We start from the raw sequence: 455,611 nt of genomic DNA, 5'->3' as shown, positions 1-455,611 counted from the left end.
GGCATGACGTTGCTTCATGTGCCTGCTCCTGCTGCCAACTGATAACTCTGCAACATGATATCAGCGTGGTATACCCCTTCCGGCTGGGTGGCTTCGCGCACCAAGGTCATCCGTTGTATGGCAGCTGCGGGGGCATTGCGGCGCAATACATGGGCAAACTGGCTGAGCTGGCTATAGCTCCCTTTTAACTGTACCGAGATATTCAGTGCCACCAGTTGAGTGTGCTCGACGCGTGACCATTGATAATCCGCGCGCTCAATACTTAGGCGGCTATGGTCGGCAGCAGCGAACAGGATTGCCATCATTTCCGGTTGAGCTTTGGCGGATTGGCGGACAAAACCATCAAATTGCTGCAAGCGTTGCTGGTTAAGCTGCACCGGGTCAACGGTGGCGACCTGAGGCTTGACTGCTGTCGGTTGAATGGGGCGTGGTGTCAGCGGTGTGGGGTGTGTTACCCAAATCACCATGCCCAGCAATGTCAACAGGCATACCAAGACCGGTATCCATAGTCCGTGGCGCGCACGACGCTGCCAGTTCAGCCATTGCGCATTCACCAGCTCACCTCAATGTCGAATTGAAGCAGGTTAATGCCTTGATCGGTTGCCATCTGGCTGTGTGAGCGTAACGTCACCCGCCGCAGAGCTGGTTGCTGCTTCAGCTTTTGCAGCAGGTTCAGCAAAGATACTTGGTCCGCCGAGCGGCCACTCAGCTGGACTTGTCGTGAGGCTGTGTTGAGTACCATCTGGTCAACCGTGGTTTTGTTATTCCCAGCCTGACTAATGGCATGCAATACCGCCCCCCAAGGCGTGCCCAATTGGTTGATGACTTTTTGGGTGGCTTCGACTTGCTCGCGAAAGCCCTCGGGTACCGGTCTCATTTGAGGGGTATGAGGAGCGGGGCGTTGAGCGATGGGTGTCGCCGCTTGTTGTCGAGCTTGCCACTGCTGCAAGGCAAGCCCGATCAGCAGCGTATTCAACAAAACCAATATGGCCAGCAGCACTTGGGGCAAGCGCGAAGCGGGGCGATGCTGCAATTGAATGCGTGGCGGGCGACCCATTAAGCCTGCCCCCGCTGAACATGCGCAGGTAAGCGAAAGCCTGCCAGCAGGGCAAATGGGTCGTCCAGTCGCACCGCCTGCACCGTATGGGTTGCCCACAGCTGCAGCTGTGTTTGCAGCCACGCCACAGCCTGATCAGGCGCAGTAGCGGGAGCCTCAAGCAGCAAATCGGGTAGGTTTGCGTCCAACAGCAATAAACTCATACCCTCTGGGTGGATACTCCATAAGGCGCCATTCTCAATCAGCTGCAGACGCAGCAGGTTATATCGCGCCACCAACCAAGGTGTCGCGATTGCCCGGGTAGTCTTTTGTATTTCCAATGCTTCCGGAGTCAGGTGGCATGCCCATATCCGCGTCTTGCCAACCGATGTCCACTGCAAGGCATCTGGTGAGCCCTGCCATTGCATCTGACCTTGTAACCAAGCAGGCACCTCTGCCAGCTGTAATCCATGCGGACAGGCCAGTATGGCTTGCTGTGTTGTGCAGGGGGCCAACATGACACGGGGTGACGGTCGATACCATCGCGGAGCGGGTAGTGTAGCTGTTGTGGCACCCAGCACCCATTGGGTCTGATCTCCCGTGATGGGGTGCAGCCCGCTGTGGCTGAGCCACCAGCCCGATGGCTTAACCTTGGGCTGTGACACGAAGTACCTCTTCTGCAGTGGTCCAGCCGGCATGCAACAGATCCAGTGCGGCATCCCGCATGGGGCGAGTTCCTGCTTGTTGCGCCAGCCGCTTCAGCTGACTGACGGAGCCACGCGCCAGAATATGCTCACGAATGTCGTCATTCAGCACCAGTACTTCACCAATGGCCTTACGGCCGGCATAGCCGGTATGACGACACGCCGCGCAGCCTCGGCCACGTTGCATGCTGGCGATTTTTGTGCCGAGCCTGTGTTGTTGCTGTTGATCCAGTGCCACCGTTTCCCGGCATTGGCTGCAGTTGATGCGCAACAGCCGTTGTGCCAGCACGGTATTGACTGCTGAGACAAAGCTATAGGGATCCACCCCCATATGGAAAAAGCGTGCCAGCACATCAAAGGCATTGTTGGCATGCACAGTGGTGTACACCAGATGCCCGGTCAAGGCAGACTGGATGGAGATTTCTGCAGTTTCCGGATCGCGAATTTCACCCACCAGAATGGTATCGGGGTCATGCCTCAGAATGGAACGCAGCCCCCGGGCGAAAGTTAACCCTTTTTTTTCATTCACCGGGATTTGCAGTACACCATCCAGCTCATACTCGATAGGGTCTTCAATGGTGATGATCTTGTCGAGCCCGGTGTATACTTCATTGATCGCCGCATACAGGGTAGTGGTTTTGCCACTCCCGGTAGGCCCGGTGACCAACAGCATGCCATGAGGGAGTCGTGCTGCTTCGCGCACAGCCGAGACCACATCCTCTGAAAACCCAAGTGAGGCCAGCGTCAGCCCTTGGCTTCCGGTTTCCAGTGCGCGTTTGTCCAGCACCCGGATGACCGCATCCTCACCATGGATACTAGGCATGATGGAGACACGGAAATCAATGGCACGACCCAGTGGCGCTGCGCGGAAACGACCGTCTTGAGGGACACGCCGCTCCGCTATATCCAGCTCAGCCAGTACTTTCAGCCTGGAGATAACTTGTTCGGCCACGGGTGTTCCATCGTGCTTGCTGAGCTCAATCAGCACACCATCCAGCCGTAACTTGATGACCAAACCACTGGAACGCGTTTCCAGGTGTAAATCGCTGGCCCCGTCGCGTAAGGCATCTGCCAGTGCATTGTCCAGAATGGTAATGGCGGGCGAGGTGCCGGAACTGGCCGGATGAACTGCTAATGGCGGCGCAGACTGCGGCAACATGCCTTGCACAATCTGACTGACCAGCAACGGTTGGCCATAGCGAGCCTGTCTCGCAGCAGCCCAACGTAAGGTGGCCGGGTCGGTAGGGTCGCAGAGCAAGATGCGTATTTGCCCTTGATATTGCCCTAACCGACCGCCTGCGACGTGATCATCCAGCCAGTGGATGAAAGGTAGCTCTGTATCGGCAATATGGCCCAAGCCGAACTCTTTAGCCAACCGAGGTAGTGCCACGGTGATATCCGAGTGCGCGTGAAGCTCGGCATAGGCCTGCAACAGGCTGAGTCCCGCAGCATGTTGCTTTTGATGAGCCTGCTCCAACCAGTGCTTGCTCATTGCAATGCACTCGCTAGCTCAAAGATCGGCATATACATCAAAACCACGACCCCCCCCACCCCGATACCGATGCCCAGCATCAAAAGTGGCTCAAAGAGTCTGGAGAAGCGTTCCAGCCAGCGTTCATTGTCTTCGTCATGAAAGTCCGCTATCCGATGAAAGCAGGCAGAAAGGTCACCGCTTTGCTCACCGATTGCCAACAAACTTGCGGCGACCTCCGTTGCAAGCCCTTGTTCATTAAAGCTATGGGCAATCCCATAACCTTCCTGCAGCTTGACAGCGCAGGCCGCCAGCTGACGATCAAATCGAGCAGCGACACCCCCACGTACCATGTTCAGGGACTGTAGCAGTGCTATACCACTTCCCAACAACAAGGCTAAGGAGCGGTAGAGTCGCGACAGGGCAAAGTATCGTTGCCGACGGGCAAAAGCCGGTATCAAGAGCAAAGGGGCAAGCAGCCAGCGCCGTCCCTGTGGAGTCGCTGCCATGAATGTCATGGCCGAAACCAGCAGGGCCAATGCGATGAGTAAAGACCGCTGGTAGGTATTGATCCAACCACCCAAGTGCATCAAAAGGCGTGAGAACAGAGGAAGGTCTCGCCGAATGTCTTCAAAAATCAGGCTAAAGCGAGGAACCACATACATCAGCAGGAAGACCATCACAGCCATGCCAACGATGCTCAGCGTAATCGGGTAGAGCAGGGTGGACATCAACTTGCGCTTGACCTGGTCCATTTCCCGCCGATACTGCAGATAACGCTCTGTCGCTGGCAGCAGGTTGCCGCTGGTTTCACTGGCTCGAATCGTGGCGACCAGCACATCATCAAACATGGCGGGGTGCTGGGCAAGGGCAGCAGAGAAGGTGTGCCCGGCGCGGATGGCATCCAATAGCTGCGACAGTACCCGCTGCGACGTTTCACGTTGTTCCTTGCGTAACAACACCTGCAAGGATTCGACCAGACCAAGGCCCGCACGCAGCAGAGAAGCCAACTCCTGCAGAAAAGATACAGCAGGAAAGCGATCTCCCCACGACCAGCTCAATCGTGATTTGCCCTCAGGGGTAAAGGACACGATGACCTTCCCGCTTAGCTCTGGCAAGTTTGCCAGCGCCGAGGCATCAGCGGCTTGTACCCGCTGATCAGTGATCTGGCCATTGTCGACCACGCGTACTTTGAACCACATGCTGTTTACAGGCCCAAGTCTGCGTCCAGGCCGCTGCCGCCTGGTACGCCATCCTTGCCATAGCTGATGACGCGGAAGCTGTCTTCCTGTGGGCGGAGTTCATACCGATAATCGTGACCCCAGGGGTCCTTGGGAATAGGCTTCTTCAAATAAGGCCCACGCCAGGTGCTTAGCCCTGCAGGCGAGGTGTTCAAGGCAGCTAGTCCTTCCTCTGCGCTTGGATAGCGCCCCGTATCCAGACGGAACTGATCCAGTGCTTTGCCCGCCGCATCCAGCTGAGCTTGGGCCGCTTTGACTTCGGCATTTCCAACTTGCCCAAAGTACCGAGGCGCGACATAACCGACCAGCAAGCCCAGTATGGCTACGACAACCAGCAGTTCCATCAAGGTAAAGCCACGGGTGTTAATACGCGTATCCATAGGGGGTGCGGGCTGTGTATGCATGTCCAGCGCATTGTACATGATCGCGGGTACATGATCTTGTACTAATGCGAGCAAGTAATACGGGCAAGTTATGAGTGCTGAACGGTGTACTCGCGTTCACTTGACAGTATGGTCGCGAGTGGGCGAGGGGGCAGGCGCTTGACCCAGTAACATTCTGAGACACGACAAATATCGTTATCTTGAATTACTTAAATTAAATCGGTGTCTTGTATTGTACTAACAGTTGGTACCATTCAGAAAAGCCCGATATGGATCGGGCTTGTCGATAGGGTGGGGCTTCGATTATTCGTTACACACTACGGCCAGCTTGTTGCCTGAGGGGTCGCGGACGTAGGTGGCGTACCAAGTAGGGGTGTAGTGGGGGCGGGGGCCGGGGGCGCCTTCGTCACTGCCGCCGTGGGCCATGGCGGCCTGGTAGAAGGCATCGACTTCGGCGTGTGTGCTCACCATGAAGGCAAACATGGTGCCGTTACCCGCGGTGGCGGGTTCACCGTTGAAGGGCTCGCACAGCCAGAGTGTCAGGTCTTTGCCTTCGCCGCCCTTGGAGTAGCCACGCCAGCCGGGAAACTCGGCGTGCATGGCCCAGCCGAGCAGTGGCAGGGTCGCGTCATAAAAGGCATTGCTGCGGGCAGCGTCCTGCACGCCAAGGGTGACATAGTTCGCCATGTTGCGCTCCATCAAATTATGATATGAAACATTCGTTCTATATCATGACGAGGTTTGTGCAAAATGACAAGAGATTCGTGCTTATGCCGCCCTGTCCTTTGGGCTATGGTGCTGTTCGTGGTCTAGTAACCACTGCTTGCGGGCCAGTCCGCCACCATAGCCGGTAAGGCTGCCGTCTTTGCCGAGAACCCTATGGCAGGGCACGATAATGGACACGCGGTTGGCCCCGTTGGCGCTGGCGACGGCCCGTACCGCCTGCGGGTTACCCAGCCTTTGTGCTTGATCCGCATAACTGGCGGTGCCGCCATAGGGGATGGCCTGCAGGGCTTGCCAGACGGACTGCTGGAACGGACTGCCGGGCAGGTCCAGGGCTACCGTGAATTGCTGGCGTGTGCCGGCGAAGTATTCTGCCATTTCACGCTCGGTTTGGCGGGTGTGGGTGTTTTCGCCAGCCAGGATCGGCGCCTTGAGCAGGCGCTGCAGGTCGCGGAACTCGGTTTCCAGCATGCGGCGATCCACAAACTCCAGCAAGCAGACACCTTGTTCACTGGCGCAGACAAACATCGGCCCCAGCGGGGTGGTAAAGCGATGGATGAGCAGCACTTGGCCTTGCGTCGTTGGCGATGACCCGGTGAGCTTCTTGTAGGTATAGCCAAAACCGCTGAGCGAGTCATAGCCGCTGTCCAGCGCGGTGTCGGTCGCTCGGCGTCCCCCTTTTAACTCTTCTAACGCCGTGTTGATGCGAAAGGCGCGCTGGAAAGCCTGGAAACTCATGCCATAGTGCTGCTGAAACCAGCGGCGGATGCGCTCCGGACTGATGCCCCGGGCGCGCAATTCGCCATCGGTGAGGCGTTCTTTCGGGTGTTGTCGTACCCAGGCGATGGCTTCCGCGATGTCCGGTGGGGCAGCGTGGGCATTCTCGGTGGGGCGGCACACCTTGCAGGGACGAAACCCGGCGTCAATGGCTTCCTTGAAGCCGGTATAGAACACCACATTCTCTGGCTTGGGCTTGCGTGCCCGGCAGGTGGCAATGCAGAACACCCCCGTGGTTTTCACCCCAACATAGAAAATGCCGACATGGTCTGCCGCACGCGCGACCAGCGCGCGATAGTAGTCGGCAATCTGCCGTTCATCCGTGATGGGCATGTTCAAACACACAGTGGAAGGATTGTTCGGAACGCACAGTGGCAAACAGCTGCTGCAGTGTCTGCTGTACGCGGCCATGCAGGAAATTGCCCATGCTGATGCGCTTGACACCGAGTGCGGCGAGCTGCGGGAAGGTGGGTAGACCCGGCATACACATGACGTTCAGGGGCTGGGCGATGCGGGCAGCCAGTTCACGGATGGCTTCGGCCTGAATGATACCCGGCACAAATAGCCCGTCAGCCCCGCATTCACCATAGCGCTGTCCACGTGCCAGGGTTTGCTCAAGTGCGTCTGGCAAGCCGAGCAAATAGGCTTCGGTGCGCACATTGATAAACAGATTAACCCCGGCCGCCTGCAAGCCTTGGCGAATGGCCTGCAGGCGCTGGCCAAACACCTCTGCCTCCAGCATGCTGCGCTGGCCGTTGACCACCACACTGTCCTCCAGATTGATGCCGACTACACCTTGCGCGGCGAGCGCGAGCAGATTCTGCACCACGGCTCCAGCGGTTTCACCATAGCCTGCTTCCATATCGACACTGAGCGGCAGTGTGGAGACCGCGCGGATACGAGTGACGACTTCCAGCAATTCGACAAAGCTCAGCCCTTCACCATCGGCATAGCCCAGCATGTCGGCAATGGCGGCACTGGAGGTCCCCTGTGCGGCGTAACCGGCAGCTTCAGCCGCACGGGCGCTGGCGGCATCCCAGACATTGGCCAGCAAGAGCGGTGACGATTGCTGGTGTAATTCGGCGAATGTCATGATGTGAAACCTTTGTGTTGAACAGGTGCTCATCATGGGTTCTCACGCAATCCCTCACAACCGAAAACCGGACGAGTATTTTTCTGCGTCTGGATCCGCCGCTGAGACTGCGAGCGGGCAGGGCGGCAATGGTATGATAGGCGATCGTGACGGGCAATCCAGCCCTCAATAGCGTGTTGACCCTGTACTGATCTGTTCTGGAGTGTCTGTGCCTGATCCTGCCTTTTCCCGCTCCCTGCGCAATGCCGGCGAAGGGCTCTTGCTCTGTGTGCTGACCAGCGTACAAGCGTTCATGTACGACACAGCCACTCGGCAGCGCCTGTTGGCGCAAAGCCTGGGTTACACACACAGTGACCTGAATCTGTATATGGCCGTGCTGGGCCTTGCGGGCATCCTGCTGTTATGGCTCAGCTTTATTGTCATCCGCTTGCGGCAGGGCAGCTGGACACCTGGCCTGCGGGTGTTGGGCCAGGGCGGTCTGGCATGCAGTGTGCTGCATGCGGGCTGGTTCGGCTATCAAACCTTGCTGTTGATCCTGCAGCAGCAACGCAGCGTGGCAGACTTGTCACTGGTGCTGCTGTTGTTGCTGCCCTTGTGGCTGTATCGCCGGCTGCTGGCTGTTGAACGCTGACACAACACCGGCGCGTTATCAGGACGCACTCGGTGAGCTGAGCGGCAGTCTGCATAATGATGGCAAGTGGCTAACCCTCACCCTGGGCGACACGCGCTTCTCCGGTATGGCATTCGATAGTCTGAGCCCGGAATCTCCGTTGCCAGACGGTAGTCGCTTTCAGCTACAGCATGATGTGCTGTGCCAATGCGCTCTGTACTTGAGGCTGCCGCTGACCTTGCTGTCGGCAGAGGGGCCGCAGGCGGCACAGCTGGAGATCATCCAGCACCTGGGGCAACCCGCCCCTCATGGCGGGCTGGATCGTGCTGACCTGCAATTGCAGCTGCATATGCCGCCACAGCACTGGCGCAGCCGCGAAGGCCGTAGCGATTTTGAAGACGCCTTGCTGGACCTGCAACGGCAACTGCCGGATGGGCTACGCCTGCGCTGCTGCTTTGGCTGCCAGTACGGCGATTACAGCGTATATGGGCAAGGCTCCTTCGGCAGTCTGATGTGCTTTCGGGAGTACAAAGCGATCTACGACCAGGTGCGCAGCAAGCTGGATTATCGACAACAACTGGACCAGTTCAGCCATACCGTGCAGGAAACCGGGTGCTGCCCCGAGTTTACGCTGCGCAAGCCAGGGGCAGGCTACCGGGGCTGAGCGGTATGCTGTGTCAGTTTGGTACCGGTTCCGCGTCCACTGGAATGTGCAAGGCGGTGCCGTCTCCCACCTGTAACGGCCACGCCCGATCGCGTACACGCAGGGTCATCTGATCTCCTCCCGCCAAGCGCTGCCACACTTCTCCACTGACTTGTCGCCAGTGGGCGCAACCGTTGCGGTCCAGTTTGCCGCTATAGAGTGTGGCCGGTAGGGTCAGGTCACGCCAGGCTTGCAGCTGCCAGCGCTGGCCGGGTTTCCAGCGGTATTCACCACGCTGCAGGCATGCCCGCAAGGCGATTGGTTTGCCCGGCAGCGCCGGAGGCGATTGATGGAGGGCCTGCAGATGCCGTCCCCAGGCCAAGCGGTAGCCAATGGCCTCCTGCAGCGCGATGGTGGCTGCATCTTGCAGCTGACGTTGTTTGAGCAGGGCAAGCTGTGCCGCGAGCTTGCCGAGGTCTGTTTCCTGTTGCCAGTTGGTGAGCGGGGTGGAGGCGTGCGCAATGTTCAAAAGTGTTGCGGCAAGTAGAGCGAAGATGATGCGCATTGGGTAGATCCTTGGGTGCGGGGAACACATGCTGTCGTGTCTGACTGGTCTACTCCCGCATCAGTTCACGCGGTTGGCCATGCTATCCCTGTCTTTAGTCCGTACCGGCCTCTGCCTTGGCGGGGGGAGGTAGGATGTCGGCGATACCACTTGATCGTGACCAAGCGGAACATTCTCTAGAAACACCACTCTCATGACAACCAGATAGTACACTCCGCCGTTGAGTGGGTTGAGATGGGGGCTGGATGAGATTCAATGTAAAGCTGACTGGCGCTTGCATGTTGCTGCTTGTAACGGCGGCCAAGGCTGGAAATACTCCTGAGCAGATGACGTCGCTGTACTTGCGTGCGATGGTCAATTATGAGCGTGACGCAGCCAGGGAGCTGAACCACTTGACTGCGGCGCCCATGAAGCGACAGGGCTTGCCTTTGCTGGACCTGAACTGGATTCAACAGATCCATGAGCGTGCCCCGGCGCAGTTTGCGGCCAAGCTGGCCAAGCAGAGAGGGGAATCGTTTCGTGAGCCGGCCCGTGCCATGATGGCGGCGCAGATTGCCTTGCTCAAGCAGGTGCGCTGCTCGGTGCTGGATTCGCGGGAGGAGAGTCAGGGCAAGCTGGTGTTTGCGCGTGTGCGCTATCGCTGTGAGGGGCCGGATCTTCTGTCGGGAGAGGAGGCTCTGCGGGCTTTGCTCAAGGATGTGTATCTGGCGCGGGCTGAAGGGGGAGATCTTCAGCAGATCGAGCGTGTAGCGCTGGAGCGGATGGCCGCTCTGTATCAAGCGGCCCGCCAGACACGTACGATAGAAGGTGAATTCAGCTTGCAACGCTTTGGCAGCAGCAAGCAACCCCTGTGGTGGAGTGAGTCCGGCAGCATGCTGCCGCAGCAGGTGCTGGCGGCGCTGCTGCAGCCGGTGCCCTGTGCCAGCAGCGAAAGCCGTTGTGACATGAACGAGGTGCGGCAGCAGCTGGGTTTGCCACGACCTTCCGCCAGCGACCGTTGATGGGGCAGATGCCGCTTCAGTCAGGCGGCAGGCCCAAGGGTATCCGGGTGCGCTCCGCGAGTTGCAGCTTCTGCGCGACCTGTCCGAAAAATTGCTGGTACAGGCGGGCGTGGCTGCCGTCCTTCATGGCCTTGGCTAATGCGCGCTGCAGGGCTTGTGCCAGCTCTGGCCGCTTCGGGTTCACATAAAAATAGAAATCCTGCGGGTAGGTCAGCAGCACATTGGGTTCGATGGTCAGGGTGGGGTGTGCTACCACCTCGTCCAACACTTCAAATGCGCCGCGCGGAAAATAATCGACGCCCCGTGATCGTGAGGCGAGCAAAGTGAACAGGTCTGACCATTCCCCCTCATGTACATAGACCGGGAGCTGGTTGTACTTCCAGATTGCAACATCCCGCCAGCCACTGCCCAGCCCCGCTGTCAGCCCGCTGCGCTGCAGTTGCTCCAGCGTACGGATGTGGGCAAAGCGGCCTTCGGTTCCTGGTGGGATTAGCAGGACACGCTGCCCGATCAGGCCATTGGTCAGGGGTATATTGACCCGGATAAACTGCTTGTCGCGTTCCGGCGTGGCCAGCATCCAGTACACATCAATGTCGCCTTTTTCCAGCAGCAGGTAGACCCGCTTGTGGCGAGGGATGGGCACATTACGCACCTGCAGGGTCTGACCATCGGCCATCAGGGCATTGAGTGCCAGCTGCTGGAAGAAGGCATCGTTATGGCGGTCGTTGACCGGGAAATTGATGCGCAGGGGGGCGGCCAGCAGTGATGAGGGCAGCAGCAAGAGCATTATCCAGCGCAGCATATTGGCCCCTCCGCTCGATGAGATGGTTATCCGAGTATAGATCATGGGGCAGGAACGTGGGCCAGCCAGGTGATGGCTAGTCGAACCACCACTGGCTCTGTCGCGTGATTTATGGCATGGTGAGGCGCTTTCCCCCACCCCCTGGAGTTGCTGATCATGCTGGACCGAATTGCTGAAGCGTATGCCCGACTTGTGCTGTCTACCGGCCTGCACGATGACAGCTATGTGGATGCCTGGGTCGGCCCGGCTGAATGGCGAACCCAGCCGGAAGCGCTAGACTTGACTGAATTGCAGCAACGCTCGGCCACCTTGCTGGCAGAGCTCGAAGTACGCCCCTTGAGTGGGCTACCGGAAGCGGAGCAGCAGCGGCAAGCCTATCTGCACAAGCACTTGATCGCCCTGCACGCCCACCTTCGCCGCCTGCAAGGGGAGCGCTTCCGTTTCGATGAAGAATCCCGCCTGCTGTACGACGCGGTATGCCCGCCCCTGAGCGCGGCCGATTTTGATCCGGTGCTGACTGAGCTGGCGCAATTGCTGCCGGGTGATGGCCCCCTGCATGTCCGTGCCCGCGAATGGCTGAGTGGCTTTGATATCCCGCGTGAGAAGCTGGACGCGGTATTCACAGTCGCCATGGATGCCGCACGTGAACGCACCCGACCCTATATTGCCCTGCCGGAAGGGGAGTCCTGCAAGCTGGGTTACGTGCAGGACAAGGTATGGGGGGGCTATAACTGGTATCTGGGGCAGGGGCACAGCCTGGTGGAGGTCAATACCGATTTCCCGATGCCGCTGGCACGTGCCATTGACCTTGCCTGTCATGAGGCCTATCCGGGGCATCATGTGCAAAGCAGTTTGATCGAGCTGGAGCTGGTGCAGCAGCGTGGCTGGATGGAATATGCCGCCTTCCCGCTGTATAGCCCGCTCTCCTGCCTGGCGGAGGGAGCGGCCAATTACGGCATTCTGCTGGCTTTTCCCGGCGACAGCCGCATCCAGTTCGAGCGTGAGGTGTTGTGCCCGCTGGCGGGGCTACCGGCTGATGACTTGCCGCGCTATCACCGGGTGCTGACCTTGCTGGATCGCCTCAGCTATGTGGACAACTGGGTGGCGCGCGACTGGCAGGATGGTCTGCTGGATGCTGATGGTGCCCGCGCCCGCTTGCAGCAATACCGGGTGAGTGACGAAGCCCGAGCGGCACAGCGTTTCCGCTTTATCGAGAAGAATGGCTCTTACGTCATCAACTACAACCTTGGTCTGGATCTGGTAGCTGCCTGGGTGGAGCGGCAGGCCGGAGCCGACCTCTCTCTGCGCTGGCAAGCCCTCTCCCGCATGCTGCACCGCCCGCTGACCGCGTCGATGATGGTTTGACGCTAGGGGGTGGCAGGCTCACCGCCCTGCAGCAGGCGCTGGTAAATAGCCAGGTCCTGCGCGGAAAAACAGCAGAAGGTGATGTCCATCGCTTGAGTGGCGGTGGACAAAAAGGCCTGTGACACCGCAATGGCAATCTCAGCCGCTGCCGATACCGGATAGCCGTAGATACCGGTGCTGATGCCTGGAAACGCCAGCGTGCGAACGCCGTGTGCGGCGGCCAGCTGCAGGCTGTTGCGGTAACAACTGGCCAGTAATGCGGGCTCCCCCTGCTCGCCGCCACGCCAGACCGGACCCACGGTATGGATAATGTAGCGGGCGGGTAAACGGTAGCCTTGGGTCAGCTTGGCCTGCCCGGTTTTGCAGCCGCCCAGCAGGCGGCATTCATGCAGCAGGTCCGGCCCTGCGGCCCGGTGGATGGCACCATCCACACCACCGCCACCCAGCAAGGACGAGTTGGCGGCGTTCACAATCGCCTCCACCGGCAAGGTGGTGATGTCGGCACGCAGGGCAAACAGGGTCATTGTTGGGCCCATCCTGGCGGGCAGGTGGCGGGGGCTTGCGTGCGCTCACCCAACAGCGGGCATTGCTGCACGATTTCATGCGCCAATTGCTGACGTAAGGTTTGCAGGGCAAGGATGCGCTGGTCCAGCTCTTGCAGCTTGAGTTGCAAGACCTCCATCACCTTCTGAGCCGGGTCGGGCGCATCCCAGATGTCCGGCAGGCGTGCGCTGATCTCGGCCAGGGTGAAGCCGAGTCGCTGCGCATTACGAATGTACTGTACCAGCAGCACGCTGGCCTGCGGGTAGTCCCGGTAACCGTTACCCAGCCGGCTGGCGCGCAGCAGGCCACGCTGTTCATAAAAACGCAGGGTTTCGCGGCTGACGCCGGTGGCTTGCGCCAACATGCCGATTTTCATTGGGGCCGATCACACCATGAAGAGCTTGACCTTGTAGTTTACTTCAAGGTTTACGCTGTGTGCACTTTTTCGTGAGGAGTGTCGTCATGGTCAGTCAATCCCGTTATCTCACCCTGATGCGTGCCAGTGCCTGGTATGACCTGGGCGTGATCCTGCTATTTGTAACACCCTGGAGTTTTCGCTGGGTGCATGGCCTGTTGGGGCAGTTCCATGTCCAGCTCGGGCTGAGTGGCGTCTGGCTGCCACTGGACATCCAGCATGTCCTGTTTGCCACCCTGCTGGGCTCAGTGGTGCTGGTGTGGTCTCTGGCGCGCTTGCTGGCCTCCTCCGTGCTGCTGGGGCGGCTGGATGGCGTTTCTCGCGTGCTGTTCAGCTGCTGGCAGCTGTATGCGGTGTATCAGGGAGCCAGTACCTTGCTGCTGGGCTTTACGGTGTTTGAGGTACTGTTTGGCGTCGTGCAGTTTCTGCCGGTACGAACGGAGCGGACTCAACCTGCTTCCGTGGCACTGGCCTGAGAGGTCGGGCGGGTGTGACGCTGTCGCCAGCATGCCCACCCGCTCAAGCCATGAAGCAGCAGCAAAGCCGCCAGCACCAGACAGGTGAGCTGGTTTGTCGGCGGCGCACGGACCTGCATGCCCAAGGCGACGGCATGCAACAAGACCAGCATGGCCGCAGACGGCCAATGGCACCCGGAGACCGCATAACCCAGCAGAATCAAGGCCATCCCGCCCAAGCCCACCAGTGCCCAGTGCAGACCCAGGCTGGCAGGAAATAGCATCAATGTCAGCAAACCACCGCCACCGGCGCAGGCTACGACGGCACTGAGCAAGGGAAGGTACGTGTACCAAGCGGCCTGCTCTGGGCGAGCCAGCGTGCTTTGCGGGGCCTGCCAGGGATTGGTGGACATGGCAAAATTACCGACGGTTCAAGGTTTGACGATACAGATGACAACCACGCCAGCCAATCGCATGTATGAGTAGTAAGACCCCATTGACCATGAGCATGAATGTATTCGGTTGCGGGGTAAGCAGCTGATAAAGCAGGATGCCGCCCTGCATCAGGGTTAATGAGGCAGCGCAGGGCAGCTTTCTGAGCGCAACCCCATAACCTAGCAAGAGGGAGGCGACACCCTGCATGCCCCACCACACAATGAGATAGACCTTTTGCCCTCCGCTTAACAGTGCGGCATAACACAATGCCAGCAGCAAACCGCCAGTCAGACAAGCCAGAACGGCACTGGCACGCGAGCCATCTGCCCAAGGACTAATGGCGGCTTTGCAGATGAGGATACTCTGCGGTGGTTGCCAAGGGTCATGATCTGTCATGCAAGTGTCTTTGGAAATCTCAGCGTAGCATCCTGCCGTCCAGATGGGGCGTCGTCAAGCTCACAGCAGCCGTTGTGCGGTTTGCAGGTAGAGCGGGATGCCGAGCAGGATGTTGAACGGGAAGGTGAGCCCGAGCGAGAGGCCAAAGTAGAGCGCGGGCCGGGCTTCGGGGATGGCTTCGCGCAGCACGGCGGGGACGGCGATGTAGGAAGCGCTGGCCGCCAGCACCATCAGCAGGCCGCCGTCACCGGCAGACAGGCCCAGCAGCTTGGCGAGTAACAGCGCGAGCGTGGCATGGCATAGCGGGGCGCCGATGGCGTAAGCCATCAGCCACGGTGAAATGCCATGCAGCTGCGGCAGGTTGCGGGCGGCCAGTAGGCCCATGTCGAGCAGGAAGAAGGACAGCATGCCTTTGAACAGGTCGCCGGAGAAGGGCTGCATGGCGGCTTGTCCAGCCGCACCCGTCAGCAGGCCCACCAGCATGGCGCCGATCAGCAGCATCTGGGCGCCATCAGTGAACGATTCATGCAGCAAGGCGCGCAGGCTGTGGCCCGCCTGGGCACCTCCCTGTTCTCGCCGCAAGCGGTTGGCCAATAGTACTGCGAGCAGGATCGCCGGAGATTCCATCAGGGCCATGGCGGCGGCCATGTGACCCCCATAACTGAGCTGGTGCTGGTCCAGGTATTGGGTAGCGGTGATGAAGGTCACCGCGCTGACGGAGCCATAGGTCGCCGCCAGTGCTGCGGCATCCCAGCCAGGTACCAGCCGCCGCAGCAAAGGGTAGGCCAGTAGCGGGATGAGGAGGGCAAGCAGTACCGCAGCCCCCAGACTGCTGGCGATCTCCAGTGTCAGGCCACTTTTGGCCAGCGCGAAGCCCCCTTTCAGGCCGAGTGCCATTAACAGATACAGCGACAAGAAGCGGCTGATCGGCAGCGGAATGTCGAGGTTGGATTTCAGCAAGCCGGCACAGATGCCGAACACAAAAAACAGGATGGCGGGGTCGAGCAGGCTGGTCATCGTGTGGCTTTCACATGAGGTGTCGCGGATGGTAGGCATGCGCTTTCATGCTGTAAAATCAATTATTCATTGAGTATGCATAGATAAATACTGATGAATGTGACATTCCGGCAATTGCAGGTTTTTCTGGCCGTGGTGGACACGGGCAGCGTGAGTGCCGCGGCACGGCGTTGCCATGTCACCCAGCCCACGGTATCCATGCAGCTGAAAGAGCTGACCGAGGCAGTGGGTATGCCGCTGTATGAGGTGGTCAGCAAGCGTTTGTCCTTGACCGCCGCGGGTGAGGAGCTGGCACGCACGGCTCGTGCGATGAGTGAAGAATGGGCGGCCTTCGGTCAGCGCATCGACGGCCTGCGCGGGTTGACCCGGGGGCGGCTGCGGGTGGCGGTGGTGAGTACGGCCAAGTATTTTATGCCGCGCTTGCTGGGGGGCTTCTGCGCCCGCTACCCGGAGGTAGATATTGCGCTGGAAGTGCTGAATCGGGACGGGGTGGTGCAGCGCCTGCGCGAAAACCGTGACGACCTGTGCATCATGTCCTTGCCCCCGCAAGACTTGCCCATTGATCAGCAGTCCTTTCTGCCTAACCCCTTGTTGCTGGTGGCAGCCCGCAATCACTCGCTGGCCTCGGCCTCAAGCTTGCCACTGAGCGCATTGGCTGAGGAGCGTTTCATCCTGCGTGAACCGGGATCAGGTACCCGTCTGGCGGGGGATGCCCACTTTGCCGCACATGGTTTCCGTCCCAGAGTGCGGATGGAGCTGGGCAGCAATGAGGCCATCAAGCAGGCGGTCGCAGGCGGTTTGGGGCTGGCCGTGCTCTCCCGTCATGCCTTGGGCGAGCATGTCGCCGATGATGGTCTGGTGGTACTGCCGGTAGAGCACTTTCCCATTCATGCCAACTGGTTCATCGTTAGCTTGCAGGGGAAACGACGTTCACTACTGGCCGAGGCGTTTTTGCAATACTTGGCCGATCAGCGGGAGGCGGGTTTGCGGGCAGGTTTGGTGGAGGGTGATGTGGCACGGGGGAAATAGCTGAGGTGCTTGCCAAACCACTTGCGGGTGATGCGCTCGTAAGTGCCATCTTCCACCATGCCTTTGAAAATGGCGTTGACCCGGGCTTCTTCCGGATTGTTGGGGGCACGTTGTGACCAGGAAACGGAAAGGGTGGTTACACGGAAAAGGAAACGTTCACCAAAGAATTTGCGAACATTCAGCTTGTCGATAATGACATCGATGGTGCCCAGTGAGCCGGCGACACCTACGCTGCCATGCTTGGCGACAACCTTTTTGACGCAGGTGGTGTAGTCAACGCTCAGGTCTTTTTGCATTGCTGGGTCAATATCGTATCGCGGATCAACTTTTAGCCCGAGTGGGGTGCACAACGGTAGGGGATACAGGTCTTCGTATTTTTGGGCGGTAGTACCTTTGGCAAAGTAAACCCCAAAATCCAGTGGGCCGAAGTCGGTACCACGATTGGCATAACGTGCGCGTGCTGGCCCCCAGGCCATGACCGAGAAGTCGATTAATCCGCCTTCCAGATCCGCTTCAACACGGGCATAAGGGGTGATGCGCCGGTTGACTTTGTAGCCACTGCGACGCTCGAATTCATCCAACAGATCTGGCAGGGCGCCGATCAGTTTTTCCTGCCCTTGGGCATTGGTGGTGCTGATGGTCCAGGGTTCCAGTTGAATCAAGTCGGATTGCAGGGTCAGCGCATGCGAGGGTGCACCAACCAGCAGGCAGGGCAGGCTGGTCAGCGCAATCAGCAAAGGAAACGTCGAGCGCGGGAGCATGCCATCAGTATTGACAGAGATGCCGGGCAAGGCAAGGGCGCCACGACGTTTGAATGATCATCGTACCGGCTGAACCGCCGGGGCTGGGGTACGCCGAACAGAGAGCAGGCCGCACAGCAAGCTCAACACGGCAACCGCAATGAAAGCGTGGTGGTAATGCTGCAAGTGTGTGTACTCAGAAAACTGGCCTGAACTGCGCAGCAAAGTTGCTGCCAGTGCTACACCCAAAGCACCACCCAATTGCCGGGCGCTGTTGGCTACGCCAGACACCAGCCCGGCATCCTGCTGTGAGATACCCGCCGTCAGATTCTGCATGGCGGTCAGTACCACCATGCCCAAGCCAAAGCCCAACAGCAAAGTGGGGGGCAGCAGGTGCAGCCAGAAGTCCGGATGAGCCGGTAGGGTGGCCAGCCACAGCAGGGCGGCACTGGCCAGCAGGCTGCCATACAGCGGGAAGCGGTGGGCCTGGCCGCTGGCGGCTCGCTGGTTGAACAGCAAGCGTGCGACAGCCAGCATCACGCCGAAAGGCAGCAAGGCCAGCCCGGCCGCTTCTGCTGAGTAATGCCCCAGTTGTTGCAGCTGGGTGGAGAGCAAGAAGACGGTCGCCGCCAGTGTGCCACCCAGACTCATCATTACCAGATTGCCCCGGGCCTGATTGGGCATCTTGAACAGGGACAAGCGCAGCAGAGGGGCTGGGCTGCGGCGCTCGATCTGTACAAAGCCGATCAGCAAGGCGGCACCCGCGAGCAAGCTCCCCCATACTTCCAGGCTGGCCCAACCCAGCTGAGCGGCTTGTGATAGTCCATAAATCAGGCTGCTGCTGCCCAAGGTGGCGGTGAGTGCACCCGCCCAGTCCAGCGGACTGCGCTGCACGGGTGTGGTTTGCAGGCAAGTCAGGCTTGCCAGAATCAACAGTGCGCCGATGGGCACGTTAACGAACATCACCGCTTGCCAGCCATAGCGTGCTGTCAGAATGCCGCCCAGTACGGCCCCAAGGGCAAAGCCCGCCGAATTGAAGGCTGCCCACAGCGAGAGGGCCTTGGCGCGTGCTTGCTTGTCGTGCTGGGTGGCAGCGACGATCAGGGTCATCGAGGAGGTGGCCAGTACCGAGGCCCCTATCCCCTGTACGGCGCGGGCGATCAGCAATGTGACGCCGCTCTCTGCCAGCCCCCCGGCCAGGCTGGCGAGGGTGAACAGCGCCAGCCCGGCCAGCAGGGTGCGGCGGCGGCCATAGAGATCGCCAACTCGGGCTGCCAGCAGCATGAAGCCGCCCAGAGTCAGCAAATAGGCATCCACAATCCACTGCTGCGCCAGTGCGCTGAGGTGCAAGGCCTGCTGCATGGCTGGCAGGGCAACGTTCACAATGGCGCCATCCATCACCACCATGCACGAGGCAAGGCAGGCGGTGGCAATCAGGAGCCAGGCGGGCAGGCCCGACCGGATCAGGGGAGGGGAAGTGGTCATGGGAAAGTCTCCGGTGGTGGAATCAGGCCTCCAGTCTAGGTGTCCACTTGGGTTTCGTGATAACGTGATTGTGATCGAAAATACGGAATTTTGGACATGATGCATCTGGGTGATGCCCCCAGCCCCAACCGCTGGTTGCAGGAGGCCAGCGAACGCCGCGACGGCCCGGCCATTCTGGCGGTTTGGGGTGACGATACCGCCAGCAGCGACTTCCAGCTGGGTAACCGGGAAACCGGCTGGCACCAGCATGTGCGCGGGCAGTTATTCTGTGTGGAGGATGGCCTGGTGCAAGTGGAAACACCGCATGGGGCATGGGTGATGCCACCGCACCGGGCGGGCTGGATGCCGCCGGATGTACCCCACAGGGCACGGCTGAGCGGTGCTCACCGGGGCTGGAATGTGCTGATTACGCCGGATCTGGCGGTCGAGCTGCCACGGACCCCATGTGTGCTGGCCGTCAATCCCCTGCTGCGGGCCTTGGTAGACCGGGCCACCCGCTGGCTGCATCAAGCGGAGCTGGATGTAGCGCAACTGCGTTTACAGGCCGTGCTGCTCGATGAATTGCAACAGGCGCCGCAGGAGGCGCTACACCTGCCGATGCCGCAGGATCGCCGTCTGCTGAAGATCGTCAACGCATTGCTATTGAGGCTCGAGGATAGCCGTACGCTGGAGGCATGGGCGCAGTGGGCCGGGCTGTCCGCGCGCACCATCACGCGCTTGTTTCAGCAGGAAACCGGGCTCAGTTTTGCCCAGTGGCGGCAGCAGGCCCGACTGGTGCAGGCGCTGGAGCGCTTGTCGAATGGAGAAAGGGTGGCGCAGGTGGCGGACGCACTGGGCTATGCCACTCCCAGTGCGTTCATCAGCATGTTTCAGCGTGCGCTTGGGGTGACCCCTGCGCGTTGGTTCACCTCCCGCTGAGACTTAGTGCGGCGTCAGCACCCGTGATTTGGCGGTCACGCTAAGGTAATAGAGCTTGTCTGTCAGCATGCCCATGCCCGGTGGATTGGCACCAATAGGCTTCATGTTTTGAAAAAACATGCCAGGAATCGGTACGGCTGTCCCGACTTGCTGCACCAGATTGGCGGGATAACCCATTTGCGTCATCACCTGCTGCAACTCGGCATGTTGTGGCTGTGGGTTGAAATAGTAGGTAATGCTTTCCAGTGGGCTGACCCAGACCTCAGGACGAGGTGTTTCTGCTGGGCCATTGGTGTAGGCGACATCAAAGTCCCCGATCGTCAGCAATTGCCCGGGCTTGATGTAGAAGCTGGCCAGATTGCCCTTGCCGCTCTTGTCGTAGGGGATGACGCCACGGAAGTCGATGAAAATGGCGTCGCCCTGCACTTCGCGTGTTGCATCCGCATAGTAGCCGGGGTCATACCAATGGGTGATCATATTGCCGTTGACCGTGGCACCTGCATAGGAGGGCGGGATCCACTCCTTGTACTGCTCCATGTGCGGCAGGGTCGTGCGGGAGAACTGTACAAAGCCTAATGTGGACTGTAATGAGGTGCGCGCGCGCTGCAGGTTACGCACCGTGTCATTGTTTCTAGTCTTGCGGGCAAAGCCGACCAGGTCATAAAAACCGGGTTCCAGAATGTAGTAATCCGCGTTGCCAACGAAGCGCTTGCCATGGCCTTCGCTGGAGGTCCAGGCGCCCAGTACCAGCGGTTTCTTGCTGTCGCGGTGCAGCCAGTACGTCAGCGCTGGGCGCGCATCCCCCGGCAGGGTCAGCATTTCATGCGAAGCTGTATAGAAATCCAGCGTGGTCTTGCGGGCGACCAGTACGCCTTTGCCCTGCTTCAGTGCGGCCTGTACGGCATCGGTGTTGCTGGATACGGGAACTTGATTGGCGCCACAACCTGCCAGACCGATCGCCAGAACGCCCAGCATGGCTGCGCGTAGCAGCTGGCGCCGGGTTTGCTGCAACGAGGACATGATGTCTCCTGCCCATGTGACTCGCCATGTGTGGCGAGCTCCCTGACTGATCGCGCCCGCACCCCGCCATCAGCCTTCTGCGAGGCTATGGACAGTCAGGGCCGGAAATTCAGACTGAAGGCAGGTTGCCCCGCCTTCAGGCGGATGTCACTGCCGTGGCAGTGCTTCGTCCATTCCGCGCCGGGAACTGTATCACGTCGGTGCCGTGAAGCAAGAGGCATTCATACAATTGTCATCGCGCCTGTCTGACCGGCACAACGTTTGCCGTCAGTCATCTGTGCTGAGGACTTCCCAGCTGCCATAACAGCGCATGCCGGCTGCGCGCGCGACGGCCGCAGAGCTGACATGATCCAGCTGACAGCGGTATTGCGGCTCAAACCCTTGCTGGCAGGCATGGCGGCTGATGGCGCGGATCACGTCGCGGGCAAATCCTTGGCCCCGGTGCGCCGGAAGGGTCAGCACCCCGGTATCGGCCAGTGGGCTATCCGGCCACACATACATGCTGGCCGCACACACCAGCTGTGGTCCGACAAAAGCGCCCCAGACTGACCAGTGATCCAGCTCTACCCAGGCCGCATCCAGATCGGCTTCAGAAGCCAGGGACTGGAATTGGTTGAAGGCAGTCTGGTCGGCCTGGCTCAAGGGGCGGATATGTGCGGGCGTTGTTTCCTGCAGCAGTCGGGCTTGGTCAGCTTCGGTAAAGTAGTGCAGCCAGTCGGCCCCGTGCAGATGGGCACCGTGCGCGGCCAAGCGCTGACGAAATTCGGTTTCATCGTGAATCGGGTGCGGGGCAAGTGCCAGTCGGGCTGCCCATTCCGGCGTCACAACGGCCCGGGTGTGTGTATCACGCTTCAGCAGCATGATCTCCCGCCCCTCGGGCAGATGTGGGTTGATGGACAGAAAATCTTGCTGCGAGTGCGCTGCTGTCTGGGCCAGACAACGCTGCCAATAGTGGTCAACGGCGTGGGAGAACTGGGACATGAATTACTCAAAGGATTGCAGGAAAGGCCGGTCTGTCCGGGTATTTCGTAGGCCGGGAGGCGCATTGTCCTGATGCGGGGGCGCTTAGGCAAGCTGACCTTCAGGTCAGCTTGCAGTAATCCGGCAACACGGGTTCTCAGGCTGCAGCGCGTCGCGGCAAGCGTTGCCACAGCGCATCCAGCGCCAGGACCAGCAGGAAACTGGCGCCCACCAGCGGGAACGCTGCGCCGAGTAGCAGCATGAGGATCAGGGCGGTTTTCCACAGTGGCGTATCTGCAGGGGAGGCCGGCACGCCCAGCTTGCCATCCGGCTTGCGCTTGATCCACATGATGATGCCGCTGATGCAGCTGAAGATGATCAGCAAGCAAATGGTGAGCATCAGCAGCTGGTTGGCCAGTCCAAAGAATTTACCCTCGTGCAGGGCAACACCGAATTCGACCGCTTTGGGTACCGCGGCATAGTCCTTGAAGCGGATGTCCGCCAGCACCTTGCCACTGTACTGGTCTACATGCAGGGTGGCTTCCTGACGTGGGTCGTTCGGAAACACCGAGACGGTATAAACGCCTTCCGGGCCATCAGGTAATGCAATGGCGTAGCCGGGTGCGACCTTGAGTGTCTGGGCCAGGTCGACCACCTGCTGCAGGCGAATGGTCGCAGGGCTGACGGCAGGGCTAGCACCCTGGTTGTTGTGTTCTGCATGGTTACCGGTGGAGCGGGGCAAGGGGGTTTGCTCTACCGCCCACGGCACCACTTTGTCTTCTGTGCTGTTTAGCGTGATCGCCTTGCGGTCCGATTTGGGCACATCGTCCCACATCTGCGCCGGGAACTGGCTCCATACGGCAGCAAACTTCTCACCCCAGAAGCCGGTCCAGGTCAGGCCGGAGAACAGCATGAACAGTACAAACAGGACACCCCAGAAGCCGGTGACCGCATGCAGGTCTCGCCACAGGGTGCGGCCTCCCGCCGAGAAGCGCGGCCAGAATACGGCCAGCTTGCCACGGCCACGCGGCCACCACAGATACAGCCCCGACACCAGCAGGACCACACCCCAACTGGCAGCCAGCTCGACCAGCAAGTCCCCCGATTTGCCCATCAGCAGTTCGCCATGCAGTTTCAGTACCACGGCTTGCAGCGTACTGTTTTCGTCCAGACTGCCGAGCAGGGTTGCCCGGTATGGATCGACATATACGCCCAGCTTTTGCCCCTGATGACGGATCACCAGCTTGCTGCTGCTGGTTGAGGTGGCAGGCGGCTGATACTTCAGCAACGCTGCCCCCGGGTAGTGCTGCTGCACCAAGCCTGCCAGATGATCTGCCGGGTGCATGGGCTGGTTGCTGGCAGGAACGTTCAGCAGCTCGCCATACATCCACTGATCCAGCTGAGGCTTGAACAGATAGATGATGCCGGTACAGGCCAGCATCAGCATGAAGGGCACCACAAACATCCCGGCAAAGAAATGCCAGCGCCAGGCAACGGTATAGAAGCTTGGGGTTTTACGGGGACTGCTCATCTGTCTCGCTCTCGTTGTAATGTGGACAGGGGAAGGGAGCGGTCAGGGTAAGAGAGGGCTCACAAGGAGACAAGCCCTTGCGACACTATGCCGCAAGGGGTGAGGTGTGCCTGGGACGGTCAATGAAACGTGCTTAACACATTGATTATTAAACACTGTTTCTATTGGCTTGTAATGGGGCCAGGCGGGTGTGACAGATTGCCACAACCCTTACAGCACCAGATCATCCCACTGGGTGCTGTCATGCAAATGCCGCCCCAGCCGCTCGGAGAGCCCACGGGTGATCGTCACCATATTGGCTTCCTCGCGTTGCAGGCCATAGACCGTCAGCGGGAAGTTGAGCGGACCTTGCTGCGCCCAGATAGCCTCGTGTTCGTGCGGGGGCAGGATGCGAGCGGGTTGACCAACAGCCACCCAGCCAATCGGCACCGTGCTGCCAGGGGGCAAGGTGCTTTTCAGGTGAACCACACCATGGATACGCACTTCACTGCCGCGCCCGATGTGAGCGCCGTGGAAGATGGCAGAGCCGGTGGCAATGAAGACCTCATCCTCAAGGGTGCAGCCGACCACATGCGCTTGCGGCCCGATCAGGCAATGATTGCCGATGGTCAGCGGATGATGGTCATTGCTGCGCAATACCGCATTTTCCATGACAATGACCTGCTCCCCCAGACTGATGCGTCCCCCTTCGGCAATGATTTGCGCACCGAACAGGATGCGGCAACCCGGCCCGACATGCACATCACCACACAGTACGGCATTGGGTGCCACCCAGGCATCCGGGTGGACAGTCGGGGTATGGCCGAGATGGGTAATCAGCATACGTCAGGCTCCATGCAGGAAGGCTTGCTGCTCTTGTGGAGCAGGCTGGATTGAACATGGCTGCCAGTGTACACAATCCGGGGGAGAAGTGTTTATTCAAAGGCTTGCGGGTGTCGGCTTTCGCGGTTTTCCAAACCCGGCGTCACTCCGGCATGCCCTGATCCATGTCTTAACTGGTGAGATGGTCATTTAAGGTTTGCTTAACATTGGGGTGATATGATCATGCTGGCTCAATTGTTGGGCACATTTCTGAACCATCTCATTGCCTTTGTTGCCAGGATTCCCATGCGCATTCTCAGTCAACGTCACGCCGCAACCCTGCTGGCGGGGCTGTCCCTCACCACAGCAGTGTGGGCCAGCAAGCCGGAAGTCCTTGCTCCGGTGACGACTGGCCTGCAGACTGGTATGGCAAGCGCAACAGGGGAATGCCCTGTGCTGCAGGCCGTATCCACCAATCCCCTCCATCTCCCGTCATCCATGCTGCCACCTACGGCACCCACCACGCTGCAAGCCGGCGGGCATGAGCAGTACGCGATGGGCATGTTCTACAAGCGCGGTCTGGGCCTGCCGCGTCCCAAGGGCAAGTAAGCCGCGTCAAGGTGGGTCCCCGAGGTCCTCGCCGGACGGAGGGCGCTTTACTGGCCGGTTTCCTGAGCGGTCCGGGGTGCGGCAGGGATGCGCCAGGCCAGCAGCAAGGCCAGCAGGGTCAAACCTGAAGCTGCGGCGAAGCTGGTCTGCATGCCCAGTGCAACCTGCACCGCACTGGCATGGTTGATATCCAGGCTACCGCTGCCTGCCGCAAATACCGTGCCCAGCAGCGCGGTGCCGGTGGTCAACCCCAGATTGCGTGACAGATTGAGCATGCCGGAGGTCACCCCGCGCTGGCTTGGCACAGAGCTTGCCATGACGCCCGTGTTATTGGCCGTCTGGAACAAGGCATAGCTGGCGGTCAGCAGGACTGTGGACAGCATATAGCCGGGTAACCAAGGGTGAGGCGCGATCACACTGAGCAGTATGCCGCCTGTCAGCATGCCGGTCAGCCCCAGCCGGGTCATGCGCAGATTGCCGAAGCGGTCTACCAGTCTGCCAGCCAGATTACTGCTGAGGGCCGAAGCAACCGGACCACAAGACATCACCAGCCCTGCCAGACCATCCGGCAGGCTCAGCGCGTGTTTCAGATAGAACGGACCCACCACCAAGGTCGACATGATGACCGTAGAGACCAATCCACTCATCAGCAGACCACTGGAAAGCTGGGTATTGCGCAGCATGCGCAAAGGCACCAGCGGGCTGCTGCTGCGCCGTTCAATCTGCAGGAACAAGCCCAGCGCCAGGGTCGCCACCGCCAGCAAGAGCAGATTCAGGCGGCCCATATGGCCGCGTCCCAGCGTCATGGCCAGTGCGTAGCTACTGAGCGCGATCATCAGCACAGCGGTGCCGGCTAAATCCAGCTGCAATGGTGTCTTGTGCTGTTCAACAGGCTTCGGCAGGTAATGCCGGGCCAGCAACCAGGTCAGCACGCTGATCGGGACCAGCACCAGAAACAGCCCTCGCCAGCCGAAGTGACCGATCAAACTGCCTCCCAGCGTCGGGCCCAGCGCGGTGCCGACGGCGGAGAGCGTCCCCATCAGGCCCATGGCACGGCCACTGCGTTCTTTGGGCAGCGTTTCACTAACCAGCGCCAGTGTGTGGGCCAGCAGAATGGCGGCGCCCGCGCCCTGTAAACCGCGTGCGGCAATCAGCCAGGGCAGACTGGGGGCCAGTCCACACAGCAGTGATGCCAGCGCGAACACGATGAGGCCGATCAGCAGCAGACGGCGGCGGCCCAGCAAGTCGCCCAGTCGGCCGGCCAGGATGACCAGGCTGGTCAGGCTGAGCAGGTAGGCCAGCACCACCCACTGTACTTGCGGGAAGGGGGCAGAGAACACTTTCCCCAGTGTGGGCAGGCCGATATTGGCAATGCTGGTACCCAGAGAGGAGAGCAGCATGGCCAGCGACAGGCTGAGCAGAATGCCCCGGATCGGCGGCGCGGTGGACGTTTCGTTCATGATGATTCCTGCGTAATGAAAAGGTTTGACTGCAGTGTAGGGGCTGGCAATAGATGGCGGAAGACGCATGGTTTGCACATAATAAGTGCATTGAACGCCATGTCATTGAGGTCGCATGAACGCACCGGATTACAACCTGCTGCATACGCTGGATGTCTTGCTGCGGGAGGGCAGTGTGGCAGGGGCTGCGCGCGCCTTGCATCTCAGCCCGTCGGCCATGAGCAGGGCACTGGCCCGGCTGCGCGAGACCACCGGTGACCCGCTACTGGTGCGGGCAGGGCGGGGGCTGGTGCCGACCCCGCGTGCCTTGGCATTACGGGAATCGGTGGCACTGCTGGCGCAGCAGGTGGAGATGACGCTGCGTCCCGAACGTCCGCTGGTGCTGGCGCAATTGCAGCGCAGTTTTACCCTGCGGTGTCGCGAGGGCTTTGTGGAAGCGGTCGGGCCCGCTTTGCTGGCGCATCTGGCCACCCAAGCACCCGGTGTTCGCCTGAATTTCATGCTCAAGGTAGACAGGAACAGTGCGGCGTTGCGGGACGGTAGCGTGGACCTGGATACGGGCGTGGTGGGGGAAGACATAGCGCCCGAGCTTCGGGTGCAGTCCCTGTTCCGGGATCGGTTTGTGGTGGCCGTCCGCGCCGGACATCCGTTGCTGGCACAACCGCTGACCACGGAGCGCTATGCCGCGGCTTCACACGTGGTGGTTACCCGGGGGCAGCAATTGCATGGGCAGGTAGATAGCGCATTGGCGCAGTATGGCCTGCAGCGCCAGCATCACACCGTGGTCAGCAGCTTTGCCACTGCGCTGGCGCTGGCTCGGCGCACCGATCTGGTGGCCACTGTGCCGGAGCGACACAGCCTGTCCTTGAGCGAAGGGATGCAGATGCTGCCTTTACCATTTGAGCTGCCGGCCTTTACCGTTTCCCTGCTCTGGCACCCACGTCTCGAGGCCGACCCCGCGCACCGCTGGTTGCGGCAAGCCGTGCGGGAGGTCTGCCTGACCGCATTTCCTCAGGACAGCGCGCTGAGTGCCTCAGTGATAAAAGCGACCTAGCGTCAGGCGTACGAAACTGGCCACCAGACTGTCTCCTGCTGGCGGTACGGATGGATTCTGGTCGCAGACATCATCGTACGGAAAGCCGTAGGCCAGGCCATTGGCGCTGTAGCTATGGAAGGCTTCTGCCCAGGGGTTGTAGCAGGTGCCGTCTGCATAGAACTGGTTGGCCTCACTGGCGCAGGTGCTGTCATCCAGGCTGGTGGTAACCGTACCTGCCGCATTGATGATCATGCCACGGTTAAATGCGGCCGCCAGCATTTTTCCCACATTCAGCTGGGCGGTGCCACCACTCGCCAGTGAATTGGCACATTGCCAGATGTCCGCGCTGCTGGTGGGCAGACCATTATCCGCCGAGATGTAGAACGCCGGTGCCAGGGACGGGGTCGCTTGCAGCGCGGTGACCAGCTCGGCCATGGTGTAACTGCCCGCGTAGAAGGCCAGTGCGCCCGCTGGATAGCCGGTGGGGGCCGTGGGGGCATTGGGATATTGCAAGGGATATGCCACGCCGGTATAGCTACCCGTGCTCAAGTCTGTCGTGACCAGCGGTGTGGTTTGCCAGGCGACAGCCGCTTGCTGGATGACCGTGTCAAAGTAAGCGTTCAGTGTAGCCGGTGGCTGGCTGCTGCCGCTCAGGGTATCGGGCGAGAGGCCGCGCAGGTAGGTGATGCTGGTGGGGTAGGCCTCACTGGCTGCTGCAGGCGGGGCAAGCAAGGCTGCCGTGCCACCACACGGCGAGGGCATGTTGGCAATGTCTTGCAGGACATGGGCGCGACTGGTGTTGTACTGACCCTGGGTGGGGTAGGGGGACTCGCCAACCGGTGTGGCTTGCAGCCAGATCGGGAAGCCAAACTGGTTGACCTGGGTCGGGTTGCCGTTGAAATTGCCCTCACTATCGTAAGAGAACTCAATCCAGTCATACAGGCAGAGCGAGCCCCCCACGCCGGTGCCGTTGCCGAACACCGGTGCGGTATAGCCCGTCACGGTGTTGCCACTGCCCTGTACCGTAAAAGGCAGCCTGGGAACGCCAACCGAGAAATACACCCGGCCGCTGAACGCCTGGGTGCCTGTACCCAGGGTGGGAATGGTGGTGGTGTTGATATTGCCCAGTGGCAGGATCAGATTGCTGCCTACGCTCACGGCCATGCTCCAGTCTGCCCAGTCCAGCGGGTAGTTGATGGACAAGGCATCCTGGGCTGCCGGGCTCAATTCGCTCATGTCAGGAAACGTGCCTGCAGTCTGCGTGTTGTCTTTGAGCGACATCAGCTGTGGCGCACCATTGGCGTCCATGTAGTAGTAGAGACTGCCGACCAGCCCTAGCACATAAACATAGACCGGGGTATCCACAGGCAGATCAGTCTGTGTCAGATCAATGATCAGTTGAGACGGGATGGTTGTGCTCGACATGGGGGCTCCGGGTATCTAAAGGTACGGGCAAGGTTACCCTGTCATGCTAGCAATTGCGGTGCAGGATGCAGTGGCCATTCGGTCAGGGTGAGCCATGATGTGCACATGCCTTGAGCGGCTGCTTGGCTTGGCGGGCCGTCTATCCGTAGACGGACGGATGTATGCGTTTGTATTTTTTTTAGGATAATGTACTAATATGCATGCAGGGCAAGACGTATGAATATTGCATTGCCATACCCAGTCAAGCGAGAACGGCCATGAGCATGATGCTGTCAGCGTTTACCGAGCCACCCCGCTCCGAGCGGCATCCCCATTCCCCTGGGGTGCGGCCCTGTGTGGAGTCGTCGGCGCGGTCGCTGCTGGGGTTGCCGGAAGAGGCCCTGTTTCTGGGCTACGTGGTGCAATATGCTGAGAGTGGTGAGTTTGTTTGCCGCTGGGATGAGCGCTTGTACCGGTCACAGGCCATCGCAGTGGCCGGGGTCGAACAGGCATTGCGCTATGGCAGCCAGCTGCTGGCGGCGATTGATGCTGCCCAAATCGAACAGACCACCTGTATCGGCATGCTGTTTTCCCATGCCGGGCAGTACTACCTGTCCAGGACGGACAGGGCTCAGCACGGCTAGCCGTGTGTCAGGCCAGCGCCAGTCGGCCTTGCTGCTCCAGATGACGCTGGCGTAGCCACAGAAACAGGGGCAAGGCCAGCGAGACGCCTACCATCAGCCCCAATGCCGCCCGCCAAGGCTGCCGCATGCCAATGCGCCGACCCTCTGCGACCATGAAGCTGACACAGCAGACCGCTGAGCAGACCACATCGGCAGCGAAAAAACGGCTAATGTCATTGACCCACAGCTGCTGCAGGAAGTACGGGATGTCGAGACCGTGTGCTTGCACAAAAGGGAAGAAATGGGCCAAAGGCCACACGGTTCCTGCCACACACAGCATCAGGTAGACATGGCGCATGAGCATGCTCTGGAAGACTGACGGAACGACAGTTTAACAGAGGGCGGGATGTGCCTGTCAGCTGTTCAATGTGTCAGCGCCTGCATCGGTATCTGAACGGTAAAGCAGGTACCACGCCCTTCCGGGCCATCTCCGAGCTGGATGCTTCCCCCCAGTCGCTGGCAGGCGGCTTTGACAATGGCCAGTCCAAGCCCTGTGCCAGGCTGGGTGTTGTCGGCCACCCGATAGAAGCGCTCAAAGATGCGTACCCGGTCAGCCAGCGGGATGCCGGGGCCATTATCGCTGACCTGCAATTGCCAATATGCGCCTTCCAGGTTGAGCGAGACGGCGATGGAACCGCCTTCCTGCACATAGCGGATGGCATTGCCGATCAGGTTGTCGATGATGGATTGCAAGGCATCCCGTTCCACCGTCACCCACAGCTGGTCCGGGGCCTGCAGGGAGAGTTCCTGAGCCTTGCGCTCTGCCAGTGGGAAGAGCTGGGCGAGCGAGAGGCGCAAGAGCTGCGCCACATCCAGCTGCTGCGCAGGACGAGGGGCATGGTCGGTCTCCAGCTGGGCCAGCTGCAACAACTGACCAATCAGATGGGAGGCCCGATGGGCCGCATGCTCCAGATGCAGTTTTGCTTGCTGGCGAGTGTCATCATCCGTCGCACTCGCCAGCACGTGGGCCTGAGTGGAGATGACGGCCATCGGGGTACGTAGCTCATGCGCCGCGTTTTGCACAAAAGCCCGTTCCTGGTCCATTTTGCCGCGCAGCTGACAGAGCAGGGTGTTGAGCGCATTCGACATCGGCTCCAGCTCGCTATAGCGTGCGGCTTCTTCCAGAGGCCGCAGGTCGTCGGGCTTGCGCTCGGCGATACGCTGGCTCCATTGCCGCAGTGGCCGGATGCCGCCACTCACGGCGATGAACATCGGGATCAGCTGCACCAGAAAGGCGACCATCAGGTAAATCCAGATGTCCTTGCCCAGCATCCACAGCAAGCGCAAGTCCGTAACCGAGGTCAGCCCCAGGCGGATACGCCATGGGCCTTTGGTGACCTGGAGAACATCAAAGCTGGCATCGCCAATCTGCAAGCGATGGTTGCCATCGATCAAGTCCGTATCCGGCAGCCGGTAGCTTCTGCCAAGGTTGAGCAGCATGCCGGCTGTTTCGTGTTTGACCTGCCAGAGCAGGACCGCATCATCTGCCGTATTGGGGGTCAGCGCTTCCAGCAGTTTCTGCTGGGCCAGAATGCGGCTACAGATCACCTCGATCGGCGCTTTATCGTCGATCTGGGCCACCACGCTTTGCATGGCCATACTGACCTGTTTCAAGGGGGGGGCTTCGTTTTGTATCTCCAGATAGCCCACCAGAATCAGGATGGGCCAGAGCAGGAAAACAGACAGCAGCAGCCCCACCAGCACCCGTCGGCGCAGGCTGGGCAGGCGCCATTGACGCACACTGGCCCTGAGACGGGACCAGATGCTGGCACGGCGCTCCGGATGGTGGGCGACGGGGATCAGAGGACAGTCCTCGGGCGTGGAAAGTGTTATTTTACCAGCATGTAGCCAATGCCACGCAGGGTACGGATCCGCTCCGCACCGATCTTGCGGCGCAGGTTGGAGAGGTGGACCTCCAGCGTGGCGAAGTCCACCGGATCACCCAGCGGCTCCAGCCGCTGTGAGAGCGCGCCCTTGGCCACCACACTGCCCGCATCCCGTGCCAGCTCTTGCAGCAGCTGGAATTCCCGACGCGACAATTCCACCGGTTCACCCGATAACTGGACCAGGTGACGGCGCGGATGAATTTCCAGCTCGCCAATGCGCCACACTTCGCTGCTTTGCTGGGCATAGCGCCGTTGCACGGCCCGGATGCGTGAAATCAGTTCAGCCACCGCAAAGGGTTTGACTACAAAGTCATCGGCACCGCCATCCAGCCCGTCCAGCCGATCCTGCAGGCCATCCCGTGCGGTCATCACAATGATGGGCACGGTCAATTCCTGTTTGCGCCAGCGGCGCAGCAAGTCAAAGCCGCTGCCATCCGGCAAGGTCAGGTCCAGCAGCACGCAGGCGTAGTCCGCCATGTTGATGGCATTGCTGACATCAGCAATGCGGCGTAGCCATTCGCTGGTAAAACCCTCGGACTTCAGCGCCTGTTGCAGCGCCATGCCAAGGTCAAAGTCGTCTTCAATAATGAGTAAATGCATGACGTGCAGTGTAGGCGGGTTTGCCTAATGGTAACCAAAGAGCATCTGGTCAACGGTTGTCAGTGTAGGGCGCGCATTCGCCGGTGAACAGCGGGGCCGACGTACGGTTACTGCGCTTGATAACCACCCAGCATGCGATCATAACTGCCATCCTTGACCAGTTGGCCATAGGCCTTGCGCAGCCGGTCAAGGATGTCGGGAGCGGTGCCCTGGCTGGCTGCCAGGTAGAGTTCGGCACGAAACGGCAGGTCCAGAATGGGCAGAAGCTGGTCACAACGCTGGCCGGTTTGCTGGCAAAAGCCCACCAGACCCAGGGTGGAACTGGGGATCAAGTCGACCCGGCCCGCTTGCAGCTTGCGCAGATTATCAAAAGGGGTGGGCGCCTCCTCCAGACCAGGCCCTGTGCCACTGGCATAAGCAAAGCCCTGATCCCGCAGCCAATTGGCCCGTACATCGCCCTTGACCACGCCGATCCGCCAGACCTTGGCATCCTCCAGCCGCTCAAGCTGGATGTCTCCCCGGCTACCCAGGCGGAATAGTGAATACTGGATTGTGAGCAAACGCCCGATCCATTGATATTGGCTTTCCCGTATGGGGGTTCTGGCGATTGAAAAAATCAGGACATTCGGCTGGGTTGTGGCCATCAGCTCGGCCCGGGCCCACGGCACCATGCTCAGCCGGTATGAATAGCCTGCCCGGTGCAGCAGACGTTCTACAAACTCGGCACCCGCCCCCCGAATCTGGCCTTGCTCCAGATATTGCAAGGGCGGGCCTTCCTCGGTGACGACCTCCAGCAGGGTGGCGTGCGCGGGCAGCGTCCACCATAGCAGGCACATGCAGAACACCATGCGCAGCATCTGCCCTCCTGTTTGACCTGGGGTGGTCATGAAACGATTAATGGTGTGGTGGCTTTTGTTTCTTCAGTTGCAGGCCGCGTATCAGCAGCATCAACAGCAAAAGCAGGGTCATGCTGCCTTGCAAGATGTCCGCGACACCATTGCGCCATGCCTGGCTGCTCTGTATGGCCAGCCACAGTGGGCGACCAACCAATGCATTGAGCAGTGTCAGAATGAAGAGTAGCAGAAACGGTATATCTGTGAATGCGGAGCGTGATGGGGTAGACATGGCGTACCTCAGGCAGGGATAGTCCGATTATGCCAATGGGTTGTTGATTTGCCTATCCCTGCCGCGCAATGGGGCAGGGCAACGCTGTGCGGTTTTGCAAAATGATCAAGGTGCTTTGTAAAACTTGCATATAGCAATGAAAATTATTATCATTCGTGACATGGATCAAGTACGTCAGCCCCAAGTCAATACCCAGGCCCCCGCGACACGGCCCGCGCTACCCATGCTGGATAGTAAGGCGCTGTTTGCTGCATCACGGGAGGTGCTGATTGAGCATCGGGGGGAACGTTACCTGCTGCGCTGGACGCGCAATGACAAATTGATCCTGACCAAGGTGCCCTGAGCACCCTTACACAACGCCTAGCCAGCCCGCTGTAGTACCAGCCAGCCCGCCACGCGATATGCAATATGACGGCACGACCGTCATCGGGGGGTATATGGCTGTAAAGGATAGCTGGCCGCTGGCCGGATTGATGCTGGCTGCTGCAGTGCCAGCGCTTGCAGATGAAGCGCCGGTAGTCGCATCGCCGGGCAGTGTGAGTGTGGTGGCTAACCGTGTGGCCACCGATGCAGAAGACACGGCGACCAACGTCAGTCTGGTGCCTCGCAGTGAGCTGGACCGCCGCCAGGTGGTCAACACCAAGGATGTCTTCAAGCTTGAACCTAATGTCAGCCTGCCGACGGAGCTGATCCGGCGCGGCAATGGCAGTGTCACCATCCGTGGTATTGAAGGCAACCGGGTATTGATGCTGGTGGATGGGGTCCGGCTGCCGGATGAATATCGGGGTGGTGGCTCGGCCATTTCCGGACGTGACCTGCTGGACCCGGACAGTCTGGCCGGGGTGGAGCTGGTCAAGGGTCCGTTCTCCGGAGCCTATGGCAGTGATGCCATGGGCGGTGTGGTGGCTTTGCGCACCTTGCGGCCCGAAGATGTCGCCACCGAACCCGGCAAGGTGGCATTCCGTGCCAAGGCCAGCTTTGATGGCCAAGACCAGCGCAAGGGGCTGAGTGCGACGCTAGCTTGGCGCAACCAGGACTGGGCGACGCTGCTGCAACTGGTTCGCCGTGAAGGTGAGGAACGGCAAAATCAGGGCAGCAACGATGCCAGCGACCTGACGGCCAAGAGCAAGCGCACGACACCCAACCCGCAAGACTGGAACAGTACGGGTATTTTGGCCACGCTGGAGCGCAATCTGGGGCAGGGGCATCGTCTCTCCCTGACACTGGATCACTTCCGTCGCTATAGCCAAACCAATTTGCTGTCAGAACGCGGGGTGGCAGCAGGTGGCGGCCCGGTCATCAACATTCTGGACAGCCAAGGCGATGACCGCAGTGAACGCAGCCGCCTGGGCTTGGGCTATGAATACGATGGCAATACCGCATTGTTCGACCACCTCAAGCTCAATACCTATATCCAGCAGCTGCGCTTTCATGAAACCGCCAGCGAACGGCGCAGCAATAACCGTCTGCGACTGACCGACAGCCGTTTCGAGCAGGACATGCTGGGCATGGATGTGCAGTTCCAGAAGGGCCTGCAGTGGGGCTCGGTCAGCCATGATCTGGTTTATGGTCTGGATGTCAGCCGCACTGAAACTCGCCGTCCGCGCGACCGCTCGGAAATCAACCTGGCTACTGGCACGATCAACAAGACCGTGGCAGGCGAAACCTATCCGAGCAAGATTTTCCCGGATGCTCAGGTGGATCGCATCGGTGTCTTCATGCAGGACGCCATCGCCCTGAGCGATCGTTTCACGCTGCAACCGGCACTTCGCTACGACCGCTATCGCCTGAGACTGTCGCCCGATGCCGATTTTGCGCGTGCCAATACCTCGGGGCAGAAGGTTCAGGACTACAGCGACAGTGCCTGGACCCCCAAACTGGCAATGCAGTGGAAGCTGGACCCACACCTGACCCTGTTTGGGCAACTGGCAGCAGGCTTCCGCAACCCGCCGTATGACGCCACCGCGACGGCGTTTGTCAATGCGGCCGGACAGTACGAGATTTTCCCCAATGCGGCGCTGAAGGCTGAGCGCAGCAAAGGCATGGAGCTGGGCTTGCGCGGACAGTGGGACAGTGTGTCCTTCTCCGCGACGGCTTTTCAGACCCGCTACCGCGATTTCATTGAAGCGGTGCCGCTGAACAAAGGGGATACCAACGGCAACGGTATTTCCACGGAATACCGCAACGAGAACATCGGCCGGGTGCGCACCCGAGGGCTGGAACTGCGGGCCGACTGGGCCTTCATGCGCAACTGGACGTTACGCACGGCCTATGGCTACACCCGTGGCCAGTCGGAAGACAATGGCGCACCACTCAATTCGGTTGATCCCGCCAAGTTCACGCTGGGCCTGGCGTATGCCAATGCCGACTGGGGGCTGGGTCTGGACTGGGTACATGTTGATGCCCAACGTCGGGTCGCCGATGCGACCGGCTCGCAGCCGGTGGTGTATTACCGCACACCATCCTTCAACACACTGGACCTGAGTGGCCACGTCAATCTCGGCAAGCAGACCACCCTGCGCTTTGGCATTTACAACCTGACCAACCGCAAGTACTGGCTGTGGTCGGACGTGCGCGGTGTGGCGGCCAATAGCACGGTGCTGGATCGCTACACCCAGCCTGGCCGCACCTTTGCCGTATCGCTTGAAGCCCGCTTCTGATTGAACCTGAACTGGCTGCTTCGGTGGCCCGGCTACCCCGTCCGTCAACGGGGGATCGCTTTTGGAGGGGAACAACATGACACAGACCCTGAACGGTGCAGCCCTGCTGCAAGCCTGGCAAGACCTGCTGGCCAGCGGTGCCAAGCTGCGCCAGCGTGATGCCGCCGAGAAACTGGGCGTGAGTGAAGCCGAGCTGGTAGCGGTGATGCCGGGCAGCTGTCGGCTGAAGTCGGACTGGACTGGTTTGCTGGGGCGCTTTCACCAGCTGGGCGAAGTGATGGCACTCACCCGCAATGATGCGGCAGTGCATGAGAAAGTGGGCCAGTACGGCGAGCTGAAGGGCAGCGCTGAAGTCGGGCTGACCCTGGGGGTGATCGACCTGCGCATTTTCTTCAGCCACTGGTATTGCGCATTTGCACTGACCGAGCCCAAGGGCGAGGGCGAGCAACATAGCTTGCAGTTCTTCGATCGCCACGGTGAAGCGGTACACAAGGTGTTTCAGCGCGCAGGCAGCGATGCCGTGGCCTGGCAGGCGCTGGTGGATGAATTCACCGAATTCGATGGTGAAGCGCTGCAGTTCGAGCCCGTCGTCGCCAAAGCAGGCGAAACACCGGACGAGTCGATCGACGTGGCTGGTTTCCAGCAAGGCTGGAAGGACCTGACCGATACCCACCAGTTCTTTGGGCTGACCCGCCGTTTTGAGGTATCCCGCCGTCAAGCGCTGCGCTTTGCGCCAGAGGGTTTTACCTGGCGGGTGGGCGCGGATGCGCTGGATCGGGTGTTGCGTACCGCAGCAGAACGCAGTCTCCCCATCATGGTGTTTGTCGGTAATCGCGGCATGATCCAGATCCACAGCGGACCAGTGCAGCGCATCGAACCGATGGGTCCGTGGATCAATGTGCTGGACCCCGGCTTTAACCTGCACCTGCGGCAGGACGCCATCGCCGAGGCCTGGGTGGTACGCAAGCCGACCGATGACGGCATTGTCAGTTCGCTGGAGTTGCTGGACGGTGAGGGCGGCATCATCGCGACCCTGTTTGGCGAGCGCAAGCCCGGCCAACCGGAGCTGGAAGGCTGGCGCGCATTGCTCGATGAACTGCCACAGGAACTGAGCCATGCTGCGTAAACTGCTGCTGACCGGGCTGCTGCTGGGCAGCCTGCCTACCATGGCGGCGGAGCGCATCGTTGCGCTGACGCCCGATATGGCCGAGCTGGTGTGCGCACTGGGGCGTTGCAACGAGCTGGTCGGGCGTGATCGCAACGCCCTCAAACCTGCAACGCTGCGCAAGGTGCCGGTGATCGGTTTTTCCCGGGCGTTGACGGTGGAGCCGATCATCAAGGCCAAGCCCACGCTGGTACTCGGCAGCGAGCTGGCGCAGCCCCCTGTCATCTGGCAGCAGCTGCGTGACATGGGCGTCAATGCGCATCTGCTGGGAACAAAGCCGGATGGCAGCGATTTCCCGGCGCTGATCCGGCAGACCGGGCAGTTGCTTGGGCGCGGTGAGGCTGCGGAGCAGTTGGCGCAGCGCTGGCAGCAGGGCATGATAGCGGTAAATGCCAAAGGACGACGTTTCCTGATTAGCTACGACGGGACCATGATTGCCGGCCGGGATACGGCGGCAGACCTGCTGATTCGTGCTGCTGGCGGCGTCAATGTGGCAGGCCAGTGGAGCGGTATGACTCGCCTCAACCGGGAGGTGTGGCAGGCATTGCAGCCCGATGTGGTGATTGTGGCGCGCCACAACCGGCCTGTGTACGGTTCGCTGGAGGCGCTGGCGGCACGGCCAGAGCTGGCAGACACGCCTGCCGTCAAACAGCACAAGCTGTTCGAGATGGATGTGCTGGATGTATTTGCCGTTGGGCTGAATAGCCCGGCCGTGGTTCGTCGTCTGCAGGCTCTGTGATGACGACCCTCGCTTGGGCCGCGGTTCAGAAGGTACGTTTGCCGGGTATGCCACAAGCGTTGGCATTGCTCGGCAGTGTACTGCTTCTGCTGTGGGCGGCAGGTCAGGGCGGGGAGGGCTGGGTCTGGCCAGACTGGCAAGACCCACTGCTGCGGCACATTCGGCTTCCGCGCATGGCCTCAGCCTTGCTGGTCGGTGCTGCACTGGCTGCCAGTGCCGCTGCCTTGCAAGCCATTTTCCGCAATCCGATGGCGGACCCTGGTCTGCTGGGCACCAGTGGCGGGGCTGCTTTGGGCGTGGTGCTGTTGCTGGTGACGGCAGGCACCGGCAGCATGGTGGCGCTGTCGTTGCCGCTGGTGGCGTTTGGTGGCGGCGTGCTCACCACCTTGTTCATCCTGCTGCTGCATCGCTGGGTGGGTGGTGGTACCGGGGGTTTGCTGCTGATCGGCCTGATGGTGGGGGCGGCCTGCGGCGCGGGTATAAGCCTGTTGCTGTTTCTGTCCGATGATCTGGCCTTGCGTGGCGCCATGGCCTGGCTATCCGGCAATCTGTCCGCCGCTCGTTTCAGCGATTACCTGCCCGCGCTGGCATGCGTGGTGCTGGGTTTGCTGCTGCTGTGCTGGCAAGCGCGTAATCTGGATGTACTGCTGCTGGGGGATGATGCAGCCCAATTGCTGGGGGTGGAAGTCAGCCGGGTGCGCGCGTTGACCATTGTGGGGACGGCGCTGTGCATCGGCGCGGCGGTCGCCTTGGCCGGCATTATTGGCTTTATTGGCATTCTGGTGCCCAACGGAGTGGCGTTGTTTAGTGGGGGCAGTCGGCGTCGGCTCATTCTCTTGTCAGCATGGGGTGGCGCGCTGTTGCTGCTGGTGCTGGATACTCTGGCGCGTACCGTGGCTTACCCGCTGGACCTGCCGGTGGGTATTCTGGTGAGCTTTATCGGGCCGCCGTGCTTTGTACTGTTACTGTGGCGGCAGCAACGTCGCAAGGAGGCCGCATGATACCCATCACCCTCGGCTGGCAACTGGACACGGTTACCGTGGCGCGTGGTGGCAAACCGGTGCTGCAAGGGGTCAGTTGCCAGATTCAACCGGGACGGCTGACGACGCTGCTGGGCTGCAACGGTGCAGGCAAAACCAGCCTGCTGCGGGTATTGGCAGGCTTGTTGCCAGTGGCGGTCGGTCGGGTGGACTATCAGGGGCAGCCCCTGTCCCGCCTTGATGCGGTGCAGCGGGCACGGGAGATGGCCTGGGTGGCACAGCATCCGGACTACTCGCTACCCTTCACGGTGCTGGAGTACGCAGCACTGGGGCGCCACCCGCACCGCGACAGCTGGACACCTTTACCGCCTGCGGACCGGCAGCTGCTGGAGCACGCCTTGCAGCAGGTGGAGCTGCTGCCCTTGATGCACAAGCCTTTGTCGCGCCTGTCTGGTGGCGAGCGCCAGCGCGCGGCACTGGCAAGGGCGCTGGCGCAGCAGACGCCGTGTCTGTTGCTCGATGAGCCGACCAATCATCTGGACCTGAAACATCAACATGCCTTGCAGCGCTTGTTGCAAAAGCTGGCCCGGACAGGGCGCACGGTTGTGCAGGTACTGCATGATCTTGAACTGGCCGCCCGTTATTCTGATGAGGTTGCTTTGCTGGCAAACGGCCAGCTGCTGGGCTGGGGTCGACCCGAGGCGGTCTTGCTGCCCGGGCCGCTGCAGCGTGCCTATGGGGTGGTGCTGACACCAGAGATCGGTACCGGACACGGCATGCGGTTCACCGTGGGCGCACTGGCCTGACTGGGCTGTCCACTCGTCCAGTTGATCTTGCTTTTTCTGCAGCAGATTACCATACCAAAGCATGCAGGCCGGTTTAGCCTGTGGATCCGCAAGGAGCCATGCTTTGGAACACAATCAAGTCGGGACGGTATGTTCCCCTGCATTGCAGTGGGTTACCGATCAGCTGACCCAAGGGGTGTTGGTGCTGGATGAAGCACAAGTGTGCTATCTGAACGCCCCGTTGCGTGAATGGCTGGCATCCTTGGGTATCCCGGTAGGCCCCGGCCATTCGCGGGCTGACTTCATCAGTGCGTTGAGTGAACCGGATAGTCAGGGCAATGTGCAGCTCAGCCTGGCCGGGGCACCAAATTTGTGCCTAACCGCCCGGATGGGAGAGCAGGCGGGCCAGCAGGTTTTGCTGATGGCCTTGCCGCAAGCTGCGCCCCGGCAAGGCTGGGCCGACCCTATGCTGGCGGCTGCTCCGGTGGGCTTGCTGCTGGTGGATGACGGTGGTCATATCCTGCAAGCCAACCCGGCGATCGAGACCATGTTTGGTTTCGAAGCCGGCAGCCTGACCGGGCAGTTGATTGAAGTGTTGCTGCCTGAACGCTATCGCAATGGACATGCAGGCATGCGCACCATGTACTCCGTCCAGCCTGAGGCACGCCGCATGGGGGTGGGGCGCGAGCTGTTTGGGCGCCGTGCCGATGGCAGCGAGTTTCCGCTGGAAATCGGTCTGGCCCCCGTGCAGACCCCTTCTGGGCAGGGGGTGCTGGCCTCGGTGGTGGACATCAGCGAGCGGCGCAAGATTGAGCACTCTTTCCGTGACCTGGTACAGGCTGCGCCCTATGGGGTGCTGGTGGTCAGCCAGGATGGCTGCATCCGCTTCCTGAACCATCTGGTGGCGCAGGCGTTTGGCTACCGAACCGACGAGCTGCTCGGGCAAGCCGTCGAAATCCTGATTCCGGAACGCCATGTGGCGGGGCACCCTCCCTTGCGTACCGCGTACAGCCGTGCGCCTCGGCATCACCGCATGGGCATGGGGCGTGACCTGATGGGGCGACACCGCGATGGCAGCGAGTTTCCGGTGGAAGTCGGCCTGGCGCCGCTGGTGTGGGATGGTCAGCAGATGGTGATGGCGGTGGTCACCGATATCTCAGCCCGCAAGCGGGTTGAGGATTCATTGCGGCAAGCCAATGCCCATCTGGAGCAATTCACCTACGTGGCCTCGCATGACCTGCGCTCCCCCCTGCAAGGTATTGGAGACTTGGCAGAGTGGATGCAGGAGGACCTGCAAGCCGGCGAATACGACAAACTGGGCAACAATCTGGAGCGCATACGCAGCCGGGTGGCACGTATGGGGCGGGTGATTGATGACTTGCTGACCTATGCGCGGGCCGGCAAAGCCAGTACCGAGCTGGTACTGGTTGATCCCCAGGCATTGCTGGACAATATTCTGGAGATGAGCCCCATACCTGAGGGCTTTGTGCTGGAGCGGGATATCCGCGTCAGTCCGTTTCCGGGCGCACGCACCCCGCTGGAAACGGTGCTGCGCAACTTGATCAGCAATGCCATCAAACACCATGACCGGTCACAAGGACACCTTCGCTTACGGGTGACGGAGGAAGACGCCTACTGCTGTTTCCGCCTGGCAGATGATGGGCCAGGCATCCCTGAGGCCAGTCTGGAACGTATTTTCATGCTGTTTCAGACCGCCTCTGCCTCGGCCCGGCAAGGCTCAGGCATCGGGCTGGCCATTACCCGTCGGCTGGTGGAGAGCCACGGCGGACGGATTGAAGTGCATACCGGTGTCGCCGGTGAAGGGCGGGGCGCGGAGTTTCGTTTCTGGTGGCCGCGCTTTCAGCAGCGTGTACAAACAGGGAGTACGCAGTGAATCTCGATATTCTGTTGGTCGAAGATGATGATGTGGCTGCCGAGGCGGTGTTGCGCAGTTTACGCAAATACAATCTGAACTGCACAGTGGTTCTGGCAGAAGATGGTCAGGTCGCGCTGGATATTCTGCGAGGGCAGCATCCTGAGCGGTCGATCAAGCGCCCCATGCTGGTGCTGCTGGACCTCAACATGCCGCGGTTGAATGGGTTTGAGTTTCTTGAAGAGACCCGAAATGATCCTGACCTGAGTAACCTGATTGTGTTTATTTTGACCACTTCGGATGCCGACACCGACAAAACCCGTGCTTATCACCATCATGTTGCGGGGTACATGGTGAAGTCGGCAGTGGGCCCCCAGTTTAGCCGCTTGGCACGCCTGCTGGATGAATATCACGGTAGTGTGAGTGTGCTATGAATCCCTCTAATGAGCTGCCGCGGCTGCGCATCCTCATCGTCGATGACGACGATGTGGATCGTGAGCGTCTGACGCGGCTGCTCAACCGTTCCTCACGCGATGCGGATGTTACCGAAGCCAGCTCCGGTGAAGAGGCGCTGTCCCGCCTGATCAGCGGGGTATTTGATTGTGTGGTGCTGGACTATCAGCTGGGTGACATCAACGGCATGGAACTGCTGCCTAGCCTGCAGGGCAAGCTGGGGCCGGATTTCCCGGTGATCATGGTCACCGGGCTGGGTGACGACAATATTGCAGCCGAGGCCATGCGCCGAGGGGTGTTCGACTACCTGACCAAACACCAGATTGATGCGGAGAGGCTGCTTAATGCCATCGACAATGGTCTGCACCACCAGAAGCTGATGCAGGAGGTGGCGGAAGCCGAGCAGAAACTGCGGCGGATGAGCCTGTACGACCCGCTGACGGGCTTGCCGAACCGCAACCTGTTTTTTGATCATCTTGAGAATCTGTTTTTTGCGGCGTCACGCAGTACCTCGCGCAACAGCTTTGCCCTGTTCCTGCTGAACCTGAATCTGTTCAAGGAGGTCAATGACCGTTTGGGGCATGAGGCTGGAGATCAGTTGCTGGTCGAGGTGGCGAGACGATTGCAGTCTGTCGCCCGCCCGAGCGACTTGTTTGCCCGCCTGGGCGGGGATGAGTTTGCCGCTACCCTGGTGGAAATGGAGACACCGGAAGATGCGGTGCAGCTGGCCGAGAAAATCTGCAGCGTCATCCGTCAGCCGATCGCGGTGGGTGGCGAGGTGGTCAGCATCGACATCTCCATCGGCATCGTGTTCTACCCACACAATGGGAATAACCGGCGCGACCTGCTGACCCAGGCCGACGATGCGATGGCGGCGGCCAAGCATGGCAGCCGGGGTTACATGCTGTACAGCGACCTGCGACCCAGCGGCGGGCCGCAGCCCAGCCCGGTGTTGCTGGCGCATCGCTTGTCCGAAGCGCTGGAGCGGCAGGAGCTTTTCCTGCACTACCAGCCGAAGATCAGCCTGCAAGATGGTCAATTGGTGGGGGTGGAGGCGCTGGTACGGTGGCGCACGCGGGAGGGGGTGAATATTTCGCCTGCAGAGTTCATCCCGGTGGCAGAGCGGGCGTCCATCATCCATCCGCTCAATGACATGATTTTCGAGCAGGCCATGCAGCAGGCGGTACAGTGGCGTGCGCAGGGCTGGCAGTTCCCGGTGTCCGTCAACCTCTCTGCCCGGTTGATCGACGATGCCCAGTTCCTGACCCGTCTGACCAGTCGGCTGTACGAGCTGGGCTTGCCCCCCGAAGCCTTGGTGATCGAGCTGACCGAAACGGCGCTGATCGCCAATCCCAATCAGGCCATGACGGTACTGGAAGCCTTCCGCAGCAACCAGCTGGCCATTTCGGTCGATGACTTTGGTGCAGGCTATACCTCCCTCGGCTATTTGCGGGAAATGGACATCGCCGAGATCAAGATTGACCAGATGTTTGTGCGGCAACTGCAGGCGGGCAGCCGCGATGCCTCCATCGTGCGCTCGGTCGCCGCACTCGGCAAGGGCTTTGGGGTGCATGTGACCGCAGAGGGGGTGGAAGACCCGTCACAATGGGCCTTGCTGCGGGCCCTGGGCTGCGATCATGGGCAAGGCTACAGCATTGCCCGGCCCATGCCTGCCGAGGCCTTTCCCCAGTGGTGGCGCAAGTGGCAGCAGGAACATCAGCAGCAGCCGCCGTTTACGGCGAGTTGAACGGACTGCGCCGGTACAGCGCTTCTTCGCTCCAGGGTACAAACCGCAGGGTGACCCGGCTGGGCAGCCGGACCTGCAAGCGGGTGATCCGGGTGAAGTGGTGCATGAACAGCCACTCCCGGCTTTGCAGGGTCAGCGTATCGCCTTGAACGCTCCGGTCAAACAGCAGATCACGCGGCTGCATCCGCTCGGGAACCCTTTGCTCTCCATGGTAGCCTGTACTGCCGTTCTCGCCTGATATGTCCAGCATCAGCTGGCTGAGCTGATCGTCGCGGACGACATCCTGCTTCTCGCAGTTGCAGTGAATTATGATATGGCGGATACCGTTCAGCGGCTCGAGCTGCCGGGCCTCTGCGGTCAGCAGAAAATCACCGGAAACCGTATGTTCTGGCGTGGGCAGAACAACATCTGCGGTACTGGCGGGCGGCGCAGTGTGGTTAGCCTGATCCTGGCAAGCCGCCAGCAGCAGGCATAGTAAGGGAATAATTCGGTTCATTCATGCATTTTGCATGAAAGTCTCTGCGGCAGCCAGCTGAGCTGCGCTCCACTGATAACCCACACAGGGGATGCGGTTGCCGTCTGGTGCTTCCCACACGGATTCGCCCTCACAGCGTGCGCCGATGGCTTGATAAAACTGCTGGGCGGCATGATTCTGTGTGGTGGTCCACAGGTACAAGCCCTGGCTGGGATCATCCTGCTGGCACATCGCAGCAATAGCCTGCATCAGCTGCCTGCCGATACCACGGCCTTGCCAGTGACGCAGCACATGCAGGTTATCCAGATAGTGCCCCCGCGCCGGGTCATGTTGCAGATAAAGGCAGGCAAAGCCAATGGCGAGCCCATCCGCTTCTACCAGGCATACCCGCTGACTTGGGTCGATCTGTGCCATGCGCTGCTGCCAGCATTGCAAGCGGTCAGCGTGAACATGATGGGTCAGCCACGCTGCCGACAGTTGCCCGGCATAGGCATGCTGCCAGTTATCGGCATGCAGGCGGGCAATCACCGGATACTCGGCGGGCAGAGCCGGTCGTATCTGCAACGAAGATTCAGGCATGAAGGTTCCGGTACTGGCCCCCGCAGGGGCCGGTACTAAGCGAGAGGGTTACAGGCGGAACTGCTTGACTGAGAGCTGCATGCGCTCCAGTACCCGGTTGAGTTTGGCAAATTCGTCACGGGTGGCTTCCACTGCATGCAGGGTGGAGTCGGTCAGTGATACCACTTGCGAGACATCTTGCGAGATGCTGCCCATGGCCTGGCTTTCTTCATGCGCCGCGTTGGCGATGCCATTGACCTCGGTCACGGTCAGCTGCATATGGGTGTTGATAGTCTGTAGCGACTGGCGGGCTTCCTCCACCTTCTGCACGCTGTCTTCCACCTGTTGCGCACCGCTCTGCATGCTGCTGACCGCTTGCTCGGCATCTTGCCGAATCTTGCCGATCAATTCATCGATCTGCCCGGTGGCCGAGGTGGTGCGTTCCGCCAGCTTGCGTACTTCATCCGCCACCACGGCAAAGCCTCGGCCTTGTTCACCTGCACGCGCGGCTTCAATGGCGGCATTCAGGGCCAGCAGATTGGTTTGCCCGGCGATTTCCTTGATCAGGCTGGCAATATTGCCGATCTCGGTGGAGCTGTGCCCCAGCGCTTCTACGGTGCGGGATGAGGCTTTGACCGTGTCGGCCAGCCGCAAGATACCCGCCGCTGCCTGATTGGCGGTGTCCGCACTGTGCTGGGCTTGTTGCCCGACTTCGCGGGTTGACGCACCGGCCTTACCGGCCATCTCGGCCACATGCAGCACCGAAGCGGACATTTCTTCCAGCGCGGCAGCGGTAGAACCAGTAGCCCGGTTCTGTTCATGCGCGGATTGTTCTACCTGGGTGACCTGCTCCCCCATATCGCTACTGGCTCGGGCTACCTGGACGGTGGCATCTTGCACGCATAGCAAGGCGGCGCGCAGTGACGAGACCAGCCCATAGGCCTGCCTGGCCACCCGGCCCAGCTGGTCGCGCCGGCTCAGATTCATTTCGCCGGCGAGCTCCCCGGTCTGCAGCGCTTTTTCAAAGTAATCGTCGATGGTGTGGACATCTCGGTTCAGCTTGGGGATGAAAAAGAGCACGATGTAGAGGAAAATCGGGATCGACAGCATGTCCAGACCATCCCCCATCCATGCCGGTGTATGAATTTGCAGGATGTCGAACAGGCCAAACAAGGCATGCAGGCCGAACACAAAAGCGAGGATAGCCATGTGCCCGGAGAGGCTCATCAGCCAGTCCAGCCAAGCAGGCAGCTTGCGTACCACACGGCCTTGCTCAATGCTCAGGCTTTTGTCGCCTTCGCGGATGCGGCGGTAGATGGCTTCCGCTTCGGCAATCTGCTCGCGGCTGGGTTTGGTCCGCACCGACTGATAGCCGATCACCTGACCGTTTTCACGCACCGGTGAGGCATTGGCTACCACCCAGTAGTAGCCGCCATCACTGCGCCGGTTTTTGACCATGCCACGCCAAGGGCGGCCGGCTTTCAGGGTACGCCACAGGTCGGTAAAGGCTTCCTTCGGCATGTCCGGGTGCCGTACCACATTGTGCGGCTTGCCAATCAGCTCCTCCGGCACATAGCCACTGATCTCGGCAAAGGCATGGTTGGCTTCGACAATAATGCCGCGCAAGTCGGTGCGGGAATAGATGAAGGTATTGTCGGGAAGAATGGTTTCACGATCAGTGACCACAACAGCACTGGACATGGCAACTCCGTTCTGGGCGGGTTTGGACAATCAGCAGGTAAACGGGCGACAGGATGGTGTCGAGTCGTGCATCCATGGCTCATCATAGACGCAGCAAGGGGGGCATGCCAAGGCCGTATTGCCCGGCATCTTCAGGCCGGGACTGGCCAGCCGTTCAGTTGGCACAGTTGTCTGCATGGTTTAGCATGCAAAATATTTATGACAAAGTGATGACGCATGTTTCGCTGGCTGGGGTATTTTCTGCTGGTTCTGCCGGGGCTGCTCTGTGCACACACCCTTGCCTTGACCTTTGATGATGGCTTTAGTCCTGAGGAGGCCGAAGAGGCAGCGGTCTGGAACCAGAAGCTGCTGGACGGGCTGGCCGCCATGCAGGTGCAGAGCTTGATCCTGCCTGCTGGCAAACGTGTGGAGAGTGAGGCGGGCATGGCCTTGCTGCGGCAGTGGTCAGTGGCAGGCCACCAGATCGGTAACCACACCCATTGCCACAAGAGTCTGTCTGGCAAGGACATGACCCTGACACGCTACACCACCGATATTCAGCGCGCTGAGCGGCTGTTGAGTGTACTGCCGGGCTGGACGCCCCGTTTCCGCTACCCCTATCTGAAAGAGGGCGATACCCTGGAGAAGAGGGATGGCGTGCGTCGCTGGCTGAGCGAGCATGGCTATCAAGTTGCTGCGGTCAGTATTGATACCAGTGACTGGTACTACAACGAGCGTTTCCTGCAGCTGCTGAAAGAAGGCAAGACCGACCGCCTGCCCACCTTGCAGGCCGCCTACCTGAACCACCTGTGGGACCGCGCACAGCACTATGATCAACTGGCACAGAGCGTACTGCACCGCAGCCCCTCGCATGTGATGCTGCTGCACACCAACGCCCTCAATGCGGCCTATATCCGCAGCATCATTACGCTGTTCCGCAGCCGGGGCTGGGAGGTGGTGAGTCCCCGGCAAGCCTATGCTGACCCCCTCTATGCGATGACGCCGGATACCTTGCCTGCGGGTGAAAGCCTGCTCTGGTCCCTGGCCAAGGCGCAGGGGCTGAAGGGGCTGCGCTATCCGGCGGAGGATGGGCAGTATGAAGCCGCAGGGCTGGACGCCGCCCTGCGTTGACTTCTGGCGCCATAGGGCTGCCGGTATGGCTTCAGGCCGGTGGCTTGCTGGTCATGCCCTGAAAAAACCAGGACCAGAAGCGGGCGTCGCCAAACAAGGCACCCAGCAAGGCCGTGAGCAGCAGGGCGAGCAGCCCGAATGTCAGCAAGCGCAGGGCATAGCGGTGCTTTGCCCGATCCTGCAGGCTGTAGAACAGGGCCAGTGGCGGCAACAGCAACATCAGCAGGCCAGCCAGCGGTTTGCGTTGACCAAAGGCACTCAGCATCGCAATCAGGCTGCCCACATAGCTCAATGTGAGCCCGATGCTGAGCAGCAGCGTCAGGATCACCAGCAAACTTGAACTCATGCCTGCGACCGCCCGAAGCCCAGTTGTACCGACCAGTCATACAGGGCGGCCAGTTGTTGCTGAATCAGCTGCTGCACCTTTTCGTCGACCAGCTGACCGGTGGCATCAAAGCTGTTGCTGAACGCATTGCTGAACACTTCCGGCTTGTTCAGCGGATGCAGGTTGAGGAAGACGCACACTTGCCGCAGGTGGTACTGCGCGCGTGAACTGCCCATGCCGCCCGCGGCACCCATGATGGCCACGGGTTTATGGTGGAGCAGCCGGTTTTCCGGCGCGCGGGAGGCCCAGTCCAGTGCGTTCTTCAAGGCCGGTGCCAGCGAGTAGTTGTATTCCGGACACGCCAGCAGCAGTGCATCGGCGGCCTCAAACTGCTGTAGCAAGGTTGCCGCTGCGGCGGGCGGTGTACTCAGGTCTGCGTTGTAAAAAGGTACCTCGCTCAGGTCGGCAATGGTCAGGTCAATCTGGGCGGGGGCATGTGCCTGGGCATACTTGAGCAAACCCATATTGGTGGAATGCTTGCGCAAGCTGCCGCAAAGCCCGAGTACCTTGAGTTGGGACATGGCCGTACTCCTGTCGTAGTGAGAGGCATCAGCTTACGCTGCAAGCGGCCCGCTGTCATGTGAGCCAGTCTGGCAAGCCGGTGCAGAAGCCGCTACAGTTGGAATCAGACGTATGCATTGCGAGGGTGAGCATGCCATTGAGCAATACCGAGTTGCGCCACCATGCCTTTCTGGCCGAACTGTATCGCGACCCGTACTACCCGCCCCATGTGCTGGACCTGGGGCGGGGCATCCTGCAGCAACTGTGCGAGGCGATCGAGGAAAATCAGCCTCAGGATCTCGAGGAACTGTATGCGCTAACGCACGCCGCAACCGAAGCCTTCAATCGCTTGCAGCAAGCTTTCTGGGATGCTGGGAGTGATCTGGAGACGGTGGCACGGGATGATATTGCAGGCGAATTCATGTTGATTGCGCGCTGCTACGGCTTTCCTCAGGCGGATGCAGAAGATCTGGTGGCCCCTCGTGACTGGTAAGCACCCGCCGTGCCGGATTGATCATCTGACGGTGACGGCTGCCTCACTGGAGGCAGGCGTTGCCTGGGTCAGCGCGCAGCTGGGTGTCCCTTTACAGCCTGGCGGTGAGCATGTGCTGATGGGCACCCATAACCGTCTGCTGCGATTGGGCCCGCGCTGCTATCTGGAAGTGATTGCACCTGCGCCGCATCTGGCCGCGCCTGAGCGCCCGCGCTGGTTTGCGCTGGATGACCCTGCGATGGCGACGCCTGCGCTGCGTGCTTGGGTGGCCCGAAGTGTAGAGATAGAAGCCGCCGCTGCCCGGTTGCAAGGGGAGGTAGGTACGGTATGTGCCATGAGCCGAGGTGACCTGCTATGGCAAATCAGCATCCCTGAGGATGGACGCATGCCCTGGGGCGGTGTACTCCCCATGCTGATTGAATGGCCTGAGGGCATACACCCGGCTGAGCGCTTGCCGGATCAGGGTGTCAGACTGTTGGGCTTGCACTGGTCACACCCGCAGGCGTCAGCAGTGCAGGCTTTGCTGGACACCCTGCCTCTGCAGGATGCCTGTCTGCAAGCAGATACGCCGGAGGCGATGCCACGCCTGCGAGCCCGCGTGTTGACCCCCGCAGGGGAGCGCTGGCTATAGTGGGTCAGTGCGCCAGGACCAGCACAACCGCGATCAGTCCAAACAGCACGGCGCAAATCTGGTTGAAGCGGTGACCCAGCCGGTGCAACCAGGGACGAATGCGTTGCGCCAGTACAGCCAGCAGCAGCTCGATGCCGAATTCGATGACGGCGAAGGTGAGTGCCATCACCACAAACTGCGGCAGCAGTGGTGCGGATGGGGCGATGAATGGGGTCAGGAACGCGCCAAAGAACAGCAACACCTTGGGGTTGGATAACGCAGACAGCAAGCCCTGCAGGAACAACGAACCGTGCGCGCGCGGGTCAGCATGTACATTGTCCAGCGTCAATGGCGGGCTGCGCCACAGCTGAACCCCAAGCCATAGCAACCAGGCCGCCCCCAGCCAGGTGAGCCAGCTCAGCGCGATACTGGATGTTTTCAGAAGGGCGCTGATGCCGGACATCGCTAGCCCCAGCAGCACAATAAAGCCCAGCACACCACCGCTAATGGTCAGCAGCGTACGCCGCACCCCATAGAGCGCGCCATGCGACAACGCCAGCATGCCATTTGGCCCTGGGGTCAGTGACAGCCCCAGGGTGGCAAAAGCAAACAGTATCCAGGTTTGTAACGTCATGCATATCCCCTACAATGCGAGGTCAGCACATGCTGAGAGGGTAAGCCTCATCTGCTGGGTGCTGCAGGTAGCCGCATCAGTGAACGTGATTTGCAGAAAGGCTGTCAAGATGACAGAAAAGGACATTGCCTGATTTGACCATGCCGTTGATGACCTTGCCGCGGGGCGTGCAGGGGCGGCTCGAAGTACAACCGCGTTGGCCCGCACGCCAAGTGGCGCTGGCGCCAGAGGCCTGGTTGCGCTTGCAGCAGGCGGCTGCCTGTCTGCCGGACTCGATAGGCCTGATCCTGACCCGCGGTTATGAAGCCCCAAGCGCCCGTCTGGGCCTGGCGCGGCGGATTTTTCGTTATGCCGGGATGGGTGTGTTCCGTACGGTGTACCCCGCGCGGCGTGCCGAAGTGGCCGATATCTTCGGTGCCAATGGTCATGATGTGGATGGTCATCATGTCGATGTTTCCATCCGTTGGCAGGGCCGTCGCTTACGCCTGCTGCCGCTGGGTGTGTTTACTTCATCGAGCTGGCAGGCGCGGCGGGTAAGCCGGTTCCAGCCCGTGGTGCAACAGGTGCAACAGGCCTTGCAGCAGCAGGGGTTCCTGCTGCACCGTAATGCTACCGAGGCCCTGCAGATTCATTGTGATCTGCAGCTGACAGCAACATGACGACAGCGCACAACCCAGTTGCGGTGCCGATAAAGAGGACCTCCATGCCACATGTATTGCTGATCGGTGGGATGACCGAAGTGCTTGCTGCGGCAGCGCGACTGGACATTCGTTTGACGGTGGTGGATAGGCCGGAGCGAGGCATGCCGGACGAAGGGCGTGCGGTGGCCCGCTGGCTGGGACTGGACTTTCTGACAGACCCCGGCCTATTGCCTGTACTCAAAGCCATTCACAAGGAAGACCCGTTTGATCAGGTGCTGTCGTTTGGCGAAAATGCCCTGCAGCTTGCAGCACAGCTGAATCTTGAACTGGGTCTGGAGCCGATGGTGCCTGCGGATGTGGTGGCATGCACCCGCGACAAGGTGAAGATGCGGGCTGCCATGGCGGACAGCCCCTACTCGGTCCCGGCACAGCATGTCAGCACCGTGGCGGATTTTCAGGCTTTCGTACAGGCGCAGGGTTACCCGGTGATCCTGAAGCCTGAGCGGGGCATGGGCAGCTATGGGGTGATCCGGCTGGATCAGTTTGACGAGGCGCTGCTTCGCACGGTGTTTCCTGCTGATGGTGTGGGTGAAGACTACATGGTTGAGCGCTTTGTCGAGGGGCCGGAGTTCTCTGTCGAAGCATTCAGCTTTCACGGGCGCCATGTCGTGCTGAACATCCACCAGAAAGCCAAGTTGGGTGAGGGCTGGGCTAACCCCTATATCGAGGTCGGCCATGTCGGCCCGGCCATGTTGTCTTCGACGGAGCAGGAGCAACTGCGACAAGCGGTGTTCGACTGTCTGGATCGGGTGGGCTTGCAGGAGGGCCCTTCACATACCGAAGTGATACTGGGCAGTACGGGCGCACGTATTGTTGAAACCCACACCCGTGTCGGCGGTGATCGCATTGCCCAGTTGCTACAGCTGGCGACGGAGGTGGATGTCTTTGAGCTGACCTTGCGTTGGTTTTGCCTCCAGCAAGGCGAGATCACTCAGCCCGATATCCAGCAAGCGGCTGCCATCCGCTTCCTGGTCAGCCGTCCTGGCCGGATCGTGGCCATCCACGGTGTCGATGAGGCACGACGCCTGCCCGGTGTGGTGGAGCTGGTCCTGAACTGCGCCGCAGGGGACGAGGTTGGAGAGATGATCGACTCGTATGATCGGCTGGGGCATGTGATCTGTACCGCAGCGACTGCTGCTGCGGCTGAGGCCATGTGCCGGAAAGTCGTCGACGAGATCATCCAGCTGGAGTGGGCCCCCGTTTGGTGACCCTTATCATGACCTTTTAATTTGACCCACCGATGAGCACACCTTCACTTGAACAGATGATCGCAGACAGTCGACGCCGTTTCACACGCTGGCCGGGCTGGGTGCGGCAGCTGCGTTTTGCTTCAGCCCCGCAACCGCGCTGGATGGAGAGTCGCGATCCGCTGTTCAAGGTGTGGGAAGAGCAGCGCCTGTTGGTCCAGCGTGGGCGCGTGGTGTGGGGCGCACTGGTGCAGGCAAACTCCCAGTTGTTCCAATGGGGAGACCTGGATTGCCCGGCGCAGCTGGTATATAGCCCGGAGCCCAACTTTGACGCAGCGCCACAGCGGCTGCGGGCGGTAGGGCAGGCTATTTTTGACTTGAAGCACACCCAGCCGGACAACCCGGAGCTGCAAGCACTGGCCGACAGCGTGACCCAAGAGCTGGAACGTAGCTTCGGCCTGCATCTGCCGGCGAGCCTGGGTGCGACCGAGGACATGGCAACCTCCTCGTTCATGGTCTACCGTCAGCACTTGCCGGATGGCTTTCTACGGGGTGGCGTTTTCCCCATTCTCACCGCACCGGATACCCGCAGCGTGATGATCCTGCCCTATGCCTACTGGGGCCCGGACATGTTGCAGCTGTGGATGCAGCGTTCACTAGGCAGAGCGTGAAATAGCCCCGCGCCACCATGGCATGCGGGGCCGTATCCGGGCTTATTGTTGCGAATGCAGTCCGATCATATTGCCCTCGGTATCGGTAACCAGCGCAATGAAACCGTACTGACCGATGGACATTTTCTCGCGGAACACCTTGCCCCCAGCCTGTGCGGCACGAGCCGCTTCCACAGCACAGTCTTCACTGCTGAAGTACACCAGCGTACCCCCTCCGCCACTGGGGCAGCCTTCCATCTTCACCAGCGCTCCGCCCGAGCCATACTGCGCCATGTCCATCGGGAAAGACCACATCTCCATGTCCCCCGCCTCCAGCGCGTCCAGCTTGACGGCAAACACAGCCTCATAAAAAGCCCTGGCGCGAGGCATGTCCTGTACATAGATCTCAAACCAGCCAACCGGGTTGTTGCCCATCGTTGTACCTCCTGTCTGAAACATTATGGTCACGCACCAGAGCGGGATGTACCCCAGCACGCAGTCATGAAACAGCCCCTGCCTGAAAACAGGTCGCAGCATGGGCATGCTGACAGCTTGTACTGGAGATGACAATGCCCGCTATACTCGTACCGACCAATGGTTCAGGGGGGCTCTGCATGGCATGCCTCCTGATGAGGTGACGGGGCATGAGCTGGTATGTTGCAGGCCACGGCCGGCGCTACCGGCAGGTCCGGTGTTCATCATTCGATCAGGTTGCGGGTAACGGTCTTTGGCGATAATCATGGATTGCACGCATCAGGTCTTTACGCAGCAGTTCGGCCTGAAAAGGGACCCGGCCATTCCGGAACCGTGTTTCGCAGGCGTTGACGGCATCAAGCATGTGCTGGATGAGGACGTCCCGCTTGTCGGCAGGCGAGAGCGGGAAGAAGTGGCCGATGCGTAGCGGGACATCGTAGCGGATGCCTTTATCCTTGCGGAGGCGGCCTAGCCGGGGGGCTGCTGGCATTTTGAACCAGTCCTCGCTGCCTTCTACAAAAAGGCAGATCAGAATGAGGTCAATCTGCTCGCTGTAACCCCCCCTCGACACCTGCTCCTCCAGCAGGTCCAGCACGCCGCACGTGCCATATATGTAGGGCCAGACCATGCGCTCGCCCTCCGCATCGCCAAACAGGGCGCAGAAGGAGATGAAGGGCTGGGCGGATGGTGTCATGGTGTGTCGCTTTGGGCTGTGGAAGGGCTTGGTCAGCAGCCCCTACAGCCGCCCAGCCCTCACCGCCCTTGCCAGTAGCCAGCGGAAGCCGGGGCGGTGGAAGGGGAGGATGGCGCGGAGGTAGGCGCGGCCTGCGGTGTTGTGGGGGGCGCAGAGGGTGGCGAACAGGGCGTCGGTGCCGGTGGGGCTGGTCTGTTTGCGGATGACGACGCGAAAATCCAGGTGCGGATTGTCGCGGCCAATCACCAGCTCGTGTTCGCTGAGGTGGTAGAGGGTCCAGCCGAGCAGGGTATCGCCCACCTTGCAGTGGGCGGGGTCGGGCTGGGCGTCGAGTTGCTGGCGGCTGCTGGTGGCCAGGCCAAAGGGGCGGACCAGCAGGTTGCGAAGCTGGAACAGGCCTTTCAGCCAGCCGGGCCGGTGGCCGAACACGGCGAGGAACAGCGCTGGCGGGCTGAGCGCGGGCTGTTGCAGCGGGAGACGCCAGGCATCGGTATAGCGGGCCTGCTGCAGCAGGCGTGCTGGCAGCGTGGCCTCGGTGGGGAAACGCTCCGGGTAGAGTCGGTCCATGCGGGTTGGGCAGCGTTAAGCGTGGTCCAGCTGCGGCTGAGCCTGGTCAGCCTGCCAGCTATAGAGCATCAGCATGCGGCTGCCGTCGGGGTGGGGGATGTCCCGCTCGTACTGCATGCCGATGTATTCCAGTACCTTTTGCGAGCCGTGGTTGTAGCTGCGGGTGGTGGCGAGTAGGCGTGGCAGGCGCAGGGTGTCGCGGGCGTAGTGGAACATGGTCTGCGCCGCTTCGCGGGCGATGCCCTTGCCGCGCCAGGCGGGCAGCAGGGCGTAGCCGAGGTCGATGTGGTCCAGCCAGTCACGCTTGACCAGGCCGCAGAGGCCTGCCAGCACCCCGCTGGCGTTGATTTCAATGCCGTAGAAGCCAAAGCCATGCTGGCGATAGCTGGCCAGCATGTGGTCTTCGATATAGCGCGCAGCGTCGTCCAGGGTGCGTACCTGGCGGTCGCCAATCAGGCGCAGCCATTCCGGGTCGTTGAGCAGTTCGAGCATGAAGGCAGCGTCGCGCTGGTCGAGTGGGCGCAGGGTCAGGCGTTCAGTGTGCAGGACAATCATGGGCAGAGTGGTGTGTGGCGCAAAGCCTGAGTATACCGGGCTGGCGGGTATCCGGCAGCGGCCCCAAAGCACAGGGGCACCCGGTGACGGGTGCCCCTGTGGCTACTGGTTACGTGAATGTGATGATCAGATCACAAACAGATCGACAAACTCGTTGACCGGGGTGGCTTCCAGGCGGGCCTGATCCTGGCACAGGTCCAGAATGGCGCGCGATTGCTTGAGCGGGAAGCGGCGGGCCAGGTTGCGGCGGAACTTGGCTTCCAGCACCGGCACGCCTTCGCCACGGCGGCGACGGTGGCCGATCGGGTATTCCACGCTCACCGGCACGGTCTTGGTGCCATCGCGGAAGAACACCTGGATGGAGTTGGCAATGCTGCGCTTGTCCGGGTCGTGGTAGTCGGCGCTGTATTGCGGGTCTTCCACGCACACCATCTTGTCGCGCAGGTCGTCGATCAGCGGGTCGTTGGCCACCTCATCTTCGTAGTCGGCAGCCGTCAGGTCGCCCTTGATCAGGCCGATGGCGGTCATGTACTGGATGCAGTGGTCGCGGTCGGCCGGGTTGTTCAGCGGGCCCTTCTTGTCGATGATGCGGATGGCGGATTCGTGGGTGGTGATCACGATCTTCTCGATGTCTTCCAGCCGATCCTTCACCACCGGGTGCAGCTTCACCGCGCATTCCACGGCGGTCTGGGCATGGAATTCTGCCGGGAAGCTGATCTTGAACAGCACGTGTTCCATCACATAATTGCCATACGGGCGCTGGAATTTGAATTCATTGCCCTTGAACAGCACATCGTAGAAGCCCCAGCCCTTGGCGCTGAGCACGCTCGGGTAGCCCATTTCGCCCTTCATGGCGATCAGCGCCAGGCGCACGGCGCGGCTGGTGGCATCGCCCGCTGCCCAGCTCTTGCGGCTGCCGGTGTTCGGTGCGTGGCGATAGGTGCGCAGCGCCTGACCATCCACCCAGGCGTGGGACAGGGCGTTGATGATCTCTTCGCGGCTGCCACCCAGCAGGTGGGTCACCACGGCGGTGGAGGCCACTTTCACCAGCACCACGTGGTCGAGGCCGACGCGGTTGAAGGAGTTTTCCAGCGCCAGGCAGCCCTGGATTTCGTGGGCCTTGACCATCGCCACCAGTACGTCCTTCATGGTCAGCGCGGGCTTGCCTTGCGCCACACGGCTGCGCGACAGCCAGTCGGCCACCGCCAGGATGCCGCCCAGGTTGTCCGACGGGTGGCCCCATTCGGCGGCCAGCCAGGTGTCGTTAAAGTCCAGCCAGCGGATCATGGCGCCAATGTTGAAGGCGGCCTGGATCGGGTCGAGCTGGAACTGGGTACCAGGCACCTTGGCGCCGTTCGGCACCACGGTGCCCGGTACCACCGGCCCCAGCAGCTTGGTGCAGGCCGGGTATTCCAGCGCTTCCAGACCGCAGCCCAGCGTGTCCATCAGGCACAGGCGGGCAGTGTTCATGGCTTCTTGCGAGGTGACGACGTGGTTGAGCACGTAGTCGGCAATGTCGACCAGGACTTTGTCCGGATCCGGGCGAACGTTGGAGATGTGTGCAGACATGGTGGTTTCCTTCCAGTTCAAGAATCAGTGGGTATCCGTTTGGGCATCAGGCTGCAGCGGCAGGCGCAGCTTGAAGCCGGTATGGCTGGGGGCGAAGCCCAGCCGCTGGTAAAACCGGTGTGCGGCTTCACGCTGGCGGTCGCTGGTGAGCTGCACCAGCTGGCAGCCGTGCGCTTCGGCGCGGCGGATGGCTTCCTGCATCAGGCGCTCGCCGATCTTCTGGCCCCGCCAGCGTCCATCCACCCGCACCGCTTCAATGTGCGCGCGGGTGGCGCCCCGCCGCGACAGGCCGGGGATGAAGGTGAGCTGCAGCATGCCCAGCACCTCGGCCTGGTGCTCCACCACCAGCAGCAGCTGGTTCGGGTCGCGGTCCAGGCTGTCGAAGGCGGCCAGATAATCCGGATGCAGTGGTTCCTCCGGCGTTTCACGGCCCCGGCCCAGACCATCGTCGGCCAGCAGGGCGACCAGCCGGGGCAGGTCGTCCCGGCGGGCAGCGCGGAAGTGCAGCGGCAGCATGCGCTTTACTTCCGCTCGTCGATCGGCACGAAGCGCAGGTCTTCCGGGCCGGTGTAGTTGGCAGAGGGGCGAATGATCTTGCCATCCTGCCGTTGCTCGATCACGTGCGAGGCCCAGCCGCTGGTGCGGGAGATCACGAACAGCGGGGTGAACATGGCGGTCGGCACCTGCATCATGTGGTAGCTGACCGCGCTGAACCAGTCCAGATTGGGGAACATCTTCTTGATGTCCCACATCACCGCTTCCAGCCGGTCGGCAATGTCGAACATCTTGCGGTTGCCCGCAGCATCGCTCAGCGAGCGCGCCACTTCCTTGATCACCTTGTTGCGCGGGTCGGAGACGGTGTACACCGGGTGGCCGAAGCCGATCACCACTTCCTTGCGTTCCACACGGGCGCGGATGTCGGCTTCAGCGTCGTCCGGGCTGTCGTAGCGTTTCTGGATTTCGAACGCCACCTCGTTGGCACCGCCATGCTTGGGGCCGCGCAGCGCGCCTATCGCGCCGGTGATGGCCGAGTACATGTCGGAGCCGGTACCGGCCACCACGCGGGCAGCGAAGGTGGAGGCATTGAACTCGTGCTCGGCGTACAGGATCAGCGAGGTGTGCATCGCCTTCACCCACTGCTCGGACGGGCGCTCGCCGTGCAACAGGTGCAGGAAGTGGCCGCCGATGGAATCATCATCGGTTTCCAGCTCGATACGGCGGCCATTGTGGCTGAAGTGGTACCAGTAGAGCAGGATGGAGCCAAAGGAGGCCATCAGCCGGTCGGCAATGTCGCGCGCGCCGGGGGTGTTGTGGTCGTCTTTCTCCGGCAGTACGCAGCCGAGGGTGGAGGCACCGGTGCGCATCACGTCCATCGGGTGGGTGGCGGCGGGCAACTGCTCCAGCACCGCCTTTACCGCTTGCGGCAGGCCGCGCAGGGCGCGCAGCTTCTGCTTGTAAGCGGTCAGCTCAGCGCGGGTTGGCAGCTTGCCGTGCACCAGCAGGTGGGCGATTTCTTCAAACTCGCACTGATCGGCCACGTCCAGGATGTCGTAACCGCGATAGTGCAGGTCATTGCCGGTGCGGCCCACGGTACACAGCGCGGTATTGCCCGCGGCCACGCCAGACAGCGCGACGGACTTTTTTGGCTTGGGCAGGACAGATTCGGTGCTCTGGGTCATGAGGGTTCCTCTTCGGGATGGAGAGACGGGCGCTTATTCCGCCACATTTTCGCGGGCAAACAGCGCGTCGAGCTTCTGCTCGAAATCGTGATAGCCCAGGTGTTGGTACAGTTCGGCACGGGTCTGCATGCGGTCTACCACACTCTGCTGCGTGCCATCACGGCGGATCGCCTGATATACCTCCAGCGCGGCCTGGTTCATGGCGCGGAAGGCCGACAGCGGATACAGCACCATCGCCACGCCAGCGTCACCCAGCTCGCGGGTGGTGAACAGCGGCGTGCTGCCAAACTCGGTGATATTGGCCAGCACCGGCACCTTTACCGCGTCGACAAACTGGCGGTACATGCCGAGCTCGGTCATCGCTTCCGGGAAAATCATGTCGGCACCGGCCTCCACGCAGGCGCAGGCGCGGTCGATGGCGGCGTTCAGCCCTTCGACCGCCAGCGCGTCGGTGCGGGCCATGATCACGAAGTCCGCATCGCGGCGAGCATCCACCGCCGCCTTGATGCGGTCCACCATCTCGGCCTGGCTGACGATGGCCTTGTTCGGGCGATGGCCGCAGCGCTTCTGCTGCACCTGATCTTCAATATGCACCGCCCCGGCCCCGGCCTTTTCCAGGCTGCGGATGGCGCGGGCGATGTTGAAAGCGCCGCCCCAGCCGGTATCAATGTCCACCAGCAAGGGCAGCTCGGTCACGTCGGTGATGCGGCGCACGTCGATCAGCACATCTTCCAGCGTGGTGATGCCCAGATCGGGGATGCCGCAGGAGCCTGCCGCCACGCCGCCCCCCGACAGGTATAGCGCACGGTAGCCGCTGTGCTCGGCCAGACGGGCAGCGTAAGCATTGATGGCACCCATCACCTGCAAGGGGTGCTCGTTGGCAACGGCATCGCGGAAGCGCCGTCCGGCGCTGATGAGGTGAGACATATAACCTCCGGTCAGGTAAGTGGCCCATTCCCCTGCAAGGCGCGTGCCAGCACGCTGGGGCGGCGGGCGGGCGTGGTTTTTCTGCATGGAATCAAATGATTATCAGGCGAGCGGTTTGGCGCCGCTGGTGCAGGGCATGGTTTCATGTTTCAATATGAAACATTGCTGTTTCAAAGTGAAGCTATGCCCAGCCGCAAACCGCAGATTGCCGTGGTCGCCACCCGAGGGCTGGCCGACCTGTGCCGTAGCCAGCTCACCGAATACGCCCACCTCGCCGACTGGCGATTGCTCGACCGCCCGCTGGAGGACGCCGAGCAGGATGCCCGCAGCCTGTGGCGGGCCGGGCTGCTGGACGCACTGGTGGCGGCCGGGGCCAATGCCCAGCAGCTGCGCGAGGCGCTGCCGGTGCCGGTGGCCACCATCCAGGTCAATGGCTTTGACGTACTGCTGGCGCTGCAGCAGGCGCAGGCGATGGATGCTGGGCGGGTGGTGATCCTCACCCGCCAGCAGCTCGCCAGCGAGTTTGCCGACCTGCAGCCCATGCTCAGCCTGCCGCTGGACATCCGCACCTATCAGCAGGACGAAGCGGCTCGCCAGCTATTGCGTACGCTGGCCCACTCCGGTGAACGGGTGGTGGTGGTCGGCTCCAGCCTGATCGTGTCGTGGGCGATGCAGGAAGGGCTGCCGGGGGTGATCCTCTACTCCGCGCCCTCGGTGCGCCGCGCGTTTGACGATGCGCTGGAGGTGGCCCGCATCGCCCATCTGGAAGAGATCAAGCGCGAGCGGCTCGACTGTATTGTGCAGACGCTGGCCGAAGGCGTGGTGGCGGTGGACATGGAGGAGCGCATCGAAACCCTCAACCCGGCGATGGCGCACCTGCTGGGGGTGGCGGAAGAATGGGCTACCGGCCGCCGCCTCTCCGAGCTGTGCCCGCCGCTCAGCCTGCAGGATGTGCTGCGCAGTGGCGAAGCCAGCCGCGAACGGGTGGAATCGGTCGGCCAGCGCACCCTGGTGACCCACCGCCTGCCGCTGATCGAGCAAGGCCAGCAGACCGGCGCGGTGCTCACCTTTCAGGACGCCAGCAGCATCCAGAGCGCCGACCGCAAGCTGCGTACCCTCAGCCAGCGGCGGCAATTCCGCGCCCGCTACCGGCTGGACGATCTGGTGGGTGAATCGCCCGCGATCCAGCGGGTGCGCGAGCTGGCCCGGCTCTACGGTGCCAGCGACGCGGTGGTGCTGCTGCAAGGTGAATCCGGCACCGGCAAGGAGCTGCTGGCGCAAGGCATGCACCTGCACTCCGCCCGCCGCCATGCGCCGTTTGTGGCCATCAACTGCGCCGCCTTTCCCGACAGCCTGCTGGAATCCGAACTGTTCGGCTTTGAAGAAGGCGCGTTTACCGGCAGCCGCAAGGGCGGCAAGGCGGGCCTGATCGAGCTGGCACACACCGGCACCCTGTTCCTCGACGAAATCGGCGACATGCCGCTACCGCTGCAAACCCGCCTGCTGCGCGTGCTGCAGGAGCGGGAAGTGCTGCGGCTGGGCGGTGTCGAGCCCACCCCGGTTGACCTCCGCGTGATGGCCGCCACCCATGCCGACCTGCGCCAGCGCGTAGCGGAAGGCCGCTTCCGCGCCGACCTCTACTACCGCCTCAATATCCTCGCGCTCAACGTGCCGCCACTGCGCGAACGCCTGCAAGACCTGCCCCTGCTGGCCCAGCACCTGCTGGCCGGGCTGCAAGCCAAACTGGGGCAGGGCGGCGACACCCACCCGGTCTGGCAAGCCGTGCTGCAGCACGCCCAAGGCTACGCCTGGCCCGGCAATGTGCGCGAACTGGAAAACCTGCTGGAACGCGCCCTCGTATTCCACCTCGGCCACGCCCACACCGCCACCGGGGCCGACTGGTCCAGCATCCTGCCCGAACTCCACCCCACCCCCACCTCAACCGACCCCATCGAAGCCACCCTCGCCCACCACCAAGGCGACCTGCAAGCCGCCGCCCGCGCGCTCGGCATCAGCCGCACGACGTTGTGGAGGAGAAGGAAGGGGGGAGGTGTATGATGGCTACGGTAGTGAGAAATGCACGCTGGCCGGGGATGCAGCAAATTGGTTCAGGTAGTAGCTTGTTAAAATTCTATAACAAGTGCCCAAGCTGCTGGTCAAGGTGTTGATCTGAAATCCCTCGGCCACTCCCCACATAATCCCACTTCCACACATAGCTAATATCGTCCAGCGAAAAGCCATCGAAGAGTTCATAAAGTAGTACAGCGGCATCATTTCTTGATAAACCATAGTGCTCAGCAAGGTCGCGGAGTAGTTTACTCACTGAGGAATAGGCGCCAAGCTTGGCTTTCCAGATTTCAGCATCCGACGACGTAAACGCTTTAGGTGACGTCATATTGTTCACCCTCTTGTAACAGCGTGAGCCCATCTGCGTTGAAAATAGTCTTTTTCATTGCGAATCAGTCCGTTTCAGTCAAGCCACTCAAGCTTACAATGCCGTGCCCCTGAGCCGCCCGGCTGGCATGATCAGGTGATGATCAAACTGACGGGTTCTGCACAAGCGAGCAATTTCCAGCAGCGCTTCCAGATTGTTTGCACAGTCCTCTACGAGCGCTTGATCAATCTCATAGTATTCCTCGTATTCCACCAAAGAATTTGCGACTGGAATGGCTAAATAAGACCGCCCCGTTGTCGCTTCTATACCAATTGAAAAGCGTTCTCCTTTGAAAATGCGCTTATCTACAAACTTCATCCCTCTGCTCCTGAGTAGCACCTCGTCGACATATTAAGCCTGTTCTGCCCAAATCTGCATACCCGGATGGTGCTCAGGTATAGCCGTGATAGCATCATGCAAGGCGTCTAGTCCATCTGCAAGCTGATATTCATACGGGACCCAGCAGCTAATCTCTTCTAAAAGGAAGCTTCTCATACAAGGCGTAGTAGCCAAACAGGTAAGCGCCATAGGGTAGGGAAATCAGAGTAAATAGCGTCATACTCAGGCTGGCTTGCCCTGAAATGACCTGTGGCAGAAAAACGATCAGTAATGAAATTGCTAATATTGAAAATATCATGCACAGGATTTTTTTCATGCCACCCCTTCTTTTTATAATTTTCTCTAGCAGATGCAAAAAGATTTTGGAGCAGTTGACTGAAGCGACGGCTCCCACACACTTCTAATCGCCACGCTCATTAAACCCTCATCCCTTTAATCGCTGGTGAGCAAGAGGGCAGCAGGTTATGTGACCAATATACCCAAAAAAAACAGGCGGGACATGCCCGCCTGTTTTCGTGACCGGAAGCGGTCGGCTTAGCCCAGCAGGTGGGCGACGCCGGCGCGTTCTTCTTCCAGTTCAGCCAGGGTGAAGTTCATCCGTTCGCGGCTGAATTCGTCGATTTCCAGGCCGGTGATGCGGGTGTATTCGCCGTTCTCGCAGGTGACCGGCACACCGTAGATCACGCCTTCCGGAATACCGTAGCTGCCGTCGGATGGCACGCCCATGGTGACCCACTTGCCGTTGGTACCCAGCACCCAGTCGCGGATGTGGTCAACCGCGGCGTTGGCGGCGGAGGCGGCGGAGGAGAGGCCGCGGGCTTCGATGATGGCGGCGCCACGCTTGCCAACGGTCGGCAGGAAGGTGGTGCGGTTCCATTCTTCGTCGTTGATCAGGGCCTTCAGGCTGTCACCGCCCACGGTGGCGAAGCGGTAGTCCGGGTACATGGTCGGGCTGTGGTTGCCCCAGACCACCAGCTTGTCGATGCTGCTGACGGCTTTGCCGGATTTGGCGGCCAGTTGCGACAGAGCACGGTTGTGGTCCAGACGCAGCATGGCGGTGAAGTTCTTGGACGGCAGGTCCGGTGCGCTCTTCATGGCGATGTAGGCGTTGGTGTTGGCCGGGTTGCCCACCACCAGTACCTTCACGTTGCGGCTGGCTACGGCGTTCAGTGCGGCGCCTTGCACGGTGAAGATCTTGGCGTTTTCCTGCAGCAGGTCCTTGCGTTCCATGCCGGGGCCGCGCGGGCGGGCGCCAACCAGCAGGGCGATGTCGGCATCCTTGAAGGCTACCATTGGGTCGTCGGTTGCCACCACACCAGCCAGCAGCGGGAAGGCGCAGTCGTCCAGCTCCATGATCACGCCCTTGAGGGCTTGCTGGGCTTTCTCGTGTGCCACTTCCAGCAATTGCAGGATGACCGGCTGGTCTTTGCCCAGCATTTCGCCACTGGCGATACGGAACAGCAGGCTGTAGCCGATCTGACCGGCTGCGCCGGTTACGGCAACACGTACGGGTGCTTTCATGGTGTGGGCTCCAACGTCTGGTTGTTTCACAGGGACGGCGCGAAACCAGGCTGACGCTTGCTGCACGACAGCACGGCGGCGTTTGTCCATGCATGGACTATTCAGATTATAGGTGTGCGCGTGATCAACCGGTTGGCCAGCGGACCGGTGGGCCGGTTTATCGTGCGCTGCAATATGCGTCGGGCAGTGTAGCACGGCACACGGTTTTTTGACGATAGCAGATGAGGTGGATTTGTGCTTGACCTTGATCAAGTCATGTGTCTTATATAAGACATGTATGGACAGGGGGAGGGGGCAATGGTAAAAAGGCAGCCAGTATGAGTTCACCACGTCCGGTTTTTCAGCCTTTGTATCTGCAGGTGAAACGCTACCTGATGGAGGCGGTGTCTGCAGGCGAGTGGCTGGCGGATGAATCGCTGCCGAGCGAGTACACGCTGGCGGACCGTTTTCAGGTGAGCCAGGGTACGGTGCGCAAGGCGCTGGATGCGCTGGTGGCAGAAGGTTTGCTGCTGCGTCGGCAGGGGGTGGGTACCTTTGTGGCGGCGTGGCCGGATGAATGGCAGTGGTCGGCGTTGTGCGCCAGTGGCGATGATGGCCTGGCCGCGCCGGAGCGGGTGGAGCCGGAGCTGCTGAGTTGTGGCCGCGGTGTGGCCAGCGAGCGGGCGTCGGACATGCTGCAATTGCGCCGTAATGCGCCGGTGCGCCTGGTGCGGCGGCAGCTGCGGGTGGCGGGGCGGATGGTGGGGTATGAGGAGTCGGTGCTGGATGCCGAGCGCTTCGACCGGCTGGAGCCGCGCCTGATCAAGCAGTATGGCGGTCAGATGTATCGCCTGTACGCCGCCGAGTTTGGCGTGCGGGTGGGCGGGGTGCAGGAATGGTTTGTGGCAGCCCCGGCGGATGAGGAGCCGTGGTTGCGCTTTCCGGAACATAGCCCTTTGCTGCGGGTGATGCGGCGGGCGTGTGATCTGGAGGGCTTGCCGGTGGAGTGGCGGCGGATGTGGCTGGATAGCCGTCTGGTGCAGTATCGTCGGCTCTAGAAGGGTGTGCGCGCTGTTGCGTTGCAAGAAAATGTCGCTTGCGGGCTGTAGTCGGTCGGTAGTGGGCTAAATTTTTTGCTAAAATCAGCATGTTGTACGGTTGCCAGCCTTGCGGGGCTGGCGGCGGTACTGCGATGGCGATTGTGGCGGCGGTGCCGTCACGGTCAAGCGTCAATCCGGCGCTGCAACCGGTGCTTCGGTGCAGTGCCGCATCAGGAATCGTGATAATGCAAAAAGTGCGTCCCAAGCACCTCGACCTGACCAAGATCCGGCTACCGTGGCCGGGCAAGGTGTCGATCCTGCATCGCGTCAGCGGTGTGGCCCTATTCCTCGGTTTGCCCTTCCTGCTCTACCTGCTGCAACTCTCGCTCAGCTCCCCCGAAGTCTATGCCTCCTGTAAGCAGTTCCTGACCCATCCGCTGGTCAAGCTGGTGATGCTGGGCTTCATCTGGGCGTTCATGCATCACCTGTGTGCCGGTATCCGCTTTCTGGCGCTGGACCTGCACAAGGGCATCCAGTTGCATACCGCACGTACGACCGCCAAGGCGGTGCTGGTGATCAGCCTGGTGCTGACCGCCGTGTTGGGAGGAGTGTTGCTGTCATGAGCAAGGACAAGATTCTGGTGGGCGCACACTATGGCCTGCGTGACTGGATCATGCAGCGCGCCACTGCGGTGCTGATGATCGTCTACACCATCGCGCTGGTGGTGTTGCTGCTGTCGATTCCGCATACCCACGAGGGCTGGCGCAACCTGTTTGCCCACACCTCGGTGAAGGTGTTCACGCTGGTGACCTATATCGCGCTGCTGCTGCACGCCTGGGTGGGCATCCGTGACCTGTGGATGGATTACGTCAAACCGGTCGGCGTGCGCCTGACCCTGCATGTACTGACCGTGGTGTGGCTGGTGGCCGCGCTGGTGTACGGCATCAATATTCTGTGGAGTGTATAAATGGCCCTGCCGGTAAGAACATTTGATGCAGTCATCGTCGGCGCCGGTGGCGCAGGCATGCGCGCCTCGCTGCAGCTGGCCGAAGCCGGGATGAAGGTGGCCGTGCTGTCCAAGGTGTTCCCCACCCGCTCGCATACTGTGGCGGCGCAGGGCGGGGTGTCCGCCTCGCTGGGCAACTCCGAGCCGGATCACTGGCACTGGCATATGTACGACACCGTGAAGGGGTCGGACTGGCTGGGCGATCAGGACGCCATTGAATTCATGTGCCGCGAAGCACCCAAGGTGGTGGTGGAGCTGGAGCACTTCGGCATGCCGTTTGACCGCAACCCGGACGGCACCATCTATCAGCGCCCGTTTGGCGGCCATATCTCCAATTTCGGCAAGGGTGCCCCGGTGCGCCGCGCCTGTGCGGCGGCTGACCGTACCGGTCACGCCATGCTGCATGCCCTGTATCAGCGCAATGTGCGCGCCAATGCCCAGTTCTTCGTGGAGTGGATGGCGCTGGACATGATCCGCGACAGCGAAGGCAAGGTGCTGGGCGTGATCGCCATGGAAATGGAAACCTCGGAAATCGTGGTGTTCCAGGCCAAGGCCACCCTGTTTGCCACCGGCGGTGCCGGTCGCATCTTCCAGAGCTCGACCAACGCCTTCATCAATACCGGTGACGGCCTCGGCATGGCGGCCCGTGCCGGCATCCCGCTGGAAGACATGGAGTTCTGGCAATTCCACCCGACCGGCGTGGCCGGTGCCGGGGTGCTGATTACCGAAGGCGTGCGTGGTGAAGGCGGCATTCTGCGTAATGCGGCCGGTGAGCGCTTCATGGAGCGCTATGCGCCGTCCGCCAAGGATCTGGCCTCGCGTGACGTGGTGTCGCGCGCCATGGTGACCGAAATCACCGAAGGCCGTGGCTGTGGCTCCGGCAAGGACCATGTGCTGCTGGACATCACCCACCTGGACCCGGACGTGATCAAGTCCAAGCTGCCGGGCATCCGTGAAATCTCCATCAAGTTTGCCGGTGTCGACCCGATCAAGGCGCCGATCCCGGTGGTGCCGACCTGCCATTACCAGATGGGCGGCGTGCCGACCAACTATCGTGGCGAAGTGGTGGTGAACGGTGCCGTGGTGCCGGGCTTCTACGCCGCCGGTGAAGTGGCCTGTGCCTCGGTGCACGGTGCCAACCGTCTGGGCACCAACTCGCTGCTGGACTTGCTGGTGTTCGGCAAGAGCGCAGGCAACTCGCTGATCGACTACGTGCGTAGCGAAGTGAAATCGCTGCCGCCGCTGCCGCAAAGCGAGATCGACCGTGCCGTGGCGCGCGTTGAACGGCTGAATAGCCAGAAGAACGGCGTGGAAGTGAACGACGCCCGCGCCGCCATGCAAAAGACCATGCAGGCCCACTGCGGCGTGTTCCGCTTCAAGGACAAGTTGGCCGAAGGCGTGGAGAAGATTCTGGAAGTGGAGCAGATGGTGCTGCAGACCCAGATCCACGACAGCTCCAAGGTGTTCAACACCGCCCGTATCGAAGCACTGGAACTGGACAACCTGATCGAAGTGGCCAAGTCCACCATGATCTCGGCCAATGCGCGTACCGAATCGCGCGGTGCCCACGTTCGTGATGATGCGGCCGATACGCCGGAAACGCCGAATGGTCGCGATGACACGAACTGGCTGAAGCACACCCTGTGGTTCCGTGATGGCAACCGCCTGGAATACAAGCCGGTCAACATGAAGCCGCTGACCGTTGACACCATCGAACTGCAAACCCGTTCCTACTAAAAGGGCGTGCTGATGACTACCCGCACCATTCAATTTCGCATTTACCGCTACGATCCGGACAAGGATCAGCAACCCTACATGCAGGACATGACGGTTGAGCTGGACGAGATCGAGAAGAAACTGCTCGACGCCATCGTCAAGCTGAAGATTCAGGACGATACCCTGAGCTTCCGCCGTTCCTGCCGTGAAGGCGTGTGTGGCTCCGACGCGATGAACATCAACGGTCGCAACGGGCTGGCCTGTATTACCGATGTGGACACGCTGAAGCAACCGATCGAGCTGCGCCCGCTGCCGGGGCTGCCGGTGATCCGCGACCTGATCGTGGACATGACCCAGTTCTTCAAGCAGTACAACTCGATCAAGCCTTACCTGATCAACAACGATCCGGTGCCGGAGAAAGAGCGTCTGCAATCGCCGGAAGAGCGCGACAAGCTGAACGGCCTGTACGAATGCATTCTGTGCGCCTGCTGCTCCACCTCCTGCCCGTCGTTCTGGTGGAACCCGGACAAGTTTGTCGGCCCGGCGGGCCTGCTGGCCGCTTACCGCTTCCTGGCCGACAGCCGCGATCAGGCTGGTAACGAGCGTCTGGACAATCTGGAAGACCCGTACCGCCTGTTCCGTTGCCACACCATCATGAACTGTGTCGATGTCTGTCCGAAGGAGCTGAACCCGACCTTCGCCATCGGCAAGATCAAGGAAATGATGGTCAAGCGCGCGGTCTGATGCCCGGTGGCCGCAAGGCCACTGGCACAAACCCGACTTGCCATCCATAAAGAAGCACAGATGAGCGATTTTGACCGTATACGCTGGCGTTCACGCCGCGGGCTGCTGGAACTGGACCTGATCCTGGACCGCTTCCTCGCCCAGCAGTGGCATACCCTGCCCGCCGAGCAGCAGATGGCCTATCAGGAGATCCTGCTGCTGCCCGACAATGATTTGCTGGACATGGTCAATCGCCGGGCCGACACCGATGTGGAACATTGGCTGCCGGTCATCGAACGGTTGCGCAACGCCTGAACGCAGCAACCGCAGCAAGCCCCGGCTGATCGACCGGGGGGACGGACGGAGAGATACCGGCAGCCCGGCAAAAACGGACTACCGGCAGACACACTACAACAAAACGGGGCTACCCGAACAGTCGATAACCTCGTTCACCGGGCGAAGTGGTCCGGTCGAGCGTCCCAGTGGAGCAGAACATGGAAAACGGCAGTGTGAAACTGAATTACGGCGACGGTCAGAGCATCGACCTGCCGGTCCTCAAAGGCACCTTGGGTCCGGACGTGGTGGATATCCGCACGCTGGGCAAGACCGGCATGTTTACCTACGATCCCGGCTTCCTGGCCACCGCCAGCTGCGAGTCCAAGATCACCTTCATCGACGGTGACCAGGGCCTGCTGTACTACCGTGGCTACCCGATCGAGCAACTGGCCGAGAAGAGCGACTACCTCGAAGTCTGCTACCTGCTGCTGAACGGCGAACTGCCGACCGCAGCGCAGAAGCAGGAGTTCGACCATCTGGTGATGCGCCACAACATGCTGCACGACCAGATCATGTCCTTCTTCAAGGGCTTCCGTCGTGATGCGCACCCGATGGCCGTGATGGTGGGTGTGGTGGGCGCACTGTCCGCCTTCTACCACGATTCGCTGGACATCAATGACGAGCGCCACCGCGAGATTTCGGCCTTCCGCCTGATCGCCAAGCTGCCGACCATTGCCGCGCAAGCCTACCGCTACAACAAGGGCCTGCCGTTCTCCTATCCGAAGGCCGGCCTGACCTACGCCGAGAACTTCCTGCACATGATGTTCTCCACCCCGGTGGCCGAATATAAGGTGAACCCGGTGGCCGCCCGTGCCATGGACCGCATTTTCACGCTGCATGCCGACCATGAGCAGAACGCTTCCACCTCCACTGTGCGCCTGTCCGGCTCCTCCGGTGCCAACCCGTTTGCTTGCATTGCTGCCGGTATCGCCTGCCTGTGGGGCCCGGCACACGGTGGTGCCAACGAGGCCGTGCTGAAGATGCTGAACGAAATCGGCGACGAAGCCCGCATTCCGGAATTCATCGCCCGCGCCAAGGACAAGAACGACGGCTTCAAGCTGATGGGCTTTGGCCACCGCGTGTACAAGAATATGGACCCGCGCGCCAAGATCATGCGCGAAACCTGCTACGAAGTGCTGAACGAACTCGGCCTGCACGACCACAAGTTGTTCAAGCTGGCCATGGCGCTGGAAAAACTGGCGCTGGAAGACGAGTACTTCATCAGCAAAAAGCTGTACCCGAACGTCGATTACTACTCCGGCATCGTGCTGGCGGCACTGGGTATCCCGGTGTCCATGTTCACCCCGATCTTTGCGCTGTCGCGCACCGTCGGCTGGATCTCGCACTGGGCCGAAATGATTGCCGATCCGGGCCTGAAGATTGGTCGCCCGCGCCAGCTGTACACCGGCGCAGCGCGACGTGACTACGTGTCGCTGGACCAGCGTTGATGCAGCAGGCGGCGCTTTCGCAAGGAAGCGCCGCCTTGCCACTGGCGCGCCGGCGGCGGTAACCCCCTGACCTCAAGTGATGGATACGATGTCAAACGAGATGCAACACCACTGGGACAGTTCCCACCTGTTCGGCAGCAATGCGCCGTTCGTGGAAGAGCTGTACGAGCAATACCTGGCAGACCCGGACAGTGTCGATGACCACTGGCGCGGCCTGTTCGATGGCTGGCAACGCCACCAGCCGGGCGAGCGTGATGTGGCGCATGCCCCGGTGCAACAGTCCTTCGTCGAGCTGGTCAAACGCCCGCGTGTCGCCAGCGGCAGTGCCGATCCGGCTGCCTCGGAAAAGCAACTGCAGGTGCTGCGCCTGATCTCAGCCTATCGTATCCTCGGCAGCCGCCATGCCAAGCTGGACCCGCTGCAGCGCTTTGACCGCGAGCGGATCAAGGAGCTGGAGCTGTCGCACCACGGCCTGTCCGACGCAGACCTGAACCTGACCTTCCACGGCGGCTCGCTGATGGGGCACACCCAGGCCAAGCTGTCCGACATTCTCGGCAAGCTGCGCCAGACCTATACCGGCAGCGTCGGCCTCGAATACATGCACATCACCGACAGCGCCCGCAAAAAATGGGTGCAGGAGTGGTTCGAGTCGCGCGCTTCCACCCCGCGTTTCGGCGCTGAGCAGCGCCGCCGCATCCTCAAGCAGATTACCGCTGCCGAAACGCTGGAAAAGTACCTGCATACCAAGTACGTAGGCCAAAAGCGCTTCTCGCTGGAAGGCGGCGAATCGCTGATTGCCTCACTGGATGAACTGATCCAGGGCGCAGGCAGCCGTGGCGTGCAGGAAATGGTGATCGGCATGGCCCACCGTGGCCGCCTGAACGTGCTGGTCAATACCCTCGGCAAAGCGCCGAAGGACCTGTTCTCCGAATTTGAAGGTCGCCCGACCACCGAGCTGCCGTCAGGTGACGTGAAGTACCACATGGGCTTCTCGGCCGACATTCCGACCCCGGGCGGCCCGATCCACCTGTCGCTGGCGTTCAACCCCTCGCACCTGGAAATCGTCAACCCGGTGGTGGAAGGCTCGGTGCGGGCCCGCCAGCAACGCCGTGGCGACCGGACCGGCGCACAGGTGTTACCGGTGCTGCTGCATGGTGACTCCGCCTTCATCGGCCTTGGCACCAACCAGGGTACCTTCAACCTGTCGCAAACCCGGGGCTATGGCACCGGTGGCACGGTACACATCGTCATCAACAACCAGGTGGGCTTTACCACCTCGGACACCCGCGATACCCGCTCCACGCTGTATTGCACCGACATCGCCAAGATGATCGAAGCCCCGGTGTTCCACGTGAATGCTGACGATCCAGAAGCGGTGGTGCTGGTCACCCAGGCTGCGCTGGAATACCGCGCCGCCTTCGGCAAGGACGTGGTGATTGATCTGGTGTGCTTCCGCCGCCACGGTCACAACGAGTCGGACGACCCGTATCTGACCCAGCCGATGATGTACAAGAAGATCTCCAAGCACCCCGGCACCCGCAAGCTGTTTGCCGACAAGCTGGCGGCCGAGGGGGTGATTGCAGCAGACGAGGGCGACGCGCTGATCGCCGCCTACCGCGCTGCGCTGGACAAGGGCGAGCATGTCGAGCAGACCTCGCTCACCGGTTTCCAGCGCGCGTTTGCCATCGACTTCTCGCAATACTTCGGTACCCACTGGGCGCACCCGACCGACACCACGGTGCCCGCGGCAGACCTCAAGCGCCTGACCGAGAAGCTGACCCGCATGCCGGAAGGCTTCAAGCTGCACCGTACCGTCGAGAAGCTGCTGAACGACCGCAAGGCAATGGTCAACGGCGAGCTGCCGGTGGACTGGGGCATGGCTGAAACGCTGGCCTATGCCTCGCTGCTGGAATCCGGCTATGGCGTGCGCCTGTCCGGTGAAGACTCGGGTCGTGGCACCTTCAGCCACCGCCATGCCGTGGTGCATGACCAGAACCGCGAGAAGTGGGATACCGGCAGCTATGTGCCGCTGCGTAATCTCTCCGAGAACCAGAAACACTTCCTGGTGATCGACTCCATCCTCAACGAAGAAGCGGTACTGGCCTTTGAATATGGCTATGCCTGCTCGGCACCGGATGAGCTGGTGATCTGGGAAGCGCAGTTCGGCGATTTTGCCAACGGCGCGCAAGTGGTGATCGACCAGTTCATTACCTCCGGCGAAACCAAGTGGGGCCGTCTGTGCGGCCTGACCATGATCCTGCCGCACGGCTACGATGGTCAGGGCCCGGAGCACTCCTCCGCCCGTGTCGAGCGTTACCTGCAGCTGTGCGCCGAGCACAATATCCAGGTCATCATGCCGTCCGAAGCCGGGCAGATGTTCCACCTGTTGCGTCGCCAGATGCTGCGTCCGTACCGCAAGCCGCTGGTGATCATGCTGTCCAAGCGCCTGCTGCGCTACAAGGACGCCATGACCCCGATCGAACAGCTGAGCAAGGGTGAATTCCACACCGTGATCGGCGACCAGGGCGGTCTGGATGCCAAGAAGGTGAAGCGCGTGGTGGTGTGCTCCGGGCAGGTGTATTACGACCTGGTCAACGCCCGCAAGGAGCGCAACGTCAAGGACATCGCCATCGTGCGTGTCGAGCAGCTCTACCCGTTCCCGACCGAAGCGCTGCGTGCCGAGCTGGCGCAGTACAGCGCCGCCAAGGAGCTGGTGTGGGTGCAGGAAGAACCGCGCAACCAGGGCGCCTGGCACCAGATTCGTCACCGGCTGGAAGCCTGCATGTCGCCGCGTCAGACCTTGTCTTACGCCGGCCGCGACTCCTCCGCTTCGCCTGCCGTGGGCTATATGAGCAAGCATACTGCACAGCTGAAGGCCTTCCTCGACGCGGCCATGACGCTGGGTAAATAACGTTCGGGTGAAGGGTGGCGGTACGCCACCCTTGTCCACTTTTGAAAGAAGGATGCATCCCATGATCATCGATGTAAAAGTGCCGCAACTGCCGGAGTCCGTGTCTGAAGCCACCCTGCTGGCCTGGCACAAGAAAGAAGGCGAGTTTGTCGCCCGTGACGAAAACCTGATCGACGTGGAAACCGACAAGGTGGTGCTGGAACTGCCTGCACCGCAGGCCGGCAAGCTGGTCAAGATCATCAAGGGTGATGGCTCGGTGTGTGGCAGCCAGGAAGTGATTGCCCAGATCGACACCGCTGCCGTGCAAGGAGAAGCCGCCCCGGCCGCCGCTGCTGCACCAGCAGCTGCGCCAGCCGCCGCCAGCACCGCTGCCGCCATGCCGTCCGCCAAGAAGCTGGCCGCAGAAACCGGCGTGAACCTGGATAACGTACAAGGCTCCGGTCGCGGTGGCCGTGTGCTGAAGGAAGACGTGCAGGCCGCTGCCGCCAAGCCCGCTGCAGCGGCTGCGCCTGCAGCCCCGGCTGTGATTGCCGACCTGTCCGGCCGTCCGGAACAGCGTGTGCCGATGTCCCGCCTGCGTCAGCGCGTGGCCGAGCGTCTGGTGCAGTCGCAATCCACCGCCGCCATCCTCACCACCTTCAATGAGCTGAACATGAAGCCGGTGATGGACCTGCGCAACAAGTACAAGGACAAGTTCGAGAAGGACCACGGCGTGAAGCTGGGCTTCATGTCCTTCTTCGTCAAGGCAGCGGTGCATGCGCTGAAGAAGTTCCCGATCGTCAACGCCTCGGTGGACGGTACCGACATCGTCTACCACGGCTACTTCGACATTGGCGTGGCGGTGAGCAGCCCGCGCGGTCTGGTGGTGCCGGTGCTGCGTGATTGCGACCAGCTGAGCCTGGCCGACATCGAGAAGAAGATTGCCGACTTCGGCAAGCGCGCCCAGGAAGGCAAGCTGGGTGTGGAAGAGCTGCAAGGCGGCACCTTCACCGTGTCCAACGGCGGCACCTTCGGCTCGATGATGTCCACCCCGATCATCAACCCGCCGCAATCCGCCATCCTCGGCATGCACGCCACCAAGGAGCGTGCGGTGGTGGAAAATGGCCAGGTGGTAGTGCGCCCGATGATGTACCTCGCGCTGTCATACGACCACCGTATCATTGATGGCCGCGAAGCCGTGCTGTCGCTGGTGGCGATGAAGGATGTGCTGGAAGACCCGGCCCGCCTGCTGCTGGACCTGTAAGTACAGCGCCGGGGGCACGCCCCCGGCTGGATGGTGGAAGACCAAGGCAGCCCCCCGAACCTGCTGCCTGTAACCAACGAGACCTGAAAATGGCAAACAACTTCGATATCGTCGTGATCGGCGGCGGCCCCGGCGGCTACATTGCCGCCATCCGGGCTGCCCAGCTCGGCTTCAACGTCGCCTGCATCGACGCCTGGAAAAACAAGGCAGGCAAGCCCAGCCTGGGCGGTACTTGCCTGAACGTGGGCTGCATCCCCTCCAAGGCGCTGCTGCAATCCTCGGAAAACTACGCCCAGCTGCAACACGACTTTGCCGATCACGGCATTACCGTGGACGGTGCCAAGATGGACGTGCCGAAGATGATCGCCCGCAAGGACAAGATCGTCGACAAGCTCACGGCAGGGGTGTCCTTCCTGTTCAAGAAGAACAAGGTCACCAGCCTGCTGGGTACCGGCCGCCTGCTCAAGCACGAGGGCGAGTTGTGGCAAGTCGAGGTGAAGGACGGTGACAAGGTGGAGGTGGTGAGTGCCACCCGCGTGATTATCGCCACCGGCTCCAGCCCGCGTCAGATTCCGGGGATTACCGTTGATAACGTCAACATCCTCGACAACGAAGGTGCGCTGAGCCTGGCCAGCACCCCGGCGCGTCTGGGTGTGATCGGCGCCGGTGTGATCGGCCTGGAAATGGGCAGCGTCTGGCGTCGCCTCGGCTCGGAAGTCACCATCCTGGAAGCGATGCCGACCTTCCTCGGCGCCGCCGATGAAGCCCTGGCCAAGGAAGCCGCCAAGCTGTTTGCCAAGCAGGGCATCCAGATCGCTACCGGCGTGAAGCTGGGCAAGGTGAGTAATGGCAAGAAGGGCGTCAGCGTGGAATACACCGACGCCAAGGGCGAAGCGCAGAAGGCAGAATTCGACAAGCTGATCGTGGCCGTGGGCCGCGTGCCGAATACCGTGGGCCTGGGCGCAGAAGAGGTGGGCCTCAAGCTGAACGAGCGCGGCCAGGTGGAGATCGACGACCACTGGACTACCAACCTGCCGAATGTGTACGCCATTGGCGACGTGGTGCGCGGCCCGATGCTGGCCCACAAGGCGATGGACGAAGGCGTGGCGCTGGCCGAAACGCTGGCTGGCCAGAAGGGCCATATCAACTTCGACACCATCCCGTGGGTGATCTACACCAACCCGGAAATTGCCTGGGTCGGCAAGACCGAGCAACAACTGAAAGCCGAAGGCGTCGAGTACAAGGCCGGTCGTTCCACTTTTGGTGCCAATGGCCGCGCGCTGGGCCTCGGCCACGCCGATGGTTTCGTCAAGGTGCTGGCCGATGCCAAGACCGACCGCGTGCTGGGTGTCCACATCATCGGCCCGTTTGCCTCTGAAATGGTGGCCGAAGCGGTGATGGCGATGGAATTCAGCGCCGCCTCGGAAGACATTGCCCGTATCGTCCATGCCCACCCGTCGCTGTCCGAAGTATTCCACGAAGCCGCACTGGCTGTGGACAAGCGGGCACTGCACGGCTGATTGTGACCGGGGTGGCCCATACCCCCACCCCGGACCCCCAACCCCCTCGTTGAAGGAACTGTAATGAATCTGCATGAATATCAGGCCAAGGAACTGCTGGCCAAGTATGGCCTGCCGGTACAGCAAGGCGTTCTGGCGACCAACGCCGAAGAAGCAGCTGCCGCATTTGACAAGCTGGGTGGCAAGTTCGCCGTGATCAAGGCGCAGGTACACGCTGGCGGCCGTGGCAAGGCGGGTGGCGTGAAGGTGGTCAAGTCGCGCGAAGAAGCCGCTGACGTAGCCCGTACCCTGATCGGCAAGAACCTGGTGACCTACCAGACCGATGCCAACGGTCAGCCGGTGAACTCGGTACTGGTGTGTGAAGACATGTACCCGGTGCAGCGCGAGCTGTACCTGGGCGCGGTGGTGGACCGCTCCAGCCGCCGCGTGACCTTCATGGCCTCGACCGAAGGTGGCGTCGAGATCGAAGAAGTGGCACACAACACCCCGGAAAAAATCCTGAAGGTGACGGTGGACCCGCTGGTGGGCCTGCTGCCGTTCCAGGCACGCGATGTGGCGTTTGCGCTGGGCCTGTCCGGCGACCAGATCGGCCAGTTCACCAAGCTGATGACCGGTGCTTACAAGGCTTTCGTTGAAAACGACTTCGCCCTGTTTGAAATCAACCCGCTGGCCATCCGTGGCGATGGCAGCCTGTGCTGCGTGGATGCCAAGGTCGGCATCGACAGCAACGCGCTGTTCCGCCTGCCGCACCTCTCCTCCATCCGCGACAAGTCGCAGGAAAACGAGCGTGAGCTGAAGGCTTCCGAGTTCGAGCTGAACTACGTGGCGCTGGAAGGCAATATTGGCTGCATGGTGAACGGTGCCGGTCTGGCGATGGCCACCATGGACATCATCAAGCTGTACGGCGGCCAACCGGCCAACTTCCTGGACGTGGGCGGTGGCGCCACCAAGGAACGCGTGATTGAAGCCTTCAAGCTGATCCTGGCGGATCCGTCGGTGCAAGGCGTGCTGATCAACATCTTCGGCGGCATCGTACGCTGCGACATGATCGCAGAAGCCATCATCGCGGCGGTGAAGGAAGTCAACGTGACCGTGCCGGTGGTGGTGCGTCTGGAAGGCAACAACGCCGAACTGGGTGCCAAGATTCTGGACGAATCCGGTCTCAAGCTGACCTCTGCCCAAGGGCTGGCCGACGCCGCCCAGAAGGTGGTTGCAGCGGTCAAGGCTTAATCCGGCATAACGGTTTAGAAAGGTATTCAAATGAGCGTTTTGGTCAATAAAGACACCAAGATTCTGGTGCAAGGCTTCACCGGCAAGAACGGTACCTTCCACGCCGAGCAGGCGCTGAAGGTCGGCACCAAGGTGGTTGGCGGCGTGACGCCGGGCAAGGGCGGCAGCCAGCATCTGGGCCTGCCGGTGTTCAACACCATGAAGGAAGCCGTGCGTGAAACCCAGGCCGATGCCTCGGTGATCTACGTGCCGGCCGCGTTTGCCATGGATTCCATCGTGGAAGCCGTGGATTCCGGCGTGAAGCTGGTGGTGTGCATTACCGAAGGCGTGCCGACCCTGGACATGCTGAAAGTGAAGCGCTATGTGGAAAGCTCCGGTGCACGTCTGATCGGGCCGAACTGCCCCGGCATCATCACCCCGGGCGAGTGCAAGATCGGCATCATGCCGTGGCACATCCACAAGCCGGGCCGCATCGGCATCGTCTCCCGTTCCGGTACCCTGACCTATGAAGCCGTGGCACAAACCACCGCTGCCGGTCTGGGCCAATCCACCTGCATCGGCATCGGCGGCGACCCGATCCCGGGCACCAGCCACATCGACGCGCTGCGCCTGTTCCAGGATGATCCGGATACCGACGCCATCATCATGATCGGTGAAATCGGTGGCTCGGCGGAAGAAGAAGCCGCCGAGTACGCCAAGGCACACGTCACCAAGCCGATCGTGGGCTATATCGCCGGTGTGACCGCGCCGAAGGGCAAGCGCATGGGCCACGCCGGTGCCATCATCTCCGGTGGCAAGGGTACCGCAGAAGAGAAGTTTGCTGCCTTCGAGAAGGCGGGCATCGCTTACACCCGCAGCCCGGCCGAACTGGGCAGCACCATGGTGGAAGTGTTGAAGGCCAAGGGCATGCTGAAGTAAGTCTGTACTGCAGCTGAGCTCGCCACAACGCCACCCCTCGGGGTGGCGTTGTGCTGTGTAGCGGTGTCCAGCCCGCAGCCAAACCGCTATAATGCAGCCATTGAATATGAGCAGGTGCCCACCATGTATCAATCCGAATTCACCGACTTCATCAACCGCTATCTGGAACAAAATCCACAAGTGGCTGCCGAGCGCCTGGAGCGCCGCGCCGTATGGTGGGACAAGCCGGTCGATGCGACCTTTGAACAGGGCGCCACGGAAGCCAAGGTCAAGCAGAACGGCTACTATTATCAAGGCTACGTCTACAGCGGCGCACCGAAGAAAAAGGTCGACCTGTAAACGTCTGACCTGGTTGCACAACAAAAAGGGCCACCGGCAACGGACTGGCCCTTTTTGTTTTGAATTGGAATGACAAGCTTGGAACGTATATGAGCGGAGAGCAAAAGACTGGGAAAAGGATTGGAGGGCTGCCATAAATCAATGCGCGATTCTTCTATCAGGATAGATTTGTTCGGCCTTCTGTGTGATGACTCAAACTGCCTTGAACACAACATTACTGACACAGCCACCGTCAGGCTATACCTGAACTTCTACCCCTGATTAGCACCTGCATCGTAGGTGACGTCATATTGTTCACCCTCTTGTAACAGCGTGAGCCCATCTGCGTTGAAAATAGTCTTTTTCATTGCGAATCAGTCCGTTTCAGTCAAGCCACTCAAGCTTACAGTGCCGTGCCCCTGAATCGTTTGGCTGGCATGATCAGGTGGCGGTTGGATAAGCCCCCCTTTGGACTGATAACGTAACGAACCATACTGCAATCCCGGCCAGTGCCAGGGCACAACCGACCCAACCCGTCGATGTCCAACCCAGACCCATATTGAGTGCTACACCCCCTAGCCATGGCCCGAGCGCATTTGCGACATTGAAAGCCGCATGATTCAGAGAGGCAGCCAAGTTTTGCGCGTCACCAGCCACCTCCATGAGTCGCATTTGAAGGATGGCCCCAAGTCCGCCACCGCAGCCGATAGCGAACACGGCGAGCGCGATTGACCAAACATGGGATATTGTCAGCGGGTAAAGAGCCAGTGCCAGTGCGCTCCACGTCAGCAGCAAGCCTGCAGCACGCATGACGCCGAATCGTGCCAGATACGGTGCAGCAAGATTACCACATGCCATTCCTGCTCCGAATACCGCCAGTACGATCGCTATGGCACCGTCAGTTGCTTTCGTCACTTCGTGAAGCGTCGATGCAAGATAGGTGTAGACAGCAAATAATCCACCAAAACCTACTGCCCCAATGCCCAAGGTCAACCACACTTGAGAGCGATGGAGTGCGCCCAACTCACGGAGGGCTGAAGCACCTGCAGACGGCATTTGAATAGGCATGACGCGTAAAAGCATTCCAACGACCAGCAGTGAAACCAAGCCGATGGCGACAAATCCGCTACGCCAGCCTAGCCCCTGTGCGAGCAGGTTAGCAAGCGGTACGCCGACCACTGTTGCCAATGCCAGGCCCATGAGTACGCGACCCACGGCATTGCCTCGCCTCTGCTCAGTAACCATGTTTGCTGCTGCCAAAACAGCGATCCCGAAATAGGCGCCGTGCGGAATCGCTGTTACGAAGCGCAGGATCATGAGCGCCTGCAGGCTCGGCGCCATCGCACTCAGAATATTGCCTGTTGCAAACCACAGCTGCAGCAGAACGAGCAGCAACCTGCGTTCAAGGCGCGCACCCAGTACGGCTAGCACTGGCGCACCGATGACCACGCCCAGCGCGTAGGCACTGACCACATGACCCCCCGCAGGGGCATCGACACCCAGCTCAGCGGTAAACGCTGGCAAGAAGCTCATCGTCGCGAACTCGGTGGTTCCGATGGCGAAACCACCGAGTGCAAGTACGACATGTGCAAGCCAAGAGCTTGAACGGATAGGGCTGTTTGGTACGATATCTTTCTTGTAAATGGCCATGTGGTGATCTCTGGTCTGGGTTGGGTGGCGATACAGAGGGCTTAATAGCCGACAGTGAAGCGCTCACGGTGATGCTGAGGTTTCTCGGCTTCATCCAGCATCGCTACCGCGTAGTCCTCCAGTGAGATGTGGCTTTTGCCATCAGCGTCGATCAACAGGTCATCCTTGCCGACGCGGTATTTACCGGTACGCTCACCAGGGACCAGCAAAGCCGATGGGCTGAGGAACACCCAGTCCAGTTCCTTCTCGGTGTGCAGCAGATCGAGAAAGGCGATCGTCAGCAATGCTCCGGCCTTCCACTCTGCAGGGAAGTCCGGCTGGTCGATTACGCGCCCACCGGAAGGCAAGCGCAGCGAACCCGCACCGCCTACTGTGAGAAAGCGTGAAATCCCTGCCTTCTTGACGCCGGCGATCAGCGCACGCACACCACTGCCGAAGGGGTCGGTACCGGGGTTGAAGGCGCTGATGACCTGATCGTGGCCGGTCAGGCATTCGGACAAGGCATGTGTGTCCGTCACATCAGCACAGAGGCTGGTAAGCAGTTCATGCTGCGGTAGCGTCTCGGGGTTCTTGGCAATGGCGGTGATGTGATGGCCGCGGGCCAGTGCTTCGGGTAGCAGTTTCGATCCTACGTAGCCGGTGGCGCCGATCAATGCGATTTTCACGGAAAACTCCTTCATGGGTTGATGTTTGATGGGGGATGTTCATGCGAGAGAAGTGGTCGATCCCGTGGGCTGGTCGCTTCCAGCTTTTTCCAAAGTCAATTTGGTAATGGTGCGAAGTTCTGTCGCGAATGCTTCGGGATTGCCGTAGAAGCGCTCGTGCCTGACGCGTGTGAACCTGCCCTCGTGTTCGAGGACAAAGCCTGGAAAGCCTTTGATTCCATGCAGCGTCATCAGGTGGCGACTGTTGTGGATGTGTTCGGCAACGTGAATGTTTCGGATTGTGGTGGCGAAGTCGTCTGCCGCCAGACCTATCTGGATGGCCAGGTTCGCTAGCACACCTTCTTCAACGACCTTGCGGCCTTGGACATAGTGCCCAGTCTGGATGGCGTGCAGCATGTCAAGGTCAGCGCCGTTGCGTAGCGCGCCGGCTGCAAGGACAGCGGCAATAGTGGGGTGAGACCAGAAGATGGTTGCGGGATCGTCCAACAGCTTGTTGAGATATGCCGGTTCAAATGGCAAGCCCGTGAGTTCGGCGATACGCTGATCGTTCATCTGGATGTGGCTACGTTTCTCTGCTACCAGAGAGGTTGGTATCCCCCATAACCCACCGCCATGCAACTTAATGCCGATGCCGTTAGCGACGGCCGCCTTGACAAGAGGGGAGGCGGCATAGCACCAGCCGCAGAGCGGATCGTAGACGTAGTGCAGTAGCGGATCATTCATATCAGGCTTCATTCCGGTCTCTTCATATCTTTGTCTGAAATTGGATGATTTATTATCTGTAATTCTTAGTCGTGCCGTAAGGTGGTGTAAGATTCAATCATTGTTAAATTGGAGTAATGAATGGACGAGTACAAGCCCTATGCGGTTTTCGCAGAGGTTGTTCACGCAAGTTCGATGAGCGCAGCTGCGAAGCGCCTCGGAATGACGCCCTCCGCCGTTAGTCAGATCGTGCGTGGGATGGAGCAACGAGCTGGCGTCGCGTTGCTGCATCGTTCGACGCGGAAGATTGCGCTCACCGAGGCTGGCGAGCGCTGCTACCCACACTGTCTTCGTTTGCTCGAAGCCGGGCGTGCGGCAGCTGCATCGCTGGAGCAGGCCCGGGATGCGCCGGTTGGTGAGTTGCGAATCGCAGCTCCCCTTGGCTTCGGCAACCATATTGCCCCAGCGCTGGCACCTGTTTTGACACAATGGCCTCTACTGCGGATGAGCCTGATCGTCGATGATGTGCTGATCGACCTGATCAGCTCGCGGATCGACATCGCTCTGCGAGTTGGCGAGCTGCCTGACTCTACCTGGATCGCTCGAAAGCTTGGGCAGATGGACACAGTGCTATGTGCCGCTCCGGCGTATCTGGAACGTCACGGCAGTCCAAAGTCGTCGCTAGATCTACAGCGACATCACTGGCTGGCCCTGATGCGAGAAGTGCAAGAAGTTACAGCAGAGGCTGCCTTCCCTGACGGGGGGGCTCCCCTACCGAACTTCATACTGGAGACAGTGGATGATCATGGGAGAAAGGAACTGATCCCCCTCCAGACCCGCACTACAACAAGCAATCAGATCGCGTTGCGGCAGATGTGCGAACAAGGCATGGGTATCGCAAGGCTCTTCTATGCGGATGTCCGTCACGCCCTTGAACAAGGGCATCTTGTCAGGGTGTTACCCCAACTGAGACTGCCGTCGTACCCTTTAGCCATGCTGACGGCGAGGCGCGACGTAGAACCCGCCAAGGTTCGTATCGCAGTGGCTGCGTTGAAGGCATATTTTTCATCACTGGCGTTGGAGCATGAGCCTGGTTCTGCTTGAGACTGGTAGAGGGAAAAACACATAGCCCCCTCCTTTGCATGGAGGTCTAGTCCGCGTGATTAAACGCCCATCTCCAAAAGAGAAGCGGGAATAGTGTGGGTCAGGAGTACAGGTGGGAACCTTGCTGCCTCCGCGCAGTCATGACAACATGCTGCCATGCGCAGGCTAGGACGGGCAAGGACACATGATGCTGTACACCATCGGTTATGAAGGTTTGACGGCCCCTGCCTTTGCCGCATGCCTGCAGCAGCACGGCGTGCAAACACTGGTGGATGTCCGAGAATCGCCCTTTTCCCGCAAGCCAGGTTTCTCTGGTGCGAGTATGGCTGATTGGCTGGAGGCGGCTGGGGTGCAGTATCAGCCGATGTCCGAGTTGGGCTGCCCACGCCCGATCCGCATGCGCTACCGTGAAGACGATGACTGGGGGCGGTATACGCGGGATTTCTGTAGCTGGCTGGAGTCTCAGCATGAGCCGCTTGCGGCACTGGCGCGTGTTGCGCAGGCTTCGCCCAGTGTATTGCTGTGCTATGAGGCGGACCCGCACATGTGCCACCGTTCCATGGTGGCGGACGCCATCCAGCGGCGCTATGGCCTGGCCGTCACCCATTTGACACCTCAGCAGAAGCGAGCCCCGGCAGAGGCGCCACGGCAGGCCTCCTTGTTCTGAGACGTTATTGCCAGCCCCATAAGGTTTTGGCGCGTGGCCAGTGGCATTGGCGGACAAAGACGGTATAGAAACTGACTCTCTCTTCACACTCCGCTTTGTCCCGGTTCCAGAAGGCGAAGCCCACCAGGTAACTGAAAAAGAACTCATCCAGCGAGGCAAAGCGCTGGAAAATCTGTTCGGCTACGGCTTCAATATGTGCCCAGGCTTCCGCTTCGCTGATGTACTGGGCTTGCCAGGCCATGCGGGCCATATTGCTGGCGCGCCACAGATCGAAACCCCAGATCAGATGCGCGGGTTTGCCGTCTTGTTCTTGCCAAAGGCGGGCTACCCGCTTGGGGTCACTTTGTGTCAGCCAGGCGAGTTCGTCGGTCAAATTCACGTAGGCTGCACTGGCATCCGGGCTCAGCAGGTACTGCGTATGCAGACCTTGCCGCAGTCGGTCAAACATCTGCAAGTAGTCTTCGCGGCTTTCAATATCCCAGTCGCTTTTCAGTGAGCTGCGTGAGCAAGCAGGTTCGGCTTCGATGTCCAGCAGCCAGTAGCCGCGCGTGTGGTGCAGACGGTGGCTGCAGGGCCACATTTCCAGCGTCTCTATCCACCAGCCCCGGTTGTAGCAATGCACGATATTGGGTTGCAGCGCACGCCTTTGGCGTTCACTCAGCGGCGCCAGCCCGCCTTCCTGCAGATAGCGCAACATCTCGCGGCGTGGGGCGGTCGCCAGCCAGAGCCAGCTCAGCAGCAACAGCAGCACCATCAGGCTACAGCCGAGCCAGATCACAGGTTGCGGCCAGAGATAAGCCAGAAAACCAGCGCCCGGCAACAGCAGGATCGAGACCGCTCGCCAAAGTTTGACCCAACCGGGCAGAGAACCATAGCGGCTCAATTCGCCCAGACTGTGCCAGCTGGCGGGGAAGCTCCAGGTACCGGGGAAATGTTGCAGCATGCGCGTGGTCCGATGTAGGAAAGTCTGTTTCAGTCGCTTGTCATGTTAACACTCGTGGGAGTCCATACTCACGGGGCATGGCGGAGTCTTTCTTCCGTTGGCTGATTTGGCGCTTGTCAGGCTGGCGGCTTTATTGGATGATAAGCGCTCAACCTGAATGTGACCTTGTCATGGCCATGCTGCGTGCTTTCTTGCCTTGTTCTACCGCCCCGCTGGCGGTGTCGGACCTGTGCGGCCTTGGGTTGAAACCTAAAAAACGACTTCTCCGCTGACGGGGAGTCGCGTCCCGTCGGGCGGAATGCCGGACGGGAACGCATATCAACTTTTCTCCTGATTGATCCCAACGGTACGCCACTCACGGAACGGACTATCCCATTACCGTTCTACCATGAGGAAAACATGCACACTGTATTTGAAGGTATCTGGTTGCCCATCATCACGCCGATGCAGGCCGATGGCCAGATTGACCACGTCGCTCTGGCGCGCCTGACCTGCCATCTGGCGGGGCAGGGTATTCACGGTCTGGTGGCGGGGGCCACCACCGGTGAAGGGGTATTGCTGCACCCCGGTGAACAGGAGGCGGTATTCGCCACGTTGCGCGAAGCTGCACCTGAATTGCCGATCATTCTGGGTGTGACCCAGTTCGCGACCGATGCGGCGGTGGCACAGGCCCGGCAACTGGCCCGGCTCAAGCCCGATGGCCTGCTGGTGACGCCGCCTTCTTATGTCCGCCCCACCCAGGCTGGTATTCAACGCCACTACGAGGCGGTGGTCGAAGCCAGCGATCTGCCGCTGGTGGTGTACAACATCCCGTTCCGTACCGGGGTGAATGTGGAAGTGGATACCCTGCAAGCATTGACTCGTGACCGTCGAGTGGTGGCGATCAAGGAATGCGGTGGCAATAATGAGCGCACCGTCAGGCTGGTGCAGGAGACGCCGCTCAAGGTGCTGTCGGGCGACGATGCACAGAATTTCCCGGTGATGTGCCTTGGCGGGCACGGCGCCATCGCAGGCTCTGCGCATATTCATACGCGCTGGCATGTGCGGCTGTACCAGCTGGTCAGGCAAGGCAAGCTGGACGAGGCGCGCCGTCTTCATACCGCCCTGTTGCCACTGATGCAGGCCCTGTTTGCCGAGCCCAACCCTATTCCTGTGAAAGCACTGCTCGCCGAGCAGGGCTGGTGCCAGGACATCTTGCGCCTGCCGTTCCTGCCCGCCAGCCAGGGCTTGCGTGAGCGCCTGCGTGCGCTGTCCGCTACGCTGGAGGCCTTTACCGGCTAGACCTGGCCGTTGGCTGGCTTTATCCTGCGGGACAGCGTGAGGCTGTCCCGCACGTTTTTCGGAGTTCATCATGTTGACCCTGCACTGTACCCAGGCGGCGGCACGCGCACTCAGCCAGACCCGGCAAGGCCGGACGCACAGCCCTGTGCGGGACGTGGCGCCAGTGGGGGCGCTGCAAGGCTGGCGTTGGCAGCTGCATGCAGCAACGGTCAGCCGCCGCACGGTATTCATCCTGATGGAACAGCACAGTCGCTTTGCTGTGGCACTATGGGGAATTCGTAAAGGCGACTACGCGGCCTTGCTGCAGCAATTCTGGCAGCGGATTGCCAATCACCTGCTGTGGCTGAATGATGATGTCGGGGGACTGACCGAGTCTGAAGCCGATGCGGCGCTGGCGGAGTGTGCCAGCCAACACCGGCAGACGGTTTTCCTGCACGGCGGCGACCGTAGCGTACAGCAGCACCTCAATCAGGCGCTGGCAGAAGTGCGGCTGGCTTTATCTGGCGAAACACCACCGCTGGAAGACCTGCTCGCCGCCGCACAGCTGGATGACTACCTGAACCGGGGTTTCCGGCAGGTAGGGCGGCAGGCCGCAGCGTTTGTGCCCGCAGATGCCTTTTACCTGCACTGGTTACGTCATGCAGCCAGGCTGGACGATGCTGCACTGGAGGCGGTACAGCATCGTCAGCAAGCTTTACGGCAGGCCCATTATGCGGCCTTGTGGGGTGAGCTGGAGGCATAAGCGCTTATCAGCTGCACCGCCTCTTCGCTGTGCATGCTGCGGGCGATCAGCCGCATGTCTTCCTGCGTAACCGGGAACAGGCCATAACGGAAGGCGTAGCCCCAGCTGCGTTGACCGGCGGTGAAGCTGAGCTGGTCGAGCAGAGGGCGAATGGCGGCATCTTGCTGAGCGGGGCTCCACACCACATCCCGACGGAAGGGGTGGAAACCTTCGCCCATGTCCACTTGATACGGATCAGGCTCCAGCGCCCGACCGATGGCGGTGAAGGCCTGCAGGGTGTCCTTGCCGCCAAAGGTGATGGTGGGGGAGTAGTAGCTCACCCAGTCACCCGGCTGGATGCGGCGCAACGGGGCCGCCTTGCCATGGCAGACCTGCATGAAGCCCCCGGCCAGCCCACGGCGAACGTGCTCGGCGGATGCAACCGCAATCCAGTATTTCATCGCTTAGTCCTCCACCACGAAGACGCGCAGGCGCTGGCCATCCGGGTCTTGCGCCGTAAAGGTATAGCCAAAGTCCATGCGGATTGGCTGCTGCAGAATGGTCAGCCCCATGCTGGTCCAGCGCTGGTAGTAGGTATCCACCGCCTCGCGGCTGTCCAGTGCAAAGCAGACTTCCGCGCCGCCTCCGGTATTGAGTGCTGCCGGTTCCACGGTATGACGAGACCACAGGCCCAGCATCCAGCCGTTATCCAGTGGCAGCAGGGCAAAGGTTTCGGAAGCGTCGATCACCGGCTTGTCCAGCAGCTGGCTGTAGAAGCTGGCGCTGCGTTGCGGTTGGTCAACATAGAGAATCAGAAAATTCGGGCTCATGCGTTTGCTCCTGGGTGTGGACCACCCGGGCTGGGTGGTCGATGGCGCAAGCATAGCCGCCCATGCTGTCAGTTTTTGTCAGCAGGGTTTGTGACATCCTGCTCATTGAGCAGCAACCATTGCCGCAACAGCATGGCCAGCTGCTCCCGCTGTGCAGGGCTGAAGGGAGCCAGCATCTGTTGCTGGTTGGCCAGGTGATCATTCATGGCCTGGTCGATCAAGGCATGGCCCGCCGGGGTCAGACGCACCAGCAGGCTGCGGCGGTCTTCCTGCGAGGCGATGCGCTCCACCAGCCCGCGTGCTTCCAGCCGGTCTACCAGACCGGTGACGGCGCCTGAGGTCAGCATCATGGTGCGATACAGCGCAGTTGGGGTGAGCGGGCAGTTGTGGCGGCGCAACGTGGCGAGTACATCAAACTCACTGCTCTTGAGGCCATGCCGCAGCATCACGCTTTCGATCTGGCGCATGGCGATCTGCGACATACGATTGAGGCGACCAAAAATGCCAGTGCTGCTGGGGTCGAGGTCTGGCCGCTGCTGTTGCCACTGCGCCAGTACCTGGTCCACATGATCCTGCTGAGACATGGTTCTTCCTTGTGTGCTGGCATGCCATGCCAGTGTCTGCCGATTTTATCTTATTACTGAAATATTTTTTGTTTGAATTATCTCATGTTAAAATATCTAATAAATAAGATACTTATTGAGTGAGCAAAATATGCCGATCTTGCTGGCCATCATGGCCCCCATGCTGTGGGGGAGCACCTACGCGGCGGCTGCCCTGTTTTTTAAAGGCTATCCACCGATCTGGCTGGCCGTTTGGCGTGCCTTGCCTGCCGGGTTGATCCTGTTGCTGTTGCGACCGAGCAGCCTGCGTCGTCTGCCACTGCCTTGGCCGCGCATGCTGGCCTTGACCCTGAGCGGGGTCACCGTGTTTTTTGCGCTGCTGTTTCTGGCGGCTTATCGCCTGCCGGGGGCGGTGGCCGGTACGCTGGGGGCCACGCTCCCGCTGCAGATGCTGCTGCTGCGCTGGCTCCAGACCGGGCAACGGCCTGCGCCCGTCTGGCTGGGGTTGGCCGTGCTGGGTTTGCTGGGGGTCATGCTGCTGTTGAATCCGTCCAGCCATCTGGACCTGCTGGGGGTGGCGGCTGCACTGGCGGCAACCTTGCTGTTTGCGCAGTCCACACTGTGGATGGAGCGCTGGCCGGTACAGGATGTGCTGCCTCTGGTGGGCTGGCAGTTGCTGCTGGGGGGCGTGCTGTTGCTGCCGGTGGCCTGGCTGTGGGCCGGGCCGATGCCGCTGCCAACCCTGCAGCAAGCGCCCGGCCTGCTGTGGCTGGTGGTTGGCAATACGGTACTGGCCAATGCGATATGGTTTTGGGGAGTACGCCGTCTGTCAGGACAGATGATGGGCATGCTGTCGCTCAGCAATCCGGTGGTGGCGGTATCCTTGGGCATCCTGCTGGTGGGCGAGCACCTCAATGGCTGGCAGATGGCGGGTATCAGCCTGATCTTGCTGTCTTTCATTCTGATGAAGCTGGTGCCTGCCGGTGCTGCGCGTCAGCAGTCCAAACCACTGGACACGCTGACGCTGAAAAGCTGCTGAGGTTTAACTGGCGGCTGCCGCGATCCGAGCCCTCAGCTGCCGCTGCCCCCACAGCCGCAATACCAGCCCAATGAGCAAGGCTGCCAGCATGGCACTGTACAGCGGGCCCTGTGCCAGGCGTTTGCCTACCGTCAGCACAAACAGCAGCCATAGCCAATAAACGCCAAAGGTATGCAGTCGTTTCCACAAGGCACCGCCCAGCATGCGGATGGCAGCCTCATTGGAGGTGGCCGCCAGCAAGGCGATCATCAAGTAACCACTACCGCCCAGAATCAACATTGGTGCGGCAAAGACTTCTTTACCGAGTACTGGATTCAGTAACCCCAGCTGAATGAACAGGCAGGCATGAATCAGGTGCGAGGTCGCAAAGCTCAGGCCCAACTGCCGCCGGTAGCGGAGCAGGGTTTGGGTCAATGCACTTGGCCACAGGGTATGCAGGGCGCTACTGCAGAATGTCAGCAGAAACAGCGCCAGCGAGCTACGCGCCGTCAACCGCACGCAGCTACGCAAGGCGAGCTCCAGCGTGTGGGCATCCCACAGTATGGCAGTAATGCCAGCAACAATCCCCAAGGTGCAGATCAGCCAGAAGGTGTGTCCACGGTGCCAGTGTTGCATGTGCTACTCCTTATGTAAGCAATGATTACATTTGAGGAGTGTAAGTGATGTAAACATTGATTACAATAACGGGAATCCAATTCTTTTCAGGCCCGCTCATGGCAGCAGACACTACCCCGCGAACCCGTTACCACCACGGGCAACTCCGACAAGCCTTGCTGGATGCCACGCTGGCACTGGTCATCGAGCAAGGCATGAGTGCCTGGTCGCTGCGGGATGTGGCTCGACGGGTGGGGGTGTCCCCTGCGGCACCGTTCCGCCACTTTGACAGCAAGCACGCACTGCTGGCTGCTATCGCCGAGCAAGGCATGCAGCGTTTTGTGGCAGACATTGCTCGGGAAGTCGAAGCGGCCCCAGCGGAAGGGCGCTTGCAGGCCATGGGGGTGGGCTACTTGCGCTGGGCGATCGCCAACCCGGCCCAGTTCATGGTGATTTCAGATCGCAGCCTGTTTAATCTGGCGCAGTCTCCCACGCTGTTGGCGCAAAGTGAGGCGGTGATGGGGCAGATGGATGCCCTGCTGCAGGCGCGCTACGGGCAACACCCCGGCTTTGCGCTGGAGCAGGCGCGGCTGATGTTTCGTGCACAGGCCTATGGATTGGCCCGCATGGCGGTGGACCGCCACCTGGAAGAATGGGCCATCCCGCCAGAGCAGGCGCTGGAACACTGCCTGCGGGTGCTGGATCAGTTTTTTATTTTGCTGCCGGGGTGTGGCGGGCAGACGGGCGCACGCAGCCACGCGCTTCCTGCATGAACGACTGCAGGGTCTGCCGCAGGGTGCCGCTGGCCAGCCAGCCATTGTTGTGCAGGGCGGGGGACTGCTGATAAGCCACATTGAACTGGATGTCGTCGATCCGCCACCGGGTGCCCACCCGTCGCAGGCTGAGCTGATCATGCCAGCGTGCCTCCGGACTGCTGCTGTCCCGATAGGCAAAGGCCATGATCGCCTGCAGGTGCTGGCTATTCTGCGGCTGGAGGGCGACCAGCGTGGCCTCGCTATAGCCTTCGTAGAGGGTGCTGAACACGCTGGTTTCAAAACCCAGTGGTTTTTCGTCCTGGGCAGCGGTTTCACCGCAGCGCTGTTGTGCCGCGACCATCTGCTGCAGCGCGCGGAACAGGGAAGGAGTGACCGCATCCTGTATTTGCCGCAAGTCCTGCGGTGTCGTCAGGGGTACTGAGTTGACCACCTCCAGCTGGTAAAATTGCGCCAGCTGTGTCTTCAGCTTGTCTTCCAGACTTTCAGCATGCAAAGCTGACGTCGCCAGCAACAACCCCGCCAGGCACAGACGACGCATCACAGGCTGCCGGTCACGGGCAGGGAGGCACCGGTGATCTTGTGGGCCGCGTCTGATAGCAAGAAGAGGATGGCCGCAGCAATGTCTGCCGGGGCGACCCAGCGGCTGGTATCTGCATCCGGCATGTCGGCGCGATTGGCCGGGGTGTCGATGATACCCGGCAGCACGGCGTTGACGGTGATGCCACGGGCTTTCAGTTCATCCGCCAGACTCTCGGTCAGCCGTGCCACCCCCGCCTTGCTGGCGGTGTAGGCGCCCATGCCCGCGCTGCCGCGTGTTGCCGCATTGGCACCGATATTGACAATACGGCCCTGACCCTGCGTCAGCAAGGTGGGCAATACCGCCTTGCTCATGGTCAGCGCGGTGCGCAGGTTCATCTGGTACATCAGGTCCCAGCTCAACACATCACCCTCGCTCAGGGTTTCATAGCGAAAGCCACCCGCCACATTGATGAGCCCATCCAGACGGCCAAACTGCTGCAGCACCTGCTGCACGGCATGCTGGCAGGCGGGCAAGTCGGTCAGGTCCACGCCGGGCAGTGGCAGCAGGCTGTCGGTGCGCGTGGGCACCGCATCGCGGGTTTGACCCAGCAGCGCCACCCGCGCGCCCTGCGCCTGGGCTGCCGCCGCTACCGCCATACCCAGAAAGCCGAAGCCTCCTGCAATGATCACTACCTTGCCTGCCAACATGCTCATGCTGCACTCCTGATTGGGCTTAACCGCAAATCTCTTCAATATACCGGGCCATCTGCGCGTCACGCGAGGTGAGGCCACCCGCATCGTGGGTATTCAGCCGGATGTGTACCCGATTGTAGACGTTGAACCACTCCGGGTGGTGGTCGTGCTTCTCGGCAAACAGCGCCACCCGGCTCATGAAGGCAAACGCTTCGCTGAAGTCCTGAAAGGTAAAGTCCTTCTCAATGGCAGTGGCTTCTTCATTGGTCTGCCAGCCATGCAGGGTGTCCAGCATGGCCGCGACCTGCTCGCGGTTCATCTTTTCCAGCATAAGGAATCCTTTCAAGCGTCTGCCGTGTCCGACCAGCCCTCACCCGTGCCCCGGTTAAGGACCACATCGTCGCTTGCCAGTTCCCCGGCACCCAGAATCGGGCTGCCTTGCAGGCTGTGGTACAGCTCGGTGAAGTCCGGTGCCGTTGCATCGAACAGTTGTTGGAAGCTGTCGATCACGAAGTACGTTTTCTGGAAGGTGTCGATACGATAGCGGGTGTGCATGATACGCGCCAGATCAAACTTCACCCGGTTCGGGCTGGCACTGTCCAGGCAATAGATGGATTCACTCTTGCTGGACAGGATGCCCGCACCGTAGATGCGCAGGCCAGACGTGGTCTGGATCAGGCCAAACTCGACGGTATACCAGTACAGGCGGGCCAGCATCGGCAGGGCACCGAGCGACGCCGCTTTCAGGCCGCCCTGACCGTAGGCTTGCAGGTAGTCAGCGAACACCGGGTTGATCAGCAGGGGGACATGGCCGAACAGATCATGAAAGACATCCGGCTCTTGCAGATAATCCAGACGGGCGGCATCGCGCAGCCACCAGGTGACCGGAAAACGGCGGTTGGCCAGATGATCAAAGAACACATGGTCCGGGATCAGGCCATGCACCGCCACCACACGCCAGCCGGTGGCTTGTGCCAGCTTGCGGTTGAGGTGATCGAAGTCGGGTACCCGGTCGGGCGCCACATCCAGCTGCTGCATGCCCTGCAGGAATTCCTCACAGGCTCGGCCTGGCAGCAGGGCGCTTTGCCGCAGATAGAGCTGATGCCAGATGGCATGATCTTCCGCCGTATAACGCTCGAACGGCTGCGCCATGGTGAAGTCATCGGCGTGTTGCAGACCCTGGTTCTTTTCGACAGTGATGTCCGGAACCTTGTAGACGTTTGCGCTTTCCATGGGGTGACCTCTGGCAAGTAAGAGCTCACTAGCTTAAACGCTCTGCGATGCGGAGATGCCGCAATGTTTGCACATGATGGCAGGTTCATGCTTTACTGATGCATATCAAGGCTAAAATGTGCGTAATATGAGCGTGATTGAACTGGACCGCTTCGACTACCTTATTTTAGACGCGCTGCAGAAGGACGCGCGCGCCACTCATCAGAAACTGGCACAGCAGATTCCGCTGTCGGCTTCCCAGATCGGGCGTCGTATCCAGCGGCTGGAAGAAACCGGCGTGGTGGAGGGCTATCGGGTCAGCCTGCGGCCGGAACGGGTGGGGCTGTCGGTGCTGGCGTTTACCTACGTCTGGCTGGAGCGCCACGGCGAAGTGGCGGTACGCGAATTTGCTGATGCCATCATTACCCTGCCTGAGGTACTGGAGGCGTATGCGGTGACCGGTGAGGCGGATTACTGGTTGCGGGTGGTGGTGGCGGACCTGCCGTCCCTGTCCCGCTTTGTGATGTACAAGCTGATGAATCTTCCCTGTGTGCGTTCCGTCAAGACCACGGTGGCGCTGGAGCCGATCAAGCGGATTGCCCCGCTGCCGGTGGGCTGAGCGGGCTGGCCTGCGGCGGGGCAAACGCTGCCAGCAGCCAGTCGATCAGGACCCGCAGGCGCTGGGGCATGTGAGGTTGGCGCGGGTAGAGCAGGGAGAACGGGCGGCTGCGTCCGCCATAGTCGGGCAGCAACTCCAGCAAACGTCCGTTCTGCAAATCATGCTCGACGATGAAGCGATAGGTTTGCAGGATGCCACCACCTGCCCGTGCCAGCGTCACACAGCCCAGCAGGTCGTCACTGCAGCGCAGTGCACCCTGCGTGGGCAGGCTGAAGGCGCGCCCCTCCTGCTGGAAAAGCCAGCTGATCAATTGGCCACTGCTGGGTAGATGAAACTGGATACACTGATGCTGCAGCAGTGCATCCGGAGTGTTCGGCGCACCGTGTCGCAGCACATAGTCGGGTGAGGCGACCACCACCAGTTCGGCATCCAGCAGAGGCCGTGACACCAGCCCGGAGTCCTTGGGCGGGCGGCCGCGTACGGCCAGATCAAAACCATCGACTACGAAGTCCACATTGTGGTTGCTGAGCTGGATCTCCAGCTCTACCTGCGGATAGCGGGCGTGAAAAGCCGGTAGCAAGGGCAGGATGCGGTAATGGCCCAGGGGCGTCGGCAGGCTCAGGCGCACGATGCCGCTGGGGGTGCGCTGTGCATCGGCCAGTGCGCGCTCGGCGGCATTGATCTGCGAGAGGGCATCGCGGCATTGCTGGTAGTAGTGCTGCCCGGCATCGGTCAGGTTGATGCGGCGGGTGGTGCGCTCAAACAGCTTGACCCCCAGCCGCTGTTCCAGGCGGCTGATGCTGCGGCTGACTGCAGGTTGCCCCAGCCCGGATTTGACGGCGGCCGCCGTAAAACTGCCACATTCTGCCACTGTGCAAAACAGTTCGATGCTACCCAGCATCACTTCATCAAAGTGCCGTGCCATATTGATTACATGATGTAATGAATATTGTGCATGATTACTGATTTTTCTGTGCCAGCGCAAGGCATAGCATGTGTCCTGCCCGGTGCCGTGCTGACCGGTTAACCCTCACCGACGGGAGTCATGCCATGAAACTGTTTTACTCTCCCAATGCCTGCTCACTGGCCCCACACATCGTCGCGCGGGAGCTGGGTATGTCGCTGGACCTGGTACGGGTCGACCTCAACCAGCACCGTACCGCCCAGGGCGAAGACCTGTACCAGCTGAATCCGAAGGGGCAGGTGCCTTTGCTGCAGCTGGCCAATGGCGAGTACCTGAGCGAAGGCCCGGTGATCGCCCAGTATCTGGCCGACAGTCAGCCCGGCCAGGCATTGCTGCCTGCAGCCGGTAGCCTGGATCGGGTGCGGGTGGTCGAATGGCAGAATTACATCAGCACCGAGCTGCACAAGTCGTATACACCGCTGTTTAATCCACAGGTCAATGCGGAGGCCAAGAAGGTACTGTCAGCTCTGCTGCGCAAGAAGTATGTCTGGCTGGACAGTGTGCTGGCGGGGCGTGAATTCCTGCAGGGTGAGCGTTTCTCGGTGGCCGATGCTTATCTGTTTGTGGTGACCCGCTGGGCCGCCTATGTGCAGCTGGACTTGACGGACTTGCCGCATCTGCAGCACTACATGCAGGCGATTGCGGCCCGCCCGGCGGTGCAGGCTGCGCTGCAGGCGGAGGGTTAAGCCATGGCGGGCTGGAAACACAGTACGGTCAGCCAGCGGCTGGGCCTGCGGTTGCCGATTGTACAAGGCCCGTTCGGCGGTGGCCTGTCCAGCGTTGCGCTGGTGGCTGCCGTATCGGAAGCGGGCGGCCTGGGTTCGTTTGGCGCGCATCACCTCGATGGGGACGGGATTCTGCGGGTAAGTGCAGACATCCGGGCGCAGACGGCCAAACCGTTTGCCCTCAACCTGTGGGTGCCCTTCGAGGACAGCGATGACCCGCAACTGAGCGCTGCAGAATTCACCACGCACCGTGACCGACTGGCCCCTTACTTCAAGGAGCTGGGCGCGGATTTGCCGGCACAGCCCGCGCGCTTCATGCCGCGCTATGCTGAACAAGTGGAGGCCATCTGGCAGGCCAGACCCGCCGTGCTCAGCTTTGTGTTTGGCGCACCGGCTCCCGAGGTAGTGGACCGCTGCCGTGAGCTGGGCATTGTCACCATCGGCGCGGCGACGACCGTGGATGAGGCGATTGCGCTGGAAGCGGCCGGGCTGGACATGCTGGTGGCGACAGGCTTTGAGGCGGGTGGGCACCGGGTGGCGTTCCTGCAGCAGCCGGAGCGAGGGCTAACAGGGCTGTTTGCCTTGCTGCCGCAGGTGCGGGACGCGGTGCGCATCCCGGTGATTGCCGCTGGCGGCATTGCCGATGGCCGGGGCATTGCTGCTGCCCGCCTGCTGGGGGCGGACGCGGTGCAGATTGGCACGGCATTTCTGGCTTGTGAGGAATCCGGAACACACGCCTTGCACCGGGAGGCATTGTTCAGCCCGGCGGCGCGCCATACCGAGCTGACCCGCGCGTTCAGCGGGCGACTGGCCCGAGGGATCCGTAATCGCTTTGTGGAAGAAAGCCGGGGGCAGGCGGTGGCACCGTATCCGGTGCAGAACTGGCTGACCGGGCAACTGAAGAAAGCCGCGCAAGCCGCCGGGCGGACCGACCTGGGCTCGCTCTGGTGCGGGCAAGCAGCGCCGCTGCTGAAAGTGCGGCATGCCACCGCCCTGATGCAGCAGCTGGAGCAGGAGACGGACGCCCTGCTGGGGTAGCCCCCGCTCACCAGCCGGTTGAGGGCGCACCGCCGCGTGCCCTCACGTGGTGGGGGTGTCAGGCAAAGACGCTTGCCACTGGTCGGCCCAAGTCCGCAGCGGGGCGATGAGCTGCATCAGCGTCTGGCCCGATGGGCTCAGGCTGTACCCCAATTCATGCTGCGACAGCAGGCCACTGTCACGTAGTTCCCCCAGCCGGGTGTTCAGCACACTGGACGACATCTGCTCACACTGCTGCTGCAGTTCGCGGAAGGTGCAGGGGCGCTGGCTCAGTTCCCACAGGATGCGCATGGTCCAGCGTCGGCCCAGCAGGTCAAACAGGGCCATGATGGGGCGACCGGTGGTGGAGCCACGAACCGGGATTCCGGGTTTGGGTGTCGGCATGATGTTGCGCTTCTAAAAAAGAAGCAATATGATAACCCACTTCCAAACCCATCGGCAACGCCGGGAGTGACTCATGTTTCTGATTGATATGACCTTCGTCAAACCCTTGGACGAAGTGGACCGCCACGTTCAGGCACACCGTGACTATCTGGCCGGGCTGTATGCGCAAGGCCTCTTCTTGCTGGGAGGGCGCAAGCAGCCACGCAGCGGCGGCATCATCCTCTCCCGGCAGCAGCACCTGGATGAGGTGAAGGCGGTGTTTGATGCGGACCCGCTGGTGAAGGCTTGCGTGGCGACCTATACGGTGACCGCGTTTGAACCGGTGATGCGGGCCCGCGTGCTGGAGGGTATCCTGTAAGTCCGGGCTGGATGGCGCGGTATTGCTGCGCTATGCTGTACGCATGAAAGCATCCCGCATCTTGCCAGTGAGTGTGCTGTTGACCCTGTGGCTGAGCACAGGCCCACTCCGGGCCGCGACGGACCCACAGGGGGAAGGGCTGCGTACGCGCCTGATCCACGACCAGGCTTATCCGCAGGTTCCTGCGCGTTGCCTGTTTGTCGTGAAAGAAGAGCAACTGCCGGAAGGGGATATCTACGCCGCGCGCTTCAATCCCGCCTGCATGGGGGTGAGCAGCGCCTCGTCCTTGCTGGACCGTTTTCTGGTCAAGGGACGCCGCATTCGCTGGGTCGATGCGGCCGAGCCCGGACACTATCTGCCGTACGCGCAATTCCTGCAGCGCTGAGGGCTACACCTTCTCCAGCGGGCGGTGCGGCTCGGCGGGCAGGGTGATCTGAATCGCATCCCCGCTCTGGATCACGCCGCCTGACAGCACAACGGCCATCACGCCACCTTTGCGGATCAGCGAACCATCTTCCGCCCGCCCCAGCACTGCAGCCAGCAGGCCCTTCTGGAAGTTCTCAATTTGCGCGCAGGGGTTGCGCAGCCCGGTGAACTCGATTTCGGCGTGCTCTCCCAGGCGCAGGCGGGTGCCGGTGGGCAGGTCCAGCAAGGGAATACCGCGGGTCAGGATATTCTCCCCCAGATCGCCCGGCGCCACGGTGAAGCCCTGGCCATTCAGCTCGTCCAGCAGTTCAGCGTGGATCAGGTGAACTTGCCGCAAATTGGGCTGATCCGGATTGGCTGCCACCCGTGAGCGATGCTTGACCTTCTCGCCGCAGTGCGCGTCACCCTCCACGCCGAGCCCGGCGAGCAGGGTGAGCTGCGTTTCGGTCTGTTTGCTGAACTGATGGGTCGGGCAACGGCTGAGCGAGCTAATGCGGGCATGCGACATGGGGACTCCGGTTCAATCGGCGGTGCGATAAGGCGGGGATGCATGCGGGTCCGTCGTCAGTTGATTGAGCACCGCCTGCACGTCATCAATGCTTCCGATCAATTGTACCAGAGCAGCAGCCTCAGCCTCGCTGTTGACACAGCCTTTCAACCAGATCCAGCGGCGTTGGCCCAGTGCCCACACCGTGGTTTTGCCGAAGCGCCCATCGGCGGCAACCGCCTTTTGTACCCGCTCCATGATTTCCTTGTCGTAGGCAAAGCTGCTGGAATAGCGGCAGCGACCCGCAGCCCAGCAACTGTTGCCGCGCTCGGCCCGCTGGTGGGCTTCGGCATTGGCCTCCTTCAGCGTCAGCAAGGGGCCCTCGGCAGGCGGGCAGCCGTCTAGCCCCTGGGTGAGCTGTACAAAGGGATCATCAAAGCGGTTCAGGCGCAGCGCATCGGTGGCGGATTCGGCAGCGACTGTGCAGGCCATCAATACGGTGAGCAGGGGCAAGTAGCGGGGGGCGGGCATGGTGTAGCTCCTGTCTGGGGTGAAAGGGTGGCGTCATGTTGATTTAGTTTAACGCATAAAATTAATTTTGAGCGTTAATTCTGTGTGGACAGACCGCTGCCCAGCCGCAGCCAAACGCGGTAGGATGATGCAATGAGCCAGCATCTTGAACTGACCGAAGTGTCCCCCCTGTGCCTGACCGTGCTGAACAGCGAGGTCTGGCGAGGCACGGCGCGCCATATCGACCGTCTGGAGCAGCCGGAACAGTGGCTGGCACTGGTGGGTGACTGGCTGGGATGGCCCGATGATGTGCGTGCCAGTTTGTGGGCATCCCGGCACAGCGAGGCCGCCCAGCAAGCCCTGGCTGCTGCCCGGCAGGCCCGCGCGGGGGTGCGTGCCGTGCTGGAGTCTGTACTGGATGAGGGCAGGCCTTGGCATGGCCCGGCTACGTTCCCGACGCTGGTGTGGACCGCGCAGGGGTTGCAAGCGGCTCCCCCGCCCTCCGACTGGTTTGATCTCGGGCCATACCTGTGGCTGTCACTGGCGGGGCTGTTGTCTGGAGAGCACGCCAAACGCCTGAAGCGTTGCGCCGATCAGCGGGGCTGTGGCTGGTATTTTCTGGATCACTCACGCAACCTGTCCCGCCAATACTGCTCCAGTGCGGCCTGTGCCAACTATGCCCGACAGCAGCGTTTTCGGCAGAAAAAGGAAGCGACGTGAACGCCGAAGATCTGCTGGAGGGCGCTTGCCATTGTGGCGCGGTGCGCTTGCGGCTGATGGTGATGCCCACCAGTGCTGTCCGCTGCAACTGCTCGATTTGCCGGCGACTGGCGGCCGTATGGACCGATTGCCGGGCCGACCGTGTGCAGCTGCAAGGGCATCCGGAATCGACCGAGTCGTATGTCTGGGGTGACCGCAGCCTGCGCTATGTCCGCTGCCGGCATTGTGGCTGTACCACCCATTGGGAGTCGCTGCTGCCGGATGTTGATCCGCACCACCTGTGCGTCAACTTGCGGAATTTTCCGGCCACGCTGCTGGTGCAGGTGGCGTTGCGCTATTTTGACGGGGCAGACAGCTGGCGCTACCAGGACTCGCCCGATGCGAGGCACTGGCGCTAGCCACTGACAGAGAGCGCAGCGGGCAGTGTGGTGATCAGATAGTCAGCCAGCGCACGTACCCGCGGTGCCCGGCGAACATCTGGGTGCATCAGCAGGTAGAGTGGCTTGTCTGCAGGTGCGGAAGCGCTCAGCTGCACCAGCTCTGGCGCACGTTTGGCCAAGAAGTGCGGCAGCAGGGCGACGCCCAAACCCTGCCGGGCGGCCTGAAACAGCGTTTCCAGATCATTGCTGCGCAAGGCAAAGGGGCGATCGGCAGCGTGCGTGTCCAGCCACACCTTCAAGGACATGCCGGCCAGGCTGTCGTCAAAGCCGAGAAAGACCCGTTCACTGTCGGCTGCGTGCTGCCATTGTGTCAGACCATACAGGCCATAGCCGAGCAGGCATAGCGATCGGGCAATCAGGTCCGGGGTATTGGGCTCGTCCAGCCGGAGTGCCAGATCGGCCTCACCTTGCTCCAGCCGGGCGCGGCGTTGCTCACCCAGCAAAATCAGCTGGATTTCCGGATAGCGCAGGCGGAACGGCTGCAGCAGCGGCAACAAGATGTGGTTCAGCATCTGTGGCGGTGCTGACAGCCGGACCGGTCCACTCAAGGCATGCTGAACATGCGCGGTACGTTGCAGGCTCAGCATGGCAGCTTCCATTGCCAGTGCCTGTGGCAGCAGGTTTTCACCCTCCTGTGTCAGCTGCCAGCCCCGTGGCAGGCGATCAAACAGGCGTAAGCCCAGCGTCGTTTCCAGTTGCCCCACCCGGCGTGACACCGTGCTGTGCTCTACATCCAGCCAGCGTGCGCCTGCCGACAGACTGCCCTGGCGGGCTAAGGCCAGGAAATAGCGAATGTCATCCCACTGCATGGTGATCCGGTTATTTATGCACAGATGGTGCCAATTTTCACCAGTTATTCTGAATCAATCAACACCCTACACTGCGTCCATGTTTTGAGTAAGGACGACAACATGAACCCGTTACCCGAAAGCATGCCTGCTGTAGCCGTCAAACAGGCACACCCTATTGCACATGCGGAGGCGTTGCTGGATGTGCAGTTGCCCATCCCGGCCCCGGAGGCATATGACCTGCTGGTAAAGGTTGAGGCCATCAGCGTGAATCCGGCCGATTACCGGGTGCGCCTGCGCAAGGCCGATGATGGTAAACACACCATCCTGGGCTGGGATGCCGCCGGGGTGGTGGTGGCTTGTGGCAAGGAGGCCAAGGCCTTGTTCCAGGCTGGAGACAAGGTGTACTACGCCGGGGATGTCGGGCGTGACGGTAGCAACAGCGCCTTTCAGCGCATTGACGCCAGGCTGGTGGCGCACCGCCCTGCCAACTGGAGTGCCGCCGAAGCTGCCGCACTGCCGCTGACCGGCCTGACCGCTTGGGAAGCACTGGTAGAAAGCATGGGGTTTACGCCGGATATCCCCGTTACCGGGCAGACACTGCTGGTGATCGGCGGTGCGGGTGGCGTCGGCTCCATTGCCATCCAGCTGGCGAGGCAGGTGCCGGGACTGCAGGTGGTGGCAACCGCCTCACGGCCTGAAACCGTAGCGTGGTGCCATCAGATGGGGGCCCATATCGTGATTGACCACAACCGTCCTTTATTGCCTCAACTGAACGCCGCAGGGGTGTTCTCCGTGGAGGCGGTGCTGCTGCTGAATCAGCCGGACCTGCATTTTCCTGCCGTGGCGGGGTTGATCGCGCCCTTCGGGCAGATCGTCAACATCGTGCCCTTTACCCAGCCGCCAGACCTGAACCTGCTGATGCGCAAGAGTGTGCGCTTTAGCTGGACCTACATGTTTACCCGCTCATCGTTCCGTACTGCAGACATGGCTCGGCAAGGGGACATCCTCGCCCGCTATACCGCGCTGGCAGAGGCCGGGCTGATCCGCAGTACAGCACGTGAGCACCTGGGTGAAATCAATGCCCGTAACCTGAGCAACGCCCACGCTCGTCTGGAGCGGGGTGATGCCTTCGGCAAGCTGACGCTGGCCGGTTTTTCCCACCTTGAGGAGCAAGCAGCATGAACAGCATTCAAACGGTGCAAACCTTTCTGGACCACGTTTTCAGTGGCCGCATGCCGGAAGCCCTGGCGCTGGTGGCCGATGATGCCACTTTTATCCCCAGCCGCCCGCAGCCGAGCAGCAAGGTGCCGCTGTATGGCACCTATCGTGGCCCGGAAGGGGCAGCTCAAGTGTTCAAGACTTTTGCTGCAGTGTTGAAGCCGGAGCAGTTTGAGGTGGAAGCGGCCTTTGGTGAGGGGGAACACGCTGCCCTGCATGGCAAGCTGAAACACTACAGCGTGGCCACCGGCAAACCGTTTGTCAGCGACTGGGCGCTGGTCTGCCGGGTGAGCCAGGGCAAGATTGCGCTGTATCACTTCTTTGAGGACACCGCTGCACTGGAAGCTGCGTTGAGCGCTTAAGACGGACCGCTCAGAACAGACTGCCGGGGGCGCTGATCGGGGCAGCAGTGGTCGGCACCGCAGCGGCCAGGGTGTGCTTTAGCTCATGCAACGCAGCGAGGAAGCGCTCTGCGGCTACTCCGGGCGGCCAGGGTTCCCATGCCGTACCGCCGTAGACGGTATGTAGTACGTCACGATCCAGCGGGGCAAAGCGGATCTGCAAGGTGCGGCGTACTTCCTCGGGTTGCCAGCCCACCACATGCACGGCTTCGCTGGCCGCGGCGACGCGGTCAGCGCGCTTGTGCTCCAGCCGGTCCTTGTCCTGCCAGGCGGGCAGGCCGTAGCGCAGGAACACCGTTTGTTCCAGTCGTTGCGCCAGCGCGCGGAAGCCTTCCCCCAGAAACGGCTTTAACACCGAAATACAGTCAAACCCGAGTAGACCTTCGTCGGCATCGTGCAGCAGTTCGCGCAGGCTCTGGATCGGTGACAGCCGCCCCTTGTGCCAGCTTTGCCGCAAGTGCATCACGGTCAGCGAGTGCTGCGCCACCGACAGGGGCAGCGGCCAGGCAGAATGCCCGCCCCAACGGTAGGTGCGAGCGAGGCCCAGTGCGAGGTCTTCATCGTCCCAGTCGAACGGGGTGGGGTTGAGCAGGTCCAGCCGTTTGCCGGACGGCAAGCGTACCCAGGCGCGGGCATCCGTCATGGCAACTCCGTGGGTGAGGGTCTGACACACAGTAACAGCACAGCGCATTCCAGCATTCAGGCAAACCGTATTGTCGCCGGTCTGTGCCGTGCTGACTACTCTGTTGGCGTCTGCAAGGCCAGTTGGGCCAGCGTTTCCTGATGGGTGTCGAGGAAGGCGGTGAAGCTATGTTCCACCTGTTCGCGGCTGAGGTTACGGGTGATGAACACCATCTGGCTGCGCCGGTCCGCATGCGGCCAGTGCGTGAGCTCCGCCGGGCGATGGAAGACATGCTGTACGCCATGCAGCACAATGGGCAGCGGGCGGTCGTTCAGGTGAATGATGGCTTTCATCCGCAGCAGGTCCGGCCCTTTGAGGGTGACCAGCAGGCCCAGCCAGGCATCGAACATCACCGGGTCAATCGGCTGGTCGTATTCGATGCAGAAGCTGTGAATGTCTGCCAGATGCGGAGATGTTTCAGCGCTACGCTTGCGATAAGGCGAGCTCGGCGGCATGTCGCTGAGCCAGTGCGCCAGGTCTGCCGCCTGTCCAATGACCTGAGGCAGCCCAAGGTCAAACAGAAAACGCGCCTCGGCCTGGCCATGCTGCACCAGCATCTGGCGGGCATGCGGATTGAGCTGCGCCAGGTCGTCACACAGTGCAGCCAGCAGTGCGGGTGGACACAAGTCTGCCTTGGTCAGCAACAGCCGGTCGGCCACCGCGGCTTGCTTGACCGATTCGGGATGGGCCTGCAAGGTGGCCGCCCCGTTTACGCCATCTATCGTGGTGACTACCCCGTCGAGCTTGTAGTTTTGCTGCAGCAAGGGGTCGTTTATCAAGGTATGCAGGATGGGGGCGGGGTCGGCCAGGCCGGTGGTTTCAATCACCACCCGGTCAAATTGTCGCTTGCCTTCGCGGGCATAGCGCCAGACCGCCTCTCGCAAGGTTTTTTTCAGGTCGCCTCGTACGGCGCAGCAGACACAGCCCCCGGCCAGCTCCAGCACCATGTCTTCCTGCACATGGGAAACCAGCAGATGATCCAGGCTGATGCTGCCGAATTCGTTGATGATGACCAAAGTACGGGCCAGCTGCTGCTGTTGCAGCAAATGATTGAGCAGGGTGGTTTTGCCACTGCCCAGAAAACCGGTCAGCAGAGTGACAGGCAGGCGGCGATCGGATGCGGACATGGGGCGGGAAGGGTTGTGCCGATGTTCATGAGACTAGCACGGCCCACATCACTAATGCAACTTGGTTGCATTAGTGATGTGGGCCGGTATCCGGCCTGCTCTTGCGTCAAACCTTGTTTTGCCGGGTAAACGCAGCGTTGACGCGGTTGATCAACTCGCGGTTGTACTGGCGGGTGCTGCGGGTCCAGTGCTTCATGATCTGCTCCAGCGCTGCGCGCTGCTGCTCGGCTGTCACCATGTCGTTCACCGACATGGCCCAGATGGCAAACTCGGCATGAACCTGCGCCGTGCCAAAGCGGGCCACCGCATCGATATAGCAGCGATGCGCGGCTTCCTGCTGGCCACTCTTGGCCAGCACCTCAGCCAACGCCAGCAACACGGTTTCGGGGCGGAAGTCCTTGTGGCTGTCCTGCAGACCCCGCAACATCAGCTCTGCGGCGCCGGTTTCACCGTTGAGCAGGCGGGCCCGGGCGGCACCCAGCCGGATTTCCGGATCATTGGCGAGTGGGCCTTGCAGGCAGGCGTCGAACTGGCTGACGGCTTCAGCAGGTTCCCCGGCCTCCAGCAGGGCTTCCGCCAGCCGCATGCGGTTCTGCGCGGTGGGGGTCAGGTCAAAGGCCTGACGGGCTTCACGCAGCGCCCGACCCGGGTCCAGGCTGCGTACCGCAGCACGTGACACTTTGCGCAAACCCCGCTCCAGCTTGGACTGTGGCAGGTAAATGGCAATGAAGTACACCACGCTGCCCACCCCCGGCGCGATGAACAGGAGGTATACCCAGTAGCGCTCCTGCCCAGTTCGGATGGCATGGACGGCAAAAAAGATGGCCGCAATGATATGTAAACCCAGGCCGGCAATAGGCATGCGAAGACTCCTGATGGGACAGCGCGCATTATGAAACTGCCATGCTGCAACAGCAAGCATGCGCCCTGCTATTGCATTTCATTTAAAATTTCAATAATATTTGAAATATGCAAACGATAGCGACGGAACCTGATGCTGCAGTACTGCAGACATGAGGCATCACCCCCAGTTTGCAGGCAAGCCCCCAGACAGGGGGTAAGCACGAATGAAACACCCAACCCAAGGAGTCTGACCATGAAACGCTTTCACGCCCATGTTGCTGTGGATGATTTGCAGCAAAGCATCGCTTTTTACAGCAAGCTGTTTGCGCAGCAGCCCACCATTCAGCGCGAGGACTACGCCAAGTGGATGCTGGACGATCCGCGTCTGAACTTTGCCATTTCTTCGCGCGGCCATACCTCCGGGCTGAACCATTTCGGCTTCCAGGTGGAATCGGAGCTTGAGCTACAGCAGCTGCGCCTGCAGGCGGGTGAGGCCGCCGGTTCCGCGGTGCTAGAGCAACCGCAAGCCACCTGCTGCTATGCGCGCAGTGAGAAACACTGGACGATGGATCCGCAGGGCATTGCCTGGGAGCATTTTCTGACGCTGGAAGATGTGCCGGTATATGGCAAGGATACCGTCACACCGGAAGGCGCATGCTGCGTGCCGCTGAAAACAACGCCAGAACGCGATGAAGCTGGCGCGGGCTGCTGTGTTCCCTCTGACAGCAGCAAGGAGGCTTGCTGCGGTTGAGGGACGGTTGCAGCAGCATGGCGCTACAGCATCAAGACCGGTGCACGATGTGGCATGCGCCGGTCTTAATGCCGGAGCTGAGGGAGTAGCTCACCCTGATACTCGAACGGAACAGGCTCACTGCGCTGGGGGATGAATGCCTGCCCCCGCAGCAGGTAGGGTAACTGTTGGCCCTGCCCTGAGCGCAGCAGACGCAGCTGCTTGATCAGGCCACTGAGGTTGCTGGTGACGTTCAGGCGCACCGTGGCCTCACCCAGCCGGGGCAGGGTGACGCGCTCGCGGCTGCTGCCCTGGGCCAGTGCTTGTCCATTGACCTCCAGCTGGGTGGTCAGTCCATCCAGTGGAATGTCAATATTGTTCGGGTTCTGTAGTCGTAGCGTCAGCACCATCTTTTGTTCCAGTAAACCGAAGTCCCCGAATTCAATGTCTGCCAGGCTGACCTTGGGCGGATTCAGGTTCTTGGGTACGCTGGCGCACCCCGCCAGCCACAGCAACGCAACACAGAGAAACAATCGGCGCATGGGGATCTCCTTGATGATGGGCTGACTCAGGGAGCGGCTGGGTCAGGTAGGGCCACGGTGATGCTGCGGCTGTCTATCTGCAGGCGGGGCTGGTTCGGCCAGGGCTCATAGCGGAATACCATGTCGCCTTTGATCCACTGCCCTGGCGGCAGGGTCAGCGGGGTGGCGCTGAGCACGGACACGCTGTTCTTCCAGCTGCTGAGCCGGACATTGCCCAAGGTCAGCGGGCCCGCGTTGACCAGTCGATACTGCATGCGATAGCGGCGTTGTAGCTCCGGCCCGGGCGCTTTACTCGGCGTTTTGCTGACGGGTTGTGGTGGCGGGGGCGGGTCAAGCGCTTCCAGCTTGTCACAGACCAGCAACACGGTCGCAATATCCGCAAACAGGGGCTGCCAGCCCGGCTGCTTGCAATCCAGTTCGGCACTGCGCTGCGGCTCGCTCTGATCCAGCGCGGCCAAGCGGGTCTGCACGTAATCGCGGTAGGCTTTTTCCGGCAGCGTGTCCAGATGTTGCTCGATTGGCAGCGTGCTGGTCGGTGCAAGTTCAGCGGGTGGCTTGCGTGGCAGGGAGACCGGCTGACCTGCCTGTACGGTTGCGATGTACAAAGGGAACAGGATGATAGGCAGGCGCCATCCAGGTTGCCGCATGTGCAGGGTTCTTTCGGGTGATGGACTGGTGCCCAGCTTAGCACAGCGGTGTGATGCATCGTGACAGTCGGTGGTTGGGTTCAGCTGAGGTTCAGCTTACGCCCCATCCCCGCGCAGGCGGTGGCGGAAGTGGTAAAGCGACCAGCATAGCCCGGCCATCAGCAGGTCCAGCAGCGTGACCAGCTTCAGGGCAAATGCTTCTCCCCAATGCCGGGTAGCCCACCAGTACGGCTGGCAGGTCCACACATTGCTGGCGCTATCGCTACCGGCACTAATGGTGTATGCCACCGCGCAATGCTGTTGCGGGTGCAGGAAATGGCTGGGCCACAACAGATTGATCAAGGCCGAGCACAGGAAAGCCGCCGCCCATAGACGCGGAAGGCCGTAACTGAGCAGGGCAAGCAGGGATCGGATCATGCCTTCAGCATACCATTGTCGTTACTTTTAATGGTTGCTATTGACAACCATGCCAGATGCAGGCCATATTGTTGCCAATAGCAACCATATGGAGGGGCCAATGGGGGCCGTCATTTTGCGTGAGCTGGCGCGGCGCTATGTGCAATCCCAAAAACAGGCGCTGGTCGAGTACGGCGTGGTGGGGCAGGGGCAATGCACGCTGCTGACGCTGCTGGGACGACAGGGGCCACTGAGTCAACAACAGCTGGGGCTGCTGAGCGGACTGGAGAAGAGCTGGGTCAGTCGTGGAGTAGATCGGCTGGTGGATGAAGGCTGGGCGGAGCGCAGCATCCCTGAGACCGACAAGCGGCGCTGCATGGTGACACTGACCCCGTTGGGGCAGGCTCAGTTTGCGGCGCTGGAGGCTTATCTGAATGCGCATGCCTTGCATGTGCTCGAACGCGTGCCACAAGCACAACGCGCCGCTGTAGAAGCGGCCTTGCAGGTGCTATACCGCAGCCTGCAGGAAGAGCTGGAGGAGCAGTCATGACAGAAGCGGTGGTGTTGCAATCGGCGCGCCCTGAACACAGGGCGGAGGTGGACGTGCTGTTACAGCAGGCCGGACTGTCTAGCATGGGGCTGGATAGCGCTTATGCCCAGGGCTGGGTGGCGCTGTCCGGCGCGCGGGTGGTGGGCTTTCTGACGGCAGACCAGGTGGGTGAAGCGGCCTTGGTACGCAGCCTGGCGGTTGATCCGGGTTGGCGGTGCCAAGGCGTGGCGGCACGCTTGCTGGCACGCTGCAAGCGTGACTGGCGTGCGCAGGGTGTGCGTCAACTCTGGCTGCTGACCGAGACGGCGGTGGACTGGTTTACCCAGCAGGGTTTCCAGGAGCTGGGCCGGGAGGCGTTACCGGTTTTCTGGCAATCACACCCCTTGGTTACCAGCGTGTGTGCTGGCAGCGCCCATTTGATGCACTGCCGCCTGCTGCAATGGCAAGTACGCCCGGCGACCGAGGCGGACCAGCCCGCCATCGCGGATATTTTCAACCATGCCGTACTGCACACTGCACATACCTTTGAAGAGGTCGCCAGAGATGCAGAGGCGCAAGCGGCGTGGTGGGCGGCGCGCCAGGCCAGTGGTGAGGCGGTGTTTGTGGCGGAAGATGAAGACGGGCGCATTCTGGGCTGGAGTGCACTGGGTCGTTTTCGGGCCAGGCCTTCTTACCGCTATACCGGGGAACATTCGGTCTATCTGGCTCCCGCAGCCAAGGGGCAGGGTATCGGTACGCCCTTGCTGCGCGCGGTGATGCAAGCCGCCCAAGACTTGGGCTGGCACACCCTGATTGCGGTGATCGCCTTGCCCAATGACTCGAGCGTGGCCTTGCATGCGGCAGCCGGGTTCGAACAGTGTGGCTGGCTGCGTGAGGTGGGGAACAAGTTTGGCGAGTGGCGCGACCTGATGCTGATGCAGGTGATACTGCCTGCAGAACCCAGTGTGGCCTGATGCACCATCCGTGTGCATGGACGGTGTGATACCGCTCATTTTCGGGCATGAATGCTGCTGCTGGTACCATCCATGGCCGCTGCAAGCGTGGTACTGTTCTTGCTGTAGCATGATCGGGGTCTGAGGAAAGGCCCGATTCTGTCAGAGTGAGGAAGGTATGCGTGCTGTTGCAGAACAAACCGTGCGGGTCAGGTTGGCGTCGCCGCTGGATGCGCCCCATCGTGCGCTGATTGCTGAGCTGGATGAGTACCTTTCCAGCCTGTATCCGCCGGAAGACAATTTCGGTCTGCCAGCAGAAGCCTTGCTGGCAACGAACATCCGCTTTCTGGTGGTGGAGCGTGAGGGCGAGGCGGTCGGCTGCGGTGCGGTGGTGCTCAACCCCGATTATGCAGAAGTCAAACGCATGTATGTGCGCCCCGGCCACCGCGGCAAGCGGCTGGCGGAGCGTCTGCTGGAGGCGCTGGCGGAACAGGCGCGTGAAGCGGGGTGTCGTCAACTGATGCTGGAAGCCGGCCCGGCCCAGCCCGAGGCATTGCGTTTGTATGCCCGCTGTGGCTTTGCCCTGCGTGGCCCGTTTGGGGATTACCTGGACATTCCCAACAGCATTTTCATGGAAAAAGTATTGTAAGCAGCATGCCCGCTCAGCAGCGAAAGCTGCCGGGCGGGGCGCTCCAGAAGGTGTGACGGATTACTTGCCAGCTTTGGCGGCGTCTGCGGCGACCTGCATGCGTACAATCTTGTCCGGGCCATTCACCAGGCCATTATTGGCCTGGTCGCCCTTCTTGATCTTGTCGACGAATTCCATGCCTTTCACCACTTTACCCCAGACGGTGTATTGACCATCCAGGTGCGGGGCGGTACCCAGCATGATGAAGAACTGGCTATCAGCCGAATCCGGGTCTTGTGTGCGGGCCATGGACAGAATGCCACGCACATGCTTTTCCTTGGAGAACTCTGCTTTCAGGGGATGACCCGAGCCACCCGCGCCTGAACCGGTGGGGTCACCACCTTGCACCATGAAGCCATCAATCACCCGGTGGAACACCAGGCCATCGTAGAAACGCTTGCGCACCAGGGCTTTGATCTGGGCAACATGCTTCGGCGCGAGATCCGGGCGCAACTGAATGACCACGCGGCCATCTTTCAGATCCAGATACAGGGTATTTTCCAGATCCGGTGCAGCGTGGGCGACGCGGGACAAGGTCAACAGGCTGAACAGCAGAGTCAGCATACGGACAAACGGCATCATGATGAATTCCAATCGGTGAGTTGACATCGCCAACGCGTAGGGTTGGCGGCGCTCATCAAAGCAGATTGTCCGCAGCGAAGCAAGGGGCTTACACCATCAAGCTGCTGCCCAGCAGCATGAAGCCAATCAGCAGGGTGGCGACAAACACGGCACGGTCGCCGGTGTGAGTGCTACGGTCAACATGGGGGCGGGCAGTCAACATGATGATGCTCCTGTCGGGTTAGTGATACTATAATAGAACAATCGTTCTATAACGTCAAGCATCCCATCAAACTGTGCTCTGAACAAAGGGCTAGGGGTACTCGCCTTTCCCCATGAAACGTGCATAATCCCTTCCCACGGTGGGTAACACACCGGATTGACAATTCGACCATAATCAGAGGACGCAAACATGAAGACAAAACACATTCTCCTGGGCTCATTGGTGGCCATGGCCTTGCAAGGGCTGCACGCTGCCGACATGAGCAAGGTATACCGCACCGTCGTCAACTATACCGAGAGCGGGTTTGACCCGGCCAAGGTGTCGGACGAGGCTTCAAGCCGGGTGCTGGAGAATGTGTTTGATACGCTGGTGACCTATGACTATCTGGCCCGTCCGTCCAAGCTGGTGCCGAATGTCACCGACGGCATGCCCACCATTTCTGCGGATGGCACGGTGTACACCTTCAAGATCAAGCCGGGTATTTTCTTCTCGGATGATCCGGCGTTTGGGGGCAAGAAGCGTGAGCTGACTGCGGCGGACTTTGCCTACTCGATCAAGCGCCACGTTGACCCGACCATCAATTCGCCCTGGGGCTTCCTGGTGCAGGATCATGTCAAAGGCCTGGCTGAGCTGGCCAAAGCCGCAGGCAAGGGCAAGCTGAATTACGATACGGCGGTTGAAGGCCTCAAGGTGGTCGACAAGTACACCCTGGAAATCACGCTGGACGAAACCAACCGCAATTTCCTCTACATCCTGGCCATGCCATGCTTTGGTGCTGTGGCACGTGAGGCGATCGAGACTTATAAGGACAACACCAATGCCCACCCGGTCGGTACCGGCCCCTTTGTGCTGAAGGAGTGGAAGCCGGGTAACAAGATGGTGCTGGAAGCCAGCCCCAGCTTCCGCAAGGTGGTGTTTGACAGCGTGGCTGGCAAGGACCCGGTGGACGCCGCCATCGTCAAGGCGCTGAAAGGCAAGACCCTGCCGCTCGTCGGCCGGATTGAATACTATGTGATGGAAGAAGAGCAGCCGCTGTGGCTGTCCTTTGCCAGCAAGCAGCTGGATCAGGCACTGGTGTCGCAAGCCGTGATGAGCAAGGTGCTGGTGATGGACCCGAAAAAACCAACCGAGGCCCATCTGGCCGATGAATGGGTCAAGCAGGGTGTCCAACTGCAACGGAATCCGCAGCTGGAAACCATTTTCTTCTATTTCAACATGGATGATCCGGTAGTCGGTGGCGCCAGCAAGGAGAATGTCGCCTTGCGCCGGGCCATTGCCATGTCCTTCCCGACCATGGAAACCATTGCCAGTATTCGCCGCGGTCAGGCCATGCCGGTGAACTACATCATTCCGCCAGGCGTAGCCGGTCATAACCCGAACTTCCGTGGTGCGCCCAAGTATGATGTTGCTGCGGCCAATGCCTTGCTGGATCGTTTCGGCTTCAAGGTAGGTGCCGATGGCTACCGTACCCGGCCGAATGGTCAGCCACTGGTGATTACCCAAGGCTCGGGGACCGCCGCCATTGACAAGCAATGGAACGAGTACTGGCAGAAGACCTTCGACGGCCTGAAACTCAAACTGAATTTCCAGTATGGCAAGTGGAACGAGCTGAACAAAGCCTCGCATGAAGGCAAGCTGCAGATGTGGGGCATGTCGTGGGCGGCAGATTACCCGGATGGTGACAACTTCATGCAGCTGCTGTACGGCAAGAACAGCGGCGATGCCAATTCCGCCAACTTCAAGAATGCGGAGTATGACCGCCTGTATGAAGCCAGCCGCAAGCTGGCCGATGGCCCGCAACGCAATGCCTTGTTCGACCAGATGAACAAGATCGTGGTCGCGCAGCAGCCCTGGATTTTCGGGGATGTGCGCATCCGTAGCCATGTGACCCACAGCTACGTCAAGGGTTACAAGACCCATCCAATCCTGGCGGCTGCCGCCTGGCGCTACGTCGATATCCAGAAGTGAATGTGACCGGGGTGCGCCCCGGTTGTCGCACAAGCCGTTTATGACGGCTTGATTGTTTGCCGATTGTATGCGGTATACAATCGGCATGCCGCGCTGGAAGAGGGGGAGCTCTTCCGGCAGAAGGCATGACGAGCGCAGGTCGTTCGGTTGCATGGCCTGTTGCTTGTAAAACAATCAAACACTCGAGGACAGACATGCGTAAATCAACCCTCTTCCTGGCCAGTATGGCCGCGATGGTCATGATGCAGACCGCCCAGGCTGCAGACATGAGCAAAGTGTTGCGGACTGCCGTTCGTTATCCGGAAACCGGGTTTGACCCGGCCAAGGTGGACGACCTGTATTCGCAGATGATTCTGGAAAATGTGCTGGATCCACTGGTCAGCTATGACTATCTGGCCAAACCCGCCAAGCTGATTCCGAATACGGTAGATGCGCTGCCGACCATCTCGGCCGATGGCAAGGTGTACACCTTCAAGATCAAGCCGGGTACCTATTTCTCGGATGATCCGGCCTTCGGCGGCAAGAAGCGTGAACTGGTGGCCGAAGACTATGTGTACTCGTTCAAGCGTTTCCTTGATCCGACCATCAATTCGCCTTACAGCTTCTTGCTGGATGGTCGCCTGGTTGGCATGGATGAGGTGGTGAAGGCCGCCGGCAAGGGGCCGCTGAACTACGATACGCCGGTAGAAGGAATCAAGGCGATCGACAAGTACACCCTGCGGCTGACTTTGAAAAACACCAACCACAACATGATGCAGATCCTGGCCATGCCAGTGTTTGGTGCGGTGGCGCGAGAGGTGATTGAGGCTTATAAGAGCAATACCAATGCGCATCCGGTCGGCACCGGGCCATATGTACTGAAGGAATGGAAGCCGGGCAACAAGATCGTGCTGGAGGCCAGCCCGAGCTACCGCAAGGTGGTATTCAATAGCCAGCCCGGCAAGGACGCGGTGGATGCTGAGATCGTCAAGGCGCTCAAGGGCAAGACACTGCCTATCGTAGGCCGGATCGAGATGTCGGTGATCGAAGAAGAGCAGCCGCTGTGGCTTTCCTTCGCCAACAAGCAGCTGGACTATGTGGGCGTGCAGCAGGCGGTGATGAGCGAAGTGCTGAACATCAATCCGCAGAACCCGACCGAAGCGACACTGAGCGACAAGTATGCCAAGCAGGGCATCCGCCTGCATCGCCTGAAGAAGATGGAAACCAACTACTACTTCTTCAATATGGATGATCCGCAAGTGGGGGGCAGCAGCAAGGAAAAGATAGCCTTGCGCCGCGCCATTGCCATGGGCTTCCCCAATCTGGAAACCATCGCCACCATCCGCCGAGGCCAAGCTGTTCCGGCCAACTATATCGTGCCAGAAGGCGTGGCAGGTCATAACCCGGATTTCCGTGCGGGCGTGAAATATGATCTGGCGGCTGCCAATGCCTTGCTGGACCGGTTTGGCTACAAGGTAGGTGCTGATGGTTTCCGCACGCAGCCCAATGGCCAGCCACTGGTCATCACCATGGGCAGTGGCACGGGTGCCATCGACAAGCAGTGGAATGAATACTGGCAGAAAGAGTTTGACGCACTGAAGATCAAGCTGGGTTATCAGCACGGCAAGTGGAATGAACTGCTGAAGGCATCGCGTGAAGGCAAGCTGCAGATGTGGGGCAGTTCCTGGTTTGCCGATTACCCGGATGGCGAAAACTTCATGCAGCTGCTCTACGGCAAGAATAGCGGGGACAGCAATGGGGCGCGCTTCAAGGACCCGGAGTATGACCGCCTGTTTGAGGCCAGCCTCAAGCTGCCGGATGGTCCGGAGCGCAACAAGCTGTACGACGAGATGAACAAGATCGTGGTCGCACAGCAGCCGTGGATCTTTACCGACACCCGCATCACCAACACCGTAACCCAGCCTAACGTCAAGGGCTTCAAGCCGCATGCGCTGCTGAATGCGCCCTGGCGTTACCTCGACGTACAGTAAACCTGCTGAACGTCAATGGGTTTAACCCCCGTCCACCCCAAGCGGGTGGACGGATTTTACGACGGGAAACGTTTCATGCTTGCATATGTATTGCGCCGTCTCTGGCAGATGGTGCCCACCCTGTTCGGGGTGATGCTGCTGGTGTTTATTCTGTTCAATGTGGTGGGTGGCGACCCCTCCTACATCCTGGCGGGAAAGGGGCTGAGTGATGAGCTGCTGGCCAGCATCCGTAGCCAGCTCGGGCTGGATAAATCCTTGCTGGAACAGTTCTGGTTATTCGTCAAGCAGGTGTTGACGCTGGATTTCGGCCACTCGTGGACAACACAGATGCCGATCAATGAGGTGCTGGCCAACCGGATTGGCCCGTCGGTCATGCTCAGTGGCAGCATGCTGGTGCTGGATACCCTGATCTCCATCGCGCTGGCTGCGCTGACCGCATACTGGCGGGGCGGGCTGACTGATCGGCTGGTTACCATCATTTGTACCAGTGCCATGTCGATCAGTGTGCTGGTCTACATTATCGTCGGCCAGTACTGGCTGGGCTACAAATTTCACTGGTTTCCCATTCAGGGCTGGGGCAACGGCTGGTGGGAGAACATGCTGGTCTACATCCCCCTGCCGATGCTGCTGGGGCTGATGGTCAGCCTCGCACCCAATGTTCGCTTCTATCGCAGTGGTTTTCTGGAAGAAATGGGGCAGGACTATGTGCGCACCGCACGCGCCAAGGGCTTGTCCGAACGGGTGGTGGTGATGAAGCATGTGATGCGTAATGCCCTGATCCCGATCGTGACCTCGATCATGATGTCCTTGCCCTATCTGATCATCGGCGCTTTGTTGCTGGAGACCTTCTTCAGCATCCCCGGCATGGGGCGCGAGGTGGTGGTGGCTGTCGACAAGAGTGATTTCCCCATGATCAAGGCAGTGACCATCTATGTGGCCATCGCCACCATGGTGTTCAACCTGCTGGCCGATATCGTCTACAAATGGATCGACCCCCGGGTCGAGTTGCGGTAAGGAGCCCGGAGATGACAAGTACAAGCACAATGGCAAGCACCGAGCAGCCTGCACTGCAAACCTCGCCCAGCCCCTGGCGCCTGAGCTGGCGGCGTTTCAAGCGCGACCGCGTGGGCATGGTATGTCTGTTTATCATCGGTGCCTATCTGCTGGTTGCTGCGCTCAGTGGCCTGCGACTGATTGGTGGGGACTGGCGGGAGGAGGTGGGCAAGCCCTACGCGCCGCCCACCTTGTTCAAGGATGCTGGGCCTCAGGCCAAGCTGTTGACTGCGGCAGACATTGCCGCCGCGCAAAAAGAAGCCAGCGGTACGGTAGGCCTGAGCGCAGCAGAGGACCCGCTGGCAGCGGACATGGCCTCACTGGAGAAGGATGCTGCCAAATACCGTAACACGGAGCCTGTGATCGTTCAGCAGGATACCTTGCCCTTCGGCGGCGATCTGCGCGGGCGTGATGTCGGTCGCAAGGTGCTGAGTGGTTCGACCGTATCACTGCTGGTGGGGGTGAGCGGTGCACTGCTGGCGGTGCTGATTGGTGCGGTGATGGGCGGGGTGTCGGGCTACTTTGGGGGCTGGCTCGACGACGTGCTCAACTGGTTCTACAACGTGTTTACCTCCATTCCGGACATGCTGCTGCTGTTGGCGTTTGCGGCGGTCAGCGGCCGTGGTATCAGTACCGTGATCATGGTGATGGCGCTCACCAGCTGGACTTCGCCATTCCGTCTGGCCCGTGCCGAATTCATGAAGCACAAGGGCCGCGAGTACGTACGGGCGGCAGATGCTCTGGGGGCCGGGCACCTGCGGCGCATGGTGCGGCACATCCTGCCGAACATGAGCCATGTGTTGCTGGTGCAGTTCTCCATCCTGACCGTGGGCCTGATCAAGTATGAAGCGGTACTGTCCTTCCTGGGCTTTGGCGTCGGGGTCAATCAGGTCAGCTGGGGTTCCATGCTGGCAGAAGCGCCTGCTGAGCTGATTCAGGGCTACTGGTGGCAGATTCTGACGGTGACGGTGGTGATGTCACTGTTTGTGACCGCCTTCAGCTTGCTGACCGACAGCATGCGCGATGCGCTGGACCCGAAGCAGAAATGAGGCCGACCATGAATTCCCCCTTGATTTCCATCCGCAATCTGAAGGTTCAGTTTCGGGGCGAGGCCGGGCAGCTGACTACTGCGCTGAAAGGCATCAACCTCGACATCCACCCCGGCAAGGTACTGGCGTTGGTGGGTGAATCTGGCTCCGGCAAGTCGGTCACTTCGATGGCCATCATGCGCTTGCTGCCACCCGATCAGACCCTGATCGCGGAAGACAGCCAGATCCTGTTTGAAGACCAGGACTTGCTGAAAGCCTCCCGCCCCATCCTGCAGCAGCTGCGTGGCAGTGACATTGCCATGATCTTTCAGGAGCCGATGAGCTCGCTCAACCCGGTGTTTACCGTCGGTGAGCAAATCATGGAAGCGGTGATGCTGCATGCGAAGCTCGGCCGGAGGGCGGCTCGTGCCCGGGCGCTGGAACTGCTGCAGGAAGTCGGCATTCCCGAGCCGGAGCTGAAGCTGCGTTGTTACCCGCATGAGCTGTCGGGTGGCCAACAGCAACGGGTGATGATCGCCATGGCGATTGGCTGCGAGCCCCGGTTGCTGATTGCCGATGAGCCGACTACCGCGCTGGACGTGACGGTACAGAAGCAGATTCTGCAACTGTTGGCCGAGCTGCAGCGCAAGCACAATATGGCGGTGCTGTTCATTACCCACGATCTGGGCCTGGTTGGTGAGTTTGCCGACGAAGTGGCCGTGATGCGGCACGGCGAGATTCGCGAGCGTGGCAGCGTGCAGCAGATTTTTGAGCACCCGGCCGACCCCTACACCAAGGCGCTGCTGCAGTGTCGTCCATCCCTCACTTCGCGGCCACAACGGCTGGCAGTGGTGGAGGACTTCCTCGGGGATCATCCGTATGTGGAACCACCGCAGGTGAGCCGTGGCTATCAGGCGGATGACACCATCCTGCTGGAAGCGCAAGGGTTGAGCAAAACCTTCTATCTGCGTGAAGGCTTGTTTGGCAAACGGGCATGCCACGCGGTCAGCAATGTCTCCTTCAAGCTGGCCAAGGGTCGCACGCTGGGCATCGTAGGTGAATCGGGCTCTGGCAAGACCACGGTGGGGTTGATGCTGATGCGTCTGCACCAGGCTACGGCGGGCAAGGTGCTGCTGGGCGGTGAGGACATTCTGGCGCTGTCGCCCAAGGTTTTCCATGCCTACAAGCGCCGCATCCAGATTATCTTCCAGAATCCGTACGCTTCGCTCAACCCGCGCTTCAACGTGGCGCAGATTCTGGTGGAACCGATGCAGCTGCACGGTATTGGCCGCAACGACAATGAGCGCATGCAGCTGGCGGGTGATTTGCTGGTGAGGGTAGGGCTGCCGCGTGCAGCACTGGGCCGCTACCCGCACGAGTTCTCCGGTGGACAGCGGCAGCGTATCGCCATTGCCCGTTGCCTGACCATGAAGCCGGAGATCCTGATTTGCGATGAGTCGGTCTCGGCACTGGATGTATCCGTACAGGCCCAGGTGCTGAATCTGCTGCAGGAATTGCAAGAGGAGTACGGGCTGTCCTATCTGTTCATCTCGCATGACCTCTCGGTGGTCAAACACATCTCGGATCAGGTGATGGTGATGCAGAAAGGCGTGCTGGTGGAGCAGGCGGATTCGGACGTGATTTACGCCCGCCCCGAGCACCCCTACACCCGCCAGCTGCTGTCAGCCATTCCGCAAGGGTGGACGGCGTTGCGCCAGCCGGTAGAAGCCGGGCTGGGGCAAGCCATCCCGGCCTGATCGTTCAGGGCTGCTGCAAGGCAGCCAGCTCGGCCTCATCGAAGCCCGCCGCCCGGCGGGCTTCGAGGTTGAACGGCGCGCGCTGTCGGGGGGCCTGATAACGCTGGGCCAGCTCGGCATAGGCCGCCACCGGGTCCAGCCCTCGCTGCTGGCAGAGGGCCTTGTACCAGTGATTGCCAATCGCCACGTGACCAATTTCATCGCGCAGAATGATGTCCAGAATGGCCGCTGCAGCCTGATCGCCCGCCTGCAGCAACTTGTCGCGGATGGCCGGGGAGACATCCAGTCCGCGTGCCTCCAGCGTGCGGGGCACCAGCGCCAGCCGCGCCAGCAGGTCATCTTGCGTCTTCTCTGCCATTTCCCACAAGCCATTGTGGGCCGGGTAATCGCCATAATGCGCACCCAGTGTGTGCAGATGACCTTCCAGGAGCTGGAAGTGCTGCGCCTCTTCCTGGGCGACCCGCAACCAGTCCCGGTAGAACGCTTCCGGCATGCCGGCAAAACGCCACACAATGTCCAGCGCCAGATTGATGGCATTGAACTCGATGTGCGCCAGCGCATGAATCAAAGCCGCCCGACCTTCGACGGTCGTCATGGAGCGGGTCTTGACTTGCGCAGGCGGCACCAGCCGCGGATGCTCGGGCCTCCCCGGCAAGGGGAGGGTGGGGCTCAGGATTTCCGCCGGGTCGACCGGCATGGACAGCGACCAGCCCAGTACCCACCGGGCTTTCTCATCTGGTGCGCACAGTTGTAAGGCATGCAGGGCCTGCTGGCGTAGTGAAGACGAAACAGTCATGCTGCCATGGCCTGGCTGGTATGAACAGGCCTACAGGCCGGTGTGCTGCTACAGGTAAGTACCATCATAGGCGTGCATTGTATCACCCGTTTGAACCAGGGCATGACCCGGCGCTGCAGGGCCATGTCCCGACGGCTATACCATTTCGGTACGCAAGGCTTGCAGGATGTCTTCGGCCTTGGTGTAGCCGGGCGCCAGCGAGCGGAGGTCGTCGCCTTGCTGCAGCAACAACTGGGGGAAGCTGTTGATGCCCCATTGTCGAGCCTGGATGAAGTCCTGCTGGGTCAGTGTCAGCGCCTGCTGCGACCGCATGCAGTCGGCGATGGTGTCCGGGGGCAGGGCTTTTCCTGCATCGCTGAACACACTTGCCAGTACCTGAACCAATACCTCCACTTGCGTGGTGTCCCGGCCGTCCGCGTAGAAGGCGGTCTGCAGGGCCCGGAAAACGGTCAGTTGAGAGACCTCTGGCGCCAGCAAGCGGGCTACCACCACCGCACGGCATACCGGTTCGGTGTCATACACCAGACCTTGATGTGCTGTGAAGGCTTCGCGGTTGAACGGGAGGCCAGACAGGGCTTCCACCCGCGCCCAGTGGGCAAGTCGAAAGCGCTTTCCAGCGTCGTCCAGTACTTCTGTGGAGCCTGCCCGCACGCCCCCGACCACGATCCGCAGCGGCAGATCCGGCAACGCGGCTTGCACCTTGGACAACTCGTTGCCAAAGCCATAGCACCAGGAGCACATGGGGTCACCCACATAAATCAGTTGTGTCGTGCTCATTATCGAGTTTCCTTTCTGCAGCCCCGCACCGGATGGGTACGGGGCCGGTTGGGTTGAATCAATCCAGGCGCAAACTCTGCTCCATGGTGTAGCACTGATCCCAGATGTACACATCAAAGGCCGCCAGACGCTTGCCCCACTTCGGCGTGAGGGTGTTGACACATTGCAGCGCGACCCGGTCGATGTAATTGTCAAACACGGCCCAGGGGTTGCTGCCATCGGCCGGATTCAGGCCTACGCCCAGTGCGGTACTACCCAAGGCTTGGCCAGCGGCTGCCTTGAGGTCTTCGATGAATTCCCGTTGCAGGGTGACATCCGCCTTGGTACCTGTGCGAGCGACATGGCCGGAGACCAGCACGTCAAAGTCCAAGGACTCAATCAGCTTGACTTGGGCGAAGTAGCCCGGCACGTCTTGCGCCAGGGCCAGCCGCCGCCAGGGCATCCAGCCGGGGAACACGACATCCACCACCATCAGGGTGCGCTGTTCAGGGGCATGGATGAAAATATTGCCGGGCTCGTGGGCATTGCCGTGATACGACAATTCCAGCCGCTGTCCCCCCACTTTCAGCGTGTAGCGATCCTTGAAGGTGATGTTCGGCAAGGGGCGCTTGGGGTCAGCCGCTTGCTGCAGCAAGCGGAGCGTCTCTTCATGCGCAACGATCGTGGCCTTGCCTGCCAAAGCCTGGGCTGCCCCGATATGGTCAATGTGGGCATGGCTGTAGACCAGGTGGGTGACAGGTTTCCGGGTGACTTCGGCAATGGCTTTGGGGATATGGGCGGCCAGTGACGGTGGGGCATCCACCAGGATGACACCTTGTTCATGCACCATGAACATGGCCTGGTAGATGTTGTCCGTCACCATGTACAGGCCTTTGCCCAAATCCTGTATGCGGTAGCCCTTGGCCGGGTCCACGGCTGGGCCCTTGGCCGATTCCGGAATGTCCATGTATTTGCCAATGCGCGAGCCAATGGGCGCAATATCCGGCATATGAGGGTAAGGTTCGCCAGCGCAGCCGGGGGCAGTACAGTGTTCATCGGCCTGGGCCACTGTGCCAGACAGCAACAGGACTGCCACCATGAAGCCGCGGCGGAAACGAGTCGCGATAGAAAGGGTTGTCATGTTGTCTCTCACTTTTGCGGTGGGGTGTTCAGCTGTTGCGCCAGACGTAGCTGAGTCACGCTCTGGCCTGCCACACCCCAGTTGTCGGTATCCACCTCGTCGATGACCACGAAGGTGGTTTGCGGATCTTTGTTCAGGACCTGTACCACCAGATCGGTGGCACCCTGAATCAGTTGTTGCTTTTGCTCGAGACTGACACCCTCGCGGGTGACCTGGATCAGGATGTAGGGCATTTCAGGACTCCGTTTCGGCTGGAAGGGCAACATGGGTGAAGGTCTTGCTGGCAATTTGCCAGTGGCCGTTCTGTTGCGTCAGGCTCAGGAAATCGATATAGCGGAAACCCAGCATCGGGCAGCTCACACGAGCCATGGCGACCGGGCCTTGTACATCGATGGCCAGCACGGCCATGGCAAAGGGCTCGCCCAGGCTTTGTGGTGACTGACGCTTGCCAACGGCGTCCAGGTATTCGTCCAGCTTGCGCAGGTATGGCGTACCTTTGACCTCGCCGAACAGCATGGCCTGGGGGTGGAATACCTCGCGCAGTCGTGAGACGTCGCCGGTAAACAAGCCCTCAAAGTAGGTCTGCAGCAGATGCAGGATGGCGTGATGGGATGTCATGTCTCGCTCCCCCTTACCACTTGCCGGCACTCATGCCACCGTCCACCGGCAGCACGACACCCGTTACGAAGCGGGCATCCGCCAGATACAGCACGGCTGCCACAATGTCGTCCACATGCCCAATGTGGCCCGCCGGTTGCATGGTCTTGAGGAATTCATGCGTCTCGGGGGTATGTAACGGGGTGTCAATGATGCCGGGGGCGACCGCATTGACCTGCACATTGTGTGCGGCCAGCTCAATCGCCAGCGCTTTGGTGGCATGGTTCAAGCCACCTTTGATCAGCAACGGCACACTGGCCGGCACATTGACATTGGGTTGCATGGCCAGACTGGCGGTGATGTTGATGATGCTGCCGCGCTTGCGCTCGCTCATGTGTTTGGCGGCCTGCTGCGCAGGGTAGACAAAACCACGCAAATTGGTATTGATCAGGGCATCAATTTCATCACTGCTGTACTGCGTGATCGGCTTGGGGTTAAAAATCCCGGCGTTGTTGACCAGCACATCCACCGCACCAAACCGGGCTGTGGCTTGTGCGAACAGTTGCTGCGCGGTTTCCGGCAGCGCAATGTCACCAGCCACCCCCAGAAAGTTGTCTGGTGACCCCAGCGCGAGCCAGGCCTGCTGTAGCCGTTCTGTGGTCCGGGCATTGCCCACGACATTGCTGCCGCGCGCCAGAAAGGCACGGGCCAGGGCCAGCCCCATGCCGCTGGAAGCCCCTGTGATGATGACGGTGTGTTGTGATGCAGTACTCATGATTGCTCTCCTGTTGAGATTGCACTGATTTGCAAAGCGCAGGGGCATAGTATTTGTGCTGAATAAACTCATAAACTAGCTATAATTCAATTTATTTGTTCCTTGTGGGATTAAATGAGCCGAGCTTTTGATGAAGTATCCTTGGCCAGCCTTGAGCTGTTCTGCCTCGCCGCAGAACAGGAGAGCTTCACTGCCGCAGCACATGCAGCAGGCCTGAACCCTGCTGCTGTCAGCAAAGCCATTGCCAGGCTGGAAGCGAGGTTGGGGGTGCCGCTGTTTGTGCGCACAACACGCAAGATTCGACTCACGGACGCCGGTCGCAGCTACTGGATGCAATGTCGCCAGGTGTTGAATCAACTGGGCGAGGCGGAGCGTGAAATCACCGGGCGTCAGCAAAGCCCGAGTGGCACAGTGCGTATCAGTATGGCGACGCCCTACGCACACTACCGGGTACTGCCGCGTATCGCGGCCTTCCATGCCCGGTATCCGGACGTGCATGTGGACATGCATCTGAGTAACCGCAATATCGACTTTGTCGCCGAAGGCTATGACTTGGGGATTCGTGCGCGCATGCAACCCGATTCCGGGCTGGTGGTACGCAAACTTGAAGATGCACCACTGGTCATTGTCGGCTCACCAGCCTATCTGCAGCGCAAAGGTACGCCGCTGACGCTGGAGCAGCTTGGTGAACATGACTGCATCCAGTTTGTCCTGCCCAGCACGGGTCAGCCAGTCGCCTGGATGTTGCGCCAGTATGGGAAAGACCTGGATGTCCTCACCCAGGGAAGCAGCTGGTGCAGTGAGGACCCTTTGGGAGGCATTACCCTGGCCCGGCATGGAGCCGGACTCGTACAGACCTATCGCTTCATCGTTGAGGAGGATTTGGCGCAGGGTCGGCTGGTCGAAGTGCTGGATGCGTACGCCGGGCGCTCACGACCTTTCTCATTGCTGTACCCCATGCGCCGCCATATGCCACAGCGTGTCAGGGTGCTGGTGGATTTTCTGCTGGAAACGGCACCTGGCAATCTTGCACCGGATTAGGGCGTCGTGATGCCGGAAGAAAGATTCCGCGACAGAATTTAGGTAGCGTTAAGCAAAGGGGTGTGGATTACCGTAAGCTGCGCCAGATATTTCCATGTCATGGCAGGGCCACTTGCCATTTTCTTCTGGAGCATTCCCGTGACCGCAAGCCCCGCAGGCATCCCCACCGCAGATCAGTATGACGTCCTGTCGCTGCAAGAAGCGCTGACGCGCTTCCCTCAGTTTGAGTTTGATACGGAAGACTGGGACGACGATGATCTTGACGCACTGGAAGTCGTGTATCTGAAGGGGGACTACACCCTGGAAGGTAGCTGGGACGAGGCGCTGGACTTCTCCTGGTGGGGGCGGCGCTTCCTGCTGGTGGAAGGTAATCTGCGGATGAATGGAGGCTCGAACTTCTCACCGTGGGTGACAGGGGACATCCACGCCGATGTACTCAGCATGGATGGAACCCTCCAGTGCATGGGTACGGTGCATGTCAGGCATTACGCGTACCTGTATGCAGAAGATGATGAAGTAACCAGGGACGGGCCGAGCATCACGCTGAACACCCCGTACCTGTTTAGCTGGTTTTACAGCGTCAGCGATATCACGTTGCCCAAGGACACGCTGGTGTTTTTGCTGGCAGACTGGGATTACAGCCACGACAGCGATTTGCCGGGTACGGTGATTCCGTGGCATGACGCGCGGTTTGTGCTGCGGGATGACTTACAGTATCGGGTGCAGGAAGACTGGCACGACACCGCCTTATGGCCACTGACCAACATCCGTGATGCATTGATGCGTGGCGAGTCCATCCTGCGCGAGGGGGTCACGGTGGCGGGCATCCAGACTTGCAAGCAGGCGGCGGATGCAGAGCGGATGGATGATTCCCGGCTCGCCTGGCTGTACTATCGTGAAGCCGCCCGACAAGCCCCCGGCTATTACCCAGCGGCCTACAACATGGGGCGCCGCATGGAGGATGTGGGGGCCGATGAGCAGGCCTTCCCCTATCTGGAGCGTGCGGCAGCTCTGTACCCCGCAGTACAGACCTACTTGCTGAATGAGGCCGCCTTTGAGGCCATCATTACCGCCTGCTGGCTGGGGCAAGTGGAGCGGGCGGGGGATATGCTGGACCTGTATATTCTGCATAACCAGCACTACAAAATGCGTCGGGCCCGGGCAGAAGTCTTTCTGATGACCGGCTATCTGGAGGATGCCCAGCGTGACCTGGATGCTGTGCTGGAGAAGGATGAAAACTACGGCACGGCCTTGTGGCTGCGCGGACTGGTGGCCTGGAAACAGGGCAAGCGGGACGAGGCGCAGGCATGGCAGCAGCGCGCGATGGCGCAGCATAAAGTATATGCCGCCAGCTATGAAACGCATCACTGTGCAGCGTTCCTGCGCGAAAACAAGACCACGGTGGATTGGGAATCGCTGGTGCTGGACGATGTCAAGCCGGTGCAGGATGAGGCCTGGTGGTTGGCCCTGCTGAAAGGGGCGCGCGATGAAGCATTCCGTGTGCCAGAATCCATGCGGACCACTGCCTTCCTGCAGGCGCTGCTGGAACAGCAAGCGGATGACATGGCCTATCTGGTGTCCTTTTTCCCGGCGGAAGCCTTTACCGCAGATCTGGCACTACAGCTGGTGCAACAGAATGGTGATTGTTTGGTGCACATTCCCCCAGCCTTGCACAGCCTGACCTTGTACCAGCACGCCAGGATGCATGAAAACAGCGGCTTTCCTTTGAAAAGTGTACCGGCATCGTTGCTGAGTGAGGCGGTATGCCTGCTGGCCGTCGAGCACAATGCCACGCTGGAGGATGTGCCAGAGGCGTTCCGTACGGAAGCCATCTGTCGCCTGGCAATTGTGAGGCGGGGTGGCTGGCAGATCGAGCATGTCCCCGCGGCGTTGCAAGCCGAGGCTATGTGGGTGTTGGCGGTTGCACACAGCGATACCTGGCGTATCAAAAACAAGATTCCCTCGCGCTATACCACGCCCGCGATGTTGCAGGCAGCGCTCAAGCTCAACAAGAGCTTTCTACATGAACTGCCGGGGAGTCGCTTTGATGCGGCGACCTATGCCGTTGCGGAGTCGCTGTACGGTCAGGATGCGGACTGGGCAGACATCGTAGCCCAGCATCGGCCGGAAGCCTGCATGGATGATTACGACGATTTTGATGAAAAGTGCTGGCTGGTATTCTGGGACGAAGCCAGCATGCTGAAGAAAATCCGCAATGGTCAAGGGTATCGACTGTCGGCCTACGAGATTCCGGAAAGCCATTTCAGCGAGGCTATTGCGGAAGCTTGCTTCCGCGCCGAACCCATTCATATGGGCTCGATCCCGGCGCGGTTCATCACCGAGAAAATGTGCCAGTCCTTCATCAGTCGCTATGCGGATGAGCTCAAGGATGTGCCGTTTGCCATGCGCACTGCGGACATCTGCGAAGTTGCGCTGCGCGATGAGTTTGAACAGCTTGATCTGGTGCCGGTACCGGTATTTGCTGAAGTCATGGCACGGCTGTATAAACGTGTCCCGCGCAATGTCGAGCGCGACACAGTTGCGCTGCAGTATGGCCGCGGCTTGCTGATGGCTCCGGCCGACCCCAAGGCGGCCGTCAAAGTGCTGTCCGATCTGTGCTCAGGCAAATGGCTTAAGCAGCCCCCGCTAGACCCAGAGCAGGAGCTGGACGAGGACGAAGCGCAAGCAGAAGCCCTGCGTAGCCATGCTTGCTACTTGCTGGGCTATGCCTGGCATCTGCGTGGCGACACGGCTCAGGCAGAAACCTTGCGGCAGCGCTCGGGGCTATCCGGCCCGTATTCATCCTTTGACCCGCGACAGGGACAGGCACAAGGGGATTTTGACAAGCGCGCCTTTGACCGCTGCATGCACGAATACGACCAGCTGGCGGAGCACGAGTCCCAACGACCGCTCGCCTGGCAAGCCATTCTGCAGGCGCGCCGCCTGCTGGAAGAGAGCGGCAACCCGAACCCCACCCTGTGGGCCTATGTGCTGGACCGCCAGCGCTGGATCAGTTATGAGCTGGAGGATTGGGAGACCAACACGGCGGTGTGTGAGGAGGCGGTGGCGCGTTTGGGCGCAGTATCCCTGTGGGCCTATCTGCCCGAGCATAATGTGATCAGGGCTGCACTGCGGGCGGCATTGCACCGGTTGGGGAGCGCCACGCTGGAAGACGTGGAGGACCCCACCGAGGCACAGGTCATCGAGGCGGTCGAGCGTATCTGGCAAGCGCTCAAGCTGGTCGGCCCGACTGAAGACAAGGCGGATACTTACCACTTCTACGACGCCCAGCTATGGAATCTCGATTGGCTGGCAGAGCGGGATCCGAAGTGGCAAGCCACGTTGCGGCAGGCAATGAAGCGGGTCGCCGAGTTTGACTGGGAGGACTACCTGTACACGGATGAAGCGCTGGACATGATGCGGGCCTATACCGCTGCTGAATGAAGGGCTGGAAGGGAGGGCGGAAGAAACTTTCCGGGCTATCCGCTGATTTGCTCAAGTATGGCAAGCCGATTTTGCGCTATGCTACGGCGCTTTACGTTTTTGTCATAAAGTGGGTGCGGCCAGGCTGCACCCGTGTGGAGCCAAGTGTTGAGCGAGATGATCAGCGGTGTGCCGTCAGAGTATGAGGTGTGGTCGGTAGCCGAAGCCTTACAGCGGTTCCCGCAGTTTGAATTTGATACGGATGATTGGGATGCAGAAGACCTCGAGTCGGTGGAGGTGATCTATCTCAAGGGGAACCATTGCCTGGATGAGCGCTGGGACCGGGCGCTGGATCATGCCTACTGGGGGCGCCGCTACCTGCTGGTAGATGGCGACCTGCATCTGGAGGATGACACCCACTTTCATTATTGGGTAACCGGGGACGTGCATGGCGATGTCTTGCACCTGTACGATGGCATTCAGTGCCTGGGGACGATGCATGCGCGGCAGTTCGCTTACCTGTATGCAGAAGACGATACCCGGATGTGCAATGAACCTGTTGTCAGGCTGGCGACCCCATATCTCTTCAGCTGGTTTTACGGTGTGGATGAGCTGACGCTGACCGAGGATACGCTGGTATTCCTGCTGGCAGACTGGGATTACAGCCACAGCAGCGATTTACCGGGCACCGTTATTCCCTGGCATGAGGCGTGCTTTGTCTTGCGCGACGAGTTGCAGAGTCAGGTAGCCAAAGACTGGGATGACCGTGCGCTGTGGGATCTGGACAGGATTGGTGCTGCACTGGCCCGGGGGGAAAGCATCCTGCGCGATGGTGTCACCCTGGCAAGCCTGCGCCCCGATGAGCAGGCTGGTCAAGCTGTACAGATGCAAGACTGGAGACTGGCCTGGTGCTATTACCGGGCGACCAGTCAGGCCGCCCCCGGTAGCTTCCCGGCCCTCTACCACATGGGCAATTGCTATGCCAACGCGGGGGCATACGCCCAAGGCTTGTCTTGCATGGAGCGGGCGGCGGCACTCTACCCCAAAGCGCAGCCCAATCTGCTAAATGAAGCGGCTTTTTCTGCGGCTGTATGGGCGTGCTGGCTGGATCAGCCGGAGCATGCGCTGGAGATTCTGGCACAACATATGCCGCATAACCGGCATTACAAGTTGCTGCGGGCGCGAGCTGAGGCCTTGCTGATGGTGGGGCGGCTGGATGAGGCGCTGCAGGATCTGGACGGGGTGTTGCAGCAGGACAAACACTATGGCCCTGCGCTCTGGCTGCGCGGGAAGGTGGCCTGGCTGCAAGGGCTGCAGGATGAGGCGACGCTATGGCAGGACCAGGCCGCTGCACGCGATACCCGGCTCAAGGCTGATTTTGCCACGCATGGGAATACCGCATTTTGGGGCCTGCCCCCGGTACGCGTGGACTGGGATGACCTCGATCTGGACAGTTTGAAGCCCAGGCAGGACCAGGCATGGTGGCTGGACTTGCTGAAGACTGTGCCGTCCGAGATGTCCAATGTCCCGGCTGAACTGCGCACCCAGTCCTTGTTACAGGCGCTGCTTCAGCAGCAGCCGGAGCAGATTGCCGGATTGTTGTCGGCCTTCCCGGCCGATGCGTTTACCCCTGAGCTGGCGCTGGCGCTGGTTCGTGTGGATGCTCAATGCCTGCAGGGCATTCCCCCTGCACTGCATGGCCTGGACCTGTACCGGCAAGCGCACATCCTGCCGCAGTCCCGTTTTCCGCTGAGCAGCGTACCCGAGGCCCTGCTGGATGCCGAAGTGTGCCAGCTGGCGATCGACAAAGGTGCCCGGCTGGATCAGGTACCCTTGGCGTGGCGCAGCGCTGCGCTATGTCAGTATGCTGTCGAACGGGGTGGTAGTCTGGAGGCGGTACCAGAGGTGCTGCGCAGTCAGGCGCTGTGCGAGCTAGCTGTGCGCCGCAGTGGCGGGCAGATCCAGTTCGTACCCCCTGCTTTGCAAACTGAAGCTATGTGGATTTTGGCGCTGGCACACAGCACCTGCTGGCAGATCCGGAACACCATCCCGGCATCCTGCCTCACCCTCGTGCATCGACAGCAGGCACTGCGCTTGAATAAAGGGCTGTTACAGCAGTTGCCCGGCTATCTGGTCGATGCGGAGACCTATGCCTATGCGGTGTCCCTGTACGGCCAAGATGAAGACTGGGACGCGCTGGTTGCGCCACATCGGCTGGAAGCCTGTCAGGCTGATCAGTGCCACTTTGTCGAGCAATGCTGGCTGGTATTCTGGGATGAGGCCACGGTGCTGCGCCACATCCGGCTGGATGGCCATGCCGCAAAGCAACTGCACCCTTATGACATCCCGGCAAGTCACTTCACCCCGGCGATTGCTGAAGCCTGCTTTGCCAGCGAACCCGTGCATTTAAAGGCTATTCCGACCGCCCTGATTACTCTGGCGATGTGTGAAAGCTTCATTCAGCGCTATCCCCGCTTGTTGCAAGACGTTCCCTTTGCGCATCGCACCGTGGGTGTGTGCTTGCTGGCCTTGCAGCGTGACCTGACACAGCAACACCTGGTGCCAGCGCCCGTATTGGCAGAGGTCGCGGCACAGTTGCTGGCACATCTCCCAACGACTGCGGAGGAAGATGCGCTGCTGCTGTTGCAGGGGCAGGGGCTGCTGATGCAACAGCCACCTCAAGCAGCTGCGGCCATTCTGTCTTTGGCCCGCTTGTGCCCGGACGCATGGCTGGCACAGGGGGCCGTACTGACGGCAGACGATACCGAAAGTGCACCGTTGACGGCGGAAGAAGCCCAGCGTCGCCATGCCTGCTATCTGTTGGGCTATGCCTGGCATCAGCAGGGCGATCCGGTGCGCGCGGAGGGGCTGCGGGCCCGCTCTGGCATGGTGGTGGAGTATGGCAGTTTCAACCCGGCGCAAGGGCAGGCGCAAGGCGATTTCGACCAAGCTGCGTTTGACCAGTACATGCATCAGTTTGATCAGTGCATACAGGATGCGTCGCGCCTGCCGCACGCCTGGCAGCTGCTGCAGCAGGCGCGAGCATTGCTGGAAGAGAGTGCAAACGTCAATCCCGTTCTTTGGGCGCACCTGCTGGACCGGCAGCGTTGGGTCACCCACGAGCAAAAGGATTGGGCCCGCAATACCGCCGTGTGTGAAGAAACGGTGCAACGGCTGCAGTCGTGCAGCCTGTGGGCCTACCATCCGCAGCATGATGTGATCCGGGCCGCGCTGCGTGAAGCCCTGCACCGCTTGGGCTGCATACCGCTGGATGATCTGGAAGCGCCGACCGTGGCAGAGGTGCGTGTGGCTGTCGAGCAGGTCTGGTGTGCCCTCCGCTTGCTGGGGCCTGCGGAGGCCCCGCATGCCGTCTGGCATTTCTATGATATCCAGTTGTGTAATCTCGCTTGGCTGTCGGCGCAGGATGGTCAATGGGGAAGGCCGTTGCAGCGCCTTCGCCAGCGGGTGGCCGCGCTGAATTGGCGATCGTTTCTGTATAGCCAGGACGCAGTGAACATCATGCAGTCCGCTACTGCGGACTGAATGGCTATGGCTGTGGGGATGGCAGCGCAGGCCGCAGGCGTGGTAGCCACAGCATGGGGATGAGTGCGAACGCCAGCAGCACCCATGAGTAGCTGCCTGCTCCCGCATGCTGCATGACGCTGCCCAGTAAAGCGGGTCCCAGTACCGAGCCGAAGGTGAAGGCGAGCGAGACATCGCGCATGGCCAGCCGGGCGTCGCCCGGCTGTTCGGTAGCGACGACGATGGACAGGGTCAGCATGCCATTGCCCATGATGCCCAGGCAGGCAGCGGCCAGCCAGAGTGGCCCCTGTTGCTGCGGGCTGGCAAGGCCAGTCAGCACGGCGGCCAGTATGGCGGTAATCAGGCACGCCAGCACGGCAGTGCGGCTGCCCAGGCGATCTGACAGCCAGCCGAGCGGTAGCTGCGACAGCAGGCCCGCCCCCCCCAGTACGGCAATCAGTAGGGCTTGCTGGGTGGGAGAGGCTGCTTGCTGCGCCGCAAAGCTGGGAAACAGGCTCATCGCCCCGGTATCCAGCAAGCCCGCCAGCACCCCCAGCGCGCAGGCCGGGTTGCGCCAGAAAGCAACCGTGGCCGTGGTGGTCACCGAGTCGGCAGACCAGTCTGGCTCGCGCTGGCGAGCGAGCCACAAGGGCAGAATGGCGAGCAGGCCAAATCCTGCGGCCAGATACCAGATGGCGAGGCTGCGGCTGCCCAGCCAGCCAATCAGCAGCGGCCCGGCCAGCAGGGCAATGGCAATCACCGTCTCATGCAAGCCGACGACCACCCCGCGCCGCTGTGGTGGCACCAAGCGATACAGCCAGCTTTCATTGCCGATCCAGCGTAGCCCGAGCGCCAGTCCAAGCAGGGGCGTCAATAACCACCATCCGTACAGTGGTGCATCGCCAAGGCTGGCGATGGTTACGGCACCAAGCAGGAGCCCGATCAGCACCGTGCGCCAGGCCTGGATGCGCTGCATCAGCCAGGGGGCCAGCAGCACCCCGGCGGCCATACCCACCCAGGGTAGGGCACAGAGCAGGCCAATCTGGGCCGGCGCTACGCCCCGTTGCTGTAAGGCCAGTGGCAGCAGCGGGAAGGCAATGCCGTACTGGCCAAGCTGTGCCAGGCCGGAGACCAGATTGAGCAAGACTGCAGCATAGAGCCAGCTGATGGGGCGGGACATGGGCCGTTCCTGATGTGAGCCAGGCGGTTTCATGCCGTCATGGCTTTAGGTTTAACGTATGATTGATTCATATGTGAATAAATCATACGTTAAACGGCTAGCTGATACAATAGGGCCATCTAGCAGGAGGTTGAAACATGGAGATCAGTATCGAAGCCGCCAGTAATCAGCTGGCCGCATTGGGTGATCTGCTGCGCGATGTGCAGGAGGCCGCCTTGGCCAAGGCGACGGAACGCCCGATGACCGAGATTGCAACCCTGTTCTCGGTACGGCATTGCGACCAGTTCACGGTAGGCTGGCTGGCATCCGTTCTGGGGGTCACCCATTCGGCTGCAGTGCGGATTGCTGACCGCTTGTCTGGCGAAGGGTTGCTGCAGCGTACTCCACAAGCCAACCGGCGCTTCGTCGGGCTGGTGCTGACCGAGGCGGGCGTGGCCGAAGCGGACCGTCTACTGGCCATCCGGCGGCAGGTGTTGACGGACTTGTTTTCGGGTCTGGAACCCTTGCTGCTGGCGGCCCAGCCGCTGGCAGCGGCCTTGCTGCAACGCCACACCACCAGCGAGCTGGTGTCTTACCAGCGCTGTCGCTTTTGTGACGAAGCTTTGTGTGGTGAGACCTGTCCGGTGGACAGGGCCTGCCAGCGTTTACCCTCGAATGGGGCAGGCTGATTGGGTACAATCAACCCGCCAGCCCGACTGGCCACGACAAAAACGCGATTGGAGCCTGCAACATGCCGTTAACCTTGACCCCCGAATTATCCCGCCAGCGTGTCGCGGACCTGCGCAGCGCCATGCAGCAGCAGGGTGTGACCGCCGTCATGATCCCGACGTCTGACCCGCACCTTTCTGAATACCTGCCCGAACGCTGGCAAGGCCGTGTCTGGGTGTCCGGCTTTACCGGTTCGGCAGCAACCTTGATCGTGACCCAGGACTTTGCAGGCTTGTGGACCGATAACCGCTATTGGGCCATGGCGGAGCGCGAGCTGGCGGGCAGCGGAATTGAGCTGATGAAGGTGCAATCCTCGGCACAGCCGACCCACGAACAGTGGTTGTGCGAAACCTTGAAGCCAGGCGCTGTGCTGGCGGTGGATGGGGAGGTGATGGGCGTGGACAGCGTCCTGCGGCTGCAGGCCGCCTTGCAACGGGTGGGGGTCTGCCTGCGCACGGACCTGGATCTGCTGCAGACTGTCTGGTCAGATCGTCCGGCCTTGCCGGATGCGCCGGTCTACGAGCATGAGATGCCGTTTGCCGGGCGCAGCCGTGCAGAAAAGCTGGCAGGCTTGCGCGAGCGCATGCAGCAAGCTGGTACGCAATGGCACTGGATTTCGACCCTGGACGACATCGCCTGGCTGTTCAACCTGCGCGGTGCGGACGTGGCGCACAATCCGGTGTTTGTTGCGCATGCGCTGGTCAGCCATGAAGGGGCGACCTTGTTTGTGCAGCCGGGCAAGCTGGATGACGCGCTGCTGCAGCGCTTGCAGCAGGATGCGGTATCTGTGGCCCCTTACTACACTGCTCCTGATACGCTGGCGGCCTTGCCTGCAGGCAGCACCCTGCTGCTGGACCCGCGCCGCATCAGCCACGGCATGCGTCAGCGGGTGCCTGCTACCGTGAAGGTGGTCGAGCAGATCAACCCCACGGTGTTTACCAAATCGCAAAAGAGCGAGGCTGAGGCGGCCAATATCCGACAGGCCATGGAGCAGGATGGGGCAGCTCTGTGTGAGTTCTTTGCCTGGTTTGAACAGGCGCAAGGCCAGCAGCGCATCACCGAGCTGACCATTGATGAGCATCTGACGGCTGCCCGGGCACGGCGACCGCATTACAAGGGCACCAGCTTCTCCACTATTGCCGGTTTCAATGCCAATGGCGCCTCCCCGCATTATCGGGCCACCGCCAATGCGCACGCGGTGATTGAAGGCAATGGTTTGCTGCTGATTGACTCGGGCGGACAGTACCTGAACGGGACCACGGACATTACCCGCGTGGTGCCGATCGGGCAGGTGAGCGATGCGCAAAAAGAGGACTACACCCTGGTGCTGAAAGCCACCATGGCCCTCTCCATGGCGCAATTCCCCAAAGGCATCCGTGGCCCAATGCTCGATGCCATCGCCCGCGCACCGTTATGGGCTACGGGCCGCAATTTTGCGCACGGTACCGGCCATGGTGTCGGCTATTTCCTCAATGTGCATGAAGGCCCGCAAGGTATTTCCTGCAATATGGCTGCCGAAGCGCACACGGCAATGGAAATCGGTATGGTCACCTCCATTGAACCTGCTTTCTACCGCCCGGGACAGTGGGGCATCCGTATCGAGAACCTGGCGATGGCGGTTCCCGCGGAAACCAACGCGTTCGGCACCTTTCTCAAGTTTGAAACCCTGACCTTGTGCCCGATTGATACCCGCTGCATCGTACTTGACCTGCTGCGTGCCGATGAACGGGCCTGGCTCAATGGCTACCACGCCGAAGTACGCCGTCGGCTTAGCCCCTTGCTGCAGGGGGATGCCTTGGCCTGGCTGGAGCGCAACACGCAGCCCATCTGATCAGGTCATCACCCTGACAAAGCCACACGGGCCACTGCACTTGCAGCGGCCCGTGTGGCTTTGTTCCATGCGGAAGTGCTCCCCATTCCTGCAGGAAGCCTCCTACTGTCCAGTTGGACTGGTCAACTTGGGGTTTTGCCCGGGCTTTCTATACTGGTTTTACCTTCTGCTTGAGGGGCTAACGTCATGGACAGGGAGATCAGGATGAAATCGAAGCAATTCTTATGGCTGCTGCTGCCGCTGTGTACGGTACAGAGCGCACTGGCCTCTGGGGGCATGGAAGCGGTCAGCGATGAGGTGATCAAGGCTCAGAATGCGGCCTTGATTCGAGCCACCGAAGGCAAGGGGTTTGGTCCGCAATCCCCCCGCGACATCGCCTCACGTGCGGGCAACAATGCGCGGCAGTTCTCAAGCGCACCCGCCTATCAGGCCATGAATCTGTGCAATATCCATTTTCATGCCAATGCGGAGCATAAAGGTGGCGAGTATACGACCTATGCTGGCAATGGGAATGGTCAGGGTTTTCATACCGGCTATGTGTACAGCGGCACCCTGTCTCCTGCGGAGGCCCGCCCTCTTGATACGGATGTGTGCACCAGTGAGCATGGAGGACTCAATGCCGGGAGTACCATTGAGGTGCACTATGTGCATTCGACGGCGCAGGTCATGGCCGGCCCGACCTTGGGCGCCTGCCTGAGCGAGAGCATTTCCAACCCGCAGCTGCGAGTGGAGGCACAGGTGCTGGTGCTGGTCAACGATGACAAGGCTGCAGACTTCGGCAGGCTGGTTGAGGTGGGCATGCGCAACGGTTACCAGCAGGCGCTGAATATCCCAGGGGATACCGGTCGGCCTGTGCAGTATGCTGGCTCGACCACCGGACCTGCTTACAACGAGAAAGGTTCGCCTTTGCAGGTATCGTGGAGCGTGCGCCCGAACATCATCAAGGTGAATGCATCGAGTGTGGGCAAGTGGTGTCAGGGCAATGTCTTCAAGGAGGACCATGCCCATGGTGTGCGCAATCTGGTGACCGACCCCGGCTTGCTCTCCGAAATCAAGTAAGCCACACGGCTGCTTGCGCCCTATTGGGGCTTTTCTGGACGCAAGTTGAGGGATACCGCCAGCCTGCTGCTGCCAGCAGGCTGGCTTTTTAGCCGTTTCCTGCCGACGCTATTGGCCCTGCGAGTGAGGCTGATGATCAGCGCTGTGACTCAGTCCCGAAAGTGAAGGATGTGGTTGCGAAATACCGCCAGCCGGGCCAGCAGCGCGCGGTTGCGCAGGGTGCGCACCACTGCTTGTAGCGTCGGCAGGTGCCAGCTTGGGTGCTGCAGGATGAGTTGCAGCGGGCGAAACAGCGGGCGAGGCAGCGGGTGTTGCCGTACCCCTTCCGGCAACGGGTACAGCGCCAGTTGCGGCAGGATGCTGAAGCCCAGCCCTTGCGACACCAGGGCGAGAATACTGCCATCACTGTTGAGCGTGCGGGCCGGCTGCAGGGGCCACCCCTGCTGCTGCATGTGGGTCAGCACCACCTGGCGGGCGGCGTTGCCTGCTTCGATATAGGGCAACTGGCCGGTTTGCATCAGCGGCTGGGCTTGGGTGGCGTTCAGGCTGGCGGGGTAGACCAGCATGAATTCGTCGTGCAGAAAAGGGGCCTGAAACAGGGTGTCAGGCAACTGGAAGCTGCTGATGCCCAGGGTGGCTTTGCCACTGCAAACCGCATCATTCACCTCATGCGAATCCTTGCAGCCATCCAGCAGCTCCACCTCCAGCGCCGGATGGGTACGGGCCAGATAAGTCAGCACCGTGGGCAGCACATGGGTTGCAATGCTGCGAAAGCTGGCAATGCTGATACGGCCTGTTACCCCATCGGGTTGCTGCAGCGACGGAACGATGTTGTCGACCAGCTGAAGGATATGCCGGGCCTGCTGGCAGACTTGCTGACCCGCTATGGTGAGGCTGCTGCCACGACGGCTGCGCTGCAGCAGGCGGCAGCCAACCGCTCGCTCCAGCTCGGCCAAGGCGTGGCTGATTCGCGACTGGGTGCAGCCCAGTTCTACTGCCGCTTGACTGAAGCTGCCCTGTTCGGCCACCGCCACCAGTACCGCGAGCTGATTGAGTTTGATGTCAGACATGCAGCCTTGGCCATCGAAAAAAGTAATGTTTAAGTCTGAAATATAACCCATTTCGGTAGGGAAGACAGCCGGAACATCTCGACAATGCCATCACCGACATGATGGAGCGCAGCATGAACAGTAGTGTGTTTCTGGGAACGGTTGCAGCCATGTACACCCCACTGGTATTGAGCCCGGGGCCTTGTGCGCTGTTGGTCAGTCGTGCCTCGATGGTGGAGGGGCGTCATACGGGCATGCAGGCTGCATTAGGCATCACCACTGGTGCCTTCCTGTGGTCTGCGCTGGCTGCGGCAGGCGTCGGCGTCATGCTGGGGCAATGGCCAGGGGTGATCGCGGCCTTGCAGTGTGCCGGGGGGGCGTATCTGGGCTGGATGGGTGTTGCGCTGGTGCGCAGTGTGCAACGTCCTGCGCAGGAGGTGAACGGTGATGGACATGAAACGGCACCTGCGCAGCGAGCCTACTGGCGTGGGTTGGCGACCTGCATGACCAATCCGCAGGCGCTGGTGTTTTTCAGCAGCCTGTTTGGTGCCTTGTTCACGGCAGAGGTATCGCCGCTGCTACGTCTGGCCAGCGTACTGACCGTTGTGGGCATCGCACTGGTGGGCTACCTGGGGCAGGCCGCGCTGTTTGCCTTCCCGCCATTGCAACGCCGGTACCAGGCCTCACAGCGCTATCTGGATGGGGTCTGTGGTGTCGTGTTCCTGCTGTTGGGCGGGCGCTTGCTGCTGCAAGGGCTGGCTGCTTGATTGTGACGTTTGGAGGCGGTATGAGTGTGGCAGGTTTTTTGCTGACGGTTGCAGGGCTCTACTTCCCGCTTGCGATCAGTCCGGGACCAAATGCGTTGCTGGTGAGCCGGGCGGCGGTGGTAGAGGGGCGGCGGTATGGCATGCTGACCGCACTGGGGATTACGACAGGCTCGATGACCTGGGCCGCTCTGGCGGCAGCGGGGGTGGGCGTATTGATTTCACGCTGGCCCTGGCTGATGTGGGGGCTACAGGCAGTCGGAGGGCTGTGGCTGGCGCGGGTAGGCTGGCGTATCCTGCGGGCACCGAGCGTCGCCCAAACGCCGCGCTCACCGGGTGCTATGCCGGAGGCTACTGATCTATGGCGTGCCTACTGGCGGGGTGTCAGTACCTGCCTGACCAATCCGCAGGCACTGGTTTTCTTTGCCGGTATGTTCGGCGCCTTGTTCACGCCCGAGATTCCCCTCTGGTTGCGTTGGTCAAGTGTGGCGACGGTGGCCTGCATTTCGCTGACCATTTACCAGCTGCAGGCGACAGTGTTCTCTCACCCGGAACTACAGCGCCGCTACCTCAGCGTGCAGCGGGGGCTGGACCGGGTGTGCAGTGCCTTGTTCATCCTGTTGGGGCTCAAGTTGATCTGGGCGGTGGCTCAGGCAGTGGCTGGGGCATGAAAACGCCAGCCTTGCTGGCTGGACAGCGCAACAATTTGCGCGGCATCCGCACGATGTACGACCGTGGTGCACCAATCCGTGGTCCAGGGTCGGTGAATCTGCAGCAGGACCTGACCGCCCCTGCCGGGGGTGTGTCGAATCTCATCCTGCAACCAGCGGAAGTAGCGTGGGGCGACATCTGCATTTTTGGGCGGGAAGGGGGGCAGTAGCTCTATCCAGTCGCACAGTTGTTCATGGAGCTCGTCCAGTTGCGTGGCGATGGCCAGGTAGTCCGTCAGCTGCTCCAGTAGTGCGGCGAGTCTGGCATCTTTGACCTCAGTCGCCCATGCATAGCGATGCTGGGATGGGGCCGCGTCCACCACGGCGACAATGTGTTGCACGTCTTCTGCTTGCAGCTCATGGCCGGTCAGGCGGTGGATTAGCTCATGCAGCATGTCAGACCTCAGTGTGCAGAGAAAACGAGCTGGATAATACGTAATCGGCCTGACGAAAGAACCCGGTCAAAATGTCTAGTGTATGGCGCACCTTGGCAGGCTGTGCATCGCGGCGCAAGGTGACGGCGTGGGCTGGCATTCCGGACAGGTGCCAGTCTGGCAGGATGGCGAGCAGGCGACCTTCCGCCAGCGCTTGCCGGTCGCTGAAGCCCACGCCAATATGGATCCCCCAGCCTGCAATGCACAGTGCATGCAGTGTGCTGACTTGATTGGCCCGGGCGCGGCCCTCTACTCGCAGGCGCTCCAGTTGACCTGATGGGCCGCTTAACTCTAGCCACTCGCCGCCGGGTCGGCACAGCCAATCGTGGGCCAGCAGGTCTTGCGGATGCTGGGGCATGCCATGCGAGGCCAGATAAGCCGGTGCGGCACACAGTTGACGGGGTATCACTCCCAAAGGGCGTGCCACCTGATTGGAGTCGGGCTGTGAGCCGACCCGGATGGCAACATCAACACGCTCTTCGATCAGGTCTACCCGCCGGTCGTCCAGCAAGAGCTGCACGGAAAGACGCGGGAAGCGGCGCAAGGGGGCGAGCGCCTGAGCCAGCAAACCGCCAAAGTCAATCGGGGCCGCCAGCCTCAGCTCCCCTTCTGGCTCATCACGCAGCAGATGCAGCGCCTGCTCTGCCCGGCGGGCCGCGGCCACCATCTCGGCACAGCCTTCGTAAAAGCGGCTTCCCGCTTCGGTGGCTGCCAGTCGGCGCGTAGAGCGGTGCAGTAAGACCAGCCCAAGCGACTGTTCCAGCTGGCGGATGTGCTGGCTGACCGCTGAAGGCGTCATATCGAGTCGACGGGCTGCCGCCGAGAATGAGCCCGCCTGCATGACTTCAGCAAACACGGCCATCTGCCTCAGCCTATCCATGATCCGCACCTATTGTTAAGTTTTACTTATTAATAATAGCGAATAATAGGGAATTATCATAAAGAAAATCAAAGTTCATACTGGCATCACTTTCTACCCACACAGGAGTTACCTAAATGAAGATCGCACTGATTGGCGCAACCGGTTATGTAGGCACCCCGCTGCTGCAGGAGCTGCTGCAACGCGGCCATCAAGTGACCGTGCTGGCCCGCCAGCCGGAAAAGCTGCAAGCCCAGGCCGGGCTGACGGTGGTCAAGGCCGATGTCTATGATGCGGCGCAAGTGGCGCAAGCCGTCACCGGGCACGATGCGGTGATCAGTGCATTCAATCCCGGCTGGGCTGAGGCGGCCTTGTATGACCTGTTCCTGCAAGGCAGCCGTGCCATCCTCGCCGGTATCAAGCAGGCCGGTATCAAGCGCGTGTTGATTGTAGGTGGCGCAGGCAGCCTGTATGTGGCACCGGGCGTGCAGTTTATTGACACCGATGCCTTCCCGGCAGAATACAAGGCGGGTGCATCCGCAGCGCGTGAAGTGCTGCGCTGGTTGCCGGCTGAAACCGGGCTGGACTGGAGCTTTGTGTCGCCGCCACCGCTGCTGGTACCGGGTGAGCGCAGCGGGAACTACCGCCTGGGTGGCGATGACATGTGGCCCATGGTCAACGGCCAACCGGCCACCATCACCACGGCTGATCTGGCTGTCGCCATGGTCGACGAGATCGAGCAAGGCCGTCACCTACAGCGCCGTTTCACGGTTGCAGCGTAAGTCCAGCACCGCTGAGTGCCGGTAAACCGGCACTCAGCGCGGGCTACGCAGAAAATCGACCAAGGCCTGCAGCAGTGCGGGCCGCAGCCGCCTGCCGGGGTGGTACAGATAGAAATGCTCGGCTGGCGGCCACCAATCCTGCAGCACATAGACCAGCTCTCCACGTGCCACATAGGGGGCCACCATCGCCTGATAGTGGTAGCACAGCCCCATGCCGGACAGGGCACCTTGCAGCAAGACCTCCAGATCATCGCTGGCCAGCGGGCCCTGACAGGCCAGCTGCATCTTCTCCTGCTCCCGCTGCAATTCCCACTGGTAATAGGCCCCGCTGGGAAAGCGCAATTGCAGGCAAGCATGCTGTAGCAGCTCAGCCGGATGCTGGGGTGTGCCATGCTGCGCCAGATAGGACGGGGCTGCACACACGACAAATTGCACCGGTGCGCCCACGCGCGTGGCCACCATGCCTTGCTGCAGGCTCTCACCAAAGCGGATGCCAGCGTCAAACCCCTCCCGCACGATGTCCACTAGCGCATCATTAATCGCCAGCTCCAGCTCGACCTCCGGGTGGCGGGCATGCCATTCCCCCATCCGTGGCGCCAGTAGCAGATGCGCGGCTGGTCGTGGCAGGTTGATGCGTAGTCTGCCCCGCAGCTCTCCCTGGCTGTCCTGCAGTTGTTGCAGGGCGGCGTCGATTTCCGCAAAAGCGGGTGCCAGCCGTTGTAGCAGTTGCTCGGCCGCGGGGGTGGGGCGCACGCTGCGGGTAGTGCGGTTGAACAGGCGCACCTGTAGCTGTTGCTCCAGTCGGGTGATGGCATGGCTGACGGCAGAGGGGGTCTGCTGTAACTGCAGCGCGGCCTTGCGAAAGCTGAGGGTCGTGGCGACCCGGTGCAGGATGTGCAGGTCGTGCAGGCTTGGGTTTGAATTCATGAAATTTAATCACCTGTTTATTAAAGAATAGGTGGATTGTTGAATCAATGCAAGCTGACCATACTGTGCTGGCTTACTTCAACCAAGGATTGATTGCCATGCAGAACAACACATTTGAAAACAAAACCATCCTGGTCACCGGTGCCTCATCCGGTATTGGTCTGGCCAGCGCCAAAGCCTTTCTGGCGCAAGGTGCTGCCCGGGTTTACCTAACCGGGCGAGATGCCGCCCGGCTGGACAAGGTCGCAGCTGAGCTGGGACCGAGAGCAGTGCCGGTGGTGGCGGACAGCAGCAACCTGCTGCAGCTGACTGCGCTGGCCGAGCGGCTGGAGAAGGACGGGCAGCCGCTGGACGCGCTGTTTGTGAATGCCGGGGTGGCGCATTACAACGTGATGGGGCTGACCAGCCAAGGCGAGTACGACACCCTGTTTCGTACCAATGTGCAGGGGGTGTTCTTTACCGTGCAAACCCTGCTGCCGCACCTGAAGGATGGTGGCAGCATTGTGTTGAATGCCTCAGTAGCCAGCAGCAAGGGCATGGGCAACCTTAGCCTGTACAGCGCCACCAAGGCGGCTGTCCGCTCCTTTGCCCGCAGCTGGGCGACGGATCTGAAACCACGCCGCATCCGAGTGAACGCCATCAGCCCGGGTGTGACCATGACCGCAATCCAGCAAGGCGGTCTGGGTCTGAATGATGAGCAACTGGCGCAGATGGAGGGCTGGATGCAGGAGGCTGCGCCCAGTGGCCGTTCTGCACAGCCCGAAGAGATCGCCGCCGGTGTGCTGTTCCTTGCTTCAGATGCCGCCAGCTACGTGAATGGCGTGGAGCTGGCGGTGGATGGCGGGCTGGCGCAGATTTAAGCGAGCGTAAGGGCCTAGCCCAGATAGCCTACTCCTCGGGCCATCAATGCGGCGCACACCAGCATCACCATCAGCAACAGCAGCTCCAGCGCCACAGTACGTTGCAGGCGCAGGCGCTGCTGTTCATCCAGATCAGGCACTTCACCTTGCTGGGTGCGGCTGCGCCAGCCCAAAAAGACCTGGGTGGGGCGTATCGACAGCAGCCCGGCCAGCGCAAAAGCACCGACCTTGATCCAGAACGGCAGGCTATGGCTATAGTACGCCATGCCTTTCTCATAGAGCCCCGCCCGGCTGAAACCAACCAGCAGCGCGCCCAAGGCAGACAGGCCATACATCAGGTCTGCCCGCTGCAGGGCATTGGCCCTTGGCAGGGAGAGCGGAGTAGAGAGCAGCGCATACTCGACACTCAAGGATGCGATCAGGGTAAACAGCAGCAAATGATGCAGGCTGGCCAGCAGGGCAGACATGGCGTGCTCCTGAAAGAAGGATGGTGACAATTAAGTATGCATTCTAGACTACACTGTACCGTTCGGTAAATATTTTGAGCGTGGGAATGCTGACCTCCACACGGCGCTAAGCTGCATCGAGCGTGAGACGTAGCTTAGGTAAGGCTTGCCAGGTGGCGTGAAACGCTTTGACCTGCTGTGACAGCTCATCCAGCGCTTGTGTCGGGCGGGATTGATGCAATACCTGCAGCAAGGGCAGGGACCAGCCTTGCTCTCCGATCATGACTTGCTCATGGCGAGTGAACTGCGGCCTGGCCGCCATCAGCGCCAGTCGCGCATGCAAGCCGTGGATATCCTGCAACAGAAAGCTAAGCTGGCTGGCCGTCTCGTGGGTCGCCGCCAGCAGCAGATTGTCCAGCGCTATCCCTTCTGGGGTCTCCGTGTTGCAGGCGGGAAACAGTTCAGGGTAGGCATGCGAGCAGTGCTGCAGCTCATCGGTGATGGCTTGCAGTCGAGCCAGCAAGGCTTCTGTAGTACTCATGGCGCCTGGCGGTTACGGGCATGACCGCTGGCGGCGCGCTCATTGCCGCGACGGTAGTTACCGGTCAGAATCGCCAGCTGGCGTTGCACCTCGGCTTCGTTCAGGCGCGCCAGTTTCTGCAGCAAGCCCGCTGCTTGCCGGACGGGAACCACGGCGGCCAGCAGCCCACGGTGGCGGATTTCCAGTCGGCCATCCTTACAGTGTTGCCAAGTAAAGTGTTCTGCTTGCATGCCGCCACGATAGGCGAAGCCCATGCGGCTGGCAAGTCAGACGGCCAGATCCGCGTGATCCTGCCGCGCGCGTTCCAGCGCCAGCAAGGCCGCCTTGCGGCTGCTGCCCCAGCGGTAGCCACCCAGCTCGCCACTCTGGCGGATGACCCGATGACAAGGAATCAGTACCGCCAGGGTATTACTGGCCACACTCTGTGCCACTGCCCGACTGGCTTGCGGTTGACCGATCATGCGGGCCAGATCCGAGTAGGAGCAGATTTGGCCGGCGGGGACGCGCATCAGCGCTTGCCAGACTTGCAGGCGGAAGGGGCTGCCCTTCATCAGGATGCCGAGGCGCTGCTCCGGTTGTTGACCCGACAAGCGCTGCTGCAGATTGCTGGCCGTGATCTGCAAGGCGACCTCATCGTGCAGCAGCCGCGCTTGTGGCCATTCCTGTTGCAGCAGGGCAATGGGGTCTTCCTCGGCTTCAACAAAGCTGGCGTGGCACAGCCCACGTGGACTGCTGGCCAGCAGCATTGGGCCGAGCAAGGACGGAAAAATGCCCCAATGCAGGGTCAACCCGGCCCCCGCGCGCTGATACTCGCCCGGACTGACACTCTCCACCGAGAGAAACAGCTCATGCAAGCGAGAAGTGCTGGACAGGCCCACCGCATAGCTGGTGTCCAGCGTGCTGCTGGACTGGCGCAGCCAGCGTTTGGCGTCCTGCAGGGTCATGGCTTGCAGCAGCTCCTTCGGGCTGACCCCGGCGTGAGCCACGAACAGACGCTGCAGATGGAATGGACTGCTGCCCACATGTTGTGCCAGCTGCTCCAGTGAGGGCTGCTGCTCTCGCTCGGCAACCAGATACTCGATGGCGCGTTGTACCAGCTGGAAGTGCGAGAGGTTGAGGGGCGGTTCCATCATGGGCTCAGGCGCGGTCGATACGGCAAGCATAGCAGCCTCGGCGTGCGTGATGGACGTGGAGAAACTGGGCGTCAGCCTGCTGGAAGAAACGCGAGATCAAGGTTTCCAGTTGCGCGCCCTCGCAGACATCGGCATCCACCATGTCGCCATGGGCTGCGTAGGCGCGTACGCTAAGCAGGCGCAGCCGCAGTGCACGCGGTACCTGATTCATCGCATCAAACGTTTCCCGTGCGGACTCACGGATGAAAATGGGACCGCTGGCCGCATAGAGACTGCTGGAGGCATGGTGAGCATGGTTCAGCAGCAGCACGCGCTCGCCCACCGCAGCATCTTGCAGGCTGATGCGACATGGCGCGCTGTCCGGCTCGCGGATGATCAGGCGCTGTATGCCTTGTGCCTTGAGTGCGGCATCGCTTAATGGCAGCAAATGCTCGAAAGGGGCAGCGGGCAGGCCGCGAATGCGAAAGGACATGACAATCTCCATGGCAAAAGTATTGCTGTCAGTGTCCTGCTATGGAGGGGGAACGACAATCCGGTTCTTGCGCGAATCAGGGCAGGCGGTGCCAATCTTTGCCGGAGTGCTCAGGAAAAGCCTGGCTGCTGGTCGGGTTACGCTGCACCCAGCGCTGGTATGCCGGGAGCTGCAAGGTCCGGATCAGGTTACGTTGCAGCTGTTGCAAGGGGTGAGGCCCGGGTTGATCGTACAAGGCTTGCAGAAAGGCCGCCTGATCAGCTTGCGCCAGGGCACGGCAAAACTCGCGGTTATCGAAATCAGACGAAAACCGGGACAACACCTGAGGGTAGAGCGCATACAGCGCTTGCAAGGTCTGGCGAGCGGGCATCGGGTCGGGTCATTCTCCCCATCGGGAGGGTTATTGAAACACTGCCGTCATGTGCTTGCAATACACGCGGGTAGCCGGTTGACCTTTGGACCAGTGTCAATGTGCACTGCTGGGTTCATTGGGTGCCCCTGCCAGCATCAAGGCCGACAATGGTCGTCTTAGTGAGCGGGCTTTGGCTCGCGGTCCAGCTCCGATGCGACCAAAATAGGCGGCGCGTGCCAACGGGTCTTCGCCGAGCAAGGTTTGCAATTGCTGCTGCAATTGCTGCATGCGTACGCCGATGGTGACATCCTGGCTGGCCGGACGGCCTGAGCGGACATACCAGCTGAAGATCAAAGGTGTCATTTCCGGCTGCACCTGCAGACCCAGCTGATCGGCCGTCAGCCAGAAGCGCTGCAAGGCTCGCCCGGCATTGACATGGTCTATCAACCCTTGCGGGGGATGCTTGGCCAGCAGGGCAAAATGGGCGGCGCATTTGAGCGCGGGTAGCCAATCCAGCTGCAGGCGGGGCAGCCAGGTACCGGCGAGGTAGCGGTTGAGGAAGCGGACACGTTGCCAGCTGGCCAGCGCCCAGCGCATCAGTCTCAAGCCCAGCGGGTCCATGCCGATGGCTTGGTCCGGGATCCGGTCCTCGCTGAATTGCGCACCCCATTCAATGATATCCCGATGTACCGGGTAGGCCTCCGGCATGGTTAGCCGGATCAGCGCATTGCGCCAGAGCAGCCGGGCGACCGTTTTACGCTGTTGCCCCTCCAGCCAGACCAGCTGCCAGTCTTGACCTGCTGCGGCTTGCAGGGCGTGTTTTTCATCCGCGGTCAGAGGACGTGTCTGCAGGGGGCGGCGTTGTACGGTGCGTTGGCGAATGCTGGCATACAGCGGGTTGGGGGAGAGGGCAGCGTCTGGGTGTAGCCGCAGGCTCAGACGCAGCGCTTGTGCGGTATCCGGTGATTCAGGCCATTGCTCCTCTACCCGGTAGCCCAGCTCCGCTGCAGCAATATGTGCCGTTTCCAGCAAGGCACCCAGTGCAATCTGGCTCGGGCGACCGTCCATATCGTAGACGACAGTCTCGCGGGTGTCGAAAGCATGGATGATAGCGTGGTGCGCATCGCGATACTCGAAGCGCCAGGCTTGTGCATTGTCACCACTGGGCGCCCAGCGGGCGGCATCCAGCACCTGCAAGATCGGACAGTCTGGCTTCATGCGGGTGCCATCGCCAGTTTTTTACGCAGGATTCGCCGCATGATGGCGAGCTTGAGCTGCTGCAGCGGATGGCGGTTGCCGCCGGGCAACCAGGTATGACGCAGCTTCTGCCGATAGGCATCGTAGTGGATTCCCCTCGGGGCGGCGACGACCTTGCCACGGTTCAGCAGGATTTTCAGCGCTTCCGTGGCGGCCACACCAGCACACAGCTGGCAGGCCATGACCGTAGACGGGCCTTTCTTGAGGTCAAGGCGAACCCGGCTATAGTCCGCCAGATAGCCCATATGCAGCATGCTGGGTGCCAGACCCAGCAAGAAGCGCAGGGCCTGCTCCAGATCACTCTGGCCTGCCATCTGAAAGTAGTCATCAAAAGACATGCTGCCCGGCAGGAAAGCAAGGAAAGCGGTGCCCATGCCGAGCGGGGCTGCGGTGATGGCCGGGATGCCTCTGTGCTGGCAGGCGGCAAAGATGGCGCGCCGGATGTCAAAGGCAAAGAAGTCCAGACTGTCGACATACAGATCCACTCCGGTCAGGAAGTCATCCAGGTCGGCGTTGGAGATGCCCTGGGGGAAAGGTCGGATGTCCAGTTGTGGGTTGATGTCCAATGCCATGCGCTGCATCACGTCCAGTTTGGGCTGGCTTACCGTGCTGATCATGGCCCCGGCCTGGCGGTTGAAGTTGGCGACATCGAAACGGTCAAAGTCGGCCAGCGTGAACGCGCCGATGCCGAGTCGGGTCAGGGTCAGCAAATGGCTGCCGCCTACGCCACCCAGCCCCGCAATCGCTACGCGTTTGCGCTGTAGCGTGGATTGCTCGGCTTCCGTGACCCAACCCAGATTGCGGGAAAATGCCTCACCATAGTCAAACAACATGACAAGTACTCACTTCTGATCAAATGCCACCCGGCAGGCTTAGTCGAGCTGTTGCAGGCGGTTCAGGATGCCGGCTTCATCCACTGGCGAGAAAAAATAGGGATAGAACGAGCGCTCCTTGGCGGCCAGATCCGGGCGACCACCAAAGCGCTGTATCTGTTGCTGGGCATAAGCGATGGGGATATGCAGCAGCACTGCGGGTGCATTCACGCGCTGGCACAGGCGCTCTTCGCCGATGATGCTGAAACCGAGTGCGCGATGATAGAAGCCGACATGGCGCGGATTGACTTCGATCACGATGTCCGAAGCTCCGCGCAAGCGACAGGCAATCAGCATGGCAATGTGAAACATGGCACCCAGTACGCGCTTGGAGCGAACATTGGGGTCAACAGCAAAGCGGCCGAATTCACACAGGCGACGCCCTTCCGCATGCAGACGGCTGATGATCTCCGGGTACAGCTGTGCGGCAGACAAGGCCTCACTTTTGAAATTGACACTGAGGGTGCCCAAGGCATTCTCGCCCACCTGCGCGACGATGGTGCTGGCGTCCGGTGCATGGCTGATGGTGGTTTCCATGCTGTAACCCCGGCTGGCGTACATCCGGTGTAGCAAGGCCTGGTTTTGGCCGCTGCGTGACAGGCGAATCTTGTAAGTCTGCAACGTCGGAACGATGCATGACTTTCCTGACTCAGCGGACAGTTCCAGTCCTGCAATGGTGTAACTTTCCCTGCTCATATACTTCATCCCTGTGGCAAAAGGGGGTGTCCAAAGACATCCTTTGCCCCTTCCGTACGCGTCTGGTGAGGCTTTTTCTTATCGTACGTAGGCCCAGTTTGAATTGTCAAAATTTGTTAAAACCCATGTTTTCTATAAAAATTCCCATCGCATATAAATGTAATCTTTGTTTAAGTAATTGATATTTAAAGTAAAAAATAATTATAAAAAATGACGTAGTCATCTATGGTGCTAGAAAAATGAGAGGTAGCCCGTTGATGCTGCGGTCATTGTCCCGACAGGCGGTGGGAACGCAGGAATGAGCGTGAGGTAAAAAATGGAGAGTGTTGATCAGGAGGGCTGACCTGCCCCGGAGGATGTCGAATCGGGGCAGGCGACCATGTCCATGACATGACTGGGTATAAAGGGGAGGTTAGCGCAGCATCGCAGGGGAGAGATGACGGAAGCGCCAGCCTTCGCCGCCACGAAATGGCATGGTGGCTTCCAGCTGGGCCCCCAGACGCTCGGCTACGGCCCGTGAAGCGACATTGCCGGTAGCGACCACGCTGATGGCCGTGGTCCAGCCACAATACTCATAAGCCGCTTGCAGGGCACGCCTAGCGGCTTCGGTCGCGTAGCCTTTGCCATGATGCTCCGGCAGCAGTGCCCAGGTAATTTCCGGCTCTGGCCAGCCTTCCGGAAACCAGGGGCCGGACAGGCCGACAAACTGCCCACTGGCCTTCTCCTCCAGCGCCCATGGGCCATAGCCATGCAGCAGCCAGTGGCCGGCGTATACCGCCATCTTGCGCCAGGCATCCTCTCGTGAGCAGGGACCGCCGTAAAACTGGGATACCGGATCCGCAAAAAAACGGGCCATCGCTTCAAAGTCTGCCTGCTGGAAAGGGCGCAGCAGCAGACGTTCGGATTCGAAGCTGGGGATACTGTATGTGTGGGCCGTGAGTGACATATGCACGCTCATGATGCCGTATTGAAGTGGATGTCAGCGCTGTTCAGGGCCTGGATACGTGGCCCGAAGCTGCTGATATTGGGCAGGGTCGCATTTTCATGGGCCCGAATGGCGGCAGCGGTGGCGTGCGGCTTGTCGTGCGTGGTGTGGGCATCCGCGACAAGGGAGACCGGGTAGCCACGCGCTGCTGCTTGCCTCACCGTGGTATCAACACAGAATTCGCAAGCGTAGCCGCAAATCACCAGTTGTTTGACCTGCTCCGCATCCAGCAGCGCTTGCAGCTCGGTCCGCAAAAACGAGTCCGGCGTGGTTTTGCGTACCTCCCGATCGCTGGGCTCTCGCAGCAATCCGGGCTGCAGCTGCCATCCGGGAGACTGGTACGCCAGCGGGCTCTCCGGCTTCTCGTGCATGATCCAGATCACCGGTTGGCCCGCCGCACGGGCTGCAGTGGTCAGCTGATTGATGCGCTCAATTACCTGTGCCAGTTCAAACGGCGGGGTGCTGAACAGGCCTTGCTGCATGTCGATAACAAGAAGGGCGGTTTTCACGGCGTGGGCGTCTCGGGTGGCAAATGGTGCAGTGTAATGCAGGAGGGCGTGTTGCGCATCAGGCCGAACTGCTATGCTTATATGCAATTGTCACAGGAGAGGTGGGATGCGGTTTGGCACTAGCTGGGCTCGTGTTGGGTTGATCGGATTCATGCTGCTGCTGAGTATTTCGGTACAGGCAGAGGATGAGCTGACATTTCGGACACGACTCAAGCTACAGGTTCAGGAGAGCTTGCAGCGGGAAAAGTTTGACGATCTGGAAAAGGTGGCCCAGATTTTTCGGGATCGGCAAACTCGCACTGGAAGTGGCGTATGGGCGCTGACGCAGTTTTACATGAGCTTTTCGTGGATGGACCTGGCAAATGACCAACATTGGAACAAAGTTGAACAGACGCTGCTGCGCTGGCAAAAGCGTTTCCCCGCTTCGGCGACGCCGGTAATTGCCTACGCGGCCGCACTGTTGGAACGGGGGCGGCAGATACGCTCGGACAGGGGGCGAGAACAGGCCTCTTTATTCTGGAGACGGGGCTATGACTTACTTTTGCATACGAAATCCTTTTCGGACAAAGATCCTTCCTGGTATGTCCAGATTGGTTACGCAGGATGCACCCATGACTGGAAGCCCCAGGAGTTCGACAAGTTGTTGGAAGAGGGTATGACGCGCTTCCCCGCGCACTATCAAATGTATTTCGCAGCGCTGGAATACTACCGATGCAATACCACCCAATTACCATATCATCTGGAGGGCATTGCTTCGCGTGCGGCACGCAATAACAAGGCAACCGATGGTGATGGGCCCTATGCCCGTGTCTACTGGTACGCTGCCGAAGCTTACTTTGGCGATCGTTTGTTTCAAGACACGAAGGTCAATTGGCCGCGGATGAAAAACGCCATGGACGATGTACTGCGTCAATACCCGGATCAGTGGAATATCAATAACTTCGCCTACTTTGCCTGTCTGAAGGGAGACAAGGCCAAGACGCGGGAATTACTGGGCAGGGTGACCACACCGATCATGGATGCCTGGGACAGTGAGGAGCGGTTCCAGCAGTGCAGACATTGGGCCAACCAGGGCGTGAAGTCGGCGTGAGGGTCTGGCTGGGCTTGCTGTGGCTCTGTCCATGGCTGCTGCATGCGGCTGCGGGCTCGGTGGACCAGGCTTACCAGGGGTTTCGCCAATCCATGCTGCAGGCGCCTGTGCTGATGGTGTGGCGTGGCGAGGACCTGCAGCGGGCATTGCCCTTACCCCTGCTGCAGCCGGCGCAGATGGAGCCGCAAACCAGCCGTTACCCGCTCGACGCATTGCAGCAGCTGTACCGTTATCAGCAACAATGCCAGGGGCCGTTGCCAGACTGGCCCGGTCTGCAGGCCGCCGTGGAGTTTGAGCGTGCTCGCTGTGAAAATCGCGCGTTGCCAGATGCCTGGTATGCCCGCTCGGGCTGGATTCATCCCGGCGGCGGCAGTTATGCAGCGCGAACCTTGCAGCAAGCGCCTGCACGGCGTGCTGCCTTGCAGCCCTACCTCCATTTGCGCGAGCGTGTGTTTCCAGCTTCCCAGCAGGGCATGCTGGCGCAGCTCAGCCGCTTGAATGACGCGCAGTTGAATCGCTTGCTGGATGGTGAGCCCTGGATACAGGCGGGAGATCGCTTGCTGATGGCGCAGTCCGGCGGCTACCGCGTGTATGCGCCGGAGGTCTGGCAGCCCTTGCTGGCACAGCAGGACCTGCACTGGCAGCCAGAGCGGGATGAAGGCTTCTGCCCGTATCCGGTGGGAGCGGGATGCTGGCGCTTGTCAGAACCGACACCCCGTTGGCTATGGTACGGGATCATCCTGCTATTGCTGCTGGGTGTGAGTCTGGCCATGCTGTTGCAACGGCTCTGGCTGCGCCGCCGCGCCGCGCGGGAGCGACAGCTCATTCTGCAGGTGCTGACCCATGAGTTGCGCACGCCCATCGCCAGCCTTGGGCTGACCATTGAAGGGTTACGGGCCCGGTTTGATCATTTGCCTGCCGAGGTTCACCCGCTGTTTGCTCGCCTGTGTGATGATGGGGTACGGTTGAGAAAACTGGCGGAAGCCAGCCGAGACTACTTGCAGTCCGGTGCAGAGGCTGCTGCGATGCAGCATCTCCCCTCCGTGGCCGAATGGGCCAGACAACGCCTGGATGAAACATCTGTGCCACTCGAAGTCATCTGTGATGGTGCCGTGCAAGTCAGTCCTTACTGGTTGGCCACCTGTTTTGACAACCTGCTGCGTAACGCACAGCAGCACGGACAGGGGGCAGTCAGGGTGCAAGTAGAAGCAGACCGCAAATGGGTGCGGTTGAAGATCATGGACCAAGGTGCGTTGACGGCACGTGCGTTGCCTGCCTTGCTTCGGCCTTTTCAAAGTCGACAGGGTATGGGCCTGGGGCTGACCATTGTGGAAGCCATGATTCGGCGTATGGGTGGCCATCTCAGCCTGTCGGGGCCGCCGACCTGTTTCAGCCTGGTGTTGCCCAAAGCATGAATACCATCCTGTTGCTGGAAGATGACCCCGGTGTGGGTGCAGGGGTAAAGGAGGCGCTGGAGCGCGAGGGTTACCGTTGCCACTGGCTGCTGCAAATGGCCGCCGTGCCGGAGCACTGGCCAGCTGTTGATCTGGCGATTCTGGACCGGCAGTTGCCGGAAGGGGATGCACTGGACCGGTTGCCCGCCTGGTTGCAACTCAAGCCCATCCCGGTGCTGCTGCTGACGGCACGGGTCGACGTGCGTGACCGGATTGCCGGACTGGATGCCGGGGCCTGTGATTACATCAGCAAGCCGTTTGCAGTGGAAGAGCTGCTGGCGCGGGTGCGGGTACAGCTGCGTGGCGTCGAGCCTGAGCGTCGGGTGGTGGGGGCGCTGGAGCTGGTGTTGCGTGAGCGCAAGGCGTACTGGCAGGGTGAGGAAGTGGGGTTGACCCGTACCGAGTATGATTTGCTTGGCTGCCTGGTATCGCACCTGGGCAAAGTGTTGACCCGTGATGAGCTGCTGAATCAGGTATGGGGTTACGATCACTTCCCGACCACGCGCACGGTGGATACCCATGTCCTGCAACTGCGGCAGAAGCTGCCGGGCCTGCCACTTGAGACCCTGCGCGGGTTGGGCTACCGGCTGCAAATCGTGAGCCCGTCATGAGGGGGGGGGCCGGTTGGGTGTGTGCCCTTTTTTGCGCGGGTGTACAAGCGGCACCCTCGGCGTGGTTCATGCGGCAGGATGCCATGACGCGCTTTCATCAAGCGGTGCTCGAAGGGCGGGTCGATGCGCTGCTGCCCGCCTGGGTGGAGGCCTGGCAGGCTGGCAACGCGGACTGGCAACAACAGCTAATCGCAGCCTGGCCGCTACTGTTGCAACAGGAATGCGGCAAGACGCTGGCTCCGGCTATTACCATGGCCAACCCGGTCTGGACACTGGAGCTGGATCGGATTCGCGAGCCGTTAATGCAGCGCTATCGAGTACGCTTGCATGGCGTGAGTCGACAGCGGCTGACGCAACTGCAGCTGATCCGGCAAGATGGTGCGGTACTGCTGGATCAGCAGAGCAAGGCTACACCCATTCAGTGGACAGCCAACGGTGAGTTTGATCTGGCCACCCCGGATGAACCCTTGCCTTGGCGAGCGGGCTTGTATCGGCTGGTATGGAAGGCTCCGGGGGGCACCCCTCAGCAGCAATGGCTGATTTTGCCACCCGCCTTGCCGGAAGGGGTGCTGAGAAATACGGGTGAAGAGGGCTGGCAAATTGCACCTGCGCCCCCGTTGCCCCCCTCCTGCCCTGTACCAGAGCTACGGATGGCCATCTACGACCTGGGGCGCAAAAACTGGCTGCCGGTCTGGCATGAGGCGCACGAACAGGTCTTGCCACAGTCCTTCCCGCCACTGACACTCCCCCGTGGGCGCTACTGGCGAACGGTGAGCTGGGTGGAGCGTAGCCAGCAAGGCAGCATTCGCCTGGAGCGACAAGTACGCTTGTCCGCCTTATGGCTTCCCTAGCACATTCCTGACATTGCCCTGACAAAGCGCCACGTGGCCCGTGCTGCAATACGGCCGAACGTCCTGCCATCGGGGCAGGGGGCGACAGAAGGAGTGGGGTTTGCGTATTCGTTATCTGGCTGGCCTGCTATGGCTGGCAACATCATCCACGTGGGCCGAGGTATTGCTGAGCAATGCGCAATGGCAGATCCGGGTGGACCCGGCTACCCTGGCGATGCAGGTGACCCCGGCGGGCGGTGACCGTATCGTGGTTAGCCAGGGGCAGAAAGTGGCACAAGACATTTCGGGGTTGAAACAGGACCAGCAGCAGGCCAGCTGGCGCTGGCCTGGCTTTCAATGGACGATGACCCTGCGTGGCGCGGATTTGAACCTGAGTGTTCAGGCCGATAAAGCCAGCACGCTCTCCTGGCTGCAGCAGCCTGCATCCGCCATGGGGCGGGGGATGGTATTGCCACTGGGAGAAGGTGGCTATGTGCCCGCAGGGCATACCGGCTGGCAATCCCTGATCATGAGCCAGTATGCCGAGATGGACAGTACCGAGTCGTTGAGCCTGCCACTATGGGGGCTGGACCACGGCAAGTGGGGCTTGCACTGGATACTGACCAATCCCTACCACAATACCTTGCAATGGTCGGCCGATGGCAAAGGGCTTGCGCTCAATGTGTCGCATCAATTCTCCGTTCTGGGTGAGCGCAAGCCCATGACGGCAACCTTGCATCTGGAACAGGGCGATGTGCTGGCCGGCGCCAAATGGTATCGAAACTGGCTGCAATCACAGGGGCTGGTCGAAGAGTTGGCGGATAAACTGAAACAGCAGCCAGAGGGGCGCAAGCTGATTGGGGCCAGCCATATTTACCTGTGGGGTGGCGGTTTGCTGGCCAGCAAGGATGTGCAGGATTGGCCGACCTGGGTTGGCCAGTTGAAAGGGGGCGGGCCCCTGTCGCAAGCGGTGCGGGCAAAACTGTCTGCTGAAGCACTACAGCTGCTGGCACAATGGCCAGCCACTGCCGATGGCTACCAGAAGCGTACCCTTATTGCTGCGGTCAATGAAGCGTTGTATTCGATGGCCCGGCAAAACTGGCAGCAGGAAACCATGGACATGGCAGCCATTGCGCCCGCTTACAGCCGCTTGCGTCAGCAAGCAGAGCAGGAATGGGGAGCGGCCCTGGCGGCACCAGCGCAATGGGGTGGTGGGGTGTCGACTGCAACCGTCAAACGATTGCAGCAAGCGGGGCTGGCGCGACTCTGGCTGGGGCTGGACAGCTGGGAGGGCGGACTGTGGCACCCGGAGGCCATCCGGTCTGCGGTAGCGGCAGGCTATCTGATCGGGCCTTATGATTCCTACGAAACCGCCTTGCCACATGGCACGGAGCCAGACTGGAACAGTGCCCATCTGGGGCAGGATGCTTACATGCGTTGCGCCATCATCAAGGCGAATGGGCAAGCCAAATCCGGCTTCAAAGGCTCCGGCCACTATACCAATCCGGATTGTGTACGGCCTCTGCTGCAAGCGCGGGTGCAGCAGCTCAAGGCTGCCGCTGGTTTCAACAGCTGGTTTTTGGATGCCTACGCGGCCGGCATGTTGTTTGACGACCATGCCGCCTCCCGCAAGCAGGATCAGTCGGCTGTCGCAGCGGGTTATGTCACCAGCCAGCGCTGGCTGGGCCAGCAGTTACCGTTGGGCTCAGAAGGTGGCAATGCGGTGACCGCCTCCGGCATCCTGTTTGCCCACGGTATGCAGACGCCGGTATTTGGCTGGGGCGACAAAGCCCTGAAAGACAAAACCTCGCCGTACTACCTTGGACGCTATTATCCGGCGGAACAGCCTGCAGTCTTTTTCAAAGCCGTACCGGTGAAGGAACCTTACCGCAGCACCTTGTTTGAGCCAGCTAACCGCTTGCCACTCTACCAGACGGTTTTCCATGGTGCGCTGATCAGCAGCCATCACTGGTCCGCGGACAACCTCAAGTTCCAGGGTGAGGTTCAACGACGGATTTTGCTCAACCTGCTGTACAACGTGCCGCCCATGTTGCATTTGAGTGAGGCTACTTTGGGCAGTCGTTTGCCACTATTGCAAAAGCTGGACTCGGTGTTTCGCCTGCAGCACGAGCAGCTGGCGACCCAGCGCATGACAGCCTTTCGCTGGCTGTCGCCCGACCGACTGGTGCAGCAGACCACATTTGAGGATGGCAGTACGCTGACGGCCAACTTTGGTGCACAGGCTGCGCAGGTGGAGGGCGGGAGTGTGCCCGCTGGTAGCCTGCGGGTGCGTATGAGTGGGAAGCGCGAGGTGATGTACACGCCCTGACACGGCGGGCTAGCGCGCCATGCAAAACGGGGCATCAAGCCCCGTTTTGTTTTTTATTCTGCTGTCTCGGTCAGACCACCGGTATCGTATCCTGGAAGCTGCTGCGTTCCAGCAGCTTCTGGTAATGGCGCTCCAGATTGGGGTACTGGGTTTTCCAGTCGATATCCGGGAAGCGCAAGGCCAGATAGCCCAAGGCGCAGCCCACAGCGATGTCCGCCAGGGTGTAGCCTTCATCCACACACCACAGCCGGTCACCCAATTGCTCTGCCATTACCGCCAGCGCGCGGTTGATCTTGCCATACTGACGGGCGATCCACTCCTCATCTTGCTTGATGCTACTGCGCTTGCGTTCCAGGAAAATGGTGACGGCCGCATCAATCAGACCATCGGCCAGCGCTTCCCAGCGCTTGACCCGGGTGAGCGGGCGACCTTCCTGCGGCAGCAGGCGGCTGACCGGGGAGAGGCGGTCCATGTATTCCACGATCACCCGTGAATCGTACAAGGTATCGCCGTCGTCCAGCACCAGCACAGGAATTTTGCCCAGCGGATTGTAGTCAGGCACGTGCGTGTCTGCATTCCACGGGACATCGACTTCATAATCCAGCGTCAGCTGCTTCTCAAGCGCAACAATACGGGCTTTGCGGGCATACGGGCTGGTGAGGGAGATGATCAGTTTCATGCGCTACCGGTGTCGGACAGTTTGATTTCCATTATAGGCGAAGGGCGGGCGGCTGTGTTGCTGCAATGCGGAAAATGATGCCGCTGCCGGTCAGGTCAGGGGATGCGCTATAATGCCGCCATCTGCTTGACAATGAGGTAGCACGGGGCACCCCCCCGCCCATGAATCAATTCTTTTATATCATCCTGGCGCTGCTACTGGTAGCGCTGAACGGTTTTTTTGTGGCCGCCGAGTTCGCGCTGGTCAAATTGCGACAAACCCGGGTGAAGACCATCGCCCGTGTCTACGGGCTGCCGGGCCGTATTCTGGCCAGGGTCCACGGCCAACTGGACGAGTATCTGTCTGCGTGTCAGCTGGGGATTACGCTGGCATCACTGGGCCTGGGATGGGCGGGCAACCCGGCCTTTGCCGACCTGCTGACGCCGGTTCTGCATGGTCTCGGCGTGGAAAACGTCAAGGTCATCCAGTACATTTCCATTGCTTTTGCCTTCCTGATCATCTCCTTCCTGCATATTGTGGTGGGTGAGCTGGCGCCCAAGTCCTGGGCTATCCGTATGTCGGAAAAAGTGGCGATCTTTGCCGCGCTGCCGCTGTTCGTCTTCTACTGGCTGATGTACCCGGCCATCTGGCTGCTCAACCGTAGTGCATCGGTGGTGCTGCGGGTATTTGGGGTGACGGGGGGGCATGGCCATGACAGCAGCTACTCCGCCGATGAGCTGAAGCTGATCCTGCGTACCAGCCGCAACAGCGAAAAATTCACGCGCGATGAATGGAATGTGATGGCGCACACCCTCGAGTTCAGCGAACTTGATGTGGTGGAGCTGATGCGTCCTTACAACGAAATGGTCAGCCTGTCGGCGAAGGACTCGGTGGCGCAGAGCCTGGAGCGGATCGCGCAGAATCGCTACAGCCGCTATCCCTGGCTGGATGAGCAGGGTGAAGTGGCGGGTGTCATTCATATCAAGGATCTGTTCTTTGCCGAGCGTAAAGGGCAGACGCTGGATGACTTGAGTGAATTTGTGCGGCCCGTGCAGTTTGTCGCCCCTGAAACGCCCGCGCTGGAGTTGTTCCGCCGCTTCCGCGAAGGGGCACCGCACTTTGCGGTGATCCAGAGCGAGGGGCAGGCCCCGCTTGGCTTCCTGACGCTGGATAACCTGCTGGCCGCCCTGGTGGGGGAAATCCGCGACGAATTCCGCCAGGGTCGCAATGACTGGACCGAGCTGGATGATGGCACCTTGATTGGCAAGGGTAGTCTGCCAATCTTCTCGCTGGAGCGGGCGCTCGGCATTGACATCGAAACTGAAGAGGTCGACTCGGTAGGCGGCCTGATCATGCTCAAGCTGGGCAATGTGCCGAAAGAGGGCGACCGCGTGCGCTTTGACGCGTTCGACCTGGTGGTGAAACGGATGAGTGGTCCACGTATCCTGCTGGTGCGGGTTTATCCGCGTGCCCAGGAAGAAGTGGAACATTGAGGCGACACCACCCTTGGCGGGTCACGCCTGACGGTTAGGCGCGGCCTCCCAATTGCCTGGCCAAGGCCTGCAAGCGGGGGGCAATCTCGTCCTCCAGCATGGCTTTGCTGAGGCGAAAGGCGGGGCCGCTGCAGTTTAAGGCCAATGGTGGCTGTCCCGGGCTGGCTTTGAGGGCGACACCGATGGCATTAATATCCGCCTCAAACTCTCCCAGAGACAGGCAATAGCCTTTTTCAGCGTAATCCTGCAAAGCCGCAGTGAGCCCGGTCTGGATGGTCGGCCAGCGTGTGCCATAGTGCTGGCTCAGCTCCTCCAGAACTGCTGCGCGTTCATGCGCAGGCAGACCCGCCAGCCAGGCGCGGCCGATGGCGGTGGTGGCCAGTGGCACGGTAGAGCCGACATCCAGCTTGATACCAAGTCGGGTCGGGGCGCGGCTGGCTTCCACATAAATCATGCTGACACCGGAGCGCGCAGCCAGTGTGACCGAATGCCCGGTTTCCTGTGACAGTGCACGCATCAGTGGTGCGGCGACATCACGAATGTCCAGGGTCGAGAGGGCGGCATAGCCCAGCGCCAGGACCCCAACCCCAGGCCGGTAGCGGCCACTGTCCGGGTCCTGTGCCAGATAGCCCAGCTGCAGCAGGGTATAGGTCAGGCGCGAGATGGTGGATTTGGGCAGGCCGGTCCGTGCGGCCAGTTCCTGATTGCCGAGCAAGCTGTCACCGGGCTGAAAGGCCCGTAATACGGTCAGACCGCGCGCCAGCGCAGTGACAAACAAGCGGTCTTTGCCCGCACCCAGATCATCTTCTTCCATGCTGCAGAACTCCATTCCGTTATGCGGCATGGTAAAGGGCGAGGCTCAGCTTTGTCGAGGGCCCGTGAGCGGCAAATATACTGTGAAACAGCTGCCACCGCTACCTTGTTGCCGGTATTCGACCTGACCGCCATGGTGGCGGGCGATGCGGTCGACCAGCGCGAGCCCCAGACCATGCCCACCATCGCCTTCAGCCGCGCCAGGCGGACGGTAGAAGGGTTCAAACAAGCGCGACTGGGCGTCTGGCGGGATGCCGGGGCCCGCGTCGCAGACTTGCAGGACAGCGCGTCCATCCTGCTCGAGCAGCCCTACCGTGACCGGCGGTGCACCGTAGCGCTGCGCATTCTCCAGCAGGTTACGCACCAGTCGGCGCAGCATGCGGGCATCTCCCTGGCAATGAAGGTCGGCCAGCGTGACGCTGGCTTGATATTGCGCTGCCAGCTCGGTACACAAGGCCGTCAGGTCCACGCTGTCCATGCGCGCGGGTTGCGGGCGGGCGTCCAGCCGGCTGAGCAGCAGGATTTCTTCCACCAGTTCGTCCAGTTCGGTGATGTTCTGTTCCAGCTCGGTGCGAAGTGCATCCGGTGCACGATCGGCCAGCAGGGTGCTGACCATGCGCAAGCGGGCCAGTGGCGAGCGCAGTTCATGCGACGCATGCGCCAGCAGCTCCTTGTGAGCATGCAGCAGGGCGTGAATGCGCTGGGCCGCAGCGTTAAATCGGGTCGCGAGCAGCGAGACCTCCGCGGGTCCTTCCAGCGGCAACGGCGTTTGGAAATCCCCTTCACCCAGGGCGTCAATGCGACTGATCAGACGGTCCATGCTGCGGGTCAGGCGTCGGCTCAGCGGCCAGGCGGCAATGGCCACGGCGATCGCCAGAATGGCCAGCGCGCTCAATAAAGGAACCGATAGCGGTGGGTGCGGGGGGCGCCCCACATGCAATACGCGCCCGTCCGCCAGCCGATAGCTGCGCACCGGGCCACGTGGGGCTTCGTCTTCCGGTGAAACATGCAGGCGAGGGCCCAGTTGTGCCAGCACTTGCCCGTTGGCGGCGTTCAGGCTGATGGCCATGTCGAGGTCGCCCGCAATGTCTTGCAGTGCCTGCTGCTGCATGGCAGGCGGCGCACTGGCAGGGGGCAGGCTGTGCTGCAGCAGGCGACTGATCGCCACCGGCCACTGCGGCGGCACCGGTGGCCCACCCAAGGTGTGGAACAACAAGGCCGCCATGCCGGCAAAGATCAGCAAGGCCAGCACCAGGGTCAGGTAGATATGCCAGTACAGCTTGTGGCGAATGCGGGGGCGGGCAGGGCGCAGCCGGTGACGATGTCGCATGATGATCAGTCCGTCGCCGGGCGGGCCAGCATATAGCCGATGCCACGGATGGTGAGGATGCGCTCCGGCTGCTTGGGGTCATCGCCCAGCGCTTGCCGCAACTTGGAAATGTGTACATCAATGCTGCGATCAAAGGCTTCCAGATGTTCCCCGCGCATGGACTGCATGATCTGGTCGCGGCTCATCACCCGCCCTGCGTTGCGGGCCAGACACCACAGCAAATCAAACTGATGACCGGTCAGCGCGCGACGTTCACCCGCCACGCTCAGCGTCCGGCTGTCCGGGTCCAGTTCTATGCTGCCGAGCTGCAGCAGTTGGGCGCGGGGTTCGTCCTGCTGGCGGCGAGTGATGGCCCGCAGGCGCGCCAGCAGTTCCCGCGCATCAAACGGTTTGCCCAGATAGTCGTCGGCACCCAGCTCCAGCCCGACAATGCGATCCGCCACATCGCCACGGGCAGACAGCATCAGGATCGGCAAGGGAAACTGCTGGCGGATGGTCCGGCACAGATCCAGACCATCCGCATCCGGCAGCATCAAGTCCAGTACCAGCGCGTCAAAACGCTGTTGTTGCAACAGCTGTAAACCCGCCTGCCCGGTTGCCGCAGTCTGTACCTGCAGGCCTTGCAACTGCAGGTAGTCTGCCAGCATCCGGGTCAGACGCTGGTCGTCGTCAATCAGTAGAATCTGCATCATCCGTCCATCAGGGTCATGAAGCGCGGCAGCACGCCCCATGACCAGGTCGGCGGGCTGACGGTCAGCCATGATGACCAAAATGACCCCGCTGTGGCAACATTCGCTCCATCAGTTTGACCCGTTGTTCCGGCGTCAGCGTTTGCGCGACTTCCGTGATCCAGCCACTCATCTGGCGCGACGCTTCGTCCATGCGCTTGATGCGCTCGGCCCGCAGCGCCTCCAGTTTGGCGGTGTCCAGTGTTGGGCTGGAGAGCAGCTGCTTCAGCTCCTCGCCTTGGCGTGCATCGGGCCGCATGTCGCGCATGGCAGCAAACGCTTTGGTGGCCGACTGCATCAGTTTGGCTTGCTGTTCCGGAGTGGCCCCGACCTCTTGCAGCGCAGACTTTAGCCGGTTTTGCAGGTGGGCCTGCATCACTTCCGGATTGCCGTGCTGCATGAAGTTGGCCGGGCCAGCGCATCCGCCATTCGGTGACATGGCGTAGACGCCGCCTGCCAGTACCAGCCCCATGCTGCTGGCCAGTAGCGCACGCCGTTGCCAGCGGTGCATGCGGATACGGTGCTTCATCATCTTGATACGTTCAAACATTATGGGCTCCTGGGTCTGTGGCAACATGCCATGAGTGCAGATTAGCCCTGTGGCGTAAACCCTTGATGTGCGGTCGGTAAAGATTTGTAAAGTCAGGATGTTGCCTGCTGACACCGGTTGTCAGCAGGGCAGGGTATACTCACCACACTATGGCTGAAATCATCACGTATCCTGACTCCCCGTTTCGACTGCACCAGCCGTTTCCGCCGGCCGGTGACCAACCTGAGGCGATCCGGCAACTGGTCGAAGGCATTGACGACGGCCTGGCGTTTCAGACCCTGTGGGGGGTGACCGGCTCCGGCAAGACCTACACCATGGCCAATGTGATTGCCCGCACCGGGCGACCGGCCTTGGTGATGGCGCCGAACAAAACCCTGGCCGCTCAGCTGTACGCCGAGTTCCGCGAGTTCTTTCCGGAAAATGCGGTGGAGTATTTCGTCAGTTACTACGACTACTACCAGCCGGAAGCCTACGTCCCGAGCCGCGACCTGTTCATCGAGAAAGACTCGGCGATCAACGAGCACATCGAGCAGATGCGGCTGTCGGCCACCAAGTCCATGCTGCAGCGGCCAGACTGCATTGTGGTGGCCTCGGTGTCCTGCATCTACGGTATCGGTGACCGCGAGGAATATCACCAGATGATCCTGCACGTCAAAGAAGGCGAGCGGATCAAGCAGCGTGACATGATTGCCCGTCTGATTGCCATGCAGTACGAGCGCAATGACATCGAATTCAAGCGCGGCGTGTTCCGGGTGCGCGGCGACGTGCTGGATGTGTTCCCGGCGGAAAGTGCCGATCTGGCGGTACGCATCTCGATGTTCGACGATGAAGTGGAAACCCTGCAATTGTTCGACCCATTGACCGGGCATGTGCAGAAGCGGGTGTCCCGCTATACCGTGTTCCCCGGCAGCCATTATGTCACCCCGCGCGATACCGTGCTGCGGGCGGCGGAGGACATCAAGGCCGAGCTAAAAGACCGACTGGAATTCTTTTACGCCAATGGCAAGCTGGTGGAAGCGCAGCGGCTGGAGCAGCGCACCCGGTTTGATCTGGAAATGCTGTACGAGATGGGTTTCTGCAAGGGCATCGAAAACTACTCCCGGCATTTGTCGGGCCGGGCAGCTGGTGAACCACCGCCGACCCTGATCGACTATCTGCCCCGTCATGCCTTGATGTTCCTTGATGAGTCGCATGTGATGATCGGGCAGATTGGCGGCATGAGCCGGGGCGACAAGGCGCGTAAGGAAAATCTGGTGGAGTATGGTTTCCGCTTGCCCAGCGCGCTGGACAACCGGCCACTGACTTTTCCAGAGTTCGAGCGGGTGATGCGGCAGACGGTATTTGTCTCCGCTACGCCTGCAGACTACGAAAAGGAACACCAGGCGCAGGTGGTGGAGCAAGTGGTGCGCCCCACCGGGCTGGTGGACCCGGAGGTGGAAATTCGTCCGGTCCTGACCCAGGTGGATGATTTGCTGTCCGAAATCACCAAACGGGTGGCGGTGCAGGAACGGGTACTGGTGACCACGCTGACCAAGCGTATGGCGGAAGACCTGACCGATTACCTGAGTGAGCACGGCATCAAGGTCCGCTATCTGCACAGCGACATCGAGACCGTGGAGCGGGTAGAGATCCTGCGCGACTTGCGGGTGGGGGTGTTTGACGTGCTGGTGGGGATCAACCTGCTGCGAGAGGGGCTGGATTTGCCGGAAGTGTCGCTGGTTGCCATTCTGGACGCCGACAAGGAAGGCTTCCTGCGCAGCGAGCGCTCGCTGATCCAGACCATTGGTCGTGCCGCCCGTCACATCCACGGCAAGGCCATCCTATACGCCGACAAGATGACCGACTCCATGCGTCGCGCCATTGATCTGACCACCGCCCGCCGCACCCGGCAACTGGCCTTCAATGAGGCCAACGGCATCACGCCGCTGACCGTGACCAAGCGCATCAAGGACATCATCGACGGGGTGTATGACGAAGCTGCCGCGCGCCGTCTGGCTGAGGCCGAGCAGACTCAGCTGGCCGAGATGGACGAGAAAACGCTGGCGCGTGAAATCAAGCGGCTGGAAAAAGAGATGCTGGCCGCTGCCAAGGACCTCGACTTCGAGCGCGCCGCCCAACTGCGCGATCAGCTCAAGGGATTGCGCAGCAAGGTGTTTGGGGCGGAATAGGCGTCAGGCTACAGCTCGGGTGTGGCGGCATACAGCCAGGTGGTACTCACTACCAGCAAGAGCGCTTGCAGGCTGAATGGCAACAGGTTGCGCGCCCACAGGCTGCGGCGACGCCAGTAGAAGGCCAGCAGGATGATCAGCATCAGCCCGGCGGACAGCAGTAGTGCAGGCCACGGCCCGGCTGCCGGTTGCAGCAGGGTGCTGCCGTCTGGCTGGCTCAGCCGCTGTATCGGCGTCTGGTATACCCCATGCTGGATGAACAGGGCATAGCCGCCGATCAGCAGACTGCCCAACAACAAATGGCTGGCCCATGCGCCAGTCGGGGTCAGTCCTTGCTGGTGGCGCGCCTGCAGCCAATGCCCCCACAGCAGTTGCAGAACCACCAGCGGGGCGGCGAAATAGGCGGCAGGCTGGCTCAGGTACATCGGGTCGTGATAACGGGCGTAGAAGAAGGCGCCATCGGTGATCGGTGGCATGTCCAGAAAATTGAGCGCCACCGGCAATAGCGTCACGCCGCTGGCGAGCAGCAGCAGGCAGACATGCAACGGTTGCAGCGGATGCCGACGCAAAACCCACAGCAGCAAGCCAACGGCGGGGGCGTCCAGCAAGGGCTGCATCAGGTAAAAGCTGAAGCCGTGCAACACCAGCGCGGCGATACCCAGTAGCACCGATCTGGTATCCAGCTGGACCGGGCGTAACAGGCCAAACAGCAGGCAACTGGCAGAGGGCAGCAGCAGGCCCCAGCCCAGCCAGCTGCCCAGGTCCATGGCCATCGGCCCGCCCATGTTGATCGGCAAAGTCAGCAGCATGCTGCTGAACGCCGTCAACAGCATGCCGATCAAGCCCAGAATGATCCAACCCCACCAACGTTTCATGCCATCAGGATAGGCATTGTCAGCGGGTGCAAGCAAGACGGGGCTGTGAGTCTTTATTCCGCCCACGGCAGCAGCAGGCCATCCTGCAACCACTGCTGCAGGCATTGCGCCAGCACGGTGGCGAGTTGCCCGTCGGCGTGTTGCTGCATCAGCCAGTCTGCCAGTTGGCTGAAGCTGGCCGGCTGCGACTGCAGGTGCTGCAGCAAGCCTGCTTCGAGCGGCTCCAGGTGGCGGAAGCGGCTTTGGCTGTCTTGCCGCCACACCACGCAGTACCCCGCTATCGCCTCGGGCTCGCCGACTTGTTCCGGATCTTGCTGCAGCTGGTGCCAGAGTGGGCCAACGGCATACTGTACGGCGATCAAACGCAGGGAAGGGACCAGCGCCAGCGGCTGTTCTGTCCAGGTCAGGCCAGGCAAGGCCTGGACGGCTTCGAGCGTGAGGGTTGCGTGATCCGGTGCATCAAATGCCGTATTCAAGGCCCACTCCAGCCGGGCCAGGTCGCTCATGGCCGGGTGCCCCTCAAAACCACCCTGCTGCAGGAAGTCGGCCATTTCCGATCCATACCAGCGGATGGAGTAATGCGCCGGGGGATGAACGGCCAGATAGGCTGCATGCAGTTCGGACCAATGGGCATCGCCCAGCAGGCGGTATAGCATCGGGTAGTTGTCCTGCAGCGCAGCGGCCAGCCGGGCGCGGTAGGCATGGCGGTACACCCCGATCCGCCGCTCGGCAGCAATGCCTGCTGTTGCCGGAATCCAGCTTGCGTGCGGGGCGTCTGCTGCGGCAATGGCGGCCAGCATGCTGTGCTGTCGCTGTTGCAGACTGGTAGTCATGCTGCCGCCTTCAGGCTGGACGCCTGATGGTCACGGGCGAGCTGTAATTCCTGTACCAGTATGTCCAGATCCGGCAGATCATCGTCGCGTTCCAGTAGGGTGGAGGCCGGGCCAAAGCGCTGAACTGCCGAGCGATACAGTTGCCAGACCGGGTCGGGTACGGCGTGGTCGTGGGTGTCAATCAGCAGGTCCGGGCTGGTTTCATGCCCGGCGACGTGAAACTGCTGCACCCGCCTTGCCGGGATACCCGCCAGGTAAGCTTCGGGATCAAAACCGTGGTTGACGCTGCTGACGTAGACATTGTTCACGTCCAGCAGTAGCAGGCAGTCTGCGGCTTCCGCAATGGCGCTGATGAATTCCCACTCACGCATCTCGTCTTCTTCAAACTGCAGGTAGCTGGATACGTTTTCCAGCAGAATGCGTTGGCCGAGTACATCCTGTACCTGCCGAACCCGGCTTGCCACATGGCGGACAGCTTCTTCGGTAAAAGGCAGGGGCAGCAGGTCATGCACTTGTGCCCCGTGCGCGCCCGTCCAGCACAGGTGGTCCGAGATCCAGGCCGGTTTGGCGCGATGGGCCAAAGCTTTCAGATCGCGCAGATAGTCCAGGTCCAGCGGGTCGGTACTGCCAATGGAAAGGGAGACGCCGTGCATCACCACCGGCCAGCGCTCGCGTATCCGGTCCAGAAAATACAGCGGGCGCCCGCCCGGGATCATGTAGTTCTCGCTGATGATCTCGAACCAGTCTATTTCGGCGCCCAGCGGGCTTTGCTCGTCGAGGATGGCCGCATAGTGTGGCGGGCGCAGGCCCAGTCCAAAGCCCAGCGGAGCGTGCAGCAAGGGAGAGGTCATGATGATCGGTATCCTGTATGGGCCGGCCCCCGATCGTCGGAAGCCAGCCTGGCGAAATGGGCCGGTGACTTACTGGCCCAGTACCTTGCCACCCAGCTTCATGCATTCCGCGCTGGTCTTGGAAACCCAGCCATGGCCCTTGCAGCTGTTTTGGCCCTTGCATTCATTGCTGGCGGTCTTGCACTCGGAAGTGCCCTTGCAGGAGTTGATGCCGGCGCATTGCACCTTGGCATCGGCAGCCTGTGCAGCGGTACTCAGGGTGGCGCCACCCAGCAGGGCAGCGGCGGCCAACGCGAGGGACAGACCAGAAGCAGCGATTCGTTTGGACATGGTGAGTTTCCTTTTAGGTGAGTCGAATCAAGTCGCACAGGGTGCGTTTAGAACCTGTTCAGGGTCTTGCGAGCGAGGGTGAGACAAGGCGAAAACAACTGAGGAAGCGGAGTTTACTGGGTGTAAATGAGCATTCCGAAGTGGTTTCAACGCCGTATCACCGTTGCGCAGCAGACCATGGGCAGGTTCTTGCAAGGGGCAAGATGCCGCCTTGATACCTTGGTCGATACCTCGCCGGTTTTCTTACAAGCCCTGCGCAGCATTGGGGGCTATGGCACAATGAAGTTGTTCACGGTGTGGAACGCCACGCCACCTTTACCCCAGATTCAGGAGCCATAGCATGTCCCTGTCCATGTACCAAGCCAGCGCCCCGGTTTTTCAGCGCATGTTGCGCAACCTGAAAACCCTGTTGCAGAAGGCCGAAGCCCATGCCGAGGCCCGCAAGTTTGACGCGGCCAATCTGCTCAACTTCCGCCTGTATCCGGACATGTTTCCCTTGACCCGGCAGGTACAGATCGCCACAGATGCCGCCAAGGGGGCGATGGCCCGGCTGGCAGGGGTGGATATCCCGTCGTGGGAGGATGTGGAAACCACCCTGCCCGAGCTGATCGCGCGGATCGACAAGGCCCTGGCCTATGTCGAGTCCTTCCGCCCCGAGCAGATCGACGGCAGCGAAGACCGGGCCATCACGGTGCAGCTGCGCAGCGGCCCCTTGCACTTTACCGGGCAGGAATTCCTGCTCAGCTTTGCCTTGCCCAACCTGTTCTTTCATGTCACTACCGCCTACAACATTTTGCGCCACAACGGGGTGGAGATCGGCAAGCGGGATTATCTGGGATGAGTGGTCTGGTTTACTCGACCGAGCTGGGGCGCACCTGCCCGGCCTGCCGTCAGGCCGTGGCGCAATGCATCTGCAGTGCGGCGGCACGCCCGGTTGGCGATGGCGTGGTGCGCCTGCGGGTGGAGCGCAAAGGGCGGGGTGGCAAGCAGGTGACGGTGGTCAGTGGCATCCCGCTGCAGGATGCGACCTTGCTACCGCTGGCCAAACAGTGGCGGCAGGCCTGTGGCAGCGGTGGCACGGTCAAGGATGGGGTGGTGGAAATCCAGGGCGACCATGCTGAGCGGCTGCTACCCTTGTTGCAAGCGCAGGGTTGGACGGTAAAACGGACAGGCGGGTGAGGCGATGCGTTGGGACGATTTGCGCCGCAGTGACAATGTGGAAGACCGCAGGGGTGACAGCAGCTGGGGGGGCGGTGGCTCCGGCGGTGGTTTCAGCGGCTTTGGGGGCTTCCGGCTCAGTGGCACCGGTCTGATCATTCTGGTGGTGGTCAGCCTGATCCTGGGCAAGAATCCGCTAACTTTGCTGAACATGCTCAATGGCCACGGCTCGGGCTCTCGCTATAGTCAACAGCAGCAGCAACGTCCCGCTGCACCGCCGCCGCAGAGCGACCGTTCCGCACAGTTTGTGCGCGCCATCCTTGGCAATACCGAGGATTTCTGGGGCAAGTGGTTCCAGCAACGTGGTCAGACATACCCGCAGCCCCATCTGGTGCTGTTTCGAGGCAGCGTGCAGTCGGCCTGTGGCCGTGCCAGTTCTGCGGTAGGACCGTTCTATTGCTCGGGCGACCAGAAGGTGTTCATCGACCTGTCGTTCTTTGATGAACTGCACCAGCGCTTTGGCGCGCCGGGCGATTTTGCTCAAGCTTATGTGATTGCCCATGAAGTCGGCCACCATGTGCAGAATGTGATCGGGGTGACCCGGCAAGTGGTGCAGCAAGGCGAGGGACTGTCTGAGCGGGAACGCAATGCGCTCTCGGTGCGGCAGGAGCTGCAAGCCGACTGCTTTGCCGGAGTGTGGGGGCACTACGCCCAGCAGCAAGGCTTGCTGGATGGCGGCGACCTGGGCGAGGCGCTGACGGCGGCCAACGCCATTGGCGACGATACCCTGCAGCAGGAGGCGCAGGGTCATGTGACGCCGGATGCGTTTACCCACGGTACGGCCAAGCAGCGCAAGCGCTGGTTCAGCATCGGCTTTGAGCGCGGTGATCCGGAGCGCTGCGATACCTTCTCAGCCACCCGCCTGTAGCTTATTTCTGATACTGGTTGACCGCCCGGTTGTGCTCAGCCAGGGTTTCCGAGAATACCGAGCTGCCGTCGCCGCGTGCCACAAAGTACAGGGCTTTGCTCTTGGCCGGGTGCAATGCGGCGTGCAATGAAGCCAGCCCCGGCAGGGCAATCGGCGTCGGCGGCAAACCGGCACGGGTGTAGGAATTATACGGTGTGTCTTGCTGCAACTGAGCCTTGGTCAGGTTGCCATTGAAGCTTGGGCCAATGCCGTAGATCACGCTGGGGTCGGTTTGCAGGCGCATGCCCAGCCGCAGCCGGTTGACGAAGACAGCGGCAATCATGCTACGGTCACTGGCCAGCCCGGTTTCCTTTTCGACGATGGAGGCCATGATCAAGGCCTCGTAAGGGGTACGGTAGGGCAGGTCTGGCGCACGTTGCGCCCATTCCTCCTGAAGCTTCTGCGCCATGCGCTGTGCACTGCGCTTGAGCAGCGCGCTGACCTCACCGCCACGGGTCACATGGTAGGTATCCGGGAAGAACAGGCCTTCCGCATGGGCCTGCTCTAGCCCCAATGCATTCCCCAGCTCAGCGGTGTCCACCGCAGGCAGGTCCTGCTTCACATCCGGATTGCTCGCCAGCGCATCGCGTACCTGCTGCACGGTCCAGCCTTCGATCAGGGTGAGCGGAATTTCGGCGGTTTCCCCCTTGTTGAACTGCGCCAGCAGTTGCAGCGGGCTGCTGGCGGGGTCAATCTGATAAATGCCCGCCTTGAGGCTACCTGCTCGTCCGCTAAGGCGTGCGATCAGGGTGAACCGCCAGCGGTCGGGCAGCAGGCCTTGCTCGGTTAGCTGGCGGCTGATACTGGCGAGGCCACTGCCGCTGTTGACGGTAAAGGTCTGCTTGGCGCCAGGCTCCCCCAAGGGCGCGTGGGCGAACCAGTACAAGTGGGCGGCGGCGGCACCCAGCAGCAACACCAGCAGAAACAGCACGGACACAATGAAGCGCTTCATGCGCGGAGTACCTCCAGCAGCTCACCTTCCAGCGTGAGCAGGGTTTTACTGTCGGACAAGGCCGGGCCAGCAATCAAAAAGGTGTCTTCCACCCGCTCGCCCAGCGTGGCAATGCGGGCACCATAGACGCTGACCCGGTAGCTGGCCAGCAGCGCGGCCACCCGCGACAGCAGGCCGGGTCTATCCCCGGCGATCAGGGTCATCACATGGTAGTTACCGCGATCGTCCGGACGGATATGGACCTGAGGCTCAATCGGAAAATGCCGCAATGCCCGGCTGACCCGACCGGCCGCTGGCGGCCGCAAGGGGGTCTGCTCCTGCAGGGTCTTGCCGAGGTCGTACTCCAGCAGACTGATCAGGTCGCGGTAATGCTCGCTGGCCTCCATCGGCGGCAGCACACGGAAGGTATCCAGCGCATAGCCGTGGCGGGTGGTAAAAATCTTGGCGTTGACGATATTGAAGCGGCTGCGCTCGAACTGGGCGCACAGGCGGGCAAACAGATCGGGCTGGTCCGGCAGGTACACCAGCACCTGCAAGCCCTCGCCGCTGTTGTCCAGCCGCGCCTTGATCACCGGGGCCTGCGTGTCCGCGCGGAAGAACAGGCTGCGGGCATGCCAGGCGATCTCTTGCGCATCGTGGCGCAGGAAGTAGACGGTATCCAGCTGCTGCCACAGCTGTTTGACCCGGTTTTCGTCGATGGCATACAGCCGCACCAGCGCCAGGGCCTCGTCCTGCCGCTCGGCCACGTAGTCCGGGCTGTCATCGTGCTGGCCCAGCCGGCGACGGGCGGAGAGGAACAGGTCTTCCAGCAGCTTGGCCTTCCAGCCATTCCACACCTTGGGACTGGTGCCGCGAATATCGGCGACGGTCAGCAGATACAGCGCCACCAGCCGCCGTTCGTTCTCGACCAGAACAGCGAAGGCCTGCACCACTTCCGGGTCGGTAATATCCTGCTTTTGTGCGATCTGCGACAGAGTCAGGTGGTGCTCGACCAGCCAGGCCACCAGCTCTGCATCGTCGTCCGACACACCATGCTGGCGGGCAAAGCGAAGCGCATCCACCTTGCCCAGCTGCGAGTGATCACCGCCACGCCCTTTGGCAATATCGTGAAACAAACCGGCCAGATACAGCACTTCCGGACGCTCGAAATCCAGCATCAGGCGGCTGCACAGCGGGTATTCATGGTTGAAGTCGGCAATCGCAAAGCGGCGCAGGTTGCGGACCACCATCAGGATGTGTTCATCCACGGTGTAGACGTGGAACAGGTCGTGCTGCATCTGGCCGACGATACGGCCAAACGCCGGAATATAGCGGCCCAGAATACCCAGCTGGTTCATCTGGCGTAGCACGGTGGTCTGGCCGCGGGGCGCGCGCAGGATGGCCATGAATTGTGCGCGGCAGGCGGGATCACGCCGATAATCCTGATTGATACGGCCACGGGCATGCCACAGCGCCCGTAGCAGGCTGCTGGACATGCCTTGCAGTTCCGGATGCTGCTGCAGCAGCAGGAAGGCTTCCAGAATGGCAGCCGGTTCGCGCTGCATCACCTCCGGGTCGCGCAGCGACAATTGCCCGGCAGACACCGTAAACCGGGCATTGAGCGGGATACTCTCCACCAGCATGGGGGCGTCCAGCCGGCTTTTCAGGTTTTGCAACACCATCTGGTTGATCTGCCGCACCGTACGGGCCGCACGGTAATAGGCCTGCATCAGCTGCTCGGAGGCGCGGCGGCGCGGGTGGTCCTGCAGGGTAAAGCGTTTGGCGAGGGTGCCTTGCAGGTCAAACACCAGACGGTCTTCACGCCGATTGGCCGCCAGGTGCAAGGCAATGCGGATGGCTTGCAGTACCCGCTCAGCCCGTTTCAGCTGGCGGGCCTCCAGTGCAGACAGCAAGTCCTGCCGTACCAGATCGTCCCAGTTGTCGCCCAGACCGCAGGCGTGGGCAATCCAGATCAGCACATGCAGGTCACGCAAGCCACCGGGGCTTTCCTTGACATTGGGCTCCAGATTGTTGGCGACGCCAAAGTAGCGGGCGTGCCGTTGCTGTTGTTCCAGCGTCTTGGCTTCAAAGAAAGCCTTGGGATCAAAGGTGGCATTCTGGATGGTGCGGAAACGCTGAAACAAGGCGGTGTCGCCACACAGCAGGCGCGCTTCGGACATGCTGGTCTGTACCGTGATGTTCGCTGCTGCTTCTTCGACGCTGTTTTCCAGATTGCGCACACTGTGGCCGACATCGAGCCCGATATCCCACAGCAAGTGAATGAATTGCTCAATGCGCGTTTGCTCGGCATCTTGCAGCAGGCCGGGCGTAAGGATCAGCAGGTCGATGTCGGAGTAGGGGTAGAGCTGGCCCCGGCCATAGCCGCCAACGGCCATCAGCAGGGTGTCCGGCGCAAAGCCGCTGCGTTGCCATAGCATTTTCAGCACGGCGTCAATCAGCTGGCGATATTGCCCCAGCAATGCTTCCGGGTGATCAAGGCTGGCATGGACGGTGGCCAGCGCCGCGCGGGACTGCTTCAGATAGTCCCGTAGCGCGGCGGTGTCATCGGGCAGGTCCGGCAGCACCGGCATGCATCAAGCCCGGATGAAGGCCGGCGGCTGCGGTGAACCGGCGGACAGGGTCAGCACTTCGTAGCCGCTGTCGGTCACCAGAATGGTGTGTTCCCACTGGGCAGACAGGCTGTGGTCCTTGGTCACCACCGTCCAGCCGTCGCTGCTCAGCGGCGGTTTGACGTGACGACGACCCGCATTGATCATCGGCTCGATGGTGAAGATCATGCCTGGCTTCAGGCGCACGCCGGTACCGGGGCGGCCGTAATGCACCACCTGCGGCTCTTCATGGAAGCGGCGGCCAATGCCATGCCCGCAGTATTCCTCGACGATGGAGAAACCCGCGCCTTCGGCGTGCTTCTGGATGGCGTGGCCGATATCCCCCAGCGTGGCATCCGGTTTGACTTGCTGGATGCCCAGCCACATGCACTCATAGGTGATATTGCACAGGCGTTTGGCCAGCACCGACGCGTCACCGATGATGAACATGCGGCTGTTGTCACCGTGGTAGCCATCCTTGATCACGGTGATGTCGATATTGATGATGTCACCGTTTTTCAGCACCCGGGTGCCAGGCACACCGTGGCAAACCTGATGGTTCACCGAGGTGCAGATCGAGGCCGGGTAGGGTACATGGCCGGGCGGGGTGTAGTTCAGCGTGGCCGGGATGGTGCCTTGCACGTTCACCATATAGTCATGACACAGGCGGTCCAGCTCACCGGTGGTGACCCCTGCCTTGACAAAGGGGGTGATGTAATCCAGCACTTCCGAGCCCAGGCGGCCCGCAATGCGCATTTTTTCGATGTCTTCGGCAGTATGCAGTGTAATGCTCATGGTGGTGGCAGCGCGGGCGAAACCGGGCTGACTTCTGCGTGAAATTAAAGGTTCATTTTAACAGAGAAGCATTCCCTGTGCTGTGCGGTCATCAGGTGGCGACAAAGTCATGTCGCTGCATGCTGTCCAGAAAGGCAAAAAGCCGGTCATTGTCACAATAGGCCACATTGAAGCGCAGCCAGCTGGAGTGCGACTGGTCGGGCCGGAACAGGTAGCCGGGGGCCAACAGGATGTCCTGCGCTGCTGCCTGTTGCGACAAGGTCAGCGGGTCCACCCCGGCAGGCGCTTGCGCCCACAGAAACATGCCGGCACCGGGCTCAAAGAACAGCGTGAAGCCTGCCATGTCCAGCCGCCGCGCCGTACGCTGCTGCGCGCGTGCCAGCCGGTCGCGCAACTGCTCCAGATGCTTGCGGTGGTGGCCTTCGGTGAGGATATGCCACACCAGTTGCTCATTGAGCTGAGGGGTGGCCATGCCGGACACCATCTTGTGATAGACCAGTTCGTCGATCAAGGCCGCATCGGCGGCGACGAAACCCACCCGCAAGCCGGGGGCAATGGTCTTGGAAAAGCTGCCGATGTGGATGACCCGCTGCAACTGGTCCATGCCAGCCAGCGTTGGTGCTGCTGAACCCAGCAAACCGTGGCTGACATTGTCCTCCACCAGCATGAAGCCGTGCTGCTGCGCCAGTTGCAGCACGCGGTAGGCGGTGGCCGCGTTGTAGCTGGCGCCGGTGGGATTGTGCAGCTGAGTGTGGGTGAAGTAGAGCTTGGGCTGGTACTGCTGCAACAGGGAGGTCAGGGCATCCACATCCGGCCCGGTGGGGGTCATCGGCACGCCGACCAGCTGCAGGCCACGCAGGCGCAGTGCCGAGAGCAGATTGCTGTAGCCAGGATCATCCACCAGTACCGTGTCACCGGGCTGGGTCAGCCGTCGTGCCACCAGATCAAGCGCCTGGCTGGCACCCAGCGTCAGCAGGATCTGGCCGGGGTCGGCCTGGATGTCTTGCTCGGCCAGCAGGCGCACCACCCGCTCCCGCAAGGCAGCATGTCCCTTGGGGTGGCCATAACGCAGCAAATCATCCGGCTGGCGTGCAGCATGGCGCAAGGCTTTCTGCAGCGCCTCGCCGTCATGCCAGCTGTCCGGCAGCCAGCCACAACCGGCGTGGATGCCACGGTCACTGTTCTCGAACACATCGCGCAGCAGCCAATAGCTGTCGACCGCTTTTTCGGTCAGCCGCGGGCGCTGTTCAGGGCCAGGCTGGGCCAGCTCACAGACAAAGAAACCCGAACCGCGCCGCGCCTGCAGGTAACCTTGTGCAGCCAGCCGGTCGTAGGCTTCGACCACAGTGAAGGTAGACACACCGTGCTGGCTGGCAAACTGGCGGATGGAAGGGGCTTTGCTGCCAGGCCGCAATGTGCGGGACTGGATCTGCGCACGCAGCAACTGCACGATCTGCTCAACCAGGGTATCACTGCTGCGCTTGTTCATGACCATGTTGGCCTCGCTGTTGAGGTATTTTTTCCTGCACAGTCAGTGCGGCTGTGGTGGAAACTGTGCATGTAACTGTATTGGTAATCCCAGTACAGTGGCAAGCATCTTAGCGACCTGCCAAGGAAAAACCATGTCCCTGCAATGGAACGATGCCCCGCTGAACCTGGAACCCTACTGGATGCCGTTCACCGCCAACCGCCAGTTCAAGGCTGCGCCGCGCTTGCTGGTATCGGCACAGGACATGCACTTTACCGATATCGACGGTCGGCAGATCCTCGATGGCACTGCAGGGCTGTGGTGCGTCAACGCGGGCCATAACCGCAAGCCGATTACCGAGGCCATCCAGCGCCAGGCGGGTACACTGGACTATGCGCCCCCATTTCAGATGGGCCACCCGGAAGCATTTGTGGCTGCTGAAAAGCTGGTGCAGATGGCCCCGAAGGGCCTGACTCGTGCTTTCTTTACCAACTCCGGCTCTGAATCGGCGGATACCGCACTGAAGATGGCACTGGCGTTCCACCGTATGCGCGGCGATGTGCATCGCGTGAAATTGCTGGGCCGCGAGCGGGGCTACCATGGCGTCAATTTTGGCGGGATTGCCGTAGGCGGCATTGCCGGCAACCGCAAGCTGTTTGGCACCGGGCTGGCAGGCGTGGATCACATCGGCCATACCCATGACCCGGCCCGCAATGCCTTTTCGCAAGGTGAACCGGAGCACGGCGGGGTGGAGATGGCCAATGCGGTGGAAGCCCGCATGCTGGCGCTGCATGACCCCTCGACGGTGGCCGCCATCATTGTGGAGCCGGTCGCGGGATCTACCGGGGTGCTGGTGCCGCCCAAGGGCTATCTGAAACGCCTGCGCGAGATTTGTGACAAGCACGGCATCCTGCTGATTTTTGATGAAGTGATTACCGGCTTTGGTCGTCTGGGCCGTGCCTGGGCGGCAGACCGCTTCGAGGTGACGCCGGACATCGTGACCTGTGCCAAGGGCCTCAGCAATGGCGCGGTGCCGATGGGCGCGGTACTGGTCAAGGAAAACATCTATCAAGGCTTTATGGAAGCGGCCGCCGCTGGAGCGATTGAGTTCCCGCACGGCTACACCTACTCTGGCCACCCGCTGGCCGCCGCCGCGGCCAGCGCCACGCTTGACCTGTACCGTGAGGATGGCCTGTTCGAGCGTGCCGCTGCACTGGAGCACTACTGGCAAGAGGCAGCCCACAGCCTGCGGGGTCTGCCGCATGTGAAGGATGTGCGCAATCTGGGTCTGGTGGCGGGCATTGAGCTGGAGTCGATCCCCGGGCAAGTGGGCAAGCGTGCCTTCAGTGCCTTTCTGCAAGCCTTTGAGCAAGGTGTGCTGATCCGGGTTACCGGCGACATCATTGCCCTGTCGCCACCGCTGATCATCGAGAAGGCGCACATCGACCAGTTGTTCGGCACCCTGCAGCAGATTCTGGGCCGCCTTGAGTAAACCTGTAGCGACGGATTTCTGAAAGAGACAAACATGGGCATCATTGCACACTACATCAATGGCCAGCGCGTTGACGGTCGCGGCCAGCGCAAGAGCGACGTTTTCAACCCGGCCTGGGGCGAGGTCATCCACCAGGTGGCCCTGGCAGACGTGGAAGACGTCAATGCCGCCGTGGCGGCTGCGCACGCCGCCTTCCCGGCCTGGGCCGCCACCAGCCCGCTACGACGCGCCCGCGTGATGTTCAAGTTCAAGGATCTGCTGGAACAGCATCACAAAGCGCTGGCTGAGCTGATCTCGGCAGAGCACGGCAAGGTGGTGTCGGACGCGATGGGCGAAGTGACTCGCGGTCTGGAGGTGGTGGAGTTTGCCTGCGGCATTCCGCAATTGCTCAAGGGCGAGTTTACCGAGCAGGTGGGCTCCGGCATTGATGCTTGGACGACCCGGCAGCCGCTGGGGGTGGTAGCCGGGATTACCCCGTTCAACTTCCCGGCCATGGTGCCAATGTGGATGTTCCCGGTGGCGATTGCCTGCGGCAATACCTTTGTGCTCAAGCCCTCCGAACGTGATCCGTCTGCCGCACTGATGATCGCCGACCTGCTCAAGCAGGCTGGCTTGCCGGATGGCGTGTTCAATGTGGTGCAGGGGGACAAGCTGGCGGTCGATACCCTGCTGACCCACCCGGATGTGCAGGCGGTCAGCTTTGTCGGCTCCACGCCGATTGCCCGCTATATCTACGAAACCGGCGCGCATCACGGCAAGCGGGTGCAGGCGCTGGGTGGTGCCAAGAACCACATGATCGTGATGCCGGATGCTGATCTGGATCAGGCGGTAGACGCGCTGACCGGGGCAGCTTACGGCTCGGCCGGGGAGCGCTGCATGGCGATTTCGGTGGCGGTGGCCGTCGGCGATGTCGCCGATGCGCTGGTGGCCCGCATGGCCGAGCGCGCACGTACCCTGAAAGTGAATGTGGGGACTGATCCGCATGCCGAAATGGGGCCGCTGGTAACCCGGCAGCATCTGGACAAGGTCAGCGGCTATGTGGCGCAAGGCGTCAGCGAAGGCGCAACCTTGGTGGTGGATGGCCGTGGGCTGCGGGTGCCGGGGCATGAAAACGGTTTCTTCCTCGGCGGCTGCCTGTTTGACCATGTCACCCCGGAAATGACCATCTACCGCGAAGAAATCTTCGGGCCGGTGCTGTGTGTGGTGCGGGTGCCGGACTTTGAATCGGCGGTGAAGCTGATCAACGAACATCAATATGGCAACGGCACCTCGATCTTTACCCGTGATGGCGATGCCGCGCGTGAGTTTGCCCACCGTATCCAGGTGGGCATGATCGGCATCAATGTGCCGATTCCGGTGCCGATGGCCTTCCACAGCTTTGGTGGCTGGAAAGCCTCGCTGTTTGGTGACCACCACATGCACGGTCCGGAAGGGGTACGCTTCTATACCCGCATGAAGGCGATCACCAGCCGCTGGCCGACCGGTATTCGTGCCGGGGCAGAGTTTGTGATGCCGACCATGAAGTAAGCCGCAAGGATGCTGCACTCAGAATGGGCCGGTCTATCCGGCCCATTTTTGCTGGAAGGAGAATGAAACATGACAAGCAAACCACGCGCCCGCGAGCTGGGCATCCCGTTTTCCGGCCAGCCCGGACGCTGGAACGCCATTACCGATGTGGCGGGGGTGGAGGTGGGACACACCACCTTGATCGAAGGGACATCGACCCGTACCGGCGTGACGGCCATCCTGCCTTGTGGGCGGCAAGCGGGCGGGGCTTCGGTACCCGCTGCGGTGTTTTCGCTGAACGGTAATGGCGAGCTGACCGGCTCGCACTGGATCGAAGAATCCGGCTTCATGGCCGGGCCGGTGATGTTGACCAATACCCATTCGGTTGGCGTGGTACGGGATGCTGTCGCCGCCTGGCTGGATAAGGTGACACCACCCGAAGAAGGGCAGGGTTTCCACTTGCCGGTGGTGGGGGAAACCTACGATGGGGTGCTGAACGACATTTCGGCTCAGGCGGTTCGTGCCGAGCATGCGGTGGCGGCATTGACCCAAGCGCGCTCTGGGCCGGTGGCAGAAGGCAATGTCGGCGGCGGGACCGGCATGATCACCCATCGCTTCAAGGGAGGGATCGGTACCGCCAGCCGGATGCTGGAGGTGGCGGGCACGATCGGCACCCTCGGTGTGCTGGTGCAGAGCAACTACGGCGCGCGGGACATGCTGACCATCGCCGGGGTGCCGGTTGGGCAGCATCTGACGGAGCTGATGCCGGAAATTCGGCAACAGCGTGATGGCTCCATCATCATCGTGGTGGCGGCCGATCTGCCCTTGCTGCCGCATCAGCTCAAGCGGGTAGCGCGGCGGGCCACCATGGGGCTGGCACGGCTTGGCGGCGCCGCCTTCAATTCCAGTGGCGACCTGTTCCTGGCCTTCTCCACTGCCCGCCCGACCCGGCAGGACGGGAAGGAGCAGTGGTCAACACTGGTCAATGATGACCTGGACGGGGTATTCCGGGCCACGGTGGAGGCGACGGAAGAGGCGATTGTGAATGCCCTGCTGGCAGCAGAAACCCTGCAAGGCTTTCAGGGCAATGTGGTGCATGCCTTGCCGCATGATGAACTGCTGGCGGTAATGCAGCAGTATGGCCGCCTCGGCTAGCTGCAAAAAAAACAGGCCACCTTGCGGTGGCCTGTTTGCGGTCAGCGTTTAGCTGGCGAGTTGCGGCGGGTTGCGCAGCTTGATGTGCAAGTCGCGCAGTTGCTTCTCGTCCACGGCGTTCGGTGCATTGGTCAGCAGACACTGGGCACGTTGCGTCTTCGGGAAGGCGATCACGTCGCGGATCGACTCGGCACCGGTCATCAGTGTGACCAGACGGTCCAGACCGAAGGCCAGGCCACCGTGCGGCGGTGCGCCGAACTGCAGGTTGTCCAGCAGGAAGCCGAACTTGTTCTGAGCGTCTTCCGGGCTGATTTTCAACGCATCGAACACCTTGCTTTGCACGTCGGCACGGTGGATACGCACCGAGCCACCGCCGATTTCCCAGCCGTTCAGCACCATGTCGTAAGCCTTGGCCAGGCACTGTGCCGGGTCCGTCACCATCAGGTCTTCATGGCCGTCCTTCGGCGAGGTGAACGGGTGGTGGCAGGCGGTCCAGCGGTCTTCTTCCTCGTCGTGCTCGAACATCGGGAAGTCCACCACCCACAGCGGTTTCCATTCCTTGCTGGCAAAGCCTTTCTCATGGCCGATCTTGAGGCGCAGCGCGCCGATGGCTTCGTTGACCACCTTGGCCTTGTCGGCACCAAAGAAGATCAGGTCACCATTCTGGGCACCGGTACGCTCCAGTGTGGCTTTCAGCGCGGCTTCGGTCAGGTTTTTCACGATCGGCGACTGCAGGCCGGTTTCGTTCGGCTGGCTGATGTCGTTGACCTTGATGTAGGCCAGACCCTTGGCACCATAGATACCCACAAACTGGGTGTAGGCGTCGATCTCGGAGCGCGACAGCGAGGCGCCACCCGGAATGCGCAGGCCTACCACGCGGCCCCCCGGCTGGTTGGCTGCACCGGCGAACACCTTGAACGGCACCTCTTTCATCACCTCGGTCAGCTCAGTGAATTCCAGTGGTACACGCAGGTCCGGCTTGTCGGAGCCAAAGCGGAACATGGCTTCCTGATAGCTCATGCGCGGGAAGTCGCCCAGCTCGACATTGATGGCTTCACGGAATACATGGCGGGCCATGTGCTCGGTGATGTCCATGATCTGGTTTTCGTTCAGGAACGAGGTTTCCAGGTCGATCTGGGTGAATTCCGGCTGCCGGTCGGCGCGCAGGTCTTCGTCGCGGAAGCACTTGGTGATCTGGTAGTAACGGTCAAAACCAGCCACCATCAGCAGCTGCTTGAACAGCTGCGGGCTTTGCGGCAGGGCGAAGAACTGGCCATCGTGCACCCGGCTCGGCACCAGATAGTCGCGCGCACCTTCCGGGGTGCTGCGGGTCAGCATCGGCGTTTCCACGTCGATGAAGCCTTGCGCGTCCAGATAGTTGCGGATCAGCATCGCCACGCGGTAGCGCAGGCGCAGGTTCTTTTGCATTGCCGGGCGGCGCAGGTCCAGCACGCGGTAGGTGAGGCGGGTGTTTTCCGACAGGTTGTCGTCGTCCATCAGGAACGGCGGCGTGACCGACGGGTTCAGCACTTCAATGCTGTGGGCCAGCACTTCGATTTCACCCGAGGTCAGGTTGGGGTTGATGGTGGCCTCAGTTCTGCGTCGTACTTTACCAGTGATCTTGAGTACAAATTCGTTGCGCACACCATCTGCCACTGAAAAAACGTCAGCAAAATCCGAGTCGCAAACTACTTGCACCAGACCTTCGCGGTCGCGCAAGTCAATGAAGATCACGCGGCCGTGGTCACGGCGACGGTGGGCCCAGCCATAGAGGGTAACGGTTTGGTCCAGATAGCGGGTATCGACCAGACCGCAATAATCGGTACGCATGTCGTGCTGTTCTTTCTTTGTACGATGTCTTGTTGGGCAGTGCCGTCAGGCGGGCGCTTAGCGCTGGCCGGACCGCTCCACCATGTCTTTGGGGGGAACCACCCCCATGGAGATGACGTATTTTAACGCCTCATCGACGCTCATCTCCAATTCCCGTACGTCTTCCACCGGCATCATCAGGAAAAAACCGGAGGTCGGGTTGGGCGTCGTCGGTACATAGACGCCCACCATCTGGCCCGGCAGTAACTCGGCCACTTCGCCGCTGGGTGTGCCCGTCTGAAAGGCAATGGTCCAGCTGCCTTCACGGGGATACTGTACCAGCAAGGCCTTGCGAAAGGCTTGGCCATTGCTGGAGAACAGGGTGTCGGATACCTGCTTGACACTGCTGTAAATGGATTTCACCACCGGAATGCTGTTCAGCATGTGTTCCCACAGCCGCAGCAATTGCCGACCCAGCATATTGCTGACCGTGACACCGGTTAGGATCAGCACCAGCAAGGTGATGATGACCCCTAAGCCCGGTGCGTGAAAGTCCGCAGGGCTGGCCGGTAGCCAGCTGACCGGCACGATGTGTGACAGTAGCTTGTACAGCAGGGTGTTGGGCTGCCAGTCCAGCGGCAGTTTGCTGAACTGGCCGTCCAGCGTCCCCACGACCAGATTGAGCACCCACAGCGTGATGACCAGCGGCACCCAGATCAGCAGGCCGGTCAGCAGGTAGCGCCGCAGGGTGGCTAGTGGCAGGCGCATCCACCACCTCCGCAGGCTGCGCCACTGTCGCTGGCAGCTGCGCTGCTCTCAGATGTGCTGCTACTGGTTGTGGTACTGCTGGCGGTACTGCTGCTGCCACCGCCACGGAAGTCGGTGGCGTACCAGCCGGACCCCTTGAGCTGGAAACCGGCTGCGGTCAGCTGTTTGGCAAAGCTGGCCTTGCCGCACTGGGGGCAATCGGTCAACGGGGCATCGGACATTTTCTGCAGCACATCTTTCTGATGGCCGCAGCTGTCACAGCGGTAGGCATAAATCGGCATGCGGGTTCACCCTGAATCTGGCGAAAGTTGAACACAAACCTGTGATTATACCGGAGTTTTGTGACCTGTGCCGTCTCCCCGTTGCTAAACGAGGAGGGCGTTCAGCCGCGCAGTGCAGCGGCTTCCTGGGCCAGGCGGGTGATCTCGGCCCAGTCGCCTGCAGCCACTGCGGCTTTTGGGGTCAACCAGGAGCCGCCAATACACACCACATTCGGCAGACGCAGAAAATCCGGTGCGGTTTGCAGCGAGATGCCGCCGGTCGGGCAGAAACGCAGCTCGGGGAAGGGGCCGCGAATGGCGTCCAGCACCTTGACACCGCCAGCCGGAACCGCCGGGAAGAATTTTTGTACGGTAAAGCCCGCCTCCAGTGCTACCAGTGCTTCGCTCGGGGTCATCACGCCGGGCAGGAAGGGCAGGCCGCTGGCCTGGATGGCTTGCAGCAGGCGCGGGCTGCTGCCGGGGCTGACGCCAAAGGCCGCACCGGCAGCGATGGCGGCATCCAGCTGTTGCGGGGTGGTAATGGTGCCTGCGCCCAGGATGGCTTCGGGTACTTCGGCCTTGATCGTGCGGATGGCATCCAGTGCCGCAGGGGTGCGCAAGGTGACTTCCAGCGTGCGGATGCCACCGGCTACCAGCGCGCGCGCCAGCGGCACGGCAGTCGCCACGTCATCCACCACGATGACGGGCATCACGGTGGTGGCGGCAATAATCTGGTCGAGGGTCATGTTGTCGATTCCTTGTGTCGGTGCAGCGATCTGCTGCGCCTTAATCCGAAAAGGCAAAGGTCATGGCGCCGGATTCGGCGTCGCTGGCGTGCTGGCGCATACCGGTAAACAGCTCGCGACCAAAGCCATACGTGGTGTCGGTGTGGGGCGTGGGCACGTCGCGCTGCGCCCACTCGGCGGCATCCACTTCCGCATGTACGGTGCCTGCTTCAGCGTCCAGTACGATCATGTCGCCGTCTCTCACCTTGCCCAGTGGGCCACCGCTGAGGACTTCCGGCGTCATGTGGATGGCGGCAGGCACCTTGCCGCTGGCGCCGGACATGCGGCCATCGGTCACCAGGGCGACTTTGAAACCACGTTCCTGCAGCACGGCCAGGGTCGGGGTCAGCTTGTGCAGCTCGGGCATGCCATTGGCACGGGGGCCCTGGAAGCGGATGACGGCGATAAAGTCACGCTCCAGCTCGCCGCGTTTGAAGGCGGCCAGCAAGGCGTCCTGATGGTCAAACAGGATGGCCGGTGCGCGCACCACGCGATGTTCTGCGGCGACCGCCGAGACCTTGATCACGGCACGGCCCAGGTTGCCACTGAGCAGGCGCAGGCCACCATCGGCGCTGAACGGGCTGCTAGCTGGGGCCAGCACGCAGGCGTCACCGCTTGCGAGCGGGGCATCACGCCAGGCGAGCTGGCCGTTGTCGAGCCACGGTTCGCGGGTGTAATCGCGCAGGCTGTTGCCTACCACCGTCTGCACCTGCTCGTGCAGCAAGCCTGCATCCAGCAATTCTCGGATCAGAAAGGCCATGCCGCCTGCAGCGTGGAAGTGGTTCACGTCGGCCTTGCCGTTCGGATACACGCGGGCCAGCAGGGGCACCACGGCGGAAAGATCGTTAAAGTCGTCCCAGTTGATCTGGATGCCAGCGGCACGCGCCATGGCTACCAGGTGGATGGTGTGATTGGTCGAGCCACCCGTGGCGAGCAGGCCGACCAGGCCATTCACGATACTGCGCTCGTCGATGACATCCGCCAGGGTGTGCCCGGCTTCACTCAGTGCCACGGCACGCTGGGCGGCTGCGCGGGTCAGCGCATCGCGCAGCGGGGTGTTCGGGCTGACGAATGCGGCACCCGGCAAATGTAGGCCCATGATTTCCATCAGCATCTGGTTGCTGTTGGCGGTGCCATAGAAGGTACAGGTACCTGCACCGTGGTAGGACGCCATTTCGGATTCCAGCAGCGCGTCGCGGTCTACCTTGCCTTCAGCATACAGCTGACGGATACGGGCTTTCTCGGAATTGCTGATGCCGCTGGCCATCGGGCCTGCCGGGACGAAGACGGCGGGCAGGTGGGCAAAGCGCAGGGCGCCGATCAGCAGGCCCGGCACAATCTTGTCGCATACCCCCAGATACAGCCCGGCGTCAAAGGTCTGGTGCGACAGGGCAATCGCCGTGCTCATGGCAATCACGTCGCGGCTGAACAAAGACAGCTCCATGCCCGGCTGGCCTTGGGTGACGCCGTCGCACATGGCGGGGGTGGCACCGGCAACTTGTGCCGTTGCGCCGACTTCACGTGCAGCCTGGCGCACTAACTCCGGGTAGTGCTCATAGGGCTGGTGGGCGGACAGCATGTCATTGTAAGAGGTGACGATGCCAAGGTTCGGGCGGCGAGCCGCTTTCAGCACCAGTTTGTCGTTGGCGGGCATCGCTGCGTAGGCGTGCGCGACATTGGTGCAGGAAATGCTGCTGCGGGTGGTGTTGCTGAGGCGAGCAGCCTGCATGCGCTGCAGCCAAGCTGCTCGTGTAGTTTTACTACGCTCAATAATGCGATCGGTGACACGTTGCAGAGTGGCGTGCATGGTTTGGGTAGTTCACTTACGTGTAAGATTGCTACATTTAAGCCCACGCATTCATGAAAGTCAAGCGCGTTCTGATCGGTGGAAAAGCCATGCAGGACAAGGTTTTGCGCTGCGCAATGCACATGGCTGGACAGCGCAAAATTATGTAAGTAGTATTGCTACACGAATCGACAGTGCCAAACGGCTTGCCGGGTGTGGCAATGGCGGCAGGGCGGTGGCCACTCAGGCGGCTTCCCGCAGCGGGCCTGAATCAGAGTAAAGGATACCGTAGTGACCCTCACCCAATCCTTCAACATGGTGTTGTTTGGCGGCACCGGCGACCTGGTGCTGCGCAAACTGTTGCCTGCACTCTATCAGTGTCACCGTGCCGGTCAGCTGGCGGCGGGTGGTCGCATCTTCTGCCTCGGCCGTCGTGACTACAGCCAGGCACAGTACCTGCAGCAGGCCGAAGAAAAGGCGCGCCAGTTCGTGCCGTCTGCAGACTGGTCCGACGAGGTGTGGGCTAGCTATGCCAGCCGCCTGGAATATGTGAAGGTGGATGCCGAGCAGGCTGCAGATTACGCCGGGCTTAAGGCCGTGCTGGATGCACGGGCGGCGGAAGTCACCGTCTACTATCTGTCGACCAGTCCGGAGCTGTTTACCGGTATTTGCCAGAACTTGGCCGCGCAAGACATGAATGGCCCGCACACCCGGGTGGTGCTGGAAAAGCCATTGGGGCATGACCTGCAGTCCAGCAATGACATCAATCAGGCGGTTGGTCAGTATTTCCAGGAACGGCAGATTTACCGGATCGACCACTATCTGGGCAAGGAATCGGTACAAAACCTGATGGCGCTGCGCTTTGGCAATGCGCTGTTCGACCCGCTGTGGCGCCGTGAGTGGATTCGCGACGTACAGATCACCATCGCTGAAGAAGTCGGGATCGAGAAACGCGGCGGGTTTTACGACCATACCGGTGCGCTGCGTGACATGGTGCAGAACCACCTGTTGCAGCTGCTGTGCTTTGTAGCGATGGAGCCTCCGCATAGCCTGGATTCAGACGCCATCCGTGACGAGAAGCTGAAAGTATTGCGCGCCTTGGTGCCCTACAGCCCGGAAGAGGTCAGCACCCGTACGGTGCGCGGCCAGTACCGCGCAGGCGCGTCGCGCGGTCAGCCAGCGGTCGGCTACTTGCAGGAAGAGGGGGTGCCAGCGGACAGCCGGACGGAAACCTTTGTCGCCTTGCGTTGCGAAGTGGCCAACTGGCGCTGGGCCGGGGTGCCATTTTTCCTGCGCACCGGCAAGCGCATGGCCGACCGTCTGGCCGAAATCGTCATCAATTTCCGCGACGTGCCGCACCAGATTTTTCCGACCAGCATGGGCATGTCTACCCCGAACAAGCTGGTGATCCGCCTGCAGCCGGATGAGCACATGAAGCTGTATTTCTTGGCCAAGGTGCCGGGTGATGCCATGCGCTTGCAGCAGGTGTCGCTGGATCTGGACTTTGGCGAGCAATTCGCCGCTCGCCGTGCCGAGGCGTATGAGCGTCTGCTGCTGGATGCCATTCGTGGCAATCTGGCGCTGTTTGTGCGTCAGGATGAGCTGGAGCAGGCCTGGCGCTGGGTCGAGCCGATCATGACCGCCTGGGAGCAGGACGGTAATCCGCCCAAGCCGTATACCGCGGGCACTTGGGGTCCAGCGGCATCGTCCGCCCTGCTGTCGCGGGATGGTCTCGCCTGGCACGAGGAGGTGTGAGCATGCTGCAGCAACATGCCTTCTCCGATGGCCAGCAATTGGCGCTGGCGCTGGCCAGCGAACTGGCGGCAACCCTGCGCAACGCGCTGGACGTGCAGCAGGAAGTGGTGTTGGCGGTGTCGGGCGGTAAATCGCCTGTGCCGGTATTTGAAGCGCTGCGCGAGGTGGAGCTGGATTGGTCGCGGGTGATCGTCACTCTGGTGGATGAGCGCTGGGTCTCGACCAGTGACCCGGCCAGCAATGAGGCACTGGTTCGTCAGCATCTGTTGCAAGGCCGTGCTGCTGTGGCGCGCTTTGTACCGATGTTTACCGGACAGAGCAGCGCCCGTCAGGCCGAGCCCTTGCTGAATGCGACGTTTGCCGCCTTGCCGCGCCCGTTTGCGGCCGTGGTGCTGGGCATGGGGGATGATGGGCATACCGCTTCGCTGTTCCCGGCCAGCCCGCAGCTGGATGCGGGCCTGGCAGCTGATGCACCGGCCTGTCTGGCACAGGTCGGCGCGGCGGCACCGACGGAACGCATGAGCCTGACCCTGCCGGCCATTCTGGCGGCACGCAAGGTGTTCCTGCAGTTTGCCGGTGCCAGCAAGCATGCGGTATTTGCCGAGGCGCTGCGCGGTGCCGACCGGCGCTGGCCGGTCAGCTATGTGCTGGCACAGTCCGCCACCCCGGTTGAGGTGTTCCATGCACCTTGAGCAGCCTTGGCTGATTGCCGACATTGGCGGCACCAATGCCCGCTTTGCCTTGTATCGCCCGGCATCCGGCTTTGCCTCACCGCAGGTCTTGCCGACGAGTGAGCATGCCACCCTGCAGGCAGCTGCAGCACACTACCTGCAGCAGCTGGGCCTGACCGAGCCAGCCGTACGGCCGCGGTATGCGGCATTTGGCATTGCCAATCCGATTACCGGTGATTGGGTGCAGATGACCAATCACAGCTGGCAGTTTTCCATTAGCGAGCTGCAGTCCGCGCTGGGGCTGGGCAAGCTGTTGATGCTGAACGATTTTTCCGCGCTGGCGCTGGCGTTGCCCCATCTGCAAGCGGCTGAGCTGCAGCAGGTAGGCGGCGGCGTACCCGTACCGCATGAGGCGATGGCCTTGATCGGCCCGGGTACCGGCCTGGGCGTGTCAGGCTTGCTGCCGGATGGTCATGGCGGCTGGCTGGCCCTGGCGGGAGAGGGTGGACATGTCACACTGGCACCGTTTGATGCGGTCGAACGTGCGGTGGTGGACTACGTACAAGCTCGCCACCCGCATGTGTCGGCCGAGCGTCTGCTGTGTGGCGGCGGGGCTGGACAGGATATGGGCCTGCCGCTGCTGCATGAGGCCGTGTGTGCCGTGCAGGCGATACCGCAGCAAGCACGTACCGCTGCAGAAATCACCCGGCTGGGTGTGGTAGGTGAGGACGCTGCCTGCCGCCTGACGGTGGACCTTTTCTGCGCGATGCTGGGCACCATGGCTGCGAATCTGGTGCTCAGCTTGGGCGCGCGGGGGGGCTGCTTTATCGGCGGCGGCATCGTGCCGCGCTTGGGCAGTTACTTTGCACAGTCACCTTTCCGTCGTCGCTTTGAGGAGAAGGGGCGTTGTTCGGCGTACCTGCAGCAGGTGCCGACTTATGTCATCCACGCGGAATACCCGGCCTTTACGGGCGCGGCGGCCGCACTGGCGCAATGGCTGCAGACACATCGTCAGACCTGAGGCGCACAGGAAGGAAGCAAGCATGCTCAACAAAATTCGTCACCAGCTGGATACCCTGCCCAAAGCGGAGCGCCTGGTCGCCGAGCAGGTGCTGACGCAGCCACGCTGGGCGGTGGAAGCACCTGTGGCCGAGATTGCCCGGCTGGCACGGGTGAGCCAGCCTACGGTGATCCGCTTCTGTCGCAGCCTGGGTTGTGATGGTTTGTCGGACTTCAAGCGCCGGCTGGCTAACAGTCTGGCCTCTGGGGTGCCCTTTGTGCACAGCAGTGTGGTGATGGGCGATTCTGTCTCAGACCTCGGTGCCAAGGTGTTCGATAACACCATTTCGGCTTTGCTCAAGTGCCGGAATGACCTCTCTGCCGTCGCGCTACAGCAGGCCATCGAGCTGCTGGCGAGTGCGCGGCGCATTGAATTTTATGGCCAAGGCAACTCCGGCATCATTGCGCAGGATGGTCAGCACAAATTCTTCCGCTACGGCATTCCGGCGGTGGCGTACTCCGACCCGCATGTGCACCGCATGGCGGCTGCGGTGCTGGACCCCGGTGATGTGGTGGTGGCGATTTCGGCCAGTGGCCGCTCGGCAGACATCCTGCATTCCGTGCAGATGGCGCAATCAGTCGGCGCCAATGTGATTGCCATTACGCCCAGCGGTACCCCGCTGGCACGCGCAGCAACGGTGACGCTGGCGGCGGATGCGCAAGAGGATGTTGAAATCTACGCCCCCATGCTGTCGCGCATTGTGCAGCTGGTGATTATCGACGTGCTGTCGGTCGGGGTGGCGCTCAAGCGGGGTAGCGATGCGGTTACCCATCTGGAAAAAGTCAAAAAGAGCCTGCGCGAAAAGCGCGTCAAGAACGGAGAAGAGGTCTGATCATGTCCGCACTGACGGAAACCCCGGCCTGGCAAGCGCTGAGCCAGCACTACCGTGACAGCAATGCCCTGCATATGCGCGACCTGTTTCGCGAGGACGACCAGCGCTTTGATGCCTTCTCCTTGCAGGTAGGCGGGCTGCTGCTGGATTATTCCAAGAACCGCATTACCAGCGACACCATGCGCCTGCTGGTGGAGCTGGCTGAAGCACGCGGCATGAACGAGCGCATTGCCGCCATGTTTGATGGCGACAAGATCAACTTCACCGAAAAGCGGGCGGTGCTGCATGTGGCACTGCGTAACCGTACCAACAGCCCGATCCTGGTGGATGGCGAGAACATCATGCCCAAGGTCAATGCCGTGCTGGACCGCATGTGTGCGTTTGCGCACAGCGTACGCAGTGGCGACTGGCTGGGCTACACCGGGCAACCGATTACCGACGTGGTGTCGATCGGTATCGGTGGCTCCGATCTTGGCCCGCAGATGGTGTATGAGGCGCTCAAGCCCTATGCCCACCCGCGCATGCACATGCACTTCGTCTCCAATGTGGATGGTAGCCAGATTGCCGAAACCTTGAAGGATGTGCACCCGGCCACCACGCTGTTCGTGATTGAATCCAAGACCTTTACCACCCAGGAAACCCTGACCAATGCGCGTACCGCGCGGGAGTGGTTTCTGGCGGCAGCCAAGGATGAGAAGGCCATCGCCAAGCACTTTGTGGCGGTGTCGACCAACCGGCAGAAGGTGATTGATTTCGGGATCGACCCGACCAATATGTTCGAGTTCTGGGACTGGGTCGGCGGACGTTTCTCGGTGTGGTCGTCCATTGGTCTGCCGATTGTGCTGGCGTTAGGGCGCGATCATTTTTACGAGCTGCTTAACGGCGCACACTTGATGGACCAGCATTTCCGCAATGCGCCGCTGGAAAAGAACATGCCGGTGCTGCTGGGTTTGCTCGGTATCTGGTACATGAATTTTTACGGCGGCGGTTCGCATGTGATTGCGCCGTATGACCAGTATCTGCACCGCTTTCCAGCTTATATCCAGCAGCTGGACATGGAATCGAACGGCAAGCAGGTCAATACCCAAGGTGAGCGGGTGGACCATGAAACGGCCCCGATCATTTGGGGGGAAACCGGGATTAATGGTCAGCATGCCTTTTACCAGCTGCTGCATCAGGGGACGCACATTTCCCCGATCGACCTGATCTGCTCCATTGATGGCCGCCACTCCATGCCGGGGCACCACGATATTTTGCTCTCCAATGTGTTTGCCCAGGCACAGGCCTTTATGCTGGGCAAGACGGCCGATGAGGTGCGTGCCGAGTTGTCGGCGCAAGGCCTGAAAGGCGAGGAGCTGGAGGCGATGATCCCGCATCGGGTGTTCGACGGTAATCGGCCCACCAACACCATCCTGATGAAAACCCTGGATGCCCGTAATCTGGGGGCCTTGATTGCACTCTACGAGCACAAGATTTTCGTGCAGGGCACCATCTGGGGCATCAACTCTTTTGACCAGTGGGGGGTGGAACTGGGCAAGCAACTGGCCAAAAAGATCCATGCCCAGCTGGTGGAGGGCAGTGACGTGTCGGAACATGACTGTTCGACGCGTAAATTGATCGAATACTACCGGCGGCATGCCCGGTAAGATGGATGTCGCAGGCCCGCTGGCCTGCGTGTGGTTGCAGGAGGGCTGGCGCTATCCCTTGCCAGCGCTTCCTGGTTTCGGGGGAGGGTATTGTCCCGAGGGCGAATGGTGCGATGGGGGAGCGCCATTCGCCGTTTTTTTTACCTGCTGAAATCTACTGAGGCTGGCTCATGGGCTCGAAAGTGCTCAGCGTGTAGCCATTCCGGCCGCGCAGGATCATCTGCGGACCCTGACATTCATAGCCCCGCTCTTCAAAACTGTGGCTGACTTCCATTTGCTGGAGATCAGCACGTGGTGCGCCATTGTGATACCACAAGGTGGCATCATAGCCAGCCTTGTCTTTGCCAAAAACCTGTACGCCTTTGCTCTCCAGGCTGATTTGGCGCGTACGCCCTTCGGGCAAGGTTTGCAGTGCAGACACACGCTGCTGGTCTGCCAGATACTGCGTTTTCAGTGCTTCAACACAAGCATTAAAGCTGGGGTAGGACTGCTTGCTTTCCGGGATGGGCAGAGAGCCACTTGCCTGACAGAGTATCGGCAGTGCCAGCATCACACCGGCCAGTGGATGAGTGTGGCGACGGATCAGGGTCAACATGTGGGGCATCCTTTTTATGCAGCAGGGGTTGGCTTACTGTGGACCGCGATACTGAGCGGCGCAATCATTGCCCTCGGTTCGAACATCTACAACGCGGTAGCCCGGTTTGTTGCCACCTTGCATCAGTTCGAATGTAACGTTGCAGGTCCAGATACCGCCATTCTGGGCAACAACCTGGCCGGTACGGGTGTTGACGGTCTCTGAGCGATTGTCCAGGTGGCTGCTGAACGCCAGGTAGCGTGTGTTGCCAGATTGATAACTTCTGGCAGGGGCGCCCCAGGCACGAAGCAGACGCTGTTCGTTCTCGCCTTGCCAGCGCAGGAAGCTGGGATGGGAGAGGGACTGCTTGGCGCGTTGCTGCAGGTAACTTTGAAATGCTGCTTCCTGCTCCAGAGTCTGGGCTTGCTGGTTGTATTGTTTGCTGGTGGATTGCAATTGAGCGATGGCCTGGTCTTGCCGTTTTTTCTTCTCGGCGGCGGTCAGGCTGGACGTGCTGGCCGGGCGTTGACCATCTTTCCAGAAGCCTTTCCAGGCGAGGTCTGACAGTGCTGGAGGGCCTTGCAGGCGACCGACAAAGGCATAGCCTAGTGCGATCAGCTCTTTGCTCATGATCTGGCCGTCTTTGCCTGACATGACAATGCTCTTCCACTGATCGCTTTTGCATGCGAAGTCATAGCCTCGCTGCATGGGGAGTGTATTGACGGGTGTCCATGCGGCTTGTGGGGTGACGACTTGCTCCACCTCTTCATCGCGGCGCATGTGATTGGTTCGTACCGTCCGGTACTGCTTGTCGCGGCAACGATAGTGCACCTCAAACGTGCTGCCGTCATGTTGGGCCGCACTCTCATTAATGGTGGTCAGGTACATGCGCATGGTCTTTGCGGCGGCCTCGCGCTCTGCAGTAACCAACTCATCAATGGGAGTGGCATCTGAGAGCGAGTTGATGTCCGCAAAAAAAAGCTGTCGAGCGGGTTTGCTACCTTGGGCAAAGATCAGCAAATAGTCTTCCGCCATGGAAGGGAGAGAGAGTGATGTCATCAGTCCAGCCCACACCAGTCTTCTTCGCATGCCTGACACTCCGGATTTGATTTTGCACGGACTATGACAACGTCAGAGAGTGAGGGCAAGGGAAAGTTCATTCACATGCATAGGGTGGGTGGGGCTTGGTGTTGAAAAATTTGACTATGTCAAAATAATTGAATTTTCAATTGTAACTTGTTCGATTTCTTCGTCTAATAAGTCACGCTATAGTGCGGTCATGACATCATCTTTTGAGGAAAGAATGGCTATCAAGCGAATGAATCATGCCGTACTATACGTGCGGGATGCTGAAAAAAGTGCCGACTTTTACAAGCAGGTTCTCGGTTTTTCTGAGGTGTTTGGCCGTCCTGGGGCTCGCTTTCTGCGCGCGCCCGCTTCTGCCAATGACCATGATCTTGGATTGTTCAGTATTGGTGAACAAGCATCGGCAAGCTCCGCCGGTCGTGGCACGGTAGGCCTGTACCATCTGGCCTGGGAAGTGAGTACGCTGGGTGAGCTGCAACAGGTTGCAGATCGTTTGCAGCAGGCGGGGGCATTGTATGGCGCTACCGACCATGTTACTACCAAGAGCGTTTACGCCCGCGATCTGGACGGGATTGAGTTTGAGGTGATGTGGATGGTGCCGCCTTCGCAGTTGCGGGAAGAGGAGCGGGATGGCCGTGTGATGATGGCGCGGCTTGACCTCGCGGCCAATATCCAGCGATTTGGTGCCGACCTGCAGGGTGGTCCGGAAACCTGAGCTGGGCGTGCTCGGGTACAATGCTGAAGTCTCAGATCGAACAGGTTGTTGACCATGCATGAAGCTGTCCCCGAGCACTCGCCACTGGGTAAAGCGGTAACTTACCGCGACCAGTATGCCCCCGAGCTGCTGTTCCCTATCCCAAGACTCGGCAAACGCCAGGAAATCGGCATCGAAGGACGGCTGCCTTTCATGGGGGCTGATCTGTGGACGGCCTACGAGCTCTCCTGGCTCAATCGCAAGGGCAAGCCGCAGGTGGCACTGGCGACCATCGTCATACCTGCGGATTCTCCCAATCTGATCGAATCCAAGTCGTTCAAGCTGTATTTGAACAGCTATAACCAGACGCAGCTTTCCGGTTCAGATGAACTGCAAACCCGCTTGGTGCAGGATCTGTCTGCAGCGGCAGGCGCCAGCGTGTCGGTGCGTTTGCACTTGCCGGACACCTTTACGACCCAGCGCATGCACGAGCAGCAGGGTATTTTGCTCGATACGCTGGACATTGAGGTGGACCACTATCAGCCCGATCCGCAGCTGCTGCAGCTGGATGAGCAAGCCGAAACGGGTGCCGCTCCGGTTGAGGAAACCCTCGTGTCCCATCTGCTGAAGTCCAACTGCTTGGTGACCGGTCAGCCAGACTGGGGCAGCGTGCAGATCCACTACGTTGGTCCGCAGATCAATCATGAGAGTGTGCTGCGCTACTTGATTGGTTTCCGCCAGCACAATGAATTTCACGAACAATGCGTCGAACGCATCTTCATGGACATCAGCCGCCAGTGCCACTCACTGAAGCTGACCGTCTACGCCCGCTACACCCGCCGCGGTGGCCTCGACATCAACCCCTTCCGCACCAATGTCCCGCAAGCCTTGCCGGACAATGTGCGGACAGCAAGACAATAAAAAAGCCCACCGAAAGGTGGGTTTTTTTCATGCTGAGCCAAGCGAGTCAGTCTACCTGCTGTAATGCATGGTAAAACTGGCTTTGCTGATCTGGTTGGCATTGATCATGTAGCCGACCAGTGCGCCGGATGCGCTGACGGGCAGGTCCAGTTTGGGTACTTTCAGGGCGTGCACGGTGAAGATGTAGCGGTGCGGTTTGTCACCCACAGGTGGGCAGGCGCCGAAGAAGCCGGGGTAACCGACATCGGTGCGAGTCTCTACGGTACCCGCGGGGAGCTTGTGTTCAGCGCTGGCATTGCTGGGCAGGCTGCGAGTATTGGCGGGAAGGTTGAAGGCCAGCCAGTGCCACCAGCCGCTGCCGGTAGGCGCATCCGGGTCATAGACGGTGATGGCATAGCTCTGGGTGCCCGCTGGCGGGTTGTCCCACTGCAGGGCGGGCTGGATGTTGCCGCCATGGCAGCCGAAGTCGTTGGCCACTTGTGCCATGGGCAGGGTAGTACCCGCTTGCAAGTCGGGGCTGCTCAGGCTGAAGTCGGCGGCGAGCGCGAGGTTACCCAGCAAGGCACTCAAAGTGGTCAGCAGGAAATGGGTTCGCATGGGGTATTTCTCCGTGTGGTTGAACAGTGCAGCGACAGTATGTCGTGCTCACATACCGCACGCGCGCCGCTACCGGGCAGCCATGCGCCCGAATCGGGTATCAAGGGTGAATTTGTGAGGGAGGCAGGCCGAAGCGCTGACGGAAGCGAGCGGCAAAGCGCGAGGGTGAGGCGTAACCGCAGCGCTGACTGACTTCGCCTACGGGCAGGTGCTGACCTTGCAGCAGCGAAAGACCGTGACTGAGACGCACGTCTTCCAGCAGCTGTCGAAAGGAGGTACCTTGCCGTCGCAAATGGCGGCGCAGGGTAGAGGGATCGATCTGCAACTGTTCTGCCAGATCGTCCGCGCGCCATTCACGGGCTGGATCGCTGCTCAGCCAGTGTCGCAGGCGACTGCCGAGGTCCGGCTCTGCATGCCACAGCAGATTGCTTCCCCCCTGCAGCAGGCTGTGCAGCAGCAGCTCCAGCAGCAGGTGGGTATGTAACAGACTGCCGGAACCGTCCAGCTGCTCCAGCAGCGACAAGGCAATCCTCTCCAGCGGTTGGCGCTGGTGCAGGCGTTGTAGCAGTGGAGCGGGGGCGGACTGAGGGGCGGACCACTCTGGATAGGCACGCTGGAAACGTTCCAGTAGCGCGGGCTTGAAGGCCACCGCCAGCGCCAGGTAGGGCGCGCCAGCAGGCGGGAGGTTGGTGATGTCCAGCGCGCAGCCTGCACGCATGGCGATTGCATGCTGCGGGGTGTAGAGCGTTTGCTCGCCTTCAGGGTAAAGCAGCTTGGTGCCCTGCAGAACCAGGATCAGGGCAGGGTCATGGGTGGGAACGCGCTGGATGTGCTGCAGGCGGCGGCTGGTGATTAGTAACAGGTCTGCATCTTGTCCCAGTGCGATGGGGCGACCTTGCAGGTGCGTCTGGGCATGTCTGATCAATGCCTGCAGCGGTGTGAATTCAGGGAATGTCATGATGCACCTAGCCTAGCACAGCCCTGCAGGCGCTGACACCATGCAGCGGGCCTGCTACCCTCAAGGGTAAACCATTGCCGAGAATCATCATGCCAAGCCACATGCATCCCCGTATTGGAATCCTGACTGGCGGCGGCGACTGCCCCGGATTGAACGCCGTCATCCGTGCGGTAACGCTGACGGCTCGCAGGCAGTATGGCGCGACCGTGCTGGGCATCGAGGATGGCTTTGAGGGTTTGATCGAGGGGCGCGGCAGCGAGCTGACGGAGGAGCGTGTCGCAGGTATTTTGCAAGATGGCGGCACCATCCTCGGCTCGTCCAACAAAGGGGACCCCTGGCGTTATCCGGTGGTGGGGCAGGATGGCAAAACGGACTGGCAGGATTGCTCCGGGCGCTTGCTGGCGCAGGTGCAGCACTGGCAGCTGGATGGTGTGGTGGTAGTCGGTGGTGATGGCACCATGCAGATGGCGGATCGTCTGCAGCGGCTGGGGGTGGAGGTTGTCGGCGTACCCAAGACCATTGACAACGATTTGCTGGCCACGGACCAGACCTTTGGTTTTGATACCGCAACGGCCGTGGTGAGCGAGGCGCTGGACCGGTTGACCACCACAGCCTCCTCGCACCACCGGGTGATGGTGCTGGAGGTGATGGGCCGTACCGCGGGCTGGATTGCGCTGATGGGCGGGGTGGCCGGTGGTGCTGACGTGATCCTGCTGCCCGAGATCCCGTTCCAGTGGCAAGCCGTGTTTGACAAGGTCAAGGCGCGTGCAGCCATGGGCATGCGCTATAGCATTATCTGCGTGGCAGAAGGTGCACAACTTCCCACCGGCGGCGAAGTGGTGCAGCGCATGGATCGCCGCCGTACCGATCCCAAGCGGCTGGGAGGGATTGGGGCCGTGGTAGCGGAGCATATAGAGGCGGGAACCGGGCTGGAGGCACGGGTCACGGTGCTGGGGCATTTACAGCGCGGTGGATCCCCGACCGCGTTTGACCGCATCCTGGCGACCCGGCTGGGCAGCCATGCCGCAGATTGCATCTGCCGTGGGGAATCTGGTGTTCTGGTGGCGTATCACCAGATGGGGACCTGCACGGTACCCTTGTCCGCGACGCTTGCCGGGCGGCGCAATGTCCCGGCAGACCATGATCTGATCCAGGCCGCCCGTGCGCTGGGAACCTGCTTTGGTGATGAGGCAGGCTCAGGCTGCGCGTGAGCGGTCCACCTTGTCGGCGTTTTCCAGCAGCAATGTGACGGCACGCTCGAACAGCGGGCGATCTTCCAGAAAGCGTGCCCGTCCGATGCGGATCAGTTGCAGGAACAGCTTGACCGTCATCACCGACGGGGTGGGGTGGTCACCAATGCGGATCACCATCCGCGGCTCGTCGGGGTCAACCCAGCTCAATACCGCCCGCTGTGGGCGGCCATCCAGATTAACCTCCACCGCAACCCCAATCCGTAAACGTTCCAGCGCGCTTTGCTCGGTGGCCTTGTCGAACTGTACGCTGGGCTCGCTGCCATACAGGTATTCGTTGACGATGGATCGCACGGCGTCATGCTGACTATCCAGCACCTCAATGCTGGCATTCACCTGACTCAGTTCCTCATTACGAACCAAGGGGTGAGGCTCCGCCGCATCGCTGTGGGGAGCCGCATCCGGCGCATTGTCATGAATGAAGGCGTGAAAGCGCTGCTCAAAGGCGGTCAGGGTCAAGCCAGGCAACTGGAGCGGGTTTGCCTGCAAGGCCTGGCGATGCAGGCCGGAAAAGTTCCGCATCAGTTGATCGGTTTCCGCTGCCGGTTGCCCGATGAACTGCATGCCACTGCGCAGGGTATTGACCAGGGCCGGGAGCGCGCGGGTCAATTGGCGGCGGTCCTCTTCCGTCAGCTTGGGCTCGGCACTCCACAGCAGGCGGGGCACACAGGCCCTAAACACCTGGCTTTGCAACAGGTCGGATTGCTCGGCACGCTCAATCACCCGCGCCCAGGTATCGCTTAGAAAGCCCCACAGCAAAGGCGAGATTTGCAGTTCCCCGATAGCATCGGTCAACTGCAACACAATCTGCCCAAGCCGGGCACTGCGTTTGTCGGCGGTTGCCAGTGCCTGCAGGGTTTGATGTACAGGCTCATCCTGGCTGTTCAGCACATGACTGATGAAGCTTTCCAGCTGATCGAGCATGCGGGTAAACCGCTCAGTGCCGGGGGCATCGTCTTGCAGCAGGGTTTCGACGATATGGCTGATTTCCTGGGTGACCCGCTCGCCGCTGGGGTCGATTTGCTGCAGCCCCAGAGAAATGCTGCCGATGCGGTTCACCAGCTGGCGCGCCGGGTGCTGCTTCTGGGTGAGCAAGGTGGGATCGGTCAGCGCTTGCTTCAGCACCAGAAACTGCATGCGACCCAGCTGGGTGCGGACGTCGGTAGGCACCTTGCCGTCACGCAGGATCAGCTCGAACAGCATGGACACCAGATCAATCACCATCAGCTCTTGCGGATGACTGGTCAGGCTGCCCAGGTAGCTGCGGTTCTCCAGAATCAGGTTGCGCAGCTGGCCGTGTGCATCCCGCATGTGCTGGCTATCCGGCGTGGCGGCTTGCTGCAGGGTGCTGATGGATTGCACCAGGCTGGATTCCAGCTCAGTGGCTACCAGCGGGGGGTGGGGGGTGGCGTCACCCGCGCTGATGCTGTCCTCTCCCTGAAACAAGCCCCGCAGCATGGCGCCAACCTGCTGTGGGCCAATCAGCCAGCTTCCCCAACCCTCCTGTTCGCTGGAGGGCGCACTGCCCTGCATGCCGACAGACTGCTGGGCAGATTGGAGCATTTCTCCGGTGGGCATCGCAGAGGAGGGCACGCCTGTGGGGCGAGGCATGCTGCGGCGCTGAACCATTTGCATCAGCATTGCTTCGGGTGAGGGCGTGTTGCTGCTGGGCGAGGTCAGCTGATCAGGCCCTTGCGGGGTATCCGGCATGGGCGGTGCTGCAGGGGTGGGGCGCGGTGCGCGCTCCGGACGTTGCACCACCTGCAAGGGCAGTTCCGCCGGTACCCCCTGCTCTGCCAAGGATTGGTTGGTGGCCTGGTAAATCTGGGCGGCAGATGGGTACAAGCTCAGCGCCAGCTGATCAATCAGAACATCACTTATATCGCGTGACCACGCCATGCGCTCCACACCATTGGCCAATCCCTTGGCCAGCAGGTAGGGCCGAAACGGGTTTTCCCGTTCGATCGCATGGGTTTGCCCGAACAGCACGGTGATGCGGATGGTCAGATCCGAGAGTTGTTCTCCCGCGTGCTCTCTGAGCTGGCGGCAGATGCCATCCAGGCGCATTTCAGATTCAACCGCTTGCATGCTCACCAAAGACAGACTCTGGTTGAGGCGGTCGGCATAGCTGGGGCGATAACTGCTGAAAGCGGTCTGCAAGCTGCGCTCCAGCAGGGGCTGCAAAGCCAGTACGATGGCATCTTGCAAGGCATCAGATTCATTGCTGAGCACCGTGCGGCTATCCAGCAATAGACCTTGCAATTGCATGGACGTGGCGTGCTCGGCACGTTCAAACAGACGGTCCTTTGCGGCCTCGAGCATGGCGGGCAACAGGGTGGTGCACGTTTGCAGAAAGGCGCTGGAGGCGGCGTTCAGGCAGTCTTGACGAGTCATGGTGTTATCCTAGCCTGAAACAGCAGGACTTGCGAGCAGACCACTTTGACTGGGCTGTAAAAACTGCAAGGTTGAAAATTGCAGCCTGCCCGGTTTTACGGTAGTATTTTCGCATTGCAGAATATTATTCCGCCAAGCGGAACTAATAAACCACAGGAGACCCACGATGAGCCGCTTCAACTTTCAATGGGATGATGCCCTGCAGCTGACCCAGCAACTGACCGAAGACGAGCGCATGGTGCGTGATGCCGCACACAGCTACTGTCAGGAACAGTTGATGCCGCGCGTGCTGGAAGCCAACCGCCATGAGCAGTTCGATCGCAGCATCATGAGCGAGATGGGTGAGCTGGGTTTCCTGGGCGCGACCATTCCGGAGCAATACGGTGGTGCCGGGCTGGGCCATGTGGCCTATGGTCTGATCGCACGTGAAGTGGAGCGGGTGGATTCTGGCTATCGTTCTGCCATGAGCGTACAAAGCTCGCTGGTGATGTACCCGATCTACGCCTACGGTAGCGAAGCGCAGCGCATGAAGTACCTGCCCAAGCTGGCCAGTGGCGAATGGGTAGGCTGCTTTGGCCTGACCGAACCCAATCACGGCTCCGACCCCGGCAGTATGATCACCCGTGCCCGCAAGGTTGATGGTGGCTATATGCTGTCCGGCAGTAAAATGTGGATTACCAACTCGCCGATCGCCGATGTCTTTGTGGTGTGGGGCAAGGATGATGCGGGCGAGATTCGCGGCTTCATTCTGGAAAAGGGCATGAAGGGCCTGCACGCACCGAAGATCGAAGGCAAGTTTTCCCTGCGTGCATCGATCACCGGCGAAATCGTGATGGACGAAGTGTTTGTGCCGGATGCGCAATTGCTGCCCAATGTGAAAGGCCTCAAGGGGCCGTTTGGCTGCCTGAACAAGGCGCGCTACGGCATTGCCTGGGGCGCCATGGGCGCAGCAGAGTTCTGCTGGCATGCTGCCCGTCAGTACACGCTGGACCGCAAGCAGTTCAACCGCCCGCTGGCCGCCAACCAGCTGGTGCAACTGAAGCTGGCCAATATGCAGACCGAGATCACGCTGGGCTTGCAGGCTGCCCTGCGCGTCGGCCGCCTGCTGGACGAAGAGCAATGGGCGCCGGAAATGATCTCGCTGATCAAACGCAATAACTGCGGCAAGGCGCTGGAGATTGCCCGTGTCTCGCGTGACATGCACGGTGGCAACGGCATCGCGGACGAGTTTCACGTCATTCGCCATGTGATGAACCTGGAGGCGGTCAATACCTATGAAGGCACCCACGACATCCATGCGCTGATCCTGGGACGTGCACAGACCGGCATCCAGGCTTTCAGTTAAGCACCTCCTTGTTTCGGGTGTGCTGGCGGCTTCCCCTCGTCCCGCTGCGGGCACCCCCCCCCACCTCTCTGGCAGGAACAACCCATGAGTGCCTTGTCTTCCATTCGCGTGCTGGATCTCTCCCGGGTGCTGGCCGGACCGTGGTGCAGTCAGAATCTGGCTGATCTGGGGGCGCAGGTCATCAAGGTGGAGCGACCCGGCCAGGGCGATGATACCCGCGGCTGGGGGCCCCCCTTCCTCAAGGATCGCGACGGGCAGGATACCCGTGAGGCCGCTTACTACCTGTGTGCCAACCGTGGCAAGCAGTCCATCACGGTGGATTTCACCCAGCCCGAAGGGCAGGCGCTGTTGCACGAGCTGGTCAAGCACTGTGATGTGGTGCTGGAGAACTTCAAGGTCGGCGGCTTACGCAAGTACCAGCTGGACTACGACAGCCTGAAAGCGATCAAACCCGACCTGGTGTACTGCTCCATCACCGGTTTTGGTCAGACCGGGCCCTATGCCGACCGGGCCGGTTATGACTTCATGGTACAAGGGTTGGGGGGGCTGATGAGCATCACCGGCGCCCCGGATGGCGAGCCACAGAAGGTTGGGGTGGCAGTTGCCGATCTGTTTACCGGCATGTATGCCACCACGGCCATCCTCGCCGCCCTGTTCCATCGGCAGCAAAGCGGGCAGGGGCAGCATATCGACATCGCCTTGCTGGATTGCCAGCTGGCGATGCTGGCCAACGTCAACATGAACCATCTGATCGGTGGGGTGACACCGCCACGACAAGGCAATGCGCACGCCAATATCGTGCCCTATCAGGTGTTTGCTACGGCGGATGGCCACGTGATTGTGGCGGTGGGCAATGACAGCCAGTTCGCGCGCTATGCGGCCTTGTGCGGTCACCCGGAATGGGCGGCGGACGAACGCTTTGCCACCAATCGGGCGCGGGTGCAGCATCGGCAGGTGCTGGTACCGATGATCGCCGAGGTGATGCGTACCCGCACGCGCGATGAATGGATTGCGCTGCTGGATGCAGAGACCATTCCCTGCGGTCCGATCAATACCATCCCGCAGGCGTTTGCCGATCCGCAGATCCAGCATCGCGGCATGCGGGTGGACATCCCCCACCCTGTGGCGGGCAGTGTGCCGCAAGTGGCCAGCCCAATGCGCTTCTCGGCCACGCCAATCCAGTATGAGACGCCACCGCCCTTGCTGGGACAGCATACGGCGGCAGTCTTGCAATCGCTGTTGGGGAAATCGGATGAGGCCTTGGCGCAATTGCAGGCGCGTGGGGTGATCTGATACGGGGTCGACCTGCTTGACCCCATGAAAAAACCGCCAGCGGTCATCCCGGCTGGCGGTTTTTGCATGGGCGGCAAGGCGCTAATGGCTCACCGGCTTAACCACCACGACGCGAGTTGTTGCCTCGATTACGGTTGCCATTACCATTGCCATTGCCGCCGCCACCTTGGCGCTGGCGGGTCTGGCCTTGGCCTTGGCCTTGCTGCTGCGGGCGGCCTTGCTGACGGTCGCCCCGGTTGCCGGGCTTGCCGCTACCCTGGGTGCTACCGCCGCGAGGCTGGGTGGGGCGGGTCTGGGTGCTGGCCCAGCCATCACTGTTGAAGTGGTGCCCGGTCAGTTCACGATAGCCATCAATCTCGCGGTTATCCGGCATGATGCGGTTACCATTGACGGCTTCATCCAAGTCCTCCAGACGCTGCGGGTTGCCCAGCAGGGAGGCTTGCTGTCGTGGCTTGCGGGTGTTCCGATTCTGTTGTTGCGAAGGCTGACCGCGACCTTGAGCTTGCTGTGGCCTACCCTGTCCTTTTGCCGGGCCTTCCTGTGGCTTGCGGGGCGGGCGTGGCTCACCCACCGCCTGCTGCTGGCGATCGCCACCTTCTGCAGCAGGCTTGCGCGGCGCACGTGCTTGAGGCGCACCCTCGCTGGCGGGCTTGCGCCCCTGTCTGGGCTGGCCTTCACCTTGCGGGCGGGCCTGACGGCCTCGCTGTTGCGGCGGCGGGTCTGCCGGGCGATTCGGGTCAGGCTCGAAGCCTTCCACCTGCACCCGCTCGATGTCACGCTTGGTCAGTCGTTCAATATCGCGCAGCAGCTTCTGCTCATCCGGGCAGACCAGCGAGATGGCTTCGCCGGTTGCACCGGCACGGCCAGTACGGCCAATGCGGTGCACATAGTCTTCCGATACATTGGGCAGCTCGTAATTGACCACATGCGGCAACTGGTCGATGTCCAGACCGCGTGCGGCAATATCGGTAGCCACCAGCACCTGCAGCTCGCCGGATTTGAATTCGGCCAGCGCACGGGTGCGTGCATTCTGGCTCTTGTTGCCATGAATGGCGAGCGCGGTGATGCCGGCCTTGGCCAGCTTTTCAGCCAGTGCGTTGGCGCCATGCTTGGTGCGGGTAAAGACCAGTACCTGGAACCAGTTGTGATCCTGAATCAGCTTGATCAGCAGGTCACGCTTGCGCTCCTTGTCGACGGGATACACCTTCTGGGTGACCAGATCAATCGGGGCGTTGCGGCGGGCCACTTCCACTTCTGCCGGGTCTTTCAGCAAACCATGCGCCAGCTCACGGATCTCATCGGAGAAGGTGGCGGAGAACAGCAGGTTTTGCCGCTCGGCAGGCAGCAGGGCCAGAATTTTTCGGATGTCACGGATGAAACCCATGTCCAGCATGCGGTCTGCTTCGTCCAGCACCAGGATCTCAACGCCACTCAGGTCCAGTGTGCCTTGTGACACGTGGTCCAGCAGGCGGCCGGGTGTCGCCACCAGAATGTCGACCCGGCTTTTCAGCGCCTTGATCTGCGGGTTGATGCTGACCCCGCCAAACATCACCATCGAGGCCAGCTTCAGGTATTTGCCATAGGTGCGAACGCTTTCCTCCACCTGCGCGGCCAGCTCACGCGTCGGTGTCAGAATCAGCGCCCGTACCGGCGGGCGACCACTGGAAGGGCCTGGTTTGGTGCGGTTGCTTAGCCGGTGCAGGATGGGCAGGGTAAAGCCGGCAGTTTTACCGGTGCCGGTTTGTGCCCCAGCCAACAGATCACGGCCAGACAGTACCACTGGGATGGCCTGTGCCTGAATGGGCGTGGGGTCGGTGTAACCTTGTTCGGCAATGGAACGCAGAATCTCCTCGGAGAGGCCGAGTTCAGTAAACAGCATGGATGGACTCCGGGCAGCTACCCAGGCACGCAGGGCGTGGTTCGGTCGGAGGGTTGGCCCTGTCAGCGATTATCGGATCATGGGTCCGTGCTTGCAGCTACACGGTCACGCCACCGACCGATGGTGGCGTGGATGATTAAACAGGATTATAACATCGATTTCCGGGGCTGGATGCTATTAGCGGGATTGACCCTGCTTGGCAAAATAATTTTCCAGCGCATGCTCGGCACCCAGGATGTGCTCACGCAAGAAGCGTGCACCACCCTCGGCGTCCTTCTTCCGGCAAAACTCCAGCAAGGCGCTGTGCTCCGATTGCGCGCGCTGGCTGTAATCGGCATACAGAATCTGCATGCGGGTATACCGCTCGGTCTTGTTCAGCAGGGATTCCACCAGTGCGAGGCTGTGTGGCCGCCCGGCGGAGCGGTACAGCGACAGATGGAACTGGGCGTTCAGTCGGCCCCAAAGAGATACATCCTTCTTCTTCAGCGCAGCTTCGAACTGTTTGAGCAGGCTTTCGGCCTCCTTCAGCTCAGCTTCCGACTGTAAAGGGATGGCTCGCTGCAGCAGGTCACATTCAACCAGAGCCCGGATGTCCAGCAATTCCTTCACATCGGTAAAGGAAAACTGGGTGACGGTGGCTCCTTTATGGTCGAGGATCTGCACCAGACCTTCGGCTTCCAGCTGACGCAACGCTTCCCGCACCGGTACGCGGCTGACGCCAAACTCCTGGGACAAGGCCTCTTGCCGCAGCTGCATGCCATCCGGCAGCTCTCCGGTCAGGATCTGGTTGCGCAAGGCTTCTGTTACCGCACCAGTCAGGGTTTGTCGAGCAATCAGTGGCGGTTTGGACATGCGGGTTCTCTTGGTATGGGCAGGCGCCTGTTGTGATATGCGGTTTTATCACCCGCCCGACAAAATGTCCACTGCTCCCAGCCCGCCAAGGCCGGGAGATCCTTTGAATCAGGCCGCCACGTAGGCCGTCTTCACCGTGGTGTAAAACTCAGCCGCGTAGCGACCTTGCTCACGTGGGCCATAGCTGGAGCCTTTGCGACCGCCGAACGGGACATGATAATCCACCCCGGCGGTCGGCAGGTTCACCATCACCATGCCAGCTGCTGCGCGGCGGCGGAACTGGGTGGCCAGCTTGAGTGACTGGGTACAGATGCCGGAGACCAGCCCAAAGGGCGTGTCGTTGGCAATGGTCAGCGCTTCTTCAAAGTCTGCCACCTTGATGACGCTGGCGACCGGGCCAAACACTTCTTCACGGTTAATGCGCATCTGGTTATGGGTGCCGGTGATCAGCGCCGGGCTCATGTAGTAGCCGTCTTTCTCGGCTTGCAGGCGTTCTCCACCATATGCCAGCAGTCCGCCTTCTGCCGTGGCGATGCCGACATAGTCGAGATCCTGTTGCAACTGCCCCGCATCCACGACCGGGCCAATGTGGCTGCTGATATCCAGCGCGTGCCCCACCTTCAAGGTCTTCAGGCGCGACACCATGGCCTCGACAAAGGCATCATGGATACCCGCAGTCACCACCAGACGACTGGAAGCGGTGCAACGCTGACCAGTCGAGAAGTAAGCCCCATTGATGGCAGCCTCCACCGCCAGCTTGAGGTCGGCATCGTCCAGCACCACCAGCGGGTTCTTGCCGCCCATTTCCAGCTGGAACTTGCTGCCGCTGCCAAGGCAGGCGGCTGCCACTTTCTTGCCAGTATCCTGCGAGCCGGTGAAGCTGATGCCATCCAGCCCGGCGTTCAGCAACACATCGCCCACTTCACGGCCACTGCCCATCACCAGATTGAAGACCCCAGCGGGAACACCTGCCCGGTGCAGGATGTCAGCCAGTGCCCAGCTGGAGGCCGGAACCACGCTGGCGGGCTTGAAGACCACGGCATTGCCATAAGCCAGCGCAGGGGCAATCTTCCAGGCCGGGATGGCAATCGGGAAGTTCCACGGAGCAATGATACCGACGACACCCAATGGCTCGCGGGTGATGTTGACTTCAATCCCGGGGCGCACCGAATCCAGTACCTCGCCGTGCTGGCGCAGGCACTCACCGGCAAAGTATTTGAAGATATTGCCGGCACGAACGACTTCGCCCATCCCCTCGGCCAGAATCTTGCCTTCTTCACGGCTGAGCAGGCGCCCCAGCTCTTCCTTGCGAGCCAGAATTTCGCTGCCTGCACGGTCGAGGATGTCAAACCGCTGCTGCGGGGTGGTGGCTGCCCAGGCAGGGGCAGCCTGCCGCGCCGCGGCAATGGCATCCAGAGTTTGCTGACGATCGGCACTGGCGTACTCGCCGATCACATCAGACAGGTCGGAGGGGTTGCGGTTGACAATGGCGTGGGCGCTCTGAACCCATTCACCGTTGATCAGATTGGCAAACATGGCAGTTCCTTTTCCGTGGAGGAGGCAGCTTCACCGTAATGACAAACCCGGCGCACCAGGCGCCGGGTTGGGGGAGGGCAGATGAGAATCAGATTTGCGGCAGGGTCGGGCGCTTTTCCAGCGCAGTGCGAATGATCTTCTCGACCTGGGCGCGTTCTTCGCCAACCAGCGGCAGGCGCGGCGCACGCACGTGCTCAGTGCCAACACCCACGATGGCTTCCGCCAGCTTGATGTTTTGTACCAGCTTGGTGGAGATGTCCAGACGCAGCAGCGGCTGGAACCAGCGGTAGATGGCACGGGCCTCTTCCCAGCGGCCGGCCTGCACCAGACGGTAGATGGTCACGGTCTCTTTCGGGAATGCGGTCACCAGACCCGCCACCCAGCCGGTAGCGCCCATGGCCATTTCTTCCATCGCCAGATCGTCCACGCCGCAGAAGATGCCATAGCGGTCACCGCAAGCGTTGATCACCTGGGTGACGCGGCGTACGTCGCCGGTGGATTCCTTGATGGCCACGAAGTTTGGCTCATCGGCCATTTCCACCAGCATGTCCGGGGTGATGTCGACCACGTAGGCCAGAGGATTGATGTAGAGCATGATCGGCAGCTTGCTGGCCTGGGCCACGGCACGGTAGTGCGCAATGGTTTCACGGCGGTCGGATACGTAGCGCATGCCCGGCAGGACCATCAGGCCATTGGCACCTTGCTCTTCCGCCAGCTTGGCCAGGCGGCACGCATCTGCCGTGGTGCCTTCGGCCACCGTCAACAGTACCGGCACGCGGCCACGGCTGGCTTTCAGACCTGCGCCCAGTACCGCCAGCTTTTCATCAAAAGACAGGGTGGAGTTCTCGCCCAGCGAGCCGCAGACGATGATGCCATCCGCGCCGCAGTCAATCTGCCACTCAATGTGTTGTTGGGTACCTGCAAGATCCAGAGCGCCGTCGGCGGTGAACTTGGTGGTAACGGCCGGATAAACGCCAGTCCAGGGGCAAGCCATGAGTTTACTCTCCATCTTTGATTGGTCAGACCTGACATCCGGACCGTTGTGACAGCCCTGAATGCTCGGGTATGCTGCGCATCATATCTTTTTTGTATACAATATTCAATATGTGTGGCAAATAAATTAGGATGCACCGTAGAACTACAAGCGTACACCCCATGTGATGCGTAGTAATACGTAGATGATTGTGCAGGCTGGAAAAAGGCTTGTTCTCCACTGTCTTGTAATGTATACAATATACACATTGCAAGGGGTAACCTGGTGAGAAGACAGGCATTTCCAGCATGCCATTGTGTATGGCGTGGCAGTTTAACGGATGCTGGCTGTTTTCCTTGTTTGGTCATCAGGTCACTTTGCCGGTTAATATTTGGCCTTTTCGACGTTTTTCAAAACCCTGTTTGGTAATCAGATCAATAACATGAACAATCATGAAACCTCCCATGCATCAGCCGTAATGTCATCTCGTACGGCTCATACCTTCCACTGCATCGACGGACACACGTGTGGCAATCCGGTTCGGCTGGTTGTGAGCAATCATCCCCCGTTGCTGGGTGCAAACCAGGGGGAGCGGCGGGTTCATTTCATGGAACAGTTCGACTGGATTCGTACCGGTCTGATGTTCGAGCCGCGTGGCCATGCCCAGATGTCGGGTGCTTTCCTGTACCCGGCGACCCGCCCTGACTGCGATATCGCTGTCTTGTACATTGAAACCAGCGGGTGCCTGCCGATGTGCGGTCATGGCACCATTGGCGTAGTGACTTTTGCCATTGAGCGTGGACTGGTCACGCCGCGTACGCCGGGGGAACTGCGGCTGGAAACGCCTGCTGGCCTGGTGGTGGCTCGCTATGAGATGGATGGTCAATACGTCAAAGGCGTACGCATTACCAATGTACCGTCCTTCCTGTTCCGTACCGATGTCAAGGTAGTGATCCCGCAGCTGGGTGAGTTGAAGGTGGACATCGCCTATGGGGGCAACTTCTATCCCATTGTGGAGGCGCAGGAGAATTTCCGTGACATGGCGGATTTCAAGCCTTCTGAACTGGTGGAGATGGGCCGGGCGGTGCGCCAGTATCTGAACGAACACTATGAGTTTGTGCACCCGGAGGACCCGAAGATTCGTGGCGTGCGTCACTGTCTGTGGACCGGTGCGCCGCGCCAGCCAGGCTCGGATGCCCGTAATGCCGTGCTGTATGGCGAGGCCGCCATTGACCGCTCGCCCTGCGGTACCGGCACCTCGGCCCGCATGGCACAGCGCTATGGCCGTGGCCTGCTGAAGGCAGGCGAGCAGTTTGTGCACGAGAGCATCATAGGCAGCCAGTTCATCGGCCGTATTGAGGCCGAGACCAAAGTGGGTGATTACGCCGCGATGGTGCCCAGCATTGAAGGCTGGGCGGTGATTACCGGCACCAGCCAGATCACGCTGGATCCGCGTGACCCCTACTGTCACGGTTTTGAGGTGGCCTGATCATGACAACGCGCAAACAGGTTGTGGTGGTTGGGGCAGGCATCGTCGGTATTTGTTGTGCCGCCTGGTTGCGGCAGGACGGGCATGAGGTGGTGCTGGTCGATGCAGAAGCGCCAGGCCGTTCCACGTCGTTTGGCAATGCCGGTGCCTTTGCCGTGAGTGACATTGTGCCGCTGTCCGAGCCGGGGGTATTCCGCCGCATTCCGGGCTGGATGATGGACCCGCTGGGACCGCTGGCCTTGCAGTGGCGCTACCTGCCCTCATTGACCCCATGGCTGTTGCGTTTTGTCTGGGCCGGGCGACGCAGCAAGATGCAAAGTTTGACCTCCGCCATGGCGCAGTTGCTTAACCGTGTCTATGCTGATCTGGAACCGCTGGCTCATTGGGCGGGGGTGAATGCGATCTGGCGACGGCATGGCTCGCTGACCGTCTATGACGGACCCGGAGACCTTGCCAAGGATGCCGCCAAATGGCAGATCAAGCGTGATCATGGTATCCGCTGTGATGTGGTGGAAGGCGCGCAGCTCAAGAGCCTGGAGCCCGCGCTGGACCCGCGCTGGCAGCACGCGGTGCATGTGCCATCGTGGTCTCATGTGGACGATCCCTATGTCTTCACGGAAGGCATTGCCCGCAAGGCGATGGCTGAGGGGGTCACCCAGGTACCTCAGTCAGTCTCGGCCTTCCTGCTGGAGCAGGGGCGGGTGATCGGGGTGAAACTTGCCGGTGGCGACACACTCAAAGCCGATCATGTGGTGGTGGCCGCGGGGGTTTGGTCGGGCGAGCTGGCGAAGCAACTGGGTTACAAGGTGCCACTGGAGAGCGAACGCGGGTATCATGCGACCCTGCCGAATGCCGGGGTAGCGCTGGACAAGTTCATTTTGTCGGCCTCGGGCGGTTTTGTGATCCTGCCGATGGCGGATGGCGGCATCCGGGTGGCCGGTACGGTCGAACTGGCGAGCAAGGATGCACCCCCTAACATGCGGCGGGCTGAAGTGCTGATCGACAAGGCGCGGCAGTATCTGCCCCAGCTGAATGATGCCGGTGCCAGCTTCTGGATGGGAAACCGTCCTGCGCTGCCGGATACTGTGCCGGTGATTGGCAAGGCGCCACGGCACGACAATGTGAGTTTTGCCTTCGGTCATGGTCATCTTGGCCTGACGCTGGGGGCGACAACAGGCCGGATCATTGCTGATCTGGTCGCCGGTCGACAGGCTGCCTACCCCCAGGAGGCATGCCGGATTGATCGTTTTTGAGAGTACGGACGCATGCGATGCCCCGGCGCATGCTGTTTTTCCGTTATGGGGCTTATAAAATCAAACGAGGAGTGAATCGATCATGATGAACCCGAAGAAACTGGCCCTGTCTGCCATTGCCCTGGCGTTTGCCGCCAGCTCCGGTCTGACCCTGGCTGATACCGTTGTGAAACTGGGCTTTGCTTCGCCGCTGTCTGGCGCACAAGCACACTATGGCAAGGACAATGAAAATGCAGCCCGTCTGGCCGTAGAAGAGCTGAACGCCAAGGGTGTGATGGTGGGTGGCCAGAAGGTCAAGTTTGAACTGGTGGTTGAAGACGACCAGGCCGACCCGCGCATGGGCACGGTAGTGGCTCAGAAGCTGGTGGATGCCAAGGTGAGCGCCATCATCGGTCACTTCAACTCCGGTACCTCCATTCCGGCCTCCAAAGTGTACGCCGATGCAGGCATCCCACAGCTGACCGTGGCGACCAACCCGAAGTACTCCCAGCAAGGCTTCAAGAGCGCCTTCCGTCTGGTGGGTAACGACGCGTTCCTGGGCAAGGTGCTGGGCGAATATGCCGTCAAGACCCTGAAGGCCAAGAACATTGTGGTGGTCGATGACCGTACCGCCTATGGTCAAGGCCTGGCCGAGCAGTTTGAAGCTGCGGTGAAGGCCAACGGCGGCAAGATCCTGCGCCACGAATTCACCACCGACAAGGCTGTGGATTTCAGCGCCATCCTGACCTCCCTGAAGGGCAGCAATCCGGACGTACTGTTCTACGGTGGTGCGGATGCGCAAGCTGCGCCGCTGGTCAAGCAAATGGCCGGCCTGGGCATGACCGCCAAGATCATGGGCGGTGACATGCTGAACACCGACAAGTTTGTGGAAATGGCAGGCGGCAAGCCGGCTGAAGGTCACTTTTCCGCTGTGGCGGGTGCACCGCTGGACAAGCAACCGGGCGGAGCAGCGTTCGAGAAGAAGTACAAGGCCAAGTACAACCAGGACGTGGTGCTGTTTGGGCCGCAGTTCTATGATGCAGTGTACCTGGTTGCTGAAGCCATGAAGAAGGCCAACAGCACCGAACCTGCCAAGTATCTGGCAGCGCTGAAGACCATCAGCTACAAGGGCGTGACCGGTACCTTCGAATTCGAAGCCAACGGTGAGCCGAAGAATGCCCCGGTCACCATTTATGAAGTGAAGGGTGGCAAGTGGCAAGTGGTGACGGTGAAGTAAGGACTGCAGTGAGTCCTGCACCGTGAGGTGACCACAGATCAGGCCGGGCTTTCCCGGCCTGATTTTTTGGTATTGACGGCTTTGTTCAAGACATCACGCCAGGCAGGCGGGTAAGCTGATCCGGTTTTCAAGCAAGGAGTGAGATGATGAAGCTGGGATACACCATTTTCTATGTGCATGATGTGAAGAAAAGCCTGGCCTTCTACCAGGCTGCATTTGGTTTCGAATGTCGCTTTCTGCATGAATCGGGTGACTGGGGCGAGCTGGAAACCGGTGCGACCACACTGGCGTTTTGTTCACATGCCTTGTTGCAGCAGATGGGCAAACGTACGCAAACGCCGGACCCGTTGGCGGCATGCAGCGAGATCGCCTTGGTGACGGAGGATGTTGCTGCTGCTGTTGAACGGGCCTGTCAGGCAGGGGCGACGCTGCGACAATCACCGGAAGAAATGCCCTGGGGGCAGATTACCGCATATGTCAGCGACCCGGATGGTTTCCTGGTCGAAATTTGCACTGCAGTGGGCTGAGCGTTCCGCCGCGCTCAAGCAAAGGCCGGGGCCGACAGTAGCCCCAACCATGTGGGCTGGTTGCGCAACTGGCCGGGGGTATGCTGGAACCAGCGCTGAAAGGCGCGCGTCATGTGCGCCTGGTCAGCATAGCCCACATCGCAGGCCAGAGCCGTCAGGGGCGTGGCTGAGAATAGGGCGCGTGCCGCACGGCGCGCGCGCCCCAGCGCAATCCAGTATGCGGGATGGCGACCCGTGGGTGTCAGCAAGCGTTGCAAGGTGCGCTCACCCACCCCCAACTGGCGACAGGCGACGGCTACACTCGAGCTGGCAGCCAGCCCCTGCAACGCCTCATGTATCCGCGCATCCAGTCGTACTTCTTCACCAATGATGGCATTCAGGTCAGCCGGATTCGGGTCACGCTGCAGCTGCAAGGCGCGTAGCAGACGGCTTTCATCAAACTGGGCTCCGGGCTGGAAGCGATAGCCGAGGTAGCGCTCGCCGGCCACGCCTTCTACGGTATAGGCCTGATCGGCCAGCGGGGCGATCAGGGCTACACGGTGACCTGATGAACGGGTGTGGATGATCAGATCGCGACAACCATCTGGCGGCACCCAGAATGCGCCGCTGGCTGCCGTCGTGGCTTGCCAGGCTTCGAGAATGACAGGGATCATGAGGTGTATCACAGCATGGCAGGATAGGCATCCATGATACGGGATTGTCTGGCTGAGTGGGACACAGCCATTATGCTGCGTTGCAACAAAGTGAAATGATGTACTGCGCGTTGTCAAACTACACGGCAGAGTGAGGCATGGGAGGGAGAAAAAAAGAGGCCCGGTGTGAACCGGGCCGCAAACTCCAAAGGAGAAAAGAGGAGACACTATCAAGAAATCAGAAGAACCTCATTCCTGATGACTGCATTATGCTACAAGACAATTCAGTTTGCAAGCTAAATGTTGTGCACAGCAGCAAAAAAAATGACATTCTTCCTGACAGCCCAACTCAGAGTAGGCTACATGCGGGAAAGTTCCATGCGGTCTCCTTTTTTTGTAACCCGCTGCACAAGCGGGCTGGGCATGGTTGTGCAGGCGGTGCTGGTATACTGTCGCCTTGATTGATGAAACCTCTGAAGAACCGATGACCATGCTCTTGCCTGATCCCCGCCAGTACGCCCGGATGGACCCCAAGCAGCCCCTGCTGCGCCGTGTAATGAGCCACCTGACCCAGGCGGATCAGCCGGAAACCTTGATCGCCCTGCAACACGCGGTACGCGATGCCTTGCTGTCGGGGCAGGACGAAGCCTTGCAGCACGCACTGCAGGCAGCACCTGCCCAAGAGGCGCATGACGTGCTGTGGCAGCAGCTGTGTCAGCTGGTGGATGGGGAGGTGCTCAGCCGCCCGGATGGCAAGCGGGCTCGCCTGTTCATGTTGCCGCTGATACTGGTGGCGGGTGCGCGGCAGGAGGTGACCATTCCGGCGACCTTGCCAGATGCGGCGGCTGCCATGGCCTTGCTGCAACAGCACGGGGTGCTGGCCGACAGCAATCAGATCTGGCTGTCTGATACTCTGTGCGATTTACCGTCCATGGATGCCGTTTCAGCCAGCACCTGGTATCAGGCCATGTTGTCCGTGCAGCAAGGCGGACAGGGCTTGCCCTTGTCGTTGCCGGCATCACCGTTAGTGGTCAAAGGCAATGAAGGGGTGCATGTACGCTGCCTGGTGGGCCTGGCGCTGGAGCAGGAGGGGGAGTCGCTGGTGCGGTTGGGTGGCGATGCGCAAGGTTGGGGGTTGGCACTGTGCAAACTGCTGCAGACCCAATGGCAACAGAATGGGCTGACCCTGTTTGTCATGCCTCGCCCCATGAGCGGGGTGATGGCGGGTCGGCATGATGCGCGTTTTACCTGCCTGGAAGTGGCATTTCAGTTGTTTGCCAGCACCCAGATCCGCAAGGTACGGGAGGGCGTGGGTGATCCGGCCGCCGTGCTGGCGTGTCATGAAGGTGGCGAGTTGCGGGTGTGCCTGGGCTCGGTACTGCAGCCCTCCTTGCGGGAGCGTTTTGTCTGGCGCCTGTCGGCACTGGATCGGGTCGCCTCGGTGCAGCATATGATGGAAAGCTTGCTGCAGGAGTGCCAGGTGACGGACATTCGCCGTGTTCGTGATGTGCAGCCTGCGCTGGGGGCGGACGGGCAGCCCTTGTTCCTGGATCTGGATCAGGTTGCAGCGGATGAGGCTGTGCACTGAATAAAAAAATAGCCGCACTACGTATCCAGATAGTGCGGCCTGAGTGAGGACAAACCGGCGTAAGCCGGTTCAGCAGTCTACGCGATTGGGAGCGCAGGTTGCTGACAGCAAAACCATCAACAACCAAGACTACGAAACGGATATTAAGCGAGCGCTTGCGCTATGCCTATTGGGTTCGCTACCGAAGCGGCTGCGTAGAACTACGGACTGGCCGGGCCAGAGAGCGGGCTATAGCCGTGCTCGCTGACGCCGGTCAGATAGAGGCGCACCAGTTCGGCCAGTGACTGGGTTTCCAGCTTGGCAAAGATGTTGGCACGATGGGTTTCTACGGTGCGGGGGGACAAATCCAGCACACGGGCAATCTGCTTGTTGGACAAACCTTCGACGATCTGGACCAGAATCTCATTTTCCCGGTCGGTCAGCTTGGACAGCCGGGCTTGTGCCTCGCGGGTCAGGGTTTGCTGGCGACGACTGCGGATGTGCTGGGTGACCGCCTTCTGCACGGAATCCAGCAGTGCTTCTTCATCGACAGGCTTGATCAGGAACTCCACTGCACCAGCCTTGAAGGCGCGGCGGCACAGGTTGAGATCGCCATGGCCGGTGATCACCACCACTGGCAAATCACACTGCTCATCCAGTAAGCGTTGCTGCAATTGCAGACCGGTCATGCCGGGCATGCGGATATCCACGATCAGACAACCAATGGTGTTGCGGTCGAAGGCGCTCAGAAAGCTTAGCGGATCCGCAAAGGCGTCTACCCGCATACCCATGGTTCGTAGCAACAGGGCCAAGGCCTCGCGCACATCGTCATCATCGTCAATCAGGTAGACCAGCGGGGAGAGGGCGTCCATCAGTCGGGTTCCTTGGTAAGGGGCAGCACCAGTACGAAGCGGGCTCCACCCTCTGGCAGGTTCTCTGCCTGCAAGGTGCCGCCGTGCGCGCTGACGATATTGTGACAGATTGCCAGCCCGAGGCCCATGCCATCATTCCGGGTGGTGAAAAAAGGCTCAAACAGGCGTGGCAGGTCCGCTTCGGCAATGCCGCTGCCATTGTCTTCAATGCTCAGGCTCAGTTGCCCCCCTGTCAGCAGCGTACTGCTCAGACGGATGCGACCTTGCTTGGGTTGGGCGCGGCTGATGGCATCCATCGCGTTGCGAATCAGGTTGACGATGACTTGCTCAAGCTGGATCGGGTCGCCATGCATGACGGGCAAATCGGCGGCCAAGCCGTCCTTGACCTTGATCTTCAAGCGGGCCAGATCCTCGCTCAGCAACGCTAAACCGTGCCGTACCACCTGGTTCAGCTCCAGCGGCTGCTCGGTAAAGCGCTGGCGCATGGCGAGGCTGCGCAAGCGCAAGACGATATCGCCCGCCCGCTTGGCCTGCTTGACGGTGCCTTCCAGCACGTCGCAGGCCTGTGCCCATTCTTCCGGGCTCTCACGCAGCAGCCGCAAGGTAGCCTGGCTACGGCTGAGAATGGCGGTCAGCGGCTGGTTCAACTCATGGGCGATGCCAGAGGCCATTTCTGCCAGTGAACTCTCCTGGGTGACGCGCGTCAGCAAGGCCTCATTTTCGCGCAAGCGGCGCTCCGCACCTTCTAGCGCGGCCAGCGCCCGCCGGCGGAAGGGACCAATGTCACGGAAGGTCAACACACCGCCATGGAAGTCACCCACTTCGTCGAACAGCGGTGACAAGGCTCCCTCCACCATGCGTTGCCCGCCTTCCGGCAACGACAGCAGGAGGCCCTCTGGCAACTCCAGCACATCCTGACGACTGCGGATGGTGTCCAGAATCGGATAGCGGCGTGCCTCCATATCGGCTCGTGCCAGGTGCAGCGTCTGATCCACATCCAGGGTCAGTACCTGCTCACTCAGTTCGGCCAGCATGCGGGCGGCTGGGTTGACCAGGGTGATGCGGCCATTGCGGTCAAAGGCGATCAGCGCGTCGGCGGTGGCTTCCACCGTGGTAGAAGCCCTCAACCGTTCCCGTGCCAGCTGGTTGGCACTGCTGCGTGCAATGGAGCGGGCATACTGGCGTTGGACCAGCAGGCGCGTCAACAGGGTGACCATGACGGCGATCAGAGCGACCAGTGCCACCAGGCGATCGGGCGCCAGCTCTTGCAGATAGACCGGGCGCCAGGCATGCAGCAGGAAGGGCTGGGAGGCAATGGACAGCGGGTGGTCGTAACGCGGTGGTTCCATCCAGTTGACCCGCACCGAGTTGCTGCGCGGCGCCGGGTTGTCCAGCACGGGGATATCCCCGACCGGGGCGACCAGACGAAAGCCCATCTGCTCGGAGGGAAGGTCTTCCTGTCGTAGCAAGGCGGTGGGGTCGATCAGTAACACCGTGAGCTCGACGTCACCGTCATAGGTTTGTTGCCGCGAGACCAGAACGTGCCGATCTCCCGGAGCCCGCTCGACACCCAGCCAGTCCTTGTCAGCCGGGATGTCAAACAGGCTTTCACCATCCGGCCAGTCGATCGGGGCGGCGCCGGTTCGCCATTGCAGCTGGGGCCCGGAGCGATGGTTCAGGTATTGCCAGTTGGCGATACCCGCCACTTGCGGGTAGCGGCTGCGGATCGCCTCGGCAAAGCCACTCAATTCAAACGGTGAGGGAATGGGCGACAGGGTCTGAGTTGCGCCAATCGACGCCAGGATGGCGTCGTGCTGCTCGGCCCTCTGGGTCAGTAGCCGGTTGAGAATGCGGGTATCCTGCTCAAAGGACGAGGAGATTTGCAGGTACTGCGTGAACAGCATGGCCCCGATCGCCAGCAGGCTGAGGAGCAGCCAGGTCAGCAAAGCGAGCAGGAAGATTCGGGTACGCGGGGCTAGCGTCATGCCAGTAGACCGTGAGCGGTTCATGCAGGCGCGACAATAACACCCTCACCGACGCGGGACAATCCATCTCCACCGGCGCGCACCGGTGGAGATGGGGGGAGATCAGCCCTTTTTGATGTGCAGGCCGCACTCTTTGGTTTCCGGGTTTTCCCACCACCAGCGGCCAGCACGAACGTCCTCGCCTACCGTGATGGCGCGGGTACAGGGGCCACAGCCAATAGAAGGATAGAATTTGTCGTGCAGTTCGTTGTAGGGAATGTTCTGGCTACGGATGAATCCCCACACTTCCTTCTCGGTCCATTCGATCAGCGGGTTGAACTTTTCCAGCCCGTTGTCTTTGTCGAATTCCTGATTGCCGAGATCCTTCCGAGTCGGGGACTGCTCGCGGCGCAGGCCGGTAATCCATGCCTTTTGACCCTGCAGGGCGCGGCGCAGCGGGTCGATCTTGCGGATGCGACAGCACTCTTTGCGCAGCTCCACGCTGCGGTAGAAGCCGTTGATGCCGTGTTCGCGCACATAGCCTTCGGTGGCGGCCGTATCCGGGAAATACACCTTGACCGGGTGGCTGGCGTATTGCTCTTCCACCTGTTGCATCAGGGCATAGGTTTCGGCGGGCAGGCGACCGGTATCCAGGCTGAATACCGTGATGTTGAGCGCATGCTGGCTGATCAGGTGGGTCAGCACCATGTCTTCCGCGCCATAGCTGTTGGCAAATACCGCAGGTTGATAGTCGTTGGCGATGGTCTTCAGCAAAGCCACCGTGTCTTGCAGTTTCTGATCAAACGTCATGCTTACTCCTTGGATCAATTCAGTCTGGCACCATGGCCATTACAGGAAGACAAACTTGCTGCCGATCACCGCCAGCATCACCGCCAGCAGCGGGCGCGTGGTCTTGTCCGACAGGCTGCCGGACAAACGGCTGCCAATATAGATGCCCGGCAGGGAGCCTACCAGCAAAGTGAACAACAGCCCCCAGTCGAGATGTCCCATGCTGGCGTGTCCCAGACCTGCGATCAGGGTGAGCGGCACGGCATGCGCAATCTCGGTACCCACCAGACGCACGGTCGGGATCATCGGAAACAGTACAAACAGGGCAATGGTGCCAATGGCCCCTGCGCCGATCGAGCTGAGGGTCACCAGTACCCCGATCACGATCCCGGTCAGCACGGTGGAGGCAGCGCGGCGTGGCGTCAGTTCCACCGGCGCGTCGGGCTGGTGCCGCAGCAGGCGCAGAATCCAGGGCTTGCACAGGATGGCGACTGCCGTCAGCAGCAGGGCGACCCCCAGTGCATGGGTCAGCAGATTGTTCAAGACCTTGCTCGACAGGTGCCAGTGCTGCAGAAGCAGCACGGTCGCAATGGCTGCCGGCGCGCTGCCCAGCGTCAGCCAGCCGGTAATGCGCCAGTCGATACTGCGCTGGCGATGATGCACCAGCACGCCGCCGGCCTTGGTGATCGCGGCGTATAGCAGGTCAGTACCCACCGCTTTGGTCGGCGGGAAACCCAGCATCAGCAGGATGGGGGTCATCAACGAGCCGCCACCCACCCCGGTCAGACCGACGATCAGCCCGACGGCAAAGCCGGAGATGACTTGTACGAAATTCATGAGAGGGTGCCCACTGTGCGAGAAGGGCCATGCTAACAGTGGGCCTATATGGACTGGAAAGAATATTGTGTTAGTATTTTATACGATCTGGTTATTTTGCTGCGGAGCCGCATCATCATGAAGCTGCAACAGCTACGCTATCTGGTAGAAGTCGCCAAACAAGGTTTGAATGTATCGGATGCGGCAGAAAAGCTGCATACCTCGCAACCGGGCATCAGCAAGCAGATTCGCTTGCTGGAGGATGAGCTGGGGATCCAGGTGTTCATTCGGCACGGCAAGCGAGTGGTGGATGTCTCCAAACCGGGGCGGGCGGTGCTGGAAATCTCCGAGCGCATCCTGCGTGAAGCGGCCAACCTGAAACGGGTGGGCGATGAGTACGCCAATCATGATGCCGGCAGCCTGACCATTGCCACCACCCACACCCAGGCGCGCTACGCGCTGCCGGATGTGATCCGGCAATTCATGACCCAGTATCCCAAGGTTCGCCTGTCCATCAAGCAAGGCAGCCCCACCCAGATTTGCGAGATGGTGCTGAGTGGCGAGGCTGATCTGGCCATTGCCACCGAAGGCATCGACCGCTATCGCGAGCTGGTGATGTTGCCCTGCCAGCAGTGGAACCGCAGTGCAGTGGTGCCGGAAGGCCACCCGCTGCTGCAGTTGCAACGTCCGATCACTCTGGCGGACATCGGGCAGTACCCGCTGATTACCTATGACTTTGCCTTTGCCGGGCGCAGCAAGATGCAAAAAGCGTTTGAGTCTGCCGGGATTGAGCCGAATGTGGTGCTAACCGCGATTGACTCGGATGTGATCAAGACCTATGTCGGCCTGGGATTGGGGATCGGCATTCTGGCGACGATGGCTTTTGAGCCACAGCGCGACACTCAGCTTCGGGCGATTGATGCCAGCCATCTGTTTGAGCCTTCCACCACCCGCATCGGCTTCCGCCGAGATGCCTATTTGCGCAGCTTTGCCTTTGACTTCATGAAGCGCTTTGCACCGCACCTGACCGATGAGGCCATCGAACAGGCGACGCATCAGGGTCATTGACCGGATACACTTGCTTTCTGACCCGCAGTGGGCTATGACTTGAACAGCATGCCGCATTCGTGATTGCAAGGGGAGCCAGATGGACAACATCGTGGAGGTCATGAAGCAACTGTTTGTCGAGTACAGTGGCAAGCAGATTGATCTGGCTACCTTCCTCAGCCGGCTTAATGAGGCGGTGGCCGCACATCTGGAAATCCAGCGAATGGGCATCTGGCTGCTGGTGCAAGGCGGTGCTGCGCTCAGCAGCGTCGACCTGTATGACGCAGAAAGCGGGCAGCACAGCCGGGGTGCGCTGCACTATCAGGAAGACAATCCGGATTACTTTGCCGCACTCAGCGGTCAGGGCAAGGTGGTGGCCAGCAAGGTGACGGCGGATCCGTCGCTGGCCTCATTGCTGGACAGCTATTATGATCCTTGCCAGATTGAGGCCGTGCTGGATGTGGCCATCATGCGGGAAGGCAATATGATCGGTGCCATCCGCTGCGAACAATGTGGCGGAGAGCGCATCTGGACCGACTCGGACGTCCGCTTTGTCGAGCAGGTGGCCTCTATCGTTTCCCGCGTGCGCTGAGCACGCTTCCTGCTTACTCTGATGCAAAACGGTAGGTATGCTTGCCGGCGGCTTTGGCGGCGTACATGGCGAGGTCTGCCTTCTTGCGGATGGTGCTGGCATCATTGCCATCTTCCGGTGCACGGGCAATGCCGATACTGACCGACGCCTGCAGGCTGTGCTCACCGATCTGGATTGGATCTGCCAGGGCTGACAGCAGCTTCTCTGCACCGGTCGCCGCTGCCAGCTCACTGCGCACCCCTTGCAACAGCACCACAAATTCGTCGCCGCCCAAACGGGCCACCGTATCGCTTTCGCGTACGGCCTGAAACAGTCGCCGCCCGATTTCCCGCAGCAACTCATCGCCGACATCGTGACCCAGCGTGTCGTTGACCTGCTTGAAATTGTCCAGGTCAAGGAACAGCAAGGCGAAGGGTTGCCCTTGCCGATTCAGCAAAAACAGGGCCTGTTGCAGCCGCTCATGGAACAGCAGGCGGTTGGGCAGGGCGGTGAGCGGGTCATAGAACGCCAGATAGATCATGCGCTCTTCGTTTTTCTTGCGCTCGGTCATATCGGTCAGCAGCGCAAAGCGGGTGACTTCCTGCCCGCGCTCATCGCGCAGTACGTTCGCCTGTACCTGCACTGTCAGGGGAATACGGTCTGCGCGCAGCATGGAGAGTTCACCGCGCACGGTTTCCTGCTGTTCAGGCCAGTGCCGGTCGGTCAGCGGCGTAGGCGGACAATCGGGTGCCAGAAAGTCGGCCAGGGTGGCGCCCAGCACTTGCTCGGTCGAGCAGCCCAGCAATTGGCAGAAGGCCGGGTTGGCGTCAACGATGCGGTTGGTCGCCGCATCAAACTGCAGGTAGCCTTCACCACAGGTGGTGAGAATCTGCTGGTGCAGGGCTTCGTTGGCCTGCAGCTGGAATTCACGCTTGCGCCGCTCGGACACGTCGTGCAAGGAAAGCCAAAGGTAGCGCTGATCCCCCTGCCATTGCTCACGTGCGGACAGCAGCATCCACACCGGGCGGCCATGTGCGCCCTGCAGCCGGGCTTCAAACTGGCGTACAGGACCCTGCTTCAGCCGCAACTGCAGCTCCCGCCAGTCCGTGCTGTGTAAAAACAGGCTGTCCAGCGGCTGGCCACCGGCGGGCAGCTGCAGCTGCTCATGGGCTGCGGGATTGGCTTGCAGCAGCAGCCCTTCCGGCAAACGCACCAGCAGCACCGGTGTGGGTAAATGAATCAGTAGCCCATCATGGGCGTCGACAGGCAAATCAGCGTGTGAATGCGTCATGATCAAAGGGTCGCCAAGGTATGTGCAGTATAGCGGATGTCTTGTCCTGTCACCGTGTAAACGCTTTGTAAAGCCCATTGCTGTAGGGTAATGAGCCGATATAATCAAAGCCCACCTGTCCCCTTACTTTTCAGGAACGCCCCATGTCTGTTTTGCGTCGCCCCTGGTTCTGGTTATTGCTACTGGTATTGGCAGCGCTTGCCGCACTCATCGTGCTGCGTCCCGGCAAGGGCGGGCAGTCGGAGCGCGGGCAACGTAACCGTGACAAAGGCAGCCAGTTGCTGGTATTGGCTGAAGGGGATGTCTACCGGATGCAGGCCGGAGTCCGCGTACAATCCACACCGTTCACTGGCTCGCTGGTGGCACGGCGGCAGACCATGCTGGCTGCGCCAATGGAAGGGCTGCTGGCCGAGGTCAAGGTGCGCCCCGGTCAGGTGGTAAAACAGGGCGAGGTGCTGGCTATATTCGACGAGCGCGATTTGCAAGCACGCCTGCAGGAGCGCAAGGCAGCCGTCAGCAGTGCCGCGTCGCAGCTGAAGCTGGCGGAGCGAAATCACCAGAGTCGTCTGGCGCTCAAGGAGCAAGGGTTTATTTCGCCCAATGCCTTGCAGGAAAGTCAGGCGGCGGTGACCGAGCGGGGGGCCGCGCTGGCGTCCCAGCAAAGCCAGCTCAAGCTGGTGCAGCGTGCCGCGCAGGATGCGGTGATCCGCGCCCCGTTTGACGGCATTATTGCGACCCAGGATGTGCAGGCTGGCCAGAATGTCGCAGCGCGGGCGCGCTTGTTTCTGCTGGTGGATCCCAGCAGCCTGGAAATCGAGGCCAGCCTGCAGCCTGAACAGTTGCCCAAGGTACAGATCGGCATGCCTGCCCGTTTTAGCGTGGAGGGACTGGGGGAACAGTCCTGGTCTGCACAATTGAGCCGGATTGCACCACAGACGCAAGGGGGGGCTCGGCAGATTCCGGTCTGGCTCAGTTTGACAGCGTCTTCACCGGCGCTGCGGGGCGGACTGTTTGTCAGTGGGCAGCTGCAAGGCGGGAGTCAGCCAGTGCTCTTGGCGCCCAAGTCTGCCATCAGCATTGAGGACGGCAAAGCAACGGCGTGGGTGGTGCAAAAGGGCAAGCTGCAGCAGCGCCAGCTGGTGCTGGGAGAGCTGGACGACAGTGGCAATTTTCAGGATGTGCGCAGCGGTCTGCAGCCAGGTGACCTGCTGGTGCGGGTGAGGCTGGCTTCGGCCAAGCCGGGGCAGGCCGTACGTGTGCCGAAAGCTGGAGCACCGGCATGAATCTGACCCGTATCAGCATTCACAACCCGGTGTTTGCCTGCATGATGATGCTGGCAATTCTGGTGCTGGGGGTGTCGTCCTACAAGAAGCTGACGGTGGAGCAATTCCCCGATGTGGGCTCGCAGGTGGTGATCATTGTCACCAACTATCCGGGCGCCACCCCGGAAGTGGTAGAGACGGACGTCACCCGCCGGGTGGAAGAGTCGATGAACACCATCAATGGGGTCGATGAGATTTCGTCGACCTCGTATGAGGGTAGCAGTGTCGTGACTGTGAACTTCACCCTGTCGACCAATATGGACGACGCGATGATGGACGTGCGCGACAAGATTTCTGTGCTCACCCCCCGGCTGCGTGATGGGGTGGATGCACCGGTGATTCGACGTACCAATCCGGATGATCGGCCGATCATCTCCCTCTCCTTGACCTCCGGCAGCCATTCGGCCCGACAGCTCACAGAAATGGCCGAAAATACCCTGGTCAAGCAACTGCTGACGGTGCCGGGGGTCGGCCAGGCTTCTGTGGTGGGTGGCGTGAAGCGCCAGATCATCATCCAGCCTGACCCCTTGCGGCTGCAGGCTGCTAATGTCGGGGTGGACCAGTTATCCGCCGTGCTCAAGCGGGAAAATGGGCAATTACCGGTCGGGGTGTTGAGTGGCGGTGGCCGTGATCTGGTGGTGCAGCTCGAAGGCAAGATTCGTGATCCGCAGCAGTTTGGTGAGCTGATTGTGGCCCGTCGTGGCGACAGCGTGATCCGGGTACGTGATGTCGCACGAGTGGTTGACGGTCAGCAGGAGAAGAACTCGCTGGCCCTGATCAACGGCAAACCGGCGGTGGCCATCGACATCTACAAGGTGAACAAGAGCAACACCGTCGAAGTAGCTGATGCCGTCAAACGCATGAAGGATCGCCTGCAGGAGCAACTGCCGACAGCGATGAAGCTGGACGTGATTGCTGATGGCTCGGTGCCGATCCGTAACTCACTCAACGACGTGACCACCACCTTGCTGGAAGGGGCGCTGCTGACCATCATGGTGGTGTTCCTGTTCCTCGGTTCCTGGCGCAGTACGGTGATTACTGGCCTGACCTTGCCGATTTCGCTGCTGGGTACCATCTTCTTGCTCGACCTGTTCGGCTTCAGCCTGAACATGATGACGCTGATGGCCCTGTCGCTGTGCATTGGCTTGCTGATTGACGACTCCATCGTGGTGCGGGAGAACATTACCCGGCACATGGCCATGGGTAAGCCTTCCAGACTGGCTGCGCTGGAAGGCACCCAGGAAATCACGCTGGCGGTGCTGGCCACCACACTAACTATTGTCGCGGTGTTCCTACCCGTAGGGTATATGGGCGGCATCATTGGGCGCTGGTTCCATCAGTTTGGCATTACCGTGACCGCTGCCGTACTGTTTTCCATGTTCGTCAGCTTTACGCTGGACCCGATGTTGTCCTCCGTCTGGCGCGATCCCCAGGTGCAGGATCACAAGCCGATGCCGCTACTGGGGCCGCTGCTGGGCTGGATTGAGCGCCAGCTTGAGCGCCTCTCGAATGGCTACACCGGCTTGATCCGCTGGGCCTTGCGTCATCGCTTGGCCGTGGTCGGCATGTCCATCGGTGTACTGGTGCTGAGTTTTGTCTTGATGGGCCGGCTGGGCAGCGAGTTTGTGCCGGAAGCGGACCAGTCCGACATGGTGCTTTCTGCCAAGACACCGGTGGGCTCCAGTCTCGAATACTCGCGCAGCAAGGTGGAGCAGGTGGAGCGCATCCTCCGCTCCTTCAAGGAGGTTGAACGCACCTATTCCACGGTCAATACCGGCTTTGTGCAAGGGCGAAACCAGTTTTCCATTCGCATCAAGCTGATACCCCGCAAGCAGCGCAAGCTGGGGCAGAAGGAGCTGGCGCAGCGTTTCCGCGCCCGGGTGTTGCAGGTGGCCGGGATTGAGCTGCGCGGTATCGGCGGTACCAACTCTGCGGGCGGGGGCGGCAAGCCGGTATCGCTCAGCATTCAGGGGGGGGATATTCGCGAACTGCAGCGCCTCGCAGATCAGCTGCGCAGCCGCATGAAGCAGATACCGGGGCTGGTGGATGTCGAATCCAGCCTGAGCGATGCCAAGCCGATGCTGGCCCTTCGCATCAAGCGCGATGTGGCCTCGGATCTGGGCATTTCCCTGCAGCAGATCAATCAGGCATTGCAGCCGCTGGTAGTCGGCGACACGGTCACCACTTGGGAAAGTGAAGACGGCGAGAACCACGATGTGGTGGTACGCCTGGATGAAGCCAACCGCAAGAACCCGGCCGATCTGGCACAGCTGCGGCTGCAAAGCAGCAAGACCGATCCACAGACCGGTCAGCCCCTGCTGGTGCCGTTGTCTGCCGTGGTCAGCTTTGTAGACAGTAAAAGCCCAAACCAGATCAATCGCCGTTCGCTGCTGCGCGAGATTCGGCTGAGTGCCAACGTGGATGGTCGTCCGGCGGGTGAAGTTGGCAAGGACTTGCAACCGGTGGTGCAGAGCATGGCGCTGCCACCGGGTTACCGCATCGTCACCGGCGGGGCCAACAAGGACATGCAGGAGTCCGCTGGTTATGCCGCTGCTGCGCTGGGGCTGGGTGTGATCTTCATCTATATGGTGCTGGCTTCGCAGTTCAACAGCTTCCTGCACCCGCTGGCCATCATGACGGCGCTGCCGCTGTCCTTGATCGGGGTGGTGCTGGGCCTGATGGTGGGTGGCTCAACCATGAACATCTTCTCGGTGATCGGCATCATCATGCTGATGGGGCTGGTGACCAAGAATGCCATCCTGCTGGTGGACTTTGTCGAGCAGGCGGTGCGCAACGGGGTAGACCGCATGACCGCCATTCAGGAAGCCGGGCGGGTGCGGCTACGCCCCATCCTGATGACCACCTTTGCCATGGTGCTGGGCATGCTGCCACTGGGTCTGGGGCTGGGCGAAGGGGTCGAGCAGCGCGCACCGATGGCCCACGCGGTGATCGGCGGGGTGATTACTTCAACCCTCCTGACGCTGGTAGTGGTGCCGGTGGCGTATAGCTTGCTAGATGATCTTAAACCCAGTCTGTCACGGGGTATCGTTTGGATTGCAAAGCGCCTGGCACGAGCCTTGATCAGGAGCTGGTTCAGTTAAGGTTCAAAGCTGACGCTTCAGCAGCCAGTAGCCTTCCTTGCGATCACCGCCACGATGCCCTTGCCAGACAATTCGCCAGCCGGCGGGGGCAACGCTGCGCTGGGTGGTCTTGGCCAGTTTCCAGCGGCATGCCTGATCCCGCACAGGCAAGTCGATGCCCTGGCGATAGGCCAGCAGGGTGAGCACGGTGCGTGGCATGTCGGCCGTGTGAATGCAGCTGCGGTCTGCGGGCAACTGCCGGGCCAGCTGCTGCAGCATGGGCTGGTAGTCCTTGGCCGCGACAATCCAGGGTAACCACAAGGTCATGATCAGCCCCCAGGCCATGGTGGCACCGGCCACCCAGCCACTGAGGGCTTTACGTACATCATGGCGCTGCTGCCACATGATCCACAGCCACAGCCCGGTCAGCAGCAGGGCAAACGCCAGCAGTACCGGGTGCAGCTCATGCTGGTAGGTGGGGCTGGCCCGGTGCATGCGCATGGCGATACGGCCAGGCCATCCGGTGCTCAAGGCCAGCCAGCCCAGCCAGACCAGCAGGGCGATCAAGCCAAAGGTACAACGGCCAAACCAGTTGAAGGCGGCGATACCGCCGCGGCGCAGCCGGTCCAGGCCCGGCACGGCCAGCAGGCACAGCGCAGGCAGGCACAGCATGGTGTTGACGTCATGCTCATCCGGTTGCCAGGCATTCCCCAATATCCACAGCAGGCTCGCCAGCAACAATTGCAGGTGCAGTACCCGTGATGGCGCAGTGCCCAGCGGATTACGCCGCAGCGCCAGCAAGGCCAGCGGCCAGGCCGGCCAGGCAAACCACGGCACCATGCCCAGATAGTAGCGCAGACGGTGAGCATCAAAGTGAGCTGCCAGCACCTGCTGCTGCCACCATTGATCAAAAATCAGCGGGGCATGCTGCTTCAGGGCCAGCGGCCACAGCAGGAGCAAGGGCAGGGCGATGACGCTGGCAGGTAACAAGGCGCGTAGCCACTGTGCGGTGGCGACGCCGGGGCGAGGCCAGGCAAACAACAGCAGGGTCAGGATGCTGACGGCCAATGCCAGTGGCCCGCCACCGAGCAGGGCAACGGGGAGCGCCAGGCCCAGACACAGGCCCGCCCGCATGGGACGCGCGGCCAGCAGGCTCAGGCCGTACAGTTGCAATGCGGCACCCAGCAATGCCGCCTGTTCCGGCATGACCAGATGCGCGCGCGACAGCAGGCCAAAACAGCCCATCAGCATCAGTACGGCCAGCCGCCCTTGTCGCGCCCCCCACATATGCTTGCCCGCCAGGCCGACCAGCAAGAAGGTCAGGCCCATCATCAGCACCGCAGCGAGTCGGGCCGTTTCGTGCAAGGCGATCCAGTGCGAGGGCAGTATTTTGGCGAAGGCCGCCGCCAGCCAGTATGTCAGTGGTGGGTTGTCAAGGAAGGGTTGGCCATTGAGTTGTGGAATCAGCCACTGGCCATGCAGCATGCTTTGTACCACGCCAATGACTTCGACCTCTTCCCCCCGCCACGGCGCATGGCCAAAGGTGCCGGGCAGCAGCCAGGCCAGGCATAGCAGCAGCAAGAGCCAGGAGTGGTCGCGTGGCGGTGTAGGCGGCAGGGCGGACGCGGGCGTGTAAGTCAGCATGGCAGCATCAATGGCAGATCACAGAGACAAAAAAAGGCAGCCCAGGCTGCCTTTTTTCTGCGGCGTGATGCTTAGCGCACCATGCTGCCGTACTTGTTCTTGAACTTCTCGATACGACCAGCAGTATCCACCACCTTTTGCTTGCCGGTGTAGAACGGGTGGCACTGGGCGCACACTTCAATGTGCAGGTCCTTGGCCATGGTCGAGCGGGTGGTAAAGGCGTTGCCGCAGCTGCAGGTCACCTTGATTTCGGTGTAGTTCGGGTGCACGTCTTTCATCAGACTTTCCTTTTTGCATGAGCGTACCGGGATTGTGCCGGTACTTTGTAAAAGCGGAATTATGGACGAGTTTTATCTCGTCTGCAACTGTCAGGCCCTAGCCCCGGCGCATCGAGTCAAAGAAACCCGAGTTGCTCTTGGTGGCTTTCAGCTTGTCCAGCAGGAATTCGGTCGCTTCCAGATCGTCCATCGGGTAGAGCAGCTTGCGCAGCACCCAGATCTTCTGCAGCACATCTTTGTCGATCAGCAGCTCTTCACGGCGGGTGCCGGAGCGGTTGACGTTGATGGCAGGGTACAGGCGTTTCTCGGCCATGCGGCGGTCGAGATGGATTTCCATATTGCCGGTGCCCTTGAATTCTTCGTAGATCACATCATCCATGCGGCTGCCAGTGTCGATCAGCGCAGTGGCAATAATGGTCAGCGAGCCGCCTTCTTCGATATTACGCGCAGCACCGAAGAAACGCTTCGGGCGCTGCAGGGCATTGGCGTCCACACCGCCGGTCAACACCTTGCCGGAAGCAGGAATCACGGTGTTGTAAGCACGGGCCAGACGGGTGATGGAGTCGAGCAGGATGACCACATCCTTTTTGTGCTCCACCAGGCGCTTGGCCTTTTCAATCACCATTTCTGCGACCTGGACGTGACGGGTCGCCGGTTCATCAAAGGTGGAAGCAACCACTTCACCCTTCACCGTGCGGGACATTTCGGTCACTTCTTCCGGGCGCTCGTCGATCAGCAGTACGATCAGTTCCACGTCCGGGTGATTGGCGGTGATGGCGTGGGCAATGTGTTGCAGCATCACGGTCTTGCCGGACTTGGGCGGGGCGACCAGCAAGCCACGCTGTCCCTTGCCGATCGGCGAGATGATATCAATCAAGCGACCGGTGGCGTTCTCTTCCGAGGAGATGTCCCGTTCCAGCTTCAGCGGTTCGGTCGGGAACAGCGGCGTCAGGTTTTCAAACAGGATCTTGTGCTTGGCCGATTCCGGTGTGTCACCGTTGACGCGGTCTACCTTGACCAGGGCAAAGTAACGCTCGCCTTCCTTCGGTGTGCGAATCTCGCCTTCGATCGAATCACCGGTATGCAGGTTGAAGCGGCGAATCTGGCTGGGGCTGACGTAAATGTCGTCTGGCCCGGCCAGGTAAGAGGTATCCGGGCTGCGCAGAAAGCCAAAACCGTCCGGCAGCACTTCCAGCGTGCCTTCACCGTATATGCTTTCGCCCTTTTTGGCCTGATTCTTCAGCAAGGCAAAGATCAAATCCTGCTTGCGCAGGCGACTGGCCCCGTCGATTTCATTGGCAATCGCCATGTCAACCAGTTCGGAGACGTGCAGGCGCTTGAGGTCAGATAAATGCATGGGCTGATCCGCTAATCGGGTGTAAAGGACTGAAAATATAAGAAGAAAACAGGATGCTGCTGGAACATCACCCGGGCGGCTCTGGATTCAAGAGCGGAAACCCGGGCGAAACAAATTTGCGCGGATACTAGCGGGTTTACAGGTTGCTGTCAAGGAATGTGGTCAACTGGGATTTGGACTGCAAGCCCACCTTGGTTGCCACCACATTGCCATCCTTGAACAGCATCAGGGCGGGAATGCCGCGCACGCCATACTTCTGCATGGTGCCGGGGTTCTTTTCGGTATCCAGCTTGGCGATCTGCAGCTTGCCAGCATATTGCGGGGCCAGCTCATCCAGCACCGGTGCCAGCATGCGGCACGGGCCACACCATTCTGCCCAGAAATCCAGCAGTACTGGCTTATCCGATTGCAGAACGTCCTTTTCAAAGGAGTCGTCCGTTACATGTTTGATATGTTCGCTCATGGTATGTCCTTTAGTCGGGGTGCGGTGCAATGAAAAGCAGAGGCGTGAGAGGCTGGATACCGTTCCATCCTAGCCCATGCCCGGCCTGCTGTGAAGCTGGAGCAGTGCTTTACGCATAGCTGGGGGCGGTTGTCGTGATTACAAGGGGGCAGGCCCAATCTGTGCCGGGAAACGGGTGATCCAATAATGAATGTAAATTCGCTTGATCTCTGCTACAGTGGGCGACAGCACCCCGAGATCATCGGGTAGGCCTATAACTACAGCTATGACCCCAAAGACTGTGGAGACACTAAAATGCAATGGATGAAACAACTCGGCGCAAGCCTGTTTGCAGTATTGCTGATGTTGGCCGGTACGGCCCAGGCAGAAGACAGTGCGGTAGCACCGGCGCGTCTGGTCGGTGAATGGAAGGGCAAGTGGTATCTGGAGCAATTCCAGTTTGAGGACAAGATGGTGTTGCGGATTGACGCCATCGAAGGCTCCACCCTGAAGGGTGTGGTCTCCTTCTTCGGCACGCCAAATGGTGATGTGACCGGGCCCATGATGGATGCGCAATATGCCCCCGACAGCAAGATGCACTTTGGTGCGGTGAATGGCGAAGTCACCATTGACCTCAAGCCGGTGGAGCGTGACGGCAAGCTGTCGATCCAGGGCAAGTTTGAATACAAGGGTTATGTTGGAGTGGTGAAACTCTCCGACTTTGCCCCCGGCACCGCTACCGCAACGACCACCCCGCCAGTAGCTGGCAATGCGGATTTGCTGGGTGAGTGGAAGGGCAAATGGCTGCTGGATCAGTTCCAGTTTGAGGACAAGCTGGTGGTGAAAGTGGACCAGGTCGATGGCAGTAAGGTCATGGGCCAGGCGCTGTTCTACGGTACCCCGGATGGTGATGTAGCCTATGCCTTTGAGGAAGGCAAGATCGAGGGGGATGTGGTCAAGGCCCGGCTGAAAAATGGTGAGGTGACCATCGAGTTCAAGGTGGTGACCAAGGATGACAAAAAGTCGATCCAGGGCAAGTTTGAATACAAAGGCTATGTTGGCGTGATCAAGGCAGGTCGCAGCTGAACACCGCCAGCCTCAAACATTGAACAACACCCCGCTAAGACGGGGTGTTGTTTTTTGGACGGGCGGACCCATGTCATCCCTGTCAAAACCGGAGGGGCTATGCTGACCATTGGAGAGCAGCTGTACTGGAGCCAGCCTGAACTGCAGGCCCACCTGCGGCAATTGGGGCTGAAAGCCGGCGATGAGGTAATGCTGCACGCCGCCATGCGGCAGGTCGGCCCCTTGCTCAATGGCCCTGATGCCCTGATTGCTGCCATCCTCGCCGTGATTGGCCCGGAGGGTACCTTGCTGTGCTACACCAACTGGGATCAGCAGTATGAGGATGCGCTGGATGCCTCCGGTGCCTTGCCCTCCATGCTGAAGCCGCATATCCCGCCGTTTGACCCGCAGTGCGCTCGGGCCAGCCGCGACCATGGCGTGATGGCGGAACATGTACGCAGCTGGCCGGGGGCGCTGCGCAGCGGCAATCCTGGTGCATCAGTAGCCGCGATTGGCGCACAGGCCGCGTGGTATACCGAAGCGCACCCCATGCAGTATGGTTATGGCGAGAACTCCCCATTTGCAAGGCTGGTGGCGCGCAAGGGTAGGGTGCTGTTGGTGGGCGCGCCGCTGGATACTGTCAGCTTGCTGCACCATGCCGAGCACCTGGCCGACATCCCGCGCAAGCGGGTGGTGCGTATGGAAGTACCATTGCGGATAGAAGGGGAGACGTTCTGGGTCTGGCAGGAGGAGTTTGATACCTGCGATCCCGTGGTGGAGGGACTGGCAGACGACTACTTTGCTGACATTGTGCAGTCTTTCCTGTTGCAGGATGGTTGTCTGGGCGAGGTAGGCCATGCGGCCAGTGTACTGCTGCCGGCAGACCGGCTGGTGTCCTACGCAGTGGATTGGCTGGAGAATTGGAGCAACCAGCAGGCTTGATGCACCCGGCACCCTTGCGGGTGCCGGGAACCGTCTTAACGCTTGCGTTGCGGCGGCAGGTCGGTGCAGCTGCCTTCAAATACTTCTGCAGCCAGACCAACCGACTCACCCAGCGTCGGGTGGGCGTGGATGGTTTTTCCGATATCTACGGCGTCTGCGCCCATTTCCACCGCCAGGCAGATTTCACCCAGCAGGTCGCCCGCATGGGTGCCAACAATGGCACCACCAATGATGCGATGCGTTTCAGCATCAAAAATCAGCTTGGTGAACCCTTCGTCGCGACCATTGGCGATGGCACGACCACTGGCGGCCCACGGGAACACACCCTTCTCGTAGCGAATGCCTTGCGCTTTGCACTGGTCTTCGGTCAGGCCAACCCAGGCCACTTCCGGGTCGGTATACGCTACCGACGGGATCACCTTGGCGTCGAAGTAGGCCTTCTCACCATGGGCGGCTTCCGCCGCCACATGGCCCTCGTGCACCGCCTTGTGTGCCAGCATGGGCTGGCCGACCAGATCGCCAATCGCAAAGATGTGTGGCACATTGGTACGCATCTGCTTGTCGACCGGGATGAAACCACGCTCGTTGACCACCACACCCGCGGCTTCGGCGTTGATCAGCTTGCCATTCGGTGCACGGCCGGCTGCCACCAGCACCATGTCGTACAGCTGCGGCTCGCTCGGCGCGCCTTCGCCTTCAAACCAGACCTTGATGCCTTCCGGCAAGGCTTCCACCTTCACCGTCTTGGTCTTGAGCATCACGCGGTCAAACCGGTGCTGGTTCATCTTCTGCCACACCTTGACCAGATCGCGGTCTGCGCCCTGCATCAGGCCATCGAGCATCTCTACCACGTCCAGGCGGGCACCAAGTGAGGAGTACACCGAGCCCATTTCCAGCCCGATGATGCCACCACCGATAATCAGCATCTTCTTCGGAATCTGCCGCAGCTCCAGTGCACCGGTGGAGTCCACAATGCGCGGGTCTTCCGGGATGAAGGGCAGCTTCACCACGCGCGAACCGGCGGCGATGATGGCCTGCTTGAACTTGATGACCTTCTTGCCACCAGCCGCCAGCTCCACTTCCAGATGGTGCGGATCCACAAAGCGGCCAACGCCTTGCACCACCTCCACCTTGCGAGCCTTGGCCATGCCGGCGAGGCCGGTGGTCAGCTTGCCGATCACCTTTTCCTTGTAGCCACGCAGCTGGTCCAGATTGATCTGCGGCTCGCCAAACTGGATGCCATGTGCGGCCATCTGGCGGGTTTCATCCAGCACGGCCGTGGTGTGCAGCAGCGCCTTGGAGGGGATGCAGCCTACATTCAGGCACACGCCACCCAGCGTGGCGTAGCGCTCCACCAGCACCGTCTTCATGCCGAGGTCGGCAGCGCGGAAGGCGGCGGAATAGCCGCCCGGCCCGGCACCCAGTACCAGCATGTCGTACTCTCCGTCAGCACTGCCAGCAAAGCTGGCCGCTGCCGGGGCTGCGGCGGGAGCGGGGGCCGGTGTCGAGGCAACGGCGGCCGGGGCGGGCGCTGCTACGGGGGCCTCCGCTGCGGCTGCGGCTTCGATCACCGCCAGCACGCTGCCCTCAGACACCTTGTCACCCAGCGCCACCTTCAGTTCCACGATGATGCCTGCCGCAGAGGCGGGCACTTCCATGGTGGCCTTGTCGGTTTCCAGCGTGACCAGTGAATCATCCACCTTCACGCTGTCGCCCACCTTCACCAGCAATTCGATGACATCGACGTTCTTGTAGTCGCCAATATCCGGCACCTTCAGTTCAATACGGGTCGTCATGTTGGCCCCTTACAGCATCACACGGCGGAAATCCGCCAGGATCTGTGCGAAGTAGGTGTTGAAACGGGCGGCTTCCGCGCCGTCGATCACGCGGTGATCCCACGACAGGCTGAGCGGCAGCATCAGGCGTGGCACAAACTGCTTGCCATCCCATACCGGCTTCATGCTCGACTTACACACCCCCATGATGGCCACTTCCGGCGCATTGATGATCGGGGTGAAGTAGGTACCGCCAATGCCGCCCAGGCTGGAGATGGAGAAGCAGCCGCCTTGCATCTGCTCGGGCTTCAGCTTGCCATCGCGTGCCAGCTTGGCCAGCTCGCCCATTTCCTGGGCAATCTGGAACACGCCCTTCTGGTCGACATCGCGAATCACCGGCACCACCAGCCCGTTCGGGGTGTCTGCGGCAAAGCCGATATGGAAGAACTGCTTGAGGACCAGCTGGTCGCCATCGAGCGAGGCATTGAAGGTCGGGAACTTCTTCAGTGCTGCCGCCGCTGCCTTGAGCATGAAGGCCAGCATGGTGACCTTGACGCCGCTCTTCTCGTTTTCCTTGTTCAGCTGAACGCGGAAGGCTTCCAGCTCGGTGATGTCAGCATCTTCGTGGTTGGTGACATGCGGAATCATCACCCAGTTGCGATGCAGGTTGGCACCGGAAATCTTCTTGATGCGCGACAGCGGCTGCTTTTCCACTGGGCCGAACTTGCTGAAGTCGACCTTGGGCCATGGCAACACGTCCAGGCCACTGCCACCACCGGCTGCGGGCGCGGCGGCTGCGACGGGCGCACCGTTGGTCAGCTGCTGCAGTGCGCCTTTGACAAACTGCTGCACATCGCTTTGCACGATGCGGCTCTTGGGGCCACTGCCTTTGACCTTGGACAGGTCGACACCCAGCTCGCGGGCAAACCGGCGCACCGACGGGCTAGCGTGCGCTTGTGCAAAGCCGACTTCGTCAATCGGCGTAAACGCTGGTGCGGCATGGGTGGGCATCAGGTTGCCATCCATGCCGGCGGACACCGGCGGGTTGCTGACGGCGGCGACAGGTGCAGCGGCGGGGGCGGCCTGTGCAGCAACCGGTGCTGCGACCAGGGCAGGGGCTGCAGCAGGGGCTGGCGCTGCTGTCGCACCACTGCTGGCGACCGTGATGATCAGGCTGCCTTCCGATGCCTTGTCGCCCACCTTCAGGTGGACACTTTGCACCACGCCTGCGGCGCTGCTCGGTACTTCCATGGTGGCCTTGTCGGTTTCCAGCGTCACCAGCGAGTCATCCACCTGCACCGTGTCACCAACCTTGACCAGCACTTCGATGACATCAACGCTCTTGTAGTCACCGATATCCGGCACCTTGACTTCGACTACACCGCCTGCGGCAGACTGGCTGGGTGCGGGTGCGGGTGCGGGTGCGGGTGCGGGTGCGCTGACGCCTGCTGCGGCAGCCTCCACCCGGACCAACACGCTGCCTTCGGACACCTTGTCGCCCAGCTTGATCAACACCTCTTTCACCACCCCGGCGGCGGCGGCGGGGACTTCCATGGTGGCCTTGTCGGTTTCCAGCGTCACCAGCGAGTCATCCACCTGTACCGTGTCGCCAACCTTGACCAATACTTCAATCACCTCGACATCCTTGTAATCGCCAATGTCGGGTACTTTCAGTTCAATGAGCGTGCTCATGTCTGTTCCTGTCTAGTGTAGCGGGCTGCCGTGGTGAGGCAGCCCGGTCGATTCCAGCGTGGAAGCCCTTATACGGTGGCCGGGTTGGCCTTCTCCGGGTCCAGACCATACTTGGTGATGGCTTGCGCCACCACATCGCGACCGATCTTGCCTTCCTTGGCCAGCGCCGACAGCGCCGAGACGGTGATGAAGTAGCGGTCCACCTCGAAGAAGTGGCGCAGCTTGCGGCGGGTGTCCGAACGACCAAAACCATCCGTACCCAGCACCACGTATTGCCCAGGCACCCAGTTACGGATCTGGTCTGCGTAGTTGCGGATGTAATCGGTGGTGGCAATGAACGGTCCTTGGCGACCGGACAACTGCTCCTCCACATAGCTCAGCTTCGGCTCGGCGGTCGGGTTCAGCAGGTTCCAGCGTTCCGCAGCAACCGCATCGCGCTTCAGCTCATTGAAGCTCGGCACGCTCCAGATGTCCGACTCCACACCCCAGTCGTCGCGCAGCAGGTCTGCGGCGGCAATGGATTCGCGCAAGATGGTACCGGAGCCCAGCAGCTGTACCTTCTTGTCGCTGTCCGCACCTTGCTTGAACAGGTACAGGCCCTTGAGAATGCCTTCCTCCACCCCTTCCGGCATCTCCGGGTGGGTGTAGTTTTCGTTCATCAAGGTGATGTAGTAGTAGATGTTTTCGTTTTCGGCGTACATCCGGCGCAGGCCGTCCTGCACGATGACCGCCACCTCATAGGAGAAGGTCGGATCGTAAGACAGGCAGTTCGGGATGAAGCCCGCGAAGACGTGGCTATGGCCATCCTGGTGCTGCAAGCCTTCACCGTTGAGCGTGGTGCGGCCGGCGGTACCACCCAGCAGGAAGCCGCGCGCCCGCATGTCGCCCGCTGCCCAGGCCAGGTCACCAATCCGCTGGAAGCCGAACATCGAGTAGTAGATGTAGAACGGAATCATCGGCACGCCATGGTTGGCGTAAGCCGTCGCCGCAGCAATCCAGTCCGACATGCCGCCTGCTTCGTTGATGCCTTCCTGCAGGACCTGGCCGCTCTTGTCTTCCTTGTAGAACATCAGCTGTTCGCTGTCCTGCGGCACGTACAGCTGACCGACCGAGCTCCAGATGCCCAGCTGGCGGAACATGCCTTCCATGCCGAAGGTGCGGGATTCATCCGGCACGATCGGTACCACGTGGCGGCCAATATTCTTGTCCTTCACCAGCATGCCCAGCATCTGCACAAAGGCCATGGTGGTGGAAAGTTCGCGCTCACCAGATGATTTTAGCAGGCGCTCAAAGGTGTTCAGTGCCGGAATGTCCAGCGCGGTTTCTACCGGCTTGCGCGAGGGCAGGTAGCCGCCCAGTGCCGCGCGGCGACCCAGCATGTACTGCATTTCCGGGCTGTCGTCGGCAGGCTTGTAGAACGGTACTTCCGGCAGTTGCTCGTCGCTGACCGGGATGCGGAAGCGGTCACGGAACTCGCGCAGCGAGTCGATATCCATCTTCTTTTGCTGGTGGGTGATGTTCTGTGCTTCACCGGCACGGCCCATGCCGTAGCCCTTGATGGTCTTGGCCAGAATCACGGTCGGGCGGCCGCCAGGATTGTTCACCGCCTGATGGTAAGCGGCGTACACCTTGTGCGGGTCGTGACCGCCACGGTTCAGACGCCAGATGTCCTCGTCGGACATGTTGGCGACCATTTCTTCCAGTTCCTTGTACTTGCCAAAGAAGTGGACGCGCACATAGCGGCCATCCTTGGACTTCATGGTCTGGTAATCGCCGTCCACGCATTCTTCCATGCGCTGCTTCAGCAGGCCCTTGGTGTCGCGCGCCAGCAGAGGGTCCCAGAAGCTGCCCCACACCACCTTGATCACATTCCAGCCCGCGCCACGGAAGTCACCTTCCAGTTCCTGGATGATCTTGCCGTTGCCGCGCACCGGGCCGTCCAGACGCTGCAGGTTACAGTTGATGACAAACACCAGGTTATCCAGCTTTTCGCGGCCAGCCAGCGAAATGGCGCCCAGCGATTCCGGCTCATCCATTTCACCGTCACCGCAGAAGCACCAGACCTTGCGGTTGGTATCTTTCGACAGGCCGCGGCTTTCCAGATACTTCATGAAGCGGGCCTGGTAGATGGCCATGATCGGGCCTAGACCCATGGACACGGTCGGGAACTGCCAGAAGTCCGGCATCAGCCACGGGTGCGGATAGGACGACAGACCACCGCCATCCACTTCCTGACGGAAGCTGTTGAGCTGGTCTTCGCTGATACGGCCTTCCAGATAGGCGCGCGCATAGATGCCGGGCGCTGAGTGGCCCTGCATATAGACCAGATCGCCGCCGTGTTCGGCGGTGGGTGCATGCCAGAAGTGGTTGAAACCCACATCGTACAGGGTGGCAGCCGAGGCGAAGGAGGCAATGTGGCCGCCCAGCTCGGAAGAATTCTTGTTGGCGCGAATCACCATCGCCAGTGCGTTCCAGCGAATGTACGACCGGATGCGTTCTTCCAGCGCATGATCACCTGGGCTGCGTGCTTCCTTGTGCGGCGGAATGGTGTTCAGGTAAGCGGTGGTCGCCGAGAAGGGCAGGTGGGCACCGGTACGGCGCGCCTTGTCGGTCAGCGTTTCCAGCAGGAACTGGGCGCGTTCGCTACCTTCGTGTTCCAGAACGCTTTCCAGCGCTTCCAGCCACTCCCGGGTTTCTTGCGGGTCGATGTCATTCGGTGGTAGTGCAGTCATCGTGGACCTCTTGCTCTTGATGTTGTCTCGCAAAGGCAGCATAGCCTGTTGGCGGGCGGATGGCCTGCTTTCAGGTGTCAGTTTGCCGGTGGTTTTGGATCAGGCAGAAACAGCTTGTAGCGCCAGTATCCGGGAACGCCAAGGCTACGGGCTTGCGCTGGGTCAAGCGGGTCGGAGGATGGGGATGCTGTACAGCGTATCGGTACCGGATCATGCCCTTGCCTTGTGGATGGGGTCAGTGCGCTGGCGCACATGCGCAGCGCCAGCCGACTGGCACACTACAGTTGCGCCGTATTATGCCTACTGTGTACAGGTGAGTAAAGTGTAGTAAAGGTACATTGTTAGCGCGCAAACAAGTGAGATTTTGACAGTGAATTGCCATTTGTGCGGCGCATCATGCCGTATAAGGCGCATCCTGCCTTGAGAGGTAGATGGCGATATGCATGATTTTCGCGTATTGAAACTACAAAGCCTGCGAAATATTAGTGAGGTAATTATGCGTGAACGCTGATTTTATTTTGCTTGCGGACAAGAAAAAGGCGCGCCAGCCTGGCGCGCCTGCCATGAAGGCGTGGAATTACAGCTGAGCGGCGTGTTCCCGGGTGGCGTGAAACACCACATCCGGCCAGCGTTCCTGCGTCAGCTGCAGGTTCACGCGGCTGGTGGCCAGGAAGGCCAGATTGCCGCCCGCGTCGATCGCCAGTTGGTGTACCAGCGCCTTTTCAAATTCAGCGCGCTGCTTGCTGTCCTTGAAGCTGACCCAACGGGCGGTGGCGGTGCTGGTCGATTCAAACACGGCGTCCACGCCGTATTCGTTGGCCAGGCGGCTGGCTACCACTTCAAACTGCAGCACACCCACGGCACCCAGAATGATGTCGGCACCGTTTAGCGGCTTGAACACCTGCACTGCACCTTCTTCACCCAGCTGCTGCAGCCCTTTGTGCAGTTGCTTGATCTTCAGCGGGTTGCGGATGCGGGCGGCCTTGAACAGTTCTGGTGCAAAGAAGGGGATGCCGGTGAACTGCAGTACTTCACCTTCGGTGAAGCTGTCGCCAATCTGCATGTTGCCGTGGTTAGGGATGCCGATGATGTCACCCGCCCAAGCTTCTTCCACCTGCTCACGCTCGTGTGCCATGAAGGTCACCACGCTGTTGGCTGAAACATCACGGTTCAGGCGCACGTGTTTCATCTTCATGCCGCGCTCGAACTGACCGGAACACACCCGCACAAAGGCAATGCGGTCACGGTGCTTCGGGTCCATATTGGCCTGAATCTTGAACACGAAGCCGGAGAACTTGGCTTCGGTCGGTGCTACATCGCGCTGCATGGTGTGGCGATTACCCGGTGCGGGGGACCAGTCCACCAGTGCATTCAGAATCTCGCGCACGCCGAAGTTATTGATGGCAGAACCGAAGAACACCGGCGTTTGCTTGCCGGCCAGGAAGGCCTGCAGGTCAAACGGGTGTGAGGCCCCCTGCACCAGTTCGATTTCGTTGCGCAGCTGCTGGATTTCCAGTGGGAACAGTTCATCCAGACGCGGGTTGTTCAGGCCGTCGATCACCTCGTTGACCAGCTGGTTGGCCGACTCCTGACCGGCGTCGAACAGCACCACCTTGTCTTGCAGGATGTTGTACACCCCACGAAAGGTCTTGCCCATGCCAATGGGCCAGGTAATGGGCGCGCACTGGATCTGCAGCACGTTCTCCACCTCGTCCAGCAACTCCAGCGAGTCGCGCACTTCACGGTCGTACTTGTTCATGAAGGTGACGATGGGGGTGTCGCGCAGGCGGCAGACATTCAGCAGCTTGATGGTTTGCTCTTCCACGCCCTTGGCGGCGTCGATCACCATCAGTGCCGAATCCACAGCGGTCAACACCCGGTAGGTGTCTTCAGAGAAGTCCTGGTGGCCGGGCGTGTCCAGCAGGTTGATGACGTGCTCGCGGTAGTCGAACTGCATCACGCTGGAGGCGACGGAAATGCCGCGCTGCTTTTCAATCTCCATCCAGTCAGAGGTGGCATGGCGGCCCGATTTGCGCGCCTTGACGGTGCCGGCGAGCTGAATGGCGCCCGAGAACAGCAGTAGCTTCTCGGTCAGGGTGGTTTTACCCGCATCGGGGTGGGAAATGATGGCGAAGGTCCGGCGACGGCCGACTTCGTTAGCGATCTGACTCATGATGTTAGCCTTGGGCAAGGGCGGCACCGCAGCCGCCACAGCAATACAGAGCGACACCGGCAGCATGGGCGGTGTCGATGATATGTTCGGGTATTCCGCTGATCAAAACAGGGGTTTTACATGGCTCGGGCCTGGTTCGGGGTCGGCAGTGTGCAGCGCACTTGCCGGAAAGAGGCTTGCGATTGTACGTAAGCGCATGAATCAAATCAAATTTCATATGGCTTGCTGCCGCAAGGGTAGCGCTCTGGCACAATCTGCTGCCAGATACAGCAACAGGAGAGGGACATGATGTGGTTGGCGGTAGGGGCGGGGGCTGCGCTGGGGGCCTGGCTGCGCTGGGGCTTGAGTGTGTGGCTGAACCCGGTATCCAGCTGGTTGCCGCTCGGTACCTGGCTGGCCAATCTGGGCGGCGGTTACCTGATGGGACTGGCGATGGGGGCGGTTTTGGCGCACCCGCACTGGTCAGCGGAGACGCGGCTGTTTATCATGACCGGCTTTTTGGGCGGCCTGACCACGTTTTCCACCTTTTCCTCAGAAGTGCTGACCCATTTGCTCAAGGGTAACTGGGTGGCCGCAACCGGGATGATCCTGTTGCATGTCTGTGGCTCGGTGATGTTGACCCTGCTGGGTTTCTGGCAGGCGCAGCAATGGTGGGGGCGGGCCTGAGTCGGAGGCAGGAAAATGCGCAGGCAGTCGATTCTTTCTGCAGTCATGCGATTGCTGAACGCCCGTAGTGGCATCGCGCGGCTGATGGCCATGGTAGCCTTGCTGCTGGCATTGTGGGCGGGCTGGCAATGGCAGGGGCGCGGCGGCCAGCAGCGTGCGGCTGCGGGAGAGATCGTCGGCACGGTGGTCGGGGTGTCGGATGGTGATACCTTGACGGTGCTGGATGCGGATCATCAGCGCTATAAGGTGCGGCTGGCCTTTATTGATGCGCCGGAGAAATCTCAGCCCTATGGCATGCGTGCCAAGCAGGCGCTGTCTGATCTGGTCTATCAGCAGCAAGTGCGGGTGAAGGTGGTGGAGCAGGATCGCTATGGCCGTAACGTCGGGCAGGTCTGGCTGGGCGAGCAGGATGTCAACTTCCGGCAGGTGCAGCAGGGGATGGCCTGGCACTACCAGCAGTATGCCCGCAAGGGCCAGTCGGGCGAGGAGTTTTCACGGTATGAGTCAGCACAGTCTGAGGCGCAGGGGCAGGGCTCCGGCTTGTGGGCAGACCGGTCGGCAGAGCCACCGTGGCAATATCGCCGCAACCAGCGCGACGGGGCGGGCTGATTCGGCAGAAAGCCGCACCACAGGCGGCATCTCGTGTCATAATATGAAACATGACGTCAGGGTCATGATGGGCGTAGTGCAAGCGCCGCATGGCCTGCTTTGAACCCATCCACAGAACGGAGGTCGCGCAATGAACGTAAACGGCGTGCAGCAACTTCTGTCCAACATGCGCTCGATGGCCGATCAGGCTGCCGGTGGTACTGCGACGGAGGCCCCAACGAGTGGGGGTGACTTTGCCGGGATGCTGCAATCGGCGGTCAACCGCGTCAACGATCTGCAAAAGCAGGCAGAGTCGGCTCAGCAGTCTTTCGCCGTCGGAGAGCCGGGCATGGATCTGCAGGATGTGATGATGGCCATGCAGAAGGCCAGCCTTTCTTTCCAGACCCTGGTACAGGTGCGTAACAAGCTCACCACCGCCTATCAGGAAATCTCCAACATGCAGGTTTGAGGGTAGCGTCTCCTGGCTATGGCACAAGCGGCAACGCAACCCTTCTCCGCACTGACAACACGCTTCAGCGAGCTGCCCAACTCCCGCAAGGTCGCCATCATGGTGGCGGTTGCTGCTTTGGTGGCGATGGTGGTGGCGGTCCTGCTGTGGGCGCAGAAGCCCGCGCAGAAAACCCTGTTTGCCAACCTGTCGGACAAGGACAGTGGTGCAGTGGTGGCGTCGCTGCAGCAGATGAATATTCCCTACACCGTCGAACCCGGCAATGTGATCATGGTGCCGGAAAACGTGGTGTACGATACCCGGATCAAGCTGGCCACCCAGGGCTTGCCCAAGTCCGGCGCTGCGGGCTTTGAGCTGATGGACAACCAGCGGCTGGGGATTTCCCAGTTTGCCGAGCAGGTATCCTACCAGCGTGCGGTAGAAGGCGAACTCTCGCGCTCCATTGAGTCCATTGATGCCATTGAGTCGGCCCGAGTGCATCTGGCCTTTCCCAAGAGCACCGTATTTGTCCGCGAGCAACAAAAACCCACCGCCTCCATCCTGCTGAACCTGCGCGGCGGCCGTACCCTGGATGAAGCGCAGATTGCCGGCATCATGCACCTGGTCGCCAACAGCGTGCCGGATCTGCCGATGAAGAATGTGTCCATCGTCGATCAACGCGGCAACCTGCTGTCGGACAACACGGCAGGCGCCCGTCCCGGCGGGCTGGATGCCAAGCAGCTGGATTACGTCCATCAGGTGGAAAGCAGCTTTGCACGACGGATCGAAGAGATCCTGTCGCCGGTCTGGGGCAAGGACAACATCAAGGCCCAGGTGACGGCACAGCTGGACTTTGCCCAGACCGAGCAGACCTCGGAGACCTTCAAGCCCAATGGCGCGGCATCCGAAGCGACGGTACGCAGTCAGCAGACGGTGGAAACCATTGGTGATGGCAGCACCGGGGCGGGCGGTGTGCCGGGCGCCTTGTCCAATCAGCCGCCGGGTGCGGCCACCGCACCGTTGACCGCGACCAATCCGCCCGGCAGTACCACCGCCAATGCGACGACCGGCAGTGGCACCACGCGCCATCGTGAAAACACCACCAATTACGAAGTGGACAAGACCGTCAGCCACACCTTGCTGCCGACGGGCAGTGTCAAGCGCTTGTCCGTGGCGGTGGTGGTGAACTACAAGAAGAAAACCGTATCCGGTAAGGACAGCTTTGTCCCGCTGACCCGACAGGAGTTGGGGCAGGTGGAGAATCTGGCGCGCGAAGCAATGGGCTTCAATCAGCAGCGTGGCGACAGCCTGAACGTGGTGAATGCGCAGTTTGCGGATAGCCAGCTGGCTGCCGCGGCACCGACTTCGCTGGTGGACAAGGTGATGGCGCAGGCTACGCTCAGCTGGATGGACTGGCTGAAGTACGCGGTCATTGGCGGCATTGCGGCCTACCTGTTCTTTGGCGTGCTGCGCCCCTTGATGCGTGACCTCACCGGCAGCAGCTACCGTATGGAGCCGCAACTGGCCGGTGCAGGCGCCGGTGCCGGGCAGGGGGGCGCGGCGGGCGTGCCAAGCCTTGGGCCGGATGGTGAGGTGATGGATACGGTGAGCCTGTCACCGGAAGAGCAGCAGCAGGCTAGACAGCGTGAAGATGCCGAAGAGGCTGCTCGTGTCGCCAGCTATGCTGACAATCTGAGCACAGCCAAGAATCTGGCCAAGGAAGACCCGCGCATGGTGGCGACCATCATCCGTGAGTGGATCGTGAAGGAGGATGACGCATGAGCGACGCTGGGGTTCGACGCGGTGCCATCCTGCTGATGTCGCTGGGGGAAACCGAGGCCGCCGAGGTGTTCAAATACCTGGGCCCTAAAGATGTGCAGAAGCTCGGTTTTGCCATGGCGGCGATGGAGGGGGTGACGCGCGAAGAAGTGGACGATGTCCTGCGTGATTTCCGCGCCGCCTCGATGAACCGGGCTAACCTCGGTGCTGCCGATGAGTATATCCGCTCGGTGCTGACCATGGCGCTGGGGACCGACAAGGCCGCCAACCTGCTCGACCGTATCTTGCAGGGCGGTGACAACACCGGCATTGAAAGCCTGAAGTGGATGGATTCCAGCTCGGTGGCGGAGCTGATCAAGAACGAGCACCCGCAGATCATTGCCACCATTCTGGTGCACCTGGAAGAAGACCAGGCCAGTGAGATTTTAGGCTGCTTCGTCGAGCGCCTGCGCAATGATGTGATTCTGCGGATTGCCACGCTTGATGGTATCCAGCCCTCGGCGCTGCGTGATCTGAACGAGGTGCTCACCCAGCTGCTGTCCGGCTCGGACAAGATCAAGAAGAGCGCACTGGGCGGCGTGAAGATGGCCGCCGAAATCCTCAACTTCATGGGCGCGGTGGTGGAAACGTCGGCCATTCAGGCCATCCGCGAATACGACCCCGAGCTGGCACAGAAGATTCAGGACAAGATGTTTGTGTTCGAGAACGTGATCGACATCGACGACCGTGGCATTCAGCTGCTGCTACGTGAAGTGCAGTCCGATTCGCTGGTGCTGGCGCTGAAAGGGACCAGCCAGGCACTGCGGGACAAAATCTTCAAGAACATGTCGCAACGTGCCGCCGAAATGCTGCGGGATGACTTTGAGGCCAAGGGCCCGGTCCGCTTGTCGGAAGTGGAAGCCGAGCAGAAGGAAATCCTGAAGATTGTGCGCAAGCTGGCTGACGAAGGTCAGATTGTCCTCGGCGGCAAGGGTGGGGACGAAGGCCTTGTCGAATAGGGTAATCCCGGCAGAGGCTCTGACCCAGTATCAGCGCTGGGAGCCCACCACCAATTTTGGTGTACCCCTTGCACCGCCTGAGTCCGTAGCCGACCCGGCAAGCGAGAACCATCAGCAGGCGGAAGCACTGCTGCCTGAGGTCGAACCCGAAGTATTGATGATGCCGACCGCCGAAGAGCTGGCTGCCCTGCAGCAGCAAGCCCATGACGAGGGCTATGCAGCGGGCTTGCAGGCGGGGCAGGATGAGCTGACCCACCGGCTGGCGGTACTCACCGAGTTGACGGGGCACCTGTCGCAACTGGTGAGCCAGACCGAGCAGCAACTGGCAGCTGATCTGGTGCACCTGGCAGTCCGCATGGCCGAGCAGGTGCTGAGTGATACCCTGCGTGAGCAGCCACAGCGGCTGCTGGCACTGGTACAGGAAGTGATTGCAGATGTACCTTACCTGGGCGAGCAGCCGCGCCTGTATCTGCATCCGGAAGACCTGGACTTGCTGCGGCACAGCTTGCAGGTCGAGCTTGCCCCTGATGGCTGGTTACTTCAACCGGACCCCGCGCTGACCCGTGGCGGTTGCCGCCTGGAAACGGCGGGCGGCAGTGTGGATGCTACACTGGAAACCCGGTGGCAGCGCGTGCTGGCCGCACTGGGGCAAGGCCATGCACAGCCTGACTGATTATCAGCGTTACCTGCAGGATGCCGCCATTGCGGTAGGCGATGTGCAGCCGTGGCAAAGCGCTGGGCGTCTGGTGCGTGCCGCCGGTCTGGTGCTGGAGGCTATCGGGCTGCGCTTGCCGGTGGGCAGCAGTTGCCGGATTGACGCGGGTGAATTCCAGATTGAAGCCGAAGTAGTCGGTTTTGCCGGTGACAAACTGTTCCTGATGCCGCTGTCGGATGCCTACGGGCTGGAGGCAGGGGCACGGGTGGTGCCGGTGGAAGCGCTGGGCCAGCACACCCCAACTTTTGGCGAAACCTATTACCGCCCGGCAGCGGGTGAAGACAAGGGCCGGCAAGTGCCGGTGGGTGAAGGGCTGCTGGGCCGGGTGCTGGATGGCATTGGCCGCCCGCTGGACGGCAAAGGCCCTTTGCGCTTTGAGCGGTTGGTGCCCTTGGGTAGCCGCCCTTACAACCCGATGGAACGGATGCCGGTAAAACAGACGCTGGACGTCGGGGTGCGCACCATCAATGCCATGCTCACGGTTGGGCGTGGGCAGCGTCTGGGTCTGTTTGCCGGTTCCGGCGTCGGCAAGAGTGTGCTGTTGGGCATGATGGCGCGCTATACCGAGGCGGATCGGGTGGTGGTGGGCCTGATCGGCGAGCGGGGGCGTGAGGTCAAGGATTTCATCGAGAATATCCTGGGTGAGACCGGACTGGCACGCTCGGTGGTGGTGGCTGCGCCTGCCGATGCACCACCACTGATCCGGCTGCACGGCGCCTCCTACGCCACCCGACTGGCAGAGTATTTCCGTGACCGGGGCGAGAATGTGCTGCTGATCATGGATTCACTTACCCGCTACGCCATGGCGCAGCGCGAGATTGCTCTGGCGATTGGGGAGCCCCCCGCCACCAAAGGTTATCCACCTTCCGTATTTGCCATGCTGCCACGGCTGGTGGAGCGCGCAGGCAATGGCCGAGCGGGGTCGGGTTCCATTACGGCTTTCTACACGGTGCTGTCGGAGGGGGATGACCAGCAAGACCCGATTGCGGACAGCGCTCGTGCCATTCTCGATGGCCACATCGTGTTGTCGCGGCAGCTGGCGGATCAGGGTCATTACCCGGCCATCGACATTGAGCAGTCCATCAGCCGGGTGATGACCGACCTGATCGACCCACAGGAGCTGCAGCAGGTTCGCCAGTTCAAGTACCTGTATTCACGCTACCAGCGCAATCGTGATCTGATCAATGTCGGGGCGTACAGCCGGGGGGCGGACCCGATTCTGGACCGGGCCATCGCGCTGATCCCGCAAATGGAAGCCTTCCTGCAGCAAGATATCCACGAACGGGAGGACTACCCTGGCGCGCGGCAGCGACTGGAGCTGCTCTACCCGCAGATGCTGTAATCAGCCGTCCTGATTGATCTTGCTGGTCAATGCACTGAGCACGGCATTGGCCTCGTGATTCTCGACCTGGCAAGTACCGGCATTCTCATGCCCACCGCCGCCATAGCGCAGCATCAGCTCGCCAATATTGGTTTGCGAGCTGCGGTTGAGGATGGACTTGCCGGTGGCCAGCACGGTGTTCTGCTTGTCCCGTCCCCACATCACGTGGATGGAAATATTGCACTGCGGGAAGAGGGCATAGATCAGGAAGCGGTTTGCCGCATAAATGGTGTCTTCATCACGCAGGTCCAGCACCACCAGATTCTGATACACCTTGCTGCAATTGAGAATCTGCGCCTTGGCTTTGGCTTCGTGCTCACGGTATAGCTCGATGCGCTCTACCACGTCCGGCAGTTTGAGGATGTCCTCAATGCCGTGGTCGCGGCAGTAGCGGATCAAATCCATCATCAGCGCATAGTTGGAAATGCGGAACTGACGGAAGCGGCCCAGCCCGGTGCGAGCGTCCATCAGATAGTTAAGCAGTACCCATCCTTCCGGATTGAGCACCTCTTCCTTGCTGAAACGCGCCGAGTCAGCTTTGTCGACGGCTTCCATCATCTCATCGCTGACGTGCGGGAAGCGCTGCTTGCCGCCGTAATAGTCATACACCACCCGCGCAGCGGAAGGAGCATCTGGGTGAATGATGTGGTTCTTGCGCTCACCTTCATTGCGGATGGTCTCCGAATGGTGGTGGTCAAACGCCAAGTGTGCTGCTGCCACGTAGGGCAGGTTGGTGGTGATGTCATGGCCGGTAATGGCCACCTTGCCATCCTGCATGTCCTTGGGGTGGACGAACAGGATGTCATCAATCAGCTCCAGTTCGTTCATCAGGACCGCGCAAACCAGCCCGTCAAAGTCGCTACGGGTAACCAGGCGAAACTTCTGTGCAGACATGGGTAACTCCATACAGGAAAAGCAAGGGCTTCTTACAGCGTAAACCCTGAACCCCGGCTCCGCCAGTGACTTTACGCACAGCGTCGCCAGATCATCCAGTACTCCTGGCCAGAGAAAACCGGCAGGCTGTAGCGGGCTTGCGCACATGCCAGTCGCTCAAAGCCGGGGCCGAGTAGCTGCTGTACTGTGGCCTCATCTGTACCAAAGGGCGGGCCATGGGGTTTGTCGGCCAGGAAAAAATAGCCTGCCAGATAGCCACCCGGCTTCAGCAAGGTTTGCATGCCACGTCCCCAGTCAGACCAGCGACTGCGCGGCAGTGCGCACAGGAAAGCCCGTTCGTAAATCCAGTCATAACCCTGCGGGTCATTCAATGCAAAGAAATCCGCCTGATGGACACAGTCTGCCAAGGGGCCGAGCACCGCTTGTGCTGCAGCGACGGCATCCGGGCTGAAATCAATGGCGGTAACCTGATGGCCGCCCTGAGCCAATGCCTGCACCTCGTGGCCATGCCCGCAGCCGGGAATCAGCACTCGCCCCCGCTCGTGCTGATGAGCGAACTCGGCAATTTCATGTGGAATGCCGCCCGCATTCCATGGGGTGACGCCATTTTGATAGCGGCTGTTCCAAAAGTCGGCCTGGCTGCTGTCCTGCGGCATAAGGGGGTCCGGTCGGGTGGCAAGATGCGGTATGATGCACCCCCCAGCTTTGAAATGTCACCCCCGTGCCGTTGACCCTGATTGATGCCTTTGCAGAGGATGGCCCGCTGGCCAAGGCGATACCCGGTTTCCGGGCGCGCGAGGCACAGCAGGAGATGGCTGCTGCCATTGAAGCGACCATCCGCGAAAACCGGGTTTTGGTGGCAGAGGCTGGCACCGGCACTGGCAAGACACTGGCCTACCTGGTACCTGCCTTGCTCTCCGGTGGCAAGGTGGTAATCTCCACCGGCACCAAGACCCTGCAGGACCAGCTGTTCCTGCGCGACCTGCCTACGGTGCGTGCTGCGCTGAAAAGTCCGGCCCGCATTGCACTGCTCAAAGGGCGCGCCAACTATGTCTGTCTCTATCACCTGAAGCGCGCGCAGGAACAGGGGCGCTTTGCGTCACGCGAAGATGCGGCCATGCTGCCGAAGATCATCCGTTTTGCTGAAGTCAGCCAGAGCGGTGACCGCAGTGAGCTGGGCAGCGTGCCAGAGTCTGCCCCGGTGTGGTCCGCGGTGACCTCGACCCGCGACAATTGCCTCGGCCAGGAGTGCGAAGACTACGAAGCCTGTTTCGTGATGAAAGCACGCCGTGAGGCGATGCAGTCGGACGTGGTGGTGGTGAACCACCACCTGTTCTTTGCCGATCTGGCCCTGCGCGATGGCGGTGTGGCCGAGTTGTTGCCGAACTGTAATACCGTGGTGTTTGATGAGGCGCATCAGCTGCCGGAAGTGGCCACCCAGTTTTTTGGCGATACCTTGTCATCCAGCCAGCTGATTGAACTGTCGCGTGACAGCCGTATCGAGGCGCTGTTGCACGCACGTGATTTTGCGGTACTGCCGGAAGCGGCTCAGGTGCTGGACAAAGCTGTGCGTGACCTGCGTTTGACTTTCCGCATGGAGGTGGCGCGCCTGTCGCAGCAAGAGGTATTGGCAAACGACGCGTTCGTGCAGCAGCTGGAGGAGGTGGGGCGTGCCTTGCAGGAACTGAAGGAACTGCTCGATAGCCAGGCCGCCCGCGCAGAAGAGCTGAAGCGCTGCGCCGAGCGTGCCGATATGCTGCTGCAGTTGTTTGATGCCTGGCAGAACCTGACGGAAGGTACCTTGATCCGCTGGCTGGAGCTCACCCAGCACGGCTTCCAGATGCACAGCACACCGTTGTCGATTGCCAGCCTGTTCAACCGTCAGCTCAAGCAAGGGGTGCGCAGCTGGGTTTTTACTTCGGCGACCTTGTCGGTCGGTGGTGACTTCAACCATTACTGCAATGAAATGGGGCTGTATGAAGCTACCAGCCAGAGCTGGGACAGCCCGTTTGCCTATGGCGAGCAAGCCTTGCTGTATGTGCCGGAAGGCATGCCGGAGCCGAACGCGCCGGGCTATACCCGCGCAGTGGTGGAGGCGGCCTTTCCCTTGGTGGCGGCCAGCCAGGGGCGTGCTTTTCTGCTGTTTACCAGCTTGCGCGCCATGCGTGAAGCCCACGAGTTATTGAGTATCCGGCTGGCGGGTGCCGATTTGAGCTATCCCTTGCTGTTGCAAGGGGAGGCATCGCGCACTGAGTTGCTGGAGCGCTTCCGGCAGGAGCCGCACGCCATTCTGGTGGCCAGCCAGAGTTTCTGGGAAGGGGTGGACGTAGCTGGTGATGCCCTCACGCTGGTAGTGATCGACCGCTTGCCGTTTGCCGCACCGGATGACCCGGTGCTGGCGGCACGGATTGAACATCTGCAGAAGCAGGGACTCAACCCCTTCATCCACCATCAGTTGCCGAATGCTGTGATCACCCTCAAACAAGGTGCCGGGCGCTTGATCCGTACCGAAACCGATCATGGGGTGTTGATGATCTGTGACCCCCGATTGATCGACAAACCCTACGGCAAGCGTATCTGGCGCAGCTTGCCGCCCATGCGGCGCAGTCGTCAGCGGGAAGCCGCGGTGTCCTTCCTGGTCGAGCGCTTGCCCCAGCTTTAATGCAGATTAGCTTGTGGTGTGACTGCACTGTGGTAAAGCGCCGATCTTGGCACGCGCTGTGACCCCGAGATAACGCCACTTTCTCTGCAGTTTTCGCATTACGCCCTCTTTGTTCACGAGACGGTAAGCCGGTTTTAAGACACCTGTCCTTTTGCATACTGCAGACCGGTTGTAACTGCGTGAATATTAATTCAAAATACACAAAGCAGTGAACTGAAGTTCAATAACAACTGCACCAAAAACTACAGACCCGACAGCATGAACTGACGGGTGCTTTCCGAAGAGAGACAGGAGAACACCATGACTTTCACCCCCCGCCTGCTGGCGGTGGCTTGCCTGACTGCGTCTTTCGCCCAGGCAGCGACTGGTATTTCCGACAACGTGGTCAAGATAGGCGTACTGACCGACATGAACGGCATCTACGCCCAGGTTGGGGGTAAAGGTACCGTTGCCGCGGCACAGATGGCGATTGCCGACTTTGGTGGCAAGGTGCTGGGCAAGCCCATCCAGCTGGTCTCTGCGGACCATCGTAACGAGCCGGAAGAAGCGGTACGCATCGCCAAAGGCTGGATGGAAGGCGGCGAAGTTGACATGGTCACCGACCTGATGAATTCCGAAGTAGCGCTGGAAGTACAACGCTACGCCGCCACCCAGCGCAAGATCACCATGACCACGGGGGCTACCACCAGCCAGCTGACCAACCGAGCTTGCACTCGATATGGCATTCACTACGCGATGGATGCCTATGCGCTGATCACCACGTCGATCCGAGAGGCCTCGGTGGACGGAGCTGATAGCTGGGCCATCCTGATGGTGGATTACGGCAAGGCCAGCCCGCTGACCGGCGACATGCTGGATGGCCTGGCGCTGATCAAGCAGTCCGGCGGCAAATTCCTTGGCAGTGTCAAGCACGAGCCTGGGCAGGCCGACATGACCGGGCCACTGCTGGAGGTGCAAGCCAAGGGTGCCAAAGAGCTGGTGTTGGCCAATGCAGGTGGTGACTTTGTCAATGCCATGCGCCAGGCCAAGGATTTTGGTCTGGCTGAGAAAGGGCAAGAGTTCATCGGCGTGGTGGTATATGAGTCCGATATTCGCGCACTCGGTCTGGATGCGGCACAAGGCATGCGCTATACCACCGCCTTCTATTGGGACATGAACCCGGAAACCCGGGCCTGGGCGCAGCGGTTCTACAAAAAATTTGGCAGCATGCCCAATCAGAACCAGGCTGGGGTGTACTCAGCCGTTACCCATTATCTGAACGCGGTACGTGATACGGGGACCGATGAGGCCGATACCGTGATGGCCAAAATGAAATCCACGCCAATCAATGACTTCTTTGCCAAGGCTGGGCGCATCCGCGAGGATGGCCGCATGATTCATGACATGTACTATGTACAGGTGAAGCGGCCTTCCGAGTCCAAGAGCGACTGGGACTTGCTGAAGGTGATGCGGACCATCAAGGGAGACAGGGCCTTCCGCCCGGTGGAGAAGAGCGGCTGCGCGCTGCTGAAACAGTCCAGCTAGCCGCAGGCCCTGTCCAAAGGGGGCAGTGTTGTCCCCGGTGACTGCCGGGTTCATTTTTCAATACTTGTACGCTTGACGTTTCCGTGGCTGGGCAAGCGGGTTATGATGCCCGCATTGTCCGGCATGGAGACTCCCATGAGTGATCATCGACTCAGACAGCTGGCAGCGCAGGGACTGCTGGATGCGTCTGGCTTTCAGCGAGCCTTGCGGATGGCCGGGTTACGACCCACGCCGCCGGTCTGGCGCAAGCAATCGGATCTGTTGTTGCTGGTCGGCGGAGTACTGATGCTGCTGTCCGGCATTGTCAGTTTCTTTGCCTGGAACTGGAATGCCCTGCCGGGCTGGGCCAAACTGGCCCTGGTGTTGACCGGGCTGGTACTGGCGGCCGGGGTCAGCTTGATCAGCCCATGGGAGCAAGCGCGTGGGCAGTGGTCACTGTTTGCCGCGGTGGTGATGATTGGGGTGGTGGCTGCGGTGGTGGGGCAGGTGTATCAGACCGGTGCCGACCCCTGGCAACTGTTTGCCCTATGGGCTGTATTGGGTTTGCCCTGGACACTGCTGGCACGCTTTCAGCCCTTGTGGCTACTGTGGCTGTGCATCCTCTCATTGTCTCTGTGGCTATGGCAAAGCCTGTACAGCAACAGTGCCTTTTCCATGCATGCCATCAATATGCCCATGCTGTTGCTGCACACGCTAGCGCTACTGAGCTGGGAGCGCTGGCGTGGCCATCTGCCGCACTGGCAGCATCGGGTGGTGCCGCGCCTGCTTGGCGCGGGTATTGCTTGGCAATGTACCCTTGCGCTCTGGTCGGTGGTCGGGGACTGGCGCAATTACTTCTGGATGGAGCACGGTGGCTGGCATGATGGTGTCGGCGTGCTGCAGGGAACCATCACCTTGCTGCCCAGCCTGCTGTGGCTGGGAGGCGGCTTCGCGCTCTATTACCGCCGCAAAGAGCTGTTCATGGTGACTCTACCGGTGTTTGCGGCGGGAGGGGCCATCCTGATCGGTGTGGGTTCGCGCATGCGCATGAGCGATACCGGTACCTGGCTGATCCTTGCACTGCTCAGTATTGCCATGAGTATCGGTGTGGTGAAGCTGCTGCGGCAGTGGCATGGGCAATGGTCTGAACAGGAGGGGGCAGCATGAGCACGCTCAGTGTGTCTGAAGTCCTGCAGGTGCTGCAAAGGGAAGGGCGGCTGCCGGCAGAATTGCCACCCGAAACCCAGCGTGAGCTGCCTTGGTATCTGGATGCCCTACTGCTGGTTGCGGCCTGGGTTTCGGCCATTCTGGTGATCATCTTCACCAGTCTCCTGCTGTTTGCCAATGGTGGCGAGGGTTCACCGGGCAGCTTTATCGCCTTTGGCGTGATGTACACGGTAGCCGGCTGGGCGCTGATGCGAGTCAAGCAGCGAGCCGTGTTTCTTGAGCACATTGCTGTACCACTGTTTGTAGCGGGCGGAAGCTGCTTGTGGTTTGGCCTGTTTTCCAGACTGAATATCGGTTGGGAGGATAAGGAAAAGGTTGCCGCCCTGTATGGACTGGTGATTGCGGCTGCGTATTACGTGATCGGGGCCAATGCGTTTGCCCGCTTTCTGGCGGCGGTGGCCATGCTGGCGGCCATTGAGGTGCTGGTGTGGACCTCGCTACGCTACGGTTGGGATCCGGAGGATGGCAGTCGGCAAGTGTGGGATGTGCTCTCCATCCCGCAAACCCTGCGAAACCTGCTGGAGTGTCTCGCTCTCTGGCTATGCTTCCGCTTCAACGACGCTGCACTGGTACGGGGCTGGCGGCACTGGCTGCGTCCGTTCTTCTGGGCCCTGCTCGGTGCCGTCATCCTGCAGGCCATGGTGCAGTCTACTGCTCATCAGTGGTCAGGGCAGGGGGATGAGCTGCGCACCTGGTGGAATGCGCAGAGTCTGGTGTTTGCTCTGCCATTGCTGCTGTGGCTGGGGCGGCGCCTCTTGAAACAGGAAGAGGTGCCCCTGGCTGCACTGGCACCCTTGCTGCTCTTCCTGCCAACCGCCGTATTGTCGCCCATGCTGGGTGTGGGGCTGCTGGTATTGCTGATGGGGATGGAGCATGGTGACCGTCGTCTGCTGGGCATCGGTGTGCTGTGTGTGGTCGCTGGCTTTGGCTATTTCTACTTCAACCTGGGCTGGACCTTGCTGCACAAGTCCATCCTGCTGATGGTCAGCGGCAGCCTGATGCTGGTTTGGTACGGCTGGCGTCGCCGTGTACAGCACAAACAAGGAGACAGCCATGAAATGGTCTGAACGATTGCCACGGCAGCGCAGCTTGTTTCTGGCGGGGTTGCTGCTGCCACTGCTGGCCTTTGCCGGGCTGATCGGGCGCAATGAGGGCTTGTTGCACCAAGGACGGGTGGTGGTGCTGGCGCTGGCGCCGGTGGATCCACGCTCCCTGATGCAGGGCGACTACATGGCGCTGGATTACGAGGTGGCGCAGCAGCTGGGGGATCAGCTACGGCAGAAAGAGGATGCTGTGCGTGAAGCAGCACGGCAAAAGAACCCGGATGCCGTGCTGCCCGAAATAGAGCACCCCGAGCAGAGTCGTATGGTGCTCAAAGCCGACCCTGGCGGGGTAGCGCGCCTGCAGCGGCTGGAAGATGGCAAGCCCTTGCGGGCCGGTGAGTTCTATTTGAGTTTCAAATGGCGTACCCGCTGGTCGTGGGACCGGCCCGCCTTGCCAAGCGAAGCCTGGTTCTTTCAGGAGGGTGAAGGCGAGCGCTTCGCCAAGGCTCGTTTTGCGGTACTGCGGGTGGGTGAGGATGGCCGCAGTTTGCTGACAGGCTTGCAGGATGAGCAGCACAAGCCCATTCTGCCGTGAAGGTTCAGGCAGGGGGCTTGGGGGCTGCAATATTCCCCACTGCACGCAGCCCTTGATTGAACTGGTTGAGTAGCCATTGGCCGCGCGGTGTTTTACGGAACACCACATAGAGGGCTTTTTGTTCCAGCAAACGGGGCTGCAGGCGCAGCTGGTGGGCATGGGCGCGTAGTGTACTTTGGGTGAGGAGCAGATACTCGAACACTTGGGCATCCATGACCGCGACATCCACCCGTCCAGCGGCGAGCTTGTGCAGCAGGGTCAGGTCATCTGCGCTGCGGTCACTATTGAGCGTACCTTGTGCAATCAGGCGGTCCAGCTCCGGCGTATTGACATAGCCTTGTACCACCCCAATCGTTTTACGCTGGGCCGCCAGGTCTTCCAGCCGTGTCCAGACCACCGGATTGGCCACCCGTTCTGCCAACCCCAGCGGGCTGTAGGCCACGGGCAAAGAGTAGAGCCATTCCTTGCGCAGCATTGCATCGTCGTACTCCACCAGATAGCCATCATATGGTGCCGCACGCGCCAGGGCGATGGTGCGCGCCCAAGGGTAGAAATCGACTTGCAACTGGATGCCATTGCGGGCAAATGCTGCGCGCACCGTCGCCACGGCGCGGCCTTGCTGTGGCAGATGTGCACCCATATAGGGGGCCCACTCGCTGGCGGCAAAACGGGCCGTCAGGTGCGGTTCGCACCAGGCTGTCAGGGGGATGTACCAGAGACACAGCAGGATGGTCAGCTGTCGCATCGCAACTCGTCAGCAGGGATCGGGTGCCTGAATTATAATCCCGACTTTGCCCGTTTTCTGATGTCAGGTTGCCATGCCCCTTCTTAGCCTTGAAAATGCCTCCCTTGCCTTTGGTCACTGGCCATTGCTGGATGGTGCCAACCTCTTGCTTGATCGCGGGCAGCGCTTGGGCCTGATTGGCCGCAATGGCGCCGGCAAGTCCTCATTGATCAAGGTACTGGCGGGTGAGCAGGTGCTGGACGACGGGGTGTTCTGGCGTGCGCCGGATGCCAGGGTGGGCTGGGTGCCACAAGAGCCGGTCTTTGCTGAGGGCGAGACCGTGTTTGCGGCGGTATCGTCCGGGCTGGGGGAGCTGCAGCAATTGCTGCAGCGTTACCATGTGCTGACCAGTCATCTCGCCCAGCACAGCGATGAGGCTGAGCTGGCGGAGCTGCTGCACGTGCAGGGTGAGCTCGAAGCCCGTGACGGCTGGCGTTTCAATACCCTGGTGGATACCGTGTTGTCGCACCTGGCCTTGCCGGCGGATACGCTGGTGGCGGACCTCTCCGGTGGCTGGAAGAAGCGGGTGGCGCTGGCGCGTGCGCTGGTGTCCGAGCCCGATGTGCTGCTGCTGGATGAGCCGACCAACCATCTGGACGTCAGCGCCATCCAGTGGCTGGAGAGTTTGCTGCTGGGCTTTGGCGGCGCCATTCTGTTCATTACGCACGATCGCCAGTTCCTCGACAATGTCGCAACCCACATCATCGAGCTGGACCGGGGCTTCCTCACCAGCTACAGCGGCAACTTTAGCCAGTATCAGGTGAAGAAGGCCGAGCAGTTGCAGATCGAGGCGGTGCATAACGCCAAGTTCGATAAATTCTGGAAAGAGGAAGAAGTCTGGATCCGCAAGGGGATCGAGGCGCGGCGTACCCGTAATGAAGGCCGCGTGCGACGGCTGGAAGAGTTGCGCCGCATCCGCGCTGACCGCCGTACCCAACAGGGGCAGGTCAATCTGCAGCTGGACGTGGGTGAACGCTCAGGCAAGCTGGTGGCTGAGTTGGAAGACGTACATTTCGGCTATCCAGAGCAAGCCCCGCTGATCCGCCAGTTTTCCACCCGCATTCAGCGGGGCGACCGTATTGGTTTGATCGGGCCGAACGGGGTGGGCAAGACCACGCTGCTGAAGCTGATCCTGGGCGAGTTGGCCCCGGTCAGCGGCAAGGTCAAGCAAGGCACCAACCTCAGCATTGCCTATTTTGACCAGTTCCGCGCGCAGCTGGATGAGGATGCCACGCTGACCGATACCATCAGCCCCGGCAGTGAGTTTGTCGAGATTGGTGGTGTGCGCAAGCATGTGATCAGTTATCTGGAAGAGTTTCTGTTCCCGCCCGCCCGCAGCCGCTCTCCCGTGCGCTCACTCTCTGGCGGGGAGCGTAACCGCCTGCTGCTGGCACGATTGTTTGCCCGCCCGGCCAATGTGCTGGTGCTGGACGAGCCGACCAACGACCTTGATATTGATACGCTGGAGCTGCTGGAGGCCTTGCTGCTCAACTATCCGGGTACCGTTTTTCTGGTCAGCCACGACCGGGTCTTCCTCGACAATGTGGTCACCAGCGTGATTGCCTTTGAAGGCAATGGCGTGCTGGAAGAGTATGTGGGCGGTTACTCCGACTGGCTGAGCTGGCAGCGCAGCCGGGCGGCGGCGTCTTTCGCTGTCCGCAAGGCTGAACCCGCCCGAGATGCTGCGCCTGTTGAGCGCAAGAAGAGCAGCAGCGCGAAGCTAAGCTTCAACGAGAAGCGGGAACTGGAGCAGTTGCCGGAGCAGATTGCCGCCCTGGAACAAGAACAGGCCGCTTTGCAGTCAGCGCTGCTGGATGGCACGCTTTATCGTGATGATCCCAAGGGCGCGGTTGCCAGGCAGGCACGGGTGGAGGAGATTGAAACCCTGCTGCTGGAAAAACTGGGACGCTGGGAAGAACTGGAAGCCAAACAGGCAGGTTCGCAGGCGTGATAAAATCGCCCGGTTCCGTCATACCTCTTCACTGTTCAGGAGCGTTGCACCATGTATAGCAAGTCCGTCACGCTGGCCCAGCATGATCCCGCTGTGTGGGCCATCATCCAGCAGGAAGTTCAGCGCCAGGAAGACCATATCGAGCTGATCGCCTCCGAAAACTTCACCAGCCCGTCGGTGATGGAAGCACAAGGTTCGCAACTGACCAATAAATACGCCGAAGGCTATCCGGGCAAGCGTTTCTACGGTGGCTGCGAATACGTCGATCAGGTGGAGCAACTGGCGATTGACCGCGTCAAGCAGCTGTTTGGTGCCGAATACGCCAACGTGCAGCCGCATTCCGGCTCACAGGCCAACCAGGCCGTGTACTTCTCCATCCTGAAGCCGGGCGATACGGTGATGGGCATGAATCTGGCCCATGGCGGTCACTTGACCCACGGCTCCCCGGCCAACCTGTCCGGCAAGATGTTCAACATCGTAGCCTACGGCCTGAACGCCAATGAAGAGATTGACTACGACGACATGGAGCGGGTGGCACTGGAAACCCGGCCCAAGCTGATCATCGGTGGTGCCTCGGCTTACGCGCTGCGCTTTGACTTTGCGCGCATGGCCGAAATCGCCAAGAAGGTGGGCGCATACTTCATGGTCGACATGGCGCACTATGCCGGTCTGGTGGCTGCGGGTCTGTACCCGAACCCGGTACCGCATGCCGACTTTGTGACTTCGACCACCCACAAGACCCTGCGTGGTCCGCGTGGCGGCCTGATTCTGGCCAAGGCCGAGCACGAGAAGATGCTGAACTCCAACGTGTTCCCGTCGCTGCAGGGTGGCCCGCTGATGCACGTGATCGCAGGCAAGGCTGTTGCCTTTGGTGAAGCACTGAAGCCGGAATTCAAGGCCTATCAGGAGCAGGTGCTGAAGAACGCCGCTGCCATGGCGGAAACGCTGGCTTCGCGCGGGGTACGCATCGTGTCTGGCCGCACCGAATCGCATATGTTCCTGGTGGACCTGCGCCAGAAGAGCCTGACCGGCAAGGCAGCAGATGCCGCACTGGGCCTGGCGCATATCACGGTCAACAAGAACGCCATTCCGAACGATCCGGAAAGCCCGTTCGTCACCTCTGGCATTCGCATTGGTTCGCCCGCCATTACTTCGCGTGGTTTCAAGGAAGACGAAGCCCGTCAGGTGGCACATCTGGTGGCGGATGTGCTGGACAACCCGAATGATGAAGCCAATCTGGCCACCGTGCGGGAAAAGGTGAAGGCGCTGACCGCTCGCTTCCCGGTGTACGGCAAGTAAGCGTTACTGCAGGCCATAAAAAAGGAGGGGAAACCCTCCTTTTTTATTTTGCGCAGTGACTAACGCTCATTGCTTTTGCAGCGCGGCCAGTTTTTGCTTGATCTGCGGCATCAGCGCCTGGGCTGCCTTTTCACCTTCCAGAATGGCCAGGTGTTTGCTGTCAAAATCGTCTGCTGCGAATTGGCCGACTTTGGGCGTGATCACCACACTGGCTTGTTTCAGTTCTTCTTCCTTGATGGTCTTGCCCATGATGGTTGCCGATTGCAACAGCACGTCCTTGCTGCTGGTGATCGGGCCACTGTTCGGACTACCGGAAATGTCTACCGCAATGATGAAGTCTGCCCCCATCTGGCGGGCATACTTGACGGGTACCGGGCTGACCACGCCGCCATCCACATAATCCACCCCAGCGATATTCACCGGCTGGAATACACCCGGCACACTGCTGGAAGCGCGCACGGCCATACCGACATTGCCGCGCTGGAACAACACGCCCTGACCGGTTTTCAGGTTGGTGGCGACCGCGCCAAACTCACGTTTGAGCTTCTCGATCGGCTGGTTCTTGACGTTCTTGTTGATGAAATCCTGCAGCGCCTGGCCCTTGATGAAGCCCCGGTCCGGCAAGGTCCAGTCACCCACCTCATCCTGATCCAGACTCAGTGCCAGCTTTTGCAGGTCAAAGCCGGAGTAGCCTGCGGCATACAGCGAGCCCACCACGCTGCCCGCACTGGTACCCACCACGATCTTCGGTTCGATGCCGTTGGCTTCCAGCACCTTGATCACCCCCACGTGGGCAAAACCGCGCGCAGCGCCGCCACCCAGCACCAGTGCAATCTTGACTGGTTTCGTTTGCGGCTTGGGTGTGGGCTTGCCTGCATTGACGGCTGGCGTATTGGCGGGTGGGGTGGTGGCCGGGCAGGCCAGCAGCAGGCTGCTGAGTACGGTCAGCAGCAGCATCCGGAAAACGGTGTTCATGTTTATCAATCAGTCTAGGGGCAGAAAAAAGCGGTCAGTATGCGGTGAAAGCGGTTGCAAGCCAAGTTCCTGCAATCGCGAGGCGGGCCAGTCGGTCTGGGGGGCGAGCCAGGCGGGACCGACCAGCCCCGCATAGCGTCGTGTCAGTCCCGCCCGGAGCAGCAGGCGGCGAAACAGGTCAGGATGCACATCTGTGGCACAGAGCCGGGTGATTTCGCCTGAGGCATTCAGTTGCAGGCCACCCAACCAGCCGTCGAAATGCAAGCCATATTGCAGCAGGATGGTTTGCGCTTGCGGGTCGTGGGGTAGACCCTGATTGGCGAAGTAGGCGGCGGCCATCTGCGTATCAACATTTACCACCTGTGCGCGTTCTCGCTGCGCCACAATATGAACTCGCACGCTTTCGGTCAAATGTGGGAAGAGGGCGATCAGGTCTTCATTGCGCATGCGAATACAACCATGTGACGCAGGCTGCCCCATGGGCTCCGAATCCGGTGTGCCGTGCAGGTAGATGTAGCGCTGCAAGGTACCCACCGACCCACCGAGGTTAAAGCCAGGCTCCAGCCCGTCCAGCCACACAATGCGACTCAGAATCCAGTCCCGGCTGGGGTGTTGGGCCGCCAGCGCCGGGCTGTAGATTTCTCCGGTGGGCTGACGGGCCACAAAGACTGCACCCGGAGGCTCATCTTTGCCGATCAGGGCATGAATGCGATGCCAGCCACGAGGGGTTTGCTGACTGCCCGTTAACTCTCCTGCACCTCGCGCTCCGGTCGAAACCGGGTATGTCCCCAGCAGGGTCCCGGTCTCATCCAGCAATTGCAGACGCTGCTGAGAGAGGTCAATCAGCAGGGTGGTCAGCTTATTTTGCAAGGCTTTGCTTCAGCTTGGGCCACGGGTAGGGCAGGGGCGTAAACTTGCGAGCTTGTAATCCGGCCAGGCGGCTACGTAGGTGAGCAATACGCTCCTGTGTATCCGGGTGTGAAGACAGCAATGCTGGCGGTGCGCTACCGCTTGCCTGATCGAGCTTCTCGAACATGCTGACCATGCCTTGCGGGTTGATGTCTGCTTTCAACAGGGTATCAAACCCCTTGTTATCGGCATCCCGTTCATGGTCCCGCGAGAATTTCAGGTCAGCCAGTTCGGTAGCCATTTGCGCAGGCAGGCTGCCGCTATAGTCGCCCAGGGCAAAGTGTGCAATGGCGGCGAGTCCGAGGTTCTGCACCATGCCCTTCAGACTGTGGCGTTGTTCAACGTGCTGCACTTCATGTGCCAGCACCCCGGCCAGCTCCTCCGGGCTGCTGCTGGCTTTCACCAGGCCGCTGTTGACCACCACAATGCCACCCGGAATGGCAAAGGCATTGATCGCGGGATCATCGGTCAGATACCACTGGTAGCGGTAAGCTGATCCCTTGGTCAGACGCTGACCCATTTCCTCCAAGGGGGCCTGCAGCGGGCTTTGTTCAATCAGCCGCAGATGGGACTTCTGCGCTTCGAACACCGCCTGGCCCAGGGCGGCTTCCTGTTCTACCGTGATGCGATCGGTGGCCCAGCTGGCAATCCGGTCCGCTTGCCACCAGAGCAGGCCCAACAGGATCAGCGGCGTCAGAATCACCAGAACCAGTACGCTCCAGCCAATACGGGCCACCCAGTTGGCTTTGTGCTGGGCCTTGCTCAGGGATGCCAGCTGTTTTTCCAGCCCGACGGGCGGTTTGCTCCGCAGACGTTGCTGGGCATTGGGGTCGGACAGGGCAATCATCCACTGCCCCCCATCATGACGCCAGCTGAACTGCCACTGCTGCGCATTGAAGCCGCCCCGGCTGAGCTGGACCTCACTCAGCGGGGCCGTCAGGCGCTGCCCATCCGGCAGGCACACCACCAGCGAACCGGGAACCAGCTCGACCAGGACATCCTGGCCCGTGGCCTGGCCGGGGCTGAAACATTGACCGACAAAACTGTGTGCCGTCAGGCTGGCGGTGCTGCGCATGGCAAAAGGTATCCTGTCAGGGGAGGTCAGTCGTTGTCACCGTCCAGCAGGCCGCCCAAGCCGCCGAGCAGCGAGCCTTCTTCACGGCCGCCACCGCCCTTGGCGTAGCTGGAGGCTGCAACAATACGGTTGGCCATGCGTGACAGCGGCAGGGATTGCAGCCAGATTTTGCCGGGGCCGCGCAAGGTCGCAAAGAACAGGCCTTCGCCGGAGAATAGGGCGCTCTTGATCTTGCCAACATACTGGATGTCGTAGTCGACCGAGCTTTGCATGGCCACCAGGCAGCCGGTATCCAGACGCAGCACTTCACCCGGTGCCAGTACTTTTTCGCAAACGGTGCCGCCTGCGTGGACAAAGGCCAGGCCATCCCCTTCCAGCTTCTGCATGATGAAGCCCTCACCGCCAAAGAAGCCTGCGCCCAGCTTTTGCTGGAAGGCAATGCCCATGGATACGCCTTTGGCGGCACACAGGAAGGAATCTTTTTGGCAAATCAGCGTACCGCCGACATCGGGCAGATGAACGGGAACAATGTGGCCCGGATAGGGGGCGGCAAATGCAACTTTGCGCTTGCCCGTGCCATTATTGACGAAGATGGTGGTGAACAGCGACTCGCCGGTCAGCAAGCGCTTGCCTGCGCCGAACAGTTTGTTCATGAAGCCCTTTTGCTGGGCGGAGCCATCGCCGAAGATGGTGTCCATTTCGACGCCATCTTCCATATACATCATGGCACCGGCTTCGCCCACCGCGGCTTCCTGCGGGTCCAGTTCTACCTCGACATACTGCATGTCGTTGCCGAGGATACGGTAATCAATGACGTCCATGGCCATGGTCGGTTTACTCCCTGTTGGTGTTAACTGCAATGATAATTCAATATGGCCGCCCTCTCTATGGGGTCGGCAGCGGATTGACGTTGAATTGTTGCAAGAGTTCACGGGATGCGACCAAAGGTAGCAAAACGTGCTGCCCTGCCAGGGTAAGCTGTGGCGGTTCTGTATCCAGAATGTCCAGCTGGGCGAGGCTGCGGTCGTCCAGGATGGCCAGACGCCCCTGCTCCAAGAGCCAGACTTGGCCGGCTTCATCCCGCCAGCCTTGCAGCGGATGTTGTCCCCAGCGCAGTCCAGTATGGTCATGGAGTTCGCCGGCCGTCGTCAGGTGCAGCACATAGGGGGCAGCATCCAGCTCGATATAGACGCGCTGGGGGCCATTCTGGAAGTAGTGGCATCCATCGGCTGCCGCTGCATAGTTGCGGCCAATGAAGTCACGCAAGCCCGGGTGGCGGACACGGGTGTTGTCCAGCCACCAGTCACCACGTGCATCCAGGCGCAGCCAGCCATAGACGGCGGGGACGCCAGGCCACCGCTGCAAAGCGCGCTTTACTTGATCGTCCATATACTCCCTGCTTCAATTTTCATGTTTTTCAGCTAGCATGACACTATCTGGGCGCGCATCATCGTTTCAACCCATTGCGACGGGAGTGGAGCCAAGTTGTTGAAGCGGGCGTTGTCAATCAAGCAGTCCATCATCGGTGCGATCATCATTGGTTTGCTGATCCCGTCCTTGCTCAATGGCTATTTTTCCCTGCAACGCTCCGAACAGCAACTGCGCAGCAATCTGGAGCTGCAGCACGGTCAGGTACTCAGTAATCTGGTGCTGGCGATCCAGCTGCCATTGTGGAATCTGAGCCCGGATTCCGGCCAGCAGATTGTATCCTCGGTGATGGAAGACCCTCGCATCGTCCGCATCAGCGTAACTGATGCCCATCTGGGGACTTTTCTTGAAATGCACAAACCAGAGCGGCAACTGGGGCAGTTACGTACCCAGAGCAAGCCGGTGTACTTCGAGAACCAAGTGATCGGCTTCGTCACGGTCGTGATGGACGATGGTTATTTGCGTAACCAGATCGGCAACAACCGTAACGCCATGCTGTGGACCTTGCTGGGACAACTGGCGTTTTCCCTGATGCTGATCGTACTGCTGCTGCAGTTACGGCTGGTACGCCCTCTGATGGGGCTGATGCGGGATTCCACCCGGCTGGCCGCTGGCATGCTGGAGCATCCCTTTACCTGGACCCGTAATGATGAGTTGGGCAAGCTGGGTAATAGCCTGGAATATACCCGGCAGGCGCTCAACAAGCTGATTCACGAACTGGAAGAGAAAAACCGCCGCCTGGAAGAGGACTTGCAGGTGCGCAAGCGGGTCGAGGAGGCATTGCGGGCGTCTGAGCAGCGTTTCCGGACCCTCGCCAATGCCGCTCCGGTGGGTATTTTTCGCACTTCGGCGGATGGGCGCTGCATTTTCATGAGTGCATACTGGAACCGGCGCACGGGGCTGGGGGTGGAAACCGTGATCGGCACCGACTGGACCATGCTGGTGCTGGCCGACGACCGGGGGCTGGTGCAGTCGCGCTGGCAGCGGGATTGCGAGCAGGACGGTGCTTACGTGGGTGAGTTCCGGGTGCCGAGCAGCTTTGGTGCGCCGTTCTGGGTGGATTGCAAGCTGGCGCCGCTGGTGGACGACTATGGGGCCCTGTCCGGTTATGTGGGTACCTTGATGGATGTGACCGAGCGCAAGCGCGCAGAGGTGCTCCTACGCGAAGCCAAAGAGGCTGCGGAATCGGCCAGCCGGGCCAAGACCGAGTTTCTGTCCAATATGTCGCACGAGCTGCGTACCCCGATGCATGCCATCATTTCTTTCTCGGAGATGGGCGAGCGCAAGCTGGGAACGGTCAGCAATGAAAAGCTGGGGCAATACTTCTCCCGCATCCATCAGAGCGGTAACCGCTTGCTGGCCTTGCTGAACGATCTGCTGGATCTGTCCAAGCTGGAAGCGGACAAGATGGTGTACACCATGCAACCCACCCGGCTGGGCCTGGTGCTGGAGGAAGTGGTACAAGAGTTCATGTCGCTGGCACAGGAGCGAGGCGTCGAGCTGGTGATCCAGGAGCAGGACCCGGTGCGGGCCTCCATGGATGCCATGCGCATTGGTCAGGTGGTGCGGAACCTGCTGGCCAATGCCCTCAAATTCACCGTGCAAGGCAGTCAGGTGCTGTTGACGGTCAAGGAGGCCAGCCATACCGATGGCGAAGAGGTGCTGGATGGCTTGCTGTTCACGGTGCGTGACCATGGGCCGGGCATACCCGAGGCCGAATTGCTTACCATCTTCGACAAGTTCATCCAGAGCAGCAAGACCAAGGATGGTTCCGGCGGTACCGGGCTGGGGCTGGCCATCTGCCGGGAAATCATTCAGGACCATGCGGGACATGTCTGGGCAGAGAACCACCCGGAAGGCGGAGCGATTTTCAAGGTCTGGCTGCCGCTGGAGCAAGACACCTTAAGCCAGACCATGAACGCGCCATCCGTATTGTAATGCGCCGGCATGGTGCGAGCGTCGATGGTGCATGGGCCAGACTGGTGCGTCTGCCGATATTTTCATGACTTGCGGCCCGGTTGATCCCGGGCACAAGAATTGCAACCGACAACGGGCATACTACGATCAGGATCCAGATGCTGCCCATGAACGCGAGAGCCATGACACACCCTGTAGAACATACCCGCCCGAACCCTTTTGCGGCACTGATGGGTTTCCCCATGGTGGTGGAGAGCCACTTTCAGCCCATCTTTGGTCTGGCGCACCGCCATACCGTCGGCTTTGAGGCCCTGCTGCGGGTCGAACAGCAGTCGGCACACTGGGGAAGTACCCGCCAGTTTCTGGAGCATGCCCAGCTGGAGAATGACAGTAGTGCGGTGGACTGCGCCTGCCTGGACCTGCATCTGGCCCATTTTGGTCAAGGTGGTGGCAGTGGCAGCTGGCTGTTTCTGAATGTACTGCCAGAAAGTTTTGTGGACCGGGCGCTGGTCCATCATCTGTTGCCGGACATGCTCAGCCGTTATGGGCTGATGGCCGACAATCTGGTGCTGGAAGTCGAGCGGCTGGAGCTCGATATGTTGGATGCCGCGCATGAAGCTGCCATGGCGTGGCGTGATCTGGGCTGCTTGCTGGCGGTCAGCCAGTTTGGCCGGACCAATGCCAATCTGGACAGTATCTGGCGTCTGCGACCGGACATCGTCAAGCTGGATCAATCCTTGGTGGCGCGTGCCGCTCAGGATGGCCGTGCACTCAACATGCTGCGCGGTCTGGTTTCCCTGCTGCACGATGCCGGGTCGCTGGTGGTGATTGAGGGGATCGAGAGCCATGCCCAGGCCATGGTGGCAATGCAGGCCGACTGTGATTTCGTGCAGGGTTTTTATTTCGGCATGCCACAGGCTGACATCCGGGTGATTGGCGAGCGCAGCGAAGTATTCGATCGCTTGTGGAATGATTACCGCCAGCTGGATCATGATACCAGCGTGGCGCAGCGCGAGAAGCTCGCACCTTATATCGAAGCCTTCCGGCATATCCCGACACGGATGATGATGGATGGACAAACCCTGGCGGTGGCCGCAGGCAGCTTCTTGGATCTGCCCGCAGCGGCGCTGTGCTTTGTGCTGGACAGTGAGGGCCGCCAGATCGGTGAGGGGCTGCCGGGGCACAGCCGACGGGTTGGCACCACGCGGTTGCACCGCTTGCAGGAAACCGCCGGAGCCAGCTGGATTCGCCGTCCATACTTCAGGGATGCCATGCATGCGCTCGGCGAGTTGCAAGTATCCCGCCCGTATCTCTCGGCCAGCACCGGCCGGGCCTGCGTGACCCTGTCGATCGCGTTTGAATCCGGCGGACAGTGTGTGGTGCTGTGTGGCGACCTTGACTGGGAGGATGCAGTCGGCTGACGGGCCGGTTATAATCGCTGCTGTGTGTCCTAACGTATCGACGAAAGAGCGTAGCGCAGGCTGCGCTCTTTCTGCTTGTGTTGCCTGAACTGCTGACGCCGGAGTTGAACACTGCCATGCCTGCCACCTTGCCCCTTTCGGTTGCCCCGTTGCGCCGCCTGACTATTGTCGGGGTGGGGCTGATTGGGGGCTCGTTTGCGCTGAGCCTCAAGGCCGCCGGGCTGGTGCGGGAAGTGGTGGGGGTAGGTCGCTCTCAGGCCAATCTGGATACTGCGCTGGAACTGGGCATACTGGATCAGGCCACGACTTCGCTGGCACAGGGGGTAGAAGGTAGCGAGCTGGTGCTGCTGTCTACTCCCGTGGGGCAGATGGGCGACTTGTTCCGCCAGCTGCGCGATTTGCTGCCGCCCGGCGCGGTACTGACCGATGGGGGCAGCACCAAATCCGATGTGGCAGCGCTGGCCCGCGCGCACCTGGGTGAACGGCTGGCCGATTTCGTGCCGGGGCACCCGATAGCTGGCGCCGAGTTCAGTGGTGCCAGTGCGGCCCGTGCGGATTTGTACCGGCATAAACAGGTGGTGTTGACGCCTTTGCCGGAGTCCAGCCCAGTAGCCGTGGCACGGGTACGCCAGCTGTGGCAGGCGTGCGGTGCCCTGGTGCCGGAGATGAGCCCGGCACAGCATGACCGGATTTTTGCGGCAGTGAGTCACTTGCCGCATTTGTTGTCGTTTGCCTTGGTGGAAGAGCTGGCCCGTCGCCCGGATGGCGAGGTGTTTTTTCAGTATGCTGCCAGTGGTTTTCGAGATTTTACCCGCATCGCCAGTAGTCACCCTGAGATGTGGCGCGACATCAGCCTCGCCAACCGTGAGGCCCTGTTACAAGAGCTGGAGGCCTATCAGGCTCAATTGCTCCGTTTGCGCCAGATGCTGCTGGAACACGATGCTGCAGGACTGGAGGCGGTATTTGCCACCTCACGCCAGGCGCGCAATGCCTGGCTGGACAAGAAAAAGCAGGCGCTGCAACCGCTACCGGATGCCGCCTCCTCTAACCGCATTGCAGGAAATGAAGTTCCCGATGGAAAGTCTTGATCTCGCGCCCATTGCGGCGGTAGCAGGTAGCGTGCAGCTGCCCGGCTCGAAAAGCATCTCAAACCGTACCTTGCTGCTGGCTGCGCTGGCACAAGGACAGACCGAAGTCCGTGGTCTGCTGGATTCGGACGATGTGCAACACATGCTGACCGCCCTGCGCGCGCTGGGCGTGCATTGGGCACAGCAGGGCAAGAGCCGTGACTTCGTGGTGGATGGGGCGGGAGGTGCATTCCCAGTCAAACAGGCAGCATTGTTCCTGGGCAATGCCGGTACCGCTTTCCGGCCACTGACCGCTGCACTGGCGCTGATGGGGGGCGAGTACCAGCTGTCCGGCGTACCCCGCATGCACGAGCGCCCGATCGGTGATCTGGTCGATGCCTTGCTGCCGCTGGGCGCGCAGGTGACCTATCTGGGCACGCCGGGCTACCCGCCGCTGCAACTGCGCTCCGGTGTCAATGTTGAGCAGGACAAGGTCTCGGTACGCGGCAATGTCTCCAGCCAGTTCCTGACTGCGCTGTTGATGGCCTTGCCGCTGACCGGGCGGGCAATCACGGTTGAGGTTGAAGGCGAGCTGATCTCCAAACCCTACATCGAAATCACCCTCAACCTGATGCAGAAATTCGGCGTGACGGTCGAGCGTGACGGCTGGCAAGCCTTCCACCTGCCCGCCGGGCAGCAGTACCGTAGCCCGGGGGTGATTCATGTGGAAGGCGATGCGTCGAGCGCGTCCTACTTCCTCGCTGCCGGGGCCATCGGCAAGGGCCCGGTGCGGGTCGAAGGCGTGGGTCGCGACAGCATTCAGGGCGACAAGCGCTTTGCTGAAGCGTTGAAACAGATGGGGGCCCGCATCGTTTGGGGTGACAACTGGATTGAAGCCTCGGCCCCGGTATCAGGTCGCTTGCAGGCAATCGACGCCGACCTCAATCATATTCCGGATGCGGCCATGACCATTGCAGTGGCTGCCTTGTTTGCCGACGGCACCACCACCATCCGCAATGTGGCCAGCTGGCGCGTCAAGGAAACCGACCGCCTGACCGCCATGGCCACCGAGCTGCGCAAAGTGGGGGCCACCGTGGAGGAGGGTGCGGATTATATCCGGGTGACGCCGCCCGCATCGTTGACGCCCAATGCCGTGATCGACACCTATGATGACCATCGCATGGCCATGTGCTTCTCGCTGGTGGCACTGGGTGGGGTGCCGGTGCGCATCAATGATCCCAAGTGCACCGCCAAGACTTTCCCGACCTATTTCGAGGTGCTGGACAGCATCCGACGATGACCTGATCCCACGACAAGGACAGGTGAGTCTGGCGCTATCCCGTCAGGCTCAGGCAGTGTATTGAGCAGCCGTATCCCGGCTGCAGACAGGATTTGAACATGACTTTGCAACACATGCTTTCACAGCGGGTTCAGGCTGCGCTGACCGCCGCAGGCGCGCCGGAGGCGCAGGCCATGCTGCAACCGGCGGCGCGCTCGGAGTTTGGTGACTATCAGGCCAATGGTGTGATGTCTGCCGCCAAGCAATTGAAAATGAACCCGCGCCAGCTGGCGCAGCAGGTGGTCGATGCGCTGGACCTGACGGGGATTGCCGACAAGGTGGAGATTGCCGGCCCCGGCTTCATCAATATCCACCTGTCCCCTGCTTTCCTTGCCCAGCAAGTGATGAGCGCTCGCGCCGATGCCAAGCTGGGGGTGGAGCCGCTGCCGCCGCAAAAGGTGATGGTGGAGTACTCTTCCACCAACCTGGCCAAGGAAATGCATGTTGGCCATCTGCGCTCCACCATCATTGGTGATGCCATGGCACGGGTGCTGGATTTCCTCGGGCAGCAGGTGATCCGGCAAAATCACGTCGGCGACTGGGGAACCCAGTTCGGCATGCTGATTGCCCACCTGCTGGAGCATATCGAGGCGGGTGACAGCGAGCTGGCGCTGGGTGATCTGGAAGTGTTCTACCGCGAAGCCAAGGTCCGCTTTGATGCGGACCCGGTGTTTGCCGACCGCGCCCGGCAGTATGTGGTACAGCTGCAGGCCGGTGAGCCGCAGGTGCTGGCTTTGTGGCAACAGTTCCTAGACGTGTCGATGAGCCATTGTGATGCGGTATACCAGAAGCTGGGCGTGCAGCTGACGCGGGCTGATGTCCGTGGTGAATCCGCTTACAACGATGACCTGCCGGTACTGGTGGCCGAGCTGAAGGCAAAAGGTCTGTTGACCGAGAGCGATGGCGCGCAGGTGGTGTATCTGGATGCCTTCAAGGGCCGCGACGGCGAAGCCCAAGCCTACATCATCCAGAAAAAGGATGGCGGCTATCTGTATTCCACCACCGATCTGGCCGCGATCCGCTACCGGGTACAGCAGCTGCAGCTGGACCGCTGTCTCTATGTGGTGGATGCCCGCCAGGCGCTGCATTTCCAGCAGCTGTATACCGTAGCTGAGCAGGCAGGCTGGAAGCCTGCCGCCCTGCAGCTGGAGCATGTGGCTTTCGGCACCATGATGGGCAAGGACAACAAGCCGTTCAAGACCCGCTCTGGCGATACGGTGAAGCTGATCGAACTGCTGGATGAAGCCGAAGAGCGGGCGTTTGCGGTGGTCAGCGAGAAAAACCCGGATCTGCCGGAAGTCGAGCGCAGGCGCATTGCGCCGGTGGTAGGGATCGGCGCGGTGAAATACGCTGACCTCTCCAAGCACCGTACCAGCGACTATGTATTCGACTGGGACAGCATGCTGGCGTTTGAAGGCAATACTGCACCTTATCTGCAATACGCCTATGCGCGGGTGTGCAGCATCTTCCGCAAGGTGGATGCATTTGATGCTGCGGCACCGGTGCAGTTGCAAGAGGCTGCTGAGCGCGGGCTGGCGCTGGTGCTGGCCCAGTTTGCCGATACCCTGCACCAGACCGCGCGTGACAGTTGCCCGCATTACCTGTGTGCCTACCTGTACCAGCTGGCAGCGCAGTATATGCGCTTCTACGAATCCTGCCCGGTGCTGAAGAGCGAAGGCGCGGTGCAGCAGAGCCGCTTGCAGCTGTGCCGCTTGACGGCGGATACCCTGCGCACTGGTCTGGGCCTGCTTGGCATTGAGGTGCTGGAGACCATGTAATGCCCACACGCCGCTCGCCCCCGGTCAACCCTGCAGCGTTGAAAGTCCTGCAGGTCATCCCCGGGGTCGGGCCGGCCTGTGCGCTGGACTTGTGGCAATTGGGCATCCATACGGTAGCTGACCTGCGCGGGCGGGATGCCGGGCAGCTGTATGAGGCCTTGTGTGCGCTGCAGGGCTGCCGTGTGGACCGCTGCATGTTGTATGTATTTCGTTGTGCCATTTACTATGCCGAAACCGAACATCCGGAGCCGGCCAAGCTGAAATGGTGGTATTGGAAGGACACCCCGACATGACGTCGACGATTCCGGTGATTGCCATTGATGGCCCAACGGCCTCGGGCAAGGGCACGGTAGCGCAACGCGCCGCACAAGCCCTCGGTTTTCATTATCTGGATTCCGGTTCGCTGTACCGGCTGGTCGCGCTGGTGGCGCTGAACCAGGAAATCCTGCTGGACGATGAACCCAGGCTGACCGCGGTGGCGGCGACGCTGGATGTGCGCTTTGAGGGCGAGCATATCCTGCTGAGCGGGAGCGATGTGGCGCACGCGATACGCCACGAGCGGGTAGGGATGGCCGCCAGCAAGCTCTCGGTGCTGGGGGGGGTGCGCCAGGCGCTGTTGCAGCGACAGCGCGATTTTTGCCAGCTGCCCGGGCTGGTAGCGGATGGCCGCGACATGGGCTCGGTGGTGTTTCCGGACGCCGGGCTGAAGATTTTTCTGACCGCCAGCGCCGAGATTCGGGCGGAACGGCGGCATAAGCAGTTGATCAATAAGGGGAATGGTGCTAATCTGACGGATGTTCTACGGGACATCATGGACCGCGACGCGCGCGATAGCAGCCGAGCGGTAGCCCCGTTGAAGCACCATTCGGATTCGATGCTGCTCGATACATCCCATCTGACCATCGACGACGCTGTCGCCTTTGTGGTCCGGGCATACCGCTCATCAGAACCTCGACATGGCTAGGGTTTCGCCGCACCTGCGCACGGTCGCCTGACCGGGCTTGGGGGCGGTTTTTCAGGTGGCTGCACATGGGGTGCAGCCGGTGAGTAACGAACGAGCTGTCGCAAGATGGCTACTCAGGTAACAATCTCTATGTCTAACGTATCTACTGCTGCCATGGGCTCCATGGAAAGCTTCGCCGCCCTGTTCGAAGAAAGCCTGCAACGTCAGGAAATGCGCGCAGGTGAAGTGATCACCGCTGAAGTGGTGAGCGTGGACCACAACTTCGTGGTGGTGAACGCCGGTCTGAAGTCCGAATCGCTGATTCCGGTCGACGAATTCAAGGACGACAAGGGCGAGCTGACCGTCAAGCCGGGCGACTTCGTACAGGTTGCCATTGATTCGCTGGAAAACGGCTACGGTGAAACCAAGCTGTCCCGCGACAAGGCCAAGCGCCTGGCAGCATGGCTGGATCTGGAAGTGGCTCTGGCTGAAAACAAGGTGATGAATGGCGTGATCAGCGGCAAGGTCAAGGGTGGCCTGACCGTGATGATCAACGGCATCCGTGCCTTCCTGCCGGGTTCGCTGGTCGACATTCGCCCGATCAAGGACACCACGCCGTTCGAAGGCAAGCCGATCGACTTCAAGGTCATCAAGCTGGATCGCAAGCGCAACAACGTGGTGGTTTCCCGCCGCGCTGTGCTGGAAGAAAGCCAAGGCGCAGAACGTCAAGCACTGCTGGCCAACCTGAAGGAAGGCGCAGTGGTCAAGGGTATCGTCAAGAACATCACCGACTACGGTGCGTTCGTCGACCTGGGTGGCATCGATGGTCTGCTGCACATCACCGACTTGGCATGGCGCCGCGTCAAGCACCCGTCCGAAGTGCTGACGGTGGGCGACGAAGTCGAAGCCAAGGTGCTGAAGTTCGATCAAGAGAAGAACCGCGTTTCGCTGGGTCTGAAGCAGCTGGGCGACGATCCGTGGATCGGTCTGTCCCGTCGCTACCCGCAAAGCACCCGCCTGTTCGGCAAGGTGACCAACCTGACCGACTACGGTGCATTTGTTGAGATCGAACAGGGTATCGAAGGTCTGGTGCACGTGTCCGAAATGGACTGGACCAACAAGAACGTTCACCCGTCCAAGGTGGTGTCGCTGGGCGACGAAGTCGAAGTCATGATCCTCGAGATCGACGAAGACCGCCGTCGTATCAGCCTGGGCATGAAGCAATGCATGTCCAACCCGTGGGACGATTTCGCCGCCACGTACAAGAAGGGCGACAAGATCAAGGGTACCATCAAGTCGATCACCGACTTCGGTATCTTCATTGGTCTGCCGGGTGGCATCGACGGTCTGGTACACCTGTCCGACCTGTCCTGGAGCCTGCCGGGCGAAGAAGCCGTTCGTTCCTTCAAGAAGGGCGACGAAGTGGAAGCCGTGGTGCTGTCGATCGACGTGGAGCGCGAGCGCATCTCCATGGGCATCAAGCAGCTGGACGGGGATCCGTTCAACAACTACATCGCCATCAACGACAAGGGCTCCGTGGTGAAGGGTACTGTGAAGTCCCTGGACGCCAAGGGTGCTGTTGTGGTCCTGGAAGGTGATGTGGAAGGCTACCTGCGTGCTACCGAAGTCTCCCGCGAACGCGTGGAAGACATCCGCTCGGTGCTGAAGGAAGGTGACGAAGTCGAAGCCATGATCATCAACGTTGATCGTAAGAACCGCTCGATCAACCTGTCGGTCAAGGCCAAGGACATGTCGGATGAGTCCGAAGCCATGAAGGCGCTGGAATCTTCCGGCACCGCTGGCACCACCAACCTGGGCGCACTGCTGAAGGCCAAACTCGACGGTCGCAACGCCGAGTAATCCAGCGCAATCACGCCGGACGCCCCGGCCTGCTCAGGCAGGCTGGGGCGCTTGATGCAGTACTTCCAGGACAGGGGCCACATGACGAAATCCGAGTTGATAGCCAAGCTCGCGATGCGTTATCCGCAACTGGTCGCCAAGGATGCCGAGTTGGCGGTCAAAGCGATCCTCGACACCATGGCTCAGGGCTTGGCCGAGGGCCAGCGCATCGAGATTCGTGGTTTTGGCAGTTTTGACCTGAACTACCGGCCGCCCCGTACGGGACGGAATCCGAAGTCGGGCAGCAAGGTGGAAGTGCCACCCAAATATGTCCCCCACTTCAAGGCGGGCAAGGAATTGCGTGAGCGCGTCGATAGCACGATAGCTCGGGAAGACTGAAGCCAGTCCATCCCGCATCAGAAGGCATGGTGAATTCACCATGCCTTTTTCTTTTCAGGATGTTAAACCCTATGCGGTCGAGGCATACCCGATTGCTACCGTTTGAACACTGGCCGCGCCACCGGCGCAGTGAGGCAGTCATTCAGCTGAAAAACCGCATGCGGCGCTATGCCGCCGACTATGGTGGCCGCTTTGATAGCCTGTTTGCGCTGGATGATCCTGAGCCTGCTGCGGCAGGCTGTAACTGGTTTGATTTCTATTTTCCGGGTAGCAATCGTTTTACACTGTGGAATGCGTCGCTGGTGACGGCACGCGTCGCGTTTCAGGATGAAGCCGGTCGGCTGGCCCGTGAACAAGCCCATGCGGCGTTAACAGCGGTTGAGCGGGAAGCCGAGCGGCAGATCGAGTTTATTCCCGCGCTATTTTCTGATACTGGAAAGGTGTGGGCCTACGAAGCGGTTTCACCGCCCGAGCCACACTATGCTCGTTTTGAAGGGCGTACCTTGCACCAGCAAATAACGAAACTCAAAGTAGACATCCTGCACCATACGCCACCTGTGATCCATGAGCGCTTCCAGATACTGCCTGGCTATCGCTACGGCGTAGGGCTAAACATGGTGCTGGACGTGGAAGTGATCGACCGTACGGTGGTTGAATATGCCATCGACCGCTTTCTGGCGGTAGGGGAGTGCAATTGGCAGTCTGCGCAGCCTGTTCCGCTGGACCGCTTGCGCCCGCTTCATGAGCAGGCTTAGCGCAGGGTCATCAGTTCACGATATCGGGTTTCATCGAACAAGAAATGTGACGACGTGTCGTCATCAATGCAGACACAATCCACGGTGATCTTGACGTAGCGGCCCAGCCGCCGCCAGATGGCCGAGCTCAAGCGCTTGGCAAACAGGCTCTCGGTTTCAAAAGCCGGCAAGTTGGCTTCAGAAGACGCGGTCAGGATGAAGGCCCCTTGCCAAGGCTTGCGGCTCAACTGCTCCGGCCGCATCCAGTACTGGCGAATGGCATCCAGCGCACGATGGCACTCCAGCTCACTCAAGGGCGCCAAGGTCAGGGTGATGCGATAGCTGTTCATATAGCCTCCGCTTCAATGTTAGCATGCTGGCATTTCCGCACACCAGATGCAGGCTTAAGGTCTGCAACAACCTTTATGGAGCGTGACATGCGTGCAACACGAGTGGCCGTATTGCTGGCGGCAGCTTTTTTGTCCCCTGCGGTCTGGGCCGACAAGTATCCGACCAACGGCGAGTGTGACGGGTTCCCCAAGATCGACGTCGTGACCCCCAAGGGTTTTTGCGTCGGCCTGATCGCGGATGATTTCAAATTCCCGCGCGGCCTGCTCCCCTTGCCGAGCGGTGATCTGCTGGTGGTTGACATGCGCAGCTGGGACCCGAACAAGGGTAGCCTGTGGCGCATGCAGCGCAATGGTAAGCAGTGGAACAAGACCCAGCTTTTCAGCAAGCTGGACCGGCCCAACGGGTTGGCATTGGGGCCGGACGGCATGGTCTATCTGGGTGTGGTCGGTGGCGTGATGCGGTTCGACCCCAAAGCTGCGCAGCCTGCGCTGCAGGCCGTGATTGGCGGTGACTCGGGTATTGAACCGCTGCAAGGCACCGGTCGTCACCCCTTGGTCAGCCTGCTGTTCGATGCTGAAGGGCAACTGCTGGTCAACGTCGGCTCAGCGTCGGATAACTGTGACAAGGCCAATGGTCCCAGCTGCGCGGAAGCAGAGGGCGAACAAGCACGTGGCGTGGTGCGCCGCTACCGCTTTGACAAGCCAGGCGGCAAGGTGACCGGCTGGAGTATCTACGCACGCGGCTTGCGCAACTCCATGGCCTTGGCACTGCACAGCAGCGGCAGCATCTGGCAAGGCGAGAACAGCCGCGATGCCATCAACAAGAAAATCAATCTGCCGGATAACAATGATAACGACCTGCCGCACGATGAAATCAACCGGTTGATTCCGGGTGGCAGCTACGGCTGGCCCTACTGCTATGACATGAACGTCAATGCGCCGGAATTCCCCAAATATGACTGCCGCAAGCAACAAGCACCTGTGGTGCTGCTGCCGGGGCACGCTGCGCCGCTGGGCATGACCTTCTACACCGCCAAGCAATTCCCGGCCCCATGGCAAGGCCGCTTGCTGGTGGGCTTCCACGGCTACCGCGACAATGGTCACCGCCTGGTGGCCTATGATGTGGCTGCAGACGGCACCCCCCAAGGCAAACCCATCCCGCTGATCGACGGCTGGGGGCCGAAAGACACGCAACCGATGGGCGCGCCAGTCGATGTGCGGGTGGGGGCGGATGGCGCGGTGTACATCAGCGAAGACCGCAATGGTACGGTGTTACGGCTGGTGTATCGCGGTGGGTGAGTGCCTGGTCTGGCGGACGCGGGGAGTTTTTATAGGGCGTGAGGGAAGTAACAGCATCCCCATCACGCCCAGTTGACTTACAGCGCCGGGTAATCGGTATACCCTTCGGCACCGCCGCCGTATAGCGTTTCGGCACGCAGCGGGTTGAGTGTGGCGCCAGCCTGGAAGCGGGCAGGCAGGTCCGGGTTGGCGATGAAGCTGCGACCAAAGGCGACGGCGTCGATCAGGCCGCTCTGGATCAGCTGGTCGGCATCGTCCGCCTGATAGCCACCGGAACCGATGATGACACCGGGGAAGCGCTCACGCAGGCCCTTGCGGAAAGCCTCGCTCAGCTCCGGTGCACCACCCCAGTCGGGTTCGGACAGGTGCAGGTAAGCGATACCGCGCTTGGCAAACGCTTCGGCCAGGTAGTAGGCCATGCTGTCCGCTTCGCTATCCTGGGTGTCATTGAACAGACCGTGCGGCGAAATGCGAATGCCCACATGCTTGGCATCCCAGCTGGCGATCACCGCATCCAGCACTTCCAGTACCAAGCGCGCGCGGTTTTCGATGGAACCGCCATATGCATCGCTACGCTGGTTACTTTCCGTGGCGAGAAACTGGTTCAGCAGGTAGCCATTGGCGGCATGGATTTCCACCATGTCGAAACCCGCGGCGCGGGCGCGTTCAGTGGCCTGTGCATAGTCTTCAACCAGCGCTGGCAGCTCTGCGGTTTCCAGTGCACGCGGCAGGCTGGTCGGCACCCGTTCCAGTTGCCCTGTTGCATTACGGATGGTGGTGTTGCTGTCGGCCTGAATGGCGGATGGGGCGACGGGGGCGGCACCGCCCGGTTGCAGCGAGGTGTGCGAAATGCGACCTACATGCCACAGCTGCAGTGCAATCTTGCCTCCCGCCTGGTGTACGGCATCGGTGACATCCTTCCAAGCATGGACCTGGGCGTCATTATAGATGCCCGGTGCCCCGGCGTAGCCTTTGCCCTGCGGGGAGATGTGGGTGGCTTCGGAAACGATCAGGCCTGCGCTGGCACGCTGGGCGTAGTATTCCGCCATCAGTGGCGTCGGCAGGTCGCCGGGTTCCGTATTGCGCAAGCGGGTCAGTGGCGCCATCAGTACGCGGTTGTTCGCGGTTACGGCACCGATTTGCAGGGGGGTCAACAGTTTGTCCAGCATGGTCATGCCCTTTGTGTTAATTAGACCGGTCGTCTAGTTTCCGACGAAAAAAATCAGGGGGCCTGCAGCAGCAGGCGGGTTTGTTGTAATGCGAGTTGCAATGGCAAGAGGCTGCGCTGTACCTTGCTCAGCAAGGCACTGCCCACCCACAGGCTGTACAGGGAGGCGGCCAGCTCGGGTGCGGCCTGTGCCGTCGTAATGGAGCCTTCCTGTTGGCCTTGAATAATGCAGTCGGCAATGAGCCCGCAAACCCCATGCATGCCTTCAGCCAGGGCTTCCCGCATCGGCTCGGAGAGGTCGGCTACTTCGCCAGAGAGTTTGACAGCGAGGCATCCCCCACCACTGCAATTGGCTTGATGGTTGGCGACCCACTGCTGGTAATAGCCCAGCAGGCGCTCATGGGCGGTGCCTTCCTCGCGAGTCAGCCTTTGGCGCAGCAGGGTCAGATACTCGGCGAAGTAGCGTTGCAGCATGGCCACCCCAAATGCCTCCTTGGAGGCGAAGTAGTGGTAGAACGACCCCTTGGGTACCTCTGCGGTACCCAGGATTTCAGCCAGACCCACCGCAGAGAAGCCGCGGCCCAGAATGATCTGGGATCCGGTGTCCAGCAGGTGGTTGCGGGTGTCGATGTGGCGGCTCATGGGGTGCAATATACTAGACCGGTCGTCTAGTTGTCAAGGATCATGCGCCAGTCGGCCACTGCTGGCATACTGCAGATCATGATCCAGCCTGAAAGCATGCGCATGTTGGTCCTGTATGATCTGGCAGCCGTGGTGATTCTATTGATAGGCGTGGCCCATTCCTGGCTGGGTGAGCGCTACTTGCTGCGGCGGCTGGCGCGGCTGGACAATTTGCCACGCCTGTACGGTGGCACAGCGTATACCATGACCTTGCTGCGCTTTGCCTGGCATATCACCACCCTGGCCTGGCTCGGGTTGGCTGGGGTATTGGTCCTGTTGGCCCGACCCACCTTCTCTCCCGAGCAGATCGGGCGTGTGGTGGGGCTGTGCTTTCTGCTGCAGTTCGCGGTGTCCCTGTGGGGATCGCGCGGCAAACACCTTTCCTGGCTGGGGTTTCTGTTGGTGGCTGTGCTGACCCTGCTGGCCTCAAGTCTGTGAGGCGAGGCGCGCGCTAAGCCCTGCCTGTCCTTCTGTCCGGGTATGACCGATTGTCAGCTGTAACCTTGTGTTGCAGTGCACGGTCTATACTGTTTGCATCCCTGTGAACGAATATTTACCAAGCGAGCGCTTGACAAAGTAAAGCCTCAAACGTATGTTTCAAACAACCGTTTGCTTGATGAGGCTTGACCGCGTGCGTGCTGGGACAGGAACTGACCGGAAAAGTGGTGCCACACCGGCTGCCTCGACTGCGGATACGGTGCAACGCATGCTGGATGCCGCCGAGGTATTGTTCGCGGAGCATGGCTTTGCCGGTACCTCGCTGCGGATGATCACCCAGCGGGCTTCTGTCAACCTGGCTTCGGTGAATTACCACTTCGGCTCCAAGGAAGCCTTGCTGCAAGAAGTGTTCAGTCGCCGGTTGGACCCCTTGGTGCAGCAATGCTGCCAGCGCTTGTTGCAGCAGCAGGCTGCCGGGCCGGTCCCGGTGGCGAGCGCGATGGCCATTTTTCTGGAGACGGCGCAGCAGCAGGTCTGGAGCCGGGGGCGGGACGGCGGGCGGTTTGTCCGCTTGCTGTCGCGGGCTTTCATTGAGCCGCATCCTGCGCTGCAAGGGGTGCTGCCCAAACATTTTGCACCGCTGGTCATGGCATACAAGACGGTGCTGCGTGAAGCGCTGCCACTGCTGGATGAAGCCACCTTGATGTGGCGCCTGCACTTGGCGTTTGGCACCTTGTTCCACGCCCTGGCCGGCAATGATGCGCTGCAGATGGTCGCCCGCTGCGAAACGGTGGATGCAGACGATCAGCGCATGGTGATGCAGCAGATACTCCCTTTCCTCTCCGGCGGGATGCAGGCTGGGACGGGGTGAATGACATCAGGCCGGTTGCCTGGGGCAGTCGGCCAGACGGTGCGTGTCTCCGCGCACCAAGCGAGCTTTGCAGTCTGGAGAAACGGCTTGCCGGTGTCACTGGCAAGTGGTGGGTGCCGCAGGGTGCCCTACAATCGAGCGTAGATACACAGGAGCAAGCATGGCCACGTCCAAGAATTTCTATGTCCGCAAGGCGGCGGTGCTCGGCGCGGGTGTGATGGGAGCGCAGATTGCCGCCCATCTCGCCAATGCGGGCGTCGAGTCGGTGCTGTTTGATCTGCCCGCGAAAGAGGGCGACAAGAGTGCCATCGCCAAAAAGGCGATCGACAACCTGAAGAAGCTGAACCCGGCTCCCCTGTCGGTGGCCAGCAAGGCACAGCTGATCACCCCGGCCAACTACGAAGAGCATATGGACCTGCTCAAGGAGTGTGATCTGGTGATCGAGGCGATTGCCGAACGCATGGACTGGAAGCTGGACCTGTACCACAAGGTAGCCCCTTTCCTCGGCGCGCAAACCATTTTTGCCTCCAACACCTCTGGCCTGTCGATCAACAAGCTGGCTGAGGCGCTGCCGGATTCGATGCGCAGCCACTTCTGCGGCATCCACTTCTTCAATCCGCCGCGCTACATGACGCTGGTGGAAATCATCCCGGCCACCAGCAGCGATGCAACCATGCTGGACAATCTGGAATCCTTCCTGACTACCACCCTGGGCAAGGGCGTGGTGCGCGCCAAGGACACCCCGAACTTTGTGGCCAACCGCATCGGCGTGTTCTCCATGCTGGCGACCATTGCCAACGCTGCCAAGTTTGGTATCCGTTTTGACGTGGTGGACGACCTGACCGGAACCCGGCTGGGGCGCGCCAAGTCGGCGACCTTCCGTACGGCAGACGTGGTGGGGCTGGATACCTTTGCCCACGTTGTCAAGACCATGAAGGATAGCCTGCCGAACGACCCGTGGCATCCGCACTACGATATCCCGGCCTGGCTGCAAAAGCTGATCGAGACCGGTGCGCTGGGTCAGAAAACCAAGGCCGGTATCTACAAGAAGGTCGGCAAGGACATTCAGGTGCTCGACCCGGTGAGCGGCGAGTACGTGGCGTCTGGCGAAAAGGCCGACGAGTCGGTGAAAGAGATCCTCAAGATCAAGAACCCGGCCGAGAAATTTGCCGCACTGCGCGCCAGCAGCCACCCACAAGCCCAGTTCCTGTGGGCCTGCTTTGCCGATGTATTCCAGTACATTGCCTGCCACCTGGCGGATATTGCCAACAATGCACGCGATGTGGACCTGGCCATCCGCTGGGGCTTTGGCTGGAGCGTGGGTCCGTTCGAGACCTGGCAAGCGGCAGGCTGGCAGCAAGTGGCGGGTTGGCTGGCAGAAGACATCGCAGCAGGCAAAACCCTGTCCAGCGCAGCGCTGCCGGCATGGGTGAGCGATGGTCGTAGCGGTGTACACAGCAGCGAAGGCTCCTACTCTGCGGCGACCAACAGCCTGCAAGCCCGCTCCAGCCTGCCGGTCTATCAGCGTCAACTGGCACCGGCTGCATTGGTGGGTGAGAACAGCAAGCTGGGTGAAACCGTTTACGAAAACGATGGCGTGCGTGCCTGGAGCACCGGTGACGATGTGCTGGTGGTGTCGTTCAAGTCCAAGATGAACACCATCGGTAGCGCGGTGATCGACGGCGTGAACGCAGCGCTGGATCTGGCCGAGCAGCACTACAAGGCGCTGGTGATCTGGCAGACCGATGAGCCGTTCTCGGCGGGCGCGGACCTGAAAGACATGGCACCGGCCTTCATGTCGGGCGACTTTGCCGCCATTGAAGCTTCGATTGACCGCTTCCAGCAGACCGCCATGCGCCTGCGCTACTCCAGCGTGCCGGTGGTGGCTGCCGTGCGTGGCTTGGCGCTGGGCGGTGGCTGCGAGTTCACTATGCACGCCAACAAGGCGGTGGCTGCGCTGGAAACCTATATCGGTCTGGTGGAAATTGGCGTTGGCCTGCTGCCGGGCGGCGGTGGCTGCAAGGAGGCTGCTCTGCGTGCCGCAGCGGATGCCAAGGGCAACGACCTGCTGCCGTTCCTGAAAAACTACTTCCAGAATATCGCCATGGCCAATGTGGCGAAAAGTGCGGAAGAAGCCAAGGAGCTGGGCCTGCTGAAGGCGAGCGACACCATCGTCTTCAATGCCTACGAGCTGCTGTATGTGGCCAAGCAAGAAGCGCTGGCGATGGCTGCGGCAGGCTTCCGCCCGCCGGCCAAACTGCAGGGATTCCCGGTCGCCGGTCGTACTGGCGCGGCCACCATCAAGGGCATGCTGGTCAACATGAAAGAAGGTGGCTTCATCAGCGAGTATGACTACTTCCTGGCCTCGATCATCGCAGAAGTGGTGTGCGGTGGCGACGTGGAAAGCGGTACGCTGGTCGATGAGCAATGGATTCTCAATCTGGAGCGCAAGGCATTCGTGATGCTGCTGCAACAGGAAAAGTCGCAAGCGCGGATTTTCAACATGCTGCAAACCGGCAAGCCGCTGCGTAATTGATCGCTGCCCCTTTTGCGCACAGAAACGAATTCGGAGACATACACATGAAACAGATTCAGGAAGCCTATATCGTTGCCGCGACGCGGACCCCGGTAGGCAAGGCACCACGCGGCATGATGAAGCATGTCCGCCCGGACGACATGTTGGCCCACGTCATCAAGGGCTCGCTGGCCCAGGTGCCCAATCTGGACCCCAAGCTGATTGAAGATGTGATCGTTGGTTGTGCCATGCCGGAAGGTGAGCAGGGCATGAACGTGGCCCGTATTGGCCTGCTGCTGGCGGGCCTGCCGATCAGCGTGGGCGGCGTCACCATCAACCGCTTCTGCTCCTCCGGCATCAATGCGGTGGCGATGGCCGCAGACCGCATCCGCCTGGGCGAGGCCGATGTGATGATCGCCGCCGGTACCGAGAGCATGTCCATGGTGCCGATGATGGGCAACAAGGTGGCCTTGAACCCGGCCATGTTCCAGGACGAGAACGTGGCGATTGCCTACGGCATGGGTCTGACCGCCGAGAAGGTGGCCAACCAGTGGAACATCAGCCGCGATGCACAGGATGCCTTTGCAGTGGCCTCGCATCAGAAAGCATTGGCCGCCATTGAGGCCGGCGAGTTCAAGGGCGAAATCACCCCGCTCGAGGTGGTGAACCGTACTGCCAACCTGGCCAGCGGTGAAGTGATCAGCAAGACCCGCGTGCTGGATACCGATGAAGGCCCGCGTGCCGATACCACGCTGGAAGGCCTCGGCAAGCTGAAGACGGTGTTTGCGGCCAAGGGCAGCGTCACCGCCGGTAACAGCTCGCAGATGTCGGACGGTGCCGGTGCCGTGATTCTGGTGAGCGAAAAGATCCTCAAGCAGTTCAACCTGACCCCGCTGGCACGTTACGTGACCTTCGCAGTCAAGGGTGTGCCGCCGGAAATCATGGGGATTGGCCCGAAAGAGGCCATCCCGGCTGCACTGAAGCTGGCGGGCCTGCATCAGGACGATCTGTCGTGGATCGAACTGAACGAAGCCTTTGCTGCCCAAGCGCTCGCCGTGATGGGGGATCTGGGGCTGGACGCCAGCAAGGTCAACCCGCTGGGTGGGGCCATTGCGCTGGGCCACCCGCTGGGCGCCACCGGTGCCATCCGTACTGCTACGCTGGTGCATGGCATGCGCCGTCGCGGCATGGCCGGGCAGTATGGCATGGTGACCATGTGTATTGGTACCGGCATGGGTGCAGCAGGCATTATCCAGGCCCTGTAATCCAGGTGTTTGGGAAACAAAAAGGCGGCCTGCTTGGCCGCCTTTTTGTTTGCGGCATGCGGGAGGGGCAGGCTACCATCGTCACATGCGTGACATGAATCATTACCGGAACCTGCTGGCCTTGCATGGCGCGGTTCTGTTGTTCGGGCTGGCGGCGGTCGCCGGTAAATACCTGAATCTGCCTGCCGTGCTGCTGGTTGCCGGTCGCAGCGGCTTTGCTGCGCTGGCACTGTGGGGTTGGCTGCGCATGACCCGAGCTGGTCCGGGTTCGGGCTGGCATCGCGATGTGCTGGGCTGTGGGCTGCTGTTAGCCATTCACTGGTGGACGTTCTTCCAGTCCATTTTGCTGGGGAGTGTGGCGACCGGGCTGTTGGGCTGGGCCAGCTACCCCTTGTTTGTCGCTGTGCTGGAACCATGGTGCTTTGGTGAGCCACGCCGGACGGGCGACCTTTGGCGTGCAGCATTGGTTGGTGCGGGCATCGCTGTGGTGGCAACCGAGCGCACGACCCAGGTCTCCTTGATGGGGCTGGCTTGGGGCGTCGCGTCTGGCCTCAGTTTTGCCGGACTGACTTTGGCAAACCGTCGCCTCTCCACCCGCTTGCAACCGGCGCAGCTGGCCTTCTGGCAGAATGCCGGCGCCGCGATATGGATGCTGCCATGGCTGCATATTCCGGCTGACATGGGCCGCGGGCAATGGTTGGGGCTGGTGGCCTTGGGGGTGGGCTGCACCGCGTTGGCGCATAGTCTGTTCATGTTTTGTCTGCGGCAATTGCCCGCCCGTCTGGTGAGTGTGACGGCGGCGCTGGAAGTGGTTTATGGTGTACTGCTGGCCGCATGGCTATTGCATGAGTGGCCGAGTTTGCAGGTGCTTGCAGGCATGGCCCTGATTCTGGTTGCCACGGTATGGGCGACCCGGCGGCGATAGGTGGTGCTCGCCCGCGTGACGATCGTTAACAGTCTATTGACACGCTTTCTGCTATAAAGCGACTCTACCCTGAGTGAAATGAGTTTGCCCGTGCCACGACTTCTGCTCCTGATTGCAACATGCCTGCTGCTGGTGGGCAGGGTTGCGCTCGCGGATACGGCAGAGGTGGAAACCGTGCAGACGCAAACCTGGCTGGCCGAAGCGGCCAAGCTGGAGCAGCGCGACCCCTGGCAGGCTGCAGTGCGTTACTGTGGCGGGGCACGCCAAGGCTCTACCGAATCACAGTACCGGCTGGCCATGCTGTATGCCTTTGGTCAGGGCGTGCCTGAAGACCGTGATGCCGCGGCCTCGCTGCTGGCCTTGGCAGCGCAGCAGGGTCACCAGCAAGCGGTCAACATGCTGGAAACCATTCATTACAGCTCAGACAAGCTGCCCGAGTGCGTGCTGGCCGATGTACAGCCTGCCCATGCCCCGGTGACCAACAGCGCCTCCCTGAACGATGTGATCGCCAGCTTGCCGAAACAGCGGCGCTGGATTGTCGACATGGTGCAGCAGGTGGCGCGCTGGAATGATGTGGATCCCCGGTTTGCGCTGAGTATCGTGACGGTAGAGTCCCGCTTTCAGCCGCACGCCCGCTCGGGTGCCAATGCCATGGGCCTGATGCAGTTGATCCCGGCCACCGCCGAGCGTTTTAACGTCAAGGATGCCTTTGACGCCAGCCAGAACGTCAAGGGCGGGGTGCGTTACCTGCGCTGGTTGCTGGACCGCTATCACGGTGATGTGGCGATGGCTGCCGCTGCCTACAATGCAGGCGAGGGCGCGGTAGATCGCTACAAGGGCATTCCGCCCTATAAGGAAACCCAGCAATATGTGAAGCGGGTGCTGCAGTACTATCCCTACCGCACCCATGCGCGGGATGCCGCCCGCCACACCACCCAGATGTAATTCGCATACACGCCCGCACATTCCGGCAGCTTTTTTGCCGAGGTGCGCTGTGTTCCCGTCTCCGGTTTGATAAACTTCGGGAGTTTGCCGCCACCGCATGTGGCGGCGTGTGATCAGACTCCTTTCCGGATGACGCATGGCTCAATACGTTTTCACCATGAACCGCGTGGGCAAGATTGTTCCGCCCAAGCGCCAGATTATCAAAGACATCTCCCTGTCGTTTTTCCCTGGGGCCAAAATCGGCCTGCTCGGCCTGAATGGCTCCGGCAAATCCACCGTGCTGAAGATCATGGCCGGGGTGGACAAGGACATCGAAGGCGAAGCCACACCGATGCCGGGCATCAAGATTGGCTATCTGCCGCAAGAGCCGGAGCTGGACCCGGCCAAGACCGTGCGGGAAGAGGTCGAATCTGGCATGGGGGAAGTGTTTGACGCCCAGAAGCGGCTGGACGAAGTCTACGCCGCCTATGCCGACCCGGATGCGGACTTCGACAAGCTGGCCGAAGAGCAGGCACGGCTGGAAGCCATCATTGCCGCCGGTGCGGGCGACAACGCCGAGCTGCAACTGGAAATCGCGGCGGATGCGCTGCGCCTGCCGCCGTGGGATGCGGTGATTGGCCACCTCTCTGGCGGTGAGAAGCGCCGGGTGGCGCTGTGCAAGCTGCTGCTGAGCAAACCGGACATGCTGCTGCTGGATGAACCGACCAACCACCTGGATGCCGAATCGGTGGATTGGCTGGAGCAATTCCTGGTGCGCTTCCCCGGTACCGTGGTAGCGGTGACCCACGACCGCTACTTCCTTGATAACGCCGCCGAGTGGATTCTGGAACTGGACCGTGGCCACGGTATTCCGTGGAAGGGCAACTACTCCAGCTGGCTGGAGCAGAAGGAAAACCGCCTGAAGCAGGAAGAGTCCTCCGAGTCTGCCCGTCAGAAAGCGCTGAAGCAGGAGCTGGAGTGGGTTCGGCAAAATCCGAAGGGGCGCCAGGCCAAATCCAAGGCCCGTATTGCCCGCTTTGAAGAACTGAACTCGGTGGAGTACCAGAAGCGGAACGAAACGCAGGAAATCTTCATTCCGGTGGCGGATCGCCTCGGCAATGAAGTGATCGAATTCACCAACGTGTCCAAAGCGTTTGGTGACCGCTTGCTGATTGACGACCTCAGCTTCAAGATCCCGGCGGGTGCCATTGTCGGCATCATCGGTCCGAACGGTGCCGGTAAATCCACGCTGTTCCGCATGATCTCCGGCCAGGAACAGCCGGATAGCGGTGAGGTGAAGATCGGGCCGACCGTGAAAATGGCCTTTGTTGACCAGAGCCGTGGCGCCATGGACAACAGCAAGACGGTGTTTGAGGAAATCTCCGGTGGCCGTGATGTGCTGCAGGTCGGTCGCTACGAAACCCCGTCCCGCGCCTACATTGGCCGCTTCAACTTCAAAGGTGGTGACCAGCAGAAGATTGTCGGTAACCTGTCCGGTGGCGAGCGTGGCCGTCTGCACATGGCCAAGACCCTGATTGCCGGGGGCAACGTGCTGCTGCTGGATGAGCCATCCAACGATCTGGACGTCGAAACCCTGCGGGCGCTGGAGGATGCACTGCTGGAGTTTGCCGGCAGCGTGATGGTGATCTCCCACGACCGCTGGTTTCTTGACCGCATTGCGACCCACATCCTGGCCTGCGAGGGGGATTCCAAGTGGGTGTTCTTTGACGGCAACTATCAGGAATACGAGGCCGACAAGAAGCGTCGCCTGGGTGAAGAGGGCGCCAAGCCGAAGCGGATCCGCTACAAGCCGATCAGCCGCTGAGCAGGGCAGGGGGCCGCGCCAACCGTGGCCCGCAGGGAAAAACGAAAACAAAGCACAATATGCGTTTTCTACTCAGCAATGATGATGGTTATTTTGCGCCGGGCCTGGCGCATCTGGCCCAGGCTTTGCAAACCATCGGTGAAGTGGTGGTGGTTGCCCCCGAGCGGGACCGCAGCGGCGCCAGCAATTCCTTGACACTGGATCGGCCCCTCTCCTTGCGGCGGGCGGCCTCCGGGTTTCAGTACGTCAACGGTACGCCTACCGACTGCGTCCATCTGGCGCTGACCGGCCTGATGGCAGATGCCATGCCGGACATGGTGATTTCCGGCATCAACCACGGTGCCAACATGGGGGACGACACCCTGTATTCCGGTACGGTCGCGGCGGCGACCGAAGGCTATCTGCTGGGTGTGCCTGCCATCGCGGTGTCGCTGGCCAGCCGCGGTGGGGCGCATTTTGAAACGGCTGCACGGGTTGCGCTGGAACTGGTGCAGCGCTGGCAAGCCTCGCCGTGGCCGGAGCGTCGGCTACTGAACGTGAATGTGCCGGATGTACCCTATGCCGATCTGAAGGGCATGACGTTGGCCCGCCTGGGACGTCGCCACAAGGCCGAGCCGGTGATTCCGGCGAAGAACCCGCGTGGTGAGACCATCTACTGGGTCGGTCCGCCTGGAGCCGAGCAGGAAAACGGGCCTGGCACCGATTTTCATGCCGTGGCGCAGGGCATGGTGTCGGTCACGCCGCTGCAGATTGATTTGACGGCAAGCAGTCAGCTGGACGAGGTGCGCGGGTGGTTACAGGCATGAACAAGACCCCCACCGGTATCGGCATGACCTCACCCCGCACTCGGCTGCGGATGATCGAGCGGTTGCGCCAGCAGGGTATCAATGACGAAGTGGTGCTGTCGGTGATGAGTGAACTGCCGCGCCACCAGTTTGTCGAAGAAGCGCTGATGAGCCGTGCATACGATGATGTGTCCTTGCCGATTGGCTTTGGGCAGACCATTTCGCAGCCCTATATCGTGGCGCGCATGACCAGTCTGCTGCGTAATGGGGGCAAGCTGGGCAAGGTGCTGGAGATCGGTACCGGCTGTGGTTACCAGACTACAGTGCTGGCGAAACTGGCGCGGGAGGTGTACTCGGTGGAACGTATTGCGCCGCTGCTGGACCGTACCCGCACCCGATTGCGCGAGTTCCGCTTTACCCACGTCCGGCTCAAACATGCCGATGGGCATCTGGGTTTGCCGGAAGCCGCACCGTTTGACGCCATCCTGATGACGGCTGCGGCCAGTCATGTACCGGCTGAGCTGTTGGCGCAACTGGCGCCGGGAGGGCGGTTGGTCATGCCCGTCGGCGTGGCCGAGCAGCGGCTGTGCTGTATTGACATGACCGACAATGGCCCGCAGCAGACGCTGCTGGAGCCGGTCAAATTTGTACCCTTGCTGGCGGGTCTGGGTTGACCTTGCCGCATTGAGCATTTGGAGTGAGTTTTGACAAAAAATGGGCGATGGTATCTGGCGCTGGCCTTGGCCAGCATGGTGCTGGCAGGGTGCAGCAGCCGCTCGGCACCGGCTCCGGTGGAATCCCGTGGCAGTACCGGCACAGCAAATCGCCCGGCGGATACAGGCGGAAGCCGTGCTCCTGTGGTCAATGCGGGTGACAGCAAGTCGCAAAGCCGCCCGCTGAACAGCGGTGATCCGCGTCCGCAAACCCACCAGGTCAGCAAGGGCGACACCTTATACAGCATTGCGCTGGAGTATGGGTTTGATTACCGCGAGCTGGCCAGCTGGAACCAGCTGGGTGATGTCAACGTGATCCGTATCGGCCAAGTGTTGCGATTGACGCCACCCGGTGGCGAGGGCGGAATGGTCACTCGCCCGCTGGACAGCGCGCTCAGCATCGAGGTGATTGAAGGCCCCAAAGCCGTGCGCTTGCCCTATTCCGAGCAGGCACTGGCGCAAATGAAAGCGGCGGACAGCAAGCCATTGCCCACCAAGCCAAACGTGCCGGCAAAACCGGCAGACACCAAGCCGGCGGATACCAAGCCCACCGATCCCAAACCTGCAGACGGAAAGCCTGCAGATAGCAAACCGGATGACAAACCTGCCAAGACGAACCCGCCGGGTGAGGACGATGAAAACCTGGCTTGGCAGTGGCCGGCACAAGGCAAGGTACTGCGCGGCTTCAACGAGGCCAGCCAGGCCAAGGGGATTGATGTTGGGGGCAGTAAAGGTACAGCGGTGATGGCTGCTGAGGGTGGCAAGGTGGTGTACGCCGGCAGCAACCTGCGCGGTTACGGCAAGTTTGTCATCATCAAGCACAACAAGCTCTTCCTCAGCGTTTATGCCCATAATGACAAACTGCTGGTGAAAGAAGGCCAGCAAGTCAATAAAGGGCAGAAGATTGCCGAGATGGGGGACAGCGAAGCGGATCAGGTGAAACTGCATTTTGAAATACGCCGCTATGGCAAACCAGTGGACCCGCAAAAACTTTTGCCTGCAAATTAATTGAAATAGCCCGCCGCTTATCCTCTAATACCGACCGTTTGTCGGTTGGGTGGTGGGTCAGATAGTAGCCTGAAGCCGCGCCGTTGCTTGTTCTATGGCAGGCTTCAGGTTTTTTTGCTTTAATTGACTGGTATTTTTTTGACGGAAACCTATAATCGAAGTCAAAACCGATTGGAAATCGAATGAATCGCCGGTCAACAGGCGATGTATACCGTGACAACTGATACAACGACTACATGGAGGGCACCATGGAACGTGATGACTATATTGTTGACGGTGAAACGCTGCTGGATGACAGTGCTGAGGAGCGGGAGGAGAGCACTGAAGCAGCCGAGGAGACAGTCGGGCAAGGGGTGGATTACAACCTCGAAGCCATCAACGATGTAACCCAGATTTACCTGAATGAAATCGGGCAGAACAGCCTGCTGAAACCTCACGAAGAACTGGCTTTGGCCCGTCGCGTGGTGCAAGGAGACGAGGCAGCCCGCTGCGAAATGATCGAGCGCAATCTGCGCTTGGTCGTCAATATCGCCAAGCGTTACATCAACCGGGGCATGAACCTGCTCGATCTGATCGAGGAAGGCAATATCGGTTTGATGCATGCCTTGGACAAATTCGATCCCGAGCGCGGGTTCCGTTTCTCGACCTACGCCACCTGGTGGGTGCGTCAGAGTGTCGAGCGTGCCATCATGAACCAGTCTCGTACCATTCGGCTGCCGGTACACGTGATCAAGGAATTGAACGTTTACCTGCGCGCTCAGCGCCATCTGGAAGCCACCGCCGGACGCGACCCCAGCTTTGAAGACATTGCGCACCTGCTGGGCAAGACGGTTGCGGAAGTGCAGCACATGCTGTCGCTGAATGAGCGGGTGGCTTCGCTGGACGCACCGCTGGATATTGACCCGATGCTGAGCGTGGGTGAATCCATTGCGGATGACAATCAGGAAGCGCCTGAAGACATGCTGCACTCCACCGAGATGCAGTCTCTGGTACATGAATGGCTGGGCAAACTCACCGAACGGCAGCGGGTTGTCATCGAAAAGCGCTATGGCTTCTGCGATAGTGAGGTGTATACCCTGGAGGAGCTGGCTGCAGAACTGGGGTTGACCCGTGAGCGTGTGCGGCAAATCCAGATCGAATCCCTCTCTGCTCTGCGCAAGATGCTCAAGCGCAATGGCATCAGCCGTGATGTCCTGCTGTAATTTGCACAATAAGGCGCAAAAGGGCCGGGGGTTCCCGGCCCTTTTGCTTGTGGGCTTGCCCACCCCTGCATGACATTACGGCTCTCTCCCGCGCTTGTGTACATTTCTTCACAATCCTCCGCTGTATCTTCCATAAGACATCGGTATAATCCGCCACGTATTCCCCATGGTGGGTCTGTTGAATACCTGAACCGTTAAGGGCGTCGCATGCCGCTGTCCCGCAAGAGTAAGTACCTGCTCCTTGGATTGTTTGTGACAGCTGCCGTTGCGGTCACCATCCAGGCCATCTGGCGCCCGTTCGGTGCGCGAGGCGTCGACCGGGTCCGGGTTGTTGATCTGGACCTGACGCACCCCGATGCCCTGATTGACAGTACCAGTCTGTCCCGCTTGCCCAAAGACATCCTGCAAGTCCCCATGTTGAAGGATGTGCTGACCGAGGATTTCGTTTACTACTACGAGCAGAATGAAAGCCGCCTGTCGCTGTCCGGTACGGTCCGGCGCATTGCGTTTGAGCACAATCTCAGCCTGGGTGATGAGCTGCTGACCAAAGTCATGAATGAGCCGGGTGAATTGGCCCTGTGGCGTGATGACTCAGGCAAGCTGCGTTACTGGCTGCTGCGGGTGAAACGAAATGGCATGGCGCGCCTGCTGCAAGGGGCGGCTAACGTGGCGCTGTCGGACAGTCAGCTGCGCAAGGCCGGTGAGCTGAGCTTGGGCGGAGACGATGCCACCCTGTACGCGCTGGAGTATGGCCACGAGAAAACCATGCTGTTTGCCAGCCACGGTGATGAACTAGTGGTGTTGTCTGATGCGGGCATGCTGCTGGAAGCCGCCGATCCTGCTGCCGTCGAGCAAGCGGTCGCTTCGGGTCAGCCGGTACCGGAGGGCACCTTGCTCAAGGACCGTCGTGAAATCATCGAGGGCCTGTTCTCTGACGACAGCGACAAGCAGGATCGCTTCCGCAAGCTGTTCCAGCTCTCCCCGGTCAAGAGTGGCCACCAGATGGTGGTGGATGCCGATTTCCTCTCGTTTGGCTATCAGCAGTTTTTCCCCGGTGTCAACGCACTGAAATTTGAGTTTGATGGCAGTGGCTGGCAGAGTGCTGCCCTGCTGGATGGGGAGCGTCTGCCCGAGGCGGGCTGGAAGAGCAGCCGCATGTGGCAGGCGGCACCGCATGGTGCGGCCCTGTGTACCAGCTTGCCCGTCAATTGGAGCAGTACCTCGCCTTTGTTGAAGGACATGGCGGAAGATGGTGCGGCCGCCGAGGTGCTCGCCGCCCAGCTGGAAGGCCCGGCCGGGGTGTGCTGGTATGCCAAATCCCGCATCGCCTCACCCTTGTTCATTACCCGCATGAAGAGTGCGGCCATCGCTCAGCAACAGGCTGCGCAGCTGGGTACACTGTTTACCGCCCTGATTGGGGCGCAGGAGCCTGCCCGCAAGGACCGGTTCCCGGTGGCAACCCGCAAGCAGGATGGGGCAACCCTGTGGCAGCGCCCGGTTAGCGCCCGCTACGGTAGCCACAAGGTCGCGGCGGATCAGGCCGAAGAGTTTTCATCAGACCGTTATTTCCCGGTCACGCTGGCCGTTGCTGGTGAGTATGTGCTGTTTTCACCCGATGAACGTCTGGTAACGGACGCATTGGACGTGCTGGCCAAACGCTACCCCTCGGCGGCGGATGGTGCCGAGCAGCCGGATCAGCTCGCCATGATTGTGACCCCAGCTGGCCTGGCACCGTTGTTCCAGCATGAAGCCTTTGATGCATTGCCGGATGAGCAGGAGCCGGTACTTCGTGCCGCCGCACAGCAACATTTGATTCCCCGGTTGAAAGCCTTGGCCAAATATCCGCCGCTGCGGGTTTCGCTGGCGGGCAGTGTGCCACGCGGTTTGGCCTGGGTGGACTTGCAATGGCAGGCGCAGGCGCGTTGAAGCGGCGACATTTGCTGCAAGCGCTGGCATGCTGGGCTGTACTGGGGCCGGCTCGCGCTTTACAGCCTGTGCTGACGCCCTCAACCGGTCCCATGCTGGATGCCGAGCAGTCGAAGGTATTTCGTAACTGGATGATTCGTATCATCGAGTTGCAACTGAGCAGGGGGCCTAGCCCGCGCTGGCAGCACCGTGACTGTGCCGGACTGGTGCGGTTTGCAGTGCGGGAAGCGTTAAGAACGCACGATGCCAAATGGCTGCGGGCCAATGGCATGCCGGTCGGGGCGTTACCCCCGGATGTCCGGCTGCGGCCCGAGCAGCAGGGGCTGGGGGCCGTGTGGCAGCATGTGGATGGCAGCAAGCAGGCTTTTGTGACGGCATTGGCACTGGTGCAGCAGAACAGCCGTTACCTGGGCAAGGAAGTATCGCAGGCCGCGCCCGGGGATGTGCTGTTCTTTGACCAGGGGGATGATCAGCATTTGATGGTGTGGACCGGGCGATACATCGCTTACCACACCGGGACGGTCAGTCCGACCGACAACGGTCTTCGGGCCGTCACCCTACAACAACTGCAGCAATGGAAGGATACGCGGTGGCAGCCCCACGGCAACAATCCCAATTTTATCGGCGTCTTTCGGTTGGCCTTCTTGTCGCGCTGAGTGCGCTGACCAGCTGGGCTGCTCCTGCCAAACATGCACCGCTGCCGGAAGTGCCGCCCAGCGGCTATGAAGTCTTCCGTGGCGAGCCTTTCTTCCTGCTGTCTGATGCGAGCTACGGCAGCGACAGCCAGGCGATGGTACGCCTGGAGGTGCCAGGGCGGGATTTTCGCAGCTATCTGCAAAAATACTCGGGCGCAGACATCGTGCTGTACCGGGTGCCGCAGCCGCTGGAATTCCTCAAGGCACAGAAAAACCTGCACCGGGTCAACGTCAAGGCGAACTACGCGGGTGAGGGGCTGGCCAATACCCTGAACTATCTGTGGGACAGCTGGTACAAGCAGTCCCGTCTGTCCTGGCAGCGCATCCTGTCGTCCAAGGCGCGTGGTGTGGCGATTGAAAAGGCGCCGCAGCTGCAAACCAGCCAGTTCATTCCCTACCCGACCCGCTTTGAGCAGAACCCGCAGTTCAAGCCTCTGCCGGGTTTTGAGCTGATCAGCCGCTTCCGTTATCCATTGTGGCATGCCAAGACCATTCAGCCGCCGAAGCAGGTCAAGCTGGATGGCAGCAGCAGCGAGTTCCTCGCCGCCAGTGAGGGCAATGTCATGGTGCCGCTCGGCAAGCTCAAACCAGGGCTGTATCTGGTGGAAGCCATGATTGGCGCACACCATGCCAAGACCCTGCTGTTTGTGACCGATACCGTGGCCATTACCAAGAACGCCTCAGACCAGATGGTGGTGTGGACGGCACACCGCAAGACCGGTCAGGCGGTACCCTCGGTCAATGTCATGTGGAGCGATGGTGCCGGGGTGCTGCAAAGCGCAGCCACCAATGCGGAAGGTATCGCCCAGCTGCAGCATGCCCGCCCGGAGCACACCTATGTGATGGGCCAGGATGCGGCCGGGGGCGTGTTCATCTCGGAAAACTTCTATTACGACAGCGAAATCTACAACGCCAAACTGCTGGCCATTACTGATCGCCCGCTGTACCGCCCGGGCAATGAGGTCAAGCTCAAGTTTGTAGGCCGTGAATTCAAGAATGCGCGTCAGTCGGTGGCGTTGCCCGCTGCCGACCTGAAACTTACCGTGTTTGACCCCAATGGCACCCCCATTGTCAGTCAAACCGTGAAGTATCAGACGGAGAGCGGAGCCGATACCAGCTTCCGCCTGCCCTCCAATGCGACAGCCGGTGGCTATGAAATCCGCTATTCGATGGGGGAGGATGACTACGCTGCGGCATTCCGGGTGGCGGAATATATCAAGCCGCACTTTGACATCAACCTCGCCATGAACAAGGCGGAGTTCAAGACCGGCGAGCCGATTGAGGGCAAAATTCAGCTGAACTACACCGATGGTCGCCCGGTCGCTGGGGCCAATGTCTCGGTCAGCGTTCGCGCCCAGCAACTGACCATGGTGGAAGGCGAGCTGCAATATGCAGGCCTGTTCCCGGTCAAGCTCGAGCAGCAGGAGCTCAAGAGTGACAGCAAAGGCCAGATCGCGCTCAAACTGCCCGCTGCCAAGGAGCCCAGCCGTTATGTTCTGACCCTGTTTGCCAACGAGCAGGCGGCTTATCGTGTGAAGGTCACGCGGGAGCTGTTGGTGCAACGGGGCAGCAATCCGTACCGCATTGTCAGCAGTCGTCATTTCAGCCAGCCCGGTGAAACGGTCAGCTTTGGTTTGCAGCCATTGGGCAGCGGTGGCCTGCCTCCCACACAGTGGGAGCTGGTGCGCCTGGAGTCGCAAACCCGGACTACGGGTGCAATACCGGCCAATGCCAAAGGCTGGTCCATGCCGATTAGCCAGCCTGGCTCGTATACCCTGTCGGTGAAGGATGCCAGCGGCAATCTGCTGGGGGCACTGAGTCATTGGGTGGCGGGCGACGGCCTGCAGGCCACGCCCGGTAGCGTGGAAGTGGTATTCGACAAGGATAGCTATCAGCCAGGTGAAAATGCCGAAGCGCTGATTACCTTCCCCAAGCCGGTGAGCAATGCCCTGCTGACGCTGGAACGGGACAAGGTGGAAAAGTACGCGCTGCTGAGCAAAGGGGCCGACTGGGTGACGTTGACCCGGGTGGGCCAGTCGCAATGGCGGGCGCGTATCCGGGTGGATGAGTTGTTCAGTCCGAACATCACCTTCTCGGTACTGTACGCGCAGAATGGCGACTATACCTTCCAGAACGCGGGCATCAAGGTCGCCCAGCCGACCGTGGCGTTGAATTTCAAGACCAGCAAACCCGTTTACCTGCCAGGCGAAACGGTGGTAGTGGATGTCAACAGCACGCTGGGGGGTAAGCCGGTCTCGGCCAACCTGTCGGTCAGCGTGGTGGATGAGATGGTCTACGTGCTGCAGCCGGAAATTGCGCCGAGCATTGTGGATTTCTTCTACCACCCGCGGCGTAACAATGTACGAACCTCGGCCAGCCTGTCATTCATCAGTTACGACATGGCCAAGTCACACCTGCCGGGTGCGCCTTCGTCCAATAACTACAACCAGCGCGGCGTCAAGGTGCTGGAGCGGCCGCGTCGTGACGAAACCGATACCGCTGCGTGGCAGCCCAACCTGAAAACCGACGCCAACGGCAATGCCCGCTTCACGTTTGTGATGCCGGATTCCCTGACCCGCTGGCGCATCACGGGTCGTGCCATGACTGGCGATGGTGCCGTGGGGCAGCGTACCGCCTATGTGCGCTCGGAAAAACCGTTCTACATCAAGTGGACAGCCCCTGCCCGTTACCGTGAGCAGGATGCACCCACCGTGGATCTGGTCGCGTTCAACCAGACCGACAAGGATCAGGCCGTGGAGTGGCAAGTCACCGGGGCCGGGCTCAGCCAGCGCCAGGCGGTGACACTCAAGCGCGGTGCCAATTACCTCTCCTTGCCGATCAGCAATCCGCAAGCGGGTCTGGTGACCGCCGAGCTGATGTCTGGTGGGCGGGTGGTAGACCGCTTGCAGACCAATCTGCGCATCAATCCGGTCAACTGGCTGTCGCCCCGTCAGCTGGCAGTACCGCTGAGCGGCAATGATCTGCTGCTGAGTCTACCGGCTGACGCCCGTAACATCCGGCTCAGCATCGTGGGCAGTGCTGCCAGCCAGTTCTCCCGTGTGGTGGATGAGCTGATTGATTACCCCTATGGCTGCGTCGAGCAGACCGCCAGCCGTCTGATTCCGCTGGCGTTGGCCGTGCAGGCGATGGGGGATCAGCCCGACACCCGCCGTTTGACCCAGTTGCTGGCAACACAACGGCAACGGCTGGTATTGCTGGCGGGGGGCGATGGTGTATTTGGCTGGTGGGGACCGGGTAGCCAGGAAAACATTTTCCTGACCGGCTATGCCTACTACGCCGATTGGTATGCCAGCCGCAGTCTGGGGCTGCCTGTGCCGGCGGAAAACTGGCAGTACCTGCTGGAGGTGTACAAGAAACACGGCAGCAAGGCCCCGTTGTCACAACGTGCCATGGTGCTGTGGTGGGCCAACCAGATGGGCTTGCCGGTGCAGACCTTGCTGTCTGGCGTCGAGCGTGACCTGATCCAGCAGCAGTCTGGGCCGCTGGTCAAGCTGGGGCGTCAGGATAGCCTGCTGTTCATCGCACCGGAGTCGCAATCTGCGCAGCAGTTGACGCTGGCACTGGTGGCCCAGCTGCACGCTGAGCTGAAGACCCCGCTGCCTGCAGAGCTGGTGGAGCCGGTGGCCTCTGCTCAGACCGCGCTGCGTGAGTCGGGATCGCCTTTTGTGCAGTCTTTACTGCTGCTGAGTAATCAGGCCAAACCGGGCGTTACGGCGGCCAGTCTGCTGCCGCTGGTGAGCAGTGACATGCCGACCCAGGAGCGGGCGATGGCACTGATCTGGCTGCAGAAGAGCATGGGTGGCACACCCGTGGTCAAGCCGAGTGGTGCTGTGGTGGGTACCGGCTGGGTGGCCAGCACCACACGCAGTGGACAGGAGCAATGGTCGTGGAGCAGCGCGACCTTGCCTGCACGCCTGCAGTTGCAAAAGCTGCCAGCGGAGGCTGCCACTGCGCTGATCCGCTACGACAGCAGTGCACTGGAGCCTGCCCGCCTGCCGCTGCGCATGGAGCGTCGCCTGTATGTGCTGGAGCAAGACGACAAGGCGCTGACCTTTACCGCCAAGCCCGTCAAACAGGGTGAGGCGCTGCAGGTAGGCCGCCTGTATGTGGACGAACTTGAGCTGACGCCCCCTGCTGGCAAGAGCTACAGCTATGGTCTGCTGGAGGTGCCGTTGCCACCGGGTGCCGATGTGGAGAGTACGACTTCCGGCCTGACCATCACCGGGCTGGACGGGGTGGATGCCGAGCATGGCTTCAGCCGTCTGCAGCATGAAATGGGCCAGCTGTCTTACAACCTGCCGGTGGAACAACTGGGCAAGCGCTGGGTCACCCGGCAGCTGCTGCGCTTCTCGCAGCGTGGCCGCTTTACGCTGCCGCCCGCCCGTTACTTCCGGATGTATCAGCCCGAAGACAAGGCCTTCCAGGGAGATGGCAAGACACCGTGGGTGTTTACCGTACAGTAATCAGCCTGCTGCTGGGCGGCGTGTTGTGGCAACCCGCCGTCGCCCTGCAGATGGCCTGGCAGCGCAAAGGCCAGCAAACCCTGTGGCAGCTGGGTGGCAATCAGCCGCAATCCGCCCCGCTGCCGCCGGGCTTGCAAACGCCACTGGGCAGTGTCTGGAAGCTGTTTGTCTACGGCTATATGGTGGAGCAGAACCTGGCAGGCAGTGACTATGTCTGCCAGGGTGGTAACCCGGAGGAGGTGTATTGCTGCCAGCCGGGGCATAGTGTGGATCGTGAGCGGGCCTTGCTGCAGTCCTGCGGACTGTACTTTGAGCCCCGGCGCTTGAAGATCGCTGCTGCGGACTGGCGCCGGTTCTGGCAGGCACGGCAGGCACCGGGTTGGTTGCAGGATTTACCGCAACTGAAGCCAGAGCGACAAGTAGCGGTGTCGCAATTGCTGCAAGGCTTGGCGCAATTTCCGCCACAAGCGCGGCAGCAAGCCGGACATACCCTGGTATCGGTGCTGACCCAGGGCAAGGCTGAGGGCAGTGTGGCGCTGCTGGGCAGCCAGCTGCGGGTGAAAACCTGGACCATGCCGGACCCGTCGCACCCGGGCGAGCGGCAGGGTGGGGCAGCGGGCTGGCTGGCCGATGGCTCCCCTGTCTGGTTGCAGGGGCGAGGAGGCAGTGCCCAGGTGTTGCCACAGCTGTCACCCAAACTGGTGCCATTGTTGCAGCCGGTCACCGTGGCCGATACCGAGGCCTGCGTGCGGGTGCGCTACTTTGCTCGCTACCCGATACAGTCAGTGACGCGCAGTGATGGCCGGGTCGTGGTGCCGGGGGTGATGGAAGGGCAGTACCAGGTGCGCTTTCGCAATGGCGTCAGCCTGGCCCTGAGCAGCCAAGGCGAGTTATGGCTCCAGCAGACCGTTGCCGGTTGGCAGGTCAATGGTCGACTGGGCATGAATGAGTATGTGGCAAGGGTGCTGGAGCGTGAGGGCCGCAGTGAGCCGCCAGAGGCGGCTCGGGCATTGGCGATCGCCGCCCGCAGCTATGTGGTGCAGCAAGGTGCGCGTGAGCAGGGCTGCTTCAGCATGCAAGACAGCAGCAGTCAGCAGCGGGTGGCACCGCGCCCCGCCAGCAAGGCTGCGCGGGCGATTGCCGACTGGACCGATGGTCTGGTGCTGACCGGGGTGCCGGTGCAGTACCACTCCACCCGACAGGCGCGGCACCAGCTGGCCTGGGCTTGGGCGGTGAGCGCAGCACAGCGGGGCATGACATTCGACCGCATGCTGCAGCAAACCTACCCTGGCAGCAGCCTGGTGTCATACCTGAGCCCGCTGGATGGAGATTGTGATCGCTTGCCGCAAGTGGAGCGCTGGCTGGAGCAGCAATTGCCGGTCTGGCAGCGGCGCTTGCAGCATGAGGAAGGGTTGGAGGCGCTGGAACAAGCACCGGCTGTATGCCGGTTGCCAGGTGGCAAGCCCTACGCCGATGTTGAGCGGGGGCGGATTCATGTGCGTGGTTTGGCGACGGATGAAGACCGGATCACGGTGGCGCATGAAACATTGCATTTGTTGTTCCGTCATCACCCGCGAGGGCAGGACGAGGACTTTGTAGAACAGACCGCCCGGCGGTTGATCCAGCAAGGAGGATGAGCGTGCGAACCACCCTGTGCAGCATGATGGCCCTGCTGGCAACGATGCCATGCTGGGCGGGCGGCAGTATCCAGCTGGATGGCCCGCGTGGTGGCTGGCAGCACAGTGGTTTGCAGAATGAGCTGGAGCGTGGCACTGCCGCCTATCCCAAACCACCGGTGGATCGTGGTGCGCAACGCTACCGCACCCTGATCGAGGGGCGTTTGCTGCAGATGGGCAAGAACCGCAAGCCACACCTGCTGGTGGTCAATGGCAACCCGATGCCACTGTATACCGATGAGCAAGGCCATTTTGCCCGCCCTTATGCTTTCGGGCCGGGCTCCAACAGCATCGAGATTCGCACGCCGGATGGCAAGGAACGCAAGCGGGTCCAGTTTTACGATAACTACACCACCAAGACCAAGGCACGCCTGCGGGCCATCCTGACCTGGGATGATCCGCATGCCGAGGTGGATCTGCATGTGATTGCACCGAATGGTGCACATGCCTTCTGGGCTAACCCGCAATTGGGTGACGGTGGCGGGCTGGATGTAGACAGCGTGGATGGTGCCGGGCCGGAGATTTTCTCCTCGGCGGCACCACAGTCAGGCAACTGGCTGTTCTACATCAACTACTGGGGCAACTTTAACGAGGCAGGCTACAACTTTGACGATGATCGCAACGAGCAAGTGGTGATCACGGCGCGGCTTAGCCTGATTTTCAATGAAAACACCCTCAACGAGCGACGTGAGAGCTTTGTGGTGCCGCTGCGCAAGGTGGGGGATCTGACGCTGGGGCGGGCTATTCGCCTGTGAAACGGAACCAATGAACAATCGGATCAAATGGGGGCTGGCCAGCATGCTGGCTGCGGTGCATGTGGTAAGCCTGGCAGCCGGTATCCGCATGGATGCCCCGATTGGCGGCTGGCGCAATTCGACTGGGGAGGGGGAAGAGAGCTATACCCAAGAGGTGCACTACCCGGCGGTGCGGGTGAATGCGCGGCCCGGCCAAAGTGTCAGTGCCCTGATCAAAGGGCAGATTCTCAGCATGCCCAAAGCAAAGAAGCAGCCACCCTATACGCTGGTGGTCAATGGTGCTGCCATGCCACAGCGCATTGAAGAGGATGGCAGTTTTGAGCGTCCCTATGCCTTCAGTGTGGGCTCCAACAGTGTCGAGATGCGTTCGCCGGATGGCAGTTTGCGCAAGCGGGTGCAGTTTTACGAAAACTATGCCGGCAAGGCCCGGCCCAGGATGCGGGTGATCCTGTCGTGGGACAGTGATGAAACCGATCTAGACCTGCATGTGGTGATGCCGGATGGCCAGCATGTCTTTTATGGCAACCGGGTAGCCACCGATGGCAGCGCGCAGGATGTGGATGTCACCACCGGCTATGGCCCGGAAATTTTTTCCAGCTCGTCCCCGCAGAAAGGCCAGTACCTGGTGTACGTCAATTACTACGGTTCGGGTGAGAACACCTCAGACCTGACGGTGGCGCAAGTGACCCTGGTGACCCAGGAAGGTACGCCCAACGAGAAGCAGCAGTCCTTCCGCATTCCGATGCGCAAGGCCGGGGAGCTGACACTGGTCAAGCAGTTCAGCTACCCGTAAAAGGGGGGGGGCGGCAGCACCAGCGCCCGTGTGCTGCCCCGGCGTGGTTTATCCTGCCAGTTGCTGCAGGCCTTTGGCCAGCCGTCTGGCGCCTTCACGCAGCCCCGCCTCCGGGGTGGTGACAAAGCTCAGGCGAATGCTGTTCCGGTCCGGGTGGTCGGCGTAGAAAGATTCGCCCGGCACAAAAATCAAACCCTGTTCGCGGGTAATCATCAGCAGTTCACGGCTGTTGACGCCATGATTGAAACGCCCCCACAGGAACATGCCGCCATCCGGCATGTTGAAATCCAGCACGGATCCAACTTCCTGCCGCAAGGCTTCCGCCAGCACCTGCGCGCGAGCGCCATAGGCCTGTGCCACCATGGCGACATGCGGCTCCAGCCGACCGCTTTCCAGATAGCTGGCAGCAACCTCCTGTGCCAGCGTGGAGCTGTGCAGGTCCACCGCTTGCTTGATCATGACCGTGGCGTGCTTCAGCGCAGGCGGCAGGATCATGAAGCCCAGGCGGAAGCCCGGTGCCATGATCTTGGAGAGGGACGAAATGTAGGCGCAGTAATCGGCTGAACCCGGCACCTGATCTGCCAAGGCCAGCAGGGGCGGGATGGCGCTGCCGGAAAAACGCAGTGCGCCATAGGGATCATCTTCCACCACCAGGGTTTGATGCTTCACCGCCCAGCGCAGCAGCTTCAAACGGCGTTCCAGGCTCAGACAGGCACCGGTGGGGTTGGCGAAGTTGCTGACCACATACACCATTTTGGGCCGGGCATCAGCGGGCAGCTGGTCCAGCTCGTCCACACAGGCACCGTCAGCATCGCCGGAGATGGAAAGAAACGATGCACCGGCCAGCTGGAAGCATTGAATGGCTGCCAGATAGCTGGGTCGTTCCAGTACCACCGTATCCCCTTCATCCAGCATGGCGCGCGCGATCAGGTCCAGGCTCTGCTGCGAGCCGGAGGTGACCAGCACCTGGTCCGCACTGGCCTTGATGCCACGCCCTTGCACCAGTTTGGCCAGCGCTTCGCGCAAACGCAGCTGACCCTCGGTCACGCTGTACTGCAGCGCGGCGGAAGCACGCTCACGCATCACCTGCTGCTGGGCGGCTTCAATGCCTGCAACATCGAACAGTTCTGCCGCAGGCAGACCCCCGGCCATCGAGATCATGCCGGGCAAGGTGGCATAGTGCAGCAGGTCACGCACATCAGAGCTTTTGCTGCGCTGGGTGGCGCGAGAGAGCGGTAGGGCAGACATCGGTTTCCATCCTGTATGGGTCCATCATGGCACTTTACCTCAGCTGGCCGCTTCTTGTAACGGTGCAGTTGAGGGTGCAATCGGGAAACTGTGCTGCCCGTCCGACCAGAACAGTTTGTGCCGTACTGGTTAGACCGTGTCTTTCCGATGCAGGGCTGGCGGACGTATGGTAAGGGTCACAGCCGTCATGCGGCGGCTGAAGCCTGCAGGAGCAAGACAATGCTGGATATTGCGGCACTGGGTGCCTATTCGTTTGTGATGTCGATCACGCCGGGACCGAACAACCTGATGGTGACAGCCTCCGGGGCGCGCTTCGGCTACCGTGCCACCATACCGCACCTGCTGGGCATCAGCATTGGCTATGCGTTGATGACCGTGGCAGTAGCGCTGGGACTGCGGCAGCTGTTTGTCTGGCTGCCGTGGCTGTACAGCGGGCTCAAGTGGGGAGGCATGGTCTACTTGCTCTGGCTGTGCTGGCAGTTGCTGAGGGAAGGGGAGGTCGGTGAGCGCAGCAGCGCCCGCCCGCTCACCTTTTTGCAGGCCGCGCTGTTCCAGTATGTGAATCCCAAGGCCTGGGTGATGGCGATGACCACGGTCAGCCTGTTTGCCGCGCCCGCAATGCCCGTGTGGCAGTGGCTGGCGCTGCTGTTTGGGGTACTGGCTGTGGTCAACTACCCCTGCATCAGCGCCTGGGCGCTGTTTGGCGTGCAGATGCGGCGCTATTTGGTAAACCCGGCTACCCGGCGTATATTCAATGCCATCATGGCAGTGCTGTTGCTGCTGACCCTGTGGATGATGATGCGATGATGTTGCAGCTGGAGCGCGATGGCAGCAAGCGGCTGGGCGACCAGATTGTGGCCCGGATCGAAGCCTTGATCCGCAAGGGGCAGCTGGGAGAGGGCAAGCGTCTGCCGTCTGTCCGGCAACTGGCCCGTACGCTGGATGTCTCCATGCATACCGTGACCACGGCCTTTGAGCGGCTGGTCGCCCAAGGGCTGGTGGAGTCTCGCCCCGGTAGTGGCTACTATGTGGCCCGTCAGTTAAGGATGCGGCCTTGCCCGCCCATTGAAATGGCCCCGGTGGACCCGGCGACTGCAGCGGGCTTTGCCCAGTATTGCCTGTCCTCATCGCTGTCAGTCGACGTACCGGTCGGCAGCGGTTTCCTGCCCGGAGAGTGGCAGGATGGTGTGTTTCAGGGCAGCAGCTTGCAACGCCTGCTGCGGGCGGGCTCGGGTGGCATGGACTCAGCCCCGGTGCAAGGGAATCCACAGCTGCGTGAGCGTATAGCCGAGCGCCTGGTCAGGCAAGGTATTCCGGCGATGGCCGGCAATCTGCTGCTGACGACAGGCGCCAGCCATGCCTTTGATCTGGTCATCCGTACTGCGCTGAACCCGGGTGATGTGGTGATGGTGGAAGATCCCGGCTACTTTGTGATGCACCAGCAATTGCAGCGGCATGGGGTACGGATGATCAGTGTGCCTCGGCTGGCGGACGGGCCGGATGTGGAGCGGCTGGCGGAGCTCGCCATGATTCACCGCCCTCGCATGTTCTACACCCAGACGCTGCTGCATAACCCGACTGGCGGCAATACCTCACCGGCGGTGTGCCACAAGCTGCTGAATCTGGCGGAGCGTTACAACTTCCTGATTCTGGAAGATGATGTCTACGGTGAGCTGGCCGGGCCACACGCCCTGCGGCTGGCCAAGATCGACGAATTCAACCGTGTGCTGTACATCAGCAGCTTTACCAAGGTGCTGAACCCCGGCATGCGCATCGGCTATGTGGCGGCACCCACCCCTCTTTTGCCTGCGCTGATGGAGCGCAAGATGTTTGGCGTGCTCACCGGCTCCAGCCTGCAGGAAATGCTGGTGGACGAGGTGATGGCCAGTGGCCGTTACCACCGCCATACCGAGCAATTGCGCAATCGACTGACCCGTGTACGCAGTCAGGCGATTGCCACCCTGTCGGGCTTGCCGCTACAGGTGGAGGATGCGGTGCCGGATGGCATCTTCCTGTGGGTGAAGCTGCCGGATGGGCTGGACAGCCAGCGGCTGGCGCAGCAGGCGCTGGCGGAGCGCATCCTGCTGGCCAGCGGGGCCATTTTTTCCTTGACCGGTGGCAGCCTGCACCATCTGCGGCTGAATGTGGCCTATGCGGCGCACCCCCGGTTCATCGCCTTCCTGCAGCGCGCCTTGCAGGAAGGGGGTAGCCGCTAGTAAACGACCTTGGCGGCATCCGCCCCATGCTGACTGCGCCAGAGGTGCAGCAGATCATCGCTGGCACGCACCCGCCAGTCATGCCCCAGTTCCAGCACTGCGCTGGCGGCACCATTGCGATAGCGCAGCTTGATTGGCGTTGCGCCTTCCTGTTGCCATGGTCGCAAGCGCTCCAGCAGTGCCGCCGGGTCCATACCTGCCGGGTAGGTCAGGTCCAGATGGCTGGCAAAGCGGGTGCGAGCCTCATCCAGTGTCAGAATGCTGTCGGCGTTGACCCGCAAACCGCCGCTGAATTCGTCGTTGCTGACCTTGCCTTCGATGATCAGCAGCTGGTCTTCCTTCAGCTTGTCCTTGTTGGCATCAAAGGCTTCCGAGAACAGGGTGACCTCGATGGCAGAAGTGGCATCGTCAATGGTCAGGATGGCCATCTTGCCGCGCTGGGTCATCTTTACCCGGGTGGCGACCAGAATGCCTGCCAGCCGTTGCGGTGCTTTGTCCGGTGACAGTTGCCCCAGGCGCTGACGGACGAAGGGGGCGATCTCGCGGCGATAGCTGTTATACGGGTGGCCGGACAGGAAGAAGCCAATCGCCAGCTTTTCTTCCTGCAACTGGGTCTTTTCATCCCAGGGGGAGACATCCAGCAGCTTGTGCTCGTGCTCGGGCTGGTCCAGCAGATCGAACAGGCTGGTCTGCTGCGCATTGGCGGCGGCCTGCTCGGCTTGCTCCATGGCCAGCCCGACGCTGGCCAGCAGGGCGGCGCGGTTTTTCTCCAGCGCATCAAACGCACCGGCACGGATCAACGCCTCGATGGTACGGCGGTTGACGATGCGCTTGTCGGTGCGGTTGCAGAAGTCGAACAGATTACTGAACGGGCCATGGGCTTGCCGCTCGGCGATGATGTGCTCCACCGCCTGCTCGCCGGTTCCCTTGATGGCGCCCAGTGCGTAGCGGATGCGCTTGGTGTCCACCGGCACAAAGCGATAGTGACTTTGGTTGACGTCGGGTGGCAGGAATTCCAGCTTGTTGTCGAGCGCATCTTCAAAGAACACCCGCAACTGGTCGGTATTGTCCAGTTCCGACGACAGCGTGGCAGCCATGAAGGCGGCCGTGTGGTGCGCCTTCAGCCAGGCGGTGTGGTAGGACACCACCGCATAGGCGGCGGTGTGTGACTTGTTGAAGCCGTACTCGGCAAACTTGGTCATCAGGTCGAACAGGTGCTCGGCCAGTGCCGGGTCGTAGCCCTTTTGCTGCGCGCCTTCTGCAATGGTCACCCGGTGCTTGGCCATCTCTTCGGGTTTTTTCTTGCCCATTGCCCGCCGCAGCATGTCGGCCCCACCCAGGGTGTAGCCGCCGATGATCTGCGAAATCTGCATCACCTGTTCCTGATACACGATCACGCCGTAGGTCGGGTCCAGGCAGCCGGTCAGATCCGGATGGAAATAGTCGATGGCCTGCTTGCCGTTCTTGCGCAAGATGAAGTCATCCACCATGCCGGAGCCCAGCGGGCCGGGCCGGTACAGCGCCAGTACAGCGATGATGTCTTCGAAACGGGTCGGCTTCAGCTTGGCCAGCAGCTTCTTCATGCCGTCCGATTCCAGCTGGAACACGGCGGTGGTGTTGGCGTCCTGAAGCACCTTGTAGGTGGCCGGGTCGGTAAACGGCAAATCCTCCAGCCGGGTATCAAAGCCGGGGTCGAGCTGCTGCACATACTTCAGCGCCAGCTCGATAATGGTCAGGTTGCGCAGACCCAAGAAGTCGAATTTCACCAAGCCGACGGCTTCCACATCGTCCTTGTCGAACTGGCTGACCACCGACTCCGAGCCGGGCTGAGCGTACATCGGGCAGAAATCAGTGATCTTGCCCGGAGCGATCAGCACGCCCCCTGCGTGCATACCGACGTTACGGGTCAGCCCTTCCAGCTTCTTGGCCAGTACCCACAATTCAGCCACTTCCTCTTCGTTCTCGACCCGCTCCTTGAGTGCAGGCTCCATCTCCAGAGCATCGTCCAGCGAGTATTGCTTGCCGGGCGCGGCGGGAATCAGTTTGGACAGGGTGTCGCAGAAGGTATAGGGCAGGTCGAGTACCCGACCTACATCGCGCACCACCGCCTTGGCGGCCATGGTACCGAAGGTGGCGATCTGCGAGACGGCATCCACGCCGTATTTTTGCCGCACATACTCGATCACCCGCCAGCGGTTGTCCTGGCAGAAGTCGATGTCGAAGTCGGGCATCGACACCCGCTCCGGGTTCAGGAAGCGCTCGAACAGCAGGGCGTAAGCGGTGGGATCCAGATCGGTAATGCCGAGGCTGTAAGCCACCAGCGAACCGGCACCGGAGCCCCGGCCTGGGCCGACCGGGCAGCCGTTCTGCTTGGCCCAGTTGATGAAGTCCGCCACGATCAGGAAGTAACCGGGGAAGCCCATCTGCAGGATGGTGTCGGTTTCGAACTTTAGCCGGTCCAGATAGCGGGGGCGTTCGGCATCACGCTGAGCGGCATCGGGATACAACTCCAGCAGGCGGCGCTCCAGCCCTTCACGGGCGCTGTGCACCAGAAAATCATCCAGCGTCATGCCATCCGGCGTTGGAAACTGCGGCAGGTAGTTCTTGCCGAGCGTGACGGTCAGGTTGCACAGCTGGGCGATCACCAGCGTATTGGCCAGCGCTTCCGGATAGTCGGCAAACAGCTCGACCATCTCCTGCTGGGTCTTGAAGTACTGTTGCGGGGTGAAGTGCTTGGGCCGCCGCTTGTCAGACAGGGTATAGCCTTCGGCGATACACACCCGTGCCTCGTGCGCCTTGAAATCGTCCTCGGCCATGAACTGCACCGGGTGGGTGGCTACCAGCGGCAGGTCCAGTTTGACGGCCAGGGCCGCCATGGGATGCACCAGACCGTCGACCGCCGGGTCACCATTGCGCTGGATTTCGAGGAAAAACTGATTGGGGAAACTGGCGGCCAGCTGCTGGGCGGCGGTTTCTGCCGCCGCCGCGTTGCCATTGGCCAGATGGGTGCCCACTTCGCCCCACAGGGTGGAAGAGAGGGCGATCAGGCCGTGGTTGTCCCCGCCCAGTTCGGCGTCGCTCGAGGTTGGGTTGTGCTGCAGCCAGGCCGGCAGGATCTCGGCGCGGCCCCGGTGCTGGTTCTTGCGGTATGCCAGGGTCAGCAGTTCGCACAGGCGGCCATAGCCCTGCCGGTCGCGCGCCAGCAGCAGCAGGCGATAGGGCTTGTCACGGTCATTCTGATTACTGACCCAGATATCGCAGCCGACAATGGCCTTTAGCCCCTTGCCGCGCGCGGCTTTGTAGAATTTGACCATGCCGAACAGGTTGGACAGGTCGGTGATGGCCAGCGCCGGCATCTGATCCTGCGCAGCGGCTTTGACGGCGTCGTCAATACGGACAATGCCGTCACTGACAGAAAATTCGGTGTGCATGCGCAGATGCACGAAATGCGGAGTAGTCATCACCGCATTTTACCCCGAAACCACCCCGGCCCGGCAGCCATGCCGCTTGCTGCGCAGCAACATCCTGCTTACCATGCCAATCATGGAAACTTATTCTCTACGGCGTGTGCCACAGCTTTCAACGTTTGACGGGGCAGGGCTGCCGCTGACCTTGCGCCGCTGGGGTGACGCCGACAAACCCTTGGTGGTGATGCTGCATGGCTGGATGGATGCGGCCGCGACCTTCCAGTTCCTGGTCGATGCCCTGCCGGACGATCTGTTCCAGCGTTACAGCTGGCTGGCGCTGGACTGGCGCGGCTTTGGCCGCAGCGGGCGTAGTCCGCGCAGCTATTTCTTCCCCGATTACCTGGCTGATCTGGATGCGCTACTGGCCGCCTATAGCCCGAGCCAGCCGGTGGTGTTGCTGGGGCACAGCATGGGCGGCATGGTGGCCGGGCTGTATGCTGGGGTTCGACCTGAGCGGGTGAGCCAGCTGATTTCGCTGGAGGGGTTTGGCCTGCCGGACAGCGACCCTACCCAGGCCCCGAAACGGCTGCAGCAATGGCTGGACGGTTTGCGTGCGCCACCGGTACATCATCCGATGGTGGACCAGGACGCACTGGTCAAGAAGCTGCAAAAGCAGCATCCTCGTTTGATGGCAGATCAAGCGGCCTATCTGGCTGCAGAGCTGGGTGAGCCCACGGCTGGCGGAGCATACGCCTTGCTGGCTGACCCAGCCCATCGACTGGTCAACCCGGTGCTATACCGGCTGGCGGAGGCCGAAGCCTGCTGGCGCAATACGCAAGCGCCGGTGCTGTGGCTGTATGGCAGTGATCGCTGGGTGTTTGATTTCCTGAAAGAGGATGACACCGCGTTTGCCTGGCGTTGCCGTCATGTGCCGCAGCTGCAGTGTGTGGAGATCCAGGATGCAGGGCATATGCTGCACTGGGAGCAGCCGCAGCACGTGGCCTTGGCCTTGCAGCATTTCCTGGAGTCAAGCCGGGGGGGCTGATGGGTCCGGGGTGTCTCCACCCGGTGTATTATCCATCCAGTACGGGAAGTATTCCCGGATCAGGTTCAGGAAGGAGCGCTGGGTCTGGGCGCGGGGCATCAGCAGCAGCATGGCATTGACCCCGGCCCGGTAGGTGGCCGGATTCACGGGCTGGTGCTGCAGAATGAAGTGCAGTGCACGCAGAAAACGGTCCCGCAGATCCAGAACGTGCTCTTCATCACCCGGCGGCGTGGTGTCAGCCAGATATTGGGTCAAGCTGGGAATCTCCCGCTCCTCCCAGCCATCACTGTCCATGGCTTCAAACAACTGGATCAAACTGCCGCTGGACTGCAGCAGGATTGGTTGCAAGGCAAAGCCATCACCGGCGGCCAGCGCCATCACCGTTTCCAGATCCCCCATCCAGAACGGGAAAAATTCACGGGCGACAGACACCAGAAAAGGCCGGGATTCATCGCTGGCCATCTTGGCCAGTACCTGATCCACCGCATGACGGTAGGCCACACTGTCATCGCGAACCTGATCCAGTGCCAGCAGCAGATAACGCAGGAAGTGCTTGCGCTGGTTGATGCTGGCTGTACTGGCCCCGCGCTGGCGCAGCAGCTTCAGGTAGGCGGGGAGCGCCTCGGGACCGCTTTGCAGATCGGCAGCAGCTGTAATGGGCATGGGCTGGCAACGTGTCCAAGGTGTACTACAGTAAACTATGGTCAAGCTCAACCGACAAGTCAAGACAAAGGCCCGCAGGGGTTATCTGCTGCTTGTGCTGCTGTTCAGCAGCTTGCACATCCATGCAGAAGAGATCCGCATTGCCATCAATGATGTCGATAACAGCCCGTACATGGTAGGGTCGGGCTCAGCCTTGTCGTCCCCGCCCGGCATTGCGGTAGAGCTGGCCAATACGGTTGCGGCGGATATCGGGGTGACCCTCAGCTGGCAACGCCTGCCCAGCAAGCGTTTGTTGCTGGACCTGAAAGAGGGGCGGATAGACGCCATCCTCATGCTGTCCTATAGCGATGAGCGCGCCCGAGACTATGCATACCCGCTGAACAAAGCGGGTCAGCTGGATGACAGTCGGCGCATCGGCTACCTCTCTTATGCCTTGTATCGTCAGAAAGGCAGCCCGGTGCAGTGGGACGGCAAGCAGTTTCTCAATCTGACCGGAGCGGTAGGAGCCAATACCGGCTACTCGGTGGTGGATATGTTGAAGCAATTGGGCGCTACGGTGGATGAGGCCAAGGAAACCACGCAAAACTTTGGCAAATTGGCGCTTGGACGGGTGCAGCTGGTTGCCGCACAGGAAGTGATGGGGGATTATCTGCTGTCAGAGCGCCGTTTTCCCTCAGCGGAAAAATTGCCGGTGCTCCTGAGTGGAAAGTCTTACTTCACGGTGTTCAGCAAAGCGTTTGCAGCTCGCAAGCCGGAGCTGATGGAGCGTTTCTGGCAGCGGCTGTCTGGAATCCGGGATGCCAAAACCCGTAGCCTGTTACCTGCGTACCTGGATTAACCCCTGTGGCTGCATGGCACCTATCCCTGAGCAAAGGTAGCCACATCCTTCTTCAAGGCTGGGCCAGCAATTCCTGAGCGTGCTGGCGTGTGGTATCCGTAATCTGGGCACCACCCAGCATGCGGGCGATTTCTTCCGTGCGTGTCTGCCCGTCCAGCACCGTAATTCGGCTGCGTAGCACGCCGGATTCCAGCCCTTTGCTGACCTGCCAGTGCTGATGCCCGCACGCGGCCACCTGCGGCAGGTGAGTAATCGACAACACCTGATGACGTTCGCCCAGCTGACGCAGCAAACGGCCCACAATATCGGCAACCCGCCCGCCAATGCCGACATCAACCTCGTCGAAAATCAGGGTCGGCACGGCCGCGACCGTGGTCATCGCCACCTGAATGGCAAGGCTGACGCGGGAGAGCTCGCCCCCCGATGCAATGCGCGCCAGCGACTGTGCGGGCGCATCGTGATGGCTGATGCGGTATTCGATGCTCTCCGTGCCAGATGCGCCAGGTGTGGTCAGCGTTTGTAGCGCAACACTGAAGCGACTGCTGGCCATGGCCAATTGCGCCAGCGTATCGCTGACGGCGAGTCCCAGTTGCTCAGCCGCTTGCTCCCGCATGCGGCGCAATTGTGCAGCGTGCTGCTGGTAGTCCCGCTCGGCCTCCTGTACGCGCTGCCGCAACCCGTCCTGGTCCGACAGGCTGAGCAGTTTCAGACGTTGCTGCTGCGCGCTGTGCAAGGCGGCATGCAATTCGGCAGGCTCCAGCTTCAGTTTGCGTGCGGTGGCATACAGATTGGCCAGCTGCTGATCCAGTGCCGCCAGTTCGGCGGGGTCCAGATCGGTACGGTTGCCATAATGGCGCAGGCTGTAAGCGGCTTCCTGCAACTGGATGGTGGCACTGTCCAGCAGGTCAGCCGCTTCCATCAGGGCGGGGTCAATCTTTGCCAGCTCTCGGATGTGCTCAGCCAGATGGTGCAGCGGCGGCAACATGGCCTGCTCACTCTCCATCAGCAGGGACACGCCATTTTGTGCGCCCTCCAGCAGGCTGGCGGCATGGCTGAGCCGGGCATGATCTTGCAGTAATTGCTGCAAGGCGTCCGGGGGCAAGGCCACCGGGCTTAATTCCTGGATCTGCCAGTCCAGCCGGGCCAGGGTTTGTTCCCGCTCTGCGTGCTGCCGGTCGGCATCCTGCAGGGTTTGCAAGGCCTGCTGCCACTGCTGCCAACTTGTACGTACGACTTGCACCTGAGCCTCAGCACCAGCATAGGCGTCCAGCAGGCTACGTTGGGTATCGGCCCGTAGCAGCGATTGATGGGCGTGCTGACCATGAATGTCGATCAGTTGCTCGCCCAGCTCGCGCAGTTGCTGCACGGTGGCACTGATACCGTTGATAAACGCGCGACTTTTACCTTGTCTGTCCAGCGTGCGACGCAGCAACAACGGCTCTCCGGGCTCGTTTGCCAATTCCTGAGATGCCAGCCAAGTCTGGACTTCCGGCAGCTGGCTGAGGTCAAACTCGGCGCTCAGGTCAGCCTTGTCACAACCCCGCCGTACCAGCGTACTGTCCGCGCGGCCGCCCAGCAACAACCCCAGCGCATCAATCAGCAGCGATTTGCCGGCCCCCGTTTCCCCGGTGAGCACGGTAAAACCGCTGGAGAAGGTCAGCTCCAGCTGGTCGACAATCACAAAGTCACGGATGGTCAGCAGGGTCAGCATGAATACAGGCTCAGAGCAGTTGTTCGCCCCAGTGCAGCTTCTGGCGCAAGACATCGTAGTAGTTGTAGCCCAGCGGGTGTAGCAGGGTCAGGGCGCGTTCTGATCGGCGGATCAAGACCCGGTCGGTTTCCTGCAGGTCGACATGGAACTGCCCATCGAAATGGACCCGGCTCTCAAAGCCCCGCAGCAGCACAAACTCAATCTCGGCCCGGTCGCTCACGGCGATCGGTCGGTTACTCATGGATTGCGGGCAAATCGGCACCAGTGCCAGCGCAGGTACAGAAGGGTGCAGTATGGGGCCGCCAGCGGCCAGCGCATAGGCGGTGGACCCGGTCGGTGTCGACACAATCAGGCCATCGGAGCGCTGGCTGTAGACAAACTGGTTGTCGATGAAGATCTCAAACTCGATCATGGCCCCAAGTGCGCCACGGCTGAACACCACATCGTTGAAAGCGCTGCCGCTGGCGATGACGGCACCATCACGCATCACGGTGGTTTCCAGCAGCATGCGCTCTTCGGGTACAAAGCGGCCTTCCAGCATGCCCTGAATCACAGAGAGCATGCGGTCCAGCGGAACATCGGTCATAAAGCCGAGCCGGCCCTGGTTGACCCCGATGATGGGTACTTCGTATCCGGCCAGCAGACGGGCGATACCTAGCAGAGTGCCATCGCCACCAATCACAATCGCCAGGTCTACCTGGCTGCCAATGGCATCCCGCTTTAGCAGTGGAAAGTCGTGCGCGTGGCCGGTGGGGACGGCTTCACCATCCAGATAGACGGCCAGACCTTGCTCGCGCAGGAATTCGGCCAATTGCAGGACCGACACCAGAACATCCGGTGTGCGGCGGCGTCCAATGATGGCAATGCGCGGGAACAGTTTGTTCATGCCGGCATTAAAGCACAAGCCGGGGAGGGCGACCAGCGCTTGTCATGGTCGCCCGGGCGGGGGTGACCACGGCCCGAAGTTTGTGGTAAATAGAAAGCATGCTGAATCCTCGTGCCCAATTGCTGCTGAAGACCCTGGTTGAACGTTATATCGCTGACGGTCAGCCGGTGGGCTCCCGCACCTTGCTGCAGCTGTCCGGGCTGGATCTCAGCCCGGCGTCAGTGCGCAATGTCATGGCACAGCTGGAGGAGCTGGGCTTCATTGCCAGCCCGCATACCTCGGCAGGCAGGATACCCACGACCTTGGGCTACCGCTATTTTGTGGACACCCTGATGACGGTCAGCTCGGAGTCCGGCGAGGTATTGCGCCAGCAACTGGCATCGCAACTGCACCCGGATAGCCCGCAGCGCCTGATGAATACCACCTCGCAGTTGCTGTCGGAATTGACCCGCTTTGCGGGTGTGGTGGTGACCCCCAAGCGCAAGAATCTGGCGATTCGCCATATTGAATTCCTGCGAATGAGCCCGCAGCGGGTGCTGCTGATCCTCGTCGCCACCGATGGCAGCGTACAGAATCGCTTTCTGCAAACCGACCGCGACTACTCGGCGGCTGAATTGACCGAGGCCGCCAATTTCCTTAATCAGCACTATGCTGGCTGTACCTTTCTGGTGATGCGTGCCCGCTTGCAGCAGGAGCTGCAGCAGTTGCAAAGTGATATGACCGCATTGATGAGTACGGCATTGGCAGTTGGCGAGGCTGCGCTGGCGGAGGAAGAGGAAGAGGTGGTGCTGTCTGGAGAAGGTAATCTGCTGTCCAGTTCCGACTTGGGCGGCAATCTGGAGCAGATGCGCCGGTTATTCCAGGTGTTTGAGCAAAAAACCGTCTTGCTGCAATTGCTGGATGTCAGCCAGCGCGCGCAAGGCGTGCAGATTTTCATCGGCGGTGAGTCCGGCCTGTTGCCACTGGACGATTGCTCGGTGGTGGCGTCACCCTATGAGATTGATGGTGAAGTGGTCGGCACCCTCGGCGTGATCGGGCCGACCCGTATGGCTTATGAGCGGGTGATCCCGATCGTGGATGTCACCGCCAAGCTGTTATCCAATGCCCTGTCAGGCTGAGTGCGCTTGCGACAGCCTGAGTTGTCCCCTTACTGAAAGTGACCATGTCCTACCCGATCGCCGAACCTGCCTTTCAGCACCAGAACGTTGCCCGTGTCGGGGTGTTGCTGGTTAACCTGGGCACGCCGGAGGCCCCCACGCCCAAGGCGCTGCGTCCCTATTTGCGGCAATTCCTGTCGGATCGACGGGTCATCGAGATTCCACGCCCGGTCTGGTGGTTGATCCTCAACGCCTTCATTCTGCCATTCCGCCCACGCAAATCGGCGGAGAAGTACGCCACCATCTGGACCCCGGAAGGCTCACCCCTGAAGCTGCACACCGAGAAGCAGGCCAAGTTGCTGAAAGGCCTGCTGGGTGACCGACTGGGAGATCATGTGATGGTGGGCTGGGCCATGCGCTATGGCAAGCCGGCGGTGGCCGATGTCCTGGCCGAGATGAAGGCCAAGGGCTGTGACCGCATCCTGCTGCTGCCCATGTACCCGCAATACGCGGCGAGCAGTGTGGGGTCTGCCATGGACGAAGTGTTCCGTGCCTTGCAAGGCATGCGCAACCCGCCTGAGCTGCGGGTGATCAAGCATTTTCATGATGAACCTGCCTATATCGAGGCGCTGGCAGACAAGATACGGCGGCATTGGGCGTTGAATGGGCGGGGTGACCACCTGCTGCTGAGTTTCCATGGTGTGCCGCGTTTCACGCTGGACAAGGGCGATCCCTACCATTGCGAATGCCTCAAGACCGGGCGGTTGTTGCGTGAAGCGCTGGGTTTGCCCACCGAGCAGGTGACGGTGGCTTTCCAGTCCCGCTTTGGCAAGGCAGAGTGGCTAAAGCCCTACGTGGTCGATAGCCTGAAGAAGCTGGGCAAGGCCAAGGTCGGCAAGCTGGATGTGATCTGCCCTGGCTTTGTGGCGGACTGCCTGGAAACCCTGGAAGAAATTGCCATGGAAGGCAAGGCCACTTTCCTGTCAGCGGGGGGCGGCGAATTCCGCTACATCCCGTGCCTGAATGAGGACGCGCCTTTTATTGCGGCGCTGGCCGGTCTGGCTGAGCGCCACATGCAAGGTTGGGATCTGGCCAAACCCGATCCCGCCGTGCTGGAGCAGCGGCGGCTACAGGCCAAGGCAGCAGGCGCCGAGGCCTGAGCGTTCAGCGAAGGGGCGCCAGCACCCCATCGGCTTGGCGGGCGAAGCCATAGGCCCGTTCCACCTTGCACACCCGGGTGGCCATTACTTCGTACCATTTCTGTTTGCCCAGCTCACGGGCGATGACATGCTCAGCCTGCTCTCGCCAGGCCTGGATGCTGGCTTCATCCTGCCAATAGGACACCGTGATGCCAAAACGGTCATCGCCCCGCACGGACTCTACCCCCAGATAACCCGGTTGCTGCGCGGCCAGCGCCACCATGCGGCTGGCCATTGCGGCATAACCTTCGTCACCCTCGTGACGTACGGAACTGAAAATGACCGCGTAGTAAGGGGGCTCAGGCAGGCGGGCGACGGGATCGTGTGGCATGGACTTTCCTTTATTTGCGCAGCATCAGTACGTTGCCAGACAGGCACAGGGCCATGCCGAAAAAGGCAGACAGATGCCACTGATAGTCTTCAAAAAAGGTGGACAGCAGCAGCGCCACCAGCGGGATCAACACCCCGGCGTAAGAGGCTTTGGCAGGACCAATGCGCGCAATCAGCGTCAAGTAAGCGCCAAAAGCCAGCACTGAGCCAAAAAAGGCCAGATAGAGCAGGGACGACACATAAGGTACGGTCAACGGGATACTGGGCACATGCCCCTGCAGCAGGCTGACCAGCAGCATGGTGCCCGCGCCATAGGCCATGCTGACAGCGTTGCCCGACATCACGCCCATATTGTCGCGGGCATTGCGCGCCGATAGCAGATTGCCCGCGCTGGCAAACAAGGCCGCCAGAAGCCCCAGTCCTATCCCCTGCAGGGTTTTGGCGTCGCCGCGCAGGCTTTGCAGCTCCGGCAGAAAGACCAATGCCACCCCAAGCATGCCCAGTAACGCCCCACCTGCTGAGCGACGGGTGATGGGGATCTGGAAGAAAACGCGGCTGCCGAGCAGATTGACGCCAATGATGGCGGTAAACAGCACCGCCACCAGGCCGGAGCTGATGTGCATCTCGGCCAGATAGATCAGTGCATAGTTGATGCCATACTGGCACAGGCCCAGCAGGAGCAGCCAGCCATGCTGCTGCAGCGTGAAGCGGACCGGCAACTTGCGCCACCCTAGCCACAGCCAGAGCATCAGGCTGGCCAGCCCAAAGCGCCAGGCCAGCGAAACGGTGACCGGCACCGTACCCAGCTGGAAGGTAATGGCAATCCAGGTGGAGCCCCAGATCAGAATGGTGGACAAATAGAGTTGCCAGGTTTGCATCATTTTCTTTCATGATCCGGCGGCACAGGCCGCCGGGGTAGATCAGCGTTGCTGCATGGCATGAACCAGACCCGCAACAGGTGGGGGCAGGATGCCTTGCAATGCGCTACGTTCAGGCTGGAACAGGCTGGCAATGAAGTAGGGGTGGCCCTGCAGCTCAATGGCACGTACCTCGCCCGCATCGTCGTGCCCCACGGCACGCAGGGGGCCCTGTTGCAAATGCGCGGTCAGGCGTGGGCTCGGCCCATAATTGCAGCGGAAGCCTTCTTCAATCCGGGTGCGACCGTATAGTCGGGCCAACTGGCTGTTTTCTGACAGCATGATGCCAGCTTTGACATCAATCAGGCTACAGCTGAGGCGGCTGATGACCGCGTGGGGCGAATCCGGGTCGATCTCGGCATGGGTCGCCTCGGCCCAGCCCAGCACATGGCGTGCGTACTCCAGCAAGGCGTGCTGGAAGCCGCCACAACTGCCCAGAAACGGGATGTGCTGTTCTCTGGCGGTGCGGATGGCCAGCAAGGCACCCGCTTCACTGCGATAGGGGCTGCCGGGCACGCACCAGATACCATGAAAATCATTGAACAGCGCGGGATGATCAATCTCATCGGTAGTCAGCCAGTGCGACTGGATGTCGTGGCCACTGTCCTCCGCGGCCAGCTGCAAGGCCACGGGGATGGCCTGATGGGCCGTGATGTCTGGTGAATAGTCGCCTACAAGGGCAACCCTCAACGTTTTCATGGGGATTTCCTGTCTGGTCTGGTTCAAGGGATGGCGACGTCGCAGGGAGGCATTCTGGCGGGCTGGGCGCGCCGGAGCAAACGGAATATACTGTTACACTGCATAAATTTTATTCATGAAAATGGCTCAATCCCCACTCGAGCTGCGCCACTTGCGCACCTTGCTGACGCTGGCGCGTACCGGCAGCCTGACAGACACCGCACGGGAACTGCACCTGACCCAGTCCGCCATTTCTTATCAGATCAAGGCGCTGGAGGCGCATTACGGCTGTGCCCTGTTTGCCCGCAAATCGGCGCCACCCCGGTTTTCTCCCGCGGGGCAACGACTGTTGCAGCTGGCCAGACAAATGCAGCAGGCACAGGCCGAGGCGGAGCAGGACCTGCAAAGGATTGTCCGTGCGGAGGCTGGGCAACTGCGCATCAGTGTGGCCTGTCATTCCTCATTTGACTGGCTGCTGCCCGCCAACGAGGGATTCCGCGAGCGTTGGCCCGATGTGTCACTGGATTTCCTGCTGGGTTGGCAGGCGGAGCCGGTGGCCCTGCTGCGCGAGCACAAGGCGGACCTGGTCATTCTGTCTGAGCCGATCCAGCCGCAGGATGTGGTGCTGCACCCCCTGTTTTCCTTTGAGATTGTTGCGGTACTGCCCAAGGCGCATCCCTTGCTGCAGCGGGCGGTACTGGAACCGCAGGACTTTATCGGCGAAACCCTGATCAGCTACCCGCTGCCCGACCATCGGCTGGATCTGGTACACAAGGTGCTGCGCCCGGCCGGGATTGAGATGCGACGTCGCACGGTGGAGCTGACGGCGGCCATCATCCAGCTGGTGGCATTGCGGCAGGGTGTGGCGGCGCTGCCAGCATGGAGTGTCAGTGACTATGCGGGCAAGGGCTATGTGGAAACCCGGCGCATTACACCGGAAGGTTTGCGTTGCGACCTGTTTGCAGCCACCCGGGCGGCGCAGGCAGATGAGCCCTTTGTGCAGGATTTCCTGCAGGAGATCCGCCAGACAGCGGCGGATCGCCGCGGCATGATGGCTTTGCCTACGCAGCAGCAGGAGATGCAAGGCACTTGAAAAGTCCGAACGATCGTGCTAAAAATGGTAGCGTAAACAGGATGCAGCATGGGTAAAGGCGAACAAACCAAGGCATTGATCATACACACCGCGAGGCAGGTGGCCAGTGAAGTCGGGCTGGACAGCCTGACCATTGGAGATCTGGCGGTGCGCATGGGCATGTCGAAAAGCGGCCTGTTTGGTCACTTTGGCTCCCGTGAGGAGCTGCAGCGCGAAGTTATGGCGGCGACCGCGCAGGTGTTTGCGGAAACGGTGGTGAAGCCAGCACTGAAGTTGCCTCGCGGGCTGGTGCGCTTGCGGGCCATGTTTGAAGGCTGGCTGGACTATGAGACCTCCTTGCCCGGCGGTTGCCTGATTGCCGCCGCCGTGTTTGAGTTTGACAGTAAGCCCGGCATGGTGCGCGACGCGGTGTTTGAGCATCAGCGGAACTGGCAGGGCTTTCTGGAAAAGGCCGCACAACTGGCCGTGGAGACGGGCGAGCTGCCTGCAGATACGGCCATCGGGGAGCTGGCTTTCATGTTGCTGGGGATTGTGTACTCCAGCTATGTGTATCGAGGCTTTGAACCGGCCGATCAAGTACGTCGCCGGATCATGCGGAGTTTCGAGCATTTGCTGCACCATCCGCCCCGGCAGGACAAGGCGGACTGAGCGTGTAAGAACCAGTTTATGGTCTGCTGCACGACGGCGATACGGCGTTGAAAACCACTTCGGAATGCTCATTTACACCCAGTAAACTCCGCTTCCTCAGTCGTTTTCGCCTTGTCTCCCCCTCGCTCGCGAGACCATAAACAGGTTCTAAGAGAGGCTATACCCAGCCTCGTTGACTGTGTGTCACCAAGGAGTTGTCATGCCATCACTAGAGATTGCAGTACGCCCAAATAAAAGCACGAACGTACGTGCTGATTCATGGGTGATGAGCTGGATGCGCAGAGTGGTCCCCTGGCTGAGTGGGCACTACCCGGATTACATGAGCCGCTGGGCATTGCGGCAATTCACCACACCGCCCAAACCCCAGGAAACGGCAACACAACGCCAATGGCGTGCCAAGGCCGAGGTGATTCCGCTGTGGCATGAGCAAAGTCGCTGGTTGAATACCCCACAACGGGGCGGGCAGTTGCTCCGCTGGGGGCAGGGTGAGCGAAAAATCCTGCTGGTACATGGCTGGGGTGGCTGGGCGACACAATTTGCGGCCTGGTTGCCGCCATTGCTGGCCAGTGGCTGTCAGGTGCTGGCGCTGGACATGCCGGGGCATGGTGAAGCGCCCAAGCGCCAGGTCACCCTGTTTGATTTCATGGCTGCGCTGCGGCTGGTGGAGCGGCTGATCGGGCCGGTAGATGCCGCATCGGGTCACTCGCTGGGGGCCTCCGCCTTGACCCTGACGGCAGCGGAAGGATGGTCCGCCGGGCGACTGGTCATGCTGGCGGCAGCAGAGAACATTGAGACGGCACCTCGCCAGTTTGCGCGTATGGTGGCGTTGCCAGACAACATCCGCCTCAACATGCAAGAAGCGATGGCGCAGCGGCATGGTGTGTCGTGGCAAGAACTGGATGGTCGACTCATTGCGCACAATGCCCGTTATCCTGCTTTGGTCATTCATGATCGCCAGGACAAGGAAATCCCGTACGAACAAGGGGTGCAGTTGGCTGCTCGCTGGCCCGGCGCGCAACTGGTGACCACTGAAGGGTTGGGCCACCGCCGTATCTTGCAAGACAAGGGCGTGATGCAACAGGCCATTGATTTCATGCTGTTGGACTAGCAAGGTGTCGCCAAGCCTCGGAACGGCGTCTACACTTGCAGCATGCGGTTTCTGCACCGTTCCTCTTCTGCTGATGATCACACCGCGTCTGGCCAGATACCCAGGCGGAGGTGGCGTCTTGCCTCCAGCTGGACGCAGGTGCTGGCGTACGGCGCACTGCTGACCAGTGTTCTGGTGCTGGTCGGGTGGCTGATGTCGCTGCCTCTGTTTGGCAAAGCCGTGAACGGGTGGTGGGGGCTATTGGTCTTGCCCGGTTTCGGCATCGGCCTGCTGATGCTGGCGCTGGGTCGGGAAAACCGGCGCCTGAGGCAGCGCCTGCGTGAGGCTCGTCAGCGCGAGCAACGTCAGCAGGTGTTGTTTGATCTCTCCATCGACTGGGTGTGGGAGATGGATGCGGAGTATCGGTTTACCTACATCGAGGCGGGCATGGGGGCCGCAGTCCGCTTGTCGCCTGAGGGTATCCTGGGCAAAACGCCGTGGGAGCTGCCCTATCTTGGCCCCTGCAATGACTGGGGTGCCTTCCATGAGGTGTTTGCAAGGCGGCAGGCGGTGCAACGACTGGAGCTGATCCGCCAGCGTGATAATGATCCCCCCAGCTATGTAGCCATCAGTGGTATCCCGGTGTTTGATGCAGCCGACCAGTTTACCGGCTGGCGCGGCATTTCACAGGACATTACCGCGCAAAAACGGGCCGAAGTGGCACTGCGCCAACACCGGGACCAGTTGCAACGCACGGCGGATGCGCAGACTGAGCGCCTGATGGCCGTGTTTGATGCCAGCCCGATGGGGATGGCGCAGGTGATCAACCGGCACTTCGTGATGGTGAACCAGGCTTTTCTCGAGCTGTTTGGCTGGCCTGCTGAACAGATGTTGGGGCACTCGACCCGCATGGTCTTTGAAAGTGATGCGGCCTTTATGGACGTGGGGCAACGCGTTACGCCGGTCCAGTTCTCCGGGCTGACCCATACCGTCAATACCCCTTTTGTCCGGGCTGATGGCAGGGTATTTGACGGCGTGGCCTATGGTCGGGCGATTGACATTCATGACCCGTCCAAAGGTCAGATGTGGTTATACCAGGATGTCTCTGCGGAGCGGGAGGCCGCCGCAGCACTGGCGCGTAGCGAGCACGCCTATGAAGAAGCGTCCAGCATTGCCCACATTGGGCATTTTCGCTGGAATATCAACGAAGGGGTGACCTGGTCTGCCGAGACGTTCCGCCTGCATGGTTTTGATCCGGCGGAACCGACACCCGATTTGGACCTGATTTTGCAGCGCGTGCACCCGGACGATGCGGAAAACTGGTTTCGACTGGCCGCCTTGGCTTTTGAAGAAGGCTTGACATGTGATTACCACTATCGCGTGGTGCACCCAGATGGCAAGGTTTTGATTCTCAAAGAGTGCAATCGCCTGCTGCTGGATGAGTTCGGTAACATCGTGGGCCAGTTTGGAACGGTGCAGGATCAGACCGAGATTTTTCAGGCCGAGGAGGCCTTGCGGCAGGCTCGCGATGAAGCCGAGCAGGCCAATCGTACCAAGTCAGTATTTCTGGCCAATATGTCGCACGAGCTGCGCACGCCCATGCATGCCATCCTCAGCTTTGCCGAGCTGGCAGCTGACCGGCTGGACAAAGCGCCCGCAGAGAAGATTCAACATTACCTTGGCAACATCCGTCAGGCGGGGCAACGCTTGCTGGGATTGCTGAATGACTTGCTGGACCTCTCCAAAATGGAGGCGGGCAAGATGAGCTATCAGATGACATCGCAGCCCTTGCTGCCATTGGTGCATGATGCCATTGCCGAACTGCAGCTGCTGGCCATGGCGCGAGCGCAGCACATTGAACTGTTGGCAGAGCGTGAGGACCTGGTGCTGCCGTTTGATGGTATGCGACTGGGGCAATTGCTGCGCAATCTACTGGCCAATGCCATCAAGTTCAGCCCCGAGCGTGGCTTGATCCAGGTCACCATACGCCAGGGCACCCTGCCGGGGCGAGGTGTGGCTGCCGTGTTGCTGGCGGTGCAGGATCAGGGGGTGGGTATTCCACACGGCGAACTGGAAAGCGTATTCGACAAATTCATTCAGAGCAGTGCCACGCGCTCCAACGCGGGCGGTACCGGACTGGGCTTGCCGATTTGCCGGGAAATCGCCCGTGGACATGGCGGCATGATCTGGGCCAGCAACAATGACCCCGGCCCGGGGGCGACGCTTACAGTGGCCTTGCCCTTGATGGCTCATCCTCAGCCCGAATGGGTTCGCGCTTGAAAACCAGAAGGTCTGTCCCCAATTAGGCTGCATGCGGCAAAGCCGTTTTGTCAGTCAACGAGGATAGCCATGAGTGTGAACAAGGAAACGCTGGGTTTTCAGGCAGAAGTCAAACAACTGCTGAAGCTGATGATTCACTCGCTGTATTCCAACAAGGAAATCTTCCTGCGCGAGTTGATCTCCAATGCATCGGATGCCGCAGACAAACTGCGGTTTGCCGCCATTGCGGATGGCAGCTTGCTGGCGAATGACCCTGAACTGCAAATCCATGTGTCCTTCGACAAGGATGCCCGTACCGTGACCATCGCGGATAACGGCATCGGCATGAGCCGTGAGGACGTGATCCAGCATATCGGCACCATTGCCAAGTCCGGTACCCGCGAATTCTTTGAAAAGCTGTCCGGCGATGAGCGCAAGGATGCCAACCTGATCGGCCAGTTTGGCGTGGGTTTTTACTCCGCCTTTATCGTGGCAGACCGCGTGACGTTGACCACCCGTCGTGCCGGCAGTACGGCGGATGCCGCCGTGCGCTGGGAGTCTGCTGGTGACGGTGAGTACACGCTGGAAAACGTCAGCAAGCCGGGCCGGGGTACCGAGATCGTGCTGCACCTGCGTGAGGGTGAAGACGAGTTTCTCAATGAGTGGCGTCTGTCTAATGTCATCAAGACCTACTCGGACCATATTTCCCTGCCCATCCTGTTGCATAAGCCCAAGCGGGACGACAAGGGTGAGCTGCTGAACGAAGAAGAAATCGAAACGGTCAACCAGGCCTCCGCCTTGTGGACCCGGTCCAAAGCGGACATCAGCAAGGAACAGTACGAAGAGTTCTACAAGCATGTGGCACACGACTGGGAGGCCCCGCTGGCGTGGAGTCACGCCAAGGTAGAAGGCCGCCAGGAGTACACCGAGCTGCTGTACATCCCGCAGCGTGCACCGTTTGACCTGTACGACCGTGAACGCCGCCAGGGCATCAAGCTGTATGTGCGTCGCGTCTTCATCATGGACGATGCCGAGAAGCTGTTGCCGCAATACCTGCGCTTTGTGAAGGGGGTGGTCGACAGCAATGACCTGCCGCTGAACGTCAGCCGGGAGATCCTGCAAGACAGCAAGGATATCGACGCCATTCGTGCCGGTTGCGTGAAGAAGATTCTGGGCCTGCTGGATGATCTGGCGGGTTCGGAAGAGGACGAAGGCAAAGAGAAATTCCGTACCTTCTGGAGCCAGTTTGGCACCGTGTTCAAGGAAGGCATTGGCGAAGATTTTGCCAACAAGGAACGCATTGCCAAGCTGTGCCGTTTTGCCAGCACGCTGGCGAACACGGCCGAGCAGTCGGTGTCGCTGGACGACTATATTGCCCGCATGAAAGACGGGCAGGACAAGATTTACTATGTGACCGCAGATTCCTTTGCCGCCGCGGCCAACAGCCCGCATCTGGAAATCTTCCGCAAGAAGGGCGTGGAAGTGCTGCTGCTGTCCGACCGGGTGGACGAATGGCTGGCGTCGTCGCTCACCGAGTACAACGGCAAGAAACTGCAGTCGGTCAGCAAGGGCAGCCTGGATATGGATGCGCTGGCCGATGAAGCCGAGAAGGCCGAGCAGAAAGCCGCTGAGGATGACTTGAAGCCGGTGCTGGAGAAGGTGCAGGCTAGTCTGGGTGAGCGCATCAAGGAAGTGCGCGTGACCCATCGCCTGACCGACTCGCCGTCTTGCCTGGTGGCGGATGATCATGCCATGAGCGGGCATCTGGAGCGGCTGTTGAAGTCCGCCGGGCAAAGCGTGCCGGGCAGCAAGCCGATCCTGGAGCTGAATCCGTCGCACGCACTGGTGAAGAAGTTGTCTGCCGAGCCGGCGCACTTTGATGATCTGGCCCATGTGCTGTTCGAACAGGCTTTGCTGGCAGAGGGTGGCCAGCTGGAAGACCCGGCGGGCTTTGTGAAGCGCGTCAACAGCCTGTTCCTGTCAGGGCTGTAAGCCAGAGAGGGCGACGTGAAACTGTTCGACTGGTTGCGTCGCCCGCCGCCTCCTCCAGAAATCTTGCTGCCGCAGTGGCAGGCCGTACTGGACCTGCCACTGTTTGCCGGCTTGAACCGCGATGACGCCTGGCGCTTGTGTGTACTGGGCGAACGGTTTCTCAGCCGCAAACAATGGGTCGGCACCGAAGGCTTGCTGGTGACCGATGCCATGCGCCGTCTGCTGGCGCTCACCGCCAGCCTGCCCATTCTCAATCTGAACGAGGACAGTTTTGATGACTGGCGCGGGGTCATCCTGTACCCGGCACCCTTTGTGGTGCGCGATGCGCGCCCGGAAATGCTGTCCGTGACGCAGTGGGGTGGGGTAGGGGTGGTGCATGAGGAAGACCAGATCCAGCTAGGGCAGGCCAGGGGCGACGGCCCCATTCTGCTCTCCTGGCCGGATGCTGAGCGGGCCAGCCAGCAGCTGGATGGGTTTAACGTCATCCTGCACGAGATTGCCCACAAGCTGGACATGCTCAATGGGGTGGCCGACGGTTTCCCGCCCTTGCACCGGGGCATGCAGCGCTTGCGCTGGACAGAGGTCTGGCAGGCCAACTATCGTCTGATGCGCTGGCAGGCGCGCATGGGGCAGCTGCCGCACTGGCTGGATGCCTATGCCTGCAGCAGTCCGGCGGAGTGTTTTGCTGTACTGAGCGAGACGTTTTTTGAGCTGCCCTTTGCCGTCGCCACAGATTACCCGGCCCTTTATCAGCAACTGGTGTTGTTTTACCGGCAAGATCCCCGTGCTCGCCTGATGGGTCCCCACCGGGCTGAAAGTACGGCCTGACTGGCATTTTCACCGCTGTTGACTACACTGCGAGCATGACCGGATGAGTGCTGGCATGCTTTCAGACCCTGATGTTTCCTTGCTGACTGACCTGCTGACCGTGGTGCAGGACCCCATCTTGCTGGTGGATGCGGGCGGTCGGGTGCAGGCATGGTCATCCGGTGCCAGCCAACTGCTGGATTTACCCCCGGATGCCCACGGTTGCCTGATCAACGACTGGGTTCCCGATTGGGATGTGATGTGGCTGGAGTGGCCTTCTGCCACCCAGCAAAGCATCAAGCCACTACCGGTGGCGACCCGGGCTGGCATGCAGGTCATGCAGCTTCGTCTGCAGCGTTTATCCCGCCATGGGGTGCCGTGCTGGGCGCTGCAGCTGCAAATGCCGGAAGCGCACACCGCCCAGGCATTGAACCGGTCCATCCTGAGCAGCGCCAACTTTGCCATCATCGCAACTGATCCTGAGGGTTTGATTCACACTTTCAATCCCAGTGCGGAGCGTTTGCTCGGCTACACGGCCGCTGAGGTGGTCGGGCAAATGACCCCGGCCCCCTTTCATGACCCGGGCGAGGTGGTGGAACGGGCCCGGATGCTGAGCGAGGAATTGGGGCAACCCATTCTCCCCGGGTTTGACAGCTTCGTTGCCAAGACCCGCTCGACACGCACCGCGGATGAACGGATCTGGACCTATGTCCGCAAGGATGGCAGCAGGCTGCCGGTGCTGCTGTCCGTGACCGCGCTGTCGGATGCTGCAGACAACATCATCGGTTACCTCGGCATTGCCTTTGACGTAACCCGCACCCAGACCATTGAGGCCGAGCTGCAACGTGCCCGGAATTTCCTCAACAGCATGATCGAGGAGCTGCCTAACGGCGTGTTCGTCAAGAGCGGCAGGCCGGAGGAGTTTGGTAAGGTATTTCTCTGGAACAAGGCGTGTGCGCAGACCTTGGGCATTCCGTCCGCGAAGATCATCGGGGGCTATGAGCGGGAGCATTATCCTCCTGAGCTGGCGGCGTCCTTTCTGGAGAAAGACCGTCAGGTGTTTGAATGCGGCGTGGAAACCCTGCCGGTGCAGCAAATGGTTTCTCACACAGGGGAAGAGCTGCTGCTCTCCATCACCAAGATCCCCATTTACGATGAGGTGAATCAGCCCCTCTACATGCTGGGTGTAGTGACGGACATTACCCACTCTGAGCGGACCCTGCGGGCATTGGCCGAGCGGGAAGCAGAGATGCGCAAGCTGGCCGTAGTCGCCAGCCGCACCGACAATGCGGTGGTGATCACGGATGCAGCGGGGCGTGTGGAGTGGGTCAATGCGGCGTTTACCCGCATCAGTGGCTACGAGCTGGATGAGGTGCGAGCTCGCAAGCCAGGAGACGTGCTGCAAGGCCCGGGTACCGAGCCGGTGACCATCGAGTACATGCGGCGATGTCTCACGCATGGCAAGGGTTTTACCGTTGAAATCCTGAATTATCACAAGTCGGGTCGTCCTTACTGGCTGTCCATGGATGTACAGGCAGTACGCGACGAGCGGCAGCAATTGATCCAGTTTGTGGCGGTGCAGCGGGACATTACGGCGCAGAAAGACAGCGAAGCACGCATGCTGCTGCAAAACCGCTTGCTGGGCGCGGTACGTTTCGGCCTGACCCTGTACATTGCCGAGCAGGACCCCCGGCGGGTTTTCCAGCTCCTGCTCAATGAGATGCTGGTGTGCACCGAGAGTGCCTATGGTGGCATGCTCGCCATGCAGGGTGAAGGCCCAGGGCCGTTGGTCGAGGCGGGCAGTCTGCCCGAACTGGGTGATACCGTGACCATGGTGAACCACTTGCTGGATGCCGGTCGACGCAGCCGTGGCCCGGTGAGCCTGAACTGGCCGCCTGGCGCCAGCAACAGCCGGCCTGTGCTGGCGCTTCCGTGCTTTGCGCTGGATACCTTGCTGGGTCTCATCGTTCTGGCAGGGCGGTCGGAGGGTTACAACGACGATTTACTGGAGCTGATCCAGCCGGTTGTGGTCAGCGTGACCAGTGTGATTCAGGCGGTACGCCATGAACAAGAGCGCCAGAACCTGCTGGACGAGCTGGCGCAGTTCCGGCAATGGCTGGACAGCACGCTGGACATGATCTGTTGTTACGATCCGCAACAGTCCCGATTAACCTATGTTAACCAGGGCATGCGGGAGCGCTTGGGCTATCTGGAGCATGAGCTGGATCAATTGCCGTTTGATGTATTGCTGGATCCGGCAGAACAGCCGGTATTTCAGCAAAAGCTGGCGCTATGCCTCTCGGGGCAACATCGTGCACTGCAGTTTGAAACCGTTTTCCTGACCGCATCACGCGATGCTTTTCCGGTCGAGATTCTGCTGCAGCTGAATCATGACCACCTCTCCCGCCCCTTGTTTGTCTCGATCGCGCGCGATGTTTCCGAGCGTCGCAAGATGGAGCGGATGAAGTCCGAGTTCATTTCGACGGTCAGTCATGAGCTGCGCACCCCGTTGACCTCAATTGTCGGATCGCTCAGCCTGTTGACGGCAGGGGCAATGGGCGGCTTGCCACAGCCTGCCATGGAATTGCTGGGGATTGCGCAGCGCAATGGCCAGCGCTTGCTGGCATTGATCAGCGATATCCTGGATATCGAGAAAATGGAAAGCGGGCGCTTGCGCCTGCAATGCGAGCTGTGCGACCTGATGCCATTGCTGCAGCAATCACTGGACAATAACACCGGCTATGCTGACAGCTTTGGCGTGTCTATCCAGGCCGGAGGAGCATGGTTACCTATTAAAGTCTGGGCAGATCCTGGCCGGCTGGCACAAGTGCTGAACAACCTCATTTCCAATGCCATCAAGTTTTCGCCCAAAGGGGATCGGGTGCTGGTGTACATGCAGCAGCAGGGGGCGCGTGTCACCATCGTGGTGGAAGACCGTGGCTCCGGTATTCCGGAGGCTTTCCGCAGCCGTATTTTCCAGAAGTTCAGCCAGGCTGATGCCAGCGATACCCGACTCAAAGGGGGAACCGGGCTGGGCTTGTCCATCAGCAAAATGCTGATTGAGCAGATGCAGGGAGAGATCGGCTTTGACAGTCAGACCGGTCTGACCCGCTTTTTCTTCAGTTTGCCTGTCTCCGAGACACAGGAAGGGATGTCCATATGACTGAGTTGCAACGCATCATGTATGTCGAAGATGAGCCGGATATTCAGACCGTAGCCCGGCTTGCGCTGGAAATGATCGGCAAGTTCACGGTGCTGGTGTGCAGTTCCGGGCAAGAGGCGCTGGACAAGGTAACGGATTTTGCGCCCAACATGGTGCTGCTGGATGTCATGATGCCCAATATGGATGGCCCGACCACATTGTCTCACTTGCGGGGGCTGTCCGTGATGGCAGGTGTGCCGGTGGTATTCATGACCGCCAAGGCTCAGCCTTCCGAGGTTCAGCAGTTTCGTGATCTGGGCGCAGTGGATGTGATTCCTAAACCGTTTGATCCCATGCAATTACCGAGCCAATTGCGTAGCATATGGACACGCTGTCAACAGGAGTCCAAGCCTCATGGCTGATTCACCGGTGCCCGATGATTTTGCTGCTGTACTGGCAGAGCTGAAGGCCAATTATCTGCAAGAGTTGCCTGACAAGCTGCTGCAGGTTGAGCAAGGCTTGCAGCAGGCGTTTTTGGCAGGCGCGTCCGATGACGACTATGCAACCCTGGTCCGGATCGTGCACTCGCTCGCTGGATCGGCGGGCTCGTTTGGCTTGCCCGAGCTCTCAAAGGTTGCCAAAGCCATGGAACTGGCTTTGCGTGCGCAAACGCCTGCGGCGCTGGCACAAAGCCCGGCCATTCAGTCAGACCTCATTCAGCAATTTGCCTTGATGCGCAGTCAGTGTGTTGCTGCAGACAGTAAGCCCGTATCCAATCGGCTGCAGCCTGCGGTGCGCCGGGCTTCTGCCGCTGTCGCCGCATATGGTAACCGGGTGCTGCTGGTGGAAGACGAGGTTGACACAGCGGAGCTACACGCTACCCAAATCCGCTTTTTCAATTATGAAGTGACGGTGTTGCATGACCATACCCGGCTGAGGGAAACGCTGGATTCCCTGGGGGATGTCGCCATCATCCTGATGGACATGAGCTTTCCGGACCACCCGCTGGGTGGTGCCGAGGCGCTGATGACCTTGCAAGGCAGCGATCATGAAACACTGCCGGTGCTGTTTCTGTCCAGCCGCGATGATTTTGAATCCCGCTTGCACGCGGCGCGGGCTGGTGGCAATGGTTACTTGCTGAAGCCGGTGGAAATTGCCAATCTGGTTGAAGCGATGGACAGGCAGCTGAACCGGGTGCGGCCGGAGCCCGAGCGCATTCTGATCGTGGACGATGACCTGGCGGTGTCCCACCTGTATGCCCGTGCCTTGCAGCAAGAAGGCATGGTGGTGCAGACGGTATCGGAGGCTTCGCACATCGAAGCGGCGCTGGCTGAGTTGCATCCGGATCTGGTTCTGCTGGATTTGTACATGCCGGTCTGGAGCGGCATGGAAATCGCTGCCGCCATACGCCAGCATCCCGCCTACGTCAGTTTGCCGATTGTGTTCCTCTCCTCCGAGGAGGATGTCAGCCGACAGCTCAGTGCCATGCGGCAGGGGGCCGATGAATTCCTGACCAAGCCCATTCAGCTGCCGCACCTGATTGAATCGGTGCGCACCCGGGTGGAGCGCTATCGTGCCTTGCGCGGTTACATGCTGAATGACAGCCTGACCGGGGTGCTGAATCATGCGGCAATCATGAACCGGCTGGATGTGGAGCTGGCACGCGCCATCCGCACCCAGAGCCCCTTGTCGATTGTCATGCTGGATCTGGACCACTTCAAGCGGGTGAATGATGATTATGGCCATCCGGTTGGCGATCGCGTGCTGAAGAGCCTCACCTACATGCTGCGCCAGCGCTTGCGTAGCTCGGACAGTGTGGGGCGCTATGGTGGAGAAGAGTTCATTCTGGTGATGCCGGATACCCCGCAGGATGCTGCGGTCAAGGTCATGGTCCAGCTCTGCGAGGCGTTTGCCAGCCTGCAACAGTATGCCAATGAACGCGCCTTCCAGGTCAGCTTCAGCGCCGGCGTGGCCAACTTTCCCACCCTTGTTCATGCCGTTGACCTGATTTCTGCTGCAGACCAGGCCTTGTATCTGGCCAAGCAAAGTGGACGGCGACAGGTGCAACGATACACCAAGCCCTCATGATGAATGTAACCATGCTCAGACCGGTGCAGATTGCTGTGGTAGAGGACAGCGAGACCTTTCGCCGCCTCTACCAAAGCCTGCTTGGCGGGTTTGAGCATTGCTCGGTCAGCATGTATGCAACAGCAGAGCAGGCGCTGCCTGGTTTGCAGCAAAACCCGCCAGATTTGCTGATTCTGGATTATGTGTTGCCTGGCATGAACGGGCTGGAGCTGTTGCAAGCCCTCGATGGCACAGGGGTGCAACCGCAGGTGCTGCTGGTGACGGCACAAAGTGACCGCACGCTGCAGATGCAGGCCCTGCGCATGGGCGTGACAGACATCATCAGCAAGCCGCTGGATGAGGTGTTGTTTCAGCTGCGTGTACGCATGTTGCTGCAAGGGATACAGGAACGTCAGGCCCGCCTGCGGCAAGAACATGCGATGGCGACCCTCTCAGCTGCAGCCCCCATCGGCATGGCGCTGCTGGCAGCGGATGGCCGCTGCATCAGCCTGAACCCGGCACTGTCACGCCTCTTGGGCTGCTACCCCCCCCTGTCACCGGATTATCGCCTGGGTTTGCAGCTGGAGCAGATGGGGCTGCAGGCAGGTAGTCACTGGTTGCTGGAGGAGGGGGTTGGGCTGGATGCGCGCGAGGCATTGCTGATGCTGCCGGATGGTCGTGAACAATGGCTGCGCCTGCACCGGGCCTGTACCTTAAGTCCTGAAGGAGAGCGGACCATCTGGCTGCATGTGGAGGACATCCAGGTAACCCGGCAGCTGTTGAGGCAATTGCAGGAGAGCCAGTTGCGGCTACAGTTTGCGCTTGAACTGACCGAAGACGGCATGTGGGAATGGGATATCCCCAGTGGTAACCTGCTGCTGAACCAGCGCTGGCTGGACATGCTGGGGCTGGATGCATCCTTTCCGCATCACGTGTCCGCCTGGGAGCCGCTGGTGCATCCCGATGATGTGGGCCCAGCCATTCAACGACTGCAAGCCATGCTGGATGGTGTTGCCCCTGCTTATGAGTTTGAGCATCGACTGCGCCACCGGGACGGGCACTGGGTCTGGGTACTGGGGCGCGCCAAGGTGGTGGTATATGGTCCGGAGGGTAAGCCGGTGCGAGTGGTTGGCACCAATGTGGATGTTTCGGCCCGACGAAATGCCCTGGAAGCCAGTATGGAGATGGGCGAGAAGCTGCAGATGGCCACGGCGACGGCCGGGATTGGCATCTGGGAGCTGGACCTGGAGAGTAACCAGTCGCGCTGGGATGCCCAGACCTATCGCTTGTTCGGTACTCAGGCGGATGATCCCCGCAGCACGCAAACCATCTGGAATGAACAGTTAAGCGAAGCCGATCGCCAGCGCATGGCAGACAACATCACGATTGCGCGCATGGGCGACGGCATGGTGGTGGACGAGTTTGCAGTGGTCTGGCCGGATGGTAGCCCGCATGTGCTGCGGGTGCATGCTCGCGTGGGTCGCAAGTCGGAGGGCGGCGCCGGGCGGCTGATCGGGGTCAATATCGACGTGACGGAAGACCGCAAGCGTGAGCAGGCGCTGGCCGAGGCCGAGGCGCGCTGGCGCTTTGCGCTGGAAGGCAGTGGTGATGGCGTGTGGGATTGGCAGGTGCAACGTGGTGATGCCTATCTGTCCCCCCGCTGGCTGCAAATGCTGGGTTATGAAGCCGACGAACTGCCCATGCATGTCGGGACCTGGCTGAATCTGTTGCACCCTGAGGACAAGCCTCGGGTGCTGGATGCCGTGAATGCCTGTATTGGTGGGGTGATACCCCACTTTCAGTTTGAATGCCGCATGCGCAACAAACAAGGGGGATACCAATGGGTGCTGGACCGGGGGACAGTGATCGAGCGGGATGCCGCAGGTCGAGCCGTCCGCATGATTGGTACGCACAGTGACCTGACGCGACTGTACGACGCGGAGTCCGCATTACGTCGCTCTGAGGCACGCTTGCTGGACATTACCGACCATTTCCCGGGGGTCATTTATCAATGGGTCTACAACACCCGCTTGCGGGAAGGCACTTTTACCTATGTGAGTTCGCGGCATCAGGACCTGTTTGGCATTGCAGCGGAAGCGATTATGGTGAACGACGATCTGTTCACCAACTGCATTCATCCTGATGATCGTCAGGCATACCTCGACAGTGTGGATGCCGCAGTGGCGGAGGCCGGTGAGTGGCGCTATGAAGGGCGTTTCAGACGGCCCGACTCGGGGCAGGAAATCTGGTGGCAGGGGGCTTCCAGTCCGCAACAGGAAGAAGGGCTGTTGATTTATAACGGGGTATTGCTGGACATTACTGAGCGAAAGCGGATGGAGCGCATGCGCGATGAGTTTGTGGCGACAGTCAGCCATGAACTGCGCACACCGCTGACTTCCATTCTCGGCTCATTGAAACTGGCGGACTCTGGTCAGTTGGGCGACGTTCCCGCGATGGTGGCCGAACTGCACCGCATCTCCATCCGCAATGCGGACCGGTTGCTGCTGTTGATCAATGATCTGCTGGACATGTCCAAGATCGAATCCGGCATGTTGTCCCTGCAGCTGGAGACCCTGCCGCTTTTGCCGATCGTGCAGGACGTGATGGCCATGAATCAGGCCTATGCCCAGTCGTTTGGCGTCACACTGCTACTGGAGGCCCCCGCTGGTGATGTCACGGCCACAGTGGACCGCAACCGCTTGCAACAGATCCTGACCAATCTGTTATCGAATGCCTGCAAGTTTTCGCCTGTGGGTGAACAGGTGGTGTTGTCGCTCAAGGCACAGGGTGGGCAGGTATGCCTGTCGGTGACCGATCATGGGCCGGGGATACCCGATAGCTTCCGCCATCGCCTGTTCTCCAAGTTTGCCCAAGCGGATTCTTCTGACACCCGCCAGAAGGGGGGCACCGGGCTGGGGCTGGTGATTACCAAGGCCTTGGTCGAACGGATGGCGGGGCAGATTCAGGTGGAGTCTGTCCCCGATGTGGAAACCCGATTCAGCGTGATATTGCCGGAGGCCGCGGCGACACGGACCGCCTTTGCCACTGCCGACGGTATACCGGCCAGCGCCACATAAGCTGCACCAGTAGCCAGCCAGCGCCACCAATCAGGCTTGCCAGCGCAAACAGGCCCATCACAAATGGCCAGCCCATGCCGGCAAACCAGTGCAACCAGCCTTGTAACCACTCCATGAAGGGAAGCTGGTCCCAGTTTGGCATGGCGGGTAGCTGCCCACTATGCCCACCGGTCAGCCATTGCCCAAGCGTCCACGCGGCGACATAGAGCGGCACGATGGTCAGCGGATTGCTGTAGAGTGTAAACGCCACCGCCACGGGCAGATTGACCCGGAACAGCAGGGACAGGATCAGCGCGGTCAAGACCTGAAACGGGCCGGGTATCAGGCCAGCATAGGCCCCGACCAGCACACCGCCCGCCACCGTATTGGCACCCAGCCGCCACAGGCTAGGATGATGCAGCAGGCCCCGGAATGGACGCAACCAGCGGCTGCGCTCAATCAGGTTACGGGTCGGGTGCAGGGAACGTTTCAGCGTACGGCGCAGCATGCGTGTGGGCAAATCCAGGATATATCCAAGCTTGGACTGCGCGCCGGGCAAGCGGTTCCCGCGTATTAACGGTGCAAGCGATCGGGCAGACTGCGAATGGCATCCGCATTGCTGGGAGAGAATACCACTTCGGCTGCGGCTGCCCACGGTAGCCAGCGGTAAGCAATGTGCTCATCCACGGCGAGCGTCACGGCTTGAGTCTCCGGTACGCACAGGGCAAACCAGTGCTCGCGGTTGTAGCGGGTGCCGGGGGCATAGCGGTGACGCCACTCTTCGTAAATCTCATAATCGACCGCATATTGCCAGTCTTGCAGCTGGGCAGGTGGGCTGGACAGGCCAGTTTCTTCCTGCACTTCCCGCCGTGCGGTCTCCATCAGGGATTCTTCACCCTCCCGGCTGCCGGTGACCGATTGCCAGTAGCCCGGGTGCCCGGCACGCTCCAGCAGCAAAACCTGTAGATCAGGGGTATGAATGACAACCAGAACCGAGACGGCTTGCTTGTACGGCATGGGGCACCAGAGGAAGGGGGATGGCGTATTGTAGTGCGGCTACCTCCGGCTGTGCAGGCTTTCACGCTATCCGGAACTTCCCGCATCGGCAATTTGGCATGGCGAGGGTATAATGCCACCCACGATACCCATAAATTGACCTGATCGCCCCCCTGTGTTGTGTTGAATCGCGACAGACCCCGAATCGAGGAGTTAGCATGGATGAAGAGTTGCGCAAGAGCGCACTGGAGTATCACCGTTACCCCACCGGCGGCAAGATTCAGATTTCCCCCACCAAGCCCCTGACTACCCAACGTGACCTTTCCCTGGCCTACTCGCCGGGCGTGGCCGCTGCCTGCGATGCCATTGTGGAAGACCCGCGTGAAGCGATGACCCTGACCGCCCGCGGTAATCTGGTGGCGGTGATTTCCAACGGTACTGCCGTGCTGGGCCTCGGCAATATTGGTGCGCTGGCGGGTAAGCCGGTGATGGAAGGCAAGGGTGTGCTGTTCAAGAAGTTCGCCGGTATTGATGTGTTCGATATCGAAGTGGACGAGAACGACCCGGACAAGCTGGTTGACATCATTGCGGCACTGGAGCCGACCTTTGGTGGGATCAACCTGGAAGACATCAAGGCACCAGAGTGCTTCTACGTTGAGAGCAAGCTGCGCGAACGGATGAAGATTCCGGTGTTCCACGACGACCAGCATGGCACCGCCATCATTACCGCTGCAGCGGTATTGAACGGCCTGCGGGTGGTGGAAAAGGAAATTGGCAAGGTGCGACTGGTGGTGTCCGGTGCGGGCGCAGCGGCCATTGCCTGCCTCGACTTGCTGGTGGCGCTGGGTATCAACCCGATGAATGTGCTGGTGTGCGACTCCAAGGGTGTGATCTACACCGGGCGCGACGAGAAGCTGGACCCGTCCAAGGCACGCTACTGCCGTGACACCGAAGCGCGCAGCTTGAAGGATGCCATTGCGGGTGCGGATATCTTCCTCGGCCTGAGTGGTCCGAAGCTGGTGACGCAAGACATGGTGCGCTCGATGGCGGACAAACCCATCATCCTGGCGCTGGCCAATCCGGACCCGGAAATCCTGCCGCCGCTGGCCAAGGAAGCCCGCCCGGATGCCATCGTGTGTACCGGCCGTTCGGATTTCCCGAACCAGGTCAACAATGTGCTGTGCTTCCCCTTCATCTTCCGTGGCGCGCTGGATGTGGGCGCCACCACCATCAACGAAGAAATGAAGCTGGCCTGCGTGCGCGCCATTGCCGATCTGGCGCTGGCCGAGCAAAGCGATGTGGTGGCGTCAGCCTACGCCGACCAGACCCTGTCGTTTGGCCCGGAATACCTGATTCCGAAGCCGTTTGATCCGCGCCTGATCATCAAGATCGCCCCGGCCGTGGCCAAGGCGGCGATGGAGTCCGGGGTGGCAACCCGTCCGATTGAGGACTTCACCGCCTACATCGACAAGCTGACCCAGTTCGTCTATCGCACCAACATCTTCATGAAGCCGGTGTTTGCGGCAGCGAAGAAGGTGGAAAAGAGCAAGAAGCGTGTGGTGTACGCCGAAGGTGAAGACCAGCGTGTGCTGCACGCCGTGCAGGCCGTGGTGGACGAGGGCCTTGCTTCACCGATCCTGATCGGTCGTCCGGCGGTGATCCAGCAGCGAATTGAAAAGCTGGGGCTGCGCATTCGCCCGGGCGAGCACTTTGAGCTGGTCAACCCGGAATACGACCCGCGCTACCGTGAATACTGGAGCCTGTACTACGAGCTGATGCAGCGCAAGGGCGTGACCATTGCGGACGCCAAGCGGGAAGTACGTCGCCGGGTGACCATGATTGCCGCGCTGATGATTCGACGTGGTGATGCGGATGCCATGATCTGCGGCATGATGAGCCATCATCACCTGCACTTGCAGACCATTACCGACATTCTCGGCTATCAGCCTGGCGTGAAGACGCTGGCGGCCATGAATGCGCTGATCCTGCCCACCGGCAACATCTTCATTGCCGATACCTACGTCAATCACGATCCGAGCGCTGAGCAACTGGCCGAGATCACCCTGATGGCGGCAGACAGCATCCGTCGCTTCGGCATTGTGCCGAAGGTCGCGCTGTGCTCGCACTCCAGCTTTGGCAGCCTGGCTTCGCCCAGCTCGCTGAAGATGCGCAAGGTGCTGGAACTGGTCAACCAGATGGCTCCAGAGCTGGAAATCGACGGTGAAATGCACGGCGATGCGGCATTGAGCCCGGAAATTCGTCAGATGATTTTCCCGAACTCGCGCCTGAAGGGGGCGGCCAACCTGCTGATCATGCCGACGCTGGATGCTGCCAATATTTCCTTCAACCTGCTGAAAACCAGCGCGTCGGACGGGGTGACCATCGGGCCGATCCTGCTGGGTGTGGGGCATGCGGTACATATCCTGACCCCGACCTCGTCGGTGCGCCGTATCGTCAACATGACCGCGCTGGCGGTGGTGGATGCCGGTTCGCGTCAAGCCTAAGCGTTGCATCCTCGATAAGGGCTGCCTAACAGGCAGCCCTTTTTCATTTGTTTTATTGATGAAGTTCGTGCAGCCAGCGGGGCTTTTGACTACACTAGCACTATTCATCCAGATGGCAGGAGACGGTGATGGCCGACGATTTCAGCGACCCGTTCAAGATGTTCCGTGATCTGTGGAAACCCTTGGAAACCCCGATGCCAACCCTGCCGGGCCTGTTCAGCGCCGAAGAGCTGGATCGCAAGATTACCGAATTGAAGACGGTAGAGAACTGGCTCACCGTCAACCTCAACATGTTGCAGATGAGCATCAAGACGCTGGAAATGCAGCGTGGTGCACTGGCCGCCATGCAGGCGGTTGCCAAACCGGACAAGGATTCCAAATGAGTACGCATGAATTGACCGAGCTGCCACCAGGGCGGCAACCTGCGCTGCGGGTGATGCCCATGCCGCGTGATACCAATATGCACGGTGCCATTTTCGGTGGCTGGATGATGGGGCAGGTGGACTTGGCCGGCGCTGCCGAGGCGATGATGGTGGCTCAAGGCGCCGTGGTGACCGTGGCTGTCAATGCGTTTCAGTTCAAGGAGCCGGTGTTTGTTGGCGACGTGGTGAGCTTCTATACCGAGCCACTGCGGATCGGCAATACCTCGGTGACCATCAAGGTGGAAGTCTTCGCCGAGCGCAATCCGGAGGCGGTGCAAGTGGTCAAGGTGACCGAAGCCACGCTGACCTATGTGGCTGTCGGGGCCGATGGCAAACCCCGTACCATCCCGCCGCGCAAAACTGCACTTTGATCCGGACCTGACGACCACATGACCCTGACTGAACTGCGTTACATCCTGGCGGTGGCCACCACTCGCCACTTTGGCCGTGCGGCAGATGCTTGCCATGTGAGCCAGCCGACCTTGTCGGTAGCAGTGAAAAAGCTGGAAGAAGAACTGTCGCTGCAGATTTTCGAGCGAAATGGGGAAATCACCCTGACGCCAATGGGTGAGCAGATTGTTGCTCAGGCCCAGCGTGTACTGGAAGAGGCGGATGCCCTGAAGCAGATGGCCAAGGCGGGGCAGGATCAATTATCGGTGCCACTGCGGCTGGGTGTGATCTATACCCTGGCGCCCGGTATTCTGCCTTGCCTGATTCCACGACTGCAGCCGCTGGCTCCGAAAATGCCGCTGTTGATTGAAGAGAACTACACCAGCCGTCTGTGCGAGCTGCTGCGGCAAGGCAAGCTGGACGCGATGTTGCTGGCGCAGCCGTTCAACGACAGCGGGCTGGAAGTGCTGCCTTTGTTTGACGAACCCTTTGTGGTGGCGACCCCGCGTGAGCACCCATGGGCCAAGGCAGGCCAACCGGTACCACCCGCCCAGCTGGCGGAAGACGATGTGTTGTTGCTGGGCGCGGGCAACTGCTTCCGCGATCAGGTCTTGCAAGTCTGCCCCGCCTTGAACCGGGGCGGGCAAGCGGGTCTGCAGCGTACGCTGGAAGGCAGCTCGCTGGCCACCATCCGTCAGATGGTGGCGTCCGGCATGGGCATCACCGTGCTGCCGGTGACGCAGGTCGCGGAAGGCGAGCCCAGCCATCGCCTGCTGTCCATCCTCCCGTTTGCGGGCGGTGCGCCGAATCGCCGTATTGTATTGGCGTGGCGCAAGCGTTTTCCGCGCCCGCAAGCCATCGACGTATTGCAGCAGGCTTTGCGAAGCTGTGTACTGTCAGGCGTGGACTGGCTGGAGCAGCCACAGGCTGCTTGAGCTGTTCAGGCGCGAACGAGGGCGCTCAGTGCGTCCTGGTAGCGATCCAGCAATTCTTCCTGGCAGGAAATGCTGACATTGAGGTTGTGCAGCAGCCCGTTGCTGAGCCGGTATACCCAGCCGTGTACCTTCAAGGGTTGCTGACGGAGCCAGGCATCTTGCACTACCGTGGTCTGGCAGGCATTCAGTACCTGCTCGATCACGTTCAGCTCGCATAGGCGTTCGCTTTGCAGCTCGTTTGGCAGGGTTGCCAACAGGCTCGTATGCTTCTGGCGAATGTCGTGGATGTGGCGCAGCCAGTTATCCACCAGACCGACCCTACGGCCCTGCAATACCGCATTGACTCCGCCGCAACCATAGTGGCCGCACACAATGATGTGCTTCACCGCCAGTACATCCACACCGTATTGCATGGTGGAGAGGCAGTTGAGGTCACTGTGTACAATCAGGTTGGCCACATTGCGGTGTACAAAGACCTCGCCTGGCAGCAAGCCAATCAACTCATTGGCGGGGACGCGACTGTCGGAGCAGCCGATCCACAGGTATTCTGGCGCTTGCTGATGGGAGAGGGTCTCGAAGAAGGCCGGGTCTGCCCGGCTGACCTTGCTGGCCCATTGGCGGTTGTTGTCGAACAGGGTCTGGATGGATTTCATGGCGTGGGCCTGCGGCTGTGGTCGGGCGATGGTAGGGGAGACGGGCGGACATGGCAAGTACAACAGGGCGCGATCAGGGTGAACCCAGTGCAGGCTGGCCGGTCTCAGAACCTGAAGTGGCGGGCATGATGGTGGTGTCGTCCGGCTTACGGTGCCGCGGGCGTGCTGTGCATCATGGCATACATGGCAGATAAAGGGTGATCCATGGGTTTGAGCTGGCAGATGTTTCGTCGGGATGTACGGCATAACAGTGTGCTGTTTGTAGCATTGCTGTTGGCGGTGGCAGCGCTCAGCAGTGTCTTTTTGGCTACCCAGCGACTGCAGAGCGGTCTGCAGCAGAAAGCCGCCTCGCTGATTGCTGCAGACGTGCTCCTGCGGGCGGATGAGCCCATCCGGGCTGAGCTGCTGCAGCGTGCGCAGCAGTTGCAATTGCGAACAGCGCGAACCGTACAGTTCCCCAGTATGTTGCTGGTGGGCGAGCGCAGCATGCTGGTGAGCGCCAAGGCGGTGGAGGCAGGGTATCCGTTGCGCGGTGAACTGACCCTGGATGCGGGGCAGGGGGCAAAAACGCTGCAAGCCGTGCCTGCGCCTGGAACGGTATGGCTGGATCCGCAGATCATGCGACGCATGCAGCTGAAGCCTGGCGCGGAAATCCAGCTTGGCGATGCCCGTTTTCGGGTGGCAGCCAGCTTGCAGCAGGAGCCGGATGCTACGCTGTCCTTTGCCGCGCTGGCCCCTCGCCTGATGTTCAACTGGGCTGACCTGCCGGGCACCGGCTTGATTCAGCCGGAAAGCCGGGTGTCTTACCGCCTGCTGCTGGCCGGTGAACCCGCAGCATTGGCACGCTGGGTGGCAGCCAGCAAACCGGGGCTGCAACGGGGCGAAAGCATCGAGCAAATCAAGGATGCCCGCCCGGAGATGCAGGACATGCTGGAGCGAGCGGGCTACTTCCTGACGCTGGCAGCCTTGCTGAGTTCGGTGCTGACGGTGGCTACCGCTTGGCTCGCCAGCCAACGCTATGTGCAACGCCACCTGCTCAACTGGGCGCTGATGAAGAGCATGGGGGAACGCAGCAGTCGCCTGTTTCGCCTGTACCTGCTCCAGTTCCTGTGGCTGGGCGGGCTGGCTTCTGCGCTGGGTGTGCTGTTGGGCTGGCTGGGGCAGGCTGCGCTGGTGACGATGCTGGGCAAGCTGGTGATGCAGGACTTGCCCCCACCATCACTCTTGCCGTTGCTGGGCGCTTTCCTGTTCGGTTTGCTGCTGATGCTGGCGTTTGTGTTGCCACCGCTGTGGTCGCTGCGGAAGATCCCGGCCTGGCAAGTGTTGCGGCAAGGCGAGGTACGACTACCGCCGTGGTCTACCGCCCTGCTGCTGGGCGGATTGCTGCTGGCACTTGTCGCTTGGGCGCTGACCCGTAATGTGCTGGCGGGCGGTATCATGCTGGCGACTGTGCTGGTACTGGGTCTGCTGGCCGCAGGGCTGTGTCTGCTGTGGCTGCGGCTGCTGCGACGCCTGGCCGCCCGCTGGCCATTGCCGGTGCGGCTGGGGCTGTCAAACCTGTGGCGGCAACCGGGCCTGACATCGCTCAAGGTGGCCTCGCTGATGCTGGGCTTGACGGCACTGTTGCTGATTGCGGTCACCGGGCGTGATGTCCTGCAATATTGGCAGCGTCAACTACCGGCCGGGACACCCAACCGCTTTGTCATCAACCTGCAGGAAGACCAGATGCCGCAGTTCCGGCAGGTGTTCCGTGAGGCCGGGCTGCCGGAACCCGTGTCTTATCCGATGATTCGCGGCCGCTTGCTCTCCATTGCAGGGCGTGAGGTCAAACCCGAGCAATATCCAGATCCGCAGACACGGCGGCTGGCGCGGCGTGAGTTCAACCTGTCTTGGGGTACCGCGCTGCCCGCCGATAACCGCCTGATACAAGGCCAGCCCTGGGGGCCAGGCAGCCGGGGTGGCTGGTCGGTGGAGGAGGGGATAGCCCGTCAGCTGGGTATCCGTCTGGGCGACGAGCTGCGTTATGAAGTGGCCGGGCAGGTGGTCAGCGGCAAGGTACAGCAGATTCGGGCGCTGGACTGGGGGTCATTCCGTGTCAATTTCTTTGTTACCGCCACGCCGGACTTGCTGCAGCAGCACGCGGGCAACCGCATCAGCAGCTTTTATCTGGCACCACAGCAAGCCGTACTCGGTGACAAGCTGGTGCAGCGGATGCCGAACATCTCGCTGATTGATGTGACAGCTGCACTGGATCAGGTGCAGCAGATTGTGACGCAGCTGGGGCGCGTGGTCAGCTTCGTGTTGATGTTCAGTATCCTCAGTGGTTTGACGGTGCTGGCGGCTTCAGTACAGGGCAGTTTGCCAGATCGGCTGCGGGATGCCGCAGTCTTGCGGGTGCTGGGCATGCCAAAACGGGCCTTGCGGCTGGCACTGGTGGCGGAATTCAGCATGCTGGGCGCGCTAGCGGGGATGCTGGCGACGGCGGGAGCGGAGGGCGGTGCCATGCTGCTGGCGCGTTATGTGCTGGAGATTCCATACCGAGGGCACCCGATGCTGTGGGGGGCTGGCATGCTGGGCGGCGCATTGGTGGTCTGGTTGCTGGTATGGCCTGCTGCGCGTCGGGTCAGCCGCCAAACGCCGATGCAGGTGTTGCGCGAAGCTTAAGGGGCGTCGGCACGGGGCTGCGCTGGCCACTCGATCACAAAGCGCGCACCCCCGAGCGCCGAGGTCTCGACCCGGGCTTGGCCACCGTGTGCGGTGGCGACCCCGGCAACAATGGCCAAACCCAGGCCGTGACCGCCCGTTTTGCGATCGCGGCTGTCATCCAGGCGGACAAAGGGATCAAATACCCGCTCGCGATCGGCTTCGGCAATACCCTCGCCATCGTCCTCGACGGCCAGCCGATAGTGCCCGTCCAGCATCACGACACTGATCATGATTTGCTGCCGGGCGTAGCGGCTGGCGTTGGCCAGCAGGTTGTCAACTGCGCGAGCCAACAGGCGGTTGTCAGCCTGCAGTTGCTCGGGGGTTTCGCCCATCCGAAGCCAGTGCCAGCGCAGGCCGGGGGTGAGTACCCGCGCCTTGAGCAGACGCTCCTCCATCCAGTTGGCCACACTCAGCCATTCTTTCTGTAATGGTGTCTGCGGGCTGTTCAGTCGGGCATGGATCAACATTTCGTCGATCATGGCTTCTACCTCACTCAGGTCCCGCTCAATCGCCGAGCAGGTATGGAGGATTGTCGGGTCATCATGCCCCTGCAGCATGGCCAGCCGATAACGCACCCGGCTGAGCGGGGTGCGCAGCTCGTGGGCCACGGCATCGGTGAGCGCCTTCTTGCTGTGCAGAAGCTGCTGGATACGTTGCAGCATATGGTTGAAGGCCTCACCCAGTGGGCGGATGCTGGAGCGCTTGCGCAGCTCGACCTGTATGTCCAGCCGGTTGGCAGAAAACAGGCGGGAAGCGCGTTCCAGTGCGCTGAGGTCTTTCCACAGCGGATACAGACGCACCAGCACGACCAGCGACAGTACCAGACCAATCAGTACCATCAGCAGGTAGTCCAGCCATTGCAGTTCGTCGAGAAACATCAGGTAGCGCAAGGGTCCGGCTACCAGCACATAGCGGGCATCCGGCATGCTCTGCAGAAACAGGTAGTCTTTCTCCAGCATGACGATATTGCCGCGACGCAGTTCGCGGCGATCATTCGGACTGAGGTCAAAGTGGCTGAGGGACTCAATGCGTAGACGAAACGACAGGTTGCGATCGTTGGCCGCTAGCGCCTGCTGCCATTTCTCGGGGGGGACATCCTTGAGCTCTGTACTGATTTGCGATAGTGCGGAGGTCATCAGGTCGACCAGATAGCGGTCCCCCGCATTTTGCACCACCCGTTGATAGATCCCGCCTATCAGGATCACCACCACCAGAAAGGCGGCAATCAGCAACAGATAGAATTGGGTAAACAGGCGGCGCATGTATTACCACCCTGTCGCCATCAACAGGTAGCCCTTGTTGCGTACGGTCTTGATCAGTCGTGGCTCATGCGGGTCATCTCCCAGCTTCTTGCGCAGGCGGGAGATGGCGATGTCAATGCTGCGGTCGATACCATCATAGCTGAGGCCACGCATGGCGTGCAGCAGTTCATCCCGGCTGAGCACCTGCCCGGCACTGGACACCAGCAGGTGCAACAGGTCGAAGTCGGTGGTCGACAGGTGCAGTGCCTGTTGTTGCAGCCAGGCCTCCCGCTGAGTCAGGTCCAGCGTCAATGGTCCGACAGACAGGCTGCTGGCTGGCTTGAGTGCCTGCAGCGGGGGGGCCACCGTGCTTGCGCTCTGCCGCAGCTGACTGCGGATACGGGCCAGCAGAATGGTGGGCGGGGCCGTTTTGAGCACGAAATCATTCGCCCCGATTTCCAGCGCCAGGATCTGGTTCATATCACTATCGAGTGAGGTGAGCATGATGATGGGGCCGGTGTATTGGGGGCGTAGCTCGCGACATACCGTGAGGCCATCCTTGCCGGGCAGCATGATGTCGAGCAGCACCAGCGCAGGTTGCAGGCGCAGGATGGTTTCCACCGCCACATCACCACGCGGGCAGAGTTGAACCTCCAATCCATGTTGCCCCAGAAACTGGGCAATCAAGGCACCCAGCTCGGCATCGTCTTCCACAAAAACCAGGGTCGAGTTCATGCCCTGTATTGTCGGTCAGCACGGTGATTGTTGCCATCTGTTGTTACATGTCGTTACACAGCCGAAACATTTGGAAACGGAAGCTAGTGCTGGATTGTGGCTCAATGTGACTCACGATGCTACCGCCGGTTTGGTGGTGGCAAGTTCAAGCGTATACAAAGAGAGGTTTATCATGAACAAACTGGTTTCCATGATCATTGCTGCCGCCCTGTCCACCTCGGTGTTCGCTACCACCCCAGCCACCAAGCCGGCTGCTGCTCCGGTGGCTGAAGCTCCGGCCTCCACCGCGGCTGCCAAGCCGGAAGCCAAGAAAGCTGAAAAGAAAGCTGCCAAAAAAGTGGTGAAGAAGGCTGAGAAGAAGCCGGAGCAAAAGACCCAGGCTGCCAAGAAGCACAAGAAGGTAGCCAAGAAGCCGGAGCAAAAGACCCAGGCCACCAAGAAGCACAAGAAGGCCGCCAAGTAAGCCGGATAAGCTGCTGCAAGCATTGGCTGCAGATGTTACCGCACAGCCGGGTGGCCTGATCAGGCCACCCGGTTTGTTTTTGGGATGGAATTCAGGAGCAGGTCATGTCGTACCTGAGATGGGCCATCGGGATGCTGATGTGTAGCGCGCTGGCACAGGCAAACCCTTTGTTCTTTGGGCGCGACGAACGAGTGCGCATGCCGGTGCAGCAGGCTCCATGGTCTGCGTTGGGTCAACTGGAGACCCGCTCCGGACAGATTTGTACGGTCAGTCTGGTCGCGCCGCAATGGGTACTGACAGCCGGGCATTGCTTGTTTGATGAGAAGGGCAGGCCAGACCCGGTTATAGGCGTGGACTTTGGTCTGGAGGGGAAGCGGGTGGCAGCCCATGTGCGGGTGGTGAAGCGCTATCTACAGCCCGCTTTGCGTGCGGGCCTGCGCGTACATGCAGATGGTTTGTCCATCCGCAACGAAGCTTCATCACTGGATTACGCGCTGTTGCACTTGCAATATGCGCTCCCGATACAGCCCATTGCCCTGTTCAAAGGCAATCAGGCTGATCTGCGGCAAGCCCTCGCCAAGACGGGCTGGCGTGTGACCCAGGCAGGCTATCCGGACGATGACCAGACCCATCTACTGGGGCATCCGGGGTGCCGGGTGACTGCGCTGACACCTGACCATGTGCTGACCCACCGTTGTGATACCCTGGCTGGGGACAGTGGCTCGCCGTTGCTGATGCAGCAGGACGGGCAATGGGTGCTGATCGGCGTACAAAGCTCTGCGCCCGCCGCCGCAGACCGGGCGCATGAGGATAACCGGGCCGCCAGCCTCACGGGGATGCAGGGCTGGCTGCGTCGCTACTTGCCGGATTAAATGTGCCGGATCAGAGGGTATGACCCGCCGCGATGAAGGTGTTTTCCATCAATGAGGCGCGTGTCATCGGGCCTACGCCACCCGGTACTGGCGTGATCCAGCTGGCGCGCTCGCGTGCGACCTCATATTCAATATCACCGGTGATGCGATCATCATCCAGCCGGTTGATGCCCACATCCAGCACGATGGCCCCCGGCTTGATCCAGTCGCCCTTCACAAACTGTGGGCGGCCGACAGCGGCCACCACAATGTCGGCACCGCGTACCTTGGCGGGCAGGTCATGCGTGGCACTGTGGCAGATGGTTACCGTGCAACGGGCCATCAGCAGCTCCAGGGCCATGGGCCGGCCAACAATATTGCTGGCGCCGACCACCACTGCATCCTTGCCGACCAGGTTTTCACCCGTTTCAGCCAGCAGGGTCATCATGCCCTTGGGGGTGCAGGGGCGAAGTGTCGGCATTTTCTGGGCCAGACGGCCAATATTGTAGGAGTGGAAACCATCCACATCCTTGGCGGGGTCAATGGCAGCGGTAATCGCATCGGCGTCGATATGCGCCGGTAGTGGCAATTGCACCAGAATACCGTCCACTTCCGGGTCGGCATTCAGACTGTGCACCAGCGCCAGCAGTGCTTCCTGGCTGGTGCTGGCAGGCAATTCATGGGAGATGGAGCGAATGCCGGATTTGGCGCAATCCTGCTTCTTGCTGCGCACGTAGATGGCGGAGGCCGGATCTTCGCCAACCAGCACCACGGCCAGCGCGGGCGGGCGTTTGCCAGCCTGGGTCAGACGCTCGGTCTGCTGGGCCAGTTGCTCAATGATACGGGCGGCGACGGCTTTGCCGTCCAGAATGCGTGCGCTCATGGGGAAGTAGGCTCTCTTTGCACCGGGGAGCCGCCATTATCGCATAAAACCGCTTTTCTCATTTCGGTATTTGACGCGGTGCGCAACACACGGTATAGTCTCTGGCTCTCGGTCGGGGTGTAGCGCAGCCTGGTAGCGCAACTGGTTTGGGACCAGTGGGTCGGGAGTTCGAATCTCTCCACCCCGACCATCTCTGTTTTTCTCGTGTTTCTCTGGCCGGTTCGGCCTGTTTTCCTGCTGATTTAAGTGTTGTTTCTGCGGCTTGCAGAAAAGGTGGCTCATTGCTTTGGCGTGCCGTACTGGACGCAGTGTCGGATAGCGTTTTTTGCATGCACAGGCAACGCATGTGCCATGAGAAAGTGGCTTGAGCTGGTCTGTCTTGTTGGAGTCTGGCGCTGAGAGGGTGTGACGGGCACGTGCAGAAATGCCGCGATACTGGCTTTCCGGTGTAAGGATTTGCTTGCTTGTGATTTGGCTGAAACGCCGAAGATGATATGGCTCCCCGACCTGGACTCGAACCAGGGACCTGCGGATTAACAGTCCGTCGCTCTACCGACTGAGCTATCAGGGAACAGGTGTGTACTGCGTGAATTGTGTCTTGGCTCCCCGACCTGGACTCGAACCAGGGACCTGCGGATTAACAGTCCGTCGCTCTACCGACTGAGCTATCAGGGAACAAGAGAGGCCGAATATTAAAGACCTTCCGCCCTGTGGTCAAGCCCCTGTGCGGTTTTTTTTCAATAGTGGGTTCAGGGCAGGGTGTCGATCTGTATCCAGACCTGATATTGCTGCGTTCGCTCGGTACTGCGTTGCCCCAGCAGTTGCCGCTGCTGTTGGTCCAGCTGCTCCAGTGCATCACCAATGGCGAACCAGCCGCGTTGTGGCACATCCACGGTGGTCTGTAATTGCTGCAGCTGTACCGTATTGCCCTGAAATGCCGATAGCTGTGGCCTGAGCTGGACGCGATAGGTGCCGCCCAGTACGCTGGCCTGCAGCGTGAAACCGCTTTGCGCTTCCTGCCAGCTGCTGTTGCCGTTTTGGGTCATCAGCCGTTGCTGGCTGAGGCTAAAGGCGAGTGGCGTATCTGCTTGCCCCATCAGGGTCTGGGTCAGCTCTCGTGAGCGCTGTCCCTGTTGTTGCCCGATATAACTGCTGCCGGTACCCACAATGAGCTGCCCATGCTTACCGATGGTCACCTGGCCTTGTAGCTCAAATTGCTGTTGCTCGTCCTGGCCTGTCAGTCGCTGACGCAGCTGAATGCGCAGCTGGCGCGCCGGGGTGTCCAGCAGGGGCAGGGTCTGTTGCAGGCGATCCAGCTCTGCCGGGTCGCCGCTGGCCAGCAGCTGGCCTTGCCAGGCGGAGAGGTTGAGCCGCGGGAACTGCTCACGCAGTACCGGCAGCAGATCTTGCGCTGGACGGTAATGCAGGGTCAAGCTAACCGGGCCTGCAGCCAGGGCCATGCCGGGGCAGGCGGCCAGCAGCACCAGCCCGCTACAGAGTTCACGACGTGTCAGTGGCATATGGCCTCCTCGCTGTTGCAGCAGATCAGTTTTTACCGGATCGCCAGATCGAAAAAATGATCCACAGGCTGTTGAAGAACGCCAGAATGAAGGCAATCAGGCCAAAGGTCTTGGGCCCGCCCGGTACCGTCATGGCAATCGAGGAGCCGATGATCAGCGCGGCAGTCACGATCCCCAGGGTTAGCCGATTGGCGCTTTTGTCGAGCTGATGGCCAAAGCTGTCCAGCCGTTTCAGGTCCAGGTCAATGCGTACATTGCCGCGGCGTAACTCTTTTAGCAAACGCCCCAGGTCGCGCGGTACGCCAGACAGTAGCCCAAAAGCTTCCCGCAAGCCATGCTTGCCTTTGGCCAGCAGGGTTTCCGGGTGGAAACGGTGCAGGATGACCTTTTTCACATAGGGCGTCAGGTGCTCCACCATCTGGAATTGCGGGTCCAGCTGGCGGCCCAGGCCTTCCAGGGTAATCAGGGCCTTGAACAGCAAGGTCATGTCTGCAGGCAGGGCAATTTCATGCTCGCGCATGATGGTCACAATGTCGGTCAGCAGGCTGGTAATGCGCAGGTCCTGCAGGGAGACATGTTCATAGTTGAAAATGAATTCGTTGATGTCAGAGGCCAGCTGTTCATCGTCCAGCGTATTGCCGGACACCCACTCCTGCAGCACATCGGCAATGCCATAGGCGTCGCGGCGGGAGAGTGCCGCCAGCAGGTCCACCACCTGATCGCGCCTTGTCTGCGACAGCCAGCCCACCATGCCAAAGTCAATGAAGGCAATGCGGTTGCTGGGCAGGTAGAACACATTGCCGGGGTGGGGGTCGGCATGAAAGTAGCCGTCGATCAGGATCATCTTCAATACGCTATCGGCACCACGTGCCGCCAGCGTACGGCGATCCAGCCCATTAGGAGCCAGCTCTGACAGCTGGTTGCCGGGGATGCCCTGAATCCACTGCTGTACATTGACGTGTTCGTTGGTGTACTCCCAATACACTTGGGGTACCAGAATGTGCGGATCGTCTGCGAAATTGGCGGCAAAGCGCTGCATATTGCGCGCTTCGGTAGCCAAGTCCAGCTCGCGGCGCAGCGACTTGGCGAATTGCTCGACGATCTGGGTGGGACGGTAACGGCGCGTTTCCGGAAACTCCAGCTCGACCAGCTGGGCAATGTAGCCAAGGATGCGCAGGTCAGCGTCGATTTTGGGGCGAATGCCGGGGCGGCGCACCTTGACCACGACCGCATCACCATTATGCAACTGCGCCAGATGAACTTGCGCAATGGAGCCTGCCCCCAAGGGCTCCGGGTTGATCTGGGCGAACAGGGTTTCCGGTGGACTGCCCAGCGCCGAGGTCAGGGTGGGGTGCAGTTCCTCCCAGGGTACCGGGGGGACATGGCTTTGCAGCTTTTCGAACTCGGTAATCCAGTCGGCCCCGAACAGGTCAGAGCGGGTGGCCAGTACCTGGCCCAGCTTGACGTAGGTGGGCCCCAGCTCCTCCAGCGCCTTGCGCAGGCGTACGGGGGCCTCCTGCTGCTCGCGCTCGGGTTTGCTCGGAATGTGCAAAATCTGCCCGGCACGCTCCAGCAGGCCGGTGATGCCCAAGCGACGCAAGAAGTCGCCCATGCCGTAACGAATCAAAACCGAGCTGACTTCCCGCAGGCGGGGGAGATCACGCATCGCACTCAGGGTTTCTCGCAGCATGCCCGGAAATCCTTGCTTGTCGGGGTGAAGAATGGGGTGGCTGGTGTGGCGGCGGATGTCGGTCAAACTTGACCTGATTGCTTTACACCATCGTCATTGTACATTACAGTTGAGCCATGAAAAAACTGACACTCACCCTAAGTGCTTGTTTGTTATTGGCTTTTGGCGGTGCGCAGGCGGATGACGATCCGCTTTCCCAGCTCATTTTCAATAACTTCAGCATACCCACTCAAGGCGAGCAGGGCAACGATAGCGCCCAGGCGGAGGCCCCTGTCAAGAGCAAGTCTGACGATATGCTGGTGTCAGCCCTGTCGCTGATCGGTGTCAAGTACCGTTTTGGGGGCAATAGCCCGGAGACCGGGCTGGACTGCAGCGGTTTTGTCCGCTATGTGGTCAGCCAGTCGCTGGGCATGGTGTTGCCGCGCAGTGCCGCCGAGATTGCCGGTGTCGGCAAGATGGTGGGCATGAATGAGCTGCAGCCGGGGGACTTGGTGTTCTTCAATACCATGCGTCGTACCTTCTCCCATGTCGGCATTTATCTGGGTGATGGTAAATTCATCCACTCACCACGTGCCGGCAAGTCCGTGCAGGTGGTGAGCATCAGTGACAGCTACTGGGTGAAGCGATTTGATGGCGCCCGTCGCTTGAGCATCAAGCAGTAATCCTGCGAGGCTCAGGCAAGCCCCTGCCTGCCTGAGTGACACCCCCAGGATTTCGCACAGCCACTTCTGTATCGGGAGTGGCTGTTTTGCTTTGGGTGAGTCCCCGTGACAAATATTGCGCTGCGACATCATGTCGCAGCCATTGCTGGTGCCTGAGTGGCGTATTTCAGCCTTTTCAAGGCGTGTCAAGACTGGTTTGCGAGCTAAGTTATCGGTTAAAATTGCTGCAAAGCAATATCTGCTAAACCGGTTTCTGAACTTCAAATCGCCTTATCATGCAACTCAACGAACAAACCATTTCCACCCTGGGGCTTCAATTCGGTGTTGCCGCACTGATCTGTTGCATGGGCTTCATCGTCTATGACCTGGCCAAGCAATCCAAGGCCGGGCGTTATGGCACGATGGTCATGTTCAGCAGCCTGGGCATGGGGGCAGTGGGCTTCATTATCAAAACGGTGCTGACCAAGCTGGTTTGACCGTACACCTGACGGGGGAATCATGAGTGACACACTGGGGCCAGGCCTGGTCCAAAAGCAGGCCAATATCTACTTTGATGGCAAGTGTGTCAGCCATGCTGTTACCCTGCCGGATGGCAGCCGCAAAACAGTTGGCGTCATTTTCCCGGCGCAGCTCACCTTCACTACGGGGGCGGCAGAACGCATGGAACTGGTGGCTGGTGCCTGCCAGGTTCGATTGCCGGGTCAGGCGTGGGAGGCCTTTCGCGGTGGTCAGCACTTTGAGGTTCCGGCCCACAGTCAGTTTGACATCGACGTCAGCGAGGCCTTGCACTACGTTTGCCATTTCCTCTGAGCGACGGTCGGTGGTGCTGGCGCTATACTGCCTGCCATGAGTGATGAAATTTTCATGCGCGAGGCCCTAGCCTGTGCCACCCGTGCTGCGGAGCTGGGTGAGGTGCCTGTCGGCGCGGTCGTGGTGGTGGATGGCCAGATTGTCGGTCGCGGCTACAATCAACCGATTGCCCGCCACGACCCGACGGCTCACGCCGAAGTCATGGCGATTCGCCAGGCTGCGCGCAGCCTGGGCAACTACCGCTTGCCCGGCGCCAGCCTCTACGTCACGCTGGAGCCTTGCGTCATGTGCAGTGGGGCGATTCTGCATGCCCGCATTGCCCGCGTGGTGTTTGGTGCGGCAGACCCCAAGACCGGGGCCTGCGGCAGCCAATTGAACCTGTTTTCCCATGAACGCCTGAATCATCATGCCACCGTTGTAGGCGGCGTGATGGCCGCCGAGTGCGCGCAACTGCTGACCGGTTTTTTTGCCGCCCGCCGGGCAGCCGTCCGTCTCGGCCAGCCCTAGACCCCTTCGCCAGCTCGTCCTTGGTTTTTCGGTCCTGATCTTCTTTAATGAAGCGAGGACTGGAAAAGGTGAAGACGTTGGCTGACGCCTCCCTATACACCGGTGTTGTTGCGGTGACTGTAACCGCCATGCTGGCTCTGCTGGCGGGGTATGGGACGCATGCGCGCACGGCCTGGCTTGCCTGCCTGGCGCTGCTGCTGGAAGTTGCATTGCACCTGTGCCAGCTGCTGTGGTCCATGCAGTGGCCGGTCCTTGCTGCGTTTACCCACACGCTGGTAGCTTTGTCCTGGGCTGTGGTACTGGAGTCTTTATATCGCCCCCAGCGCCTGCGACTGGCCCTCTGGCAGTGGTGCGCCGGAGCGGCAATGGTCTTGCCCGTCCTGAAAGGCCTGGCCTTGCTGCGCGTGGCTGGCCTGTCAGGTTGGCCGGAGCTGTTGCCGGGGTTTGTCCTGCTGGTGTTCCTGCTACCCCGTCTGCAGGACATGCGGCGAGAACGCCACACCTTGCTCCTGGTTTTTTATGTGGTGTACACCCTGAGCCTGTTGCTGCGTGTGATGGTTCCCGCGCTGCATGGGGTGTCTGAACTGGGGCCGGTGGTGCTTGCGCTGGCGCTGCTACAGCAGCAGACCCGTCTGAGTCGCGTGCAACTCGATCATGTCGAGGAAGAGGTGCAAGGGCTGGTCAAGACGCGAGCCATGATGGCGGAGCAGCTGGTTGAACGATTGCGCCAGCAGCAGCTGCGCTATGAGGCCTTGCCGGTCATCCTGCATGTGGAGGATGGCGATCACCTGATTACCGCCGTCAGTAGTGTATGGCTCAGTACCCTCGGCTATGACCGGTCGGAGGTATTGAACAGCTCCGCTTTGCAGTATTGGCCTGAAGATGCCCGCCGCTACATGATGGACATAGGCTATCCGCGCTTGCAAAGCAGCGGTGTGTTGAGCGGGGTGGAGCTGAACATGCAGCAGCGGGATGGCTCGCTGCTATCTGTGCTGGTTTCGGCGGTGCGGGAAGAGGAGGAAGGGCAGCCGCAAGTGGTGATGGTGGCAGTGGATATTACCGAGCGCAAAAAAGTGCAATCCGCGCTGGTCTCCAGCGAACAGCGTTTTCGCCGGGTGTTTGATGCGGTGCCCAATGTGGCGGTGTTCGGCATCAATGCCAATCGGCAGTTGAATTACTGGAATGCGGCCTGCACCCGTATGTTTGGCTATGAGTCTGCTGAATCCCTGGGCAAACAGCTTGAACAGCTGTTACTGACGGCTGCAGATCGGCCGGCCTATATTGACCTGATACGTCGCACCCTGGCCTCAGGGGATGCACCCGCACCCCAGGAATGGCTGGTGCGGACCAAGGGGGGCGAGGGCATTGCGGTGTATGTTACCCAAGTGCCCATCCTTAACCGGCAGGGGGATCCGGAAATCTATGCGCTGGCGCTGGACGTCTCGGAGGTCAACCAGCTGCGCAATGAGTTGGCGCTGACCTCGCAGCGTTTCGCCGGCTTTGCGGAAGCGTCCATGTTTGGCGTGTTTGCCACCGATGCGCAAGGCTGCTTTGAGTTTGTCAACGCCCGTTACTGTGCCTTGACCGGCATGCTGCCAGGAGAGCTGCTGGGCAAGACTTGGCATGTGGTGCTGGAGCATGTGCATCCAGACGATGTGAACATCCTGCGCGACAACTGGTACTCGCTGCTGAGTCGTCAGCGGGAGGTGGTGTCCGAGCGGCGTTTTGTCCACCCGAATAACCGCATCATCTGGACCCGGGTGCACATCATTCCCACCATTGAGGACGGACGTAGCATTGGTGTGGTGGGCACCATGGAGGATGTCACCGAGCAGCGTGAAATTGAAATGGCATTGCGTGACAGCCAGGAGCGGTTCTCGCGGGTGTTTCACATGCTGCCGGATGTGATTTTCATTGTGGATTTGCAAGATGACCGGGTGGTGGATGTCAACGAACAATGGCTACCTACTACCGGCTATTCCCGAGAAGACAGTGTCGGGGCGGTGGCGGGGCAGCTGGAGATCTGGCAGGAGCCCCGGCAATGGGTGGCATTGCGCGAGGAGATGGAGCGTGCGGGCACGGTATCCCGCCAGGATCTGATGCTGCGTCGAGCCGACGGCCTCACCTTTGTTGGGGAGGTGACGTCCAGAATTGCGCAGGCGGTGGGGCAGCGTCTGATGATCATCATGGTGCGTGATGTCACCGAATTGCGCGCCAATGAGCGTGCCGTGCGTGAATTGACGACACGGCTGGAGGAGCGGGTGCGTGACCGTACCCGGGCACTGGAAAGCAGCAACCGTGATTTGGCCGAAACACTGAACACCCTGCAACTGGCGCAAGACGAACTGGTCAGGACGGAGAAGCTGGCAGCGCTGGGGGCCATGGTGGCGGGGGTGGCGCATGAGCTGAACACCCCGATTGGCAATAGCGTCACGGTGACCAGCACCTTGGTGGAGTTGACCCGAACCTTCATGCAGCAAATGGAGGGAGGCAGCATCAAAAAATCTACGCTGCAGTCGTATCTCGAGTCCAGCCAGACGGCGGGTGAGCTGTTGTTCCGCAACCTTGAGCAGGCGCGGGATTTGATCGCCAGTTTCAAGCAGGTGGCCGTGGATCAGACCAGCGCCAAACGCCGACAGTTCAGCTTGTTGCAAACCCTGGAAGAGGTGCTGGCCATGCTGGCGACCAGCCTCAAGAAGACACCTTACCAGATTCAGCTTGAGGTTGACGCTGGCCTGAAACTGGACAGTTTTCCGGGGCCGCTCGGCCAGATCATCACCAATCTGGTGAATAACGCGATATTGCACGGTTTTGAGGGGCGGTCCGCTGGCACCATCCTCATCCGGGGGCAGGTGTTGCGTGACGGCTGGGTGCAGCTGGTGGTGCAGGATGATGGCCGTGGCATTGCGCTGGAGCAGCAGCGCCACATATTTGATCCCTTTTACACCACCAAGCTGGGGCAGGGGGGGAGCGGCCTGGGCTTGCATATCGTCTATAGCATCGTCAACCGGATACTGGGTGGCAAGATCCGGGTGGAAAGCACGCCAGGGACGGGTGCTACCTTCATCATGGAGCTGCCGATGGTAGCGCCGGAGCCAGAAACAGCGGGGGCAACATGATCCATCTCACGCGAAATGAAGGTGATGAGTGGCTGGACCTAGAGGACGAGGAGACGGCTGGGGTTGAGCCTGTTGAGCCGGGTTGGCGGGTATTGATCGTCGATGATGAAGAGGATGTGCACCGCGCCACCACCTTTGCGCTGAAAGACCAGGTCATTCTGGGTAAACCCTTGACCTTCCTGCATGCGCACAGTTCGGCGGATGCCCGCCTGATCCTGTCCAGTGTGCCGGACATTGCGGTGATCCTGCTCGATGTGGTGATGGAATCGGAGGACAGCGGGCTGCGCTTTGTGCGCGTGATCCGTGAAGAGCTGATGATGACCGAGACCCGCATCATTCTGCGGACAGGGCAGCCGGGTTATGCGCCGGAACTGGCCGCCATCCGCGACTATGATATCAACGATTACAAAACCAAGTCCGAGCTGACCCTGACCCGACTGGTCACCACGCTGACCACGGCCATACGGTGTTTCGAGCAGATTCGCATGATCTCCAATAGCCGTCGGGGCTTGAACCTGATTGTGCGCTCGGCGGCGGATCTCTTTGCCCGCAGGGCACTGGAGACATTCTCTGAAGGGGTGCTGACGCAGCTCTCAGCACTGCTGGGTCTGCGTCCGGATGGTTTGATCTGTGCCCAGAATGGCTCTCCACTGGAGCCTACCCAACGAGAGGATTGGTATATCGTTGGTGCGGCAGGCCAATACAGCCACCTGATCAATCAGCGCCTGAGCACCATGCCCAATCCGCTGGTGCTTGATGCCATTCATCGTGCCGTGATGGCACAAGGCAATCTGTATGAGCCGCATTGCACCGTGCTGTACCTGAAAGGGGTGTCAGAACGCGAGGCAGTGGTTTACCTGGCCAGCAATCAACACCTGACCGATGACGACCGTCAGTTGATTGAAGTGTTTTGTGCCAACATTTCGATCGGCTTCGAGAATGTGACCCTGTTTCAGAAGCTGAATGCGGTGGCCTACACCGACCCGTTGACCGGGCTGGCCAATCGGGCGCGCTTCATTGCGCTGCTGGATGAGGCATTGGAGGGTGAGCAACGCCCCAGCCACTGTGTGGCGCTGATGGACATTGACCACTTTTCAGAGATCAATGATGCCTTGGGTCATGCCAATGGTGATCTGCTGCTCAAGGCCATTGGGCAACGGCTGAAGGAGACCTTTGGCGACGCCGTGCTGATTGCGCGGGTAGGGGCTGACACCTTTGGCCTGCTTTGTCCTAGCGGAGCGCTGGACCCACAGCGCATCATTGATCTATTTAACAGTCCGTTTGCCGTCAACGCCTACTTCTTGCGGATCAAGGTCAGTGTGGGGCTGGCGAAGTTGTCGGAGACAACGGGTGGCGGCATCGGGGCGCTGAAGGATGTCAATATTGCGCTCAATCGCGCCAAGCAGGATCAGCGGGGCCGCTTTGTCTGGTATGCGCAGGCAATGGCATCGGAGACCCGCCAGCGCCTCACCATGCTGCATGACTTGCGCGCAGTGATCGAAGGGCAGGGCATGCAGTTGTATTACCAGCCGCAGATTGAGTTGAGCAGCGGGCAGGTCATCGGGGTGGAGGCACTGTTGCGCTGGCAGCTGCCCAATGGGCAGTTTGTACCGCCAGACCGCTTCATCCCGTTGGCAGAGTATTCCGGCCTGATCATCGATCTGGGGGAATGGGTATTTCGCACCGCCTGCCTGCAGCAGCTGGAATGGCAGCAACTTGGGGTGGGTGCCTTGCGCATGGCCGTCAATGTGTCGCTGTCCCAGTTCCGTCATCAGGGCTTTGTCTCCATGGTGAAGCGTGCACTGACCGAGCTGGGGGTGTCGCCCGACATGATCGAGCTGGAGGTGACCGAGTCGATGGCCATGCACCGGATCGACGAAGTGCGCACCGTATTGCGCCAATTAACGGCGCTGGGCATCACGGTGGCCATAGATGACTTTGGAACCGGCTTCTCCTCACTGAGCTATTTGCAGCGACTGGACGTGAACCGTTTGAAGATTGACCGCGCTTTTGTCAATGACTTGGGGCGCCAATCCGAGCGTGCCTCCATTCCGGAGATGATCGTCAAGCTGGGGCAAAGCCTTAATTTGAAGGTCATCGCCGAGGGGGTGGAAACGCCCGAGCAGGCCGACCATTTGCGTGAACTGGGCTGCGACGAGGTGCAGGGCTATCTGTATGCCAAGCCCATGCCGGCGGATGATTTCGTGCGCTGGTTTCTCATGCTGCCGGAAGGACGGGTCAAGCAAGGCTGACGGTGAGGATGGCACGGTTTCTGCTGCTTAAAGCTTTTTGGCAAAGCGGAGTGAAGCATGCTGTTCGAGACGGACTGGTCGGTTGGACAGGTGGAGCCGAAGGATATTCCTTATGTCTATCAGCTGATACAGGCAGCTTTCCAGCCTTATGTTGGCATTCTGCCCAGCCGGCCTTCCGCGCTGGACATGAGTGAAGCGAGTTTGCTCTCCAGTTTGCAGGGGCATGGTGGCACCATGCTGGTGCGCTCCGGCCAGGATGTGATCGCAACCGGTGCGTGGGTCATGAGTCATGGTCAGGCTTGGCTTAAACGCATTGCGGTACACCCAAGTCAGCAGGGTACGGGCGTTGGACGATACCTGGTCATGGCGCTGGAACGGCATGCAATTGAGGCGGGGGTGTCGCACATGAAACTGGGTACGCGACGCAGACTGCCCGGAAACCTGATTTTCTACACCCGGTTGGGTTACTCGGAGTGTGGGCGTGAGCCTTATCCTCCCGGTGTTGATGATGAGGTGGTATGGATGTGCAAGACCTTGCAGCCTTGATGGTGTGTATGTCATGCGCGAGAGATGAATGTCTGGTATACTCGGCGATTAACTTTGATCCGCTCGCTATTTGTGGGCTTTTGAATCTGAACTGTCGCTGGAGTATCTCATGGCTATCGAACGTACCCTGTCCATCATCAAGCCGGACGCTGTTGCCAAGAACGTGATTGGTGAAATCTACAGCCGCTTTGAAAAAGCAGGCCTGAAGGTGGTGGCTGCACGCATGGCACATCTGTCCCGTGCGGAAGCCGAAGGGTTCTACGCTGTGCACAAAGAGCGCCCCTTCTTCAAGGATCTGGTGGACTTCATGGTCTCCGGCCCGGTGATGATCCAGGCGCTGGAAGGTGAAGGCGCAATCGCCAAGAACCGCGAACTGATGGGCGCAACCGACCCGAAGAAGGCTGAGAAGGGCACCATCCGTGCTGACTTTGCGGACAGCATCGATGCCAACGCGGTGCACGGCTCTGACGCTGTGGAAACTGCTGCAGTGGAAATCGCTTACTTCTTCCCGCAGTCGAGCGTGTTCAGCCGCTAAGCGAACCGTTCTCCGGGTAAAGGGCGTCGACTGCGGGGCAGGGTCGACGCCATCGTTTTTTATGGCGCGGCCTGCTGATGCAGGGTGAGGCTGCGAGGTGTCAGTGAGGTGAGCATGACCAATTTGCTGGATTTTGATTTGCCAGGCATGACCGCCTTTCTGGTGGAGCAGGGCGAAAAGCCTTTCCGCGCCAAACAATTGCTGCGCTGGATTCACCGGTTTGGCGAGTCGGATTTCGAGAACATGTCCGATATTGCCAAAGCGACACGGGAAAAGCTGGCGCGCCATTGTGAGATCACGCCACCTACGCTGGTGGCAGAGCAGCAGTCAGAAGATGGTACCCGCAAGTGGGCGCTGAATGTGGGTACGGCCGGTGCCATCGAAACTGTCTTCATTCCGGAAGATGATCGCGGCACCCTGTGTGTCTCTTCCCAGGTGGGCTGTGCGCTGGAATGTACCTTCTGCTCCACCGGGCGTCAGGGTTTCAACCGCAACCTGTCGGTGGCCGAGATCATAGGCCAGCTGTGGTGGGCCAATCGCTCCCTCGGGCATGACCCCAAAGGGGAGCGCATCATTTCTAATGTGGTGATGATGGGGATGGGGGAGCCACTGGCCAATTACGACAATGTCGTGACTGCCATGCGCCTGATGCTGGATGACCACGCATATGGTCTGTCCCGCCGTAGAGTTACCTTGTCGACCTCGGGTATTGTACCCGCCATGGATCGCTTGCGTGAGGATTGTCCGGTGGCGCTGGCGGTCAGCCTGCATGCGCCGAACGATACCTTGCGTGACGAAATCGTGCCCATTAACCAGAAGTACCCGCTGCGGGAACTGATGGCTGCCTGTCTGCGCTATCTGGAAAAAGCGCCACGCGATTTCGTGACGTTTGAGTATGTGATGCTGGACGGTGTCAATGATACTGACCGTCATGTGCAAGAGTTGCTGGCGCTGGTCCGGGATGTGCCGTGCAAGTTCAACCTGATCCCGTTCAACCCATTCCCCAACTCAGGCTACCGCCGCTCGCGCAGTGAGCAGATTCGCCGTTTCCGTGATACTCTGATCGCCGCTGGTTATGTGGTAACGGTGCGCAAGACCCGCGGCGATGATATCGACGCCGCCTGTGGGCAGCTTGCAGGACAAGTGCATGACAAGACGCGCCGTCAGATCAAATGGCAGAAGCTGAGCGAGGAGTCACGGTGAATATGTGGCGTAAAGCGTGCGGGGTAGTGTTGATATTGATGGCGGGCATGGCGGTGGCGGAGGATGACCCCCCAGCCTTGAAGGATCAGCGTGCCCGGGTACATGCCGAGCTGGCATTCTCATACCTGCAGATCAACAACCTGAATGCGGCGCTGGAAGAGGCTGAAACCGCCAAGAACGCCTACCCCGAAATTTCAGTGGGCTACCATGCGTTGGGCGTGGTGTACATGGCGCTGGATGAGCCGGAGCTGGCTGAGCGCAACTTCAATCAGGCGCTGAAACTGGAGCCCAAGAACTCCGAGTACAACAATAATTACGGCTGGTTTGTCTGCCAGCGCAATCCGGCCAAATCGCTGGATTACATGCTGATGGCGGCACGCGATCCGCTATACAAATCCCCGGATCTCGCCTATTACCGAGCCGGGGTATGTGCACGAAAAGCGGGCGATCTGGCTGCGGCGGATGCCCACTTCCTGCGTGCCCTCAAGCGTAACCCCGAGATGATCCCGGCGATGTATGAGTTGGCGCAACTGCGCTACCTGAGCAAGGATTTCGATACGGTGTCCGAGCTGCTGCAGAAAATGCAGGAGGCCAATATTCAGGCCCCCGAGCTGCTGTGGCTGGCGGCCCGTACCTATCGGCAGATGGGGCGGCAGGACGCGGTAGACAGCACTTCGGCACAGCTGCAGAAATTGTTCCCGAAGTCGCGTGAGGCCGAGCTGCTGCGGCGGGGAGCCTGGGATGAGTGAGGCGATACCAGAAGCCGGAGGCATCATCAGCCCTGCCGCATTGGGGCAGCATCTACGACAAGCCCGAGAGTCACAAGGCCGTTCGCTGGAAGAAGTGAGCCAGCAGCTGAAGTTTTCGGTAAGCCAGTTGCGGGCACTGGAAGAGGGGCAGCTGGATGGCTTCTCCAGCCCGGTCATCCTGCGGGGGGCGCTAAAGAATTATGCGCGCCTGCTTGACCTGGACATGGACGCACTGATGGCTCAGCTGGATGTGCTGATTCCCGCAACGGTGCCGCGTTCAAGTAGCCCCATTCGCGCCACCCCCGTTGAGGTGCGCAATCGCTCACGCTTCCCGGTGGGGCGAGCCTTGTTCACCGTGCTGATTGCAGGCGGTCTGGGCGCTGCGGGTTGGTGGGGCTGGCAGCATCAGCAGCAGCTGCAACAGTGGTGGGCGAGTTTGCGTCAGCCTGCCGCCAGTGTGTCAGCGGCCAGCGGCGTGGATCTGGAGGTCAATCTGCCTGCTGCCAGTGAGGGCGAGCCCTTGGTGGGTGCCGCCGCGCCCCTGGACGTCAGTGCCAGCGGCGTATCGGCTTCCGCGCCGCTTGGTGGCGGCAAGCAATTGGTATTGCTGACGGAAGAGGCGGCCTGGATCGAAGTGTTTGATGGCAAGGGTGGCAAGCTGTATTCCCAGCTGACCCCTCCGCATCAGACGATCACCTTGAGTGGTACGCCGCCGCTCAAGCTCAAGGTCGGCAATGCCGGTCACGTCAAGCTGGAGTACAATGGCCAGCCAATCGACCTGCAGCCCTATGTGCAGGCCAATGTGGCGCGGTTGACGCTGCCCCAGGCCAGCTCCGAATGATCCTGTCCGTAGAAAACAGTTTTAGAACATGACGTCCATGAGTATGCCCCGCCGCCCAACCCGGCAAGTCCGCATTGGCCATGTCCTGGTCGGTGGCGATGCCCCGGTCATGGTGCAGTCGATGACCAATACCGATACGGCGGATGTCGCCGCAACGGTGGCGCAGGTTCATGCGCTGTGGAAGGCCGGCTCGGAGGTCGTCCGCATTACCGTCAACTCAGCCGAAGCTGCAGCAGCAGTGCCGTTGATCCGCCGTGAGCTGGATGCCATGGGGTGCCCGGCACCGCTGGTGGGTGATTTCCATTTCAATGGTCATCGCTTGTTGCGCGACCATCCGGCATGTGCCGAAGCGCTGGCCAAGTTCCGCATCAATCCGGGCAATGTCGGGCGCGGCAGCAAACGTGATGAGCAGTTCGCCTTCATGATCCGTACTGCCGTCGAGTACAACAAGCCGGTACGCATTGGCGTCAACTGGGGCAGCCTGGATCAGGAACTGGCCGCCCGTATGATGGATGAAAATGCCCGCCGGGAGACCCCGCTGTCGCCTGACGCCGTGATGCGCGAAGCCTTGATTGTTTCTGCGCTTGAATCTGCGGCCAAGGCCGAGGAATTGGGCTTGTCGGGCGACATGATTACCCTGTCCTGCAAGGTCAGCCATGTGCAGGACCTGATCGCGGTATACCGTGAGCTCTCCCGGCGCTGTGATTATCCCTTGCACCTGGGCTTGACCGAGGCCGGCATGGGCAGCAAGGGCATTGTGGCGTCTACGGCCGCCCTGGCTGTGCTGCTGCAAGAGGGGATCGGTGATACCATACGCATTTCCCTGACGCCGGAGCCGGGTGGCGACCGCACCCGTGAGGTGGTGGTGGCGCAGGAGATTCTGCAAACCATGGGCCTGCGTTCGTTCACACCGCTGGTGACGGCCTGTCCGGGTTGCGGTCGTACCACCAGTACCTTTTTCCAGGAGCTGGCCAGCAAGATCCAGCAATACCTGCGCGATCAGATGCCGGTATGGCGTCTGGCGTATCCCGGTGTTGAAGACATGTCGGTGGCGGTGATGGGCTGTGTGGTGAACGGCCCGGGCGAATCCCGGCTAGCGGATATTGGCATCTCCCTGCCGGGGACGGGCGAAGTACCGGTCTGCCCGGTCTATGTGGATGGCGAGAAGACGGTCACCCTGAAAGGCGAAGGTATTGCCGAGGCCTTCCAGCAGATTGTAGAAGAGTATGTGCGCACCCGTTACTGTGAGGGTGGCGCCAAGCGACGTAGCAGCAAGACCATTCCCATTCACGCGGTGTAAGCCTGCTTGCACCCCTGTTCAACCTCATTCAACCAGAATCCTGTTTCGAGTCATGGCCAAAACCCTGCAAGCCGTTAAAGGTATGAACGATATCCTGCCGGTCGCCAAAGCAGCACCGGAATTCCAGTCTGCCCGTTGGGAGGCACTGGAAGCAGTGTTGCGCGAGTGGCTGCATGCCTATGGCTACCGTAATATCCGGACCCCGATTGTGGAGCCGACCGAGCTGTTTGTGCGCTCCATCGGTGAGGTAACGGACATTGTCGAAAAGGAAATGTACACCTTCACCGACCAGCTCAATGGCGATAGCCTGACGCTGCGACCGGAAGGGACCGCCTCGTGCCTGCGCGCGGTGCTGGAGCACAATCTGCTGTACGACAGCCCGCAGCGGCTGTGGTACGCCGGCCCGATGTTCCGTCATGAGCGACCGCAGCGTGGCCGTTACCGCCAGTTCCACCAGGTCGGTGTCGAGGCGCTGGGCTACGCTGGGCCCGATATGGATGCCGAGCAGATCATCATGCTGGCTGACCTGTGGCAGCGGCTGGGCCTGACCGGCATGCGCCTGCAGCTCAATACTTTGGGCGAGAAGGCCAGCCGCGCGGCACACCGTGAGAAACTGATTGCCTATCTGGAAGCCCATCAGGATGTGCTGGACGAAGAAGCTAAGCGGCGGATGTACAGCAATCCATTGCGGGTGCTGGACACCAAGAATCCGGCGATGCAGGCCATGGTGGAAGCTGCGCCCAAACTGATTGAGTTTCTGGACGATGCCTCGCTGGCCCACTTCGACGGATTGCAGGCCCGCCTCAAGGCAGCGGGTGTCGATTATGAGATTACGCCGCGTCTGGTGCGCGGGCTGGACTATTACAACCTGACCGTATTCGAGTGGGTGACGGATCACCTGGGTGCGCAGTCTACCGTCTGCGGGGGCGGGCGCTACGACGCGCTGATCGAGCAGATGGGCGGCAAGCCGAACACGGCAACCGGCTGGGGCATGGGCCTGGAGCGCCTGCTGTTGATTCTGGAATCGCAACAGCGCCCGTTGCCGGTGCAGGCTTTGGATGCCTATTTGGTACACCAGGGTGAGGCCGCTACAGCGCTGGCCTGGAACGTCGCCATGCAGCTGCGGTCTGAGGGATGCTCGGTACAGCAGCATATGGGCGGCGGCAGCTTCAAGTCCCAAATGAAGAAGGCAGATCAGGCCGGTGCCCGCTTTGCCCTGATCATCGGCGACGAGGAAGCGGCGGCCGGGCAGGTCACCGTGAAAGACCTCCGTGAGGGTGGCGAACAACAACGGGTGGCGGTGGCTGCAGTGGCTGCCCTTTTGCGTAGTAACGCACACGACTGAACATCAAAGAAATACCGATAAGGCTGGAGTGAAGGCATGGCAGCTTACGATTTGCAAGAGCAGGAACAGATAGATGCCCTCAAGGCATGGTGGGCGGATAACGGCAAGCTGGTCATCGCCGTGGTGGTACTGGCCTTGCTGACCTTGGGTGGCTACAAAGGCTGGCAGTACTGGCAAAACCAGCAGGCTGAGGCCGCGGATACCCGCTTTGAGGCGGTACAGCAGGCGCTGCAGTCGGGCAAGGTCAAGCAGGCGCGTGCTGAGCTGGCTCAGCTGCAAAAGGAGTCCGCGCAGTCCGCCTTTACCCCTCGTGCCGCTTTGCTGACGGCACGCGCCGCGTTTGAGGCGGGTGATACCAAGATTGCGCTGGCGGACCTGAAGTGGGTGGCTGAGCACGCCGAAGAGGCGCCGGTGAAAGACATGGCCCAGTTGCGTATGGCCACTGTCTATCTGGATACCAAGCAGTATGATCTGGGCCTCTCCGCGCTGGCCAGCATCAAGGGCGAGGGCTTGCAGGCTTCTGCGCTGAGCCTGAAAGGGGACTTGCTGGTGGCCATGAACAAGCGCAAGGAGGCCCGGCTGGCCTACCAGCAAGCGCTGGAGCGGGCCAAGTCGGATGAGCAATTGAAGGCCCGTCTGGAAATGCAAATCGATGCACTGGGGGACGTGAAATAATGGCTTTTACCACCCGTATCCTGTTGGCTGCTGCGGCGACTGCTGCGCTGGGCGGCTGCTCATTGTGGACATCTGGCGAAAAAGCCAATCCACCAACACCCCTGAGTGAGTTTGTGCCTTCCGCGAGTCTGGATGTGCGTTTTCAGAGTCAGGTCGGTTCGGCGGGTGATTTCTGGTTCAGCCCGGATGAAACCCAGGGTCGCGCATTTGCGGCTGGGACCGACGGCCTGATCCGTCAGGTGGATGGCGGGGTTGCCATCAGCGTGGGCAAGCCTTTGTCTGCCGGGGTCGGGGCGGGTGGCGGCAAGGTGGTCGTGGTGAGTGCTCGTGGTGAGCTGATGGCGTATGAAGCCAATGGCCGCCCAGCATGGCAAACCGCTGTCGGCAGTGAAGTGCTGGCTGCGCCGCTGGTGGGTGAGACTACCGTCCTGGTGCGCACGGGCGACGGCAAGCTGACCGGCTATGGTCTGGGTAATGGCGCACGCAAATGGCAGATCAGCCGTAACCAGCCTGCGCTGGCCTTGCGTGGCTATAGTGCGGGTACCCTGGATCAGGATACGGCATATGTGGGGCTGGGGGGCGGCAAGTTGCTGGCCATTGACCTGACACGCGGCACGATTCTGTGGGAAGCCACTGTAGCGCTGCCACGTGGTGCTACGGAGCTGGAGCGCGTGACCGATGTGGTGGGTGCACCCGCCGTGTATGGTCAACAAGTGTGTGCCGTGGCCTATCAAGGCAAGGTGGCGTGCTTCGATGCTCGTAATGGCCAGCAACAGTGGTCACGCGATATCAGCAGTGAGCGTGGCCTCAGCATGGATGCACGCAATGTGTACGTGACCGACAGCAACGGCTCGATTGTGGCGTTTGATCGGCGTAACGGTGCCAGCGCCTGGAAGCAGGACCGCTTGCGCTACCGTGCTGTCAGCGGCCCGGCTTCGCTGGGGCGGTTTGTGCTGGTGGCTGATGGCCTGGGCGTGCTGCATGCCTTGAGTGCAGATGATGGCCATCTGGTAGCACGGCGACAGTTGGATGGCAGCGCGGTGGTGGCTCAGCCGCGTGTGATGAATGAAACGGTGCTGGTGCAAACCAGCAACGGCAGTGTTTACGGCATCAGCTTGCGCTGAGGCCAGCAGGAATAAGCATGAAACCCACGTTGGTACTGGTTGGACGGCCGAATGTCGGCAAGTCGACCCTGTTTAACCGCTTAACCAAGTCACGTGATGCCTTGGTTGCGGATTTTCCCGGCCTCACGCGTGACCGTCACTATGGTCATGGCAAGGTTGGCAGCAAGGATTATCTGGTGGTCGACACCGGTGGTTTTGAGCCGGTGGTGAAAGAGGGCATCCTGCACGAGATGGCCCGCCAGACCCTGCAGGCGGTGGATGAAGCCGATGTGGTGCTGTTTCTGGTCGACGCCCGTCAAGGGCTGGCCCCGCAAGACAAGCAAATTGCGGATCAGCTGCGCAAGACCGGGCGCAAGGTGTGGCTGGCCGTCAACAAGGCCGAAGGCATGCGGCGCGATGTCGTTACCGCTGAGTTTTTCGAACTCGGCCTGGGTGACCCGCTGGCCATTTCTGCCGCCCATGGCGATGGTCTGCGTGAATTGATCGATCTGGTGCTGGCCGATTTCCCGCCCGCAGCGGAGGAAGAAGACAGCCAGCATCCCAAGATCGCCATCATCGGCCGCCCCAATGTGGGTAAATCCACGCTGGTGAACAGCATCCTGGGTGAAGAGCGGGTGATCGCGTTTGATGCGCCGGGTACCACCCGTGACAGCATCTATATTGATTTCGAGCGCGAAGGCAAGCCTTACACCATCATCGACACGGCGGGTGTGCGCCGCCGCGGCAAGGTAACCGAAGCCATTGAGAAGTTCTCGGTGATCAAGACGCTGCAAGCGGTGGAAGACGCCAATGTGGCGGTGCTGGTGCTCGATGCCAAGCTGGAGATTTCCGATCAGGATGCCAGCCTGGCAGGTTTTATTCTGGAAAGTGGCCGTGCGCTGGTGATTGCCATCAACAAGTGGGATAACCTGCCGCTTGAACAGCGCGAGATGATCAAGCGCGAAGTTGAGCGCAAATTGAACTTTTTGAGCTTTGCCAAGCTCCACTTCATATCGGCACTGCAGGGCGATGGTGTGGGGGGCTTGTTCAAGTCCATCGACAAAGCGTACAGCTCGGCGATGGTCAAGCTCAGTACTCCGCAACTGATCCGTGCCTTGCAACTGGCGACCGAAAAACAGGCACCGCCGCGTGCTGGCATGTTCCGCCCGAAAATGCGTTATGCGCACCAGGGCGGCAGCAATCCGCCGGTGGTGGTGGTGCATGGTACGTCGCTGGAGCATGTGCCGGACAGCTATTGGCGATATCTGGAGCACAGCTTCGTCAAGATGTTCCAGCTGGAAGGGACGCCGTTGCGGGTGCAATTCAAGCGGGGCGACAACCCGTTTGCGCCGAAGGAAGCCCCGATCCCGGGGCGAGCCAGCAGCAAACCGGGTGCACGCCGCAAGCCGGTGAGCGCGCCGACACCCCGCAAGCCGCGTGGCGCGCCGCGAGGTGGCAAGAAGTCCTGACCGGAGGCCGGGCTGGCTGTATGGCCGGTTGGTATTTTCCGGTGAAATCCATTACAGTGAACCATATGCTGGCCCCCGCCCTCTCCGTGGAGAGGGCATTATAAGAACCTACCATGATCGGAGAAGGCTGCAATGAGTGCCAAAGGGCAAATCCTACAAGACCCGTTTTTGAACATCCTGCGCAAGGAACATGTTCCGGTTTCCATTTACCTGGTAAATGGCATCAAGCTGCAAGGGCAAATCGAGTCGTTTGATCAGTACGTGGTGCTGCTGCGCAATACGGTGACCCAGATGGTGTACAAACACGCCATCTCTACGGTTGTGCCCGCCCGCCCTGTATCCATTCCGTTCGAGCAACCCGCTGCGGATGCCTGATGTTTTGACGCCGGGGGAATCCTCCCCCGGCACTGCCTGCAAGAGTCCCTCTGGTGTTTGACCGTCCTGATGCTGGCGATCGTGCCGTGCTGGTGGCGCTGGATTTTGGCGACCCCGATTTTCTGGAAAGTTTTGCCGAGTTGCGCGAACTGGCCCGCAGTGCCGGGATCGATACCCTGCATGAGGTGACCGGGCGTCGTGACCGGCCTGATCCCGCCTTGTTTGCTGGTAGCGGCAAAGTGGAGGAAATCGCCACAGTGGCGCGTGCGGTTGAGGCGTCTGTGGTGATCTTCAACCATCAGCTTTCTCCCGCGCAGGAGCGTAATCTGGAGCGGGCTTTGCAATGCCGGGTCATTGATCGCACCAGCCTGATACTCGACATCTTTGCCCAGCGTGCGCAGAGCTTTGAAGGGAAACTGCAGGTGGAGCTGGCGCAGCTGGATCATCTCTCTACGCGCCTGGTGCGAGGCTGGACTCACCTTGAGCGACAAAAGGGTGGTATTGGCTTGCGTGGCCCGGGTGAAACCCAGTTGGAAACCGACCGCCGACTGATCGGCAAACGGGTCAAACTGTTGCGCGAGCGTCTGGCCAAGGCGCAGAAACAACGCAGTGTGCAGCGGCGTTCACGCCACCGTGGTGGTGTGTTCTCGGTGTCCATCGTCGGCTATACCAATGCGGGCAAGTCCACGCTGTTCAACCGGCTGACCAACGCCCGTGCTTATGCCGCGGATCAACTGTTCGCCACGCTCGATACCACCAGTCGCAAAGTGTTTCTGGGTGAAAACGAGTCAGTGGTGTTGTCTGATACCGTCGGTTTCATCCGGCAGTTGCCGCACAGCCTGGTGGCCGCCTTCCGCGCCACGCTGGAAGAAACCGTGCACGCCGATCTGCTGCTGCATGTGGTGGACAGCAGCCATCCGCTGCGTGATCAGCACATTATTGAAGTCAACAAGGTCTTGCGCGAGATCGGTGCGGAACAGATTCCGCAAATTCTGGTCTTTAACAAGGTTGACCTGCGGCCCGGCCAGTTGGCCGGGGTTGAGCGGGACGATTATGGTAAAATCAGCGCGGTTCGCGTCAGTGCCTTGACCGGCGCGGGGCTGGATGCCCTGCGTGAAGTGTTGCGTGAGGTGCAGGTGGGTAGCGTTGAGGTGGCGATGCCGGATGCCGTAGGCCCGGACTGGTCGCCACTGGATGGTTGAACTGGTTCCTTTGACCTGGAAGCAAGGAAGACGATGAGCGACTCCCAATGGGGTAACCGTGGACAAAATGGTCCGCCGGATCTGGACGAATTGTTTCGCCGCCTGAACGCCCGGATTGCCGGGATGTTTGGTGGCGGCAAAGGCGCTGGCCCGGGCGGCAATGGCTCGGGCAATGCCGGTGCTGCTGGTGGTGCGGGCCTGATCATCGGCGTGCTGGCCACGCTATGGCTGGCGTCTGGCTTTTATGTGGTGGATGCTCGCGAGCGTGGCGTGGTGCTGCGCTTTGGCAAATACCATGAGCTGACCCGTGAAGGTTTGAACTGGCACCTGCCGTTCCCGATGGAGACGGTGGAGAAGGTGAACCTGACCGAAGTGCGCAGCGTGGAAATTGGTTACAAAGGGGATACCAAGAACAAGGCGCCTGAAGAGGCGCAAATGGTGACCCAGGACCAGAACATCATTGATGTGCAATTGTCGATTCAGTACGACATTGAAGACCCGGTCAAATTCAAGTTCCAGAACATGATGGACGGCAACCGCAGCGAGAGCGAAGTGGTCAAGCAAGTGGGTGAAGCCGCCATTCGCGAAGTGGTGGGGCGTAACAAGGTGGATGCGGTGCTGAACGAAGGCCGCCTGCGTATCGCCGCCGACGTCAAGGCCACGGTGCAGGAAGTGCTGAAGCGCTATCAGACCGGTATCCGCATTACGCAGGTCAACATCAGCAATGTACAGGCGCCGCAGCAAGTGCTGGATGCGTTTGATGACGCTACCAAAGCGGTGCAGGACCGCGAGCAGCGCAAGAGCCTGGGTGAGGCCTATCGCAGCAAGGTGGTGCCAGAAGCCGAAGGTGAGGCCGCCAAGCTGCTGGCGGAAGCCAAGGGTGACCGTGATGCGGTGATCGACCGCGCCAAGGGTGATGTGGCCCGCTTCATGCGCGTGCTGCCAGAGTATGCCAAGGCTCCCGCCGTGACGCGTCAGCGTCTGTATCTGGACATGATGCAGCAGGTGCTCAGCAACACCAGCAAGGTGCTGGTGGATCAACGTAACGGTGGTCAAATGCTTTACCTGCCGCTCGACAAGATGATGAACACCGCCACGGCTCCGGCTGCCACGCCGGTTGAGCCTGCGCGGACTGTGGTGACCCCTGCTGCGCCTGCACAGGATGCCGCACGCCCGGATGCCGGCCAACCACTGCGGGAGGGTCGCTGATGAACCGCGTATTAAGTACCCTGTTCATGCTGCTGCTGGTCATCTGGGCAGCTTATCTGAGCATGTTCACCGTGGATCAGCGCCAGTACGCGCTGGTGTTCCAGTTTGGTGAAATCGTCAAGACCGTCAAGGAGCCGGGGATTAATTTCAAGATCCCGTTCATGCAATCGGTGCGTTTCTTCGAGCGCCGGGTGCAGACCATTGATGCCGAAGCACCAGACCCCTACAACACCAAGGAAAAGAAGAACCTGCTGGTGGACAGCTTCATCAAATGGCAGGTGGCGGATGCCGGTCAGTACTACCGTGCAACCGGTGGCGATACGGCTGTCGCGGAGAACCGCATCAAGCAGATTGTCAACAGTCGCTTGCGCGACGAGATTGGTAACCTGACGGTGGCCGATGTCATTACCGGCAAACGCGATGAGGTGATGGCTAACGTTCGCAACAAGGTGAATGCCGAAACCAGTGGTCTGGGTGTGAAAGTGCTGGACGTGCGCCTGAAGCGGGTGGATTTCCCGGATAACATCAGTGGCTCGGTGTATGAGCGGATGAAGGCTGAGCGCCGTCAGGTGGCCAATGGTCAGCGTGCGATGGGTACCAAGGAAGAAACCAGCATCAAGGCCGAGGCTGATCGGCAAAGCAAGGTGATTCTGGCCGAAGCCTACCGCAAGGCCGAAGAGCTGCGCGGTGAGGGCGATGCCGAGGCGGCACGCATCTACGCCGAAGCCTTCAGCCAGAATCCGGAGTTCTACGCCTTCTACAAGAGCATGCAGGCGTACCAGAACAGCTTCAACAAGAAATCGGATGTACTGGTGCTGGATCCGTCCTCAGACTTCTTCAAGTATATGAAGAGCCCGGGCGGTGGCAGCGCAGCGCCGGCCAAACCCGCCGGCAAGTGAGCCGTTTTCCGTGGCAGGAGTCGCTGGCGCTCCTGCTGATCTATGAAGGTCTGCTGCCCTTGCTGCTCCCGCAGCAATGGCGGCAGACCTTGTTGCGTGTGTTGCAATACCGCGATGGCCAGTTGCGGTTCTTTGGCCTGCTGGCGGTGCTGGCAGGTGTGATCCTCCTGTGGTGCTGAGTCCATCATGACGCAATTGTGGCTGTTGCCCGAATACATTGAAGACGTGCTGCCGGAAGCTGCCTGGCAGATTGAAGCCTCCCGCACCGCGGTGCTGTCGCTGTTTCGCAGCCATGGCTACGATTTGGTGATTCCGCCGCATATCGAATACCTGGAATCGCTGACGGGCGGTGTCAGCGACGACCTCGATCTGAAAACCTTCAAGCTGGTGGATCAACTGTCCGGCCGCATGCTGGGCCTGCGGGCGGACATGACGCCGCAGGTGGCGCGGATTGACGCGCACTTGCTGAACCGTGAGGGCATTACCCGGCTGTGCTACGCCGGTCATGTGGTGCATACTCGCCCAAACGGTCATCTGTCGAGCCGCGAGCCCTTGCAGCTGGGGGCTGAGCTGTACGGCAGCACGACCCACGAAGCGGATGTCGAAGTGATCGGTCTGGCGGTAGAAGCGCTGAAGGTGCTGGGTGTACCGCAAGTGCAGGTGGACTTGGGGCATGTCGGGATTTTCCGTGCCCTGTGCCGGGCGGCGGGTGTGTCCGGTTTGGCACAGGACGATTTGTTTGCGGCTTTGCAGTTGAAAGATCAGCCAACCATCGAGCGCCTGACGGCAGACTGGCCTGCTGATCTGCAAAGCGGGATGCGGGCCTTGCCCACCCTGTTTGGTGATGCGGCTGTGTTGCAGGCTGCTGCCGAGCGCTTGCCTGCACTGCCGGACATCCAACAGGGTCTGGCCAGCCTGGGCACACTGGCAGACGTGCTGCAACAGCAGGGCATGAATGTGTCCATCGAGCTGGGCGAGCTGCGCACTGGCAAGTACCACAACGGGCTGGTGTTCTCCGTTTTTGCCGATGGCTGGCCCAACCCGGTTGCCCGCGGTGGTCGCTACGACAATATGGGACAAATGTTTGGCCGCGCACGTCCTGCCACTGGCTTTAGCCTCGACTTGCGCGATATACTACGCGGTTTGCCGTGCGGGAAATTGCCGCGCAGCATCCTGGCACCGCAGCAGATGGACGCGGCGTTGCAGGATACGGTGGCGCAATTGCGTGCGCAGGGCGAAGTGGTAATCCGCGATCTGGGTGAAGGAGCGCCGGTTACCAGCCATCAGCTGTGCCTGCAGGATGGGCAGTGGCTGGTGTTGCCGCGCGCCTGAACCGCGCACGGCATCTATACTGTCTGGATACACCCGCGAAATCGCGGCATACCGAGTGTCGAGGAACTGAACAATGGCTCGTAATGTAGTGGTGATTGGCACCCAATGGGGTGATGAAGGCAAGGGCAAGATCGTCGATTGGCTGACCGATCATGCTCAAGGCGTGGTGCGCTTCCAGGGCGGCCACAATGCCGGTCACACGCTGGTCATCGGTGGCCAGAAAACCGTGTTGCACCTGATCCCGAGCGGTATCCTGCGCGAAGGCGTAGCCTGCTATATCGGCAACGGTGTGGTGCTGTCGCCCAAAGCGCTGCTGGATGAAATCGACAAACTGGAAAATGCCGGTGTTGCAGTGGCAACCCGTTTGCGCATTTCGGAAGCCTGCCCGCTGATCCTGCCTTACCACAGTGCGGTGGACCAGGCGCGCGAAGCCGCCAAGGGTGAGGCCAAGATCGGCACCACCGGTCGCGGTATCGGCCCGGCTTATGAGGACAAGGTGGCCCGCCGCGCCATTCGCCTGCAAGACCTGTTCTACCGCGAGCGCTTTGCCGCCAAACTGGGTGAAGTGCTGGACTACCACAACTTCGCGCTCAAGCATTATTACAAGGCTGATACCGTCGATTTCCAGAAGGTGCTGGACGAGTCGCTGGCGTTTGCCGACCGCATCAAGCCGATGGTGGCGGACGTATCACGTGAACTGTACGAGCTGGCCCAGGCCGGCAAGCCCATCCTGTTTGAAGGCGCGCAAGGCTCGCTGCTGGACGTGGACCACGGTACCTACCCGTTTGTGACTTCGTCCAACTGTATCGCCGGTGCCGCTTCGCCGGGTGCGGGTGTCGGCCCGCAAATGCTGCAGTATGTGCTCGGCATTACCAAGGCGTACACCACCCGTGTGGGCTCCGGTCCGTTCCCGACCGAGCTGTTCGACGATACCGGTGCCTATCTGGCCAAGCGTGGTAACGAATTCGGTGCCACCACCGGCCGTGCCCGCCGCTGCGGCTGGTTCGATGCGGCAGCGCTGAAGCGCTCCATTCAGCTCAATGGCGTATCGGGCTTGTGCGTGACCAAGCTGGACGTGATGGACGGCATGGAAACCATCCAGCTGTGCATTGGCTACGAAATGAATGGTGTGCGTTACGACATCCTGCCGTTTGGCGCCGAGCTGGTGGCAGACTGCAAGCCGGTGTTTGAAGACATGCCAGGCTGGAAGGAAAGCACGGTTGGCGTGAAGCGCTACGAAGACCTGCCTGCCAATGCTCGCGCCTATCTGGAGCGCATTGGCCAGGTATGTGGTGCGCCAATCGACCTGATCTCGACCGGCCCGGATCGCGAAGAGACCATCGTGATGCGTCACCCGTTCACGCACTAAGCGGTGTGAGCCCCATGAAAAAACCCGCCAGATGGCGGGTTTTTTCATGGGGCTGCCGAGCTTAGCGTTTACGGAACAGCAGGTCCCACACGCCGTGACCCAGCCGCAGGCCGCGTTGCTCAAACTTGGTCAGCGGACGCCACTCTGGCCGCTGGGCATAGCCCTCTGCCGTATTGTACAGCGAGGGTTCTGCACTCAGCACTTCCAGCATCTGCACGGCATACTCTTCCCAGTCGGTCGCGCAGTGCAGATAGCCATCCTTGCCCAGATAGCGGCACAGGTTGGCGACAAAGGCAGGCTGGATCAGTCGCCGCTTGTTGTGGCGCTTCTTGTGCCACGGGTCCGGAAAGTAGATGTGTACGCCGGCCAGGCTGCCAAGCGGGATCATGTCGCGCAGCACTTCCACGGCGTCATGCTGGATCAGCCGCAGGTTGTGTAACTGCTGCTCGCCGATCAGCTTCAGCAGGTTGCCCACGCCGGGCGGGTGGATTTCCACGCCGATGTAGTTGTTTTCCGGGTGGCGCGCGGCGATGTCGGCGGTGGCCCCGCCCATGCCGAAACCGATCTCAAGGATGGTGGGGGCATCCCGCTCAAACAGGGCAGGGAAGTCGAGCGCGGACTCGGTGTAAGCGACGCCAAAGCGGGGCCACAGGGTTTCCAGCGCGCGCTGCTGAGCTTCGGTGACCCGGCCTGCCCGGCGAACGTAGCTGCGGATATGGCCATGTGCTTCGGCGGCCGTCGGGTCGCGTTGCAGATTGGCGTGTCGGGGATCAGTCATGATGGCTGCTGCAAAGGAAAAGCGGTATTTTACCCGCGCTTGCGGCTGGCAGCCAAACCGATTGGTGACGGGCAGCCTCTGCCGGGGCTAACGGCTGCTCTCCCGCTCGGCCAGCAGCTCGCGATAAAACGCTAGGCGCGCTGCGTCAATCTCACCGTTCTCTGCTGCTGCGGCGATTGCGCAACCGGGCTCGACCCGATGCCAGCAATTGTTGAAGCGGCATTGCCCCAGATGGGGGCGAAACTCCGGGAAGCATTCCGCCAGCTGGCGTGCTTCAATCTGGTGCAGGCCAAATACCTGCATGCCGGGGGAGTCGATCAAGCGGCTCTGCGCGTCCAGATGGTACAGGGTGGCATAGGTGGTGGTGTGCTTGCCGGAATTGAGCGCGGTGGAAATGTCGCCGGTGCGCGCGCTGGCCTCAGGCAGCAATGCATTGACCAGGGTGGACTTGCCCATGCCGCTCTGGCCGACCAGCACACTGGTCTGGCCTTGCAGCAGCGCGCGCAAGGGTTGGGCATCCTGCTTGGCGGAGAGCACCACCAGTCGGTAGCCGAGCTGCTCGTAGCGGCCAAGCCGCTGCTGCAGTGCGGCGCTTTCCGGCAGGTCGGCCTTGTTCAGCAACAGGATGCACGGAATGCCTGCGGCTTCACTGGCGACCAGGCAGCGGTTGAGCATGGCCTCGTGGCAGGCGGGAACCGCCGCCGTGACCACGATGATCTGACTGACATTGGCGGCAATCGACTTGATGCGCCACTCGTCCTGCCGGTAGAGCAGGCTGTGGCGTGGGTCGATATCCTCAATCACCCCTTCGCCAGGGCTGCTGATGCGCACTTGCACCTGATCGCCGCAGACTACGTCAGTTTTCTTGCCCCGGGTCACGCAGCTAAGGATGCCGCCTTCCGTCTCTACCGAGTAGCGACGGCCAAAGCTCTGGATGACGAGGCCGGTCTGCGTCCCTGCTTGTGATGCGCTGGATTGCTTTGCCATTGCTCAGGGCTTTGGCGCGGCGGCTTGCAGTTGCAGGTAGGTGACGAGGTGGCGCAGCTCGACATCCTGTACCTGCACCCCGCTCAGCAAGGGCGCCGGTTCAGTCATTGGGGTCGGGCGCGTCATACTGACCTTGACCGGTTCGGTTTGCGGCTGGCAGCAGGTGGCTTGGGCGGCAGCCACACCACATGCCAGCATCAATGGAATCAGCAGTTTGAGCAGAAACATGGCTTAACCTCGTGCGGCATGCAGCGCAGCAATGCGGATGGCTGCAGGGGGGTGGGAATCATGAAACAGGGAGTGTACCGGGTCCGGCGTCAGCGTGCTGGCATTGTCGCGGTACAGCTTGACCAGGCCGCTGACCAGCGCGTTCGCACTGGCATGCTCGACGGCAAAGGCATCCGCCTCAAACTCATGCTTGCGTGAAAAGTGGCTGGAGAGCGGTGCCAGCGGCAGGGTGAACAGCGGCGCAATGCAGAAGAACAGGAACAGCCCCAGTGAGGTATCGACCTGAGCCAGGCCCACACCCTGATAGAACCAGGCTTGCTGCAAGGTCCAGCCCGCCGCAGCCAGTGCAACAAGCGCCATCAGGAACATCCAGATCAGGCGCTGGATGATGTGCTTGCGCTTGAAATGCCCCAGCTCGTGTGCCAGTACCGATTCAATCTCTTCCGGGTTCAGGCGCTCCAGCAGCGTATCAAAGAACACGATGCGCTTGTTCTGGCCGAAGCCGGTAAAGTAGGCATTGCCGTGACTGCTGCGCCGGGAGCCATCCATCACAAAGACGCCGGAGCTGGCAAAGCCGCAGCGTTGCAACAGCTGGTGAATACGGGCTTTCAGGGTCTCGTCTTCCAGCGGCTTGAAGCGGTTGAACAGCGGCGCAATGAAAGTGGGGTATAGCGCCAGCATCAGGACATTAAAGCCCAGCCAGGCCAGCCACACATACAACCACCAGTACGCGCCCATGCTCTGCAGCAGCCACAGGGCGCCCGCCAGAAAGGGAATGCCCACCACGGCACCCAAGGCGGCACCTTTAACCATGTCGATCAGGAATAGTGGCAACGTCATGCGGTTGAAGCCAAAGCGGGCCTCCAGCCGGAACGTGCGCCACAGGCTGAGTGGCAATTGCAGCAAGGATTGCAGCAGCAACAGGCTGATGACGGTAGCCACGGCATGCCACAGCGGTGAGCTGAACCACTGGCCGAGCACGGCATGCAGCTGTGCCATGCCTCCCCCCAGAGTGATTGCCAGCAGCCAGGCAGCATCCAGCACGATGCCGAAACGCGAGAGGCGGGCTTTGGCGACGGTGTAATCGGCGGCCTTCTGATGATCCGCCAGGCTGATGTCTGCGGCAAAATCAGCCGGAACAGCAGGGCGGTGGGCCTGTACGTGCCGAATCTGACGGGACGTGAGCCACCACTGGAGCCCGGTACTGAGGGCAAGCAGGGTAATGATCAGGATGGAAAACCAGTTAAGCGTGGTCATGGTCAGGTTCAGGTGCGGATACCCAGCGGAAATGGGGGCAAGGTACGGTAAATCAAGCCCAAGGCAAGGCTAAAGCATAGGGGCCGGCCACGGAATCAGGTAGAATGAAGGATTGTTTTAGCAAACCGCTGACTAGGATACCCCATGTCGAACAATAGTAGCCATCTGATCTGGGTGGACATGGAAATGACCGGCCTGCAGCCGGACAGCGACCGCATCATCGAGCTGGCCGCCGTCATCACCGACGCCCAGCTCAATACCATTGCAGAAAGTCCGGTGCTGGTGGTGCACCAGAGCGATGCCGTGCTGGATGGTATGGACGCCTGGAACAAGGGCACCCATGGCAAATCTGGCCTGATCGACAAGGTAAAGGCTTCCGTGCTGGATGAAGCTGAGGCCGAAGCACGCATGCTGACTTTCCTTGTTGCACACATCCCGCAAGGGGTGTCGCCAATGTGTGGCAATTCCATTTGTCAGGACCGCCGTTTCATGGCCCGCTGGATGCCCAAACTGGAGCAGTTCTTCCATTATCGCAATCTGGACGTCAGCACCCTGAAGGAACTGATGAAACGCTGGAAGCCGGAGCTGGCCAAGGGGCTGACCAAGCATGGCAAGCATGAGGCGCTGGCAGACATCTACGAGTCGATTGAAGAGCTGAAATACTACCGTGAGCACTTCATCAAGCTCTGATCGCCGCCTGCCCCTGCCCGCATGAGCCGTTACGTCATCCAGCACACTCCGGTCTGGCAAGCGTTGATCCGCCACCATCGTGAGGCGGCGGATTGGCACATGCGGGACCTGTTTGCCCGTCAGCCCGACCGCTTTGCCCGCTTTTCGCTGACGGCTGCCGGCTTGCGGCTGGATTACAGCAAGAACCGCATCAACGAAGAAACCATTGCCCTGTTATGCCAGCTGGCCCAGGCCGCACGGCTGCCACAGCAGATGCAGGCCATGCGGGCAGGCGCGCCGATCAATTACAGCGAACAGCGTGCGGCTTTGCATGTCGCCCTGCGCCATCCTGAGCAGGAGGGCTATACGGTCGTCGGGCAGGCGGTGATGCCGCAGGTGCATGCGGTGCGTGAGCAGATGCGGGTGCTGGTGGATGCGGTGCGCGCTGGCCAGTGGCGGGGGTATGGTGGGGCGACGATCACCGATGTGGTCAATATCGGCATTGGTGGCTCGGACCTGGGGCCGCGCATGGTGGTGGAAGCCTTGCAGGCACCCGAAGCACCTGGCCCTCGGGTGCATTTTCTGTCCAATATTGACCCCGAGCAGCTGCACCGGGTGCTCAGTGGCCTGAACCCGGCGCGCACCCTGTTCATCGTGGTGTCGAAGTCGTTCACCACGCTGGAAACCCGGCTCAATGCCGAGGCCGCACGTACCTGGCTGCTGGCAGCCGCCCCCGATGAATCCGCCATTGCGCAGCACTTTGTTGCGGTGTCCAGCAATCTGACGGCGGTGCAGGCATTCGGTATTGCGCCGGCACAGACCTTTGCCATGTGGGACTGGGTAGGGGGGCGCTATTCGGTATGGTCAGCCGTTGGCCTGTCGGTGGCACTGGCCATCGGCATGGATGCGTTTGATGCTTTTCTGGCGGGTGGTCACGCCATGGATGACCACTTTTTCAATGCGCCCTTGGCGGAAAACATGCCGGTGCTGCTGGGCCTGATGGGCATCTGGTACAACACCTTTTTCAAGGCGCATACCCACGCGGTGATGCCCTATGTGCATGGTTTGCGCAGTTTGCCTGCGCACTTGCAGCAGCTGGACATGGAATCCAACGGCAAGCGCATCGGCAGCCATGGGGAGCGTCTGGGGTTTGATACCGGCCCGATCATCTGGGGTGATGTGGGCGTCAATGTACAGCACGCTTTCTTCCAGTTGCTGCACCAAGGCACGCGCCTGATTCCGGCAGACTTTATTGTCTGCGTGAACAGCCTGCATGAGCATGGGCTGCACCAGGATCACCTGTTTGCCAACGGTGTGGCACAGACCGAGGCACTGATGCGCGGCAAGACCCGTGAAGAAGCCCGGCTGGAGCTGCAGCAGTCGGGTGTGGACGACGCGACAGCACAGCGGCTGCTGCCGCACAAAGTGTTCCCTGGCAACCAACCGAGCAACACCCTGCTGCTGGACGCACTTACCCCGGCAGCACTGGGTGCACTGCTGGCCCTGTATGAGCACAAGGTGTTTGTGCAGGGCGTGATCTGGGGAATCAACTCCTTTGACCAGTGGGGGGTCGAGTATGGCAAGCAGCTGGCGCAGGCGGTGATGGCTGAGCTGCAAGGGCAGGGGGAGGGCGAACATGATGCTTCTACGCAGGGGCTACTGGCCTGGCACCGTCAATTGAGGCAATCCTAATGAGCCAGAATGAAGCGCAGCGGCTGGTGCACATCCGGTCGCTGGCCACGCAGCTGGGACAGGCCCTGCAAGAAGCCGGCTGGACACTGAGCACGGCGGAATCGTGCACCGGTGGCGGTATTGCCGCAGCGGTGACCGACATTGCCGGTAGTTCGGCCTGGTTCCATCAGGGCTGGGTGACGTACAGCAATGCCGCCAAGCACAGTCTGCTGGGGGTGGAGGAGGCGACCCTGATCGCTCACGGCGCCGTGAGCGAAGCGGTGGTGCGGCAAATGGCCGAGGGCGCTCGTCTGCGCAGTGGGGCGCAACTGGCGCTGGCGGTGAGTGGTATTGCCGGGCCTGGGGGCGGTTCGGAGGCCAAGCCGGTAGGGACCGTCTGGCTGGCCTGGGCGCAGCCAGGCAACGTGGAGACGGTGTGCTGCCATTTTCCGGGTGACCGCATCACGGTCCGCCAGCGTGCCATCCAGCGAGCGCTGGAAGAGGCCTTGCGCTGCTTGGCTTCAGTGCCCCGCCTGCGGCAACTGGACCTGTCGGATGTCGCGCAGGCTACCGCCTTGTGGACGGTACAGCAGGCGGCGTACCGGGTCGAGGCGGGCTGGCTGGGCGTGTCCGACTTCCCGCCATTGCGGGCCAGTGTGGCTGACTTGCAGGCCTGCGGCGAGCAGGTGCTGGGCTGCTATCTGGATGAGGTGCTGGTGGCTGCGGTGGGCTGGGAGAGCCCGGCACCTCGGCAACGTGCGATCAATCGACTGGTGGTACACCCAGACCATTTTCGCAAGGGTTTGGCCCGACGTTTGCTGCAATGGGTCCTGCGTGATCAACAGCGGGTCTACGTCACCACCGGGCTGGCCAATCAGGCGGCCATTGCAGCTTACCGACAGGCAGGGTTTGTGCTGGATGGGACGATGACACACCCGGATGGCATTGCGTTACAGCAGTTGCGCTATGTGGCCGACAATGCGGCTGCCAGCGACGATGAATTGAACAGGCCCGCCGATCTGGCTGGGCAAGAGCAGGAATCATGATTGTTATCAAAAAGCTGGGTTTGCAGCGTGGCCAGAAGGTTTTGCTGCAGGACGCCAGTGTGACGGTATTTCCGGGGCAGCGCATTGGTTTGATCGGGCATAACGGCTGTGGCAAATCCAGCCTGTTCAGTCTGCTACGTGGCGAGTTGCACCCGGACCAAGGCGATGTCTCGATTCCGGCAGGCTGGGTGGTGGCGCATGTGGCGCAAGATACGCCCGCGCTGGATTGTTCGGCGCTCGATTATGCGCTGGACGGGGACCGTGAGCTGCGGCAGGTAGAAGCCGAGCTGGCGGCGGCGGAGTCTCGCCATGATGGCGAGGGTATCGGCCATTGTCACGATCTGCTGCGCGCAATCGACGGTTATACCGCCAAGGCGCGAGCCAGCGCCTTGCTGCATGGGCTGGGGTTTACGGATGCCCAGCTGGATGCGCCGGTCAAATCCTTTTCGGGTGGCTGGCGCATGCGGCTGAATCTGGCGCAGGCGCTGATGTGCCGCTCAGACCTGCTGCTGCTGGATGAGCCGACCAACCACTTGGACCTCGAAACAGTCATCTGGCTGGAGAACTGGCTGCAGCGCTATCCCGGCACCCTGCTGCTGATCTCGCATGACCGTGATGTGCTGGACAATGTGGTGCAGGGCATCCTGCATCTGGATCAGCAGCAACTGATGCTGTACAGCGGCAACTATGCGGCGTTTGAACGCCAGCGCAGCGAGCGGCTGGCTCAGCAGCAAGCCTTGTACGAGCAGCAGCAGCGACAAGTGGCGCACCTGCAGTCGTATATTGACCGTTTCCGCGCCAAGGCCACCAAGGCCCGGCAGGCACAGAGCCGTATCAAGGCGCTGGAGCGGATGGAGCAGGTGGCGGCGGTGCATGTGGAGTCACCCTTCCAGTTTGAATTTCTGGAGCCGGTCAGCCAGCCGCAACAGCTGCTGAAGCTGGAGCAGGTGGATGCGGGCTATGGCGACAAGACCATCTTGCGCAAGGTAGACCTGCAGGTGCTGGATGGCATGCGCATCGGCCTGATCGGGGTCAACGGGGCCGGCAAGTCCACCCTGGTCAAACTGCTGGCCGGTGTGATGCCCCCGCTGGCGGGGCAAAGGCTGGAAGGCAAAGGCCTGCAGATTGGCTATTTTGCGCAGCAGCAGCTGGAACAGCTTGACCCCGATGCATCGCCCTTGCTGCATTTGCAAAGGCTGGACCCACAGGGGCGCGAGCAGGAGTTCCGCAACTTCCTCGGCGGCTTCATGTTTCATGGTGATATGGCGACCGGGCCGGTGCGGCCGTTTTCCGGCGGGGAAAAAACCCGGCTGGCGCTGGCGCTGCTGATCTGGCAGCGACCGAACCTGCTGCTGCTGGACGAACCGACCAACCACCTGGATCTGGAAATGCGGGACGCACTGACACTGGCGCTGCAAGCGTATCAAGGTGCGCTGATTGTGGTGTCGCACGACCGCTACCTGCTCAAGACCACCACCGACCAGTTCTGGCTGGTCGGGCATGGCCGGGTGCAGCACTATGAGGGTGACCTCGATGATTACCGGGATTTCCTGCAACAGCAGCAGCCCCAGGTGGTCAACGACAGCGCGGTTGATGCCACGCCGTCGGTAGACCGCAAGGCGCAGAAGCGTGCTGAAGCCGAGCAGCGGCAAGCGCTGGCCAAGCTGCGCAAGCCGCTGGAAAACAAGCTGGCCCGCCTGGAGCCGGAGCTGGCTGCCCAGCAGGCTGAGCTGGCTCAGGTAGAGGCGCGGCTCAATGACAGCAGCTTGTATGAGGCTGAGCAAAAAGCGGCACTGCAGCAATGCTTGCAGACACAAGTCAAGCTGAAAGCCAGCCTGGCGGAGCTGGAGGAGCGCTGGCTGTCCTTGCAGATGGAGCTGGAAGCGATTAACGAATCGGTATTGTGAAATTCCTGCAGCATCGCTATAATGCTGCGTTTAGCCAAACCTTGCCTGACCGAAACGCATACGGCAGGCTTTTTCCATAAGGAGCATATATGCGTCATTACGAGATCGTTTTCATCGTCCACCCGGACCAAAGCGAGCAAGTGCCGGCCATGGTCAACCGTTACAAGACCCTGATCACCGGTAACGGCGGCCAGATCCATCGTCTGGAAGACTGGGGCCGTCGTCAGCTGGCTTACCCGATCCAGAAGATTCACAAGGCACACTATGTGCTGATGAACATCGAAATCAACCAGGAAACCCTGGATGAGCTCGAACATGCTTTCAAGTTCAACGACGCCGTGCTGCGCCATCTGGTTGTGAAAATGGATGAAGCCGTGACTGCCGCTTCCCCGATGATGAAGGAAGAGAAGTCCAAGTCGCTGATGGACAACGCAGAAAGCAAGGCAGAAGCACAGGCCTGATCACGGATCAGGGCAAATGCAGGCCAGCAATCAGGTTCTGCTGCGAGGCAAGGTTCAGGAGCGTCAAGCCCTGGCCTACACCCCGGCGGGAACACCGGTAAGCCGGTTCCAGATTGCCCACCAGTCGGTTCAGGTGGAGGCGGGCAGGCAGCGTGAGGTGCAATGCACCATCGAGGCGGTAGCCCTCGGTCCTCTGGCAACAGAGCTGGATCGTTTGCCGGGGGATGTAGAACACACTTTCAGTGGGTTCCTGGCTGCCAAAAGCCTCCGCTATCCGCGCCCGATACTGCATGTGACTGCCGTGTTGAACGAAACAAGCATATAAACGAATTCAGACAAGGAGCGAGAAATGTCTCGTAATCTGTTCAAGCGCAAAAAATTCTGCCGCTTTACCGCGGAAGGCATCAAACAAGTGGACTACAAGGATGTGGATCTGCTGAAGGATTTCATCAGCGAAAACGGGAAGATCATCCCGGCCCGCATCACCGGTACCAAGGCTCGCTATCAGCGTCAGCTGTCGGCCGCGGTCAAGCGCGCCCGCTTCCTGGCCCTGCTGCCGTACACCGATAACCACTAAGCGCTGAAGAGGTCATTCCGCCATGCAAATCATTCTGATGGAAAAAGTAGCCAACCTCGGCCAACTGGGCGATGTTGTGAAGGTGAAAGACGGCTACGCACGTAACTTCCTGATCCCGACTGGCAAGGCTCGCCGCGCGACCGATGCCAACCTGAAGGAATTTGAAGCACGCCGCGCTGAGCTGGAAAAGGCCGAGGCTGCCAAGCTGGCCGAGTGCCAGGTGCGTGCCGAGAAGCTGGAAGGCTTCGTGCTGGAGCTGGTACAAAAAGCGGGTGTGGACGGCAAGCTGTTTGGCTCCGTGAACAACGTTGACATCGCTGAAGCGCTGACCGCTGCTGGTCACGCTGTGGTGCGTGCTGAAGTGCGCCTGCCGGAAGGCCCGTTCAAGGCCATCGGCGAGTACGCTGTGGTTGTGGCCCTGCATCACGATGTGACAGCCAACATCACTGTGAACGTGCGTCCGGCCTGATCGGTCAGTCCACGCTTCTACAAAGGCCGCCTTGTGCGGCCTTTTGTTTTTTGGTTCTGAGCACCTAGAATGCAGTGACAATGATACGAAACCGAGTGAAGGCATGAAAGCAATGAGTCTGCAGCGTAAATTGCAGTGGCTGTTCATCTTGGTGGCCATGGTATCGATAGGCATCTTTACTGCCTATGATGTCTGGCATAGCCGTCAGCAAGCATTGGCCAGGATTGATGCCCGGCTGACTGTGGCTGCAGAGGCATTTCCGTTTATTGCTCGTCCTGCACTGAGTATGCCCAAAGGAGCGGCAGTTGATCCTAAGCTGATGCGTCAGATCTCCGAACAGTTGACGGGCTACGCCAAGGCCGCCAATTTGCCGTTCATCTATGGACTGGTCATGGTGGATGGTAAAGTCTACAACCTCCAGTCCTCACTGGCGGAGGAAGAACTGCAAGAGGCGGGCAAGCATTCATACATGGAGCCTTACGGTAAGCTCAATGAAGGCTTGGTAGCTGCTTTTCGAGAACGCAAGACACAGTTTTTCGAATATGAAGATGAATATGGGCAGTTTCGCAGTGTCTATATTCCGTACACCTTACCCAGTGGCGACACCTTGATCATGGTGGCCGATGAGAATCTTTTATCGGTTCGCCTTGCCATGCGGGAGGCTTTTATTTCCTCATTGGTTTTGGCTGCGCTGGTCCTGTTATCCACCATCTTGCTGTCATTGCTGCTGGGAAAACTCATTTCGCAGCCATTGCGTCGACTCCGGGCTGCCATGACGGACCTTGGCTCTGGTGTTGGAGATTTGACCGTACGACTGCCGGAAAACCGGGGAGATGAACTAGGCGATATTGCTCGGCACTTCAATCAGTTTGTTAGCCAGTTGCAGCACATGCTTCGCTCGGTACAGGAAGAGTCGGTGCGCATGGAGCAGGGGAGTCAGCACATCGAGCAGATGACGCAGACCATGTCTGCAGAAACCAGCCAGCAGGCCATGATGGCGCAGGAAAGCGCAGCCACTGTCGAGCATGTCAGCCAGCGGATCATCCAGGTTGCCGAGGGTGCGCGCGAGGCCAATCATGCCATGCAGGCGATGCAGGATCGTTCGCAGGACAGTATGCGGGTGGTGGCGCAGCTGACCCAGGACATGCAGCAAATGTCGCAATCGGTGGTGCAGTTGTCCGAGCTGGTCGCTCGGGTGGAAAACCGCTCGCGTTCCATTCAGGACGTGGTGGGTGTGATTCGCGAAATTGCTGACCAGACTAACCTGCTGGCCTTGAATGCTGCCATTGAAGCCGCACGCGCAGGGGAGCAGGGGCGAGGCTTTGCGGTGGTGGCTGATGAAGTACGCAAGCTGGCTGAACGTACTAGCCAGGCGACCATCGAAATTGGCAACATGATTGGGCAGATGCAGGGCGAGACGACTACTGCAGCCAGCCAGATGGCCGATACCCGTCAACGTGTGCAGCTTGGGGTCAGCAGCGCGGAAGGCGTGGCAGACAACATCAAGGACATGCAGACCGGGATGGCACAGGTGGTGAGCCAGATTGGCCAGATCAGCGAGGCGACGGCCGAGCAATCCCGGGCAGCAACCGAGATGGCCAGCACGGCTGAAAGTATCAGCAAAATGGCTAAAGAGAGTGACACCGTATTTCAGCAAGCCGCGGTGGTGGTGCAGGACTTGCGCCAGTTGTCGCGGCGACTGCTGGAAATGGTGGGGCGTTTTACCTTGTGAGCACAGCTTGTCGGTGTGCGGCGGGGTATAATATCTGATTTGCTGAATGGTCCATTATGCCCCGTTACCGCCCGCCACGCCCCCACGCACAGCCTGAATGGGTCGAATCCTTGTCGGCCTTGGTGCTGGCCGCCGCCGAAGCGCGCTCCGAGCTGGAGCGGCGCGGCTGGGTGCCTGCTCTGGAAGCGGCTGTGGTGGATGCATTGCAGCAGCAGGATGAGGCCAGCCTCAATGGATTGCTGGAGCATTTGCTGCAGCAATCCCCCACCGCATACGATATCCTGATCGGCATGCTGGAGTGGGTGGCTGCAGCCATGCCAGCAGCAGGGGGCGGACAAGTCGCGTTGCTGATGCTGCCGGTATTGAGTTGGTCGCGTTTCGCCTTGCCATCCGGTGAGGTGGCCCCGGACACCCTGCAGGCCTTGGAGCAGGCATTGCGGCAGCATGTGCTGGCAGTGACCGGAGCGGTACGCTGGCTACCGCAGTGGTTGAGCCCGGATCAGCTACCCGCCCATTTTGGTGAAACCCGTGCCTGGCTGTCGCAGTGGCAGGGAAGCACCAGCCCGGATCTGTCGCTGCCTGCCCGCATGCAGCAGGAAAGCCAGTCCTTCCTGTCGGATATTCGCTGCCTGCTGGCCGTGGTGCACCTGCCAGAAGGGCAGCCGCTCTATCGCTGGCAGCCGGGTAGCAAGGAGCCTGCGACACGGGATGCTGCACTATCAGCCTGGCAGCGGGAGGCAAGCCATATCGTGCGCCCCCTGTTCAGCGGTTGTGGTTATGAAGTGCTGGCGCCAGACGTACTGTACTCCGCGTGGAAGCAGGCGGATTGGGCCGCTCGCCCGTTTTCCCTGCGTGCCGCCATCCAGTTCATGAGCATGACGCTGGACCTGCCCGCAGCTGAACTGACGGCAACCGTCATTGGCTGTCATGAGCAGGAGCTGGTGGAGTATCGGATTGGCCTGTTGCGTCCTGACGATGAGCAAGTGTGTTATGGCATGGCGTGGTCACTGATGGGCGAAGCACCGGAAGACAGCTCCGCGCTGGATGACATCCGCGCGATCCTGCGTGAGCAGGGTGTGCACGATGTGCGGGTGCTGGACGGCGCGTTTCCGCTGGAACAGTGCGAAGACTGTGGCACGGCCCTGTATGCCAACCGCGAGGGGGAACTGCAGCATCCCGAGATGCCTGAAGGCAGCGAACTCCAGACTAGCCATTTGCACTAAGGGTTTGCCCTGCTGCTGAGGAACGTGCAGAAATGCGCAGCAACCACAGACCTTGCAGGCCAAGCAGTGCCAATACACCCCACCGCACCGGGGGAGGGGTAAACCAGGCCATCCCGGCCGTCAGCAGCAAACGCCCGGCTTCCAGCCGGTGGGCCCATGTGTGCTGGCTTAACCAGAACCCCAGGCTCAGCACCCCCAGCAGCACAGCCACCAGGACCCCGGTACCCACAGGGTTGCCCAGCCCCGGCCATCGCACCAGCCAGAGCAGGCCGGACAGATAGCACAGACCGAACTGAGCCCAGGCATAGGCTTGCCAGGCACCGGGCAAGACAGGGTCATGTTTGCGGAATGCTGTCGGGTCCCAGCTAAGGTCAATGCCTTGCGGCGTCCAGCCTGGCGGGCGCAGCCAGACCTGCAATTTGTCCCGCCAGCGTGTCAGTGATAAGGAAGTCCGCAGCAGGCCCAGATAGACCTTGAGGTTGGCAACCAGAGGGTGCCAGCTATGCAATGCACCACGCACCCCGTAGATCGGTGCTTCGTCTGCCCGTTCGTCCACATAAGTACCAAACAGGTGGTCCCACAGCATGAGGAAGCCGCCATAGTTACGGTCGAGACAATAGGCATTCTGACCATGATGCACACGATGATTGCTGGGTGAGCCAAACACCCGGTCGAGCCAGCCCAAACGCCCCACCAGCTCGGTATGAATCCAGAACTGATACAGCAGGTTCAACGAGTAGACCGCGCCATACAGCGCCACCGGAATGCCCAGCAGCGCCATCGGCAGATAAAACAGCCAGCCAAACAGGAAGGTGGTACTGGGTTGGCGTAGCGCCGTGGAGAGATTGTAGTCTTCACTCTGATGATGCACGCTGTGGGCCGCCCACAGCAGGGCAATGGTATGCCCCAGCCGGTGGTGCCAGTAGTAGCAGAAGTCGAACAGCACAAATGCCAGCAGCCATACCCACGCTGCGCTGGCGGGCAAGTGTAGCGGGGCGAGCTGGCTGACCCACTGGTAAGCGGCCAGGCCCAGGCTCGCGGTCAGCACATTGGCAATGACCGACAGCAAGCCCAGGCTGATGCTGCTGATGGCATCGTGACTGCGATACACCTGCTGTCCACGGCGATGGCTCAGCCAGGCTTCCAGTAACATCAGCAACACGAAGAGTGGCGCGGCCAGCGCAATCAAACGGGTATCCATCTCAATCTTGCTTTCGCAGTACGTGCAGTAAACCGGTCACCAGTGCCCATTGGCCGATGTAGTAGCTGGGCCAGGTCAGCCAGCCGCTTTCAAAGCCCGGAAACCAGCCTGCAAAATGCGTCAGCCCAATCAGGGCGTCCGATACCAGATAGCTCAGCGCGCCCAGTGCAATGGTGACGTTGCCCGTACGCTGGGCCATCAGCGCCATCGCCAGCAGCACCGACATATAGATCGGTACGATCACGCGCAGCAGCGCAGGCTGGCTCAGCCATAAGCCGCGCAGCACCAGGATTCCCGCCAGCAAGGCCAGCAACAGGGTAAACCCGGCCAGAACCGGGCTGAGCCAGCGTGGCTGACGCCAGGCACAGAAAAGGCGCAGGTTGATCAGATGGCCGACCAGAAAAGCCGCGACAGCGGGAATCAACCAGTCCTGCTGCTGCACTCTGGCCCATTCCAGCAGGGCATCGCCGGTCGCATGGGCCAGCAAGGCGAGCGGGATCAGTCGGCTCAGTCCCTGCGTATGGGGCCAGCACCAAGCCGCCAGCGCGAGGATGGCACCGGTTTTGGCGGCTAGCGTCCAGACCGACGGCGGCAGGGCATGGCTGACCCAGAACAGGGTAGCGAGCAGCAGGGAGGCAACGTGCCACGGGGCCAAGCGGGAAGGTGTGCGCATGAGGCGACTTCAGCAGGAAGACAGCCCTCAGTGTAAGCGGATGGCGTGGCATTGCATCGTGAATTGCTGCCAGCTGCTTGGCAATTCACGCCAAATGCGTTGGCGTAGCGGCTAGGGAATGGCGATACTGCGCAGGGGAGAGGCCCGACCACAGGCGGAAGGCTTTGCTGAAGGCGCTTTGCTCGGCATAGCCCAGCAGCAAGGCGATGTCCAGCACACTGAGTGCCGGGTTGGCCAGGTGCTGCCGTGCCAGTTGGTAGCGGGTCTGGCTGAGCAGGGTCTGAAAGCCCAGCATCTGCTCGGCCAGCCGCCGTTGCAAGGTACGCTCGGTGGTGGCCAGTTGGCGGGCGACCTCAGCCAGCGTGGCTTCACCCAAGGGCAGGCAGTGCAACAGGGCATGCTGCACCTGTCGGGCGAGGTCGGGCTTGTTCAGGTCTTGCAGCAAGGCTTCAGCCTGCTGCTGCAGTGTCTGGTGCAGCACGCTGTCGGCCTGTGCCAGTGGCAGCTCAAGGTAGCTGCGTGGAAAACTCAGGCTGTTGCAGGGGGCTGCAAACTCAACCGGGATGCCGAAGAAGTCATGCCACGGCTGCGGGTTTGCCGGGGCAGTGGCTCGCAAGGTGACCCGGCTGGGAGGCTTGCATTGCTGGGTAATCCAGCAGCCGAAACGGTACCAGCCGCCAATGATGCTGTCCGTTACGGCCCTGAAGCCAGGATGATCCGTAGACCAAGGCAGGTCTGGCGCAACCTGCTCTGGCGCCCACAGCAGGGTGACGTCATCGGCTTGCTGCTGGATCAGCTCAATGGGCTGGCCGAAGTCAAACACCAGCTTGCCATAGCGCGGGATCAGCGGTAGGACATCCCCCAGGGTGCGGCAGGTCATGGCAGCGTAACCGAGCGCACCGAACGCACCGGGTTTGATGTGCTCGGCAAAGCGCAGGCCGACATCCAGCCGGGTGTCGGCAGCGCGAGCAAAGCCGTCTACCACTTGAGCAAACGGTACCCGACTACGCGAGTTACGCCACTCGGCAGGGGCGCTGCCGGGTTGGAGCCAGTTGTGCAGCGCGTGCAGGAACAGCCCGCTGGCGCTGGCGGTCAGCCTATTGCCAGTCACCACGCAGGGCGGCCACTTGTTGCTGCAAGCCCGCCGCGCTGACTTCGGCTGGGGGCACCGGAGCTGCCGCCTTGAGGGCGATACGGAACCAGACCCGGCGCGGAATGCTCAACATGGCCTTGCCATAGCGACGCGAGAAGAAGCTGCCCCACATGCCGCACAATGCCATCGGCACCACCGGCACCGGGGTGCGGGCAATAATTTCTTCAATGCCGGTGCGGAACGGCGACATCTGCCCATCGCTGGTCAGGCGGCCTTCCGGAAAAATGCAGACCACTTCCCCTTCGGCCAGGGCGGCAGCCACCGCATCAAAGGCTCGCTGCTTGGCATCCGGGTCTTCCTTGGCCGGGGCGATCGGGATGGCTTTGGCGGTCTTGAACACGAAGCGCAGGACCGGCACCTTGAAGATATTGTGGTCCATCACAAAACGGATCGGGCGGCGCACGCTGCCGGCCAGAATCAGCGCATCCATGAAGCTGACATGGTTACACACCAGCACGCACGGGCCTTCTTCCGGAATCTGCTCCAGACCTTCATGACGGATACGGTACATGGTGTGAGTGAGAATCCACACCACAAACCGCATCAGGAATTCCGGTAGCAAGGTGTAGATATAGGCGGCCACCACCAGATTGAGCAGGGCGGTGATCAGCAGCACCACCGGGATGCTGACATGAAAATGTGCCAGCACGGCAGCAAAGGCCGCCGAGAGGATCATGAACAGCGAATTGAGAATGTTGTTGGCCGCAATCGCTCGAGAGCGGAATTCTGGTTCGGTGCGAGACTGCGCCAGCGCATACAGCGGAACGATGTACAGCCCGCCGAAGATGCCGATCAAGGCAAAGTCCGCCATCAAACGCCAATGGCTGGCATGGTGCACGAACTGCCACCAATCCAGACGGCTGGCGGCCATTGCCGGAGTGGCAAAATACAGGTCAATGCCGAACAGGCACAAGCCCAGTGAGCCAAACGGCACCAGACCCAGCTCCACCTTGCTGCCGGACAGCCGCTCGCACAACATGGAGCCTATACCCAGCCCGACTGAAAACAGCGTCATCAGCAGGGTGAAGACCGTCTCGTCGCCATTGAGCACCAGATCGGCATAGGAGGGAAGCTTGGACAAGTAGATGGCGCCCAGGAACCAGAACCAGGAGATGCCCAGCAAGGCGAGCCAGACCGGGCGATTGCCGCGCAGGTGGTTGACGATCTGCCAGCTCTGCCGGGCCATGTTCCAGTCTATCTTCAGTTCTGGCACGCTACTGGGTGCCGCGGGCATGGCGCGTGAACTGAGGTAGCCCAGCACTGCACACAGCAGCAGCGCGGAGATCAGGGTGGCGTGGTGGCTGTCCATGCCCACCAGCAAGGTACCCGCCACCTGGCCGAGGATGATGGAAATGAAGGTACCCATCTCGATCATGCCGTTACCACCCACCAGCTCATGCGGGCGTAGGTACTGCGGCAGCACGCTGAACTTGAGCGGTCCAAACAGGGTCGAATGAACCCCCATCAGGAAAATGGTGCTCATCAGGATATAGCCGTTGTTCAGCCAGAACCCGGCAGCGGCCACCAGCATGATCAACACTTCCAGCAGCTTGACCATGCGGGCGATGCTGGCTTTGTCGTACTTCTCGCAGATTTGGCCGCTGGTCGCCGAGAACAGCAGAAAAGGCAGGATGAACAGCGCAGCGGTCAGCTGGATCAGTACCTCTCCGGAGAGTCCGCTCAGCCGCAAGCCGTGAAAACTGATCAGAACGATGATGGCGTTCTTCAGCAGATTATCATTGAAGGCCCCCAGAAACTGGGTCAAAAACAAGGGCAGGAAGCGGCGGGTACGAAACAGGTCAAACTGGTTCGGATGGTGAGACATGTTGGGACCTACTCCACGAAGCCTGAGGCGACATCGGCATGGTAAAGCACAGCGCAGCAACGCTGGCTATGATTTTACAAGCGCTGCGAAAATGATCCAATAAGGTATTGAAAAATGATGCTAATGCCCATAGTTTGTTTTTTGGTGCCACATTTGTTTGAATACAGGAGTCCTGCCGCATGAGCGATGCCGTTAGCCCCAAACCCTGCCCCCGATGCGGTGCTGCGGGTGAAATCCGTAAAGCGGGTTCCAACCGGGTGTGGGTACAGTGTGCCAAGTTTGGCAAAGATGGCAATTGTTCCGCCATCAGCCGTCCGGAAGCCAACAAGAAGGACGCCATTGCCAGCTGGAACCGCATGAAGTAAAGGTTCTGGCACGTTCTTTTAGGCAAGACCATGCTGAGCCACCGATTCCGTACGCCCATTCTGGAGTAGAAATGCCCCCGCGTCGTGTTGTCATCACTGTACTGACTTTGCTGCTGCTGATGCATGGCTGGCTGGCGTGGCGTTTATTGCCCCAGCTGCCTGTGGTTTTGATGATTCCCCTCGGGGTTTGGCTTTTGCTGTCCACCCCTCTGATTGCGCGAGGCCTGCTGGCGCGTGCCAACAAGCGACAGGACGGTGCTTCGTCACTCGAATGGCTGGGTTTGCTGTCGCTGGGTCTGTTCTCCACCCTGATGGTGTTGTCCCTGTTGCGTGAAGTCTTGCTGTGGCTGCCGGTGCCGCCAGCCTTCACCGTTTGGAGTGCCTGGGGTGTATGGCTGATTGCGCTGCTGGCTTCAGCGATCGGTTTGATGAACGCACGGCGGCGGGCCCGGGTGGTGACCGTTGAGGTACCCATCAACCAGCTGCCGGAAGACCTGCAAGGTTTCCGCATCGTACAGATCAGCGATATCCATGTGGGCCCCACCATTCGCCAGCCGTATCTGCAAGCCATTGTGGATGCGGTAAATCAGCTGCAGCCGGATGTGGTGGCCATTACCGGGGATCTGGTAGATGGCAGCGTTGAAGCCCTGTCTGCCCATACCGCGCCACTGGCATCCCTGCAGGCCCGGCATGGTAGCTACTTTGTTACCGGCAACCATGAGTATTACTCCGGAGCCGAGCCCTGGGTGGCGGAAGTTCGCCGCCTCGGCATCACCGTGCTGATGAATGAGCATGTCAAGGTTCAGCAGGGGCAGGCGCGGCTCGCGGTGGCCGGTGTCACCGACTACACCGCCCACCAGTTCATCCCGCAGCACCGTAGCGACCCCCATGCCGCCATCGCAGGAGCGCAGGATTGTCAGGTCAAGGTCCTGCTGGCCCACCAGCCCCGCACCGCGCCACTGGCCGCCGAGGCAGGCTTTCACCTGCAACTCTCCGGCCACACCCACGGTGGCCAGTTCCTGCCCTGGAACTGGCTGGTGCCACTGCAACAACCCTTTGTCGCCGGTCTGAACCGGCTGGCCGACATGTGGATCTACACCAGCCGCGGCACCGGCTACTGGGGCCCGCCGAAGCGCTTTGGTGCTCCGTCTGAAATCACCCTGCTTAAACTGGTACGGGCATAAGGTATCCTTAGCGCAGCACCACCGTGCGGTTGTCGTTGAGGAAGACGCGGCGCTCCAGGTGGAATTTGACGGCGCGGGCGAGGGCGAGGCATTCCATGTCGCGGCCGGTGGCGAGCAGTTGTTCCGGGCGGAAGGCGTGGTCGACGCGCTCGACCACTTGCTCGATGATTGGGCCTTCATCCAGATCATCGGTGATGTAGTGGGCGGTGGCGCCGATCAGTTTCACACCCCGGGCGTGGGCCTGGTGGTAGGGCTTGGCGCCTTTGAAGCCGGGCAGGAAGGAGTGGTGGATGTTGATGGCGCGGCCTGCCAGTTGGCGGGAGAGTTCAGGTGACAGTACCTGCATGTAGCGGGCCAGCACCACCAGCTCGGCGTCGGACTGGTCGATGATCTGCAGCAGGGCGGCTTCCTGCTGTGGCTTGGTGTCCGGGGTGATCGGCAGGTGGTGGTAGGGGATGCCGTGCGGGGTGACCAGGCTGGCGAGGTCGGGATGGTTGGACATCACGCCGACGATGTCCATCAGGATGTCGCCCATCCGCCAGCGGTAGAGCAGGTCGTTCAGGCAATGGTCCAGCTTGGACACCATCAGCAGTACCTTGGGGCGTGTCTGGCTGTCATGCAGCGCCCAGCGCATCTGGTAACGGTCGGCAATCGGCTGGAAGGCACTGCGCAAGGCGGGCAGGTCTGGTGCTTGACCTTGTTCCAGGTGGAAGACACAGCGGACAAAGAAGCGCTGTTCGTCTTCATCATCAAACACCGCAATTTCGTCGATATAGCAGCCACGCTCGTGCAGAAAGTGGGAGATGTCGGCCACTTGGCCCGCTGCACTGGGGCAATGCAGGGAGAGGATCAGCTTGTGGCGGGCGGCAGACATGAGGGGCTCCTTGTGGATGGTGTCTGCCAGCCTAGCGCAGTCATCGGGTGGCGCTTGCTGGCAGGCGTCCTGCTTTGGCGGAAACCGGACACTGCATCACTGACATCCTGCAGCCCCCGGCGCTTGATGCAGACATTGTACGGGCTGCGCGGGAAGCGGTGTGCTGCACTGGTCTTGCGCCAACAGGGCACGGGCGCCCGCTATGGTGTCGGCATCACCACAATACTGTACAGCCTGGGGAGTGAGCTTCAGGGCGACCAGACGGGATTGCTTGCGGCCATCGTCCTGCTGACCATTGACACGGAAGATGAGGCCGGTTGCCATGCCACCCTGCTGCTGCCATTCCACCTTGTCGGCACCCAGACCGGCAAATTGGCCCCAGCGCTGCGGGTTGGTGAGCAGGGTGTGGGTGTTCCACATGGTCTGCCCTCGTCCGAGCAGCAGCCAGCTGGCAGGCTGGCTATCAGCGCTGCCTGCCCACAGCTGCCAGCCCCCCATGCCTTTACAGTGTTGGTAATCATCCGCCATTTTCCCGCTGGCCGCGCGAGTGAGTGGCGTGCATTCTGCTGGGCGAATGCTGGTCCAGATGGGCTCTGCTGCCGCAGTGGCGAGGCTGAGCGTTGCGGTCAGTATTGCAAAGGTATGCTTGATCATGATGCCCACCATTTCGATGATGATGGCATGTTAGCATGGTGCGGCCTGCTTTGACCCTATCCTGTGTGTGTTCTGCGCTATAGCAGGCGATGGCTATGGCGTGCCACTGCTGCGGCATCCAGTGGCCCGCCGTGTCCGATGTAAAAGCGCTCCATCCCGTCTGCCAGCATGCCCTGCAGGATGGTACCGACCTGTACCGGATCATCCTCAAACGGCGGTTGCTTGGGGCGGCCATGCCACATCACGCCACCCAGCAGGATGCCGGAAGCCAGCAAGTCGCCCACCAGCGCTTGCCGATCTTGCAGCACGACTGACAGCGAGCCTTGGGTGTGCCCTGGTGTCGGGATGACCGTGCCTGCAATGCCATAGGGAGTCAGGTCAAACGTGTCATCACCCTGTAGCAGGATGTCCGGAGTAAACGCCGGATAGGACTGATACATCAGCCCGGTTTTCAGGAAGACGCGGCCAAACCAGCCGGTGGCGCAGAACGTCATCGGCTGTTCCCGATGGTAGTAAGGCAGGTCACCTGCATGCGCAAGAATGGGGGCATGGCAACGCTCACGCAAGGCCCAGGCCTCACCGGCGTGGTCTACATGGGCGTGGGTGATGACAATCAAGCGGATATCACGCAGTCCCATGCCCTGCTTGCGCAAGGCCCGCTCGATTTTGTCGCTGCTGCCGGGCAAGCCGCTGTCGACCAGAATGCAGCCTTGACCGGTGTGGATCAGATGGGCATTGACCAGACCCAAGGGCAAGATGGGAATGCGAGTAACGTACACCGCTTGCATGTGATAACTTTCCGTTTGTCAGGGAAGTTGCTATTCTCTGTGTATGTATAAATAAAACAAGTACTTACAAAACCGTTAGTGAGTTACGAAATGGAAACCGGCCCGGTAAAACCCTGGCATCTTGATCGTGTGCCCACCTGTCCATTGGTCATGACACTGAACATTCTTGGGGGCAAGTGGAAGCCCTTGATTCTGCACCGTCTGGCCAGTGGCACCTTGCGCTTTGGCGAGCTGCGCAAGCGTATTCCGGCGGTATCGCAGAAAATGCTGACCCAGCAACTGCGAGAGCTGGAGGCTGATGGCATGATTGTGCGGACGGTATTTCCCGAGATTCCGCCGCGGGTGGAATACTCACTCAGTAGCCGTGGCCTCTCTCTGCGGCCCTTGCTGGATCAACTGTATCGCTGGGGGCAAACCGAGTTGATGAGCGAGGAGGCGCCTGCAGACAAGTCATGGTCATGAGGCTGTCGTAGAACGGGCTGGCGCGCACGACAGGGCTGTCATATGCTGGAAAGAAAGCTACCCGTGGTAGCTGAGAGGGGCATATGTCATCACGCTGGCAAACAAAGCAGCATGAAATCGGGCTGATACTCTCCGGCGGCGGTGCGCGTGCAGCGTATCAGGTGGGTGTGCTGAAGGCGATTGCCAAACTGTTGCCCCCTGAGCGACGCTTCCCGTTCCGCATCATTGTGGGTACCAGTGCCGGTGCCATCAATGCGACGGCGCTGGCAGCCGAACCATCCGGGTTCCACGCCGGTATCCACCAGCTGGAACTGGTGTGGAAAACGCTGCACTGCCACAGCATTTACCGCTCGGATTTTGCCGGGGTGAGCAAGCAGATTCTCTACTGGCTGGCGTCGTTCTTTCTGGGCGGGATGGGGCGGCGCAATCCACGTTCCTTTCTGGATAACAGCCCGCTTAAGGGCTTTCTGCAGAAGGTGATAACCTTTCGCAACATCCAGGCTTCCGTGGCGGCGGACAACCTCAAGGCGGTCAGCGTGACCGCGCTGGGTTACAGCAGCGGCCAGTCCGTCTGTTTCTATGAGGGCGATCCTTGCCATAACTGGCAACGTGCCCAGCGGGTGGGCGTGTCCTGTACGCTGTCGCTGGAGCATCTGCTGGCCTCGTCGGCCATTCCATTGGTTTTTCCGGCGGCGCGGATTCACCGGGAGTATTTTGGCGATGGCTCGATCCGCCAGCATGCGCCGGTCAGCCCGGCTTTGCATTTCGGTGCCAGCAAGGTGCTGGTGATCGGCGTGTCACCGCATGCACGGGCGCCGGAGCGACACAAAACCAGCAGCCATCCCTCCTTGGCCCAGGTCGCCGGGCAATTGCTCAATGGTACGTTTCTGGACAGCCTCGAGAATGATCTGGAGCGGTTGCAGGTATTGAACCGCTTGCTCGACCTGATCCCGGAGAACAAGCTGGAGGAGGCGGGCATCCCCATGCGTAAGGTGGACGTGCTGTTGGTAGCCCCCTCTAAACCGCTGGAGGCGTTGGCAGCGCAACACTCCATGCATTTTCCCTGGGCCGTGCGCTACCTGCTGCGCGGTATTGGTGCATTGCGTCGGGGGGGCTCGGTGCTGGCCAGCTACCTGTTGTTTGAGCCGCCGTATACCCGGGACCTGATCCGACTGGGTTATCAGGATGCCATGCAGCAGAAAGAGGAAATTTTGGCCTTCATGGGGGTAGAGGCGCCTGCAAGCACTACGCAGGAAAATACTTTCAGCGGTGCGCTGTAAGTAACGTGTACGGGCGTTCAGGCTTCACAGTGGTGTCATAATCCGTTGTTACATTTTGGTCCTCTTCAACCGGGGGTGACCAATGAGTGACAATTACTGCAACGCCGAGCTGGTACTGAACCCCAGCTCGAGCGAACCGTTTTCCAGCATCCTGAATACCCGTCTGTCCCGTCGTGGCTTCATGCAAGCCACGGTGGCGACCGCCATGGTCACCGGCATGTCTGCCAGTCTGACCGCCTGTGGCAGCACCGTGGGTGCCGGTAGTCTGGGCTTCACCGCCGTACCGCTGTCTACCGAAGACAAAGTGATCGTCCCGCCGGGCTATCGTGCTGACGTGATGTATGCCTGGGGTGACCCGATCGGCAGCCTGAAAGGCATGCCGGCTTTCAAGGAGGATGCCAGCAATACGGCAGCTGAGCAGGCGCTGCAAGCAGGCATGCATCATGATGGCATGTGGTTTTTCCCCTATCCCTATGGTTCACAAAGCTCGGAGCGTGGTTTGCTGGCCATGAACCACGAGTATGTGGATGATGGTCTGCTGCACACGGATGGCACGGAGAACTGGAGTGCCGAGAAGGTACGCAAGGCTCAGGCTGCGGTGGGCGTCTCGATCGTGGAAGTGCAGAACCGGGGTGGCCGCTGGCAAGTGGTGCAGTCCCGTTTTGCCCGCCGCATTACCGCCAGCACGCCGATGGATATTGCCGGCCCGGCTGCAGGCCACGCCAGCATGCAGACCAATGCCGACCCGAGCGGCCGCGAAGTGCTGGGTACCTTCTCCAACTGCGCCAACGGCTACACCCCGTGGGGCACCTACCTGACCTGTGAAGAAAACTGGCAGGACCACTTTGTATCTGCCAATCCAAATGCCAACGAAAAGCGCTACGGTATCAACCCGAAAGGCGCGGGCTACAACTGGCATCAGCACGATAAGCGCTTTGACGCTGCCGTAGAGCCGAATGAAGCCAATCGCTTCGGCTGGGTGGTGGAAATTGACCCGTTTGACCCGAGCAGCCGACCGGTCAAGCGTACTGCGCTGGGCCGCATGGGCCACGAAGGCGCCACCGTGACGCTGGCAGCAGATGGCCGTGCTGTCGTGTACATGGGGGACGACAAGCGCTTTGAGTACATCTACAAGTTTGTTTCGCGCAATGTCTACAACCCGAATGACCGCGCTGCCAATATGAGCCTGCTGGATGAGGGTACGCTGTACGTGGCACGTTTCAATGCCGATGGTTCCGGCCAATGGATTGAGCTGAGCCATGGCAAGAATGGTCTGACTGCGGCCAATGGCTTTGCCGACCAGGCTGATGTGGTCATCCGCGCCCGTGCGGCAGGGGACAAGGTTGGTGCAACGCCGATGGATCGCCCGGAGTGGGTGACGGTGGATCCGCGCACCAAGGAAGTGTATTGCACGCTGACCAACAACAGTGAGCGTGGCAAGGAAGGCAAGCCGGGTGTGGATGCGGCCAACCCGCGCAAAAATAATCTGTTTGGCCAGATCATCCGCTGGCGTGAAGATGGCGACAGCCACGCGCTGAGCTTCAAGTGGGATCTGTTCGTACAGGCGGGTAACCCGGCGCTGGCCGATGCCAACCTGAAGGGCAACATCAAGGGTGATGCGTTTGGTAGCCCGGACGGGCTGTGGGTGGACCCAAGTGGCCTGCTGTGGATTCAGACGGATGTATCTACCAGTACACTCAATGCCAAAGAGTACGCCGGCATGGGTAACAACCAGATGCTGGTGGCCGATACCAAGAGCGGTGAAATCCGCCGCTTCCTGACGGGGCCCAAGGGCTGCGAAATCACCGGCATCACCGCAACGCCTGACATGAAGACCATGTTCATCAACATTCAGCACCCGGGTGAACCGGCGTCCGAGCGTTCGGACCCGAAAAACCCGAAGGCGGTCAGCAGCTGGCCGTTTGGCGGACGCCCGCGTGCTGCAACGGTGGTGATCCGTCGCACGGATGGTGGCGTGATCGGCTCATAAAGACCGGCAATGCGCGGTAACAGGAAACGGCGGGGAAACCCGCCGTTTTTTCATGCCACTTCAGAGACTTGTAGCGCCTGCCGCCCGCGCCCGGTGCCGCCCGCCCGGCTTCAAGCCCCGTCACTGCGTCAATTGCACAAATCTTTACCTTGCAACTCCCCAGTTTTATGCACAGAATGTAACTAGTCAGCCGCAAATTGCCGTTGCAAGCCACTTGGCGGCGAATAGGCTGGGCAGTAACTCCGTCTAATCCGGCCAAGTTGAATGGAGTGTCAACGTGTCTGAACTACTCAAAAAAATCGACGCACGGACCAAACTGGCAGGGACCAACAAGCTGGAAATCCTGCTGTTTACGCTGGGGATGGATCAGCGCACGGGTCGCCGCGAAAACTTCGGCATCAATGTGTTCAAGGTGCGGGAGGTGATGCGGACTCCGGAAATCACCCATGCACCGGAAATGCCGGCCTGCGTGGAAGGGATGGTCAGCCTGCGTGGCGCGCTGGTGCCGGTGGTGGATCTGGCCAAATACACGGGTGTACAAACCACCTCCCGCCCCGAGATCATGATCGTGACCGAGTACAACGGTCATACCCAAGGCTTTCTGGTGGAAGCCGTGGATACCATCCTGCGGCTGGACTGGTCGCAGATGCGGGTACCGCCGGACATGCTGACCGCGCAGATGGGGGGGATCATTACGGCGGTGACCGAGCTGGATAATGGCCGGCTGGTGATGATGATGGACGTGGAAAAAGTGCTGGCAGAAACCAGCAGCTACGATGACTCCCTCAGCTACGCCAATATTCGCAAAGTACCCAAGCCCCGCACCATCTATTTTGCCGATGATTCCACCGTGGCGCGCAAACAGATTGCGACGACGCTGGACATCATGGGGGTTAAATACCACTTTGCCATCAACGGCAAGCGGGCGTGGGAAGAGCTCGACAAGATGGCCGCTCTGGCTGAAGCCAATGGCCAGGAGATGAAAGATATCGTCAACCTGATCCTGACCGACGTGGAAATGCCGGAAATGGATGGTTACATGTTGACCAAGAACATCAAGACGGACCCTCGTTTTCGTGGCATCCCGGTGCTGATGCATTCCTCGCTGTCCGGCATGCAGAACCAGAAGTTAGGGTATTCCGTTGGGGTGGATGAGTACGTGGCCAAGTTTGAACCACAACGGCTTGCTGAAACGCTGACCCGCCTGCTTCAGGTGGAAGAATGAGTGTGATGTCGCTTACGGAAGGTCGATCCCATGTCCGGTAAAACGCCTGAAAACCTGCTGGAAAGCATAGACGCCCGTACCAAGCTGGCGGGGTCCAACAAGATGGAAATCCTGCTGTTCTCTCTGGGGACCGGTGAGATTTTCGGCATCAATGTGTTCAAGGTGCGTGAGGTGTCGCAGACGCCACACATCACCAAGACGCCGAATATGCCGGTTGGGGTGGAAGGGGTGATTTCCCTGCGCGGGAACATCATCCCCATCATCTCCCTGGCCAAGTTCGTCAGCCCGGGGGCGATCAAGAGCAGTGAGCAGACCATGATTGTGACCGAATTCAGCCGGCATACCCAGGCATTTCTGGTGCATGACGTGGACCGCATCATCCGGGTGGACTGGGATAAGGTCCGCTCCCCGGAGGGGGTGCTGGCGGGCGGAGGGCAAGGTCTGATTACGGCCGTAACCGAATTACCGGACGGCAAGCTGGTGTCGATTCTGGATGTCGAGCAGATTCTGGCTTCGGTGATCGGTGAGAAGGTGATCCCCGATGTTCAGGTTGGTGAAGTGCGTGATGACATCTACATGTTCTTCTGTGATGACTCCGTGGTGGCGCGGCGAGAAATTACCGGCGTGCTCGACAAGATCGGTGTCAAGTACCACCAGGCCAACAATGGCAAGGAAGCCTGGGACAAGCTGCAGAACCTGGCCAACCGGGTGTTCGGTGAAGGAGAAATGCTGCGCGACCATTTGAAGCTGATCCTGGTCGATGCCGAAATGCCTGAGATGGATGGCTACGTGCTGACCAAGAATATCAAAGGGGACCAGCGTTTCCGTGGTATCCCGGTGGTCATGCACTCTTCGTTGTCTTCCAATGCCAACCGGGCCATGGGAAGCAGCGTTGGGGTGGACGCTTATGTGGCAAAATTCGATCCTGTGGTATTGGCGGAAACCATCAAGCCGCTGTTGATCAATTAAAACGCCAACATGGCCATCAGGCTGACTGGAGAGGGCAAGCATGACTGACAAGAACATGAAATTCCTGGTGGTGGATGACTTTTCCACCATGCGTCGCATTGTGAGGAATTTGCTGAAGGAACTGGGTTTCTCCAATGTGGATGAAGCCGAAGACGGGCAGATTGGCCTGCACAAGCTGCAAAATGGCCAGTTTGACTTCGTGGTGTCCGACTGGAACATGCCCAATATGACCGGCATTGAGTTGCTGAGAGCGGTGCGGGCAGACCCTAACCTGAAGCAATTGCCCTTCCTGATGATCACGGCAGAGGCGAAGAAGGAAAACATCATTGAGGCTGCTACGGCTGGCGCCAGTGGCTACATCGTGAAGCCCTTCACGGCGGCCACGCTGGACGAGAAGCTCAACAAAATCTTCCAGAACCTCGGAAAATAACAGGAGGCGAATGTGACCAACAGGAATTTTGAGAGCGGAGATTCCGCCGATCTGGAAGCACTGTTTGACAGCATTGTTTCGGCCAATACTGCAAAAGAAACACCAGCACCTGTGGTCGCCGAGCCCGCTGCTCCGGTCGCTGTAGCAGAAATAGTGGCGGAACCTACTATGGCATCGATGAGTTCTATGGATCCATCAGCCATGTCCGAGCCTGCCAAGTCCATGTTTACCCAGATCGGCATGATGACACGCAAGCTACATGATGCGTTGCGAGAGCTGGGCTTCGACAAGTCTATTGAGAAGGTGGTTGCAGAAGCCATACCTGACGCTCGGGATCGGCTGGCTTATGTCGCTAAATTGACAGAGCAGGCAGCGGACAAGGTTCTGAGTGCGGTTGATCTGGCCAAGCCGCTTCAGGAAAAGCTGACCGATGACTCGGTAGCCTTGTCGCAACGTTGGGACAAGCTCTTTGCCAACCAGCTGAGCGTGGATGAGTTCAAAGCATTGGTGGGGGAGACCCGCACCTTTCTGCAGCGTACGCACTCGGATGCCAAGCAGACCGATAGTGTATTGCTCGACATCATGATGGCGCAGGACTTCCAGGATCTGACCGGTCAGGTGATCAAGAAGATCGTCGAGATGGCCAAGGAAATGGAAGTTCAGCTGTACAACTTCCTGGTGGAATATACCCCGGGTGCCGCCAAGAAGCCGGAAGTACACGGTCAACTGGAGAATGGTCCGGTGATCAGTGCCGAAGGCCGCAGCGATGTGGTCACCGACCAGTCGCAAGTGGATGACCTGTTGGCCAGCCTGGGCTTCTAAGCCAGGCGGGCGGGTGTGGAGCTGGATGTCGACTGTCTCGTCATGAGGAAAACGTCATGAGTGAATTTGGTGGAATGGAAGACCTGCTGCAGGATTTCCTGACAGAGTCCTCCGACATGCTGTCTGATGTCGACAACAAACTGGTGGAGCTGGAGAAGCGCCCCGGTGACAAGAAGCTGCTGAATGATATCTTTCGCGGCTTTCACACCATCAAAGGCGGCGCAGGCTTCCTGAATGTGGACCCCTTGGTAACCCTCTGCCACCGGACAGAAAACCTGTTCGACAAGCTGCGCAACGATGAAATGCAGCTGACAGCCGGGATCATGGACCAGATTCTGGCGGCAACCGCTGTGGTGCGTGACATGTTTGGCTATCTGGCGCAAGGTCGTCAACCTGGGCCGGCACCACAACAGCTGCTCGATACGCTCGATGCGGTCCTTGAAGGCCGTTCACCGGATGCCGCACCTGCCGCAGCCGCACCGGCTCCGGCACCCGTGGCATCGCCCACCCCTGCGGCAGCCGCTACTGTAGGCAGCGGGGGCGGGGAGCCTGACTGGAACCACCTGTACAACAGCCTGCTGGGCAGTACGCCAGTGTCGGCTCCGGCTGCGGCGCCAGCCCAGGCTCCTGCGGCACCGGCTGCCGCGCCTGCAAGTCAGACCGCACTGGAACAGGCGCCTGCCAAACCTGCGGCCGCTGCCAATCTGGTGCCCAGCCCGGGTGTGGCTCGTGCAGCACCGGCAGCCGCTGCCAGTGCTGCTCCGGCTCCGACGCAAGGTGTACAGCAGCTGGCTGCGCCAGAAACCACCATCCGTATCGATACCAATCGCCTGGATCAGGTGTTGAACCTGTCTGGTGAAATCGGTTTGACCAAAAACCGGCTGACCACACTGCGCAGTGACATCCTGCAGGGGCGCAATGATGCACTGACCCTGCGCGCGCTGGATGAAGCGATTGGGCAACTGGACTTGCTGGTATCCGACTTGCAGAACGCGGTGATGAAAACCCGCATGCAGCCGATAGGTCGTCTGTTCCAGAAGTATCCACGGCTGGCCCGCGATCTGGCGCGTCAGTTGGGCAAGGATGTTGAGCTGGTGATCACGGGTGAAGAGACCGAGCTCGACAAGACCATGATTGAGGATTTGAACGATCCTCTCGTGCATCTGGTGCGCAATGCGGTTGATCACGGCATTGAAACGCGCGAAGAGCGGGTCATGATCGGCAAGCCAGAGAAAAGCCTGGTGCAGCTGACGGCAACGCAAGTCGGTGACCACATCGTCATTGAAATTACGGATGACGGTAAAGGCATGAAACCGGAAGTGATCCGGCAGAAGGCCATCGAGAAGGGCGTCATCAAGGCTGAAGAGGCCAACAATCTCGATGACAAGCAGAGCCTGATGCTGATCTTCCTGCCGGGTTTCTCGACCAAGGATCAGATTTCCAATGTGTCGGGCCGTGGCGTCGGCATGGATGTGGTGAAAACCAACATCCAGAAGATGAATGGCCGTATCGACATTCAGTCGATCCCGGGCGAGGGTACCCGCTTTACCATCAGCCTGCCGCTGACCCTGGCGATTCTGCCGGTGCTGGTGGTCCGCGTCTGCGACCAGCCATTTGCTGTGCCACTGGCCATGGTTCGCGAGATCATTCCGCTGTCCAAGGAGGACATCCAGCAAGTATCTGGCAAGGCGACCATGGTGGTACGTGACGAGATTCTCTCAGTGCGCTCTCTTGCCAGCCTGATTGGCTGGCAAGACACCAAGCCTCCCGCTTTTGGTGTGTTGATGCAGTCTGCTGAAAATTCTTTTGTCCTGGCGATCGAAACTTTCGTCGGACGGGATGACGTAGTGATAAAACCGTTGCAAAATATCAAGCCGAAAGGCATCGCGGGCGCCACCCTCTCCGGGGACGGCTCCGTGGTGCTGGTACTCGACATGGAAGACCTGCTGGCTGAACTGGGTTCAGACAAGGCGGGGACCCTGTTCGAAATGGCCTGATTCAAGACACGGAGTCAAAACGCGCCCAATCCTGGGCGCGGGAAAACGGGAATATGAATACACCAGCCAATAACAACGCGTTTGTCGGACGCCAGCCCATCTTGAATCGGCAGCAACAATTGATCGGTTATGAGCTGCTGTTCCGCCTGCATGCCGAGTCCTCCACTGCTGAGTTTTCCAGTGATCTGCAGGCCGGGACCAATGTGCTGGTTAATACCCTGTCCAATATGGGTGCTGAATGGTTGGTCGGCAACAAGCTGGCCTTCATCAATGTGGCACAGGCCATGCTGCAGAGTAATTTTCTGGAACTGCTGCACCCGCAACGCGTTGTGCTGGAAATTGTTGAAACGGTGAATGCGACTCAGGCACTGGTTGAACGCGCTCGTGAACTGCGCGGGCAGGGCTTCTCCATCGCGCTGGATGACTTTGTCCTTACCCCGCAGACGGCCCCTTTTCTGGAGGTGGCCAACTACGTCAAGCTGGATGTGCGCGAGCTGGGTCTGGATAATGCCATTGCCATGTCCAAGCAGCTGCGCAAGTATCCAGCCCTGCAGATTGCGGAAAAGGTGGAAACCAAGGAAGAATTCCGCCGCCTGCACGATGCCGGGTTTGACGCCTTCCAGGGCTACTACTTTGCGCATCCGGAAACCCTCACCGCCAAAGTGATCAACCCGGCCTACGCCAACATCCTCTCTCTGCTCAACATGCTGCGCAACAATGCCGAGATCAAGCAGATTGAGGAAGCGCTGAAGCGGGATGTGGCGCTGTCGTTCAAGCTGTTGCGCTACATCAACTCGGCGGGGTTTGGCCTCTCTTGCGAGATCCAGTCTTTCCGGCATGCGGTGACCATTCTGGGCTACCAGAAACTGTATCGCTGGCTGACCCTGCTGCTGGTAACGGCGGGTGCAGATAACCCCGGTGCATCGGCCCTGATGAAGATGGCGGTGACCCGTGGCCGTTTCGTTGAGCTGATCGGTGAGCATTTCCTTGATGGCATCGACCGTGACAACCTGTTCATTGTCGGGGTGTTCTCGCTTCTGGATGTGATGCTGGAAATGCCGATGGACAAGGTGCTGGAAAACCTGCTGCTGCCGGAGACGGTGAGTGATGCGCTGCTGACGCAGGAAGGCATGTATGGCCCCTTCCTCAAACTGGCGATCGCGTGCGAAAATCCTGAGGCGGGTGAAATCGAACGTTTGGCCGAACAGGTGCAGATCAGCCCGGAGCTGCTGAACAAGGCGCATATGGGTTCGCTGGCCTGGGTGGAGCAGTTGGGCGTATAAGCCGCCTTGGCAAGTATGTGAGGCACGGCCCCGCAAGGGGCCGTGTTGTTTTGTGGTACGGGGTGAAGGAAAGACTGCGGATGGCAGGGGCACGCGGACAGTTCATATCGCTGGAAGGAGTGGATGGTGCGGGCAAGACCACCCACTTGCACTGGCTGGTGCAGTTTGTTGCGGAGCGAGAGATCCCGCATGTCGTCAGCCGCGAGCCAGGTGGTACGCCGCTGGCCGAGAAGCTGCGTGAGCTGCTGTTGCATGACAGCATGAGCATGGATACCGAAGCCCTGCTGTTGTTTGCTGCCCGCCAGCAGCATCTGGACGAGCTCGTACGCCCTCAGCTAGCCCAGGGCAACTGGGTGATTTGCGATCGCTTCACCGATGCCAGCTACGCTTATCAGTGCGGTGGCCGAGGCTTGCCTGCCGCGCGGCTGGCGGTATTGGAGCAGTGGGTACATGCTGACTTGCAGCCGGATCTGACCTTGCTGTTTGATGTGCCGCCCGAGGTGAGCTACGAGCGAGTACGCATGGCGCGAGACCCAGACCGCTTTGAACAGCAGGACATCGAGTTCTTCCGCCGCGTCCGCAATGCCTATTTGCAGCGCGCGGCGGCAGACCCTGGGCGCTTCTGCATTGTGGATGCCAATCGCAGTCTGCATGCCATTCAACAAGAGCTGCAGCACGTGATGGAGGCTTACTGTGACCGACACGCCCGCTGAAGCCCGTGTGCAGCAACCCTTGCCGTGGCATGCGGATGCCTGGCAGCAGCTCCACCTGCGCCGCCAGCGTCTGCCGCATGCCTTGTTGATGACCGGCTATGCCGGTATCGGTAAACAACAGTTTGCCCAGGCCTTGGCCGCCAGTCTGCTGTGCGAGCAGGTTCAGACAAATGGTCACGCGTGCGGTCATTGCACGGCCTGCAACTGGCTGGCACAGGGTACTCACCCGGACTTTCGTCGTATCGGACTGGCGGTAGAAGCTGCTGAAGAGGGCGAGGCCAACAAACGCAGCGGCCAATGGATCAGCATTGGGCAGATTCGGGATCTGGCCGAATTCGTGCAGCTTTCCTCACATCGGCAGGGTTTGCGGGTGGTGCTACTGGAAGCCGCCGACCGCTTGAACAGCTATGCGGCCAATGCGCTGCTGAAGACGCTGGAAGAGCCGCCGGAGCGGGTCATGTTCCTGCTGGTCAGCGATCAGCTGCACCGTGTCCTGCCCACCATTCGCAGCCGCTGCCAGCAAGTGCTGCTGCCCATGCCGGAAGCGCAGCAGGCCCGGCAATGGTTGCAGACACAGGGGCAGGTGCCGGATGCCTTGCTGGATCTGGCGGGGGGCATGCCTTTGCTGGCGCAGCGCTATCAGCAGGAAGGTTGGTCAGGCGAGTGGCAGCAGGTGGTGGAGTGGCTGTCTCGCCCGAAGCAGGAACCGGTTTCTCTGGTTGCAGGCTGGAGCAAGCTGCCGCTGCCCGCATTGCATGACTGGATCAGCAAGTGGCTGCATGACTTGCTGCAGGTGACTAGCGCCGGTATGCCACGCTATTACCCAGCCAGGCAGGAAGCGCTGCAAACGCTGGCCGCCCGGGCTGATCGGCAGGCGCTGCTGGCGTGCCTGAACACGGTACAACAAGCCAAACCCTTGCTTACCCACCCGTTGAATGCCAAACTGGTGATGGAACAATGGCTGTTTGCCTACCGTGGATTGTGGCAGAAGCGGGCGGCAGGCTAAGCGCGTAGTTTGCATTTCAAGGGCGGGCGCGGTATGGTTGCGCCTGTCATGTTGTTTGCATGGATTGGATAAGCCATGGCTGAAGCACCGAAAGCCCCGTTGACCCGCCCTGGGGTCATGTCCCTCACCATCAAGGAAAAGGCCAGTCTGTATGCGGCCTTCATGCCTTTCATCACGGGTGGCGGCCTGTTTGTCCCCACCCCTCGGCAGTACAGCCTGGGTGATGAGGTGTTTCTGCTGCTGACCCTGCTGGATGAGCCAACCAAATATACGGTGACGGGCAAGGTGGTCTGGGTAACCCCGCAAGGGGCGCAGGGCAGCCGCTCGCAAGGCATCGGTGTCCAGTTCAGCAACAATGAATTCGGCACTGCCGCCCGCAACAAGATCGAGGGCATTCTGGGAGGGCATTTGCAGTCCAACCGGTCTACCCACACCATGTAATGTCCAATGCCGGCCTCGGCCGGCAGACTGTCGTGCTCCATGTTTGTCGATTCACACTGCCACCTCAATTTTCCGGAACTGTCTGCCGATCTGCCGCACTACCTGAACGCCATGGTAGAGAACCAGGTCAGTCATGCCCTAGTCGTTTCCGTCAACCAGCGTGAAATGCCGCAGGTGCTGGCGCTGGCGGAACAGTACCCCCATCTGTTTGCTTCAGTCGGGGTGCATCCAGACCATCAGGGTGAGCCCGAGTTGAGTGTAGCCGATCTGTGTCGCCTGGCTGACCATCCCAAGGTCGTGGCCATTGGCGAGACCGGTCTGGACTATTACCGGCTGGAGGGTGATCTGGAATGGCAACGCGAGCGGTTTCGTACCCATATCCGCGCTGCTCGGGAAACCGGCAAGCCGCTGATCATTCATACCCGCAGTGCGGCGGAAGATACCCTGCGCCTGATGCGGGAGGAGCGTGCAGGGGAGGTGGGTGGCGTACTGCATTGCTTTACCGAGAGCCAGTCGGTTGCCGATCAGGCCATGGAGATGGGCTTTTATATTTCCTTCTCCGGTATCGTCACCTTCAAGAAGGCGGTAGAGCTCAAGGCGGTGGCCCAAAGCATTCCGCTTGAGCGCATGCTGATCGAGACGGACGCGCCTTATCTGGCTCCAGTGCCGTTCCGTGGCAAGCTGAATCACCCGGCACTGGTGCGCCATGTGGCTGAGGAAATCGCGGTACTGCGGAATGTACCGTTGACGACCATCGCTTCGGTGACGACCGATAATTTCTTCCGGCTGTTCCACCACGCCAGGGCGGCCGCATGACCTCTGTCCTGGTGCTGGGGGCAGGCTCTTCGGCGGGTACGCCGGTGGTTGCCTGCACCTGCCCGGTATGTACGGAGGCACATCCGCGTAACCTGCGCAGCCGAGCCTCGTGTTTGATTGAGCATCAAGGCGTGCAGCTGCTGGTGGATACCGGCCCTGACATGCGCACTCAGATGCTGCGAGAGAAGGTCAGCCGGGTCGATGCGGTGCTGTATACCCATCCCCATGCCGATCACCTCAATGGCATTGATGACCTGCGCGCGTTCTGCTTTCGTCAGCAACAGGCCATCCCGGTGTATGGCAACCCGTTCACCATGCGCAATATTGAAGAGCGCTTTGGCTATGTGACGCTACCACCCACGGCCCACTGGGAACGCCCGGTATTGACGCTCAACCCGGTTGAAGCTCCCTTTACCGTACAAGGGGTGACGGTGACGCCCATCCCGCTGCTGCATGGTAACTGGCCGATTCTTGGCTATCGGGTGGGCAAGGTGGCCTGGCTCACCGATGTCTCGACTATTCCGGAGTCTAGCTGGCCGCTGCTGGAAGGCTTGGAGCTGCTGTTTCTGGATTGCTTGCGGCAGCGCCCTCACCATACCCACATGAGCCTGGATGAGGCCATGGTGGCAGCAAGCCGCATTCAGGCGCAGCAAACCTGGTTCATTCACATGACTCACGACATTGATGCCAATGCACTGCGCACGCAGTTGCCGGATGGCATGGACTTCGCGTGGGATGGCTTGCGCCTGACTACCAGCTAACCTCCAGCATTTCCCCAGACTGCACCATCACATGGCAGGCCAATCGCCACAATTGCGGTGTCTGCAACAGCGTTTCTGCGGCATGTTGCTCTGCCGTGAGTTTGCCGTGGCGCAGCAGGACATTACGTTCCTTCCCGCTTAGTTTGATGATCCGTGGCGTCGCTTCATCCGGGTAATGCAGGTGAACCGTACAGGCGCCACAGGTACCCTGGCCGCAGCGCCAGTACAATGGGATACCAGTTTCCCGTACCCAGTCGGTGAGAGACTGTGTTGGTTTACCCTCGGTGTACAGCCATACCGGGTCCGTCATGCCCCCGCCTTGCAGTTTCAAGTTGGCGATCATTCCCGTTTCCGCAACAATGTTTAACAAGCATGCACCATGCCGGTGCTGCTATTATTGACCTGACTGATGGTAGCATCTAGCCGTCTCCAGTTAGCATGACACCATCCATACAACGGCGGAAGACATAACCCGATGAGTTCATGGCACGTTGGCGACAACCAGTCCCACTTTGACCCGCTGCTCGATTGTCTGGTTGAACTGACCAAGCTGCATGGTAACCCCCTCTCGCGTGAGGCCTTGTCCGCGGGACTACCCTTGGTGAATAACCGGCTGACCCCGGGCCTGCTGGCCCGCGCTGCTGGCCGTGGGGGGCTGAGTGCACGGGTGATCCGTCGTCCCCTGAAGGACATTGCCAATACCCTGTTGCCGGCCATTCTGCTGCTGGATGGGCGGCAAGCGTGTCTGCTGCACGAAGTCACCGCGGATGGTCATGCCAAGGTCAGTTACCCGGAGGTTCCGGGCGGTATGGAAACCCTGTCGCTGGACATGCTGTCGACCCGCTATACCGGTCAAGTCGCCTTTGTCCGCCCCAAATTTCGTTTCGACCACCGTGCGCCTGAGCTGGGACACGTCCGGGCCCGGCACTGGTTCTGGGGCGCCATGCTGGAAGCGCGGCACTTGTATCGGGATGCCCTGTTGAGCTCAGTGCTGGTCAACGTATTTGCCTTGGCATTCCCGCTGTTTTCCATGACGGTTTACGATCGGGTGGTACCCAATCACGCGCTGGAGACCCTGTGGGTACTGGCGATTGGTGCCTTGCTGGTGCTGGTGTTTGACTTTGCCATGCGCGTACTGCGAGGCTACGTGCTGGACGTGGCCAGTAAACGCATTGATGTGCAGTTGTCCTCCCTGATCATGGAGCGTGTGCTGGGCATCCGCATGGAGAACCGCCCCCCTTCGGTGGGTTCCTTCGTGGCCAACCTGCGATCGTTTGAGTCGGTGCGTGATTTCATCGCTTCCGCTTCCATGGCAACCCTGGTGGATTTGCCCTTTGTGCTGCTGTTCCTGCTGGTGCTGGTCTGGATCAACCCTTGGCTGCTGCTGCCGGTGACGGTAGGCATTGTGATCGTGGTGGGCTTTGGTTTTGTGGCGCAGGCCAAGATGGAGGCGCTGACCGAGACCACCCAGCGCGCCACGGCACAACGCAATGCGACGCTGGTGGAAAGCCTGGTCGGTATTGAAACCTTGAAGGCCATGGGTGGTGAATCCGATGTGCAGCGGCGCTGGGAGCGCGCCACGGTGTTCCTCTCCCAGGTGAATGGCAAGCTCAAGCTGATGTCCAACACCACCATTTACTTTGCTTCATTTATTCAACAGCTGGTCAGCGTGGCGGTCATCATTGCCGGTGTGTATCTGATGACGGACGGGCAGTTATCCATGGGGGGGCTCATTGCCGCCGGCATGATCTCGGGGCGTGCCATGGCCCCACTGGGGCAGGTCGCGGGCTTGCTGATGCAGTACCATGGCGCCCGCACTTCACTGGGTTCGATTGAAAACTACATGAAGATGCCGGTTGAGCGGCCTGCTGATGCCAACTTTCTCCATCACAGCCATTTCAAGGGCGACATTGAATTCCGTGATGTGACGTTTGCCTATCCGGGGCGCGATAACCCCGTGCTGAAGAAAGTGTCTTTCCGCATCCGTGCCGGGGAGCGGGTGGCCATCATTGGCCGCCTCGGCTCGGGCAAAACCACAATTGAACGGCTGTTGCTCGGGCTGTATCAGCCCACCGAGGGTTCGGTGACCGTGGATGGCATTGATGTGCGGCAGATCGACCCTGCTGAGCTGCGTCGTGCAATCGGCTATGTGCCACAGGATGTGGTGCTATTTTTTGGTACCTTGCGTGAAAACATTGCGGTGGGCGCGCCGTTTGCGGACGACAACAACATACTGGTGGCTGCCGATGTGGCCGGTGTGTCCGAGTTTGCTTACTTGCACCCCTCAGGTTTTGACATGGTGATTGGCGAGCGGGGCGAGTCGCTGTCCGGGGGGCAGCGTCAGGCGGTGGCAGTGGCGCGTGCCTTGCTGTCCGATCCGCCGATGCTGATTCTGGATGAACCGACCAATGGTATGGACCATACCAGCGAGGAGCGTTTGAAAGCGCGTCTGAAGCAAGTACTGGCCAGTGGCAAGACCATGCTGTTGGTGACACATCGCACGGCCTTGCTGGAGCTGGTGGATCGATTGATCGTGATTGACGGTGGCCAGGTGGTGGCCGATGGACCCAAGGCGCAGGTGGTGGAAGCCCTGCAGCAGGGCCGGATCGGGAGGGCCTGAGCATGAGCAAGTCTCAACCTTCTGCACGCCGTAGCCTGCTGGACCGTTATCTGGACTTTGCCACCCGCAACCAGCAGGTGCTGGATGAGGAGCTGGTGGGCGAGGGGGACTGGGCGGCTGTAGCACACGAGCCACGCCGCTCCCGTACCATCATCTGGGTCTCGCTGCTGGTGGTGCTGGTTTTTCTGATATGGGCCTCCATTGCTGAGCTGGATGAGGTCACGCGCGGCGAAGGCAAGGTTGTCCCATCACGTGAAGTACAGATCATCCAGAGCCTGGATGGCGGCATCGTGTCGATGATTAATGTGCGAGAGGGACAGTTCGTCAAACAGGGCGAGTTGATGCTGAAGATTGACCCTACCCGGGTGCAGTCTTCCTTGAGAGAGAACCGGGCGCAGTATCTGTCACTGCTGGCGCGCGCGACCCGCTTGCGGGCCTTGTCGGAGGGGAAGCCCTATGTCGCGCCGGAAGAAGTACTGAAAGAGCAACCGCAAGTCGCAGAGCAAGAGCGGGTGCTGTATGAGTCCACGATACAGAGCATGGAAGCCAATATCGCCATTGCCCGCCAGCAACTGGCGCAACGTAGTCAGGAATTGATCGAGGTCAGAACCAAGCGCGACCAAGCTGCCGAGAATTATGAGCTGGCCGCGAAAGAGCTGGCCAAGACCAAACCGCTGGTGCAGAGCGGAGCAGTGTCGGATGTTGAGCTGCTGCGGCTGGAGCGGGATGTCTCGCGCAGCAAGGGTGAGCGGGACCAAGCGGCAGCGCAGATGCCTCGGATTGAAGCCTCCATTGCCGAAGCCAATCGCAAGATCCAGGAAGTGGAGCTGACGGCCCGTAATCAGGTCCGTGGTGAGCTGTCAGAAACCATGGCCAAGCTGAACAGCTTGTCTGCGGGCAGTGAAGGGCTGGCCGATCGTGTCAAGCAAACGGAGGTGCGCTCACCCGTCAATGGTACGGTAAAGCGTTTGATGATCAATACCGTGGGTGGCGTGGTGCAGCCTGGCAAAGACATCATCGAAGTGGTGCCATCTGATGATGCCTTGCTGCTGGAAGCCAAGATCCTGCCCAAGGACATTGGTTTCCTGCGCCCGGGCCAGCCAGCACTGGTGAAGTTTACCGCCTATGACTTTTCGATTTACGGTGGGCTGGAGGCAACACTGGAGCACATTGGGGCCGATACCATTACCGACGATAAGGGTAATGCCTTTTATGTGATACGGGTGCGCACCAAGAAGGCCTACATTGGTGAGCGCCGTCTGCCAATCATTCCGGGGATGGTGGCCGAGGTGGATATCCTGACTGGGAAGAAAACCATTCTGAGCTATTTGATGAAACCGGTGCTGCGCGCCAAAGCCACTGCCATGACCGAGCGATGACTTCAACACCGCTGATTTTCCTGACCGCTGATACCCTGCTGGCCAAGCGCTGGCTGGCTGCACTGCCGCATGGCAATGTTTTGGCCGATATGCAGCAGCTGGCAGGGTTGAACGAGACACACACCGTCTTGCTGGACATGGATGGTCTAACATCACCGGTTTGGCAAAGCGAGGGGTGGCCGCAGCTGCGTGAGCGCCATCGTTGGGTGGCCTGCAGCGGTGTACCGGATGAAGAAACCGGATTGACCGCTCTGCAGCAAGGGTGTGTCGGCTATTGCCATGCCTTTGCCGATCCTGGCATGTTGCAGCAGGTGGTGCAGGTGGTGTCTGCGGGTGAACTGTGGGTGGGGCGAGCGTTGCTTTCCCGCTTGCTGTCTGCCGTGCAACAGCGTGTTGCCCCTCCTGCAGCTGATCCACTGGCGGGACGTCTCAGTGAGCGTGAGGCACAAGTGGCAAGACTGGCGGCGCAAGGGGTCAGCAACAAGCAGATTGCCCGTGACCTGGATATCACCGAACGAACCGTCAAGGCTCATTTGACTTCCAGCTTTGCCAAGCTGGGTGTGGCAGATCGCCTGCAGCTCTCCTTGTTGCTGAACCGGCGCTAACCGGGGCGAATAGCCCCTTGCGCTCAGGCGTGTAACATTCTTTTACATGGATACGCCCAAGGTTGTACCTCAGTACAATATGGCTTGTACGTGCTTTCCTCTACTGTGCATCTCATTAAAGGTCCGTCCTGAGCGGGGCGGATTACCGGATGCCAAGCAGAGGAAAGACCATGAGCGATTCCCAATCCACCATTAAGTCCACGCTGATCATCACTGCCATCCAGGGAAAAGCCTGGGTGCGGGATGCCAAAGGGGTACAGCACCCGGCAGCCGTGGGGGAAGTGCTCAAAGCCGGTGAGATGTTGATTACCGGCCCCAGCGGCAAGGTGGATCTGGAAAACCCGGACGGGGTTCCCATTGAACTCGGGAGCAATCGCCAGCTCTTGATCGAGGCCGATGTATTTGGCACCCATGCTGCGGATGCCTCCGAAGCGGCCATTGCACAGCTCAATCAAAATGATCAAGGCGTGTTGCAGGCCATTCAGAATGGCCAGGACCTGAACGAGGTGCTGGACCCCACCGCCGCAGGTTTGAATGCGGGTGATGGCACCGATGGCGGTCATGGCTTTGTACGCCTGCTGCGCATTGTGGAAAGCGTACCGCCTTTGTCCTTTGAGTTTGGCTCCCCGGATGCTGCTCGCCGGTTTGAATTTGGTGACACGGCCCGTGGGGACGATGGCACCACTACGACGCCAACGGACTCAACGGCTACTCCTGTGGCATCGGTTCCGCCCAAGGTAACCATTCCGGATACGGATGGTTCGACCAATACAACGAATACCACCCTGTCCGAGTCTGCCGCCGCTACTGCAGGCAGCTTCACCATCAGCGCACAAGCGGGCATAGGCAGCATCACGGTGGGAGGCACGGTCCTCACCCTGACGCAGCTGAACAACCTCGGCAGCAGTTCGGTCAGCATCAACACCGGCGAAGGCACCCTGGTGCTGACCGGCTACAACGCCGGCACCGGCGTGGTCAGCTACAGCTACGACCCGAACGTACAGACCCACACCGGCGGCAGCCCGATCGTCGACCACATCAGCATCAAGGTCACGGATGCGAATGGCGTCAGCAGCACAGACAGCCTCGACATTGGCATCACCGACGACGCCCCGGTCGCGAAGAACGACAACGCCAGCATCACGGAAGACGCCAGCCCGAACACGGTGAACGGCAACGTGCTGCTGAACAACGGCAACGGCGCCGACCAAGGCGGAGCAGACGGACTGATCAGCAACCCGGTCAGTCTGGTGGGCAGTGGCACCGGCAGCTACGGCACGCTGGTGCTCAACAGTGATGGCACCTACACCTACACGCTGGACAACAGCAACGCCACGGTGAATGCGCTGAACGACAACAGCCCGCCGCTGACAGAAACCTTCAGCTACACCATCCGTGACGCCGACGGCAGCACCTCGACCGCGCAGCTGACCATCACCATCAACGGCCACACCGACGGCGCCCCGGTGATCACCATCCCGGACACCGACGGCAACGCCAACGCCACCGACAGCACGCTGCCGGAGAGCGCAGGCCCGACCAACGGCAGCTTCACCATCAGCGCACAAGCGGGCATAGGCAGCATCACGGTGGGAGGCACGGTCCTCACCCTGACGCAGCTGAACAACCTCGGCAGCAGTTCGGTCAGCATCAACACCGGCGAAGGCACCCTGGTGCTGACCGGCTACAACGCCGGCACCGGCGTGGTCAGCTACAGCTACGACCCGAACGTACAGACCCACACCGGCGGCAGCCCGATCGTCGACCACATCAGCATCAAGGTCACGGATGCGAATGGCGTCAGCAGCACAGACAGCCTCGACATTGGCATCACCGACGACGCCCCGGTCGCGAAGAACGACAACGCCAGCATCACGGAAGACGCCAGCCCGAACACGGTGAACGGCAACGTGCTGCTGAACAACGGCAACGGCGCCGACCAAGGCGGAGCAGACGGACTGATCAGCAACCCGGTCAGTCTGGTGGGCAGTGGCACCGGCAGCTACGGCACGCTGGTGCTCAACAGTGATGGCACCTACACCTACACGCTGGACAACAGCAACGCCACGGTGAATGCGCTGAACGACAACAGCCCGCCGCTGACAGAAACCTTCAGCTACACCATCCGTGACGCCGACGGCAGCACCTCGACCGCGCAGCTGACCATCACCATCAACGGCACCAATGATGGTCCGGTGAACACGGTCCCGGTGGCGCAGACGACCAGCGAAGACACCGCGGTGGTGTTCAGTGCTGCCAACGGTAACGCCATCACGGTGAGCGACGCGGACAGCGGCACGCTGACCACCACGCTGAGCGTCGCGCACGGCACCCTCAACCTGGGCAGCGTAGCCGGGGTCACGGTGAGTGGCAACGGCACCGGCACGGTGATCCTGAGCGGCACGGCTGCGGCGATCAATGCCGCGCTGAACGGCACCACCTACCACCCGACGGCCGACTACAACACCGGCAGCGGTGGTACGGAAACGCTGACGGTCAGCACCAGTGACGGCAGCCAGACCGATGTCGACACGGTCGGGATCACCATCAACCCGGTGGTAGACATCGCCAACGACACGGTGACGACCAACGAAGACACGCTGGTCAACATCAACGTCAACGCCAACGACAGCTTTGAAAACGCCGGTCACACCATTACCCAGATCAACGGAACGGCGATCGCGGTAGGCGGCAGCGTCGCGGTGGTCAACGGCACGGTCACGCTCAAAGCGGACGGCACGCTGGACTTCCAGCCGGCGGCGAACTACAACGGCCTGGCCAGCTTCAGCTACACGGTGAGCAGTGGGGGGGTGAGTGAGACGGCGACGGTGAACGTCACGGTCAACGCGGTGAACGACCCGCCGGTGCTGGACCTGGACGCCAATGACAGCAGCCTGGTGAGCGGCAGCGGCTACCAGACCACCTACACCGAGAACGGCGCCGGGGTCTCGATTGGCGACACCGACGTCAGCATCACCGACGCCGACAGCAGCAACATCGTCAGCGCCACCATCACCCTGCAAAACCTCGGCCGGCAAGCCGGCGACCTGCTGACCGCCGGCAGTCTGCCGGCCGGCATCACCGCCAGCGCCTACAACCCGGCGACCGGCGTGATCACGCTGACGGGCAGCGCCAGCCTGGCCAACTACCAGGCCGCGATCCGCGCTATCACCTTCAGCAATAGCGGAGACAACCCGGGCAATGGTGACCGCACGGTCACGGTGGTGGTGAACGACGGCACGGCCAACTCCAACGTTGCGACCACCACCATCCACGTGACGGCGGTGAACGACGCCCCGGTCAGCGCCGGTGGTGCGGTGACGGGAACGGAAGATACGCCGTTCGTCTTCAACTGGGCGCATTTCAATGTGTCGGATGTGGATACGCCTACCGCATCGTTGAGTGTGCAGATTACCTCTCTGCCGGCGGATGGGATCCTGCAGTTCTTCAATGGCAGCAGCTGGGTGAACGTCACCCTCAATCAGGTCATCTCGCAAGCCAGCATTGCGGCGGGCAACCTGCGCTTCATGCCGGATCTGCATGAATCGGGCGATGGCAGCTTTGCGGGCTCGGGAACGGGTAATCTGCAGTCTGACTATGCGCAGTTCAACTTCCGCCCGACGGATGGTGTCACTCCGGGCGCAAATGCCAGCATGCGAGTGGATATTGTGCCGGTGGCCGATACGCCGAACCTGTCTGTGGTGAATGCGGGCAAGGTGACGATGTTCAACACCACCTGGGAGACATCGGATACCGGCTTGACTCAAGCCGTGCTGAACCCCAACACCACTTCAACTGGTAATCTGACCCAGACAACACTGGCCGGCTGGACTCGAGTGGATACGCCAGACCCGTTTGCCGGGGGTAGCAATGCCTGGGAGCTGTGGTCCAATGGCGATACCATGGCCAACCAGCTGGGTAACCAGGTGGCTGTCACCGCAGGCACCGGCAATGGTCAAAACTGGCTGGAGCTGAATAACGCGGATAATAATGGGGCCTTGACGCAGACGCTGGGCATTCAGCGCAGTGTGACCACGACTGCGGGCAAGGTTTATGACCTCTCCTTTGACTACGCAGGTCGCCCCGGCTTCTCGCAAGACTTTACGCGTATCACCGTACTGGTGGATGGTGTGAAGGTGGCCAGCTATGCCGGCACCAGCCCACAGACTGGCCTGAACTGGGAAACATTGCACTTCAGCTTTGTGGGTACGGGCGCATCGCAAAACATCCGCATCATTACCGACCCGATACAGTTCAACACCAATGGCCGTGGGGCGATGATTGATGACATCACCCTCACCGAAGCCCAAGGTGCCCTGGCGGGGAATGCTGGCGGTGGTACCAAGACCCAGATCAACCTGGCCAGCTATGTAACGGCCAGTCTGGTGGATACGGACGGCTCGGAAACCCTCAAACTGAGCTTCGCCGGCATGCCGGCCGGCGCAGTCATTGTGACGGCCAGCAACCCGACCGGCTACAGCCCGGTGGGCGGCATCATCACCATCTCGGCTAGCGAGCTGGCCAGTGCCAAGCTACAGATGTCCTCCAGCTTTGTGGGTGATGTTGCGATGACGGTGACGGCAACGACGACTGAACCGAACGGTAGCACCGCATCCACCAGCCAGCCGCTGAATTTTACCGTACTGGTCGGGGCAGGGGATGTGGGAACGGAAACCAGCACCCACACCCTGATGGCCACCACCTCGGTGATCGCCGGGCCGCTGGGTCTGCATGGCGAGTACTTCGGCTACAACGAAACGGCCAATCCGGGCACGGGTTACAATCTGCAATCGGGCGATGGTACGGTGGGCAATCTGGACAGCATTGCCGATATCACCTCCATCATCAACCAGCGGCAGGGCAGCAATATTGTCGGCTCCGGTACGGCAGCCAGTGCGGCGGCGACGGATGCCACCTTCATTGCCAATAACCTGAACTATGGGCAATCCCCCACGGTGACCGGCAATCTGGGCAGCAACCCGACCGTGGCCACCGGCTCGGCCATCACCTCTGGGGCGCTGTTCAACTTCCTGGGCGCGAACAACACCGGCAGCAATGCCGGTACCCTGACCGCAACCAGCAGCTACGGGCAGACGACAGACTCCATCATGCGGATGGCCGGGCAGGCGTACTTTGCCGAAGGCAACTACGACTTCCAGGTACGCGCGGATGATGGCTTCAGCATCCGCATTGATGGCGTGACGGTGTTCGAGTTCAATGCCAACCAGTCGCCCACCACCCGGACCACTACCACCCCGATCAGCCTCACCGAGGGTTTGCACAATATTGAAATCCTCTACTGGGAACAGGGTGGCAATGCGGAGCTGGCGGTTGGCTTCCGCCAGACCGGGGCTGCAAGCTTCCAGACCCTGGGGGTGAGCAACCTCGCCATCTTCCAGAGCACCAATGCGCCAGCGCTCACCGAGTTGCAAGACGTGATCCGCGACCCGAACAACAGCGCCCAGTACCTGATCCGGACAGGGCAGGAAGCCTACGGTGGCACCGGCTCGGACAACATCACCGGCAGCGATGGCCGCGACATCATCCACGGTGGTGCCGGTAACGACACCATCAACGGTGGCGGTGGTGCAGACCGGCTGGAAGGTGGCGCCGGTAGCGACACCCTGACCGGTGGCGCCGGTGCGGATACCTTCCGCTGGGAGCTGGCAGACAAGGGCACGGTGGGCGCGCCCGCCATCGACACCATCACCGACTTCAACAACGGTGTCGGTGGCGACAAGCTGGACCTGAAAGACCTGCTGCAAGGTGAAAACCACACCACCGGCATCGGCAACCTGAACAACTACCTGCACTTTGAAAAGGTAGGCACCGATACCGTGGTGCACATCAGCAGCAGTGGTGGCTTCTCCGGTGGTTTCAACGCCAGCCTGGACGATCAGCGTATCGTGCTGACTGGGGTAGACCTGACCAATGCCGGCGCACAAGCCGACCCGGCCATTATTCAGGACCTGCTCACGCGTGGTAAGCTGATCACCGACTAAGGGGGAGGTAGTCTGCCACACAACAAACCGGCCCTGGAGGCCGGTTTGTTGTTTCAGCCAAGCAGAATGAGTGCTTGGGGGACATCGCTGAAGCGAGGTCTGGGAGCGTTGCGAGCAGTTTTTTGGGATCCATACAGTGGCTTCAACTCAAGTTCTGAGTTGTTAACATTTTGCGCGCTAAATTTCTATCGGCAAATGCTATAATGCCAATGGCAAATGCTTATGTTATTAATTATTAATGTAATGGATGGTTTGGACGTGCGTACTTATATTCGTATGGCAGTATCTTTAGGTTTTATGTCTGCTGGGTTGGTTCAGGCCGAACCGTTTGTTGGCCCCATGCTCAGCATTGGCCTAGGCTCCTCTTCCAACCAGGTTCAGTATGATGGATTCGTTAAGGGTGATGCCAAGGAGCGTAGTGCGGCTGCTGACATTGAGTTCAATTATGGCTGGAGTCTAGGGCAGAACTGGAACCTCAGTGCAGGCACAGCGTTCGATTTGAACAAGCGCGATTTCTCGACCATAGCTTACACATGGCATGGAGCGCAAAGTGTGCATGGCAAACTAAAGCAACACTGGTCCGTATATATCGAACCTGGCTATCTGGTGCGGCCGGATGTGCTGGTTTACGGTAAATTGGCATATCATACTGCCAAAGGCGAGTATATCGACAGTGGTGCGCCTAGTGGGACGCGGAACCACCATGGTACAGGGGTTGGTATTGGCGTGCGCTATGCGCTCAGCAATCATCTGGAGCTGGCCGCTGAACTGCAGCAAGTACGTTTAAGTCGTGAGAGTGCTAATGCGTCGTCCGGAAAACCAAAATTCACCGAAGCCATGCTGCGCTTGGGATATCGCTTCTGACCTTGGGACATAACCAAGTCCTAGAAAGCCCCTGCATCTGCGGGGGCTTTTGCTGTAAGGTAGGAACATTCGGCTCAGTTAATGCCCAGCTCTGCCTGCCGAGCCTCAATCCGCTGCTGGATACCTGCGGCATCCAGTCCGCATTCACTGAGCAGCAGGGCAGGGTCGCCGTGGTCGATGTAGCAGTCAGGCAGGCCCAGTTGCAGTACAGGGCAGGCGATGCCGTGTTCTGCGAGGGCTTCCAGCACGGCGCTACCGGCACCGCCCATGATGGCATTTTCTTCGACGGTGACCAGCAGGCTGTGGTGGGCGGCGAGTTGCTGCACCAGCTCCAGGTCCAGCGGTTTGACGAAGCGCATGTTGGCTACGGTGGCATTCAGTGCTTCGGCGGCTTGTAGCGCTGGTGTGAGCATGCTGCCAAAGGCGAGGATGGCGACTTTTTCGCCTTGACGACGGATTTCCCCTTTGCCGATCGGCAGCGCCTGCAGCGCACCATCGGAGGGGGTGCCGGGGCCGTGCCCGCGAGGGTAGCGTACTGCGGCGGGGCCGTTGTACTGGTAGGCGGTGGTCAGCAGTTGGCGGCACTCGGTTTCGTCGGCCGGGGTCATCACCAGCATATTGGGCAGGCAGCGCAGGTAGCTGAGGTCGAACGAGCCGGCGTGGGTCGGCCCATCGGCACCCACCAGGCCTGCGCGGTCGATGGCGAAGGTGACATCCAGATTCTGCAAGGCCACGTCGTGGATCAGCTGATCGTAGCCGCGCTGCAGGAAGGTGGAGTAGATCGCCACCACCGGTTTTTTGCCCTCACAGGCGAGGCCACCAGCAAAGGTAACGGCGTGTTGCTCGGCAATCGCCACATCAAAATAGCGATCCGGATATTCCTGTTCAAACCGCACCAGGCCTGAGCCCTCGCGCATGGCGGGGGTAATGCCGACCAGGCGCTCGTCTTGTGCCGCCATGTCGCACAGCCAGTTACCAAACACCTGGGTGTAGGTCAGCTTGCCACCCGATTTACCTCCGCTGAGGCCATTTTCCGGGTCGAACTTGCTGACACCGTGATAGGCCACCGGGTCGTTTTCGGCCAGCTTGTAGCCTTGCCCCTTCTTGGTGACCACGTGCAGGAACTGTGGGCCTTTCAGCGAGCGGATGTTTTGCAGGGTAGGGATCAGTGCATCCAGATCATGGCCGTCAATCGGGCCAATGTAGTTGAAGCCGAAGGCTTCAAACAGGGTGGACGGGGTGAACATGCCTTTCATGTGCTCTTCACCACGGCGGGCAAACTCGCGCAGTGGCGGCACCACTTCCAGCACCTTGTTGCCGGTACTCTTCAGGGCGGAGTAGAACTTGCCACTCATCAGCTTGGCAAAATAGGTGTTCAGGGCGCCGACATTGGGCGAAATCGACATGTCGTTGTCGTTGAGGATCACCAGCAGGTTGGTGTCCCGGCGCGCGCCTGCGTTGTTCAGGGCCTCGAATGCCTGACCGGCAGTCATCGCACCATCACCGATGATGGCGACCACCCGGCGCTCTTCGCCTGCCAGTCGGGCTGCTTCGGCCATGCCGAGCGCGGCGGAGATGGAGGTGCTGGAGTGGCCGACGCCAAAGGTATCAAACTCACTCTCTTCGCGCTTGGGAAAGCCCGCCAGCCCGCCTTTCTGGCGCATGCTGCCCATGCGCTCGCGACGCCCGGTGAGGATCTTGTGCGGGTAGGACTGGTGCCCCACATCCCACACCAGCCGGTCATACGGGGTCTGGAACACATGGTGCAGGGCGACCGTCAGCTCGACTGCGCCCAGATTACTGGCAAAGTGGCCACCCGTCTTGCTGACCGACTCCACCAGAAAGGCGCGCAATTCGTCGGCCAACTGCAGCAGCTCTTTGCGGCTCAGCGGTTTTAACTGGTCCGGATGGTCTATGCGGTTCAACAACTCGTACATGATGATGCTTCTATTTCAAGATTGAATGCTTAATGGTGGCGCAGCACGATGAAATCGGCCAGCTCACGCAGTCGTCGTCCGGCTTCGCCAAAGCCCGCCAGGGCATCATGCGCCTGCTGATGCAGCGCTGCTGCCATGCGCTTGGCTTCTGCCAAGCCGAGCAGGCTCACGTAGGTGGGCTTGTCCGCAGCGGCATCTTTGCCCGCGGTCTTGCCCAAGGTGGCGCTATCGGCTTCGACGTCCAGAATATCGTCCACCACCTGAAAAGCAAGGCCGATGGCGCGGGCGTAGTGGTCCAGCGATTGGTGTGTGCTGTCCGGCAGGGCGGCACCATCGTTCGGGTGACAGCGGCTGCCCATGCGCACAGCGGCACGGATCAGCGCACCGGTTTTCATGATGTGCATCAGCTCCAGCTCGGGCAAGTCCATATGCTGCCCGACATGCAGCTGGTCAATCGCCTGCCCCCCGGCCATACCCAGTGAGCCGCTGGCGTGTGCCAGCTCCTTGACCAGGGCAATGCGCTGGGGTGCGCTCAAGGGCGCGTCGGCCAGCAGTTCAAATGCCTGGGTTTGCAGGGCATCACCCGCCAGCACGGCAGTGGCTTCGTCAAACTGGATATGGCAGGTTGGTTTGCCACGGCGCAGCACATCGTCATCCATGCACGGCAGGTCATCATGCACCAGCGAGTAGGCATGGATGCATTCCAGCGCACTGGCCACCGGCAGAATGGCGCCTTCGCTGGCGTTGACCAACTGCCCGGCAGCCAGACACAGTAACGGACGAACCCGCTTGCCCCCGCCGAGGGTGGCGTAGCGCATGGCTTCATGCAGGCGCTGGGGCAGGGTGTCACGCGCGGGCAGCAGCTGCGTCAGGGCCTGCTCGATCAATTGCTGGCTGTAATGGGCCCAGACTTCAAAACTGGCGTTGCGGTATTCAGCGGGCGTCATCATTCAGCTCGAATGGTTGTAACTGGCCTTCGGCGTTCAATTGCTGCACTTTGTGCTGGGCTTCCTGCAACTGGCTTTGGCACTGGCGCAGCAGGGCGGCCCCCCGGCTGTAGGCGGTCAGCGAGGCTTCCAGGCTGAGCTGGCCGCCTTCCATCTGGTTGACGATGCCTTCCAGTTCGGCCAGTGCTTCTTCAAAGGTCGGTTCCGCTTTGCTTTTGGCCATGTCAGCGTCCTTGTTGCAGTAATGGGGCCAGATAGTGCCCGGTGTGGCTTTCCGGATAGGCTGCTACCGTTTCCGGCGTGCCTTCCACCAGAATGCGGCCGCCACCCGCGCCACCTTCCGGACCCAGATCCACCAGCCAGTCGGCGGTCTTGATCACGTCCAGATTGTGTTCAATGATCACCACGGTATTGCCGTGGTCGCGCAGGCGGTGTACCACCGACAGCAACAGCTCGATATCGTGGAAATGCAAACCGGTGGTCGGCTCATCCAGTATATATAGGGTACGACCGGTGTCACGCTTGGACAGTTCCAGCGCCAGCTTTACCCGTTGTGCCTCGCCCCCGGAGAGGGTGGTGGCACTTTGACCCAGCCGGATGTAGCCCAGGCCTACGTCCAGCAGGGTTTGCAGCTTGCGGGCTACCACCGGCACAGCGCTGAAGAACTCGGCAGCCTGCTCCACTGTCATGTCCAGCACTTCGTAGATATTCTTGCCCTTGTAGCGGACTTCCAGCGTCTCCCGGTTATAGCGCATGCCGTGGCAGACGTCACACTGTACGTACACGTCCGGCAGGAAATGCATCTCCACCTTGATGACGCCATCGCCCTGGCAGGCCTCACAGCGCCCACCCTTGACGTTGAACGAGAAACGGCCCGGGCCGTAGCCACGCGAGCGGGCTTCCGGCACGCCGGAGAACAGGTCGCGGATCGGGGTGAACAGGCCGGTATAGGTGGCCGGGTTGGAACGCGGCGTGCGGCCAATCGGGCTTTGGTCGACGTTAATGACTTTGTCGAAGAAGCCGAGACCATCAATATGCTCGAACGGGGCTGGCTCTTCGTTGCTGCCGTATAGATGGCGGGCAACGGCATGGTAAAGCGTATCGTTGATCAGGGTGGATTTGCCAGAGCCTGAGACGCCGGTGATGCAGGTGAGCAGGCCCACCGGCAGGTTCAGCGTCACCCGCTTCAGGTTGTTGCCGCTGGCGCCCTGCAGGACCAGCATCCGTTCCGGATCTGGCGCAGTGCGCTGCGCGGGGACCTCGATCTTGCGTTGACCACTGAGGTATTGCCCGGTCAGCGATTGCTCGCATTGCTTGACCTCCTCGGGCGAGCCGGACACCAGCACCGCACCACCATGCACACCGGCCCCGGGGCCGATGTCCACCACAAAATCCGCAGCGCGGATGGCGTCTTCGTCGTGCTCGACCACGATCACGCTGTTGCCAAGATCGCGCAGCCGCATCAGGGTTTGCAGCAGGCGGTCATTATCGCGCTGATGCAGGCCGATGGAGGGCTCATCCAGCACGTACATGACCCCCGTCAGCCCGGAGCCGATCTGGCTGGCCAGCCGGATGCGCTGTGCTTCGCCGCCCGACAGGGTATCCGCCGCCCGGTTGAGGTTCAGGTAATCCAGGCCGACATTGTTCAGGAAACCAAGCCGCTCGCAAATTTCCTTGAGGATCTTCTCGGCAATGGCTTGCTTCTGGCCTTGCAGGGTCAGCTGGTCAAATAAGGAAGCGGCTTCGCGCAGCGGCATGCCGCTGATTTCGTGCAGGGTTTTGTCGCCTACCCGCACATTGCGCGCCTCGATACGCAAGCGGGTGCCCTCGCAGCTGGGGCAGGGCTGGTTGTTCTGGTATTTGCTCAGCTCTTCTCGCACCGTGACGGAATCGGTCTCACGGTAGCGGCGCTCCAGATTGGGGATAATGCCCTCAAACGGATGCTCACGCAGGAAGGCGGTACCTTTCTCGCTGATGTAGCGGAAGGCAATGCTGGTTTTGCCAGAGCCATACAGCACCACCTGCTGTACCGCATCCGGCAGTGTTTCGAACGGCTGCTCGATATTGAAATCGTAATGTGTCGCCAGGCTTTCCAGCATCTGGTAGTAGAACTGGTTACGCTTGTCCCAGCCCTTGATAGCACCATTGGCCAGGCTCATCTGCGGGAAGGCGACCACTCGCTTGGGGTCGAAGAAGGTGATCTGGCCCAAGCCATCACATTTGGGGCAGGCACCCGCCGGGTTGTTGAACGAGAACAGGCGAGGTTCCAGCTCCGGCAGGCTGTAGGAGCAGACCGGGCAGGCAAACTTGGCGGAAAACCAGTGCGATTTGTCACTGTCCATTTCCAGCGCAATGGCGCGGCCATCGGCGTGGCGCAGCGCGGTTTCGAAGGATTCTGCCAGCCGCTGCTTTTGCTCGGCGTCCACCCGCAGGCGGTCGATCACCACTTCAATGGTGTGCTTCTTGTTCTTGTCCAGCTTGGGGGTCTGATCCAGCTCGCACACTTCGCCATTGACCCGTACCCGCACGAAGCCCTGCGCCCGCAGCTCGTCGAACAGCTCCACATGCTCGCCTTTGCGTGCGCTGACGGCCGGGGCCAGGATCATCAGCTTGGTGCCCTCCGGCAGCGCCAGCACATGATCCACCATCTGCGAGATCGTCTGTGAAGACAGCGGCAGCTGATGCTCTGGGCAATACGGGTCGCCCACCCGCGCAAACAGCAGTCGCAGATAGTCATGGATTTCCGTGACGGTGCCGACTGTGGAGCGCGGGTTGTGGCTGGTGGCCTTCTGTTCAATGGAAATGGCAGGAGAGAGGCCTTCGATCAGATCGACATCCGGCTTGTCCATCAGCTGCAGGAACTGGCGTGCGTAGGCGGAAAGCGATTCGACGTAGCGACGCTGCCCCTCGGCATACAGGGTGTCGAACGCCAGTGAGGATTTGCCGGAGCCCGACAAGCCGGTCACCACCACCAGCTGGTTACGCGGGATATCCAGATTGATGTTCTTCAGATTGTGGGTACGGGCGCCGCGGATACGTATGTAATCGGTCATCGTTGTCTGTTCTGGCCAGAGAAAGGCCTGGTCGGGCTCGGGGCTATCCACCTGGCTCGCGGCAGGTGGGCCAACCTGTTAATATACCGGACTTCTTGCGTTTACCCAATTTCCCTGACCATCAAAATGAGTGCATCTTCACGCATGTCGGCCCTGGAGCTGCGCGCCAGCGCCGGGCTGGCTGGCATCTACGCACTGCGCATGCTGGGCATCTTTCTGTTTCTGCCTGTATTCATGCCCTATGCCGCCCATTTGGAGGGCAGCAATCTCAAGCTGGCTGGGCTGGCGTTCGGCATTTTTGCGCTGGTGCAAGCGCTGCTGCTGATCCCGTTTGGCATGTGGTCAGACCGGATCGGGCGCAAGCGAGTGATTTATGCGGGTCTGGGGCTGATGGCCGCAGGCAGCTTTCTGGGCGCGTGGGTGGATAGCATCGGCTGGTTGATTGTCGCCCGTGCCCTGCAAGGCACCGGCGCGATCAGTGCCGCGCTGACCGCGCTGCTGGCGGACCTCACCCGGGAGGAGCATCGCACCAAGGCCATGGCGATGGTGGGCGGCAGTATTGGTGTGACCTTTGCCGTGTCGCTGGTGGCGGCAGCGCAGATTGAACACGCGATCGGCGTCTCCGGCATGTTTTTCCTGATGGGCTGCCTGGCGATTGCGGCGGCCTTCGGCGTACGCTTTGTGGTGCCGGACCCGCAGCGCTCACGCTTCCATTCTGACGCGGAAACCAATGCCAACCGCCTGCCCGCTATCTTGCGGGATGGTCAGCTGCTGCGCTTGAACTTTGGCGTATTTGCGCTGCACGCTGCGCAAGCCGCCATGTTCTCGGTGATTCCGTTTTCGCTGGCCCAGTTGGGGATGCACAAGCCGGATCACTGGCACGTCTACCTGCCGGTGGCCATGGTGGGCTTTGTACTGATGGTGCCTGCCATCATCTACGGTGAAAAGCGCGGCAAACTGAAGCAGGTGTTCCTGGGCGCCATTGTACTGATGATGCTGGCGCAGCTGGGCATGGCCCTGTGGCTGGATTCGATCACCAGCATCGTGCTGTGGCTGGGGGTGTATTTTCTGGCCTTTAATGCGCTGGAAGCCACCCTGCCGTCCTTGATCTCCAAGATGGCGCCCGCCGATGCCAAAGGCACCGCCATGGGTGTGCAGAACACTGCACAGTCGATTGGCTTTGCCGTGGGCAGTGTCGGTGGCAGCTTCCTGCATGCGCATGGCGGACCGGCGGCTGCCTTTCTGCTGTGCGCCGGCCTGATGCTGGTATGGGCCATCTTGGCGCTGACCATGCAGACCCCGCTGCCGGTATCGAGCAAGATGCTGCATATTGCGGACGATTGGGAGGGCGATGCTGCCCTGCTGGGCGAGCAACTGCGGGCGTGTGACGGGGTGATTGAAGCGGTGGTGATTCCGGGCGAATCGGCCGCCTACCTCAAGGTGGCCCAGGCGGGGTGGGACGAAACCGCTGTGCTGGCGCTGATCGAAGCGACCGCTGGCACAGGCCGTGCATCCGCCTGACCTTCGCGTTAGAATGCAGCATTCCTCTTTTTGCCTGCCGCCGGGCAGGCACCAACGACAGTACAGGTAATCAACACATGGCCTCTCTCAACAAAGTTCTGCTGATCGGTAATCTCGGGCGTGACCCGGAAGTCCGCTACATGACCAATGGCGAAGCGGTGGCCAACTTCAGCATTGCCACCACCGAGAGCTGGAAGGGCAAAGACGGACAGAAGCAAGAGCGTACCGAATGGCACAATATTGTCATGTACCGCAAGCTAGCCGAAATTGCGGGCCAGTACCTGAAAAAAGGCAGCGCCGTCTACGTTGAGGGCAAGCTGCAAACCCGCAAGTGGCAAGACAAGAATACCGGGCAGGACCGCTACACTACCGAGATCATTGCCGACGAAATGAAGATGCTGGGTGGCCGCAGCGGCGGCGGCATGGGTGGCGGCAGCGCCCCGTATGACGCCGACGACGGTGGCTTCTCCACCCCGCCGCAATCCTTTGGCGGTAGCCAGCAAGGTGGCGGCTTCAGCGGCAATCAGCCCGCCCCCGCGCCGCAACAGCAACAGGCCCGCAAACCGGCATTTGATGACCAGTTCGACGACGATATTCCGTTCTAAGCTCGATCACGGTAGTGTCACTTAACAAAAACCCCCTGTAAGCATCGTGCTTGCAGGGGGTTTTTGTTACTGCTTTTTAAAATTTTCGTCGGTTTCACGGCAGCAGCGGCCAATAAGGCGGCAAGGCTGGCATGCGTCAGCACCTGCTGCAATCGCTGCGACGTCAATGTCCCGGCTTGCAAGTCATAGAAAAGGGTGCTGGGCGCTATCTGGTATTACGCTGCCGAGAGGCAGAACACACCCAGCAGCTGATAGAGCGCTGACGGCAGTAAGGCATACAGCTGCAGGCGCAGGCTGAGTTTGGTGGATCGCTGTCGGCACTTTTGCTGGGATATGGGCAGATGATTCAGGATGATGTGGACCGTTGTGTGTCGCTGCTCTGTCAGGAGTGGATGAAGGAGGTGACTGTGTAACCAAAATAATATCCGGGTATTATTGTGTTTATTTTTATCCGGGTTTAATATGTGATCTCCATTGACCAAGAGATCACCGCCATGCACGACTCATTTCCCATTTCCTATACCAGCTTCCAAGGGCACCACCGGCTGGCAACAGGCTCATTGCAACATAATGCCTTGACCATCAAGCGTGCGATGGAGACGGGTAACACTGTGCTCATCCAGTTGTTTGACGATGCAACAGGCCAACCTCTGGATATTGATCTGCGTGGCAGTGATGAAGAGATGCTGGCTCGCCTGGCACTGAGCCATCCCCAGGCTTTTGAGTCGTCGGAGCAATATGAAACCAAGGCGGGGGAAGAACCTCGCGGGCGCGGGCGCCCCAAACTGGGCGTGGTGGCTCGCGAGGTGACCTTGCTGCCGCGCCATTGGGAGTGGCTGTCGTCTCAACCCGGCGGTGCATCTGTCGCGCTGCGCAAGCTGGTGGAAGAGGCACGTCGAGTCTCTGGCCAAAAAGAGGCGCAACGGCAGAATCAGACACGCGCCTACCATTTCATGTCAGCCATCGGCGGCGATCTGCCGGGCTTTGAAGAGGCAAGCCGTGCCCTGTTTGCCAACGACCTTAATGGGCTTGAAGTTCATATGTCAGACTGGCCGGCCGATATCCGGGCGCATGTACTGCTGCTGGCAGGCAAGGCGTAGTATCATGGCCGCATCAGCACAGTGTTTGTGGGAAGCAGCATGAAGTGCCCTTTTTGCGGTTCGCTGGATACCCAGGTTCTGGAAACCCGCCTGACCGAGGACGGCGACACCATTCGTCGCCGTCGCCGCTGTACGGCGTGTGAGAAGCGGTTCAATACCTTTGAGACTGCGGAAATTCGCCTGCCGCAAGTGGTCAAGCAAAATGGCAACCGTGCCGAGTTTGACCGCGACAAGCTGCGCCTCTCCTTCATGCGCCCGCTGCACAAGCGCCCGGTGCCTACAGCCCTGGTCGATGAGGCCATTGTACGGATCACCCAGAAACTGTTGGCCTTGGGCGTGCGTGAGGTGCCTGCGCGGCAGATCGGCGAGATGGTGATGACTGAGCTGAAAAAGCTGGATCAAGTTGCCTATATCCGCTTTGCCTCGGTGTATCGAAGTTTTCAGGATGTGGATGATTTTCGCGACGCCATCCAGGAAGTGCAAAAAGGCGCTTCCTGATGCCCATCACTGCCGCAGACCATCACTGGATGGCGCAAGCCCTGCAATGGGCCAGCAAAGGACGCTACATCACCACCCCCAACCCCAGTGTGGGCTGCGTGCTGGTCAAGAATGAGCAGCTGATTGGTGCGGGGCACTCACAAGTTGCCGGGCAAGCGCATGCCGAGGTGATGGCCTTGCGCATGGCGGGTGAGCAGGCGAGGGGGGCGACGGCCTATGTCACCCTGGAACCATGCAGCCACTTCGGCCGCACGCCGCCCTGTTGTGACGCTTTGGTGCAAGCGGGTGTAGCGCGCGTTGTGGTTGCCTTGCAGGACCCGAATCCTCAGGTGGCCGGGCAAGGGCTGGCCAGGCTGCGCGAAGCGGGCATCACGGTTGATACCGGCGTACTGGCCGAGGCAGCCCGTCAACATCACCGTGGTTTTCTCAGCCGGATGACCCGGCAGAAACCCTGGGTGACGCTGAAAGTCGCGACCACCCTGGATGGTAAAACCGCGCTGCTGAACGGTGCCAGCCAATGGATTACCAGCCCGGCGGCCCGTGCCGATGTACAGCAGCTGCGCGCCCGCAGCTGTGCCATCCTCACCGGCAGCGGTACCGTGCTGGCGGATGATCCACAGCTGACCATCCGGCACATCGACGGTTTGCCCTGGCAAGGGCGGCAGCCGCTGGCGGTGGTCGTCGACAGCCAGCTGCGCACCCCGCAAACGGCTCGTCTGCTGCAAGGCCGCCCCAGTCTGCTGGCCCATGGCGTGGCAAAGCCCAGCTGGGCAGCGCCCCACGCTGAATTACTGTATTTGCCCGATCCGCAGGGCAGGGTAGATCTGCACGCCCTGCTGCAGGCATTGGCCGTACGTGGCTGCAGCGAGTTGCTGGTTGAAGCGGGCAGCATACTCAATGGCGCGTTGCTGCGCGCGGGGCTGGTCGATGAAGTGATCCTCTATCTGGCGCCCAAGCTGTTCGGGCATCACGCGCAAGGGGCGTTCAACTGGCCTGCCTTGGAAGCGGTAGACCTGCACACGGCCTTGCAATGGATAGACTGCCGCCATATCGGCCCCGACCTGCGGCTCACCGCCATCCCGACCACACACTGAACCTTACAAGGAAAGCGCATGTTCACCGGCATTATTCAAGCTGTTGGCCGCATTACCCAGATGGAGCACCGCGGACAAGACGTCCGGCTGATTGTCGAGGCCTGTGGCCTGGATTTGTCCGATGTCGCCCTGGGGGACAGCATTGCGCATAACGGCGTATGCCTGACGGTCATCGACAAAACAGAGACACACTACACGCTGGATGTGTCGGCAGAAACCCTGCGGGTGACGGTCGGGCTCGACCAAGTAGGTAATCTGGTCAATCTGGAAAAAGCCCTGCGGCTGGCTGACCGCCTCGGTGGCCATCTGGTATCCGGCCATGTGGACGGGGTGGGCACCGTCGCCCACTTTGCTCCGCCTGCTGGCGAAACCAACAGCGACTGCATGGAGCTGCGCATTGACGCGCCAGGGACTCTGGCCCGCTACATCGCCACCAAAGGCTCCGTCACCATCAACGGTGTCAGTCTCACCGTCAACCATGTCGACGGTAACCGTTTCTCCATCAACCTGATCCCCCACACCCTGACGGCCACCAACCTGCACCAGCTCAAGCCCGGCAGCCCGGTCAACCTCGAAATCGACCAGATCGCCCGTTACTGCGAGCGGATCCTCAGCTACCAGAGCGCTGCCCAGCAGGGATGACAGGGCATCCCCTCGCATCAGGCGCGGTCGCGGTACAGGCTTGATCAGCCGATCAAGCCTTGAGTAAAGAGGGCGAAACGTTCAGTGCTGTTAGCCGTGAATGGCTCAATACCCTCGATGCCGATCCACCAGCCCGCCTGCGGGTAGCCCTTGCAGAAGACAACCTAGCTTCTGCTGGATTTGCTGCAGGGCATCGGGCAGAGGGGTGAGTGCGCCGATATGAGGGGTGACGTTGACCTTGGGGTGCTGCCAGTAGCGGTGTTCGGCCGGCAGTGGCTCATGCTGGAACACATCCAGCGTGGCACCGGCCAGATGGCCGCTGTCGAGGGCGGCCAGCAAGTCTTCGTCCACCACATGTGCGCCCCGCGCCAGATTGATCAGATAGCTGTCAGGCGGTAACTGAGAGAGACGTTGCTGGTTGAGCAGACCACGGGTTTCCGGGGTGAGCGGCAGCAGGTTGACCAGTACACGGGTGCTGCCCAGGCAGGCAGGCAGCGCGTCCAGCCCGGCGTGTACCGGAATGGCGGCGTCGCCTGCTGGCTGGCGGCGCCAGGCTTGCACCGGGAAACCGAGCTGCCGCACCCGTTCTGCCACTGCGCTACCCATGGCACCATAGCCGAGAATGGTGACCCTCCAGCGGGCTTTGTCGTCCAGCGTGCCGGGTTGCCAGTGGTGTTGCAGCTGGTAGGCATCGTAACGGTAGAACCAGCGCAGCAGGTAGTGGCTCACATAGTCCGCCATCTGCTCCCCCATGCCACTGTCTTCCAGCCGATAGAGCGGCAGGCTGTCCGGAATCAGCGGTAGCTGCGCGTCCACTCCGGCGCCGAGCACAAATACGGCTTTGAGGGTGTTTTGCTGCTGAAACAGCTCAGCGGGGGGCTTCCACAATAGCGCGTAGTCAGCCTGCCAGTCTGGTGTGCAGGGCCAGCCTTGCACATCGGCCTCAGGGAAATGCTGCCGGGTTTCAGCCAGCCATTCATCCAGATGGTTTGGGGAGTAGACCAGAATGCGCATCAGGCATGCTCTCCCAGCCAACGGCCCAGTGCCTGCACTTCCTCCATGCAGACCGAGTGTTGCATCGGGTAGGTGTGCCAGCTTACCGGGTGACCGAGCTGGGTGACATGCTGGCGGGCCACATCACCCAGCCGCAGGTTGACAACCGGGTCCAGCGTACCGTGCGCGGCAAAGACCGGGGTGTGCTGGTTGGCCGGGCTTAACTGTGCATCCAGCTGGGCCGCATTCGGCAGATAGGTAGAGAGCGCAATGATGCCGGCCAGTTTCTGCGGGTAGCTGAGGCCCACGTTGTAAGCCATGACACCACCTTGCGAGAAACCGGCGAGGAAAATGCGCTCGCTGGGGATGCCACGTGCAATTTCCCGCGCCACCAGCGCCTCGATGGCATGGCGGGAGCGGGTGATGCCCGCTTCATCCACAGTACGGTGCAGATCGGAGAAATCGAGGATGTCGTACCAGGCCCGCATCACGTAACCGTTGTTGATCGTCACCGGAATGGCTGGTGCATGCGGGAAGACGAATCGCAGCTGCATGTGCGCGGGCAAGGGCAGCTCATCGGCAATGGGCTCAAAATCATGGCCGTCGGCACCGAGGCCATGCATCCAGATGATGCTGTGGGTGGCGGGCTGGGTCGGTTCAATTTCAACAGCGGGGAGCAGGGCAGTCATGCAATCCTCAAACAGGGATGGTACTAGTTACGCGGGTGGGTACGACAATGGCAGCCGGTTTCATGGTCATCCACCATGCCGGTAGCCTGCATATAGGCGTACATGATGGTGGAGCCGACAAACTTGAAGCCTCGCTGGCTCAGTGCCTTGGATAATTGATCGGAGAGTTCTGTACGGGCCGGTGCCTGGCGATAGTCTGACCACTGATTGACGATGGGCTTGCCGTCTACAAAGCGCCACAGCCAGGCATCGAAGCTGCCAAACTCGCGCTGGATTTCCAGAAAGCCTTGGGCATTGCGCACCGCTGACTGCACCTTGAGCCGGTTGCGCACGATGCCGGGGTTGCCCAGCAGCTCGGCCATTTTCTGCTCATCATAGCGGGCGACCTTGACAGGGTCGAACTGGTCAAAGGCTTCGCGGTAGCTGTCGCGCTTGTTCAGGATGGTTTCCCAGGAGAGCCCGGCTTGTGCGCCTTCCAGAATCAGCATCTCGAACAGGTGCTGATCGTCGTGTTGCGGGCGACCCCATTCTTCATCATGGTAAGCCAGATACAGAGGGTTGGCCGGGTTGGCCCATCCACAGCGGTGCATGTGTTGTCTCCTGTGCGGGCTTAGCGGTCCCGCTTGCGTTTGTCACGTTGCCGCCCCCACCACAGGCGCAGGGCGGCAAACAGGCCGACGAAGCCACCCAGGGGTGCGACAAGTACATTGCCGACCACCTCGCGGTGAGGACCGAATGCCGTAAACAGGGCAAACAGTACGCCACCAATGGCCAGCCAGATCAGGATGATTTTACCGGTAGACAACAGACAGCCTCCTGTCAGCAGGGTTCAGGTAATGCCGCCCAGCGCAAGGGCGCGGGGAGCGGTGCATCGCAAAACTCCAGATGCACGGCCCGACGCGGGCGGGGAGAATGTGATTTGCTGGAGCGATGCAGCAGCAAGGGGCGCATCAGCATGAGATCTCCCCGTTTGGCCGGGCACGGCAGGGGGCTCAATTGCGCAAGTCGTGCACTGGTCTCCGCCTGGCTCAGCAGCCCCCACAGGTGTGAACCACTGTGCACCTGCAGGCAGCCATTATCGGTATCGGCGTCGTCCAGATGCAAGCGCAAGGTGAGCATGCGCGTGAGGATGGACTGGGGAGCCTGTACGTGCCAGCAGTGGTCACGCGGTCGCCACGGCCCCCATCCCGGCATTTCGATGTGCGCCGCCAGCATGACCGTCTTGTCCTGATGCCAGCTGACTTGCCAGTTGTTCTCGCTGGACTTGTCGAAATACAGCGCACGCACCAGCCGCGCCTGATCACTGAGCATGGTCTGCAGCAACACCTGGGTGCAAGGGTGCCGGACCAGTTGCAGGATCAGCGGGTGTTGCTCCAGGTCACGCACGCCGCCCTGATGCGCTTGCAGGGTGTACTGGCCCAATTCGCCTTGCAAGGCATCGAGCAAGGCAGCGGGATAGCCCCCTGCCACGATCTGCCAGCCCTGCTCGGCAAAAGTATCCAGCTGCATCATGTGCTCGGGTGCAGATAGCGGCGGTCATCAAACAGGCGTACCCAGCGCGGGCGGTACACCACCATCAAGGTTAGCAGAAAGCCGGTTTCAAAAGCTTCACCCCAGGACAGCAGCCACCAGAAGGGCAGAGAGGGCGGCAGCCCTTGGGCGGGCCACTCCACCAGTCCGGCATGCAAAGCCAGGCCAGCGGCGGCGTGGCTGAGTGCTCCACCGGCAAAACCGCTACCCAGCAGGTAGACAAACAGGTTGGGTGGGGCCACCTTCTGCAGCAGACGGTGCCAGCCCCAGCTCAGCAGCACCGGCAGCAACACCAGGCTGAGGGCCAGCCAGGGCCACTGGATTGGGGGTACGCCATGCAGGCTGCTGGTGGCCAGCAAGACCAGCAGCAGCATCAGGCTGGCCAGCGCCGGGCCGACCATCTGCACCAGCAGGGCTGCGCCAATCAGATGCAAAGGTTGCGGGCCATTGGCATGCGCCTGCAGCATCCACAAGCTGCCACTCAGCACACAGCCGCCCAGCACCAGATGCTGCAGGGTATTGTCCTGCCAGTCTTGCCACGGCCGCTGTCGCAAGGCCCAGATCAGCCATAGCAGGAGCAGCGCCAGTGGCGGCCAGAGGAAGTCCTGCAAAGGTTTAACCTGCGGAAGCCGGGCGTTGGGCAGACTTGGGGCGGAACGCCTTGACCACCTCGGCATGGGTGTCTACCCATGGTCCGCCAATCAGGTCGATGCAGTAGGGGACGGCCGCAAAGATGCCCGGCACCTTGACCTGACCATCCGCATCTTTCAGGCCTTCCAGCGTTTCCGCAATCGCTTTTGGTTGTCCCGGCAGGTTGAGGATCAAGGATTGCTTGCGGATCACCCCGACCTGACGCGACAGGATGGCGGTGGGGACAAATGCAAGGCTGATCTGCCGCATCTGCTCGCCAAAACCGGGCATCACCCGGTCGGCCACCGCCAGCGTGGCCTCCGGGGTGACATCACGCGGCGCCGGGCCGGTACCGCCGGTGGTCAACACCAGATGGCAGCCTGCCACATCCACCAGCTCGCACAGGGCGGCCTCGATCATCGCCTGTTCATCCGGGATCAGGCGGGTTTCCATCTCCCACGGCGTGGCGAGGGCACGACCAAACCAGTCGCGCAGGGCCGGGATGCCCTTGTCTTCATACACCCCCTGGCTGGCACGGTCACTGATCGACACCAGTCCGATTTTCAGCACCTCAGGCATCATCGTCTTCCTCAGCTGCATCGTGGTGTGGAATCCCCGGCTCTTGCTCCAGTTGTTTCAACTGCTGAAACAATTCGCGGTAGGCCTTGGGTGGCTTGTTCTGCTCACGCTCGCGGTGGGCATTGCGGATCAGTTGCCGCATCACTTGCAAATCGGCTGCAGGATACTGCTCGGCCAGTTCGGTGAGCGCATCGTGCTCTTCCAGCAGACGGTCGCGCCAGCGCTCCATGCGGTGCAACCAGGCGGTATGCTCGACCGAGGCATTCCCCAAGGCATCCAGATAGCGCTGGATCGGTTCAGGCTCGACATCACGCATCAGCTTGCCAATAAACTGCAACTGGCGGCGAATGGCGCCGTGCGCGGTCAGGCGTTTGGCCTCGCGCAGCGCGTCCTGCAGCCGCTCCGGCAGATCAAGGCTGGCCCATTGGTCAGGGCGCAGCTTCAGCAGGGCTTCGCCCAGGTCCTGCATGTGGTGCATGTCCCGCTTGCGCTGGGACTTGCTGGGGCGATCGTCGTCATACACATCATCATCGTGGTTCATCATTACCGCTTCCTGCTGGGGCAGCGATGGCGCCGCCAAAGCTGTTATCATACCAGCCCGGACAGTCCGCAGCCTGTTGGTGAGCGGTCTTTTCTCCCATGTTGTGCCTTGCAAGGAATTACGCTGTGGCTTCATCTCCGTTTGCACAGACCCTCGACCAACTCAAGCAGGTGGTGACCGACGCCCTGGATTACGCCCGCAGCAAAGGGGCGAGCCAGGCTGAAGCCGAGGTATCGGAAGGGTGTGGCCATACGGTGTCGGTACGCCTGGGTGAAACGGAAACCATCGAATACCACCGTGACAAAGGCTTCAACCTCACCGTCTATCTGGGCAAAGCCAAGGGCCATGCCAGCACCGGTGATTTCTCGCCGCAGGCATTGCGCGACACCGTGGATGCCGCGCTCAACATCGCCCGCTATACCGCGTCGGACGATTGTGCCGGGCTGGCTGAGCCCGATACCCTGGCGACCCGCTTTCCGGACCTCGACCTGTACCACCCGTGGGATGTCAGCGTGGAAGACAGCATTGCGCTGGCGCAACGCTGTGAAGCGGCCGCGCGTGCGGTGGATGGGCGCATCACCAACTCGGAAGGCGCCAGCCTGTCGACCCAGGTTGGCCACTTCGCCTATGGTAACAGCCACGGTTTCCTCGCCGGTTTCCCGACCAGCCGCCACTCGCTGTCCTGCGCCGTGATCGCCAGCGAGGGCGAGGCGATGCAGCGGGATTACTGGTACGACTCCCGCCGTGACGTGGCCGATATGGACAGCGCGGAAACCATTGGCCGCGTCTGCGGTGAGCGTACGCTGCGGCGGCTCAATGGCAGCAAGATTGATACCTGCCAGGTACCGGTGCTGTTTGAAGCCCCGATTGCCGCCAGCCTGATCGGCCATTTCGTGCAGGCGGTGAGCGGTGGCAGCCTGTACCGTGAGGCCAGCTTCCTGCTCAACAGCATGGGGCAGCAGGTGTTCTCGCCCATTATCCAGCTGTCCGAGCAGCCCTTGCTGCTGAAAGGTCCGGCCAGTACCGCCTTTGATGATGAAGGGGTGGCAACGCAGGAGCGCGAAGTGGTGCGTGACGGGGTGGTGAATGGCTACTTCCTCGGCAGCTACAGCGCCCGCAAGCTGGGCATGCAGAGCACCGGCAATGCCGGGGGTAGCCATAATCTGCTGCTGAAATCGACGGCGGGTAACTTGCAGTCCCTGGTAAAACAAATGGGGCGGGGCCTGCTGGTGACCGAGCTGATGGGGCAGGGGGTCAACCCGGTGACCGGCGACTATTCGCGCGGTGCAGCTGGCTTCTGGGTGGAAAACGGGGTGATCGTGCATGCGGTGGAAGAAGTCACCATCGCTGGTAACCTGAAAGACATGTTCCAGCAGATCGTGGCGGTCGGCTCTGATGTGCTGGATCGCAGCTCGCGGCAGACGGGCTCGATCCTGATCGAACAGATGACAGTGGCGGGGAACTGAGCGATTCATCACTCGCTCTATGAGAACGGTTAAACGCATTACAGGAGTCAAGCATGGCAGACATGGGTTCACGCGTTGAGCACAAACTGGAAAAGCTGGTGTTCTGGAGCCGCTGGCTGCAGGCACCGCTGTATATCGGTTTGATTGTGGCGCAGTGTGTCTACGTCTATTTTTTTGGCAAGGAACTGTGGCACCTGCTGGCGCATGTGCAGGAGTGGTCCGAGATTCAGGTCATGCTGGTGGTGCTGGGCCTGATCGACGTGGTGATGATTTCCAACCTGCTGATCATGGTCATCATCGGTGGCTATGAAACCTTTGTGTCCAAGCTGGACCTGGGCGACCATCCTGACGTGCCGGAGTGGCTGTCGCATGTGAATGCCGGGGTGCTCAAGGTCAAGTTGGCCATGGCGCTGATCGGCATTTCCGGTATTCACCTGCTGCGCAGCTTCATCAATGCTGCGCAGATGGATGTCAAGACACTGGTGGCGCAAGCCGCCATCCACCTGATCTTCTTGCTGACGGCGATTGGCCTTGCGGTGGCCGATCGCATGATGATGAACAGCCAGTTGTCCGCCGCTCACAAATGAGCGTTGCCCCGCGCCAGAAGCAAGCCCCCTCCTACTGGGATGAGGCCTGCGCTCAGCTGGCGCAGCAGGACCGGGCGCTGACAGGGCTGCTGCAGGCGTATCCGGCGGAGCGTCTGCAGGGGGGCGGTGATGCGTTTGTCACACTGGCCAACTCCATTATCGGCCAGCAGATTTCGGTGCGCGCTGCCGAGCAGATCTGGGGCCGGCTGAACCAGCGGGTGCAGCCTTTGACACCCGAACACGTGTTGGCGACCCCTGCGGATGAACTGAAACAGGTGGGGCTCTCCACCCGCAAGGTGGAGTATCTGACCGATCTGGCACGCCATTTTTCCGATGGCCGTATCGAGTCGGACCAGTTTGATCACCTCAGCGACGCCGAGGTGATCGCCCGGCTGACCGATGTGCGCGGCATCGGGCGCTGGACTGCGGAAATGTTCCTGATCTTCCATCTGTTGCGGCAAGATGTGCTGCCGCTGGACGATATCGGCCTGCAGCGTGCGGTGGCCCAGCATTATGGCTGGCCGTATCCGTTTCCACTCAAACAGCTGGATGCCTTCGCCGAGCGTTGGCGCCCCTGGCGGACAGTGGCCACCTGGTACTTGTGGCGCAGTCTGGACCCTATTCCCGTCGCGTATTGAGCGATCCGCCCGCTTTTCTGCGCTGCATCGCTTGGCAGCGCGCCGGATTCATTGGAAAATCAGACCATCTTAGACCCTACGGTAAGTGTTGCCGGGAATCCGACTCCATCCATGAAAAGCGCAGAAATCCGACAGAAGTTCCTCCAGTTCTTTGAAAGCAAGCAGCATCAGGTGGTGGCCAGCAGCCCGCTGGTGCCGGGCAATGACCCGACCCTGATGTTTACCGTGGCGGGCATGGTGCAGTTCAAGGATTGCTTCCTGGGCCATGAGAAGCGCAGTTACACCCGCGCAGTGACCTCGCAGCGCTGTCTGCGGGCCGGTGGCAAGCACAACGATCTGGAAAACGTCGGCTATACCGCCCGCCATCACACCTTTTTCGAGATGCTGGGCAATTTCTCGTTTGGGGATTACTTCAAGCGTGATGCCATCACTTACGCCTGGGAGTTCCTCACCGGCAGCCAGTGGCTGGCACTGCCAAAAGAGAAGCTGCTGGTCACGGTCTACGCCTCGGATGACGAAGCCTTCGACATCTGGAACAAGGAAGTCGGCATTCCGGTGGACCGTATCATCCGTATCGGTGACAACAAGGGGGCACCTTACGCGTCGGACAATTTCTGGACCATGGGCGATACCGGCCCTTGCGGCCCGTGTACCGAAATCTTCTATGACCACGGTCCGTCCATCGCTGGCGGCCCGCCCGGCAGCCCGGATGAAGATGGCGACCGCTTCATTGAAATCTGGAACAACGTGTTCATGCAGTTTAACCGCGATGAAAGCGGTACCCTGCATCCGCTGCCGAAACCTTCGGTGGATACCGGCATGGGGCTGGAGCGCTTGTCGGCGGTCTTGCAGCATGTGCACTCCAACTACGAAATCGACCTGTTTGTGGCGCTGCTGAAAGCAGCTGCACGGGAAACCGGTCTGCCATACAGCCAGTCCGAGCCGTCGCTGAAGGTGATTGCTGACCACATTCGTGCCTGTGCCTTCCTGATTACCGATGGCGTGCTGCCCAGCAATGAAGGCCGTGGCTATGTGCTGCGCCGGATCATCCGCCGTGCCGTGCGTCATGGCTACAAGCTGGGCCAGCATGGCCTGTTCTTCCACAAACTGGTGCCGGACCTGGTGCGGGAAATGGGTGATGCCTATCCCGAGCTGAAAGAGGCAGAAGCCCGCGTGATGGCGGCCCTGAAGGCCGAAGAAGAGCAGTTCGCCAAGACGCTGGAAAATGGCATGCAGGTGCTGGAAGAGGCGCTGGCAGGCGAGGTGCGTACCTTGCCGGGCCAGGTGGTGTTCAAACTGTACGATACCTACGGTTTCCCCATCGACATGACGGCAGACATCTGCCGTGAGCGCAATGTGGAAGTGGATCTCGACGGTTTCGAGCGCGAGATGGAAGCACAGCGCGAGCGTGGCCGTGCCGGTTCTTCCTTCAAGGTGGCCGGGCAAGTGGATTATGACGGTGAAGCTACCTGCTTTGAAGGTTATGTGAAGAGCAGTGCCGATGCCCGCGTACTGGCGCTGTATAAAGGTACTGAGCCGGTCAGTGAGTTGCACGCCGGTGAAGAAGGCCTGGTGGTGCTGGACAACACCCCGTTCTATGCCGAGAGCGGTGGCCAGGTCGGTGATCTGGGTGAAATTTCCACGCTGGGCGGTGTCGGCGCCCTGTTTGATGTGCTGGATACCCAGAAGGTACAGGCTAGCGTGTTCGGTCACCGTGGCCGGCTGCGTCAGGGCAGCCTGAAAGTGGGCGATGAAGTGCAGGCCACCATCGACCTGCATCGCCGTCTGGCGACCACCCGCAACCACTCGGCCACCCACTTGCTGCACGCGGCCTTGCGTGAGGTGCTGGGTAGCCACGTGGCGCAGAAGGGCTCGCTGGTGAACCACGAGCGCACCCGTTTTGACTTTGCCCACGGCCAGGCGGTGACGGATGACGAAATCGTCCGCATTGAAGCGGTGGTCAACCATGTGATTGCCGCCAACTATCCGGTGACCGCGACCGTGATGTCGTTTGACGACGCGCTGAAAACGGGTGCCATGGCCCTGTTTGGCGAGAAGTACGGCGACGAAGTGCGTGTGCTGAAAATGGGCGAGTTCTCCACCGAATTGTGCGGCGGTACCCACGTCAGCCGTACCGGAGACATTGGCTTCTTCAAGATCGTCAGCGAAGGGGGCGTGGCGGCCGGTATCCGTCGTCTGGAGGCGGTGACCGGTGAAGGCGCGCTGAAGTTTGTGCAGCAGCAGGAGCAGCAATTGCGGGATGCGGCAGCCCTGCTGCGCAGCCCGACTGCAGAGCTGCCGCAACGGATCGGCCAGCTGCAGGACAGCATGAAGGCGCTGGAAAAGGAATTGGGCCGCCTGAAAGACAAGCTGGCGGCGGCGCAAGGGGGTGATCTGGCAGGCCAGGCGGTACTGGTTGCGGGTGTACCGGTCTTGTCGGTGGAAGTGGAGGGGGCCGATGCGGCGACCCTGCGTAACCTGCTGGATCAGCTGAAGTCCAAGCTGGGCAAGTCGGTGATCGTACTGGGGAGCCGGGAAGGGGGTCAGGTTGCGCTGGTTGCCGGGGTGTCCGACGATCTGACCGGGCAGCTGAAAGCCGGTGAGCTGGTCAATCATGTCGCCCAGCAGGTCGGTGGCAAGGGTGGTGGCCGTCCGGACATGGCCCGTGCCGGTGGCAGTGAGCCGGACAAGCTGCCGGAAGCCTTGGCCAGTGTAGCGGCCTGGGTGGCTGCCAAGCTCGCCTAAACCCGTACCCATACGGATGGCGAGAATGCCACCACGTGTTTAACGTGGTGGCATTTTTATTTGAGAGAGATGAGCGTGGCCGTGCACGAGCCAGATTATGCGCAAATCCTGAGCGCCATTGCCGAGCAGGTTGCGCCACTGTGCAAGCAGGGGCGGGTTGCCGACTATATCCCTTCACTGGCCAGCGTGCCGGTGGATCAATTCGGCATGGCAGTTCAGCTGCTGGACGGCAGGCGCTTCAGTGTGGGGGCAGCGGAGCAGCGTTTTTCGATTCAGAGCATCTCCAAACTGTTTAGCCTCACGCTGGCGTTCCGGCTGCTGGGAGACGCGGTCTGGCAGCGCGTTGGGCGGGAGCCTTCGGGCAATCCGTTCAATTCGCTGGTACAGCTGGAATACGAGCAGGGCAAGCCGCGTAACCCCTTTGTCAACGCGGGGGCACTGGTGGTGACGGATATCCTGTGTCAGCACCATGCCCAGGCGGAGGTGGCGGTATTGCAGTTCATGCGCCGCCTGACCGGTATCGCCGACCTGAATCTGGATGCCGAGGTGGCCCGCTCCGAGCTGGACACCAGCTTCCGCAATGCGGCAATGGCCAATTTCATGAAAGCGTTTGGCAACCTGCGCGCCCCGGTAGATGCCGTACTGCGCAGCTATTGCCATCAGTGTGCCATTGCCATGAGCTGCTCCGAGCTGGCGCATGCAGGCCTGTTTCTTGCGAATGGCGGAGTGATACCAGGCTCAGGGGAGCGCTTGCTGACCACCAGTGAAGCCAAGCGCTTGAATGCGGTATTGCTGACTTGTGGCACCTATGATGCCGCAGGTGATTTTGCCTACCGGGTGGGCTTGCCAGCTAAAAGCGGGGTGGGGGGGGGCATTCTGGCTGTGGTGCCGGGCATCTTGTCCGTCTGCGTCTGGTCGCCCGGGCTGGACAGTAATGGTAACTCGCTGGCAGGGACTCAGGCGCTGGAGCTGTTTACCACCTTGTGTGAGAACTCCATCTTCTAAGCCGATTGACTAGCTGCTTTTTCCCAGCTGCATAACCCAGTCCAGTGCTGCAAGCTGAGTGTGACTGAGGATATCCAGTGTGAGCTCAGACCAGTTGCTCAGGTCAGGCGTGCGCTCAGGCTGCTCACTACACTCGACCAGACCCAGCAGCTGGCCATAGCGGCCTGTGCGTTGCAGTAGCGCCTCTGTAACAGCATCGCTCAGGTTGAGGGGCTCCAGCAGCGCTTGTAGGGGTTGCTGGAACAGCGCATCCAGCAGGGAGAGCATACCAACGGTAAAGGCTTGGTCTTGCTCATTGCGTGACCAGCGCAATTGCTCCGCCAGTAGCTCCATCTGTTTGCCACGGGTGCTGGCCAACTGCATCAAGGGGCTGGGTTCCTGATCGTCATTGGTGGATGAAACGGAGAAAATCAGTATTTGTAGCCAGCGCTTCAGCTGTTGCCGCCCCAGCACCACAATGGCTTGGTGCATACTTTCAATACGACGACCAATACCACTCCCCACCGAGTTGACCAGCCGCATCAGGCTCAAGGTCAGGTCGGGCTGGCGTTTGAAAACTTGCTCGATGTCTTCGGTTTCGGCATCACTCAGCACCATGCCCAGCAGGTTCAGCAGGGCAACTTGTGATGGATTGGCTCGCTTACCTTGCAGCATGGTGGGCTTGGCAAAGTGGTAGCCTTGGTAGAGATGGAAGCCCAGCTTCTGGCAGAGCTCAAATTGCGCCTGGTTGTCTACCTTCTCGGCGAGTAACTGCACGGGCAGGGGCTTGAGCTGCTTGACCACCTTTTGCAGATCGGCGTCCGTCATGGCCAGCAAGTCCAGCTTGACGATGTCAATCCACGGCACAATATCTTTCATGCGTGGCCCAATGGAGACCACATCATCCATCGCCAGGGTATAGTCTGCTTTTTTCAATTCCTGACAGCGGGCGATGATGGCATCGTCTATCTCAATGGTTTCCAGCAGCTCCAGCACCATCTGGTCCTTGGGCAGCAAGGTGACCAAGTCTGACAGCAGCATTTCGCGCGAGAGGTTGATGAAGCCCTTGTGTCGCCCCAGCACATGCTGGACCCCCAGCTCTGAGAACGCATAGTGGATGACGGCAGATGTCGCGGCAACGTCATCGCTGATGATAGCGCCGTTCTGCTGGCTGGCCCTGAACAGCAACTCGTAAGCATACAGCTTGCCGTTGCGGTCGAGGATCGGTTGTCGGGCCAGGTAAAACGGGTGCTGGCTCATGCGGGCTCCATGCCTGGGGTCAGAAGGGCAAGGTCAGCTCCGGGTGAACCGTCAGCAGTGCCTGGCGGAAATCATGCTGAATGCGCTTGAGTGATTTGCTGTCCTTGCCTTCAAAGCGTAGCACAAGCACCGGGGTTGTGTTGGAGGCACGGACCAGACCGAAACCATCCGGGTACTCTACGCGCAGGCCGTCAATCTTGACGATGTCCTTGGCACCATGAAAGCGGGCACGTTCGGTCAGCGAGGCCATCAGGCTGTGCTGCGCGCCTTCCTTGCCGCAGTCGACGTGCAGCTCTGGCGTGGATGGCTGGCTGGGCAGGGCTTCGAGCAAGGCGCTCGGGTTATCGACCCGCGACAGGATTTCCAGCAGGCGTGCGCCGGCGTAGATGCCATCATCAAAGCCGTACCAGCGTTCCTTGAAGAAGATGTGACCACTCATTTCACCGGCCAGCGGCGCACCCAGTTCCTTGAGTTTGGCCTTCATGAAGGAATGCCCGGTGCGCCACATGACAGGCTCGCCGCCCAGATCCTTAACCCAGCTGGCCAGCAGGGCAGTGGATTTGACGTCATAGATGATCTGGCTGCCGGGATGGCGCTCCAGGATATCGGCCGCAAACACCATCATCTGCCGGTCCGGGAAAATGATCTGACCAGACTTGGTGACCACCCCCAAGCGGTCGCCATCACCATCAAAAGCCACACCAAATTCGGCGTCGGTTTTCTGCAGGGCATCAATCAGGTCGGCCAGATTTTCCGGCTTGGCCGGGTCAGGGTGATGGTTAGGAAACTGGCCATCCACTTCGCAAAACAATTCACGTACGCGGCAACCCATGCGGCGATACAGTACCGGGGCCAGCGCACCGGCCACCCCATTGCCGGCATCCACAATGATGTTCAGCGGGCGTTGCAGGCGGATGTCGCTGGTGATGCGCTGCAGGTAGGCCTCACGCACATCTTGCTGCTGATAGCTGCCTTCACCTTGATGCAGCCGATTTTCTTCGATACGCAGGCGCAGCTGCTGGATGGTATCGCCAGCCAGCGTTTCACCCGCCAGCATCATCTTCAGGCCATTGTATTCCGGTGGATTATGGCTGCCGGTGATCATGACCGCAGAGCCGGTTTCCAGATGGTGGGCCGCAAAGTAGGTGACCGGGGTAGCGACCTGGCCGATGTCGATCACATGGATGCCACTGGCACGAATGCCCTGGGACAGGGCTTCAGCAAAAGCCGGGCCTGACAGGCGGCCATCGCGGCCGATGACAATGGTTTTGACCTGGCGATCGCGGGCTTCACTGCCGATGGCGTGACCGATCTGGCGCACCCGCTCCTCAGTCAGCGATTTGCCGACGATGCCACGGATGTCGTAGGCCTTGAAGATTTCTGCTCCGGATTTTGCCATCTAACCACGCTCCAGGGATAAGCTGCCCAGCAAAGGCCCAAAATGGGCCAACAAGCAATGTGGCAGCCAGTTATTATGATCATGAAACAACGAGCCCGACAAGAATCCGGCGTGCCCCCCTTGTTGCGGGAACAACCGTTTCACCGCAGGGGAGACTTCATCGGCTGCAGGCAGACTGTTGGCCGGGATAAAGGGATCGTTGCGGGCATTGAGTAACAGGGTGGGTATCGTGATTTGTGGCAACAGCGGCTTGCTGCTGGCACGTCGCCAGTAATCTTCCACTCCCGCAAAGCCATGCATCGGCGCGGTAACGTAGTCGTCAAAGGCCTTGAGGGTACGCATCTGTTGAATACGCCCGGCTTGTAACCACGCTGTCAATTGTGGGTGGCGCTGCAAGGTGAACAATACTTTGGGTTTCAGGGTGCGCAGGAATTCCCGCGCATAGAAATGCCGGTTGATGCCCTGATCAAGGCAGGCGCCCGCTGCCCCGAGGTCCATGGGGGCTGAAATGGCGGCCGCAGCCCGCACGGATGACGGCACAGCAGTCCCCTGTTCTCCCAGCCATTTCAGCATGGCGTTAGCCCCGAGTGACACACCTGCCAGCAGGATGGGGCGGGTAGGGGCAATGCTGGCCAGGCGGCGCACAATCCAGTCGACTTCGGCGCTGTCACCGGCGTGATAGGCCCGTGGCAACAGGTTGTCGATACCCCCGCAGCCACGAAAGTGCGGCACCACGGCTTGCCAGCCCTGGCGGGCGGCCATTTGCAGCAGGTGGGCTGCATAGTTGCTGCGGCTGCTGCCTTCCAGCCCGTGGAACAACACCAGCATGGGGCGGGTGTCGTCCAGTCGGTAGAGGCTGTCGAGCGCGATGCGGTCCTGGTCTGGCGTGGTCCACAAGGTGCGCACCAGCGCGGGTTGCGGGCGTCTGGCCCATAGCGCGGGGATGATGGTCTGGGCGTGGCTGCCACACAGCCAGCGTGGGGCGCGGTAGCTTAGCGTGGACGCTAAGGGGGGAGCCATCAGTGCAAGACCAGTGAACTATCCGGCTCGGCCACACTGGGTGAGGCATGGTGAGCCAGCAGGCGCCAGCCGCGCTCGGTGTGCAGGAAGACATTGGTGGCGGTGATCCAGTGGCGCTGTTCGCCCTGGCTCATGACTTGAACCAGTTGCACCACACTGTGTACGGCCAGCTGGCCGTCCTGCACCATCGTGCGCTGGTGCAGGTGGATGTGCAGGTCGGGGGACTGGCCAAACAACAACTCCCAGCCGGTCATGATCTCCTGCAAGCCATTCAGGCGTTGCCCCAGCGGCAGGATGCAGTAGGCGCGCTCATCATCGGCCCACAGTGCGGTCAGGGCGCTGAGGTCGCGGTGTTCGAGGGCATGATAGAAAGCGTCTTCGATGTCTTGCGGGGAGGCTGCAGTATCAAGCATGCGGTACGGTCAGACTGTCGGGGCTAGGGGCCGTGACGGGGGCGGGATGCCAGTGCATCTTCTCCCAGATTCGGTCCGGATGTAGTTCGGTCAGGCATTGCAGATGCCCCAGCGGACAGGTGCGCTGGAAGCATGGGCTGCACTCCAGAGCCAAGTGGGCCAGCTTGGCCTTGTCTGACAGTGGCGGGGTAAAGTCCGGGCTGCTGGAGCCATAGATGGCGACCAAGGGGCGGTCCAGCGCGGCGGCAATGTGCATCAGGCCAGAATCATTGCTGACCACCTGGCTGGACAGGGCCAGCAAGTCAATGGCCTGGGTCAGGCTGGTCTTGCCGCACAAGTTGAGCGCACCAGGCGCTTGCTGGACAATGGCTTCGGCATCCTCGCTGTCCTTGCTGGAGCCGAGCAACCAGACCTGCCAGCCCGCCTGACGGGCACGGCGGGCCAGATCCGCGAAATGTGCAGCAGGCCATCGCTTGGCAGGGCCAAATTCTGCACCAGGACAGAGCGCCAGCGCCGGGGTCTCATCCTGCAGCCCAAGGGCAGACAGGGTCGCCAACTGTTGCGCACGGCTGCTGCTGAGCTGCGGGCGCGGCATAGCGGATTCTGCCAGCGGTGGTGTCCCCGGCTCCTCCGCCAGCCAGACAAAGCGCTCGGCCATGGTGGGCAGGGTGACCGGGTCCAGCTTGCGCAGGTCGTTGAGCAGACCATAGCGCTGCTCGCCCTTGAAACCGGTGCGCTTGCGGATACCGGCAAAGAAGGGCACCAGGGCTGACTTCAAGGAGTTGGGCAGCACGATGGCCTGGTCATAGCCTTGCACTGCCAGCGAGCGCCCCAGCCGCATGCGTGAGCGGAACTTGATGTCACCGTGCACAAAGGGGTTTTCAAAGCTGGCGTGGACTTCAGGCATGCGAGACAGCAGCGGGCGGGTCCAGGCCGGGGCCAGTACGTCCAGCTGCAGCTCCGGGCCATGGCGCTGGTGTAGCCGCTTCATCAGCGGCTGGGCGAGGACCGTGTCACCCACCCAGGCCGGTGCAACAATCAGAATGCGGTACACGATGGATTCAATCAGAAAGGCTGGCGACAGCGCGGCTCAGTGGTGGCCACCGGCCAAGGCACCACCCTTGAGGGTGTACAGGGTGCCGCAATAGGGGCAGCGGGCTTCGCCGGTCTTGGCGACCGGCAGGAACACGCGCGGATGGGCATTCCACTTCTGCATGTCAGGCATCGGGCAGTGCAAGGGCAGGTCATCTGCCGTTACTTCGATGCTTTTTTGTGTATTTTCAATCAATTGGGACATGTTCGCTCGTCCTGAAAGGGGGCGGCTGCCCCCACTCAATTACTTTACAAAAGTCAGCCAGTCGAGATGCTTCTCATCCCGGCCCTGTACCACATCAAAGAACATCTTCTGCAGTTGCTTGGTGATGGGGCCTGCACTGCCTTCGCCGATCTGGCGGCCATCCAGCTCGCGGATGGGCGTGATTTCTGCGGCCGTACCGGTAAAGAAAGCTTCATCGGCGGTGTAGACTTCATCACGGGTAATGCGCTTTTCCACCACGGTCAGGCCGATTTCATTGGCCAGCTGTACCACCGTGTCACGGGTGATGCCTTCCAGAGCCGAGGTCAGGTCCGGGGTGTACATCTTGCCCTTGCGGATGATGAAGATGTTCTCACCCGAACCTTCTGCCACGAAGCCATCCACATCCAGCAGCAGGGCTTCGTCGTAACCCTGGCTGCTGGCTTCCTGGAAGGCCAGAATGGAGTTGACATAGTTGCCCGATGTCTTCGCCTTGCACATGGTGACGTTTACGTGGTGGCGGGTGAAGCTGGAGGTCTTGATACGGATGCCTTTTTCCAGCGCTTCCGCGCCCAGATAGGCACCCCAGGTCCAGGCGGCGACGGCCACGTGTACTGACAAGGTCTTGGCTGAAATGCCCAGGGCTTCCGAGCCATAGAAGGCAAACGGGCGCAGGTAGGCGCTGTCCAGATTGTTGTTGCGGATCACCGAGACCTGCGCATCCATCAGGGTCTGGATGTCAAAGGGGACTTTCATGCCGAGGATCTTGGCCGAGTTCAGCAGGCGCTCGGTGTGTTCTTTCAGGCGGAAAATGGCCGGGCCACGGTCGGTTTTGTAGGCGCGCACGCCTTCAAACACGCCCATGCCGTAGTGCAGGGTGTGGGTCAGCACATGGGTAGTGGCATCCCGCCACGGTACCAGTTTGCCGTCGTACCAAATCCAGCCGTCACGATCCGCCATCGACATGTTTCAAAGTCTCCTGATTGTTGCAGATGCCTTGCCTGATCGTTTGCCAGGCTCAAGCGAAAGTCTTGATTGTATCCGTTTTCACGCCCGCCGGTAAGCCGACGGTCAGCGGGTTTGCTCAAACACCGCTTGCCACAGCGCCAGCACGGCCTCGCGTTCGGCCTGTCGCAGAGGGCCAGGAACGCGGTTGTGAGGTTGCCCCCCCAGTCGCAGCACATGCTGCTGATGGCGCAGCTGGCGGTAGGCGTCGCGTGCGGCATCAGCAATGGCGGGCGGGATCAGTCCATACTCACCGGCTGCCTTGAGCAGTGCGATGTTGCCACTGTTGCGGGTCAACTCCGGGTAACGGGCGGCGTGGGCCAGTACCAGATACTGCACGCAGAATTCCACATCAATCAGCCCCCCTTCATCATGCTTGACGTCGAACTCACCCGCATGCGGCGGATGGGCGTGGTGCATCTTGTCACGCATGTCGAGCACGGCCTGGCGCAAGCTGGCCGTCTCGCGCGGACGGGCCAGTACCGCTTGCTTGACCTGCTCGAACTGCTGGCCAATGTCGGCATCACCGGTAATGTAGCGGGCACGGGTCAGCGCCTGGTGCTCCCAGATCCAGGCATGCTGCATCTGGTATTCGGTGAAGGCTTCGACCGTTGACACCAGCAGCCCGCTCTCCCCATTGGGGCGCAGCCGCAGGTCCAGTTCGTAGACATAACCGGACGGGGTGGGGGTGCTGAGCCAGGACGAGAGCCGCTTGGCCAGTCGGGCGTAGTTTTCGCTGGCGTCCGGATGCGGGTCATCGTAGAGGAAGATCAGGTCAAGGTCGGTCGCGTAGCCCAGCTCCTTGCCGCCCAGCTTGCCGTAACCCACCACCGCGAAGCGGGGTGCCTCACAATGGCGCTGACGGATATCCTGCCAACACAAGGGAATGCAGGCGGCCAGCAATAAATCGGCCAGATCGGAGAGATAGTCACCCAGCGCTTCTACCGTGTGCATCCCGGCCAGGTCCTGCGCCACCAGCCGGAACACCTGGGTGTGATGCACATCACGCAGCACGTTCATCAGCTGTTCGGTATCGCCGGGGTGCTCGGCCAGCCGTGCCGCCAGCTCGCTGGCCAATGCGCTGCGCTCGGGCGGGGTGTACAGCACCCGCACGTCCAGCAACTCATCGAGCAGGATGGGATGGCGGGTCAGATACTCCGACACCCACGGGCTGGCAGCGTAGAGGGTTGCCAGCTTCTGCAGGGCTTGCGGATGCTCGACCAACAGGGCGAGATAGGACTCGCGGCGGCTAATCACTTCCAGCAAGTGCAGTAAGCGCCCCAGCGTTTTGTCTGGCTGCGGCTGGCGGGCGGCTGCAGCCAGCAGCGGAGGCACCAGCCAGTCCAGCCGGCGACGGCAGTTTTCCGGCAGCGACTGGTAGCGGTTGCCGCTCTTGAGCTGTGCCAGCAGATTGAGTACCGTTGCAGGCTCGGCAAAGCCCAGCTCTGCCAGGCGAGGTAGCGTTTGCTCCGGGTTATCCACTTCCAGCCAGATCGGGTCCAGCGGGTGATCGCGTCCTTCCACTGGTGCTATGAACACCTGCTCGAAACGGCGGGTGACCGCTTGCCGGTGTTGCTCCAGTTGCTGCAGCAGGCTGGCGTAGTCCGGCAAGCGCATGGCCTGGGTGACCATCGCTTGCGCGGCCTCACTGGTGGGCAGGCGCTGGGTCTGCTGGTCATCCAGATACTGCAGCCGGTGCTCCAGCCGTCGCAGAAAATCATAGGCAGACAGTAGTTCCTCCACCGCTTCGGCAGGCAGCAGGTTGAGTGTGGCGATTTCGCGCAGCGCAGCGCGCGTGCCCCGCAGCTGCAAACGCGGTGCTCGGCCACCCCGAATCAGCTGGAAAATCTGGGCGATGAATTCGATCTCGCGGATGCCACCCGGCCCCAGCTTGATGTCGTCTTCCTTGTCACGTCGGGACACTTCCCGGCGGATTTGCGCGTGCAGGTCGCGGATGGCCGCATAGGCACCATAATCGAGGTATTTCCGGTAGACGAAGGGGCGTACCAGCGACATCAGCCCGGCGGATTCACCGGTAATCACGCGGGCTTTCATCCAGGCATAGCGTTCCCATTCACGTCCCTGGGTAATCAGGTAATTCTCCAGCATGGCGTGGCTGGCCACCAGTGGCCCGCTTTCACCATGCGGGCGCAGGCGCATGTCGACCCGGAACACAAAGCCATCCGCGGTGACATCATGCAGGCTGCGGATAAGGCGTTGGCCCAGGCGGGTGAAAAACTCATGGTTGCCCAAGCGGCGCGGCCCCTGAGTTTCGCCATCCTCCGGGTAGATGAAAATCAGGTCGATGTCGCTGGATACATTCAGCTCTTCGCCGCCCAGCTTGCCCATTCCGACGATGCTCAAGGCTTGGGGTTCGCCACTTTCTTCGCCCATGGGCTCGCCATGGGTACTGACCAGCGCTTGATAGTGAAAGCGGTAGGCGGTTTGCACGACAAAGTCAGCCAGCTGGCTGACAAACTGCACCACTTCATCCAGGTCTGCCAGCCCTGCAACATCCCTTGTAATCAGCGCCAGCATGGCTTGCTGGCGCAGCTGGCGCAGGGCTTGCGCCAGCTGGGTGTCATCCTGGGGATCGGTCGGACCCCACCAGTGTTCCAATTGTGTGCGACTGAGCGGGTGCAACAAGGCTGGGCTGACTTGCTCAACCCGCTCCGGGCGGGATTGAAGCAAGCGCTGAACATAGTGGCTGACCTGGGCGGCTTGCTGCAGCATGGTATCCGTGTGCATGATTGCTCTATGATTGGGGTCTTCAGGCAGCAGTGTAGCGCGCACTGGGCGATTGGTCAGCCGGGAACCATTGCGCGCCGACGAAAGCCAAAAGAATGATAAGCTTGCGCCCTGCCTGGATCGGGGTGTTCCTGAGCGGGCTTGACCGACGTGACTTGAATTGACCTGATTTTGACTTCGCTGCCCGAAACCTTGCCCACCGAGCCTGCCGAGACGGAGCTGCCTGCCGTCATGCACCGGCGGGGCTGGCATCGCCTGCCACAGCGGGTGCTGCGCTGGCACGGGCGCTGGTTGTGGCGTCTGCTATTGCTGCTGGTATTCCTGCTGTTTGCGCTGATCGGCGGTTTACGCTACTGGTTGCTGCCGCATATTGATGATTACCGCCCGTGGATTGCCGACAAGCTGACGGCGTCTATCGGCATTCCGGTTCAACTGGACCGGCTGGAAGGGGAGTGGCAGGGCCTGAACCCCACGCTGGTGGTGCATGGCTTTCGCATGCTGGACCCGCAGCAACGCCCGGCCATTCAGCTGAAGCGGGTGGATACCACCTTGTCGTGGTGGTCGCTGCTGAGCGGCGAGATTCGTTTTGCTGACATGCGCGTCGAGCAACCGGCGCTGGATTTCCGTCGTAGCCGCGATGGCGTGATCTACCTTGCCGGTTTGCCGCTGAATCGATCCAAAAGCACACCCGATAATGCGTTTCCAGACTGGCTGCTCAAGCAGGGGCGTATCCGGATTGAGGACGCGCAGCTGAGCTGGATTGATGAGCTACGGAACACCCCCCCCATTACCCTGAGCAAGCTGGACGTCACATTGTTGAACCGTCTGGGCCGTCATCGACTCGCGGTGAGGGGCACACCACCGGCAGATCTGGCGTCAGAGCTGGATTTTCGTGCCAATCTGCAAGGGGAGCGTGTACAGGACTGGCAAGACTGGACCGGCCAGCTGTACCTGCGGCAAGACTATGTGGATATGGCGCGGCTGCGTACCTGGCTGCCTGTTAGCGAGCTGCCGCAGGGGGTACCCAGCCAGGGGCGTGGCGGGGTGCAGGTCTGGTTGAAACTCAATCAAGGGCGGGTGGCAGACGCCACGGTTGATGTCGCCTTGCGTGATGTGCGCTTGCGCATGGCGGAGACCACCCCTGAGCTGGCCCTGCGTCAATTGAGCGGGCGCGTGTATTGGGCGCTGGCGACAGATCGCTTGCAAGTCAAGACCAATGACCTGCGCTTTGATTTACGGGATGGCACCAGCCTGCCGCCCTTGTCGCTGGACCTGACGCTGCTGCGTGATGGGCCGCGCAGTATCAAAGGGGGCACGCTGACCGCAGTGGCGCTGCCGCTCAGCCCGTTTGCCCGTCTTGCGGCTTACTTCCCGTTACCCGCGCCCCTGCCAGACTGGCTCAATGGGCTCTCCCCGCGTGGCGCGCTGAAAGACGTGAAGCTGGCCTGGCAGGGCAGCGGTCGCCCTGCGCATTACTCGGCGGATGCCCAGCTGGACGACCTGGGTATCAGTGCCTGGCGCGGGGTCCCCGGTGTGGATCATCTGAATGGGCGAATCCGCATTACGGAAAACCAGGGTGAACTGGCCTTGCAGAGTGGCAAGCAGTCGCTTGCGTTGCCGGGTGTGTTTGAAGTGCCTTTACCTATTGATCGTTTGCAGCTGAACGCAGGCTGGTTGCGGCAGCCGGATGGGCAGTGGTCCGTGCAGCTCGACCGGTTGCAGCTCAGCAGCCCGGACCTGGAAGGGGTGTTCCATGGGCAGTACCGCACGGAAGCCAAGGGTTCGGGCTGGATCGATTTGCGTGGTGAGCTGGCGCGGGGCGAGGCCAACGCCGTGTGGAAATATCTGCCACTGGTGACGGCGGAGGATGCGCGCCACTGGCTGAAGGCCAGCCTGCTGCAAGGACGTGGGGTGGACGGCCGCCTGCAGTTGACCGGGCGGCTGGATGAGTTTCCTTTCGACAAGAAAAAAGGCCTGTTCCACATTACAGCCCGTGCCGAAAACGTGCTGATGCAGTTCAACCCGTCCTGGCCGAAGGTGGAGCAGATTCAGGGGGAAATAGAATTCCTCGGCGACGTGATGACGGTGCGTGCCCGCCAGGCGCGCATCATGGGTACCCAGGTGCAGCAGGCTGAGGCCAAAATCGGGGCGCTGTCACATGCCGAGCTGCTGACCGTAGAGGGTACGGTGAATGGGCCGATGGCCGCGTATCTGGATTACGCGCAAAAAAGCCCGGTGAAAGAAGTGGTGGGCGATTTGCTGGATGATGCAGTGGCGAAAGGCGATGCCACCTTGCAGCTGCAGATCAAGGTGCCGCTTCGCCACGCGGTGGATACCAGTGTCAATGGGGCCTTGCGCTTCCAGAACAACCGGCTGCAGATCAACCCGTCCATTCCGGTGATTGACCGCGCCGAAGGGACCTTGCTGTTTACCGAAAAAACGTTTGGCCTGCAGGGCGGGCGGGCCATGGTATTGGGCCATCCCGCCAGCTTTGTGGCCAATACCGATGCAAGTGGCACGGTGCGCTTGTCCGGCAGTGGTCGTGCCGGTGCGGCAGCCTTGCGCCAGCAGTTTGAGCTGCCATTCGAGCATGCCTTGCAGGGTGAGACCGACTGGCAAGCCCTGATTGCCCTGAACAAGCGCCGTACCGATGTGCGTATCAGCAGCACCTTGCAAGGGCTTGCCATTGATTTGCCTCAACCAATGCGTAAAGCTGCAGCAGAGAGTTTGCCGCTGCAGCTGGAGCGGCTACCGATGAATGATGACGCCACCCGCTGGAATATCCGTCTGGGGACGCTGCTTGCCGCCAGTATGCGACAACAGGATGGCAAGCTGGAACGCGCCAGCATTCAATTGGGCAAGGTGAGCGGGGTGCCTGAATTACATGCGACGCCTGGCCTGACGGTGATGGGTAATCTGGCCAGGCTGGATATGGATGCCTGGATTGAGCTGCTTCAAGCGGAGCCCTCTGGTAGCAGCTTGCCGGTGCAGCAGGTGCAGGCGGGTGTGACCGAGTTGGAGGCGGCAGGCCGTATCTGGCACGACGTGCAGGTCAAGGCTAGCCAGACACGTTACGGACCCAAGCAGGAGTCGCCGCGCTGGACCGCACAGGTCAGCGCCCGTGAGCTGGAAGGTCGGGTGGACTGGCTGCCGGAAAAGGACGGCTTGGTGGTGGCGCGCCTCAAGCGGCTGGCATTGCCAAAGCAGCAGGATACAGTGACCAAGGGTTTGTCAGAAGGTAAGAAGTCCAGGCAGCCCCCGGCGCTGGACATTGAAGTGGCCCAGTTTCAATATGGCGATAAGCAGCTCGGGGAACTGAAGGCGCTGGCGCGGCCGGACGGTGAGGACTGGCGCTTGCAGCAGGTACGCCTGACCGTGCCGGAAGCGGTGTTGAGCATGGATGGCCAGTGGCAGGATAATGCGCCCAATTCCGTCCTGAAGATCAATCTGAAGATTGACACGTCGGACGCGGGCGCTTTGCTGGACCGGCTGGGCTACCCCAATACGCTCAAACGCGGCAAAGCGGTGCTGGAAGGGCAACTGGCCTGGGCGGGCAGCCCGTTCGAGCCGAATATTCCGACCCTGGCGGGCAAGCTGACCTTGCAGGCCAGGGAGGGGCAGTTCGTCAAGCTGGACCCCGGTGCCGGGCGACTGCTGGGCGTGCTGTCGCTGCAGGCGCTGCCTCGGCGGATCGCGCTGGACTTCCGTGATGTGTTCAGTGACGGTTTGGGCTTTGATGAAATCACGGCATCAGCTCGCGTACAGCAAGGTGTGATGCACACGGATGACTTCAAGTTGACCAGCCCGGTCGCGGGTGTGGTGCTGCGTGGCGATATTGATCTGGTACGGGAAACCCAGACCTTGCATGTACGGGTGGTGCCGGTGGTGGGGGATAGCGTATCGGTGGCTGCGGGTCTGGCTTTGTCCAACCCGGTGGCGGGTCTGGCGGCCTTCCTGTTGCAAAAGATCCTGCGCGACCCCATCGGCCAGATGGTGGCGTTTGAATATGATGTGACCGGCCCGTGGAGTAATCCCAATGTGGTCAAGACTGGCGATGGGCAAAAGACTGATAAGCCGGTTACCAGTAAATAAGGTGGCATGGGCCGCCAGACAATGAATACGAGGATGTCCATGAGCATGACGCAACGCTGCAGTGTCGCCAGTATCCAGATGGTGGCGGGAACCGACGTAGAGGGTAATCTGGCTGCGGCTGCCCGTCTGGTACGCCAGGCAGCGGCCCTAGGCGCACAGCTGGTGGTGTTGCCGGAGTACTTTGTACTGATGGGGCAGCATGATCAGGACAAGGTGCATATTGCCGAACCTGCAGGGCAGGGCCGGATGCAGACGTTCTGCGCAGAGCTGGCCCGTGAATGCAAGGTCTGGCTGGCAGCAGGCACCTTGCCGCTGCAGTCCAGCCACCCGGACAAGGTGCGTAACAGTCTGCTGGTGTTCAATGCGCAGGGCGAGCAGGTCTGCCGCTACGACAAGATTCACCTGTTTGGTTTTCAGAAGGGGGCTGAGTCCTACAATGAATCCAGCAGTATTGAAGCCGGTGACGCAGTAACCGTGCTGGATACCCCCTTTGGCCGCATCGGGCTCGCCATCTGCTACGATATCCGTTTTCCTGAGCTGTTCCGCCAGATGGGGCGCATCGACATCCTGATTGTTCCGGCAGCCTTTACCCGCACCACCGGGCAGAAACATTGGGAGGTCTTGCTGCGCGCCCGAGCCATTGAGAACCAGTGTTTCGTGATTGCATCCGGGCAGGGTGGCCTGCATCAGAACGGGCGTGAAACCTTTGGACACAGCATGGTGATTGACCCTTGGGGCGAGGTACTGGCCTTGTGGGAAGAGGGCGAGGGCATGGCGCTTGCCACACTGAACCCGGAACGTCTGGAAGAGGTCCGCAGCAATTTGCCTGCGCTGGCCCATCGGGTGCTGGGCTGAGCCACATCAAACTTAATGTAATGGATACTGTAACCATGAGCCTTGCTGCTACGCATACGCCAGCGGACCTGATTGAACATGCTGCGGCACAACTGCTGCACCCCAACCAGCTGGATGAATCGGCGCTGGAGCACGTGTTTGCGGACATCATGAGTCATGATGCCGACTACGCCGACCTCTACTTTCAGTACACCCGCTCTGAAGGCTGGTCGCTGGACGAGGGCATCGTCAAGGCGGGCAGCTATAGCATCGACCAAGGGGTAGGCGTGCGGGTGGTGAGTGGCGACAAGACCGCCTTCGCCTATTCCGATGAAATCAGCCTGCCGGCATTGCGTCAGGCTGCTCAGGCGACACGTGCCATTGCCCGGCACGGTCAAAGCAAGATTGCGCCGCAGCTGTTCCGCCAGTCCGGGCGAGGTCTGTATCTGCCACTGGATCCGATTGTCAGCCTGGAGGCGGCGGAGAAGGTAGCCCTGCTGGAGCGCCTGGAACAGATGGCGCGCGCGCTGGATCCCCGCGTCAAGCAAGTGATGGCCAGCATGGCCGCTGAGTACGATGTGGTCTATGTGGCGCGCGCCGATGGCGTTCGTGCTGGCGATGTTCGCCCTCTGGTACGGGTCAATATCCAGGTGATCGTCGAGCAGAATGGTCGGCGCGAGCAGGCCAGCGCCGGTGGGGGTGGCCGTTTTGATTTTGCCTGGTTTACAGACGAAGTCTTGCAGGGCTATGCCAGCCGTGCAGTCAAAGAAGCCATCACCAACCTCGATGCCCGCCCTGCGCCTGCAGGACAGATGACGGTGGTGCTGGGACCGGGCTGGCCCGGTGTGCTGCTGCACGAGGCCGTTGGGCATGGCTTGGAAGGCGATTTCAACCGCAAAGGCAGCTCCGCCTTCTCCGGCCGCATTGGTCAGCAGGTTGCCGCCAAAGGGGTGACTGTCGTTGACGATGGCACGCTGGCGCAGCGCCGTGGTTCGCTCTCCATCGACGACGAAGGTACCCCGACGCAGTGCACCACCTTGATTGAGGACGGTATTCTTAAAGGCTACATCCAGGACACCCTGAATGCCCGCCTGATGGGTGTAGCAGCCACCGGCAATGGTCGCCGCGAGTCCTATGCTCACCTACCCATGCCGCGCATGACCAATACCTATATGCTGGCAGGCCACACCCCGGCAGAGGAAATCATCGCCTCAGTCAAGGACGGCCTCTATGCGGTCAACTTTGGCGGTGGGCAGGTCGATATTACCAGTGGCAAGTTCGTGTTCTCGGCCAACGAAGCCTGGAAGATCGAAAACGGCAAACTGGCTTACCCGGTCAAAGGCGCAACCTTGATCGGCAATGGCCCGGAGGCCATGAACCGCATCTCCATGATCGGTAACGACATGCAGCTGGATACCGGCGTGGGCGTCTGCGGCAAGGAAGGGCAGAGTGTGCCGGTGGGGGTCGGTCAGCCCACCCTGCGCATTGATGGTTTGACCGTCGGCGGCACCGTTTAACCTGCAACGTCCTGCTGGATTGCGCTCCGGCAATAAGGCCTGGAACGTCGCTAATCCAGCAAGAAGCGGAATGCCCTGCTGTCAGGGCTGCCCCTAGACTGCAACCTCCATGACATGATTTAAAGACGGAGGTTGAAGTGGGGCAATTAGACGGAAAAGTCGTCATCATCACTGGAGCCAGTTCCGGTATCGGGCGCGCAGCGGCCATGCTGTTCGCCCAGGAAGGGGCCAAACTGGTGATCAACGCCCGCCGACAGGCCGAGCTGGACGAATTGGCGAAAGCGATTACGCAGCAGCATGGGGAGGCGGTTGCCGTCGCGGGCGACATTACGGAAGAAGAGACTGCGGCACGATTGGTTGACACTGCGGTAACGTGTTTTGGTGGGCTGGATGTGGCATTCAACAATGCAGGTGCATTGGGCGCAATGGGACCGGTCCAGAGCATCAGTCAATCAGGCTGGCACGATACCCTGAATGCCAACCTCTCCAGCGCCTTCCTTTGTGCTAAATACCAGATCCCGGCCATGCAACAGCGAGGGAAGGGAGCTTTGATCTTTACCTCCACCTTTGTGGGCCATCACATCGGTTTCCCCGGGATGGCCGCTTATGCGGCAGCAAAAGCGGGTATCGTTGGGCTAACCCGGGTGCTGGCTGCGGAACTGGGGCCTGTTGGTATACGTGCCAATGCCATCCTTGCCGGCGGTACAGATACCCCGATGGGCCAAGCGGTTGCCAATACACCGGAGGCAAAAGCATTCGTCGCGGGTTTGCATGCTTTAAAGCGAATGGCTCGGCCGGAAGAAATTGCCCAGGCTGCGCTCTATCTTGCCTCGGATGCATCCAGTTTCATAACCGGTGCCGCCATGGCGGTCGATGGTGGCGTCACCATTACCCGTACTTGAGAGTTGATGCGCTTTGATTAAAACAACACCGCCTTCGGGCGGTGTTGTTGTATGTAGGGTCAGGAAAGAAGCCTTGAGGGGTGATTTGGGAGCTTTTCCCAAGACAAAAGGCGCATTCCTGAGGCCGAATTCCCAGTGAGGATTGGCCGCACAGCACGTTTTGCAGAGGAAAAGCCGTGAAGCCGCAAAAAACTTTTGCTGAATAAACGCTGCCGCATCAATGGTTTGTCTTGGTTTGGTGGTGGGGTGCTGCAAAAAGTGCGTGTTGGGGTGTTGACGGTTGATGCTGGTGTGCGTATAGTTCGCATCTCTGCTGCTGACGCAGACGACGAAACGAAGCGAAAAGCTGCTGAGTTTAGCGAAGTCTGAAGTTGGTTGCAACTGCTCTTTAACAAATAAACAGCCGATAAGTGTG

At 60.6% G+C, this 455,611-nt stretch carries 435 protein-coding genes and 3 tRNA genes (1 of these 438 cut by a window edge); 242 read left to right on the top strand and 196 right to left on the bottom strand.

Annotation, left to right across the window (positions count from 1 at the left end):
• The 10 genes from HF682_RS11295 to HF682_RS11250 form a co-directional block, all read right to left on the bottom strand.
• Positions 1–18, bottom strand: the 5' portion of a protein-coding gene (locus tag HF682_RS11295; RefSeq protein ID WP_168877391.1) for a hypothetical protein. 495 nt of this gene lie to the left of the window's left edge; 18 of the gene's 513 nt are visible here — the first part of the coding sequence; the start codon lies at positions 16–18; its stop codon lies beyond the left edge, outside the window.
• The gene (locus HF682_RS11290) at positions 15–554 is read right to left on the bottom strand and encodes a hypothetical protein (RefSeq protein ID WP_168877390.1); all 540 of its coding nucleotides are present in this window, start codon (positions 552–554) and stop codon (positions 15–17) included. The genes HF682_RS11295 and HF682_RS11290 overlap by 4 nt, the downstream gene beginning before the upstream one ends.
• Positions 551–1,057: a PilN domain-containing protein gene (locus HF682_RS11285; RefSeq protein WP_168877389.1), complete on the bottom strand. Its 507-nt coding sequence runs from the start codon at positions 1,055–1,057 to the stop codon at positions 551–553. The genes HF682_RS11290 and HF682_RS11285 overlap by 4 nt, the downstream gene beginning before the upstream one ends.
• The gene (locus HF682_RS11280; RefSeq protein WP_168877388.1) at positions 1,057–1,245 is read right to left on the bottom strand and encodes a hypothetical protein; all 189 of its coding nucleotides are present in this window, start codon (positions 1,243–1,245) and stop codon (positions 1,057–1,059) included. The genes HF682_RS11285 and HF682_RS11280 overlap by 1 nt, the downstream gene beginning before the upstream one ends.
• 436 nt (positions 1,246–1,681) lie before the next feature.
• Entirely contained in the window at positions 1,682–3,232 is a 1,551-nt protein-coding gene (locus HF682_RS11275) for a GspE/PulE family protein (RefSeq protein ID WP_168877387.1), read from the bottom strand.
• Positions 3,229–4,413 (bottom strand): type II secretion system F family protein, encoded by a 1,185-nt coding sequence (locus HF682_RS11270; RefSeq protein WP_168877386.1) that lies wholly within the window; start codon positions 4,411–4,413, stop codon positions 3,229–3,231. Before HF682_RS11270 ends, HF682_RS11275 begins: the two co-directional genes overlap by 4 nt.
• Positions 4,414–4,418: 5 nt before the next feature.
• Positions 4,419–4,832, bottom strand: a complete 414-nt coding sequence (gspG, locus tag HF682_RS11265; protein ID WP_240947233.1) for a type II secretion system major pseudopilin GspG — start codon at positions 4,830–4,832, stop codon at positions 4,419–4,421.
• Between the two features lie 306 nt (positions 4,833–5,138).
• Complete coding sequence (locus HF682_RS11260; RefSeq protein WP_168877384.1) at positions 5,139–5,522, bottom strand: VOC family protein; 384 nt, start codon at positions 5,520–5,522, stop codon at positions 5,139–5,141.
• Between the two features lie 81 nt (positions 5,523–5,603).
• Positions 5,604–6,668, bottom strand: a complete 1,065-nt coding sequence (locus HF682_RS11255) for a bifunctional transcriptional activator/DNA repair enzyme AdaA (RefSeq protein WP_168877383.1) — start codon at positions 6,666–6,668, stop codon at positions 5,604–5,606.
• A complete protein-coding gene (locus tag HF682_RS11250; protein WP_168877382.1) occupies positions 6,652–7,428 on the bottom strand; it encodes an isocitrate lyase/PEP mutase family protein in 777 nt (258 codons plus the stop codon). The genes HF682_RS11255 and HF682_RS11250 overlap by 17 nt, the downstream gene beginning before the upstream one ends.
• Before the next feature lie 208 nt (positions 7,429–7,636).
• Here HF682_RS11250 and HF682_RS11245 point away from each other — a divergent pair, with 208 nt between their 5' ends.
• On the top strand, positions 7,637–8,059 hold the full coding sequence (locus HF682_RS11245) for a hypothetical protein (protein WP_168877381.1): 423 nt from the start codon (positions 7,637–7,639) through the stop codon (positions 8,057–8,059).
• Positions 8,049–8,702, top strand: coding sequence for a DUF6304 family protein (locus HF682_RS11240; protein ID WP_168877380.1), 654 nt, complete (start codon positions 8,049–8,051; stop codon positions 8,700–8,702). Before HF682_RS11245 ends, HF682_RS11240 begins: the two co-directional genes overlap by 11 nt.
• Positions 8,703–8,715: 13 nt before the next feature.
• Here the strand turns inward: HF682_RS11240 and HF682_RS11235 are convergent, their stop codons facing one another.
• The gene (locus tag HF682_RS11235; RefSeq protein ID WP_168877379.1) at positions 8,716–9,210 is read right to left on the bottom strand and encodes a hypothetical protein; all 495 of its coding nucleotides are present in this window, start codon (positions 9,208–9,210) and stop codon (positions 8,716–8,718) included.
• Between the two features lie 314 nt (positions 9,211–9,524).
• On the opposite strand from HF682_RS11235, the gene HF682_RS11230 reads away from it, so the two are divergent.
• Positions 9,525–10,247 (top strand): hypothetical protein, encoded by a 723-nt coding sequence (locus HF682_RS11230; RefSeq protein ID WP_168877378.1) that lies wholly within the window; start codon positions 9,525–9,527, stop codon positions 10,245–10,247.
• A 16-nt stretch (positions 10,248–10,263) separates the two neighbouring features.
• On the opposite strand, the gene HF682_RS11225 is transcribed toward HF682_RS11230, so the two are convergent.
• The gene (locus HF682_RS11225) at positions 10,264–11,049 is read right to left on the bottom strand and encodes a substrate-binding periplasmic protein (RefSeq protein WP_168877377.1); all 786 of its coding nucleotides are present in this window, start codon (positions 11,047–11,049) and stop codon (positions 10,264–10,266) included.
• 156 nt (positions 11,050–11,205) lie between these two features.
• Here HF682_RS11225 and HF682_RS11220 point away from each other — a divergent pair, with 156 nt between their 5' ends.
• On the top strand, positions 11,206–12,414 hold the full coding sequence (locus tag HF682_RS11220) for a hypothetical protein (protein ID WP_168877376.1): 1,209 nt from the start codon (positions 11,206–11,208) through the stop codon (positions 12,412–12,414).
• A gap of 2 nt (positions 12,415–12,416) precedes the next feature.
• Here HF682_RS11220 and HF682_RS11215 read toward each other — a convergent pair whose 3' ends face one another.
• Entirely contained in the window at positions 12,417–12,938 is a 522-nt protein-coding gene (locus tag HF682_RS11215) for an O-acetyl-ADP-ribose deacetylase (protein WP_168877375.1), read from the bottom strand.
• On the bottom strand, positions 12,935–13,321 hold the full coding sequence (locus HF682_RS11210; RefSeq protein ID WP_205882034.1) for a MerR family transcriptional regulator: 387 nt from the start codon (positions 13,319–13,321) through the stop codon (positions 12,935–12,937). The genes HF682_RS11215 and HF682_RS11210 overlap by 4 nt, the downstream gene beginning before the upstream one ends.
• 98 nt (positions 13,322–13,419) lie before the next feature.
• Here HF682_RS11210 and HF682_RS11205 point away from each other — a divergent pair, with 98 nt between their 5' ends.
• The gene (locus HF682_RS11205; protein WP_168877373.1) at positions 13,420–13,848 is read left to right on the top strand and encodes a hypothetical protein; all 429 of its coding nucleotides are present in this window, start codon (positions 13,420–13,422) and stop codon (positions 13,846–13,848) included.
• On the opposite strand, the gene HF682_RS11200 is transcribed toward HF682_RS11205, so the two are convergent.
• Genes HF682_RS11200 through HF682_RS11190 form a run of 3 tightly spaced genes read right to left on the bottom strand, consistent with a single transcriptional unit; the run spans position 13,821 to position 15,714 of the window.
• Complete coding sequence (locus HF682_RS11200; RefSeq protein ID WP_168877372.1) at positions 13,821–14,240, bottom strand: hypothetical protein; 420 nt, start codon at positions 14,238–14,240, stop codon at positions 13,821–13,823. The two genes, HF682_RS11205 and HF682_RS11200, sit on opposite strands and share 28 nt — an antisense overlap.
• A gap of 7 nt (positions 14,241–14,247) precedes the next feature.
• Entirely contained in the window at positions 14,248–14,658 is a 411-nt protein-coding gene (locus tag HF682_RS11195; protein WP_168877371.1) for a hypothetical protein, read from the bottom strand.
• Between the two features lie 60 nt (positions 14,659–14,718).
• Positions 14,719–15,714 (bottom strand): sodium-dependent bicarbonate transport family permease, encoded by a 996-nt coding sequence (locus HF682_RS11190; RefSeq protein ID WP_205882033.1) that lies wholly within the window; start codon positions 15,712–15,714, stop codon positions 14,719–14,721.
• 54 nt (positions 15,715–15,768) lie between these two features.
• On the opposite strand from HF682_RS11190, the gene HF682_RS11185 reads away from it, so the two are divergent.
• Positions 15,769–16,704 (top strand): LysR family transcriptional regulator, encoded by a 936-nt coding sequence (locus HF682_RS11185; RefSeq protein WP_168877370.1) that lies wholly within the window; start codon positions 15,769–15,771, stop codon positions 16,702–16,704.
• Here the strand turns inward: HF682_RS11185 and HF682_RS11180 are convergent.
• Complete coding sequence (locus HF682_RS11180; protein WP_168877369.1) at positions 16,644–17,366, bottom strand: substrate-binding periplasmic protein; 723 nt, start codon at positions 17,364–17,366, stop codon at positions 16,644–16,646. The genes HF682_RS11185 and HF682_RS11180 overlap by 61 nt on opposite strands.
• Positions 17,367–17,522: 156 nt before the next feature.
• Positions 17,523–18,929 carry an MFS transporter gene (locus HF682_RS11175; protein WP_168877368.1) on the bottom strand — a complete coding sequence of 469 codons (1,407 nt, stop codon included), beginning with the start codon at positions 18,927–18,929 and terminating at the stop codon, positions 17,523–17,525.
• Positions 18,930–19,025: 96 nt separating this feature from the next.
• Between HF682_RS11175 and HF682_RS11170 the strand changes: the two genes are divergently transcribed.
• Positions 19,026–19,847, top strand: coding sequence for an AraC family transcriptional regulator (locus tag HF682_RS11170; protein WP_240947232.1), 822 nt, complete (start codon positions 19,026–19,028; stop codon positions 19,845–19,847).
• A 3-nt stretch (positions 19,848–19,850) separates the two neighbouring features.
• Here the strand turns inward: HF682_RS11170 and HF682_RS11165 are convergent, their stop codons facing one another.
• The 4 genes from HF682_RS11165 to HF682_RS11150 form a co-directional block, all read right to left on the bottom strand.
• Positions 19,851–20,867, bottom strand: coding sequence for a hypothetical protein (locus tag HF682_RS11165; protein ID WP_168877367.1), 1,017 nt, complete (start codon positions 20,865–20,867; stop codon positions 19,851–19,853).
• 267 nt (positions 20,868–21,134) lie between these two features.
• Positions 21,135–21,848, bottom strand: a complete 714-nt coding sequence (locus tag HF682_RS11160; protein ID WP_168877366.1) for a GNAT family N-acetyltransferase — start codon at positions 21,846–21,848, stop codon at positions 21,135–21,137.
• A gap of 136 nt (positions 21,849–21,984) precedes the next feature.
• Entirely contained in the window at positions 21,985–23,358 is a 1,374-nt protein-coding gene (locus HF682_RS11155; RefSeq protein ID WP_168877365.1) for a PepSY-associated TM helix domain-containing protein, read from the bottom strand.
• Between the two features lie 210 nt (positions 23,359–23,568).
• Positions 23,569–24,180 (bottom strand): gamma carbonic anhydrase family protein, encoded by a 612-nt coding sequence (locus tag HF682_RS11150; protein WP_168877364.1) that lies wholly within the window; start codon positions 24,178–24,180, stop codon positions 23,569–23,571.
• 285 nt (positions 24,181–24,465) lie between these two features.
• Between HF682_RS11150 and HF682_RS11145 the strand changes: the two genes are divergently transcribed.
• A complete protein-coding gene (locus HF682_RS11145) occupies positions 24,466–24,768 on the top strand; it encodes a hypothetical protein (RefSeq protein ID WP_168877363.1) in 303 nt (100 codons plus the stop codon).
• 47 nt (positions 24,769–24,815) lie between these two features.
• Here the strand turns inward: HF682_RS11145 and HF682_RS11140 are convergent, their stop codons facing one another.
• Positions 24,816–26,228, bottom strand: a complete 1,413-nt coding sequence (locus tag HF682_RS11140) for an MFS transporter (RefSeq protein ID WP_205882032.1) — start codon at positions 26,226–26,228, stop codon at positions 24,816–24,818.
• A 115-nt stretch (positions 26,229–26,343) separates the two neighbouring features.
• Here HF682_RS11140 and HF682_RS11135 point away from each other — a divergent pair, with 115 nt between their 5' ends.
• Complete coding sequence (locus tag HF682_RS11135; RefSeq protein WP_168877361.1) at positions 26,344–27,282, top strand: LysR family transcriptional regulator; 939 nt, start codon at positions 26,344–26,346, stop codon at positions 27,280–27,282.
• On the opposite strand, the gene HF682_RS11130 is transcribed toward HF682_RS11135, so the two are convergent.
• Complete coding sequence (locus HF682_RS11130; RefSeq protein ID WP_168877360.1) at positions 27,262–28,689, bottom strand: beta-1,3-glucanase family protein; 1,428 nt, start codon at positions 28,687–28,689, stop codon at positions 27,262–27,264. The two genes, HF682_RS11135 and HF682_RS11130, sit on opposite strands and share 21 nt — an antisense overlap.
• Positions 28,690–28,946: 257 nt before the next feature.
• Here HF682_RS11130 and HF682_RS11125 point away from each other — a divergent pair, with 257 nt between their 5' ends.
• Entirely contained in the window at positions 28,947–29,312 is a 366-nt protein-coding gene (locus HF682_RS11125) for a hypothetical protein (RefSeq protein WP_168877359.1), read from the top strand.
• Between the two features lie 7 nt (positions 29,313–29,319).
• Here the strand turns inward: HF682_RS11125 and HF682_RS11120 are convergent, their stop codons facing one another.
• The 5 genes from HF682_RS11120 to HF682_RS11100 form a co-directional block, all read right to left on the bottom strand.
• Positions 29,320–29,649, bottom strand: a complete 330-nt coding sequence (locus tag HF682_RS11120) for a DUF2834 domain-containing protein (RefSeq protein WP_168877358.1) — start codon at positions 29,647–29,649, stop codon at positions 29,320–29,322.
• Positions 29,650–29,714: 65 nt separating this feature from the next.
• Entirely contained in the window at positions 29,715–31,091 is a 1,377-nt protein-coding gene (locus HF682_RS18005) for a sensor histidine kinase (protein WP_168877357.1), read from the bottom strand.
• 89 nt (positions 31,092–31,180) lie between these two features.
• The gene (locus HF682_RS11110; RefSeq protein ID WP_168877356.1) at positions 31,181–31,837 is read right to left on the bottom strand and encodes a response regulator; all 657 of its coding nucleotides are present in this window, start codon (positions 31,835–31,837) and stop codon (positions 31,181–31,183) included.
• 107 nt (positions 31,838–31,944) lie between these two features.
• Positions 31,945–32,694 carry a substrate-binding periplasmic protein gene (locus HF682_RS11105; protein ID WP_168877355.1) on the bottom strand — a complete coding sequence of 250 codons (750 nt, stop codon included), beginning with the start codon at positions 32,692–32,694 and terminating at the stop codon, positions 31,945–31,947.
• Positions 32,695–32,731: 37 nt separating this feature from the next.
• Entirely contained in the window at positions 32,732–32,962 is a 231-nt protein-coding gene (locus HF682_RS11100) for a hypothetical protein (protein WP_168877354.1), read from the bottom strand.
• Between the two features lie 136 nt (positions 32,963–33,098).
• Here HF682_RS11100 and hemP point away from each other — a divergent pair, with 136 nt between their 5' ends.
• The 9 genes from hemP (at position 33,099) to HF682_RS11055 (ending at position 43,364) form a co-directional block, all read left to right on the top strand.
• Positions 33,099–33,305: a hemin uptake protein HemP gene (gene hemP / locus HF682_RS11095; RefSeq protein ID WP_240947231.1), complete on the top strand. Its 207-nt coding sequence runs from the start codon at positions 33,099–33,101 to the stop codon at positions 33,303–33,305.
• Between the two features lie 94 nt (positions 33,306–33,399).
• On the top strand, positions 33,400–35,622 hold the full coding sequence (locus tag HF682_RS11090) for a TonB-dependent hemoglobin/transferrin/lactoferrin family receptor (protein WP_168877353.1): 2,223 nt from the start codon (positions 33,400–33,402) through the stop codon (positions 35,620–35,622).
• A 76-nt stretch (positions 35,623–35,698) separates the two neighbouring features.
• On the top strand, positions 35,699–36,748 hold the full coding sequence (locus HF682_RS11085; protein WP_168877352.1) for a hemin-degrading factor: 1,050 nt from the start codon (positions 35,699–35,701) through the stop codon (positions 36,746–36,748).
• Positions 36,738–37,526 carry a heme/hemin ABC transporter substrate-binding protein gene (locus HF682_RS11080; RefSeq protein WP_168877351.1) on the top strand — a complete coding sequence of 263 codons (789 nt, stop codon included), beginning with the start codon at positions 36,738–36,740 and terminating at the stop codon, positions 37,524–37,526. The genes HF682_RS11085 and HF682_RS11080 overlap by 11 nt, the downstream gene beginning before the upstream one ends.
• Complete coding sequence (locus HF682_RS11075; protein ID WP_240947230.1) at positions 37,526–38,527, top strand: FecCD family ABC transporter permease; 1,002 nt, start codon at positions 37,526–37,528, stop codon at positions 38,525–38,527. The genes HF682_RS11080 and HF682_RS11075 overlap by 1 nt, the downstream gene beginning before the upstream one ends.
• Complete coding sequence (locus tag HF682_RS11070) at positions 38,524–39,312, top strand: ABC transporter ATP-binding protein (protein WP_168877350.1); 789 nt, start codon at positions 38,524–38,526, stop codon at positions 39,310–39,312. Before HF682_RS11075 ends, HF682_RS11070 begins: the two co-directional genes overlap by 4 nt.
• Before the next feature lie 103 nt (positions 39,313–39,415).
• Positions 39,416–41,185: a sensor histidine kinase gene (locus HF682_RS11065; RefSeq protein ID WP_168877349.1), complete on the top strand. Its 1,770-nt coding sequence runs from the start codon at positions 39,416–39,418 to the stop codon at positions 41,183–41,185.
• On the top strand, positions 41,182–41,598 hold the full coding sequence (locus tag HF682_RS11060) for a response regulator (RefSeq protein WP_168877348.1): 417 nt from the start codon (positions 41,182–41,184) through the stop codon (positions 41,596–41,598). Before HF682_RS11065 ends, HF682_RS11060 begins: the two co-directional genes overlap by 4 nt.
• Entirely contained in the window at positions 41,595–43,364 is a 1,770-nt protein-coding gene (locus HF682_RS11055) for a putative bifunctional diguanylate cyclase/phosphodiesterase (protein WP_168877347.1), read from the top strand. Before HF682_RS11060 ends, HF682_RS11055 begins: the two co-directional genes overlap by 4 nt.
• Here the strand turns inward: HF682_RS11055 and HF682_RS11050 are convergent.
• From HF682_RS11050 to HF682_RS11040, 3 genes are read right to left on the bottom strand one after another with little or no spacing between them, the layout of a single operon-like run.
• Positions 43,351–43,860, bottom strand: coding sequence for a hypothetical protein (locus tag HF682_RS11050; RefSeq protein ID WP_168877346.1), 510 nt, complete (start codon positions 43,858–43,860; stop codon positions 43,351–43,353). The genes HF682_RS11055 and HF682_RS11050 overlap by 14 nt on opposite strands.
• Positions 43,861–44,418 carry a GNAT family N-acetyltransferase gene (locus HF682_RS11045; RefSeq protein ID WP_168877345.1) on the bottom strand — a complete coding sequence of 186 codons (558 nt, stop codon included), beginning with the start codon at positions 44,416–44,418 and terminating at the stop codon, positions 43,861–43,863. It lies immediately after the preceding gene.
• 48 nt (positions 44,419–44,466) lie between these two features.
• A complete protein-coding gene (locus HF682_RS11040; protein ID WP_168877344.1) occupies positions 44,467–46,098 on the bottom strand; it encodes a methyl-accepting chemotaxis protein in 1,632 nt (543 codons plus the stop codon).
• Between the two features lie 216 nt (positions 46,099–46,314).
• Here HF682_RS11040 and HF682_RS11035 point away from each other — a divergent pair, with 216 nt between their 5' ends.
• Positions 46,315–47,208, top strand: a complete 894-nt coding sequence (locus HF682_RS11035; RefSeq protein WP_168877343.1) for a polysaccharide deacetylase family protein — start codon at positions 46,315–46,317, stop codon at positions 47,206–47,208.
• Positions 47,209–47,239: 31 nt separating this feature from the next.
• Here the strand turns inward: HF682_RS11035 and HF682_RS11030 are convergent, their stop codons facing one another.
• Positions 47,240–47,554, bottom strand: a complete 315-nt coding sequence (locus tag HF682_RS11030) for a hypothetical protein (protein WP_168877342.1) — start codon at positions 47,552–47,554, stop codon at positions 47,240–47,242.
• On the bottom strand, positions 47,551–48,114 hold the full coding sequence (locus HF682_RS11025; protein ID WP_168877341.1) for an NADPH-dependent FMN reductase: 564 nt from the start codon (positions 48,112–48,114) through the stop codon (positions 47,551–47,553). Before HF682_RS11025 ends, HF682_RS11030 begins: the two co-directional genes overlap by 4 nt.
• Before the next feature lie 131 nt (positions 48,115–48,245).
• Here HF682_RS11025 and HF682_RS11020 point away from each other — a divergent pair, with 131 nt between their 5' ends.
• Both HF682_RS11020 and HF682_RS11015 read left to right on the top strand, forming a co-directional pair.
• A complete protein-coding gene (locus HF682_RS11020) occupies positions 48,246–48,587 on the top strand; it encodes a DUF5713 family protein (RefSeq protein ID WP_168877340.1) in 342 nt (113 codons plus the stop codon).
• On the top strand, positions 48,577–49,218 hold the full coding sequence (locus tag HF682_RS11015; protein ID WP_205882031.1) for a VOC family protein: 642 nt from the start codon (positions 48,577–48,579) through the stop codon (positions 49,216–49,218). Before HF682_RS11020 ends, HF682_RS11015 begins: the two co-directional genes overlap by 11 nt.
• Positions 49,219–49,222: 4 nt before the next feature.
• On the opposite strand, the gene HF682_RS11010 is transcribed toward HF682_RS11015, so the two are convergent.
• Positions 49,223–49,831 carry a LysE family translocator gene (locus HF682_RS11010; protein ID WP_168877338.1) on the bottom strand — a complete coding sequence of 203 codons (609 nt, stop codon included), beginning with the start codon at positions 49,829–49,831 and terminating at the stop codon, positions 49,223–49,225.
• Between the two features lie 140 nt (positions 49,832–49,971).
• Between HF682_RS11010 and HF682_RS11005 the strand changes: the two genes are divergently transcribed.
• From HF682_RS11005 to HF682_RS10995, 3 genes are read left to right on the top strand one after another with little or no spacing between them, the layout of a single operon-like run.
• On the top strand, positions 49,972–50,490 hold the full coding sequence (locus HF682_RS11005; RefSeq protein ID WP_205882030.1) for a hypothetical protein: 519 nt from the start codon (positions 49,972–49,974) through the stop codon (positions 50,488–50,490).
• 44 nt (positions 50,491–50,534) lie between these two features.
• Positions 50,535–51,740 (top strand): ATP-grasp domain-containing protein, encoded by a 1,206-nt coding sequence (locus HF682_RS11000; RefSeq protein WP_168877337.1) that lies wholly within the window; start codon positions 50,535–50,537, stop codon positions 51,738–51,740.
• A 32-nt stretch (positions 51,741–51,772) separates the two neighbouring features.
• Positions 51,773–52,390, top strand: coding sequence for a hypothetical protein (locus tag HF682_RS10995; RefSeq protein ID WP_168877336.1), 618 nt, complete (start codon positions 51,773–51,775; stop codon positions 52,388–52,390).
• Between the two features lie 42 nt (positions 52,391–52,432).
• On the opposite strand, the gene HF682_RS10990 is transcribed toward HF682_RS10995, so the two are convergent.
• The 8 genes from HF682_RS10990 to prpB all read right to left on the bottom strand — a co-directional run bounded on the left by HF682_RS10990 (position 52,433) and on the right by prpB (position 58,834).
• Entirely contained in the window at positions 52,433–52,804 is a 372-nt protein-coding gene (locus HF682_RS10990; RefSeq protein WP_168877335.1) for a VOC family protein, read from the bottom strand.
• A gap of 271 nt (positions 52,805–53,075) precedes the next feature.
• Positions 53,076–53,537 (bottom strand): hypothetical protein, encoded by a 462-nt coding sequence (locus HF682_RS10985; RefSeq protein WP_168877334.1) that lies wholly within the window; start codon positions 53,535–53,537, stop codon positions 53,076–53,078.
• Between the two features lie 42 nt (positions 53,538–53,579).
• Positions 53,580–54,104 (bottom strand): DUF2867 domain-containing protein, encoded by a 525-nt coding sequence (locus tag HF682_RS10980; RefSeq protein ID WP_168877333.1) that lies wholly within the window; start codon positions 54,102–54,104, stop codon positions 53,580–53,582.
• A 15-nt stretch (positions 54,105–54,119) separates the two neighbouring features.
• Positions 54,120–54,659 (bottom strand): GNAT family N-acetyltransferase, encoded by a 540-nt coding sequence (locus tag HF682_RS10975; RefSeq protein ID WP_168877332.1) that lies wholly within the window; start codon positions 54,657–54,659, stop codon positions 54,120–54,122.
• Between the two features lie 126 nt (positions 54,660–54,785).
• Positions 54,786–56,228, bottom strand: coding sequence for a bifunctional 2-methylcitrate dehydratase/aconitate hydratase (locus tag HF682_RS10970; RefSeq protein ID WP_168877331.1), 1,443 nt, complete (start codon positions 56,226–56,228; stop codon positions 54,786–54,788).
• Positions 56,229–56,252: 24 nt separating this feature from the next.
• The gene (locus HF682_RS10965) at positions 56,253–56,744 is read right to left on the bottom strand and encodes a GNAT family N-acetyltransferase (RefSeq protein WP_168877330.1); all 492 of its coding nucleotides are present in this window, start codon (positions 56,742–56,744) and stop codon (positions 56,253–56,255) included.
• A 5-nt stretch (positions 56,745–56,749) separates the two neighbouring features.
• Positions 56,750–57,907, bottom strand: coding sequence for a bifunctional 2-methylcitrate synthase/citrate synthase (prpC, locus tag HF682_RS10960; protein WP_168877329.1), 1,158 nt, complete (start codon positions 57,905–57,907; stop codon positions 56,750–56,752).
• 33 nt (positions 57,908–57,940) lie between these two features.
• Positions 57,941–58,834 (bottom strand): methylisocitrate lyase, encoded by an 894-nt coding sequence (gene prpB / locus HF682_RS10955; RefSeq protein WP_168877328.1) that lies wholly within the window; start codon positions 58,832–58,834, stop codon positions 57,941–57,943.
• A gap of 183 nt (positions 58,835–59,017) precedes the next feature.
• Between prpB and prpR the strand changes: the two genes are divergently transcribed.
• Positions 59,018–60,892, top strand: a complete 1,875-nt coding sequence (prpR, locus tag HF682_RS10950) for a propionate catabolism operon regulatory protein PrpR (protein WP_168877327.1) — start codon at positions 59,018–59,020, stop codon at positions 60,890–60,892.
• Positions 60,893–60,965: 73 nt separating this feature from the next.
• On the opposite strand, the gene HF682_RS10945 is transcribed toward prpR, so the two are convergent.
• From HF682_RS10945 to HF682_RS10930, 4 genes are all read right to left on the bottom strand, one after another.
• Positions 60,966–61,229: a hypothetical protein gene (locus tag HF682_RS10945; RefSeq protein WP_168877326.1), complete on the bottom strand. Its 264-nt coding sequence runs from the start codon at positions 61,227–61,229 to the stop codon at positions 60,966–60,968.
• 93 nt (positions 61,230–61,322) lie between these two features.
• A complete protein-coding gene (locus tag HF682_RS10940) occupies positions 61,323–61,586 on the bottom strand; it encodes a hypothetical protein (RefSeq protein WP_168877325.1) in 264 nt (87 codons plus the stop codon).
• Between the two features lie 148 nt (positions 61,587–61,734).
• Complete coding sequence (locus HF682_RS10935; RefSeq protein ID WP_168877324.1) at positions 61,735–61,923, bottom strand: hypothetical protein; 189 nt, start codon at positions 61,921–61,923, stop codon at positions 61,735–61,737.
• A 218-nt stretch (positions 61,924–62,141) separates the two neighbouring features.
• Positions 62,142–63,128 (bottom strand): malate dehydrogenase, encoded by a 987-nt coding sequence (locus tag HF682_RS10930; RefSeq protein WP_168877323.1) that lies wholly within the window; start codon positions 63,126–63,128, stop codon positions 62,142–62,144.
• Between the two features lie 317 nt (positions 63,129–63,445).
• Between HF682_RS10930 and HF682_RS10925 the strand changes: the two genes are divergently transcribed.
• From HF682_RS10925 to HF682_RS10870, 13 genes are all read left to right on the top strand, one after another.
• A complete protein-coding gene (locus tag HF682_RS10925) occupies positions 63,446–64,165 on the top strand; it encodes a GntR family transcriptional regulator (protein WP_168877322.1) in 720 nt (239 codons plus the stop codon).
• A gap of 227 nt (positions 64,166–64,392) precedes the next feature.
• On the top strand, positions 64,393–64,770 hold the full coding sequence (sdhC, locus tag HF682_RS10920) for a succinate dehydrogenase, cytochrome b556 subunit (protein ID WP_168877321.1): 378 nt from the start codon (positions 64,393–64,395) through the stop codon (positions 64,768–64,770).
• Positions 64,767–65,114: a succinate dehydrogenase, hydrophobic membrane anchor protein gene (sdhD, locus tag HF682_RS17705; protein ID WP_205882029.1), complete on the top strand. Its 348-nt coding sequence runs from the start codon at positions 64,767–64,769 to the stop codon at positions 65,112–65,114. Before sdhC ends, sdhD begins: the two co-directional genes overlap by 4 nt.
• Entirely contained in the window at positions 65,115–66,890 is a 1,776-nt protein-coding gene (gene sdhA, locus HF682_RS10915) for a succinate dehydrogenase flavoprotein subunit (protein ID WP_205882028.1), read from the top strand.
• 12 nt (positions 66,891–66,902) lie between these two features.
• Positions 66,903–67,613 (top strand): succinate dehydrogenase iron-sulfur subunit, encoded by a 711-nt coding sequence (locus HF682_RS10910; protein WP_168877320.1) that lies wholly within the window; start codon positions 66,903–66,905, stop codon positions 67,611–67,613.
• Between the two features lie 60 nt (positions 67,614–67,673).
• Positions 67,674–67,907, top strand: coding sequence for an FAD assembly factor SdhE (locus HF682_RS10905; RefSeq protein WP_168877319.1), 234 nt, complete (start codon positions 67,674–67,676; stop codon positions 67,905–67,907).
• Positions 67,908–68,086: 179 nt separating this feature from the next.
• Positions 68,087–69,376 (top strand): citrate synthase, encoded by a 1,290-nt coding sequence (gltA, locus tag HF682_RS10900; RefSeq protein ID WP_168877318.1) that lies wholly within the window; start codon positions 68,087–68,089, stop codon positions 69,374–69,376.
• A gap of 79 nt (positions 69,377–69,455) precedes the next feature.
• Positions 69,456–72,287, top strand: a complete 2,832-nt coding sequence (locus HF682_RS10895) for a 2-oxoglutarate dehydrogenase E1 component (protein WP_373282883.1) — start codon at positions 69,456–69,458, stop codon at positions 72,285–72,287.
• Positions 72,288–72,348: 61 nt separating this feature from the next.
• Positions 72,349–73,530: a 2-oxoglutarate dehydrogenase complex dihydrolipoyllysine-residue succinyltransferase gene (odhB, locus tag HF682_RS10890; RefSeq protein ID WP_168877317.1), complete on the top strand. Its 1,182-nt coding sequence runs from the start codon at positions 72,349–72,351 to the stop codon at positions 73,528–73,530.
• Between the two features lie 89 nt (positions 73,531–73,619).
• Positions 73,620–75,050 (top strand): dihydrolipoyl dehydrogenase, encoded by a 1,431-nt coding sequence (lpdA, locus tag HF682_RS10885; RefSeq protein WP_168877316.1) that lies wholly within the window; start codon positions 73,620–73,622, stop codon positions 75,048–75,050.
• A 63-nt stretch (positions 75,051–75,113) separates the two neighbouring features.
• A complete protein-coding gene (sucC, locus tag HF682_RS10880) occupies positions 75,114–76,280 on the top strand; it encodes an ADP-forming succinate--CoA ligase subunit beta (protein WP_168877315.1) in 1,167 nt (388 codons plus the stop codon).
• Between the two features lie 30 nt (positions 76,281–76,310).
• A complete protein-coding gene (sucD, locus tag HF682_RS10875) occupies positions 76,311–77,198 on the top strand; it encodes a succinate--CoA ligase subunit alpha (RefSeq protein WP_168877314.1) in 888 nt (295 codons plus the stop codon).
• Between the two features lie 123 nt (positions 77,199–77,321).
• Entirely contained in the window at positions 77,322–77,537 is a 216-nt protein-coding gene (locus HF682_RS10870) for a DUF3460 family protein (RefSeq protein WP_168877313.1), read from the top strand.
• A 420-nt stretch (positions 77,538–77,957) separates the two neighbouring features.
• Here the strand turns inward: HF682_RS10870 and HF682_RS10865 are convergent, their stop codons facing one another.
• Genes HF682_RS10865 through HF682_RS10855 form a run of 3 tightly spaced genes read right to left on the bottom strand, consistent with a single transcriptional unit; the run spans position 77,958 to position 80,566 of the window.
• Positions 77,958–79,166, bottom strand: a complete 1,209-nt coding sequence (locus HF682_RS10865) for an MFS transporter (protein WP_168877312.1) — start codon at positions 79,164–79,166, stop codon at positions 77,958–77,960.
• 41 nt (positions 79,167–79,207) lie between these two features.
• Positions 79,208–79,831, bottom strand: coding sequence for an NAD(P)-dependent oxidoreductase (locus tag HF682_RS10860; protein ID WP_308418728.1), 624 nt, complete (start codon positions 79,829–79,831; stop codon positions 79,208–79,210).
• A 39-nt stretch (positions 79,832–79,870) separates the two neighbouring features.
• Entirely contained in the window at positions 79,871–80,566 is a 696-nt protein-coding gene (locus HF682_RS10855; RefSeq protein WP_168877310.1) for a DsbA family protein, read from the bottom strand.
• 108 nt (positions 80,567–80,674) lie between these two features.
• Between HF682_RS10855 and HF682_RS10850 the strand changes: the two genes are divergently transcribed.
• Both HF682_RS10850 and HF682_RS10845 read left to right on the top strand, forming a co-directional pair.
• Complete coding sequence (locus HF682_RS10850) at positions 80,675–81,637, top strand: LysR substrate-binding domain-containing protein (protein WP_168877309.1); 963 nt, start codon at positions 80,675–80,677, stop codon at positions 81,635–81,637.
• Between the two features lie 184 nt (positions 81,638–81,821).
• Positions 81,822–82,304 carry a DUF488 domain-containing protein gene (locus tag HF682_RS10845; RefSeq protein ID WP_168877308.1) on the top strand — a complete coding sequence of 161 codons (483 nt, stop codon included), beginning with the start codon at positions 81,822–81,824 and terminating at the stop codon, positions 82,302–82,304.
• Between the two features lie 4 nt (positions 82,305–82,308).
• On the opposite strand, the gene HF682_RS10840 is transcribed toward HF682_RS10845, so the two are convergent.
• Positions 82,309–83,247 (bottom strand): DUF1266 domain-containing protein, encoded by a 939-nt coding sequence (locus HF682_RS10840; protein WP_168877307.1) that lies wholly within the window; start codon positions 83,245–83,247, stop codon positions 82,309–82,311.
• 399 nt (positions 83,248–83,646) lie between these two features.
• Here HF682_RS10840 and dapA point away from each other — a divergent pair, with 399 nt between their 5' ends.
• Both dapA and HF682_RS10830 read left to right on the top strand, forming a co-directional pair.
• Positions 83,647–84,528: a 4-hydroxy-tetrahydrodipicolinate synthase gene (gene dapA / locus HF682_RS10835; RefSeq protein ID WP_168877306.1), complete on the top strand. Its 882-nt coding sequence runs from the start codon at positions 83,647–83,649 to the stop codon at positions 84,526–84,528.
• A 70-nt stretch (positions 84,529–84,598) separates the two neighbouring features.
• The gene (locus tag HF682_RS10830; RefSeq protein WP_168877305.1) at positions 84,599–85,270 is read left to right on the top strand and encodes a DUF6933 domain-containing protein; all 672 of its coding nucleotides are present in this window, start codon (positions 84,599–84,601) and stop codon (positions 85,268–85,270) included.
• Here the strand turns inward: HF682_RS10830 and HF682_RS10825 are convergent.
• The 3 genes from HF682_RS10825 to HF682_RS10815 form a co-directional block, all read right to left on the bottom strand.
• The gene (locus tag HF682_RS10825; protein WP_168877304.1) at positions 85,237–85,710 is read right to left on the bottom strand and encodes an EVE domain-containing protein; all 474 of its coding nucleotides are present in this window, start codon (positions 85,708–85,710) and stop codon (positions 85,237–85,239) included. The genes HF682_RS10830 and HF682_RS10825 overlap by 34 nt on opposite strands.
• A 3-nt stretch (positions 85,711–85,713) precedes the next feature.
• Positions 85,714–86,079, bottom strand: a complete 366-nt coding sequence (locus HF682_RS10820; RefSeq protein ID WP_168877303.1) for a VOC family protein — start codon at positions 86,077–86,079, stop codon at positions 85,714–85,716.
• A 68-nt stretch (positions 86,080–86,147) separates the two neighbouring features.
• Positions 86,148–86,663 (bottom strand): MarR family winged helix-turn-helix transcriptional regulator, encoded by a 516-nt coding sequence (locus HF682_RS10815; protein WP_168877302.1) that lies wholly within the window; start codon positions 86,661–86,663, stop codon positions 86,148–86,150.
• Positions 86,664–86,778: 115 nt separating this feature from the next.
• Between HF682_RS10815 and HF682_RS10810 the strand changes: the two genes are divergently transcribed.
• Positions 86,779–87,681 (top strand): DMT family transporter, encoded by a 903-nt coding sequence (locus HF682_RS10810; RefSeq protein ID WP_205882027.1) that lies wholly within the window; start codon positions 86,779–86,781, stop codon positions 87,679–87,681.
• Between the two features lie 3 nt (positions 87,682–87,684).
• Here the strand turns inward: HF682_RS10810 and HF682_RS10805 are convergent, their stop codons facing one another.
• Positions 87,685–88,296, bottom strand: a complete 612-nt coding sequence (locus tag HF682_RS10805; RefSeq protein ID WP_168877301.1) for a cytochrome b family protein — start codon at positions 88,294–88,296, stop codon at positions 87,685–87,687.
• Positions 88,297–88,394: 98 nt separating this feature from the next.
• On the opposite strand from HF682_RS10805, the gene HF682_RS10800 reads away from it, so the two are divergent.
• A complete protein-coding gene (locus HF682_RS10800; RefSeq protein ID WP_168877300.1) occupies positions 88,395–89,048 on the top strand; it encodes a TetR/AcrR family transcriptional regulator in 654 nt (217 codons plus the stop codon).
• Here the strand turns inward: HF682_RS10800 and HF682_RS10795 are convergent.
• From HF682_RS10795 to phhA, 4 genes are read right to left on the bottom strand one after another with little or no spacing between them, the layout of a single operon-like run.
• Positions 88,987–89,589, bottom strand: a complete 603-nt coding sequence (locus HF682_RS10795; protein WP_168877299.1) for a hypothetical protein — start codon at positions 89,587–89,589, stop codon at positions 88,987–88,989. The genes HF682_RS10800 and HF682_RS10795 overlap by 62 nt on opposite strands.
• Positions 89,589–90,284, bottom strand: a complete 696-nt coding sequence (locus HF682_RS10790) for an SDR family NAD(P)-dependent oxidoreductase (RefSeq protein ID WP_168877298.1) — start codon at positions 90,282–90,284, stop codon at positions 89,589–89,591. Before HF682_RS10790 ends, HF682_RS10795 begins: the two co-directional genes overlap by 1 nt.
• Positions 90,285–90,303: 19 nt before the next feature.
• Positions 90,304–90,594, bottom strand: a complete 291-nt coding sequence (locus tag HF682_RS10785) for a 4a-hydroxytetrahydrobiopterin dehydratase (RefSeq protein WP_168877297.1) — start codon at positions 90,592–90,594, stop codon at positions 90,304–90,306.
• An 11-nt stretch (positions 90,595–90,605) separates the two neighbouring features.
• Positions 90,606–91,496, bottom strand: coding sequence for a phenylalanine 4-monooxygenase (gene phhA / locus HF682_RS10780; RefSeq protein ID WP_168877296.1), 891 nt, complete (start codon positions 91,494–91,496; stop codon positions 90,606–90,608).
• Between the two features lie 127 nt (positions 91,497–91,623).
• On the opposite strand from phhA, the gene HF682_RS10775 reads away from it, so the two are divergent.
• Positions 91,624–92,094: an Lrp/AsnC family transcriptional regulator gene (locus HF682_RS10775; RefSeq protein WP_205882026.1), complete on the top strand. Its 471-nt coding sequence runs from the start codon at positions 91,624–91,626 to the stop codon at positions 92,092–92,094.
• On the opposite strand, the gene HF682_RS10770 is transcribed toward HF682_RS10775, so the two are convergent.
• Positions 92,063–93,019: a LysR family transcriptional regulator gene (locus HF682_RS10770; RefSeq protein WP_168877295.1), complete on the bottom strand. Its 957-nt coding sequence runs from the start codon at positions 93,017–93,019 to the stop codon at positions 92,063–92,065. The genes HF682_RS10775 and HF682_RS10770 overlap by 32 nt on opposite strands.
• Positions 93,020–93,144: 125 nt before the next feature.
• Here HF682_RS10770 and gstA point away from each other — a divergent pair, with 125 nt between their 5' ends.
• Positions 93,145–93,744, top strand: coding sequence for a glutathione transferase GstA (gene gstA / locus HF682_RS10765; protein WP_168877294.1), 600 nt, complete (start codon positions 93,145–93,147; stop codon positions 93,742–93,744).
• 3 nt (positions 93,745–93,747) lie between these two features.
• Entirely contained in the window at positions 93,748–94,821 is a 1,074-nt protein-coding gene (locus tag HF682_RS10760; protein WP_168877293.1) for an NAD(P)H-dependent flavin oxidoreductase, read from the top strand.
• A gap of 42 nt (positions 94,822–94,863) precedes the next feature.
• On the opposite strand, the gene HF682_RS10755 is transcribed toward HF682_RS10760, so the two are convergent.
• The gene (locus tag HF682_RS10755) at positions 94,864–95,205 is read right to left on the bottom strand and encodes a winged helix-turn-helix transcriptional regulator (RefSeq protein ID WP_168877292.1); all 342 of its coding nucleotides are present in this window, start codon (positions 95,203–95,205) and stop codon (positions 94,864–94,866) included.
• 73 nt (positions 95,206–95,278) lie between these two features.
• Here HF682_RS10755 and HF682_RS10750 point away from each other — a divergent pair, with 73 nt between their 5' ends.
• Both HF682_RS10750 and HF682_RS10745 read left to right on the top strand, forming a co-directional pair.
• Positions 95,279–95,563, top strand: a complete 285-nt coding sequence (locus tag HF682_RS10750; protein ID WP_168877291.1) for a YciI family protein — start codon at positions 95,279–95,281, stop codon at positions 95,561–95,563.
• A gap of 43 nt (positions 95,564–95,606) precedes the next feature.
• Positions 95,607–95,948, top strand: coding sequence for a hypothetical protein (locus HF682_RS10745; protein WP_168877290.1), 342 nt, complete (start codon positions 95,607–95,609; stop codon positions 95,946–95,948).
• A gap of 3 nt (positions 95,949–95,951) precedes the next feature.
• Here HF682_RS10745 and HF682_RS10740 read toward each other — a convergent pair whose 3' ends face one another.
• Positions 95,952–96,497 (bottom strand): MOSC domain-containing protein, encoded by a 546-nt coding sequence (locus tag HF682_RS10740; protein WP_168877289.1) that lies wholly within the window; start codon positions 96,495–96,497, stop codon positions 95,952–95,954.
• Positions 96,498–96,509: 12 nt separating this feature from the next.
• A complete protein-coding gene (locus HF682_RS10735; protein WP_168877288.1) occupies positions 96,510–97,007 on the bottom strand; it encodes a BON domain-containing protein in 498 nt (165 codons plus the stop codon).
• 132 nt (positions 97,008–97,139) lie between these two features.
• On the opposite strand from HF682_RS10735, the gene HF682_RS10730 reads away from it, so the two are divergent.
• Positions 97,140–97,706, top strand: a complete 567-nt coding sequence (locus HF682_RS10730) for a CGNR zinc finger domain-containing protein (RefSeq protein ID WP_168877287.1) — start codon at positions 97,140–97,142, stop codon at positions 97,704–97,706.
• Entirely contained in the window at positions 97,703–98,104 is a 402-nt protein-coding gene (locus tag HF682_RS10725) for a GFA family protein (protein WP_168877286.1), read from the top strand. Before HF682_RS10730 ends, HF682_RS10725 begins: the two co-directional genes overlap by 4 nt.
• Here the strand turns inward: HF682_RS10725 and HF682_RS10720 are convergent.
• Entirely contained in the window at positions 98,101–98,955 is an 855-nt protein-coding gene (locus HF682_RS10720; protein ID WP_168877285.1) for a LysR family transcriptional regulator, read from the bottom strand. The two genes, HF682_RS10725 and HF682_RS10720, sit on opposite strands and share 4 nt — an antisense overlap.
• A gap of 102 nt (positions 98,956–99,057) precedes the next feature.
• Between HF682_RS10720 and HF682_RS10715 the strand changes: the two genes are divergently transcribed.
• On the top strand, positions 99,058–100,119 hold the full coding sequence (locus HF682_RS10715) for a zinc-binding alcohol dehydrogenase family protein (protein ID WP_240947229.1): 1,062 nt from the start codon (positions 99,058–99,060) through the stop codon (positions 100,117–100,119).
• Positions 100,116–100,517, top strand: a complete 402-nt coding sequence (locus HF682_RS10710) for a nuclear transport factor 2 family protein (protein WP_168877284.1) — start codon at positions 100,116–100,118, stop codon at positions 100,515–100,517. Before HF682_RS10715 ends, HF682_RS10710 begins: the two co-directional genes overlap by 4 nt.
• A 10-nt stretch (positions 100,518–100,527) precedes the next feature.
• Here HF682_RS10710 and HF682_RS10705 read toward each other — a convergent pair whose 3' ends face one another.
• From HF682_RS10705 to HF682_RS10695, 3 genes are all read right to left on the bottom strand, one after another.
• Entirely contained in the window at positions 100,528–101,199 is a 672-nt protein-coding gene (locus tag HF682_RS10705) for a phosphohydrolase (protein ID WP_168877283.1), read from the bottom strand.
• A gap of 95 nt (positions 101,200–101,294) precedes the next feature.
• Complete coding sequence (locus HF682_RS10700; RefSeq protein ID WP_168877282.1) at positions 101,295–102,365, bottom strand: CobW family GTP-binding protein; 1,071 nt, start codon at positions 102,363–102,365, stop codon at positions 101,295–101,297.
• A 106-nt stretch (positions 102,366–102,471) separates the two neighbouring features.
• Positions 102,472–103,227, bottom strand: a complete 756-nt coding sequence (locus tag HF682_RS10695) for a hypothetical protein (protein ID WP_168877281.1) — start codon at positions 103,225–103,227, stop codon at positions 102,472–102,474.
• 234 nt (positions 103,228–103,461) lie between these two features.
• Between HF682_RS10695 and HF682_RS10690 the strand changes: the two genes are divergently transcribed.
• A complete protein-coding gene (locus HF682_RS10690; protein ID WP_168877280.1) occupies positions 103,462–103,959 on the top strand; it encodes an ArsI/CadI family heavy metal resistance metalloenzyme in 498 nt (165 codons plus the stop codon).
• A 65-nt stretch (positions 103,960–104,024) separates the two neighbouring features.
• On the opposite strand, the gene HF682_RS10685 is transcribed toward HF682_RS10690, so the two are convergent.
• The 3 genes from HF682_RS10685 to HF682_RS10675 all read right to left on the bottom strand — a co-directional run bounded on the left by HF682_RS10685 (position 104,025) and on the right by HF682_RS10675 (position 105,544).
• Complete coding sequence (locus HF682_RS10685; RefSeq protein WP_168877279.1) at positions 104,025–104,480, bottom strand: LEA/WHy family protein; 456 nt, start codon at positions 104,478–104,480, stop codon at positions 104,025–104,027.
• A gap of 26 nt (positions 104,481–104,506) precedes the next feature.
• Complete coding sequence (locus HF682_RS10680) at positions 104,507–105,127, bottom strand: hypothetical protein (RefSeq protein ID WP_168877278.1); 621 nt, start codon at positions 105,125–105,127, stop codon at positions 104,507–104,509.
• A 96-nt stretch (positions 105,128–105,223) separates the two neighbouring features.
• The gene (locus HF682_RS10675) at positions 105,224–105,544 is read right to left on the bottom strand and encodes a hypothetical protein (protein WP_168877277.1); all 321 of its coding nucleotides are present in this window, start codon (positions 105,542–105,544) and stop codon (positions 105,224–105,226) included.
• A gap of 100 nt (positions 105,545–105,644) precedes the next feature.
• Here HF682_RS10675 and HF682_RS10670 point away from each other — a divergent pair, with 100 nt between their 5' ends.
• The 3 genes from HF682_RS10670 (at position 105,645) to HF682_RS10660 (ending at position 107,654) form a co-directional block, all read left to right on the top strand.
• Positions 105,645–106,073 carry a MarR family winged helix-turn-helix transcriptional regulator gene (locus tag HF682_RS10670; protein WP_168877276.1) on the top strand — a complete coding sequence of 143 codons (429 nt, stop codon included), beginning with the start codon at positions 105,645–105,647 and terminating at the stop codon, positions 106,071–106,073.
• Entirely contained in the window at positions 106,070–107,026 is a 957-nt protein-coding gene (locus HF682_RS10665) for a GNAT family N-acetyltransferase (protein ID WP_168877275.1), read from the top strand. The genes HF682_RS10670 and HF682_RS10665 overlap by 4 nt, the downstream gene beginning before the upstream one ends.
• 157 nt (positions 107,027–107,183) lie before the next feature.
• A complete protein-coding gene (locus tag HF682_RS10660; RefSeq protein ID WP_168877274.1) occupies positions 107,184–107,654 on the top strand; it encodes a GNAT family N-acetyltransferase in 471 nt (156 codons plus the stop codon).
• 60 nt (positions 107,655–107,714) lie between these two features.
• Here the strand turns inward: HF682_RS10660 and HF682_RS10655 are convergent, their stop codons facing one another.
• Positions 107,715–108,275, bottom strand: coding sequence for a peptidylprolyl isomerase (locus HF682_RS10655; RefSeq protein ID WP_240947228.1), 561 nt, complete (start codon positions 108,273–108,275; stop codon positions 107,715–107,717).
• A gap of 391 nt (positions 108,276–108,666) precedes the next feature.
• Between HF682_RS10655 and HF682_RS10650 the strand changes: the two genes are divergently transcribed.
• The 5 genes from HF682_RS10650 (at position 108,667) to HF682_RS10630 (ending at position 116,253) form a co-directional block, all read left to right on the top strand.
• Complete coding sequence (locus tag HF682_RS10650) at positions 108,667–110,445, top strand: ABC transporter substrate-binding protein (protein ID WP_168877273.1); 1,779 nt, start codon at positions 108,667–108,669, stop codon at positions 110,443–110,445.
• 194 nt (positions 110,446–110,639) lie between these two features.
• On the top strand, positions 110,640–112,415 hold the full coding sequence (locus HF682_RS10645; protein ID WP_168877272.1) for an ABC transporter substrate-binding protein: 1,776 nt from the start codon (positions 110,640–110,642) through the stop codon (positions 112,413–112,415).
• 75 nt (positions 112,416–112,490) lie between these two features.
• On the top strand, positions 112,491–113,429 hold the full coding sequence (locus tag HF682_RS10640) for an ABC transporter permease (protein WP_168877271.1): 939 nt from the start codon (positions 112,491–112,493) through the stop codon (positions 113,427–113,429).
• Between the two features lie 11 nt (positions 113,430–113,440).
• Positions 113,441–114,517 (top strand): ABC transporter permease, encoded by a 1,077-nt coding sequence (locus tag HF682_RS10635; RefSeq protein WP_168877270.1) that lies wholly within the window; start codon positions 113,441–113,443, stop codon positions 114,515–114,517.
• Positions 114,518–114,525: 8 nt separating this feature from the next.
• On the top strand, positions 114,526–116,253 hold the full coding sequence (locus HF682_RS10630) for an ABC transporter ATP-binding protein (protein WP_205882025.1): 1,728 nt from the start codon (positions 114,526–114,528) through the stop codon (positions 116,251–116,253).
• Between the two features lie 4 nt (positions 116,254–116,257).
• On the opposite strand, the gene HF682_RS10625 is transcribed toward HF682_RS10630, so the two are convergent.
• The 6 genes from HF682_RS10625 to HF682_RS10600 form a co-directional block, all read right to left on the bottom strand.
• Positions 116,258–117,049, bottom strand: a complete 792-nt coding sequence (locus HF682_RS10625) for a ferritin-like domain-containing protein (protein WP_168877268.1) — start codon at positions 117,047–117,049, stop codon at positions 116,258–116,260.
• Positions 117,050–117,184: 135 nt separating this feature from the next.
• Entirely contained in the window at positions 117,185–117,826 is a 642-nt protein-coding gene (locus HF682_RS10620) for a DsbA family protein (protein ID WP_168877267.1), read from the bottom strand.
• Positions 117,827–117,884: 58 nt separating this feature from the next.
• Positions 117,885–118,946 (bottom strand): MBL fold metallo-hydrolase, encoded by a 1,062-nt coding sequence (locus HF682_RS10615; RefSeq protein ID WP_205882024.1) that lies wholly within the window; start codon positions 118,944–118,946, stop codon positions 117,885–117,887.
• 8 nt (positions 118,947–118,954) lie between these two features.
• Entirely contained in the window at positions 118,955–119,179 is a 225-nt protein-coding gene (locus HF682_RS10610; protein ID WP_168877266.1) for a tautomerase family protein, read from the bottom strand.
• A gap of 1 nt (position 119,180) precedes the next feature.
• The gene (locus HF682_RS10605; protein WP_168877265.1) at positions 119,181–119,564 is read right to left on the bottom strand and encodes a nuclear transport factor 2 family protein; all 384 of its coding nucleotides are present in this window, start codon (positions 119,562–119,564) and stop codon (positions 119,181–119,183) included.
• Positions 119,565–119,577: 13 nt separating this feature from the next.
• Positions 119,578–120,318, bottom strand: a complete 741-nt coding sequence (locus HF682_RS10600; protein WP_168877264.1) for an SDR family NAD(P)-dependent oxidoreductase — start codon at positions 120,316–120,318, stop codon at positions 119,578–119,580.
• 114 nt (positions 120,319–120,432) lie between these two features.
• Here HF682_RS10600 and HF682_RS10595 point away from each other — a divergent pair, with 114 nt between their 5' ends.
• The 3 genes from HF682_RS10595 (at position 120,433) to HF682_RS10585 (ending at position 128,325) form a co-directional block, all read left to right on the top strand.
• Positions 120,433–121,359 (top strand): LysR family transcriptional regulator, encoded by a 927-nt coding sequence (locus tag HF682_RS10595; RefSeq protein WP_168877263.1) that lies wholly within the window; start codon positions 120,433–120,435, stop codon positions 121,357–121,359.
• A gap of 138 nt (positions 121,360–121,497) precedes the next feature.
• Entirely contained in the window at positions 121,498–124,803 is a 3,306-nt protein-coding gene (locus HF682_RS10590; protein WP_168877262.1) for a tetratricopeptide repeat protein, read from the top strand.
• A gap of 147 nt (positions 124,804–124,950) precedes the next feature.
• Positions 124,951–128,325, top strand: a complete 3,375-nt coding sequence (locus HF682_RS10585) for a tetratricopeptide repeat protein (protein WP_168877261.1) — start codon at positions 124,951–124,953, stop codon at positions 128,323–128,325.
• 4 nt (positions 128,326–128,329) lie between these two features.
• Here HF682_RS10585 and HF682_RS10580 read toward each other — a convergent pair whose 3' ends face one another.
• On the bottom strand, positions 128,330–129,484 hold the full coding sequence (locus HF682_RS10580; RefSeq protein WP_168877260.1) for an MFS transporter: 1,155 nt from the start codon (positions 129,482–129,484) through the stop codon (positions 128,330–128,332).
• Between the two features lie 137 nt (positions 129,485–129,621).
• On the opposite strand from HF682_RS10580, the gene HF682_RS10575 reads away from it, so the two are divergent.
• From HF682_RS10575 to HF682_RS10565, 3 genes are all read left to right on the top strand, one after another.
• A complete protein-coding gene (locus HF682_RS10575; RefSeq protein WP_168877259.1) occupies positions 129,622–130,152 on the top strand; it encodes a MarR family winged helix-turn-helix transcriptional regulator in 531 nt (176 codons plus the stop codon).
• Positions 130,153–130,214: 62 nt separating this feature from the next.
• Positions 130,215–132,023 (top strand): aminopeptidase P family protein, encoded by a 1,809-nt coding sequence (locus HF682_RS10570; protein WP_168877258.1) that lies wholly within the window; start codon positions 130,215–130,217, stop codon positions 132,021–132,023.
• A gap of 204 nt (positions 132,024–132,227) precedes the next feature.
• Positions 132,228–133,082: a delta-class carbonic anhydrase gene (locus tag HF682_RS10565; protein ID WP_168877257.1), complete on the top strand. Its 855-nt coding sequence runs from the start codon at positions 132,228–132,230 to the stop codon at positions 133,080–133,082.
• A gap of 149 nt (positions 133,083–133,231) precedes the next feature.
• Here the strand turns inward: HF682_RS10565 and HF682_RS10560 are convergent, their stop codons facing one another.
• Positions 133,232–134,152, bottom strand: coding sequence for a LysR family transcriptional regulator (locus HF682_RS10560; protein WP_168877256.1), 921 nt, complete (start codon positions 134,150–134,152; stop codon positions 133,232–133,234).
• A 113-nt stretch (positions 134,153–134,265) separates the two neighbouring features.
• On the opposite strand from HF682_RS10560, the gene HF682_RS10555 reads away from it, so the two are divergent.
• The gene (locus HF682_RS10555; RefSeq protein WP_168877255.1) at positions 134,266–134,898 is read left to right on the top strand and encodes a LysE family translocator; all 633 of its coding nucleotides are present in this window, start codon (positions 134,266–134,268) and stop codon (positions 134,896–134,898) included.
• A gap of 20 nt (positions 134,899–134,918) precedes the next feature.
• Positions 134,919–135,566 (top strand): LysE family transporter, encoded by a 648-nt coding sequence (locus HF682_RS10550; protein WP_168877254.1) that lies wholly within the window; start codon positions 134,919–134,921, stop codon positions 135,564–135,566.
• On the opposite strand, the gene HF682_RS10545 is transcribed toward HF682_RS10550, so the two are convergent.
• Entirely contained in the window at positions 135,545–136,000 is a 456-nt protein-coding gene (locus HF682_RS10545; RefSeq protein WP_168877253.1) for a hypothetical protein, read from the bottom strand. The two genes, HF682_RS10550 and HF682_RS10545, sit on opposite strands and share 22 nt — an antisense overlap.
• A 1-nt stretch (position 136,001) precedes the next feature.
• Complete coding sequence (locus HF682_RS10540) at positions 136,002–136,919, bottom strand: LysR family transcriptional regulator (RefSeq protein WP_168877252.1); 918 nt, start codon at positions 136,917–136,919, stop codon at positions 136,002–136,004.
• Positions 136,920–137,035: 116 nt separating this feature from the next.
• Between HF682_RS10540 and HF682_RS10535 the strand changes: the two genes are divergently transcribed.
• Positions 137,036–137,680, top strand: coding sequence for an NAD(P)-dependent oxidoreductase (locus HF682_RS10535; protein WP_168877251.1), 645 nt, complete (start codon positions 137,036–137,038; stop codon positions 137,678–137,680).
• A 33-nt stretch (positions 137,681–137,713) separates the two neighbouring features.
• Here HF682_RS10535 and HF682_RS10530 read toward each other — a convergent pair whose 3' ends face one another.
• Entirely contained in the window at positions 137,714–138,607 is an 894-nt protein-coding gene (locus tag HF682_RS10530) for a LysR family transcriptional regulator (RefSeq protein ID WP_168877250.1), read from the bottom strand.
• 98 nt (positions 138,608–138,705) lie between these two features.
• On the opposite strand from HF682_RS10530, the gene HF682_RS10525 reads away from it, so the two are divergent.
• Positions 138,706–139,467, top strand: a complete 762-nt coding sequence (locus HF682_RS10525) for an SDR family NAD(P)-dependent oxidoreductase (protein ID WP_168877249.1) — start codon at positions 138,706–138,708, stop codon at positions 139,465–139,467.
• Between the two features lie 14 nt (positions 139,468–139,481).
• Here HF682_RS10525 and HF682_RS10520 read toward each other — a convergent pair whose 3' ends face one another.
• The 11 genes from HF682_RS10520 to HF682_RS10470 all read right to left on the bottom strand — a co-directional run bounded on the left by HF682_RS10520 (position 139,482) and on the right by HF682_RS10470 (position 146,730).
• Entirely contained in the window at positions 139,482–139,934 is a 453-nt protein-coding gene (locus HF682_RS10520) for a DUF2214 family protein (RefSeq protein WP_168877248.1), read from the bottom strand.
• A gap of 106 nt (positions 139,935–140,040) precedes the next feature.
• Entirely contained in the window at positions 140,041–140,454 is a 414-nt protein-coding gene (locus HF682_RS10515) for a hypothetical protein (RefSeq protein WP_168877247.1), read from the bottom strand.
• Complete coding sequence (locus tag HF682_RS10510; protein WP_168877246.1) at positions 140,451–140,708, bottom strand: hypothetical protein; 258 nt, start codon at positions 140,706–140,708, stop codon at positions 140,451–140,453. Before HF682_RS10510 ends, HF682_RS10515 begins: the two co-directional genes overlap by 4 nt.
• Before the next feature lie 12 nt (positions 140,709–140,720).
• Positions 140,721–141,587 carry a bifunctional transcriptional activator/DNA repair enzyme AdaA gene (locus HF682_RS10505; protein ID WP_168877245.1) on the bottom strand — a complete coding sequence of 289 codons (867 nt, stop codon included), beginning with the start codon at positions 141,585–141,587 and terminating at the stop codon, positions 140,721–140,723.
• A gap of 4 nt (positions 141,588–141,591) precedes the next feature.
• Positions 141,592–142,059, bottom strand: coding sequence for a DUF1203 domain-containing protein (locus tag HF682_RS10500; protein WP_168877244.1), 468 nt, complete (start codon positions 142,057–142,059; stop codon positions 141,592–141,594).
• Positions 142,060–142,135: 76 nt separating this feature from the next.
• The gene (locus HF682_RS10495; protein ID WP_168877243.1) at positions 142,136–142,429 is read right to left on the bottom strand and encodes a hypothetical protein; all 294 of its coding nucleotides are present in this window, start codon (positions 142,427–142,429) and stop codon (positions 142,136–142,138) included.
• Between the two features lie 96 nt (positions 142,430–142,525).
• Positions 142,526–143,629, bottom strand: coding sequence for a nitroreductase family protein (locus HF682_RS10490; RefSeq protein WP_168877242.1), 1,104 nt, complete (start codon positions 143,627–143,629; stop codon positions 142,526–142,528).
• Positions 143,626–144,501: a ThiF family adenylyltransferase gene (locus tag HF682_RS10485; RefSeq protein WP_168877241.1), complete on the bottom strand. Its 876-nt coding sequence runs from the start codon at positions 144,499–144,501 to the stop codon at positions 143,626–143,628. Before HF682_RS10485 ends, HF682_RS10490 begins: the two co-directional genes overlap by 4 nt.
• 39 nt (positions 144,502–144,540) lie before the next feature.
• Positions 144,541–145,236 (bottom strand): N-acyl amino acid synthase FeeM domain-containing protein, encoded by a 696-nt coding sequence (locus tag HF682_RS10480; RefSeq protein ID WP_168877240.1) that lies wholly within the window; start codon positions 145,234–145,236, stop codon positions 144,541–144,543.
• Between the two features lie 412 nt (positions 145,237–145,648).
• A complete protein-coding gene (locus tag HF682_RS10475; RefSeq protein WP_168877239.1) occupies positions 145,649–146,182 on the bottom strand; it encodes a GNAT family N-acetyltransferase in 534 nt (177 codons plus the stop codon).
• A gap of 8 nt (positions 146,183–146,190) precedes the next feature.
• Positions 146,191–146,730: a cysteine hydrolase family protein gene (locus HF682_RS10470; protein WP_168877238.1), complete on the bottom strand. Its 540-nt coding sequence runs from the start codon at positions 146,728–146,730 to the stop codon at positions 146,191–146,193.
• Between the two features lie 151 nt (positions 146,731–146,881).
• On the opposite strand from HF682_RS10470, the gene HF682_RS10465 reads away from it, so the two are divergent.
• From HF682_RS10465 to HF682_RS10445, 5 genes are all read left to right on the top strand, one after another.
• A complete protein-coding gene (locus HF682_RS10465; protein WP_168877237.1) occupies positions 146,882–147,820 on the top strand; it encodes a hypothetical protein in 939 nt (312 codons plus the stop codon).
• The gene (locus HF682_RS10460; RefSeq protein ID WP_168877236.1) at positions 147,781–149,235 is read left to right on the top strand and encodes an ATP-binding protein; all 1,455 of its coding nucleotides are present in this window, start codon (positions 147,781–147,783) and stop codon (positions 149,233–149,235) included. The genes HF682_RS10465 and HF682_RS10460 overlap by 40 nt, the downstream gene beginning before the upstream one ends.
• Positions 149,232–149,885 carry a response regulator transcription factor gene (locus HF682_RS10455; RefSeq protein WP_168877235.1) on the top strand — a complete coding sequence of 218 codons (654 nt, stop codon included), beginning with the start codon at positions 149,232–149,234 and terminating at the stop codon, positions 149,883–149,885. The genes HF682_RS10460 and HF682_RS10455 overlap by 4 nt, the downstream gene beginning before the upstream one ends.
• Positions 149,882–150,736: a DUF2861 family protein gene (locus HF682_RS10450; protein WP_308418726.1), complete on the top strand. Its 855-nt coding sequence runs from the start codon at positions 149,882–149,884 to the stop codon at positions 150,734–150,736. The genes HF682_RS10455 and HF682_RS10450 overlap by 4 nt, the downstream gene beginning before the upstream one ends.
• A 100-nt stretch (positions 150,737–150,836) precedes the next feature.
• A complete protein-coding gene (locus HF682_RS10445) occupies positions 150,837–153,044 on the top strand; it encodes a glycoside hydrolase (RefSeq protein WP_168877233.1) in 2,208 nt (735 codons plus the stop codon).
• A gap of 70 nt (positions 153,045–153,114) precedes the next feature.
• Here HF682_RS10445 and HF682_RS10440 read toward each other — a convergent pair whose 3' ends face one another.
• Entirely contained in the window at positions 153,115–153,723 is a 609-nt protein-coding gene (locus HF682_RS10440; RefSeq protein ID WP_168877232.1) for a glutathione S-transferase N-terminal domain-containing protein, read from the bottom strand.
• Between the two features lie 161 nt (positions 153,724–153,884).
• On the opposite strand from HF682_RS10440, the gene HF682_RS10435 reads away from it, so the two are divergent.
• Positions 153,885–155,195 carry a hemolysin family protein gene (locus tag HF682_RS10435; RefSeq protein ID WP_168877231.1) on the top strand — a complete coding sequence of 437 codons (1,311 nt, stop codon included), beginning with the start codon at positions 153,885–153,887 and terminating at the stop codon, positions 155,193–155,195.
• Between the two features lie 34 nt (positions 155,196–155,229).
• On the opposite strand, the gene HF682_RS10430 is transcribed toward HF682_RS10435, so the two are convergent.
• The 4 genes from HF682_RS10430 to HF682_RS10415 form a co-directional block, all read right to left on the bottom strand.
• Positions 155,230–156,009, bottom strand: a complete 780-nt coding sequence (locus HF682_RS10430; protein WP_168877230.1) for an IclR family transcriptional regulator — start codon at positions 156,007–156,009, stop codon at positions 155,230–155,232.
• Positions 156,010–156,054: 45 nt separating this feature from the next.
• Positions 156,055–157,338 carry a HAMP domain-containing sensor histidine kinase gene (locus HF682_RS10425; protein WP_168877229.1) on the bottom strand — a complete coding sequence of 428 codons (1,284 nt, stop codon included), beginning with the start codon at positions 157,336–157,338 and terminating at the stop codon, positions 156,055–156,057.
• 5 nt (positions 157,339–157,343) lie between these two features.
• Positions 157,344–158,030 carry a response regulator gene (locus HF682_RS10420; RefSeq protein WP_205882023.1) on the bottom strand — a complete coding sequence of 229 codons (687 nt, stop codon included), beginning with the start codon at positions 158,028–158,030 and terminating at the stop codon, positions 157,344–157,346.
• A 61-nt stretch (positions 158,031–158,091) separates the two neighbouring features.
• A complete protein-coding gene (locus HF682_RS10415) occupies positions 158,092–158,616 on the bottom strand; it encodes a Spy/CpxP family protein refolding chaperone (protein WP_168877228.1) in 525 nt (174 codons plus the stop codon).
• A 149-nt stretch (positions 158,617–158,765) separates the two neighbouring features.
• Between HF682_RS10415 and uvrB the strand changes: the two genes are divergently transcribed.
• On the top strand, positions 158,766–160,784 hold the full coding sequence (gene uvrB, locus HF682_RS10410; protein WP_168877227.1) for an excinuclease ABC subunit UvrB: 2,019 nt from the start codon (positions 158,766–158,768) through the stop codon (positions 160,782–160,784).
• An 8-nt stretch (positions 160,785–160,792) separates the two neighbouring features.
• On the opposite strand, the gene HF682_RS10405 is transcribed toward uvrB, so the two are convergent.
• The 4 genes from HF682_RS10405 to bufA2 form a co-directional block, all read right to left on the bottom strand.
• A complete protein-coding gene (locus HF682_RS10405; RefSeq protein WP_168877226.1) occupies positions 160,793–161,659 on the bottom strand; it encodes a hypothetical protein in 867 nt (288 codons plus the stop codon).
• 53 nt (positions 161,660–161,712) lie between these two features.
• Positions 161,713–162,492 (bottom strand): HvfC/BufC N-terminal domain-containing protein, encoded by a 780-nt coding sequence (locus HF682_RS10400; RefSeq protein WP_168877225.1) that lies wholly within the window; start codon positions 162,490–162,492, stop codon positions 161,713–161,715.
• Positions 162,489–163,343, bottom strand: coding sequence for an MNIO family bufferin maturase (gene bufB, locus HF682_RS10395; protein WP_168877224.1), 855 nt, complete (start codon positions 163,341–163,343; stop codon positions 162,489–162,491). The genes HF682_RS10400 and bufB overlap by 4 nt, the downstream gene beginning before the upstream one ends.
• Before the next feature lie 69 nt (positions 163,344–163,412).
• Positions 163,413–163,673 (bottom strand): BufA2 family periplasmic bufferin-type metallophore, encoded by a 261-nt coding sequence (gene bufA2 / locus HF682_RS10390; RefSeq protein ID WP_168877223.1) that lies wholly within the window; start codon positions 163,671–163,673, stop codon positions 163,413–163,415.
• Positions 163,674–164,013: 340 nt separating this feature from the next.
• On the opposite strand from bufA2, the gene HF682_RS10385 reads away from it, so the two are divergent.
• The 3 genes from HF682_RS10385 to ypfJ are packed head-to-tail and all read left to right on the top strand — an operon-like array spanning position 164,014 to position 165,759.
• Positions 164,014–164,514 carry a DUF1993 domain-containing protein gene (locus HF682_RS10385; RefSeq protein WP_168877222.1) on the top strand — a complete coding sequence of 167 codons (501 nt, stop codon included), beginning with the start codon at positions 164,014–164,016 and terminating at the stop codon, positions 164,512–164,514.
• Positions 164,511–164,852 carry a translation initiation factor Sui1 gene (locus tag HF682_RS10380; RefSeq protein ID WP_168877221.1) on the top strand — a complete coding sequence of 114 codons (342 nt, stop codon included), beginning with the start codon at positions 164,511–164,513 and terminating at the stop codon, positions 164,850–164,852. Before HF682_RS10385 ends, HF682_RS10380 begins: the two co-directional genes overlap by 4 nt.
• 4 nt (positions 164,853–164,856) lie before the next feature.
• Positions 164,857–165,759, top strand: coding sequence for a KPN_02809 family neutral zinc metallopeptidase (gene ypfJ / locus HF682_RS10375; protein WP_168877220.1), 903 nt, complete (start codon positions 164,857–164,859; stop codon positions 165,757–165,759).
• A 1-nt stretch (position 165,760) separates the two neighbouring features.
• Here the strand turns inward: ypfJ and mltG are convergent, their stop codons facing one another.
• The 4 genes from mltG to HF682_RS10355 form a co-directional block, all read right to left on the bottom strand.
• Positions 165,761–166,750 carry an endolytic transglycosylase MltG gene (mltG, locus tag HF682_RS10370; protein ID WP_168877219.1) on the bottom strand — a complete coding sequence of 330 codons (990 nt, stop codon included), beginning with the start codon at positions 166,748–166,750 and terminating at the stop codon, positions 165,761–165,763.
• Positions 166,747–169,320, bottom strand: a complete 2,574-nt coding sequence (locus HF682_RS10365) for a [protein-PII] uridylyltransferase (RefSeq protein ID WP_240947227.1) — start codon at positions 169,318–169,320, stop codon at positions 166,747–166,749. The genes mltG and HF682_RS10365 overlap by 4 nt, the downstream gene beginning before the upstream one ends.
• Before the next feature lie 3 nt (positions 169,321–169,323).
• Positions 169,324–170,133: a type I methionyl aminopeptidase gene (gene map / locus HF682_RS10360; RefSeq protein WP_168877218.1), complete on the bottom strand. Its 810-nt coding sequence runs from the start codon at positions 170,131–170,133 to the stop codon at positions 169,324–169,326.
• 91 nt (positions 170,134–170,224) lie between these two features.
• Complete coding sequence (locus tag HF682_RS10355) at positions 170,225–171,622, bottom strand: aminotransferase-like domain-containing protein (protein ID WP_240947226.1); 1,398 nt, start codon at positions 171,620–171,622, stop codon at positions 170,225–170,227.
• Positions 171,623–171,755: 133 nt separating this feature from the next.
• Here HF682_RS10355 and aptA point away from each other — a divergent pair, with 133 nt between their 5' ends.
• The 3 genes from aptA to HF682_RS10340 all read left to right on the top strand — a co-directional run bounded on the left by aptA (position 171,756) and on the right by HF682_RS10340 (position 175,754).
• Positions 171,756–173,093 carry an omega-aminotransferase AptA gene (gene aptA, locus HF682_RS10350; RefSeq protein WP_168877216.1) on the top strand — a complete coding sequence of 446 codons (1,338 nt, stop codon included), beginning with the start codon at positions 171,756–171,758 and terminating at the stop codon, positions 173,091–173,093.
• Positions 173,094–173,126: 33 nt separating this feature from the next.
• Entirely contained in the window at positions 173,127–174,620 is a 1,494-nt protein-coding gene (locus HF682_RS10345) for a CoA-acylating methylmalonate-semialdehyde dehydrogenase (protein ID WP_168877215.1), read from the top strand.
• Between the two features lie 69 nt (positions 174,621–174,689).
• Complete coding sequence (locus tag HF682_RS10340; protein ID WP_168877214.1) at positions 174,690–175,754, top strand: DmpA family aminopeptidase; 1,065 nt, start codon at positions 174,690–174,692, stop codon at positions 175,752–175,754.
• Between the two features lie 48 nt (positions 175,755–175,802).
• On the opposite strand, the gene aspS is transcribed toward HF682_RS10340, so the two are convergent.
• The 5 genes from aspS to edd form a co-directional block, all read right to left on the bottom strand.
• A complete protein-coding gene (aspS, locus tag HF682_RS10335; RefSeq protein WP_168877213.1) occupies positions 175,803–177,584 on the bottom strand; it encodes an aspartate--tRNA ligase in 1,782 nt (593 codons plus the stop codon).
• A gap of 57 nt (positions 177,585–177,641) precedes the next feature.
• On the bottom strand, positions 177,642–178,331 hold the full coding sequence (locus HF682_RS10330; RefSeq protein WP_205882022.1) for a DUF502 domain-containing protein: 690 nt from the start codon (positions 178,329–178,331) through the stop codon (positions 177,642–177,644).
• Positions 178,316–178,612, bottom strand: coding sequence for an FmdB family zinc ribbon protein (locus HF682_RS10325; protein ID WP_168877212.1), 297 nt, complete (start codon positions 178,610–178,612; stop codon positions 178,316–178,318). Before HF682_RS10325 ends, HF682_RS10330 begins: the two co-directional genes overlap by 16 nt.
• Positions 178,613–178,713: 101 nt before the next feature.
• Positions 178,714–179,346, bottom strand: coding sequence for a bifunctional 4-hydroxy-2-oxoglutarate aldolase/2-dehydro-3-deoxy-phosphogluconate aldolase (locus HF682_RS10320; protein WP_308418735.1), 633 nt, complete (start codon positions 179,344–179,346; stop codon positions 178,714–178,716).
• Between the two features lie 31 nt (positions 179,347–179,377).
• Complete coding sequence (edd, locus tag HF682_RS10315; protein WP_168877210.1) at positions 179,378–181,183, bottom strand: phosphogluconate dehydratase; 1,806 nt, start codon at positions 181,181–181,183, stop codon at positions 179,378–179,380.
• A 270-nt stretch (positions 181,184–181,453) separates the two neighbouring features.
• Here edd and zwf point away from each other — a divergent pair, with 270 nt between their 5' ends.
• The 5 genes from zwf to pgi (HF682_RS10290) are packed head-to-tail and all read left to right on the top strand — an operon-like array spanning position 181,454 to position 187,126.
• Entirely contained in the window at positions 181,454–182,917 is a 1,464-nt protein-coding gene (gene zwf / locus HF682_RS10310; protein WP_168877209.1) for a glucose-6-phosphate dehydrogenase, read from the top strand.
• Positions 182,918–182,919: 2 nt separating this feature from the next.
• On the top strand, positions 182,920–183,609 hold the full coding sequence (pgl, locus tag HF682_RS10305) for a 6-phosphogluconolactonase (protein WP_168877208.1): 690 nt from the start codon (positions 182,920–182,922) through the stop codon (positions 183,607–183,609).
• Positions 183,599–184,609, top strand: coding sequence for a glucokinase (locus HF682_RS10300; protein ID WP_168877207.1), 1,011 nt, complete (start codon positions 183,599–183,601; stop codon positions 184,607–184,609). Before pgl ends, HF682_RS10300 begins: the two co-directional genes overlap by 11 nt.
• Positions 184,610–184,631: 22 nt before the next feature.
• A complete protein-coding gene (gene hexR / locus HF682_RS10295; RefSeq protein WP_168877206.1) occupies positions 184,632–185,480 on the top strand; it encodes a transcriptional regulator HexR in 849 nt (282 codons plus the stop codon).
• 2 nt (positions 185,481–185,482) lie between these two features.
• A complete protein-coding gene (pgi, locus tag HF682_RS10290; RefSeq protein WP_168877205.1) occupies positions 185,483–187,126 on the top strand; it encodes a glucose-6-phosphate isomerase in 1,644 nt (547 codons plus the stop codon).
• 154 nt (positions 187,127–187,280) lie between these two features.
• On the opposite strand, the gene HF682_RS10285 is transcribed toward pgi (HF682_RS10290), so the two are convergent.
• Positions 187,281–187,721, bottom strand: coding sequence for a hypothetical protein (locus HF682_RS10285; RefSeq protein ID WP_168877204.1), 441 nt, complete (start codon positions 187,719–187,721; stop codon positions 187,281–187,283).
• 33 nt (positions 187,722–187,754) lie between these two features.
• Positions 187,755–188,789, bottom strand: a complete 1,035-nt coding sequence (locus HF682_RS10280; protein ID WP_168877203.1) for a hypothetical protein — start codon at positions 188,787–188,789, stop codon at positions 187,755–187,757.
• 214 nt (positions 188,790–189,003) lie between these two features.
• Here HF682_RS10280 and HF682_RS10275 point away from each other — a divergent pair, with 214 nt between their 5' ends.
• Both HF682_RS10275 and queF read left to right on the top strand, forming a co-directional pair.
• Complete coding sequence (locus HF682_RS10275; protein ID WP_168877202.1) at positions 189,004–189,501, top strand: VOC family protein; 498 nt, start codon at positions 189,004–189,006, stop codon at positions 189,499–189,501.
• 54 nt (positions 189,502–189,555) lie between these two features.
• Complete coding sequence (queF, locus tag HF682_RS10270) at positions 189,556–190,401, top strand: NADPH-dependent 7-cyano-7-deazaguanine reductase QueF (protein WP_168877201.1); 846 nt, start codon at positions 189,556–189,558, stop codon at positions 190,399–190,401.
• Between the two features lie 51 nt (positions 190,402–190,452).
• Here queF and HF682_RS10265 read toward each other — a convergent pair whose 3' ends face one another.
• Positions 190,453–190,998 carry a YbhB/YbcL family Raf kinase inhibitor-like protein gene (locus HF682_RS10265; protein WP_168877200.1) on the bottom strand — a complete coding sequence of 182 codons (546 nt, stop codon included), beginning with the start codon at positions 190,996–190,998 and terminating at the stop codon, positions 190,453–190,455.
• Positions 190,999–191,098: 100 nt separating this feature from the next.
• Positions 191,099–191,956, bottom strand: coding sequence for a helix-turn-helix transcriptional regulator (locus tag HF682_RS10260; protein WP_168877199.1), 858 nt, complete (start codon positions 191,954–191,956; stop codon positions 191,099–191,101).
• A 101-nt stretch (positions 191,957–192,057) separates the two neighbouring features.
• Here HF682_RS10260 and HF682_RS10255 point away from each other — a divergent pair, with 101 nt between their 5' ends.
• Complete coding sequence (locus HF682_RS10255; RefSeq protein WP_205882021.1) at positions 192,058–193,167, top strand: 6-phosphofructokinase; 1,110 nt, start codon at positions 192,058–192,060, stop codon at positions 193,165–193,167.
• Here the strand turns inward: HF682_RS10255 and HF682_RS10250 are convergent.
• A complete protein-coding gene (locus HF682_RS10250) occupies positions 193,153–195,600 on the bottom strand; it encodes a DUF1631 family protein (protein WP_168877197.1) in 2,448 nt (815 codons plus the stop codon). The two genes, HF682_RS10255 and HF682_RS10250, sit on opposite strands and share 15 nt — an antisense overlap.
• Before the next feature lie 166 nt (positions 195,601–195,766).
• On the opposite strand from HF682_RS10250, the gene HF682_RS10245 reads away from it, so the two are divergent.
• Together HF682_RS10245 and HF682_RS10240 are read left to right on the top strand one after the other, a co-directional pair.
• A complete protein-coding gene (locus tag HF682_RS10245) occupies positions 195,767–196,945 on the top strand; it encodes an acyl-CoA dehydrogenase (protein ID WP_168877196.1) in 1,179 nt (392 codons plus the stop codon).
• An 84-nt stretch (positions 196,946–197,029) separates the two neighbouring features.
• Complete coding sequence (locus HF682_RS10240; RefSeq protein WP_168877195.1) at positions 197,030–198,238, top strand: CaiB/BaiF CoA transferase family protein; 1,209 nt, start codon at positions 197,030–197,032, stop codon at positions 198,236–198,238.
• Between the two features lie 97 nt (positions 198,239–198,335).
• Here the strand turns inward: HF682_RS10240 and HF682_RS10235 are convergent, their stop codons facing one another.
• The 4 genes from HF682_RS10235 to HF682_RS10220 all read right to left on the bottom strand — a co-directional run bounded on the left by HF682_RS10235 (position 198,336) and on the right by HF682_RS10220 (position 203,499).
• Positions 198,336–200,117 carry a DEAD/DEAH box helicase gene (locus tag HF682_RS10235; protein ID WP_168877194.1) on the bottom strand — a complete coding sequence of 594 codons (1,782 nt, stop codon included), beginning with the start codon at positions 200,115–200,117 and terminating at the stop codon, positions 198,336–198,338.
• Positions 200,118–200,294: 177 nt separating this feature from the next.
• On the bottom strand, positions 200,295–200,969 hold the full coding sequence (locus HF682_RS10230; protein ID WP_168877193.1) for a GntR family transcriptional regulator: 675 nt from the start codon (positions 200,967–200,969) through the stop codon (positions 200,295–200,297).
• A gap of 108 nt (positions 200,970–201,077) precedes the next feature.
• Entirely contained in the window at positions 201,078–202,505 is a 1,428-nt protein-coding gene (locus HF682_RS10225) for an aldehyde dehydrogenase family protein (protein ID WP_168877192.1), read from the bottom strand.
• A gap of 88 nt (positions 202,506–202,593) precedes the next feature.
• Entirely contained in the window at positions 202,594–203,499 is a 906-nt protein-coding gene (locus tag HF682_RS10220; protein WP_168877191.1) for a dihydrodipicolinate synthase family protein, read from the bottom strand.
• A 421-nt stretch (positions 203,500–203,920) separates the two neighbouring features.
• Here HF682_RS10220 and HF682_RS10215 point away from each other — a divergent pair, with 421 nt between their 5' ends.
• The 4 genes from HF682_RS10215 to HF682_RS10200 all read left to right on the top strand — a co-directional run bounded on the left by HF682_RS10215 (position 203,921) and on the right by HF682_RS10200 (position 207,963).
• Positions 203,921–204,967: a 4-hydroxyproline epimerase gene (locus tag HF682_RS10215; RefSeq protein ID WP_308418725.1), complete on the top strand. Its 1,047-nt coding sequence runs from the start codon at positions 203,921–203,923 to the stop codon at positions 204,965–204,967.
• Positions 204,968–204,969: 2 nt separating this feature from the next.
• A complete protein-coding gene (locus tag HF682_RS10210; protein WP_168877189.1) occupies positions 204,970–206,220 on the top strand; it encodes an NAD(P)/FAD-dependent oxidoreductase in 1,251 nt (416 codons plus the stop codon).
• 82 nt (positions 206,221–206,302) lie between these two features.
• A complete protein-coding gene (locus HF682_RS10205) occupies positions 206,303–207,436 on the top strand; it encodes a branched-chain amino acid ABC transporter substrate-binding protein (protein ID WP_308418724.1) in 1,134 nt (377 codons plus the stop codon).
• Between the two features lie 143 nt (positions 207,437–207,579).
• Positions 207,580–207,963 (top strand): VOC family protein, encoded by a 384-nt coding sequence (locus HF682_RS10200; RefSeq protein WP_240947225.1) that lies wholly within the window; start codon positions 207,580–207,582, stop codon positions 207,961–207,963.
• Positions 207,964–207,977: 14 nt separating this feature from the next.
• Here HF682_RS10200 and HF682_RS10195 read toward each other — a convergent pair whose 3' ends face one another.
• Positions 207,978–208,616 carry an AraC family transcriptional regulator gene (locus tag HF682_RS10195; RefSeq protein ID WP_168877188.1) on the bottom strand — a complete coding sequence of 213 codons (639 nt, stop codon included), beginning with the start codon at positions 208,614–208,616 and terminating at the stop codon, positions 207,978–207,980.
• Positions 208,617–209,079: 463 nt separating this feature from the next.
• On the opposite strand from HF682_RS10195, the gene HF682_RS10190 reads away from it, so the two are divergent.
• Entirely contained in the window at positions 209,080–210,183 is a 1,104-nt protein-coding gene (locus tag HF682_RS10190; protein WP_168877187.1) for a hypothetical protein, read from the top strand.
• Positions 210,184–210,383: 200 nt separating this feature from the next.
• Here the strand turns inward: HF682_RS10190 and HF682_RS10185 are convergent, their stop codons facing one another.
• The 4 genes from HF682_RS10185 to HF682_RS10170 all read right to left on the bottom strand — a co-directional run bounded on the left by HF682_RS10185 (position 210,384) and on the right by HF682_RS10170 (position 214,624).
• Entirely contained in the window at positions 210,384–211,034 is a 651-nt protein-coding gene (locus HF682_RS10185) for a response regulator transcription factor (protein ID WP_168877186.1), read from the bottom strand.
• The gene (locus HF682_RS10180; protein WP_168877185.1) at positions 211,034–213,019 is read right to left on the bottom strand and encodes a sensor histidine kinase; all 1,986 of its coding nucleotides are present in this window, start codon (positions 213,017–213,019) and stop codon (positions 211,034–211,036) included. The genes HF682_RS10185 and HF682_RS10180 overlap by 1 nt, the downstream gene beginning before the upstream one ends.
• Before the next feature lie 102 nt (positions 213,020–213,121).
• Complete coding sequence (locus HF682_RS10175; protein ID WP_168877184.1) at positions 213,122–213,808, bottom strand: phosphoadenylyl-sulfate reductase; 687 nt, start codon at positions 213,806–213,808, stop codon at positions 213,122–213,124.
• Positions 213,809–213,847: 39 nt separating this feature from the next.
• Complete coding sequence (locus HF682_RS10170) at positions 213,848–214,624, bottom strand: sulfite exporter TauE/SafE family protein (protein WP_168877183.1); 777 nt, start codon at positions 214,622–214,624, stop codon at positions 213,848–213,850.
• 117 nt (positions 214,625–214,741) lie between these two features.
• Here HF682_RS10170 and cysB point away from each other — a divergent pair, with 117 nt between their 5' ends.
• Both cysB and HF682_RS10160 read left to right on the top strand, forming a co-directional pair.
• Positions 214,742–215,671, top strand: coding sequence for an HTH-type transcriptional regulator CysB (gene cysB, locus HF682_RS10165; protein ID WP_168877182.1), 930 nt, complete (start codon positions 214,742–214,744; stop codon positions 215,669–215,671).
• A 79-nt stretch (positions 215,672–215,750) separates the two neighbouring features.
• Positions 215,751–216,242: a GAF domain-containing protein gene (locus tag HF682_RS10160; RefSeq protein ID WP_168877181.1), complete on the top strand. Its 492-nt coding sequence runs from the start codon at positions 215,751–215,753 to the stop codon at positions 216,240–216,242.
• A gap of 13 nt (positions 216,243–216,255) precedes the next feature.
• Here the strand turns inward: HF682_RS10160 and HF682_RS10155 are convergent, their stop codons facing one another.
• On the bottom strand, positions 216,256–217,512 hold the full coding sequence (locus HF682_RS10155) for a sensor domain-containing diguanylate cyclase (protein WP_168877180.1): 1,257 nt from the start codon (positions 217,510–217,512) through the stop codon (positions 216,256–216,258).
• Positions 217,513–217,655: 143 nt separating this feature from the next.
• On the opposite strand from HF682_RS10155, the gene HF682_RS10150 reads away from it, so the two are divergent.
• On the top strand, positions 217,656–218,795 hold the full coding sequence (locus HF682_RS10150) for an efflux RND transporter periplasmic adaptor subunit (RefSeq protein WP_168877179.1): 1,140 nt from the start codon (positions 217,656–217,658) through the stop codon (positions 218,793–218,795).
• Entirely contained in the window at positions 218,792–221,935 is a 3,144-nt protein-coding gene (locus HF682_RS10145; protein ID WP_168877178.1) for an efflux RND transporter permease subunit, read from the top strand. The genes HF682_RS10150 and HF682_RS10145 overlap by 4 nt, the downstream gene beginning before the upstream one ends.
• A 3-nt stretch (positions 221,936–221,938) precedes the next feature.
• Here the strand turns inward: HF682_RS10145 and HF682_RS10140 are convergent, their stop codons facing one another.
• The 4 genes from HF682_RS10140 to trxA form a co-directional block, all read right to left on the bottom strand.
• Positions 221,939–223,558 carry an ArnT family glycosyltransferase gene (locus HF682_RS10140; RefSeq protein ID WP_168877177.1) on the bottom strand — a complete coding sequence of 540 codons (1,620 nt, stop codon included), beginning with the start codon at positions 223,556–223,558 and terminating at the stop codon, positions 221,939–221,941.
• A gap of 71 nt (positions 223,559–223,629) precedes the next feature.
• Positions 223,630–223,836 carry a 50S ribosomal protein L31 gene (gene rpmE / locus HF682_RS10135; protein ID WP_373282880.1) on the bottom strand — a complete coding sequence of 69 codons (207 nt, stop codon included), beginning with the start codon at positions 223,834–223,836 and terminating at the stop codon, positions 223,630–223,632.
• A gap of 97 nt (positions 223,837–223,933) precedes the next feature.
• Positions 223,934–225,193: a transcription termination factor Rho gene (gene rho / locus HF682_RS10130; RefSeq protein ID WP_168877176.1), complete on the bottom strand. Its 1,260-nt coding sequence runs from the start codon at positions 225,191–225,193 to the stop codon at positions 223,934–223,936.
• A 136-nt stretch (positions 225,194–225,329) separates the two neighbouring features.
• The gene (gene trxA, locus HF682_RS10125) at positions 225,330–225,656 is read right to left on the bottom strand and encodes a thioredoxin TrxA (protein ID WP_168877175.1); all 327 of its coding nucleotides are present in this window, start codon (positions 225,654–225,656) and stop codon (positions 225,330–225,332) included.
• A 294-nt stretch (positions 225,657–225,950) separates the two neighbouring features.
• Here trxA and HF682_RS10120 point away from each other — a divergent pair, with 294 nt between their 5' ends.
• Together HF682_RS10120 and aac(3) are read left to right on the top strand one after the other, a co-directional pair.
• The gene (locus HF682_RS10120) at positions 225,951–226,721 is read left to right on the top strand and encodes a hypothetical protein (protein ID WP_168877174.1); all 771 of its coding nucleotides are present in this window, start codon (positions 225,951–225,953) and stop codon (positions 226,719–226,721) included.
• 99 nt (positions 226,722–226,820) lie between these two features.
• Positions 226,821–227,642, top strand: coding sequence for an aminoglycoside 3-N-acetyltransferase (gene aac(3), locus HF682_RS10115; RefSeq protein ID WP_205882020.1), 822 nt, complete (start codon positions 226,821–226,823; stop codon positions 227,640–227,642).
• Between the two features lie 35 nt (positions 227,643–227,677).
• Here aac(3) and lpdA (HF682_RS10110) read toward each other — a convergent pair whose 3' ends face one another.
• The 4 genes from lpdA (HF682_RS10110) to HF682_RS10095 all read right to left on the bottom strand — a co-directional run bounded on the left by lpdA (HF682_RS10110) (position 227,678) and on the right by HF682_RS10095 (position 236,014).
• The gene (gene lpdA, locus HF682_RS10110; RefSeq protein WP_168877173.1) at positions 227,678–229,438 is read right to left on the bottom strand and encodes a dihydrolipoyl dehydrogenase; all 1,761 of its coding nucleotides are present in this window, start codon (positions 229,436–229,438) and stop codon (positions 227,678–227,680) included.
• Between the two features lie 9 nt (positions 229,439–229,447).
• Positions 229,448–231,109: a dihydrolipoyllysine-residue acetyltransferase gene (gene aceF, locus HF682_RS10105; RefSeq protein ID WP_168877172.1), complete on the bottom strand. Its 1,662-nt coding sequence runs from the start codon at positions 231,107–231,109 to the stop codon at positions 229,448–229,450.
• 68 nt (positions 231,110–231,177) lie between these two features.
• On the bottom strand, positions 231,178–233,841 hold the full coding sequence (gene aceE / locus HF682_RS10100; RefSeq protein WP_168877171.1) for a pyruvate dehydrogenase (acetyl-transferring), homodimeric type: 2,664 nt from the start codon (positions 233,839–233,841) through the stop codon (positions 231,178–231,180).
• Positions 233,842–234,418: 577 nt separating this feature from the next.
• Positions 234,419–236,014, bottom strand: a complete 1,596-nt coding sequence (locus tag HF682_RS10095; protein WP_168877170.1) for a peptide chain release factor 3 — start codon at positions 236,012–236,014, stop codon at positions 234,419–234,421.
• Between the two features lie 285 nt (positions 236,015–236,299).
• Here HF682_RS10095 and crcB point away from each other — a divergent pair, with 285 nt between their 5' ends.
• From crcB to fliI, 7 genes are all read left to right on the top strand, one after another.
• Complete coding sequence (crcB, locus tag HF682_RS10090) at positions 236,300–236,680, top strand: fluoride efflux transporter CrcB (RefSeq protein ID WP_168877169.1); 381 nt, start codon at positions 236,300–236,302, stop codon at positions 236,678–236,680.
• Between the two features lie 45 nt (positions 236,681–236,725).
• Entirely contained in the window at positions 236,726–237,289 is a 564-nt protein-coding gene (locus tag HF682_RS10085; protein ID WP_240947224.1) for a thermonuclease family protein, read from the top strand.
• A 130-nt stretch (positions 237,290–237,419) separates the two neighbouring features.
• The gene (gene fliE, locus HF682_RS10080; RefSeq protein ID WP_168877167.1) at positions 237,420–237,737 is read left to right on the top strand and encodes a flagellar hook-basal body complex protein FliE; all 318 of its coding nucleotides are present in this window, start codon (positions 237,420–237,422) and stop codon (positions 237,735–237,737) included.
• Between the two features lie 18 nt (positions 237,738–237,755).
• Entirely contained in the window at positions 237,756–239,498 is a 1,743-nt protein-coding gene (gene fliF / locus HF682_RS10075) for a flagellar basal-body MS-ring/collar protein FliF (RefSeq protein WP_168877166.1), read from the top strand.
• Entirely contained in the window at positions 239,495–240,493 is a 999-nt protein-coding gene (gene fliG / locus HF682_RS10070; RefSeq protein ID WP_168877165.1) for a flagellar motor switch protein FliG, read from the top strand. Before fliF ends, fliG begins: the two co-directional genes overlap by 4 nt.
• Positions 240,483–241,166, top strand: coding sequence for a flagellar assembly protein FliH (locus HF682_RS10065; protein ID WP_168877164.1), 684 nt, complete (start codon positions 240,483–240,485; stop codon positions 241,164–241,166). The genes fliG and HF682_RS10065 overlap by 11 nt, the downstream gene beginning before the upstream one ends.
• The gene (gene fliI / locus HF682_RS10060) at positions 241,150–242,550 is read left to right on the top strand and encodes a flagellar protein export ATPase FliI (protein ID WP_168877163.1); all 1,401 of its coding nucleotides are present in this window, start codon (positions 241,150–241,152) and stop codon (positions 242,548–242,550) included. Before HF682_RS10065 ends, fliI begins: the two co-directional genes overlap by 17 nt.
• Here fliI and HF682_RS10055 read toward each other — a convergent pair whose 3' ends face one another.
• Both HF682_RS10055 and HF682_RS10050 read right to left on the bottom strand, forming a co-directional pair.
• Positions 242,551–243,483 carry an exopolyphosphatase gene (locus HF682_RS10055; RefSeq protein WP_168877162.1) on the bottom strand — a complete coding sequence of 311 codons (933 nt, stop codon included), beginning with the start codon at positions 243,481–243,483 and terminating at the stop codon, positions 242,551–242,553.
• A gap of 71 nt (positions 243,484–243,554) precedes the next feature.
• A complete protein-coding gene (locus HF682_RS10050) occupies positions 243,555–244,139 on the bottom strand; it encodes a methyltransferase (protein ID WP_168877161.1) in 585 nt (194 codons plus the stop codon).
• A 65-nt stretch (positions 244,140–244,204) separates the two neighbouring features.
• Here HF682_RS10050 and yoaA point away from each other — a divergent pair, with 65 nt between their 5' ends.
• From yoaA to HF682_RS10025, 5 genes are all read left to right on the top strand, one after another.
• Complete coding sequence (gene yoaA, locus HF682_RS10045) at positions 244,205–246,145, top strand: DNA repair helicase YoaA (RefSeq protein WP_308418723.1); 1,941 nt, start codon at positions 244,205–244,207, stop codon at positions 246,143–246,145.
• Between the two features lie 300 nt (positions 246,146–246,445).
• On the top strand, positions 246,446–247,669 hold the full coding sequence (locus tag HF682_RS10040; RefSeq protein WP_168877160.1) for an ABC transporter substrate-binding protein: 1,224 nt from the start codon (positions 246,446–246,448) through the stop codon (positions 247,667–247,669).
• A 135-nt stretch (positions 247,670–247,804) separates the two neighbouring features.
• Entirely contained in the window at positions 247,805–248,815 is a 1,011-nt protein-coding gene (locus HF682_RS10035) for a DUF2157 domain-containing protein (protein WP_168877159.1), read from the top strand.
• Positions 248,812–249,942 (top strand): DUF4401 domain-containing protein, encoded by a 1,131-nt coding sequence (locus HF682_RS10030; protein ID WP_168877158.1) that lies wholly within the window; start codon positions 248,812–248,814, stop codon positions 249,940–249,942. Before HF682_RS10035 ends, HF682_RS10030 begins: the two co-directional genes overlap by 4 nt.
• Complete coding sequence (locus HF682_RS10025; RefSeq protein ID WP_168877157.1) at positions 249,929–250,513, top strand: GDYXXLXY domain-containing protein; 585 nt, start codon at positions 249,929–249,931, stop codon at positions 250,511–250,513. The genes HF682_RS10030 and HF682_RS10025 overlap by 14 nt, the downstream gene beginning before the upstream one ends.
• Positions 250,514–250,517: 4 nt before the next feature.
• On the opposite strand, the gene HF682_RS10020 is transcribed toward HF682_RS10025, so the two are convergent.
• Positions 250,518–251,258, bottom strand: coding sequence for a substrate-binding periplasmic protein (locus HF682_RS10020; RefSeq protein WP_168877156.1), 741 nt, complete (start codon positions 251,256–251,258; stop codon positions 250,518–250,520).
• 73 nt (positions 251,259–251,331) lie between these two features.
• Between HF682_RS10020 and HF682_RS10015 the strand changes: the two genes are divergently transcribed.
• Positions 251,332–253,248 carry an ATP-binding cassette domain-containing protein gene (locus tag HF682_RS10015; RefSeq protein ID WP_168877155.1) on the top strand — a complete coding sequence of 639 codons (1,917 nt, stop codon included), beginning with the start codon at positions 251,332–251,334 and terminating at the stop codon, positions 253,246–253,248.
• A 51-nt stretch (positions 253,249–253,299) separates the two neighbouring features.
• Positions 253,300–254,547, top strand: coding sequence for a serine hydroxymethyltransferase (gene glyA, locus HF682_RS10010; protein WP_168877154.1), 1,248 nt, complete (start codon positions 253,300–253,302; stop codon positions 254,545–254,547).
• Between the two features lie 66 nt (positions 254,548–254,613).
• Here the strand turns inward: glyA and HF682_RS10005 are convergent, their stop codons facing one another.
• The 5 genes from HF682_RS10005 to HF682_RS09985 are packed head-to-tail and all read right to left on the bottom strand — an operon-like array spanning position 254,614 to position 258,895.
• On the bottom strand, positions 254,614–255,522 hold the full coding sequence (locus HF682_RS10005) for a patatin-like phospholipase family protein (protein ID WP_168877153.1): 909 nt from the start codon (positions 255,520–255,522) through the stop codon (positions 254,614–254,616).
• Between the two features lie 9 nt (positions 255,523–255,531).
• Positions 255,532–256,392, bottom strand: coding sequence for a L,D-transpeptidase (locus HF682_RS10000; RefSeq protein ID WP_240947223.1), 861 nt, complete (start codon positions 256,390–256,392; stop codon positions 255,532–255,534).
• Positions 256,382–257,506: a M48 family metallopeptidase gene (locus HF682_RS09995; RefSeq protein WP_168877152.1), complete on the bottom strand. Its 1,125-nt coding sequence runs from the start codon at positions 257,504–257,506 to the stop codon at positions 256,382–256,384. Before HF682_RS09995 ends, HF682_RS10000 begins: the two co-directional genes overlap by 11 nt.
• A 26-nt stretch (positions 257,507–257,532) precedes the next feature.
• A complete protein-coding gene (locus tag HF682_RS09990; protein WP_168877151.1) occupies positions 257,533–258,333 on the bottom strand; it encodes a TIGR00266 family protein in 801 nt (266 codons plus the stop codon).
• A 58-nt stretch (positions 258,334–258,391) separates the two neighbouring features.
• Positions 258,392–258,895, bottom strand: a complete 504-nt coding sequence (locus tag HF682_RS09985; protein ID WP_168877150.1) for a DUF2946 family protein — start codon at positions 258,893–258,895, stop codon at positions 258,392–258,394.
• 99 nt (positions 258,896–258,994) lie between these two features.
• Between HF682_RS09985 and HF682_RS09980 the strand changes: the two genes are divergently transcribed.
• From HF682_RS09980 to HF682_RS09935, 10 genes are all read left to right on the top strand, one after another.
• Positions 258,995–260,872: a sensor histidine kinase gene (locus tag HF682_RS09980; protein WP_168877149.1), complete on the top strand. Its 1,878-nt coding sequence runs from the start codon at positions 258,995–258,997 to the stop codon at positions 260,870–260,872.
• Positions 260,873–261,033: 161 nt separating this feature from the next.
• Positions 261,034–262,272 (top strand): sensor domain-containing phosphodiesterase, encoded by a 1,239-nt coding sequence (locus HF682_RS09975; protein ID WP_168877148.1) that lies wholly within the window; start codon positions 261,034–261,036, stop codon positions 262,270–262,272.
• Positions 262,273–262,388: 116 nt separating this feature from the next.
• Entirely contained in the window at positions 262,389–263,360 is a 972-nt protein-coding gene (locus HF682_RS09970; RefSeq protein WP_205882019.1) for a prephenate dehydrogenase, read from the top strand.
• A complete protein-coding gene (aroA, locus tag HF682_RS09965) occupies positions 263,347–264,639 on the top strand; it encodes a 3-phosphoshikimate 1-carboxyvinyltransferase (protein ID WP_168877147.1) in 1,293 nt (430 codons plus the stop codon). Before HF682_RS09970 ends, aroA begins: the two co-directional genes overlap by 14 nt.
• Before the next feature lie 98 nt (positions 264,640–264,737).
• Positions 264,738–266,456, top strand: coding sequence for an arginine--tRNA ligase (argS, locus tag HF682_RS09960; RefSeq protein ID WP_168877146.1), 1,719 nt, complete (start codon positions 264,738–264,740; stop codon positions 266,454–266,456).
• Complete coding sequence (locus HF682_RS09955) at positions 266,456–266,749, top strand: helix-hairpin-helix domain-containing protein (protein WP_168877145.1); 294 nt, start codon at positions 266,456–266,458, stop codon at positions 266,747–266,749. Before argS ends, HF682_RS09955 begins: the two co-directional genes overlap by 1 nt.
• Entirely contained in the window at positions 266,746–267,420 is a 675-nt protein-coding gene (gene cmk, locus HF682_RS09950) for a (d)CMP kinase (protein ID WP_168877144.1), read from the top strand. The genes HF682_RS09955 and cmk overlap by 4 nt, the downstream gene beginning before the upstream one ends.
• Positions 267,421–267,582: 162 nt before the next feature.
• Positions 267,583–269,259 carry a 30S ribosomal protein S1 gene (gene rpsA, locus HF682_RS09945; RefSeq protein WP_168877637.1) on the top strand — a complete coding sequence of 559 codons (1,677 nt, stop codon included), beginning with the start codon at positions 267,583–267,585 and terminating at the stop codon, positions 269,257–269,259.
• 81 nt (positions 269,260–269,340) lie between these two features.
• Complete coding sequence (locus HF682_RS09940; RefSeq protein ID WP_168877143.1) at positions 269,341–269,637, top strand: integration host factor subunit beta; 297 nt, start codon at positions 269,341–269,343, stop codon at positions 269,635–269,637.
• Positions 269,638–269,708: 71 nt separating this feature from the next.
• A complete protein-coding gene (locus tag HF682_RS09935; protein ID WP_205882018.1) occupies positions 269,709–270,392 on the top strand; it encodes a hypothetical protein in 684 nt (227 codons plus the stop codon).
• Here the strand turns inward: HF682_RS09935 and HF682_RS09930 are convergent.
• Complete coding sequence (locus tag HF682_RS09930) at positions 270,389–270,721, bottom strand: hypothetical protein (protein ID WP_168877141.1); 333 nt, start codon at positions 270,719–270,721, stop codon at positions 270,389–270,391. The two genes, HF682_RS09935 and HF682_RS09930, sit on opposite strands and share 4 nt — an antisense overlap.
• An 87-nt stretch (positions 270,722–270,808) precedes the next feature.
• On the opposite strand from HF682_RS09930, the gene HF682_RS09925 reads away from it, so the two are divergent.
• Positions 270,809–272,020 carry a PQQ-dependent sugar dehydrogenase gene (locus HF682_RS09925; protein ID WP_168877140.1) on the top strand — a complete coding sequence of 404 codons (1,212 nt, stop codon included), beginning with the start codon at positions 270,809–270,811 and terminating at the stop codon, positions 272,018–272,020.
• Positions 272,021–272,097: 77 nt separating this feature from the next.
• Here the strand turns inward: HF682_RS09925 and nemA are convergent, their stop codons facing one another.
• Together nemA and HF682_RS09915 are read right to left on the bottom strand one after the other, a co-directional pair.
• Positions 272,098–273,189, bottom strand: coding sequence for an N-ethylmaleimide reductase (gene nemA, locus HF682_RS09920; RefSeq protein ID WP_168877139.1), 1,092 nt, complete (start codon positions 273,187–273,189; stop codon positions 272,098–272,100).
• A gap of 53 nt (positions 273,190–273,242) precedes the next feature.
• A complete protein-coding gene (locus HF682_RS09915) occupies positions 273,243–273,830 on the bottom strand; it encodes a TetR/AcrR family transcriptional regulator (protein ID WP_240947222.1) in 588 nt (195 codons plus the stop codon).
• Positions 273,831–273,926: 96 nt separating this feature from the next.
• On the opposite strand from HF682_RS09915, the gene HF682_RS09910 reads away from it, so the two are divergent.
• From HF682_RS09910 to HF682_RS09830, 17 genes are all read left to right on the top strand, one after another.
• On the top strand, positions 273,927–274,307 hold the full coding sequence (locus HF682_RS09910; protein WP_205882017.1) for a hypothetical protein: 381 nt from the start codon (positions 273,927–273,929) through the stop codon (positions 274,305–274,307).
• Between the two features lie 268 nt (positions 274,308–274,575).
• On the top strand, positions 274,576–275,178 hold the full coding sequence (locus HF682_RS09905) for a TetR/AcrR family transcriptional regulator (protein ID WP_168877137.1): 603 nt from the start codon (positions 274,576–274,578) through the stop codon (positions 275,176–275,178).
• 160 nt (positions 275,179–275,338) lie between these two features.
• Positions 275,339–277,714 carry a 3-hydroxyacyl-CoA dehydrogenase/enoyl-CoA hydratase family protein gene (locus tag HF682_RS09900; protein ID WP_168877136.1) on the top strand — a complete coding sequence of 792 codons (2,376 nt, stop codon included), beginning with the start codon at positions 275,339–275,341 and terminating at the stop codon, positions 277,712–277,714.
• A gap of 44 nt (positions 277,715–277,758) precedes the next feature.
• Positions 277,759–278,958, top strand: a complete 1,200-nt coding sequence (locus HF682_RS09895; RefSeq protein ID WP_168877135.1) for an acetyl-CoA C-acyltransferase — start codon at positions 277,759–277,761, stop codon at positions 278,956–278,958.
• Between the two features lie 85 nt (positions 278,959–279,043).
• The gene (locus HF682_RS09890; RefSeq protein ID WP_168877134.1) at positions 279,044–279,883 is read left to right on the top strand and encodes a DMT family transporter; all 840 of its coding nucleotides are present in this window, start codon (positions 279,044–279,046) and stop codon (positions 279,881–279,883) included.
• A gap of 90 nt (positions 279,884–279,973) precedes the next feature.
• The gene (locus tag HF682_RS09885; RefSeq protein ID WP_308418722.1) at positions 279,974–280,828 is read left to right on the top strand and encodes a transglycosylase SLT domain-containing protein; all 855 of its coding nucleotides are present in this window, start codon (positions 279,974–279,976) and stop codon (positions 280,826–280,828) included.
• 136 nt (positions 280,829–280,964) lie between these two features.
• Entirely contained in the window at positions 280,965–282,632 is a 1,668-nt protein-coding gene (gene ettA, locus HF682_RS09880; protein WP_168877132.1) for an energy-dependent translational throttle protein EttA, read from the top strand.
• A gap of 59 nt (positions 282,633–282,691) precedes the next feature.
• Positions 282,692–283,438 (top strand): 5'/3'-nucleotidase SurE, encoded by a 747-nt coding sequence (gene surE / locus HF682_RS09875; protein ID WP_168877131.1) that lies wholly within the window; start codon positions 282,692–282,694, stop codon positions 283,436–283,438.
• Positions 283,435–284,091 (top strand): protein-L-isoaspartate(D-aspartate) O-methyltransferase, encoded by a 657-nt coding sequence (locus HF682_RS09870; protein WP_168877130.1) that lies wholly within the window; start codon positions 283,435–283,437, stop codon positions 284,089–284,091. The genes surE and HF682_RS09870 overlap by 4 nt, the downstream gene beginning before the upstream one ends.
• A gap of 30 nt (positions 284,092–284,121) precedes the next feature.
• Complete coding sequence (locus tag HF682_RS09865) at positions 284,122–285,138, top strand: peptidoglycan DD-metalloendopeptidase family protein (RefSeq protein ID WP_205882016.1); 1,017 nt, start codon at positions 284,122–284,124, stop codon at positions 285,136–285,138.
• A 248-nt stretch (positions 285,139–285,386) separates the two neighbouring features.
• Positions 285,387–286,340, top strand: coding sequence for an RNA polymerase sigma factor RpoS (gene rpoS, locus HF682_RS09860; RefSeq protein ID WP_168877129.1), 954 nt, complete (start codon positions 285,387–285,389; stop codon positions 286,338–286,340).
• Positions 286,341–286,592: 252 nt separating this feature from the next.
• Positions 286,593–288,266, top strand: coding sequence for a DUF2138 family protein (locus tag HF682_RS09855; RefSeq protein ID WP_168877128.1), 1,674 nt, complete (start codon positions 286,593–286,595; stop codon positions 288,264–288,266).
• Positions 288,245–288,922 carry a DUF1175 domain-containing protein gene (locus tag HF682_RS09850; RefSeq protein WP_168877127.1) on the top strand — a complete coding sequence of 226 codons (678 nt, stop codon included), beginning with the start codon at positions 288,245–288,247 and terminating at the stop codon, positions 288,920–288,922. The genes HF682_RS09855 and HF682_RS09850 overlap by 22 nt, the downstream gene beginning before the upstream one ends.
• Entirely contained in the window at positions 288,856–293,445 is a 4,590-nt protein-coding gene (locus HF682_RS09845; RefSeq protein WP_205882015.1) for an alpha-2-macroglobulin family protein, read from the top strand. The genes HF682_RS09850 and HF682_RS09845 overlap by 67 nt, the downstream gene beginning before the upstream one ends.
• Entirely contained in the window at positions 293,424–295,082 is a 1,659-nt protein-coding gene (locus HF682_RS09840; RefSeq protein ID WP_205882014.1) for a DUF2300 domain-containing protein, read from the top strand. The genes HF682_RS09845 and HF682_RS09840 overlap by 22 nt, the downstream gene beginning before the upstream one ends.
• 2 nt (positions 295,083–295,084) lie before the next feature.
• Positions 295,085–295,876, top strand: a complete 792-nt coding sequence (locus tag HF682_RS09835) for a YfaP family protein (protein WP_308418721.1) — start codon at positions 295,085–295,087, stop codon at positions 295,874–295,876.
• Between the two features lie 10 nt (positions 295,877–295,886).
• The gene (locus HF682_RS09830) at positions 295,887–296,669 is read left to right on the top strand and encodes a YfaP family protein (RefSeq protein WP_168877125.1); all 783 of its coding nucleotides are present in this window, start codon (positions 295,887–295,889) and stop codon (positions 296,667–296,669) included.
• Between the two features lie 48 nt (positions 296,670–296,717).
• Here the strand turns inward: HF682_RS09830 and HF682_RS09825 are convergent, their stop codons facing one another.
• Positions 296,718–297,917, bottom strand: coding sequence for an aminotransferase-like domain-containing protein (locus HF682_RS09825; protein WP_168877124.1), 1,200 nt, complete (start codon positions 297,915–297,917; stop codon positions 296,718–296,720).
• Between the two features lie 219 nt (positions 297,918–298,136).
• Here HF682_RS09825 and HF682_RS09820 point away from each other — a divergent pair, with 219 nt between their 5' ends.
• Positions 298,137–298,724: a LysE family translocator gene (locus tag HF682_RS09820; RefSeq protein ID WP_168877123.1), complete on the top strand. Its 588-nt coding sequence runs from the start codon at positions 298,137–298,139 to the stop codon at positions 298,722–298,724.
• Positions 298,721–300,133, top strand: coding sequence for an aminotransferase-like domain-containing protein (locus HF682_RS09815; RefSeq protein ID WP_168877122.1), 1,413 nt, complete (start codon positions 298,721–298,723; stop codon positions 300,131–300,133). The genes HF682_RS09820 and HF682_RS09815 overlap by 4 nt, the downstream gene beginning before the upstream one ends.
• On the opposite strand, the gene dnaE is transcribed toward HF682_RS09815, so the two are convergent.
• Complete coding sequence (gene dnaE, locus HF682_RS09810; RefSeq protein WP_168877121.1) at positions 300,130–303,594, bottom strand: DNA polymerase III subunit alpha; 3,465 nt, start codon at positions 303,592–303,594, stop codon at positions 300,130–300,132. The genes HF682_RS09815 and dnaE overlap by 4 nt on opposite strands.
• An 82-nt stretch (positions 303,595–303,676) precedes the next feature.
• Between dnaE and HF682_RS09805 the strand changes: the two genes are divergently transcribed.
• Positions 303,677–304,585, top strand: coding sequence for an alpha/beta fold hydrolase (locus HF682_RS09805; RefSeq protein ID WP_168877120.1), 909 nt, complete (start codon positions 303,677–303,679; stop codon positions 304,583–304,585).
• Here the strand turns inward: HF682_RS09805 and HF682_RS09800 are convergent.
• Positions 304,568–305,248, bottom strand: coding sequence for a hypothetical protein (locus HF682_RS09800; RefSeq protein WP_168877119.1), 681 nt, complete (start codon positions 305,246–305,248; stop codon positions 304,568–304,570). The two genes, HF682_RS09805 and HF682_RS09800, sit on opposite strands and share 18 nt — an antisense overlap.
• A gap of 37 nt (positions 305,249–305,285) precedes the next feature.
• Here HF682_RS09800 and HF682_RS09795 point away from each other — a divergent pair, with 37 nt between their 5' ends.
• A complete protein-coding gene (locus tag HF682_RS09795) occupies positions 305,286–306,086 on the top strand; it encodes a substrate-binding periplasmic protein (RefSeq protein ID WP_168877118.1) in 801 nt (266 codons plus the stop codon).
• Between the two features lie 52 nt (positions 306,087–306,138).
• On the opposite strand, the gene recN is transcribed toward HF682_RS09795, so the two are convergent.
• On the bottom strand, positions 306,139–307,797 hold the full coding sequence (recN, locus tag HF682_RS09790; protein ID WP_168877117.1) for a DNA repair protein RecN: 1,659 nt from the start codon (positions 307,795–307,797) through the stop codon (positions 306,139–306,141).
• A gap of 10 nt (positions 307,798–307,807) precedes the next feature.
• On the bottom strand, positions 307,808–308,683 hold the full coding sequence (locus HF682_RS09785) for an NAD kinase (RefSeq protein ID WP_168877116.1): 876 nt from the start codon (positions 308,681–308,683) through the stop codon (positions 307,808–307,810).
• Positions 308,684–308,781: 98 nt separating this feature from the next.
• On the opposite strand from HF682_RS09785, the gene hrcA reads away from it, so the two are divergent.
• Together hrcA and hemH are read left to right on the top strand one after the other, a co-directional pair.
• Positions 308,782–309,801 carry a heat-inducible transcriptional repressor HrcA gene (gene hrcA / locus HF682_RS09780; RefSeq protein ID WP_168877115.1) on the top strand — a complete coding sequence of 340 codons (1,020 nt, stop codon included), beginning with the start codon at positions 308,782–308,784 and terminating at the stop codon, positions 309,799–309,801.
• Positions 309,802–309,845: 44 nt separating this feature from the next.
• A complete protein-coding gene (hemH, locus tag HF682_RS09775; RefSeq protein WP_168877114.1) occupies positions 309,846–310,940 on the top strand; it encodes a ferrochelatase in 1,095 nt (364 codons plus the stop codon).
• A gap of 4 nt (positions 310,941–310,944) precedes the next feature.
• Here hemH and HF682_RS09770 read toward each other — a convergent pair whose 3' ends face one another.
• From HF682_RS09770 to HF682_RS09760, 3 genes are read right to left on the bottom strand one after another with little or no spacing between them, the layout of a single operon-like run.
• On the bottom strand, positions 310,945–311,310 hold the full coding sequence (locus HF682_RS09770) for an antibiotic biosynthesis monooxygenase family protein (RefSeq protein ID WP_168877113.1): 366 nt from the start codon (positions 311,308–311,310) through the stop codon (positions 310,945–310,947).
• 10 nt (positions 311,311–311,320) lie between these two features.
• The gene (locus HF682_RS09765; RefSeq protein WP_168877112.1) at positions 311,321–312,190 is read right to left on the bottom strand and encodes a DMT family transporter; all 870 of its coding nucleotides are present in this window, start codon (positions 312,188–312,190) and stop codon (positions 311,321–311,323) included.
• Positions 312,191–312,229: 39 nt separating this feature from the next.
• A complete protein-coding gene (locus HF682_RS09760) occupies positions 312,230–312,925 on the bottom strand; it encodes a CTP synthase C-terminal region-related (seleno)protein (RefSeq protein WP_168877111.1) in 696 nt (231 codons plus the stop codon).
• Between the two features lie 115 nt (positions 312,926–313,040).
• On the opposite strand from HF682_RS09760, the gene HF682_RS09755 reads away from it, so the two are divergent.
• From HF682_RS09755 to HF682_RS09710, 10 genes are all read left to right on the top strand, one after another.
• Entirely contained in the window at positions 313,041–313,997 is a 957-nt protein-coding gene (locus HF682_RS09755; protein ID WP_308418720.1) for a LysR family transcriptional regulator, read from the top strand.
• Between the two features lie 48 nt (positions 313,998–314,045).
• On the top strand, positions 314,046–314,645 hold the full coding sequence (locus tag HF682_RS09750) for a TetR/AcrR family transcriptional regulator (protein ID WP_168877110.1): 600 nt from the start codon (positions 314,046–314,048) through the stop codon (positions 314,643–314,645).
• Between the two features lie 274 nt (positions 314,646–314,919).
• On the top strand, positions 314,920–315,753 hold the full coding sequence (locus HF682_RS09745) for an alpha/beta fold hydrolase (protein WP_168877109.1): 834 nt from the start codon (positions 314,920–314,922) through the stop codon (positions 315,751–315,753).
• A gap of 138 nt (positions 315,754–315,891) precedes the next feature.
• Positions 315,892–318,012 carry a PAS domain-containing sensor histidine kinase gene (locus HF682_RS09740; RefSeq protein ID WP_168877108.1) on the top strand — a complete coding sequence of 707 codons (2,121 nt, stop codon included), beginning with the start codon at positions 315,892–315,894 and terminating at the stop codon, positions 318,010–318,012.
• Between the two features lie 69 nt (positions 318,013–318,081).
• The gene (gene htpG, locus HF682_RS09735; protein WP_168877107.1) at positions 318,082–319,983 is read left to right on the top strand and encodes a molecular chaperone HtpG; all 1,902 of its coding nucleotides are present in this window, start codon (positions 318,082–318,084) and stop codon (positions 319,981–319,983) included.
• Between the two features lie 15 nt (positions 319,984–319,998).
• Complete coding sequence (locus HF682_RS09730) at positions 319,999–320,811, top strand: M90 family metallopeptidase (protein WP_168877106.1); 813 nt, start codon at positions 319,999–320,001, stop codon at positions 320,809–320,811.
• Positions 320,812–320,866: 55 nt separating this feature from the next.
• Positions 320,867–323,953, top strand: coding sequence for a PAS domain-containing sensor histidine kinase (locus tag HF682_RS09725; protein WP_168877105.1), 3,087 nt, complete (start codon positions 320,867–320,869; stop codon positions 323,951–323,953).
• Positions 323,950–324,354, top strand: a complete 405-nt coding sequence (locus HF682_RS09720; protein ID WP_168877104.1) for a response regulator — start codon at positions 323,950–323,952, stop codon at positions 324,352–324,354. The genes HF682_RS09725 and HF682_RS09720 overlap by 4 nt, the downstream gene beginning before the upstream one ends.
• Positions 324,347–326,020, top strand: a complete 1,674-nt coding sequence (locus HF682_RS09715) for a diguanylate cyclase (protein ID WP_168877103.1) — start codon at positions 324,347–324,349, stop codon at positions 326,018–326,020. Before HF682_RS09720 ends, HF682_RS09715 begins: the two co-directional genes overlap by 8 nt.
• A gap of 11 nt (positions 326,021–326,031) precedes the next feature.
• On the top strand, positions 326,032–329,076 hold the full coding sequence (locus tag HF682_RS09710) for a PAS domain-containing protein (protein WP_168877102.1): 3,045 nt from the start codon (positions 326,032–326,034) through the stop codon (positions 329,074–329,076).
• Here HF682_RS09710 and HF682_RS09705 read toward each other — a convergent pair.
• Both HF682_RS09705 and nudB read right to left on the bottom strand, forming a co-directional pair.
• Complete coding sequence (locus tag HF682_RS09705; RefSeq protein WP_168877101.1) at positions 328,997–329,563, bottom strand: DUF2062 domain-containing protein; 567 nt, start codon at positions 329,561–329,563, stop codon at positions 328,997–328,999. The two genes, HF682_RS09710 and HF682_RS09705, sit on opposite strands and share 80 nt — an antisense overlap.
• A gap of 65 nt (positions 329,564–329,628) precedes the next feature.
• Positions 329,629–330,072, bottom strand: coding sequence for a dihydroneopterin triphosphate diphosphatase (gene nudB, locus HF682_RS09700; RefSeq protein WP_168877100.1), 444 nt, complete (start codon positions 330,070–330,072; stop codon positions 329,629–329,631).
• Between the two features lie 197 nt (positions 330,073–330,269).
• On the opposite strand from nudB, the gene HF682_RS09695 reads away from it, so the two are divergent.
• From HF682_RS09695 to HF682_RS09680, 4 genes are all read left to right on the top strand, one after another.
• Positions 330,270–332,555: an NADP-dependent malic enzyme gene (locus HF682_RS09695; RefSeq protein WP_168877099.1), complete on the top strand. Its 2,286-nt coding sequence runs from the start codon at positions 330,270–330,272 to the stop codon at positions 332,553–332,555.
• Between the two features lie 128 nt (positions 332,556–332,683).
• The gene (locus tag HF682_RS09690; protein ID WP_168877098.1) at positions 332,684–332,938 is read left to right on the top strand and encodes a PhaM family polyhydroxyalkanoate granule multifunctional regulatory protein; all 255 of its coding nucleotides are present in this window, start codon (positions 332,684–332,686) and stop codon (positions 332,936–332,938) included.
• On the top strand, positions 332,935–333,348 hold the full coding sequence (locus HF682_RS09685; protein WP_168877097.1) for an acyl-CoA thioesterase: 414 nt from the start codon (positions 332,935–332,937) through the stop codon (positions 333,346–333,348). Before HF682_RS09690 ends, HF682_RS09685 begins: the two co-directional genes overlap by 4 nt.
• Before the next feature lie 18 nt (positions 333,349–333,366).
• On the top strand, positions 333,367–334,302 hold the full coding sequence (locus tag HF682_RS09680; protein WP_168877096.1) for a hydrogen peroxide-inducible genes activator: 936 nt from the start codon (positions 333,367–333,369) through the stop codon (positions 334,300–334,302).
• A gap of 5 nt (positions 334,303–334,307) precedes the next feature.
• Here the strand turns inward: HF682_RS09680 and can are convergent, their stop codons facing one another.
• Positions 334,308–334,955: a carbonate dehydratase gene (can, locus tag HF682_RS09675; protein WP_168877095.1), complete on the bottom strand. Its 648-nt coding sequence runs from the start codon at positions 334,953–334,955 to the stop codon at positions 334,308–334,310.
• A 204-nt stretch (positions 334,956–335,159) separates the two neighbouring features.
• Between can and HF682_RS09670 the strand changes: the two genes are divergently transcribed.
• Positions 335,160–337,619: an ABC transporter permease gene (locus HF682_RS09670; protein ID WP_168877094.1), complete on the top strand. Its 2,460-nt coding sequence runs from the start codon at positions 335,160–335,162 to the stop codon at positions 337,617–337,619.
• Here the strand turns inward: HF682_RS09670 and rstB are convergent.
• Complete coding sequence (gene rstB / locus HF682_RS09665; RefSeq protein WP_168877093.1) at positions 337,616–338,923, bottom strand: two-component system sensor histidine kinase RstB; 1,308 nt, start codon at positions 338,921–338,923, stop codon at positions 337,616–337,618. The two genes, HF682_RS09670 and rstB, sit on opposite strands and share 4 nt — an antisense overlap.
• Before the next feature lie 3 nt (positions 338,924–338,926).
• Positions 338,927–339,637, bottom strand: a complete 711-nt coding sequence (rstA, locus tag HF682_RS09660; protein WP_168877092.1) for a two-component system response regulator RstA — start codon at positions 339,635–339,637, stop codon at positions 338,927–338,929.
• A 172-nt stretch (positions 339,638–339,809) separates the two neighbouring features.
• Here rstA and HF682_RS09655 point away from each other — a divergent pair, with 172 nt between their 5' ends.
• Both HF682_RS09655 and HF682_RS09650 read left to right on the top strand, forming a co-directional pair.
• On the top strand, positions 339,810–340,100 hold the full coding sequence (locus tag HF682_RS09655; RefSeq protein WP_168877091.1) for an acid-shock protein: 291 nt from the start codon (positions 339,810–339,812) through the stop codon (positions 340,098–340,100).
• Between the two features lie 104 nt (positions 340,101–340,204).
• Positions 340,205–340,972, top strand: a complete 768-nt coding sequence (locus HF682_RS09650) for a trypsin-like serine peptidase (RefSeq protein WP_168877090.1) — start codon at positions 340,205–340,207, stop codon at positions 340,970–340,972.
• A 10-nt stretch (positions 340,973–340,982) separates the two neighbouring features.
• Here the strand turns inward: HF682_RS09650 and folD are convergent, their stop codons facing one another.
• Complete coding sequence (gene folD, locus HF682_RS09645) at positions 340,983–341,834, bottom strand: bifunctional methylenetetrahydrofolate dehydrogenase/methenyltetrahydrofolate cyclohydrolase FolD (RefSeq protein ID WP_168877089.1); 852 nt, start codon at positions 341,832–341,834, stop codon at positions 340,983–340,985.
• 113 nt (positions 341,835–341,947) lie between these two features.
• On the opposite strand from folD, the gene HF682_RS09640 reads away from it, so the two are divergent.
• Positions 341,948–342,024: transfer RNA gene (locus tag HF682_RS09640), tRNA-Pro, on the top strand.
• Between the two features lie 305 nt (positions 342,025–342,329).
• Here the strand turns inward: HF682_RS09640 and HF682_RS09635 are convergent.
• The 4 genes from HF682_RS09635 to HF682_RS09620 all read right to left on the bottom strand — a co-directional run bounded on the left by HF682_RS09635 (position 342,330) and on the right by HF682_RS09620 (position 345,044).
• Positions 342,330–342,405, bottom strand: a tRNA-Asn gene (locus tag HF682_RS09635).
• A gap of 28 nt (positions 342,406–342,433) precedes the next feature.
• Positions 342,434–342,509: transfer RNA gene (locus HF682_RS09630), tRNA-Asn, on the bottom strand.
• Between the two features lie 74 nt (positions 342,510–342,583).
• Complete coding sequence (locus tag HF682_RS09625) at positions 342,584–343,354, bottom strand: hypothetical protein (RefSeq protein WP_168877088.1); 771 nt, start codon at positions 343,352–343,354, stop codon at positions 342,584–342,586.
• Between the two features lie 25 nt (positions 343,355–343,379).
• Positions 343,380–345,044 (bottom strand): ABC1 kinase family protein, encoded by a 1,665-nt coding sequence (locus HF682_RS09620; RefSeq protein ID WP_168877087.1) that lies wholly within the window; start codon positions 345,042–345,044, stop codon positions 343,380–343,382.
• Between the two features lie 116 nt (positions 345,045–345,160).
• On the opposite strand from HF682_RS09620, the gene HF682_RS09615 reads away from it, so the two are divergent.
• The 23 genes from HF682_RS09615 (at position 345,161) to HF682_RS09505 (ending at position 368,546) form a co-directional block, all read left to right on the top strand.
• Positions 345,161–345,706 (top strand): C40 family peptidase, encoded by a 546-nt coding sequence (locus HF682_RS09615; protein WP_168877086.1) that lies wholly within the window; start codon positions 345,161–345,163, stop codon positions 345,704–345,706.
• Positions 345,707–345,981: 275 nt separating this feature from the next.
• Positions 345,982–346,182: a DUF2788 domain-containing protein gene (locus tag HF682_RS09610; protein ID WP_168877085.1), complete on the top strand. Its 201-nt coding sequence runs from the start codon at positions 345,982–345,984 to the stop codon at positions 346,180–346,182.
• A 22-nt stretch (positions 346,183–346,204) separates the two neighbouring features.
• Entirely contained in the window at positions 346,205–346,516 is a 312-nt protein-coding gene (ppnP, locus tag HF682_RS09605) for a pyrimidine/purine nucleoside phosphorylase (protein WP_168877084.1), read from the top strand.
• A gap of 36 nt (positions 346,517–346,552) precedes the next feature.
• Positions 346,553–347,023 (top strand): tRNA adenosine(34) deaminase TadA, encoded by a 471-nt coding sequence (gene tadA, locus HF682_RS09600; RefSeq protein ID WP_205882013.1) that lies wholly within the window; start codon positions 346,553–346,555, stop codon positions 347,021–347,023.
• 47 nt (positions 347,024–347,070) lie between these two features.
• Positions 347,071–350,142 carry a PAS domain-containing sensor histidine kinase gene (locus HF682_RS09595; RefSeq protein ID WP_168877083.1) on the top strand — a complete coding sequence of 1,024 codons (3,072 nt, stop codon included), beginning with the start codon at positions 347,071–347,073 and terminating at the stop codon, positions 350,140–350,142.
• A complete protein-coding gene (locus HF682_RS09590) occupies positions 350,139–352,394 on the top strand; it encodes a GGDEF/EAL domain-containing response regulator (RefSeq protein WP_168877082.1) in 2,256 nt (751 codons plus the stop codon). The genes HF682_RS09595 and HF682_RS09590 overlap by 4 nt, the downstream gene beginning before the upstream one ends.
• 57 nt (positions 352,395–352,451) lie before the next feature.
• Positions 352,452–352,940 carry a GNAT family N-acetyltransferase gene (locus HF682_RS09585; protein ID WP_168877081.1) on the top strand — a complete coding sequence of 163 codons (489 nt, stop codon included), beginning with the start codon at positions 352,452–352,454 and terminating at the stop codon, positions 352,938–352,940.
• A 109-nt stretch (positions 352,941–353,049) separates the two neighbouring features.
• Positions 353,050–353,475 (top strand): nucleoside-diphosphate kinase, encoded by a 426-nt coding sequence (gene ndk, locus HF682_RS09580; protein ID WP_168877080.1) that lies wholly within the window; start codon positions 353,050–353,052, stop codon positions 353,473–353,475.
• 114 nt (positions 353,476–353,589) lie between these two features.
• On the top strand, positions 353,590–354,678 hold the full coding sequence (gene rlmN / locus HF682_RS09575; RefSeq protein ID WP_168877079.1) for a dual-specificity RNA methyltransferase RlmN: 1,089 nt from the start codon (positions 353,590–353,592) through the stop codon (positions 354,676–354,678).
• A gap of 2 nt (positions 354,679–354,680) precedes the next feature.
• A complete protein-coding gene (pilW, locus tag HF682_RS09570; RefSeq protein ID WP_240947251.1) occupies positions 354,681–355,427 on the top strand; it encodes a type IV pilus biogenesis/stability protein PilW in 747 nt (248 codons plus the stop codon).
• Positions 355,420–356,268 (top strand): RodZ domain-containing protein, encoded by an 849-nt coding sequence (locus HF682_RS09565; protein WP_168877077.1) that lies wholly within the window; start codon positions 355,420–355,422, stop codon positions 356,266–356,268. The genes pilW and HF682_RS09565 overlap by 8 nt, the downstream gene beginning before the upstream one ends.
• Positions 356,269–356,296: 28 nt before the next feature.
• Complete coding sequence (gene ispG / locus HF682_RS09560) at positions 356,297–357,568, top strand: flavodoxin-dependent (E)-4-hydroxy-3-methylbut-2-enyl-diphosphate synthase (protein ID WP_168877076.1); 1,272 nt, start codon at positions 356,297–356,299, stop codon at positions 357,566–357,568.
• Positions 357,569–357,620: 52 nt separating this feature from the next.
• The gene (hisS, locus tag HF682_RS09555; RefSeq protein WP_168877075.1) at positions 357,621–358,913 is read left to right on the top strand and encodes a histidine--tRNA ligase; all 1,293 of its coding nucleotides are present in this window, start codon (positions 357,621–357,623) and stop codon (positions 358,911–358,913) included.
• Positions 358,914–358,949: 36 nt separating this feature from the next.
• Complete coding sequence (locus HF682_RS09550) at positions 358,950–359,588, top strand: YfgM family protein (RefSeq protein WP_168877074.1); 639 nt, start codon at positions 358,950–358,952, stop codon at positions 359,586–359,588.
• Positions 359,588–360,712 (top strand): outer membrane protein assembly factor BamB, encoded by a 1,125-nt coding sequence (gene bamB / locus HF682_RS09545; protein ID WP_168877073.1) that lies wholly within the window; start codon positions 359,588–359,590, stop codon positions 360,710–360,712. Before HF682_RS09550 ends, bamB begins: the two co-directional genes overlap by 1 nt.
• A 17-nt stretch (positions 360,713–360,729) precedes the next feature.
• Positions 360,730–362,160 (top strand): ribosome biogenesis GTPase Der, encoded by a 1,431-nt coding sequence (gene der, locus HF682_RS09540; protein ID WP_168877072.1) that lies wholly within the window; start codon positions 360,730–360,732, stop codon positions 362,158–362,160.
• Positions 362,161–362,292: 132 nt separating this feature from the next.
• Positions 362,293–362,535 carry an RNA chaperone Hfq gene (gene hfq / locus HF682_RS09535; protein ID WP_168877071.1) on the top strand — a complete coding sequence of 81 codons (243 nt, stop codon included), beginning with the start codon at positions 362,293–362,295 and terminating at the stop codon, positions 362,533–362,535.
• 53 nt (positions 362,536–362,588) lie between these two features.
• Positions 362,589–363,737, top strand: a complete 1,149-nt coding sequence (gene hflX, locus HF682_RS09530) for a GTPase HflX (protein ID WP_168877070.1) — start codon at positions 362,589–362,591, stop codon at positions 363,735–363,737.
• A gap of 33 nt (positions 363,738–363,770) precedes the next feature.
• Positions 363,771–364,946 carry an FtsH protease activity modulator HflK gene (hflK, locus tag HF682_RS09525; RefSeq protein ID WP_168877069.1) on the top strand — a complete coding sequence of 392 codons (1,176 nt, stop codon included), beginning with the start codon at positions 363,771–363,773 and terminating at the stop codon, positions 364,944–364,946.
• The gene (gene hflC, locus HF682_RS09520; protein WP_168877068.1) at positions 364,946–365,845 is read left to right on the top strand and encodes a protease modulator HflC; all 900 of its coding nucleotides are present in this window, start codon (positions 364,946–364,948) and stop codon (positions 365,843–365,845) included. Before hflK ends, hflC begins: the two co-directional genes overlap by 1 nt.
• Positions 365,842–366,024: a DUF2065 domain-containing protein gene (locus HF682_RS09515; protein WP_168877067.1), complete on the top strand. Its 183-nt coding sequence runs from the start codon at positions 365,842–365,844 to the stop codon at positions 366,022–366,024. The genes hflC and HF682_RS09515 overlap by 4 nt, the downstream gene beginning before the upstream one ends.
• 7 nt (positions 366,025–366,031) lie before the next feature.
• A complete protein-coding gene (locus HF682_RS09510; protein WP_168877066.1) occupies positions 366,032–367,177 on the top strand; it encodes an ATP phosphoribosyltransferase regulatory subunit in 1,146 nt (381 codons plus the stop codon).
• Between the two features lie 73 nt (positions 367,178–367,250).
• The gene (locus HF682_RS09505) at positions 367,251–368,546 is read left to right on the top strand and encodes an adenylosuccinate synthase (protein ID WP_168877065.1); all 1,296 of its coding nucleotides are present in this window, start codon (positions 367,251–367,253) and stop codon (positions 368,544–368,546) included.
• A gap of 61 nt (positions 368,547–368,607) precedes the next feature.
• On the opposite strand, the gene trmB is transcribed toward HF682_RS09505, so the two are convergent.
• The 4 genes from trmB to HF682_RS09485 all read right to left on the bottom strand — a co-directional run bounded on the left by trmB (position 368,608) and on the right by HF682_RS09485 (position 371,796).
• Entirely contained in the window at positions 368,608–369,324 is a 717-nt protein-coding gene (gene trmB / locus HF682_RS09500; RefSeq protein ID WP_168877064.1) for a tRNA (guanosine(46)-N7)-methyltransferase TrmB, read from the bottom strand.
• An 87-nt stretch (positions 369,325–369,411) separates the two neighbouring features.
• Entirely contained in the window at positions 369,412–370,311 is a 900-nt protein-coding gene (gene rsgA / locus HF682_RS09495; protein WP_168877063.1) for a ribosome small subunit-dependent GTPase A, read from the bottom strand.
• A 3-nt stretch (positions 370,312–370,314) separates the two neighbouring features.
• On the bottom strand, positions 370,315–370,539 hold the full coding sequence (locus HF682_RS09490; protein WP_168877062.1) for a hypothetical protein: 225 nt from the start codon (positions 370,537–370,539) through the stop codon (positions 370,315–370,317).
• Between the two features lie 3 nt (positions 370,540–370,542).
• Positions 370,543–371,796 (bottom strand): M48 family metallopeptidase, encoded by a 1,254-nt coding sequence (locus tag HF682_RS09485; protein WP_168877061.1) that lies wholly within the window; start codon positions 371,794–371,796, stop codon positions 370,543–370,545.
• A gap of 144 nt (positions 371,797–371,940) precedes the next feature.
• On the opposite strand from HF682_RS09485, the gene orn reads away from it, so the two are divergent.
• From orn to HF682_RS09435, 10 genes are all read left to right on the top strand, one after another.
• Positions 371,941–372,486 (top strand): oligoribonuclease, encoded by a 546-nt coding sequence (gene orn / locus HF682_RS09480; protein ID WP_168877060.1) that lies wholly within the window; start codon positions 371,941–371,943, stop codon positions 372,484–372,486.
• A 21-nt stretch (positions 372,487–372,507) separates the two neighbouring features.
• Positions 372,508–374,157 (top strand): glucose-6-phosphate isomerase, encoded by a 1,650-nt coding sequence (gene pgi, locus HF682_RS09475; protein ID WP_168877059.1) that lies wholly within the window; start codon positions 372,508–372,510, stop codon positions 374,155–374,157.
• Positions 374,157–375,182 carry a nicotinamide-nucleotide amidohydrolase family protein gene (locus HF682_RS18000; protein WP_168877058.1) on the top strand — a complete coding sequence of 342 codons (1,026 nt, stop codon included), beginning with the start codon at positions 374,157–374,159 and terminating at the stop codon, positions 375,180–375,182. Before pgi (HF682_RS09475) ends, HF682_RS18000 begins: the two co-directional genes overlap by 1 nt.
• Positions 375,179–377,089 (top strand): ATP-binding cassette domain-containing protein, encoded by a 1,911-nt coding sequence (locus HF682_RS09465; RefSeq protein WP_168877057.1) that lies wholly within the window; start codon positions 375,179–375,181, stop codon positions 377,087–377,089. The genes HF682_RS18000 and HF682_RS09465 overlap by 4 nt, the downstream gene beginning before the upstream one ends.
• Before the next feature lie 89 nt (positions 377,090–377,178).
• Positions 377,179–377,550, top strand: a complete 372-nt coding sequence (gene rpsF / locus HF682_RS09460; protein WP_168877056.1) for a 30S ribosomal protein S6 — start codon at positions 377,179–377,181, stop codon at positions 377,548–377,550.
• Between the two features lie 16 nt (positions 377,551–377,566).
• A complete protein-coding gene (priB, locus tag HF682_RS09455) occupies positions 377,567–377,875 on the top strand; it encodes a primosomal replication protein N (RefSeq protein ID WP_168877055.1) in 309 nt (102 codons plus the stop codon).
• A 24-nt stretch (positions 377,876–377,899) separates the two neighbouring features.
• Positions 377,900–378,127 (top strand): 30S ribosomal protein S18, encoded by a 228-nt coding sequence (rpsR, locus tag HF682_RS09450; RefSeq protein WP_168877054.1) that lies wholly within the window; start codon positions 377,900–377,902, stop codon positions 378,125–378,127.
• Positions 378,128–378,149: 22 nt separating this feature from the next.
• Entirely contained in the window at positions 378,150–378,596 is a 447-nt protein-coding gene (rplI, locus tag HF682_RS09445; protein ID WP_168877053.1) for a 50S ribosomal protein L9, read from the top strand.
• 103 nt (positions 378,597–378,699) lie between these two features.
• The gene (locus HF682_RS09440) at positions 378,700–380,328 is read left to right on the top strand and encodes a methyl-accepting chemotaxis protein (protein ID WP_168877052.1); all 1,629 of its coding nucleotides are present in this window, start codon (positions 378,700–378,702) and stop codon (positions 380,326–380,328) included.
• Between the two features lie 56 nt (positions 380,329–380,384).
• Entirely contained in the window at positions 380,385–381,551 is a 1,167-nt protein-coding gene (locus tag HF682_RS09435) for a DUF2863 family protein (protein ID WP_168877051.1), read from the top strand.
• Here HF682_RS09435 and HF682_RS09430 read toward each other — a convergent pair.
• From HF682_RS09430 to HF682_RS09415, 4 genes are all read right to left on the bottom strand, one after another.
• Positions 381,535–382,752, bottom strand: coding sequence for a sterol desaturase family protein (locus tag HF682_RS09430; RefSeq protein WP_168877050.1), 1,218 nt, complete (start codon positions 382,750–382,752; stop codon positions 381,535–381,537). The genes HF682_RS09435 and HF682_RS09430 overlap by 17 nt on opposite strands.
• Before the next feature lies 1 nt (position 382,753).
• Positions 382,754–383,425 (bottom strand): lysoplasmalogenase family protein, encoded by a 672-nt coding sequence (locus tag HF682_RS09425; protein WP_168877049.1) that lies wholly within the window; start codon positions 383,423–383,425, stop codon positions 382,754–382,756.
• Between the two features lie 85 nt (positions 383,426–383,510).
• Complete coding sequence (locus tag HF682_RS09420; RefSeq protein ID WP_168877048.1) at positions 383,511–384,536, bottom strand: AraC family transcriptional regulator; 1,026 nt, start codon at positions 384,534–384,536, stop codon at positions 383,511–383,513.
• Positions 384,523–386,403 (bottom strand): MFS transporter, encoded by a 1,881-nt coding sequence (locus HF682_RS09415; protein WP_168877047.1) that lies wholly within the window; start codon positions 386,401–386,403, stop codon positions 384,523–384,525. Before HF682_RS09415 ends, HF682_RS09420 begins: the two co-directional genes overlap by 14 nt.
• A gap of 179 nt (positions 386,404–386,582) precedes the next feature.
• Between HF682_RS09415 and HF682_RS09410 the strand changes: the two genes are divergently transcribed.
• Together HF682_RS09410 and HF682_RS09405 are read left to right on the top strand one after the other, a co-directional pair.
• Positions 386,583–386,768: a Lar family restriction alleviation protein gene (locus HF682_RS09410; RefSeq protein ID WP_168877046.1), complete on the top strand. Its 186-nt coding sequence runs from the start codon at positions 386,583–386,585 to the stop codon at positions 386,766–386,768.
• Positions 386,769–386,839: 71 nt separating this feature from the next.
• Positions 386,840–387,952 (top strand): metallophosphoesterase, encoded by a 1,113-nt coding sequence (locus HF682_RS09405; protein ID WP_168877045.1) that lies wholly within the window; start codon positions 386,840–386,842, stop codon positions 387,950–387,952.
• Positions 387,953–387,959: 7 nt separating this feature from the next.
• Here the strand turns inward: HF682_RS09405 and purU are convergent, their stop codons facing one another.
• The 3 genes from purU to HF682_RS09390 all read right to left on the bottom strand — a co-directional run bounded on the left by purU (position 387,960) and on the right by HF682_RS09390 (position 390,268).
• Positions 387,960–388,826: a formyltetrahydrofolate deformylase gene (purU, locus tag HF682_RS09400; RefSeq protein ID WP_168877044.1), complete on the bottom strand. Its 867-nt coding sequence runs from the start codon at positions 388,824–388,826 to the stop codon at positions 387,960–387,962.
• Between the two features lie 96 nt (positions 388,827–388,922).
• The gene (locus HF682_RS09395; RefSeq protein ID WP_168877043.1) at positions 388,923–389,480 is read right to left on the bottom strand and encodes a hypothetical protein; all 558 of its coding nucleotides are present in this window, start codon (positions 389,478–389,480) and stop codon (positions 388,923–388,925) included.
• A gap of 77 nt (positions 389,481–389,557) precedes the next feature.
• Positions 389,558–390,268 carry an MBL fold metallo-hydrolase gene (locus HF682_RS09390; protein ID WP_168877042.1) on the bottom strand — a complete coding sequence of 237 codons (711 nt, stop codon included), beginning with the start codon at positions 390,266–390,268 and terminating at the stop codon, positions 389,558–389,560.
• A gap of 150 nt (positions 390,269–390,418) precedes the next feature.
• Between HF682_RS09390 and HF682_RS09385 the strand changes: the two genes are divergently transcribed.
• The 14 genes from HF682_RS09385 to HF682_RS09320 all read left to right on the top strand — a co-directional run bounded on the left by HF682_RS09385 (position 390,419) and on the right by HF682_RS09320 (position 404,463).
• On the top strand, positions 390,419–390,730 hold the full coding sequence (locus HF682_RS09385; RefSeq protein ID WP_205882011.1) for a winged helix-turn-helix transcriptional regulator: 312 nt from the start codon (positions 390,419–390,421) through the stop codon (positions 390,728–390,730).
• Between the two features lie 83 nt (positions 390,731–390,813).
• Positions 390,814–392,010 (top strand): patatin-like phospholipase family protein, encoded by a 1,197-nt coding sequence (locus HF682_RS09380; protein WP_168877041.1) that lies wholly within the window; start codon positions 390,814–390,816, stop codon positions 392,008–392,010.
• An 82-nt stretch (positions 392,011–392,092) separates the two neighbouring features.
• A complete protein-coding gene (locus HF682_RS09375; RefSeq protein WP_168877040.1) occupies positions 392,093–394,000 on the top strand; it encodes a PhoX family protein in 1,908 nt (635 codons plus the stop codon).
• Between the two features lie 277 nt (positions 394,001–394,277).
• Positions 394,278–395,225, top strand: a complete 948-nt coding sequence (locus HF682_RS09370; protein WP_168877039.1) for a chemotaxis protein — start codon at positions 394,278–394,280, stop codon at positions 395,223–395,225.
• 30 nt (positions 395,226–395,255) lie between these two features.
• On the top strand, positions 395,256–396,194 hold the full coding sequence (locus HF682_RS09365; protein WP_168877038.1) for a chemotaxis protein: 939 nt from the start codon (positions 395,256–395,258) through the stop codon (positions 396,192–396,194).
• Positions 396,195–396,234: 40 nt separating this feature from the next.
• Positions 396,235–396,624 (top strand): chemotaxis response regulator CheY, encoded by a 390-nt coding sequence (gene cheY / locus HF682_RS09360; RefSeq protein ID WP_168877037.1) that lies wholly within the window; start codon positions 396,235–396,237, stop codon positions 396,622–396,624.
• Between the two features lie 168 nt (positions 396,625–396,792).
• Positions 396,793–397,446, top strand: coding sequence for a protein phosphatase CheZ (gene cheZ / locus HF682_RS09355; RefSeq protein WP_308418734.1), 654 nt, complete (start codon positions 396,793–396,795; stop codon positions 397,444–397,446).
• A gap of 56 nt (positions 397,447–397,502) precedes the next feature.
• Positions 397,503–399,443, top strand: coding sequence for a chemotaxis protein CheA (locus HF682_RS09350; protein ID WP_168877035.1), 1,941 nt, complete (start codon positions 397,503–397,505; stop codon positions 399,441–399,443).
• Positions 399,444–399,496: 53 nt separating this feature from the next.
• Positions 399,497–400,726, top strand: a complete 1,230-nt coding sequence (locus HF682_RS09345) for an EAL and HDOD domain-containing protein (RefSeq protein ID WP_168877034.1) — start codon at positions 399,497–399,499, stop codon at positions 400,724–400,726.
• Between the two features lie 80 nt (positions 400,727–400,806).
• A complete protein-coding gene (gene tmk / locus HF682_RS09340) occupies positions 400,807–401,439 on the top strand; it encodes a dTMP kinase (protein WP_168877033.1) in 633 nt (210 codons plus the stop codon).
• On the top strand, positions 401,420–402,445 hold the full coding sequence (holB, locus tag HF682_RS09335; RefSeq protein ID WP_168877032.1) for a DNA polymerase III subunit delta': 1,026 nt from the start codon (positions 401,420–401,422) through the stop codon (positions 402,443–402,445). The genes tmk and holB overlap by 20 nt, the downstream gene beginning before the upstream one ends.
• Positions 402,446–402,520: 75 nt before the next feature.
• Entirely contained in the window at positions 402,521–402,886 is a 366-nt protein-coding gene (locus HF682_RS09330) for a PilZ domain-containing protein (protein WP_168877031.1), read from the top strand.
• 39 nt (positions 402,887–402,925) lie between these two features.
• Complete coding sequence (locus HF682_RS09325) at positions 402,926–403,702, top strand: TatD family hydrolase (RefSeq protein ID WP_168877030.1); 777 nt, start codon at positions 402,926–402,928, stop codon at positions 403,700–403,702.
• Positions 403,699–404,463, top strand: coding sequence for an MBL fold metallo-hydrolase (locus HF682_RS09320; RefSeq protein ID WP_168877029.1), 765 nt, complete (start codon positions 403,699–403,701; stop codon positions 404,461–404,463). The genes HF682_RS09325 and HF682_RS09320 overlap by 4 nt, the downstream gene beginning before the upstream one ends.
• Here HF682_RS09320 and HF682_RS09315 read toward each other — a convergent pair.
• Positions 404,453–404,806, bottom strand: coding sequence for a 2Fe-2S iron-sulfur cluster-binding protein (locus HF682_RS09315; RefSeq protein WP_168877028.1), 354 nt, complete (start codon positions 404,804–404,806; stop codon positions 404,453–404,455). The genes HF682_RS09320 and HF682_RS09315 overlap by 11 nt on opposite strands.
• Before the next feature lie 132 nt (positions 404,807–404,938).
• On the opposite strand from HF682_RS09315, the gene HF682_RS09310 reads away from it, so the two are divergent.
• The 5 genes from HF682_RS09310 (at position 404,939) to HF682_RS09290 (ending at position 415,933) form a co-directional block, all read left to right on the top strand.
• The gene (locus tag HF682_RS09310; protein ID WP_168877027.1) at positions 404,939–407,083 is read left to right on the top strand and encodes a type I secretion system permease/ATPase; all 2,145 of its coding nucleotides are present in this window, start codon (positions 404,939–404,941) and stop codon (positions 407,081–407,083) included.
• A gap of 2 nt (positions 407,084–407,085) precedes the next feature.
• Positions 407,086–408,462, top strand: a complete 1,377-nt coding sequence (locus tag HF682_RS09305) for an HlyD family type I secretion periplasmic adaptor subunit (protein WP_168877026.1) — start codon at positions 407,086–407,088, stop codon at positions 408,460–408,462.
• Positions 408,459–409,067 carry a response regulator transcription factor gene (locus tag HF682_RS09300; RefSeq protein WP_168877025.1) on the top strand — a complete coding sequence of 203 codons (609 nt, stop codon included), beginning with the start codon at positions 408,459–408,461 and terminating at the stop codon, positions 409,065–409,067. The genes HF682_RS09305 and HF682_RS09300 overlap by 4 nt, the downstream gene beginning before the upstream one ends.
• A 170-nt stretch (positions 409,068–409,237) precedes the next feature.
• Positions 409,238–415,069 carry a retention module-containing protein gene (locus HF682_RS09295; RefSeq protein WP_168877024.1) on the top strand — a complete coding sequence of 1,944 codons (5,832 nt, stop codon included), beginning with the start codon at positions 409,238–409,240 and terminating at the stop codon, positions 415,067–415,069.
• 222 nt (positions 415,070–415,291) lie between these two features.
• Positions 415,292–415,933: an outer membrane beta-barrel protein gene (locus HF682_RS09290; protein ID WP_168877023.1), complete on the top strand. Its 642-nt coding sequence runs from the start codon at positions 415,292–415,294 to the stop codon at positions 415,931–415,933.
• Between the two features lie 74 nt (positions 415,934–416,007).
• On the opposite strand, the gene dxs is transcribed toward HF682_RS09290, so the two are convergent.
• From dxs to uvrA, 4 genes are read right to left on the bottom strand one after another with little or no spacing between them, the layout of a single operon-like run.
• Complete coding sequence (dxs, locus tag HF682_RS09285; RefSeq protein ID WP_168877022.1) at positions 416,008–417,870, bottom strand: 1-deoxy-D-xylulose-5-phosphate synthase; 1,863 nt, start codon at positions 417,868–417,870, stop codon at positions 416,008–416,010.
• A 29-nt stretch (positions 417,871–417,899) separates the two neighbouring features.
• On the bottom strand, positions 417,900–418,817 hold the full coding sequence (locus HF682_RS09280) for a polyprenyl synthetase family protein (protein ID WP_168877629.1): 918 nt from the start codon (positions 418,815–418,817) through the stop codon (positions 417,900–417,902).
• The gene (locus HF682_RS09275) at positions 418,804–419,040 is read right to left on the bottom strand and encodes an exodeoxyribonuclease VII small subunit (protein ID WP_168877021.1); all 237 of its coding nucleotides are present in this window, start codon (positions 419,038–419,040) and stop codon (positions 418,804–418,806) included. The genes HF682_RS09280 and HF682_RS09275 overlap by 14 nt, the downstream gene beginning before the upstream one ends.
• A 1-nt stretch (position 419,041) precedes the next feature.
• Positions 419,042–421,870 carry an excinuclease ABC subunit UvrA gene (uvrA, locus tag HF682_RS09270; protein ID WP_168877020.1) on the bottom strand — a complete coding sequence of 943 codons (2,829 nt, stop codon included), beginning with the start codon at positions 421,868–421,870 and terminating at the stop codon, positions 419,042–419,044.
• Between the two features lie 126 nt (positions 421,871–421,996).
• On the opposite strand from uvrA, the gene HF682_RS09265 reads away from it, so the two are divergent.
• From HF682_RS09265 to HF682_RS09240, 6 genes are all read left to right on the top strand, one after another.
• Complete coding sequence (locus HF682_RS09265; RefSeq protein ID WP_240947216.1) at positions 421,997–423,391, top strand: MFS transporter; 1,395 nt, start codon at positions 421,997–421,999, stop codon at positions 423,389–423,391.
• 77 nt (positions 423,392–423,468) lie between these two features.
• The gene (locus HF682_RS09260; protein WP_168877019.1) at positions 423,469–423,996 is read left to right on the top strand and encodes a single-stranded DNA-binding protein; all 528 of its coding nucleotides are present in this window, start codon (positions 423,469–423,471) and stop codon (positions 423,994–423,996) included.
• Positions 423,997–424,490: 494 nt separating this feature from the next.
• A complete protein-coding gene (locus HF682_RS09255; RefSeq protein WP_168877018.1) occupies positions 424,491–425,096 on the top strand; it encodes a DUF2239 family protein in 606 nt (201 codons plus the stop codon).
• A 39-nt stretch (positions 425,097–425,135) separates the two neighbouring features.
• The gene (gene nrdR, locus HF682_RS09250) at positions 425,136–425,594 is read left to right on the top strand and encodes a transcriptional regulator NrdR (protein WP_168877017.1); all 459 of its coding nucleotides are present in this window, start codon (positions 425,136–425,138) and stop codon (positions 425,592–425,594) included.
• The gene (ribD, locus tag HF682_RS09245; RefSeq protein WP_168877016.1) at positions 425,594–426,688 is read left to right on the top strand and encodes a bifunctional diaminohydroxyphosphoribosylaminopyrimidine deaminase/5-amino-6-(5-phosphoribosylamino)uracil reductase RibD; all 1,095 of its coding nucleotides are present in this window, start codon (positions 425,594–425,596) and stop codon (positions 426,686–426,688) included. The genes nrdR and ribD overlap by 1 nt, the downstream gene beginning before the upstream one ends.
• 18 nt (positions 426,689–426,706) lie before the next feature.
• Complete coding sequence (locus HF682_RS09240; RefSeq protein WP_168877015.1) at positions 426,707–427,330, top strand: riboflavin synthase; 624 nt, start codon at positions 426,707–426,709, stop codon at positions 427,328–427,330.
• Between the two features lie 105 nt (positions 427,331–427,435).
• On the opposite strand, the gene HF682_RS09235 is transcribed toward HF682_RS09240, so the two are convergent.
• Genes HF682_RS09235 through yjgA form a run of 8 tightly spaced genes read right to left on the bottom strand, consistent with a single transcriptional unit; the run spans position 427,436 to position 432,295 of the window.
• Positions 427,436–428,344 carry a 2-hydroxyacid dehydrogenase gene (locus HF682_RS09235; RefSeq protein ID WP_168877014.1) on the bottom strand — a complete coding sequence of 303 codons (909 nt, stop codon included), beginning with the start codon at positions 428,342–428,344 and terminating at the stop codon, positions 427,436–427,438.
• Positions 428,344–429,012 (bottom strand): alpha/beta hydrolase, encoded by a 669-nt coding sequence (locus HF682_RS09230; protein ID WP_168877013.1) that lies wholly within the window; start codon positions 429,010–429,012, stop codon positions 428,344–428,346. The genes HF682_RS09235 and HF682_RS09230 overlap by 1 nt, the downstream gene beginning before the upstream one ends.
• Positions 429,013–429,035: 23 nt before the next feature.
• The gene (locus HF682_RS09225) at positions 429,036–429,602 is read right to left on the bottom strand and encodes a DNA-3-methyladenine glycosylase I (protein WP_168877012.1); all 567 of its coding nucleotides are present in this window, start codon (positions 429,600–429,602) and stop codon (positions 429,036–429,038) included.
• Positions 429,603–429,622: 20 nt separating this feature from the next.
• Entirely contained in the window at positions 429,623–429,817 is a 195-nt protein-coding gene (locus HF682_RS09220) for a hypothetical protein (RefSeq protein ID WP_168877011.1), read from the bottom strand.
• 14 nt (positions 429,818–429,831) lie between these two features.
• Positions 429,832–430,524 carry a phytanoyl-CoA dioxygenase family protein gene (locus HF682_RS09215; RefSeq protein WP_168877010.1) on the bottom strand — a complete coding sequence of 231 codons (693 nt, stop codon included), beginning with the start codon at positions 430,522–430,524 and terminating at the stop codon, positions 429,832–429,834.
• Positions 430,521–431,153: an energy-coupling factor ABC transporter permease gene (locus HF682_RS09210; protein ID WP_168877009.1), complete on the bottom strand. Its 633-nt coding sequence runs from the start codon at positions 431,151–431,153 to the stop codon at positions 430,521–430,523. Before HF682_RS09210 ends, HF682_RS09215 begins: the two co-directional genes overlap by 4 nt.
• Positions 431,154–431,157: 4 nt before the next feature.
• A complete protein-coding gene (gene mog, locus HF682_RS09205; protein WP_168877627.1) occupies positions 431,158–431,751 on the bottom strand; it encodes a molybdopterin adenylyltransferase in 594 nt (197 codons plus the stop codon).
• Positions 431,744–432,295 (bottom strand): ribosome biogenesis factor YjgA, encoded by a 552-nt coding sequence (gene yjgA, locus HF682_RS09200; protein WP_168877008.1) that lies wholly within the window; start codon positions 432,293–432,295, stop codon positions 431,744–431,746. Before yjgA ends, mog begins: the two co-directional genes overlap by 8 nt.
• A 122-nt stretch (positions 432,296–432,417) precedes the next feature.
• Here yjgA and pmbA point away from each other — a divergent pair, with 122 nt between their 5' ends.
• From pmbA to HF682_RS09175, 5 genes are all read left to right on the top strand, one after another.
• Entirely contained in the window at positions 432,418–433,758 is a 1,341-nt protein-coding gene (pmbA, locus tag HF682_RS09195; protein WP_308418719.1) for a metalloprotease PmbA, read from the top strand.
• Positions 433,759–433,811: 53 nt separating this feature from the next.
• Positions 433,812–434,345 carry a TIGR00645 family protein gene (locus HF682_RS09190; protein WP_168877006.1) on the top strand — a complete coding sequence of 178 codons (534 nt, stop codon included), beginning with the start codon at positions 433,812–433,814 and terminating at the stop codon, positions 434,343–434,345.
• Positions 434,342–434,983, top strand: coding sequence for a DNA-3-methyladenine glycosylase family protein (locus HF682_RS09185; protein WP_168877005.1), 642 nt, complete (start codon positions 434,342–434,344; stop codon positions 434,981–434,983). Before HF682_RS09190 ends, HF682_RS09185 begins: the two co-directional genes overlap by 4 nt.
• Positions 434,984–435,094: 111 nt before the next feature.
• Complete coding sequence (alaS, locus tag HF682_RS09180; protein ID WP_168877004.1) at positions 435,095–437,728, top strand: alanine--tRNA ligase; 2,634 nt, start codon at positions 435,095–435,097, stop codon at positions 437,726–437,728.
• Between the two features lie 81 nt (positions 437,729–437,809).
• The gene (locus tag HF682_RS09175; RefSeq protein ID WP_308418718.1) at positions 437,810–438,733 is read left to right on the top strand and encodes a glutaminase; all 924 of its coding nucleotides are present in this window, start codon (positions 437,810–437,812) and stop codon (positions 438,731–438,733) included.
• 9 nt (positions 438,734–438,742) lie between these two features.
• Here the strand turns inward: HF682_RS09175 and HF682_RS09170 are convergent, their stop codons facing one another.
• The 8 genes from HF682_RS09170 to glnE form a co-directional block, all read right to left on the bottom strand.
• Positions 438,743–439,972, bottom strand: a complete 1,230-nt coding sequence (locus HF682_RS09170; RefSeq protein ID WP_168877002.1) for an EAL and HDOD domain-containing protein — start codon at positions 439,970–439,972, stop codon at positions 438,743–438,745.
• A gap of 19 nt (positions 439,973–439,991) precedes the next feature.
• A complete protein-coding gene (locus HF682_RS09165; protein WP_168877001.1) occupies positions 439,992–441,371 on the bottom strand; it encodes a phosphomannomutase/phosphoglucomutase in 1,380 nt (459 codons plus the stop codon).
• Positions 441,372–442,391 (bottom strand): YheT family hydrolase, encoded by a 1,020-nt coding sequence (locus tag HF682_RS09160; protein ID WP_168877000.1) that lies wholly within the window; start codon positions 442,389–442,391, stop codon positions 441,372–441,374.
• Positions 442,391–442,804, bottom strand: coding sequence for a YybH family protein (locus tag HF682_RS09155; protein WP_168876999.1), 414 nt, complete (start codon positions 442,802–442,804; stop codon positions 442,391–442,393). Before HF682_RS09155 ends, HF682_RS09160 begins: the two co-directional genes overlap by 1 nt.
• A complete protein-coding gene (gene waaF / locus HF682_RS09150; RefSeq protein WP_168876998.1) occupies positions 442,797–443,858 on the bottom strand; it encodes a lipopolysaccharide heptosyltransferase II in 1,062 nt (353 codons plus the stop codon). The genes HF682_RS09155 and waaF overlap by 8 nt, the downstream gene beginning before the upstream one ends.
• A gap of 36 nt (positions 443,859–443,894) precedes the next feature.
• Positions 443,895–444,101, bottom strand: a complete 207-nt coding sequence (locus HF682_RS09145; RefSeq protein ID WP_168876997.1) for a zinc-finger domain-containing protein — start codon at positions 444,099–444,101, stop codon at positions 443,895–443,897.
• A gap of 39 nt (positions 444,102–444,140) precedes the next feature.
• Positions 444,141–445,064, bottom strand: coding sequence for a branched-chain amino acid transaminase (locus HF682_RS09140; protein ID WP_168876996.1), 924 nt, complete (start codon positions 445,062–445,064; stop codon positions 444,141–444,143).
• A 105-nt stretch (positions 445,065–445,169) separates the two neighbouring features.
• Positions 445,170–447,851 carry a bifunctional [glutamate--ammonia ligase]-adenylyl-L-tyrosine phosphorylase/[glutamate--ammonia-ligase] adenylyltransferase gene (glnE, locus tag HF682_RS09135; RefSeq protein ID WP_168876995.1) on the bottom strand — a complete coding sequence of 894 codons (2,682 nt, stop codon included), beginning with the start codon at positions 447,849–447,851 and terminating at the stop codon, positions 445,170–445,172.
• Positions 447,852–448,022: 171 nt separating this feature from the next.
• Here glnE and HF682_RS09130 point away from each other — a divergent pair, with 171 nt between their 5' ends.
• From HF682_RS09130 to HF682_RS09115, 4 genes are all read left to right on the top strand, one after another.
• Positions 448,023–451,943 carry a YhdP family protein gene (locus tag HF682_RS09130; RefSeq protein WP_168876994.1) on the top strand — a complete coding sequence of 1,307 codons (3,921 nt, stop codon included), beginning with the start codon at positions 448,023–448,025 and terminating at the stop codon, positions 451,941–451,943.
• A 45-nt stretch (positions 451,944–451,988) separates the two neighbouring features.
• Positions 451,989–452,798 (top strand): carbon-nitrogen hydrolase family protein, encoded by an 810-nt coding sequence (locus HF682_RS09125; protein ID WP_168877626.1) that lies wholly within the window; start codon positions 451,989–451,991, stop codon positions 452,796–452,798.
• A gap of 35 nt (positions 452,799–452,833) precedes the next feature.
• Positions 452,834–454,294, top strand: coding sequence for a metalloprotease TldD (tldD, locus tag HF682_RS09120; protein ID WP_168876993.1), 1,461 nt, complete (start codon positions 452,834–452,836; stop codon positions 454,292–454,294).
• Between the two features lie 137 nt (positions 454,295–454,431).
• A complete protein-coding gene (locus HF682_RS09115; RefSeq protein WP_168876992.1) occupies positions 454,432–455,196 on the top strand; it encodes an SDR family oxidoreductase in 765 nt (254 codons plus the stop codon).
• The last annotated feature ends 415 nt before the right edge of the window (positions 455,197–455,611 follow it).

Source organism: Leeia aquatica (genome assembly GCF_012641365.1).
Lineage (GTDB): Bacteria > Pseudomonadota > Gammaproteobacteria > Burkholderiales > Leeiaceae > Leeia > Leeia aquatica.
This window is presented reverse-complemented; position numbering and strand designations above follow the sequence as displayed.

Bases quoted from the DNA above. Each gene is read 5' to 3' on its own strand.
- HF682_RS11285 (WP_168877389.1), bottom strand. From the start codon at position 1,057: ATGGGTCGCCCGCCACGCATTCAATTGCAGCATCGCCCCGCTTCGCGC.
- HF682_RS11275 (WP_168877387.1), bottom strand. From the start codon at position 3,232: ATGAGCAAGCACTGGTTGGAGCAGGCTCATCAAAAGCAACATGCTGCG.
- HF682_RS11270 (WP_168877386.1), bottom strand. From the start codon at position 4,413: ATGTGGTTCAAAGTACGCGTGGTCGACAATGGCCAGATCACTGATCAG.
- gspG (WP_240947233.1), bottom strand. From the start codon at position 4,832: ATGGATACGCGTATTAACACCCGTGGCTTTACCTTGATGGAACTGCTG.
- HF682_RS11260 (WP_168877384.1), bottom strand. From the start codon at position 5,522: ATGGCGAACTATGTCACCCTTGGCGTGCAGGACGCTGCCCGCAGCAAT.
- HF682_RS11255 (WP_168877383.1), bottom strand. From the start codon at position 6,668: ATGCCCATCACGGATGAACGGCAGATTGCCGACTACTATCGCGCGCTG.
- HF682_RS11250 (WP_168877382.1), bottom strand. From the start codon at position 7,428: ATGACATTCGCCGAATTACACCAGCAATCGTCACCGCTCTTGCTGGCC.
- HF682_RS11230 (WP_168877378.1), top strand. From the start codon at position 9,525: ATGTTGCTGCTTGTAACGGCGGCCAAGGCTGGAAATACTCCTGAGCAG.
- HF682_RS11225 (WP_168877377.1), bottom strand. From the start codon at position 11,049: ATGCTGCGCTGGATAATGCTCTTGCTGCTGCCCTCATCACTGCTGGCC.
- HF682_RS11220 (WP_168877376.1), top strand. From the start codon at position 11,206: ATGCTGGACCGAATTGCTGAAGCGTATGCCCGACTTGTGCTGTCTACC.
- HF682_RS11215 (WP_168877375.1), bottom strand. From the start codon at position 12,938: ATGACCCTGTTTGCCCTGCGTGCCGACATCACCACCTTGCCGGTGGAG.
- HF682_RS11210 (WP_205882034.1), bottom strand. From the start codon at position 13,321: ATGTTGGCGCAAGCCACCGGCGTCAGCCGCGAAACCCTGCGTTTTTAT.
- HF682_RS11205 (WP_168877373.1), top strand. From the start codon at position 13,420: ATGGTCAGTCAATCCCGTTATCTCACCCTGATGCGTGCCAGTGCCTGG.
- HF682_RS11200 (WP_168877372.1), bottom strand. From the start codon at position 14,240: ATGTCCACCAATCCCTGGCAGGCCCCGCAAAGCACGCTGGCTCGCCCA.
- HF682_RS11195 (WP_168877371.1), bottom strand. From the start codon at position 14,658: ATGACAGATCATGACCCTTGGCAACCACCGCAGAGTATCCTCATCTGC.
- HF682_RS11190 (WP_205882033.1), bottom strand. From the start codon at position 15,714: ATGCCTACCATCCGCGACACCTCATGTGAAAGCCACACGATGACCAGC.
- HF682_RS11185 (WP_168877370.1), top strand. From the start codon at position 15,769: ATGAATGTGACATTCCGGCAATTGCAGGTTTTTCTGGCCGTGGTGGAC.
- HF682_RS11175 (WP_168877368.1), bottom strand. From the start codon at position 18,929: ATGACCACTTCCCCTCCCCTGATCCGGTCGGGCCTGCCCGCCTGGCTC.
- HF682_RS11170 (WP_240947232.1), top strand. From the start codon at position 19,026: ATGATGCATCTGGGTGATGCCCCCAGCCCCAACCGCTGGTTGCAGGAG.
- HF682_RS11165 (WP_168877367.1), bottom strand. From the start codon at position 20,867: ATGTCCTCGTTGCAGCAAACCCGGCGCCAGCTGCTACGCGCAGCCATG.
- HF682_RS11160 (WP_168877366.1), bottom strand. From the start codon at position 21,848: ATGTCCCAGTTCTCCCACGCCGTTGACCACTATTGGCAGCGTTGTCTG.
- HF682_RS11155 (WP_168877365.1), bottom strand. From the start codon at position 23,358: ATGAGCAGTCCCCGTAAAACCCCAAGCTTCTATACCGTTGCCTGGCGC.
- HF682_RS11150 (WP_168877364.1), bottom strand. From the start codon at position 24,180: ATGCTGATTACCCATCTCGGCCATACCCCGACTGTCCACCCGGATGCC.
- HF682_RS11145 (WP_168877363.1), top strand. From the start codon at position 24,466: ATGCGCATTCTCAGTCAACGTCACGCCGCAACCCTGCTGGCGGGGCTG.
- HF682_RS11140 (WP_205882032.1), bottom strand. From the start codon at position 26,228: ATGAACGAAACGTCCACCGCGCCGCCGATCCGGGGCATTCTGCTCAGC.
- HF682_RS11135 (WP_168877361.1), top strand. From the start codon at position 26,344: ATGAACGCACCGGATTACAACCTGCTGCATACGCTGGATGTCTTGCTG.
- HF682_RS11130 (WP_168877360.1), bottom strand. From the start codon at position 28,689: ATGTCGAGCACAACCATCCCGTCTCAACTGATCATTGATCTGACACAG.
- HF682_RS11125 (WP_168877359.1), top strand. From the start codon at position 28,947: ATGAGCATGATGCTGTCAGCGTTTACCGAGCCACCCCGCTCCGAGCGG.
- HF682_RS11120 (WP_168877358.1), bottom strand. From the start codon at position 29,649: ATGCGCCATGTCTACCTGATGCTGTGTGTGGCAGGAACCGTGTGGCCT.
- HF682_RS11110 (WP_168877356.1), bottom strand. From the start codon at position 31,837: ATGCATTTACTCATTATTGAAGACGACTTTGACCTTGGCATGGCGCTG.
- HF682_RS11105 (WP_168877355.1), bottom strand. From the start codon at position 32,694: ATGCTGCGCATGGTGTTCTGCATGTGCCTGCTATGGTGGACGCTGCCC.
- HF682_RS11100 (WP_168877354.1), bottom strand. From the start codon at position 32,962: ATGTCTACCCCATCACGCTCCGCATTCACAGATATACCGTTTCTGCTA.
- hemP (WP_240947231.1), top strand. From the start codon at position 33,099: ATGAAAATTATTATCATTCGTGACATGGATCAAGTACGTCAGCCCCAA.
- HF682_RS11090 (WP_168877353.1), top strand. From the start codon at position 33,400: ATGGCTGTAAAGGATAGCTGGCCGCTGGCCGGATTGATGCTGGCTGCT.
- HF682_RS11085 (WP_168877352.1), top strand. From the start codon at position 35,699: ATGACACAGACCCTGAACGGTGCAGCCCTGCTGCAAGCCTGGCAAGAC.
- HF682_RS11080 (WP_168877351.1), top strand. From the start codon at position 36,738: ATGCTGCGTAAACTGCTGCTGACCGGGCTGCTGCTGGGCAGCCTGCCT.
- HF682_RS11075 (WP_240947230.1), top strand. From the start codon at position 37,526: ATGACGACCCTCGCTTGGGCCGCGGTTCAGAAGGTACGTTTGCCGGGT.
- HF682_RS11070 (WP_168877350.1), top strand. From the start codon at position 38,524: ATGATACCCATCACCCTCGGCTGGCAACTGGACACGGTTACCGTGGCG.
- HF682_RS11055 (WP_168877347.1), top strand. From the start codon at position 41,595: ATGAATCCCTCTAATGAGCTGCCGCGGCTGCGCATCCTCATCGTCGAT.
- HF682_RS11050 (WP_168877346.1), bottom strand. From the start codon at position 43,860: ATGAACCGAATTATTCCCTTACTATGCCTGCTGCTGGCGGCTTGCCAG.
- HF682_RS11045 (WP_168877345.1), bottom strand. From the start codon at position 44,418: ATGCCTGAATCTTCGTTGCAGATACGACCGGCTCTGCCCGCCGAGTAT.
- HF682_RS11040 (WP_168877344.1), bottom strand. From the start codon at position 46,098: ATGTCCAGTGCTGTTGTGGTCACTGATCGTGAAACCATTCTTCCCGAC.
- HF682_RS11035 (WP_168877343.1), top strand. From the start codon at position 46,315: ATGTTTCGCTGGCTGGGGTATTTTCTGCTGGTTCTGCCGGGGCTGCTC.
- HF682_RS11030 (WP_168877342.1), bottom strand. From the start codon at position 47,554: ATGAGTTCAAGTTTGCTGGTGATCCTGACGCTGCTGCTCAGCATCGGG.
- HF682_RS11025 (WP_168877341.1), bottom strand. From the start codon at position 48,114: ATGTCCCAACTCAAGGTACTCGGGCTTTGCGGCAGCTTGCGCAAGCAT.
- HF682_RS11020 (WP_168877340.1), top strand. From the start codon at position 48,246: ATGCCATTGAGCAATACCGAGTTGCGCCACCATGCCTTTCTGGCCGAA.
- HF682_RS11010 (WP_168877338.1), bottom strand. From the start codon at position 49,831: ATGACGTTACAAACCTGGATACTGTTTGCTTTTGCCACCCTGGGGCTG.
- HF682_RS11005 (WP_205882030.1), top strand. From the start codon at position 49,972: ATGCCGTTGATGACCTTGCCGCGGGGCGTGCAGGGGCGGCTCGAAGTA.
- HF682_RS11000 (WP_168877337.1), top strand. From the start codon at position 50,535: ATGCCACATGTATTGCTGATCGGTGGGATGACCGAAGTGCTTGCTGCG.
- HF682_RS10995 (WP_168877336.1), top strand. From the start codon at position 51,773: ATGAGCACACCTTCACTTGAACAGATGATCGCAGACAGTCGACGCCGT.
- HF682_RS10990 (WP_168877335.1), bottom strand. From the start codon at position 52,804: ATGGGCAACAACCCGGTTGGCTGGTTTGAGATCTATGTACAGGACATG.
- HF682_RS10985 (WP_168877334.1), bottom strand. From the start codon at position 53,537: ATGACACCATCCGCCCAGCCCTTCATCTCCTTCTGCGCCCTGTTTGGC.
- HF682_RS10980 (WP_168877333.1), bottom strand. From the start codon at position 54,104: ATGGACCGACTCTACCCGGAGCGTTTCCCCACCGAGGCCACGCTGCCA.
- HF682_RS10975 (WP_168877332.1), bottom strand. From the start codon at position 54,659: ATGATTGTCCTGCACACTGAACGCCTGACCCTGCGCCCACTCGACCAG.
- HF682_RS10970 (WP_168877331.1), bottom strand. From the start codon at position 56,228: ATGTCTGCACACATCTCCAACGTTCGCCCGGATCCGGACAAAGTCCTG.
- HF682_RS10965 (WP_168877330.1), bottom strand. From the start codon at position 56,744: ATGCTGCCGCTGCACTTCCGCGCTGCCCGCCGGGACGACCTGCCCCGG.
- prpC (WP_168877329.1), bottom strand. From the start codon at position 57,907: ATGACCCAGAGCACCGAATCTGTCCTGCCCAAGCCAAAAAAGTCCGTC.
- prpB (WP_168877328.1), bottom strand. From the start codon at position 58,834: ATGTCTCACCTCATCAGCGCCGGACGGCGCTTCCGCGATGCCGTTGCC.
- prpR (WP_168877327.1), top strand. From the start codon at position 59,018: ATGCCCAGCCGCAAACCGCAGATTGCCGTGGTCGCCACCCGAGGGCTG.
- HF682_RS10945 (WP_168877326.1), bottom strand. From the start codon at position 61,229: ATGACGTCACCTAAAGCGTTTACGTCGTCGGATGCTGAAATCTGGAAA.
- HF682_RS10940 (WP_168877325.1), bottom strand. From the start codon at position 61,586: ATGAAGTTTGTAGATAAGCGCATTTTCAAAGGAGAACGCTTTTCAATT.
- HF682_RS10935 (WP_168877324.1), bottom strand. From the start codon at position 61,923: ATGAAAAAAATCCTGTGCATGATATTTTCAATATTAGCAATTTCATTA.
- HF682_RS10930 (WP_168877323.1), bottom strand. From the start codon at position 63,128: ATGAAAGCACCCGTACGTGTTGCCGTAACCGGCGCAGCCGGTCAGATC.
- HF682_RS10925 (WP_168877322.1), top strand. From the start codon at position 63,446: ATGAGTTCACCACGTCCGGTTTTTCAGCCTTTGTATCTGCAGGTGAAA.
- sdhC (WP_168877321.1), top strand. From the start codon at position 64,393: ATGCAAAAAGTGCGTCCCAAGCACCTCGACCTGACCAAGATCCGGCTA.
- sdhD (WP_205882029.1), top strand. From the start codon at position 64,767: ATGAGCAAGGACAAGATTCTGGTGGGCGCACACTATGGCCTGCGTGAC.
- sdhA (WP_205882028.1), top strand. From the start codon at position 65,115: ATGGCCCTGCCGGTAAGAACATTTGATGCAGTCATCGTCGGCGCCGGT.
- HF682_RS10910 (WP_168877320.1), top strand. From the start codon at position 66,903: ATGACTACCCGCACCATTCAATTTCGCATTTACCGCTACGATCCGGAC.
- HF682_RS10905 (WP_168877319.1), top strand. From the start codon at position 67,674: ATGAGCGATTTTGACCGTATACGCTGGCGTTCACGCCGCGGGCTGCTG.
- gltA (WP_168877318.1), top strand. From the start codon at position 68,087: ATGGAAAACGGCAGTGTGAAACTGAATTACGGCGACGGTCAGAGCATC.
- HF682_RS10895 (WP_373282883.1), top strand. From the start codon at position 69,456: ATGGATACGATGTCAAACGAGATGCAACACCACTGGGACAGTTCCCAC.
- odhB (WP_168877317.1), top strand. From the start codon at position 72,349: ATGATCATCGATGTAAAAGTGCCGCAACTGCCGGAGTCCGTGTCTGAA.
- lpdA (WP_168877316.1), top strand. From the start codon at position 73,620: ATGGCAAACAACTTCGATATCGTCGTGATCGGCGGCGGCCCCGGCGGC.
- sucC (WP_168877315.1), top strand. From the start codon at position 75,114: ATGAATCTGCATGAATATCAGGCCAAGGAACTGCTGGCCAAGTATGGC.
- sucD (WP_168877314.1), top strand. From the start codon at position 76,311: ATGAGCGTTTTGGTCAATAAAGACACCAAGATTCTGGTGCAAGGCTTC.
- HF682_RS10870 (WP_168877313.1), top strand. From the start codon at position 77,322: ATGTATCAATCCGAATTCACCGACTTCATCAACCGCTATCTGGAACAA.
- HF682_RS10865 (WP_168877312.1), bottom strand. From the start codon at position 79,166: ATGGCCATTTACAAGAAAGATATCGTACCAAACAGCCCTATCCGTTCA.
- HF682_RS10855 (WP_168877310.1), bottom strand. From the start codon at position 80,566: ATGAAGCCTGATATGAATGATCCGCTACTGCACTACGTCTACGATCCG.
- HF682_RS10850 (WP_168877309.1), top strand. From the start codon at position 80,675: ATGGACGAGTACAAGCCCTATGCGGTTTTCGCAGAGGTTGTTCACGCA.
- HF682_RS10845 (WP_168877308.1), top strand. From the start codon at position 81,822: ATGATGCTGTACACCATCGGTTATGAAGGTTTGACGGCCCCTGCCTTT.
- HF682_RS10840 (WP_168877307.1), bottom strand. From the start codon at position 83,247: ATGCTGCAACATTTCCCCGGTACCTGGAGCTTCCCCGCCAGCTGGCAC.
- dapA (WP_168877306.1), top strand. From the start codon at position 83,647: ATGCACACTGTATTTGAAGGTATCTGGTTGCCCATCATCACGCCGATG.
- HF682_RS10830 (WP_168877305.1), top strand. From the start codon at position 84,599: ATGTTGACCCTGCACTGTACCCAGGCGGCGGCACGCGCACTCAGCCAG.
- HF682_RS10825 (WP_168877304.1), bottom strand. From the start codon at position 85,710: ATGAAATACTGGATTGCGGTTGCATCCGCCGAGCACGTTCGCCGTGGG.
- HF682_RS10820 (WP_168877303.1), bottom strand. From the start codon at position 86,079: ATGAGCCCGAATTTTCTGATTCTCTATGTTGACCAACCGCAACGCAGC.
- HF682_RS10815 (WP_168877302.1), bottom strand. From the start codon at position 86,663: ATGTCTCAGCAGGATCATGTGGACCAGGTACTGGCGCAGTGGCAACAG.
- HF682_RS10805 (WP_168877301.1), bottom strand. From the start codon at position 88,296: ATGCAACACTGGCACCGTGGACACACCTTCTGGCTGATCTGCACCTTG.
- HF682_RS10800 (WP_168877300.1), top strand. From the start codon at position 88,395: ATGGCAGCAGACACTACCCCGCGAACCCGTTACCACCACGGGCAACTC.
- HF682_RS10795 (WP_168877299.1), bottom strand. From the start codon at position 89,589: ATGCGTCGTCTGTGCCTGGCGGGGTTGTTGCTGGCGACGTCAGCTTTG.
- HF682_RS10790 (WP_168877298.1), bottom strand. From the start codon at position 90,284: ATGAGCATGTTGGCAGGCAAGGTAGTGATCATTGCAGGAGGCTTCGGC.
- HF682_RS10785 (WP_168877297.1), bottom strand. From the start codon at position 90,594: ATGCTGGAAAAGATGAACCGCGAGCAGGTCGCGGCCATGCTGGACACC.
- phhA (WP_168877296.1), bottom strand. From the start codon at position 91,496: ATGGAAAGCGCAAACGTCTACAAGGTTCCGGACATCACTGTCGAAAAG.
- HF682_RS10775 (WP_205882026.1), top strand. From the start codon at position 91,624: ATGAGCGTGATTGAACTGGACCGCTTCGACTACCTTATTTTAGACGCG.
- HF682_RS10770 (WP_168877295.1), bottom strand. From the start codon at position 93,019: ATGGCACGGCACTTTGATGAAGTGATGCTGGGTAGCATCGAACTGTTT.
- gstA (WP_168877294.1), top strand. From the start codon at position 93,145: ATGAAACTGTTTTACTCTCCCAATGCCTGCTCACTGGCCCCACACATC.
- HF682_RS10760 (WP_168877293.1), top strand. From the start codon at position 93,748: ATGGCGGGCTGGAAACACAGTACGGTCAGCCAGCGGCTGGGCCTGCGG.
- HF682_RS10755 (WP_168877292.1), bottom strand. From the start codon at position 95,205: ATGCCGACACCCAAACCCGGAATCCCGGTTCGTGGCTCCACCACCGGT.
- HF682_RS10750 (WP_168877291.1), top strand. From the start codon at position 95,279: ATGTTTCTGATTGATATGACCTTCGTCAAACCCTTGGACGAAGTGGAC.
- HF682_RS10745 (WP_168877290.1), top strand. From the start codon at position 95,607: ATGAAAGCATCCCGCATCTTGCCAGTGAGTGTGCTGTTGACCCTGTGG.
- HF682_RS10740 (WP_168877289.1), bottom strand. From the start codon at position 96,497: ATGTCGCATGCCCGCATTAGCTCGCTCAGCCGTTGCCCGACCCATCAG.
- HF682_RS10735 (WP_168877288.1), bottom strand. From the start codon at position 97,007: ATGCCCGCCCCCCGCTACTTGCCCCTGCTCACCGTATTGATGGCCTGC.
- HF682_RS10730 (WP_168877287.1), top strand. From the start codon at position 97,140: ATGAGCCAGCATCTTGAACTGACCGAAGTGTCCCCCCTGTGCCTGACC.
- HF682_RS10720 (WP_168877285.1), bottom strand. From the start codon at position 98,955: ATGCAGTGGGATGACATTCGCTATTTCCTGGCCTTAGCCCGCCAGGGC.
- HF682_RS10715 (WP_240947229.1), top strand. From the start codon at position 99,058: ATGAACCCGTTACCCGAAAGCATGCCTGCTGTAGCCGTCAAACAGGCA.
- HF682_RS10710 (WP_168877284.1), top strand. From the start codon at position 100,116: ATGAACAGCATTCAAACGGTGCAAACCTTTCTGGACCACGTTTTCAGT.
- HF682_RS10705 (WP_168877283.1), bottom strand. From the start codon at position 101,199: ATGACGGATGCCCGCGCCTGGGTACGCTTGCCGTCCGGCAAACGGCTG.
- HF682_RS10700 (WP_168877282.1), bottom strand. From the start codon at position 102,365: ATGTCCGCATCCGATCGCCGCCTGCCTGTCACTCTGCTGACCGGTTTT.
- HF682_RS10695 (WP_168877281.1), bottom strand. From the start codon at position 103,227: ATGCCTATTGCCGGCCTGGGTTTACATATCATTGCGGCCATCTTTTTT.
- HF682_RS10690 (WP_168877280.1), top strand. From the start codon at position 103,462: ATGAAACGCTTTCACGCCCATGTTGCTGTGGATGATTTGCAGCAAAGC.
- HF682_RS10685 (WP_168877279.1), bottom strand. From the start codon at position 104,480: ATGCGCCGATTGTTTCTCTGTGTTGCGTTGCTGTGGCTGGCGGGGTGC.
- HF682_RS10680 (WP_168877278.1), bottom strand. From the start codon at position 105,127: ATGCGGCAACCTGGATGGCGCCTGCCTATCATCCTGTTCCCTTTGTAC.
- HF682_RS10675 (WP_168877277.1), bottom strand. From the start codon at position 105,544: ATGATCCGATCCCTGCTTGCCCTGCTCAGTTACGGCCTTCCGCGTCTA.
- HF682_RS10670 (WP_168877276.1), top strand. From the start codon at position 105,645: ATGGGGGCCGTCATTTTGCGTGAGCTGGCGCGGCGCTATGTGCAATCC.
- HF682_RS10665 (WP_168877275.1), top strand. From the start codon at position 106,070: ATGACAGAAGCGGTGGTGTTGCAATCGGCGCGCCCTGAACACAGGGCG.
- HF682_RS10660 (WP_168877274.1), top strand. From the start codon at position 107,184: ATGCGTGCTGTTGCAGAACAAACCGTGCGGGTCAGGTTGGCGTCGCCG.
- HF682_RS10655 (WP_240947228.1), bottom strand. From the start codon at position 108,275: ATGATGCCGTTTGTCCGTATGCTGACTCTGCTGTTCAGCCTGTTGACC.
- HF682_RS10650 (WP_168877273.1), top strand. From the start codon at position 108,667: ATGAAGACAAAACACATTCTCCTGGGCTCATTGGTGGCCATGGCCTTG.
- HF682_RS10645 (WP_168877272.1), top strand. From the start codon at position 110,640: ATGCGTAAATCAACCCTCTTCCTGGCCAGTATGGCCGCGATGGTCATG.
- HF682_RS10640 (WP_168877271.1), top strand. From the start codon at position 112,491: ATGCTTGCATATGTATTGCGCCGTCTCTGGCAGATGGTGCCCACCCTG.
- HF682_RS10635 (WP_168877270.1), top strand. From the start codon at position 113,441: ATGACAAGTACAAGCACAATGGCAAGCACCGAGCAGCCTGCACTGCAA.
- HF682_RS10630 (WP_205882025.1), top strand. From the start codon at position 114,526: ATGAATTCCCCCTTGATTTCCATCCGCAATCTGAAGGTTCAGTTTCGG.
- HF682_RS10625 (WP_168877268.1), bottom strand. From the start codon at position 117,049: ATGACTGTTTCGTCTTCACTACGCCAGCAGGCCCTGCATGCCTTACAA.
- HF682_RS10620 (WP_168877267.1), bottom strand. From the start codon at position 117,826: ATGAGCACGACACAACTGATTTATGTGGGTGACCCCATGTGCTCCTGG.
- HF682_RS10615 (WP_205882024.1), bottom strand. From the start codon at position 118,946: ATGACAACCCTTTCTATCGCGACTCGTTTCCGCCGCGGCTTCATGGTG.
- HF682_RS10610 (WP_168877266.1), bottom strand. From the start codon at position 119,179: ATGCCCTACATCCTGATCCAGGTCACCCGCGAGGGTGTCAGTCTCGAG.
- HF682_RS10605 (WP_168877265.1), bottom strand. From the start codon at position 119,564: ATGACATCCCATCACGCCATCCTGCATCTGCTGCAGACCTACTTTGAG.
- HF682_RS10600 (WP_168877264.1), bottom strand. From the start codon at position 120,318: ATGAGTACTGCATCACAACACACCGTCATCATCACAGGGGCTTCCAGC.
- HF682_RS10595 (WP_168877263.1), top strand. From the start codon at position 120,433: ATGAGCCGAGCTTTTGATGAAGTATCCTTGGCCAGCCTTGAGCTGTTC.
- HF682_RS10580 (WP_168877260.1), bottom strand. From the start codon at position 129,484: ATGTCCCGCCCCATCAGCTGGCTCTATGCTGCAGTCTTGCTCAATCTG.
- HF682_RS10575 (WP_168877259.1), top strand. From the start codon at position 129,622: ATGGAGATCAGTATCGAAGCCGCCAGTAATCAGCTGGCCGCATTGGGT.
- HF682_RS10570 (WP_168877258.1), top strand. From the start codon at position 130,215: ATGCCGTTAACCTTGACCCCCGAATTATCCCGCCAGCGTGTCGCGGAC.
- HF682_RS10565 (WP_168877257.1), top strand. From the start codon at position 132,228: ATGAAATCGAAGCAATTCTTATGGCTGCTGCTGCCGCTGTGTACGGTA.
- HF682_RS10560 (WP_168877256.1), bottom strand. From the start codon at position 134,152: ATGTCTGACATCAAACTCAATCAGCTCGCGGTACTGGTGGCGGTGGCC.
- HF682_RS10555 (WP_168877255.1), top strand. From the start codon at position 134,266: ATGAACAGTAGTGTGTTTCTGGGAACGGTTGCAGCCATGTACACCCCA.
- HF682_RS10550 (WP_168877254.1), top strand. From the start codon at position 134,919: ATGAGTGTGGCAGGTTTTTTGCTGACGGTTGCAGGGCTCTACTTCCCG.
- HF682_RS10545 (WP_168877253.1), bottom strand. From the start codon at position 136,000: ATGCTGCATGAGCTAATCCACCGCCTGACCGGCCATGAGCTGCAAGCA.
- HF682_RS10540 (WP_168877252.1), bottom strand. From the start codon at position 136,919: ATGGATAGGCTGAGGCAGATGGCCGTGTTTGCTGAAGTCATGCAGGCG.
- HF682_RS10535 (WP_168877251.1), top strand. From the start codon at position 137,036: ATGAAGATCGCACTGATTGGCGCAACCGGTTATGTAGGCACCCCGCTG.
- HF682_RS10530 (WP_168877250.1), bottom strand. From the start codon at position 138,607: ATGAATTCAAACCCAAGCCTGCACGACCTGCACATCCTGCACCGGGTC.
- HF682_RS10525 (WP_168877249.1), top strand. From the start codon at position 138,706: ATGCAGAACAACACATTTGAAAACAAAACCATCCTGGTCACCGGTGCC.
- HF682_RS10520 (WP_168877248.1), bottom strand. From the start codon at position 139,934: ATGTCTGCCCTGCTGGCCAGCCTGCATCATTTGCTGCTGTTTACCCTG.
- HF682_RS10515 (WP_168877247.1), bottom strand. From the start codon at position 140,454: ATGAGTACTACAGAAGCCTTGCTGGCTCGACTGCAAGCCATCACCGAT.
- HF682_RS10510 (WP_168877246.1), bottom strand. From the start codon at position 140,708: ATGGGCTTCGCCTATCGTGGCGGCATGCAAGCAGAACACTTTACTTGG.
- HF682_RS10505 (WP_168877245.1), bottom strand. From the start codon at position 141,587: ATGATGGAACCGCCCCTCAACCTCTCGCACTTCCAGCTGGTACAACGC.
- HF682_RS10500 (WP_168877244.1), bottom strand. From the start codon at position 142,059: ATGTCCTTTCGCATTCGCGGCCTGCCCGCTGCCCCTTTCGAGCATTTG.
- HF682_RS10495 (WP_168877243.1), bottom strand. From the start codon at position 142,429: ATGCCCGCTCGCCAGACCTTGCAAGCGCTGTATGCGCTCTACCCTCAG.
- HF682_RS10490 (WP_168877242.1), bottom strand. From the start codon at position 143,629: ATGAAGCCAGACTGTCCGATCTTGCAGGTGCTGGATGCCGCCCGCTGG.
- HF682_RS10485 (WP_168877241.1), bottom strand. From the start codon at position 144,501: ATGTTGTTTGACTATGGTGAGGCATTTTCCCGCAATCTGGGTTGGGTC.
- HF682_RS10480 (WP_168877240.1), bottom strand. From the start codon at position 145,236: ATGAGCAGGGAAAGTTACACCATTGCAGGACTGGAACTGTCCGCTGAG.
- HF682_RS10475 (WP_168877239.1), bottom strand. From the start codon at position 146,182: ATGTCACTCACGGCCCACACATACAGTATCCCCAGCTTCGAATCCGAA.
- HF682_RS10465 (WP_168877237.1), top strand. From the start codon at position 146,882: ATGCTGCTGCTGAGTATTTCGGTACAGGCAGAGGATGAGCTGACATTT.
- HF682_RS10455 (WP_168877235.1), top strand. From the start codon at position 149,232: ATGAATACCATCCTGTTGCTGGAAGATGACCCCGGTGTGGGTGCAGGG.
- HF682_RS10450 (WP_308418726.1), top strand. From the start codon at position 149,882: ATGAGGGGGGGGGCCGGTTGGGTGTGTGCCCTTTTTTGCGCGGGTGTA.
- HF682_RS10440 (WP_168877232.1), bottom strand. From the start codon at position 153,723: ATGAAACTGATCATCTCCCTCACCAGCCCGTATGCCCGCAAAGCCCGT.
- HF682_RS10435 (WP_168877231.1), top strand. From the start codon at position 153,885: ATGAATCAATTCTTTTATATCATCCTGGCGCTGCTACTGGTAGCGCTG.
- HF682_RS10430 (WP_168877230.1), bottom strand. From the start codon at position 156,009: ATGGAAGAAGATGATCTGGGTGCGGGCAAAGACCGCTTGTTTGTCACT.
- HF682_RS10425 (WP_168877229.1), bottom strand. From the start codon at position 157,338: ATGCGACATCGTCACCGGCTGCGCCCTGCCCGCCCCCGCATTCGCCAC.
- HF682_RS10420 (WP_205882023.1), bottom strand. From the start codon at position 158,030: ATGATGCAGATTCTACTGATTGACGACGACCAGCGTCTGACCCGGATG.
- HF682_RS10415 (WP_168877228.1), bottom strand. From the start codon at position 158,616: ATGTTTGAACGTATCAAGATGATGAAGCACCGTATCCGCATGCACCGC.
- uvrB (WP_168877227.1), top strand. From the start codon at position 158,766: ATGGCTGAAATCATCACGTATCCTGACTCCCCGTTTCGACTGCACCAG.
- HF682_RS10405 (WP_168877226.1), bottom strand. From the start codon at position 161,659: ATGAAACGTTGGTGGGGTTGGATCATTCTGGGCTTGATCGGCATGCTG.
- HF682_RS10400 (WP_168877225.1), bottom strand. From the start codon at position 162,492: ATGACTACCAGTCTGCAACAGCGACAGCACAGCATGCTGGCCGCCATT.
- bufB (WP_168877224.1), bottom strand. From the start codon at position 163,343: ATGACCTCTCCCTTGCTGCACGCTCCGCTGGGCTTTGGACTGGGCCTG.
- bufA2 (WP_168877223.1), bottom strand. From the start codon at position 163,673: ATGTCCAAACGAATCGCTGCTTCTGGTCTGTCCCTCGCGTTGGCCGCC.
- HF682_RS10385 (WP_168877222.1), top strand. From the start codon at position 164,014: ATGTCCCTGTCCATGTACCAAGCCAGCGCCCCGGTTTTTCAGCGCATG.
- HF682_RS10380 (WP_168877221.1), top strand. From the start codon at position 164,511: ATGAGTGGTCTGGTTTACTCGACCGAGCTGGGGCGCACCTGCCCGGCC.
- ypfJ (WP_168877220.1), top strand. From the start codon at position 164,857: ATGCGTTGGGACGATTTGCGCCGCAGTGACAATGTGGAAGACCGCAGG.
- mltG (WP_168877219.1), bottom strand. From the start codon at position 166,750: ATGAAGCGCTTCATTGTGTCCGTGCTGTTTCTGCTGGTGTTGCTGCTG.
- HF682_RS10365 (WP_240947227.1), bottom strand. From the start codon at position 169,320: ATGCCGGTGCTGCCGGACCTGCCCGATGACACCGCCGCGCTACGGGAC.
- map (WP_168877218.1), bottom strand. From the start codon at position 170,133: ATGAGCATTACACTGCATACTGCCGAAGACATCGAAAAAATGCGCATT.
- HF682_RS10355 (WP_240947226.1), bottom strand. From the start codon at position 171,622: ATGAACAAGCGCAGCAGTGATACCCTGGTTGAGCAGATCGTGCAGTTG.
- aptA (WP_168877216.1), top strand. From the start codon at position 171,756: ATGTCCCTGCAATGGAACGATGCCCCGCTGAACCTGGAACCCTACTGG.
- HF682_RS10345 (WP_168877215.1), top strand. From the start codon at position 173,127: ATGGGCATCATTGCACACTACATCAATGGCCAGCGCGTTGACGGTCGC.
- HF682_RS10340 (WP_168877214.1), top strand. From the start codon at position 174,690: ATGACAAGCAAACCACGCGCCCGCGAGCTGGGCATCCCGTTTTCCGGC.
- aspS (WP_168877213.1), bottom strand. From the start codon at position 177,584: ATGCGTACCGATTATTGCGGTCTGGTCGATACCCGCTATCTGGACCAA.
- HF682_RS10330 (WP_205882022.1), bottom strand. From the start codon at position 178,331: ATGCGCCTGCCACTAGCCACCCTGCGGCGCTACCTGCTGACCGGCCTG.
- HF682_RS10325 (WP_168877212.1), bottom strand. From the start codon at position 178,612: ATGCCGATTTATGCCTACCGCTGTGACAGCTGCGGCCATCAGAAAGAT.
- edd (WP_168877210.1), bottom strand. From the start codon at position 181,183: ATGCACGCCACTCTGCAACGTGTCACCGATCGCATTATTGAGCGTAGT.
- pgl (WP_168877208.1), top strand. From the start codon at position 182,920: ATGCTGCAGCAACATGCCTTCTCCGATGGCCAGCAATTGGCGCTGGCG.
- HF682_RS10300 (WP_168877207.1), top strand. From the start codon at position 183,599: ATGCACCTTGAGCAGCCTTGGCTGATTGCCGACATTGGCGGCACCAAT.
- hexR (WP_168877206.1), top strand. From the start codon at position 184,632: ATGCTCAACAAAATTCGTCACCAGCTGGATACCCTGCCCAAAGCGGAG.
- pgi (WP_168877205.1), top strand. From the start codon at position 185,483: ATGTCCGCACTGACGGAAACCCCGGCCTGGCAAGCGCTGAGCCAGCAC.
- HF682_RS10285 (WP_168877204.1), bottom strand. From the start codon at position 187,721: ATGTTGACCCTGATCCGTCGCCACACTCATCCACTGGCCGGTGTGATG.
- HF682_RS10280 (WP_168877203.1), bottom strand. From the start codon at position 188,789: ATGCGAAGAAGACTGGTGTGGGCTGGACTGATGACATCACTCTCTCTC.
- HF682_RS10275 (WP_168877202.1), top strand. From the start codon at position 189,004: ATGGCTATCAAGCGAATGAATCATGCCGTACTATACGTGCGGGATGCT.
- queF (WP_168877201.1), top strand. From the start codon at position 189,556: ATGCATGAAGCTGTCCCCGAGCACTCGCCACTGGGTAAAGCGGTAACT.
- HF682_RS10265 (WP_168877200.1), bottom strand. From the start codon at position 190,998: ATGCGAACCCATTTCCTGCTGACCACTTTGAGTGCCTTGCTGGGTAAC.
- HF682_RS10260 (WP_168877199.1), bottom strand. From the start codon at position 191,956: ATGACATTCCCTGAATTCACACCGCTGCAGGCATTGATCAGACATGCC.
- HF682_RS10255 (WP_205882021.1), top strand. From the start codon at position 192,058: ATGCATCCCCGTATTGGAATCCTGACTGGCGGCGGCGACTGCCCCGGA.
- HF682_RS10250 (WP_168877197.1), bottom strand. From the start codon at position 195,600: ATGACTCGTCAAGACTGCCTGAACGCCGCCTCCAGCGCCTTTCTGCAA.
- HF682_RS10245 (WP_168877196.1), top strand. From the start codon at position 195,767: ATGAGCCGCTTCAACTTTCAATGGGATGATGCCCTGCAGCTGACCCAG.
- HF682_RS10240 (WP_168877195.1), top strand. From the start codon at position 197,030: ATGAGTGCCTTGTCTTCCATTCGCGTGCTGGATCTCTCCCGGGTGCTG.
- HF682_RS10235 (WP_168877194.1), bottom strand. From the start codon at position 200,117: ATGCTGTTTACTGAACTCGGCCTCTCCGAGGAGATTCTGCGTTCCATT.
- HF682_RS10230 (WP_168877193.1), bottom strand. From the start codon at position 200,969: ATGTCCAAACCGCCACTGATTGCTCGACAAACCCTGACTGGTGCGGTA.
- HF682_RS10225 (WP_168877192.1), bottom strand. From the start codon at position 202,505: ATGTTTGCCAATCTGATCAACGGTGAATGGGTTCAGAGCGCCCACGCC.
- HF682_RS10220 (WP_168877191.1), bottom strand. From the start codon at position 203,499: ATGGCTTGCCCCTGGACTGGCGTTTATCCGGCCGTTACCACCAAGTTC.
- HF682_RS10215 (WP_308418725.1), top strand. From the start codon at position 203,921: ATGAACAATCATGAAACCTCCCATGCATCAGCCGTAATGTCATCTCGT.
- HF682_RS10210 (WP_168877189.1), top strand. From the start codon at position 204,970: ATGACAACGCGCAAACAGGTTGTGGTGGTTGGGGCAGGCATCGTCGGT.
- HF682_RS10205 (WP_308418724.1), top strand. From the start codon at position 206,303: ATGATGAACCCGAAGAAACTGGCCCTGTCTGCCATTGCCCTGGCGTTT.
- HF682_RS10200 (WP_240947225.1), top strand. From the start codon at position 207,580: ATGATGAAGCTGGGATACACCATTTTCTATGTGCATGATGTGAAGAAA.
- HF682_RS10195 (WP_168877188.1), bottom strand. From the start codon at position 208,616: ATGATCCCTGTCATTCTCGAAGCCTGGCAAGCCACGACGGCAGCCAGC.
- HF682_RS10190 (WP_168877187.1), top strand. From the start codon at position 209,080: ATGACCATGCTCTTGCCTGATCCCCGCCAGTACGCCCGGATGGACCCC.
- HF682_RS10185 (WP_168877186.1), bottom strand. From the start codon at position 211,034: ATGGACGCCCTCTCCCCGCTGGTCTACCTGATTGACGATGATGACGAT.
- HF682_RS10180 (WP_168877185.1), bottom strand. From the start codon at position 213,019: ATGACGCTAGCCCCGCGTACCCGAATCTTCCTGCTCGCTTTGCTGACC.
- HF682_RS10175 (WP_168877184.1), bottom strand. From the start codon at position 213,808: ATGACGTTTGATCAGAAACTGCAAGACACGGTGGCTTTGCTGAAGACC.
- HF682_RS10170 (WP_168877183.1), bottom strand. From the start codon at position 214,624: ATGAATTTCGTACAAGTCATCTCCGGCTTTGCCGTCGGGCTGATCGTC.
- cysB (WP_168877182.1), top strand. From the start codon at position 214,742: ATGAAGCTGCAACAGCTACGCTATCTGGTAGAAGTCGCCAAACAAGGT.
- HF682_RS10160 (WP_168877181.1), top strand. From the start codon at position 215,751: ATGGACAACATCGTGGAGGTCATGAAGCAACTGTTTGTCGAGTACAGT.
- HF682_RS10155 (WP_168877180.1), bottom strand. From the start codon at position 217,512: ATGACGCATTCACACGCTGATTTGCCTGTCGACGCCCATGATGGGCTA.
- HF682_RS10150 (WP_168877179.1), top strand. From the start codon at position 217,656: ATGTCTGTTTTGCGTCGCCCCTGGTTCTGGTTATTGCTACTGGTATTG.
- HF682_RS10145 (WP_168877178.1), top strand. From the start codon at position 218,792: ATGAATCTGACCCGTATCAGCATTCACAACCCGGTGTTTGCCTGCATG.
- HF682_RS10140 (WP_168877177.1), bottom strand. From the start codon at position 223,558: ATGCTGACTTACACGCCCGCGTCCGCCCTGCCGCCTACACCGCCACGC.
- rpmE (WP_373282880.1), bottom strand. From the start codon at position 223,836: ATGAAAGACGTGCACCCGAACTACACCGAAATCAAGGTGACCTGCAGC.
- rho (WP_168877176.1), bottom strand. From the start codon at position 225,193: ATGCATTTATCTGACCTCAAGCGCCTGCACGTCTCCGAACTGGTTGAC.
- trxA (WP_168877175.1), bottom strand. From the start codon at position 225,656: ATGAGCGAACATATCAAACATGTAACGGACGACTCCTTTGAAAAGGAC.
- HF682_RS10120 (WP_168877174.1), top strand. From the start codon at position 225,951: ATGCAATGGATGAAACAACTCGGCGCAAGCCTGTTTGCAGTATTGCTG.
- lpdA (WP_168877173.1), bottom strand. From the start codon at position 229,438: ATGACGACCCGTATTGAACTGAAGGTGCCGGATATTGGCGACTACAAG.
- aceF (WP_168877172.1), bottom strand. From the start codon at position 231,109: ATGAGCACGCTCATTGAACTGAAAGTACCCGACATTGGCGATTACAAG.
- aceE (WP_168877171.1), bottom strand. From the start codon at position 233,841: ATGACTGCACTACCACCGAATGACATCGACCCGCAAGAAACCCGGGAG.
- HF682_RS10095 (WP_168877170.1), bottom strand. From the start codon at position 236,014: ATGAGTCAGATCGCTAACGAAGTCGGCCGTCGCCGGACCTTCGCCATC.
- crcB (WP_168877169.1), top strand. From the start codon at position 236,300: ATGATGTGGTTGGCGGTAGGGGCGGGGGCTGCGCTGGGGGCCTGGCTG.
- HF682_RS10085 (WP_240947224.1), top strand. From the start codon at position 236,726: ATGCGATTGCTGAACGCCCGTAGTGGCATCGCGCGGCTGATGGCCATG.
- fliE (WP_168877167.1), top strand. From the start codon at position 237,420: ATGAACGTAAACGGCGTGCAGCAACTTCTGTCCAACATGCGCTCGATG.
- fliF (WP_168877166.1), top strand. From the start codon at position 237,756: ATGGCACAAGCGGCAACGCAACCCTTCTCCGCACTGACAACACGCTTC.
- fliG (WP_168877165.1), top strand. From the start codon at position 239,495: ATGAGCGACGCTGGGGTTCGACGCGGTGCCATCCTGCTGATGTCGCTG.
- fliI (WP_168877163.1), top strand. From the start codon at position 241,150: ATGCACAGCCTGACTGATTATCAGCGTTACCTGCAGGATGCCGCCATT.
- HF682_RS10055 (WP_168877162.1), bottom strand. From the start codon at position 243,483: ATGTCTGCACAGAAGTTTCGCCTGGTTACCCGTAGCGACTTTGACGGG.
- HF682_RS10050 (WP_168877161.1), bottom strand. From the start codon at position 244,139: ATGCCGCAGGACAGCAGCCAGGCCGACTTTTGGAACAGCCGCTATCAA.
- HF682_RS10040 (WP_168877160.1), top strand. From the start codon at position 246,446: ATGACTTTCACCCCCCGCCTGCTGGCGGTGGCTTGCCTGACTGCGTCT.
- HF682_RS10035 (WP_168877159.1), top strand. From the start codon at position 247,805: ATGAGTGATCATCGACTCAGACAGCTGGCAGCGCAGGGACTGCTGGAT.
- HF682_RS10030 (WP_168877158.1), top strand. From the start codon at position 248,812: ATGAGCACGCTCAGTGTGTCTGAAGTCCTGCAGGTGCTGCAAAGGGAA.
- HF682_RS10025 (WP_168877157.1), top strand. From the start codon at position 249,929: ATGAAATGGTCTGAACGATTGCCACGGCAGCGCAGCTTGTTTCTGGCG.
- HF682_RS10020 (WP_168877156.1), bottom strand. From the start codon at position 251,258: ATGCGACAGCTGACCATCCTGCTGTGTCTCTGGTACATCCCCCTGACA.
- HF682_RS10015 (WP_168877155.1), top strand. From the start codon at position 251,332: ATGCCCCTTCTTAGCCTTGAAAATGCCTCCCTTGCCTTTGGTCACTGG.
- glyA (WP_168877154.1), top strand. From the start codon at position 253,300: ATGTATAGCAAGTCCGTCACGCTGGCCCAGCATGATCCCGCTGTGTGG.
- HF682_RS10005 (WP_168877153.1), bottom strand. From the start codon at position 255,522: ATGAACACCGTTTTCCGGATGCTGCTGCTGACCGTACTCAGCAGCCTG.
- HF682_RS09995 (WP_168877152.1), bottom strand. From the start codon at position 257,506: ATGCGCAGCACCGCCAGCCTGACGGCACACAGTTTTGTCGGTCAATGT.
- HF682_RS09990 (WP_168877151.1), bottom strand. From the start codon at position 258,333: ATGGCCATGGACGTCATTGATTACCGTATCCTCGGCAACGACATGCAG.
- HF682_RS09985 (WP_168877150.1), bottom strand. From the start codon at position 258,895: ATGGACGATCAAGTAAAGCGCGCTTTGCAGCGGTGGCCTGGCGTCCCC.
- HF682_RS09975 (WP_168877148.1), top strand. From the start codon at position 261,034: ATGACACACCCTGTAGAACATACCCGCCCGAACCCTTTTGCGGCACTG.
- HF682_RS09970 (WP_205882019.1), top strand. From the start codon at position 262,389: ATGCCTGCCACCTTGCCCCTTTCGGTTGCCCCGTTGCGCCGCCTGACT.
- aroA (WP_168877147.1), top strand. From the start codon at position 263,347: ATGGAAAGTCTTGATCTCGCGCCCATTGCGGCGGTAGCAGGTAGCGTG.
- argS (WP_168877146.1), top strand. From the start codon at position 264,738: ATGACTTTGCAACACATGCTTTCACAGCGGGTTCAGGCTGCGCTGACC.
- HF682_RS09955 (WP_168877145.1), top strand. From the start codon at position 266,456: ATGCCCACACGCCGCTCGCCCCCGGTCAACCCTGCAGCGTTGAAAGTC.
- cmk (WP_168877144.1), top strand. From the start codon at position 266,746: ATGACGTCGACGATTCCGGTGATTGCCATTGATGGCCCAACGGCCTCG.
- rpsA (WP_168877637.1), top strand. From the start codon at position 267,583: ATGGAAAGCTTCGCCGCCCTGTTCGAAGAAAGCCTGCAACGTCAGGAA.
- HF682_RS09940 (WP_168877143.1), top strand. From the start codon at position 269,341: ATGACGAAATCCGAGTTGATAGCCAAGCTCGCGATGCGTTATCCGCAA.
- HF682_RS09935 (WP_205882018.1), top strand. From the start codon at position 269,709: ATGCGGTCGAGGCATACCCGATTGCTACCGTTTGAACACTGGCCGCGC.
- HF682_RS09930 (WP_168877141.1), bottom strand. From the start codon at position 270,721: ATGAACAGCTATCGCATCACCCTGACCTTGGCGCCCTTGAGTGAGCTG.
- HF682_RS09925 (WP_168877140.1), top strand. From the start codon at position 270,809: ATGCGTGCAACACGAGTGGCCGTATTGCTGGCGGCAGCTTTTTTGTCC.
- nemA (WP_168877139.1), bottom strand. From the start codon at position 273,189: ATGCTGGACAAACTGTTGACCCCCCTGCAAATCGGTGCCGTAACCGCG.
- HF682_RS09915 (WP_240947222.1), bottom strand. From the start codon at position 273,830: ATGAGCCGCCACATCGACACCCGCAACCACCTGCTGGACACCGGATCC.
- HF682_RS09910 (WP_205882017.1), top strand. From the start codon at position 273,927: ATGCGCATGTTGGTCCTGTATGATCTGGCAGCCGTGGTGATTCTATTG.
- HF682_RS09905 (WP_168877137.1), top strand. From the start codon at position 274,576: ATGCTGGATGCCGCCGAGGTATTGTTCGCGGAGCATGGCTTTGCCGGT.
- HF682_RS09900 (WP_168877136.1), top strand. From the start codon at position 275,339: ATGGCCACGTCCAAGAATTTCTATGTCCGCAAGGCGGCGGTGCTCGGC.
- HF682_RS09895 (WP_168877135.1), top strand. From the start codon at position 277,759: ATGAAACAGATTCAGGAAGCCTATATCGTTGCCGCGACGCGGACCCCG.
- HF682_RS09890 (WP_168877134.1), top strand. From the start codon at position 279,044: ATGCGTGACATGAATCATTACCGGAACCTGCTGGCCTTGCATGGCGCG.
- ettA (WP_168877132.1), top strand. From the start codon at position 280,965: ATGGCTCAATACGTTTTCACCATGAACCGCGTGGGCAAGATTGTTCCG.
- surE (WP_168877131.1), top strand. From the start codon at position 282,692: ATGCGTTTTCTACTCAGCAATGATGATGGTTATTTTGCGCCGGGCCTG.
- HF682_RS09870 (WP_168877130.1), top strand. From the start codon at position 283,435: ATGAACAAGACCCCCACCGGTATCGGCATGACCTCACCCCGCACTCGG.
- rpoS (WP_168877129.1), top strand. From the start codon at position 285,387: ATGGAACGTGATGACTATATTGTTGACGGTGAAACGCTGCTGGATGAC.
- HF682_RS09850 (WP_168877127.1), top strand. From the start codon at position 288,245: ATGGCAGGCGCAGGCGCGTTGAAGCGGCGACATTTGCTGCAAGCGCTG.
- HF682_RS09830 (WP_168877125.1), top strand. From the start codon at position 295,887: ATGAACAATCGGATCAAATGGGGGCTGGCCAGCATGCTGGCTGCGGTG.
- HF682_RS09825 (WP_168877124.1), bottom strand. From the start codon at position 297,917: ATGTCTGCCCTACCGCTCTCTCGCGCCACCCAGCGCAGCAAAAGCTCT.
- HF682_RS09820 (WP_168877123.1), top strand. From the start codon at position 298,137: ATGCTGGATATTGCGGCACTGGGTGCCTATTCGTTTGTGATGTCGATC.
- HF682_RS09815 (WP_168877122.1), top strand. From the start codon at position 298,721: ATGATGTTGCAGCTGGAGCGCGATGGCAGCAAGCGGCTGGGCGACCAG.
- dnaE (WP_168877121.1), bottom strand. From the start codon at position 303,594: ATGACTACTCCGCATTTCGTGCATCTGCGCATGCACACCGAATTTTCT.
- HF682_RS09805 (WP_168877120.1), top strand. From the start codon at position 303,677: ATGGAAACTTATTCTCTACGGCGTGTGCCACAGCTTTCAACGTTTGAC.
- HF682_RS09800 (WP_168877119.1), bottom strand. From the start codon at position 305,248: ATGCCCATTACAGCTGCTGCCGATCTGCAAAGCGGTCCCGAGGCGCTC.
- HF682_RS09795 (WP_168877118.1), top strand. From the start codon at position 305,286: ATGGTCAAGCTCAACCGACAAGTCAAGACAAAGGCCCGCAGGGGTTAT.
- recN (WP_168877117.1), bottom strand. From the start codon at position 307,797: ATGCTGACCCTGCTGACCATCCGTGACTTTGTGATTGTCGACCAGCTG.
- HF682_RS09785 (WP_168877116.1), bottom strand. From the start codon at position 308,683: ATGAACAAACTGTTCCCGCGCATTGCCATCATTGGACGCCGCCGCACA.
- hrcA (WP_168877115.1), top strand. From the start codon at position 308,782: ATGCTGAATCCTCGTGCCCAATTGCTGCTGAAGACCCTGGTTGAACGT.
- hemH (WP_168877114.1), top strand. From the start codon at position 309,846: ATGTCCTACCCGATCGCCGAACCTGCCTTTCAGCACCAGAACGTTGCC.
- HF682_RS09770 (WP_168877113.1), bottom strand. From the start codon at position 311,310: ATGCCACACGATCCCGTCGCCCGCCTGCCTGAGCCCCCTTACTACGCG.
- HF682_RS09765 (WP_168877112.1), bottom strand. From the start codon at position 312,190: ATGATGCAAACCTGGCAACTCTATTTGTCCACCATTCTGATCTGGGGC.
- HF682_RS09760 (WP_168877111.1), bottom strand. From the start codon at position 312,925: ATGAAAACGTTGAGGGTTGCCCTTGTAGGCGACTATTCACCAGACATC.
- HF682_RS09755 (WP_308418720.1), top strand. From the start codon at position 313,041: ATGAAAATGGCTCAATCCCCACTCGAGCTGCGCCACTTGCGCACCTTG.
- HF682_RS09750 (WP_168877110.1), top strand. From the start codon at position 314,046: ATGGGTAAAGGCGAACAAACCAAGGCATTGATCATACACACCGCGAGG.
- HF682_RS09745 (WP_168877109.1), top strand. From the start codon at position 314,920: ATGCGCAGAGTGGTCCCCTGGCTGAGTGGGCACTACCCGGATTACATG.
- htpG (WP_168877107.1), top strand. From the start codon at position 318,082: ATGAGTGTGAACAAGGAAACGCTGGGTTTTCAGGCAGAAGTCAAACAA.
- HF682_RS09725 (WP_168877105.1), top strand. From the start codon at position 320,867: ATGCTTTCAGACCCTGATGTTTCCTTGCTGACTGACCTGCTGACCGTG.
- HF682_RS09720 (WP_168877104.1), top strand. From the start codon at position 323,950: ATGACTGAGTTGCAACGCATCATGTATGTCGAAGATGAGCCGGATATT.
- HF682_RS09715 (WP_168877103.1), top strand. From the start codon at position 324,347: ATGGCTGATTCACCGGTGCCCGATGATTTTGCTGCTGTACTGGCAGAG.
- HF682_RS09710 (WP_168877102.1), top strand. From the start codon at position 326,032: ATGCTCAGACCGGTGCAGATTGCTGTGGTAGAGGACAGCGAGACCTTT.
- HF682_RS09705 (WP_168877101.1), bottom strand. From the start codon at position 329,563: ATGCTGCGCCGTACGCTGAAACGTTCCCTGCACCCGACCCGTAACCTG.
- nudB (WP_168877100.1), bottom strand. From the start codon at position 330,072: ATGCCGTACAAGCAAGCCGTCTCGGTTCTGGTTGTCATTCATACCCCT.
- HF682_RS09695 (WP_168877099.1), top strand. From the start codon at position 330,270: ATGGATGAAGAGTTGCGCAAGAGCGCACTGGAGTATCACCGTTACCCC.
- HF682_RS09690 (WP_168877098.1), top strand. From the start codon at position 332,684: ATGGCCGACGATTTCAGCGACCCGTTCAAGATGTTCCGTGATCTGTGG.
- HF682_RS09685 (WP_168877097.1), top strand. From the start codon at position 332,935: ATGAGTACGCATGAATTGACCGAGCTGCCACCAGGGCGGCAACCTGCG.
- HF682_RS09680 (WP_168877096.1), top strand. From the start codon at position 333,367: ATGACCCTGACTGAACTGCGTTACATCCTGGCGGTGGCCACCACTCGC.
- can (WP_168877095.1), bottom strand. From the start codon at position 334,955: ATGAAATCCATCCAGACCCTGTTCGACAACAACCGCCAATGGGCCAGC.
- HF682_RS09670 (WP_168877094.1), top strand. From the start codon at position 335,160: ATGGGTTTGAGCTGGCAGATGTTTCGTCGGGATGTACGGCATAACAGT.
- rstB (WP_168877093.1), bottom strand. From the start codon at position 338,923: ATGCGCCGCCTGTTTACCCAATTCTATCTGTTGCTGATTGCCGCCTTT.
- rstA (WP_168877092.1), bottom strand. From the start codon at position 339,637: ATGAACTCGACCCTGGTTTTTGTGGAAGACGATGCCGAGCTGGGTGCC.
- HF682_RS09655 (WP_168877091.1), top strand. From the start codon at position 339,810: ATGAACAAACTGGTTTCCATGATCATTGCTGCCGCCCTGTCCACCTCG.
- HF682_RS09650 (WP_168877090.1), top strand. From the start codon at position 340,205: ATGTCGTACCTGAGATGGGCCATCGGGATGCTGATGTGTAGCGCGCTG.
- folD (WP_168877089.1), bottom strand. From the start codon at position 341,834: ATGAGCGCACGCATTCTGGACGGCAAAGCCGTCGCCGCCCGTATCATT.
- HF682_RS09625 (WP_168877088.1), bottom strand. From the start codon at position 343,354: ATGCCACTGACACGTCGTGAACTCTGTAGCGGGCTGGTGCTGCTGGCC.
- HF682_RS09620 (WP_168877087.1), bottom strand. From the start codon at position 345,044: ATGCTGCGAGAAACCCTGAGTGCGATGCGTGATCTCCCCCGCCTGCGG.
- HF682_RS09615 (WP_168877086.1), top strand. From the start codon at position 345,161: ATGAAAAAACTGACACTCACCCTAAGTGCTTGTTTGTTATTGGCTTTT.
- HF682_RS09610 (WP_168877085.1), top strand. From the start codon at position 345,982: ATGCAACTCAACGAACAAACCATTTCCACCCTGGGGCTTCAATTCGGT.
- ppnP (WP_168877084.1), top strand. From the start codon at position 346,205: ATGAGTGACACACTGGGGCCAGGCCTGGTCCAAAAGCAGGCCAATATC.
- tadA (WP_205882013.1), top strand. From the start codon at position 346,553: ATGAGTGATGAAATTTTCATGCGCGAGGCCCTAGCCTGTGCCACCCGT.
- HF682_RS09595 (WP_168877083.1), top strand. From the start codon at position 347,071: ATGAAGCGAGGACTGGAAAAGGTGAAGACGTTGGCTGACGCCTCCCTA.
- HF682_RS09590 (WP_168877082.1), top strand. From the start codon at position 350,139: ATGATCCATCTCACGCGAAATGAAGGTGATGAGTGGCTGGACCTAGAG.
- HF682_RS09585 (WP_168877081.1), top strand. From the start codon at position 352,452: ATGCTGTTCGAGACGGACTGGTCGGTTGGACAGGTGGAGCCGAAGGAT.
- ndk (WP_168877080.1), top strand. From the start codon at position 353,050: ATGGCTATCGAACGTACCCTGTCCATCATCAAGCCGGACGCTGTTGCC.
- rlmN (WP_168877079.1), top strand. From the start codon at position 353,590: ATGACCAATTTGCTGGATTTTGATTTGCCAGGCATGACCGCCTTTCTG.
- pilW (WP_240947251.1), top strand. From the start codon at position 354,681: ATGTGGCGTAAAGCGTGCGGGGTAGTGTTGATATTGATGGCGGGCATG.
- HF682_RS09565 (WP_168877077.1), top strand. From the start codon at position 355,420: ATGAGTGAGGCGATACCAGAAGCCGGAGGCATCATCAGCCCTGCCGCA.
- ispG (WP_168877076.1), top strand. From the start codon at position 356,297: ATGACGTCCATGAGTATGCCCCGCCGCCCAACCCGGCAAGTCCGCATT.
- hisS (WP_168877075.1), top strand. From the start codon at position 357,621: ATGGCCAAAACCCTGCAAGCCGTTAAAGGTATGAACGATATCCTGCCG.
- HF682_RS09550 (WP_168877074.1), top strand. From the start codon at position 358,950: ATGGCAGCTTACGATTTGCAAGAGCAGGAACAGATAGATGCCCTCAAG.
- bamB (WP_168877073.1), top strand. From the start codon at position 359,588: ATGGCTTTTACCACCCGTATCCTGTTGGCTGCTGCGGCGACTGCTGCG.
- der (WP_168877072.1), top strand. From the start codon at position 360,730: ATGAAACCCACGTTGGTACTGGTTGGACGGCCGAATGTCGGCAAGTCG.
- hfq (WP_168877071.1), top strand. From the start codon at position 362,293: ATGAGTGCCAAAGGGCAAATCCTACAAGACCCGTTTTTGAACATCCTG.
- hflK (WP_168877069.1), top strand. From the start codon at position 363,771: ATGAGCGACTCCCAATGGGGTAACCGTGGACAAAATGGTCCGCCGGAT.
- hflC (WP_168877068.1), top strand. From the start codon at position 364,946: ATGAACCGCGTATTAAGTACCCTGTTCATGCTGCTGCTGGTCATCTGG.
- HF682_RS09510 (WP_168877066.1), top strand. From the start codon at position 366,032: ATGACGCAATTGTGGCTGTTGCCCGAATACATTGAAGACGTGCTGCCG.
- HF682_RS09505 (WP_168877065.1), top strand. From the start codon at position 367,251: ATGGCTCGTAATGTAGTGGTGATTGGCACCCAATGGGGTGATGAAGGC.
- trmB (WP_168877064.1), bottom strand. From the start codon at position 369,324: ATGACTGATCCCCGACACGCCAATCTGCAACGCGACCCGACGGCCGCC.
- rsgA (WP_168877063.1), bottom strand. From the start codon at position 370,311: ATGGCAAAGCAATCCAGCGCATCACAAGCAGGGACGCAGACCGGCCTC.
- HF682_RS09490 (WP_168877062.1), bottom strand. From the start codon at position 370,539: ATGTTTCTGCTCAAACTGCTGATTCCATTGATGCTGGCATGTGGTGTG.
- HF682_RS09485 (WP_168877061.1), bottom strand. From the start codon at position 371,796: ATGACCACGCTTAACTGGTTTTCCATCCTGATCATTACCCTGCTTGCC.
- orn (WP_168877060.1), top strand. From the start codon at position 371,941: ATGTCGAACAATAGTAGCCATCTGATCTGGGTGGACATGGAAATGACC.
- pgi (WP_168877059.1), top strand. From the start codon at position 372,508: ATGAGCCGTTACGTCATCCAGCACACTCCGGTCTGGCAAGCGTTGATC.
- HF682_RS18000 (WP_168877058.1), top strand. From the start codon at position 374,157: ATGAGCCAGAATGAAGCGCAGCGGCTGGTGCACATCCGGTCGCTGGCC.
- HF682_RS09465 (WP_168877057.1), top strand. From the start codon at position 375,179: ATGATTGTTATCAAAAAGCTGGGTTTGCAGCGTGGCCAGAAGGTTTTG.
- rpsF (WP_168877056.1), top strand. From the start codon at position 377,179: ATGCGTCATTACGAGATCGTTTTCATCGTCCACCCGGACCAAAGCGAG.
- priB (WP_168877055.1), top strand. From the start codon at position 377,567: ATGCAGGCCAGCAATCAGGTTCTGCTGCGAGGCAAGGTTCAGGAGCGT.
- rpsR (WP_168877054.1), top strand. From the start codon at position 377,900: ATGTCTCGTAATCTGTTCAAGCGCAAAAAATTCTGCCGCTTTACCGCG.
- rplI (WP_168877053.1), top strand. From the start codon at position 378,150: ATGCAAATCATTCTGATGGAAAAAGTAGCCAACCTCGGCCAACTGGGC.
- HF682_RS09440 (WP_168877052.1), top strand. From the start codon at position 378,700: ATGAAAGCAATGAGTCTGCAGCGTAAATTGCAGTGGCTGTTCATCTTG.
- HF682_RS09435 (WP_168877051.1), top strand. From the start codon at position 380,385: ATGCCCCGTTACCGCCCGCCACGCCCCCACGCACAGCCTGAATGGGTC.
- HF682_RS09430 (WP_168877050.1), bottom strand. From the start codon at position 382,752: ATGGATACCCGTTTGATTGCGCTGGCCGCGCCACTCTTCGTGTTGCTG.
- HF682_RS09425 (WP_168877049.1), bottom strand. From the start codon at position 383,425: ATGCGCACACCTTCCCGCTTGGCCCCGTGGCACGTTGCCTCCCTGCTG.
- HF682_RS09415 (WP_168877047.1), bottom strand. From the start codon at position 386,403: ATGTCTCACCATCCGAACCAGTTTGACCTGTTTCGTACCCGCCGCTTC.
- HF682_RS09410 (WP_168877046.1), top strand. From the start codon at position 386,583: ATGAGCGATGCCGTTAGCCCCAAACCCTGCCCCCGATGCGGTGCTGCG.
- HF682_RS09405 (WP_168877045.1), top strand. From the start codon at position 386,840: ATGCCCCCGCGTCGTGTTGTCATCACTGTACTGACTTTGCTGCTGCTG.
- purU (WP_168877044.1), bottom strand. From the start codon at position 388,826: ATGTCTGCCGCCCGCCACAAGCTGATCCTCTCCCTGCATTGCCCCAGT.
- HF682_RS09395 (WP_168877043.1), bottom strand. From the start codon at position 389,480: ATGATCAAGCATACCTTTGCAATACTGACCGCAACGCTCAGCCTCGCC.
- HF682_RS09390 (WP_168877042.1), bottom strand. From the start codon at position 390,268: ATGCAAGCGGTGTACGTTACTCGCATTCCCATCTTGCCCTTGGGTCTG.
- HF682_RS09385 (WP_205882011.1), top strand. From the start codon at position 390,419: ATGACACTGAACATTCTTGGGGGCAAGTGGAAGCCCTTGATTCTGCAC.
- HF682_RS09380 (WP_168877041.1), top strand. From the start codon at position 390,814: ATGTCATCACGCTGGCAAACAAAGCAGCATGAAATCGGGCTGATACTC.
- HF682_RS09375 (WP_168877040.1), top strand. From the start codon at position 392,093: ATGAGTGACAATTACTGCAACGCCGAGCTGGTACTGAACCCCAGCTCG.
- HF682_RS09365 (WP_168877038.1), top strand. From the start codon at position 395,256: ATGTCCGGTAAAACGCCTGAAAACCTGCTGGAAAGCATAGACGCCCGT.
- cheY (WP_168877037.1), top strand. From the start codon at position 396,235: ATGACTGACAAGAACATGAAATTCCTGGTGGTGGATGACTTTTCCACC.
- cheZ (WP_308418734.1), top strand. From the start codon at position 396,793: ATGGCATCGATGAGTTCTATGGATCCATCAGCCATGTCCGAGCCTGCC.
- HF682_RS09350 (WP_168877035.1), top strand. From the start codon at position 397,503: ATGAGTGAATTTGGTGGAATGGAAGACCTGCTGCAGGATTTCCTGACA.
- HF682_RS09345 (WP_168877034.1), top strand. From the start codon at position 399,497: ATGAATACACCAGCCAATAACAACGCGTTTGTCGGACGCCAGCCCATC.
- tmk (WP_168877033.1), top strand. From the start codon at position 400,807: ATGGCAGGGGCACGCGGACAGTTCATATCGCTGGAAGGAGTGGATGGT.
- HF682_RS09330 (WP_168877031.1), top strand. From the start codon at position 402,521: ATGGCTGAAGCACCGAAAGCCCCGTTGACCCGCCCTGGGGTCATGTCC.
- HF682_RS09325 (WP_168877030.1), top strand. From the start codon at position 402,926: ATGTTTGTCGATTCACACTGCCACCTCAATTTTCCGGAACTGTCTGCC.
- HF682_RS09320 (WP_168877029.1), top strand. From the start codon at position 403,699: ATGACCTCTGTCCTGGTGCTGGGGGCAGGCTCTTCGGCGGGTACGCCG.
- HF682_RS09315 (WP_168877028.1), bottom strand. From the start codon at position 404,806: ATGATCGCCAACTTGAAACTGCAAGGCGGGGGCATGACGGACCCGGTA.
- HF682_RS09310 (WP_168877027.1), top strand. From the start codon at position 404,939: ATGAGTTCATGGCACGTTGGCGACAACCAGTCCCACTTTGACCCGCTG.
- HF682_RS09305 (WP_168877026.1), top strand. From the start codon at position 407,086: ATGAGCAAGTCTCAACCTTCTGCACGCCGTAGCCTGCTGGACCGTTAT.
- HF682_RS09300 (WP_168877025.1), top strand. From the start codon at position 408,459: ATGACTTCAACACCGCTGATTTTCCTGACCGCTGATACCCTGCTGGCC.
- HF682_RS09295 (WP_168877024.1), top strand. From the start codon at position 409,238: ATGAGCGATTCCCAATCCACCATTAAGTCCACGCTGATCATCACTGCC.
- HF682_RS09290 (WP_168877023.1), top strand. From the start codon at position 415,292: ATGTTATTAATTATTAATGTAATGGATGGTTTGGACGTGCGTACTTAT.
- dxs (WP_168877022.1), bottom strand. From the start codon at position 417,870: ATGTACGAGTTGTTGAACCGCATAGACCATCCGGACCAGTTAAAACCG.
- HF682_RS09280 (WP_168877629.1), bottom strand. From the start codon at position 418,817: ATGACGCCCGCTGAATACCGCAACGCCAGTTTTGAAGTCTGGGCCCAT.
- HF682_RS09275 (WP_168877021.1), bottom strand. From the start codon at position 419,040: ATGGCCAAAAGCAAAGCGGAACCGACCTTTGAAGAAGCACTGGCCGAA.
- uvrA (WP_168877020.1), bottom strand. From the start codon at position 421,870: ATGACCGATTACATACGTATCCGCGGCGCCCGTACCCACAATCTGAAG.
- HF682_RS09265 (WP_240947216.1), top strand. From the start codon at position 421,997: ATGAGTGCATCTTCACGCATGTCGGCCCTGGAGCTGCGCGCCAGCGCC.
- HF682_RS09260 (WP_168877019.1), top strand. From the start codon at position 423,469: ATGGCCTCTCTCAACAAAGTTCTGCTGATCGGTAATCTCGGGCGTGAC.
- HF682_RS09255 (WP_168877018.1), top strand. From the start codon at position 424,491: ATGCACGACTCATTTCCCATTTCCTATACCAGCTTCCAAGGGCACCAC.
- nrdR (WP_168877017.1), top strand. From the start codon at position 425,136: ATGAAGTGCCCTTTTTGCGGTTCGCTGGATACCCAGGTTCTGGAAACC.
- ribD (WP_168877016.1), top strand. From the start codon at position 425,594: ATGCCCATCACTGCCGCAGACCATCACTGGATGGCGCAAGCCCTGCAA.
- HF682_RS09240 (WP_168877015.1), top strand. From the start codon at position 426,707: ATGTTCACCGGCATTATTCAAGCTGTTGGCCGCATTACCCAGATGGAG.
- HF682_RS09235 (WP_168877014.1), bottom strand. From the start codon at position 428,344: ATGCGCATTCTGGTCTACTCCCCAAACCATCTGGATGAATGGCTGGCT.
- HF682_RS09230 (WP_168877013.1), bottom strand. From the start codon at position 429,012: ATGACTGCCCTGCTCCCCGCTGTTGAAATTGAACCGACCCAGCCCGCC.
- HF682_RS09225 (WP_168877012.1), bottom strand. From the start codon at position 429,602: ATGCACCGCTGTGGATGGGCCAACCCGGCCAACCCTCTGTATCTGGCT.
- HF682_RS09215 (WP_168877010.1), bottom strand. From the start codon at position 430,524: ATGATGCAGCTGGATACTTTTGCCGAGCAGGGCTGGCAGATCGTGGCA.
- mog (WP_168877627.1), bottom strand. From the start codon at position 431,751: ATGCCTGAGGTGCTGAAAATCGGACTGGTGTCGATCAGTGACCGTGCC.
- yjgA (WP_168877008.1), bottom strand. From the start codon at position 432,295: ATGATGAACCACGATGATGATGTGTATGACGACGATCGCCCCAGCAAG.
- HF682_RS09190 (WP_168877006.1), top strand. From the start codon at position 433,812: ATGGCAGACATGGGTTCACGCGTTGAGCACAAACTGGAAAAGCTGGTG.
- HF682_RS09185 (WP_168877005.1), top strand. From the start codon at position 434,342: ATGAGCGTTGCCCCGCGCCAGAAGCAAGCCCCCTCCTACTGGGATGAG.
- alaS (WP_168877004.1), top strand. From the start codon at position 435,095: ATGAAAAGCGCAGAAATCCGACAGAAGTTCCTCCAGTTCTTTGAAAGC.
- HF682_RS09170 (WP_168877002.1), bottom strand. From the start codon at position 439,972: ATGAGCCAGCACCCGTTTTACCTGGCCCGACAACCGATCCTCGACCGC.
- HF682_RS09165 (WP_168877001.1), bottom strand. From the start codon at position 441,371: ATGGCAAAATCCGGAGCAGAAATCTTCAAGGCCTACGACATCCGTGGC.
- HF682_RS09160 (WP_168877000.1), bottom strand. From the start codon at position 442,391: ATGGCTCCCCCCTTAGCGTCCACGCTAAGCTACCGCGCCCCACGCTGG.
- HF682_RS09155 (WP_168876999.1), bottom strand. From the start codon at position 442,804: ATGCTTGATACTGCAGCCTCCCCGCAAGACATCGAAGACGCTTTCTAT.
- HF682_RS09145 (WP_168876997.1), bottom strand. From the start codon at position 444,101: ATGTCCCAATTGATTGAAAATACACAAAAAAGCATCGAAGTAACGGCA.
- HF682_RS09140 (WP_168876996.1), bottom strand. From the start codon at position 445,064: ATGTCGATGGCGGATCGTGACGGCTGGATTTGGTACGACGGCAAACTG.
- glnE (WP_168876995.1), bottom strand. From the start codon at position 447,851: ATGCACACGGATACCATGCTGCAGCAAGCCGCCCAGGTCAGCCACTAT.
- HF682_RS09125 (WP_168877626.1), top strand. From the start codon at position 451,989: ATGACGCAACGCTGCAGTGTCGCCAGTATCCAGATGGTGGCGGGAACC.
- tldD (WP_168876993.1), top strand. From the start codon at position 452,834: ATGAGCCTTGCTGCTACGCATACGCCAGCGGACCTGATTGAACATGCT.